The organism is Bacillus sp. DX4.1, assembly GCF_030348195.1.
Lineage (GTDB): Bacteria > Bacillota > Bacilli > Bacillales > Bacillaceae_G > Bacillus_A.
The window spans coordinates 906,717-1,368,089 of record NZ_JAUCFT010000008.1; the positions used below are offsets into that span (position 1 = coordinate 906,717).

At 36.2% G+C, this 461,373-nt stretch carries 432 protein-coding genes, 2 tRNA genes, 25 pseudogenes, 5 riboswitches and 3 other annotated features (2 of these 467 running past the window's edge); of the genes and pseudogenes, 301 read left to right on the top strand and 158 right to left on the bottom strand.

The genetic code is table 11. The features are described from left to right. Positions 1 to 75: riboswitch (cyclic di-AMP (ydaO/yuaA leader) on the top strand; it begins 71 nt to the left of the window's first position. Between the two features lie 95 nt (positions 76 to 170). From QUF99_RS07610 to QUF99_RS07650, 9 genes are all read left to right on the top strand, one after another. Then, the gene (locus QUF99_RS07610) at positions 171 to 569 is read left to right on the top strand and encodes a hypothetical protein (RefSeq protein WP_289369300.1); all 399 of its coding nucleotides are present in this window, start codon (positions 171 to 173) and stop codon (positions 567 to 569) included. A gap of 16 nt (positions 570 to 585) precedes the next feature. Continuing rightward, positions 586 to 816 (top strand): hypothetical protein, encoded by a 231-nt coding sequence (locus QUF99_RS07615; RefSeq protein WP_289369301.1) that lies wholly within the window; start codon positions 586 to 588, stop codon positions 814 to 816. 535 nt (positions 817 to 1,351) lie between these two features. After that, a riboswitch (cyclic di-AMP (ydaO/yuaA leader) is annotated at positions 1,352 to 1,495 on the top strand. Positions 1,496 to 1,596: 101 nt separating this feature from the next. Continuing rightward, entirely contained in the window at positions 1,597 to 1,701 is a 105-nt protein-coding gene (locus QUF99_RS07620; RefSeq protein ID WP_289369302.1) for a signal peptide protein, read from the top strand. Further along, positions 1,701 to 1,778 carry a K(+)-transporting ATPase subunit F gene (gene kdpF, locus QUF99_RS07625; RefSeq protein WP_289374585.1) on the top strand — a complete coding sequence of 26 codons (78 nt, stop codon included), beginning with the start codon at positions 1,701 to 1,703 and terminating at the stop codon, positions 1,776 to 1,778. The genes QUF99_RS07620 and kdpF overlap by 1 nt, the downstream gene beginning before the upstream one ends. A 19-nt stretch (positions 1,779 to 1,797) precedes the next feature. Beyond that, positions 1,798 to 3,465, top strand: coding sequence for a potassium-transporting ATPase subunit KdpA (kdpA, locus tag QUF99_RS07630; protein ID WP_289369303.1), 1,668 nt, complete (start codon positions 1,798 to 1,800; stop codon positions 3,463 to 3,465). A 13-nt stretch (positions 3,466 to 3,478) separates the two neighbouring features. Continuing rightward, positions 3,479 to 5,578, top strand: a complete 2,100-nt coding sequence (gene kdpB, locus QUF99_RS07635) for a potassium-transporting ATPase subunit KdpB (RefSeq protein WP_289369304.1) — start codon at positions 3,479 to 3,481, stop codon at positions 5,576 to 5,578. Between the two features lie 19 nt (positions 5,579 to 5,597). Continuing rightward, complete coding sequence (gene kdpC / locus QUF99_RS07640; protein ID WP_289369305.1) at positions 5,598 to 6,179, top strand: K(+)-transporting ATPase subunit C; 582 nt, start codon at positions 5,598 to 5,600, stop codon at positions 6,177 to 6,179. 65 nt (positions 6,180 to 6,244) lie between these two features. After that, positions 6,245 to 7,390, top strand: coding sequence for a KdpD-like non-kinase potassium sensor (gene kdpDN / locus QUF99_RS07645; RefSeq protein ID WP_289374586.1), 1,146 nt, complete (start codon positions 6,245 to 6,247; stop codon positions 7,388 to 7,390). A gap of 296 nt (positions 7,391 to 7,686) precedes the next feature. After that, the gene (locus QUF99_RS07650; protein WP_289369306.1) at positions 7,687 to 8,541 is read left to right on the top strand and encodes a patatin-like phospholipase family protein; all 855 of its coding nucleotides are present in this window, start codon (positions 7,687 to 7,689) and stop codon (positions 8,539 to 8,541) included. 86 nt (positions 8,542 to 8,627) lie between these two features. On the opposite strand, the gene QUF99_RS07655 is transcribed toward QUF99_RS07650, so the two are convergent. Further along, positions 8,628 to 9,929: an NCS2 family permease gene (locus QUF99_RS07655; protein ID WP_289369307.1), complete on the bottom strand. Its 1,302-nt coding sequence runs from the start codon at positions 9,927 to 9,929 to the stop codon at positions 8,628 to 8,630. A 233-nt stretch (positions 9,930 to 10,162) separates the two neighbouring features. On the opposite strand from QUF99_RS07655, the gene QUF99_RS07660 reads away from it, so the two are divergent. From QUF99_RS07660 to QUF99_RS07670, 3 genes are all read left to right on the top strand, one after another. After that, on the top strand, positions 10,163 to 11,029 hold the full coding sequence (locus tag QUF99_RS07660) for an SDR family oxidoreductase (RefSeq protein ID WP_289369308.1): 867 nt from the start codon (positions 10,163 to 10,165) through the stop codon (positions 11,027 to 11,029). 236 nt (positions 11,030 to 11,265) lie between these two features. Further along, complete coding sequence (locus QUF99_RS07665) at positions 11,266 to 12,024, top strand: L,D-transpeptidase (RefSeq protein ID WP_289369309.1); 759 nt, start codon at positions 11,266 to 11,268, stop codon at positions 12,022 to 12,024. A gap of 274 nt (positions 12,025 to 12,298) precedes the next feature. Then, positions 12,299 to 12,571, top strand: a complete 273-nt coding sequence (locus QUF99_RS07670) for a hypothetical protein (RefSeq protein WP_289369310.1) — start codon at positions 12,299 to 12,301, stop codon at positions 12,569 to 12,571. An 87-nt stretch (positions 12,572 to 12,658) separates the two neighbouring features. Here the strand turns inward: QUF99_RS07670 and QUF99_RS07675 are convergent, their stop codons facing one another. The 9 genes and pseudogenes from QUF99_RS07675 to QUF99_RS07715 form a co-directional block, all read right to left on the bottom strand. After that, positions 12,659 to 12,787: a hypothetical protein gene (locus QUF99_RS07675; RefSeq protein ID WP_289369311.1), complete on the bottom strand. Its 129-nt coding sequence runs from the start codon at positions 12,785 to 12,787 to the stop codon at positions 12,659 to 12,661. Positions 12,788 to 12,887: 100 nt separating this feature from the next. Continuing rightward, positions 12,888 to 13,103 carry a DUF1540 domain-containing protein gene (locus tag QUF99_RS07680; protein ID WP_289369312.1) on the bottom strand — a complete coding sequence of 72 codons (216 nt, stop codon included), beginning with the start codon at positions 13,101 to 13,103 and terminating at the stop codon, positions 12,888 to 12,890. Positions 13,104 to 13,175: 72 nt separating this feature from the next. Then, a complete protein-coding gene (locus QUF99_RS07685) occupies positions 13,176 to 13,580 on the bottom strand; it encodes a thioredoxin family protein (protein ID WP_289369313.1) in 405 nt (134 codons plus the stop codon). Next, positions 13,577 to 14,011: a disulfide formation protein C gene (locus QUF99_RS07690; protein WP_289369314.1), complete on the bottom strand. Its 435-nt coding sequence runs from the start codon at positions 14,009 to 14,011 to the stop codon at positions 13,577 to 13,579. Before QUF99_RS07690 ends, QUF99_RS07685 begins: the two co-directional genes overlap by 4 nt. A 144-nt stretch (positions 14,012 to 14,155) precedes the next feature. Further along, on the bottom strand, positions 14,156 to 15,037 hold the full coding sequence (locus QUF99_RS07695) for an LCP family protein (RefSeq protein WP_289369315.1): 882 nt from the start codon (positions 15,035 to 15,037) through the stop codon (positions 14,156 to 14,158). Positions 15,038 to 15,138: 101 nt separating this feature from the next. After that, complete coding sequence (locus QUF99_RS07700) at positions 15,139 to 15,387, bottom strand: YhdB family protein (protein WP_289369316.1); 249 nt, start codon at positions 15,385 to 15,387, stop codon at positions 15,139 to 15,141. A 121-nt stretch (positions 15,388 to 15,508) separates the two neighbouring features. After that, entirely contained in the window at positions 15,509 to 16,006 is a 498-nt protein-coding gene (locus tag QUF99_RS07705; protein ID WP_289369317.1) for a PCYCGC motif-containing (lipo)protein, read from the bottom strand. A 178-nt stretch (positions 16,007 to 16,184) separates the two neighbouring features. Next, positions 16,185 to 16,866 (bottom strand): annotated as a pseudogene (locus tag QUF99_RS07710) (GerAB/ArcD/ProY family transporter); the annotation flags it as partial. 250 nt (positions 16,867 to 17,116) lie between these two features. Next, positions 17,117 to 17,716 (bottom strand): hypothetical protein, encoded by a 600-nt coding sequence (locus QUF99_RS07715; RefSeq protein WP_289369318.1) that lies wholly within the window; start codon positions 17,714 to 17,716, stop codon positions 17,117 to 17,119. A gap of 236 nt (positions 17,717 to 17,952) precedes the next feature. Here QUF99_RS07715 and QUF99_RS07720 point away from each other — a divergent pair, with 236 nt between their 5' ends. The 11 genes and pseudogenes from QUF99_RS07720 to QUF99_RS07770 all read left to right on the top strand — a co-directional run bounded on the left by QUF99_RS07720 (position 17,953) and on the right by QUF99_RS07770 (position 26,818). Further along, complete coding sequence (locus QUF99_RS07720; protein ID WP_289369319.1) at positions 17,953 to 18,513, top strand: nitroreductase family protein; 561 nt, start codon at positions 17,953 to 17,955, stop codon at positions 18,511 to 18,513. Positions 18,514 to 18,633: 120 nt separating this feature from the next. Further along, on the top strand, positions 18,634 to 20,052 hold the full coding sequence (locus QUF99_RS07725; RefSeq protein ID WP_289369320.1) for a SpoVR family protein: 1,419 nt from the start codon (positions 18,634 to 18,636) through the stop codon (positions 20,050 to 20,052). Between the two features lie 373 nt (positions 20,053 to 20,425). Continuing rightward, the gene (gene cdr / locus QUF99_RS07730; RefSeq protein WP_289369321.1) at positions 20,426 to 22,090 is read left to right on the top strand and encodes a CoA-disulfide reductase; all 1,665 of its coding nucleotides are present in this window, start codon (positions 20,426 to 20,428) and stop codon (positions 22,088 to 22,090) included. Between the two features lie 181 nt (positions 22,091 to 22,271). Beyond that, entirely contained in the window at positions 22,272 to 22,535 is a 264-nt protein-coding gene (locus QUF99_RS07735) for a metal-sensitive transcriptional regulator (RefSeq protein ID WP_289369322.1), read from the top strand. A gap of 154 nt (positions 22,536 to 22,689) precedes the next feature. Continuing rightward, positions 22,690 to 22,863, top strand: a pseudogene (locus QUF99_RS07740) (DsrE/DsrF/DrsH-like family protein); the annotation flags it as partial. 45 nt (positions 22,864 to 22,908) lie between these two features. Then, the gene (locus tag QUF99_RS07745) at positions 22,909 to 24,039 is read left to right on the top strand and encodes an MBL fold metallo-hydrolase (protein ID WP_289369324.1); all 1,131 of its coding nucleotides are present in this window, start codon (positions 22,909 to 22,911) and stop codon (positions 24,037 to 24,039) included. Between the two features lie 34 nt (positions 24,040 to 24,073). Further along, on the top strand, positions 24,074 to 24,301 hold the full coding sequence (locus tag QUF99_RS07750; protein ID WP_289369325.1) for a sulfurtransferase TusA family protein: 228 nt from the start codon (positions 24,074 to 24,076) through the stop codon (positions 24,299 to 24,301). Positions 24,302 to 24,532: 231 nt separating this feature from the next. Beyond that, a complete protein-coding gene (locus QUF99_RS07755) occupies positions 24,533 to 24,895 on the top strand; it encodes a rhodanese-like domain-containing protein (protein ID WP_289374587.1) in 363 nt (120 codons plus the stop codon). A gap of 13 nt (positions 24,896 to 24,908) precedes the next feature. Beyond that, positions 24,909 to 25,205 carry a rhodanese-like domain-containing protein gene (locus tag QUF99_RS07760; RefSeq protein ID WP_289369326.1) on the top strand — a complete coding sequence of 99 codons (297 nt, stop codon included), beginning with the start codon at positions 24,909 to 24,911 and terminating at the stop codon, positions 25,203 to 25,205. Positions 25,206 to 25,433: 228 nt separating this feature from the next. Next, positions 25,434 to 25,913, top strand: coding sequence for a DsrE/DsrF/DrsH-like family protein (locus QUF99_RS07765; protein ID WP_289369327.1), 480 nt, complete (start codon positions 25,434 to 25,436; stop codon positions 25,911 to 25,913). Between the two features lie 134 nt (positions 25,914 to 26,047). After that, positions 26,048 to 26,818, top strand: a complete 771-nt coding sequence (locus QUF99_RS07770) for a sulfite exporter TauE/SafE family protein (RefSeq protein WP_289369328.1) — start codon at positions 26,048 to 26,050, stop codon at positions 26,816 to 26,818. A 159-nt stretch (positions 26,819 to 26,977) separates the two neighbouring features. Here the strand turns inward: QUF99_RS07770 and QUF99_RS07775 are convergent, their stop codons facing one another. Then, positions 26,978 to 28,237, bottom strand: coding sequence for an LCP family protein (locus QUF99_RS07775; protein ID WP_289374589.1), 1,260 nt, complete (start codon positions 28,235 to 28,237; stop codon positions 26,978 to 26,980). A gap of 373 nt (positions 28,238 to 28,610) precedes the next feature. Here QUF99_RS07775 and QUF99_RS07780 point away from each other — a divergent pair, with 373 nt between their 5' ends. Then, on the top strand, positions 28,611 to 29,609 hold the full coding sequence (locus QUF99_RS07780) for a YhdH/YhfP family quinone oxidoreductase (RefSeq protein WP_289369329.1): 999 nt from the start codon (positions 28,611 to 28,613) through the stop codon (positions 29,607 to 29,609). A 535-nt stretch (positions 29,610 to 30,144) separates the two neighbouring features. On the opposite strand, the gene QUF99_RS07785 is transcribed toward QUF99_RS07780, so the two are convergent. Further along, complete coding sequence (locus QUF99_RS07785) at positions 30,145 to 31,800, bottom strand: Na/Pi cotransporter family protein (RefSeq protein ID WP_289369330.1); 1,656 nt, start codon at positions 31,798 to 31,800, stop codon at positions 30,145 to 30,147. 300 nt (positions 31,801 to 32,100) lie between these two features. Between QUF99_RS07785 and QUF99_RS07790 the strand changes: the two genes are divergently transcribed. Further along, positions 32,101 to 32,994, top strand: coding sequence for an Ig-like domain-containing protein (locus QUF99_RS07790; RefSeq protein WP_289369331.1), 894 nt, complete (start codon positions 32,101 to 32,103; stop codon positions 32,992 to 32,994). Positions 32,995 to 33,015: 21 nt separating this feature from the next. On the opposite strand, the gene QUF99_RS07795 is transcribed toward QUF99_RS07790, so the two are convergent. Beyond that, positions 33,016 to 34,218: an MFS transporter gene (locus QUF99_RS07795; RefSeq protein WP_289369332.1), complete on the bottom strand. Its 1,203-nt coding sequence runs from the start codon at positions 34,216 to 34,218 to the stop codon at positions 33,016 to 33,018. 326 nt (positions 34,219 to 34,544) lie between these two features. Here QUF99_RS07795 and QUF99_RS07800 point away from each other — a divergent pair, with 326 nt between their 5' ends. Next, a complete protein-coding gene (locus tag QUF99_RS07800; protein WP_289369333.1) occupies positions 34,545 to 35,633 on the top strand; it encodes a DUF871 domain-containing protein in 1,089 nt (362 codons plus the stop codon). 239 nt (positions 35,634 to 35,872) lie between these two features. Here QUF99_RS07800 and QUF99_RS07805 read toward each other — a convergent pair whose 3' ends face one another. The 3 genes from QUF99_RS07805 to QUF99_RS07815 are packed head-to-tail and all read right to left on the bottom strand — an operon-like array spanning position 35,873 to position 38,831. Continuing rightward, positions 35,873 to 37,030: an ABC transporter permease gene (locus tag QUF99_RS07805; RefSeq protein WP_483298622.1), complete on the bottom strand. Its 1,158-nt coding sequence runs from the start codon at positions 37,028 to 37,030 to the stop codon at positions 35,873 to 35,875. A gap of 26 nt (positions 37,031 to 37,056) precedes the next feature. Further along, a complete protein-coding gene (locus QUF99_RS07810) occupies positions 37,057 to 37,731 on the bottom strand; it encodes an ABC transporter ATP-binding protein (RefSeq protein WP_289369335.1) in 675 nt (224 codons plus the stop codon). Continuing rightward, on the bottom strand, positions 37,728 to 38,831 hold the full coding sequence (locus QUF99_RS07815) for an efflux RND transporter periplasmic adaptor subunit (protein ID WP_289369336.1): 1,104 nt from the start codon (positions 38,829 to 38,831) through the stop codon (positions 37,728 to 37,730). The genes QUF99_RS07810 and QUF99_RS07815 overlap by 4 nt, the downstream gene beginning before the upstream one ends. Positions 38,832 to 39,032: 201 nt before the next feature. Here QUF99_RS07815 and QUF99_RS07820 point away from each other — a divergent pair, with 201 nt between their 5' ends. The 3 genes from QUF99_RS07820 to QUF99_RS07830 all read left to right on the top strand — a co-directional run bounded on the left by QUF99_RS07820 (position 39,033) and on the right by QUF99_RS07830 (position 41,740). Then, positions 39,033 to 39,767, top strand: coding sequence for a YwaF family protein (locus tag QUF99_RS07820; RefSeq protein ID WP_289369337.1), 735 nt, complete (start codon positions 39,033 to 39,035; stop codon positions 39,765 to 39,767). An 82-nt stretch (positions 39,768 to 39,849) separates the two neighbouring features. Then, positions 39,850 to 40,734 carry an ABC transporter permease subunit gene (locus QUF99_RS07825; protein WP_289369338.1) on the top strand — a complete coding sequence of 295 codons (885 nt, stop codon included), beginning with the start codon at positions 39,850 to 39,852 and terminating at the stop codon, positions 40,732 to 40,734. Position 40,735: 1 nt separating this feature from the next. Next, on the top strand, positions 40,736 to 41,740 hold the full coding sequence (locus tag QUF99_RS07830; RefSeq protein WP_289369339.1) for an ABC transporter permease: 1,005 nt from the start codon (positions 40,736 to 40,738) through the stop codon (positions 41,738 to 41,740). Positions 41,741 to 42,125: 385 nt separating this feature from the next. Here the strand turns inward: QUF99_RS07830 and brnQ2 are convergent, their stop codons facing one another. From brnQ2 to QUF99_RS07850, 4 genes are all read right to left on the bottom strand, one after another. Next, a complete protein-coding gene (gene brnQ2 / locus QUF99_RS07835; RefSeq protein WP_289369340.1) occupies positions 42,126 to 43,445 on the bottom strand; it encodes a branched-chain amino acid transport system II carrier protein BrnQ2 in 1,320 nt (439 codons plus the stop codon). Between the two features lie 368 nt (positions 43,446 to 43,813). Next, positions 43,814 to 44,383 (bottom strand): spore coat protein CotJC, encoded by a 570-nt coding sequence (gene cotJC, locus QUF99_RS07840; protein WP_286123709.1) that lies wholly within the window; start codon positions 44,381 to 44,383, stop codon positions 43,814 to 43,816. A gap of 12 nt (positions 44,384 to 44,395) precedes the next feature. After that, positions 44,396 to 44,659: a spore coat protein CotJB gene (locus QUF99_RS07845; RefSeq protein ID WP_289369341.1), complete on the bottom strand. Its 264-nt coding sequence runs from the start codon at positions 44,657 to 44,659 to the stop codon at positions 44,396 to 44,398. 8 nt (positions 44,660 to 44,667) lie between these two features. Next, positions 44,668 to 44,883: a spore coat associated protein CotJA gene (locus QUF99_RS07850; RefSeq protein ID WP_289369342.1), complete on the bottom strand. Its 216-nt coding sequence runs from the start codon at positions 44,881 to 44,883 to the stop codon at positions 44,668 to 44,670. A 105-nt stretch (positions 44,884 to 44,988) separates the two neighbouring features. Between QUF99_RS07850 and QUF99_RS07855 the strand changes: the two genes are divergently transcribed. Both QUF99_RS07855 and QUF99_RS07860 read left to right on the top strand, forming a co-directional pair. Further along, entirely contained in the window at positions 44,989 to 45,378 is a 390-nt protein-coding gene (locus tag QUF99_RS07855; protein WP_289369343.1) for a VOC family protein, read from the top strand. Between the two features lie 78 nt (positions 45,379 to 45,456). After that, positions 45,457 to 46,236 carry a DUF2935 domain-containing protein gene (locus QUF99_RS07860; protein WP_289369344.1) on the top strand — a complete coding sequence of 260 codons (780 nt, stop codon included), beginning with the start codon at positions 45,457 to 45,459 and terminating at the stop codon, positions 46,234 to 46,236. 20 nt (positions 46,237 to 46,256) lie between these two features. On the opposite strand, the gene ku is transcribed toward QUF99_RS07860, so the two are convergent. Beyond that, positions 46,257 to 47,081 carry a non-homologous end joining protein Ku gene (gene ku / locus QUF99_RS07865; RefSeq protein ID WP_289369345.1) on the bottom strand — a complete coding sequence of 275 codons (825 nt, stop codon included), beginning with the start codon at positions 47,079 to 47,081 and terminating at the stop codon, positions 46,257 to 46,259. Between the two features lie 145 nt (positions 47,082 to 47,226). Here ku and QUF99_RS07870 point away from each other — a divergent pair, with 145 nt between their 5' ends. From QUF99_RS07870 to QUF99_RS07890, 5 genes are all read left to right on the top strand, one after another. Beyond that, positions 47,227 to 47,778 carry a spore coat protein gene (locus QUF99_RS07870; protein ID WP_289369346.1) on the top strand — a complete coding sequence of 184 codons (552 nt, stop codon included), beginning with the start codon at positions 47,227 to 47,229 and terminating at the stop codon, positions 47,776 to 47,778. Positions 47,779 to 48,251: 473 nt separating this feature from the next. Continuing rightward, complete coding sequence (locus tag QUF99_RS07875; protein ID WP_289369347.1) at positions 48,252 to 48,533, top strand: YkvA family protein; 282 nt, start codon at positions 48,252 to 48,254, stop codon at positions 48,531 to 48,533. 10 nt (positions 48,534 to 48,543) lie between these two features. Continuing rightward, positions 48,544 to 49,149 (top strand): DedA family protein, encoded by a 606-nt coding sequence (locus tag QUF99_RS07880; protein ID WP_289369348.1) that lies wholly within the window; start codon positions 48,544 to 48,546, stop codon positions 49,147 to 49,149. Positions 49,150 to 49,608: 459 nt separating this feature from the next. After that, complete coding sequence (locus tag QUF99_RS07885) at positions 49,609 to 49,815, top strand: hypothetical protein (RefSeq protein ID WP_289369349.1); 207 nt, start codon at positions 49,609 to 49,611, stop codon at positions 49,813 to 49,815. Between the two features lie 35 nt (positions 49,816 to 49,850). After that, positions 49,851 to 49,979 carry an RpiR family transcriptional regulator gene (locus tag QUF99_RS07890; RefSeq protein WP_289374591.1) on the top strand — a complete coding sequence of 43 codons (129 nt, stop codon included), beginning with the start codon at positions 49,851 to 49,853 and terminating at the stop codon, positions 49,977 to 49,979. A 30-nt stretch (positions 49,980 to 50,009) separates the two neighbouring features. On the opposite strand, the gene bcaP is transcribed toward QUF99_RS07890, so the two are convergent. Beyond that, positions 50,010 to 51,413 (bottom strand): branched-chain amino acid transporter BcaP, encoded by a 1,404-nt coding sequence (gene bcaP, locus QUF99_RS07895; RefSeq protein ID WP_289369350.1) that lies wholly within the window; start codon positions 51,411 to 51,413, stop codon positions 50,010 to 50,012. Positions 51,414 to 51,653: 240 nt separating this feature from the next. Between bcaP and QUF99_RS07900 the strand changes: the two genes are divergently transcribed. Next, positions 51,654 to 52,781, top strand: a complete 1,128-nt coding sequence (locus QUF99_RS07900; protein WP_289369351.1) for a cation:proton antiporter — start codon at positions 51,654 to 51,656, stop codon at positions 52,779 to 52,781. A gap of 75 nt (positions 52,782 to 52,856) precedes the next feature. Here the strand turns inward: QUF99_RS07900 and QUF99_RS07905 are convergent, their stop codons facing one another. Next, positions 52,857 to 53,768: a DMT family transporter gene (locus QUF99_RS07905; protein ID WP_289369352.1), complete on the bottom strand. Its 912-nt coding sequence runs from the start codon at positions 53,766 to 53,768 to the stop codon at positions 52,857 to 52,859. A gap of 225 nt (positions 53,769 to 53,993) precedes the next feature. On the opposite strand from QUF99_RS07905, the gene QUF99_RS07910 reads away from it, so the two are divergent. The 3 genes and pseudogenes from QUF99_RS07910 to QUF99_RS07920 all read left to right on the top strand — a co-directional run. Continuing rightward, complete coding sequence (locus tag QUF99_RS07910; protein WP_289369353.1) at positions 53,994 to 54,488, top strand: Lrp/AsnC family transcriptional regulator; 495 nt, start codon at positions 53,994 to 53,996, stop codon at positions 54,486 to 54,488. Between the two features lie 308 nt (positions 54,489 to 54,796). Then, complete coding sequence (locus QUF99_RS07915) at positions 54,797 to 55,357, top strand: hypothetical protein (protein ID WP_289369354.1); 561 nt, start codon at positions 54,797 to 54,799, stop codon at positions 55,355 to 55,357. Between the two features lie 489 nt (positions 55,358 to 55,846). Further along, a pseudogene (locus tag QUF99_RS07920) lies at positions 55,847 to 56,002 on the top strand (GNAT family N-acetyltransferase); the annotation flags it as partial. 80 nt (positions 56,003 to 56,082) lie between these two features. Here the strand turns inward: QUF99_RS07920 and QUF99_RS07925 are convergent. The 5 genes from QUF99_RS07925 to QUF99_RS07945 form a co-directional block, all read right to left on the bottom strand. Further along, positions 56,083 to 56,286, bottom strand: coding sequence for a hypothetical protein (locus tag QUF99_RS07925; protein WP_289369355.1), 204 nt, complete (start codon positions 56,284 to 56,286; stop codon positions 56,083 to 56,085). Positions 56,287 to 56,733: 447 nt separating this feature from the next. Further along, complete coding sequence (locus tag QUF99_RS07930; protein ID WP_289369356.1) at positions 56,734 to 57,168, bottom strand: hypothetical protein; 435 nt, start codon at positions 57,166 to 57,168, stop codon at positions 56,734 to 56,736. Positions 57,169 to 57,641: 473 nt separating this feature from the next. Beyond that, a complete protein-coding gene (locus tag QUF99_RS07935) occupies positions 57,642 to 58,838 on the bottom strand; it encodes an ABC transporter permease (RefSeq protein ID WP_289369357.1) in 1,197 nt (398 codons plus the stop codon). Positions 58,839 to 59,009: 171 nt separating this feature from the next. Beyond that, positions 59,010 to 60,431, bottom strand: coding sequence for an amino acid permease (locus QUF99_RS07940; protein WP_289369358.1), 1,422 nt, complete (start codon positions 60,429 to 60,431; stop codon positions 59,010 to 59,012). A gap of 152 nt (positions 60,432 to 60,583) precedes the next feature. Next, positions 60,584 to 60,765: riboswitch (Lysine riboswitch) on the bottom strand. A gap of 230 nt (positions 60,766 to 60,995) precedes the next feature. Continuing rightward, positions 60,996 to 62,435, bottom strand: a complete 1,440-nt coding sequence (locus QUF99_RS07945) for an NADP-dependent glyceraldehyde-3-phosphate dehydrogenase (RefSeq protein WP_289369359.1) — start codon at positions 62,433 to 62,435, stop codon at positions 60,996 to 60,998. Between the two features lie 735 nt (positions 62,436 to 63,170). On the opposite strand from QUF99_RS07945, the gene QUF99_RS07950 reads away from it, so the two are divergent. From QUF99_RS07950 to QUF99_RS07970, 5 genes are all read left to right on the top strand, one after another. Continuing rightward, positions 63,171 to 64,925 (top strand): ABC transporter ATP-binding protein, encoded by a 1,755-nt coding sequence (locus QUF99_RS07950; RefSeq protein WP_289369360.1) that lies wholly within the window; start codon positions 63,171 to 63,173, stop codon positions 64,923 to 64,925. Then, on the top strand, positions 64,922 to 66,922 hold the full coding sequence (locus QUF99_RS07955; protein WP_289369361.1) for an ABC transporter ATP-binding protein: 2,001 nt from the start codon (positions 64,922 to 64,924) through the stop codon (positions 66,920 to 66,922). The genes QUF99_RS07950 and QUF99_RS07955 overlap by 4 nt, the downstream gene beginning before the upstream one ends. Positions 66,923 to 67,201: 279 nt before the next feature. Next, the gene (locus QUF99_RS07960) at positions 67,202 to 67,999 is read left to right on the top strand and encodes an amino acid ABC transporter substrate-binding protein (RefSeq protein WP_289369362.1); all 798 of its coding nucleotides are present in this window, start codon (positions 67,202 to 67,204) and stop codon (positions 67,997 to 67,999) included. Further along, complete coding sequence (locus QUF99_RS07965; RefSeq protein WP_289369363.1) at positions 67,986 to 68,687, top strand: amino acid ABC transporter permease; 702 nt, start codon at positions 67,986 to 67,988, stop codon at positions 68,685 to 68,687. The genes QUF99_RS07960 and QUF99_RS07965 overlap by 14 nt, the downstream gene beginning before the upstream one ends. A gap of 31 nt (positions 68,688 to 68,718) precedes the next feature. Continuing rightward, complete coding sequence (locus tag QUF99_RS07970; RefSeq protein ID WP_289369364.1) at positions 68,719 to 69,453, top strand: amino acid ABC transporter ATP-binding protein; 735 nt, start codon at positions 68,719 to 68,721, stop codon at positions 69,451 to 69,453. Between the two features lie 44 nt (positions 69,454 to 69,497). On the opposite strand, the gene QUF99_RS07975 is transcribed toward QUF99_RS07970, so the two are convergent. Next, entirely contained in the window at positions 69,498 to 69,701 is a 204-nt protein-coding gene (locus tag QUF99_RS07975) for an alpha/beta-type small acid-soluble spore protein (RefSeq protein WP_289369365.1), read from the bottom strand. A gap of 349 nt (positions 69,702 to 70,050) precedes the next feature. Between QUF99_RS07975 and QUF99_RS07980 the strand changes: the two genes are divergently transcribed. Further along, positions 70,051 to 70,296, top strand: a complete 246-nt coding sequence (locus QUF99_RS07980) for a hypothetical protein (RefSeq protein WP_289369366.1) — start codon at positions 70,051 to 70,053, stop codon at positions 70,294 to 70,296. Positions 70,297 to 70,312: 16 nt separating this feature from the next. Here the strand turns inward: QUF99_RS07980 and QUF99_RS07985 are convergent, their stop codons facing one another. Next, complete coding sequence (locus QUF99_RS07985) at positions 70,313 to 71,704, bottom strand: YheC/YheD family endospore coat-associated protein (RefSeq protein WP_289369367.1); 1,392 nt, start codon at positions 71,702 to 71,704, stop codon at positions 70,313 to 70,315. Positions 71,705 to 72,053: 349 nt separating this feature from the next. On the opposite strand from QUF99_RS07985, the gene QUF99_RS07990 reads away from it, so the two are divergent. The 4 genes from QUF99_RS07990 (at position 72,054) to budA (ending at position 76,629) form a co-directional block, all read left to right on the top strand. Further along, the gene (locus tag QUF99_RS07990; protein ID WP_289369368.1) at positions 72,054 to 73,190 is read left to right on the top strand and encodes a DUF445 domain-containing protein; all 1,137 of its coding nucleotides are present in this window, start codon (positions 72,054 to 72,056) and stop codon (positions 73,188 to 73,190) included. A 345-nt stretch (positions 73,191 to 73,535) separates the two neighbouring features. Then, positions 73,536 to 73,892: a YlbF/YmcA family competence regulator gene (locus tag QUF99_RS07995; protein ID WP_289369369.1), complete on the top strand. Its 357-nt coding sequence runs from the start codon at positions 73,536 to 73,538 to the stop codon at positions 73,890 to 73,892. Between the two features lie 268 nt (positions 73,893 to 74,160). Next, positions 74,161 to 75,849: an acetolactate synthase AlsS gene (gene alsS, locus QUF99_RS08000; protein WP_289369370.1), complete on the top strand. Its 1,689-nt coding sequence runs from the start codon at positions 74,161 to 74,163 to the stop codon at positions 75,847 to 75,849. A 21-nt stretch (positions 75,850 to 75,870) separates the two neighbouring features. Next, a complete protein-coding gene (budA, locus tag QUF99_RS08005; RefSeq protein WP_289369371.1) occupies positions 75,871 to 76,629 on the top strand; it encodes an acetolactate decarboxylase in 759 nt (252 codons plus the stop codon). A gap of 25 nt (positions 76,630 to 76,654) precedes the next feature. Here the strand turns inward: budA and QUF99_RS08010 are convergent, their stop codons facing one another. Continuing rightward, on the bottom strand, positions 76,655 to 77,269 hold the full coding sequence (locus tag QUF99_RS08010; protein ID WP_289369372.1) for a DNA-3-methyladenine glycosylase: 615 nt from the start codon (positions 77,267 to 77,269) through the stop codon (positions 76,655 to 76,657). A gap of 132 nt (positions 77,270 to 77,401) precedes the next feature. Between QUF99_RS08010 and QUF99_RS08015 the strand changes: the two genes are divergently transcribed. From QUF99_RS08015 to QUF99_RS08025, 3 genes are all read left to right on the top strand, one after another. Beyond that, complete coding sequence (locus QUF99_RS08015; RefSeq protein ID WP_289369373.1) at positions 77,402 to 78,274, top strand: Cof-type HAD-IIB family hydrolase; 873 nt, start codon at positions 77,402 to 77,404, stop codon at positions 78,272 to 78,274. Between the two features lie 390 nt (positions 78,275 to 78,664). Further along, complete coding sequence (locus tag QUF99_RS08020; RefSeq protein WP_289369374.1) at positions 78,665 to 80,155, top strand: coproporphyrinogen III oxidase; 1,491 nt, start codon at positions 78,665 to 78,667, stop codon at positions 80,153 to 80,155. Positions 80,156 to 80,385: 230 nt separating this feature from the next. Next, the gene (locus QUF99_RS08025; RefSeq protein ID WP_289369375.1) at positions 80,386 to 81,942 is read left to right on the top strand and encodes a fatty acid--CoA ligase; all 1,557 of its coding nucleotides are present in this window, start codon (positions 80,386 to 80,388) and stop codon (positions 81,940 to 81,942) included. Between the two features lie 36 nt (positions 81,943 to 81,978). Here QUF99_RS08025 and QUF99_RS08030 read toward each other — a convergent pair whose 3' ends face one another. Next, positions 81,979 to 82,449 (bottom strand): hypothetical protein, encoded by a 471-nt coding sequence (locus QUF99_RS08030; RefSeq protein WP_289369376.1) that lies wholly within the window; start codon positions 82,447 to 82,449, stop codon positions 81,979 to 81,981. Positions 82,450 to 82,683: 234 nt separating this feature from the next. On the opposite strand from QUF99_RS08030, the gene QUF99_RS08035 reads away from it, so the two are divergent. The 6 genes and pseudogenes from QUF99_RS08035 to QUF99_RS08060 all read left to right on the top strand — a co-directional run. After that, on the top strand, positions 82,684 to 84,156 hold the full coding sequence (locus tag QUF99_RS08035; protein ID WP_289369377.1) for a SulP family inorganic anion transporter: 1,473 nt from the start codon (positions 82,684 to 82,686) through the stop codon (positions 84,154 to 84,156). Positions 84,157 to 84,432: 276 nt separating this feature from the next. After that, positions 84,433 to 85,221: an enoyl-CoA hydratase gene (locus QUF99_RS08040; RefSeq protein ID WP_289369378.1), complete on the top strand. Its 789-nt coding sequence runs from the start codon at positions 84,433 to 84,435 to the stop codon at positions 85,219 to 85,221. A gap of 210 nt (positions 85,222 to 85,431) precedes the next feature. Then, positions 85,432 to 85,758 carry a nucleoside triphosphate pyrophosphohydrolase gene (locus tag QUF99_RS08045; protein WP_289369379.1) on the top strand — a complete coding sequence of 109 codons (327 nt, stop codon included), beginning with the start codon at positions 85,432 to 85,434 and terminating at the stop codon, positions 85,756 to 85,758. Between the two features lie 99 nt (positions 85,759 to 85,857). Beyond that, positions 85,858 to 86,907, top strand: coding sequence for a M42 family metallopeptidase (locus QUF99_RS08050; protein WP_289369380.1), 1,050 nt, complete (start codon positions 85,858 to 85,860; stop codon positions 86,905 to 86,907). A 322-nt stretch (positions 86,908 to 87,229) separates the two neighbouring features. Next, on the top strand, positions 87,230 to 87,352 hold the full coding sequence (locus tag QUF99_RS08055) for a YjcZ family sporulation protein (RefSeq protein ID WP_289369381.1): 123 nt from the start codon (positions 87,230 to 87,232) through the stop codon (positions 87,350 to 87,352). Positions 87,353 to 87,921: 569 nt separating this feature from the next. Further along, a pseudogene (locus tag QUF99_RS08060) lies at positions 87,922 to 88,530 on the top strand (IS1595 family transposase); the annotation flags it as partial. Positions 88,531 to 88,580: 50 nt separating this feature from the next. Here the strand turns inward: QUF99_RS08060 and QUF99_RS08065 are convergent. Together QUF99_RS08065 and QUF99_RS08070 are read right to left on the bottom strand one after the other, a co-directional pair. After that, positions 88,581 to 89,189, bottom strand: coding sequence for a CPBP family intramembrane glutamic endopeptidase (locus QUF99_RS08065; RefSeq protein WP_289369382.1), 609 nt, complete (start codon positions 89,187 to 89,189; stop codon positions 88,581 to 88,583). A gap of 246 nt (positions 89,190 to 89,435) precedes the next feature. Then, complete coding sequence (locus QUF99_RS08070) at positions 89,436 to 89,837, bottom strand: PH domain-containing protein (RefSeq protein WP_289369383.1); 402 nt, start codon at positions 89,835 to 89,837, stop codon at positions 89,436 to 89,438. Between the two features lie 530 nt (positions 89,838 to 90,367). Between QUF99_RS08070 and QUF99_RS08075 the strand changes: the two genes are divergently transcribed. The 4 genes and pseudogenes from QUF99_RS08075 to QUF99_RS08090 all read left to right on the top strand — a co-directional run bounded on the left by QUF99_RS08075 (position 90,368) and on the right by QUF99_RS08090 (position 93,573). Further along, complete coding sequence (locus QUF99_RS08075) at positions 90,368 to 90,724, top strand: nucleotide excision repair endonuclease (protein ID WP_289374592.1); 357 nt, start codon at positions 90,368 to 90,370, stop codon at positions 90,722 to 90,724. A 135-nt stretch (positions 90,725 to 90,859) separates the two neighbouring features. Then, entirely contained in the window at positions 90,860 to 91,813 is a 954-nt protein-coding gene (locus QUF99_RS08080) for a TRM11 family SAM-dependent methyltransferase (RefSeq protein ID WP_289369384.1), read from the top strand. A 269-nt stretch (positions 91,814 to 92,082) separates the two neighbouring features. Next, positions 92,083 to 93,243, top strand: a pseudogene (locus QUF99_RS08085) (RNA-guided endonuclease InsQ/TnpB family protein). 156 nt (positions 93,244 to 93,399) lie between these two features. Continuing rightward, a complete protein-coding gene (locus QUF99_RS08090) occupies positions 93,400 to 93,573 on the top strand; it encodes a hypothetical protein (protein WP_289369385.1) in 174 nt (57 codons plus the stop codon). Positions 93,574 to 93,676: 103 nt separating this feature from the next. On the opposite strand, the gene QUF99_RS08095 is transcribed toward QUF99_RS08090, so the two are convergent. The 3 genes and pseudogenes from QUF99_RS08095 to QUF99_RS08105 form a co-directional block, all read right to left on the bottom strand. After that, the gene (locus tag QUF99_RS08095) at positions 93,677 to 93,859 is read right to left on the bottom strand and encodes a hypothetical protein (RefSeq protein ID WP_289369386.1); all 183 of its coding nucleotides are present in this window, start codon (positions 93,857 to 93,859) and stop codon (positions 93,677 to 93,679) included. A 490-nt stretch (positions 93,860 to 94,349) separates the two neighbouring features. Next, positions 94,350 to 94,574: pseudogene (locus QUF99_RS08100) on the bottom strand (YflJ family protein). A gap of 25 nt (positions 94,575 to 94,599) precedes the next feature. Continuing rightward, on the bottom strand, positions 94,600 to 94,848 hold the full coding sequence (locus QUF99_RS08105) for a hypothetical protein (RefSeq protein ID WP_289369387.1): 249 nt from the start codon (positions 94,846 to 94,848) through the stop codon (positions 94,600 to 94,602). A 2,116-nt stretch (positions 94,849 to 96,964) separates the two neighbouring features. Between QUF99_RS08105 and QUF99_RS08110 the strand changes: the two are divergent. The 7 genes and pseudogenes from QUF99_RS08110 to QUF99_RS08140 all read left to right on the top strand — a co-directional run. Continuing rightward, positions 96,965 to 97,147, top strand: a pseudogene (locus tag QUF99_RS08110) (ABC transporter transmembrane domain-containing protein); the annotation flags it as partial. Between the two features lie 515 nt (positions 97,148 to 97,662). Then, on the top strand, positions 97,663 to 99,153 hold the full coding sequence (locus QUF99_RS08115) for an amino acid permease (protein WP_483298593.1): 1,491 nt from the start codon (positions 97,663 to 97,665) through the stop codon (positions 99,151 to 99,153). A gap of 40 nt (positions 99,154 to 99,193) precedes the next feature. Then, positions 99,194 to 100,522: a 4-aminobutyrate--2-oxoglutarate transaminase gene (gabT, locus tag QUF99_RS08120; protein WP_289369389.1), complete on the top strand. Its 1,329-nt coding sequence runs from the start codon at positions 99,194 to 99,196 to the stop codon at positions 100,520 to 100,522. Between the two features lie 23 nt (positions 100,523 to 100,545). Further along, positions 100,546 to 101,988, top strand: a complete 1,443-nt coding sequence (locus QUF99_RS08125; protein ID WP_289369390.1) for an aldehyde dehydrogenase family protein — start codon at positions 100,546 to 100,548, stop codon at positions 101,986 to 101,988. 38 nt (positions 101,989 to 102,026) lie between these two features. Further along, a complete protein-coding gene (locus tag QUF99_RS08130; RefSeq protein ID WP_289369391.1) occupies positions 102,027 to 102,380 on the top strand; it encodes a DUF3870 domain-containing protein in 354 nt (117 codons plus the stop codon). 129 nt (positions 102,381 to 102,509) lie between these two features. After that, positions 102,510 to 102,650 (top strand): hypothetical protein, encoded by a 141-nt coding sequence (locus QUF99_RS08135; protein WP_289369392.1) that lies wholly within the window; start codon positions 102,510 to 102,512, stop codon positions 102,648 to 102,650. 199 nt (positions 102,651 to 102,849) lie between these two features. Further along, positions 102,850 to 103,365, top strand: a complete 516-nt coding sequence (locus tag QUF99_RS08140; RefSeq protein WP_289369393.1) for a DinB family protein — start codon at positions 102,850 to 102,852, stop codon at positions 103,363 to 103,365. A 335-nt stretch (positions 103,366 to 103,700) separates the two neighbouring features. Here the strand turns inward: QUF99_RS08140 and QUF99_RS08145 are convergent, their stop codons facing one another. Beyond that, the gene (locus tag QUF99_RS08145; RefSeq protein ID WP_289369394.1) at positions 103,701 to 104,054 is read right to left on the bottom strand and encodes a VOC family protein; all 354 of its coding nucleotides are present in this window, start codon (positions 104,052 to 104,054) and stop codon (positions 103,701 to 103,703) included. A gap of 556 nt (positions 104,055 to 104,610) precedes the next feature. On the opposite strand from QUF99_RS08145, the gene QUF99_RS08150 reads away from it, so the two are divergent. The 10 genes from QUF99_RS08150 to QUF99_RS08195 all read left to right on the top strand — a co-directional run bounded on the left by QUF99_RS08150 (position 104,611) and on the right by QUF99_RS08195 (position 116,956). Further along, positions 104,611 to 105,318, top strand: a complete 708-nt coding sequence (locus QUF99_RS08150; protein ID WP_098337685.1) for a DNA alkylation repair protein — start codon at positions 104,611 to 104,613, stop codon at positions 105,316 to 105,318. 775 nt (positions 105,319 to 106,093) lie between these two features. Beyond that, positions 106,094 to 106,720 carry a hypothetical protein gene (locus QUF99_RS08155; RefSeq protein WP_289369395.1) on the top strand — a complete coding sequence of 209 codons (627 nt, stop codon included), beginning with the start codon at positions 106,094 to 106,096 and terminating at the stop codon, positions 106,718 to 106,720. 249 nt (positions 106,721 to 106,969) lie between these two features. Beyond that, positions 106,970 to 107,476: a DUF3995 domain-containing protein gene (locus QUF99_RS08160; protein WP_224796002.1), complete on the top strand. Its 507-nt coding sequence runs from the start codon at positions 106,970 to 106,972 to the stop codon at positions 107,474 to 107,476. Positions 107,477 to 108,044: 568 nt separating this feature from the next. After that, positions 108,045 to 108,983, top strand: coding sequence for a glutarate dioxygenase GlaH (glaH, locus tag QUF99_RS08165; protein WP_289369396.1), 939 nt, complete (start codon positions 108,045 to 108,047; stop codon positions 108,981 to 108,983). A gap of 82 nt (positions 108,984 to 109,065) precedes the next feature. Next, positions 109,066 to 110,298 carry an L-2-hydroxyglutarate oxidase gene (gene lhgO, locus QUF99_RS08170; RefSeq protein ID WP_289369397.1) on the top strand — a complete coding sequence of 411 codons (1,233 nt, stop codon included), beginning with the start codon at positions 109,066 to 109,068 and terminating at the stop codon, positions 110,296 to 110,298. Positions 110,299 to 110,497: 199 nt separating this feature from the next. Further along, a complete protein-coding gene (locus tag QUF99_RS08175; protein ID WP_289369398.1) occupies positions 110,498 to 110,644 on the top strand; it encodes a hypothetical protein in 147 nt (48 codons plus the stop codon). A 524-nt stretch (positions 110,645 to 111,168) separates the two neighbouring features. Then, positions 111,169 to 112,152, top strand: coding sequence for an aliphatic sulfonate ABC transporter substrate-binding protein (locus QUF99_RS08180; protein WP_289369399.1), 984 nt, complete (start codon positions 111,169 to 111,171; stop codon positions 112,150 to 112,152). Between the two features lie 37 nt (positions 112,153 to 112,189). After that, a complete protein-coding gene (locus tag QUF99_RS08185; RefSeq protein ID WP_289369400.1) occupies positions 112,190 to 112,957 on the top strand; it encodes an ABC transporter permease subunit in 768 nt (255 codons plus the stop codon). Positions 112,958 to 112,970: 13 nt separating this feature from the next. After that, positions 112,971 to 113,738, top strand: coding sequence for an ATP-binding cassette domain-containing protein (locus QUF99_RS08190; protein ID WP_289369401.1), 768 nt, complete (start codon positions 112,971 to 112,973; stop codon positions 113,736 to 113,738). Positions 113,739 to 113,902: 164 nt separating this feature from the next. After that, positions 113,903 to 116,956, top strand: a complete 3,054-nt coding sequence (locus QUF99_RS08195; protein ID WP_289369402.1) for a DEAD/DEAH box helicase — start codon at positions 113,903 to 113,905, stop codon at positions 116,954 to 116,956. A 601-nt stretch (positions 116,957 to 117,557) separates the two neighbouring features. Here QUF99_RS08195 and QUF99_RS08200 read toward each other — a convergent pair. Further along, positions 117,558 to 118,307, bottom strand: a complete 750-nt coding sequence (locus QUF99_RS08200; protein ID WP_289369403.1) for a hypothetical protein — start codon at positions 118,305 to 118,307, stop codon at positions 117,558 to 117,560. 259 nt (positions 118,308 to 118,566) lie between these two features. Here QUF99_RS08200 and QUF99_RS08205 point away from each other — a divergent pair, with 259 nt between their 5' ends. From QUF99_RS08205 to QUF99_RS08230, 6 genes and pseudogenes are all read left to right on the top strand, one after another. Beyond that, positions 118,567 to 121,125, top strand: a complete 2,559-nt coding sequence (locus QUF99_RS08205; protein WP_289369404.1) for an MrcB family domain-containing protein — start codon at positions 118,567 to 118,569, stop codon at positions 121,123 to 121,125. Continuing rightward, complete coding sequence (locus QUF99_RS08210) at positions 121,100 to 123,580, top strand: restriction endonuclease-like protein (RefSeq protein WP_289374594.1); 2,481 nt, start codon at positions 121,100 to 121,102, stop codon at positions 123,578 to 123,580. Before QUF99_RS08205 ends, QUF99_RS08210 begins: the two co-directional genes overlap by 26 nt. Positions 123,581 to 123,669: 89 nt before the next feature. After that, a pseudogene (locus tag QUF99_RS08215) lies at positions 123,670 to 124,674 on the top strand (PD-(D/E)XK nuclease family protein). Positions 124,675 to 124,805: 131 nt separating this feature from the next. Further along, positions 124,806 to 125,117, top strand: coding sequence for a nucleotide pyrophosphohydrolase (locus tag QUF99_RS08220; RefSeq protein ID WP_289369407.1), 312 nt, complete (start codon positions 124,806 to 124,808; stop codon positions 125,115 to 125,117). Next, on the top strand, positions 125,118 to 126,971 hold the full coding sequence (locus QUF99_RS08225; protein WP_289369408.1) for a DUF2075 domain-containing protein: 1,854 nt from the start codon (positions 125,118 to 125,120) through the stop codon (positions 126,969 to 126,971). Between the two features lie 569 nt (positions 126,972 to 127,540). Then, positions 127,541 to 128,680 (top strand): P63C domain-containing protein, encoded by a 1,140-nt coding sequence (locus tag QUF99_RS08230; protein ID WP_289369410.1) that lies wholly within the window; start codon positions 127,541 to 127,543, stop codon positions 128,678 to 128,680. Positions 128,681 to 128,982: 302 nt separating this feature from the next. On the opposite strand, the gene QUF99_RS08235 is transcribed toward QUF99_RS08230, so the two are convergent. Beyond that, the gene (locus tag QUF99_RS08235; RefSeq protein WP_289369411.1) at positions 128,983 to 130,848 is read right to left on the bottom strand and encodes an ABC transporter ATP-binding protein; all 1,866 of its coding nucleotides are present in this window, start codon (positions 130,846 to 130,848) and stop codon (positions 128,983 to 128,985) included. Continuing rightward, entirely contained in the window at positions 130,845 to 133,091 is a 2,247-nt protein-coding gene (locus tag QUF99_RS08240; RefSeq protein ID WP_289369413.1) for an ABC transporter ATP-binding protein, read from the bottom strand. The genes QUF99_RS08235 and QUF99_RS08240 overlap by 4 nt, the downstream gene beginning before the upstream one ends. A 647-nt stretch (positions 133,092 to 133,738) precedes the next feature. On the opposite strand from QUF99_RS08240, the gene QUF99_RS08245 reads away from it, so the two are divergent. Both QUF99_RS08245 and dnaB read left to right on the top strand, forming a co-directional pair. Next, positions 133,739 to 134,599, top strand: coding sequence for a DnaD domain-containing protein (locus tag QUF99_RS08245; RefSeq protein ID WP_289369415.1), 861 nt, complete (start codon positions 133,739 to 133,741; stop codon positions 134,597 to 134,599). After that, entirely contained in the window at positions 134,596 to 135,885 is a 1,290-nt protein-coding gene (dnaB, locus tag QUF99_RS08250) for a replicative DNA helicase (RefSeq protein WP_289369416.1), read from the top strand. Before QUF99_RS08245 ends, dnaB begins: the two co-directional genes overlap by 4 nt. Positions 135,886 to 136,121: 236 nt before the next feature. Here the strand turns inward: dnaB and QUF99_RS08255 are convergent, their stop codons facing one another. Further along, positions 136,122 to 136,337: a hypothetical protein gene (locus QUF99_RS08255; RefSeq protein ID WP_289369417.1), complete on the bottom strand. Its 216-nt coding sequence runs from the start codon at positions 136,335 to 136,337 to the stop codon at positions 136,122 to 136,124. A 442-nt stretch (positions 136,338 to 136,779) separates the two neighbouring features. Between QUF99_RS08255 and QUF99_RS08265 the strand changes: the two are divergent. Beyond that, positions 136,780 to 137,526: pseudogene (locus QUF99_RS08265) on the top strand (IS4 family transposase); the annotation flags it as partial. Positions 137,527 to 138,432: 906 nt separating this feature from the next. Here QUF99_RS08265 and QUF99_RS08270 read toward each other — a convergent pair. After that, a pseudogene (locus tag QUF99_RS08270) lies at positions 138,433 to 138,576 on the bottom strand (IS6 family transposase); the annotation flags it as partial. 382 nt (positions 138,577 to 138,958) lie between these two features. On the opposite strand from QUF99_RS08270, the gene QUF99_RS08275 reads away from it, so the two are divergent. From QUF99_RS08275 to QUF99_RS08290, 4 genes are all read left to right on the top strand, one after another. Beyond that, positions 138,959 to 139,339, top strand: coding sequence for a BA_1872 family lipoprotein (locus tag QUF99_RS08275; RefSeq protein WP_289369419.1), 381 nt, complete (start codon positions 138,959 to 138,961; stop codon positions 139,337 to 139,339). A 322-nt stretch (positions 139,340 to 139,661) separates the two neighbouring features. Then, the gene (locus QUF99_RS08280) at positions 139,662 to 141,209 is read left to right on the top strand and encodes a spore germination protein (RefSeq protein WP_289369421.1); all 1,548 of its coding nucleotides are present in this window, start codon (positions 139,662 to 139,664) and stop codon (positions 141,207 to 141,209) included. Between the two features lie 4 nt (positions 141,210 to 141,213). Beyond that, the gene (locus QUF99_RS08285; RefSeq protein ID WP_289369422.1) at positions 141,214 to 142,317 is read left to right on the top strand and encodes a GerAB/ArcD/ProY family transporter; all 1,104 of its coding nucleotides are present in this window, start codon (positions 141,214 to 141,216) and stop codon (positions 142,315 to 142,317) included. Continuing rightward, complete coding sequence (locus QUF99_RS08290) at positions 142,314 to 143,417, top strand: Ger(x)C family spore germination protein (protein WP_289369424.1); 1,104 nt, start codon at positions 142,314 to 142,316, stop codon at positions 143,415 to 143,417. Before QUF99_RS08285 ends, QUF99_RS08290 begins: the two co-directional genes overlap by 4 nt. Here the strand turns inward: QUF99_RS08290 and QUF99_RS08295 are convergent. Beyond that, positions 143,385 to 143,798 (bottom strand): annotated as a pseudogene (locus QUF99_RS08295) (IS4 family transposase); the annotation flags it as partial. The gene QUF99_RS08290 and the pseudogene QUF99_RS08295 overlap by 33 nt on opposite strands. 390 nt (positions 143,799 to 144,188) lie before the next feature. Next, complete coding sequence (locus QUF99_RS08300; RefSeq protein WP_289369426.1) at positions 144,189 to 144,551, bottom strand: hypothetical protein; 363 nt, start codon at positions 144,549 to 144,551, stop codon at positions 144,189 to 144,191. Positions 144,552 to 145,420: 869 nt separating this feature from the next. Between QUF99_RS08300 and QUF99_RS08305 the strand changes: the two genes are divergently transcribed. Beyond that, on the top strand, positions 145,421 to 146,173 hold the full coding sequence (locus QUF99_RS08305; RefSeq protein ID WP_289369427.1) for a class I SAM-dependent methyltransferase: 753 nt from the start codon (positions 145,421 to 145,423) through the stop codon (positions 146,171 to 146,173). A gap of 327 nt (positions 146,174 to 146,500) precedes the next feature. On the opposite strand, the gene QUF99_RS08310 is transcribed toward QUF99_RS08305, so the two are convergent. Together QUF99_RS08310 and QUF99_RS08320 are read right to left on the bottom strand one after the other, a co-directional pair. Next, a complete protein-coding gene (locus QUF99_RS08310; protein WP_289369428.1) occupies positions 146,501 to 147,031 on the bottom strand; it encodes a GNAT family N-acetyltransferase in 531 nt (176 codons plus the stop codon). A 1,052-nt stretch (positions 147,032 to 148,083) separates the two neighbouring features. Further along, positions 148,084 to 148,170 (bottom strand): annotated as a pseudogene (locus QUF99_RS08320) (IS6 family transposase); the annotation flags it as partial. A 340-nt stretch (positions 148,171 to 148,510) separates the two neighbouring features. Here QUF99_RS08320 and QUF99_RS08325 point away from each other — a divergent pair. The 6 genes and pseudogenes from QUF99_RS08325 (at position 148,511) to QUF99_RS08350 (ending at position 154,582) form a co-directional block, all read left to right on the top strand. After that, complete coding sequence (locus QUF99_RS08325) at positions 148,511 to 150,790, top strand: binary toxin-like calcium binding domain-containing protein (RefSeq protein WP_289369430.1); 2,280 nt, start codon at positions 148,511 to 148,513, stop codon at positions 150,788 to 150,790. A gap of 378 nt (positions 150,791 to 151,168) precedes the next feature. Continuing rightward, positions 151,169 to 151,288, top strand: a pseudogene (locus QUF99_RS08330) (DNA-binding response regulator); the annotation flags it as partial. Between the two features lie 56 nt (positions 151,289 to 151,344). Further along, positions 151,345 to 152,403: a sensor histidine kinase gene (locus tag QUF99_RS08335; RefSeq protein ID WP_289369432.1), complete on the top strand. Its 1,059-nt coding sequence runs from the start codon at positions 151,345 to 151,347 to the stop codon at positions 152,401 to 152,403. Between the two features lie 96 nt (positions 152,404 to 152,499). Continuing rightward, positions 152,500 to 152,997 (top strand): DM13 domain-containing protein, encoded by a 498-nt coding sequence (locus QUF99_RS08340; protein WP_289369433.1) that lies wholly within the window; start codon positions 152,500 to 152,502, stop codon positions 152,995 to 152,997. A 536-nt stretch (positions 152,998 to 153,533) separates the two neighbouring features. Continuing rightward, positions 153,534 to 153,749: an alpha/beta-type small acid-soluble spore protein gene (locus QUF99_RS08345; protein WP_289369435.1), complete on the top strand. Its 216-nt coding sequence runs from the start codon at positions 153,534 to 153,536 to the stop codon at positions 153,747 to 153,749. Between the two features lie 392 nt (positions 153,750 to 154,141). Further along, the gene (locus QUF99_RS08350) at positions 154,142 to 154,582 is read left to right on the top strand and encodes a VOC family protein (protein ID WP_289369436.1); all 441 of its coding nucleotides are present in this window, start codon (positions 154,142 to 154,144) and stop codon (positions 154,580 to 154,582) included. A 67-nt stretch (positions 154,583 to 154,649) separates the two neighbouring features. Here the strand turns inward: QUF99_RS08350 and dhaQ are convergent, their stop codons facing one another. After that, positions 154,650 to 155,648, bottom strand: coding sequence for a DhaKLM operon coactivator DhaQ (gene dhaQ, locus QUF99_RS08355; protein ID WP_289369437.1), 999 nt, complete (start codon positions 155,646 to 155,648; stop codon positions 154,650 to 154,652). 12 nt (positions 155,649 to 155,660) lie between these two features. Then, positions 155,661 to 156,233 carry a dihydroxyacetone kinase transcriptional activator DhaS gene (gene dhaS / locus QUF99_RS08360; RefSeq protein WP_289369438.1) on the bottom strand — a complete coding sequence of 191 codons (573 nt, stop codon included), beginning with the start codon at positions 156,231 to 156,233 and terminating at the stop codon, positions 155,661 to 155,663. A 274-nt stretch (positions 156,234 to 156,507) separates the two neighbouring features. On the opposite strand from dhaS, the gene dhaK reads away from it, so the two are divergent. Both dhaK and QUF99_RS08370 read left to right on the top strand, forming a co-directional pair. After that, positions 156,508 to 158,265 (top strand): dihydroxyacetone kinase subunit DhaK, encoded by a 1,758-nt coding sequence (dhaK, locus tag QUF99_RS08365; protein WP_289369439.1) that lies wholly within the window; start codon positions 156,508 to 156,510, stop codon positions 158,263 to 158,265. A 542-nt stretch (positions 158,266 to 158,807) separates the two neighbouring features. Beyond that, positions 158,808 to 160,532, top strand: a complete 1,725-nt coding sequence (locus QUF99_RS08370) for an ABC transporter ATP-binding protein (RefSeq protein WP_289369440.1) — start codon at positions 158,808 to 158,810, stop codon at positions 160,530 to 160,532. Between the two features lie 110 nt (positions 160,533 to 160,642). Here the strand turns inward: QUF99_RS08370 and QUF99_RS08375 are convergent, their stop codons facing one another. Beyond that, positions 160,643 to 160,774 carry a hypothetical protein gene (locus tag QUF99_RS08375; RefSeq protein ID WP_289369441.1) on the bottom strand — a complete coding sequence of 44 codons (132 nt, stop codon included), beginning with the start codon at positions 160,772 to 160,774 and terminating at the stop codon, positions 160,643 to 160,645. A gap of 51 nt (positions 160,775 to 160,825) precedes the next feature. Further along, positions 160,826 to 161,048, bottom strand: a pseudogene (locus tag QUF99_RS08380) (tyrosine-type recombinase/integrase); the annotation flags it as partial. Between the two features lie 175 nt (positions 161,049 to 161,223). Between QUF99_RS08380 and QUF99_RS08385 the strand changes: the two are divergent. The 18 genes and pseudogenes from QUF99_RS08385 (at position 161,224) to QUF99_RS08475 (ending at position 181,406) form a co-directional block, all read left to right on the top strand. Then, positions 161,224 to 161,361, top strand: coding sequence for a hypothetical protein (locus QUF99_RS08385; RefSeq protein ID WP_289369442.1), 138 nt, complete (start codon positions 161,224 to 161,226; stop codon positions 161,359 to 161,361). 102 nt (positions 161,362 to 161,463) lie between these two features. Then, the gene (locus tag QUF99_RS08390; protein WP_289369443.1) at positions 161,464 to 161,592 is read left to right on the top strand and encodes a hypothetical protein; all 129 of its coding nucleotides are present in this window, start codon (positions 161,464 to 161,466) and stop codon (positions 161,590 to 161,592) included. Positions 161,593 to 161,619: 27 nt separating this feature from the next. Next, positions 161,620 to 161,748, top strand: a pseudogene (locus tag QUF99_RS08395) (helix-turn-helix transcriptional regulator); the annotation flags it as partial. 428 nt (positions 161,749 to 162,176) lie between these two features. After that, positions 162,177 to 162,488 carry a heavy metal-binding domain-containing protein gene (locus QUF99_RS08400; protein ID WP_289369445.1) on the top strand — a complete coding sequence of 104 codons (312 nt, stop codon included), beginning with the start codon at positions 162,177 to 162,179 and terminating at the stop codon, positions 162,486 to 162,488. Positions 162,489 to 162,888: 400 nt separating this feature from the next. Then, entirely contained in the window at positions 162,889 to 165,399 is a 2,511-nt protein-coding gene (locus QUF99_RS08405) for a GH39 family glycosyl hydrolase (RefSeq protein ID WP_289369446.1), read from the top strand. A 219-nt stretch (positions 165,400 to 165,618) separates the two neighbouring features. Continuing rightward, positions 165,619 to 167,898, top strand: a complete 2,280-nt coding sequence (locus tag QUF99_RS08410; RefSeq protein ID WP_289369447.1) for a glycoside hydrolase family 3 protein — start codon at positions 165,619 to 165,621, stop codon at positions 167,896 to 167,898. 46 nt (positions 167,899 to 167,944) lie between these two features. Continuing rightward, complete coding sequence (locus tag QUF99_RS08415; protein ID WP_289369448.1) at positions 167,945 to 169,051, top strand: alpha/beta hydrolase; 1,107 nt, start codon at positions 167,945 to 167,947, stop codon at positions 169,049 to 169,051. A gap of 432 nt (positions 169,052 to 169,483) precedes the next feature. After that, complete coding sequence (locus QUF99_RS08420) at positions 169,484 to 171,055, top strand: hypothetical protein (RefSeq protein ID WP_289369450.1); 1,572 nt, start codon at positions 169,484 to 169,486, stop codon at positions 171,053 to 171,055. 446 nt (positions 171,056 to 171,501) lie between these two features. Next, positions 171,502 to 172,287: an ABC transporter ATP-binding protein gene (locus QUF99_RS08425; RefSeq protein ID WP_289369451.1), complete on the top strand. Its 786-nt coding sequence runs from the start codon at positions 171,502 to 171,504 to the stop codon at positions 172,285 to 172,287. A gap of 187 nt (positions 172,288 to 172,474) precedes the next feature. After that, positions 172,475 to 172,786 carry a heavy metal-binding domain-containing protein gene (locus QUF99_RS08430; RefSeq protein WP_289369452.1) on the top strand — a complete coding sequence of 104 codons (312 nt, stop codon included), beginning with the start codon at positions 172,475 to 172,477 and terminating at the stop codon, positions 172,784 to 172,786. Positions 172,787 to 173,334: 548 nt separating this feature from the next. Beyond that, a complete protein-coding gene (locus QUF99_RS08435; RefSeq protein ID WP_286123827.1) occupies positions 173,335 to 173,682 on the top strand; it encodes a PadR family transcriptional regulator in 348 nt (115 codons plus the stop codon). Beyond that, the gene (locus tag QUF99_RS08440; protein ID WP_289369453.1) at positions 173,669 to 174,667 is read left to right on the top strand and encodes an HAAS signaling domain-containing protein; all 999 of its coding nucleotides are present in this window, start codon (positions 173,669 to 173,671) and stop codon (positions 174,665 to 174,667) included. Before QUF99_RS08435 ends, QUF99_RS08440 begins: the two co-directional genes overlap by 14 nt. A gap of 178 nt (positions 174,668 to 174,845) precedes the next feature. Then, positions 174,846 to 175,886, top strand: coding sequence for an IS1595 family transposase (locus tag QUF99_RS08445; protein ID WP_289369454.1), 1,041 nt, complete (start codon positions 174,846 to 174,848; stop codon positions 175,884 to 175,886). A gap of 150 nt (positions 175,887 to 176,036) precedes the next feature. Continuing rightward, positions 176,037 to 176,528 carry a DinB family protein gene (locus QUF99_RS08450; RefSeq protein WP_289369456.1) on the top strand — a complete coding sequence of 164 codons (492 nt, stop codon included), beginning with the start codon at positions 176,037 to 176,039 and terminating at the stop codon, positions 176,526 to 176,528. Between the two features lie 1,003 nt (positions 176,529 to 177,531). After that, positions 177,532 to 178,077: pseudogene (locus tag QUF99_RS28680) on the top strand (IS6 family transposase); the annotation flags it as partial. 124 nt (positions 178,078 to 178,201) lie between these two features. Next, the gene (gene sdaAB, locus QUF99_RS08465) at positions 178,202 to 178,900 is read left to right on the top strand and encodes an L-serine ammonia-lyase, iron-sulfur-dependent subunit beta (RefSeq protein ID WP_289369458.1); all 699 of its coding nucleotides are present in this window, start codon (positions 178,202 to 178,204) and stop codon (positions 178,898 to 178,900) included. 22 nt (positions 178,901 to 178,922) lie between these two features. Further along, a complete protein-coding gene (gene sdaAA / locus QUF99_RS08470) occupies positions 178,923 to 179,813 on the top strand; it encodes an L-serine ammonia-lyase, iron-sulfur-dependent, subunit alpha (RefSeq protein WP_289369459.1) in 891 nt (296 codons plus the stop codon). A 273-nt stretch (positions 179,814 to 180,086) separates the two neighbouring features. Next, positions 180,087 to 181,406 carry an aromatic amino acid transport family protein gene (locus QUF99_RS08475; RefSeq protein ID WP_289369461.1) on the top strand — a complete coding sequence of 440 codons (1,320 nt, stop codon included), beginning with the start codon at positions 180,087 to 180,089 and terminating at the stop codon, positions 181,404 to 181,406. 75 nt (positions 181,407 to 181,481) lie between these two features. On the opposite strand, the pseudogene QUF99_RS08480 reads toward QUF99_RS08475, so the two are convergent. Continuing rightward, a pseudogene (locus QUF99_RS08480) lies at positions 181,482 to 181,637 on the bottom strand (IS6 family transposase); the annotation flags it as partial. A 550-nt stretch (positions 181,638 to 182,187) separates the two neighbouring features. On the opposite strand from QUF99_RS08480, the gene QUF99_RS08485 reads away from it, so the two are divergent. Together QUF99_RS08485 and QUF99_RS08490 are read left to right on the top strand one after the other, a co-directional pair. Continuing rightward, complete coding sequence (locus QUF99_RS08485; RefSeq protein ID WP_289369462.1) at positions 182,188 to 183,261, top strand: DUF5105 domain-containing protein; 1,074 nt, start codon at positions 182,188 to 182,190, stop codon at positions 183,259 to 183,261. Between the two features lie 594 nt (positions 183,262 to 183,855). After that, positions 183,856 to 184,215 carry a hypothetical protein gene (locus QUF99_RS08490; RefSeq protein ID WP_289369464.1) on the top strand — a complete coding sequence of 120 codons (360 nt, stop codon included), beginning with the start codon at positions 183,856 to 183,858 and terminating at the stop codon, positions 184,213 to 184,215. Positions 184,216 to 184,243: 28 nt separating this feature from the next. On the opposite strand, the gene QUF99_RS08495 is transcribed toward QUF99_RS08490, so the two are convergent. After that, positions 184,244 to 184,429, bottom strand: coding sequence for a YhzD family protein (locus tag QUF99_RS08495; RefSeq protein ID WP_289369465.1), 186 nt, complete (start codon positions 184,427 to 184,429; stop codon positions 184,244 to 184,246). Between the two features lie 503 nt (positions 184,430 to 184,932). On the opposite strand from QUF99_RS08495, the gene QUF99_RS08500 reads away from it, so the two are divergent. Genes QUF99_RS08500 through yhaM form a run of 3 tightly spaced genes read left to right on the top strand, consistent with a single transcriptional unit; the run spans position 184,933 to position 190,084 of the window. Continuing rightward, positions 184,933 to 186,174 carry a metallophosphoesterase family protein gene (locus QUF99_RS08500; RefSeq protein ID WP_289369466.1) on the top strand — a complete coding sequence of 414 codons (1,242 nt, stop codon included), beginning with the start codon at positions 184,933 to 184,935 and terminating at the stop codon, positions 186,172 to 186,174. Beyond that, positions 186,171 to 189,098, top strand: coding sequence for an ATP-binding protein (locus tag QUF99_RS08505; RefSeq protein ID WP_289369467.1), 2,928 nt, complete (start codon positions 186,171 to 186,173; stop codon positions 189,096 to 189,098). Before QUF99_RS08500 ends, QUF99_RS08505 begins: the two co-directional genes overlap by 4 nt. Before the next feature lie 41 nt (positions 189,099 to 189,139). Continuing rightward, a complete protein-coding gene (gene yhaM, locus QUF99_RS08510) occupies positions 189,140 to 190,084 on the top strand; it encodes a 3'-5' exoribonuclease YhaM (RefSeq protein WP_289369468.1) in 945 nt (314 codons plus the stop codon). 156 nt (positions 190,085 to 190,240) lie between these two features. Here yhaM and QUF99_RS08515 read toward each other — a convergent pair whose 3' ends face one another. From QUF99_RS08515 to QUF99_RS08585, 14 genes are all read right to left on the bottom strand, one after another. After that, the gene (locus QUF99_RS08515; RefSeq protein WP_289369469.1) at positions 190,241 to 190,699 is read right to left on the bottom strand and encodes an SMI1/KNR4 family protein; all 459 of its coding nucleotides are present in this window, start codon (positions 190,697 to 190,699) and stop codon (positions 190,241 to 190,243) included. 14 nt (positions 190,700 to 190,713) lie between these two features. Further along, positions 190,714 to 191,166 (bottom strand): YrhA family protein, encoded by a 453-nt coding sequence (locus QUF99_RS08520; RefSeq protein ID WP_289369470.1) that lies wholly within the window; start codon positions 191,164 to 191,166, stop codon positions 190,714 to 190,716. Between the two features lie 39 nt (positions 191,167 to 191,205). Next, positions 191,206 to 191,514, bottom strand: a complete 309-nt coding sequence (locus tag QUF99_RS08525; RefSeq protein ID WP_289369471.1) for a hypothetical protein — start codon at positions 191,512 to 191,514, stop codon at positions 191,206 to 191,208. A gap of 136 nt (positions 191,515 to 191,650) precedes the next feature. Next, entirely contained in the window at positions 191,651 to 192,112 is a 462-nt protein-coding gene (locus QUF99_RS08530; protein WP_289369472.1) for an SMI1/KNR4 family protein, read from the bottom strand. A 36-nt stretch (positions 192,113 to 192,148) separates the two neighbouring features. Continuing rightward, positions 192,149 to 192,787 (bottom strand): SMI1/KNR4 family protein, encoded by a 639-nt coding sequence (locus QUF99_RS08535; protein ID WP_289369473.1) that lies wholly within the window; start codon positions 192,785 to 192,787, stop codon positions 192,149 to 192,151. 13 nt (positions 192,788 to 192,800) lie between these two features. Continuing rightward, entirely contained in the window at positions 192,801 to 193,148 is a 348-nt protein-coding gene (locus tag QUF99_RS08540; RefSeq protein WP_289369475.1) for a hypothetical protein, read from the bottom strand. 49 nt (positions 193,149 to 193,197) lie between these two features. Further along, positions 193,198 to 193,485 carry a hypothetical protein gene (locus QUF99_RS08545; protein ID WP_289369477.1) on the bottom strand — a complete coding sequence of 96 codons (288 nt, stop codon included), beginning with the start codon at positions 193,483 to 193,485 and terminating at the stop codon, positions 193,198 to 193,200. Between the two features lie 428 nt (positions 193,486 to 193,913). Then, positions 193,914 to 194,252, bottom strand: a complete 339-nt coding sequence (locus tag QUF99_RS08550; protein ID WP_289369478.1) for a hypothetical protein — start codon at positions 194,250 to 194,252, stop codon at positions 193,914 to 193,916. Between the two features lie 153 nt (positions 194,253 to 194,405). Next, positions 194,406 to 194,834 carry an SMI1/KNR4 family protein gene (locus QUF99_RS08555; protein WP_289369479.1) on the bottom strand — a complete coding sequence of 143 codons (429 nt, stop codon included), beginning with the start codon at positions 194,832 to 194,834 and terminating at the stop codon, positions 194,406 to 194,408. Between the two features lie 22 nt (positions 194,835 to 194,856). Beyond that, positions 194,857 to 195,327 carry an SMI1/KNR4 family protein gene (locus QUF99_RS08560; RefSeq protein WP_289369481.1) on the bottom strand — a complete coding sequence of 157 codons (471 nt, stop codon included), beginning with the start codon at positions 195,325 to 195,327 and terminating at the stop codon, positions 194,857 to 194,859. A 198-nt stretch (positions 195,328 to 195,525) separates the two neighbouring features. Continuing rightward, the gene (locus QUF99_RS08570; RefSeq protein ID WP_289369482.1) at positions 195,526 to 195,951 is read right to left on the bottom strand and encodes an SMI1/KNR4 family protein; all 426 of its coding nucleotides are present in this window, start codon (positions 195,949 to 195,951) and stop codon (positions 195,526 to 195,528) included. A gap of 509 nt (positions 195,952 to 196,460) precedes the next feature. Next, complete coding sequence (locus tag QUF99_RS08575) at positions 196,461 to 196,769, bottom strand: hypothetical protein (RefSeq protein ID WP_289369483.1); 309 nt, start codon at positions 196,767 to 196,769, stop codon at positions 196,461 to 196,463. Positions 196,770 to 196,859: 90 nt separating this feature from the next. Continuing rightward, positions 196,860 to 197,159: a hypothetical protein gene (locus QUF99_RS08580; RefSeq protein WP_289374788.1), complete on the bottom strand. Its 300-nt coding sequence runs from the start codon at positions 197,157 to 197,159 to the stop codon at positions 196,860 to 196,862. Between the two features lie 40 nt (positions 197,160 to 197,199). Then, positions 197,200 to 197,418, bottom strand: a complete 219-nt coding sequence (locus tag QUF99_RS08585; protein WP_289369484.1) for a hypothetical protein — start codon at positions 197,416 to 197,418, stop codon at positions 197,200 to 197,202. A 213-nt stretch (positions 197,419 to 197,631) separates the two neighbouring features. Here QUF99_RS08585 and QUF99_RS08590 point away from each other — a divergent pair, with 213 nt between their 5' ends. Then, complete coding sequence (locus QUF99_RS08590) at positions 197,632 to 198,621, top strand: hypothetical protein (protein WP_289369486.1); 990 nt, start codon at positions 197,632 to 197,634, stop codon at positions 198,619 to 198,621. A gap of 15 nt (positions 198,622 to 198,636) precedes the next feature. Here the strand turns inward: QUF99_RS08590 and QUF99_RS08595 are convergent, their stop codons facing one another. Beyond that, complete coding sequence (locus QUF99_RS08595) at positions 198,637 to 198,945, bottom strand: hypothetical protein (RefSeq protein WP_353958419.1); 309 nt, start codon at positions 198,943 to 198,945, stop codon at positions 198,637 to 198,639. Between the two features lie 33 nt (positions 198,946 to 198,978). On the opposite strand from QUF99_RS08595, the gene QUF99_RS28500 reads away from it, so the two are divergent. Then, positions 198,979 to 199,062, top strand: a complete 84-nt coding sequence (locus QUF99_RS28500) for a hypothetical protein (RefSeq protein WP_353958420.1) — start codon at positions 198,979 to 198,981, stop codon at positions 199,060 to 199,062. A gap of 100 nt (positions 199,063 to 199,162) precedes the next feature. Further along, positions 199,163 to 199,864, top strand: a complete 702-nt coding sequence (locus tag QUF99_RS08600; RefSeq protein ID WP_289369489.1) for a hypothetical protein — start codon at positions 199,163 to 199,165, stop codon at positions 199,862 to 199,864. A gap of 642 nt (positions 199,865 to 200,506) precedes the next feature. Here the strand turns inward: QUF99_RS08600 and QUF99_RS08605 are convergent. From QUF99_RS08605 to QUF99_RS08615, 3 genes are all read right to left on the bottom strand, one after another. After that, a complete protein-coding gene (locus QUF99_RS08605) occupies positions 200,507 to 200,857 on the bottom strand; it encodes a hypothetical protein (RefSeq protein WP_289369491.1) in 351 nt (116 codons plus the stop codon). A 114-nt stretch (positions 200,858 to 200,971) separates the two neighbouring features. Beyond that, on the bottom strand, positions 200,972 to 201,403 hold the full coding sequence (locus QUF99_RS08610) for a YrhA family protein (RefSeq protein ID WP_289369492.1): 432 nt from the start codon (positions 201,401 to 201,403) through the stop codon (positions 200,972 to 200,974). Positions 201,404 to 201,577: 174 nt separating this feature from the next. Beyond that, positions 201,578 to 201,835, bottom strand: coding sequence for a hypothetical protein (locus QUF99_RS08615; protein ID WP_289369494.1), 258 nt, complete (start codon positions 201,833 to 201,835; stop codon positions 201,578 to 201,580). A gap of 492 nt (positions 201,836 to 202,327) precedes the next feature. On the opposite strand from QUF99_RS08615, the gene QUF99_RS08625 reads away from it, so the two are divergent. From QUF99_RS08625 to glpD, 6 genes are all read left to right on the top strand, one after another. Then, complete coding sequence (locus tag QUF99_RS08625) at positions 202,328 to 204,715, top strand: immune inhibitor A domain-containing protein (protein ID WP_289369495.1); 2,388 nt, start codon at positions 202,328 to 202,330, stop codon at positions 204,713 to 204,715. 151 nt (positions 204,716 to 204,866) lie between these two features. Further along, positions 204,867 to 205,067 carry a sporulation YhaL family protein gene (locus tag QUF99_RS08630; RefSeq protein ID WP_289369497.1) on the top strand — a complete coding sequence of 67 codons (201 nt, stop codon included), beginning with the start codon at positions 204,867 to 204,869 and terminating at the stop codon, positions 205,065 to 205,067. A gap of 201 nt (positions 205,068 to 205,268) precedes the next feature. Beyond that, positions 205,269 to 205,829, top strand: a complete 561-nt coding sequence (locus QUF99_RS08635) for a glycerol-3-phosphate responsive antiterminator (protein WP_289369498.1) — start codon at positions 205,269 to 205,271, stop codon at positions 205,827 to 205,829. A 226-nt stretch (positions 205,830 to 206,055) separates the two neighbouring features. Next, the gene (gene glpF, locus QUF99_RS08640; RefSeq protein ID WP_289369499.1) at positions 206,056 to 206,877 is read left to right on the top strand and encodes a glycerol uptake facilitator protein GlpF; all 822 of its coding nucleotides are present in this window, start codon (positions 206,056 to 206,058) and stop codon (positions 206,875 to 206,877) included. 13 nt (positions 206,878 to 206,890) lie between these two features. Further along, a complete protein-coding gene (gene glpK, locus QUF99_RS08645) occupies positions 206,891 to 208,381 on the top strand; it encodes a glycerol kinase GlpK (RefSeq protein WP_289369501.1) in 1,491 nt (496 codons plus the stop codon). Between the two features lie 131 nt (positions 208,382 to 208,512). After that, positions 208,513 to 210,195 (top strand): aerobic glycerol-3-phosphate dehydrogenase, encoded by a 1,683-nt coding sequence (gene glpD, locus QUF99_RS08650; protein ID WP_289369503.1) that lies wholly within the window; start codon positions 208,513 to 208,515, stop codon positions 210,193 to 210,195. Between the two features lie 173 nt (positions 210,196 to 210,368). Here the strand turns inward: glpD and prsA (QUF99_RS08655) are convergent, their stop codons facing one another. Together prsA (QUF99_RS08655) and QUF99_RS08665 are read right to left on the bottom strand one after the other, a co-directional pair. Next, positions 210,369 to 211,217, bottom strand: coding sequence for a peptidylprolyl isomerase PrsA (prsA, locus tag QUF99_RS08655; protein ID WP_289369504.1), 849 nt, complete (start codon positions 211,215 to 211,217; stop codon positions 210,369 to 210,371). Between the two features lie 466 nt (positions 211,218 to 211,683). Then, positions 211,684 to 211,878: a hypothetical protein gene (locus QUF99_RS08665; RefSeq protein ID WP_289369505.1), complete on the bottom strand. Its 195-nt coding sequence runs from the start codon at positions 211,876 to 211,878 to the stop codon at positions 211,684 to 211,686. Positions 211,879 to 211,998: 120 nt separating this feature from the next. On the opposite strand from QUF99_RS08665, the gene QUF99_RS08670 reads away from it, so the two are divergent. Beyond that, positions 211,999 to 212,334, top strand: a complete 336-nt coding sequence (locus QUF99_RS08670; protein ID WP_289369506.1) for a DUF1878 family protein — start codon at positions 211,999 to 212,001, stop codon at positions 212,332 to 212,334. A gap of 8 nt (positions 212,335 to 212,342) precedes the next feature. Here QUF99_RS08670 and QUF99_RS08675 read toward each other — a convergent pair whose 3' ends face one another. Together QUF99_RS08675 and QUF99_RS08680 are read right to left on the bottom strand one after the other, a co-directional pair. After that, entirely contained in the window at positions 212,343 to 212,900 is a 558-nt protein-coding gene (locus tag QUF99_RS08675) for an HTH-type transcriptional regulator Hpr (protein WP_289369507.1), read from the bottom strand. A gap of 300 nt (positions 212,901 to 213,200) precedes the next feature. Continuing rightward, positions 213,201 to 213,563: a YtxH domain-containing protein gene (locus QUF99_RS08680; RefSeq protein WP_289369508.1), complete on the bottom strand. Its 363-nt coding sequence runs from the start codon at positions 213,561 to 213,563 to the stop codon at positions 213,201 to 213,203. Positions 213,564 to 213,642: 79 nt separating this feature from the next. Here QUF99_RS08680 and yhzF point away from each other — a divergent pair, with 79 nt between their 5' ends. Further along, complete coding sequence (gene yhzF, locus QUF99_RS08685) at positions 213,643 to 213,834, top strand: membrane protein YhzF (protein WP_289369509.1); 192 nt, start codon at positions 213,643 to 213,645, stop codon at positions 213,832 to 213,834. Positions 213,835 to 213,916: 82 nt separating this feature from the next. Here the strand turns inward: yhzF and QUF99_RS08690 are convergent, their stop codons facing one another. Further along, positions 213,917 to 214,351: an HIT family protein gene (locus QUF99_RS08690; RefSeq protein WP_289369510.1), complete on the bottom strand. Its 435-nt coding sequence runs from the start codon at positions 214,349 to 214,351 to the stop codon at positions 213,917 to 213,919. A 785-nt stretch (positions 214,352 to 215,136) separates the two neighbouring features. Here QUF99_RS08690 and QUF99_RS08695 point away from each other — a divergent pair. From QUF99_RS08695 to QUF99_RS08715, 5 genes are all read left to right on the top strand, one after another. Continuing rightward, a complete protein-coding gene (locus QUF99_RS08695) occupies positions 215,137 to 215,880 on the top strand; it encodes an ABC transporter ATP-binding protein (protein ID WP_289369512.1) in 744 nt (247 codons plus the stop codon). Then, entirely contained in the window at positions 215,873 to 217,084 is a 1,212-nt protein-coding gene (locus QUF99_RS08700) for an ABC transporter permease (RefSeq protein WP_289369513.1), read from the top strand. Before QUF99_RS08695 ends, QUF99_RS08700 begins: the two co-directional genes overlap by 8 nt. An 84-nt stretch (positions 217,085 to 217,168) precedes the next feature. Continuing rightward, a complete protein-coding gene (locus QUF99_RS08705; RefSeq protein WP_289369514.1) occupies positions 217,169 to 217,888 on the top strand; it encodes an EcsC family protein in 720 nt (239 codons plus the stop codon). 469 nt (positions 217,889 to 218,357) lie between these two features. Then, positions 218,358 to 218,834, top strand: coding sequence for a PH domain-containing protein (locus QUF99_RS08710; RefSeq protein WP_289369515.1), 477 nt, complete (start codon positions 218,358 to 218,360; stop codon positions 218,832 to 218,834). Next, a complete protein-coding gene (locus QUF99_RS08715; protein WP_289369516.1) occupies positions 218,827 to 220,260 on the top strand; it encodes a PH domain-containing protein in 1,434 nt (477 codons plus the stop codon). The genes QUF99_RS08710 and QUF99_RS08715 overlap by 8 nt, the downstream gene beginning before the upstream one ends. A gap of 41 nt (positions 220,261 to 220,301) precedes the next feature. On the opposite strand, the gene QUF99_RS08720 is transcribed toward QUF99_RS08715, so the two are convergent. Further along, entirely contained in the window at positions 220,302 to 220,775 is a 474-nt protein-coding gene (locus QUF99_RS08720) for an antibiotic biosynthesis monooxygenase family protein (protein ID WP_289369517.1), read from the bottom strand. 199 nt (positions 220,776 to 220,974) lie between these two features. Here QUF99_RS08720 and QUF99_RS08725 point away from each other — a divergent pair, with 199 nt between their 5' ends. From QUF99_RS08725 to QUF99_RS08745, 5 genes are all read left to right on the top strand, one after another. Next, positions 220,975 to 223,092: a transglycosylase domain-containing protein gene (locus QUF99_RS08725; protein WP_289369518.1), complete on the top strand. Its 2,118-nt coding sequence runs from the start codon at positions 220,975 to 220,977 to the stop codon at positions 223,090 to 223,092. A gap of 180 nt (positions 223,093 to 223,272) precedes the next feature. Beyond that, entirely contained in the window at positions 223,273 to 224,319 is a 1,047-nt protein-coding gene (gene hemE, locus QUF99_RS08730) for a uroporphyrinogen decarboxylase (protein ID WP_289369519.1), read from the top strand. A gap of 14 nt (positions 224,320 to 224,333) precedes the next feature. Next, positions 224,334 to 225,269 (top strand): ferrochelatase, encoded by a 936-nt coding sequence (hemH, locus tag QUF99_RS08735; protein WP_289369521.1) that lies wholly within the window; start codon positions 224,334 to 224,336, stop codon positions 225,267 to 225,269. Between the two features lie 22 nt (positions 225,270 to 225,291). After that, on the top strand, positions 225,292 to 226,713 hold the full coding sequence (gene hemY / locus QUF99_RS08740; RefSeq protein WP_289369522.1) for a protoporphyrinogen oxidase: 1,422 nt from the start codon (positions 225,292 to 225,294) through the stop codon (positions 226,711 to 226,713). 342 nt (positions 226,714 to 227,055) lie between these two features. Then, positions 227,056 to 229,422 (top strand): DUF6359 domain-containing protein, encoded by a 2,367-nt coding sequence (locus QUF99_RS08745; protein WP_289369524.1) that lies wholly within the window; start codon positions 227,056 to 227,058, stop codon positions 229,420 to 229,422. A gap of 57 nt (positions 229,423 to 229,479) precedes the next feature. Here the strand turns inward: QUF99_RS08745 and QUF99_RS08750 are convergent, their stop codons facing one another. After that, a complete protein-coding gene (locus QUF99_RS08750) occupies positions 229,480 to 230,343 on the bottom strand; it encodes a hypothetical protein (RefSeq protein WP_289369525.1) in 864 nt (287 codons plus the stop codon). Between the two features lie 868 nt (positions 230,344 to 231,211). On the opposite strand from QUF99_RS08750, the gene QUF99_RS08755 reads away from it, so the two are divergent. Continuing rightward, positions 231,212 to 231,784, top strand: coding sequence for a TetR/AcrR family transcriptional regulator (locus QUF99_RS08755; protein ID WP_289369526.1), 573 nt, complete (start codon positions 231,212 to 231,214; stop codon positions 231,782 to 231,784). A 292-nt stretch (positions 231,785 to 232,076) separates the two neighbouring features. Continuing rightward, positions 232,077 to 234,908 carry a YhgE/Pip domain-containing protein gene (locus tag QUF99_RS08760; protein WP_289369527.1) on the top strand — a complete coding sequence of 944 codons (2,832 nt, stop codon included), beginning with the start codon at positions 232,077 to 232,079 and terminating at the stop codon, positions 234,906 to 234,908. Positions 234,909 to 234,952: 44 nt separating this feature from the next. On the opposite strand, the gene QUF99_RS08765 is transcribed toward QUF99_RS08760, so the two are convergent. Further along, the gene (locus QUF99_RS08765) at positions 234,953 to 235,651 is read right to left on the bottom strand and encodes a hypothetical protein (protein WP_289369528.1); all 699 of its coding nucleotides are present in this window, start codon (positions 235,649 to 235,651) and stop codon (positions 234,953 to 234,955) included. A gap of 304 nt (positions 235,652 to 235,955) precedes the next feature. Here QUF99_RS08765 and QUF99_RS08770 point away from each other — a divergent pair, with 304 nt between their 5' ends. Continuing rightward, entirely contained in the window at positions 235,956 to 236,399 is a 444-nt protein-coding gene (locus tag QUF99_RS08770) for a carboxymuconolactone decarboxylase family protein (RefSeq protein WP_289369530.1), read from the top strand. A 242-nt stretch (positions 236,400 to 236,641) separates the two neighbouring features. Here the strand turns inward: QUF99_RS08770 and QUF99_RS08775 are convergent, their stop codons facing one another. Both QUF99_RS08775 and QUF99_RS08780 read right to left on the bottom strand, forming a co-directional pair. Further along, complete coding sequence (locus QUF99_RS08775) at positions 236,642 to 237,169, bottom strand: DinB family protein (RefSeq protein WP_289369532.1); 528 nt, start codon at positions 237,167 to 237,169, stop codon at positions 236,642 to 236,644. A gap of 91 nt (positions 237,170 to 237,260) precedes the next feature. After that, positions 237,261 to 238,208, bottom strand: coding sequence for a helix-turn-helix transcriptional regulator (locus tag QUF99_RS08780; protein WP_289369533.1), 948 nt, complete (start codon positions 238,206 to 238,208; stop codon positions 237,261 to 237,263). A 406-nt stretch (positions 238,209 to 238,614) separates the two neighbouring features. Between QUF99_RS08780 and QUF99_RS08785 the strand changes: the two genes are divergently transcribed. Continuing rightward, positions 238,615 to 239,628, top strand: a complete 1,014-nt coding sequence (locus QUF99_RS08785; RefSeq protein WP_289369535.1) for a LacI family DNA-binding transcriptional regulator — start codon at positions 238,615 to 238,617, stop codon at positions 239,626 to 239,628. A 40-nt stretch (positions 239,629 to 239,668) separates the two neighbouring features. Here QUF99_RS08785 and yhfH read toward each other — a convergent pair whose 3' ends face one another. After that, the gene (gene yhfH / locus QUF99_RS08790) at positions 239,669 to 239,797 is read right to left on the bottom strand and encodes a protein YhfH (RefSeq protein ID WP_000567010.1); all 129 of its coding nucleotides are present in this window, start codon (positions 239,795 to 239,797) and stop codon (positions 239,669 to 239,671) included. A 201-nt stretch (positions 239,798 to 239,998) separates the two neighbouring features. Here yhfH and QUF99_RS08795 point away from each other — a divergent pair, with 201 nt between their 5' ends. The 7 genes from QUF99_RS08795 to QUF99_RS08825 all read left to right on the top strand — a co-directional run bounded on the left by QUF99_RS08795 (position 239,999) and on the right by QUF99_RS08825 (position 249,550). Next, positions 239,999 to 240,733 carry an MBL fold metallo-hydrolase gene (locus tag QUF99_RS08795; protein ID WP_289369537.1) on the top strand — a complete coding sequence of 245 codons (735 nt, stop codon included), beginning with the start codon at positions 239,999 to 240,001 and terminating at the stop codon, positions 240,731 to 240,733. A gap of 10 nt (positions 240,734 to 240,743) precedes the next feature. Further along, positions 240,744 to 241,733, top strand: a complete 990-nt coding sequence (lplA, locus tag QUF99_RS08800; RefSeq protein WP_289369538.1) for a lipoate--protein ligase — start codon at positions 240,744 to 240,746, stop codon at positions 241,731 to 241,733. A 210-nt stretch (positions 241,734 to 241,943) separates the two neighbouring features. After that, positions 241,944 to 243,476: a fatty acid--CoA ligase family protein gene (locus QUF99_RS08805; protein ID WP_289369540.1), complete on the top strand. Its 1,533-nt coding sequence runs from the start codon at positions 241,944 to 241,946 to the stop codon at positions 243,474 to 243,476. A 496-nt stretch (positions 243,477 to 243,972) separates the two neighbouring features. Then, the gene (locus QUF99_RS08810; protein ID WP_289369541.1) at positions 243,973 to 245,532 is read left to right on the top strand and encodes an IS200/IS605 family accessory protein TnpB-related protein; all 1,560 of its coding nucleotides are present in this window, start codon (positions 243,973 to 243,975) and stop codon (positions 245,530 to 245,532) included. 224 nt (positions 245,533 to 245,756) lie between these two features. After that, on the top strand, positions 245,757 to 246,866 hold the full coding sequence (locus QUF99_RS08815) for a metallophosphoesterase (protein ID WP_289369542.1): 1,110 nt from the start codon (positions 245,757 to 245,759) through the stop codon (positions 246,864 to 246,866). Positions 246,867 to 247,231: 365 nt separating this feature from the next. Continuing rightward, a complete protein-coding gene (locus tag QUF99_RS08820) occupies positions 247,232 to 248,392 on the top strand; it encodes an RNA-guided endonuclease InsQ/TnpB family protein (protein WP_289369543.1) in 1,161 nt (386 codons plus the stop codon). 252 nt (positions 248,393 to 248,644) lie between these two features. After that, positions 248,645 to 249,550, top strand: a complete 906-nt coding sequence (locus tag QUF99_RS08825; RefSeq protein ID WP_289369544.1) for an AraC family transcriptional regulator — start codon at positions 248,645 to 248,647, stop codon at positions 249,548 to 249,550. 281 nt (positions 249,551 to 249,831) lie between these two features. On the opposite strand, the gene QUF99_RS08830 is transcribed toward QUF99_RS08825, so the two are convergent. Both QUF99_RS08830 and QUF99_RS08835 read right to left on the bottom strand, forming a co-directional pair. Next, complete coding sequence (locus QUF99_RS08830; protein ID WP_289369546.1) at positions 249,832 to 251,589, bottom strand: sensor histidine kinase; 1,758 nt, start codon at positions 251,587 to 251,589, stop codon at positions 249,832 to 249,834. A gap of 5 nt (positions 251,590 to 251,594) precedes the next feature. Continuing rightward, positions 251,595 to 252,302, bottom strand: a complete 708-nt coding sequence (locus QUF99_RS08835) for a response regulator transcription factor (protein ID WP_289374597.1) — start codon at positions 252,300 to 252,302, stop codon at positions 251,595 to 251,597. Positions 252,303 to 252,451: 149 nt separating this feature from the next. On the opposite strand from QUF99_RS08835, the gene QUF99_RS08840 reads away from it, so the two are divergent. From QUF99_RS08840 to QUF99_RS08880, 9 genes and pseudogenes are all read left to right on the top strand, one after another. Next, on the top strand, positions 252,452 to 253,285 hold the full coding sequence (locus tag QUF99_RS08840) for a CPBP family intramembrane glutamic endopeptidase (protein ID WP_289369547.1): 834 nt from the start codon (positions 252,452 to 252,454) through the stop codon (positions 253,283 to 253,285). A gap of 109 nt (positions 253,286 to 253,394) precedes the next feature. After that, positions 253,395 to 253,694 (top strand): hypothetical protein, encoded by a 300-nt coding sequence (locus QUF99_RS08845; RefSeq protein WP_289369548.1) that lies wholly within the window; start codon positions 253,395 to 253,397, stop codon positions 253,692 to 253,694. 14 nt (positions 253,695 to 253,708) lie between these two features. After that, complete coding sequence (locus QUF99_RS08850; RefSeq protein ID WP_289369549.1) at positions 253,709 to 253,897, top strand: hypothetical protein; 189 nt, start codon at positions 253,709 to 253,711, stop codon at positions 253,895 to 253,897. Between the two features lie 335 nt (positions 253,898 to 254,232). Then, positions 254,233 to 255,495, top strand: coding sequence for a M48 family metallopeptidase (locus tag QUF99_RS08855; protein WP_289369550.1), 1,263 nt, complete (start codon positions 254,233 to 254,235; stop codon positions 255,493 to 255,495). Positions 255,496 to 255,703: 208 nt separating this feature from the next. Further along, positions 255,704 to 256,813, top strand: coding sequence for a response regulator aspartate phosphatase (locus QUF99_RS08860; protein ID WP_353958391.1), 1,110 nt, complete (start codon positions 255,704 to 255,706; stop codon positions 256,811 to 256,813). Continuing rightward, positions 256,810 to 256,947 carry a Phr family secreted Rap phosphatase inhibitor gene (locus QUF99_RS08865; RefSeq protein WP_289369553.1) on the top strand — a complete coding sequence of 46 codons (138 nt, stop codon included), beginning with the start codon at positions 256,810 to 256,812 and terminating at the stop codon, positions 256,945 to 256,947. Before QUF99_RS08860 ends, QUF99_RS08865 begins: the two co-directional genes overlap by 4 nt. 87 nt (positions 256,948 to 257,034) lie before the next feature. Next, positions 257,035 to 257,308, top strand: a pseudogene (locus QUF99_RS08870) (recombinase family protein); the annotation flags it as partial. 117 nt (positions 257,309 to 257,425) lie between these two features. Further along, positions 257,426 to 257,908, top strand: a complete 483-nt coding sequence (locus tag QUF99_RS08875) for a hypothetical protein (RefSeq protein ID WP_289369555.1) — start codon at positions 257,426 to 257,428, stop codon at positions 257,906 to 257,908. A gap of 296 nt (positions 257,909 to 258,204) precedes the next feature. After that, the gene (locus tag QUF99_RS08880) at positions 258,205 to 259,743 is read left to right on the top strand and encodes a thiol-activated cytolysin family protein (protein WP_289369557.1); all 1,539 of its coding nucleotides are present in this window, start codon (positions 258,205 to 258,207) and stop codon (positions 259,741 to 259,743) included. Positions 259,744 to 260,103: 360 nt separating this feature from the next. Here the strand turns inward: QUF99_RS08880 and QUF99_RS08885 are convergent. Then, positions 260,104 to 260,223: pseudogene (locus QUF99_RS08885) on the bottom strand (IS200/IS605 family element RNA-guided endonuclease TnpB); the annotation flags it as partial. A gap of 220 nt (positions 260,224 to 260,443) precedes the next feature. Between QUF99_RS08885 and QUF99_RS08890 the strand changes: the two are divergent. Together QUF99_RS08890 and tsaA are read left to right on the top strand one after the other, a co-directional pair. Continuing rightward, positions 260,444 to 261,115 (top strand): HAD family hydrolase, encoded by a 672-nt coding sequence (locus QUF99_RS08890; protein ID WP_289369558.1) that lies wholly within the window; start codon positions 260,444 to 260,446, stop codon positions 261,113 to 261,115. A 148-nt stretch (positions 261,116 to 261,263) separates the two neighbouring features. Continuing rightward, positions 261,264 to 261,722, top strand: a complete 459-nt coding sequence (gene tsaA, locus QUF99_RS08895) for a tRNA (N6-threonylcarbamoyladenosine(37)-N6)-methyltransferase TrmO (protein ID WP_289369559.1) — start codon at positions 261,264 to 261,266, stop codon at positions 261,720 to 261,722. Positions 261,723 to 261,935: 213 nt separating this feature from the next. On the opposite strand, the gene QUF99_RS08900 is transcribed toward tsaA, so the two are convergent. The 3 genes from QUF99_RS08900 to QUF99_RS08910 all read right to left on the bottom strand — a co-directional run bounded on the left by QUF99_RS08900 (position 261,936) and on the right by QUF99_RS08910 (position 264,359). Then, positions 261,936 to 262,331, bottom strand: coding sequence for a DUF3224 domain-containing protein (locus QUF99_RS08900; protein WP_289369562.1), 396 nt, complete (start codon positions 262,329 to 262,331; stop codon positions 261,936 to 261,938). Between the two features lie 464 nt (positions 262,332 to 262,795). After that, positions 262,796 to 263,179 (bottom strand): hypothetical protein, encoded by a 384-nt coding sequence (locus tag QUF99_RS08905; RefSeq protein WP_289369563.1) that lies wholly within the window; start codon positions 263,177 to 263,179, stop codon positions 262,796 to 262,798. 1 nt (position 263,180) lies between these two features. Continuing rightward, entirely contained in the window at positions 263,181 to 264,359 is a 1,179-nt protein-coding gene (locus tag QUF99_RS08910; RefSeq protein WP_289369565.1) for an alpha/beta hydrolase family protein, read from the bottom strand. A 58-nt stretch (positions 264,360 to 264,417) separates the two neighbouring features. On the opposite strand from QUF99_RS08910, the gene QUF99_RS08915 reads away from it, so the two are divergent. From QUF99_RS08915 to addA, 14 genes are all read left to right on the top strand, one after another. Then, positions 264,418 to 264,801 (top strand): DUF1433 domain-containing protein, encoded by a 384-nt coding sequence (locus QUF99_RS08915; RefSeq protein WP_289369566.1) that lies wholly within the window; start codon positions 264,418 to 264,420, stop codon positions 264,799 to 264,801. Positions 264,802 to 264,877: 76 nt separating this feature from the next. Then, positions 264,878 to 265,261 carry a DUF1433 domain-containing protein gene (locus tag QUF99_RS08920; RefSeq protein ID WP_289369576.1) on the top strand — a complete coding sequence of 128 codons (384 nt, stop codon included), beginning with the start codon at positions 264,878 to 264,880 and terminating at the stop codon, positions 265,259 to 265,261. Between the two features lie 76 nt (positions 265,262 to 265,337). Further along, entirely contained in the window at positions 265,338 to 265,724 is a 387-nt protein-coding gene (locus QUF99_RS08925) for a DUF1433 domain-containing protein (protein ID WP_289369578.1), read from the top strand. Between the two features lie 63 nt (positions 265,725 to 265,787). Beyond that, complete coding sequence (locus QUF99_RS08930; protein ID WP_289369580.1) at positions 265,788 to 266,381, top strand: MepB family protein; 594 nt, start codon at positions 265,788 to 265,790, stop codon at positions 266,379 to 266,381. 380 nt (positions 266,382 to 266,761) lie between these two features. Continuing rightward, positions 266,762 to 267,274 (top strand): DUF1648 domain-containing protein, encoded by a 513-nt coding sequence (locus tag QUF99_RS08935; RefSeq protein ID WP_289369582.1) that lies wholly within the window; start codon positions 266,762 to 266,764, stop codon positions 267,272 to 267,274. A 268-nt stretch (positions 267,275 to 267,542) separates the two neighbouring features. After that, positions 267,543 to 268,478, top strand: coding sequence for a DMT family transporter (locus tag QUF99_RS08940; protein ID WP_483298594.1), 936 nt, complete (start codon positions 267,543 to 267,545; stop codon positions 268,476 to 268,478). A 385-nt stretch (positions 268,479 to 268,863) separates the two neighbouring features. Beyond that, complete coding sequence (gene aceB / locus QUF99_RS08945) at positions 268,864 to 270,453, top strand: malate synthase A (protein ID WP_289369584.1); 1,590 nt, start codon at positions 268,864 to 268,866, stop codon at positions 270,451 to 270,453. A 73-nt stretch (positions 270,454 to 270,526) separates the two neighbouring features. Next, positions 270,527 to 271,804, top strand: coding sequence for an isocitrate lyase (gene aceA / locus QUF99_RS08950; protein WP_286123913.1), 1,278 nt, complete (start codon positions 270,527 to 270,529; stop codon positions 271,802 to 271,804). A 431-nt stretch (positions 271,805 to 272,235) separates the two neighbouring features. Then, positions 272,236 to 272,439 (top strand): cold-shock protein, encoded by a 204-nt coding sequence (locus QUF99_RS08955; RefSeq protein WP_003195857.1) that lies wholly within the window; start codon positions 272,236 to 272,238, stop codon positions 272,437 to 272,439. 534 nt (positions 272,440 to 272,973) lie between these two features. Next, positions 272,974 to 273,552 carry a competence protein ComK gene (locus QUF99_RS08960; RefSeq protein WP_289369586.1) on the top strand — a complete coding sequence of 193 codons (579 nt, stop codon included), beginning with the start codon at positions 272,974 to 272,976 and terminating at the stop codon, positions 273,550 to 273,552. Positions 273,553 to 274,276: 724 nt separating this feature from the next. Further along, complete coding sequence (locus tag QUF99_RS08965) at positions 274,277 to 274,870, top strand: TVP38/TMEM64 family protein (RefSeq protein WP_289369587.1); 594 nt, start codon at positions 274,277 to 274,279, stop codon at positions 274,868 to 274,870. A gap of 57 nt (positions 274,871 to 274,927) precedes the next feature. Further along, a complete protein-coding gene (gene lepB / locus QUF99_RS08970; RefSeq protein ID WP_289369588.1) occupies positions 274,928 to 275,491 on the top strand; it encodes a signal peptidase I in 564 nt (187 codons plus the stop codon). 282 nt (positions 275,492 to 275,773) lie between these two features. Further along, a complete protein-coding gene (addB, locus tag QUF99_RS08975) occupies positions 275,774 to 279,286 on the top strand; it encodes a helicase-exonuclease AddAB subunit AddB (RefSeq protein WP_289369589.1) in 3,513 nt (1,170 codons plus the stop codon). After that, positions 279,283 to 283,017, top strand: a complete 3,735-nt coding sequence (gene addA, locus QUF99_RS08980; RefSeq protein ID WP_289369590.1) for a helicase-exonuclease AddAB subunit AddA — start codon at positions 279,283 to 279,285, stop codon at positions 283,015 to 283,017. The genes addB and addA overlap by 4 nt, the downstream gene beginning before the upstream one ends. 110 nt (positions 283,018 to 283,127) lie before the next feature. On the opposite strand, the gene gerPF is transcribed toward addA, so the two are convergent. The 7 genes from gerPF to QUF99_RS09015 all read right to left on the bottom strand — a co-directional run bounded on the left by gerPF (position 283,128) and on the right by QUF99_RS09015 (position 285,427). After that, the gene (gene gerPF, locus QUF99_RS08985; protein WP_289369591.1) at positions 283,128 to 283,343 is read right to left on the bottom strand and encodes a spore germination protein GerPF; all 216 of its coding nucleotides are present in this window, start codon (positions 283,341 to 283,343) and stop codon (positions 283,128 to 283,130) included. Positions 283,344 to 283,394: 51 nt separating this feature from the next. Then, on the bottom strand, positions 283,395 to 283,775 hold the full coding sequence (locus QUF99_RS08990; RefSeq protein WP_289369592.1) for a spore germination protein GerPE: 381 nt from the start codon (positions 283,773 to 283,775) through the stop codon (positions 283,395 to 283,397). Between the two features lie 12 nt (positions 283,776 to 283,787). Beyond that, on the bottom strand, positions 283,788 to 283,982 hold the full coding sequence (locus tag QUF99_RS08995; RefSeq protein ID WP_289369593.1) for a spore gernimation protein GerPD: 195 nt from the start codon (positions 283,980 to 283,982) through the stop codon (positions 283,788 to 283,790). Between the two features lie 6 nt (positions 283,983 to 283,988). Further along, positions 283,989 to 284,603, bottom strand: coding sequence for a spore germination protein GerPC (gene gerPC / locus QUF99_RS09000; RefSeq protein WP_289369594.1), 615 nt, complete (start codon positions 284,601 to 284,603; stop codon positions 283,989 to 283,991). Between the two features lie 70 nt (positions 284,604 to 284,673). After that, positions 284,674 to 284,880: a spore germination protein GerPB gene (locus tag QUF99_RS09005; RefSeq protein WP_289369596.1), complete on the bottom strand. Its 207-nt coding sequence runs from the start codon at positions 284,878 to 284,880 to the stop codon at positions 284,674 to 284,676. Between the two features lie 15 nt (positions 284,881 to 284,895). Beyond that, positions 284,896 to 285,117: a spore germination protein gene (locus QUF99_RS09010; RefSeq protein ID WP_289369598.1), complete on the bottom strand. Its 222-nt coding sequence runs from the start codon at positions 285,115 to 285,117 to the stop codon at positions 284,896 to 284,898. A 130-nt stretch (positions 285,118 to 285,247) separates the two neighbouring features. After that, complete coding sequence (locus QUF99_RS09015) at positions 285,248 to 285,427, bottom strand: aspartyl-phosphate phosphatase Spo0E family protein (RefSeq protein WP_289369599.1); 180 nt, start codon at positions 285,425 to 285,427, stop codon at positions 285,248 to 285,250. Positions 285,428 to 285,670: 243 nt separating this feature from the next. Between QUF99_RS09015 and QUF99_RS09020 the strand changes: the two genes are divergently transcribed. After that, positions 285,671 to 286,570: a fumarylacetoacetate hydrolase family protein gene (locus QUF99_RS09020; RefSeq protein WP_289374600.1), complete on the top strand. Its 900-nt coding sequence runs from the start codon at positions 285,671 to 285,673 to the stop codon at positions 286,568 to 286,570. Between the two features lie 149 nt (positions 286,571 to 286,719). Here the strand turns inward: QUF99_RS09020 and rocD are convergent, their stop codons facing one another. After that, positions 286,720 to 287,910 (bottom strand): ornithine aminotransferase, encoded by a 1,191-nt coding sequence (gene rocD, locus QUF99_RS09025; RefSeq protein WP_289369600.1) that lies wholly within the window; start codon positions 287,908 to 287,910, stop codon positions 286,720 to 286,722. Positions 287,911 to 288,056: 146 nt separating this feature from the next. On the opposite strand from rocD, the gene QUF99_RS09030 reads away from it, so the two are divergent. After that, positions 288,057 to 288,425: a YisL family protein gene (locus tag QUF99_RS09030; RefSeq protein ID WP_289369601.1), complete on the top strand. Its 369-nt coding sequence runs from the start codon at positions 288,057 to 288,059 to the stop codon at positions 288,423 to 288,425. 123 nt (positions 288,426 to 288,548) lie between these two features. After that, entirely contained in the window at positions 288,549 to 288,872 is a 324-nt protein-coding gene (locus QUF99_RS09035; protein ID WP_289369603.1) for a phenolic acid decarboxylase, read from the top strand. A gap of 46 nt (positions 288,873 to 288,918) precedes the next feature. Here the strand turns inward: QUF99_RS09035 and QUF99_RS09040 are convergent, their stop codons facing one another. Continuing rightward, on the bottom strand, positions 288,919 to 289,473 hold the full coding sequence (locus QUF99_RS09040) for a DUF2777 domain-containing protein (RefSeq protein WP_289369604.1): 555 nt from the start codon (positions 289,471 to 289,473) through the stop codon (positions 288,919 to 288,921). A gap of 152 nt (positions 289,474 to 289,625) precedes the next feature. Between QUF99_RS09040 and asnB the strand changes: the two genes are divergently transcribed. Together asnB and QUF99_RS09050 are read left to right on the top strand one after the other, a co-directional pair. Then, positions 289,626 to 291,473: an asparagine synthase (glutamine-hydrolyzing) gene (gene asnB, locus QUF99_RS09045; protein WP_289369606.1), complete on the top strand. Its 1,848-nt coding sequence runs from the start codon at positions 289,626 to 289,628 to the stop codon at positions 291,471 to 291,473. 237 nt (positions 291,474 to 291,710) lie between these two features. After that, positions 291,711 to 293,177: a catalase gene (locus QUF99_RS09050; protein WP_289369607.1), complete on the top strand. Its 1,467-nt coding sequence runs from the start codon at positions 291,711 to 291,713 to the stop codon at positions 293,175 to 293,177. Between the two features lie 100 nt (positions 293,178 to 293,277). Here the strand turns inward: QUF99_RS09050 and QUF99_RS09055 are convergent. The 3 genes and pseudogenes from QUF99_RS09055 to QUF99_RS09070 all read right to left on the bottom strand — a co-directional run. Continuing rightward, positions 293,278 to 293,400, bottom strand: a pseudogene (locus QUF99_RS09055) (GNAT family N-acetyltransferase); the annotation flags it as partial. Between the two features lie 50 nt (positions 293,401 to 293,450). Further along, positions 293,451 to 293,630, bottom strand: coding sequence for a DUF3934 family protein (locus QUF99_RS09060; RefSeq protein WP_286123933.1), 180 nt, complete (start codon positions 293,628 to 293,630; stop codon positions 293,451 to 293,453). Positions 293,631 to 294,107: 477 nt separating this feature from the next. Continuing rightward, on the bottom strand, positions 294,108 to 295,379 hold the full coding sequence (locus QUF99_RS09070; protein ID WP_289369609.1) for an ammonium transporter: 1,272 nt from the start codon (positions 295,377 to 295,379) through the stop codon (positions 294,108 to 294,110). Positions 295,380 to 295,519: 140 nt separating this feature from the next. Here QUF99_RS09070 and QUF99_RS09075 point away from each other — a divergent pair, with 140 nt between their 5' ends. After that, positions 295,520 to 296,914 carry an alpha-amylase family glycosyl hydrolase gene (locus tag QUF99_RS09075; RefSeq protein ID WP_289369610.1) on the top strand — a complete coding sequence of 465 codons (1,395 nt, stop codon included), beginning with the start codon at positions 295,520 to 295,522 and terminating at the stop codon, positions 296,912 to 296,914. An 86-nt stretch (positions 296,915 to 297,000) separates the two neighbouring features. Here the strand turns inward: QUF99_RS09075 and QUF99_RS09080 are convergent, their stop codons facing one another. Next, positions 297,001 to 297,492 (bottom strand): YajQ family cyclic di-GMP-binding protein, encoded by a 492-nt coding sequence (locus tag QUF99_RS09080; protein ID WP_286123936.1) that lies wholly within the window; start codon positions 297,490 to 297,492, stop codon positions 297,001 to 297,003. Between the two features lie 238 nt (positions 297,493 to 297,730). Between QUF99_RS09080 and QUF99_RS09085 the strand changes: the two genes are divergently transcribed. Then, positions 297,731 to 298,597: a CvfB family protein gene (locus QUF99_RS09085; protein ID WP_289369612.1), complete on the top strand. Its 867-nt coding sequence runs from the start codon at positions 297,731 to 297,733 to the stop codon at positions 298,595 to 298,597. Positions 298,598 to 298,638: 41 nt separating this feature from the next. Here QUF99_RS09085 and prsA (QUF99_RS09090) read toward each other — a convergent pair whose 3' ends face one another. After that, a complete protein-coding gene (gene prsA / locus QUF99_RS09090; RefSeq protein WP_289369614.1) occupies positions 298,639 to 299,493 on the bottom strand; it encodes a peptidylprolyl isomerase PrsA in 855 nt (284 codons plus the stop codon). A gap of 171 nt (positions 299,494 to 299,664) precedes the next feature. Then, entirely contained in the window at positions 299,665 to 299,796 is a 132-nt protein-coding gene (locus QUF99_RS09095) for a DUF3941 domain-containing protein (protein WP_001120851.1), read from the bottom strand. 107 nt (positions 299,797 to 299,903) lie between these two features. Between QUF99_RS09095 and QUF99_RS09100 the strand changes: the two genes are divergently transcribed. Next, positions 299,904 to 300,761 carry a YitT family protein gene (locus QUF99_RS09100; protein ID WP_353958392.1) on the top strand — a complete coding sequence of 286 codons (858 nt, stop codon included), beginning with the start codon at positions 299,904 to 299,906 and terminating at the stop codon, positions 300,759 to 300,761. 30 nt (positions 300,762 to 300,791) lie between these two features. Here QUF99_RS09100 and QUF99_RS09105 read toward each other — a convergent pair whose 3' ends face one another. The 3 genes from QUF99_RS09105 to QUF99_RS09115 form a co-directional block, all read right to left on the bottom strand. Beyond that, positions 300,792 to 300,989, bottom strand: coding sequence for a DUF3813 domain-containing protein (locus tag QUF99_RS09105; protein WP_289369616.1), 198 nt, complete (start codon positions 300,987 to 300,989; stop codon positions 300,792 to 300,794). Then, positions 300,990 to 301,130: a competence protein gene (locus tag QUF99_RS09110; RefSeq protein WP_286123942.1), complete on the bottom strand. Its 141-nt coding sequence runs from the start codon at positions 301,128 to 301,130 to the stop codon at positions 300,990 to 300,992. A 101-nt stretch (positions 301,131 to 301,231) separates the two neighbouring features. After that, complete coding sequence (locus QUF99_RS09115) at positions 301,232 to 302,041, bottom strand: Cof-type HAD-IIB family hydrolase (RefSeq protein ID WP_289369617.1); 810 nt, start codon at positions 302,039 to 302,041, stop codon at positions 301,232 to 301,234. Positions 302,042 to 302,547: 506 nt separating this feature from the next. On the opposite strand from QUF99_RS09115, the gene QUF99_RS09120 reads away from it, so the two are divergent. Further along, complete coding sequence (locus QUF99_RS09120; protein WP_286123944.1) at positions 302,548 to 302,727, top strand: YjzC family protein; 180 nt, start codon at positions 302,548 to 302,550, stop codon at positions 302,725 to 302,727. Positions 302,728 to 303,048: 321 nt separating this feature from the next. Beyond that, the gene (gene clpB / locus QUF99_RS09125; RefSeq protein WP_289369619.1) at positions 303,049 to 305,646 is read left to right on the top strand and encodes an ATP-dependent chaperone ClpB; all 2,598 of its coding nucleotides are present in this window, start codon (positions 303,049 to 303,051) and stop codon (positions 305,644 to 305,646) included. Between the two features lie 37 nt (positions 305,647 to 305,683). Here the strand turns inward: clpB and QUF99_RS09130 are convergent, their stop codons facing one another. Next, a complete protein-coding gene (locus tag QUF99_RS09130; RefSeq protein WP_289369620.1) occupies positions 305,684 to 305,866 on the bottom strand; it encodes a YjzD family protein in 183 nt (60 codons plus the stop codon). A gap of 155 nt (positions 305,867 to 306,021) precedes the next feature. Between QUF99_RS09130 and QUF99_RS09135 the strand changes: the two genes are divergently transcribed. The 7 genes from QUF99_RS09135 to QUF99_RS09165 all read left to right on the top strand — a co-directional run bounded on the left by QUF99_RS09135 (position 306,022) and on the right by QUF99_RS09165 (position 312,629). Then, positions 306,022 to 306,756: an alpha/beta fold hydrolase gene (locus tag QUF99_RS09135; RefSeq protein WP_289369622.1), complete on the top strand. Its 735-nt coding sequence runs from the start codon at positions 306,022 to 306,024 to the stop codon at positions 306,754 to 306,756. 57 nt (positions 306,757 to 306,813) lie between these two features. After that, the gene (locus QUF99_RS09140; protein WP_289369624.1) at positions 306,814 to 307,674 is read left to right on the top strand and encodes an NAD-dependent epimerase/dehydratase family protein; all 861 of its coding nucleotides are present in this window, start codon (positions 306,814 to 306,816) and stop codon (positions 307,672 to 307,674) included. Positions 307,675 to 307,727: 53 nt separating this feature from the next. Then, positions 307,728 to 307,901, top strand: a complete 174-nt coding sequence (locus QUF99_RS09145; RefSeq protein ID WP_289369625.1) for a ComZ family protein — start codon at positions 307,728 to 307,730, stop codon at positions 307,899 to 307,901. Between the two features lie 264 nt (positions 307,902 to 308,165). Continuing rightward, complete coding sequence (locus QUF99_RS09150; RefSeq protein ID WP_289369626.1) at positions 308,166 to 309,098, top strand: beta-ketoacyl-ACP synthase III; 933 nt, start codon at positions 308,166 to 308,168, stop codon at positions 309,096 to 309,098. 27 nt (positions 309,099 to 309,125) lie between these two features. Then, on the top strand, positions 309,126 to 310,364 hold the full coding sequence (gene fabF, locus QUF99_RS09155; protein WP_289369628.1) for a beta-ketoacyl-ACP synthase II: 1,239 nt from the start codon (positions 309,126 to 309,128) through the stop codon (positions 310,362 to 310,364). Positions 310,365 to 310,594: 230 nt separating this feature from the next. Beyond that, positions 310,595 to 311,386 (top strand): DUF2268 domain-containing putative Zn-dependent protease, encoded by a 792-nt coding sequence (locus QUF99_RS09160; RefSeq protein ID WP_289369629.1) that lies wholly within the window; start codon positions 310,595 to 310,597, stop codon positions 311,384 to 311,386. 496 nt (positions 311,387 to 311,882) lie between these two features. Then, positions 311,883 to 312,629 carry a YjbA family protein gene (locus QUF99_RS09165; RefSeq protein WP_289369630.1) on the top strand — a complete coding sequence of 249 codons (747 nt, stop codon included), beginning with the start codon at positions 311,883 to 311,885 and terminating at the stop codon, positions 312,627 to 312,629. 471 nt (positions 312,630 to 313,100) lie between these two features. Here QUF99_RS09165 and trpS read toward each other — a convergent pair whose 3' ends face one another. After that, positions 313,101 to 314,090, bottom strand: a complete 990-nt coding sequence (gene trpS / locus QUF99_RS09170) for a tryptophan--tRNA ligase (protein ID WP_289369631.1) — start codon at positions 314,088 to 314,090, stop codon at positions 313,101 to 313,103. Positions 314,091 to 314,344: 254 nt separating this feature from the next. Further along, positions 314,345 to 314,562, bottom strand: a binding site (T-box leader). A 111-nt stretch (positions 314,563 to 314,673) separates the two neighbouring features. Then, positions 314,674 to 315,051: a DUF3899 domain-containing protein gene (locus QUF99_RS09175; RefSeq protein ID WP_289369632.1), complete on the bottom strand. Its 378-nt coding sequence runs from the start codon at positions 315,049 to 315,051 to the stop codon at positions 314,674 to 314,676. A 309-nt stretch (positions 315,052 to 315,360) separates the two neighbouring features. Between QUF99_RS09175 and QUF99_RS09180 the strand changes: the two genes are divergently transcribed. The 5 genes from QUF99_RS09180 (at position 315,361) to QUF99_RS09200 (ending at position 319,597) form a co-directional block, all read left to right on the top strand. Beyond that, the gene (locus QUF99_RS09180; RefSeq protein ID WP_289369634.1) at positions 315,361 to 315,483 is read left to right on the top strand and encodes a hypothetical protein; all 123 of its coding nucleotides are present in this window, start codon (positions 315,361 to 315,363) and stop codon (positions 315,481 to 315,483) included. A gap of 179 nt (positions 315,484 to 315,662) precedes the next feature. After that, entirely contained in the window at positions 315,663 to 316,592 is a 930-nt protein-coding gene (opp3b, locus tag QUF99_RS09185) for an oligopeptide ABC transporter permease (protein ID WP_289369635.1), read from the top strand. After that, positions 316,589 to 317,605, top strand: a complete 1,017-nt coding sequence (gene opp3C, locus QUF99_RS09190; protein WP_289369636.1) for an oligopeptide ABC transporter permease — start codon at positions 316,589 to 316,591, stop codon at positions 317,603 to 317,605. Before opp3b ends, opp3C begins: the two co-directional genes overlap by 4 nt. A gap of 20 nt (positions 317,606 to 317,625) precedes the next feature. Next, on the top strand, positions 317,626 to 318,669 hold the full coding sequence (locus QUF99_RS09195) for an ABC transporter ATP-binding protein (protein ID WP_289369637.1): 1,044 nt from the start codon (positions 317,626 to 317,628) through the stop codon (positions 318,667 to 318,669). Next, the gene (locus QUF99_RS09200) at positions 318,662 to 319,597 is read left to right on the top strand and encodes an ABC transporter ATP-binding protein (RefSeq protein WP_289369638.1); all 936 of its coding nucleotides are present in this window, start codon (positions 318,662 to 318,664) and stop codon (positions 319,595 to 319,597) included. The genes QUF99_RS09195 and QUF99_RS09200 overlap by 8 nt, the downstream gene beginning before the upstream one ends. A gap of 280 nt (positions 319,598 to 319,877) precedes the next feature. Here the strand turns inward: QUF99_RS09200 and QUF99_RS09205 are convergent, their stop codons facing one another. Beyond that, on the bottom strand, positions 319,878 to 321,320 hold the full coding sequence (locus QUF99_RS09205; RefSeq protein ID WP_289369639.1) for an MATE family efflux transporter: 1,443 nt from the start codon (positions 321,318 to 321,320) through the stop codon (positions 319,878 to 319,880). A gap of 289 nt (positions 321,321 to 321,609) precedes the next feature. Beyond that, complete coding sequence (locus QUF99_RS09210) at positions 321,610 to 321,813, bottom strand: hypothetical protein (protein WP_289369640.1); 204 nt, start codon at positions 321,811 to 321,813, stop codon at positions 321,610 to 321,612. A 454-nt stretch (positions 321,814 to 322,267) separates the two neighbouring features. Here QUF99_RS09210 and spx point away from each other — a divergent pair, with 454 nt between their 5' ends. Beyond that, on the top strand, positions 322,268 to 322,663 hold the full coding sequence (gene spx / locus QUF99_RS09215) for a transcriptional regulator Spx (protein ID WP_289369641.1): 396 nt from the start codon (positions 322,268 to 322,270) through the stop codon (positions 322,661 to 322,663). A 94-nt stretch (positions 322,664 to 322,757) separates the two neighbouring features. On the opposite strand, the gene QUF99_RS09220 is transcribed toward spx, so the two are convergent. Then, positions 322,758 to 323,432 (bottom strand): TerC family protein, encoded by a 675-nt coding sequence (locus tag QUF99_RS09220; protein WP_289369643.1) that lies wholly within the window; start codon positions 323,430 to 323,432, stop codon positions 322,758 to 322,760. Between the two features lie 494 nt (positions 323,433 to 323,926). On the opposite strand from QUF99_RS09220, the gene mecA reads away from it, so the two are divergent. From mecA to pepF, 4 genes are all read left to right on the top strand, one after another. Next, positions 323,927 to 324,598: an adaptor protein MecA gene (gene mecA / locus QUF99_RS09225; protein ID WP_289369644.1), complete on the top strand. Its 672-nt coding sequence runs from the start codon at positions 323,927 to 323,929 to the stop codon at positions 324,596 to 324,598. A gap of 83 nt (positions 324,599 to 324,681) precedes the next feature. Continuing rightward, the gene (gene cls / locus QUF99_RS09230) at positions 324,682 to 326,226 is read left to right on the top strand and encodes a cardiolipin synthase (protein WP_289369646.1); all 1,545 of its coding nucleotides are present in this window, start codon (positions 324,682 to 324,684) and stop codon (positions 326,224 to 326,226) included. Positions 326,227 to 326,383: 157 nt separating this feature from the next. Further along, positions 326,384 to 327,607, top strand: coding sequence for a competence protein CoiA (locus tag QUF99_RS09235; RefSeq protein WP_289369648.1), 1,224 nt, complete (start codon positions 326,384 to 326,386; stop codon positions 327,605 to 327,607). 223 nt (positions 327,608 to 327,830) lie between these two features. Beyond that, the gene (gene pepF / locus QUF99_RS09240; protein ID WP_289369650.1) at positions 327,831 to 329,657 is read left to right on the top strand and encodes an oligoendopeptidase F; all 1,827 of its coding nucleotides are present in this window, start codon (positions 327,831 to 327,833) and stop codon (positions 329,655 to 329,657) included. Between the two features lie 195 nt (positions 329,658 to 329,852). Here pepF and QUF99_RS09245 read toward each other — a convergent pair whose 3' ends face one another. The 4 genes from QUF99_RS09245 to QUF99_RS09260 all read right to left on the bottom strand — a co-directional run bounded on the left by QUF99_RS09245 (position 329,853) and on the right by QUF99_RS09260 (position 332,504). Then, positions 329,853 to 330,026 (bottom strand): hypothetical protein, encoded by a 174-nt coding sequence (locus QUF99_RS09245; RefSeq protein ID WP_289369651.1) that lies wholly within the window; start codon positions 330,024 to 330,026, stop codon positions 329,853 to 329,855. Between the two features lie 229 nt (positions 330,027 to 330,255). Beyond that, complete coding sequence (locus tag QUF99_RS09250; protein WP_289369652.1) at positions 330,256 to 331,149, bottom strand: ClpXP adapter SpxH family protein; 894 nt, start codon at positions 331,147 to 331,149, stop codon at positions 330,256 to 330,258. Then, the gene (locus QUF99_RS09255) at positions 331,149 to 331,547 is read right to left on the bottom strand and encodes a globin domain-containing protein (protein ID WP_289369653.1); all 399 of its coding nucleotides are present in this window, start codon (positions 331,545 to 331,547) and stop codon (positions 331,149 to 331,151) included. Before QUF99_RS09255 ends, QUF99_RS09250 begins: the two co-directional genes overlap by 1 nt. Positions 331,548 to 331,925: 378 nt before the next feature. Next, positions 331,926 to 332,504, bottom strand: a complete 579-nt coding sequence (locus QUF99_RS09260; RefSeq protein WP_289369655.1) for a CYTH domain-containing protein — start codon at positions 332,502 to 332,504, stop codon at positions 331,926 to 331,928. Positions 332,505 to 332,647: 143 nt separating this feature from the next. Here QUF99_RS09260 and QUF99_RS09265 point away from each other — a divergent pair, with 143 nt between their 5' ends. From QUF99_RS09265 to QUF99_RS09280, 4 genes are all read left to right on the top strand, one after another. Next, positions 332,648 to 333,019, top strand: coding sequence for a UPF0738 family protein (locus QUF99_RS09265; protein WP_289369656.1), 372 nt, complete (start codon positions 332,648 to 332,650; stop codon positions 333,017 to 333,019). A 183-nt stretch (positions 333,020 to 333,202) separates the two neighbouring features. Next, positions 333,203 to 333,841, top strand: a complete 639-nt coding sequence (yjbM, locus tag QUF99_RS09270) for a GTP diphosphokinase (RefSeq protein WP_289369657.1) — start codon at positions 333,203 to 333,205, stop codon at positions 333,839 to 333,841. A gap of 18 nt (positions 333,842 to 333,859) precedes the next feature. Further along, entirely contained in the window at positions 333,860 to 334,657 is a 798-nt protein-coding gene (locus QUF99_RS09275; RefSeq protein ID WP_289369659.1) for an NAD kinase, read from the top strand. 15 nt (positions 334,658 to 334,672) lie between these two features. Then, complete coding sequence (locus tag QUF99_RS09280) at positions 334,673 to 335,560, top strand: RluA family pseudouridine synthase (RefSeq protein WP_289369660.1); 888 nt, start codon at positions 334,673 to 334,675, stop codon at positions 335,558 to 335,560. A 32-nt stretch (positions 335,561 to 335,592) separates the two neighbouring features. Here the strand turns inward: QUF99_RS09280 and prpE are convergent, their stop codons facing one another. Both prpE and QUF99_RS09290 read right to left on the bottom strand, forming a co-directional pair. Next, complete coding sequence (gene prpE, locus QUF99_RS09285) at positions 335,593 to 336,333, bottom strand: bis(5'-nucleosyl)-tetraphosphatase PrpE (protein WP_289369661.1); 741 nt, start codon at positions 336,331 to 336,333, stop codon at positions 335,593 to 335,595. Positions 336,334 to 336,450: 117 nt separating this feature from the next. Next, positions 336,451 to 337,611: an FtsW/RodA/SpoVE family cell cycle protein gene (locus tag QUF99_RS09290; protein ID WP_289369662.1), complete on the bottom strand. Its 1,161-nt coding sequence runs from the start codon at positions 337,609 to 337,611 to the stop codon at positions 336,451 to 336,453. Positions 337,612 to 338,158: 547 nt separating this feature from the next. On the opposite strand from QUF99_RS09290, the gene fabI reads away from it, so the two are divergent. After that, positions 338,159 to 338,935, top strand: coding sequence for an enoyl-ACP reductase FabI (gene fabI, locus QUF99_RS09295; protein WP_289369664.1), 777 nt, complete (start codon positions 338,159 to 338,161; stop codon positions 338,933 to 338,935). A 99-nt stretch (positions 338,936 to 339,034) separates the two neighbouring features. Here fabI and QUF99_RS09300 read toward each other — a convergent pair whose 3' ends face one another. From QUF99_RS09300 to QUF99_RS09310, 3 genes are all read right to left on the bottom strand, one after another. Then, a complete protein-coding gene (locus tag QUF99_RS09300; protein ID WP_289369665.1) occupies positions 339,035 to 339,286 on the bottom strand; it encodes a hypothetical protein in 252 nt (83 codons plus the stop codon). Then, positions 339,283 to 339,711 (bottom strand): NAD-dependent epimerase/dehydratase family protein, encoded by a 429-nt coding sequence (locus QUF99_RS09305; RefSeq protein WP_353958421.1) that lies wholly within the window; start codon positions 339,709 to 339,711, stop codon positions 339,283 to 339,285. The genes QUF99_RS09300 and QUF99_RS09305 overlap by 4 nt, the downstream gene beginning before the upstream one ends. 113 nt (positions 339,712 to 339,824) lie before the next feature. Beyond that, positions 339,825 to 340,100, bottom strand: coding sequence for a GDP-mannose 4,6-dehydratase (locus QUF99_RS09310; protein WP_289369666.1), 276 nt, complete (start codon positions 340,098 to 340,100; stop codon positions 339,825 to 339,827). 338 nt (positions 340,101 to 340,438) lie between these two features. Between QUF99_RS09310 and QUF99_RS09315 the strand changes: the two genes are divergently transcribed. Both QUF99_RS09315 and QUF99_RS09320 read left to right on the top strand, forming a co-directional pair. Further along, positions 340,439 to 341,167, top strand: a complete 729-nt coding sequence (locus tag QUF99_RS09315; protein ID WP_289369668.1) for a glycosyltransferase — start codon at positions 340,439 to 340,441, stop codon at positions 341,165 to 341,167. A 59-nt stretch (positions 341,168 to 341,226) separates the two neighbouring features. Next, entirely contained in the window at positions 341,227 to 341,904 is a 678-nt protein-coding gene (locus QUF99_RS09320; protein ID WP_289369669.1) for a CotO family spore coat protein, read from the top strand. A 248-nt stretch (positions 341,905 to 342,152) separates the two neighbouring features. On the opposite strand, the gene QUF99_RS09325 is transcribed toward QUF99_RS09320, so the two are convergent. Beyond that, entirely contained in the window at positions 342,153 to 342,578 is a 426-nt protein-coding gene (locus QUF99_RS09325; RefSeq protein WP_289369671.1) for a CotY/CotZ family spore coat protein, read from the bottom strand. 129 nt (positions 342,579 to 342,707) lie between these two features. Between QUF99_RS09325 and QUF99_RS09330 the strand changes: the two genes are divergently transcribed. From QUF99_RS09330 to QUF99_RS09340, 3 genes are all read left to right on the top strand, one after another. Continuing rightward, complete coding sequence (locus QUF99_RS09330; protein ID WP_289369672.1) at positions 342,708 to 343,064, top strand: DUF1360 domain-containing protein; 357 nt, start codon at positions 342,708 to 342,710, stop codon at positions 343,062 to 343,064. Between the two features lie 77 nt (positions 343,065 to 343,141). Next, the gene (locus QUF99_RS09335; protein WP_289369673.1) at positions 343,142 to 343,306 is read left to right on the top strand and encodes a cytochrome C oxidase subunit III; all 165 of its coding nucleotides are present in this window, start codon (positions 343,142 to 343,144) and stop codon (positions 343,304 to 343,306) included. A 394-nt stretch (positions 343,307 to 343,700) separates the two neighbouring features. Continuing rightward, positions 343,701 to 344,489, top strand: coding sequence for a HipA family kinase (locus QUF99_RS09340; RefSeq protein WP_289369674.1), 789 nt, complete (start codon positions 343,701 to 343,703; stop codon positions 344,487 to 344,489). A 444-nt stretch (positions 344,490 to 344,933) separates the two neighbouring features. On the opposite strand, the gene QUF99_RS09345 is transcribed toward QUF99_RS09340, so the two are convergent. Next, positions 344,934 to 345,551, bottom strand: a complete 618-nt coding sequence (locus QUF99_RS09345) for a polysaccharide deacetylase family protein (protein ID WP_289369675.1) — start codon at positions 345,549 to 345,551, stop codon at positions 344,934 to 344,936. 136 nt (positions 345,552 to 345,687) lie between these two features. Between QUF99_RS09345 and QUF99_RS09350 the strand changes: the two genes are divergently transcribed. Together QUF99_RS09350 and QUF99_RS09355 are read left to right on the top strand one after the other, a co-directional pair. Next, the gene (locus tag QUF99_RS09350) at positions 345,688 to 346,395 is read left to right on the top strand and encodes a glycosyltransferase family 2 protein (RefSeq protein ID WP_289369676.1); all 708 of its coding nucleotides are present in this window, start codon (positions 345,688 to 345,690) and stop codon (positions 346,393 to 346,395) included. A 215-nt stretch (positions 346,396 to 346,610) separates the two neighbouring features. Then, positions 346,611 to 346,979 (top strand): annotated as a pseudogene (locus tag QUF99_RS09355) (hypothetical protein); the annotation flags it as partial. Positions 346,980 to 346,989: 10 nt separating this feature from the next. Here the strand turns inward: QUF99_RS09355 and QUF99_RS09360 are convergent. The 5 genes from QUF99_RS09360 to QUF99_RS09380 form a co-directional block, all read right to left on the bottom strand. Beyond that, a complete protein-coding gene (locus QUF99_RS09360) occupies positions 346,990 to 347,445 on the bottom strand; it encodes a CotY/CotZ family spore coat protein (protein WP_289369677.1) in 456 nt (151 codons plus the stop codon). Between the two features lie 233 nt (positions 347,446 to 347,678). Continuing rightward, positions 347,679 to 349,742 carry an ATP-dependent helicase gene (locus tag QUF99_RS09365; RefSeq protein ID WP_289369679.1) on the bottom strand — a complete coding sequence of 688 codons (2,064 nt, stop codon included), beginning with the start codon at positions 349,740 to 349,742 and terminating at the stop codon, positions 347,679 to 347,681. Positions 349,743 to 349,843: 101 nt separating this feature from the next. After that, a complete protein-coding gene (locus QUF99_RS09370; protein ID WP_289369681.1) occupies positions 349,844 to 350,266 on the bottom strand; it encodes a GNAT family N-acetyltransferase in 423 nt (140 codons plus the stop codon). A gap of 1 nt (position 350,267) precedes the next feature. Beyond that, positions 350,268 to 350,786 (bottom strand): YjcG family protein, encoded by a 519-nt coding sequence (locus tag QUF99_RS09375; RefSeq protein ID WP_289369684.1) that lies wholly within the window; start codon positions 350,784 to 350,786, stop codon positions 350,268 to 350,270. A 93-nt stretch (positions 350,787 to 350,879) separates the two neighbouring features. Beyond that, entirely contained in the window at positions 350,880 to 351,611 is a 732-nt protein-coding gene (locus tag QUF99_RS09380) for an alpha/beta hydrolase (RefSeq protein ID WP_289369685.1), read from the bottom strand. Between the two features lie 221 nt (positions 351,612 to 351,832). Between QUF99_RS09380 and QUF99_RS09385 the strand changes: the two genes are divergently transcribed. Next, a complete protein-coding gene (locus tag QUF99_RS09385; RefSeq protein ID WP_289369687.1) occupies positions 351,833 to 352,744 on the top strand; it encodes a DMT family transporter in 912 nt (303 codons plus the stop codon). A gap of 366 nt (positions 352,745 to 353,110) precedes the next feature. On the opposite strand, the gene QUF99_RS09390 is transcribed toward QUF99_RS09385, so the two are convergent. After that, positions 353,111 to 353,503 (bottom strand): Ig-like domain-containing protein, encoded by a 393-nt coding sequence (locus QUF99_RS09390; protein ID WP_289369688.1) that lies wholly within the window; start codon positions 353,501 to 353,503, stop codon positions 353,111 to 353,113. Between the two features lie 492 nt (positions 353,504 to 353,995). Next, entirely contained in the window at positions 353,996 to 355,462 is a 1,467-nt protein-coding gene (gene putP, locus QUF99_RS09395) for a sodium/proline symporter PutP (RefSeq protein WP_289369689.1), read from the bottom strand. A gap of 304 nt (positions 355,463 to 355,766) precedes the next feature. Beyond that, positions 355,767 to 356,005: a binding site (T-box leader), on the top strand. Between the two features lie 200 nt (positions 356,006 to 356,205). Beyond that, positions 356,206 to 356,448 (top strand) — a binding site (T-box leader). A gap of 51 nt (positions 356,449 to 356,499) precedes the next feature. Here putP and trpE point away from each other — a divergent pair. The 10 genes from trpE to QUF99_RS09445 all read left to right on the top strand — a co-directional run bounded on the left by trpE (position 356,500) and on the right by QUF99_RS09445 (position 367,105). Further along, positions 356,500 to 357,918, top strand: coding sequence for an anthranilate synthase component I (trpE, locus tag QUF99_RS09400; protein ID WP_289369690.1), 1,419 nt, complete (start codon positions 356,500 to 356,502; stop codon positions 357,916 to 357,918). Beyond that, positions 357,915 to 358,502 carry an anthranilate synthase component II gene (locus QUF99_RS09405; RefSeq protein ID WP_289369691.1) on the top strand — a complete coding sequence of 196 codons (588 nt, stop codon included), beginning with the start codon at positions 357,915 to 357,917 and terminating at the stop codon, positions 358,500 to 358,502. Before trpE ends, QUF99_RS09405 begins: the two co-directional genes overlap by 4 nt. After that, positions 358,499 to 359,524, top strand: a complete 1,026-nt coding sequence (gene trpD, locus QUF99_RS09410) for an anthranilate phosphoribosyltransferase (RefSeq protein ID WP_289369692.1) — start codon at positions 358,499 to 358,501, stop codon at positions 359,522 to 359,524. The genes QUF99_RS09405 and trpD overlap by 4 nt, the downstream gene beginning before the upstream one ends. Beyond that, positions 359,525 to 360,286, top strand: coding sequence for an indole-3-glycerol phosphate synthase TrpC (trpC, locus tag QUF99_RS09415; protein WP_289369693.1), 762 nt, complete (start codon positions 359,525 to 359,527; stop codon positions 360,284 to 360,286). It begins immediately after the preceding gene. Then, the gene (locus QUF99_RS09420; RefSeq protein ID WP_289369695.1) at positions 360,283 to 360,891 is read left to right on the top strand and encodes a phosphoribosylanthranilate isomerase; all 609 of its coding nucleotides are present in this window, start codon (positions 360,283 to 360,285) and stop codon (positions 360,889 to 360,891) included. Before trpC ends, QUF99_RS09420 begins: the two co-directional genes overlap by 4 nt. Before the next feature lie 2 nt (positions 360,892 to 360,893). Continuing rightward, positions 360,894 to 362,087, top strand: a complete 1,194-nt coding sequence (gene trpB, locus QUF99_RS09425; RefSeq protein ID WP_289369696.1) for a tryptophan synthase subunit beta — start codon at positions 360,894 to 360,896, stop codon at positions 362,085 to 362,087. 3 nt (positions 362,088 to 362,090) lie between these two features. Continuing rightward, a complete protein-coding gene (gene trpA, locus QUF99_RS09430) occupies positions 362,091 to 362,867 on the top strand; it encodes a tryptophan synthase subunit alpha (RefSeq protein WP_289369698.1) in 777 nt (258 codons plus the stop codon). Between the two features lie 356 nt (positions 362,868 to 363,223). Further along, positions 363,224 to 364,720 (top strand): L-lactate permease, encoded by a 1,497-nt coding sequence (locus QUF99_RS09435; RefSeq protein ID WP_289369699.1) that lies wholly within the window; start codon positions 363,224 to 363,226, stop codon positions 364,718 to 364,720. 337 nt (positions 364,721 to 365,057) lie between these two features. After that, a complete protein-coding gene (gene iscB / locus QUF99_RS09440; protein WP_289368532.1) occupies positions 365,058 to 366,305 on the top strand; it encodes an RNA-guided endonuclease IscB in 1,248 nt (415 codons plus the stop codon). A gap of 113 nt (positions 366,306 to 366,418) precedes the next feature. Next, the gene (locus tag QUF99_RS09445) at positions 366,419 to 367,105 is read left to right on the top strand and encodes a DUF2278 family protein (protein ID WP_289369701.1); all 687 of its coding nucleotides are present in this window, start codon (positions 366,419 to 366,421) and stop codon (positions 367,103 to 367,105) included. A 16-nt stretch (positions 367,106 to 367,121) separates the two neighbouring features. On the opposite strand, the gene QUF99_RS09450 is transcribed toward QUF99_RS09445, so the two are convergent. Beyond that, positions 367,122 to 367,961, bottom strand: a complete 840-nt coding sequence (locus QUF99_RS09450; RefSeq protein ID WP_289369703.1) for a hypothetical protein — start codon at positions 367,959 to 367,961, stop codon at positions 367,122 to 367,124. 794 nt (positions 367,962 to 368,755) lie between these two features. Between QUF99_RS09450 and QUF99_RS09455 the strand changes: the two genes are divergently transcribed. The 3 genes from QUF99_RS09455 (at position 368,756) to QUF99_RS09465 (ending at position 372,873) form a co-directional block, all read left to right on the top strand. Beyond that, positions 368,756 to 369,571, top strand: coding sequence for a zinc ribbon domain-containing protein (locus tag QUF99_RS09455; protein ID WP_289369704.1), 816 nt, complete (start codon positions 368,756 to 368,758; stop codon positions 369,569 to 369,571). A gap of 18 nt (positions 369,572 to 369,589) precedes the next feature. Then, complete coding sequence (locus QUF99_RS09460) at positions 369,590 to 370,831, top strand: TcaA 3rd/4th domain-containing protein (RefSeq protein ID WP_289369706.1); 1,242 nt, start codon at positions 369,590 to 369,592, stop codon at positions 370,829 to 370,831. Positions 370,832 to 371,538: 707 nt separating this feature from the next. Further along, positions 371,539 to 372,873, top strand: a complete 1,335-nt coding sequence (locus QUF99_RS09465; protein ID WP_289369707.1) for an FAD-dependent oxidoreductase — start codon at positions 371,539 to 371,541, stop codon at positions 372,871 to 372,873. Between the two features lie 81 nt (positions 372,874 to 372,954). Here QUF99_RS09465 and odhB read toward each other — a convergent pair whose 3' ends face one another. Continuing rightward, positions 372,955 to 374,205 carry a 2-oxoglutarate dehydrogenase complex dihydrolipoyllysine-residue succinyltransferase gene (gene odhB, locus QUF99_RS09470; protein WP_289369708.1) on the bottom strand — a complete coding sequence of 417 codons (1,251 nt, stop codon included), beginning with the start codon at positions 374,203 to 374,205 and terminating at the stop codon, positions 372,955 to 372,957. Between the two features lie 148 nt (positions 374,206 to 374,353). After that, positions 374,354 to 377,239, bottom strand: coding sequence for a 2-oxoglutarate dehydrogenase E1 component (locus QUF99_RS09475; protein WP_289369709.1), 2,886 nt, complete (start codon positions 377,237 to 377,239; stop codon positions 374,354 to 374,356). Positions 377,240 to 378,060: 821 nt separating this feature from the next. On the opposite strand from QUF99_RS09475, the gene QUF99_RS09480 reads away from it, so the two are divergent. The 9 genes and pseudogenes from QUF99_RS09480 to QUF99_RS09520 all read left to right on the top strand — a co-directional run bounded on the left by QUF99_RS09480 (position 378,061) and on the right by QUF99_RS09520 (position 382,571). After that, positions 378,061 to 378,186 carry a hypothetical protein gene (locus tag QUF99_RS09480; RefSeq protein ID WP_289369710.1) on the top strand — a complete coding sequence of 42 codons (126 nt, stop codon included), beginning with the start codon at positions 378,061 to 378,063 and terminating at the stop codon, positions 378,184 to 378,186. A 30-nt stretch (positions 378,187 to 378,216) separates the two neighbouring features. Continuing rightward, positions 378,217 to 378,582: pseudogene (locus QUF99_RS09485) on the top strand (GNAT family N-acetyltransferase); the annotation flags it as partial. Between the two features lie 352 nt (positions 378,583 to 378,934). Continuing rightward, positions 378,935 to 379,138, top strand: a complete 204-nt coding sequence (locus QUF99_RS09490) for a helix-turn-helix transcriptional regulator (protein WP_289369711.1) — start codon at positions 378,935 to 378,937, stop codon at positions 379,136 to 379,138. Positions 379,139 to 379,160: 22 nt separating this feature from the next. After that, on the top strand, positions 379,161 to 379,538 hold the full coding sequence (locus QUF99_RS09495; RefSeq protein WP_289369713.1) for a permease: 378 nt from the start codon (positions 379,161 to 379,163) through the stop codon (positions 379,536 to 379,538). A 49-nt stretch (positions 379,539 to 379,587) separates the two neighbouring features. Further along, the gene (locus QUF99_RS09500) at positions 379,588 to 379,773 is read left to right on the top strand and encodes a DUF3976 domain-containing protein (protein WP_289369714.1); all 186 of its coding nucleotides are present in this window, start codon (positions 379,588 to 379,590) and stop codon (positions 379,771 to 379,773) included. Between the two features lie 553 nt (positions 379,774 to 380,326). Next, complete coding sequence (locus QUF99_RS09505; protein ID WP_289369715.1) at positions 380,327 to 380,932, top strand: bifunctional transcriptional activator/DNA repair enzyme AdaA; 606 nt, start codon at positions 380,327 to 380,329, stop codon at positions 380,930 to 380,932. A gap of 3 nt (positions 380,933 to 380,935) precedes the next feature. Further along, positions 380,936 to 381,835 (top strand): DMT family transporter, encoded by a 900-nt coding sequence (locus QUF99_RS09510; RefSeq protein ID WP_289369716.1) that lies wholly within the window; start codon positions 380,936 to 380,938, stop codon positions 381,833 to 381,835. A 2-nt stretch (positions 381,836 to 381,837) separates the two neighbouring features. Continuing rightward, positions 381,838 to 382,235 (top strand): annotated as a pseudogene (locus QUF99_RS09515) (DUF2268 domain-containing putative Zn-dependent protease); the annotation flags it as partial. Positions 382,236 to 382,436: 201 nt separating this feature from the next. Next, the gene (locus tag QUF99_RS09520) at positions 382,437 to 382,571 is read left to right on the top strand and encodes a hypothetical protein (protein WP_483298595.1); all 135 of its coding nucleotides are present in this window, start codon (positions 382,437 to 382,439) and stop codon (positions 382,569 to 382,571) included. A gap of 474 nt (positions 382,572 to 383,045) precedes the next feature. Here QUF99_RS09520 and QUF99_RS09525 read toward each other — a convergent pair whose 3' ends face one another. The 4 genes from QUF99_RS09525 to QUF99_RS09540 form a co-directional block, all read right to left on the bottom strand. Further along, complete coding sequence (locus QUF99_RS09525; RefSeq protein WP_289369717.1) at positions 383,046 to 383,483, bottom strand: DUF5065 family protein; 438 nt, start codon at positions 383,481 to 383,483, stop codon at positions 383,046 to 383,048. 1,318 nt (positions 383,484 to 384,801) lie between these two features. Next, a complete protein-coding gene (locus QUF99_RS09530; RefSeq protein WP_289369718.1) occupies positions 384,802 to 385,005 on the bottom strand; it encodes a hypothetical protein in 204 nt (67 codons plus the stop codon). Positions 385,006 to 385,555: 550 nt separating this feature from the next. Next, positions 385,556 to 386,194, bottom strand: coding sequence for an acetylglutamate kinase (locus QUF99_RS09535; protein WP_289369719.1), 639 nt, complete (start codon positions 386,192 to 386,194; stop codon positions 385,556 to 385,558). Positions 386,195 to 386,444: 250 nt separating this feature from the next. Then, the gene (locus QUF99_RS09540) at positions 386,445 to 386,645 is read right to left on the bottom strand and encodes a tyrosine-type recombinase/integrase (protein ID WP_289369721.1); all 201 of its coding nucleotides are present in this window, start codon (positions 386,643 to 386,645) and stop codon (positions 386,445 to 386,447) included. A 321-nt stretch (positions 386,646 to 386,966) separates the two neighbouring features. Here QUF99_RS09540 and QUF99_RS09545 point away from each other — a divergent pair, with 321 nt between their 5' ends. Beyond that, positions 386,967 to 387,236 (top strand): DUF1292 domain-containing protein, encoded by a 270-nt coding sequence (locus QUF99_RS09545; protein WP_289369723.1) that lies wholly within the window; start codon positions 386,967 to 386,969, stop codon positions 387,234 to 387,236. Positions 387,237 to 387,340: 104 nt separating this feature from the next. Then, on the top strand, positions 387,341 to 387,631 hold the full coding sequence (locus QUF99_RS09550; RefSeq protein WP_289374603.1) for a recombinase family protein: 291 nt from the start codon (positions 387,341 to 387,343) through the stop codon (positions 387,629 to 387,631). A gap of 376 nt (positions 387,632 to 388,007) precedes the next feature. Here the strand turns inward: QUF99_RS09550 and QUF99_RS09555 are convergent, their stop codons facing one another. The 3 genes and pseudogenes from QUF99_RS09555 to QUF99_RS09565 all read right to left on the bottom strand — a co-directional run bounded on the left by QUF99_RS09555 (position 388,008) and on the right by QUF99_RS09565 (position 388,655). After that, positions 388,008 to 388,232: a hypothetical protein gene (locus tag QUF99_RS09555; protein WP_289369724.1), complete on the bottom strand. Its 225-nt coding sequence runs from the start codon at positions 388,230 to 388,232 to the stop codon at positions 388,008 to 388,010. Positions 388,233 to 388,263: 31 nt separating this feature from the next. Continuing rightward, positions 388,264 to 388,509 (bottom strand): annotated as a pseudogene (locus QUF99_RS09560) (T7SS effector LXG polymorphic toxin); the annotation flags it as partial. Between the two features lie 75 nt (positions 388,510 to 388,584). After that, positions 388,585 to 388,655 (bottom strand) — tRNA-Val (locus QUF99_RS09565). A gap of 564 nt (positions 388,656 to 389,219) precedes the next feature. On the opposite strand from QUF99_RS09565, the gene QUF99_RS09570 reads away from it, so the two are divergent. From QUF99_RS09570 to QUF99_RS09625, 12 genes are all read left to right on the top strand, one after another. Continuing rightward, on the top strand, positions 389,220 to 389,840 hold the full coding sequence (locus QUF99_RS09570; RefSeq protein WP_289369725.1) for a hypothetical protein: 621 nt from the start codon (positions 389,220 to 389,222) through the stop codon (positions 389,838 to 389,840). Between the two features lie 712 nt (positions 389,841 to 390,552). Then, positions 390,553 to 392,106 carry a phage lytic cycle repressor MrpR family protein gene (locus QUF99_RS09575; protein ID WP_289369726.1) on the top strand — a complete coding sequence of 518 codons (1,554 nt, stop codon included), beginning with the start codon at positions 390,553 to 390,555 and terminating at the stop codon, positions 392,104 to 392,106. Positions 392,107 to 392,121: 15 nt separating this feature from the next. Next, positions 392,122 to 392,394 (top strand): hypothetical protein, encoded by a 273-nt coding sequence (locus tag QUF99_RS09580; protein WP_289369727.1) that lies wholly within the window; start codon positions 392,122 to 392,124, stop codon positions 392,392 to 392,394. Positions 392,395 to 392,492: 98 nt separating this feature from the next. Next, a complete protein-coding gene (locus tag QUF99_RS09585) occupies positions 392,493 to 393,263 on the top strand; it encodes an HNH endonuclease (RefSeq protein WP_289369729.1) in 771 nt (256 codons plus the stop codon). Positions 393,264 to 394,115: 852 nt separating this feature from the next. Further along, on the top strand, positions 394,116 to 394,895 hold the full coding sequence (locus QUF99_RS09590) for a helix-turn-helix domain-containing protein (protein WP_289369731.1): 780 nt from the start codon (positions 394,116 to 394,118) through the stop codon (positions 394,893 to 394,895). A gap of 373 nt (positions 394,896 to 395,268) precedes the next feature. After that, positions 395,269 to 396,216: an HNH endonuclease gene (locus QUF99_RS09595; RefSeq protein ID WP_289369732.1), complete on the top strand. Its 948-nt coding sequence runs from the start codon at positions 395,269 to 395,271 to the stop codon at positions 396,214 to 396,216. 33 nt (positions 396,217 to 396,249) lie between these two features. Next, on the top strand, positions 396,250 to 396,993 hold the full coding sequence (locus QUF99_RS09600; protein WP_289369734.1) for an endonuclease NucS domain-containing protein: 744 nt from the start codon (positions 396,250 to 396,252) through the stop codon (positions 396,991 to 396,993). A gap of 156 nt (positions 396,994 to 397,149) precedes the next feature. Continuing rightward, a complete protein-coding gene (locus QUF99_RS09605) occupies positions 397,150 to 397,326 on the top strand; it encodes an HNH endonuclease (RefSeq protein ID WP_289374604.1) in 177 nt (58 codons plus the stop codon). Between the two features lie 3 nt (positions 397,327 to 397,329). Further along, complete coding sequence (locus QUF99_RS09610) at positions 397,330 to 398,241, top strand: alpha/beta hydrolase (RefSeq protein WP_289369735.1); 912 nt, start codon at positions 397,330 to 397,332, stop codon at positions 398,239 to 398,241. A gap of 216 nt (positions 398,242 to 398,457) precedes the next feature. After that, positions 398,458 to 399,072: a hypothetical protein gene (locus QUF99_RS09615; protein ID WP_289369737.1), complete on the top strand. Its 615-nt coding sequence runs from the start codon at positions 398,458 to 398,460 to the stop codon at positions 399,070 to 399,072. A 73-nt stretch (positions 399,073 to 399,145) separates the two neighbouring features. Next, positions 399,146 to 401,371, top strand: a complete 2,226-nt coding sequence (locus QUF99_RS09620) for an ATP-binding protein (RefSeq protein ID WP_289369739.1) — start codon at positions 399,146 to 399,148, stop codon at positions 401,369 to 401,371. 477 nt (positions 401,372 to 401,848) lie between these two features. Beyond that, a complete protein-coding gene (locus tag QUF99_RS09625; protein ID WP_289369740.1) occupies positions 401,849 to 402,961 on the top strand; it encodes a tyrosine-type recombinase/integrase in 1,113 nt (370 codons plus the stop codon). Positions 402,962 to 403,059: 98 nt separating this feature from the next. On the opposite strand, the gene QUF99_RS09630 is transcribed toward QUF99_RS09625, so the two are convergent. Then, positions 403,060 to 403,132, bottom strand: a tRNA-Val gene (locus QUF99_RS09630). Positions 403,133 to 403,326: 194 nt separating this feature from the next. Between QUF99_RS09630 and QUF99_RS09635 the strand changes: the two genes are divergently transcribed. From QUF99_RS09635 to calY, 7 genes are all read left to right on the top strand, one after another. Beyond that, positions 403,327 to 403,554 carry a hypothetical protein gene (locus QUF99_RS09635; protein ID WP_289369741.1) on the top strand — a complete coding sequence of 76 codons (228 nt, stop codon included), beginning with the start codon at positions 403,327 to 403,329 and terminating at the stop codon, positions 403,552 to 403,554. Between the two features lie 157 nt (positions 403,555 to 403,711). After that, positions 403,712 to 404,995, top strand: coding sequence for a D-alanyl-D-alanine carboxypeptidase family protein (locus tag QUF99_RS09640; protein ID WP_289369742.1), 1,284 nt, complete (start codon positions 403,712 to 403,714; stop codon positions 404,993 to 404,995). Positions 404,996 to 405,129: 134 nt separating this feature from the next. Next, the gene (sipW, locus tag QUF99_RS09645) at positions 405,130 to 405,705 is read left to right on the top strand and encodes a signal peptidase I SipW (protein WP_289369743.1); all 576 of its coding nucleotides are present in this window, start codon (positions 405,130 to 405,132) and stop codon (positions 405,703 to 405,705) included. 407 nt (positions 405,706 to 406,112) lie between these two features. After that, the gene (locus tag QUF99_RS09650; protein ID WP_289369744.1) at positions 406,113 to 406,904 is read left to right on the top strand and encodes a DUF4047 domain-containing protein; all 792 of its coding nucleotides are present in this window, start codon (positions 406,113 to 406,115) and stop codon (positions 406,902 to 406,904) included. Between the two features lie 70 nt (positions 406,905 to 406,974). After that, on the top strand, positions 406,975 to 407,565 hold the full coding sequence (locus tag QUF99_RS09655; protein ID WP_289369745.1) for a CalY family protein: 591 nt from the start codon (positions 406,975 to 406,977) through the stop codon (positions 407,563 to 407,565). 72 nt (positions 407,566 to 407,637) lie between these two features. Next, a complete protein-coding gene (locus tag QUF99_RS09660; RefSeq protein WP_289369747.1) occupies positions 407,638 to 408,297 on the top strand; it encodes an LPXTG cell wall anchor domain-containing protein in 660 nt (219 codons plus the stop codon). Between the two features lie 588 nt (positions 408,298 to 408,885). Further along, positions 408,886 to 409,479, top strand: coding sequence for a biofilm matrix protein CalY (gene calY, locus QUF99_RS09665; protein WP_289369749.1), 594 nt, complete (start codon positions 408,886 to 408,888; stop codon positions 409,477 to 409,479). A 94-nt stretch (positions 409,480 to 409,573) separates the two neighbouring features. Here the strand turns inward: calY and QUF99_RS09670 are convergent, their stop codons facing one another. Then, positions 409,574 to 409,897, bottom strand: a complete 324-nt coding sequence (locus QUF99_RS09670; RefSeq protein WP_289369751.1) for a helix-turn-helix domain-containing protein — start codon at positions 409,895 to 409,897, stop codon at positions 409,574 to 409,576. 81 nt (positions 409,898 to 409,978) lie between these two features. Beyond that, the gene (locus QUF99_RS09675) at positions 409,979 to 410,110 is read right to left on the bottom strand and encodes an anti-repressor SinI family protein (RefSeq protein WP_289369753.1); all 132 of its coding nucleotides are present in this window, start codon (positions 410,108 to 410,110) and stop codon (positions 409,979 to 409,981) included. Between the two features lie 351 nt (positions 410,111 to 410,461). Between QUF99_RS09675 and QUF99_RS09680 the strand changes: the two genes are divergently transcribed. From QUF99_RS09680 to QUF99_RS09730, 11 genes are all read left to right on the top strand, one after another. Further along, complete coding sequence (locus QUF99_RS09680; RefSeq protein WP_289369755.1) at positions 410,462 to 412,852, top strand: immune inhibitor A domain-containing protein; 2,391 nt, start codon at positions 410,462 to 410,464, stop codon at positions 412,850 to 412,852. A 532-nt stretch (positions 412,853 to 413,384) separates the two neighbouring features. Next, the gene (locus QUF99_RS09685; RefSeq protein ID WP_289369756.1) at positions 413,385 to 414,752 is read left to right on the top strand and encodes an aldehyde dehydrogenase; all 1,368 of its coding nucleotides are present in this window, start codon (positions 413,385 to 413,387) and stop codon (positions 414,750 to 414,752) included. 234 nt (positions 414,753 to 414,986) lie between these two features. Next, positions 414,987 to 415,970, top strand: a complete 984-nt coding sequence (potA, locus tag QUF99_RS09690; protein WP_289369758.1) for a spermidine/putrescine ABC transporter ATP-binding protein PotA — start codon at positions 414,987 to 414,989, stop codon at positions 415,968 to 415,970. Next, on the top strand, positions 415,967 to 416,812 hold the full coding sequence (locus QUF99_RS09695) for an ABC transporter permease (RefSeq protein ID WP_289369759.1): 846 nt from the start codon (positions 415,967 to 415,969) through the stop codon (positions 416,810 to 416,812). The genes potA and QUF99_RS09695 overlap by 4 nt, the downstream gene beginning before the upstream one ends. Positions 416,813 to 416,818: 6 nt before the next feature. Further along, the gene (locus QUF99_RS09700; protein ID WP_289369760.1) at positions 416,819 to 417,619 is read left to right on the top strand and encodes an ABC transporter permease; all 801 of its coding nucleotides are present in this window, start codon (positions 416,819 to 416,821) and stop codon (positions 417,617 to 417,619) included. A gap of 40 nt (positions 417,620 to 417,659) precedes the next feature. Beyond that, positions 417,660 to 418,709, top strand: coding sequence for a polyamine ABC transporter substrate-binding protein (locus QUF99_RS09705; RefSeq protein ID WP_289369761.1), 1,050 nt, complete (start codon positions 417,660 to 417,662; stop codon positions 418,707 to 418,709). A 60-nt stretch (positions 418,710 to 418,769) separates the two neighbouring features. After that, the gene (locus QUF99_RS09710) at positions 418,770 to 419,417 is read left to right on the top strand and encodes a phosphatase PAP2 family protein (RefSeq protein WP_289369762.1); all 648 of its coding nucleotides are present in this window, start codon (positions 418,770 to 418,772) and stop codon (positions 419,415 to 419,417) included. Positions 419,418 to 419,566: 149 nt separating this feature from the next. After that, positions 419,567 to 421,762 carry an MMPL family transporter gene (locus tag QUF99_RS09715; protein WP_289369763.1) on the top strand — a complete coding sequence of 732 codons (2,196 nt, stop codon included), beginning with the start codon at positions 419,567 to 419,569 and terminating at the stop codon, positions 421,760 to 421,762. A 111-nt stretch (positions 421,763 to 421,873) separates the two neighbouring features. Then, entirely contained in the window at positions 421,874 to 422,290 is a 417-nt protein-coding gene (locus QUF99_RS09720; RefSeq protein WP_289369765.1) for a histidinol dehydrogenase, read from the top strand. Between the two features lie 98 nt (positions 422,291 to 422,388). Continuing rightward, on the top strand, positions 422,389 to 423,312 hold the full coding sequence (locus QUF99_RS09725) for an RluA family pseudouridine synthase (RefSeq protein ID WP_289369766.1): 924 nt from the start codon (positions 422,389 to 422,391) through the stop codon (positions 423,310 to 423,312). A 94-nt stretch (positions 423,313 to 423,406) separates the two neighbouring features. Continuing rightward, positions 423,407 to 424,012, top strand: coding sequence for a DUF1648 domain-containing protein (locus QUF99_RS09730; RefSeq protein WP_289369767.1), 606 nt, complete (start codon positions 423,407 to 423,409; stop codon positions 424,010 to 424,012). A gap of 35 nt (positions 424,013 to 424,047) precedes the next feature. Here the strand turns inward: QUF99_RS09730 and QUF99_RS09735 are convergent, their stop codons facing one another. From QUF99_RS09735 to QUF99_RS09750, 4 genes are all read right to left on the bottom strand, one after another. After that, on the bottom strand, positions 424,048 to 424,887 hold the full coding sequence (locus tag QUF99_RS09735) for a CAP domain-containing protein (protein WP_289369768.1): 840 nt from the start codon (positions 424,885 to 424,887) through the stop codon (positions 424,048 to 424,050). Positions 424,888 to 425,345: 458 nt separating this feature from the next. Next, positions 425,346 to 426,674, bottom strand: a complete 1,329-nt coding sequence (locus QUF99_RS09740) for a (Fe-S)-binding protein (protein ID WP_289369769.1) — start codon at positions 426,672 to 426,674, stop codon at positions 425,346 to 425,348. Continuing rightward, positions 426,671 to 428,083 (bottom strand): glycolate oxidase subunit GlcD, encoded by a 1,413-nt coding sequence (gene glcD, locus QUF99_RS09745; RefSeq protein WP_289369770.1) that lies wholly within the window; start codon positions 428,081 to 428,083, stop codon positions 426,671 to 426,673. The genes QUF99_RS09740 and glcD overlap by 4 nt, the downstream gene beginning before the upstream one ends. A 234-nt stretch (positions 428,084 to 428,317) precedes the next feature. Then, positions 428,318 to 429,424, bottom strand: coding sequence for a CdaR family transcriptional regulator (locus QUF99_RS09750; protein WP_289369772.1), 1,107 nt, complete (start codon positions 429,422 to 429,424; stop codon positions 428,318 to 428,320). A gap of 329 nt (positions 429,425 to 429,753) precedes the next feature. Here QUF99_RS09750 and QUF99_RS09755 point away from each other — a divergent pair, with 329 nt between their 5' ends. The 8 genes from QUF99_RS09755 to QUF99_RS09790 all read left to right on the top strand — a co-directional run bounded on the left by QUF99_RS09755 (position 429,754) and on the right by QUF99_RS09790 (position 437,747). Further along, positions 429,754 to 430,725 (top strand): YncE family protein, encoded by a 972-nt coding sequence (locus QUF99_RS09755; protein ID WP_289369773.1) that lies wholly within the window; start codon positions 429,754 to 429,756, stop codon positions 430,723 to 430,725. Continuing rightward, positions 430,722 to 431,393, top strand: coding sequence for a response regulator transcription factor (locus QUF99_RS09760; RefSeq protein ID WP_289369774.1), 672 nt, complete (start codon positions 430,722 to 430,724; stop codon positions 431,391 to 431,393). The genes QUF99_RS09755 and QUF99_RS09760 overlap by 4 nt, the downstream gene beginning before the upstream one ends. Before the next feature lies 1 nt (position 431,394). Beyond that, positions 431,395 to 432,777, top strand: a complete 1,383-nt coding sequence (locus QUF99_RS09765) for a sensor histidine kinase (RefSeq protein WP_289369775.1) — start codon at positions 431,395 to 431,397, stop codon at positions 432,775 to 432,777. Between the two features lie 403 nt (positions 432,778 to 433,180). Further along, positions 433,181 to 433,870 (top strand): FadR/GntR family transcriptional regulator, encoded by a 690-nt coding sequence (locus QUF99_RS09770; protein ID WP_289374606.1) that lies wholly within the window; start codon positions 433,181 to 433,183, stop codon positions 433,868 to 433,870. A 173-nt stretch (positions 433,871 to 434,043) separates the two neighbouring features. Then, the gene (locus QUF99_RS09775; protein ID WP_289369776.1) at positions 434,044 to 434,763 is read left to right on the top strand and encodes a (Fe-S)-binding protein; all 720 of its coding nucleotides are present in this window, start codon (positions 434,044 to 434,046) and stop codon (positions 434,761 to 434,763) included. A gap of 16 nt (positions 434,764 to 434,779) precedes the next feature. Beyond that, positions 434,780 to 436,201, top strand: coding sequence for a LutB/LldF family L-lactate oxidation iron-sulfur protein (locus QUF99_RS09780; RefSeq protein WP_289369778.1), 1,422 nt, complete (start codon positions 434,780 to 434,782; stop codon positions 436,199 to 436,201). After that, entirely contained in the window at positions 436,201 to 436,911 is a 711-nt protein-coding gene (locus QUF99_RS09785; RefSeq protein WP_289374608.1) for a LutC/YkgG family protein, read from the top strand. Before QUF99_RS09780 ends, QUF99_RS09785 begins: the two co-directional genes overlap by 1 nt. A 110-nt stretch (positions 436,912 to 437,021) precedes the next feature. Then, on the top strand, positions 437,022 to 437,747 hold the full coding sequence (locus QUF99_RS09790) for a prepilin peptidase (RefSeq protein ID WP_289369779.1): 726 nt from the start codon (positions 437,022 to 437,024) through the stop codon (positions 437,745 to 437,747). A 75-nt stretch (positions 437,748 to 437,822) separates the two neighbouring features. Here the strand turns inward: QUF99_RS09790 and QUF99_RS09795 are convergent, their stop codons facing one another. The 7 genes from QUF99_RS09795 to phaQ all read right to left on the bottom strand — a co-directional run bounded on the left by QUF99_RS09795 (position 437,823) and on the right by phaQ (position 443,692). Continuing rightward, on the bottom strand, positions 437,823 to 438,674 hold the full coding sequence (locus QUF99_RS09795; RefSeq protein ID WP_289369780.1) for a formate/nitrite transporter family protein: 852 nt from the start codon (positions 438,672 to 438,674) through the stop codon (positions 437,823 to 437,825). Between the two features lie 433 nt (positions 438,675 to 439,107). Then, entirely contained in the window at positions 439,108 to 439,905 is a 798-nt protein-coding gene (locus QUF99_RS09800) for a TerC family protein (RefSeq protein ID WP_289369781.1), read from the bottom strand. Positions 439,906 to 439,986: 81 nt separating this feature from the next. Beyond that, a riboswitch (yybP-ykoY riboswitch) is annotated at positions 439,987 to 440,164 on the bottom strand. Positions 440,165 to 440,202: 38 nt separating this feature from the next. Next, the gene (locus QUF99_RS09805) at positions 440,203 to 441,522 is read right to left on the bottom strand and encodes a TrkH family potassium uptake protein (protein ID WP_289369782.1); all 1,320 of its coding nucleotides are present in this window, start codon (positions 441,520 to 441,522) and stop codon (positions 440,203 to 440,205) included. Positions 441,523 to 441,757: 235 nt separating this feature from the next. Next, positions 441,758 to 441,943, bottom strand: coding sequence for an alpha/beta-type small acid-soluble spore protein (locus QUF99_RS09810; protein ID WP_020061915.1), 186 nt, complete (start codon positions 441,941 to 441,943; stop codon positions 441,758 to 441,760). A 184-nt stretch (positions 441,944 to 442,127) separates the two neighbouring features. Next, complete coding sequence (locus QUF99_RS09815) at positions 442,128 to 442,571, bottom strand: MaoC family dehydratase (protein ID WP_289369783.1); 444 nt, start codon at positions 442,569 to 442,571, stop codon at positions 442,128 to 442,130. Positions 442,572 to 442,672: 101 nt separating this feature from the next. Further along, a complete protein-coding gene (phaP, locus tag QUF99_RS09820) occupies positions 442,673 to 443,197 on the bottom strand; it encodes a polyhydroxyalkanoic acid inclusion protein PhaP (RefSeq protein WP_289369784.1) in 525 nt (174 codons plus the stop codon). A gap of 42 nt (positions 443,198 to 443,239) precedes the next feature. Then, positions 443,240 to 443,692 carry a poly-beta-hydroxybutyrate-responsive repressor gene (phaQ, locus tag QUF99_RS09825; RefSeq protein ID WP_289369785.1) on the bottom strand — a complete coding sequence of 151 codons (453 nt, stop codon included), beginning with the start codon at positions 443,690 to 443,692 and terminating at the stop codon, positions 443,240 to 443,242. A gap of 198 nt (positions 443,693 to 443,890) precedes the next feature. Here phaQ and phaR point away from each other — a divergent pair, with 198 nt between their 5' ends. The 5 genes from phaR (at position 443,891) to QUF99_RS09850 (ending at position 449,085) form a co-directional block, all read left to right on the top strand. After that, complete coding sequence (phaR, locus tag QUF99_RS09830) at positions 443,891 to 444,361, top strand: polyhydroxyalkanoic acid synthase subunit PhaR (protein WP_289369786.1); 471 nt, start codon at positions 443,891 to 443,893, stop codon at positions 444,359 to 444,361. A gap of 151 nt (positions 444,362 to 444,512) precedes the next feature. After that, positions 444,513 to 445,256 carry an acetoacetyl-CoA reductase gene (locus QUF99_RS09835; protein WP_289369788.1) on the top strand — a complete coding sequence of 248 codons (744 nt, stop codon included), beginning with the start codon at positions 444,513 to 444,515 and terminating at the stop codon, positions 445,254 to 445,256. Between the two features lie 83 nt (positions 445,257 to 445,339). Beyond that, positions 445,340 to 446,425 (top strand): class III poly(R)-hydroxyalkanoic acid synthase subunit PhaC, encoded by a 1,086-nt coding sequence (gene phaC / locus QUF99_RS09840; protein ID WP_286124070.1) that lies wholly within the window; start codon positions 445,340 to 445,342, stop codon positions 446,423 to 446,425. A gap of 93 nt (positions 446,426 to 446,518) precedes the next feature. Then, on the top strand, positions 446,519 to 447,712 hold the full coding sequence (locus tag QUF99_RS09845) for an NAD(P)/FAD-dependent oxidoreductase (protein ID WP_289369789.1): 1,194 nt from the start codon (positions 446,519 to 446,521) through the stop codon (positions 447,710 to 447,712). 23 nt (positions 447,713 to 447,735) lie between these two features. After that, the gene (locus tag QUF99_RS09850) at positions 447,736 to 449,085 is read left to right on the top strand and encodes a TrkH family potassium uptake protein (protein WP_289369790.1); all 1,350 of its coding nucleotides are present in this window, start codon (positions 447,736 to 447,738) and stop codon (positions 449,083 to 449,085) included. A gap of 35 nt (positions 449,086 to 449,120) precedes the next feature. Here QUF99_RS09850 and QUF99_RS09855 read toward each other — a convergent pair whose 3' ends face one another. Continuing rightward, the gene (locus tag QUF99_RS09855; protein WP_289369791.1) at positions 449,121 to 449,456 is read right to left on the bottom strand and encodes a DUF3905 domain-containing protein; all 336 of its coding nucleotides are present in this window, start codon (positions 449,454 to 449,456) and stop codon (positions 449,121 to 449,123) included. Between the two features lie 170 nt (positions 449,457 to 449,626). Here QUF99_RS09855 and QUF99_RS09860 point away from each other — a divergent pair, with 170 nt between their 5' ends. From QUF99_RS09860 to cbpA, 4 genes are all read left to right on the top strand, one after another. Next, positions 449,627 to 449,779, top strand: coding sequence for a hypothetical protein (locus QUF99_RS09860; RefSeq protein ID WP_289369793.1), 153 nt, complete (start codon positions 449,627 to 449,629; stop codon positions 449,777 to 449,779). 88 nt (positions 449,780 to 449,867) lie between these two features. After that, positions 449,868 to 450,098: a 6-pyruvoyl tetrahydropterin synthase gene (locus QUF99_RS09865; RefSeq protein WP_289369794.1), complete on the top strand. Its 231-nt coding sequence runs from the start codon at positions 449,868 to 449,870 to the stop codon at positions 450,096 to 450,098. Positions 450,099 to 450,275: 177 nt separating this feature from the next. Further along, positions 450,276 to 450,905 carry a class II aldolase/adducin family protein gene (locus tag QUF99_RS09870; protein WP_289369795.1) on the top strand — a complete coding sequence of 210 codons (630 nt, stop codon included), beginning with the start codon at positions 450,276 to 450,278 and terminating at the stop codon, positions 450,903 to 450,905. A gap of 153 nt (positions 450,906 to 451,058) precedes the next feature. Next, positions 451,059 to 451,682: a cyclic di-AMP binding protein CbpA gene (cbpA, locus tag QUF99_RS09875; RefSeq protein ID WP_289369797.1), complete on the top strand. Its 624-nt coding sequence runs from the start codon at positions 451,059 to 451,061 to the stop codon at positions 451,680 to 451,682. 95 nt (positions 451,683 to 451,777) lie between these two features. Here the strand turns inward: cbpA and QUF99_RS09880 are convergent, their stop codons facing one another. Next, on the bottom strand, positions 451,778 to 452,551 hold the full coding sequence (locus tag QUF99_RS09880; protein ID WP_289369798.1) for a divergent polysaccharide deacetylase family protein: 774 nt from the start codon (positions 452,549 to 452,551) through the stop codon (positions 451,778 to 451,780). Between the two features lie 586 nt (positions 452,552 to 453,137). Here QUF99_RS09880 and QUF99_RS09885 point away from each other — a divergent pair. Then, a complete protein-coding gene (locus QUF99_RS09885; protein WP_289369800.1) occupies positions 453,138 to 453,419 on the top strand; it encodes an aspartyl-phosphate phosphatase Spo0E family protein in 282 nt (93 codons plus the stop codon). Between the two features lie 77 nt (positions 453,420 to 453,496). Here the strand turns inward: QUF99_RS09885 and QUF99_RS09890 are convergent. Then, positions 453,497 to 454,181: pseudogene (locus tag QUF99_RS09890) on the bottom strand (ATP-binding protein); the annotation flags it as partial. A gap of 263 nt (positions 454,182 to 454,444) precedes the next feature. On the opposite strand from QUF99_RS09890, the gene QUF99_RS09895 reads away from it, so the two are divergent. From QUF99_RS09895 to QUF99_RS09910, 4 genes are all read left to right on the top strand, one after another. Next, a complete protein-coding gene (locus tag QUF99_RS09895) occupies positions 454,445 to 454,891 on the top strand; it encodes a MarR family winged helix-turn-helix transcriptional regulator (RefSeq protein ID WP_289369801.1) in 447 nt (148 codons plus the stop codon). 293 nt (positions 454,892 to 455,184) lie between these two features. Beyond that, positions 455,185 to 456,879, top strand: a complete 1,695-nt coding sequence (locus tag QUF99_RS09900; protein ID WP_289369802.1) for a M3 family oligoendopeptidase — start codon at positions 455,185 to 455,187, stop codon at positions 456,877 to 456,879. A 139-nt stretch (positions 456,880 to 457,018) separates the two neighbouring features. Further along, positions 457,019 to 457,552 (top strand): DinB family protein, encoded by a 534-nt coding sequence (locus QUF99_RS09905; protein ID WP_289369803.1) that lies wholly within the window; start codon positions 457,019 to 457,021, stop codon positions 457,550 to 457,552. 274 nt (positions 457,553 to 457,826) lie between these two features. Next, entirely contained in the window at positions 457,827 to 457,943 is a 117-nt protein-coding gene (locus QUF99_RS09910; RefSeq protein WP_286124087.1) for a DUF6254 family protein, read from the top strand. Between the two features lie 8 nt (positions 457,944 to 457,951). Here QUF99_RS09910 and QUF99_RS09915 read toward each other — a convergent pair whose 3' ends face one another. Next, positions 457,952 to 459,163 (bottom strand): ATP-binding protein, encoded by a 1,212-nt coding sequence (locus QUF99_RS09915; protein ID WP_289374610.1) that lies wholly within the window; start codon positions 459,161 to 459,163, stop codon positions 457,952 to 457,954. 220 nt (positions 459,164 to 459,383) lie between these two features. Continuing rightward, positions 459,384 to 459,427: riboswitch (PreQ1 riboswitch) on the top strand. 85 nt (positions 459,428 to 459,512) lie between these two features. On the opposite strand from QUF99_RS09915, the gene queC reads away from it, so the two are divergent. The 3 genes in view from queC to queE are tightly spaced (each overlapping or abutting the next) and all read left to right on the top strand, a layout consistent with a single transcriptional unit that may run on beyond the window. Further along, a complete protein-coding gene (queC, locus tag QUF99_RS09920) occupies positions 459,513 to 460,184 on the top strand; it encodes a 7-cyano-7-deazaguanine synthase QueC (protein ID WP_289369804.1) in 672 nt (223 codons plus the stop codon). Further along, the gene (queD, locus tag QUF99_RS09925; RefSeq protein WP_289369805.1) at positions 460,184 to 460,678 is read left to right on the top strand and encodes a 6-carboxytetrahydropterin synthase QueD; all 495 of its coding nucleotides are present in this window, start codon (positions 460,184 to 460,186) and stop codon (positions 460,676 to 460,678) included. Before queC ends, queD begins: the two co-directional genes overlap by 1 nt. Continuing rightward, on the top strand, positions 460,671 to 461,373 hold the 5' portion of the coding sequence (gene queE, locus QUF99_RS09930) for a 7-carboxy-7-deazaguanine synthase QueE (protein ID WP_289369807.1). The gene runs 14 nt beyond the window's last position; the window shows 703 of its 717 coding nt (coding positions 1–703); it begins with the start codon at positions 460,671 to 460,673; the stop codon falls past the right edge of the window. The genes queD and queE overlap by 8 nt, the downstream gene beginning before the upstream one ends.

Genomic DNA, 461,373 nt, shown 5'->3' on the forward strand with positions numbered 1-461,373 from the left:
TTCATAATGAAAGTAGGGCTACTCTCAAAGTCCGAATCCGACAGCTAACTTCGTAAGCGTATTGAGAGGGGATGGTGTAACGATGGGTACATCGCTTCATCGATCCGATTAGTGTAAAAGAATCGTAAATCACTATATCGAAATTCTTTTATACTAAGGGGATGATATGCATGGGTGAGGAGAAAGAATTAACACTCATTTGTGTGGGAGAAGAAGAAAAAGTAAACAGTTTACAAGAATTAGTACCTTTTCAAAGTGATATGATTATTTTTACAGTAACTGAACACGTAGCCGCTGAAGTACGGGCATGTGGATTTGAAAAAACATATTGTTGTAATGAAGAACAGAAGCTAACAAGTATTTGTAAGGGGATTAAAAAGGTGATATTGCTAGGAGATGAACTCCCAACGGTTAGCTTTTTTACAGAACGTATTCGCTTTTCCTTCCAAGCACCCATTACGGTTGTCACAAGGAATAAACAGTATCCGGTTCGGCTCTATCAAACAATTGGAGCTAAGTTTGTAGTGTTTACGAATTGTGATAACATTTCATTTTTATTTTTTGAGTAGGGCGGAGGAAATGAATATGAAAGTGTTGTTATGTCATGATATAGCAAACCGATGGGCAATATCACTAGAAAGAGTGTACGAATTAGCAATGCAGGATATTACTTTTCCAAAGCCATATGTAGTACTGCCGCTAGAAGGTGTAAGTTTATATTTAGAGAATGATATTATCGAGTATGAAAAGAAACATGCAGAGCTAATGCGAGTATGTTTTCGAGGGCGGAATTTACGCCGCTTTTATAATCATTAGATTTGTAATATAAAAGGAGCGAATTCTGGGTACTATGAAAATGGTATTTGGGTTATGAGCTCCTTTTTAATTTGTATAAATACAAATTAAAAAACCGACATAAAACCCTTCTTTTTAGGTGAGAGAGAGCATCCGTTCATGCATAGAAGCGGTCAGATCCTTTTCCTGCCCCAGACATAGTGAAAACAAAGAGAGAAAACGAGTGCAGGTCACCTTTTGTTATCCATAGCCGCGGCTTATATGTCGAAAAATCAAAATGGATATATGTATCGCTAATGAAGTAAAAAGATGGTTGATATTGTAAATGAAGTAGCGTGATTTTCTTCTTATATTTCCAAAATAAATTTACATGAAATAGTATTTTTAATGAAAACAAAAGGAAAGACAAGGAAACAGATGATAAAATACATATAATAATGAATGTAAGCGGTTAAACGATAAAATTCTGTCTGTTTTCAGCTAATTTTGCTCTTTACAAGTCAAATATAGAGGAGTATATTTACAATCATAAATTATTCATAATATTTCCAAAAACAACCTGATATCGCTGAGTCCAGAAATGGAGCGGGGGAACCAATTTTGTGCATTGTCACTTGGGGTGAATCTTTCATTACGAAAGTAGGGCTACTCTTTAGGCCCGAATCCGACAGCTAACTTCGTAAGCGTTTGGAGAGGAGGTTTACTTTTGTGTTGTTCATTTTTGAACACTGAGTAGAGCCTCAGTGTTCTTTTTTTGATGGATAAATGGTAAAATTTTACAATTAAAAGTGAGGGATCTGTATGCTTGATGTCGTGATGGTCGGAATATTTGTTGTATTAGCAGCGTCTATGGTGGGGTTAGCAAAATGGTCAGATAAAGTTGTGAAGGAAGGGAAGCAATCATGATGATTGCGTTATCGGTTATTGTTGCAGCAGTTACGGTGTATTTAGTTTACGCGTTATTAAATCCAGAAAAGTTTTAATGAGGGGGAAGCATTTATTATGATTTGGGTTGCAGTTGTAATCACAATGTTGTTATTCATTCTTGTTGCAAAGCCAACAGGCATTTATTTAGAGAAAGCTTTTCAAGGAAATAGTAAATTAGAAAAAGTGTTTGGGCCTTTTGAAAAGATTATTTTCAAAATTACAGGTGTTAAAGCGTATAACCAGAGTTGGAAGCAATACGCTTTATCGTTAGTTGCACTCAATGGTTTTATGATCATTGTCGTGTATTTCATCTTTCGCTTACAAGGAGTACTTCCATTAAATCCAGCTCATATTGAAGGAATGGAGCCAACGCTTGCTTTTAATACAGCGATTAGTTTTATGGCTGATACAAACTTGCAGCATTATAGCGGTGAAAATGGTTTGTCTTATTTATCGCAACTAATCGGGATTACATTTTTAATGTTTGCCGCACCAGCAACAACGTTGGCGCTTGTTATGGCTTTTATAAGAGGATTAGCTGGGAAGGAACTTGGTAACTTTTTCGTAGACTTTACACGAGCTTTAACAAGAGTCTTTCTTCCAATCGCATTTATAGCAGCATTGATTTTCGTTGCTCTTGGTGTACCACAAACATTGGACGGAGCGGTTACAGCTCAGACGATTGAGGGTGTGAAACAAAGTATTTTACGCGGGCCGGTTGCTTCATTCGTTTCAATTAAGGAACTTGGTAACAATGGAGGTGGGTTCTTTGGTGCAAACTCTACACATCCATTTGAAAATCCAGGTCAACTTAGTAACATCTTGCAAATGATGCTTATGATGCTATTACCAACCGCTTTACCATTTACGTACGGAAGAATGGTCGGTAATAAAAAACAAGGACGTATCCTTTTCGTTTCACTATTTATGGTGTTTTTAGTCGGATTTACAACGATTGTTTCATCTGAATTACATGGAAACCCAGCGTTAAATCAAATTGGTATGGAAAATGTGCAAGGTAGTACAGAAGGAAAAGAAGTACGATTTGGAACAGTTTTTTCTTCCCTGTATGCGACAGTAACAACTGCGGCAGAAACAGGTGCTGTTAATACAATGCATGATACGTTAACACCGATTGGTGGATTGGTACCACTTGTCAATATGATGCTAAATACAGTGTTTGGCGGAGTTGGCGCAGGTTTTGTTAATATCATTATGTACGCAATCATCGCTGTCTTTATATCTGGACTAATGGTAGGACGTACACCAGAATTTTTAGGGAAAAAGATTGAAGGAAAGGAAATGAAATTAATTGCAGTAACGATATTATTTCATCCGTTGCTCATTCTAGGATTTTCAGCATTGGCTCTTTCAACGAATTTAGGAACAGATGCAATCTCACATTCAGGATTTCATGGTTTAACACAAGTTGTATATGAATATACTTCTTCAGCTGCTAACAATGGTTCCGGATTTGAAGGATTAGGCGATAATACACCATTTTGGAATATTACAACTGGTATAGTCATGTTCTTAGGGCGTTATTTCAGTTTAATTACAATGCTAGCTGTTGCATATTCATTGAAAGAGAAAACAGTAGTACCAGAAACAGTAGGAACATTCCGCACAGATAATGGTTTATTTGGAGGCATTTTCATTGGAACGATTGTAATCGTTGGTGCATTAACGTTCTTCCCAATGTTGGTGCTAGGACCAATCGCAGAATTTCTTACATTGAAGTAATGGAGGGTAAATGATGAGACCTGTAGTGGTAAAAGATAAACAATCTAATCAATCGATTACATCATCAAAAATAGAAATAGAAAGTGAAGTCAGACAAGCAAAAACAATGGATCGTGACATTATTACAAATGCTATCAAACAATCATTTGCGAAGCTAAACCCGAAAGTGATGGTAAAAAATCCAATTATGTTCGTGGTGGAAATCGGATTTGTTATCACTTTGATTTTATCGTTTCTACCAAGCTTATCTAGTAGTATACCAGGTTGGTTTAATATAACAGTTTCTCTCATTCTATTATTCACTGTCTTGTTTGCTAACTTTGCGGAAGCATTGGCAGAAGGACGCGGGAAAGCACAGGCAGATTCTTTAAAACAATCAAAGAAAGATGTATTTGCGAATGCAGTAAAAGAAAATGGAAAGATCGTTCAAGTTTCAGCAACGGAGCTTAGAAAAGGTGACGTTGTAATTGTGAAACAGGGAGAAATGATTCCGAGTGACGGTGAGGTTATTAAAGGATTAGCATCCGTTGATGAATCCGCAATTACTGGGGAATCTGCTCCAGTTATTAAAGAAGCAGGTGGCGATTTTTGTTCGGTAACAGGCGGCACAATGGTGGTAAGTGATGAGATTACAATTTCTATTACAAGCAATCCAGGCGAGTCATTTATAGATAAAATGATTTCCTTAGTAGAAGGAGCAGCTCGTCAAAAAACACCGAATGAAATTGCTCTTAACACAGTATTAACAAGTTTAACGCTTATTTTCTTAATCGTTGTTGTGACGCTACCAATCTTTACGAATTATTTAGGATTTAAACTTGATACGGCAATACTTGTTGCACTTCTGGTTTGTTTAATCCCAACAACAATTGGTGGGTTATTATCAGCAATTGGGATTGCCGGAATGGACCGGGTGACGAAATTTAATGTATTAGCAATGTCAGGGAAAGCTGTAGAAGCAGCTGGTGATATTAATACAATCATTTTAGATAAAACGGGTACCATTACATTTGGGAATCGGATGGCACATACATTGCTTCCTGTAGGGAATGAAACGATTGAACAAGTAGCAAAATGGGCAGCACTTGGATCAGTGCTAGATGAAACACCAGAAGGTCGTTCAGTGATTGAATATGTGAAGTCAAAATCTTTTTCCTATAATAGAGAGCTTGCAGAAAAAGGTGAATTTGTTCCATTTAAAGCAGAAACAAGAATGAGTGGCGTGGATTTACCTGATGGTGTAAAAGTACGAAAAGGAGCAGTTGGTGCAGTAATAGAGTGGGTACAAGCACAAGGAGGTACGATTCCAAAAGATTTGAATCAAAAAGCAGATTTAATTGCAAAAGAGGGCGGGACACCACTTGTAGTTGCAGTAGATCAACGTATTTATGGATTAATATATTTAAAAGATACTGTAAAACCAGGCATGCGTGAACGTTTTGAACAGCTTCGCCAAATGGGGATTAAAACAGTCATGTGTACAGGGGATAACCCATTAACAGCAGCAACCATTGCAAAAGAAGCAGGTGTGGATGAATTTGTGGCAGAATGTAAGCCGGAAGATAAAATTGCTGTGATTAAAGCAGAACAAGATAAAGGAAAGCTTGTTGCGATGACAGGCGATGGCACGAACGATGCACCAGCTTTAGCGCAAGCTGATGTTGGGCTAGCAATGAACAGTGGTACAACAGCTGCAAAAGAAGCTGCCAATATGATTGATTTAGATTCCAATCCAACAAAAATTATTGAGGTTGTAGGGATTGGGAAGCAGCTATTAATGACACGCGGTGCATTAACAACATTTAGTATTGCGAACGATATCGCAAAATATTTCGCAATTATTCCAGCGATGTTTACATTGGCAATTCCGCAAATGGAAGCACTCAATGTCATGAAGCTAACTTCACCGTTATCAGCCATCTTATCAGCACTGATATTTAACGCTATTATTATCCCATTACTCATTCCTCTAGCAATGAAGGGGATTGCGTATAAACCAATGAGTTCCAATGCACTACTTGGTCGTAACTTGTTGATCTATGGACTTGGCGGAGTGATTGTTCCGTTTATTGGAATTAAAGTAATTGATATGATTGTGGGATTGTTTATTTAAGGAAGAGGGGAAAAGGAAAATGTCCGAAAAACAAAGTATACTTTCACCTGTCATTCGTGTAACCTTTACGTTTCTTGTCGTGTGCGGACTTTTATATCCATTGCTTGTAACTGGAATTGCGCAAGCTGTTATGAAAGATAATGCGGACGGAAGTCTTATATATAATGAAAAGAATGAAGTAATCGGTTCAAAACTACTTGGTCAAAATTTTAAAGATCCACGTTATTTTCATGGGCGTGTCTCTAGTATAGAATATAAAGCAGAAGCATCAGGATCTAATAACTATGCACCATCGAATCCTGATTTAGTAAAACGTGTAGAAGAAAGTGTGGAAAATTGGAAGAAGGAAAATCCAAGCGTTCCAGTTACAGAAGTACCGATGGATTTAGTAACGAATTCAGGTTCTGGACTCGATCCTGATATGAGTCCGCAAGCTGCTTATGTACAAGTGGATCGCATTGCAAAATTAACAAACATTTCAAAAGAAAAATTGAATCAGTTGATTAAGTCTCAAACTGAGGGACGTGCACTTGGACTATTTGGGGAAGATCGTGTGAACGTTTTGAAATTAAATATTGAGTTGCAAAAAATGATGAAATAGTAACAGTACTACCTCAATCTTTCGGATTGAGGTAGTACTGTTTGGTAAGAAAGGTTGTGTTTGTAATGTATGCAGATGACTATAAACCGCCATTTCAAAGGCGAACACCTGAAGAATACCTAGAATATATTCGCGAGCAAAATCGTGGAAAGCTTAAGCTGTATGTTGGTGCGGCACCAGGCGTTGGAAAAAGCTATAAAATGTTGTTCGATGCACAAGAAATGAAAAAAGAGGGCATTGACATTGTTATTGGTTTAATTGAAACGCATGGGAGACAAGAGACAGCAGAAGCAATTGCTGATTTAGAAAAAATCCCTTTAAAAGAAATGAACTATAAAGGAAAGATATTTTATGAGCTTGATGTAGACAGGATTATAAAAAGGGCGCCGCAAATGGTCATTGTTGATGAATTGGCGCATACGAACATACCAGGCTCTAAACATAAAAAACGCTATATGGATGTAGAAGAGATATTAGAGGCGGGAATATCAGTATTATCAGCGTTTAACATTCAGCATTTAGAAAGTGTTCATGATATTGTGGAACAAATAACAAATGTAAAAGTACGAGAGCGCATTCCAGATTTTATTTTGCAAAAAGCGAATGAAATTCAGCTTGTTGATGTAACGCCTGAAGTATTAAGGAAACGATTAATGGACGGAAAAATATATAAAGAAGAAAAAATTCAGAGGAGCTTACAAAACTTTTTTACGATTAATAATTTAGGTGCTTTGCGAGAGTTATCGTTACGTGAAGTTGCGGATGATATGGATGAGAAAATTAGTCAATCGACGTTAGAACCAATTGGTGTAAAAGAAAAAATCCTTGTATGTGTGCAGTTCACTTCAACAGCAGAAAAGTTAATTCGGCGTGGTTGGCGCATGGCGAATCGATTGAATGCCGAATTATATGTATTGAACGTAGAAAGAGAAGAGATAGAATCTTTATCGACAGCTAAGAAGCAAATCATTGAAGAATGGGAACTGTTAACAAAACAATTTGATGCAACTTTTTTACTAGAAGAAGCGAAAGGAATGAAGCCAGCTGATGTCATTATTAAAGTTGCAAAAAAATTGCAGGCTACACAAATCTTGCTTGGACAATCCGCAAGAACAAGATGGGAAGAAATTCGAAAAGGTTCAATTGTAAATGAAATTATGCGGCAAACGAAGCATATTGATATTCACATTGTTGCTGATCAAAGAGCGTAGTGAAAGAGAGAATCTCCAAATACAGCAAAATAGCTGTTTTCGGAGATTCTCTCTTTCGTTCAACGGACAAAGGAAATGAAATTTATCCAGCTATTCGCGGACAGTAAGACCTCCACCTAAAAAGAAGGGTTTTATGTCGGTTTTTTCATTTGTATTTATATAGAAAAGTAGTATGAAGAATTTTCTCCCTCATTTCAAGTCGTCTCAATATAGTTTCAGTAAAATCTTATATATAATAGAAAGAGATACTTAACAATGTGAATATTAAATATTATATAGAATGAGGAGAGAAAACAATGCTTGAAAATACGGGTTTAGTATTAGAAGGCGGCGGCATGCGCGGCGTATATACAGCTGGGATACTAGAATACTTTATGGAACAGGATTTATATTTTCCATATATCGTTGGTGTCTCAGCTGGTGCGTGTAATGCAGCGTCGTATCTTTCAAGGCAAAAAGACCGAAATAAAACAGTCAATATTGAGTATATAACGCATCCAAGATATTTATCTTATAAAAACTTTTGGAAAAAACGTCAGTTATTTGATATGAATTTTATTTTTCATGAAATTCCAACGCAGCATGTGCCGTTTGATTTTGACACATATTTCAATAGTACGGAGCGCTTTCTTGTAGGAACGACGGATTGCGAAACAGGCCAGCCCATGTATTTTGAAAAAGATGGTACGGTAGAAGAAGCATTAACATTATTACAGGCATCTAGTTCATTACCATTTATAGCTCCTATTGTAAATTTCCGTGGGAAAAAGTTATTAGATGGTGGCATTTCTGATCCTATACCGGTTCGGAAAGCACAGCAAGATGGTTATGAGAAATCAGTTGTTATTTTAACGAGAAATCATGGGTACTCAAAAAGAAAATCCAAGTTTGGGTGGATTGCAGCAAAAGCATATAAAAAGTATCCAAACCTTGTGAATACGATGCTAGCTCGTTATGAAATATACAATGAGACACTGCATTATATTGAAAAAGAAGAGGCAGCTGGTAATTTATTTGTTATTCGTCCAGAGGTGCTACTGCAAGTGGATCGAATGGAAAAGGACCCGCAAAAATTGCAAGGTTTGTATGAACAAGGATATCAAGATGCAGCAAAACAGTTTGCTGATTTACAGGCATTTTTACAAGGATAGGATTAAGCGTTAATAAAAAATGTTAAAGATAAATCATAAAAAAAGCCTTGGCTCACATCATTGGTGAACCAAGGCTTTTTTATCTATTAATGCGGTAAGAAAATTAACTGATAAGCGAACAAAATACCAAATACGTATACAAGTGGATGTACTGCACGGAATTGACCTTTTGCTATTTTCATAAGCGGGTATGAAATAAATCCAAGTGCAATACCCGTTGCAATGCTTGATGTAAGTGGCATGCTTAACATTACTAAGAATGCAGGGAATGCTTCATCAAATTCATCCCAATTAATGTGACGAACAGAACCCATCATTAGGCTACCAACGATAATTAAGGATGGAGATGTAATTGCTGAAACACCTGAAACTGCACCGACCAATGGACCAAAGAATGCAGCGACTGCAAAGAGTACCGCAACTGTAATTGTTGTCAAACCAGTACGGCCACCTGCTGCTACACCAGCGGATGATTCGATGTATGCTGTTGACGGTGTTGTTCCAAACATAGAACCAATTGTTGCTGAGAAAGAATCGGACAGAAGAGCGCGTCCAGCTTTCGGAAGCTTACCGTCCTTCATGAATCCACCTTGCTCCGCAACACCAAGTAAGGTACCTGTTGTATCAAATAGTGTCACAAGGAAGAGGGAGAATACAACTCCGTATAGACCGTAGTTAATAACATCAGAAACTGCAGTAATCGGATTTGAAACGATGATTCCTTCTGGCAATCCAGGCATAGAGGTAATCCCGTTTGTGAACGTTAACTGTCCTGTAAAGTAAGCGATAATACCTGTTAGTAACATCCCGAAGAATAATGCACCGTTCACGTTTAAGGACATAAGTACTAATGTAATGCCAAGTCCAGCTAATGCTAACAGTACAGGAGCTGAATGAAGATCTCCAAGTCCAACTAAGTTTGATTCATGTCTTGTTACAATACCTGTCATACGTAAACCGATAAATGCGATAAATAAGCCAATACCAGCTGTAATTGCATGTTTTAAGTTTTCAGGAATAGCTTCCATTAATTTTGTACGGAAAGATGTGAATGATAGCAAAATTAAAATCATACCTGCTACGAATACAGCAGAGAATGCAACTGCAAATGTCATGCCTTCATGAGCTTTTACAACAGAGTAAGAGAAGTAAGCATTAAGTCCCATACCTGGTGCGACTGCAATTGGTAGATTTGTGAAGATTGCCATAAATAATGTTCCGACAACAGCTGCAATAATTGTCGCTGTAAATGCTTGCTCAAATGGAACGCCTGCATCACCAAGGATGACGGGATTTACGACAATAATATATGCCATTGTTAAGAAGGTAATTATACCTGCCATAATTTCAGTTTTAATAGAAGTTTTATGTTTTGAAAGGTTAAACATATAAACATCCTTTCTTTTTACGAATGATTATCACAACAGTTATATATAATATTCGTTTTTTTGTTATTTTGCAAGAGCTTTATATAAAAAGATTTACAACAATTTTTATTTTATGTCTCAATTTCGAATATTAATCACAAAAAATGCGTATATGTTTCGGGTTTTAATGTATAAGTACTTTTCATAATTGTGTACATCATAAGAAAGAGAATTGAGAAGGAGCTGAATGATGCATGTCAGAACAAAAAAAATTTCTAACATTGCCAGCACAACATCAAAATAAACAACCAGGGATAGAGTCGATGATGAATCCTCTTCCAGAGTATGAAGATCCAAATTACCGAGGTAGTGAGAAATTAAAAGGAAAATATGCACTCATTACAGGTGGAGATAGCGGAATTGGAAGGGCAGTATCTATCGCTTTTGCAAAAGAAGGTGCACATATTGCAATTGCTTATTTAGATGAACATGAAGATGCGAAAGAGACAAAGCGCCTTGTCGAGACGCAAGGTGTGAAATGCATATTACTTCCAGGTGATTTAAGTAAGGAACAACATTGTCAGCATGTTGTAACGGAAGCAGTTTCACAACTGGGCGGTTTAAACATCGTTGTAAATAATGTTGCACAGCAATATCCACAGCAAAGTTTAGAATACATTACAGCGCAGCAGTTGGAACAAACATTTCACATTAATATTTTTTCTTATTTTCATGTAACAAAAGCAGCGCTGGTACATTTAAAACAAGGAGATACCATTGTAAATACAGCATCTATCGTAGCATATGAAGGAAATGAACAACTCATCGATTATTCTGCAACAAAAGGAGCGATTGTTGCTTTTACTCGTTCGCTTGCGAAATCGTTAGTGCAAAAAGGTATTCGCGTAAATGGTGTTGCGCCAGGGCCGATTTGGACACCACTTATTCCAGCGAGTTTTGATAAGAAGAAAGTATCTGAATTTGGAAGTAACGTACCGATGAAAAGGCCAGGACAGCCATATGAATTGGCACCAGCTTACGTTTATTTAGCTTCAGGTGATTCTACATATGTATCAGGACAAATGATTCACGTAAATGGCGGGGTAATCGTGAATGGATAAAGTGAAAATTTGATCAGTGGGGGGCTTCATCCCCCACTTAATTTCTTTGCTTTTTGAAGAACTTTGAGGTGGGATTATTACTGCTCGCAAATAGCGGAGTAAAAAGAAAGTGCGAAGAAAATGAGGATGGAAAATGCCTCATTTTTTTTCGTTCATAAGAATAGAACTCGTAGTAAAAGCTAATTGTACCACTGTATATTGTGGTCAATTTCGAAGTGGCTGCTGAGGTGACCTGGATGAAAAAAATATGTTTCCTTGCAATATTCTTTTTTTGCTTCCCAATGAGCATTTTTGCAAATACAGATCATTTAGTACTGATCAATCTTTCTACAAATCAATTATCTTTTTTTGAAAATGGAAATTACGTAAGGACGTTTCCAATTACAACGGGGAAGGTTAATACTCCAACTCCTCTAGGGACATTTTGCATTATTAATAAATATAAAAATAAAGAATATCATCGTAAGAAAATTCCGGGTGGAGCACCGAATAATCCGCTTGGTACAAGATGGCTCGGCTTAAATGAAAAGGAATATGCAATTCATGGTACAAATCGAGAAGGAACGATTGGAAGAAGGGAATCAAATGGTTGTATTCGCATGCATGACCGCGATATACAATGGCTGTATGAACGTGTACCTGTGCAGACAAAAGTTATTATCTCTCAATTTCATACATCTCCAGAATATGCAGCGCATAGGCTCGGGTATCGTGTTGTGAGTTGGTATGGGCGTGTATTAGAAGAACAAATTGGAACATTGACGCTTGTGGATCGTATGAACATATATTGGCAAGAGCCCAATGGTCAGTTTACCGAAATAAAAACGGTATTGCCGAATGAAAGATATGTCGTTTACTCCCGAGGAGAGAATGGAGTATATTATATAGGAAATAATTTGTATATTATGGATGAAACAGGAGAAAAAATCCGCTATGAGCAAGTACCTGATTCAATTTTAAGTAATATATATAAACGGAAATATAAAGTGCAGTGAAAGCTACCGAGTTGAGGCGGTAGCTTTTTATATCATAATGAAGAAAGTAAAGATTGACCAATTCGCAACTATTATTTTTCTTTGAATATAATACAGTAAAGATAAAGTGAAACTTTAATCAGTGGGGGTTTTCTTCATCCCCCACTGATTATTAGCCCTCACCAATCGGGCTTTTACGGGTAGTTTATCCCGGTCTAATTTCTTTGGACTCCTCACAATTTTGGATTTGGGGGTATTACTACCTATTAATGCGGGATAAGGAGGCAGGTGCGCTGTGAAGAAAGGAAATAGTAAATTTGCCTTTAAAATATTTTTATTAGCCTGTTGCTTATTTATTATTTATTTGTATATCTCACTTGTTTTTTCTCTTTACATTCCTTATATTGATTTATTACTTTTAGTGGGCTTTATTTGGTCTTTTGTTGAAGCGAGAGAAGGGGAAGATGGAGTATATCGCTGGATAACACTGTGTGGAACTGTTTTTATTTTAATCGTGTATATGGCTGTGATGCATGATGCTTGGAAATATGGATTCGCGATTATGTAAGAGCTCAATTGGTGAAAGCGTTCCATCAGTGGGATAAGGTAAAACGCACTGATGGAAACTTTACCTTATCCGTATGCTTGTACATCTTCAAGAAGCGATCGCTCCGACAAAGGCATCGTTTGCATCTGTTGTGTCCATTTGCTGAATGGAATATGAAGAGATATCACGACATACAAAGTCGATTAATAATTCGCCAATACAAAAAACGTGTCTCATCCTGTTCGCTCCTTCCATGTTTTTTTATACATATTATGAAAGAAATGAGAGAGAAAAGAAAGAAAAATACCCATCTCCAGAGGGGATGGGTATTTGTGTATTAATATTTTGGTCTAAATGTTTGGCAACATGTTTCAACGCTTGTCGATGCTGAACTTTCTAGCGTTTCTCCAGTTAAAACTGCATTTGTATAAGAGTCATCGCCTGCTTGCACTGCATTTTGAGCGTCAGGCTGAACGACGATAGCACTAGCTTGACAAAAGTTACCTTGTCCCCAAAATGAACAATTGGAAACAGAGCAGCGTACGTCTGGCATAGAATCCCCTCCTTATACATTAGTGTGGGACTTTACACACGTTTCATGTATAGAGGAAGTTTCCTTTTCTTGTTACTTTTTGTTCTCGTTAAACCATTTTTCTAAAGTTTTTTTTGTTTGTTCGCCATCAATACGGCTTACTTCTTTACCTTCTTTATAATGAATAATTGTTGGAGTACCTGTAATTTTAAATTCATCCCAAACAGCATTAGGTTCTTTTTCAATATCAATTACTTTCATATCAACGTTCAAATCTTTTGCAAGAGGCACAACGATAGGAGACATTTTTTGACAATGAATGCAATTGGTTTGATAAAAGTAAATGGTTTGATCTTTCTTTGCCTCTACATTTTTACGAAGGTCTGCAAGAGAGATTTTATTTGTATAGTAATCTGTTTTCTTTTCCATATTTGCTACAGCAAAAATAGCTACGAATAAGACGATTATAATACCGCCAAATATAAGCATTTTTTTCATTTTTTCATCTCCTTATTTGTTCTGATCAAAATAAAGCTACAAATTGCAATCGTGATAAATCCGATAAGTGCTAGAAACGGGATTGTGATGAACCCAAACCAGTTTATGTATTCTCCCGTACAAGGCACACGTCCGCAAGCTGCTCCTGCTGCTGAGAATGCAGAATTTTTTTGAATTGCATAGTGATATAAAGAAATACAAGCACCAATACTTGCAATTGGTAAAGAATAGTAAGCAATGCGGTAGTCTTTTTTTACAACAGCAATGCCAAGCCATAAAACAAATGGATACATAAAAATGCGTTGATACCAACAAAGTACACAAGGCTCAAACTTCATGATTTCGGAAAAGTATAAGCTCCCAAGTGTAGCGATAAAAGAAGCTCCCCAAGCAGTAAACAATGCATATTCTGGTTTTTTCTCACGATTCATATTTTTTACCTCTCTTATAATAGTTACATACTAAATTATAGTATGAAGCGTATAAGAAAATAAAGAGAAAATATTTTTAGTAAAGAAAGCTTTGTACGAAGAAAACTAGAAAATAAAAAAGAACAAGGTTAATTTACCTTGTTCCTAAGGGTGGTTTACAGCTTTTGAAGTATGGAAAAAATTTTGGATTGCTTCTTTGTTTTTTTCTGGATGAACTTTTAATACAGAACCAGCATGTTTGGTAAGAGTGGGTTCATATCCATGATCAATCGGAATTCGCATCGTTTCCATTTCGTCAATGGGTTGAAACAAAAGGCTACTTCCAAGTGTAAAGAGTGTTGATATATCTATATTTGTCTTTATGTATGGTGACAATTCTTGTGCCATCATTGGCAAGTTAAGTACACCGTCTACAGATTGGACTTTATCGGTAAAAGTTTGTTTTAATGCTTGCAGCACTTCTTGTTGGCGTTTGACGCGTCCGAAATCACTTTCGGTATCATGGCGAAAACGGGCGTATTTCAGCAATTCTTTCCCATGAAGACGTTGCAAACCGGGCTGTAGATTGAATCCCATATCATCGATAATCGCTTGTGTAACATGGACCTCAATTCCTTCAGGTGCAACTGTATCAACAATTTTAACAAATGCTCCAAAATCTACAGTTACATAATGGGAAACATCGATTCCAAAATTATGTTGAATGGTCTTTCGTAATAATTCAGGACCACCATAGTAATAGGCGGCGTTGATTTTATTATACTTTTTATCATAGGAGGGAATTTCTACATAGCTATCTCGCATAATGGAAGCGAGCTTTGCTGTGTGGTCTTTTTTATTATACTGGGCAACCATAATGGTATCAGCGCGAGCTTGTTGTTCACCACGTGAATCGCTTCCGATAATTAAGACATTCCACACGTTTTTCTCTTGTTTCGCACCTTGAAATGACTCAGATTTAGCTTGTTTCTCACAACCGATAAGCAATATAGTGATGCAGAGAATTAAGTAAAAAGATTTATGCAAACAATCACGTCCGTCCATTGAATAATTGATATATGTATTATGAACATTCTTGTGGGAAAATATTCAAAAAGCGCTATTCTCAAAGGAGAATAGCGCATGGGTTATATTTGTACGTACTCTACTTCTTCTACATGTGACTTTTGTGATGCATGGTCAATGTATTGAAATAAGAGCTGAAGCTGTTTATCCACTTCTGGTAGTTCTTTTCCATATTTATAAGCATGTAAAAAGTGTTCAATGCGCTTAGAAAATAAATGATCATCAGTTTGCACCATTAAAACAAGCAACTTGTCCCAATTACAACAATACGTGTAATAGAGAGCTTTATCGTAGTCGTTATATGTGTACATTGTGTACCCTCCTTACTGAGGAGTTATATATAGTGTACGACAAGAGAGGAGAAATACACTTGAAAGAATTTGTTAAGGAAAATGAGGAGTGAAAAATAAAAAACGAGGAATTTCCTCGTTTTTACGCTTTTGGCATCGGCGTAGGTGTTGGTTTTGCATAGCCTTCTTTATATTTTTTATCGATATAATTTCGGATTTCAAGGGTGGATTTTCCTTTTTGTTGCATGGATGCGGATTCGGTTGCAATTTCTAAACAGTTCACACATGTTGTTGCATGAGAATCCCAAACAACTTCGCCGTTTGATTTGATCTCATGAATAAAGCAATTTTTATTGCTTTTATGTCCCACACTTTCACCACAACCGCAGTAACAAGGTATCCATTCTAATAGGTCAGCGTTTTTTCCCGCAACAGCATAAATTTCTTTCATTTGCGGATCTAATTTTTCCAAAAAGGTTGGGAGTGTGTCAACTCCTTTTGTTGTTTCTTGGATATCACCTTGCTGTGAGTGTGAGGCATGTTCTTCTTTTGGTGCGGAAGATTGTTCTTTGTCTGCGGTACCGCAACCAGCAAGTATGAGACTGCTTATTACGAATAGAGAGAATAGATACTTTTTCATATATTTACTCCTTCACTTTAATATTAGTTAAATTGTACCAAATTCTCTAGTTATATCCTATGTAAAAGTTTGATCCCGCTATTCCCAGGCAGTAATATCTTGACTCCAAAGTTCGGCAGGAAGCAAAGAAGTTAAGTGAGGGCTAATAATCAGTGGGAGATGAAAAAAATCCCACTAATCAAAGTTTTCCCTTATTTGTTTTTTTTAGCCGGAAACAAATAGAGTGCCACAGGAAAAGGCAAGGAATATAGACGTATACGAGATACACACCAGCTTTAGAAACGAAAGTATTGAGTGCATTTACGTTCTCTCGATTTGTAAATAATGAAGAAACGATCAATATGAGTATGATGAAAAATGGAGTAGTGATTTTAAAGGAATGCGGAAAGAGCGTTTCATGGATTGACAGGCAACCTAAATTGTTACACACAAGTTGGGCAAAACAATCAGAAACCATACCAAAATAATAATGTATTCAAAACGCCGTATGAAGGGAACTTTAATATTAGCGTGGTTAATGTAGCCCAAATTGTATGATTTAGCAGACCTTCACTAAAGTACATGAAAGAGATGAGTATGACAATTACATAAAGGATTGTCGTAAAAGTAACACCACCATGTGCCCATCTTTTGACCTTTTCAATTAATGGGTAAAAGAGAAGCAATGTCTCAAACCCTAGAAATTCTAAAGTAGAATCTTTCGCTGATCGGATAATATCAGGTAACGAATGGGTGAAAATAGGTAAAACATTACGGAAATGTGCATACTTCATTGAAAAAAATAAAAAGGGCAGTATGAAAAACGGCAGTACAACGCCAAAAAAACAGATACCAGTTACAGATCGGAATCCTCCTTTGACTTTCTAAATAGTAAGCGCAACATAATCTTCACCTCTTTCCCTTATATGGAATACTCTAGTTAGTTTTTTGGGAAGAAGAGAAATTATACCAGCAACCTAAAAAAGTCTGTCCGAAATTTAGACACTGTGTACCCTTTGGGAAGATCTTTTTCTATGTTTGTGGCAATGTATGTACAAAAGGTTACTATGCATGTTCAGTGGTAGAAGAGATAAGAAAAACGAGAAGCAGTTGCTCCTCGTTTTTCTCTGCCTACTCCGTCTTTTTTGCTTTCACAGACTGTATTAATTTAAGCATCTCTGCTCGTATATCTTCTTTTTTTACATTTAGTTTATCCGCGATTTGTTTTATATGCATACCATCTTTTTTCATTTGCAGTACGTCGTTTAGCGGTGTATTACTTTTTTGCGCAATGATGGTAAGAATCGCAAGGTGGCGTAGATGAATATTGTAATCTTTCATCGTTTTCTTTACTTGTTCGGGCGTTGATTTTTGCATCTCCGCTACTTTTTGAAGTAATGCTTCTTTCATTTCTTTACTCATATGATGTTTATGTAGTTTCTTTGGATCAACACCGAAATGTTTCGCAGTGTCTTCCCAAGATTTCGTTTGTTTATAGTATGCTAGTACGGTGTTAATATCTTGTTTACTTATTTTTGCAAGGTGTGCTGCTTTCCAAATTTCATGCTTTTGATAACCTTGTTTCTCTAATGATTTCATTTGTTCTTCTGAAATGAGTTTATGGTGCATGGTAATTTCTTTTGGGGGAGAAGTGGAAGCGGATGCTGGGAACGCGACTACTCCGCATAAAATTGCTGTTGCCATAACGCTTGAAATGATTTTTTTGTACATATAAATTCCTCCTAATTGAATAAAATGGAAAACGTTACATGTAGCATGTCCATGATCTGTGAAAAACTTGTGAACATTCTAAGTTTTTTTCTTCACAATATGAAGAGAAATTTTTATTAGTTTTCTAACATAAAACATTGATTAATGGTAGAAAACTAAGTTATAATCGAAATTGATAATCTTTATCAATGAAAATAAATATCATGTATATAGATGAAAATAAGGGAGAGAGAAATATGACTACATATACTTCCATTGCAAATGTTATTAAAGAGAGACGATCTATTCGTAAATTTACAGATAAAGCAGTAGAAAAAGAATTATTAATTGAATTATTAAATGACGCAACGTGGGCACCAAATCATCGCCATCGCGAACCTTGGCAATGTAAATTATTTATCGGAGAAGGCCGTAAGACATTGGTAGAAGCTGTGTTAAACTCTTTCACAGACGAAGAAAGAGAAAAAAGAGGCCAAATATTATCGGATCGCTTTATGAGCACACCGGCTCAAATCGTTGTTTATATGGATGAAGATCCGCGCCAAGTACAACGTGATGAAGACTACGCAGCGGTATGCGCATTTATGCAAAACTTCCAATTACTAGCATGGGAACGTGGATTAGGAGTTGTTTGGAAATCAGGTGGACTGAATTACAATCCTATATTTATGGAAGGAATCGGATTAACAAAAGGACAGCGTATTGTCGGAATTCTTCATCTTGGTTATTTCGATAAGGCACCTGAAGGAAAAGAGCGTACACCGATTACAGAGAAGTTAGAAGTGTTTGAAGGATAATATAAAGAGAGGCATTCTTGTTTTGGGACAAGGATGCCTTTTTATTATGTAATCAATCTTCATGAAAGCTTGTTTTCCTTCATACACTTTCATAAGGGAAAGTGTAAGGAGGGAAAAGATATGAGAAGTAATGATGATAAAGCACTGCAATATGCAATTGCCGAAATTACTGAAATTGCAACAGGGTTTGGACTTGATTTTTATCCGATGCGATATGAAGTATGCCCAGCGGAAATTATTTATACATTTGGTGCGTATGGGATGCCAACACGTTTTTCACATTGGAGCTTTGGAAAGCAGTTCTTTAAAATGAAGCTACATTACGATTTAGGGCTGAGTAAAATATATGAGTTAGTTATTAACTCCGACCCATGTTATGCCTTTTTATTAGATACAAACGCATTGATTCAAAATAAATTAATTGTGGCACACGTATTGGCACATTGTGATTTCTTTAAAAATAATATTCGATTCTCAAATACGAAGCGCGACATGGTAGAAAGTATGGCGGCAACGGCAGAACGGATTAAAGCATATGAACATAAGTATGGAAAAGATGAAGTAGAAACATTTTTAGATGCTGTTTTGGCAATTCAAGAACATATTGATCCATCGCTTATGAGACCGAAGCTTGCTTGGAGTATAGATGATTTAGAAGAGGAAGAAGTAGAAACAAAACGGGCATCACAGTATGACGACCTATGGAACTTAGATGACCGAAATAAAAAACGAGAACGACCAAATATGAGGAAGAAAAAGAAAATTCCACCGCAGCCAGAGAAAGATTTACTCCTCTTCATTGAAGAATATAGCCGGGAATTGGATGAATGGCAACGTGATATTTTAACGATGATGCGAGAGGAAATGCTGTATTTCTGGCCGCAGTTGGAAACAAAGATCATGAATGAAGGCTGGGCTTCGTATTGGCACCAACGCATCCTTCGTGAAATGGACCTAGGTTCAGATGAAGCGATTGAGTTTGCGAAGTTAAATGCAGGTGTTGTTCAGCCATCGAAAACAAGTATTAATCCATACTACCTCGGCATTAAAATCTTTGAAGATATTGAAGAGCGCTATGACAATCCAACCGAGGAAATGAAACGCCGCGGTGTGAAGCCTGGATCAGGACGGGAAAAAATGTTTGAAGTGCGTGAAATCGAGTGGGATGTATCGTTCCTTAGAAACTACTTAAATAAAGATCTCGTTATGCGAGAAGATATGTACTTATTCCAGCGCCAAGGCAAGGAATATAAGGTCGTTGATAAAGATTGGGAAAACGTACGCGATCAGCTCGTCAATATGCGGACGAATGGTGGTTTCCCGTATTTAGTAGTTGAAGATGGAGATCATTTGAAAAATGGTGAGTTGTATATTAAGCATTGTTATGAAGGGATAGAGCTTGATTTGAAATACTTAGAGAAAGTATTGCCATACATTCATCAGCTATGGGGAAGAACGGTGCATATGGAGTCGAATGTGGAGAATAAAGGCGTTGTCTTTTCATATGATGGGAAGATGGTGCACCGGAAGTATGTGTGAAAGCCGCCTCACGTGAGGTGGTTTTTATTTTTGTTGTTTTGCACCTATTGAGGTGATTTCTTCTTTAACAATAGGATTAATTATAGAGGGATTTCCTACATGTTCTAACATTGTTTCAATTTTGTGAACAAGTAGAAATATTGAGCTCTAAATATTGCACGAATGTTTTTTTACATTTATTATATACCTATACGGGTATACGTAATTTGATTTTACTACATTTATCCCGCAAAAGCCCGATTGGTGAGGGCTAATAATCAGTGGGAGATGAAGAAAACCCCTACTGATTAAAGTTTCACTTATATCTCTGTGTGTAAAAATCAAAACACGAAGGGAAAATAAAATTGAAAATGATTGAGGAGGTAAAAGAAAGATGAGTAAAAAAATTCTTGTAGTTGGTGGAGTTGCTGGTGGAGCATCAGTTGCAGCGCGTCTCCGTCGTTTAAGTGAAGATGATGAGATTATTATGTTTGAGCGCGGAGAGTATATTTCGTTTGCCAACTGTGGACTGCCATATTATATCGGCGGAATCATTCATGAAAGACAAAAGCTGTTAGTGCAAACAGTAGAAAAAATGTCAAAGCGTTTTAATTTAGATATTCGTATTTTAAGTGAAGTCGTGAAAATTAATAAAGGAAAAAAAACAATCACTGTTAAAAATGTAGTAACAAATGAAACGTATGAGGAGTCTTATGATATTCTGATTCTCTCACCAGGCTCTAAGCCAATTTTCCCACCTATTCCAGGTATCGAAACAGCAAAAGCGTTGTTTACATTACGAAATGTACCTGATACAGATCGTATTAAAGGATATATTGATGAAAAAAACCCTGGTCATGCCACTGTAATTGGTGGGGGCTTTATTGGAGTTGAGATGGCTGAAAACTTGCGAGAAAGAGGTGTAGATGTAACACTTGTTGAAATGGCAAATCAAGTGATGCCACCAATTGATTATGAAATGGCAGCATATGTACAAGAACATATGGAAAACCATGGAGTTCAGCTCATTTTAGAAGATGGAGTAGATGCTTTTGAAGAAGATGGAACAATTATTCGCTTAAAAAGTGGTGCGAAAATTCATACAGATATGATCATTCTTTCTATCGGTGTTCAGCCTGAAAGTAGTTTGGCTAAAGATGCTGGTCTTGAGCTGGGAGTTCGAGGCACAATTAAAGTAAATGAAACATTACAAACTTCTGATTCATCTATCTATGCCATTGGCGATGCAATTGAAGTAAAAGATTTTGTGACTAATTCAGAAACAATGATCCCACTCGCATGGCCAGCAAATCGCCAAGGCCGTATGTTAGCAGATATCATTCATGGTAACACAGAGTCTGTATATAAAGGAACAATGGGGACATCTATTGCCAAAGTATTTGAATTAACGGTAGCTTCAACAGGAGTAAATGAAAAAGTATTGCGACGTTTAAATATACCCTACGAGGTAGTTCATGTACAAGCAAACTCTCATGCTGGTTATTATCCAAATGCATATCCAATTTTATTAAAACTCATTTTTAATAAGGAAACCGGAGAGATTTACGGCGTGCAAGCTGTAGGACGTGATGGAGTCGATAAACGTATCGATGTCATTGCAACAGCGATGAAAGCAAAACTAAAGGTAATGGATTTACCTGATTTAGAATTAGCATACGCACCACCGTATTCTTCTGCTAAAGATCCTGTAAACATGGTGGGGTATGTGGCAACCAATATAATTGAAGGTCTTGTGGATACCGTACAATGGCATGAGATCGATGATATCGTCGGAAAAGGTGGATATTTAATTGACGTGCGTGAACCATATGAATTAAAACAAGGAATCATCAAAGGGTCTGTCAATATCCCATTAGATGAACTACGGGAGAGATTAGATGAAATCCCAATGAATCAAGAGCTATATATTACGTGTCAACTTGGTATGAGAGGGTATGTAGCGGCACGTATGCTAATGGAGAAAGGGTATAAAGTAAAGAATGTAGATGGTGGTTTTAAATTGTATGCGACTGTTTTGTCTATGAATGTTTCGCATTAAAGGTCATTCTATTTTTTTGTTTAGAATACATGATCAATTTTTAAAAATTAGGGTTTACAAAATACCCCTTGAGGTATAATGTAAGAGGGGAGTTCAAACAAGAACTTCACTCAAAAATTGATTTTGACATGATCATAAGTAATGTAATTATATATCTATAAAAGCATTTGGAGGTAGAGAATTGGAATACAGTGAAGATGTTAAAAACCGTCTCAAGCGAATTGAAGGTCAAGTTCGTGGTGTTCTTCGTATGATCGAGGAAGGTAAAGAGTGTAAAGAAGTGATTACACAGTTAAGCGCATCAAGGTCTGCAATGGATCGTACAATTGGGTTAATTGTAGGAATGAACTTAGAAAAGTGTTTGCGAGAACAATTTGAAAAAGGCGATATGTCAAATGAAGATTTAATAAAAGAAGCTGTACAACTTCTTGTGAAAAGTAGATAATCTGTCAAACGAATGCGTTGACAGATTTTAAAAATAATATTATTATACCCGTACGGGTATGTGTATAATGAACGAAGGGTATAAATCTAAATACAAGTTAAACGATTATTCCTTATAAGTTTACAAAGCAAATTACGGAAGGAAAAGAGCAAATGTTTCAAGTATTTCTGAACTCGTAGATATGGCCAAAGAATTAGGTATAAATATGATTGTGTATCAAATGACAATGGATGTGATGCACTTGAAAAAAGAAGACTTAGTAGAGGATATTGAAGTTGGCGAAGCCATCACATATTTAGAGTTGCAAAAGATGAGAATATCACATTAGGTTTCTAATTTTTTTAAATATAAAAATACCATAGGGGGTAAGGTAATGTATGTTGTAGGATTACAAGCGAAAGATGTTGCTGAGAAGGTTTTATTTGGAGAACTGTTCATTTTAGATGTTCGTAACGAAGCTGACTATGTTGACTGGAAAATTGAAGGGAAGCAAGTAACATCTATCAATAAACCATACTTTGATTTATTAGAGGGTGTAGACGGTATTTTAGCTGAATTGCCAAAAGACAAAGATATTCTTGTGATATGTGCGAAAGAAGGGTCTTCCAAGTTTGTTGCCGAACAGCTCGTAGAAGCTGGTGTAGAGAATGTATATTATTTAGCTGGTGGTATGAAAGCATGGAGTGAATATGTAAAGCCGATTAAAGTGGGTAACTTAAAAGACGGTGGCAGCATGTATCAATTTAATCGTGTGGGTAAAGGATGTTTATCTTACATGGTTGTTTCTAATGGTGAAGCAGCAGTTATTGATTCCGTACGTACAATTCAAGCATATGAGGAATTTGCGAAAGAACAAGGTGCAGTGATTACACATGTTATGGATACACATCTACATGCCGATCATATTTCTGGTGGTCGTAAGTTAGCTGAGCAGGTGAACGGTACGTATTGGTTACCACCAAAAGATGCGGAAGAAGTCGTATTTTCTTATGAACCACTTGTAGAAGGAACTGTGATTACAGTTGGAACAACAAAAATTGACATTCAAGTGATCTATTCACCAGGACATACAATTGGAAGTACATCATTCATTATAGATGGTTCCTATCTTCTATCAGGTGACATTCTATTTGTAGATTCTATTGGTCGTCCAGATCTTGCAGGTAAAGCGGAAGATTGGGTAAGTGATTTACGTAATACTTTATATAAACGTTATAAAGTATTATCCCAGGATTTAATCGTTTTACCAGCTCATTATTCTAAAGTGAGTGAAATGGATGAACAAGGCGTGGTTAGTGCAAAATTGAAAGATTTATTTGTACAGAATGCGGGATTAAATATTGAGGATGAGGCAGAGTTTCGTAGAACAGTTACAGAGAATTTACCACCTCAACCAAATGCATATCAAGACATTCGTCAAATAAATATGGGGAAAATCAATCCAAGTGAAGAAGAAAAACGCGAAATGGAAATTGGACCAAATCGCTGTGCGGTTCATGAATAAATCAAAAATAAACATACTATCGGAGGTATATAAAATGAATGTAAAACAAGTATTAGACACAAAAGGATTAGCATGCCCAATGCCAATCGTAAGAACAAAAAAAGAGATGGATGCTTTACAATCTGGAGAGATTCTAGAGGTTCATTCAACAGATAAAGGAGCTATAAAGGATATTCCAGCTTGGGCACAAGCTGGCGGACATGAAGTATTACAACATACTGAAGAAGCTGGTGTGCTAACATTCTGGATTAAGAAAGCGTAAGAGAAAGAGCTTGCTCTATGAATGCATCAGCTTAATACAATGTACATGTAAATGATAAAAGGATGTGTTCGGAGTAAAGCATTGTGATTAGAACCTTTTGAATCATGTTAAGTCGATAGCAACTCCATGATACAAGTAGGGAAAAATTATGCGGAAGTAAAATGTTGGAAATGTATGCGGCGTAATGATGAAAAGTGAACAACAAAGGATTGGAGGTCATGTTGTATGAGTATGAATGTAGCATTAAATATCGTTTTCATTGTACTTATTTCTTGGTTTATTGTATCTCGTTTTTTACCAATTAAGGGAGTGAAAAACATAAGTGGAGAAGAACTCAAAAGGGAGATGAATAAAAAGAATAAACAATTTATTGATGTTCGTACACTAGGAGAATTTAAAGGCAATCATATTCATGCTTTTCGTAACATTCCACTGAATGAGCTAGCACGAAAAGCAAATAGTTTAGATAAAAACAAAGAAGTGGTAGTAATTTGCCAGAGTGGAATGAGAAGTAAACAAGCAACAAAAGTATTAAAGAAACTAGGATTTAAACACATTACAAATGTTTCAGGTGGTATGAATGCTTGGAACTAAGGAGGCATTACAAATGAAAGAGATTACAGCTAAAGAATTAGAAAATAAACTTATGAATGATGAAGAATTAAACATTATTGACGTGCGTGAAGTAGAAGAAGTTACAGAAGGAAAAATTCCAGGAGCGCTTCATATTCCACTTGGCTTATTAGAGTTTCGTATGCATGAATTAGATAAAAACAAAGAGTATATCATGGTATGTCGTTCTGGTGGCAGAAGCTCGCGAGCAGTTCAATTTTTAGAGAGTAATGGTTTTCTAGTTATTAATATGAACGGTGGTATGTTAGCTTGGGAAGGAAAAATAGAATAATAGTCAAGTGTATGAAAAACGATATGTATAAATACAAATTTAAAAACCGACATAAACCCCTTCTTTTTAGGTGGGAGAGAGCATCGGGCCATGCATAGCCGCGGCTTATATGTCGAAAAATCAAAATGGGTTTATATGAAAGAAAATGCAAAGACTTTTAGGAAAGAAAGGACTTTGCACGAACTATTGATTACCACGTGGGTATGAGTGGAGACGGGAGGGTTCATCATGGGACAACAGAAAAAGACCACAATTGTATTGTTTAGCGGAGATTATGATAAAGCGATGGCAGCGTATATTATTGCAAATGGTGCAGCAGCGTATGATCAAGAGGTTACGATTTTTCATACATTTTGGGGACTTAATGCGCTTCGTAAAGATGAGCATGTCCCTACAAAGAAAAATTTCTTAGAAAAAATGTTTGGAAAAATGATGCCTCGTGGTGCTGATAAGATGAGCTTATCTAAAATGAATTTTGCTGGTATGGGACCGAAAATGATTAAGCATGTGATGAAGAAACACAATGCAATGCCTCTACCAGGTTTAATTGATATGGCAAAAGAGCAAGGAGTTAAACTGGTAGCTTGTCAAATGACAGTTGATTTATTAGGGCTAAAAGAAGAAGAAATTATGGAAGATGTAGAATTTGCAGGAGTGGCAGCGTATTTAGCAGATGCTTCTGAAGGAAATGTAAATTTGTTTATTTGAATTTTAGACTTAAAAAAAACCCAACGGGTAGTGGTATTGAGCATGTTGTGACATGAAAAATTTGTTTGACATGTATGGAAGGTATTCAATTATAAGATACATTTTCGCAAAAAAGGGAAAGGGGAAGAATGAACATGAGCCTTAGTTTTATAGTTGTAATCTTTATAGTTGGCTTTATTGGTTCATTTATTTCTGGAATGGTGGGCATTGGCGGTGCCATTATTAACTATCCCATGTTTTTGTATATTCCTGTATTATTGGGGTTTTCTGGTTATACAGCACATGAAGTAAGTGGAATCACAGCGGTACAAGTATTTTTTGCAACTTTTGCAGGTATATGGGTATATCGTAAAGATGGATATATAAATAAAACATTAGTTTTATTTATGGGAACGAGCATTTTAATAGGGAGTTTTGTAGGTAGTCTAGGTTCAAAGATATTAGATGAGAGCCAAATTAATATTGTGTATGCAATTTTAGCTACGATTGCAGCCTTTATGATGTTTGTACCGAAAAAGAACCGCGAGGATATATCATTAGAGGCACTTACTTATAATAAATGGTTAGCTAGTGCATTAGCATTTTTAGTCGGGGCATCTGCAGGGATTGTGGGAGCTGGAGGAGCATTTCTATTAGTGCCAATTATGCTCGTTATTCTTAAACTTCCTACGCGTGTAACAATCGCAACTTCATTAGCGATTACCTTTATTTCATCTATAGGTACTATGATTGGAAAAATTACGACTGGACAAGTTATGGTACTTCCTTCTATTATTATTGCTATCGCAAGTATACTTGCTTCGCCTATCGGAGCGAGTATAGGTAAAAAAATGAATCAAAAAGTATTACAGTGGATATTAGCGATATTAATTGTCGTAACATCGGTTAAAATATGGATACAGTAGAATAAAGTGAAACTTTAATCAGTGGGGGGGTTCTTCATCCCCCACTGATTATTAGTTGAACCAATCGGGCTTTTACAGCCCGTTAATGCGGGATAAAGTGAAATGAAGAATAAAAAACATAAAAAAATCAGCCCTATCTCCATAGGGCTGATTTTTTTATTAATTATTATTCGATGTTGTTTCTGTCTCACCATTACTATTGCTGTTGTTGTCCTCGGAGTTGCGAGTGCTATTGCCTTTGTTATTGCTATTGTTGTCCTCGGAGTTGTGAGTATTATTGTTATTGCTGTCGTTGTCCTCGGAATCTGCTTTTTTTACTTTGTCGGAACTCTCTTTTTTCTTGCTCTCTTTCTGTGAGTCAGTTGTTTTTTTATACTCAGATAGCCCAAGATGAGTACGAAGTTGATTTGTTAGATCTGTTAAATCTTTTTCTTCAGGCACATAGTAATACGTACCACCGTCACCCGCACGACCACATTGATCATCACCAGCTGACATATAACAATCTTTACCGGTAATTTGTAATTTCTCAATTGAAGAATCTGAACCGTATTTATAGAATGACAACATATCATCAAATGTTAAGTTCGTAACAAATTGTCCGTTAATATCATCAATAATAGCTCCTACTTTTGTAACAGAGTCAACACTTGTTAGTTTTTTGAGAATGGCTTCGATAACAAGTTGTTGACGTTGTCCACGCATTGCATCACTATCAATATGGCGCGTTCTAGCAAGTGCAAGTGCTTCTTCGCCGTTTAATTTTTGTACCCCTTTTTTGAGATGGATTGCACCAGCATTATCGTTACTATCTTGTTCAGTAAATTCTACAGGTACGTCAACTTCAATGCCGTCTAAGTCATTAACAATTTTCATAAATGATTTAAAGTTGAATTTTACGAAGTAATCGACAGGGACGTGAAGTAATTTTTCAACTGCATCAATACTAGCCTGTGGTCCACCAGTTTTACCATTCTTGGCAGAACCAAATGCATGTGCATGTGTAATTTTATCGTTCTTTTTTTCTACTGGAATATAAGTATATGTGTCTCGTGGAATGCTTAAAAGTTTAACGGTTTTACTATCTTTATTAAAAGTTGCAAGTAACATTGCATCTGTCCGTATGGCAGCACCGTATTCTTTGCCACGTACGTCGCTTTCATCAACACCCATTATTAATACAGATACATTATTAGAAATAGGTTTAACTGCTTTATCGCGTAAGTCAGACTTATCGCCACGCTCTAAACCGTGAGCGGCATTTCGAACCGCAGAGGATGCTTTATTTACTAAAAACCATGTATAGCCGCCTCCTACTATGAAAAATAATAAAAGGATACTTATAATGATTTTGGTCTTTTTCTTACCTGTTTTCTTATTATTTCGTGTATTTTGTTGCAAAGGTGAGTTTTGCTCCATTTCATATACTCCTTCATTTGGATTGAGATACGACACTCATATCAACTAATTATAATGAATCCTGGCGAAAAAAGACATTACAAATCATTAACAATTCGTAAAAATTCAACTTATTTTATGAAAAGTCAGATTTTTCGACCTCGCTTGAAGTGAAATTGAGGGAATATGAGTAATGAAACACACATAATTCGTTCTATTGGAAATAGAAATACGTGCTATGAGAAAATGGTAGGGAAGTAGGATTTGTTGAAATATGTTCAAGAGAGCGATTACTTGGTACTTTATTGGTCTTATATAATAAAGTAGAACGATGTCAATGTGCCCGTTTAATCGGGATAAAATATAAAGTAGGCAAATAAAGGAGAGAGACAGCATGAATGGTACAACATTCCGAGCGATGCTTGTAAATGAAAGAGAAGGAAACCAATTTGAACGAAGTATTGTAGAGAGAAATATAAGTGACCTACCAGAAGGAGAAGTATGTATTCGTGTTCATTACTCCTCATTAAATTATAAAGATGCACTTTCAGCAACAGGGAATAAAGGGGTTACAAGAAAATATCCGCATACGCCAGGGATTGATGCAGCGGGTAAAGTTGTTAGTAGTACAGATGCTTCCTTAGAGCAAGGCGATCAAGTCATTGTAACGGGATATGATTTAGGAATGAATACATCTGGTGGACTTGGCCAATATATTCGTGTGCCAGCATCATGGGTTGTTCCTTTACCTGAAGGAATTTCACTAAAAGAAAGTATGATGTATGGAACGGCAGGGTTTACAGCTGCTCTTTCTGTTCATAAGTTAATCGCATCAGGCATTTCACCAGAGCAGGGGAAAGTTCTTGTCACAGGAGCGACAGGCGGAGTTGGTAGTGTTGCTGTTAGCATTTTAGCCAAGCTAGGATATGAGGTAGTAGCAGCAACTGGAAAAAAAGACGAGGAAGATATGTTGTTTCAGTTAGGTGCGAAAGAGGTCATTCACCGTGATAAAATCAACGACCAATCTGGAAAACCGATGTTAAAGGGAGTATATGCAGGTGTGATTGATACTGTTGGTGGCAATACATTAGCGACAGCTCTTAAAGTTGTTCAGTACGGAGGTAGTGTGACGACATGTGGTAATGTTGCGGGACATGAGCTTGCAACCTCTGTCTATCCATTTATTTTACGCGGTATTAACTTGCTAGGGATAGATTCTGTGCAATGTTCGATGACAGTAAGAAAGCAAGTTTGGTTATTATTAGCGGAAGAATGGAAAAATCCAGAGTTATTACGTTATACAGTAGAATGTACGTTAGAAGGATTAGATGAAAAGATTGAACATATATTACAAGGGGAATTAAAAGGAAGAACGATTGTAAATCTATCATAAAGACTATGTTTATTAATTGTATAGTAGTAGATTTTGTTGTTTAAATATATGACATGATTAAAAAGTGAGTTCTGTTTAACTTTCTTTTTAATATACCCTCATACAACACGAGGTACAGAAGATCCGATGACAAATGTACTATATAAATCCATTTTGATTTTTCGACATATAGCCGCGGCTATGGATAATAAAAGGTGACCTGCACTCGTTTTCTCTCTTTGTTTTCACTATGTCTGGGGCTGGAAAAGGATCTGACCGCTTCTATGCATGAACGGATGCTCTCTCCCACCTAAAAAGAAGGGGTTTATCCCGCATTAACGGTCAGTAATACCCCCACCTCAAATTTCTGCAGAAAGCAAAGAAGTTAGGTGAGGGATAAACTGCCCGTAAAAGCCCGATTGGTCAGGGCTAATAATCAGTGGGGCATGAAGAAAACCCCCACTGATTAAAGTTTCACTTTATGTCGGTTTTTTAATTTGTATTTATATATAAGATAGATAGTGGTGTGAATATTAAATAGAAGGAATTTTTCTTACTATAGTGTTTGCTTTAATGCTACTTTTCCTTTTTCACCTAAAACAGCATCTGCAATATTTACAGCGTGGTCACCGATACGCTCTAAGTTACTTACCATATCAACATAGATGATACTTGCATCGCCTGAACAGCTACGTTCATTTAGACGCATGACATGACGCTTACGTAGAACACGTTCCATTTGATCAATTTTATGTTCTTTCGTAATTACAGTTTGCGCAAGTTCTACATCGAAGTTTGTTAAAGCTACAATTGCATCCTGTAATGTTGAGGTTGTTAATTCAAGCATTTCATTTAATTCTGCCATTGCTGTATCTGACAGTGAAGCGCGATTAGATATCTGGAAGTCCACGAGTTCTACTAAGTTTTCTACATGATCACCGATACGTTCAATATCACCGACAACGCCTGCTAATACTGAGTGTTTTTCAGAATCAACGGATGATAGTGGTCTTGCTGAAAGAGACACTAAATACTCTATAATTTTTTTATCTAAATTGTTAATGGCTCCTTCTAATTGAGCAACCATATCGGCATGTTTCTTTTGTTTTGTATTTAAAAATTGATTTGCTTCTTTTAGTCCGTGTAATGAGAATTCCGCCATGCGTACAATTTCCTTTTGTGCTTCTGTTAAAGCAATGGCAGGAGATTGTTCAATGAAAATTGGATTGAGATGTTGCGGTTTGAAGTCAATTGCTGCATCTTCTCCGCGTATAATTTTTGTTACAATCCATGCTAAGACAGCAATGAACGGGAACTGAATAACTGCATTGGTTACGTTAAATGTTCCATGTGCAAAAGCAATCGTCATTTCTGGATTTAAGTTTAAGGATTGCTGGAAATAAGTAACTAAGTTTGTAAATGGAACTAATAAGATGGTAAAGATAATGGTTCCAACGATATTAAAAATAACGTGAACTAATGCTGCACGTCTTGCTGCGATAGAAGTACCAATTGCTGCTAAGACAGCAGTAATTGTTGTTCCAATATTATCACCAAATAATACAGGCAGGGCAGCTTTTAAATCGATTGCCCCTTGACCAAATAGTTCTTGCAAGATTCCGATTGTTGCACTTGAACTTTGTACAATTAAAGTGAATATTGTACCAACGATGACTCCTAGAATTGGACTGTCGCTCATGCTTACCGTTAATTCTTGGAACGATTCTAGAGAACGTAGTGGTTTCATACCAGTGCTCATTAATTCTAAACCAAAGAATAACATACCGAATCCGAATATTACTTGACCTAGAGATTGTACTTTTTTATTTTTAAAGAAGAATAATAGGATAGCTCCAACTGCCATAACAGGAAGCGCATATTCTCCGATTTTAATTCCGATAATAAATGCTGTAACAGTTGTCCCGATGTTAGCACCCATAATAACACCAATTGCTTGTCTAAGTGTCATAAATCCAGCACTTACAAGTCCGACTGTTAAAGCGGTTGTTCCTGAACTAGATTGAATGAGTACGGTAACTAACATACCAGCTAATACGCCCATAAGTGGGTTTGTTGTAAAGCGATCAAGGATATCACGAAGGCGATCACCTGCTGCTTGTTGCAGTCCATCTCCCATGTACTTAATCCCAAATAAGAAAATACCTAATCCACCAATAAATTGGAAGATCATATCTTGAACATTAAATTCCACGCATTCCACTCCTTAAATTTCATGTACGGTGTAATTATTAACTAAACGTTGAGATTCTGTAAACGGTTTGTTGATAAAATTTACACTAATTTTACAAACAGATAAAAAATTTACATTTGTGTAAAGGAATCATTGGATTTAACTATAGGTAGAAATTATGCAGTGCTTTTTATACAAATAGGGTGTGAGTTAAATAGTAGTTATCTATGTATATGGAAGTAAGTGAAAAAAATATTAATATTTATCAGAAAAATGGTAAAATAAGTTAGGGAGAATAATACTACATAAGTGGGGATGGTAATGAATAAATTTGGGAAATATGCAATGCTGTTAGTTATTTTGTGTGGAGTCGGCTTAGCTGGTTGTAGTTCTGAAAAACAAGAAGTTAATACAAAAGAAACACATGAAACAAAGGGTAGTAAGGAAGATCAATTTGAAGAAGTTCCCGTACAGGCATCTATTACTGCTAAAGATCCAATGGAGATAGACTTAAAACATAAAATTGATCCTGGGACAGTGACATCTGAATCTGTTTATGTGATGGATGAAGAAAACGCGAAAGTAGAAAGTAAGCTGAAAATAAATGGAACAAAGCTCATTATCGAGCCGCTGAATAAAGAGAAACAACAAGGTACATATACTGCATTTGTAACAAGTAAAGTGAAAGCAGCAGATGGCTCTGAAATTGGAAAACCGTTGAAAGTAGTTTTTAAAGTGAAAGAAGATCAAAAGGAAAATATATCTGAGCAGACTGAAAAGAAAAATGAATCTCAAGCAAATGAAAACGTACAAAAAGAAGTGGACAATACAAAAGATTTTACATCGTATAATGGATTGTGGACAGATTCAGACGACTATTGCGGAAACGGAATTTTTGCTACGATCCAGTTTACCGACAAAAATGTAGCCAAGGTTCATTTAGGTGCGCAAATGCATGCTCAAAAATCAAGGAATTGTGAAAACGCTAAGCCTGATGGAGCACAGGAAGGGGCTATTGTTACATTTGACAACAATGGAGTTGGAACATTCTCATTTACAAATGTAAGAAGTAATGTACTGCAAAAGGCAACAATTCAATTAGCTGGGAATAAGGTTCTGTTAACGACAAAAGTTGTTGCTTCTGGAGAATATGGTTCTGAGACATATTTTGGAGATAATGTAACAACGAAATTAAAGTATCATCGCGATAAATAAAAACATGAAAAAGCTGCTGGCTCATCCAGCAGCTTTTTCATGTTTTTTATCCATACGTTTTTGTTTTCGTAAATTTGTAATATAAATAAAGAGAAAGGCGATAAGCAACACGGAAGAATACCGATATACAGTGGCATAGTCAGTAAAGTGTGCGATAAATCCAAAGATAATTGCCCCGGCTCCAATGCCAAGGTCAAATGCGGAAAAGAATGTTGCAGTTGCAACGCCGCGGCGATGTGGTGCTACACGGTCAATCATCCATGCTTGCAGTGCAGGTTGAATCGCGCCAAATCCGCTTCCATAACAGCTTGCGGCAAGAATTAAACTTGGTATTGTTGTTGTATATGACAGAAGGATAATTCCTGCGAATGTTAAGATGACTCCGGGAATAATGACAAAGGCGTGGCCTTTTACATCGTATAGTCTTCCGGAGAATGGGCGCGTTACAGCAATTGCAAGTGCGTTAAATAAAAAGAAAAGGCTAATATCAGCGATGCCAACCTGTGTAGCGAATAACGTGATAAAGCTACCGATCCCCCCGTACATTAATGTGAGACATAATATTAATAATGAAGGAAGTAAAGCTTTTTTCTCAATAAATCCATCTAAAAAGGATTCATGTGTGTGTTGAATGGGCTTTGTTGTTGCTTGAATCGTTAGCAATTTTGTTAATATTAAAGAGACGACTGTGCAAGATAGCGCACATAAAAAAAGAATCGTAAAATTATACGTTTGCATGAGCCAAAGTCCAATGAGAGGACCAAGCGCCATTGCTATCGTTCCGGATAATCCAAAATACCCCATACCTTCGCCCCGGCGGGCAGCTGGAATTAGGTCGGAGACAACGGTTCCATATGTAGTGGTTGTAATACCAAAACCGGTTCCATGTAAAATACGAACGGCGAGAAGAAGAAAGACAGTTGAGGCAAAAAGATAGCTGCCCATGGCGAGTAAACAAATGGCAGTTCCAATCATTAAAATCATTTTTTTACTGTATTTTTGTAGTGCATTTCCTGTTAACGGCCGAATAATGAGTGCTGCTACAGTAAACATCCCAACAACAAATCCAATGATTGAACTTGTGCCACCAATCTCTTTTACATAGACGGGCAAAGTTGGAATTAACATTTGAAACCCCAAAAACATACATAAATTTGCCAGAATAAGAGCTATAAACTCTTTTGTCCATAACGGTTCTCGCTTTACGAGCACTGCTTCTCCCATATATTCAGCCCCTATATATTTTTTCTTTGTTCTTTCGAGTATATGTATTGGTCAATGTAACAGTCAAGAAAGGCGAATTGAAATGACGTAACAATTTTTCGGCGGAAATATTTAACAATTTGTGTAAATGCTACACAAATTGTTAAAAAAAGGGTAAAGTATAGATGTATAGTCTGCTAGTTGTTGTGATTAATAGGTGTAATTTTTAACCACTAAAAAGAAAGCGGATTCAAATGGATAGTGAAACAGAAGGGGATCTACAACTGTGTTGCTATGAGGTTTTGAAAAGGTTTACAAAATGATGATGAAGAAAGAGGCGTATACATATGAGACGATTAGGTATTTCTATTTATCCAGAGCACTCTACAGTAGAGAAAGATAAGGAATATTTAACTGTAGCACATCAATATGGTTTTACACGTGTATTCACATGTTTATTATCTGTGGATGGAGAAAAAGAGAAAGTTATAAAAGAATTTAAGGAAACGATTTCTCATGCAAATGAACTGGGTTTCCAAGTGCTTGTTGATATTAGTCCAGCCGTGTTCGAACAGCTTGGTATTTCTTATAATGATCTTTCATTTTTCCATGATTTAGGTGCATATGGTATTCGTCTTGATGTTGGTTTTTCAGGATTAGAAGAATCCATTATGACGTATAATCCATATGGTTTAAAAATTGAGATTAATATGAGTAATGGTACAAAATATGTTGATAATATTATGAGTCATCGTCCAAATCGTGAAAATTTAATCGGTTGTCATAATTTTTATCCACATCGCTATTCTGGTCTTTCCTATGATCATTTCATTACATGCTCAAAACAATTTAAAGATTACGGTATGAGAACTGCAGCTTTCATTACATCATTTGATGCGGTATATGGTCCATGGCCGGTAACGGAAGGATTATGTACAGTAGAACAACATCGCGAACTGCCAATGACAACACAGGCAAAACATTTATTTGCGACAGAATTAATTGATGACGTTGTGATTGCAAATGCGTATGCGTCAGAAGAAGAGTTGAAAGCGCTGGGCACGTTAAATAAAGAAAAACAAACGTTTGACATAGAAATTTATGAAACAACTACGGATTTAGAGCGGAAAATTGTATTAGAAGAGCCTCATTTCTATCGTGGGGATGTGTCTGAATATATGATCCGTTCAACACAAAGCCGTGTGAAGTATAAAAAAGAAGATTTTAAACCGCATAATACAAGAGCGATTAAACGTGGTGATATTCTCATCGATAATGAGCAGTATGGTCAGTATAAAGGTGAATTACAAATTGCCTTAAAAGATATGGTCAATACAGGAAAAACGAACGTGGTCGGCCGTGTAATTGAAGAAGAGATTTTCCTACTAGATTATTTACAGGCTTGGGATAAATTTGGATTTACGTTAAAAAAATAGTCTCTATAATAAATCCATTTTGATTTTTCGACATATAAGCCGCGGCTATGGATAACAAAAGGTGACCTGCACTCGTTTTCTCTCTTTTTTTCACTTGGCATGGGGCAGGAAAAGGATCTGACCGCTTCTATGCATGAATGGATGCTCTCTCCCACCTAAAAAGAAGGGTTTTATGGTGGTTTTTTAATTTGTATTTATATAAATAGAAACAAAGCTGCCTATGAAGGCAGCTTTGTTTCTTATTCATATCGTAAACATTCAATTGGATCAAGCTTCGCAGCTTTGTTCGCTGGAAGTAAACCGAATAGAATACCGATTAGCATAGATAATGCTACGGAAGTAAGACCTAATTTTACTGAAACAACAAGTGGCCATCCGGCGAATATTGCCACAATCCAAGCAAAGAAGATACCGAGCATGAATCCAATGAAACCACCTAGAGCAGTTAAGATACAAGATTCAATTAAGAATTGCATTAATACTTTTCCGCGCGTTGCACCAAGTGCCTTACGGATACCGATTTCACGTGTACGTTCTGTTACCGATACAAGCATGATATTCATAACACCGATACCACCAACTAATAGTGAAATTGCTGCGATACCACCGAACACACTTTTTAAGATTCCTGTAAATCCATCGATTTCTTTTAATGCGTCTTGTGGATCGGGAACGCTGAATTTCCCTAAGTGTTCTGGTTTTTTCATAGCATTCAGTTTTGCTACAACTGCTTTCTGAACGGTTTGTTTATCATGGCCAGAAGCGGTTTTTACTGTAATACCGTCGTAATTATTTTTTCCAAATAATACTGGCCAGTTCTCTGCAGAAATTGCACCTTCTTTAAATTCCATACCACCCATCATTGCTTTAGTAGAATAGACACCGACTACTTTATAGGGAGTGCCTTTTATATCTACATATAAGTTTGGCTCCCAAGAAGAGAATAATTTATCGAATGCATCTTTGTTTAATACAATGGTATGTTCAGGTTTATCTAAGTCTGAAGCTGTTAAAAAATTGCCATGCTCTAACTGAATATTAGCTTCATCGTTGAAATAATCGCCTTTAATACCTTTAAGGTCGACATCAAGTTCTTTTTTACCAGCATAAATTTTTTCTTTAGATGAAACGTTTGGATATACGTCTTTTACGCCGGGAGTTTTTAAGACACTTTCATACATGCTTCCAGAGATTTTTCCATCCATATCAGAATAGTCGTCTGTTCGATAATTGACTTGAAATTCATCTTGCTTTTCTTTTCCAATTTGTTCACGGAACTTTGCGTTTGTTCCATCACCGATAGAGATAATAGTAATAATTGCACTGACCCCAATAATAATCCCAAGCATCGTTAAAACTGAACGCATTTTATGGGCGAAGATGGAGGATAGGGCCATGCGTATATTTTCACTTGTGTTCAAAATTAACCTCTCCAATCTTGGACGATAATTCCGTCACGAATTACAATTTGGCGTGCTGCCGCTTCCCCGATTTCACGATCATGGGTAATCATAATGATTGTTGAGCCTTGTTTGTTTAATTCGTAAAAGAGATCCATAATTTGTTTACTTGTTTTTGTGTCTAATGCACCGGTTGGTTCATCCGCTAAAATGAACTTTGGATTATTAACAATCGCACGAGCGACCGCAACACGCTGCTTTTGACCACCTGATAATTCATTTGGTAGGTGAGTTGCACGATCTGCCAGACCTACTTTTGTTAACGCGGCTAATGCACGCTCACGTCGTTCTTTTTTATCGATCCCAGCGTAAATAAGCGGTAATTCAACATTTTGTAGTGCTGTTAAACGAGGGAGTAGCATAAAGTTTTGGAATACAAATCCAATTTCTTTATTTCGAATATGTGCGAGTTCCGTTTCAGACATGCTAGAAATGTTTTGCCCAGCTAATGAATAGGTGCCAGTTGTTGGTTTATCTAAGCAACCAATGATATTCATTAATGTCGATTTACCTGAACCAGATGGACCCATAATGGAAGTGAATTCACCTTGGTTAAGTGTTACATCAATACCGTGTAAGATTTGAACTGTTTCTTTACCGTTTTGAAAGGATTTCGTGATGCCTTTTAAATCAATCATTGGGCGACAACCTCCATACCATCTTTTAAGTCTTTTCCTGGTTTAGAGATGATTTGGTCACCTTTCTTTACGCCAGTAACTTTTGCTTCGCCATCTGTTTCAAATTCAACTGTAACTGCTTGTTCTTTTGCCTTACCGTCTTTAATGATGAATACAACATGTTTATCACCTTTTTTCACGATACTGCTTTTCGGAACGACTGTACCACTTGCTTCACCTGACTTACTTGTTACATATACGTGGAAACCAGTTTGTAATTCTTCATTGTTATCTAATGTAACGATAAATTGATAGTTAGATACTGTTTTGTTCTCATCCAAGCTCTTTAATGGGGTTGAACTGATTTCTGTTACTTTACCTGTCCATGTCTTACCTGCTACCGTTTTTGATGTAACAGTTACTTCTTGCCCTATTTTTACTTGCGCCAATTCATATTCAGATAGTTGGCCTTTTACTTTTAATGGACCAGCAGTGCGAAGTGTAATACCACTCATACCAGTTTTTTCATCTATACCTTTTGTGATATCTTCAACTACACCATCAACTGGGCTTGTTACAGCAAGTGTATTTAATTTTTCGTTGTTTGCTTGAATCATTTGTGTTGCTTTTTCTACTTCGAATTTTTTCATTTCAAGCTGTGCTTCTTGCCCTTGAATCTCAGATTCAGTTGCTTTTAGCATTTCTTGTGGAGAACCAGCATTCTTATCTTTTTGCAATTTTTGCTTCGCTGCATCAATTTGTTTCTTTAGTAATGCTACTTCTTTTTCAGCTAACTTTTTTTGCATCTCTGCTTCCGTTACGCCTAACTTAATTGAAGGGTCATTATATTTAAATAGCAGTTGTCCTTTTTCTACTGTATCGCCTTTTTTAACAGAAAGGTCATATGTACCTTTTGATGGATCAAACGCAATGGTTTCTGTTCCGTTTGGAATCACTTCACCACCAAATTTTTGTGCGTTTTGTATGCTTTTCTCTGTCACTTTATAACCGCTGTATGCCATAGCTACGTCAGAACCACCACCAGTAAAAGTAAAATACGATCCTGCTGCGATTCCGATTGTTACTAAACCAGTAAGTAATACTTTATTTTTCTTTTTCATTTATCTCTCACCTTTTCGTTCGTTTTGGTATCTGTTTCTAAGTATAGGAGAGAGAGAGAATATGACAAATCGTTTTAACTTACAATAACATTACAATTTTGTAAGGTTGAGATGTTACGATATATATAGATGAAAAGCAGATTACTTGACGGTCTTTTTCTTTCTTACAATAATGTTGTATGTAGCAAAGGAGGAAAGAGAGTGGACAATTATTTTAGTGCTTTTCCAATAAAGTCATTTGTTCCATATTCGAAACAACATGTAATTATACTTCTTCTTATCGGTATAGGAGCTTATTTTCTTTATCATTGTCAGGGTATACTCCGCGAGCAGCAATGGAATATAATGATTCGATATACAATTGCCTTTCTTTTTATAGGAAGTGAAATTGGACTTGATGTGTGGCAAGTGAAGGCTGGAATTTTTCAGTTAAGTACATCATTGCCATTTGAGTTGTGTACGATTAGTTTATTATTAGCAACAATTATGATGTTAACAAAAAGTTATCGAATCTATGAGATTGTTTTTTTTACAGGTATTATTGGGGCATCACAAGCAATTTTAACGCCAAATTTACAATATGCTTTCCCGCATTTTCGCTTCATAGAATATTTCATCGCACATGTATTACTCATTTGGGCACCACTCTTTATGACGTGGGTGGAAGGGTATCGCCCTACTTTTCAATCGATTAAACGTACGATGATCTTTTTAAATATAATCATACCGATTGTGTCGATTGTGAATTACATGACTGGCGGTAATTATATGTTTTTGGCACATAAACTAGAAACAGCATCATTGCTTGATGTGTTAGGGCCTCATCCGTATTATATTATTTCACTTGAAATCGTTGCATTTATGGGATGCTTGCTATTATATATGCCATTTGCGAGAAAAGAAACGAATATACAAAAAGAATCACTAGGCTCATAGTCTAGTGATTCTTTTTGTGCAGAAAATATTTACAATTCTGAAAATTATTTATAGAATAAATTTATGGGGAGGGAAGGGGAGAATGTCTAAAAGGATCGTAGTTCATAGTTTTGAAGTTTTGTTACAATTATTTCTATCTATTATAGGTATCATTTGCGTAGGAGCTTTACCAGGGTTATTTCAAGGTTTGCAAATGAATGTTTCTAATTATATACAGACATTAAAACAACTAGGTGTGGGACTATTACATATTTCATCATTAACGTATATTCCGATTACACAGAGTAAACACCCAGAGCCACGCGACTTATTTCCACAATTGTTTGTACACTATAAAGAGACAATGATTGTCTTTTTAGCTTCATTTTTTATTTCACTGATTGTCGCTTTTGTCATTGTATACATTTTATTACGAAGTAACGAAAAGTTCCAAAAAAGAATCAAATCTTTTCTACTATTGTTAGAGTCTATTCCAGATATTTTACTGATTATCGGTTCTCAGCTCTTTGTTATTTGGATTTTTCAACAAACGGGTATTTTAGCAGTAAATATTGCAGGGGTGGGCGGGAAATCTGTAATTGGTTTGCCAATTATATGTTTAAGTTTACCCACTACCATCATGTTTGTTAAATTGCTAATGCTGCGCTTTGATACGGAATTGGAAAAAGATTATGTGCTATTTGCAAAAGCAAAAGGACTAGATACATTTTATATTTTAAATCATCATGTTTTGCGAAATGTATTATTAAGTACGTTATATTTTGCAAAAACAAATATTTGGTTTATGTTATCCAATCTATATATTATTGAGTATTTGTTTAACACGCTTGGTATTTTTATATTCATCAGAGAGCATCCGACAGTTGAAATATTTACGGTAAGTTTACTGTTACTGTATATACCAATTTTTATTATCTTTAAGTTAGCTCATTATTTTGTTCCTGCTTCCATAAAGGAGGCGAAATAAGATGTGGTCATTCTTAAAGCGCGATAAGCGTTTTTGGTTCGGTCTTCTATTCTTGGTAAGTATAGTTCTAGCTAGCATTGGAAATACAATATGGAACAACGGAGAGATTCGCAGAGTATCTATTTTGTATGATTATGATGGAAAAGGTGGTGTACTAGCAGCTCCTTTTCCACCATCATGGCAATTTTGGTTAGGGACGGATCGAAAAGGATATGATTTATTGCACTTAATTGTAGAAGGTGGGAAATGGACGATTGGCATTGCTCTTCTTATTGCGTTGTTGCGTGTTCTGTTTGGTATCCTTTTTGGTGTCCTTTTAGGGACGTATGTAAAACGTGGCTTTGCAAAAATAGAAGCGTTTTTTGATAGTTTTACAGTCATTCCGATGGTTATGATTGCCTATTTTATGTTGCGGAGTGCAATTGTGTTTGGAAATGGTGAAATGACATCTTCTTTTTATGAACGAGCATCGTTTGAAGTTATTTTATTGACAGTTCTTGCAGTGCCAACACTTGCAATTTATGTAGCAAATGAAGTACGGAAATTATTTACAGAAGAATTTATTGATGCTGCAAGAATACTTGGGGGTAGTAAACGACATATTGTCTTCAAACATATATTTCCTCATTTGTATACAAGCTTTGTTATTGTCTTTATCCAACAATTTGTACAAGCGCTTATTATTTTATTACATTTAGGAATGCTTGGTTTATTTTTTGGGGGGACAATTGTTTTTTATGGTGAGGATATAGATTCTGTTACTCATGAATGGTCTGGTTTAATTGGGACGTATTTTAGATCTTTAACGGTTCATCCATGGATTCCTCTTGTACCCATTATGTTTTTTGGTTTAACCATTTTTTCAGGGAATATCATGGTGCTAAGCATACAGCAAGCAATGGCGAAGGCTAGATTGGGAGAAGGAGTAAAGACAGAGAAGATAGAGGAAACAAAGTCTTTATCCCAGCCGAAAGAAGATTTATTTACGTTTAAGCATACTATATAAATACAAATTAAAAAACCGACATAAAGTGAAACTTTAATCAGTGGGGGGGGTTCTTCATCCCCCACTGATTATTAGCCCTGACCAATCGGGCTTTTACGGGCAGTTTATCCCACACCTAACTTCTTTGCTTTCTGCAGAAATTTGAGGTGGGGGTATTACTGCCCGTTAATGCGGGATAAAACCCTTCTTTTTAGGTGGGAGAGAGCATCCGGCCATGCATAGAAGCAGTCAGATCTTTTTCCTGCCCCAGACACAGTGAAAACAAAGAGAGAAAACGAGTGCAGGTCACCTTTTGATCCATAGCCGCGAAGGTAGTAGTGGTAAAAGAGGGTGGTCGCACATTAAAAGAAGCACTCATTCTTGTACGAATGAGTGCTTCTTCACTTTATTTTGTAGAAACTTCACCTTCTGCTTGTGTCTGTGGTAGGAAGTAACCGATAATACCGCCAACGATTGCTGGAACAATCCACCCAATTCCTAATTTGTAAAAGGGAATTGTACTTACGATAGATGAAATAGCAGCTGGCATCATTCCTACATTATCAAGTGCGTGAATGCAGCTAATGATAAATGCCACAACCATTGCACCGATGTATACAGATGGTTTACATTTCGTATATCTATCAATAAATGATACGAAAATTAAGATGATTGTAATCGGATAGAGAATAATTAACACAGGTAATGTAATTTTGAGTAATAGGCTTAATCCTAGGTTTGAAACGATAAAACTAAAGATACAAACATATAATACGAGCTTTTTATAAGAAACATTTTTCAATATGCTTGTGAAATAGTTAGCGAAAGCACTGACTACACCAATAGCTGTCGTTAAGCAAGCAAATATAATGGCGATGCTGAGTAGAATATTACCGCTTGTCCCAAATAACTGATACATCACAGTTGCTAACAGCTGTCCGCCGTTTTCAAATTGTCCTAGGTTTCCGCTTGATGCCCCGATATATCCGAGTAAGAAATAAACGATTGTTAAGAAGAGAGCAGCAATGCTTCCGCAAATAATCGTATATTTTGCAATTGCCGTTTTTTCTTGTACACCATTTTGACGAATGGCATTGACGACAATTGTTGACAAAACGAGAGCACCGATCGCATCTAATGTTAAAAACCCTTCTAAAAATCCTTTGAAAAATGGAATCTCTTTATAATCACCAACGGGAGCTACAAACGAACCTGTTGGTGAAATAATGGCTTTTGTTGCCATAATTGCAATGATTCCAAGTAAGATTGGTGTTAATATTTTTCCGATATGATCAACTAATTTGGATGGGTTTAATGATAAGAAGTAAACAACCGTAAAGAAAATAAAGCTAAAAAGTAACATGGAATACCATTGTTCTTGGAAAAGTGGTGCGATCCCAATTTCATATGAAACAGATCCAGTTCGTGGAATAACAAATAGTGGTCCGATTGAAAGATAGATAATAATGGCTAATACTGCTGCAAATTTTGGATGAACACGGCTCGCTAGATTTTTGAAACTACCACCTGCAAGAGCGACGGCAACAATTGCTAATAATGACAACCCTACATCCGTAATAATAAAACCTGAAATAGAAATCCACATGTTTTTCCCTGAAGAAAGCCCAAGAAGAGGCGGGAAAATCATATTACCAGCACCGAAGAAAATCGCAAATAGCAATAAGCTAATCGAGAGAATTTGCGATGGCTTTAAAGTTGTACGCATATATAGAAAATCCTCCTAAACATCATTTCGTCGAAAATTCAAACAATTTGTCGAGTAACTGTTTTAATTTTAAAGGTCTGATGATTAGAAAGCAACAGTGAATTTTAAATTATTTAAAAATTAATGCGTTAAGTTGAATAATTATGCTTTTTTATATGTCCCCAATCTGTGGTGGTATATTACGTTTACATGTGTTTTTTTCACTAACAAAAATGTGTGAAGTGTGGTTACAGAAAGAGTTAAAGATGCAAAAAAACGGATTTGAAAGAAGTTTGCTATGTGGAGTGGACAAAAGGGGAACACCTTTTTATCCAAAGATATTAATAAGAAATATGCACATATCTTTTCGATATGTGCATATGAAATAGTTAAAAATAAATTTGTCTGTCTCGTTCTTCTTTTAATATTTCAACAGCTTCACGGAAGCGTTGGGAATGAACAATTTCACGTTCTCGTAAAAAGCGTAAACTATCATTTATATCAGGGTCATCTGATAGATTAATGAGCCATTGATAGGTTGCTCTCGCTTTTTCTTCTGCTGCGATATCTTCATATAAATCTGCGATTGGATCTCCTTTTGCCTGTATGTATGTTGCTGTAAATGGAACGCCCCCTGCGTTGTGATAAAATAATGCACTATCATGATTGGCGTACTGAGCATCAAGTCCAGCTGCCTTCATTTGTTCAGGTGTTGCGTCTTTTGTTAATTTATAAATCATTGTTGCAATCATTTCAAGGTGTGCAAATTCTTCTGTTCCGATGTCTGTCAATAAACCAATGACTTGATCTGGAATCGTATAGCGTTGATTTAAATAACGGAGGGCAGCAGCTAATTCTCCATCTGCACCGCCGTACTGCTCGACTAATAATTTTGCAAGTGCTGGATTACAAGTACTGACTTTTACAGGGTACTGCAATTTTTTTTCATAAATCCACATAGTGTATCTCCTTTATATTTGCCATGGCCAAGGACCTTTGCTCCATTCCCATGGAGCGTTAGAGTAGCTATTCCCATACTGCTGAAGCGGACCGTATTTCTCCTCGATTTGCTGTTTTAGTAGCCTTCGTTTATAAGAAAAATCATTGAACTGTTTAATAGATGTAACGTCATCGGGGTGTGTATCTAAATACAAGGTAAGTTCTATTAATACAAAATCGAGTTCTTGCAGTTCTTCCATCCATTTATAAAATTCATCTGGCAATGTTTGAGCCACGATGGTTCTCACCGCCCTTTCTTATATGGATTTTCATAATAATCATAAAAAGCAGGCCATAAAGTGCCTTTTTTTAATGCTTCTTTTGGCGGGAATTGTGGCAAATTTGGTGGTTGAAATCCCATATATAAATGAGGAGGAGTTGAGTAATATTTCTTTCCAAGGGGAGGACAAGGATCATTTGGGCCATGGTACGGTGTGTATGATTTCATAAATTTATCCATGATATAAACCTCCTTTATCAAACGATATCACTATGTATTGTATTCAGACATAATTGCCATTTATGACTCATATAGAAAAACTAATAGGGACAAGGGGGAGAATATGTGGATAATATTAAAAACTCTATTGTATTAGAGGTACGAAATTTGAAGGAAACACTATATTTTTATGAAGGTGTATTAGGGCTTGAGCCTAGTAGGAAGCGTCCACAATTAGATGTACCTGGAGTATGGTACGATATCGGCTCAATAAGGATTTGTTTTATAGTAAATAAGAAAAGAAGAGATGTATCTGATGAAACACTATCGACGCAAATAGAATTAAATTTACCGTTTTGTGATCTGGAAAAGGTTCAGAAAAAGTTAGAATTCTATCGTGTGGCATATAAAGAAATAGCGGATGACCATGAGGAGAAAAAATCTATCATTGTGTATGATCCAGATCAATATAGACTTCAAATTGATTCATCAGTTAGAAGGAAAGAAAGTAGTTAAAATTCCCGTTATGTACATACAAATATGTTTCGCCAATATAAATAATAAGGAATGTATGTTGCAAGGGGGCGTAATAGAATGGACCGAACCTATGAAGAAAGTGCGTTATTTGAACATAAATTTTGGTTGAAGGTTCTTGGCGATCATGCACAGTTTCTGACAGATGCACTAGCTCCAAAAGAAACGGAAGATATTCAAACAGCGATGGGGTTTGTGCAAACCTTTGATAGGCTTTTACGTAATATACACACTGTTAATTTGGTTGACTTTGCGAAAAAGGCAAAAGAAGTAGCAGAGAAGTTTAGAGAATTTAAGCTGAGTATATTAAGGAAGCAGTTAGAAAGAAAAGTTGTCATTAGTTTTACCCCGACATTTCTCAATCATATGGTGAGTGAAGTAGAAGAGTACATAACCGTCCTAGAATATTTAATAAAAGCAGAAGTACCGCCTGTTTTCCATGAATTACATTATCACCTCGTCTGGTTAACGGATGCAGCGGGGCATGCCGGTGCAATAAAAAGCAAGTTAGACCTTGTTGAAAAACGACTAAAAGAGAAGAGTGCTGAATATGAAAAGCATTTTGAACAATTTTACTTAAAAGCTTTGGAAATGACCGGTTATTTGCGGACAGAACTACACTCTTTTCCAGCTCTAAAGAAATTTACAAAAGATGTTTCATTAGAATTAACTTTATTTTCGAGGTTTCTTCATGAATTGGAGGAGTTAGAGTTGTCTGAGCAAATATTAGGTTCATTATCTGGAAGAATGGCAGACCATATGGCAAGAGAAGAATGTTATTATTTATTGAAATTAGCGCAGGCTTCTGGATTGGAAATACCAAAGTGTAATCCGCTTTGAGAATACACAAAAAGCCGCAATCATGTGGCTTTTTGTGTATTTGTTTTTTCTTTTTTCTTGATTGTTTGTTGTTTTACTTCTTCAATGCTAGCATTTAATGTTTCCATAATATTTATAATGTCTTTTGGATGAGACATGATTTCAGTCTCTTGTTGTTTTCCAATTTTTTCTTCAATAAAATCAAGAAGGGCTTCTCGATATTCATCTGTATATTCTTCAGGAACAAAGGGAGTTGTAAGATGATGAATTAAGTTCATTGCTGTAACTACTTCTTGTTTTTGGAGTGGTGTCTCTTCGTTCTTAGGGAGATCTGGAATGTCTCGTATGTTTCGTATTTCATCTGGATAGTGAATAGTTTGTAGAATGAGTCCTTCTTGAAAACTACGAATAATAGCTAAGTGTGTTTTTTTGCGAACAGAAATATGAACAAGTCCAAGTTTGTTTGTTCGTTCAAGTGCTTCTTTTAGTAATAAATATGCCTTTTCTGAACCTGATGTAGGACCGATAAAGTATGAACGGTCGAAAAAAATAGAGTCAACTTCATCGTTTTGAACAAAAGAAAGAATACGAATTGCTCTTGGTTCAAGTGCTTTTTGTAGATCAGCTAATTCTTTATCTTCCAAGATAATATATTTATGTGGCTCGTATTCATAAGCTTTTACAATATCTTCTTCATTAATGTCATCATCGGAACAGTCAGGAGCAATCTTTTTATATTTAATCGGAGTAAGGCATTCCTTATGAAGGTGTAGAAACTTAATATCTTTTTCTTCTACAGCACTATATAATTTGATGCCGATTTTTAATAAACCAAGTGAGAGAGAGCCTTTCCATATTGTATGCATATGAGTTTCCTCCTTATAGAAAGAAGATGAATATATGTATTATATGGATGTAAGAAAACCTCTATTCATTCTTCCACTTTTCGTATAGTATTTCTCTCTTCTTAGGGGATGCTAGAAAGTGAATGTGGAAAAGGAGGAATAGCGAATGCAATTAGCTACACATGAATTACGAGACTTAAGTGAATTGATTCTGGGTTGTTACAACACGATTAATACAATGGCTACCTATATTCAACAAGCACAGGAACCTGAATTAAAGCAAATGTTGCAGCAACACCTTCCGCTTCATGTACAGGCCTATAATTTTAAAGTGGGATTTGTACAAAGTGAGTCGACTCCAAATATTTCACAGTTTCAGCCCTCAAAATTAAATCCAGTATTAGCTTCTTTTACACAAGCATCCGTCCGAGAATACCCACCAATTACACCAAGTATGGCTGCGCAGCCAGCTAATGATCGATCAATTGCTACAGGTTATTTATTACATCAAAAATCTTCGGCATTAAATTATGCGGGTTCTTTATTAGAATTTGCAAACCCAGATTTAAGAACAGTTTTGGAAATCTCATTTTTAAATAGTAGTCGACATGCTTATGATATTTGGCAGTATATGGTGAAGAAAGGGTATTATCCGTTATCACCAGCACCGCAATCTGAAATACAAGCGATAGCAAGTATCTATCAACCGTTACAATAAACCCCTTCTTTTTAGGTGGGAGAGAGCATCCGGCCATGCATAGAAGCGGTCAGATCCTTTTCCTGCCCCATGCCAAGTAAAAACAAAGAGAGAAAACGAGTGCAGGTCACCTTTTGTTATCCATAGCCGCGGCTATATGTCGAAAAATCAAAATGGATTTATATAACTTCTTTGCTTCCTACTGAACTTTGAGGTGAAGGTATTACTGCCCACAAATAGCGGGATAAATAGAAAAGGATTGACAAGTTCTATCAAATATTTTAAGGTTATTTTATAAAATTGCGTATATAAAGGGGAGTAACTTATTACAATAAAGTCGTCATTACAGGGAGAAACCCTCGGCTTTATTGGCAACAATTTTGTTGTTAGTGAGACCTTTACCAGCAATGGTAAGGGCCCCTTATTGTCTTTTTAGGACCTTTGCCATGTTTGGTAAAGGTCCTTTTTGTATATAGAAGAAGGAGAGGTTCTCAATGAAAAAGTTTATCAACCGATTTCGATTTATGCTTCAGTTTCGTCGGTTTGGCCCATTTTTATATGACTTTTTTACATCAAAAGAAGTCGCTGTTCAGAAGAAAATCATATCAATTGGTTTTCTAATTGGATATGTAGTATTTCCATTTGATATAATTCCAGATTTTCTTTTCTTATTTGGTGTGCTAGATGATATTGCGGTCGTTACGTTTATCTTGCAGCGAATTGTGAAAATCGCACCGCCTCACCTACAAGAAAAATACAAATTAAACAAAGGGTAGGAGTTAACAAATGGAGCAGTTGATTTTAGATGTGATTGAATATTTAAAGCAGTTTTCTTATTTTGGTGTCGTTCTGGCGTTAACATTTGAATTTATTCCAGCAGAAATTGTATTGCCACTTGTTGGGTACTGGGTGTACGAAGGTGATATGAATTTTTGGCTAGCGGTATTAGCAGGGACAATCGGAGGAACGACAGGACCGCTAACACTATATGCTCTTGGCTATTATGGTGGTCGTCCGTTATTAATCAAATATGGAAAATACTTTTTTATAAAAGAAGAACAAATTCAAAAGGCAGACGACTTTTTTGGGAAATATGGCCCGATTGTAGCATTTGCGGGGAGATTTGTCCCAGGAGTTCGTACACTTATATCCGTTCCATGCGGAATGGCAAAAATGAATATTTGGCAGTTTAGCATTTACACATTTTTAGCGATGTTGCCATTAACGACGTTATATGTATATGTAGGTATGAAGCTTGGGCCTCATTGGAACAAAGCAGGTGCGATGGTAGAACAATATATGCTACCGATGCTAGGAGTAGTTTGTGTTGTTGTAGGGGGGATTTTAATCTATAAATTTGTGAAAAAGAAAAATAAAGCAGAGTCTATGTGAAAACGCCTATAGAGCGTTTTCTTTATGTGGAAATATATAAATACAAATAAAAAAATCGACATAAACCCCTTTTTTTTAGGTGGGAGAGAGCATCCGTCCATGCATAGAAGCGGTCAGATCTTTTTCCTGCCCCATGCGAAGTGAAAACAAAGAGAGAAAACGAGTACAGGTCACCTTTTGTTATCCATAGCCGCGGCTTATATGTCGAAAAATCAAAATGGATTTATATAGATGAATTATACATGGAAAATATGGTTTACACATTAGTTATAAAGTTTATCCTGCTATTTGTGGGCGATAATACCCTCACCGCAAAATTCAGCAGGAAGGAAAGAAGTTAGGTGTGGGATAAAGAAAACCCCACTGATCAAAGTTTCACTTTATGCCATTCTTCGCCATGAAGGGGAATTCACTTTATGTTAGAATAAAAACAGATGAAAAACTAAAGGAGCGAATTACGTGGAACAGAAAAAGATAAAAAGAATCCTTGAATATATATGGATCGCCGTAGTGCTTCTCGTTGGATATTACTTTTTGAAAGAAAAAAGCATATGGGTTCTTTTTCTTATGACATTTTTATTAGCGGGACTAGGAACGTTATTTATTAACTTTTTCTTCGAGAGTATGAATGCTTGGAAAAAGAAAAAGGCAGAAACAAAACGATAAAGCAGAAGTGGAAACTGGCATATCAATTTGTCGTGATGATAATTGTAATCACAGTTGGCATTGTGAACTATGCTTCACCACTCGGAGATTGGGCTTGGTTTACAGCTTGCATCGGCATATTTTTCATTCTACAAACGGTAACAGGAAAAGAAACAAGAACGTAAGAAAAGCTCGCCAATGCGGCGAGCTTTCTTTTAGGCTTCTTTTTTCTCATCGGTATTTTTTTCGGTAAGTAAATGGCTATTGTGCCTAGAGTAGAAGAAATAGACACATAGTCCAATTGCAAGCCAGATAGCAAAACCTTTCCATGTTGTTGCAGAAAGATTAATCATTAAATATATACAACAACAGATTGCAACGATTGGTAATACGGGTACGAATGGAGCGCGGAAACCTCGCTGTAAATTTGGATGTGTTTTTCGTAAAATAAGTACAGCGAAGCAAACGAATGAAAAGGCGGTTAGTGTACCGATATTTACTAAATTCGCAAGCAAATGTAGATCTATTAAGCCTGCTAATAATGCGGCCGCAATCCCAGTAATCCATGTGTTTAATAACGGTATTTTTACTCTTTGATTGACGCGTGCCAATGCTTTTGGAAGGAGACCATCCCGGCTCATCGCGTAGGAAACGCGAACTTGTCCATACATAACGACTAAAATAACAGTCGTCATTCCGGTCATTGCTCCGACGGCTAATAAACCGGCAATTGTATCTTCACCAACAAACTGAAGAGCAAAAGCAACTGGGTCCGAAACATCTAACTGTGTATAAGGAACCATACCTGTTAACACAAAGGATACAATCATATACAAGACAGTACAGATGAGAAGGGAACCGATAATACCAATCGGTAAATCACGCTGTGGTCTTTTCGTTTCTTCAGCGGCTGTTGCAATGGCATCAAAGCCTAAGAAAGCAAAGAAGACTGTCGCTGCACCTGTAATGATTCCATCATATCCAAATGGTAAAAACGGTGTCCAGTTTTCTGGTTTTACATATTTAGCACCTGCTACGATAAAGGCAATGATAACCGCTAATTTAATTAATACCATTACGTTATTAATGCGAGCGCTTTCGCGGACTCCGCGGCTAAGAAGTAGTGTAATGAAAAGTAAAATACATACAGCTGGTAAATCAATTATTCCCCCTTTTCCCATACCGGGGGCCGAGGCAATGATGGCGGGTAGATGAATATTAAAACCATGCAGCAACGATTGTAAATACCCTGACCAGCCAACAGCTACCGCTGCAACGGCTAGCAAGTATTCAAGCATTAAACACCAGCCAACAATGAACGCAACAACTTCTCCAACTGTCATATACGCATACGTGTAAACGCTCCCGGAAATGGGGATGGAGGAAGCAAATTCTGCATAACAGAAGGCAACACAAGCACAAGTAAACGCAGCAATCAGAAAGGATAACATAATACCAGGACCAGAATGCTTAGCAGCAACGATCCCTGTTAAAACGAAAATGCCTGTCCCAATTACAGCCCCAATGCCTAAAAAGGTTAAATCTAATGCAGTTAATGTTCTTTGCAGCTGCCGTGGTGATTCAGTCGTCAACGGTTTTTTTCGTAATAATGATTTCACATGGACTCTCCTCTCTCCTGATCAATCGCCACAACTGCGAATTATAATATGAGTCCATTACAAAATAGAATGTAAGTGAATAGAGGTACAGTTGTGTATTGTTTTAATATAGGATTGCTGTAGTCATTTTATTATAATTCAGAATATTTTGTCAAATAAAATTATAACAAATAAAATCACACTTGTACGGAAAAACTATCTTCATGAATAAAAGCATTTTTGAAAGTAGGAGAAGATAGTATGCTGTTTTATTTTGAACTTGTCGTTATTTTACTTTGTACGAAGTTGGCTGGTGATATTAGCGTTAAACTTGGTCAGCCATCTGTATTAGGTAAATTAATTATCGGGATTATTATCGGTCCCGCTGTCTTTGGAATTATTAATAGTTCAGAGCTTATTGATGAACTAAGTGAAATTGGTGTATTGTTACTGATGTTTATAGCGGGGCTGGAGACAGATTTAGAGGAATTAAATCGTAATCTGAAATCTTCGTTTGCTGTAGCGGTAGGCGGTATTATTTTTCCATTTTCCGGCGGGTATCTTGCAGGTTTAGCCTTTGGAATGCTACAATCGCATGCGATTTTTCTAGGGCTACTCCTTTGTGCTACTTCTGTGAGTATCTCTGTTCAAACATTGCGAGACTTAGGAAAAATGAACACAAGGGAAAGTACAACGATTTTAGGGGCTGCTGTTTTTGATGACATCATTGTTGTCATTTTGTTAGCATTTGTAATGAGTTTTTTAGGTACACAAGATGTAAATCTCACACTTGTGATTGCAAAGAAAATCATCTTTTTCGTCAGCATTGTTCTGATTGGCTGGAAGGGTGTTCCGTTTATTATGAAAATGTTGTCACCACTTCGCGTATCAGAAGCATTAATTAGTGCCGCACTAATCATTTGTTTTTCATTTGCGTATTATAGCGAGGCTATGGGGATTGCTGGGATTATTGGAGCGTTTGCAGCAGGAATCGCCATTTCACAAACGACATATAAGCATGAGGTAGAACATAAAATAGAGCCGATTGCTTACGCGATTTTCGTGCCAGTCTTTTTTGTTAGCATCGGTATGGAAATTACGTTTCAAGGAATCGGGGATCAAATATGGTTTATTGTCATTACGACCATTATTGCGATACTGACAAAATTAATTGGATCTGGTTTAGGAGCAAGATTAACCGGTTTCAATTTACAATCTTCTATTAGTATTGGTGCTGGTATGGTATCAAGGGGAGAGGTGGCCTTAATCATAGCTTCCAATGGACTTGCAGCGAATATGCTAGCGAAGGAAAATTTCACATCTATTGTCATCGTTGTTATTTTAACGACAATTATTACGCCGCCACTATTGAAGAAATATTTTGTCTAAAAAAAGGAGCTTATTGCATTTTGATAAGCTCCTTTCTGTCGGCTCGATCCTGCACGCGATGTGATTCTATACAACCTATAAATGATTACGTGCAAAAGTTGTGCTTGGCTGAGGTACGACTGTTTTAAAATGGGAAAATAAATAACAGCCAGTAACCACAACGAAAGTGCCGAAGATTTGAACCCACGTAATTTGTTCTCCTAGGAAAAGAAACGCTAAAATAGCGGTAAAGATTGGATTGAAATTTAGAAAAATACCAGACGTAGTTGCTCCTAATTTTTGAACACCAATATTCCAAAATACCATACAGACAACAGTTGAGATTACACCTGTGTATAGTAATGAGGTGATAAATGAAGCGTCGATATGAGAAACAGTAAACTGAGAAATGTTAAATGGAAGCAGTATGATGACACCGAAAATTCCAGAATATAATGTCGCCATTATCGGTGTTGTTTTCTTTGTTGCCCATTTGCTGCAAACAGAATAGATGCCCCATATACAGACAGCGGCTATCATCCATAAATCCCCGCTATTGAAATGTAATGAAAATAACAGTGCTATATTTCCTTTTGAAAGTACGAGAACAACGCCAAATAAAGAAAGAATCATAGAAAGAATTTGAAGCGTGTTTATTTTTTCTTTTAAGAATAAAGACGAAAATAGAGCAATTGAAATTGCATTTAATGTAGAAATGAGTCCAACGTTTGTTGCAGATGTTTGTTCTAGTGCTAGAAATTGAAAAATGTTAAAGAGAACAACACCAGTTAATCCCATGAATAGTAAGGGAAGGATTGCACCACGCGGCGGCAAAATTTTCTTTTCTTTGAACCAGACAAGCGGTAATAGACAAATGATCGCAATCATCCATCGTAAGCTAGTAAGAGTCATTGGAGAAGCATGATTGACAAGTGATTTTCCAACAACAAAGTTTCCACCCCAGAGTAAGCTTGTTAACAGTAATAAAAAAACATAAAAGTACGGCATATTATGAAACCCCTTTTCAAAAGTAAGAAAGATGAATAACTGAATTGTAAATAATTTTAACATTTTTCTTGTTTATCCTATATGTTGTTTTGTATAATTGATAAAATTCAAAATAATAATAGGTAAAGTGTCTTATTCGGCGACTTTTATTCAATTTTGCGATGAGTAGGATATGTTTTTTCGAAGAATCGTCGGTCAGAAAAGAGAGAACAGGGGGTTACTTACATGGAATCGTCCATTATTAAAGTGTTAGATGATTTAGACCTTCAAATTTTAGATGTATTGCAAAAAGAATCACAGGTAAGCAACGCAGAGCTTGCGCGCCGCGTCAATTTGTCACCACCTGCGATGCATGCACGGGTAAAACGCTTGGAAAGTGAAGGGTTTATTGATAAGCAAGTTGCGATATTAAATCAGGAGAAACTTGGCTTTGACTTATTATGTTTTATTTTTATGAGCACAAACATTCATCAAGCTGAAAAACTAGAAGTATTAGAAAGAGAATTGAAATCTATGCCTGAAGTACTGGAATGTCATTGCTTAACAGGGGAGTACGATTATCTTTTAAAAGTAGCAAACCGAGATCGGAAGGAACTCGAGTGTTTTATTAGAAAGTTAAATAAGCTCGGGATTACGCGGATTCAAACGAGCTTAGCGCTAAGGGAGATTAAGTATTCGACTGTGTTGCCGATACGAAATGAGAAAACAAGCACCGAATGATAGTGGTGCTTGTTTGGATTATCAACACTAATAATCGTGCTTTGTTAGGTTCACCCGAGGGTAAAGTATTTTTCCTAACAGATATACAAGGTTCAGAAAAAGGAAATATAGTAACTAATTATTCTTTAAATCAGTTTATTAAAGAACATGAGATTTCTGGCTTAGAGTGGAATACTCTTTATGAAATTACAATTTAAGATTCGAAGAAACAATAAAAAGAGTTTCCAAACATACATGCTTCTTTGTAAGTTAAACTTATTCAACTAACGCATGCGTTAGCTGAAGCTCACGATTTGGGGGTGTAGAGAATGAAGTTTGAATATCAATTAACTGGTTTAGGTTGGGCTGATGGAATTATTGAAATCAATAATCAGGAACACTATTTTGGAATTAGTTATCTAACAGATGGATTAGGGGATTTTTTGAATGGACTTATGCTGTTAAATAAATATTGTGTTCCAGATGATGAGTGTAGAGAAAATGTTAGTTTAGAATGGGACTCTGAACCAGCAGGTACAAATATATTTTTACAATTGATAGAAGATGATACGCTTTTTATAAAGGCTATAAGTTATAAAGACCTTAATTTGAAACTGAGTCCAAAAGTAAAAATAGAAACAAAATGTTCTTATACTGAATTTTTACGAAACGTAATTAAGGAAATAGATTTATTAATAAAAAAATATGGAATCGTAGGATATCGTGAAACATGGTATGAGCATGATTTTCCTTTAAGTACTTTTTTAAAATTAAAACACTACATTGTTAATTCAAAAAGATATACTACGCAATTGGTAGAAGTGTATGGAGACGGATTAGAAAAAACCGATTTACAAAATGATCTTGATTTATTAATGATGAAAATTTAATTTCTAATTCAACTAACGCATGCGTTAGTTGAATAACAGCAAAAGATGTTGTTGTGGTAAATGAGGTCATATGTAGTACAAAAAAGGATAGATGCAATCAGGTATTCTTCCCTGTTGATCTATCCTTACCTTTTACCTTATTTAATGTGTGACATTAAATCTAATTGTTTGTTTATAAAGCTTTTTAGTTATTTTCTTGACTTTTAATAAAACTTTAGCAGGGGGGCGTTTAAGGAGAGTAAAAAATGATGTTTCAAATAAAGAGATTATTAGAACCATATAAGACAAATTTATTCTATATAAATACAAATTAAAAAACCGACATAAAACCCTTCTTTTTAGGTGGGAGAGAGCATCCGGTCATGCATAGAAGCGGTCAGATCCTTTTCCTGCCCAGACGTAGTGAAAACAAAGAGAGAAAACGAGTGCAGGTCACTTTTTGTTATCCATAGCCGCGGCTTATATGTCGAAAAATCAAAATGGATTTATATAATTTCTTTAACTTACCAAACTACGTTTTTTAAGAAGTGTGGATTTGATATTGTTGATAAAGAGTTATTACCTGAAAAACCATGGATTGATTGTGCACATTGCCCTAAATTTCACTGTTGTGATGAGGTTGCTATAATTAAGTATATTTCATGAAGTTAGAATGAGATCCTTTTGTTACAGTATAAAAAGCTAATCGTTCTAAGTACAATTAGCTTTTCGTATAGCCTTCTTCTCTAGAAAACGTCTTGCTCTAGAGCATTGTGTGCTGCATTTGGTCCCATTAAAAGATTTTTCAGTTCTCCTATTTCGGAGAGGGCGACGAGGATATAACCACTAATTAAGACAATGAGTCCAATGACTCTTAATGTTTGTAGGCTAATAATTCTTTGGTTTTCCTCAGAATTATCTTTGGGCGTTGAAGTGGGGGTATGGTTCATAATAGGGCTCCCATCATTTTGTTTATATTTATAAGGTTATGAAATATATTCGTTTTTCATAAAAATCCGGAAGTATAGTCATTTTCACTATATGAGAAATGCCTAAAAGAAGTGATTGGAAATCTGGAGATACTTTTCTAAGTGGAATAAAAAAAAGACCGCAATTCGCGGACTTTTTGTTTTGCTATCGGGTGCTTTTATTCAAGGAGGAGTCAGTAATTTATAACATATTTGTTGATTTACAATAAAGTTATTTAAAAAAGCCCATTCAGTTATTCAACAATCGGGCCATATTCTGGAATAACGGGTAACCCCAAGATACCTGTAACTTTTACATTTAAACTTTAGCGGAAATAATAAAATCCTTTTTTGTTAAGCCTTAGAGGACATTAGAATCTTTAATTCCTGGTGTTAATGTCCTCTTTCCTTTATTATCGGACATCTCTGTTACTGTGGTTGCTGACCATCGTACTGCTTTTTCTTCATTCTTGTGCCCAGTATGATGAGGGCGACATAGATTACGATGGCAATCGAATCTATAAGCGTATTCGTAAGCCCCGATACGTCAAGCAAGGCCGTTACACCAAGAATAACCATCAGTCGGACGATCAGGATCGCCGCGATCAACCATGCGGCAAACCGGATCTTTGATCGCTCGGTTTGGAATGACATGAAAATGAAAGCGATGCCGAAGACCAGATTTTCCGCCGTGATGATGTGCCAGACATACGTGAATACTGTCCGGGTACCCACGGATATTGCCTCAATGTTGAGCGTCGGTAGCACAGCGGATTGCCCGTTCCATGCGTGCGTGACGGCAAACAGCATCGCAAGGACGCCTGCAATCAGATAATAAAAATTCCTAACCTTGATGTTCACCACAACCTTCCTTGGAAATTCCCGGTTCCTTCTTTCTCTTTTTTGTTTACTTCTTTATTATTTTCAATTTATTCTCTTAAAGTAATTTTATTCACTTTAAGAAAATAAAGAACGTTACTTTAAATAAAGTCGCTCATTTCCGTGACCTTGTCGCTTTATGCCACAAACGGGCGCGATTATTGAATAACTCTTAGATTTAAACGACTTTATTGTTATATTTTTAGGTATAGTGAAGTAATCTACATCAAAAATTAAACAATTTTATTTTAACCCCATCCTAAAATCAGCATGGGGTTATGCGTGTTTGAGGTTTTAAAATTAAATAACTTTATTGTCACTTTACAATATTGATGTAGATATGATCTTTCGCAATCGGGCACGTTTGTTGAACAAGAAGTAAAAGGGTATTACATATTAGTCATGTATAATATGTAACACCCTTAATTTTTTATGACTTTTTACAATTATGATTTCAATTATAAAGAAGAAATTCGTTTTTTGGTTTTGGGCAGAATAATAAATTTGATGAAAAATATTCCAATCATAGCAATGGAAAGAGTAGGTAAGAACTGTTGGGTACGAGCAAGTGCAATAGCGGTAAACACCATTAATTGCACACATGTTACGAAAAAGATAAGCGTAAGAAATTGGCGTATTCTTTCTTCATAAGAAATGGGAAATAATACTACAATATTATTTCCTGAAAAATATTTCCATAGGGCACGAAGTTGGATAGACGACATGTATAAGAGACATAAAGTAACTAAGCCTTTCGCAAGTGGAGTAGGTACATAATATACAACTCCGATTCCGACGATAGTCAATCGAATGTATATTCCAAAATAATCATTGGTCCGAAGAAAGGCTAAAGTGTACAAATATAAGAAAGTAGATTGCTTTTTATGTAGGAAAGGTTCCAGCCAGCTTGTAAGCCATGTTCTTTGATTTACTTGTTTTTTTATTTGCGGAACATCTGTAAAAAAGTTAGCAAATTGATAAAAGCGCATGTCCATTTTTTCTTCTTGTTCGATTACATATTCCCATTGAATCCGTTTTGGAGCTTGTTTTAATGTATAAAAAAGAAAGACGAGAAGAAGTAATAATCCCACTCCTAATAAAACAAACGAAACAGATTGAAAGAGCATATATACAATAAGTATGTTACAACCTGTCCGAATGATGAACCAAAGATGAGAAGTATGTCGATCTCTCCACATCCAACTTATGTATATATTCCATCCTTTTACGAGTGCTAAAATAAAGAATACAGCACATAAAAAAGCAGGTGTTGCGTGTAATTGCAGTGCCAGCGGTGTAATGATAAGCACAGCACATAACAATGGAAAGAGTTGAATGATGTAATTATATAGGAGCGATTGTTTGAAATAATGTGCTAATTTTTCTTCAAGTGCTAATAAATAAATGGCGTCAGGTTTTTGTAAAAAAGTACGGATTGGACATCTAGTTACAATGATTGTCAGCAGAGATATAATGATGAATAATGAGACTCCTTTAGAAGGAGATGTTTTAAGAAATTTTGCGTAATAATATGCACCAATACATGAGACGAAGATGAAGCTGTATAGTAGACCGCTAATCATGCGTGCAAAGTACATGATGACGTTTTGAAGATGTTTTTGAAAACGAGCACCCCATAATGTTTCAATTGTCATGTTTCTCACCTCTGTCTTTTATTATAAAGTGAAACTTTAATCAGTGGGGGTTTTTTCATCCGCCAGCTATCTTCTTTACTTTCGCCGAATTTTGAGGTGGGGGTATTACTGCCCAAGAATAGCGGAATAAAGGTTTCTTTCTTATACAAAAATAAAAACGAGCAAATTGCTTTATGCAACATGCTCGTTTTCATTTTGAGAATTTCTTTTATCTCGCTTCATTAATGGATAGAAGGCAAAGCCGATTACAAATAATCCAATCCCAAGTAGGAACGTTTTTAAATCTGTGGCGCCTGTCTTGATGACCCATAGTGCATATACAATTGCTATGGTCGCGATAATACCATCCAGAATACGCGTACCTTTTTCGTTCTTATATGTTTCACCAGTTATGACGAGTTTTAATTGGAAGATTGGTGAAACGAGATATGGAATTAAGTAAGCCAGCGTTGATACGGTAATAACGAATGTATACGCTTCGGCAATCGTTCCTGATAGTGTTGAGAATAAGAACACTTGCGACATAATGTTTGTCAGTCGCAAGGAATGAATCGGACTTCCCTTTTTGTTTGTTTTTGCAAAGAATGAAGGGAAGAATCCTTCTTTTGCCGCTTGATATGGTACTTCTGAGCTTAATAAAATCCAGCCCAGAATGGAGCCGAATAAGGAAGTAAGGGCAAGAAGTGCCATTAATTTCCCACCGCCATGTCCCATTGCAGCATTTAATGCATCTGCTAATGGACGTTCAGAAGTTTGTAATTTATCAATGTGAAGAACACCCATTGTTAAAATGGTAATTCCTAAATAAATTCCTACTGTTAAGAGTAAGCCTGTTACAGTTGCTCGTTTCACAATTTTGGGAGATACAGCGCGATTTGATAATAATACAGCTGATTCAATCCCAATAAATGCCCACAATGTTGTGAGAGCGGCTAAGTTTACTTGTGAAAGTAGTCCATGTGAAACGCCTTCTTTATCGATCATCGGTGTGTACCATTGACCAAATTTTGAAGCTTGAAATGCAAATAATGTCACAATGATGAACAGAAGGAATCCAGTAACTTTCGTTGTTGTTGCTAAAAAGTTTAATCTTCCGGCTCCATTTACACCGTTTGTTAAAATCAAATGTGTGCCCCATAGTAAGAAAGAACAGATGGAGAACGTAATGAGTTTTCCAACTTCAATATCAAAAGAACCAATTGAAAATAAAAGACGCGTATCTTTCATAATTGGGAAGAAAAGCGATAAGTAACCCGCAAAAGATGTAATAATAGCAACGTTACTCGCCCAGTTTGCAACCCAATAGCCCCAAACCATGCTAAAACCAGCCATTTTTTTCTTCTTTGGTGATTTGAATAAAGCGTATGCGTGACTTTGTGGCCCTGTTGTTAAATCAGGACGACGAATTGCTAAATTACCGAAAACAAGAGCTAGCATTAAAACACCAAATCCTGTTGTTAACCAAGCTAACGTAACACCGAGTGGGCTAGCTGTTTGTGCCAATGTACTTGGCACCATAAAAATACCAGCGCCAACCATGTTGCCGACAACAAATGCTGTCAGTACCCAAAAGCCCCATTTTTTCTGTTGCATAAAAGAATACCTCCAAAGTTAGTATAACCAAGTCAAGCGAGGAGATATGTATGTCTTCCAAAAAGGAAGAAAAGCAAGTTCCATACAAAACAAAAAAAAGCACGCGTGATTGTCGTTACGTGCTTTCTATCTTATAAGAAACCCACGACATATCTCTCGATAGCTCTCCACAAGCAAAATACCTGTGACAGTTCTGCACCTATTCAATGCAGCCCCAGCAAGAATGTACAGTGGGTACTTCTTACTTCGGCAACCATTCCTTTCTCATTCGTTCATCAATGCCACTACATTTCCCGAAATGATACTCTTAATGACTGCAACCTCTACCTCACCGAGATACGAATGAGGATTTATGTATTAAGTTAACGTAATCAAGGGTAACAAATGTATTTTTATTCGTCAATGGATACAGTAATAATCAGACTATGGTGAACAATTTGTCATTAAGATGAGGAATGTAGGCTTTATATAATTGTTGTGTTTTCTTGTTTCTACAATAAAAAAGAAGCTGATAGCCAAAAGTCCACGAAAAGTGGTCTCTTGGCTCAGCTTCTATATGAAAAATTATACTAAGTTTAGTACAGTTACTTTCTCGCGTGTCATAGATTCAAGGCTCTTGCGAATACCTTGTGCACCCATGCCAGAACCTTTTACACCGATGAATGGGAAGTGGTCAGGGCCACGCTCTGTACGTCCGTTAATTTGAACGGAGCCAGTTTCGATTTTGTTTGCAATTGCAAATGCTTTATTAATATCTTTTGTGAAGACACTTGCTTGCAGACCAAAGTCTGATTTATTGGCAATTTCAATTGCTTCTTCATCAGAAGAAACGCGAATGATTGGAAGAATTGGGCCGAATGGCTCTTCCCAAGCAACTTTCATTTCTTCTGTAACATTGTCAATTAATGTTGGGTAAATTAAGTTACGTTCACGTTTATTGCCGATCACAATTGTTGCACCTTTTTGGACTGCGTCATCAACTAATCCTTGAACGAAATCAGCAGATTTGTCATCGATTAATGGTACAATTGTGCTGTCTTGTTCTGGAGAACCGACAGATAATGCAGCCACTTGTTCTTTTAATAAGCTTACAAGTTCGTCTGCTACTTGTTTATTTACAAGCACGCGTTTAATTGCTGTGCAACGTTGACCTGAATAAGAGAATGCACCACTAATAATATGGTTTGCAGCTTCTTGCAGGTCAGCATCCACGCGTACGATACCCGGATCCTTACCGCCAAGCTCTAATACAAGTGGAATCATAGCCGCTTTTTTCGCTAAGTGAGCTCCTGTATTTGTACCACCTGTGAACGATACCATATTTACGCCAGGATGTTCTACTAAGTAGTCACCAATGACAGAACCGCGTCCTGTTGCTACGTTGACAAGTCCTTTTGGAAGACCTGCTTTATGAAGTGCTTCAACCATTTTAATACCGCTAATTGCGCCTTGTGTTGCTGGTTTAAAGATAACAGCATTTCCCATAATAAGAGCTGGTGCAAGTTTTGCAGCAGATAAGTTTACAGGATAGTTAAATGGTGCAATTGCTAGAATTACGCCGCGCGGAACACGTTGAACAATGGCAAGTTTAGATTTAGATCCACCAGGGAAGCTGTCTCCCATCATGCTTTCGCCATGCATATGAAGTGCTTCATCTACAGTGTAACGAATTAAATCTGCTGTACGAACGACTTCTTTTTTCGCATCTTTATAGCCTTTACCGACTTCTTTCATTACAATATCGGCAATTTCATCTTGCATATTTACGAGCTCATCAGCCCATTTATATAAATATTTTGCGCGATCTTGAAGAGACGCTTCAGCCCATTCTTTTTGAGCTTGTTTTGCAGATTCAATCGCTTCATCAACTTCTCCGCGAGTAATTGCTTGTACTTTACCGATTACTTCATGTAAATAAGGTGATGGGATATCAATTGTTTGTCCAGATGAACTTTCTCTCCATTCACCGTTTAAATAAAATTTGTATGTATTGCTAGTTGTCATGATTAGTCCTCCTAAAATAGCAACTTGTAAGAGTGAGTATATGGTGATTGTAGGGGGTTTGAGAATATTTTTCAAACAAAATGTTTATGAAAACGATTTCTCATGTCGATTTTATTTTGTATGCCCTTTCATACAGCGGTTTACCTTATTTGCAAGTGAGATATAGGGTAATCCGTATAGTATCAATAGATGCAGTTTTAAGTTGGTTTAGATTGTAGAAACTTTATCTCCGCTAGGTGAGGGCTAATAATCAGTGGGGTATGGAGAACCCCCTACTGATTAAAGTTTCACTTGATACAATTGTTAAAAAAATAATTGACAGAAAAGTCTCTAAAGTTATAAAATAAAAAATGGAAAATAAAAACAAGGAGGTGTGCGTAATGATTGTAGTTGTAAATTTGACTGGCTTAGCTATATTACCTGGAGTGAAATATCCATATCATTACGCAACCTGTACGGAAAGATAGAGCTTTTTTGTTTTTTGAAAAAGCGTACGTTGCGTATATCGTAACGTACGCTTTTATGCGTTTTTCGCATATCGTCAAGCGGCGGTATGCGTTTTTTTGTCCCTTTTTTGGGTGTTTCCATGCTTTTTGTATGGTTTTCATACTACATCGAATATAGAAAGGAAGGAAAAATGATGAAACAATACGGTCTTCGAAATGTAAAAGCAGGGGCTTTTGATACCGGATAATGGAAATGGGATAAAACGAGATTTGGAAGGGAGAGATTATATTGTTTTCAGTATTACAAAAGCTAACTTGGTTTTTTAAAGCACAATGGAAAAGGTATAGTATAGCGATTGGAGCGCTTTTAATTGTAAATGTAATTGAAGTTGTTCCCCCAAAGGTACTCGGCTTAGCCATTGATGATATAAAGACAGGAGTTTTAACGAGTACGGTGATTATGAATTATGTTTGGATCCTGTTTGGGGTAACGATAGGAGGATATGCGCTCACCTATGTATGGCAACATCAATTATTTGGCGGGGCATTTGTACTTGAAAAAACGATGCGTTCCAAGTTTATGGGGCACTTGCTGAAAATGACGCCAACTTTTTATCACAAGAATCGTACCGGTGATTTAATGGCACGGGCTACAAATGATTTAAAAGCGATTGCCATGACTGCAGGGTTTGGTATATTGACACTTGTTGATTCCAGTTTATATATGTTGACGATTGTGTTCATGATGGGATTTTCAATTAGTTGGCAACTGACGATTGCTGCGCTCTTACCGCTCCCAATTATGGCGTATGCCATGAATATATATGGGAAGAAATTACACGAACGCTTTACGATTGCCCAAGATGCTTTTGGGGATATGAATGATAAAGTACTCGAGTCGATTGCAGGTGTTCGTGTAATCCGTGCATATGTACAGGAAAAAGCTGATGAACAAAGGTTTCATCACTTAGGAACAGATGTGTACGAGAAAAATATGAAAGTGGCAAAAATTGATGCACTGTTTCAGCCGACAGTCAAAATGCTTGTTGGACTTAGTTATTTAATTGGTTTAGTATACGGAGCATTTTTAGTGTTTCAAATGAAAATTACACTGGGAGAACTTGTTTCCTTTAACATCTATCTTGGGATGATGATTTGGCCGATGTTTGCCATCGGTGAATTAATTAATGTGATGCAGCGCGGGAATGCCTCGCTTGATCGTGTAAATGAAACATTAGCATATGAGCCTGATGTGAAAAATGTGAAAAACCGAGCGCATGTATATAAGCCGGAATATGTTGATTTTAATGAGGTATCTTTTTCATATCCAACATCGTCAGAGCTCAATCTGAAAAATATTTCTTTTTCATTAAAGCAGGGAGAGACACTTGGAATCGTTGGGAAAACCGGAAGTGGTAAAACGACACTTGTTCGTCAACTTCTTCGCCAATACCCGCTTGGAACAGGAGAAATTAAGGTATCGGGTGTCGCACTAGGTGAAATCCCAATTGATCATGTACTGGGCTGGGTTGGATATGTACCGCAAGAACATATTCTATTTTCGAAAACAGCGCGTGAAAATATTTTATTTGGGAACAGAGAGGCAAGTAGGGAAGAACTTCAAAAGGCAATTGAAATTGCTGCGTTTAAAAAAGATTTAGAGTTTCTTGCAGAAGGATTAGAGACGCTTGTGGGGGAAAAGGGTGTTTCTTTATCCGGTGGGCAGAAGCAGCGGATTTCGATTGCACGCGCAGTGATTCAAAATCCAGAAATATTAATTTTAGATGATTCTTTATCTGCTGTTGATGCTCGTACAGAAGCGGCAATTATTGAAAATATAAGAAGAGAACGGAGCGGGAAAACAACGATTATTACAACGCATCGTCTATCTGCAGTGCAGCATGCCGATTGGATTCTCGTTATGGATAATGGTGAGATTATCGAAGAGGGAACACATGACAGGCTCGTTCATGAAGAGGGTTGGTATGCAGAACAATTCGAAAGACAGCAAGGAGAAAGTATAGAGGGTGAGGTGAAAATATGAGTGTCGGAAAAAGGTTATTTCAATATGCAATGAAAGTAAAAACAACCATTATTGCTGCACTTGCTATGTTGTTGGTTTTCGTTATTGCTGAGCTTGCAGGCCCATTTGTTGCGAAGACGATGATCGATAATCATATTGTCGGAATAGAGAAACCATGGCATGAAACGGTGAAAGGTGAAGATGCCGTTTCTTATAATGGTACTTGGTATAAGCGAAGTGATCGTTTTGAAAAAGGAGAACAAAAAGGAAAGGAAGTTCGAGTGGTACAAATTGGCTTTAAGTATTATTTTGTCCCAAATAAGCTTTCCTTTGAAGGAGCACGTTCTATAAAAGGGGATATTATTACCGTTCAAAGCGGAGAAGCAACGCAAGTGTATAAAGCAAAAATGTTAACAGGGGCGGAAGTGTATTCGTTTTATGAACCGGAGATAAAAAGGTTACTCCTGCTCGGCGGAGGTTACTTTGCCTTATTATTGATTGTGTCATTATTTGCATATGGTAAGCAGTTTTATTTACAGAAAGCATCTAATAAAATTATTCAAATTATGCGTGAAGATGTGTTTTCACATATTCAAACATTGCCGATTCGTTATTTTGACCATTTACCGGCGGGGAAAATTGTATCGCGTGTAACGAATGATACAGAGGCAATTCGGGAGTTATATGTAACGGTTTTAGCAACATTTATTTCTAGTTTTATTTACATTATCGGGATTTTCGCTGCTTTATTTTTGCTTGATATAAAGCTGGCGCTCATGTGTTTACTCATTGTGCCAATTTTAATTGTGTGGGCTATTGTATATAGAAAGTATGCTTCTGTATACAATCATAAAATGCGTTCTCGTTTATCAGATATTAATGGTACAGTGAATGAATCAATTCAAGGGATGCCAATTATTCAAGCATTTCGGCAAGAGCGCGCGACAAAACAAGAGTTTGAGGAATTAAATGAAGACTACTATAAGTATCAAAACAAAATTTTAAACTTAAATGCAGCAACATCACACAATTTAGTAGGGGTGCTTCGTAATATTGCTTTTACAGCGGTGATTTGGTATTTTGGCGGTGCTTCTTTAAGCGCTACAGGCCTTATTTCTTTAGGGGTGTTATATGCCTTTGTGGATTATTTAACACGACTCTTCTCACCGATTACGAATATGGTGAATCAGCTTGCAAACTTAGAGCAAGCACGCGTTGCATCAGAGCGCGTATTTGAGCTGTTGGATGAAACAGGAGAAGCTGTGCAAGAAGAACATATACCACGTCTTAGAGGTCATGTTCGATTTGATGATGTTTCCTTCTCTTATAATGGAAAAGACGAAGTGTTAAAAAACATTTCTTTTGAAGCGAAAAAGGGAGAGACAGTTGCACTGGTCGGTCATACTGGATCAGGAAAAAGCTCGATTATGAACGTGCTCTTTCAGTTTTATGAATTCCAAAAAGGAAAACTTACAATCGATGGGCGTGATGTAAAAGATATGCCAAAGCAAGCGCTGCGCGAGCATATGGGAATTGTATTGCAAGATCCGTTCTTATTTACAGGGACGGTTGCATCGAACGTGAGTCTAGAACATCCGAAAATTTCGAAAGATAGAATTGTAAAAGCGCTTCATGATGTGGGAGCAGAGCGATTTGCAAATCATATAGAAGAGGAAGTTACCGAAAAAGGGAATACACTTTCTACTGGAGAACGACAGCTTATATCATTTGCACGAGCTTTAGCATTCGACCCGGCTATTTTAATTTTAGATGAAGCGACGTCAAGTATTGATACAGAGACAGAAGCGATGATCCAACAAGCATTGGAGGTTGTAAAGAAAGGAAGAACAACATTCATCATTGCCCACCGCCTTTCAACGATTAAGAGTGCCGATCAAATTATTGTTCTTGACCGGGGGACCATTCTTGAAAAAGGATCACACGAAGAATTAATGCAGAAAAAGGGTCGTTATTACGAAATGTATAAAACACAGATCGAAGGAAGTCAAAGTGCATAATCTTCATTAAATGTTCAGGGAACTCTTAAAGGAACTTGCTTTGTTTAGCAAGTTCCTTTTTTGTAAAGGTAAGGCAGTATTGTTTTACCTTTTTCTTTATAAATGCTATATTAAAAAATGTTACTTATTTTTTGTATGTTATGATTTTACACCCTTTTGTTTGATTATGAAGAAAAAGGATACACTAATGACGAACATTTTCATTGAAAAATGATTCAAGATTGCATACAATCAATATAGCTTTTAAATTCCTATCAGAATACTTGGAGGATTAATATCATGAAAAAATTATTTTCAGTGCTTGCAGTAGCCACGCTTGCGGTCGGTATTGTAGCGGGCTGCGGCAAAGAAGAGAAAAAAGATACAGCGAGTCAAGATGCATTGCAAAAAATAAAACAAAGCGGTGAAATCGTTGTTGGTACAGAAGGTACATACCCACCGTTTACATTCCATGATGAGAGTGGAAAATTAACTGGATTTGATGTTGAGTTAACAGAAGAAGTTGCAAAACGATTAGGTGTGAAACCAGTGTTTAAAGAAACACAATGGGACAGCTTACTTGCAGGACTTGATGCAAAACGTTTTGATATGGTTGCAAATGAAGTTGGGATTCGTGAAGATCGTCAAAAGAAATATGATTTCTCTAAACCATATATTTCTTCTTCAGCAGCTCTTGTAGTTGCAAAGGATAAAGATAAGCCAGCTTCATTTACAGATGTAAAAGGCTTAAAAGCAGCACAATCTTTAACTAGTAACTACGCTGATCTTGCAAAGAAAAATGGTGCGGAAATCACTGGTGTAGAAGGCTTTAGCCAAGCAGTAGAACTACTTAATACAGGGCGTGTTGATTTCACAATCAATGATCGTTTATCAGTATTAAACTATTTACAAACGAAAAAAGATGCGAATATTAAAATTGTTGCTACAGAAAAAGAAGCAGCACAAAGTGGCTTCTTATTCCGAAAAGGTAGCGATAAGCTTGTACAAGAGGTGGATAAAGCGTTAGAGGATATGAAAAAAGATGGTACGTACGACAAAATAGCGAAAAAATGGTTTGGTGAAGATGTATCTAAGTAGTGCAATTATCAGTGCAGATCGATTATCGGTTTGGGTAGATATTATGCAAACTTCCTTCATGCCTATGCTGAAGGAAGCTCTTTTCACGACAATTCCATTAGCGCTTATTACATTTATCCTTGGTCTTATATTAGCGACGCTTACAGCTTTAGGACGTATTTCAAGTAGTCGCATTTTACAATGGATCGCTCGTATCTATGTATCTATTATTCGCGGAACACCACTTCTTGTACAACTGTTTATTATTTTCTATGGACTTCCAACACTGCATATTGAGATTGAACCATTCACAGCAGCTGTTATTGGATTTTCATTAAATGTTGGTGCGTATGCATCTGAAATTATTCGTGCGGCTATCCTATCGATTCCGAAAGGGCAATGGGAGGCAGCGTATACAATAGGGATGACGTATCCTCAAGCATTAAAGCGCATCATTTTACCACAAGCAACACGTGTATCGATTCCGCCACTTTCGAATACATTTATTAGTTTAATTAAAGACACTTCATTAGCATCTTTAATTTTAGTAACAGATATGTTCCGAAAAGCACAGGAAATTGCAGCAATGAATTATGAATTTTTAATTGTTTATTTTGAAGCGGGCCTCATTTATTGGGTGATTTGTTTCTTACTTTCTATTGTTCAGCAAATATTAGAAAAGCGTTCAGAACGTTATACGCTAAAATAATTATCCTTTTACAAAAGGAGTTTTTGTTTTTATGATTTCAATTCAACATTTACAAAAGAGTTTCGGTGATAATACCGTACTAAAGCAGATAGATGTATCAGTAGATAAAGGTGAGGTTGTCGTAATTATCGGACCATCTGGGTCTGGTAAAACAACATTTTTACGTTGCCTCAATGTGCTAGAAACACCGAATGCTGGCATCGTCTGCATCGGTGATGAAGAACTGGATTTCTCTAAAAAAATAACGAAGAACGATATTGTAAAACTTCGTACACAAACAGGTATGGTATTCCAGCATCATAATTTATTTCCTCACTTAACAGCCGTTCAAAATGTAATGGAAGGGCTTGTTACAGTGAAAAAGATGGGAAAAGAAGAAGCAAAGAAAAAGGCGACATCCGTCCTTGAAAAAGTTGGACTAGGAGATAAATTGGATTTATATCCATTTCAGCTTTCAGGTGGACAACAGCAACGCGTTGGGATTGCCCGTGCGCTTGCGATGGAGCCGCAAGTTCTATTATTCGATGAGCCAACTTCAGCACTAGATCCTGAGCTTGTGCAAGAAGTGTTAAAGGTGATGAAAGAACTTGCGAAAGAAGGAATGACGATGGTCATCGTAACGCATGAAATGCGCTTTGCCCATCAAATTGCAAACCGCGTTATCTTTATGGATGGTGGTGTTGTCGTAGAACAAGGCACACCAGAAGAAGTGTTTACAACTCCAAAAGAAGAGCGGACGAAGAAGTTTTTACAAATGCTTCAATAGAAAGGTCTCAAGCGAATGCTTGAGACCTTTTTTGCCATATATATTTATTTTTGGTATCCGCCAAGGCTTTGTTCAGCCATTGCTACTAAACGTTTTGTAATTTCTCCACCAACAGAACCGTTTGCACGAGCTGTAGAATCTGCTCCTAATTGTACACCAAATTCTTGTGCGATTTCGAATTTCATTTGATCGATTGCAGCTGTTGCACCTGGTACTACTAATTGATTGTAAGAACTTTGGTTTGCCATAGGAATATATCCTCCTTAGAGTATAAGAGATTTTTTTGGTTGGACTAGCTGGATTTGAACCAGAATCGCCCCGTTTGGCGCTAATCCATCGTTTGAGGTGAATGTATTCATAGTATGGATGATACGTAGAGAGATATGCAAAATTTAAATTTGTAAATTTTGTAAAAAACAACTTAGAGAGAACAAAATGAAAAAGTGAGGTATCGTTGTATTTTTGTAAAAGAAGGCTACACTAATCGTGAATATCAAGTGAAACTTCTATCAGTGTGGTGTTTCATTCACCACTTATCTTCTTTGTTTTTTAGAACTTTTATACGGTATACAGTGAATTGTGTTTGGAGGAATGTAGATGGCGATGTGTCCGCTTTGTAATGCACTGGGAAATCAAACATATACTTGTCAAGCTTGTACGAGTATACTCCAAGATTACGGTAAAGTTGTGGATTATTTAGACGCTTATAACGCATATATGGATCAAGATTTATTAACAGCAGTAGACGGTTTAACATCAAACAATTCTCAGCGATATTGCATTCACTTTTTTTATTGCGGGGCGTGTGGAGAACAAACGGAAATAACAGTGAAGCTTGTGTAACGTAAAACTTCCACCTCTAAGGTAAGGTGGAAGTTTCATCTTCTTGAAACAGTTCTTCAGGACGTTTGAAAGAGCATTCTGTTAAGTGCATCGCATATTCATAAAATAATTGTCTCGTCAGCTGGCTGCTTTCTTGTAATGTTTCACATTGAAACACAGCTCTTCCTGGCTTAGAATTTGCTTCAAATAACCAAATTTGACCTTCTTTATCAAATCCGATATCAAATCCAATTTCTCCAATAAAGCCCTCGATTCTCTGATCTAACATGGTACTGAGCTGTAGTGCAGCAGCTGTTAATTGATTTGTATGCCGAATGCGGTCTGTTGCGTTTGGGAAAATTTCTTGGAGTATCTTTATTTCTCCTCCGTTATTAATATGAGTTGTCATACTTCCTTTTCCCGCAATTTTAGCAACGATGGCACTGACTGTCCAAGCACCAAAGCGATTTTTGTTTGTATGAATCCGAAAATCAACAGGTTGCCCGTTAACACGCATTAATGAAATTCCTTGTTGGACAATAAACGTTTTTAAATTATGTCCTTGCATCACATGATTCATTAACGTTTCTAAAGAGTAATACTTTCGTAATTTATTTTGCTCACCTTCGCGGTAGCGACAATAATAGCTGTTTTCTGTAGGAGAATAGAAAATTTGATAAATGTTCTTTCCTAAGCTACCATGTATGGGCTTCATATAAACATGTTTGTATTTGGATAAGAAACGTTCTACTTGCTCGAAATGCCGAAACATTTCTGTTTTTGGTAACAAGGAAGAGACCGTTTTTTCGTTTGCGAGAAGTTGATGTATATCCCATTTATTAAAAAACCCTGGGTTAAACCATGGAATCGTATATTCTGTTTGCAATCGCTTTTTAATCCGAGAAATTGGTTTGTAAAGCTCTGCTTGGCGGTTGGGTAATCGGTCATAAATGACATTTGGGAAAGGGACGTTACATTGTATCCAGTTTCCGTCCTTGAAAAAGTACCCTTCAATTGTTCCTTCTTCCCAATTGATATGTTGTGCACCAAATAAAAATACGAATGGACATAGCGATTCAGATGGAGTCAGTAAATCTCCAAGTGTAATCGAACGGTTTCCAATGGGATCAGATGCTGATTCGGTAAAACCGGTTGTGAAAATGCCAATCAGTGGCCCAAATATAAGTGTTTGATCTTGAATGAAAGCATGAATGCTAGTTGGGAATGGCAGATAAAGCTCTTTCGCAATCTGTTCGCCGATTATAATTTCATGAGAATATGTGTAACGAATTTGAATATCCTTACATGCCATATAACGTGTTCCAAAAGAAAGAAATTGAAGAGAGGAAGTATTAGAAAATATATAGGGTACTGTTAGAGATAGCGGCTGATCTTTAGAAATTTGTAATGTGTAAATATGATCTTTCAATACAGTTCTCCCTCCTTTGTATGATAATCGTACATACATGTATAGTTGTTAGATGGGATTTGTAATCCTACCAAATGGGCGGTTTTATGTTATATATGCATTGCAAACGTACTTCCATAACATTATACTGTTGTCCGCATAACGATATGCTATTTTCTGCTGGGCGTGCGCTGGAAATGATATGGAGTAAAATTTCTATCATTTTAAGCTGTTAGCAGTTATCTATTTTGCTTCTCATTAAGAATTGAATTATTTTGTAGAGCGGGATCATATAGAGAATCAAAATGAATGGATTTTGATATTGTAGTAAAATGTGTGTATATTGGAGAAATGGAAGGTTGGTATTGTAATGAATATGTGGTTAAGTATATTAACAACGACGGGCATAGGAGCGGTGATTGGTGGGTTTACGAATCATTTAGCGATTAAAATGTTATTTCGTCCTCATCGCCCCGTTTATATTGGAAAGTTTCAAGTGCCGTTTACACCGGGATTGATTCCGAAACGTCGTGATGAATTAGCAGTTCAATTAGGGAAAATGGTTGTCGATCATTTGTTAACACCGGAAGGGATAGAAAAGAAATTAACAAATGAAGACTTCCAGCGGGAACTGATGAGCTGGACACAAACAGAAGTGGACAAGTTTTTCATGAATGAGCAAACATTACGGGACGTATTAGAAAAATGGGAAATGGGATATGCGGAGAGTCGTGCGGTCCAACAAATTGAAAGAATCATTGCGGAAAAGATTGATGTATTCTTATCGCAATATTATACATATACATGGGAACAAGCTCTTCCCATTTCGGTTCATGAAAAAGTGGAGCAAACCATTCCAAGGATAGCCTCTTTCGTTGTGAAAAAAGGAATTGAATTTTTTGAAAGTGCAGAAGGAAAACAACATCTTTCAAAAATGATCGATGACTTTTTTGCTTCACGAGGTACGTTATTAAATTTAGTCGGTATGTTTTTAGGGAATGTAAGTCTAGTGGATCGTCTGCAGCCAGAAGTTATTAAGTTTCTACAACAAGACGGAACGAAGCAGTTGTTAAACGATGTGTTGCAAAAAGAATGGGAGAAATGGAAAGAGCGAGAAGTGAAAGAACTGGAGTCTTTTGTATCAAAAGAGGCGGTTATACAAACAATGATATCTACGATAAAAGTCGAAGAAACAGTAGGTGCTTTTTTGAATCAATCTGTTCGAAAAGCTTGTGAGCCTGTGCGAGAAGAAATTGTCCAAAATATGATTCCGAAGCTAGTGCAAAAAGGCTTGAAATGGGGCATAAGCAATGTGGGGAATGTTCTAGAGCGCTTACATTTAGCGGAGATTGTGCAACAAGAAGTATCTACATTTTCAACAGAACGATTAGAAGATCTTGTGTTATCGATTACGAAGAGTGAACTGAAGATGATTACATATTTAGGAGCGTTATTAGGAGGGACAATTGGGCTTGTACAAGGTGTGTTATTACTTTTCCTATCCTAACTTTTGTGCTATATAAATACAAATTAAAAAACCGACATAAAACCCTTCTTTTAGGTGGGAGAGAGCATCCGGCCATGCATAGAAGCGGTCAGATCCTTTTCCTGCCCCATGCCAAGTGAAAACAAAGAGGTGCAGGTCACCTTTTGTTATCCATAGCCGCGGCTATATGTCGAAAAATCAAAATGGATTTATATATATTCTATTCTACGGTAAGATATAAAGAAAGTGAAATTTCTTCACATCTCATGCATAGTTTGATATTGTAAGAAGGTACATATCAAAAAGTACCCAAAGGGTTGCACAGAGTGCATGATAGCTCTAGCCCACTAAAGGAGGAAATATAAAATGACGAAGAATATTCATGATGTTGCATATGAATTACAAACAGCGATTACAGAAAATGCAGATTTCCAAGCTTTAAAAGCAAGCTATGCAGAAGTACAAGGAGATGCGGATTCAAAACAATTATTCGACCATTTCCGTGTAATGCAAATGGGCTTACAACAAAAAATGATGCAAGGTGAAGAAATCACAGAAGAAGATAACAAAAAAGCACAAGAAGTTGTAGCGATTATTCAACAAAATCCAAAAATCGTAAGATTAATGGAAGCAGAGCAACGTTTAAATGTTGTAATCGGCGACATTAACAAAATTATCATGAAGCCACTTGAAGAATTATATAGTGCATATATGCAAGCTTAATAAAACAGGCGTTTCCTCATAAAGAGGAAACGTCTTTTTGTATGAAAAAAGATGTTCAGCAAATGAAAAAATCCGTACTGAATATTATTCTAAAATAATAAAAATAATGTAAAGGTTTTCATTTTATATTGTTAAAATAATGTCAAATTCATATTGTTTGAAATATAATGCATTTATAATATAATAATTAACAAGGTGTAATACGCCTAAAAATTTACAGTATAACCAGCTTTATTGTACACGACTTTGACATAAAGGGATGATTAGTTTGAGCACAAAAGTACAAGCAAACAACGTGAAAACAACTACGAAAGGAGCCGACCTTGTTGTTGATTGTTTAATTGAGCAAGGAGTCACACATGTTTTCGGTATTCCAGGTGCAAAAATCGACTCTGTATTTGATGTATTACAAGAACGTGGACCAGAGTTAGTCGTTTGTCGTCACGAGCAAAATGCAGCATTTATGGCAGCGGCTGTCGGAAGATTAACAGGGAAACCAGGCGTGTGTCTTGTTACATCAGGTCCAGGAGCATCGAATCTTGCAACAGGTCTTGTTACTGCAAATGCAGAGAGTGATCCCGTTGTTGCTTTAGCAGGTGCAGTGCCACGTACAGACCGTTTAAAACGTACACATCAATCCATGGATAACGCTGCATTATTCGAACCAATCACAAAATATAGTGTAGAAGTAGAGCATCCTGATAATGTGCCAGAAGCATTGACAAATGCATTTCGCCATGCAACTTCCACTCATCCAGGAGCAGCACTCGTTAGTCTTCCGCAAGATGTTATGACTGCTGAAACAACAGTCTCATCCATTGGTGCGCTTTCTAAGCCACAGCTTGGTATCGCTCCCATACATCAAATTGAAATGGTTGTAGAAAAAATAAAAGCAGCGAAATTACCAGTTATCTTGCTTGGTATGAGAGCAAGTACGAATGAAGTAACAAAAGCAGTTCGTGAATTAATTTCTGATACACAATTGCCAGTTGTTGAAACATATCAAGCGGCAGGAGCTATTTCACGTGAGTTAGAAGATCATTTCTTTGGACGTGTTGGATTGTTCCGTAACCAACCAGGCGATATTTTATTAGAAGAAGCTGACCTTGTTCTATCCATTGGTTATGATCCAATTGAGTATGATCCAAAATTCTGGAATAAACTTGGAGATAGAACGATTATTCATCTTGATGATCATCAAGCAGATATCGATCATGACTATCAACCAAATTGCGAATTAATTGGCGATATTGCATTAACTGTGAATAGTATTGCTAACCAATTACCGAAACTCGTACTGTCAACAAACTCAGAAGCCATCTTAGATCGTTTGCGCGGGAAATTGACAGAGCAAGCGGAATTACCAAAACGTGACCCGAAAGGTCTTGTACATCCATTACAAGTGATTCGTACACTACGTTCGTTAATTGACGATGAAACAACGGTTACTTGTGACATCGGTTCACATTATATTTGGATGGCCAGATGCTTCCGTTCTTATGAGCCACGTCGGTTATTGTTTAGCAATGGTATGCAGACATTAGGTGTTGCACTTCCTTGGGCAATTGCAGCGACATTAGTTGAACCAGGTAAAAAGGTTGTTTCGGTTTCCGGAGACGGTGGTTTCTTATTCTCTGCAATGGAACTAGAAACAGCGGTACGTTTGCAATCCCCAATTGTTCATCTTGTTTGGAGAGATAGCACGTATGATATGGTTGCGTTCCAGCAAATGATGAAATATGGCAGAACATCAGGTACAGAGTTTGGTGACGTTGATATTGTGAAGTTTGCAGAAAGCTTTGGTGCTACTGGCCTTCGTGTCAATCAGCCAGAAGAATTAGAAGCTGTATTACAAGAAGCGATGAAAGCAGAAGGACCTGTTATCGTGGATATTCCAATTGATTACCGCGATAACATTAAATTAAGCGAGAAATTACTGCCAAACCAATTAAACTAATGGTAAAGGAGTAGAACATACATGAGCGTTGCACAATTATTAGAAATAGATGCTAAAAAAAATAAAGTTCAAAATGAAGTGTATCAAATATCGACGATGCTTGCTTTATTAGATGGTATATATGATGGAGTTATCAACTTTGACCAATTAAAAAAACATGGTGATTTTGGCATCGGTACGTTTGATCGATTAGATGGTGAAATGATTGCCTTTGATGGGGAGTTTTATCATTTGCGTTCCGATGGTTCGGCAGAAATAGTAGAGCCAGATGAAACAACTCCATTTTCAACTGTAACGTTTTTTGAAAAAGAAATGAGTTATACGATTGATCGTCCAATGAATCGTGAAGAAGTGGAAGCTTTATTACAGGAGTTAATGCCAAGTAAAAATTTATTTTATGGTATTCGCATGGATGGGACATTCCGGGAAGTGCGAACAAGAACAGTTCCACGCCAACAAAAACCATATGCACCACTTGTAGAAGTGACAAAATCACAGCCGATTTTTTCTTTCTCGGACACAAAAGGAACAATGGCAGGATTTTGGACACCCGATTATGCGCAAGGTATTGGAGTAGCTGGTTATCATTTACATTATATTGATGATGGGCGTAGCGGAGGCGGACATGTTTTTGACTTCGTCGTTGAAAACTGTACGATTCAGATTTGTCAAAAAGCGCATTTGCATTTAGCGCTTCCAGAAACAGCTGATTTTATGGCAGCTGATTTATCAAGAGAAAACTTAGAAAATGATATTGCAACTGCAGAAGGTGCAGAGTAAAAAAGAAGCCAATTTGGCTTCTTTTTTATTTGGAAACGAACGGATGCTGCTTGAAATAAAAGCGCCATGGATAATGAACAGCTTCTTCCGCATAGTCAATATTAATGCGTGGCCCAGAGACAATTTCATATCGAGAAGATAAATGCTCTTCTTCTGGAACAAGCTCAACATATAGTTCATCACCTTGCAGTGATAAGCCCCTTTGTTCTAAAGTAATGCCCATTGCACGGCAGAGCTTCCCAGGTCCGTTCGTTACATTTTTATATTGTGCTTTTGTTATCTCAGTTTTACCGTAGCGTGCAACCTTCATTTCTTCAATACCTTGTGCTGGTTCCAATGCGCGAATAAGTACGCCTTGCGGAATACCAATTGGGGCCGTGATGATATTGAAGCAATGATACATACCGTAAATAAGGTACACATAAGCATGTCCAGGTGCACCAAACATAACTTCTGTGCGATCTGTACGTCTTCCGCCATAGCTATGTGCAGCTTTATCATCGGGACCTTTATATGCTTCTACTTCTACAATCATTCCACTTCGCTCTATACCATCTACGATATGAACAAGTTTATGACCCAGTAACCTTTTGGCAATTTCTAATGTATCGCCTTCATAAAAAGATAGGGGTGCTTTCATACTGGTATCTCCTTTGCAGCTGATATACACATTAAATCAAATTTTTCACAGAGATTCCAACTCGTTCTAATTAACAATTTAATTTCATAAATTATGGATAGAGTAAAAGCAGCTAAGAGGAGGGAGCGCGACATGATTTATCGCTTATTGGCTCTTAATATAGATGGAACATTACTGCAGAAAAATGGAAAGATACCAAAAGGGACACGAGAAGCCATTGATTTTGTGAAACGAAAAGGCGTATACGTTACGCTGTTTACAAGTCGTAACTTTCAATCTGCTCATAAAATAGCAAAATCGTTAAAGCTAGATTCGATATTAGTTACGCATAGCGGTTCCTTTATTTCCGCTTCATTAGATAAACCGTTCATCCAAAAACGATTATCTGAAGAAAAAACATTTAATATGGTGCAAGTACTTGAACATTTTGAGTGTAATATCCGTATTTCACATGAACGCTTTTCTATTGGTAACCGTGAGCGCAATACATCAAACTTAATTGCACGCACTGTATTATCAAGTACAGATCCGCTTTTTTATCCTGTTCAATTTGTGGATTCATTAGGTGACACACTCCGTGATCAACCTGTTGCTGCTCCAAAGATTGACGTTGTCTTTACAAGCAGAGGAGAAAAAGAACGAGCGCTTAAAACATTGCGTAAAGCGTTTGAAGATGCAGAATATATAGAATGCGATGGGGGAAAAGTAGAAATTCTTCCGCCGCATGTATCGAAATTAAGAGGTTTACAATTACTAGGAGAGCACCTTGGAATAGAGTTAAATGAAATGGTAGCAATTGGTGATAGCTTAGAAGATCTAGATGTCATTGAAAGTGTGGGATTAGGAGTTGCAATGGGAGATGCACCAGTTGAATTGAAAAAAGCAGCGGACTGGATTACGCGTTCCAATAGTGAAAATGGAGTAGAGTATATGATTAAAGAACATTTTCGAAAGCAATTTCCACTGCCATTTCTCAAAAATCACTCGCAGGTTAATAAATGGTGAAAGAGTATCTCCGAGAAGTGGCCTGATAGCTACTTCTCGGAGATGTTTTTTTATGAATGAATTATCGCATAATCGATATATAAATCCATTTTGATTTTTCGACATATAAGCCGCGGCTATGGATAACAAAAGGTGACCTGCACTCATTTTCTCTCTTTGTTTTCACTATGTCTGGGCAGGAAAAGGATCTGACCGCTTCTATGCATGGCCGGATGCTCTCTCCCACCTAAAAAGAAGGGTTTTATATAGGATCAGAAAGTTAATCGTAAGTTTTGAGATTACAAAAATTTCACTACTTTTCTTCGGGAAAAATGAGGTAAAAGCTTCTGTATTGACCTGTAAACGCCCTTCAAGTAAACTAAAGAGAGTTTACAAATGAAAAGGTGATAAGTGTTGTTAATTTCAATTAAAACGTTACAAGATGATCGTTTTTTACGCCCGCTGCAAAATATTAGCGGCTTATTTTTTGAAGAAAGTACGATAGGATTTGAAAAAGAAGACGCAAATCTTATTGTTGATATACATGTAGAAGGAAATGTAACAGCGTCTGCTCGTTTAACAGATGTTGCAACTGGAAATGTATATGAAGAAACGTTTTCGAAAGATTTATCTTTCTTTACAGAAGAAAAAGAACGTATGAAACAAGTAAAGCATGTTGTTTCTTATGTGTACCTATCTGTTCTGCAGCAGCTAACAGGACTTGAGCAAAGTTGGGGTATTTTAACAGGAGTGCGTCCAACAAAACTTCTTCACAAAATGCTGCAAAATGGTATGACAAAAGAAGAAGCGCATAAAGAGCTTCGTGAAAGTTATTTAATTCATGAAGAAAAAATTGAACTTCTACAGCGTATTGTAGACTGTCAATTAGCGGTTGTTCCAGATTTATATCGTTTGAAAGAAGAAGTGAGTATTTATATCGGTATTCCGTTTTGTCCGACAAAGTGTGCGTATTGTACATTCCCGGCTTATGCAATTAATGGACGCCAAGGATCTGTTGATTCTTTCTTAGGCGGTTTGCACTATGAAGTTCGTGAAATAGGTAAGTTTTTAAAGGAAAAAGGGGTAAAAGTTACAACGATTTATTACGGCGGCGGTACCCCGACAAGTATTACAGCAGAAGAGATGGATATGTTGTATGAAGAAATGTATCAATCGTTCCCTGATGTGAAAGAGGTGCGTGAAGTAACAGTTGAGGCGGGTCGTCCGGATACAATCACACCAGCAAAACTGGAAGTGTTAAACAAATGGAATATTGACCGCATCAGTATTAATCCGCAGTCTTATCATCAAGAAACATTGAAAGCAATCGGACGTCATCATACGGTGGAAGAAACGATTGAGAAATACCATCTTGCTCGTGAAATGGGCATGAACAATATTAATATGGACTTAATTATTGGTCTTCCTGGTGAAGGTCTAGACATCTTTAAACATACGTTAGATGAAACAGAAAAGTTAATGCCAGAATCGTTAACAGTTCATACGCTATCATTCAAACGTGCTTCTGAAATGACGCAGAATAAGCGTAAATATAAAGTGGCAGGCCGCGAAGAAATTACAGCGATGATGCATGAAGCGGAAGAGTGGACGAAGAATCACAATTACGTGCCATATTACCTATATCGCCAAAAGAACATTTTAGGTAACTTAGAAAACGTTGGCTACGCGGTGCCATCGCAAGAAAGTATTTATAATATCGTAATTATGGAAGAAGTACAATCCATCATCGGTCTTGGCTGTGGTGCATCTAGTAAATTTGTTCATCCGCAAACAGGTGCGATTACACACTTTGCAAACCCGAAAGATCCGAAATCATATAATGATGGTTATATGAAATATACAGAAGATAAGCTCGAGATTTTAAAAGAGTTATTCTCCTAAGAGGCTGACCTAAAAGTCCACGTATAGTGGGCTTTTAGGTATCAGTCTCTTTTTTTATTTCGTTGATGCTCGATTGGTTTAACGAATCACCCCCTACGGATGAAAGTTTCACTGTATTTGTAAAACAGTGTCGAGAATAATCAGAAAATGAAGGTAAAAATATGCAGGAAGATGTCTGCTTATGCACGAAATGATAGATTTATGAAAGATTTAAGGGGGTATATTTTGATATGTATATGACCATTGGAAGAATTTTTGATTTAACGGTAGGGAAGTATCCAAGTAAAGAAGCATTGGTCGAACCAGAAAAGAATATTCGATGGACATATAAACAATGGGATGAACAAGTTAATAAAACCGCACAGGCACTGTTAGCAGAAGGCGTGAGAAAAGGGGATTGTGTGTCTGCTTATTTATACAACTGTCATGAATTTGTAAACGTTTACTTGGCTTGCGCCAAAATCGGTGCGATATTCAATCCAATTAATTTCCGCTTAAAAGCAAAAGAAGTAACTTACATTCTACAAGACGCCTCCTCCAAAGTTGTTGTATTTGAAAAAGGTGTCGAGCAGGTAGTTGCAGCGATTGAACGAGATTTCCCAAACAGTTCTTTTTGGTATATTGAAGATGATGCCCCTTCCTATGCTACTTCCTATCATGAAAAGGTAAATGCTGCATCGTCTGAACCGGTAGACATTGAAATTGAAGAAATGGACTATTGTTCGATGCTCTATACAAGCGGCACGACGGGTCATCCAAAAGGAGTGCTACATCGTCATCGTGACATGGCTGAACATAGTATGATTTGCACATATTTCTTAAAATATAACCGTGACAGTATTGGTCTTGTAGTAGCACCGTTATATCATTGCGGTGAATTAAATGCTGGTATTATACCACGGATTCAAGTTGGCGGGAAAAATGTAATTTTACACCACTTTGATACAAAGCAGGTGTTACATACAATTCAAAAGGAAAAGATTACAACATTTTTTGCGGCGCCAACGATGTGGAATATGATGTTGCAAGAAGATTTGTCACAATATGAATTACGGTCTATGAAAATTGGAGTATATGGCGGAGCGGCGATGGCCCCAGCGCTTGTGAAAGAATGTAAAGAGCGTCTGCATATTGATCTTGTTCAAATTTATGGAATGACAGAGATGGGTCCGGTTGTTGCATTCTTAGTAGAAGAAGATCAAATTACGAAAGCTGGTTCAGCTGGAACGCCTTGCTTTAGTCATGAAATTCGTATTGTAAAACCAAATGAAGAGGGACCGGCAGAGCCGGATGATGTACTGCCTCCATATGAAGTGGGAGAAATTATTTTACGTGGACCAACCATGATGGCAGGGTATCACAATCGTGAAGAAGCGACAGTAAAGTCTATGTATAAAGGGTGGTACCACTCGGGGGATCTCGGTTATTTTGACAAAGATGGTTATTTATATGTAGCAGATCGCGTTGATGATATGGTTATTAGTGGCGGGGTGAACATTTATCCGCGTGAAATTGAAGATTTCTTACATAGTCATGACGGCATACTAGACGTTGCGGTACTTGGCGAGCCGGATGAACTATGGGGTGAACGTGTTGTTGCGGTAGTAGTTAAAAAAGATGAGCATATTACGGCGGCAGATTTAGAAAAATATTGTAAAGAAAGTGATGAATTAGCTGACTATAAACGACCACGCCACTACGTATTTGCAGATGAACTTCCTCGTAATGCGAGTGGGAAGCTACAGAAATTTGTGCTTAGAGAGTCATTAAAAGGTGCTAAACAATAAAAAAAATGCCTTTCCAAATTTGGAAAGGCATTTTTTTTACTTGCGTGAGAATCCTTCTTCATCAAGATACTCTGCAGCTTCTGGATAAGAATTAAATGTACCGTCTAGGTTTACACCAGCGTATACATTCCACATATCATCTTCTCGAATAAGAGTGAGGATATGTCCATCTTCATTATGCCACTCTTCTTCTACAGCAGGTTCAATTGGTGCTACTTCTTCTTGTGGTTCTTGAGAAAGAAGCTCGATGGATTTTTCAATTAATGAACGTAGTTCGTCTGCTGAAAATTCGCGGATGTTGACCATACCTTTATCATCGGTTTTATAGCCGCGAATTCCGCTAGCATATACGAAGCCATTTCCATTCGGATGTAAATGATACACAACGTTCTTTTTATCTGAGCGACTTTCTTCAAAGTGAAAGTTTACACGTTTTAATGATACGTTTTTTCTTTCTAATTGTGGGAAAGATTCGATAATCGTTAATTTTTCTTCAAAAGTTAGCATATTGCCTCCGATATATAGTAAGAGATTTAATTTGTTCATTATAGCACAGTCAACTATATTTCCAAAGATAGATATGTAATCAGTTTTAGAAAGTGTATCTTATGAGAGAAGTATTTTTTTATATGAACGCGTTTTCTTCACGATACTGTAAAGAGTTTATATGGAAAAGCGGTGACGAACGCATATTTTCTCGATACAATGAGGTTTGGACATTATATAGAGGTGGTTTTTTTTATGATGCAAAAGATAGCAAAAGAATGTTTAGCTGGTTTTACAGTTGCGATTGTCGCATTGCCACTCGCAATTGCATTTGGGATTGCGGCCACGGGAACGTCTGAAGGTGCTTTGGTTGGATTGTATGGTGCCATTTTTGCAGGACTATTTGCAGCGTTATTTGGTGGTACAGCAGGGCAAGTAACCGGTCCAACGGGTCCAATCACTGTCATTGCAACAGGTATTATCGCAAGTCATGGATTAGAAGCGAGCTTTATCGCATTTATGATGGCTGGCTTGTTTCAAATCTTATTTGGGGTATGTAAGCTAGGGTCTTATATACGCTATATTCCGTATTCCGTTGTTTCGGGATTTATGAACGGGATTGCACTCATTATTATTTTAGGTGAAATGAAGCATGTAAAGAATAGCTTTTTACTTGTTCTTTTAACAATCATCGTTATGCTTATTTCAGGAAAATGGATTAAGGCGATTCCAGCGAGCCTTGTTGCACTAGTTGGGGTGACGGCTGCATTACCATTATTTTCTCATTTACTAGAGGGGCTTACCATTCAGTTACCGTTTATGGGAACGATTTCTCTTAATAAAATGATTGGAAAAATTGGAGAAATCCCGGAAGCGATGCCTTCTCTTCATCTCCCAACTTTTAGCGGATATTCTGTACTTGAACTCATCCTCCCGGCGCTTAGCATCGCATTATTAGGCTCCATTGACTCTTTGTTAACATCCGTTGTTATGGATAATGTAACAGGCACACGTCATAAAAGTAATAAAGAGCTCATTGGTCAAGGGTTAGGGAATATTGTTAGCGGCTTGTTTGGAGGTTTAGCAGGTGCAGGTGCAACAGTAAGATCGATCGTGAATATAAAAAGCGGCGGAAAAACAGCATTATCAGCTTCTATGCATAGTGTCATTTTATTTGTCTTTATTATGGGACTGAGCGCTGTTGTACAATATATTCCACTTGCAGTATTGTCAGGTATTTTAATTTTAACAGGTATCGGAATGTTTGATTGGGACAGCATGAAGAAAATGCATGTGGCTCCAAAAGGTGATGTGATTGTGATGCTTTTAACAATGATTATTACGGTGAAATTTGATTTAATGATTGCTGTTGCATTTGGAATTCTTCTTTCCTTCGTCTTATATGTTGTGCAGTGTAAAGAACGAAAAGCTTCTATTATAAAAGAAAAAGATGCAACGTATGTCATTCAAGGACCGCTTTCCTTTTTATCTGTCGATCGTATTTTTGCTTCACTACAAGAAGCAAAATCGCATCTGACATTGCGTTTGAAGGATGTACATTATATGGATGCTTCAGGAGCAATGGCATTGCTAAACTTTGTCGATCATTCAGAGAAAGCTGGGACAAGTGTAACACTCGAACATGTACAGCCGCATATTAAAAAGACGCTTCTTACTTTGGCAAATGAGGGACAGCGTGAAAAGTTACAAATGGTGAAAGAACAATAAGGTGAGACTTTAATCAGTGGGAGTAATACTGCCCGTTTATGCGGGATAAAATCTTAATATACTATAAAGCGTCATTCTGAAAAGAAGGCGCTTTTTCATCCTTACTTATTCATCGCTTAAGTTAACAATTTCTTCTTTCGCTATAATGAGCTTTGTACAAGGGAATATACACGTTTTTGAGTTTATTAGACAGAAAATTAAGAAAAAAGAAGGATTTTGTAACCCCTTTCTTTAATTATATAAGTATAATCTTTAGAAGAGGGAGAGGAATATATAATGGAAGTAACAAGTAAAACAGAATCTGTAGTTGTACAATATGAAGGGCGAGTAGCGACGATTATGATTAATCGTCCAGAGGTGTTAAATGCGTTAGATGAACCTACAATGCAAGAACTATTAACAAAACTGAAAGAAGTAGCAGAAAGCTCCGTACATGTTGTTGTATTGTGCGGGAATGGTCGTGGCTTTTCTGCAGGTGGGGATATTAAATCGATGCTTTCCAGCAATGATGAAAGCCGCTTTGATGGCATTATGAACACCATTTCTGAAATTGTTGTGACATTATATACGATGCCGAAGCTTGTTATTAGTGCGATTCATGGCCCGACAGCAGGACTTGGCCTGAGCATCGCTTTAACGGCTGATTATGTGTTGGCAGACAGCTCATCTATCATTGCGATGAACTTTATTGGAATCGCTTTAATTCCAGATGGTGGTGGTCATTACTTCTTACAAAAACGCCTCGGTGAAAATAAGGCGAAACAACTCATTTGGGAAGGGAAGAAGCTTTCTGCAAGCGAAGCACTAGAGCTCGGTTTAATTGACGAAGTAATCGCTGAAAACTTCCAAGGTGCTGTAAAACAGAAAATCAATGAATGGTTACAAAAGCCAATTCAAGCGATGATTCAAACGAAACAAATACTATGCGAAGTCAATCGTTCTAATTTAGAGCAAACGTTGCAGCTTGAAAAACGCGGACAATTTGCGATGAGAAAAACAGCTGATCATAAAGAGGGAATTACTGCATTTTTAGAGAAGCGTCTGCCGGCGTTTAAAGGGGAATAATAGGAAGAGAGTGTTAACACGATCATACGTGTTAGCACTTTTTTAGATAAAGAGGGAGGAAATGAAGAAAGCGAATAAAAGAATTATATTGATGATCAGTGCATGTGTGAGGAAGCAGTGGTTATTCTATAAAGCAGAGATAGGATGCTACTAAATATGAAAAGAAGATATGCTATAGTATAAGTATGATATTTTGGTGGAGGTAGGACTATGTCAACTTATAATAAGCTAGTCAGAGATCGTGTTCCAGAAAAGATTTTATTGTCTGGAAAAACATATACATCGAAAAAACTAACGGGTCAAGCATACATACAAGCGTTATCAAAAATCGGAACGGAAGAAATTCGTGAGTTCGCTTCTATGAAAGACCGTGAGCATGCGTTAGATTCCCTTGCAGATGCACTTGAAGTCATCATGTCACTCGCACGTGCAGAAGGTGCGACATTTGCTGATGTAGAGCGTATCCGCAAACAAAAAGAAGCAGACAGAGGTGGATTTCAAAGAGGGATCTACTTAATGGATGTTTCTGAGGAATAGATTGATAGATTGTATACAAAACCTCCATCGTTATAAGTGGAGGTTTTGTGATAATTTCGGTATACTGAATATTAGAAAAATAAAGTGGGGGGAACTACATTGGCACATCATGCAAAAGAAACGATGGAACTGATTAGGCAGCTTGTTTCCATTCCAAGTCCGTCTGGAAATACAACGAAAATCATTAACTTCATTGAAAACTACGTAAAAGAATGGAATGTAGAAACGAAGCGTAACAATAAAGGCGGTTTAATCCTTACATTAAAAGGAAAGAACGACGCGCAGCACCGTCTATTAACTGCTCACGTTGATACGTTAGGTGCAATGGTAAAAGAAATTAAAGAGGATGGTCGTTTACGTTTATCGATGATCGGTGGATTTCGCTGGAACTCTGTTGAAGGAGAATATTGTGAAATCGAAACATCTGGCGGAAAAACATATACAGGCACAATCTTAATGCATCAAACATCCGTCCATGTTTATAAAGACGCAGGAGAGGCGAAACGTGATGAGAAAAATATTGAAGTGCGTCTGGATGAGCGAGTATTCTCAGTAGATGATGTTCGTAAGTTAGGCATTGAAGTAGGAGACTTCGTATCCTTTGACCCGCGCGTTCAAATTACAGAGAGCGGCTACATAAAATCGCGTCATCTAGATGACAAAGTAAGTGTGGCAATCTTACTTAAACTGATTAAAAGATTACAAGATGAAAACATCACATTGCCATATACAACGCATTTCTTAATCTCTAACAATGAAGAAATTGGTTATGGTGGTAACTCTAATATCCCAGAAGAAACGGTAGAATACATCGCAGTTGATATGGGAGCACTTGGAGACGGACAAGCATCAGATGAGTACACAGTATCCATCTGTGCGAAAGACTCTAGCGGTCCATATCACTATGGTTTACGCAAACATTTAGTTGAACTTGCGAAAGCAAACAACATTGAATACAAAGTAGACATTTACCCATACTACGGATCCGATGCATCCGCAGCAATTCGTGCTGGCGTGGATGTGAAACACGGACTAATCGGTGCAGGCATTGATTCTTCTCATGCATTTGAGCGTACACATGAGACTTCAATTGCGCATACAGAGGCGCTTGTATTTGCGTATGTATTGTCTGCATTAATTGAAGAATAATAGATGAATCGTGTTTTAGTATAGAATGATGAGCGAGGAGAGTGATTGGTATTTACATACTGATCACTCTCCTTTTTAGATTAATAGTATCAGTATGTCCAAGATTTAAGGATTCATTGTAATTTTCCTGAGGTTTTTGCACCAGAACCATATATTGAAATCAATAAAGCAAATAACAACAGTAAAAAAGGCGGATTAACCCCGTCTTTTTTATTTTCTAAAGGACTTGCTCACTTCTCATTGAAAAACATAAAGTAATGTAAATCCGTTAAACAGTCAATTACTCACAGGTTTTATCTTCTTACGAAAGGGCGGGAATAATATGGGTCATGGAGCTGGTTGTGGTGGCTTCGGTGGAGGATTCGCTTTACTGATCGTGCTATTCATCCTGTTAGTTATTATTGGATGTAGTTGTTGGGGCGGCGGCGGTGGAGTCGGATACTAACCAAGAAAAAAGGCACTCATTTCGAGTGTTTTTTTTGTATATATAAATACAAATTAAAAAACCGACATAAAACCCTTCTTTTTAGGCGGGAGAGAGCATCCGACCATGCATAGAAGCGGTCAGATCCTTTTCCTGCCCCAGACACAGTGAAAACAAAGAGAGAAAACGAGTGCAGGTCACCTTTTGTTATCCATAGCCGCGGCTATATGTCGAAAAATCAAAATGGATTTATATACACATAATGATTGTTTTCTGTATACGCAGTTTTATAGTATTATCCCACTAAAAAAAGAGTTTTCTCTATAACCATAGTGAAAAATATCTATACTAAACATTAGCAATTTTCCGTATAAATATTATCAATTTACTATATATCCCATTAATGATAACGTTGTTTATGAAGAGGCTTTCTTGTTTCTTGATTTACCCCTAATCAAATCTTTTGACTCAAATCATGATTCTCCCAAGGTCATGAGCTCTCAACAAAAAGCACTCATTTGAGTGTTTTTTGTCTTTGGTAAAGGCTGTTTTCGTATAGAGTGTTGCTTTCTAACTAAACTGTATAAAGATTGATATCATTAGGAAGTCTTGGTTTCAATCAATTAGAAGGTATCGTAGAAAGTGACGAAACCTTCTTTCGTGAGTCTTTGAAAAGTCATCGTGAAATTACTCATAGAAAAGCCAAAAAACGTGGAGAAAAGGACAAGAAAAGAGGTATTTCAAATCTTAAAATTGCTGTTGTAGTGGCACAAGATAGAAATGGTAATATGATTGCTCGAAAAGCAGGAACAGGGCGTGTAAAAGCCGAAGAAATCGACACTGTGATAGGTAAGTTTATTCACCCGTCTGCTTTGTTATGCACCGATACAGCAACGAACTATAAGAAGTTTGCCAAATTGAAGGGATTATTACACGAAACCGTCAATGAACGCCAAAAACAGCGTGTTAAGAAAGGGATTTATCATATTCAACACGTCAACAATTTCCACAATCGCTTGAAAAGTTGGATGGAACGGTTCCAAGGAGTTGGAACCTATTATTTAGATAACTATCTCTATTGGTTCCGTTGGCTTGAATTAGGGAAGAATTTAGCATTTGATAAACGAGTAGAACAAATGCTTATTTCAGCGTGTCAGAAATCAAATTGTACAATAGTTGAGATGTTGAGAAGTGCATAAAAAAGACCCCAACTAAGAGTCGATTGAGGTCGAAATATCAGTAAACTAAGTTATTTTTTAACCCTTATTAAATTGTATTTGAATAATAGCGTTATTCCTAAGTTCATTAGAAAATGCACAACAAATGGTACTAAAATATTGTTTGTTTCAAAATATATCCAACCAAAAGTCAAACTTGGAACGCTTATATTTATTAGCATTATAGGCTTTTTGAAGTATTGGGTATGAAAACCTAAGAAAAATAAAGTAGTTGTTATAATTGCAATCCATTGGTTCTCTATAAATATGAAAAGCAAATTTTGAATAATTCCTCTAAACAAAAGTTCTTCAAATAACGCTCCTAAAAACATAAAGGCAAAAATACTTAACAGTGAATAATTTTGATAACTCTTGTTTGTATCGTCAATGTATTTCGAGGGAATGTAAAGCGTTAAAATTACACCAAACAAAAGTAGAGCAAACGAAGCAATAAATATATTCATTATCATTCTGATTGGTTTATCGAATGATAGGAAATTTTGAATTGTGAGTACATCATAAACCATAAGAATAAAAATGACAGCCACGCAAATGAATGCAAAAGAAGAGAATACTAGAACAGCGTCTTTTGGGTTGAAATCCTTTTTTGTTTTCTTGGTTTTGTCTTTTATATTTTTCATATTTTACCTTCTTTCCTTTGACTTTAGAATAATGAAAACACCTTATATTACCATTTTATTAGAAGGTATAATATCTACAAATAATTATTTAGAAAGCGACAATCTTTTAGAAAACAGCCTTGGTAAAAAAAGTCCCACAATTAAGTAGAGCTCAAAAGTTGAACATGATCCTATTACATGAATGATCTACTAGCAAAATAGTAAAATTGAAAAAGACATTTTTAATTTTACTGATCATTTCTCTTTTTATATATTATTTATTTTAATATTAGGATTTATTTCAATAAGTCTTTTAATAAACAAATCTTTATCTTGAGGTGATATTAATATGTTTTTATAATTTGAATACGAAATATCAATTCGATTAAATGATAATGCCGGGGAAGCCATTATATTACTCGATAAATGAATAGAATGTATCGTGTCTATTGGGATACTCCATTTAAATACACCGCTACTTATTACAAGTTCCTTATTTGTAATAGAATAGTGAGTTTTAAACCACATTAATAACAAGAAAGCCACTATAAAAATGGATCCAATACGAATGAAAACACTATTATAAAAAATAGCTATACCAGTAAATAACATAATACATCCCCATATTAATACAAACAAAATACCACTCTTTTTAGATTTAAAAACCATAAACATATCCCTCCCTAACATTACTTATTTTACCATATTATTCAAAATTCACATAAATCACTTCATTAATTATCTAAGAAATAGTAAACATATTGTCAAACATCTTATATAAATACAAATTAAAACACCGACATAACCACCCTTCTTTTTAGGCGGGAGAGAGCATCCATTCATGCATAGAAGCGGTCAGATCCTTTTCCTGCCCCAGACACAGTGAAAACAAAGAGAGAAAACGAGTGAAGGTCACCTTTTGTTATCCATAGCCGCGGCTTATATGTTGAAAAATCAAAATGGATTTATATAAATGCTTTTTTAGAGTAGTAGTATCAATATTTTCAAGTTTTAGAGGTTATTTGCAAGTGACTTGAAGTTTTTGCACTAGAACCATTAGGAATAGGAGCGCCAAGTGTATCGATACATAAGTTTTAGTTTGAAGTAAGGAGTCAACAATGAAGAGGGAAGCTACAATAGATTTTATTTGAAGCCTGTGATATCATTTAACTTTATATAGAAAGAGGACGTGAGTGGTAGTGATTACAATTAAAGCGCCTAGACCCGATATTACAATTACGAAACAGAAGGATCCGGAACTAAGTAATATTTATGGGTTTACTGATTTTCACCTAATTCCTAGAGATAAAGGTGGAATCTTTATGTTTTATAACAAAAAGAATGAACTAATGTTTGTTGGTAAGGCAAGAAAATTAAGACCAAGAATTAAAAAACATTTTGAAGATACTGTATCAGTAATCAAAGATCATAGAGATGAAGTAAGCAAAATTGATGTTTGTCTTGTAGAAAACGCGATGGAAAGAGAAATTTATGAAACATATATCGCTAATAAACAAAAGTCGAAATATAATGTAGACAAAGTGTTCTTTAAATAAGTAAAAGCTCATAAAAAAGGACTAATAAAATGAGACAACCTTGCCTCGGCTTATTAGTCCTTTTTTACCGCTTGCAACGTTACGGATATCGTTTGAGAGAAAGAACAATTTGACACGATAAAGGATGGGAATAGATTGGATAATCATAGCCGAACACCGGCGTTTATATATACGTATGCATTTCGCGAAGAGGAACGTTCTTTATGTTATATGGAGATGCGCTCACTTTTTGGAACTGAGTCGCACTCTAATATATTGAAAAGCACAATCAAAATTGATCCGAGCCGAAGCCCGTTTATTAAAGAACGGATTGACGTAATGTATGAGGGAGATGAACTGCCAGATATTTTGAAGCAGGTCGAACAGATTGATTTGTCTGGATCAACGTTCAAAGTCATCTTCGTTAAAATTAATGATCTTGATAAATCGAAAAAAATAGAATATGGGGAACGCCGCCTTATCGAGCGAGATATCGGCATGCATATTGAAGGTGAAGCCGACGTGCATCATCCAGAGCGTGTATTTGGCATTGTTACCATTGGCGGACGTTGGTACTTTGGAACATATATGGAAAGCGAGGCTGTTTGGTTCCATCACGTGAAAAAACCACGCAGCTATTCTACGTCACTAAGCACACGTGTAGCGAGAGCTGTTGCCAATATCGCTGTTCCAAATCCTGAGGGAGTCAGAGCGATCGATCCATGCTGTGGTATTGGAACGGTAGTGGTAGAAGCACTCTCTATGGGCATTGACATCGTCGGCCGTGATATAAACCCTCTTGTCGTAATCGGATCAAGAGAGAACATTGCTCATTTTGGGTTCGAAGGAGACGTAACGGTAGGACCTATCGCAGAAGTTACAACAAACTACGATGTAGCGATTATCGATATGCCGTACAATCTATTTACGCATGCAACACCAGAAGATCAGTTCTCGATCCTCAAGCACGCGCGCCGTATTGCAAAAAAAGTAGTAGTTGTAACAAGCGAAACAATGGATCACATGATCGAAGAAATTGGATTTGAAATTACAGACCGCTGCGTAACAAGAAAAGGAAACTTTTCTCGGCAAATTCTTGTTTGTGAATAGGGGAGTAAGGGAAGACCAATGGGTGCATTGGTCTTTTTTTGTTTACTTTTCATTTTTAACAGTACTCCAACAGAAGCCCCCCTTCCTCAAGCACGTACAGGGCATAGCCCAGATGGTAGGGAGGGGATGAATGTTGGACGTGCATAGCACGAAATTTCTATTTCCTTTTTATGTAATATCGTATATGATAGTATTAGAAATTAACGCGAACGTATATTCTGTTTTATGTTTAGGAATCTGAAACATTACAACGAAAAAAGAGGAAGGTGATGACAATGTTACTGAGTCAAAAATACGAAATTTTCCCAACGAAAGAACAAAAAGAAACTTTAGATCGTTGGCTCCAATATTGTCGTCAAACCTATAATTCTGCTCTTTTGGACAAACAGAGAAAATATAAAGAATACAAACAATCGTATACACGTTCTGACATGCAAAAGCAACAAACAATAGATAAGAAAACCTATCCTTTTCTAAAAGAAGTGCCATCACAACCCTTACAAGAAGTATTTTTACGACTGAAAAAGGCATATGATGGCTTTTTTCGTGGGGATTCCAACTATCCAAAATTGAAAAAGTATAAAGAATATAACAGTCTCACTTTCCCACAATTTGGATTCAAACCGAATGGGAAACACCGTTTCGCAATGTCTTTTTCTGAAAATGGAAAGTTATATAACAAAGGACTAGGAGAAATTGATATTCTTCTTCATCGTCCGATAGAAGGAACCATCAAACAACTGATTATCAAACGCCAATCCAAGAGATGGTACGCTATTTTTAGTGTCGAAAGACAAGCTGTACCCTCTTCTATTGATATCGAACAGGCAATTGGTATAGATGTTGGACTAAATAAATACGCTGTTCTTTCAAATGAAACGGCATTTGAAAATCCAAGATTTCTTTGGCGGAAAGAAAAGCAACTTAAGAAAGCACAGTGTAATCTTTCGAAGAAAAAGAAAGGCTCTGCGAACTATAACAAACAAGTAGAACGGGTTCGACACCTTCACGAAAAGGTAGCGAACCAAAGAAAAGATTTTTTACACAAATTAAGTTATCATCTCACGCAAGAATATTCGGTGATTTGTATGGAAAATCTCAATATCCGAAACATGGTTCAGAATCGAAAGGTATCAAAGTCAATTTCTGATGCGGGGTGAGGTACTTTTCGCAGTATGCTTCTATATAAGTGTGAGAAATTCGGAGGTCTACTTGTGAAAGTAGACCCAGCATACACATCGCAAGATTGTTCTGGCTGTGGAAATCGTGTAAAAAAATCACTTTCGATTCGGACACATATTTGTGCAAAGTGTGGAACGGTATTAGACAGGGATCATAATGCGAGTCTGAATATTTTACGAAAAGGGTTAGAACAATTGCTTGTGAGAACGACTGAAACTGTAGGGCAAGGTTGTGTCCAAACAGTATAAACGGCGCCTGTGGAGAGTATGTAAGACTGCTTGGATAACCCCCAAGCAGCAACGCTCTATGAAACAGGAAGCCCCTTCTTCAAACAACTCGTAAGAGTGTTAAGGAGGGGTCATTCACTGGTACAATTTCACTTTGAGGGTAAGGTAGAGTGGGATATGGACACAAATAAGCACGGTGAAATGTGCTATTACTTATATATAAAGGCGCGCAAAAAAGGACATCGCGGCAAAATCGGAAGCGGTGTATCCGGTGGAGAAGAGTCACTGTCTTCACTATTATTAGCGCTTGCTTTACTGCAAACGATTGAAGCATCCCCTAGCTGTTATTGAAATACAGTGAAAGCTACGTATACGATACTTCAAATAGAAAAGAACTTCTAGACTAATAACTAAAAGAAGAGGGCAGGTCCATTTGAACTGCCTCTTCTTTCTTTCATACATGTTTATCTGCCTGATCCAGCAGGTTTGCCAGTATCATGCTATTCTCTTGATCCGCATCGTATTGTACAATATCGTCATACTCAAATAGTTCAAATCCTTCACCAAATTCTTGTTTCATGAATTCGATAAATTCTCTAATGTTTTCTCCAACTTCTTTATTACGGCGAAACTCCATCATAATCGCCCTAAATCTGTGCGGAGGAATATCGCATTTAATATGATAAGACTTTCTGATACTGAAAGAACCTCCTGAATCGTATAAGCTATATGTATACAAAAGAAATTCATCCCCTTTCATACATGATATGTATATCGTTCCATAATTGAACAAAATTCATCCATCCTTATGAACTGTTCCCTTGCATAATTCATTCACAATATGAAGATGAAATGTTAAAAATCATTCTTGAACTGAAACGAGGTTTGTTTGGGTATGTATATAGAGAATGGGACAGCTTTGCTGATAAGCTTGTGGACAGATATCCTAGAGAAATTAAAAGAACAAAGCATATGGCAGAACCGTTTAGTAGCACTAAAAATACAGTATAGGAATAAGTTGGTGTTTGGATAGTGATGTATAAGAGGCTATCCGTTTGGGATAGCCTCTTTTTTGTGGGAGATATTGTCGAACGGTCGATATCGTTTTATTAATTAATCGTGATAGATTACTTATCTTTCATTGTTTCCTGTTGCTCAGCTAATAAATTACGTAAAACATGTGCACGGTAAGCCTCTAACTTTCGTCCTTCGAGATAACGAACTCCTAATTTTTTTAGTTCTGCTACGTACCATCCTTTTGTTCCGTAGTACATGGGATCACTTCCTTTTTGCTTTTAAACAGTATATGTTTGGGGATTTATAACTTTCGTTTTTTGTGGAAAGAACTTTATGGAGCCGTTGGGATTTCTTTTAGAATCAACAATACTGAAGAAGATACATAGGGATCGTTTTAGAGGATAGTAATTCTTTGTTAAAGTAATACTTGTCTACTCTGCTTACTTTAATAATGGGAGCTTTCATAAATTCATAGTTATCTGGTCTTTCGTTCGCACCAATGGCATTTGGGGTTATCACATTTGTTAAAATTTGTCCCTCTTTTTCCCTCTGACTAAATAATTCCTCTTTTAAGATTAATGCTTCATATTCGGTGAGATTCTCTTTCACAAAACATACATCACAATTGTGGTGGCTTTTAACGCTTAAAAAATACGGATTTCTTTTATCTTGCTTATAACGATTTCCTTTACCTTTTCCAATATAAAAGACCTGGTTGGTTTCTTTAATGAACCATTCATAAACATAATATACTCGGTCCTTACTTAACGATGAAGGTACCAGCATTTATGTCTATCAATGATTAAATCAAAAGCTATCTTATTTAAGGTAGCTTTTTTATTGTTTCTAAATTTTTATTGATTCAATTAATCATAAAGGAAAAAGAATTCCACAAGATAATCCATAAAAATGTCCCGAAAAGTAAACCTTTACAGACACTTTGGTTAGGTATCTGTATGAATTTTTTAAAGGCGCAACACATTTGTCCCACAACCAATAATCGTATACGTGTACCTTCTTAAGATAGATAAGTAATGTTTATGAAAACATAAAAAAGGAAGAGAATTTTTATAATTCTCTTCCTTTTTTTATTTACGAGAAATTTCATGCTCATTAGCTGTTTAGTTCCTCGAGAAATGCTGTAGAATTTACCTCTTCTATTATAATAGTATAAAACATGGTTTTAAGATGTAATATTGCATATCGAAATGTATTGATATATATGTAAGCGCTTACTATAATAAGAGTATAAAGATTTAACACATCTTAATACTCAAAAAAGAGGAGGAAATAATATGACAATCGCAATGGCAGTTTTAACATTCTTAGGTGGAGTACTTCCATTAGTAACAACACTTATAAAAGCATTCATGTAATATAATTCTCTGCACTTATTTTTTAAAATTATCATACAAATGATCTGTATATCAAAGATGAATTGATGTGCAGATCATTTGTGTGAGCAAACTTTATAAAAGAAAAAGAATCCCCAAAAGGCAGAAGGGATTCTTTTTCTTTATGTAATTACGGCATTAACATGTTTGCTACCGAGAACGAGATTTATGTGAACTAACAGTTGATAACCTTTTTATATTCAACATATAATTTTTAAAATGCCTCCGTAGCTTTAGAAGGGAAGAGCGCCGGAAAACATTGTAGAACCGGGTCGCAAGGCAAAGGTTTCAGAAGCACCGAAAAGCAAATGAGCTGAGACAGGTGAAACTCCTGTCGGTGAAATTCCGTAGGGAAGCGTGTTCCCCTTAGCCTATGCTTACGAAAGGAGTGCGGGTTCGAATCCCGTCGGAGGCACTAGCTTTTCTTTTGATTATTATTTGACTAACAGGTACCAATGTTAATTAAGTAAATTATATGTATTTACTTCCGATAAACTGATTTATGTAAAAAACTAGTATGGATCTAGTTTTTTTGTTTATGGATGTTCTAACTTTTTTCTTTGTTAATATGGTGCCCCCTCCGTAGTAATTTGTTCCAATGTTTGAATCGCTTTTTCATATTTTATTTTTTCAAAGTACATAACAAAATCTTTCATTAAGCCAAGCGATTCCCTTTCATATGTTGCTTTAAAATGAAGTTTGATCAAATTGTACGCTAAGAGACATTTGTTCAGAAAATCCTATGTTTGTGAACAGAGGATAAAACTGAATAGTATCAACATTTTCTAGCTATAATCATGCTCATAAAGCGTGGAAACAAATCAATGTTCAATTAAATTTTGGTTTTTATCTTTCTGAACATATATTTATCTTTGAAAAACACTATATTTGACACTAATATTCAAAAAGATAAATGGAATGAGTGGTTAGCTAAATGGTATCCTAGCAAATAAAATGCAAGTTGATATAAGCCATCAGGATTCCCTATTGTAGCTGTAAAACAAAGATTGATCAAAATGGCATATTTCTTTATGATTAACTATCAAATTTTTATAATAAAGTTTAATCGTTTTTTAATCCTTATTGAACTAAAGCCCCCGGTGTTTAAATATTTTTGTTTGTTATGACAATGAAATGTACGATGAGATGTTAAAGATAATCCTTGAACCAAAGCAAATGATGTATAGGTATGATGATACAAGTTTGGATCATTTTGCAGATAAGCTAGTAGATAAATATCCGAGAGAAATCATTGAATATTACTGGAGCAAAGGCCGTTTCCTTATACCAGACGGCAATCGTAAGAGATATAAAGAAGCTGCCAAACACTTCAAAAAATTGTAGCTCGGTTAAGAGAGAAAATGTGGGTAAAGCTCATTCGATTACCAGTAAGCTACTTCGATAAACAACAAAGTGGGGAGTCAGTAAGTCGTGTTGTAAACGATACGGGAATTGTAAAAGATTTAATTTCACAGCACTTCCCCAAATTTATAACAGGAATCATTCCCATTATATAACGGTTCATAGGGTGGTTTCTTTTTGTTTCAGATTTAAGAAAACGATTCTCCAGAACAATCTTTTGATTAAAGTAAGCATTTTCTCTCATTGCTCTAACTAAGTAGCGGGAAAGAATGTCTTCTAGTAGATTTGTTGCTTTTTAATAATAGCTAGGATTCTTCCTGTTAGTAGTTAGTTTGATATAATTGCTGAATTTAAAATAAATGTTGAATATTCAGTCTATTTGTATTATTATTAGCTTATTATCGGATGACAGTGATTAGCCTCCCTGCAAGCCCGGATATGCTTTCTTTCAATTAAATAGAGGATGATTGGCTTCTTTCCACTTGAACTTCCTTAGCAGGAAGACGAGCCATAAGGATAGAGACAGTAAAATCCAATGTAGCTCTGTACATTGTTTTTCTGGCTCTTTTTATTTTTCCTTAAATAGGGTGAGTATTACATGTGCAATTCATTTATAGGTGGTTTTTAAGAAAGCGTTATCAATAATGGTGACATTTCAATCTTATGTATGCTCAATTTAATAGAAGGATTTATAAAAATAAATACTTATAGGTTGGTGATCTTTTTGGCAAAAGAAAAAAACGAACTGCAAAAAGACTTGAAAACCAGGCATATAACAATGATTTCAATTGGTGGGGTTATCGGAGGGGGATTATTTGTAGGAAGTGGAGCAATTATTCAATCAACAGGTCCAGCTGCCATTTTGTCCTATATCATTGGCGCTTTAATAGTTGTACTCGTGATGCGGATGCTGGGGGAGATGGCAGCGGTAAACCCTGATAGTGGTTCTTTCTCGACATACGCTCATAAAGCAATTGGGCCTTGGGCAGGGTACACAATCGGTTGGTTATATTGGTTCAATTGGCTCATCATTATCGCAATTGAAGCGGTATTGTTAGGAGTGATGATTAACAATTGGTTTCCGTCCATACCAACATGGGTCGCGAGTTTGTTCGTGATTATCCTTATGACAATGACGAATGTTTATTCGGTGAAGTTATACGGAGAGTTTGAATATTGGTTAGCGTTTATTAAAGTTGTAGCGATTCTAGCATTTTTAATTTTAGGAATTTCTATGATTTTAGGAATTGTGCCTAATGTAGATAGACCGGATTTTTCAATCATCTCTGAAAACGGGGGCTTTTTTCCAAAAGGGATTATGCCTGTACTACTTAGCGTTGTGTTTATTTCTTTCTCTTTATCGGGGAGTGAAGTAGCTGCGATTGCGGCCGGGGAGTCTGACAATCCAGAGAAAAATGTAATAAGAGCGATTAACAGTGTTGTATGGCGCCTTATGATTTTCTTTGTAGGGTCTGTATCGATTTTGGTTATTTTTATGCCGTGGAACAATGCAGAATTATTGAAACTGCCTTATGCAAGCTTATTTCAGATGGCAGGAATCCCTGCTGCTGCGGAAATTATGAATGGGGTTGTATTTCTGTCGCTCCTTTCGGTTATGAATTCCGGTATATACACGAGTTCTCGTATGCTATTTTCGCTTGCAAAAAAGGGAGACGCTCCTTTTATTTTTTCAAAGTTAAACAGTAGAGGGACACCCGTTTGGGCGATCTATGCAAGTATCGTATTTGCATTCATTTGCGCCATGCTAAAGTTTATATCCCCTGATAAATTATTTGCTTTTTTAGCGAATAGCTCGGGCGGGGTTACGATGCTTATGTATATGTTTGTTGCAGTTTCTCATATCAGGTTAAGAAGAGAAGCTGAAAGAGAAGGAACGGAAAGATTAAAGGTGAAAATGTGGCTTTTCCCTTATCTCACATACGCAACGCTTGCGATGATTATTACGATATTTGTTGCGCAAGCGTTTATAGCGGATATGCGTATGCAATTTTATATGACGATTTTGGCTACTGCTCTAGTAATCGCAATCTATTTTTTCAGAGATAGAAATAAGCGAGTATCTATAAAGGAAGATGAAACAAATTTAGATGATTTTACGATTATAAAAGACTCGGGAATTGGTTTAGAGAAGGACTAAGTAGCATTTAACACAAAAAAATGAAAAAGGGGTATGTTCCATGTTAAAAGAAAAGAAAAATATTGTAACTACAAAATCTGATTGTTTACATGAAAGAAGAAACAATGCGGTACCTATAGGTCCCTATAATATTACGCAGTTATATGTTCAATCTGCAAAAGTAGCGATTATTACTGATATAGATGGTAACGAATTAATAGATTTTGCAGGCGGGATTGGTATGCAAAATGTAGGGCATTGTCATCCGAAGGTAGTAAAAGCAATTCAAAGCCAAGTGGAATCTTCTATTCATAGTTGTTTTCATGTAGCACCGTATGAAAGTTATATTGAATTGGCTGAAAGACTGAATGAATTAACACCAGGAGATTTTAAGAAAAAAACAATGTTTGCAAATAGCGGAGCTGAAGCGGTAGAAAATGCTATAAAAATCGCTAGGAAAGCTACTGGGCGCAGTGCTATCGTTTCGTTTGAGCGTGCATATCACGGACGTACACTCATGACAATGTCTCTTACAAGTAAGGTAAAACCTTACAAGCATGGATTTGGCCCGTTTGCACCGGATGTATACAAGCTACCTTATCCTTATTATTACCGTGCGGAAGACGGTATGACGAAAGAAGAAGTAGATGGGCAAATTTTAGCGTATTTTGAACGTTTTCTGTTAGAAGAAGTGGCAAGCGATAATATTGCTGCTATTATTTTGGAACCGCTTCAAGGTGAAGGTGGATTTATTGTCCCAACTGCTACTTTTATACAAGGAGTAAGAAACCTTTGTGATAAATATGGAATTATTATGATCGCAGATGAAATTCAAACGGGATTTGCTCGTACAGGTAGTTTATTTGCAATGGATCACTTTGGCGTAGCTCCTGATTTAATGACATTTTCAAAATCAATTGCTGCAGGTATGCCGCTTAGTGCTGTGACAGGAAGAGCGGAATTAATGGATGCACCTGGACCAGGACAACTTGGCGGTACTTTTTCAGGGAGCCCGGTTGCTTGCGCGGCTGCTCTAGCTGTTTTAGATGTAATAGAAGAAGAGAATTTAGTAAAACGTGCCGGGGTAATCGGTAGTCGTATGATGGAAGTATTCAATAGCTGGAAGGATAAATATGAATTAATTGGAGATGTGAGGGGCCTTGGGGCAATGGCGGCTATCGAGCTTGTAAAGGATCGAAATACGAAAGAGCCGGCAACGGAAGAAGTTAAAGCAATTATGCAAGAAACACATAACAAAGGTTTAATCACAATAAGTGCTGGTATTTATGGGAATGTGCTGCGTTTCTTACCGCCACTTGTTATAACAGATGAACAGCTTGAAGAAGGGCTTGCGATTCTTGAAACTGCGATTGCTAAGCTATCAAAATAAGAAACAATGATGGAGGTAGGGTGATGAGGTTTTCTAATTATATAAACGGTCAGTGGAGAGAGCCATCTACTAATCAATATTCGAAAAACTATAATCCGCATAATGGAGAAGTGTTAGGTGAATTTCCATTAAGCTCAGCAGATGATACACAAGCGGCCATCGCATCAGCGAAAGAAGCCTTTCAACATTGGCAAGGGTTATCGTTTCATGAGCGGGCAAGTTATTTATGGAAAGCAGCAGCGATTTTAAAAGAACGAGTTACGGAAATCGGTCAAGATCTAACAAGTGAAGAAGGAAAGACACTTGCTGAAGGTATAGGAGAGACGAAGCGAGCAATCAGTATTCTTGAATATTATGCGGGGGAAGCAAATCAACCGATGGGAGAAATGATTCCTTCTGCAAATCCGAAAACGATGCTCTATAGCAAACGCGTAGCAGTTGGACCAGTAGGACTCATTACGCCGTGGAATTTCCCAATTGCGATTCCGGCATGGAAAATGGCCCCGGCACTTATTTATGGAAATACGGTTGTCATTAAACCTGCTGAAATTACACCAAAATCAGTATATCATCTCGTAAATGCTTTCCATGAGGCAGGAATTCCTGCAGGAGTTATAAATTGTGTATTTGGGAAAGGTTCAGTAGTTGGAACGGAATTAACAGAAAATCCTGATATAAAAGCGATATCCTTTACTGGTTCTAATAGCGTTGGAAAAACAATTCAGCAAACAGCGGTTACGAATGGGAAAAAAGTGCAATTAGAAATGGGAGGAAAAAACCCATTAGTTGTATTAAAGGATGCGGATATTCATAAGGCAGTAGATATTGCGATCAGAGGTGCATTTATGTCAACGGGACAAAAATGTACAGCGACAAGTAGAGTGATAGTTGAAGAGGAAATTTATGAGGAATTTCGAAATCAGCTCCTGTTACGTACAGAGGATTTGAAAGTTGGAAATCCATTAGAACAGGATACGTTTATGGGGCCATGTGTATCTGAGAACCAACAGCAATCTGTTTTATCAATGATTGAAGTAGGTAAAAAAGAGGCTTGTTTGCTTTGCGGGGGTAGCGTACCAAAAGAAAATGAGTTGCAACAAGGGTTTTATATTTTGCCTACTATTTTTGAAGATGTACCGCAAGATGCACGAATTGCGAAAGAAGAAATTTTCGGTCCTGTTATTTGTTTGTTTAAGGTGAACAATTATCAAGAGGCTATTCACTTGGCTAACGATACGGAGTATGGACTCAGCGCATCCATTTGTACAAATAATCTTAGCCTTGCCCAGCAATTTATCGATGATATGGAGGTTGGCATGGTCCATGTAAACTCGGAAACTGCAGGAGCAGAACCGCAAGTTCCGTTTGGAGGAATGAAAAATTCTAGTGCTGGACCACGTGAACAAGGAAAAACAGCTGCAGAATTTTATACAAGAGTAAAGACCGTATATGTCGATCAAGTATAAGTTATAGAATTAACAATGCATAATAATGGGGGATGAACATGCGTAAAGGGACTTTTTTCATGGCAGGACACTCAAGACTTCCAAAAGGGATGGCTGTACGCAGTGTCTATGAAACATTAACAATTACAATAGAGGCAGATCACAAATATCACGTTATTATTGAAGCGTCATGTACCCTTGCTACCGAACATGGGAGAGACTTTATCGCTCAAATTTTAAGAGGGCATAGTTTGCGAGATGGCATTGAAGATATCGTTCAAGAAATCTCTTATCACTATCAAGGAAAAGCACAAAATGCGATTATTAGCGGTTTAAAGGATTTGTACCGCCAATATACAAGTTATGTAAATGGGGAAAATCCGCAAGAAGAATATGAGGAAACAACTCCATAACGAACTGCCCAGTTTATTGCACTTTATTTTCTAAAGCGCGTTCATAAACGAGAGCCAGTTATATTTTTGCTTATTTAGTGAGCGAAATATAACTGGCTTTTTATTTTTATCTAATGAGGAGGAGAGAAAATGTCAAAATCAAATGAATTTCAAGGTGTAAAACAGGAAAAAACAAAAAGAGGATGTATGGAAAATGGTGTAGTGAAATCTTGTGAAATGTGTAAAGTATGTGGCCGAAATAAAGCTGATTCAAAGTACATTGTTAAGTGACAAGAAAGTTGTTTAATTTACAATAAAATCGTTTAAAAAATAATAAAGTTGTTAAAAAAATGCGGGTCATTCTATTCCACAATCGGGCCAGATTGTGGAGGATTTTAACAGGTTTTTTTAGAGTTATTATTTAAATAGGGATTTTGAAATCTTTTGATGAATATTAAATGTTAATCTATAAAAGATGGAGGTTGTTGTGATGTTGAAACTGTTTCAATATAACTGGCAAGTTCGTGATGATTGGTTTACATTGTGCGAAGACATACCGGATGAAGAACTATTAAAGAAACGGGTCGGTGGGTTCGGCAGTATCCTACATACCCTATTTCACATTGTAGATGTGGAATATATGTGGATCTTAGGTTTGCGAGGTGAACCAGTGCCTGAGGAGCCATTGTTTGAGGATTATGTTAGCTTACAAAAAGTGAAAAATCTTTCAGCTCAATACCATGAGAAGGTGAAGCCATTTGTGACATCTTGGACAAATGAAATGGATTCTCGGAAACTTTTAGAAACTGATTTCAATGAAGAACCGATTAGCTCTAGAGACGCACCAATCAGGTGCCGAGTCATTGAATGTACACACGGAGAGATAATACGTCATGTCATTGTCCACGAGATCCACCATATCGGCCAGTTATCTATATGTGCACGTGAAATAGGAAAGGAGCCTGTTTCCGCAAATCTGAGAGGAAGAGGGCTATTCGATAATTAGACTGCCTTTGCCAATTTCACAATCGGGCGCTTTAATGGAGAAAGGATCACAAAAATTATCAAACTTTTTTATAAAAGGATGATTCAAGTAAATATAGAAAAAGCGTGTTTTGATCAATCTTTTTTTCAAAACACGCTTTTTCTTTTTGCTCTTTTATCAAGGTTTATTAAATTAATTTAATCAAACTTTATTCCAAGGCTACAATAGGTCACGAATATAACCAAAGTGATATCTGCTTATATGTTTATTCATATAGAACATCAGCTGATTATTTATTTGGACTTACTTTAAAAAATATCCTTCACTAAATATCCTGACTTTTTGTACTTTCTACCCTATTTCTTCTCCCATAGTTCAATCCATCTGCCATCTGGATCTGAAATCCATATAAATGCTCCATATTCACTAATTTCAGGTTCTTTTAGTAGTTTTACACCAGTTTTATTAAAATGATTTACCCATTCATTAATATTATCTACCTGGAAATTTAACATTACAGACTGTTCTTTCGGAAAATACTCACTCTCGTGTTTAAAGAGAGAAAATATTGTTTCGTTATCTGAATCTGGTTTAATAACTGTTCCATTCCACTCTTCTAGAGAGATTAGCAATGTTTCTTTGTACCATTTCTTTAATGCATCTATATCACTAGTTCTCCAAAAAACGCCACCAAACCCTTTAATCCTCATTCATCAAACCTCCAATTCTTTTCACTTAAAAATTTTCCTACGCTTTTTATCCAAAATCAATTGTAGCAGATGAAGGGGGGAGTTTTACAACATTATTGAACTTCGATAATGGACTTGCCCTTTTAGTAATAATAACTACGATTAAACTTCCACCAAAGACAATCTATCTACTGCTTCTAATTTGTTCAACTTCATTCCTCAAAAAAGCGTCTCTCTAGCGACAAGCTCAGATTCACCTATGACAACTAAATTTAAGCTAATATACAATTCACTCCTACACTTATCCTCATTGCGCACACTTCCCCGATTCTGTAAAGTGACAAAAAAGTTGTTTAATTTACAATAAAGTCGTTTAAAAAATAATAAAGTTGTTTAAAAAAATGCGAGTCATTCTATTCAACAATCGGGGCGAATTGTTGAGGAATTAAAGACAGTAGACATCCTACTTGAATAAGATTAATGGTAAAATTGAGAAGTATGGAAGACTTGATAAAGAATATAAACTAGTTGGTTACAATTAAAAGGGTCCTAATATTAAGGAAGGAAGTGCAAAACTATGGATTTCGAAACAGTTATGCAGGAGCTTGAAGCCCTCGGTAAGGAACGAACTAAAAAAATGTACATATCCAATGGTGCGCACGAGCCGCTTTTTGGCGTAGCTACAGGTGCTATGAAACCAATCGCAAAGAAAATAAAAATAAATCAACGTTTAGCTGAAGAGCTTTATTCCACAGGTAACTACGATGCAATGTACTTTGCAGGCATTATTGCAAACCCAAAAGCTATGAGTGAGTCGGATTTTGATCGTTGGATGGATGGAGCGTATTTTTATATGCTGTCTGATTTTGTGGTGGCAGTAACTTTATCAGAGTCAGATTTTGCACAAGACGTTGCTGATAAATGGATTGCAAGCGGTGACGAGTTGAGAATGTCAGCGGGCTGGAGTTGCTACTGCTGGCTTTTAGGGAATCGCCTAGACAATGAATTTTCCGAAAGCAAGATTTCCAATATGCTTGAAATTGTGAAAAATACGATTCATGATTCGCCAGAACGAACGAAATCCGCTATGAATAATTTTCTATACACCGTGGGGATTTCATATTTGCCGCTACATGAAAAGGCAGTCGAGACCGCAAAGGAAGTAGGTACAGTAGAAGTAAAACGGGACAAGAAAAAAAGCAGTTTCCTAAATGCTTACGAAAGTATTCATAAAGAAATTGATAGAGGGAGGCTTGGTTTCAAACGTAAATATGTAAGATGTTAAAAATTAGCTTAGTATTGGGGTGTTGATCCAAGAAGGATTGACACTCTTTTTTTTGAAGTTACTGAACTAACGGGCAGAAGGGTGAAGGAGAATTTAGACCATAACTTTATAAATACCATTGACTTGGAGTTCACTCCAGCTGTTATGATTTCGAGAGAAATTAGCTGAAAAATTAGGATTCGGAAATCCTGTAAAATATTCAATCTTTGTATAAATACATCTATTCCTTTATTCCAGAAAAGGGCGCTTTAATTGAATAAAAGAAGAGCACATATTATACATGACTAATATGTGCTCTTCTTTATTTTTAAGGATTTTTATAATTTAGGTCTTGATAACGTACGTTTTTCGCGTTTTGTTGGTAGAGATCAGGTTCTTATTCGCTATTCAACAAACGGGCCATTTAATGGAATAAAATTTTATATAGATGGTATGATCAGATCAATCTTTTTTCAAAGTGGATTCTATTGAAAAATGCTGGCTTGCGAGGGTGTTTCTGATCAAACTTTATTTCAAAGCAACACCAAGGGGTTTTCTGATGAGGAATTTCTATTAGTGTCGCGATATGTTAACAGTAAGACCATCCTGACAGATGGTTTTTGATTTCTTCTGATAATGGTATCTCATATAAACTACAACCGTATGGAATGTACAGTGCATTAACTCCAGAAATAAGGAATATTATTATTATCTTTACTATGGCAAAATTTTCCGTAATAGTGAGACAGCATCTTTTAGCCTTTTAGAATGAAATTGAAAGAGGAGGGTTCATGATATGTCGCAAACCATCATTCCTAGAGCTGCTGTGCGCGGGACAGCTTTTGGAGTTATCTTCATGGCATTTTTCGGTACTCTGTGGGCGGGAATTGGAATTAGAGGACTGCAGGGCTGGGGATTTCTCTGGCTGTTGATCTTATCCCTGTTGATTGGTGTTATACTGCTTATTGGAGGAATCGTATTGATAATGAATTCAAAAAGGTTATCAAACGAGATGGTAGAAGGGGATTCCCATCGTTGGAAACGAAAGAATATGTGGTTCGGTATTATTTTCGGTTTAGAAGGCGTGTTGATTGCCGCCGCCGCCGCAATTTGTGGATCTACCAATCACTTGGATTTGTTTGTCCCTGTTATGGCTCTTATTGTCGGTGCTCATTTCTTTCCCCTAGCGCACCTTTTCCAGGTCAAGATCCATTATATTTCGGGTTCACTTCTTTGTCTGCTTTCGGCAATCACACTGTTTACTTTACCTGTAAGAGTTACCTGGGGGAATTATCAAATTATGGTATGGTGGACATCTGTTGGTTTTAGCTCAGCCCTGATATTGTGGGGGACCGGGGTGGCAGTTTGGATTACAGGCCATAGACTGCTGAACAGGGCTGGGAATGGATCCAAAGAAGCTTAGGTATTTTTCAGGTTTTAATGCTGTAGATTTGAAATAAAGTCACGATGTTTATAAAAAAGATGCGAAGTTTAAAAGAAAGTCGCGATATTTATAAAAAAGTTTGATTAAAAATCCTGTGTTGATATATGCAGGATTTTTTCTTGTTTCACAAACGGGCCAGATTGTAGAGTAAAGTAAAGAATTATTAGAAAGTAAATCAAACTTCTACTTTTAATTTTGCTGCATATAATGATGGTGGGGTGAAAGGAATTGAAGATTAGTCAAATGAAATGGGCTGGTTATGCCGCATGTATCTGGTCGCTCCTGTATATTCCGATTCACGTTTATTGGGCATTTGGAGGAATGGCATGGATGCCTGGGGTTTTGAAAGATGAGGCGATGTGGGAAGCAGTAAACTGGGGAGCATCTGCAATGTTGTTAGTAGCTGCAATACTTGCGCTTTCACTGGTTCATCCTTGGGGGAAAAGTATCCCACGATGGTTAATGCTTGTTATGGGCTGGACTGCTTGTATACTTCCGTTCATGCATGCTGTATATGGCTATGTTACAAAGGGGCTCTTATTGGCTGGCATTATTCGTTTAGAGTTCTTTGATTTCTCTGTATGGGCAACTTTAAACGTCGAATATTGGATCCTAACTGACCTTTTACTTTTCGAACCTTGGTTTTTAATCGCAGGGATCTTATTCGGATTGGCTACTTTGCACTATCAGAGTGATATAAGGGGAGTAATGGATCAACAATGTAATATTAAATAAGGTTTGAGCAATAAATAATGTAAAAAACCTGAAAAGTTACTGTAATTAATAATAATTGTGGATAAAATTTCAGATGTCTTATCCAATTAAAGGGCGCTATTTTTTGAATAAAACTTAGATTTTTAAACGACCTTATTGTTATATTTTTTAGTGTAGTGAAGTATCTTACATCAAGATTAAACAACTATATTTTTAACCCCGTCCTAAATTTAGAACAGGGTTATGCTTGTTTGAACTTTTAAAATTAAATAACTTTATTGTCATTTTACATACATGAAAGAACGTTCAAATTAAAAATAAATAATACAAACACATTGACAGAAAGAATATTTTGAATTATCATTTAATTATAAAGTGATAAGATCCATACGAGAAATTAGCCTTCTCTATATCCGATCTTCATTTTCTGCTTTGCTCATATTGGAATAAAAAAGCTGTCTATTATTACTGTACTTTAAGAGATTAAAGAACACTCGTAATTTCAAGCCAGTTGTACGTTTCTACAATTTTTATATTGTAGATGCGTATGACTGGCTTTTTAGTTTATCCAAACTAAGGAGGAATTAAGATGTCAATGATTACGGAACAAGAAGTGAAGATGAAATTTGCAAAGAAATATGAGGGATATGAAATTGTTCCTCATCCAGAACATAAACGGTTGTATCATATTGTGTTAGATCAGCAGTTGCTTCAACAATTTTTCGAAGAGGTAAAAGAACATTCTGAGCAATCCTTACAATATATTCCGTATTCCCGCTTTATCCTTGCTAATCAAATGAAAAAGCTCTTTGGTGAATCCTTTATGGAGAATGTTCGTGGCATTATTCATGATCGGGAAACAGGAGGATTTACAATTGGTGTACAGGGCGAAACGATAGAAGCAGGAGAGTATGTGAAGTTTGCAACGGCATTAACACATTTAATTGGTACGTCTAACTTTGATGCAATGACAGGAACGTACTATGCGAGATTTAATGTAAAAGATACAGAAAGCAGCGATTCTTATCTTCGTCAAGCATATCGATTATTCACGCTTCATACAGACGGAACCTTTGTTGATGAACCTACAGATTGGCTTCTTATGATGAAAATTGAAGAAAAGAATGCAGTAGGGGGCGAGTCGCGTTTACTTCATTTAGATGATTGGGAAGAGCTTGATAGATTTCGGAAGCATCCACTTGCTTCTGTCAAAATCACGTACAAAGCACCTCCAAGTAAAAATACACAAGAAATCGTATATCGTGAAACATTTTTTGATGTGAACAATGCACCATGTATTTGCTTTATCGATCAATTTGCTTATCCGGATAATATTGAACAGGCAACATATTTGAAGGAATTATCAGCTTCTGTTGAAAACTCTCAAGCAACGCATGCATTAAAATTACCGGTTGGAGATTTAGTTCTATTAAATAATCAATTTTGGATGCACGGGCGCGCTCCTTTTGAGAAGAATAAAGATTTATACAGAGAGCTCATGCGCCAACGCGGCTGTTTTTCTAAATAATGTATTTGGCGGGTCTTAACATAAGGCCTGCCTTTCATAGTATAGGGGTATATGTAGAGAGAAGACATAAGGGGGAAGTTATATGTATGATTTTATCATTATCGGCGGAGGAATTGTTGGCCTTTCAACTGGAATGGCTTTAACGAAAAAATTCCCTCATGCCAAAATAGCAGTAATTGAAAAAGAGAACGAACTTGCGCATCACCAAACTGGACATAATAGCGGTGTCATTCATTCCGGCATTTACTATAAACCAGGCAGCTACAAAGCTAAATTTGCCAAAGAAGGAAATGCAGCGATGGTTCAATTCTGCAAAGAAAATGGCATTGCCTATGACATGTGCGGAAAAGTGATTGTCGCGACAGAAAAAGAAGAACTTCCTCATTTACATAATCTATACGAGAGAGGTCTGCAAAATGGTCTAGATATATCTAAAATCGACCAAGGGGAATTAGCGGAAATTGAGCCTCATGTAAAAGGATTGGGAGCCATTCGCGTTCCTTCTTGCGGCATTGCTGATTATAAAGGAGTAAGTCATACATTTGCACGTTTCATAGAGGAGAGCGGAGGAGAAGTACACTTAGGGACGAAAGCAGAACATATTTTTGAGAAAAAGGATTTCGTTACAATTGAGACAAATCAAGGCGTCTTTGAAACAAGATTTCTCATCAATTGCGCTGGATTACATAGCGATCGCATTGCTAAAAAAGCAGGAATATTAACAGATATGAAAATCGTCCCTTTTCGAGGCGAGTATTATGAACTTGTTCCAGAACGACGTCACCTCGTAAAACATTTAATTTATCCTGTTCCAAACCCAGACTTCCCATTCTTAGGCGTTCACTTTACAAGAATGATAAATGGGGACGTACATGCAGGTCCCAACGCAGTCTTAAGCTTCAAGCGCGAAGGCTACACAAAAAAAGACTTTGACATAAAAGACTTCATGGAAACAATGACCTATGCCGGCTTTTGGAAAATGGCAATGCCCAATATGAAAGAAGGCCTAAAAGAAATGGTCCGCTCTTTCAGTAAACAATCCTTTCTCAAAAGTCTGCAGCGTCTAATACCAGAACTCACAGAAAAAGATATCGTTCCAACTCATGCTGGTGTAAGAGCGCAGGCCATTCTATCCAATGGAAACATGGTAGATGATTTTTGCATTATTTCAGGTGTAAACTCCATGCATATATGCAATGCGCCGTCCCCGGCGGCAACAGCTAGTTTGAAAATTGGAGAAGGGATTGCGGAGCAGGTGCCGGATGTGGTGGTGGATCGGGTGAGTTCGGCTGGGGTGTTTCGGGTGAAGGCCTGATTAGAAGGAAAAATATAGATTTGACTTTTGTGATAAAAATCTTTCTAGCTTGTTTTAATGGAAGATTTAATAAAAAGATCTTTAGAAACTGAAAGGTTTCCCGAATTGTGGACATTTAAAAAGAGCCCATGATTCGGTTTTTTTATGTGTTACGGATTCGTTGGAATACACAAATCTATCAAAAAGGAGGAAATGAAATTTGAATGTTTATCAATTTGGGGGATTTTTGAGAGGATTATCAGGAGGGAAAATACAAGAATTATGGATTTTACAAAAAACATACAACTTGTCTGGAGGTATATCGCTTCATACAAGCAGCATGGGAGGGGCGTTTGAAACGCTATAAGAAAATAAAAAAGAGGATGACGAAATATGTGAGTCTGATTCGAACTGGAAACATGTGATTAAGTTACTTCAAAAGGAACTTGGTGATTGGAATCAAAAGCTTATCATGCGCATTTATAAAGATAGTTCTAAGTAGTAGTTATTTCTCAGTGAATAAATTATTAGTTCAAGTCAATATTTTTGTAAATCCCTACTTGACAAATAGGAATTATATGTTTACAATTATTGTTAATTAAATTCACAGTTGACTAGACCACTAGAGACTTTATTTCGCTTTTTGGAATAAGTCTCTTTTTGCATTTAAAGGGAGAGATTTATGATATACACAGTAAAAGGGAAACTGTTATAAGCACTGGGATAAATACGTTAAGCCAGATTTCAAAGAAACTTTATACAAATTAGGAATTTATTTGCGCAGTATCTTGAATAAGTTTTCGAAGAAGTACATAAGACACAATGGATTACAGCACAGCAAGTAGAGGATGTTTATTATTTTAAAATTAAAATGTGAACGAGGTTGGGGAAATGAAAAAAAAGAAAAGCACTTTTTTAATTTATGTAATAACAATATTAAGTTTATTAACAATTTTAGTTGGGTGTAGTTTGGGAAATAAAACAACTACGGGAAAAGAAAAAGGAGATAAAGTAGTTAGAATTGGCTATCAAAAAGGTAATACCCTTAACATTTTAAAAGAGAGTGGTTATTTAGAAAAGAGATTAAAAAAAGAGGGGTATAAGGTAGAATGGAAGCTTTTCACGACAGGTGGATTGCTTATGGAAGCTTTGGCTACTGGAAATATTGATTATGGACATGGAGCGGATGGCCCTGGTATTGTTGCTCAAGCTACGAATAAACCAATTGTCTATGTAGGTGCTGATAAACCAAATCCTGAAGGTGTGGGGTTAATGGTAACAAAAGATTCTGGTGTTACAAAAATAGAAGAATTGAAAGGGAAGAAGATTGCAGTAGTAAAAGGGGGGAATCACCACTATTTAACGGTGTTAGCATTAGAAAAAGAGGGGATAAAACTAGAGGAAGTTCAATTCGTTTACACGAAAGATGCTTCTGAAGGCAGGGCATTATTTGAAACAAAACAGGTAGATGCGATTGCTTCATGGGATCCGTTTTTTGCGGGACTTGAAAATGACTTAAAACCGATAACTCTTACAGATGGTGGTAATGATTATCCAAATAGAACTTTTTATTTTTCAAATAATGATTTTTCGAAGAAACACTCTGATTTAATTAAGATAATTTTAGAAGAAACGAACAAATCGGATTTATGGGCGAATAAACATAAAAAAGAGGTAGTCCAACTTCTTGCGAAGACACTTGGTTTGAAGGAAGAAATTCTGATAAGAGCAATCGACAGAAGGCATTATGGTGTAGATAACATTTCAGAAGATATCATTCAACCACAACAAAAGCAGGCAGATGTTTTTTACCGTATCGGATTAATATCTAACAAAATTAATGTAAAAGATGTGATGCCAATCCAAAATGCCTGAACACCAAACTTAAATGATAAATAAGGGGGAGCTTATCATGAAAAATAAATTTACTTATAACTTATTACCTTGGATTCTCCCTGTTATTTTGCTCATTCTTTGGCAGCTGATCTCTACATTTGAAGTTGTATCAACAAATTTATTTCCATCGCCACTCACTGTATTGTATTCTGCTTGGATGTTAGTGACTAGTGGACAATTATTTTACCATTTGGAAGCGAGTTTAGGCCGGGCGTTAATCGGGACAATGATTGGCGGGACTATTGGATTTTTGCTTGGTGTATCAAATGGGGTATCCAAAGCTTCGCACCGTATTTCAGATACTACAATTCAAATGATTCGAAATGTGCCGCATCTTGCGTTAGTACCTTTAGTTATTATATGGATGGGAGTAGATGAAGGCGCGAAAATCTTTTTAGTTGCACTTGGCGTTATGTTTCCTATTTACATTAATACGTATCATGGCATTCGTACAGTTGACCCAGGGTTTATTGAGATGGGGAAAATGTATGGATTAAATAGATGGCAACAGTTCACAAGAATATTATTGCCAGGAGCGTTACCATCTATTTTCTTAGGAGTACGCTATGCGCTTGGTGTGATGTGGTTAACTCTTATCGTTGCAGAAACACTAGCTACGCAAAGAGGAATCGGTTACTTAGCTACAAATGCAAGGGAATTCATGCAGGCAGATATCATCATTATTAGTATTTTATTATATGCCTTATTTGGGGAAACTGCAGACTTATTAGCCTATTGGGGAGAAAGAAAAGCGCTTAGATGGCATCCAAATTACAGGAAATAATAGGGGGGAGTATATGTCAAAGGTAGCGAATGAACTTGAAATCTTAGAAGGAATAGAAAATGGTGTTCAAATTAGTTTAAAACATGTAGAGAAAAGATTTGAAGACAAAGAGGTGTTAAAAGGAATCAATTTAGACATTCATTCGGGAGAATTTGTTGCAGTAGTCGGGAAAAGTGGAAGTGGAAAAAGTACACTATTACGATTAATTGCAGGAGTAGAAACTCAAACTTCAGGAGATTTATTGTTTAATCATGTTTCAATAAAAGATTCAAAAGTAAAAGTGACAATGATGTATCAAGACTCTAGATTGTTACCTTGGGAGAAGGTTATAAATAATGTTGCGTTAGGAATAAAAGAAGATTGGGAACGAAAGGCTGAGGAAGCATTAGAAGCTGTTGGCTTACTTTCTTTAAAAAAAGAATGGCCAGCCACGCTATCTGGCGGTCAAAAACAACGTGTCGCATTGGCGAGAGCACTCGCTCATGAACCAACTCTACTCTTATTAGATGAACCTCTTAGTGCTTTAGATGCAATGACGAGACTTGAGATGCAAAATTTAATCGAAAAAATATGGCTAGAGAATAAATTTACGACGATTTTGGTGACGCATGATGTGAGAGAAGCAGTACGATTAGCAGATCGAATTATATTAATTGAAGATGGCTATATCTCTATGAACATTGTAAATCGTGCACCGCGTAGAAGACTATCAGATACCTTGCTTGGTACATTAGAAAATAAAGTGCTTGAGAAAATTGTTGGGGATTTGCATGTTATATAGGGGATATGTAATGTGCTGGATGTAGTGTGGACCGGGTGTTTCGGATGAGGGCTTGAGTAAGGAGGCTACTTTTTGAGGTGGTCTCTTTTTATTTTTCTTTATTCTCAAAGAGTATTTTCCAGTATGTTACAATGAAGGCAAGAAAAACTTAGGGGAGTGGCAAGATGAAAAGAACGAGAGTACATTCGGTATTAAAGGCTTGGCATTTAATAGAAGCATTAGCACCAAGTGAAGTTCCAGGTAAGGGAGAAGTTGTAAGAAAAGATTTTTTCAAAGACAATAAAAATCGAATGCGAACACGTTTGATAGATCTGAATGAACACCCTTGGGAGAAAGATAAAGTAAAGGATTGTCAGAAACACCAAGTTCAATTCCGCTATTATTTGGGGTGTTTCGAGCATCATAAGCTTGTTAGCTTTATACGTGATATGTTTAAAAATAATGATGAGATTATTAATAAGGATCATAAGACGTTATTTAGTTTCTCCTTTTTGGTAGATAGCAATGGAAATTATATAAAAGATTCCATATTTATTCCTTTTCTCATGTATGTAATGAAATTGATGGCAGAAGGTTCAAATGTTCATTATGGTGAACTCATGACCCCTTTTCGAAATCAATTGCAATTATTCGAAGAACAAGCGCAGGATGCCTTTGTTAATGGAGTGACAAAAGAATCTTTACTTTCAATTCAAAAAGTTTACAACCGGTATTTTCATCGATTAGATAACAATCCATTAAATTATGTAGAATTGGAAGTTATGAAGGCAAAACAAAAACCTATATCTAAGAATTTTAATAGCTTTTATTTAAATGATTTAGAACTAATATTATCAAAAGGGGAAAATGAAACACTTTGCCGGTTTATTGAAGGAACTTTTCCTGAAGAACGCGTGGATGTGAATGAAAATCGAGAATACATTGAAGAAATTTTACAGCCTAAACATTTGCCTAACGGTCGTTGGCCGTCGCCAGTAGATCAGAGGTTGTCTTTAATGCAGCAAGTGGCTGTAAATCAAATTTTAAATCATGATCAAAAAATTAGTTCTGTCAACGGGCCACCAGGAACAGGAAAGACTACGTTATTAAAAGATATTTTTGCTAATATTGTAGTTCAAAGAGCAAAAGAAATGGTGCAATTAGATGATCCTACCAAAGCTTTTCAAAAAATCAAAACGATTAATTTAGATGGTTTCCGCTATCCTATCTATTTATTGAATTCAAAAATAAATAAGTATTCTATGGTTGTTGCTTCAAGTAATAACGGAGCGGTTGAAAATATTTCAAAGGATCTTCCTAAGCTAGAAGAAGTTATACGGCCTTCTGATGACAGTAAGTTTAAAGAATATGAAGAGTTATACGCGAAAGAAGCAAAAGATTTATCTATGTATCCATCTGTTGCAGCAGATCTTCTAGATAGCAATGATAAAGCTTGGGGGCTGTTTTCTGGAGCTCTTGGTAAATCAGACAATATATCTACATTTAGTTGGAAGTTGTTTGGAAGTAATAATGATAAACAGGCTTTTCTTTCACAATTAGAACAGGATAGTAAACAAGTAAAGAAGAAAGATTGGGAAGAGGCTGTAAAGGATTTTGAGGATATTTTTAAATCTGTACAACAAAAAAAGAGAGATCTTCAAAAGTTTCACGATGAATTTAAGAGTATACAAACTTCTAGTATTCAATTACAAGCATTAGAGAATCAATTATCTATACTTAAGCAAGAACAAATGGATGCAGAGAATGAGAAGAGGTATTTAGAACAGCAAAAGCAACTCACAGAACAACAAATCCACGACCAACCTAAACAGTCTTTCTTTCAAAGAATCTTACGTAAAAAAAATACAAAAAAAGTTACGTTGGAAAATGAACTGAATGTTATTATCTCGCGTTTGAAAGAAGAAGTAAGTAAGTTTCATTTAAAAAGCAAACAAATAACTGAGACTGAGCGGACAATAGAGGGTATAAAGGGGAAAATATCTACCTTAACCAAACAACTAAACTATTATGAAACGCAGGGCCTTGTATTACCTGAGGAAGGTTACTGGGCAAACACGCAACAGGCATACGAGTCTCGTCAATTAAACACCCTCTGGCTCACAGATGAACTGAATTTTAAAAGGGGATTATTATTTTTAAAGGCCATGAAAATCCATAAATTAATGTTGACTTTTAATTTTGAAGCGATTAAATCTACTTTACGTTTATTAATTAATCGTACAAATTTAAATCTTAATGATCAGGAACATCGAGAATATGTAAAGAATATGTGGCAAACTGTTCATTTAATTACCCCTTTATTAAGTACAACGTTTGCAAGTTTTAGCTCTATGTATAAAGGTGTAGAACAGGACTTTATTGATTACTTATTTATTGATGAAGCAGGACAAGCTAGTCCTCAACAAGCAGCAGGTGCAATATGGAGAGCTAAAAAAGTAGTTGTAGTAGGTGATCCCATTCAAATTGAGCCTGTTGTAACAATTGACCAAACAATTTTAGGGGATATTAAAAAGTATTTCAATGTAAATGATAGATATATTGGAATCGGGAACTCGGTTCAAACACTAGCAGATGCGGCAAATCCATACGGTATGCTTAACGGCGATGGTCAATGGATGGGGACACCTTTATGGGTTCATAGAAGATGTCTAAATCCAATGTTTACGATTGCAAATGAAATAGCCTATGATAACAAAATGGTATTAGGAAAAAAGGAGCAAGGTAAAAGTGCTTGGTTTGATTGTAAAGGATCGGCTATAAACCGCCAATTTGTTAGAGAACAAGGAGAATTGGTGGTAGACCATATTATTACATTATGGGAGAAACCCTCAGATCCTCCTAATGTATATATTATCTCTCCTTTTACTGCAGTGAAAGATAGCATTAAAAAACTTCTAAAAGAAAGATTGAAAAATAGGAATATTTCTACAGAAGTAGTGAATGATTGGTTAAAGAGTTCTGTAGGGACTGTTCATACATTTCAAGGAAAAGAAGCTGATATTGTCTATTTTGTAATCGGTACAGACGAAAATAGTGATGGAGCAGCGAACTGGTCATGTTCAAAGCCTAACCTAATAAATGTAGCTGTTACACGAGCTAAGAAAGAATTTTATGTAATTGGTGATTATAAGCGTTTTTCTAAGAAATCTTACTATGTTTCTATCGTAGAAAACGTAGATGAGGTTAAGGGCGGTAATCAATTGAATTTAAGTCTTTAACTAGATTTAAAGAGGGGAGATGCTACAAAACGACTAGAAATTATACTTGAACCAAATTGAATGATATATGAGTATGTTGATACTGCTTTTGCCTGTTTTGCAGATAACTTGAGAAATCATTGAATATTATTGGAGCATAGGCTGTCTCCTTAATACAAAATGGAACACAATTCTTATGAATGCAAGAGTACTCTATTAGCAAATCGGTGTATTATTTTATACTCGCACATAGAAGAATCCCTATAACTAAAATGGTTAGTTTCAAACTCATCAACGGAAAAACATATAGAAATTAAAAAGGTGCGTTTGGATGCGTTGGAGGATGTTGGTTGGGGTGGTTTGATGGGTGGATCTGAATTAATGGAAGGGTACAAGAAACTCCAACTTAGTGAGGGTAAGTTGGAGTTTTTTATATTTTGGATCTGATGGTATTTTAGTGCTCGTTGTAGAAAAACTTTTTTAAGATTGATTTCATTTACACGATCTTATTCAAAAACATATGTAATTTTTGTTCCAGATCAACAACATCACTACTGAAAATCCGTGCATGTATATTCAAGTACCTCAAAGTTCATCAGCGCAGTCTATATTAAAGGCACTATCAATTTAAGTAGCTATCGATCTGTTTTTGAAGGTGGCTTATTACCACCCCTTTGAAGTTCATGGCGTAAGTTAACACGTTAATCTGTTTAGGAGCAGAAAGTTGTTCAAATCGTTTGGAGTTTCTAAAGAAATGATTTAAAAATTTACGTTTTTCATCTGTTAATCTGTCTTGGTTTTTTTGAGGCAGCCCTGCTCGTTCATATAGAAATTCCTTTACAGTTGCATCTAATGTTAAATTTGCAATCCAATTTAAAGTAGTCTCTGTTGTATGATCACTTATATATTTTCGTGGAACAACTGAGTTGTAGTGGTAATCCTTTAAGTCTTGTTTTATAAATCCAGTCATTTTTATAATTTTTGAGAGGGGTAAATTTCTATTTGAAAGTTTGCTTAAAATGTTTTGTTTACTAGTTTTATTAGAATCTCCTTTGTTATGGAGTCTTCTTAGTATTTTAAGGGATTGTGTAGTCTTTCCTGTAAATTCTTCTATTATACAAGGTGCTTCATTTAGATTGGTATGATTAATCATGAAATAATATAAATCATATTTTCCTACCAGAAAATATTCATCTTTCTGAGGATGCTTTTCAACTGGCAAGAGTAAATCAAAGATACCAAGATGAGAGAAAATGTTATTCATCCTTGTATAGAATACTTTTGTAATGTGCGGGATATATAGTGGTTTTATTTTTCTGAGCGGAATCATACTAATTTCTTGTTTGGGATACGTACTTGGTTTTGTAATCATATACACACCTCCTCGCAGCATGTATATGGAGATTGGAAATTGTCCTATGACAATTTTACATGAACCAATAGAAGAAAATAAGCATGTAGTGGATTTGTGAAGAGTGTTACATGGTGAGAAATGTGAAAGGAATAGGTTGATAGAGGTGTGGGACTCCGACTTGGTGATGAAGTTGGAGTTTTTTGTTTAATATTTACATTTGGAATTATATACTTGTATATAAATGGAATGATATGAATTATCGTCACGGAGGAAGCATATGCGAGAAAAACTACTCATTGAATGGGCTAAAAAAATAAAACAGGTTAACGAGATAGATACTAATAAACCAAATTGGATCACAAAGATAGATGATCGAGGGTTATATGTGGAAACAGAATCCTCACGTGAAAAGTACGAAAGAGGAGATGAAGCGCAGCCATACTTTATGATAACTTTTGAGATTCTTCAGCAAGCTTGGCAAAACTTCATTACTGTCCGCATGGTGACTAGTGAAGACCTGGGGCAAGATAAGGAACAAAATGATTTTTTGATTTCATTGTTTTCACAATTGCCTTTTGTCAGTGTAACAACGTTTAACGACTTAAAAGCGATCACATTGAAAGAATTTCAAACAGATGATCTACCATGTGAGCAATATCATAAAGTCATTATATTTTTAGAAGAGGTAATAAATGATACATATGATCCGAAAAATCTAAGTCACCAAATTGAAGGGAATCTATATAGAGTGAAGTCTCGTGGACGGCAAGATTTGAGATTATTAGGTTTCTTAAATGAAGATCATGAGATTAATAGGACTCTTTTAAATGAATATATTCAATCAAAGGATAAGGAGGCTTTGATTCGAAATTTGATTTTGAATCAAGACTACTTCCGAATCTCCCTATTTATACTGGGCCTTTTAAGTAACTATTCAAAGGATCAGAAAAAAGAAGCCTTAGTGAATTTAGGAATGACGATTGTCCGAAATTCACGAGGGGATAACCTAATGGTTGAATCGGTAGCCAAGGAACGTACTCATAACTTGCTAATGTGGCTTGAGAAGGTAGGGGGAATTAATGAGGATTGGGTATTGGTTGAACAACATTTAAAAGAGAACAGTGAAAAGGGCGGTAATATGAATAGTAATTTGCGTGAAAAGTTTTTAACTGTTATGAACGAGTATCTAGAGGCAAAAAGAGACAGCTTAGGAGGTCATAAACTAGCCTCATTCGTTAGAAATGAACTGACAACAGAGATTAATCGTTTGCCTTTTATAGATCATAATCAATACATTGTCACAGGCTCGGTTGGGCAAGGGAATTGGGCGTCTGTTCCATGGCTCGCTATTATGCATAAAGATATTACGACATCGACTCAGAGAGGTTATTATATCGTTTATTTATTTAGTGAAGATATGAAACAACTATATTTAACGATAGCACAAGGGGTAACTGAAACTTCTAAAGAGGAAATGGAAAAAATTAAACAAGAAATCCGTCAGCATATACATATGTCTACAAAAGTGAAAAAAGATGATGGGATTTTCCTTGGTACAAGTCCAAAAGCAAAAGGGTACGCAAACTCAACTGCAGCGTACATTGTATATGATGTTAATCAAATGCCAAGTGAAGCAGAATTAGTAGAAGATTTAAAAGAAATGCTTAGCTACTATGAGGGATACATTGCTTTTAAGGAGAAAGGGACTGATTATGAAATGATCTATGAGAGAAAGGAAGTCTATTTGAATCAGAAAGAAATTATAGATCATGTATCTTCTTATATTCAAAGCAAAGGTTTCTATTATGACAAACAAGACCTCATTAACTTTTTTCTTTCTCTAAAAACAAAACCTTTTGTTATCCTATCAGGTATTTCCGGTACAGGAAAAACAAAAATTGTTCAGTGGTTTGCGGAAAGCTTAGGGGCAACTGAGCAGAATGGGCAGTTTACACTTATACCTGTTCGTCCTGACTGGAGTGACAGTTCTGACTTACTTGGTTATGTCAATATCCAAGGAGAATTTCAGGAACGACCTTTAATTAAAGTTCTTGATGAAGCGGAAAAACATCCGAATAAGCCGTATTTTGTAGTATTGGATGAGATGAATTTAGCTCGAGTTGAATACTACTTTAGTGATTTTTTAAGTGTAATTGAAAGTCGTAGATGGGAAGAGGGCAAGATTATTACATCAACTGTTCTTCCAGAATCTATTGCTAACAGACGAATTACTATCCCATCAAACGTGTATGTTGTAGGAACCGTCAATATGGATGAAACGACACATCCATTAAGTAAAAAAGTACTGGATCGTGCGAATACAATTGAATTTAATAAAGTAAAACTGGATTATTTTGAGTTCTTAATGGATTTAGAAGATGTAAAGGCAGAAAGTGTTTCGAATCGTTCTTTGACAGCTGAGTATCTTCATTTGAAGGAGTGTTTTAAAGAACACCAAGACCTTGTAAAGAAAGTATCGGATATTTTAATTGGAATCAATGAATCTCTTGAACCAATTGGAGCACAGGTAGGATACCGTATACGTGACGAGATTTGTTTTTACATGGCTTACAATGAGCAAGGGAAACTGTTATCGTTTGACGAAGCGCTAGACTATCAAATTTATCAAAAGATTTTACCGCGTATTGCAGGAAGTGATGGGCGGACAGAAGAGGCATTAAAGAAATTATATATACTTTGTACAAATCAAGAGTTTAATAATGAAGATTTACATTTTGAAGATATGTCTTATGTTAAGTATCCTCGTTCTGCTAAGAAGCTGTCTCATATGTTAAGGAGGTTCGAATATGATGGTTTCACCTCTTTCTGGATCTAACAGTGATATAGAACTAGTTAAGATTGAAACAACCGATTTATCATTGATTATTAAAGGAAATCCTTATCATGAAAAATACGAGAGCTTAAAAAATCATCAATCAATTGCTTCAGATGAAATGATGCATTTTCATGTGTCTGGAACATGGGATTCTATCATGGTATACGATGCCAGGTTACAGAAGCTTGATGAATGGACCGAGCATCCACCAATATTTTTTGAGAATAGAAGCTATCAGCTCGTTGTCGTTCCAAAGAATGATCAAGAACTTTCTTTTTATCATGAGCATCCATCTCTTCGAAAGGCGATCAGCTCAACTCAAATGGGTTCATTAAAGGTATTAATGGGAAATCTATCATTTCCAAATGAAGTAGGGTATACAACATTTGAAATTCGAGATGACAAAAGTTCCTTGCTAAAAGTTACATTAGAGATTTTCCCATCAAAGCTCGATTACAAAGATGACTATCGAGCGTTATTGGAAGAAGTGAATGATGAAATTTATAATTTGGCATTTCATTTATTAAAAAGGACTTATTTTGGAGCATCAACAATCTATGCTACTAACCCATCTAAGAGTGAATTTTATCGTATTTTAAATGACTCTTTTCATAGATTTATGAAGGCGATTTCTCATATTAAAAGGCAACCGCACCATATACTTACTACTCGGCATCAGCTTGTACAAGGAGAAAAAATTCGTAGGCTCGATTCTGTTGGAATGAATTACTTACGAAAGAGACCTCACTTGTTTCAAGAAGTAGGAGCAAACATGGTCCCATCTAAAGGAATTACAGCTTATAAGGAAGTGTCATATGATACATTGGAAAATCGCTTTGTTAAGTGGATGATTCAGAGAGTGGTACATAAAACGGATGATTTGCTTAAATCTCTAGAAATAGATTCTGGATTTAAGAGTTTATCAATTGACGACAATCTTATTCAAAACGTAAGGAATATGAAATCTCGAATGAAAAATGAATTAAATGATCCGTTTTGGAACGGGATAGGGAAATTGGATCGCTCTGTCTTTTCTCTTGTCATTCAAATGGCTACTGGCTATAGAGATGCGTATCAGATTTTTCTAATGTTATCGAGAGGTCTAACACTAAGAGGACAGATTTTCAAAATGTCTGTTAAAGACGTTGCGAGGTTGTATGAGTATTGGACGTACTTAAAGCTTGGTCAAATTCTGTCTAAAAAATATGCAACAGTTCAGCAAGACATTATTAAAGTTCGACAAGATGGACTATATGTGACACTCGATGAAAGTAAAACTGCAAAAAGAACCTTCGTTCATCCTGAAACAGATGAAGTGATTGAGCTTTATTTTCAGAAGAGGAATAAAGCATTACCAACTGTTACTCAAAAACCTGATACAATGCTTGCTATTGAGAAGAAAGGGAAAAACTATCAATATCAATATATTTTTGATGCCAAATATCGAATCGATTTCGCAAAAAGTGGTTCCCATTATAAAAGGCAGTATGGAACTCCTGGTCCAATGGAAGAAGATATTAACACGATGCATCGGTACCGAGATGCGTTAGTAGTAGACCAAGGAGGGCCGTTTGAGCGAACAGCCTATGGAGCCTATGTATTATTTCCGTGGAATCAAGAGGAAGAATATGAGCATCATCCTTTTTATAAAAGCATTGAAAAAGTAAATATTGGTGGATTTCCATTTTTACCAAATGCAACAAGATTAGTAGAACAATTTCTTGATCATCTAATTGAAAAAAGCCCAGAAGACATTATAAGAGAAGGGATTCTTCCAAGAGGAACAAAAGAAGAATGGAACTCCTCTTTAGATGAAAAGGTATTAGTCGGTAGTGTGAAAAACGAAGAATATTATGCGGCATATATGAAAGAAGGATTCTACCATATTCCTGTTTCACAATTAAAACCAGGCTGGCAAGAAGTGAAATACATAGCCTTGTATGCACCGAAAAAGTGGTGCGGAGAAAACGGTGGGATTCAATATGTCGCAAGAATTAAAAATATCCAAATAAAAAGGGAAAATCAAATTCATGAACTGCCTAGCGACCACACAAATGATTATGTTTATTTCGAACTAGAGCCATGGAAAAAACTCGATCATCTCATTCGTTCAGTAGGATATGGGATTCAAACATATATGCTAACAAGTATGTCCCTTTTAAAAGAAGTACAAGAGCTTCCGGAATTATTTATGAAGTCAAAAGAAGAACGTGCTCTTTGGAAAACGCTACGCCGATTTACAAAACAGGTGAAAGTCGAACTTGATCACTCTAATTTGGACGAGGCATCGGCTATTAAGAGTTATCATGTTCAAGATGTTCAAATCGGAATTGATTATGTGCAGGGGAATGTGATGGTTGGAAAAGGGGATGTGTTTAAAGAGTTGCCTTTGGATTTGGTTGTGAGGAATTCGTCGGTGTTTTTTAAGGTGGTTTTGGAGGGATTAGGTAGATAGTAAGATGTGTTGAAAGTAATTAATATATCAGGATTAATAGTTCATGTCTCTTTAGATGAAAACAATGGTTCTTAAGGGGGAATAGTGTGATGGGAACGAGACCTAATCTATTTTCATATGCGACTAGTGAGTTATCTCAAGATGCTTTTATCTGCTAGCTAGCAGAATGGGCAGATCCACAGTATAAAGAAATAAATCAGGAATTACATGAAGCAGGTACCAACTTGATTAGAAAGATATATGATTTACATAAAAAGGATTTTCCAGCATCTATTAAAGAAACTAAGATTACAAGACAATTTAAAGGTCTAGATATCTTTATTGAAATTAACGGAAACCAAACTATTTTAATTGAAGATAAAACGTACACAAAAGAACATTCTAATCAATTAAAGCGTTACTATGAAGCCGTAGTTGAAATGAAAAAATACAATGAGTTGGATATATTACCTGTTTACTATAAAACGGGCAATCAAAGTGATTATACGTCAGTTTATGAGACGAAATATGTTCTGCTTACAAGGAAGCAGATGCTTGAAATTTTACAAAATAGTATACACGAAGGGATTCAAGATCAAATATTTTTAGACTATTATTCTTATTTAAGGAAAATTGATCAAAATTATGATGGGTATAAGACGATCCCGCTAAATGAGTGGAAGGGCGAAGCTTGGGAAGGATTTTATGAGGAATTAAAACAAAGAGGGGTCCAAGGACATTATGGATATGTAGCGAATCCTAATGGTGGTTTCTATTCTTTTTGGTGGAACGAGCAAGAAGACGAAGAGTGTAAACAGTATTTGCAATTAGAAGAAGGCCGTTTATGTTTTAAGATACATGTGCATGAGGACGATAAAGACAAAAGAAGAGAGCTTAGAAACAAATGGAGTAAGGAACTAATTGAACAAAGTCAAACATGTTCTTTTTCACTAGAGAAGCCAAGGTTTGGTAATGGGGAGTATATGACTGTTGCTGTGTTGAAAGATTATAGGGTAAAGGACGCAGAAGAGAGAATTGATTTGTGTAGGACAGTGGATGTATTACATGAAGCAGAGGCGCTTTTAAAGTTAGCTACAAGTAGTATTAAATCATAAATATAATCGTACACGATGCAAACTATGAGTAATGCTCGAGACATTAGGAAAGCTTTATTCTTTTTATAAGTTTTTCCAATTGGTAAAATAGAATATAAAAATGTTTTTGTTGTAGAAGAGGAGAGAGTGTATTGAAAAAGGTTTATGAAAAAATTTTAGAATTTCGTGATCAAAGGGATTGGAAACAATATCATGATGAAAAAGATTTAGCAATTTCAATTTCATTAGAAGCAAATGAGTTACTTGAGAATTTTCAATGGAGAAGTAGTAAGGAAGCGCTTACTACATCGAAACAAAATATAAAAGAAGAGATGGCTGATATATTTATATATCTAATTCAAATGGCTGATAAAATGCAAGTAGACTTGGAGGAGGAAGTTCTTAAAAAGTTAGAGAAGAACGCAAAGAAATATCCAGCTCCTCAGAATCGAGGGGACTGCTAAATGATTATTTACAATGAGACATCTAACAACTTTTTGAACCATATTTATGAGAAAAAGATTGGATATGTATTGCGAGAAAACGTACTAAATAAAATGAATAAAGTTGTCTCAGATAGTGAATTAAGATCTTGGGAAAGATCTCTTCCTCAAATGGCAAGAGTATTACGTGATGTGGATTTAAAAGAAGATACGCATGTATTATTAGAATACAAACTACCTTCCACAGAGAAAAGAATTGATTTCCTTATTACTGGTCAAGATGAAAAGGGAAAAGATAATGCATTGATTGTTGAGTTGAAACAGTGGGAAAAAGCAAAAACTGCTGAAGGAGATGGAATTGTTCAAACATTTTTAGGTGGGCGCGAACGTGAGACAGTTCACCCTTCCTACCAGGCTTCTTCATATAAAAGGTTTCTACAAAACTTTAATGAGTCTTTATATGATGATTCGGCTATTAATCTTCATTCCTGTGCATATTTGCATAATTATATTATGAATCAAAAAGAAGAGCCTTTACTAGATGAAAGATATAACAATTATATTGAAGAATCACCTATATACTTTCAATTTGATGATAGAGATTTAGCTAAAAATATAAGTAAGTTGGTTTCTAATGGGAACGGCGGAAATATTGCTAATGCTATTGAAAAAGGTAAAATACGCCCTTCAAAAAAACTTGTAGAAACTGTTAGTTCTTTAATTAAAGGAAATGAGGAATTTATCTTATTAGACGAGCAAAAAGTTGCTTATGAAAAAATCATTAGTATGTATAATCAATTGAAAACAAAAAAAGATCAAAAGCAGGTTATTTTGATTAAAGGTGGGCCAGGCACTGGGAAATCAGTAATTGGATTAAATGTAATGAGTTATATGTTAAAGACAAATGCTTATGTGGAGTATATTACACCGAATCAGGCTTTTCGAGAAGTGTTACGGAAAAAATTGGTTGGCACATCGGGATTTATAGAAGTAAGGGATTTATTTAAGGGATCTGCTTCTTATGTAGAAGCACCAGAAAATTATTTTGATGTGCTAATTTGTGATGAAGCACATCGTTTAAAAGAACATGGACATATGAAAAAGAAGATTGAAGGAGAAAATCAAGCTACACAAATTATAAGGTCTTCAAAAATAAGTGTTTTCTTCATCGATGATTCTCAAAAAATCTCGAAAAAAGATATTGGAAGTGTAGCTTTACTAAAGGAAGAAGCAGCTAAATTCGATGCAGGGGTTCATATTGTAGAATTAGACTCCCAATATCGTTGTTCAGGATCGGGTAATTATATTGAATGGTTAGAAGACATTTTTAGTAATGACAATAATGAAATAACACTTGAAGGAGATTTTGACTTTCAAGTTATATCAAATCCACACAAATTAAAAAAAGAGATCATTGGGAAACGTGGCGGAAGATTATTAGCTGGTTATGCATGGGAATGGACAAAAAATGCCAAAATGAAAGAATTGGTAGATGACGTAGTCATTGAAGAGCATAATTTTGCTTTGCCGTGGAATGATCCAAATCGGATTGATTGGGCGATACACCCAGATTGTGCCTATCAAATTGGATGTATCCACACAGTACAAGGTCTAGAAATGGATTATGTTGGTGTCATAATTGGTAAAGATTTAGGTTATGACAAAGAAACAAATTCCCTTATTGTTAGACGAGATGAATTTAAAGATAAAGGAGCAAAGCCGGCTAAACCGAAAAAGGGTCAGATTGATCCATTAATTACTCTTGTTAAAAATACATATAAAACTCTTATGACTCGTGGGATGAGGGGTTGTTATGTTTATTGTTGTGATAAGGAGTTGGAGAAACTTTTAATAGAGCGAGGTTCGGGGATATAAAGTCAAAATTATAGAAGAAATAGTAATTAAAAAATGTAGAGTAGATTTAAATATTGTTATTTTCATGCTATTAAAATCTAAATTTAAGAAAAAGGTTAAATGAATTTCATGAAGTAGCAGTACTTAATAAGCATATGAAGAGTATAGCTAAGTTGAAAAATTAAATTGGTTGCTAAGTTTATGTAGGAGTACTCCAGTAATATATTTGGAGCACTCCTTTGTTAGAGAATAATGGTGTATATTTTCGAGATTTGAATGAGGAGCAATTACTAGTGGATTTGCGTGAAGAGCTTCGTTTTTATGAGTTATGAGAAAGCCTATGAATTAAACACTTCAGAGGTCGGTTTTAACTGTCCTCTGAAGTGTTTAGGAAAATTACAGAGGGTATTACTTGAAAAGGTATTAGTAGAATTGAGGAAAATAAGCAACAATGCTAAAAGATACTTGTTATATATAAGTAATAAAGTTAATAATCAGAATTTTATTGCTTTTCTTGCGCTTGATTGGTAATATGGTCCTTGTTGGAAGAAAGGTGATGAAAAATCTGGACCTGATAAGGGGGAATTTATGTGAATTTGACAAAGCACGGTTATGTTGAAAAATGCTTAAAGATGCCTCATGCCAAAACAGTGGGCTATTTCATAGCGAATGACGAAAAAATCTATGTTGCTATTCATGAAAATGGAGATTGCTATTTCAATAGAGAGCAGCAAGACTTTGTGGAGAAGCACTTTAATAATTTAAGTTTTAATAGTTTTGTTGAAATTCCAAGAGCTGTGGTTGTCGAAGCTGACTTGTATATTGGTGACACTAAACTACAATGTTCGGTATTAAATGATGGTCGACGAGTTATTAAAGATACCAGTTTATTTGCTGCCCTTGACCGTAAAAGAAAAGGTGAAACAAGAATAGAAGGATTTCCTCCGATTATTGGTTCTAAATCATTAGCAGCACTTTTAATGGATATGTATCCAGAACACCTATCTACCATTACACCTTTTGAAGTGGCTCAATTTAATGGCAAGACTGGGAAGTGGTATGATGCAAATACTATTCCAATTATCTGTGATATATATATGGAGGCAGAAAAAAGAAGCGTAATCACTGCATCACAACAACATGTACTAGATAAGGCAAAAATATTACTTCGTTCTCTTGCAAGGGTAGGAATTACTGCTCTAATTGATGAGGCGACAAACTATCAAAGCAGCAGAGGAAAAGATGAATTGCAAATTCTACTAGAGGAGTTTATATCTGAAGAATTAAGAGCCTATTCCAAAGAATTTCGTAGTGAATATTTTGAACAGATTTTTCGTATTTATGGTCGGCCTTATGATCCAACTACACAGAAAAGGCCTAAATTTTTTGCCTGGTTTACTCGAACGTATGTGTATGATATGCTACCGCCTAATATTTTCGAAAAGTTAGATGAAATGAACCCTCTTATTTATAATAGTCAGACTGGTCGTACGGACCGTAAATTCCGCTTGTTCCAACATCTTTCAGATGAAGGAATCCAATATCTTCAAAATCATTTAGAAGGACTTATTTCTGTCATGAAGCTTTCCTCTGATAAGGATGATTTTAAAGATAAATTTAAGCTTGTTTATGCAGATAAAATTAAGCGGATACAAAAAATGAAGCAGGATGTCTATCATATTACCATTGATGACGTTCAAGAAATTGAATTTGAAGAAATGATGGATTAGTAACGTGGTTACATTCTACTGAAGGGGACAGTCACATGGCTGTTCTCTTTTTTGAGTAAGTGAGGGTTAGTTTTACTTTTTATGTAACTATATTCAAGAAAGATAAGGATAAGCGGATTAACCCCTTAATTTTGGACACATACTATCCTTAACTCATTGTTTCATATTTCTACATAATGACAGTAGAATTTACCAAGAAATTTCAAAACGTTACTATAAAAAGCAACCTATTCATGCAAAAGAAGCTGTCTCAAAAAGGTCGTTATTCAACGACCTTTTTGGAAAGCTTCTTCTATTTAAATTCACGAAGCATCCACACTCTCAAACTGACTATTATAAAGCGAAGCATAGAAACCATCAGCCTTCAATAACTCTTCATGATTACCCTGTTCTACAATATCCCCATCTTTCATGACAAGGATTAAATCTGCATCACGTATTGTTGATAATCTATGAGCGATAATAAAGCTTGTTCTGCCTTCCATGAGGTTTTCCATGGCCTTTTGAATCAGTACTTCTGTACGAGTGTCAATCGAGCTTGTTGCTTCGTCGAGTATTAATATTTTTGGATCCGCTAGAAGGGCACGAGCAATCGTTAATAGCTGCTTTTGTCCTTGCGATACGTTGCTTGCTTCTTCGTTTAATTCCATATTATATCTATTTGGTAAAGTCTTCACGAAGCTGTGAACGTGAGCTGCTTTAGCTGATTCGATCACTTCTTCGTCAGTAGCGTCGAGTCTACCGTAACGTATATTTTCCATGATTGAGCCGTTAAATAGCCAAGTGTCTTGAAGTACCATGCCGAACATATTGCGTAAATCTTCTCGCGTAAAGTCTTTTATATCGTGACCATCTATGCATATAGCACCGCTATTTACATCATAGAAACGCATTAAAAGTTTCACTATCGTTGTTTTACCTGCCCCGGTTGGTCCTACGATAGCTACCTTTTGTCCAGGCTTAATATGAGCTGAGAAATTATTGATGATGATCTTATCTGGATTATATCCAAATTGAACATCTTTGAAGGTAACTTCTCCTTTCACTTCTTGAAGCTTAACTGGATTTTCTGCTTCTGGAATTTCCTCTTCTTCTTCTAAAAATTCGAAAACTCTTTCTGCAGCTGCAGCTGTGGATTGAAGTACGTTAGCGATTTGAGCTACTTGAGCGATTGGTTGCGTAAAACTTCTAACATATTGAACAAAGGCTAAAATATCTCCAACTGCAATGGTTTTCTTTACTGCAAGCCATCCGCCTAAAATAGATACAGCTACGTAACCGATATTACCGATAAAAGTCATAATCGGCATCATCATTCCAGATAAAAATTGAGACTTCCACGCAGAGTGGTAAAGGGTATCATTAACCTCTTCGAACTTTTTAACTTCCTCTTCTTCAGTGTTAAAGGCTTTTACGATATTGTGACCACTATAAATCTCTTCTACCTGACCGTTAACGTGTCCTAAATATTCTTGCTGGGATTTAAAGTATTTTTGTGATCTCTTTACGACTCCCATTATGAGCATCATTGATACTGGCAATATTAACAGCGCCACTAATGTCATTTGCCAGCTTATTGATAACATCATGATTAGTACACCAATGATTGTAATAACGGATGTGATGATTTGCGACATACTTTGGTTTAAAGTCTGGCTCACAGTATCTACGTCATTTGTAACTCTAGATAATACTTCTCCGTGTGTCGTTTTATCAAAGTACTTAAGCGGCATACGGTTGATCTTTTCATCAATTTCTTTTCTGAAATTATAGGATACCTTTTGTGCGACTCCCGAAATGATATATCCTTGTATAATGGAAAACACAGTGCTGGCTATATATAATCCAAGGAGTAAAATGACAATGTTTCCGATATAGGTAAAGTCAATTGCAGCACCTGGCACTCCCGTTACCTTGTCTACCAGTCCTTCGAATAGTTTTGTTGTCGCTTTACCTAAAATCTTTGGACCTGCGATTGCAAAAGCCGCACTACCTATTGCAAAAATAATGACGATGATGATTGATAACTTATATGGCTTTAGGTATTGAAGTAATTTATTCATCGTTTCCTTGAAGTTTTTTGCCTTCTCAACCTTTCCCATGCCGCCCATATGACCGCCGCCAAAGCCGCCACCATGTTTTTTATTTTCTATTTTTCTATCACTCATGATGAAAGTTCCTCCCTTGAAAGTTGTGATAAAGCAATTTGCTTATAAACTTCACAGTTCTCCATAAGCTCCTCATGAGTACCAGTTCCCACTATTTTTCCTTCGTCTAGTACAATGATTTTATCTGCATTCATGATCGTACTGATTCTTTGTGCAATAATTAGAACAGTACTTCCTGAAATCTCATTGTTCAAAGCCTTACGCAGGGCTGCGTCTGTCTTAAAGTCAAGAGCTGAGAAACTATCATCAAATATAAATACTTCAGATTTCTTAGTAAGAGCACGCGCAATAGAAAGTCTTTGTTTTTGACCACCTGAAACGTTCGTACCGCCTTGTGATATCTCTGTTTTAAAGCTTTCAGGTTTCGCGTTAATAAATTCCATAGCTTGCGCGATTTCTGCCGCTTTTGCTAGTTCTTCTTCAGTTGCTTCTTTTTTACCGTATTTCAAATTACTTTCGATCGTACCTGAGAATAGAACTCCTTTTTGTGGTACATAACCAATTTTCTCTCTTAATTCCTTCTGAGATACTTCTCTAATATCCGTGCCATCTATTAATATCTGGCCACTTGTGACATCGTAAAAGCGTGGAATTAAGTTGATTAATGTTGATTTACCACTACCTGTACTTCCGATGAAAGCTGTCGTTTCTCCAGGTTTTGCGGTAAAGGTAATATTGGAAAGCACATCTTCTTCTGCACCTGGATATTTAAAGCTAACATTTTTAAATTCAACGTAGCCTTTCTTGTCAGAAGCAAATGTTTTTGGCTCCGCTGCGTCATGAATAGAAAGGTCAGTATCTAAAACTTCTGCAATGCGCTGTGCGGATACAGAAGCACGTGGAACCATAATGGATACCATAGAAATCATTAAGAAGGCCATTATGATTTGCATTGTATATTGCATAAATGCCATCATATCACCAACTTGCATATGTCCCATATCCACTTGGTGTGATCCAACCCAAATAATAAGTACAGTAACGGCATTCATGATAAACATCATCATTGGCATCATAAATGACATTAAACGGCTTACAAATAAATTTGTTTTTGTTAAATCTTGATTTCCTTTTTCAAATTTCTTTTCTTCATGCTTTTGATTATTAAAAGCACGAATGACAAGCATACCTGTTAAAGACTCACGAGTGATTAAGTTAATTTTATCTACTAACTTTTGGATACTCTTAAACTTAGGGATCGCGATGCTAAATAGACCAATGACTAAGCTTAAAATCGCGATAACTGCAACTGCGATAATCCATCCCATTGAAAGGTCTGTAGTAAGTACCTTAATAATGCCGCCTATGCCTAAAATCGGTGCATAGAATACGATTCTAAGGAGCATAACCATAAGTGTTTGAACTTGCTGGATATCATTTGTACTTCTTGTAATTAAAGATGCAGTGGAAAACTTATCAAACTCCGTATTAGAGAAGCTTGTAACCTTCCGAAATACTTTCTTTCTAAGATCTCTGCCTAATCCAGCAGCTACTTTTGCCGCAAGTAAACTAACGATAACGGTAGCAGCCATACTAACTAAGGATAAAAGCAGCATTTTCCCACCAGAAGTAAGAATGTAATTTGTTTGAAGCTTATTCGTATTTATACCGATCGTTTTATACTCATTCTCAATGAATGGAACGGCTGACTGTGTTACCATGCTGCCTGGCATCTTCTTAAATTTTTCATCTGCCTTTTCTTTCATTGCATCGATTTGACTTTGAGGCAGTTTAGCAATTACTGCGAAAGGGTCTGTATTTGCCGGAAGATTCATCGGTGCTTTGTTACCATTTGGCGCAGCAGGAGTAAGCGCGGATGCACCACTTTTTTCAATTCCCTCTGTAATTAAAATTGGTTTCCCAAATATGTCGTTAAGTTCACTAATTGTATTTTTATCCTTTGTATGTAGCTTATAAAGAGGTTCTTTATCAAGTTGCGGATAATCTTTCAAGTAATTTTGCAACTCACTTTGAGAAATATTTTTCTTATCTAAAAGCACATAGTTGTCATCTGCTTTTTTCTTCTCATCTTCATTCATAAAGAGCTTAAGTTTATCAAACTCACTTTTACGAATAACCCCAGGTACTGCGTTTTCTACACCTTTTTGCTGAATACCTACATTCACAATGTTAGACATGTAGTCTGGCAGTGATAGATCACATACGGCTTGTATGGATAAAAGACATATAACTGCAATTATTGATACAGTAAAAGGTTTTAAATGTTTTATTATTTTTAACATTTAATTCATCTCTCCATTTTCCTTTTCTGATTTTTTTAGCTTTTACTTCGTTTCTTTACTGTATTCTTCATATTCTCAGTAATTAATTCTAGCAGTTTTTTACGTACTTTCGACCACAGATTAATTATAATTCTATGACTATATGTAAGGCTTCATTCTAAGCGTGATATTTTTATATGTTTTTTAAAATTTTGGTTTAAATTTAAATGAAAAAGCATAACTGTTGACCAAAAGTTATAAAGTGAAACTTTAATCAGTGGGGGCTTTCTTCATCCCCCACTAATTATTAGTTGAACCAATCGGGCTTTTACGGGCTGTTTATCTCCCACCTAAACTTCTTTGTAATCCTCAAGTTTTGAGGTGGGAGTTTTACAGCCCGTTAATGCGGGATAAAATGGTGTGGCTGTTTTCTTATGGATGTAAATCCTCTCAATAGCCCCTTACAAACCCCTACCAAGCCCCTTCCAAGTAATAAATCATTACAAAAACAAAACAAAAAAACTACTACAAGCAGTACTCAAAAAGAATGTATGTCGTAGTAATTTTTAAAAATATAAAATTAAATAACCAAATTCCCTCCCTCATCCTTATATACATTAAGGAAACGGCAATTTCCTATTTACCATTAAAGAGTGGAGGGAATAAATATGGCAGTATACCGTAATGTACAGGTGAATTTTTGGCAGGATGATTTTGTGTTGGATTTAACACCGGAGGAACGATACTTTTACATATACTTACTGACATGCTCCAAAACTACGCAATGCGGTATTTATCCGTTACCGAAGCGTTTGGCGGAAATGGAAACAGGCTACAACAGAGAGACTGTCGAGAAGCTACTACAGCGGTTCATCGAATATGGAAAAATATTATATGATGCAGAAACGAAGGAGTTATATATCCAAAATTGGTTGCGCTATAACCCGGTTACGAACACGAACGTGGAGAAATGCGTATTGCGTGAGTTAAAGGCTGTGAAAAGCAAAGAGTTTGTACATATGTTTCTTCAAAAATGCTTGGAGGAAGAGCTGAGTATTCCACTATTATTAGAGCATTTCGGCATGCCGGTTGAAGAGTCTAAGATTATTCCTCAAGAACCCATTGAAAGCTGTGAAGCAGATGAAAAAGTAGAAGAAGTGGATCCGGGAAGCAGTGTATTCATGTTTTATGAACAAAACTTCGGTAGTTTGTCGCCTTATACTGCGGATGAATTAAGTGAATGGATTACAGATTTGTCAGAGGAACTTGTACTGAAAGCACTCCAGATTGCCCATGAAAACAACAAGCGGACGCTTGCTTACGTGAAGGGCATTTTTCGAGATTGGCAGGGAAAGGGATATACGAAGCTCAGTGAAGTAGAGGAAGGGGCAGTGAAGTTCCGGAAGAAGGAACCGTCTGCCAGTCATGAGACTGAGAAGTTTTTGGAGGAGTGTGAGGAGTGGAAGAAAAATGTACCGTCTGAAGAAGAGCTGCAGAAGTTCTTGCAGGAACAGGGGTGGCGTCCGTGAGCATTCAAAACGCCCAGGCTGAACAGACGGTATTAGGATCTTTGCTACTCGATGGTGAACTGATTAAGGAGTGCCGCCTGACCGAGCAGCACTTTTCTATGACTGTGCATCAAGCTATATTCAAGTTGATACGGAAAATAGAGGAAGACGGACAGCCTCTTGATCTTGTTACGCTTGTTTCTAGAATGGAACCCTCCTTTTTGGAACAAATTGGCGGTATTGAATACTTTGTAAATATAATCGAGAGTGTTCCGACTACTGCCAACTTCTCCTATTATGAGGGGCTTGTTCGGAGCGCATGGAAAATGCATCATGCGGGAATCATGGCGCAAAGTATGAGTGAACGGCTTCTTGCAGAGAAGGATGAGAAAATAATCGGTGAGACGATTACGGCACTTTGTGAACTGGAAGAGGTGGATTGTACACTGGATTTTGAGCTGAAGGATGCTTTAGTCAGCTTGTATGAAGAGCTTTATCAGGAAACAGAGGAGCTCATAGGCATTGAGACCGGTTTTTCAGCTTTAAACAAGATGACGTGTGGTTTGCAGGAAGGAGACTTTGTTGTAATTGGTGCACGGCCTTCCATGGGAAAAACGGCGTTCGCCTTAAATATTGCGCTTCATGCGGCAAAATCGGGTGTGGCAGTTGGGCTGTTTTCCTTGGAGATGAGCGACAAGCAACTGCTGAAACGGATGGCTTCCTGCGTCGGTGAGGTGTCGGGGAAAAGGCTGAAAAATCCAAAGCATCGTTTTACGATAGAAGACTGGAGAAAAACAAGCCAGGCATTTGCGGAAATCGGAGATCTGCCCCTGGAGATTTATGATAAGGCAGGCGTCACAACGCAGGAGATTTGGATACAAGTACGAAAGCTGAAACGAAAGCATTCAGATAAAAAACTGTTAGTTATTATTGATTATTTGCAGCTTATTACAGGTGATTCGAAATATAGGGGAAATCGGTTTCAGGAAATGAGTGAAATCTCCCGTAAGCTGAAGTTGATGGCACGCGATTTGAATGTGTGCGTAGTAGCACTGTCGCAATTGTCCCGTGCGGTGGAGTCGCGTCACGATAAGCGTCCGCTTTTGTCTGATCTGCGGGAGACAGGGCAGATTGAACAGGATGCGGATTTGATTATGCTGATGTATAGGGAGGATTATTATGATAAGGATACTGAGAACAAAGATGTTACAGAGATTCATGTGGCGAAGCATCGGAATGGGCCTGTTGGGATGCTGAGGCTGCGATTTTTGAAGGAGTATGGGAGGTTTGTGGAGGGGAAGGGTTAAAAACAGACTAGCGAGTCCCTATCTGAAATGATCTCGATTCTTTCTTCAAACAGTCTGGATTCGGTTACTCTAATTAATTGCAAGTTCATACTGTTTTCTACACTTTCTATATGATTTCTATAAATTTAAAAATGAATTTGATTAGCAAACAATACAAAGTGGTAATTAATTAGAGGTAGCGAGTTCGCTGCTTTTTTATTTTGCATAGAAAAAAAGGAACCGTTATAGATTCCTTTTCACAGTGCGACATTATACTTATTAATTTTTCGTTTAACATCCACAAAAGCTAGGAAGGTTGCAATAGCACAAATACCTTTAAACCAAAGGAATTCGGAATCAAATAGACCGCCAAAGAAAGCAATACAGTGCGCAAAGCAAGTAATCCCAAATAACCAAAGCATAAATCTTAATTCCTTTAAGGAGAATTTGTATTTTTTATATTTTTCCCACATGTAGATCTACTCCTAATTTGTAGGGGTTCTATAGTTTTTATTGATGATATCTCGCATGTCTCTGATAAAGAATAGAATGAATAATACACCTATGATTCCGCTAATCCAAAAATATGTATTTCCCGTCGTGAATTTGTCATAGAAGGTATAGGCGTTCCAAATTATAAGGATTACTGAACATACAATAGACGTTACTAATGAACCTAAACTTCTCATTATTGTCACCTCAGTTCGAAATTTTATTATTTTCATACAATTATACATTCAAATATATAGAATTTAAAGAGTTGTAAATAGAAGAGAGTGATTAAAAGTTATAATGCAATTAGCGTAAGGGTCTCGCCACACATCCATCAACTTAAAGATTCAGACTATTCTTGAAGTAAAAAGCACGTTACTACTCTCTTATGTTAACGAGAATAGTAACGTGCTTTTTACGAATATGCATCAAAAACAAGAGTTGTCTTTATTTGCCGAAGAGTTATATCAATATATGTCTCCCGCTACACTTAATGAATTAGCTATAGAAGCAGGCGGAATGAAACGAAAATGTAAATGCCATGGACACCATTTTTTATCTTTGCGTGTATGGTTAAATCAACAAATCGCTACTACCTCTCTTACTCAACTTTGTAGTCAATTAGAAATTTCACCAGGAATTTGATTAAATCCTGAGGGACTTAATCGACGATTTAACTTGGCTTCTGTAACCTTCTTTCGAAATGCATTTACTACACTTCCACAAGCTAAAATTGGAGGATTATCTAAGATTTCTCATTCTCTTTCTGCTTACTTTGAGCGGATTCACATCCTTGATTCTACAACCTTTCAAGTTCCAGATCGATTCGCAGCTACTTATCCTGGTGCCGGAGGATGTAGTCATAAAGCTGGTGTGAAAATTCAACTAGAGTATGACTTGTTGAGTGGAGAATTTTCTGATGTGAAAATTGAACCAGGAAAACGAAGTGATCAGGCATATAGTGCGACTCGAACAGGCATGACACAAAAGAATGAACTATATATTGGTGACTTAGGATATTTTCGTTTGCAAGACTTTAAGTCTATCCAAGATAAGCAAGGATATTATTTATCACGTCCTAAATTACCAACTAAAATATATAGAAAAGAATTCGAAACAGTGGTATTTAAAACAAAACCCGCTCAATTGAAATCCATAAGGGTTTATTTGATATGCCTACTTTTATAACACCTATAAAAGATAATAAAAAACTACGTGGAAAGACCGCATTTTGTATAAAAATATACTCTAAGTTGTTGGATGTGGGGCGGTACCCCATTGCCATCAAGTTAAGAAATTCTTTGTTCCCCAAAACGAGAAAAACGAACTGAATTCCCATAGATAACTATAAAGAGATAAGATTTTCGTTTTGAGGATACTTTAAAATATTAGCTTGATGGGCATGTATAGTGACCCCTTATAGCAATAAAACCAGCTTATGTAATATTGCATATTAAAATGTATTGATATATATGTAAGCGCTTACTATAATAAGGGTATAAAGATTTACAACATCTTACTATACAAAATAAGAGGAGGAAATAATATGGCAATCGCAATGGCAGTTTTAAAATTTTTAGGTGGAATCATCCCATTCGTAGCAGAACTTTTAAAAGCAGTAATGTAAGTTCATTATCTTACTATACAAAATAAGAGGAGGAAATAATATGGCAATCGCAATGGCAGTTTTAAAATTTTTAGGTGGAATCATCCCATTAGTAGGAGAGCTTTTAAAAGCAGTAATGTAAGTTCATTATCTTACTATACAAAATAAGAGGAGGAAATAATATGGCAATCGCAATGGCAGTTTTAAAATTTTTAGGTGGAATCATCCCACTAGTAGGAGAGCTTTTAAAAGCAGTAATGTAAGTTCATTATCTTACTATACAAAATAAGAGGAGGAAATAATATGGCAATCGCAATGGCAGTTTTAAAATTTTTAGGTGGAATCATCCCATTCGTAGCAGAACTTTTAAAAGCAGTAATGTAAGTTCATTATTCCGCAATTTCAATTATATGTAAAAAATATCATACAAATGATCTGTATATCAAGAATGAATTGATGTGCAGATCATTTGTGTGAGCTATGGATAAGCCTCGTTCCCCCATTATTTCCACCAGGTTACGGAAGCTCAAATTGTACCGTAGGTACCACCTTACTGTTAATAAGATTAGTTCCGGCTGATAATGCTTCCATTTGAACAAATTTTCCTTTTCCATATCGATCACACACCTTTTTCTAGAGTAATACTATCAGTATGTCCAAGTTTAGAAGATTACTTGTGAAAGTTTTAGAGTTTTTGCACCAGAACCAATTTATGTAAGTGACGTAATTACTACAGATGTGTATGTGTCAAAGTTCTATAATGAAAATAAAAATGAAATCGAGCGTTCAAGAGAATCTGTATTAAAATTTACAAAAAAAAATGTAGATGAAGTAAATTTACGGGAGTTTATTAGGCTGAAAGGATGCGGATGTCATGCAGGTTATCAGTAAATAACAATTTTTAATTTTGATGAGTATGTTGGCTTATCAAAAAATGATAAAATAGTTACCGCAATGGTAAAATTTTATAATGATAAAAAAGAAAGGGGAATCTCTATGAAATTGCTACGTTCATTTCTCATTCTCACTCTTGTTGTATTGTTAAGCGCATGCAATACAGCAACAAAAGTCACAAAGGTTCAAGAAAATGGCGAAACGACTTTAAAAATTGGATCCCTGCAAGGGTATCACGATGTGCAAACGATTAAAGCTGAAAAAGGAAATGTGGAAATTCCTTATGAGGCAGCCGTTGAAGAAGGTACGATTTTATTGCAAGTCACAAAAGACGATAAGGTCATTTATGAAGAAGAAGTCACTTCTCAAAAAGAAGGTTTGCTTTCTTTTGAAGCGCCAAAATCCGGATCATATGATTTAATTGTACGCGTGAAGGGTGAAGAAGAGAAAGCGAAAGGAATTCAAGTACATACGAAGCTATGAAAAATCGGCAAGCGGAGTGTACCCGCTTGCCGTTTCCAGTTGGTTCTGGCACAACATTTTTATATAACTTTATAATATAAAAAAGAACTTTATTTCAAATTAAAGATCTCAATTTCCATTAAGCAGCTTCGTTGCTATAAAAGACAAAAAAATTTCGTTCTGGGGGTATTGTAAAATTTTAACTTGATGGCGATGGGGCGGTACCCCTTAATGGACATCTATAGTAATAATTCTGGCGTTGCCTCTCTAGTTATTAGGATATTTTTTCTTAATATATGCATACTAAACATACTATAGAAGGCACGTAGAAAGTGAGGGAGTCATGGCTAAATTTCTGAAACGGTTAAAATATAGAAGCAATCGTAAGTCATTTTTAATACGAGACAATACTCATTTCTCGGAAAAAAATATAGAGGACTCCCTCTTAGACGCTGATTTATCGAAAAACATAGCTGAGCTTCAGAATATATTTCGTCAAGCACCTGATTTAGTGATTCGTCGGTTTCAAATGACAGCAGATGGATTAGAAGCAGCTTTAGTGTATTTGTCTGGATTAACAGATAAACAATTGATTCAAAATCACGTTCTAAATCCTTTGATGAATAGTGTTTTTGATACGAATACGGAACTTCCAATTACATTAGGACATATTGAAATTATTAATACGTGGAGTCAGATTGAAAATGCTATTTTTGGAGGAGATAGTGTTTTATTAATCCACGGCCGAACAACAGCACATCAGTTGGATACGAAAGGATGGCCACAAAGAAATGTTGAAGATGCTCATAACGAAATATCTCTAAAAGGTGCGCATCAAGCATTTGTAGAAACTGGAAGTCAAAATATCGCAATGATTCGAAGATATATTCCTCATCGCGAATTAATGATAAAAGAAATAATAATTGGTATACGAAGCAAAACGAGGATTTCTATTTTATATTTGAACGATGTAGCTTCTGAAGATGTGCTGAAGGAATTAGAAACACGGATTCAAAATATTACGGTCGACGCTGTTGCGAGTACTGGTGAACTTATCGAATTCATTGAAGATAACCCGTACTCACCGTTTCCCCAATTTATATTAACTGAAAGACCTGATTTGGCAGTATCTCACATTTTACAGGGCAGATTTGTAACTGTAATGGATCATTCGCCTAATGTATTAATTGCTCCAACAAATTTTATCTCCTTTTTTCAAGGAATTGATGATTACGGGACACGTTGGTTAGTTGCCTCGTCTATTCGTATACTTCGTTTCGTCGCTTTTATGATTGCTCTATTTTTACCTGCGAGTTATGTTGCGTTTATTTCCTTTAATTTTGAAGTCATTCCTGTAGAACTTTTTTTGTCTATTGCGGAATCAAGAACGCGCGTACCATTTTCTCCAGTTATGGAAGCACTGCTTATGGAAATGACATTAGAAATGATGAGGGAAGGGGCTTTGCGGCTGCCTACTCCGATCGGTCAGACGATTGGAATTGTAGGCGGAATTATTATTGGACAAGCGGCTGTTCAGGCGGGGATTGTAAGCAACATTATGATTATTGTTGTTGCTATTACAGCCATCGCTTCTTTTATTATCCCTAATTATGATATGGGAGCGGCAGTCAGACTTTTACGCTTTCCGATGATGCTATCAGCTGCCTTATTTGGAATTGTAGGACTTGTTATCGGGTGGATGACATTAATTGCGCATCTCATCAGTCTCGAATCGCTAGGTACCCCTTACGGAACGCCGTTAGCACCGTTTCGCTTTGTAGATATGAAAGATACTTTTGTACGCTTTCCTTTATGGGCGATGAGAAGTCGTCTTAAGGGTACGGGAGCCACTCAATCTATTCGACAAGGAAAAAACCATAATAAAAGGTGAAACTATGAAAAAGTATGCCTATAATGACATCACCCTTATGCAGTATATTTTTTTAATCAATGGAATGCAGGTGGCCACTGGAGTTTTATCTCTCCCACGATTGCTTGCAGAAAAAGCTGGAACAGATGGATGGATAGCTATACTTATCGGCTGGGTATTCTCCACAATATCAGGTGTTTTTATAGTGAAAACAGCTGCAAGATATCCCGAGGACACGCTTTACGACATTCTTATACGATTATTTGGAAAAATAGTAGGGAAAGCACTAGTTGTGATTTACATGATATACTTCGCTTTTTATTCTTGTATCATTCTTGTGAACGCTATGCTTTATCTTAAGGGATGGCTGCTTCCGAAAACGCCTGACTATATCATTATCTTTTTGTTTTCGATTCCTACCTTTCTTGTTGTACGCAACGGCCCTCGTATTATAGGACGGTACTGTGAACTTAATTTTTATATGCTGTTTTGGATTCCGCTGTTTTTTTTGATACCGCTAAAAGAGAGCGGGAGTTGGCTGCCTTTCTTTCCGCTCTTAAAAGAAGGGTGGAAACCGGTATTAACGGCTGTACCGACCACTATTTTTGCTTATTTAGGGTTTGATATTGCGTTCTTTTTATATCCGTTTTTACAAAAAAAACAGTATGCAGTCCATGGAATCGTTATTGCAAACACTTTAACGATGTTATTTTATTTATTTGCTACTATTGTTTGCTTTGCCTATTTTAGCCCTGATAGCATTACAGAATTTAACCAGCCGGTACTAAATTTACTTAAAGTAATTGAATTTCGTTTTTTAGAACGTTTTGACATGATTTTATTAGCTGTTTACTTAACCGTTGTTTCCACAGCCTGGATTCCTTGCATATACTGCGCTGTATTTTGTTCTAGCCAATTACTTGGGAAACAAGATCACACCTCTCATGTTGTTGTTCTATTATTACTCATTATCGGCTTCATATTTTGGACTCATCCTAGTTGGAATCAATCCGAAACTTGGCAACAGGTAGTATCGAATGCTGGATTAGGATTGACGTATATATCACCTATCATTTTATGGATGTATAGCTGGGTATATGAGAAGTCTCGCCAGGGGGGGATACATTGAAAAGAAAGGTACTATGTTGTATTTTGTTATCGGTGTTCATGATGACTGGATGCTTTGATCAAACGAATGTTGAAGATGTTTCCCTTAGTCTTATCCTTGGAATCGATTTAGATCGTAATAATAATTTATTGGTGTACATGTCAAGTCCTGTTTTTAACAAAGAAGCAAAGGTAAAAGAAGAAACTACTGGTGTGAAATCTGTTACGATTCGAAATGCTAGAGAGAAATTTGACGCTACAGTTATGGCGCTTACCTCGGGAAGTAAAACACAGGTTATTTTAGTTGGAAAGCGGCTAATGAAACGAAAAAACTGGGAAAATTACCTCGATCCATTTTACCGAGACCCCAAAAATACAGTTACCACACGAGTTGTTGCTGTAGATGGACCTGTTTCGGACGTCATCTTTTATCACCCAAAAGATAAGCCGCGGCTTCCTTTATATTTAACAAAACTAGTTGATACAGCCTATTTAAGAAATATCGCAGTAAAAACAACTCTTCAAAAATTACATGAACAAGTAGCAGACAAAGGGATAACAGCAAGTATTACTGAGATGAAAAAAAAGAATAAAATATGGGTGACAGGTACAGCTTTGTTGGATGAAAAAGGAAGGTATAAATTAACGCTAAAATCCGATGAAAACAAACTATTACGCATTTTGCAACAAGAAACGAAAGGTGAGTTTCCATTTACAATTGCAATTAAACTAAAGTCGGATAGCCAGGATAAAGATTGGATAAGCTTTAGTGCCCAAAATATTAAAGTGAAGACAAAGGTAAGGTATGATAATCATTTTATATTTAATATAGATGTAAAGATGAGAATCGGTATTACAGAACGGCTTTTTTCGTTCAATACAAGAGAAGACGCAGCAAAATTACAAAAAGCTATTGAAACTAAGATGGAAGCTGATTTCAAGCAATTAATAAAGAAAATACAAGCTGCCAAAATCGACCCTATTGGGCTTGGGATATATGCAAGAGCTTACACGTATCCAGAATGGAAAGAAGTCCAAAATAAATGGAATAAGGCATTAGCAAAAGGGGATGTAAACGTCAAGGTAAATGTAGAAATTGGTGGGATGGGAACGATTAAGTAACATGAGTTCAACTAAGATTCGAATTCGTTTGAAATTTCCTCCTATTGATGGAGTCGAACAAATATTTTGATGAAATAATTCTGAAAAAATTTGTTTAAAAAATTGAACAGTATGAGAGTAGAAACGTTGGTTTAACCCCTCGGAAGAGAGCGAGACCCCAGTCGTCTCATTCAACTTGGCACATAGACTAGCTAAAGATTCTGTTCCAGCTGTTTTACTTAAAAAGACACATAAAGAATCGATATCCTGTGCTTTACATTTTCTTATCCGGTGAATCATGCCTGTTTCTAGTGCAAGTGATTCTAAAAATGTAAGTGAAAATTTACTTTTTAATTCCTTATCTAATAACTGTAGTTCTTCTGTAAGATTCATTGAAGACATAAAACAACCACCCTTTCATGGATACTCCATGAAAGGGTGGTTGTTTTTATTGAAAATTATATATAGCCTTAACTTGATGGATGTGTGGTGCTACTCCTATAAATACAGATTAAAAGTATGGTTGCTGTAGATATCCAAAATAAGAGGCATACTTCGATTAATATGTTTTTATTTATAAATAAAAAAGGATAGATGCAGTAGAATGTTCTACTACTATCTATCCTTTTTGTCTTATGAATTATTCTGCCTTAAATTCAATCACTTGCTCTTGATTGATTGTTTTACCATCTAAAAGACCTTTTGCTGTTATGTAAATAATTGTTTTCTTAGAGTCTTCCAGCTGACCAATTGCATACTTTAAAGCTAAGCATTCTCCGTACTTAGCTTATCTTACGAGTCTCCACTATCGAATGAATCACTATGTCCTGCTGAATCTGAACTATCGCTGCTAGTTCCTGAATCATGATCGATATTTGAATCTTCATGGGCACTTTTCATAGCTGCAACAACAAAAGATGTTGTCATCACTGCATTCATCCAATCTGCTTCAGCATCTTTGGTAGTTATTTCTGAATCCTTATACGCCACTGTATCTTTTGTTGAAGAATGTTCTTTTCGTTCTTTTTCAACAGAACGACGATAATTCATTGTTTTCCCGAAAATCTTCATGAATACTAATAAGATTAAGCATACTATGGATATTATTAGGATAAACAAAATGAAGTATAAAGATAAATTCAGTATCTCTGTCATATGTATACCTTCTTTCCTGTCTTAAGCGATAATGAATGTTCTAAACAAAATATCATCTTAAATATTTCGATACCTATGTATTCTCCGCTTATTTAGTAAGTAAAAATACAATATATATAAAGTTAAACAATAACAAAAAATTCGGCACTATGAAACAACAAATATATATAGAAGCACAAACAGTAATAAAATCGAATCTGAACAAAATACTGGTTTGATGGACACCTGCGATAGGTGTCTTTTCTATTTCATGAAGAAATGTTAAGAAATCCTGCATTTCATGCGTTGCAATAATTCTTGTTTAAATTGTTCATCTATAAATAATAATTCTCCCTTTTTATCTTGAATTAAGGATAGCACCACATTGCCATCAAGCTAAGATGAATTTATACCCATATTGAACAAAAAAACACTATTCTTTTTTGTAGAAATATACAGAAAGGATAGTGTTTTTCTCGTTTTGTAGACATAAATATATCTTAATTTGATAGCCATGCAGGATGATCCAATGTGTTAGGCTGTGTTTCGTTTTAGTATGTAGATCTTCTTTTGATGTTATGATAACAGAAAAGTTTATCTAATAGCGTGTATTTTACAACGTACACAAAAGAATGTTATAGAGTATAATTAATATAATCTTTCAAATGGGGTGAAGTGGATGTCTTTCCGTATTGTTCGAAGTAATTAGTTTTCGGGTTGGATAAAACGCGTACCAGCCATCAAGGGAGAAGTCTGCCCTTTTTCGGAAATATAAGCTTTGAATCTGTTTCGGTAGTCACCCATTATTATTAAATCAAGGCACGGGATTGTTTTATTAACTAGTCTTATAGTCTTAGTTTTTACACTCTTTTGGAAGGTGGATATACAAAATGAATGAATTAGATTACAAAAATTTTTATGATAAAGTCGGAAGATCAAACGGCTGGGATTTTAGTAAACTTAAATACGTAACTGAAGGTGCTACGTGGGAGTTTTATGAAGAAGTAATAGAGAGATGCAAACCCTCAGATGTTTTGCTGGATATTGGTACAGGCGGGGGAGAGAATATATTAAAAATTGCATCGGCAGCTTCATGTATAATTGGGATTGATAATTCAAGTGGAATGATAGAAACAGCACAGTCTAACTTGGGAAAAGCACGTGTGTCAAACGTTAAAGTTTTCAAAATGGAGTCCGAAGATTTGACATTCCCAAATTCCTTTTTTGATATTGTGTCTAGTTGTCATGCACCTTTTGTGGCGGCAGAAGTAGCAAGAGTAATAAAAAAGGGCGGTATCTTTTTAACACAGCAAGTCAGCGAACATGATAAATTGAACTTAAAAGAAGCGTTTGGAAGAGGGCAGTGCTTAGGAGAAAAAGACGGCACATTAAAAGAAAAATATGTCCGAGAATTGAAGTGTGCGGGCTTTGCTGATGTGCAAATTTTAGAGTATGATGCTATTGATTATTATCAAACACCTAAAGACCTCATTTTCCTATTAAAACACACACCTATCATACCAAGATTTGGTGAAGAGAAAGAGGACTTTGACATTTTGAAAAAATTTATTATAACAAACAAAACTGAAAAAGGAATCCGTACAAATTCAAAACGCTTTATGATAATAGCTAATAAATCTTAATCCTTGTTACATTAACAGGGGTGTTCATTGTAAATGATAAATTACAAAAGTCGATTTCCATAGTTTATAGGGGAACGGCTTTTTTTTGTGTGGTCCCTGTTATTATCTAATTTAAGAAGTTCGTAGTTCAAAAAGTAAAAAAAGTTTGTTTTGGGTGCATTTCAAAATCTTAGATTAATGGCGTAGCGTCAGGAATATGCGGAGTTACAACGTTAAGTAAGTTTCAACCCAATAAAAAGGGTCAATCTCCTGTAGAAATTGACCTTTTTTTTATCTTATTCAAGTAAAGTACCCGTTTATTCAAAAAGCCTCATTAAATCAATTTCATTAAACGAATTTGTACATAAGAATATCATCCACATATTCATTATCATTCATCTTAAATTCTTTAATTTTACGGCCTTCTTCAATGAAGCCCATTTTTTTGTACAAAGATATTGCACTATGATTTGTTGAGAAAACTCCTAAACTTACTTTTTCAATGAGAGGATTTTTCTCTGCCCAGTCTAATAAAGCTTGTAGTAGCATTTTTCCAATTCCTAGTCCTCTGTAATTTTTACTGATCATTATTCCAAAGGAACCTGTATGAGACAATCGTTTTTTATTTTCGGTAAGAAATACGATCCAACCAACAATTTCGCCATTTTTTTCAGCTACAATTAATGTTTCTCTTTCATTCTCCAATACGCCCTGTACCCATTCTCTTTGTTGAGATGAAGTTTTATTAAACTCTTCGGATAACGAAATGAGAAACTTGCCTTCGGAAACAACTGATTTCTGTATGTCTAAAATTGCCTCGGAATCTTCTGTTTTTCCAGTACGAATCATGTAACTAGCAGTATCTTTTGAAATTGACAATTATATTCCCCCTTATAAAGTGAAACTTTAATCAGTGGGGGTCTTCATCCCCCACTGATTATTAGTTGAACCAATCGGGCTTTTACGGGCAGTTATTCCCCATCTATCTTCCTTGTTTCTCTCTGAACCTTGAGGTGGGGGGGTACTGCCCGTTAATGCGGGATAAAATATTTTGTTAATATTCTATATCCCGCTTATAATATCCTACTTAAACTAAATTGCTCCGTTAGTTTAAGTAGAAGCCTTCGCAATCTCAATAGACTTTATAGGCTTGTTGAACCAACCGAGTTTAACATTTTTGTATATCTTCAGCTCCCCAACGATACTGATCAAATAAACTTAATGAAAGATCCAGCTGTTTCGCTATGGCTTCAACTATTAACTGTGGTACATCCTTTTTCTTCTAGGTAAATATGGAAATATGTCAGTATTAGAAGCGATGAGAAGGTGTAGTATGACGAGTCCGATATTTTATCGAGTTGTAAAAAGATATGAAGAAAAGGAGTGAAGTAAATAATCGTATACAGGACTTCTCTTACGGTAGATATGTAGGGTTCGTGAAAAGATAAAAAGGGAGAAGAATGATAAACATTCTTCTCCCTTTTTACTTACTGAGATTTGTATTAGATCAAAAAATGAGGGGGCATTTACCTTTTCTATCATAGCAATAATATCAGCTTATATAATATGAAATATTGCATATTAAAATGTATTGCCATCAATGTAAGCACTTACTGTAATAAAGGCATAAAGATTTACAACATCTTAATATTCAAAAAAGGAGGTAATAATATGGAAATCGCAATCGCAGTTTTAAAATTTTTGGGTGGAGTAATTCCATTAGTAACGGATTTATTAAAATCAGTAATGTAAGTACATTATTCCGCAATTATCTGTAAAAATTATCATACAAATGATCTGTATATCACAGGAGAATTGATGTACAGATTATTTGTGTGAGTCTACATATTAAAAAGGCTTAATCCTTTCTTATGGGTTGAGCCTTTTTATATTATTATTTATGGAATATATAATTCCTTTGCATTTCTAGCTTATGAGGCTATTCCAAACAGTTGATGAATAATTTCTTTTTGATTTTGGACAGACTGGTTCCGTAAATCAAGCTGTTTTTTTTGAACTGTTTTCCTTTAAAATATTTCATCTGTTATTCTCCTGTTCGTTTTTTACAGAGTTTAGTTTAGAAAACTTCGCGCCAGAACCCTTGTTTTTCTTAGCTTGATAGCGATGTATGGTGATCCCTTCTAATTAATTTCAATCAAACTATTATTTATATAAACAACATTGTATGCATATAAAACAAAAAGATAGATTTACGAAAGACTTTTGTAACATTTGCGAAAGCGAAATGAAAGAATTGTTAGATATGATGAAGTCAATCTTACTAGAGAATATGCTCTCAACAATTTTTATTACTAGTAAATGTTCAAACATATATAGGAAATATGGAGGAAAACGAAGATGAAAAAATTAAAGCCAATACTTAGTGTAGTAGGTAGTTTAACTATGGCAATGACGCTAACATCCCCTGCTTTAGCAGACGTAAAGCAGCCGAATCCAGAAAGTATAGTTGAAATGTTCAAAGAGGATTCAAATGTAAAAGAAGGAAAAGATGTTCTTTATGGAACTGACGGAAGAAAAGGAAAGATTTCTACTGAAAAAATTGAAGTACAAAATAACGATTGGGATAAAGATGGTATTCCTAACGACCTAGAGACACATGGATATAAAATTGAATTTAATTATCAAACTGGAAAAAATGAAGCGCGAGCATGGGATTCAGAGAAGGACAAAAATAAATTGAAATTTATCACCAATCCTATGAGTGCGAATTCGGATGGAGATCCTTTTACAGATGAATATGAAGTTCAGTATTTTGGCAGTGATTCTGATACTGAGTTAAATCCAATGGTTGCCAATATACCGAATTTACAAATTGGAATCAAACGTATTGGCGTTACTCCGATTGCATCTATTACGGATTCAAAAGGAGGATCTATCAGTAAAGGTTGGGAGAAAAGTGTATCTACGCAGCACTCTTTTAATGTTGGTCTAACTGGGACAGGCGGTGTTGAAGGCTCAGCAGCAGGACCTGTGCCAAAAGGTGAAGCTTCATTAAATGTAGGCTATGGATATTCAAAAACTGAAACAGAAACAGAAAGCTATTCTAATAATTTTGATTGGTCTACCGCAAAAACTGTAGATTCAGCAAAAGCAGCAAAGGTAAGCTTACAGTTAGAATATAAAAATACAGGTACAGCATCAGCTGAAAATGTTTCTCCTCATTTTAACATTCGCTTAGGAGATAAGATTATCAATACGGTAAAGGCAACACAAGATCGTTATAAAGCACAGCACTTAAGCACAGAAAAAGGCGGAAGAAATAAAACAGAAGTATTAATAGACAGCTTAGATAATCAAGCAGATGTAAATATTTACTTATCGTTAGATGAATTAAAAGCTGTTGAACAAGGTGCCCCTCTATCTGTTGAAGTATTACCTACGAGTACAATGGACTTGTCTATCGAGAAAGATGGAGAATTTACGAATTTAGGAGATTCAGGAAAATATGAATCTCGTGTAAATGCGTCTACTGCATTACTAGAAACAGATATCGGGAATAAACCGAAGTTTAGAGTGTATGCGCCAAACGGTATTGGTGAGAATTTAACGTTTAACGAGGTTTTAAAGCATGTCAACGTAGATTCTAAAAAAGTAAATGCGATTGTAGATAATAGTCGTGGAGAGCGTAACATCTTTGAGAATGGGAATCTAGAAAATGTAAAAGAATCTCTTGTAGAAAAAAGTTGGAAAGTCGGTGCTTTTGAAGAACTACAGCCACCGACATTAACATATAGTGCTTATGACCCAATTAAGAAAAAGTTTTATGCGGCAGTTGTACCGGGCGTATTTGGAGCAAGTAATGAAATCTCTGCTTCTTTTGAAAAGAAAAATTCTAAAACAACCCAGAAAGTAACATTAGTGAAAAATGGAAACGTATATGAGTCTAAAGAAACTGTAAGTTTAAATGATTTCAATCCATCACAAGAAGTTATATTTGAAATCAATGATGCACTAAAAAAACTTCCGACACAAAAAATCTCTACAGTTGTTAAGTATAATAAAGGGTTTGATAACTTATTAGTAGACAATGCAGGTGAATTGATTGTAGAAGGAAAACCATATTATTTGAAAACAACTGCTTCACAAGTTGGTGAAAAAGTGAGCGAAGAGTGGCATGTAAGTACTTTATTTCAAAGTATAAGAGGGAAATATGTACACTTTGATGTAAAGGGGAACAATTGGGATGGATTAAGACTTGGACCGAAAAGTCAAGAAATACATGGAAAAGATATTCAAGCTACGCCAGTAATCATTGAGAGAAAAGGTCAATCTAAACCAGGAGAACCAATTGGAAAAGATGAAGAAGTATTCCTTAAGTTTACGAACAGCACTCATGCTGGTTATCAGTACTTTAATATCGGAAATGGGTATGATTATAGTTGGTTAGATCAAGAACGTAACAGGTCCACAATTAAATTAGACAAAGTTACGAATGAAAAGAACTTCTATTTAAAATCTGATTCTACTTATATCACGTATGGATTCTATAAATGGGTTGGTAGTGTCGCTGATAATGGGATTTACCCACCTGTAAGTGTTAACCAGTATATTTTAAAACCGGAACAGACGACTTCACCAGGTGAGAATCATAAATGGGAGTTAGAAAGTATTAAGTAAAGAATGATGCTATATATGTACCCTCTGTCCATATGGATAGGGGGTACATATATAGGTTTCTAAATGTAACAAATTTTTCTATAAATTTGTTACCTCTATTCCATAAGCCGCAAACTGAACGATCCCCAGTATTTATTCTTTTAAAAATGGTATATAAACAGAACTTATCTAGTCATACAAATAGTCCAATGTTAAAATTACCATCTGGATTATATAATCATTTTTAATAATTCTTAGTGAGTATAAGATCCATGTGTTAGATTCTAACTTAGCAATACTATCAGCAACAACATTTGTGTATCCGAGTTTCATAGATTTATTAGATGAAAGCAAATAAGAGAACCTTTTTTTGTTATTTGTGAAAACGAAGAGAGGATTATATATGAAAAAAAAATTCTAATCGTAGAAGATGAAGAAAATATTCGAGAAGTATGCAAAAGGTATTTAGAAAGAGAAGAATATGAAGTATATACCGCTGTAAATGGAACAGAAGGTTGGATTCATACGGTTTGGGGGATAGGATATCGCTTTGAGCCAAATGGAGGAAATGAAACATGAGATTACGTATTCAATTGTTACTAATGAATTTATTAAGTACCAGTATCATGGTAATTGCTATATGGTATAGTGAGACGAAAATGTTACTTGAACCGGAACAAACGCGGTTATTAACCGTAATCGCAGTTGTAGCATTCATTATTTCAACGTTTATTTACTGGTTAATGACACGTCCTATCATGAGGTCTATCCAAAATTTAATTGAATTAACGAAACAATTTAGTGATAGACAATTTGAAACGATGTATATAATTGGACAAGAACCACGGGAGTTTAAAGAATTAGCAACGGCCTTTCAAAAGATGGCAAAAAAGTTAGAAGAAGGGTTTACTAAGTTAGAAGAAGGGGAAAAAGCACGTAAAGAGCTGATTACAAATATTTCACACGACTTACGAACGCCTATGGCTAGCATGCAATTGATGATAGAAGCATTACAAGATAACCTGATAGAAGATCCTGAAATGAAAAAGCAATACTTAGTGACGATCTTAAAAGAAATAGAAAGATTAAGTGGATTAATCAATGACTTATTTGATCTTTCAAAATTAGAATTTGAACAAGTAGATTTTTATCCAAGTTTAACACATATAGACAAAGTCCTATTAGATGTACTAGAGTCACATTCTGTCTTATTAGCGGACAAACAGATCCATTTGCAATTACAGGTTCCTGATACATTACCTCGACTTTTAATTATGCCATGTAAAATAGTACGGGTCATAAATAATTTGTTACATAATGCAATTCGATATTCCCCTGTATCTGGAACAATTGAGTTGATTATAGAGGAGAATAGGAAAAATCAACAAGTCCAATTCATTTTGCGTGATGAAGGAGAAGGAATTGCTCCACATGACCAATTACGCGTATTTGAACGTTTTTTTAGAACAGATCCATCAAGAAGTTCACAATCTGGAGGATCCGGGCTCGGATTAGCCATTGCAAAATCATTGATTGAAATGCACAAAGGAGAAATTGGTGTGAGAGATCGCTCAGATGGCAAGCAGGGCAGTGAATTTTGGTTTACTCTGCCCATCACATCAGAAAAAATATGACTGCTGAAAGACTTTTGTAATATTTATGTTATAAAAATGAAAGACCTCCTTGTTAACATATCACTAAACATCATGTTAACGGAGGTCTTTTACTTTATGAAAAGAAAATATGTATTATTTATAGCAGGATTCGTGATTGTCGGGGGAATTTTATGGTCTTTGTTCCGCCCCGAGAAATTATTTATTGATAAGCATGTGAATGAAGTATTGCCACAAACAGAAATGAACTCACACGAAACAAAGCAACAACCAGAACGAATAATAAGTGAAGGGCAGTTTCAAAACGGTGTCCATGAAACAACTGGAACGGCAACAATCCATCAATTAGCGGATGGAAAACGTGTTTTACGACTTTCCAATTTTTCAACATCTAACGGGCCAGATGTTCGAGTTGTATTAGTTCCTACGAATCGTTTGAAGAATAATGAAGACGTTAAAAATCATCGGTATATTGAATTAGGAAAATTAAAGGGAAACAAAGGAGACCAAAACTATGAAATTCCTGAAGGGATAGATGTAAGTACATATGGTTCGGTTTCTATATGGTGTAAGAGATTTAATGAAAACTTTGGTGCTGTTTATTTTAAAAAGTAAGAAAGAACATAAAAGTGGGGTTTGGAGAATAATTAATTTCTAAACTGTTTGGTTTGAAAAATGTTTTAGATTGAACAAAGTTGGTCTAGCTAGATTTCTTTATTCTTATTTTTAAAATTTTATAAAACAAATATTTAGACTGGTGAATGGTTGTCAATTCGTAAAAAGGGTATACAAATGTAAAACGAGTTGTTAAAATCAACCAATTTGGATGTTAGTTTTATTTTTACCATTTTGTTTTTCTGGTGGTTTAACATACATTCTTCCCTTTTTGATGATTCCGCCTAAATTTTTTAATGCGGGTATAATCTTTAGGGAGGCTTTAGGATTTCTTTACATAGTCTGGGGAGTTTATTCTTGTAAGGTATTTATAACTAGAAGGTTTTCGAATTCTGATTCTAGTGTTTCTCAAGATAATCAATTAGTGGAAATAAAAGAAGAAAAATAATGCACCTATCATTAAGTAAATATACTAGTCTGCATATTTATCTGAAATTCAGAGCATTATATAAACAATTAAATTGGAGGTGCAGAAGATGAATATTCGTGAAAACAACAATACAAATGAAATTCTTATAACAGCTGCAGCGAGTGCTATTGAGCAAATGAAATATGAAATTGCTCGTGAATTTGGGGTTACACTCGGTCCAGATTCAACTGCGCGCGCAAATGGTTCTGTCGGCGGAGAAATTACTAAACGTTTAGTTCGTATGGGAGAAGAGCAACTAACGGGACAATATAGAATTCACTAGGTACTGTATCTTGCTGAATAGTAATAAAAAAAGGAATGTGATATACTCACATTCCTTTTTGCTATTCTTTAATTCGTATATTACTATTGCTACTGGGGGATACCGCTACACTTAATCAATTGGCTATAGAAGCAGGCGGAATGAAACGAAAACGTAAATGCCATACGGACACTCCCTCCTTGAAATCCATTGTAAGGACTTAACTAAGTTGTGTCCATATGACTATACTAACTCCAAAGAAAAAATTCTGTTAATATTCTATCTCGCTCTTATAATCTCCTACTTACACGAAACTGCTCCGTTAGTTTCTGTAATACTTTATTTTTTAAAGAGGAAGTTTTAATTTATTGTCGTATCTATTAAGTTGTCATTGAGTATCAGAAACCTTGGTGATGAAAAGGATTGGGAGAATCGGGTTTGGTATTTACTTATATAAGGGAGTGGAGAAGTCTATGATTAATAAAGTCGGTCAAATTATGTTATATGTAAATAACCAAGATGAGGCAGTGGATTTTTGGACAGAAAAAGTAGGATTTCGTGTAATTTCTGAAGAAAATAACGGTCAAGGAATGAGATGGATTGAAATTGCTCCCACAAAGGGCGCAGAAACAAGCATCATTCTGCACAATAAGGAATTCGTTGCTAAAATGTCACCTGGATTACATCTTGGTACACCTTCTTTAATGTTTTTCACGGAAAATCTCGATGAATTACGTAGCAACTTATCAAATAAAAATATCACAGTCGGAGAAATTGTAAATATGCCTTCAGGCAGAGTATTTAACTTTGCAGATAACGAAGAAAATTACTTTGCTGTAATGGAAAAAAGATAAATTGCCGCCTAAACTGAACTAATATTCATTTTAGGCGGCTGACAGAAATAGTCGGCCGCCTTTTCAGCTACCAGTTAGCCACTTCAACATCTGCTTTTAACCATGTTTCCCAAAGTGGATCTTCTATTTTAAGTAAACTTAATGAAGTGCCTTGCATATCTAAGGAGGTTAGGTGGGTTCCGACTTTTACAAATCGAATATCTAATCCTTCCAGTTCACATAAACGACGAATGTCATTTGCGAAGATATACTGTTCCATTAATGGAGTAGCACCTAATCCATTAATTAGGATGGCGAACTTATCACCTTTTTTCCAGCGATAAATACTTTTGAGTTTATTCATCAGCTCAATAGCCAATTTTTCAGAGGAAAATAACACCTCTTTACGGTACCCTTTCTCTCCATGGATGCCGACTCCATAAAAAACTTCATTGTCTTGTAAGGTAAAAGAAGCTTTGCCCTGGATAGGGTCGGTTGCTGGAGAAAGCGCAACTCCTAATGTATGTAGATTGCGAATGACAGAAAGACCAATGTTCGTTAATTGTTGTAAAGAATAGCCTTCAAGAGCTGCTGCTCCGAGTATTTTATGAACGAAGATTGTGCCAGCTACTCCTCGTCTTCTTTTATTGAAGGAAGCATCATCTTCAATGGAAACATCGTCATTTACAATGACATGATCAACAAGTCTTCCTTCCTCTTTTGCTAAAGATTCAGCAGTTAAAAAGCTTTCCACGTCAGCTTTGAAGTTTTTAATAATTAATAGGACATTCTTGTCTTTGGGCACGAAACGAATTGCTGCCAATACTTGTTCTGGTGTAGGTGGGGTGAAGATTTCCCCATTGACTGCTAATGAAAGCATGCCTTCTCCTACATAACCAACATCAGCTGGTTCATGCCCACTACCTCCGCCGCTTATGATGACAACATCTTGCCCAATTTCGGCAAGGTCTTTCCGATAAATGATGTTGTATTTTGCGTTATAAGATATTCTATCGCTATGTTCAAAATAAAAGCCATGTAACATATCCTGAACAATATTTTGAGCATCATTCATAATTTTCTTCATTGTTTTTCCACCTTATGATTTGTTTGCTGATTGCTCTAGTAAAAGTACTAATTGATTGTTTATCATATTTTTGATCATAGAAGACATGATAGACGGGTCTACAGTGCAATGATTTTCAATCCAATCTTTTATCGTCCCAACAAAGCCATGGCTATAAAAAGAGGCCAGTGTATCTTTTTTCACCTCGGAAATCACTAATTTACAGCCAATTAATAGTTCGTCGATAATCTTGATGTATAAGTTTTTCGTATGTTCAAATAGATAATGATTAAATGAATTTTGCTCGATTACTTTAAATGCATTTCGATAGAATCGCTGATTTTGGTGAAAGTAATCAAATAATAGGTCGAAAATATTTTCCCATTTTTCATACTCAAGAAAGTCTATAATATTCTCTTTCGTTTCTTCTTTATAAATCCAACCTAACAGTTCGAATTTATCTTTAAAATGATAGTAAAAAGTTTGCCTGCGCATCTGACAATTTAACATGATATCACTCACTGATATTTTATGGAAAGGTTCCGTTTCCATTAATTTTTTTAATGAGTTCGCTATGATTTTTTTAGAAATTATAGAAGAGGTCATCTTAATCATCCCTACAACTTTATTCGTTTTTAATAATAGTAACATCTCATCTATAAATGAAGTGGGCGTTTTTAGACAAATCATTAATTTTGTCCGTTTACCATAAAACGCTTTCATTTTAGTATAGTTAGTAAGAATACGCTTTCAAATATATCATAATTCAGAAGGGAATGTATCGTGGCAGGAATCCCTTATGAATCAATAAAATCATGGAAGTGTGGATACGAATAGGTTTGCGAAAAATGTAACAAAACTTACAGAGGAGGAATAAAAAATGAAAAAAATTATAAATAAACCTGAAACTCTCGTTATGGAGATGTGCAATGGGATGGTTATGGCCCATCCGGAACTCGAGTTGTTAAAAAAGTATAAGGTAATTAAGAAAAAGGAAATGAACGAAAATAAGGTAACCTTAATTAGCGGTGGCGGTAGTGGACATGAACCGGCACATGCGGGATTAGTGGGAAAAGGAATGCTGGATGCCGCAGTATGTGGAGACGTATTTGCTTCCCCTTCACAGATCCAGGTATATCAGGCGATTAAAGCAACAGCTAGCAAAAAAGGTACGCTGCTCATTATTAAGAATTACAGTGGAGATATCATGAACTTTAAAAATGGTGCTCACTTAGCTACTGAGGATGGCATTCAAGTAGAATATGTCCGTGTAGATGATGATATTGCAGTAGAAGATAGTCTTTATACAGTAGGACGCCGCGGTGTTGCAGGAGTTGTGTTAGTGCATAAAATTGCTGGTGCAGCAGCAGAAGAAGGTATGGATTTGATGCAGGTCAAAGCCGTAGCGGAAAAAGCAGCAGCAAATGTTCGAACAATTGGTTTAGCACTAACTTCCTGTACGGTTCCCGCTAGTGGATCGCCTACTTTCAAATTGGGTGAGGATGAGATGGAATATGGCGTCGGTATTCATGGAGAACCAGGCAGAAAACGGGAAAAAATTGCGACTGCAGATGAACTGGCTTTACGTATGACAAATGATCTTGTGAAGGATTTAGTTCTAGATGGTGATGAGGATGCTGAAATTGCTGTTTTAGTAAATGGCTTTGGCGGCACACCGCTTCAAGAACTGTATCTGTTTAACAACGCAGTTACAAGAGAGTTAAGTAAAAGAAATATACGAATAAATAGAACGTTTGTCGGTAATTACATGACTAGTATTGATATGGCTGGAATTTCCCTAACAGTAATGAAACTGGACGATGAGCTGAAGACATTGCTATCTAAAGAATGTAATACACCTGCGTTTCGGGTAGATGGACCAATTGAGAGTGTAGAATACGTTGATATTGAGGATCACGAAGAAGAGAAACTAGTTTTCTTTGAGACGGAAACAACGGAAGAATTCGCTATAATCAAGAATGAGATAATCACATTGGATAATATGATTTATCTTATAGATAAAATGAGCGAAATCATTATCAAGAACGAAGTGCCATTCTGCGAATTGGATACCCATGCAGGTGATGGCGATTTTGGGATGAGCGTCGCTAAGGGATTCAAGCAATTAAAGCGAGAATGGAGATCGATTTTGGATCAAGAACGTTTAAATATAGGAGCATTTCTAGATGCGTGCTCTATGGTTATTATGGAACATTGCGGGGGAGCTTCTGGCCCGATTTGGGGCGGAGCTTTCCGAGCAGCAGGTAAGGCTATGGAAGGGAAAATGGAATTAACAGTCGGAGAGTTTGCTGAAATGTTACAAGCTGCACTTAAAGGTATACAGTCTATCGGTGAGCGCTCTTTCGGAAGAGGAGCAGAGGTAGGCGATAAAACCCTTGTGGATGCACTTGTGCCTTGTGTAAATTCTTGGTTAGAAAGTGCTGCAGCTGGTACGGACTTTAAGACTGCTTTTGAAAAGGGAGCAGAGGCTGCTATTGCAGGAGCGGAATATACAAAAGAAATTGTTGCTCGAATGGGCCGCGCTGGTACGGTTGGCGAAAGAAGTTTGGGTTATCCTGATGCTGGTGCCTTTGCGCTAGGAGTTATTTTTACGGAACTTTCTAGCAGTCTAAAATAATGGTAGTTCGGTATTTCTAAATGAATAGAAGGAAAATAAGAAGTAAGCAACGCCAAAATAAACGTTGCTTCTTTTTGTGTATTAAGCAGATAAGGTTTTTTGCTCTTTTTGTAGCTTTGAAATAAAGTCACGATGCTTTATCCCTTTAATCAAAGAATGCTAAGTGAGTTTTGATTAAACTTTTTTATAAAATGGAAAGTTCATTTAAAAAGAAAAGAATTCATTTTGATCAAACTTTATTTCAAAGCTACATTTATTGGAAAAGAGTAAGAAAAGAAATTGATTTTATATTCCGTTTTTTATCATTAAATGAAATCACTGTAAAAAATATGAATTTTAATTTAAATATATTAATATATAATTATAAGTTTATTTAAATGGTTTTTATTTTTATTACAAAAAAAGAAATTATTTGAAATATAGTAATAAACTTCTACGTTTATTCTATATTTCGTTTTATAATGTTATTTTGTGATTACAAAAATTATATTATTTTGTTCAAATATTATTTAAACTATTTAGTCTAAAGGAGTAACTAGAATATGGAAGCGGAAAAGGATTTTTCAATTAAGAAAATGTGGAAGATAACTAATCCTTCTAAAATTCATTTTATCTCAGGATTATTATTATCTATTGTTTCAAGTGTAATTTCATTGATAGTACCTTTATTAATAAAAGACATAATGGATGAACTTTCAAAAGGTATATCTTTTGGATTAATAAGTCAACTTGCTATTCTGTTAATTTTGGAAATAATTTTTTCAGCTTTTTCTCTTTATTTATTATCTAAAGTTGGAGAAGAAATAGTAAAAAAATTACGTGATAAATTATGGGATAAGTTTTTAAAGTTACCTGTAAAATATTACAATGATAATAAATCTGGTGAAATGGTAAGTAGAATAACTAGTGATACTACTGCAATAGTGAATATTATTTCATCTGAAATTGTTGATTTAATCACGAGTTGTATAACATTAGTACTTTCTTTAATTATTTTGTTTACTTTAGATGTTCCAATGACATTGGTTTTGATTTTAGTAGTACCGATCACTCTTTTTGTTGTAATTCCTTTGGGAGAGAAGGTATATGATCTTTCTTTTCAAGAACAAAATAAAATGTCTCAGTTAACGGCTTATTTATCACAGACTCTTTCTGAGATTAAGCTTGTAAAAGCTTATAATACTGAATTAAAAGAAGCGAAAAATGGAAAAAATCATTTTCAATTTCTTTATAAGAATGGAATTAAGAGAGCTAAAATTAATTCTATATTAACTCCAGTTTTAGGGACATTTACTACTATAGTTTTAATTGGTGTAATAGGTTTTGGTGCTTGGAGGGTAGATCAAGGGCTTATTAGTTCTGGTGAATTAGTAGCGTTTTTATTGTATTTGTTTCAAATTATGTCTCCTTTTATACAAATGAATCATTTTTTAACTAGTTTCCAAGAGGCAAAAGGATCTATGAAAAGATTGTTTGAAATTTTAGAAGAAGAAGAGGAAGTTCAAGTTGTTACTAAAACATATATTGAATCTCCAACTCAATTAGAGTTTAAAGATGTTTCTTTTGGATATGATGAAAAAAACAATGTTATTGAAGATATTTCTTTTAAAATTAAGAAAGGATCTTTAACAGCACTAGTTGGACCAAGTGGTTCTGGGAAAAGTACGATATTTTCATTAATAGAAAGGTTTTATAATCCAACTAATGGAGATATTTTATTGGATGATGTATCTTATAAAAATATCAATGTTGAAGAATGGAGACAGAAATTTAGCTATGTTTCGCAAGATACTCCAATTTTTTCAGGTACAATCAGAAATAATATTTTATACGGAAAAGATGATAAGGTTACAGATGATAAATTGATAGAAATTGCAACACTCGCAAATGCACATGAATTTATTGTTGGTTTATCGGATGGTTATAATACTCAGGTAGGAGAAAGAGGTAATCAACTTTCAGGTGGACAAAAACAACGTATTGCAATAGCTAGAGCTTTAATGCGTGATGCTGATTTCCTATTATTAGATGAGGCTACGGCAAATCTAGATTCTGATTCAGAAAAACAAGTGCAGGGGGCTATAAGTGCATTAATTAATAAACAAACAACTTTTGTAATAGCACATAGGTTGTCTACTATTGTAAATGCTGATCAAATTATTATATTAGAGGATGGTAGAATCACAGGTTTTGGAACTCATGATGAGTTATTAAGTAATCATGAGTATTATCAAAAAGTTATTAAACAGCAATTTGAAAGACAATAATTTATTAATTACTTAAGAGTTGAAAAAGAGCAAGCATTTGCTCTTTTTTTAATTGATTTTATATAGGATTAATATTAAGCAGATAATGATTACTAATCCTATATTACCGCCTATTTTAAATTCGTATTTTTTTTTGTGTTCTTATTTTCTTTTAAATGCTGAATTTCTTTTTCTAATTTTTCTATATAAGTCTTTAATTCTTTTATTTCATCTGTATGTTGAGTTTCAATATTATGATTCATATTAGATAATCTCCTTTTTATAAATTGATACATATAGATTTTATTATATTGAATACAAAATGTATCTAGAATATTATCTTTTTTCTTTATTAATTCCTATATATTTTAATGTGATCTGTGGAGTGCTATGGTTGAGTATTTCTTGCAACATAGCAACATCTTTTGTTTGTTTATAGAACCAATAGCCGAAGATTTTGCGCATGGTATGGGTACCGATGGACTCTATATCGGCAAAATCTCCGGCTTTTTGCAATTGTCGATAAGCCTGGATCCTTACTAATAGGGGTATGGGGTAGCGTCAGGAAAATGCGGTTTCCTAACGTTACTCCATTAATGAATGATAAAAAAGGTCTAATTATTTAAGGTTAATTTAAGGTGGATTTTATAGATATTTCCAGTTTATATATTATAATTATGATATTAAGTTATATTTATGGGGTTGTTATAAAGTGAACTATAAAAAAGGTATTATGATAGGTCTATTATGTGTAGTTGTGTTTTCATTAGGTGGTTGTGATTTTTGGGACGGAGTTAAAAGTGGATTCAGTGCTAAAACTGAAAAAGTAGAAAATCAGGAAAAGAAATAAAGTTTTTATAGATGTTCATTAGAAAAAAGACGATTTATTTAATGTCGTCTTTTTTTCTAATGAACTTTTAATAAATTAAATATATAAAAGGAGATGGGATAAGTGAAAACACATGAATTAATTACTGAGATACAAGATGGTTATGCTGGTGATCCTAGTCAAGATGCTCAAGTTTTTATTTTATTTAGCTTTTTATTATTAGTATTTAAGTTTTTAAGACCGACAAATTAGTGTAACCTGTATGAATTTCATACTGCTGTAGGAGTTCGACGTGAAACGATATGCTATTTAGAAAAAGGAAAACATAATCCTTCTTTGCAATTAACTCATGATATAGCAAAAGTTTTAGAAACAACTATTGATGAATTATTTATATTTGAAGATTAGATGTAGATTTATAATAAAGTTTGATCATTTGTAACAAAGTTTGATTGTTTCTAAAAAAGATTGATTATTTATTTTAAAGTTTGATAAGAACTGCCTTTAAAGAATGATAAATATGTAATAGGCTATGCGAAACCCCATTCGTATAATCATTTGAAAGAGCATTCTATTATAGAAGCTCAAGTGATATTCGATGGTTTTTATCAAGAGAGCGTAACGATTCAAGTTAATTAACGATGATGTAAGTTGGAAAATAGCAAACAGATATCTGAAACGATTAGAACAGAGTCCATAAAGGTGATTCTGTTTTTTTATTTATGAATCTTACAAAGATGTCATCTTTCTGTAAGATTATTAGATAGTTCATTTATTTTTTTAATGTAATAATAAAGGTATAAGAAACGCCAATAAATCATAGGAGAGTGTCAGTCATGATCGTAACAACAACTTCTGGAATTCAAGGAAAAGAAATTATTGAGTATATTGATATTGTAAATGGTGAAGCAATTATGGGCGCCAATATCGTCCGCGATTTATTCGCTTCTGTTCGTGATGTTGTAGGTGGCCGTGCTGGTGCATATGAAAGTAAATTAAAAGAAGCTCGTGATATTGCAATGGAAGAGATGAAGCAACTTGCGAAGCAAAAAGGAGCAAATGCCATTGTTGGTATTGATGTAGACTACGAGGTTGTTCGTGACGGAATGTTAATGGTTGCTGTAAGTGGTACTGCTGTACGTATATAAAAATAAAAAGCATGTTATAGATGATAGGATAATCCCCTTAGAGTAGAAATATTCTAAGGGGATTTTTCATAGTTAAAAAGGTTCAATACCTAATACTTATTCAGACGAATTACAACTATCGGCTGTTCAAAGCTATTTATAAAAGACATGTCTGATTACATGGCATACTAAATTTTTCAGTGTACATCGCTCAAGTTATTATAAATGGATTCAAATGAAGTGCTCGTTACAGATGAAGCTTTAGAATTCAATGGTATAATATTAGAAAAACGGATATACCCAATAAATCTATCATTATTGTAATTTTAAGGGGATTATACTACAAATCAGAGCCTAATGAAAAAGAAAATCCCATTCCGAAAAACAGGTAAGAGTACCGTTCTAAAAGGAGGAGAGCTTCATGCGAAATGCTGTATACGAGTTGGTTGAGACGAATGATAGTCTGCCTTTTGATGTTTCATTGAACAGTGTCAATTATGTACCGAGTCATTGGCATAACAGCGTAGAGATTATTTTTGTACTGCGCGGTACGGTGGAGGTTAGGCTAAGTCATGAGAAACGGACGCTTTCTGAGGGAGACGTACTACTTATCAACCAATGTCATGTGCATGAGGTGATTGGCCTTGATCGGAATATTATTGCGACGTTTCTTATTCCTTTCAGTTATTTGAAGGAAAAAATAGCACGGGCGGACGAGATTAGCTTTGATTGTTATTCGGGAGATAAGGAGCGGCGTCATGCTTTAGACGAGATGCGACGTTTACTGGCTGAGATGGTGCAGCTAATGTATCAGAAAGGTGATGCCTATGAGATCGATATGCAAATTCGAATGTTGGAAGTGCTCTCTATTCTTTTGAAGCAATTTAAGGTTTCAGCATCTGCGGGCGTTATGAATGAAAAGTATATGGAGCGGATGCTTCGTATTATTACTTATATAGAAGATCATTATAAGGAGCCGATTACACTGCAGGCAATTGCTGAGCGTGAATTTTTGTCTATTCCGTATTTGTCTAAGTTTTTCAGTGATAACATCGGTCTTAATTTTCAATCTTATTTAATGAGCATTCGTTTGAAACATACGGTGGAGGAACTGCTTCACAATGGGGAAATGCCTATTGCTGATATTGCTTTGAAGCACGGCTTTCCGAACGCTAAGTCATTCTACACTGCCTTTAAAGCAAGATATAACGTAACGCCAAGTGAATACCGGAAGCATTTTCGTCCAGATCTTGGTAAGAGGAGGGAACGGGAATCTTCCAATTATTTGACGTTTAATCAATCGAGCGCACTCGGAATTATTAGCCAATATTTACAGAGAAGTCCTTCGCAGCAGGTAGAAGAGATTACGGCGCTCGAAACGGAGGTATATCAGGTTAGCGTATCCGCTCACAGTAGTCCAATAAGGCATACATGGAAAAATTTGATCGCGATTGGAAAAGCAAAAGAAGGATTGCATGCGGACGTGCAGTGGCAACTGAAACGAGTTCAGGAGCGCTGCCCTTTTCGCTATTTGCGGTTTCATGGCATATTTGACGACTCTATGATGGTGTACACTGAGGACGAGACGGGCAAGCCTGTATACAATTTTAGATTGGTCGATGAGCTATTTGATTTTCTCCTTTCAGTTAGAATTAAGCCATTTATCGAGCTTGGATTTATGCCATCTGCTTTGGCTGCGGACCAGGAGAAAACCATTTTTTATGTAAAGAGTTATATTAGTCCGCCGAGGTCTGTCGATAAATGGTGTGAGCTTGTTGATCGCTTTTTACGCCATTGTATGAATCGCTATGGCAAGGAAGAGGTAGAATCCTGGAAATTCGAATTTTGGAACGAACCGGAGTTGAAGGCGTTTTGGCCGGGGACGATGGAAGAATATATGGAGTTGTATGCTCGCACCTATGAAACTGTGAAACGTATATCGCCTCGTCTTCAAATCGGAGCGCCTGGCCGAATCATTACGATTGATGGAAGAAAGTTTTACGATGAGTTTTTTGCATTTTGCCGCGAGCGGCAGTGCTTGCCTGATTTCGTTCCGCTTCATTTTTACCCGCATGAAAGGGTGAATAATCTAGAACAATGTAACATATTTAACGAATTGGAGTCGTTTCGGAAACTGATTGAAGAGTTTGGTGGTGTATCTCCGAATCCAAATTTCCTAAAGGAGCGACTTGTACATGAGAAAAGGTTGCTTGAGAAATATCAGGTGTCTGGGACCAATCTGTATTTGACTGAGTGGAATTCGACTTCTTATCATCGCGAGTTAACGAATGATACGTTGTACAAGGCTGCTTATATCGTCAAAAATATTATCGATAATTTAGATAGCATTGAAGGCTTCGGTTACTGGGTGCTAAGCGACAACATTGAAGAAACGGCTGCTTCACCGGATTTGTTTCACGGGGGACTTGGACTGATTGCTCAGCATGGCATACCTAAGGCTGGCATGATTGCTTATGAATTACTGGCGAAATTGGGGAATCGACTTATTGCACGTGGTGACAATTACATCGTTACCTCTGGCTGGGGTGGTTATCAAGTGCTTACCTTTAATTATTGTCATTTTGATGATTTGTACGCACTTGGTGATATTTCCTTTATTGATGCGGTTAACCGGTATAACGGTTTCAAGGACGTGAAGGCTGTAAAATTAGAGATAGGGCTTACTGGTTTGCCGAGCGGAAAGTATCGGATCGTTACCCGCACGCTCGGCCGAAAATATGGAAGCAGCTATGACCGCTGGGTAGAGATGGGAGCGCCGCAATCACTCTGCCTAGAGGATGTGGAATATTTGAAAGCCGGCACTCAGCCGCGTATGACGAGTCAGTATGTTGAAGTGGAGAACAGTCACACTTGTATTTCCATTTTGGAGCCGCACGGGGTCGAGTTGATTGAGCTCATTCCTGCATGGTGACGAATTGTGTTAAAAATTAACCTCTTTTGATTGAATGATTCAAGTTGTTTACATAAAAAGATTAAATAAGGTAATAAAAGTCGATAAACCGCTGTCTCTTCGAGGACGAGCGGTTTTTATTATAATTAAATTGTAAACGCTTTCTAATGATATGTGACTTATATGCTCGCTTCACAGCGATGAATAACGATTGAATTTAAAGAAATGGAGGGTTCTTCTATGTCAGCCAAAGAAAATAACGCAGGTCAGCCGTTGATTGAATACGTCCGTAACGAAGGCGGACCTACACTTGGTTACTCCGTTTCATCTGGGGTTCGCATCATTGAGCAGAATGGCTCGTTTTTTAAAAACTTAAGTAAGGATGGAGTATTGAAGCCGTATGAGGACTGGAGATTACCAGCTGAAGAACGGGCAAAAGATCTTGCTACGCGGATGTCTATCGAGGAAATTGCAGGATTGATGTTATACAGTGGGCATCAAGCAATTCCAGCCACGAGTGATAGTTGGTTTGCCGGGACTTACGGCGGAAAGTCTTATGAAGAGGGCGGCGCTAAGCCGTGGGATTTGACCGATGAGCAAATCGCATTTTTGACTGAAGACCATCTCCGTCATGTTCTCATCACAACAGTTGAAAATCCGGAAACAGCCGCGCGCTGGAACAACAAGCTGCAGGTTGTTGCGGAAGGAACAAGTTTAGGCATTCCAGCGAACAATAGCTCGGATCCGCGTCACGGTTCCGATGCGAGCTCCGAATTTAACGTCGGCGCAGGAACAGCTTCTCGCGTATCATTCTGGCCTGAAACGCTTGGTCTTGCTGCGACATTTGATCCTGAAGTAACACGCAAATTTGGAGAAGTTGCCTCGAAGGAATACAGGGCACTTGGCATGACAACAGCACTATCACCGCAAATCGATATTGCAACTGACCCGCGCTGGTTCCGCTTCAGCGGCACGTTCGGTGAGGATTCACGTTTGTCTACGGATATGGCGCGCGCTTATGTGGACGGTTTCCAAACATCAGAAGGCAAGCAGGAACTAGAAGATGGTTGGGGATTGGATAGTGTGAATGCTATGGTGAAGCATTGGCCTGGAGGAGGAAGCGGTGAGGGCGGAAGAGACGCGCATTTTGCCTGCGGAAAGTATGCCGTTTATCCAGGAAACAATTCTAAAGAGCATTTGAAGCCGTTTATTGACGGAGCTTTTCAACTGGAGGGGAAGACGAGTAAGGCTTCTGCAGTAATGCCATATTACACGATTTCGTTCGATCAAGATCAAGTAAACGGAGAGAACGTCGGCAACTCTTATAATTCCTATTTAATTACCGACTTACTGCGCAAGCAATATGGCTATGACGGCGTTGTTTGTACAGATTGGATGATTACTGCTGATGAGTGTGGCGGTAAAGATACACTTATGACGGGCAAGTCATGGGGTGTTGAGCATCTGACCGTTGCGGAGCGTCACTATAAGCTGTTGATGGCCGGCGTGGACCAGTTTGGAGGCAATAACGAAGTTGGCCCTGTTTTAGAGGCTTGCCAATTAGGGGTATCTGAACATGGAGAGGCTTATATGAAAAAACGGTTCGAACAATCAGCGGTTCGTCTGCTTCTAAATATGTTCCGACTTGGTCTCTTCGAAAATCCTTATCTCAAGTCTGAGGAAAGTGAGAAAATTGTCTGCAATCCAGATTTCGTGAAAGCAGGTTATGAAGCGCAGTTGAAGTCAATCGTCCTTCTGAAGAATAAGGGGCAGACGCTGCCGATCCAGCCAAAAAGCAAAGTATACATTCCGAAAAGGTATTTGCCAGCTGGGAAGAGCTGGTTTGGAATGCCAACGCCGGAGAAACTGGAGCATCCAGTCAATCTTGACGTTGTGGCTCAATATTTCGATATTACTAATAATCCGGACGAAGCAGATTTCGGACTTGTGTTCATCCAAAGTCCGAAGTCAGGCGTGGGGTACAACCAAGAGGATGCTGATAATGGAGGAAATGGTTATGTACCAATTAGCCTTCAATACAAGCCGTATACAGCCGAGCATGCCCGCGAACAGAGTATTGCCGGCGACCCTAGAGAAACGGATGTACTGAACCGTTCGTATAAAGAGAAAACAGTTACAACGCACAATTCGTCTGATTTGGACATGGTGCTTGAAACGAAAGAAATGATGAAAGGAAAGCCGGTTGTCGTATCGATTTTACTGTCGAATCCAATGGTTGTCGCAGAGTTTGAAGCGGAAGTTGATGCGATCGTAGCGAACTTTGGCGTTCAAGATCAGGCAATTATGGACGTTCTGTCAGGAGTTTACGAGCCATCAGGCTTATTGCCGATGCAAATGCCAGCGGATATGAGAACAGTTGAGCAGCAGCTAGAAGACGTCGCGCATGATATGGAAAGCCACGTTGATTCTGAAGGCCATGTATATGATTTCGCCTTTGGGCTCAATTGGAGCGGTGTAATTGAAGATTCTCGTATAGCGAAGTACGGGAGAAACCGGTAACCCGATTTTCCGAAAATAAAATGATCAAAAAAAGGAGACGGTAATGATGAGTAATATAACTTCTTACGTAAATTTAGTTTCTAAACTAAGCGAGGAGATGCAAGCTGTCAAAAAAAGAGGTTTCGATTTTATCGCTAAACCGATTCCTGATTCTCATGCAATTGGTGAATTAGATCCTCGTGTTCTCCAAGTGACTTTACAAGCGGCAGAAAAAATGGCTGCGACGGAAACCGAACCACTTGACCCTTCAAATATGACAGGTTTTGTTCAGGGAATGCGGGCTATGATGGGGTGGAACAATGACGACGTTACGAAAAGTAAAGTCGAAACCACTTATAAAACAATTGATGGGACAAATGGACCAATTCCTTTGCGAATCTATACGCCTTCCAATGAAGGAATTCTGCCTGCGGTTGTTTACTTTCACGGCGGAGGTTTCATAGGCGGCAGTGTGGATGTCGTGGAAAATCCGTGTAAATCATTGGCAGAAAAAGCAGGCGCCGTTGTGATTTCCGTTGATTACCGCTTAGCGCCTGAACATCCATATCCAGCAGGGCTGACAGATTGTTTCGAATCCGTAACATGGGTGTATGAGCACGCTGAAGAAATTTGTGTGAATCCACAGCAAATTGCCGTATCTGGAGACAGTGCGGGTGGTAATTTAGCTACGGTGTGTGCGCTCATGGATATTGAAAAGGGAACGGGGATGATTAAGCTTCAAGCGCTTATTTACCCGACCGTGAATATGGCTGGCGTCCAAACTGAAGATTTCAACTGGAGCCTCGACCAATATGAGATTCGTAACTATTCTGAGCTCATCATTCCAATGATTAAAGGGTTGGCTGAAAGCGGCGAGTTATTTTTTCGACTCTATTTGCAAAATAATGCGAAAATCACCGATCCACACGTTTCTCCGCTGCTGTCAGATCAGTTAAGCAGCATGCCGCAGACACTAATTGCAACTGCCGAATTTGATTATTTAAAAGTAGAGTGCGAAGCTTACGCGGCAAAACTTGCACGAAGTGGCGTACCTACGAAGCTTATTCAGTACAACGGTACAGATCATGCGTTTATGGATAAAATTGGTTTGTATCCGCAAGCGGAAGATTTAATAAATGAAATTGCAAAAGAGGTTAAGCAAGTATTTGCTTAATTTTATGGAGCTTGTTCAAAAAATGCGCTTTTTGAACAAGCTCCACTATAAAGATATGTGTACAGGAAGAGTGGATTGTCATGATGACGAAACAAGTAAGCTGGAGAAGAAAGAAGTAGTTACGGCCTTTCATTCATTTGGGAATGTTAGAGAGACTAAATAACTAACAATGTTCAAAACCATTTTATTATGAATGGTTTTTTGTTTTTTATTGTATTAAAAATGTAATAACCTCACTCACTTATGTTACGGCGAACCATATCGTAAGTGAGTGAGGTTTATAGGTCTGTATGAGAACGATACATGTTTAGACAAACCATGTCTTTTGTGTATTAAATATTTTACAATTTTAAGCAAATTTCGAATATTGCGTAGGTGGTTGTTTTTGGTATGATTATACTAAGAATACTTTTTGAATAGGAGGGACTATGCTTGAATGAGTATGAAGAAGTATATCATATTAAGCAAAATATAGAGAAAAGTATTAGTGAAAATAAATTATTTGAATTATCGATTGATGAAGCAACTTTGGTAGTATTAGAGAAGGTAGGTGTCTTTTATGCACTTTCTCATTCGGTACAATATGAAAAGATACAAGGATATATGAAAACATTAGCTAAAACAAACGCAACTGAGATTAATGAGATTTCTTTTATACAAGAATCATTAAAGTGGATATTTCGATGGTGCACAAAATATTGTAGGAATAAGTCTATAATTAATAAAGAAGATTTGGTTGCAGACGATATCTACAATCTTATGGGAATTGCATATTCATATGAGAGGTTTTTTGATATGTGGGAGATGCATAGACAGAAGAAAGTTAAATATAACAAAAAGGGAAATAAAGTCACTTTCGATTATATTCATGAAGAAATATATAAAATTCATTTGTTCTATGACACTATTTTTAGAGAAATTGATAATGAAAAGAAGATGGAAGAGCTAGATACTTTAGATGTTAGTCGAGTAAATTTAACACAAATTATGAATGATGCACATCAAATGGATTTTAATTGCTCTTTTAATATAGAATTTAAAGAATTCAATTTAGAAGATTATAAGATATTTTCTACTGCACTTACTCAAATGTTTACTCAGAATATGTTAGATAATTATATTGGGGAAAACTACATAATTGAACCAGGGCTTGAAGGAGCTATATGTCTAAAAAAAGAAACATGGATATATCAATTATCCGTTGAAACAAAGCTCGATTGTGAAAAGATAGAAAGAATAATAGATTTCTTTACTTACGATTTTTCTGATAGTAAAGGTGATATTTCTTTATCTTATTTTGTTCCACTTTCAGATAATTATTTGGTTGTATCGGAGGCAATATTTAATCTTTCTAGACCAGAAGCGAATGCGATGCGTTTATTAGCTAAAAAAGGATCTTCTAATTATGACTTTGCACAAAATAATTTTGAAGGAGAGGAGAGAGCGAGGGTTAAAAAGAGTATCGGAAAAAAATATTTAACGAGTTATGGTGTTGATAAATCAAAAAAAAATATTCCTGGAATAGATCTGTTGGTCTACGATCCGGAAATCAACCATCTTCAAATTATAGAATTAAAATATAAAATTCCTATAGAATCTACACGTGATATTAATAACTTGGATAAAATGTTAGAAAAGGCGTACAAACAAGTAGAAGAGGCTAGGAGATATACTAATGATAATTTAGCTTTAATCTTGAAAGAGTATTTCGGAGAAACTTATAGACAGACTGTGCCAAGTAAAATAGATTATTTTGTTTTGACAAATTATTCTATTGGAACAGGAATAAATGCTAGTGTACCTACCCCAATTCTTCTTCTAGACCATTATGTTGAATTGATGAAGAATAGGAATGGTATGGAATTAGTTAGAACTGTATTAAACAGTCATGATAAGAAGCTCCCTATTGAACAAAAAAAGAGATATAGTAGATTTTCTCTTCTTGGATATAAAATATTGATTCCAGAGTATAGTTTTAGATTTAGACAAGAATACCACGAATAAGAGTGAATTAAGAGTATGCTCATAGTTCTCTTAAAATAGCTTAAGAGCAATTGGAGCCTTAATAACTTGGATTATTATATTGTTAGTGTCACATGAAGAAGTAAATTTTTGAACTTATTATAATAAATTTGAATAAATATAGCCCCCTAATGAACTTGGAAACCTACTAAGAGTAGTTTTATACTCGAGGTAGCCAAATAAGGGGGCGTTTATTATGCAAAGAAGAAAGCATTCTATAGAATTTAAACAACAAGTAGTACAAAAAGCAATAGAAGCTGGAAATAAAGCGAATAAACTTTATAAAATAAATGTTAGATAAAGTTCTTTAATGAGATACTGAAAAGACGGCTTCGGTATTGGATCGAAGCCATTTTTTTCTAGAGGATCTAATTTGTTTTTGATACATTAATAATGGGGACATACAAACAAGGGGCAGGGATGCAGAAATGGAATTATTTGATTATTATAAGCGGAAAGGGAAGGCTAAACTTCTGATTGGAACTGGTATTTTTCTATTGGCGCTATGGTGTGTATATGGAACTTGGGGACAAGTCATTTTTATTGTAATCGTTTCTTCTGTTTTTTTCGGAATTGGATTTTGGCAGTTAAGAAAAGGGAATTTGATACAAAAGAATGCTGTTAAAAGTAATGCAACGTTTTGGGATGTTGATACGTTTGTCGTATTAGAATTACCTAAACGGAACAAGCAATTTGGTTTATATCATCCTGATGGTGGATATGTTGCAGGAACAAAGATCATTTCATCTAACATTCTTTTTTCAGTGATACCTTTTTTAAGTAATAAAGATGTTTATGGATTAGAAACGAGTAGCGGGGAAATTCTTGCATATTTTCATACTGAAGCGGACGGATATGATTGGGTAATCTATGATTCGAATTATAACCAGATTGGTATGTTTAAGGAAAAGATGATACAAGGATTTACCATGATACGTGGTTCTTTGATGACTGATAAAGCCACAAAGTTGTCCGATGTAGAAGTTGAGTTTGATTTTATTCAAAGTACTCTCCGTACAATAGATGGACGTACATTAGCAATCGGTAAGCAAGGGTATATGCCTATAGAATGGAGTGAAAGGTTTATGGGATTAAATGTACCTACTATTACACTAGGTTCCAATGCGTCTAAGAATGAAAAAATTCTAGGTCTAGGGGTGCTCCTTTATAGCTTATACACAATTGAGATTAGAAAAAGCAGAGCGAGCGTTTAATAGAAAAAATAAACTAAAATGATTAGAGCAGAGTCCATGAAAGTGATTCTGTTCTTTTATTTATGAATCCTTACAAAGATGTCATCTTTCTGTAAGGTTATTAGATAGTTTATTTATTTTTTCCATGTAATAATAAAGGTATAAGAAACGCCAATAAATTTTTATAGATTATAGGAGAGTGTCAGCGATGATTGTAACAACAACTTCTGGAATTCAAGGGAAAGAAATTATTGATTATATTGATATTGTAAATGGTGAAGCGATTATGGGTGCAAATATCGTACGTGATTTATTTGCTTCTGTTCGTGATGTTGTGGGTGGCCGTGCTGGTGCATATGAAAGTAAATTAAAAGAAGCTCGTGATATTGCAATGGAAGAGATGAAGCAACTTGCGAAGCAAAAAGGTGCAAATGCAATTGTTGGCATTGATGTAGATTACGAGGTTGTTCGTGACGGAATGTTAATGGTTGCTGTAAGTGGTACTGCTGTACGTATATAAAATAAAAAAGCATCTTATGAAATGATATAAAAATCCCCTTAGAGTAGACATACTCTAAGGGGATTTTTATATGGAAAACTTACGATGTAAAATTCAATAGCAAGGTTTTCCATAGTGAGGATAAATGGTATTTATTAACGTTCCTAATACTCGTTATTTATTAACCACCAGTATGACCATGTGAGTATTGGGGTACCGCCACACATCCATCAAGCGAAGATGAAACTTTATCCCAAAAACGAAATTTTGATCAATTAGATCCGCTTATGTTTCATATATTTTTTTGTTTTGTAATGAAAAAAGAACACCTTTAAATTAGCGGAAGCTCATGCTTTTTCTAAGCCAACACCAATAAAGGAAGCCACGTTTTAGACTACCTAATTTGTGGATTCTTTTTATTTTAACCTAAATATAATTCGAAAAATATTGTATTTTTATGTGTTTCTTAACGAATTATTTTTTCACATCGATGTTGGAACAATAATGGTATATGACGCATAGTATAAAACATATACTGTATAACATACACCAAGAAAAGAGGTGGATGAATGAATAGTTTATTAAATTCATTAACGACAGAGCTTAGGAGAGGAACTTTGACGTTAGCTGTTTTAAATCAATTACAAAAGCCCCAGTACGGATATTCACTTGTTCAATTGTTAGAACAGTCAGGTATTAACATTGATCAAAGTACTTTATATCCATTGCTACGCCGCTTAGAAAAACAGGAGTTAGTAACAAGTAGCTGGGATACCTCTGAGAGTAGACCGCGTAAGTACTATGTTCTAAGTGAATATGGTTTAGAGATTTTTTTACAGTTAAAAAGGGAATGGATGGACAATTCTAAAAAACTCTTAGAAGTGTTAAAAGGGGAGGAAGATGATGAATCTAATTGAGATTTATATACAAGAAGTGACTCGAAGACTGCCTGAAAAAAGTCGTGAAGATATCGCTCTCGAGTTAAGATCGACCATTGAGGATATGTTACTTGATGATTACAGTGAAGAAAATACAAAAGTGGTCCTTGAAACATTAGGGAATCCCGCTATATTAGCTAGTAAATACCGCGATCGACCAATGCATCTTATTGGCCCTCACTATTTTGAGACATATGTTACGTTATTAAAAATGATTTTACCGATTGCTGCTACTATTTCTCTAATCTCGCTCATTGCCGAATACTTTATAGGGTATCGTGGCGAAGAAGCAGTCATTAATGTAATTGTAGATATTATTGGTTTTGGTATATGGAAAATCATTGAATTAGGTATGCAAGTCTTTTTCTGGCTTACACTTGTTTTCGCGCTTATAGAACGGGCCGATCATTCAAAAGCAAGTCACCCATTCACAACAAAGTTTACCAAATGGACAGCGGACAATTTGAAAAATATACCTTATATTCCTAAGAAAAAAGTTATCACAAAATTTGAAGTGTTCGGAAGTTTATTATGGACTGCTATTTGGGCAACAGTTTATTTTTACGCAAATCATCTTGTAGGTATATATAGAGGTGGTAAACACGGACTTGATTTTGTGGCTCCAGCTATTAATCAAGATGTATTGCTTCAGTATTGGCCAATCGTTCTTGTTGTGATCGGTTTGGAAATAGCATTGTCTATTTATAAATTAATTAAGGGACAATGGACAAAAGGAATAGCAATATTTAATACAGCTTTCCAGCTTATTGGAACCATTGTATTCATTGTGATAGTAACGAATCCAAATGTAATAAACCAAGATTTTATTACGTATACAGCTGATTTATTCACTATTACTACTAAACAACTTGAATCGCGGATAGTTGGCGGTGCAATTTTCTTCTTTATGTTATCTGCGGCAATCAGTGTATATGATAGTATCCGCAAGGCTAAAATTCATTAATCGACATTTGCCTATATGGGGCTTAATTTAACAAGCCATCCCTTAAAAAAGTCGGATTCTTAGCGTACAGGAAATCGGCTTTTTCTTTTTGGCTTTGTTAAAGAATAATGTTGTTATTTGATTTGATCGAACGGTTGTTCTATAATGAACTAAAATTACCGAGAGCGAGTGAGTTTTAATGGCGTTAGCGGACATAATTAACCAAATCAGAAATCTTAGCCAAAGAGACCAGCAACGATTGAAGGAGTTCTTCACAAACTCATTAGGGAGTGCGGGAGAAACAGAGTCTGTATTCACTGATGTATCAGAACAGAAACACAAAGACGGCTACACCTGCACCCATTGTCAATCCACTAATGTCATTCGCTTCGGTAAATATCAGGTAAAAACTACAATCAATACCATTGAACGTCAAAGATACCGCTGCAAAGAGTGCGGTAAAACATTCACAGATATGACGAACACTCCTCTTCACAGAACTCATATGCCTAGTAAATGGCTTCAGTTCATCGAATGTATGATTGAAGGGTATTCCCTTCGGAAATCAGCTAAACTCATTGGTGCTCATTATGTGACGCTTTTTTATTGGAGGCATAAAATTCTAACTGCATTGAAACAGATGGATTTTGAACTTTTCGAAGGCATAGTAGAAATGGATGAAACCTATTTCCTCTATTCCGAGAAAGGAAAACGGAATATCCAAGGTCGAAAACCAAGGTTAAGCGGTGGTAGTTCGGAGTTTAGAGGAATAAGTAAGGACCAAGTATGTGTTCTTGTAGCCAGAGACCGCCAAAAGAGAACGTTTTCCAAAACAATAGGAAAAGGGCGTATTATAAAAAAGAGTTTGGACGAAGCGTTAGGTTCCAAGCTATCAATACAAAATGTTCTATGTACGGATGCTTGGCGGGCGTTTATGACTTATGCCAAAGAAAAAGGAATTGAGCATCATCGCTTTAAAGCAAATGGTAGGGAGCGAGTTAAAGGGATTTATCACATCCAGAATGTAAATAGTTATCACAGCCGTTTAAAGAGCTGGATGGAGCGTTTTAATGGTGTAGCGACTAAATATCTAGACCATTATTTGAGCTGGTTCCAATTCTTAGACACCATCAAACATATAAAAGATAACTTTACGATAACCAAAATGGTTTTAGACAGTTGTTCTTTCTCAGTTAACACAACTTCTGATAAACTAAGGTTATCAGAATTTTCCGAATAATGGAACGTTCATTGTTCCGTTAAAGGGCCAGTTTAATTGAACAAGGAATTGGCATGACACCTTAATTAGTGAGCTATCTACAACACGCCGCAAATGAATTTTGACCAAAGGGATTATCTATTAAAGGGATTAAATTGGAGGGAATAGAAAATGGATGTAAAGACACTTTTGTTACAACAATGGGCAAGCTGCTTAGATGAAGAAGACTGGTTTCCACCACTTGAAAAAGTGCTAGAGGATATTACTTTTGAACAGGCAATTTGGAAACCAGTTGAGGGGGCAATGAATTCCATTTGGGAATTAGTTTGTCATTTACTTTTCTATAAAAAGAGACTTCTGATGCGATTTCTTGGTGAAACAGCGAATGAACCCCAGGCAGAAGATAATGAATCTACATTTCGATTACCAACTGAGACGTTTCAAAATTGGAAGGAAACAAAACAAGAATACTTTTATGTTCATCGTGAACTTGAAAAAATACTAGCAAAATCAGAACATGAAGATTTGTATAGACAGATCCCTGGAGAAAGATCATTAGTGCTTGAACTGAAGAGTTTAGCATTGCACGACGCATATCATATTGGGCAAATTGTATTCCTAAGTAAAATGCAAGGAGCTTGGGCAGGGAAACGCAGCTTTTAAAAAAGCTTCATTAGCTTTACAGTTATTCCATTATAGGGGGCTTTAATGGAATAAGAACGGGAACGTCCAAATCGGACGTTCCCATATTTTATACCTAAAAAACAACAATACTACTTAACAAAGCCTTCTTTTTAGAAATTTGCTTAGCGTACGCTAAGGAATTTTTTGGTTAAAAAACCTGGTTTTACCATACGTTAAGAAGGTTCCATAAACGATATTCGATGTTTGTAATGGTACTTTAATTGTTTGCTTAATAAAAAAAGTCGGTTCCATAGTGTACAGGGATTCGACTCTTTTTAAGTTGAAATTTGCTTAGCGTACAAAATTTCCGAAATGTTGGCTGTACCCCATGCCCATCAAGTTAAGATCTCATAATACCCCCAGAACGAAAATTTTGTGCATATTGCTCGTTTTTATTGTTTGGGGATAACTCGTTCATTTAGCTTAATGGCGATGTGGCGGCACCCCGAAAAGAAGTTCCTTTTTTCTGAAAAATGTATATAAATGCAAGATTAATAATGAATATCCGAAAAGGATTTTATATTTCCTTAATTTATTCCTTTCCATCTACATTAATCATTTATTACAACAGCTTTCACGTCTAAAATAAGATGTTTCAACAAAGGAGAATATAAGTATCTTTATAATGAGTTCCCAATATAATCAATGTGTTAATCAAAGGAACTCTGTGTTATTTTTGCTTTTCTACTAACTAATACAGCTTCAAACAATGGACACAATTGCTACATGCCAAGTGTAATTTATTACCTATTCAAAATTCTGTTTATTCAATCTTTCTAAAAATAAAAAAATATTAAACTTATAAATATACAAGTTATAATGAGGGCGTCGAGAGATAATCTATTACCTCCGGAGAAAATATCAAACCTGGTTCTGGTGCAAAAATTCTAAAGACCTTGCAAGTAATCTTCTAAAATTGGACATACTGATACGATTACTCTAAGAAAGGTGTGTGATCAGAAGGGAAATTTATTCAATATGAAAATGGAAGCGTTATCAGCCGGATTTTATTTTGTTAACAGTACGTTGGTACCTGCGGTACAACTTAAGTTTTCGTGATGTAGTAGAAATGATGGAGGAACGAGGATTATCCTTGGCTCATACCACGATTATGCGTTGGGTCCATCAATATGGACCGGAGTTTGAGAGAAGAATCCGACGTCATCTCAAACAAACAAATGATTCATGGAGAGTGGATGAAACGTATATAAAGGTAAGGGGACAATGGATGTATTTCTATCGTGCTGTTGATTCTGAAGGAAACACAATTGATTTTTACCTAAGTAAATCTAGAAATCATAAGGCTGCAAAGCGATTCTTCATAGAAATGACACCATTAAGCTCAATGGTATTAACAGTGCTGATTGGATTGACAGAGGTACCAATGGCAATTGATGCTGCTTTAGGTTGTTATGGAAGCTCTATATTAAACGTCATGTCATTTAAGAAAATGAAATTTGGTGATAATTCTAATACAGTTTTTATTACAATTGAACCTCTTTCTCAAGCTGACATTTTAATAGATTGACCTGTTCTGATTTTTGGAACAAATGTAATTGCAGAAAATAAAAGCTGGAACATATTTTGAATTGGTCATTCTAATAACTTAGATTCAACTGCAATTAAAAATAATAAATTATGGGGGTGTTTATATGAACATGAATGTAGTATCTATTAAAGAAAAAAAGGTTGTTAAATACAAAAGTTGTTTTGATGTGATTGGGCCGGTAATGATAGGTCCTTCAAGTTCACATACTGCAGGTGCTTTAGCTATTGGAACAGTTGCCAAGAAATTATTTCAAGGTCTTCCAAAAAAAGTCGTGGTAAGGTATTATGAATCATTTGCTGAAACCCATAAAGGACACGGAACTGATTTTGCAATTATTGCTGGGATATTAGGATTTGCTGCCGATGACAGCAAAGTGCCAGATGCTATTAAAATAGCAGAATCTAAAGGCATTGACATTACCTTTATTGAAAAAGCGGGTGATAGTCCTGCTGGTCATCCAAATACGGCAGATGTATATCTAGAGGATGAAAGTCGAAGTATTAGAACGATAGGTATTTCGGTCGGCGGCGGATTAATTGAAGTCAAACATGTTGAAATTGACGGATTTGGCTTAGATCTGCAGGGGCCATTGCCAGTTATTATTGCGATTTCCGAAAGAGCTGACTTTGAATTTGTCTTACGCAGGATCTTTAAACAATATGATGTGGAAATTAATGACTTTCATAGTTTAGAAGAAAGCGGAAAATATTTATATGCATTCGATTTGGGTTCGCTATTGCCTGGTGATGCTCAGAAAGAATTGGGAAGTTTAAGCAGTATCGCTAATATCATTATTCTTTAGTTACATTAAGGGGTGAAAAAATATGTATATGTCCATAAAAGAAATTGTAGATGCAGCTAATAAAAGGCAAAAGCCAATTTATGAATTAGCAATCGAACAGGAAATCGAACAAACTAAAACTTCTTATGAAGAAGTTTGGAGTAAAATGGAAAAAAATTTAGCGACTATGGAAAATGCCATACATAAAAGTATCGAGGGCGACGGGGTATTTTCTCCGACCGGTTTAACCGGAGGCGATGCTGTTAAAATAAAGAAATATCGAGAAAATAGAAAAACTCTTTCTGGAAATTTAATGGTGTTAGGGGTTCAAAGTGCTATCGGTGTTAATGAAGTAAATGCTTCATTAGGGGCTATTTGTGCGACTCCAACAGCAGGTGCAAGTGGGACAATCCCGGGAGTCCTATTTAGTATTAAAGATACGTTTCAGTTAAGTCATGAAGATATGGTCCATTTTCTATTCACTTCATCTTTATTTGGAATAATAGTCGCAAATAATGCTTGTATTTCCGGAGCGTACGGAGGATGCCAAGCTGAAGTAGGCAGTGCCTCAGCAATGGCGGCTGCTGCAGCGGTAGAAGCTGCCGGAGGAACGCCTCAGCAATCTTCTGAAGCTTTCTCAACCGCATTACAAAATTTACTCGGTTTAGTTTGTGATCCGGTCGCTGGTTTGGTAGAAATTCCTTGTGTAAAGAGAAACGCCGTTGGAACGGCAAATGCTTTAGTAGCAGCGGACATCGCATTAGCCGGCGTAAACAATATCATCAATGCTGACGAAGTTATTGAAGCGATGTATAGAGTTGGAAGACAGATGCCTCGCGAATTAAGAGAGACAGGTTTAGGCGGAATTGCGGCCACACCTACAGGGATTGCCATTAAAAGTAAAATTTTTGGAGAGAAACAATTAAAGCAATAAACAGTTATTGGGAATATTGTGAAATAGTTAACAATTCTATTCTCTATTGTTCTCCTAAGGATGCCTGTATATTAATAGCCATTATCACTAAAATATACTACTATACAATTAAAATGTTTTGTGAACGCTAACAAATCCATCAGGTTGATGATCAACTTAGAAGAAGGACACACGATGCGATGCACCTTGTAAGCAATTCATTTTTCAAGAATAGTCTATATTCCTAAGCCTTAAAAAGAGACGTAAGAATAGGATACAAGGAGGAATTATTATATGAATGGGAATACAGCAAAAAAAATAGAATTTCAAGCTGAAAATACTGCAGTAAAAAATGAGAAATATCCAGACCCTAAAAAGTGGCATAAACAGGATACCACCTGGGCATTGAGCCTTTTTGGAACAGCAATTGGAGCAGGAGTACTCTTTTTACCTATTAATGCAGGTTCAGGTGGTTTATTATCATTACTGTTAATTACCATACTTGCATATCCTGTTATGTACTACTCACATAGGGCGCTTGCTAAAATGATATACGCTTCCAATTCTGCTGATGAGGGGATTACAGGTACAATAAGAGAGTATTTCGGAAATAAGGCAAGTATCATTTTTAACATAGTATATTTCGTCTCAATTTATACTATCGTGCTGATGTATTCGGTTGCACTTACAAATACTGCAAGTAGTTTTATCGTGCATCAATTGCACATGCCGGAGCCTCCAAGGGCCATTTTATCGCTTGTATTAGTACTCGGTCTTATAGCTATACTAAATTTTGGTCAAGATATCACTGTAAAGATAATGAGCATGCTAGTATATCCTTTCATAGCTTCTCTACTTTTTATCGCAATATCTTTGATTCCACAGTGGAATACGTCAATGCTTAGTTTTTCAAGTGTTTCTACTGCTTCAACAGGAACAGGATATTTGGGAACGATATTGATGATACTACCAATCATAGTATTCTCGTTTAATCATTCTCCTATGATTTCGTCATTTGTTATGAAACAGAGAGCTACCTATGGAATAGAAGCTACTGATGCCAAATGTGCTCAAATACAAAAAGTTTGTTATATCATGACATTCGCTGTTGTTATGTTCTTTGTTTGGAGCAGTACCTTGAGTTTGACTCCAAATGATCTTATGATGGCAAAAGAACAGAACTTGTCAATTCTATCATATCTTGCTAATGAGCTTAATTCGCCTATCATTACTATTGCAGCTCCTATCATTGCTTTTATGGCCATAACAAAGTCCTTCCTTGGCCATTATATAGGAGCATATGAGGTAATGCGTGACATGATTATCAAGTCCAGTAAAACACGCGGAAAAGATATAGGAGAAAAAACAGTTAAGACAATGATCCTTACTTTTGTCGTATTAACATGCTGGTATGTTGCTTATGCAAATCCAAGTATTCTTGGACTCATTGATGCCCTTAGCGGTCCGTTAGTTGCTGCTATCTTATGTCTATTACCAATGTATGCGATCCGTAAAGTACCAGTACTAGCTAAATACAGAGGGAAAATGAGCAATGTATTTGTCATTGTTATAGGTGTACTTACTGTCCTAGCAAGTATTAAGTCATTATTCTAATTCACTATTGTTGGTTCTGGTGCAAAAATAGTGGGATATGAAAAAAGAACGAAAGATTCCTAGCGGAATTGAATTTTATGTTGTTAAACCAAAGAGATCATGGATAAGATATATCCGTTTTTGGACAGACTTCTCACCTTGGAGAGTTTGTCCTTTTTTGATCATATGCATAACTTCTATTCCAGCAATCACTTTTTTAGCTGTTTGCAATGATTTTAATCCAAGCATATTGGGGTGCCGCCCCACATCCATCAAGTTAAGAAATTATTTGTTCTCCAAAACGAAAAAAATGAGATGAACCCTTATAAATAACTAACTGTAGAGAAGTGAAATTTTCGTTTAGGGGTGCTTCAAAGTCTTAAGTTGCTGGGCATGCGATTTCCCCCTTTATACTTCAAAGCTATCATTGATTCATATTATAAGAGAATGATTTGAAAAAAGATTGCTCAAATCATTCTTTTTCTATTTGCTGTTATATCGAAATTAATTAATTTAATTAAACTATATATATATCCATTTTGATTTTTTGACATATAAGTCGCTGCTATGCAGAATACAACATGACCGCTACTTGCTTTCTCCTTTTGTTTTAAACCTCGCATGTGGCAGAAAAAGGCCCTAGCCGCTTCTATGCATGGTCAGATGCTCTCGCTTGCCTAAAAAGAAAGATGGTTTTTATGTCGATTTTTTAATTTAGATTTATATAGTTATAGAAATAATACTCGGGAATTTATGGTAAAATAGTAAATGTTTTTTAAATAAGGTAATGGAGGGGTTTTAAGTGCAACTTAGAAAGTTTTTTATGCTTTGTTTTGTGTTTATATTTACAGTAACTATTGTGAATGGTTGTAGTTCTTCACAAAGTTCCACAGTCGTAAAAAATGGAAAAGCATCGTCGTCTTCGAAAAATTTGGAAATTGAAGTTGAAAATGTTGAGTACGTATTACCACTGGGTGGATATACGGGGAAAATAAGTAAAGACAAAGTTTTAAAATTTAAAGTGAGTGTAAAAAATAAAGGGGATAAAACGTTAGAGATATCACCCCATGTCTTTGCTCTATATCAAGATGATGAAAAAATGCAAAAATATGATAAGGCTGATTCAGATAAATTACGTTTAACAGATTTAGCACCTGGTAAAAAAATATCTGGGACCCTACACTACGATGTGAATAAAGCTTCATCATATGAACTTGTTTATTCCGATGAGGCTACAAAAGAAAGAGAAGAGGAAACAGAAAAAGTTTCTTTTAAAATTGATACGAAAGAAATAGAAAAGAATACAAAAGACTTCAACAAACCAGCTGAAGCTCTAAAAGCCTACATAAATGCTATTTATTATGATAAAGATATAGACAAGATTAATAAGTTATCCGGCGAAGATGGAAAGCAATTTACTCAGAATATACTACAAGAATTTAAAAAAGATGCAACGTCCAGTACGTATAATGAAATTAGTGACCAGCAATTTGAAAGTTACTATAAAAAGTTAAAATCTGTATTACAGAAAAAAGTTACATTTAAAGTAAAATCAGTAAGTTCTTCTCCTGAGGATGATAAAGTGGAAGTAGAATTAAAAGTGAAACCATTATTATTGAGTGAATTGCAGTCAAAATTGAATAACGAAAATGAAAGATTACTAAGAGAAAATCCAGGAATCGAACAGTCTAAATTATTTAGTCAATCGTTTGATTATCTTATATCCATATTGCCAGAAGCGAAGGCTTCAGATAAAGAAAAAGTAATAAAAGTTGAGATGGAGCGATACGGAAAAGACCAATGGCGCTTTTCAAAAGATAAAGTAAGCGATGCAGAGGACATAATGGAAATAATGGGAGAATTTTTAAAACAATAGAAAGATGTAAATGTAGCTTTAAAATAAAGTTTGATTAAATTTTTACTAATAACCTTGATATAAAGACAAGTATAAAGAGCATATTTTGAAAAAAGATTGATCAAAACATGCTCGTATTTAATGTACTTCCCGAAAGAAGTCCCCATCTTCAAGCGCGTGACGGGCGATAGCCAAGCGATAAGGTGGGGATGAATTTCGGGAAGGCGAGTACTACAAGGCATGAGCGGTTCTCCTCGTAAATTCTTGACAAATACACGCATGTTTTGTCCCTCCTAAGAGTTTGTCTCCCTTCGCCAATGTTTGTAGGTGTTAGCAACTTCTTATGAAAGAAGGTTTGTGGTTGACCGTTCCTTCCCAATCAGAACTGTTACAGAGCCACCATAGAGCCAAGAACTAGGGAATTATTCTTGGGTATGCAACCTACGAACGTAGTCTACAAAAGGCTGAGGCTAGACAACCAAGGCTTTTTATTCATTCTGATTGTTACTTGAGGTACGGGAAATGAATGAAGGAAATGAATTTCCATATGAAAATGGTTAACTTCGGTGTAAAAGACATATATACTAGAGGTAGTATATAACGAGGTGGGCAGACGTGATTATAGAGAAGCACGAAATTCAAATTGATCAAATTACGAGCGGAAAGGTGAATATATTTACTTTTTATCGAAATAAAAAGCAAATTGACGATCCGTTTTTACAATTGCAAGAGCCGTCGCTTACGGCCAACTACTTTTTCCATTTTCATTTGGATGCAGAAAGCCTGCGTCTTCTACAGGAAGAATTTCCAAGCGTTTATCCGTACGACGGGAATGGAACGATTCTCGACTGGACGGATAAGATGAAGGATGAATTGCAGCGCCAAATCCAAACTGGACAGTGGAACAAGCGCGTCCGGCTTGGAAATCGCATTTTAGATGTGGTATTCAAATGGTGTGTTGAGGATATAGAATGAAAAAGAAGCGGATATGACGCTTCTTTTTTTAGCGCTGGAATAAAACAAGCTTTCCTGCTGAAGATGTGCAGCGGTGCGTATGCTCATACAATTGTTTTTCTCGTAAAATGGTTTCACCTTTTGATTTTGCTTCTGCTTCTGTCGTGGCCTCGAATGATTCGTCTAGTGCTTTCGAACCATCTTTTTCAAAGACTGTTAGTGTATATACTCCCATGAAAATTCCCCTCCAAATAAAAATCAGAATGTTATAACTATTTTGGCATAAAACGATAGATTATGCAAAAGAAATATGTGACATAACGTGTTAAAATAGAGGGAAACTTTCATCAGTGGGGAGTCCCACTGATGATTAGCTTTCACCAATCGGGCTTTTACGGGCAGTTATCCCACATCTATTTTTTGCACTGCTTTGCATCTTGGGGTGAGGATTTTACTGCCCGAGAATAGTGGGGGAAAGTGAAACTTATATAGGGAGTAAGCTAGTTTGTTTGCATTAGAGTAAGGATATATATCCATTTTGATTTTTCGACATATAAGCCGCGGCTATGGATAACAAAAGGTGATCTGCACTCGTTTTCTCTCTTTGTTTTCACTGTGTCTGGGCAGGAAAAGGATCTGACCGCTTCTATGCATGGCTGGATGCTCTCTCCCACCTAAAAAGAAGGGTTTTATGTCGGTTTTTTTAATTTGTATTTATATAGAAAGGATTGTTTATTTGTGAAACAAGTAAAGTTTATACATGCAGCCGATTTGCATTTAGATAGTCCATTTAAAGGGTTGGAAATGAATGTACCAACTAGGGTTTGGGAAAGAATGAAGCAAAGTACGTTTCAGTCGTTTGAGCGTATTGTAGATAAAGCGATTCAAGAACGCATTGATTTTGTATTACTGGCAGGGGATTTATATGATGCCGAAACGAGAAGCTTGCGGGCGCAAGTATTTGTAAGAGAGCAAATGAAGCGGCTTTCGCAGTATAACATTCCTGTTTTTATCATTCATGGAAACCATGATCATTTAGGCGGAAGCTGGGCGGCAATTGAGTTTCCAGAGAATGTTCATGTGTTTACAGAGCCGTACGTAGAGGAAAAGTCATTTTATAAAGATGGTGAACTGCTTGCATCCATTTATGGATTTAGTTACTTGCAGCAAGTTGTAACGGATAATATGACGGATCAGTATAACAAAATGAGTGATGCTCCTTTTCATATTGGAATGCTGCACGGAAGTGTCGAAGGAGATGCGGAGCATAATCGTTATGCACCGTTTCAGATCAGGGAGTTAAAAGCAAAACAATTTCATTACTGGGCCCTCGGCCATATACATAAGCGAGAGATTTTATCCGAGGAACCGTATATGATTTACCCAGGTAATATACAAGGACGCCACCGGAAGGAAACAGGAGAAAAAGGAGCATATGTAGTCACGTTAACAGAGCAAGAAACGACGTGTTCGTTTTTCAGTGCGGCGGATGTGATTTGGGAAGAAACCCAGATTGTAATCGATGAACTGCAAACGGTGGACAACTTGATGGAGGCTTGTACGGAAGCAATCAATGAATGGCGTAAAGAAGAGGAAGGAACGCTGTTGACAGTTGTGTTTACAGGACAAGGACCACTTTCTTCCTATTTACGAGATGAGAAGCGAGTGGAAGAGATTTTTCATATTTTAGCAGCGGGAGAAGAACGAAGAGATTTTGTGTACGTAATCAAGTGGAGAAATGAGACGATTTCGTTCGCGGACATTGAGCGGTTAAAAGAGGAAAATCATTTTGTTGGCAGTGTGCTGCAAGAGCTAGAATCTTTTTCGAATATGGATGCGGTGCTGCGAACAATTTGGACATCCCCTGTTGCTCGTAATGTCATTGAATCTTTTTCAGAAGAGGAAAAAGCAGAGATTCAAAAAGAAGCAGAGAATATTATATTAGAGCAATTATTTGAGCAAGAAAGGGGCAAAAAATGAAGATTGAAAAACTCCATATTTACGGTTATGGGAAATTAGAAAATGTGGAAATCGACCTTTCATTGCTGACGGTGTTGTACGGAGAAAATGAAGCGGGAAAATCAACGATTCGCTCGTTTATGAAGAGTATATTGTTTGGTTTTCCGACAAGAGGACAGCGGCGCTATGAGCCGAAAGAAGGCGGGAAGTATGGCGGTGCGATGACCGTGATAACAGAGCAGCATGGGCGTTTGAAAATTGAGCGTCTTCCAAAAAACGCTGCTGGTGAAGTGACGGTTTATTTTGAAGATGGAAAAACAGGCGGCGAAGAAGTGCTGCGTGGGCTGTTAAGTGGAATGAACGAAGGACTGTTTGATTCTGTTTTTTCATTTGATATGCATGGTTTACAAAATATTCATCATGTAGGCGAAGCAGAAATCGGGAATTATTTATTTTCAGCAAGTGCAGTTGGAAGCGATGCGCTACTGCAGCTAGATAAAAAGTTAGAAAAAGAAATGGAGCAGCGCTTTAAACCGAATGGTCGTAAGCCAGAAATTAATGCGTCGCTTCAAGAAGTAAAGAAAATCCAGGAGAAGCTTACAGAGTGGCAAGGGAAAATTGATACGTATGAAAAGCTGACGCAGCAACAAAAAGAGTGTGAACAGCGCCTCGTTTCGATTTGTAATGAAAAAGAAATGGCAGGAAAGCGGAAGCAAGACTACGAAGTGTTAGCAGCACTGCAGCCACTTGTTATTGAACAGCGTGCATATGAAAAATTGCTAGAAGAGCAGGCGCAGCCATTCCCTGTTCGCGGTACGGTACGTTATGAAACGATAAAGGCAAAGCTTGAACCACTTCAAGTGCAAGTAGATGCATTGACGAAAAGAATGGAAATGGTGCAATCGGAAGTAAATACAATCCAAATACAAGAAGAACTTCTTCAAAAAGAAAGCTATGTAGAAGATTTGCGCATGCAGTATATGTCATACGAAAATGCACGCCAAGAAATACGTGATTTCACAGGGCGCCTTGGACATATAAAAGATGAGATAGAAGAGCTTGAGCAGCAAATTGGTACGACACTTGAGCGAGAATCAGTCCTTTCGTTCGATACAAGTCTTGCGGCAAAAGAGCTAGTGACACAAACGGTGCAAAAGGCGAGAGAACTAGATGGGCGAAAGCAACAGTTAGATGAACGCTTTAAGGCTGTACAAGAGCAGTTAGAAGAGCAGGAAGATAACGTGAAGCAAATTCGTCAGCAAATGTTGTCTGATGAAGAGCGGCAGACATATGTAGAAAAAGAGAAATCGTTTCAAGGAGCAATGTTTGCAGGAGCCGATGCTGAACGTGTGAAACGTAAATATGAAGATCGGATGAAAGAAGTGCAGCAGAAAAAGAAACGTTGGCAGATGATCTGCTTTCTTTTATTGCTGATGAATACAGGTGTTTTACTGACAAGCTTATTTCTTAATAACCGCACGTTGTTATTTACAAGTGTTCTATTTTTTGTAGCAATTGTGCTTGTACTTATTTTATATAAAGACACTGCTTCTGACGGTTTGCAAGAGGAGTTGCTTGAACTGCAGCGGAGTACGGGAGGAAGCCAAAATGAAGAGGCACTTTCAATCCGTTATCAATTAGAAAAAGATGAAGAAATCCGTAAGTTATTTGAGCGAGAATCTTATAAGTTACAACAAATAGAACGGACATACGATAAAGCTGTTTCTGCATACGAAGAATGGGAACGGGATACGTTTCATGTGGGGGAGCAAGCCGGCGTGTATAAAGAACGTTATATGTTTCCACACTTTTACACACATGCACATCTATTGCCAGCATTTGAACGACTTGAAAAAATGCAGCAGTTATACCGTGAGTTAGGAAAACAAACGGAGCGAAAAGAATTATTACAAGAAATGATTTCGCAGTTTGAACATAAACTAGAAGACGTTATGGAAGATACGTCTTCTAGCAATCTTCATATGATAAGCGACCGTATCCAAAAGGAAAAAGAAAAACAGCAAACGCGTCAGCAACTTCTGCAAAAGCTGACCGATTGGCAGGAAGAATACGGATTATTACAGCAGCAAGTGCAGCAACTAGTAGCAGAAAGAGAGCAACTATGGAATATGGCAGGAGCTGCTGATGAAGAAATGTTTTTTGAAGCGGGTAAGCAAGCAGAGAAAAGGGAAGACGCAGAGAGACAAGTGCAGCGATTGCTGCCGCAAATTGATATGTTAGAGCAGCGCCTAACAAGTTTATCGCTGAGGGAGCATTACGGGGCCCAAGGATATGAGGAACAACTCCGGCAAGAAGCGCTACTTATTGAAAAGCTCATGTTACAGGAGAAGGAAATAACGCACCGTATTGCGGAGTACCGCGTAGAAATTGCTAACTTAGAAGAAGGCAGTACGTACGGTGATTTACTGCATGAATGGGAAATGAAAAAGTCACATGTACGTGAGCAAGTGAAAAAGTGGGCCGCGTATGCAGCGGCGAAAACAGTGTTAACAAAAACGAAGCAATATTATCATGAAGTACAGCTGCCACGCATTTTGCAAAAGGCGGAGGAGTATTTTGTATACTTAACAGGTGGACAGTATATAAAGATCTTTTCGCCGTCAGAAGAAGAGCCATTTATAGTGGAACGCAGCGATGGCACTCGTTTTTACAGTCATGAACTGAGTCAAGCGACAGCGGAACAGTTGTACTTGTCACTCCGTTTTGCGCTAGCCCAAACATTTGAACACTCGTATCCATTTGTTATCGATGATAGCTTTGTACATTTTGATGCACTGCGGACGGAAAGAACGATAGAGCTTGTGAAAGAAATTGCGAAAGATAGGCAAGTGATTTTCTTTACATGTCATGCTCATCTATTATCATTCTTTAAGGAAAAACAGATTATGAAATTAACACGTGAACGTAAAGAAAATGCCATGTAATATGCTATACTAAAAGTACTTAAGTTGGTGGAGGAATCAGAATGAAAAAGAAAATTGCAGAATATGAAGTTGGTGAACAAGTCGATATCTTTTTGTTAATTAAGACAGCAACAAAAGGAATCGCAAGTAATGGAAAGCCGTTTTTAACAGTTATTTTACAAGACCAAAGCGGTGATATTGAAGCAAAGCTATGGGATGTATCACCTGAAGTGGAGCAGCAATATGTAGCTGAAACAATCGTGAAAGTAGCTGGAGATGTTCAAAATTATAAAGGACGCATTCAATTGCGCGTGAAGCAAATCCGCGTTGCAAATGCAAATGAAGTGACAGATATCTCAGACTTTGTAGAAAAAGCGCCAGTGAAAAAAGAAGATATGGTGGAAAAGATTACGCAGTACATATTTGAAATGAGAAATCCAAACATTCAACGTTTAACGAGACACTTATTGAATAAACATCAAAATGAATTTTTAGAATATCCAGCAGCAACGAAAAATCACCATGAGTTCGTATCAGGACTAGCGTACCATGTTGTATCGATGCTTGATTTAGCAAAAGGAATTGCGACATTATATCCATCTCTAGATAAAGATCTATTATATGCGGGTGTTATTTTACATGACCTTGGTAAAGTCTTTGAATTATCTGGTCCAATTTCAACAACGTATACGCTAGAAGGAAATTTGCTTGGCCACATTTCTATTATGGTGAACGAAATTGGAAAAGCGGCGGAAGAGTTGCAAATTGAAGGCGAAGAAGTATTAATTCTTCAGCATATCGTGCTTTCTCATCACGGAAAAGCAGAGTGGGGTAGTCCGAAACCACCGTTAGTGAGAGAAGCAGAGATTCTACATTACATTGATAACTTAGATGCGAAGATGAACATGATGGACCGTGCGCTTGGACGTACGAAACCAGGTGAATATACAGAGCGTGTCTTTGCGCTTGATAATCGTTCGTTTTATAAGCCGACGTTTCATAACTAAATAAACCCTTATAAGGCAAGTGATTTTAGTGTATAGCTGAGATCACTTGCCTTTGTTATTTTAAAAAAATATTGTAATTAAAATAAACAAAAGAGGCCCCAAATGTGAGGTCTCTTTTGTTATAGAGTATTGTATTCGACCAAATATCTTTATTAATTATTCTTCATCTTCGTCTTCAAAATCGCGTAAGCTATCAAGTAATTCCTGAAATGACGAACAAACAGGATAAATTGCTTTTTTCATATCTTCTTCTTCGTGTTCCCAAAATACAACGGTTGGGACTTCAGGATTATTTCGATAATCAAAGCATAAAAAGTTTCCGTACGGGTCTGTGGCAAACGGATATACCTTATCTACTAATCTATCTTTTATGCCTTCATATGCCCGAAGAATGGAGTACTTACTTTCTGAATCCAAAGTTAATAGGTAACTGAATACACTTCCATCTTGCCCCTGTATATCAAATACTTTTGGATGTGGATATCCTCCGTCATACTCTTTCACACAATCAATAAAATCATTAGGGAACTTTACACCCAAATACTGTTCTACTTGCTGAATTTGTTCATCTGTAATTTTCTTTTTTCTTACATTAAACCATGTAATATTGTTCATTTTAATGCACCATACTAAAGAAGATGATCTTGTAATGCCGCCTCAATCATCGTATTGAAATCATTATATATTTCCATTACTGTACCAGATGGTTTATCAAGTTCCACATATGTACCGTCAGATAAGTTTTTACAAAACCATGCTATATCTGAATCCCCAAGAAATAGATATATCTTTTGCCACTCATTTTCATACCAAATCTCATTCGTGTCTATAAGTCCACAAATTAGTTCATCTCTTTCTGTGTTTAGTAAAGAAGGGTCAACTCCATAAATAACTAGCCCGTTAAAATCTAAACCATTTACAGTTTTAAGAAACTCTTCATATTCACTCGGTAAGTCAACATGAAAACTCTCTTTCACATGTTCTCTCAATCTCTGAACTTCAGTATCTGTTGCTGGTGTATTTAGTTTACTATTAAAGCTTTTTTCTATTTTTTCAATTTCTACAATCAGATTTCTCCACATAAAAAACACCCCGCTGATCAAAGTTTTACTTTATTAAGTTTATATAATAAAAGCGATGTATTCTGGGAAATCTATATGATTCATATTTTCCATACCACCATTTTCTCTTATATGAACATATATTTTGTAAATACATTTATAAAATAAGGAAATATGTTCTTTCGGCATATCATCTAGTAAAACAAATGCTTCATCAGGGATCATTTTATTTTTTAAAACTTTAAAATTCCATCTACTATAAAGATCTGGATATAACATACAAGATTCAGTATCTGGACCAAAATTGTAAATTACACTTTCTTTATCTTCATTCTCTTTTGTTATTATGATTGGTGGATATCTGCCCATTGTTTTAAACACTCCTTACTTCTTTGGTAAGAGGGAATTGAAGGCTTCATTCGTTGTATAATTCCCTTCAAATCAAGATTGAAAGTATCCATTTCTAGTTAGTTTTATATCATGTTCTAAATCGGAACGGATTCATCTACTCCATATAATAGTCAGGCTGTTCAACCATTTTGATTAAAAATTCTTCTAAAGAATCTGCTATCTTTGTTTCACCATAATATATAGGACATTGACCTAATGCATTTTCCTCTTTAAATTTAATTGTTAAAAAACTCAATTCCGTTACTTCAAAAAATACGAATGATTCTTCATCATCTATACCATCTAAGTTTGGATTATATTCATAAACATCTTGTCTTAAACGAAAATCCGCAACCGAGATCGGGTCCATAAATCTGTTGAAAAATGTTCTTTTATCAGATTTTAAAAAACCACACCCTATTTCTTGATAAAAGCGTTTCAATTCTTTTGGGAGTTCCATTTGTAATAGGCTTTCTGCTTCATTTATCTCTTCTTCATATATAGGATAGAAAATAGGTGTTTGGTTAGAACGGACACTTCTGTCTGCTACAATGTACTTTTTCAAAAAATCAAACATAGTTTTTACAACCTCCGCTTTATTTTTAACTAAGACTTAATGTTCATCAATGGGTATTAGATTTAGCACGACACCAAATGGTTTTAATTTTTGGATTAATTTTTTCGCCTTACCATACGGAAAATTCTTTACTACTGTAAAAGGAAGATTTTTTGAACCCTTTAATAAATCTGCTGCTGGCATATCAGTTCCTAATACACTTTTTATTTTTACTAAGTCTTTTAATCCTCCATTGGGAGTTTCTACTAGCACTATATTGCAAATGTCAGGAATTCTATTAGTTGTTATATTGAAACACCCAAAATTTATCCACTCACTAAAATCTAAGGTGATGATCGTAGCGTGATTTGGATTCATATCTCCCGAATCAACAAGCAGAACTTCTTTGCTATCCGTACTTTGTAACATTAAGAAAACATTACCGCTACCATCATCACCAATCGCAACATATCCATTCGCATACTCATTTACTTCCAAAGTCTTATTTCGTTCTACAATTTCATCTGTACCATAAATTGTTACCCCTCCATTGATTGAAAAGCCATTGGTGTATGTTAATAAATCTTTATATACATGGGGGAATTTTATTTTCATCAAGTCTTCTAATTCTTGAATTTCAATATCATTTCCTGGTTTATTTTTGATGAAACCAGGAATGTTAGATAAATCTATCATTGGATAAAGCCTCCTAGATATTATCATCTTCTTCCACTAATAATGCATCAAATCGTTCTATATCCGCTGCAATTTGACGTGATAATTCAATCCCATTCATAAATCTTGTAAAAGTTATTTCTCTAATATCTTCATAAGTTTGTTTGAAAATCTTAAACAACAATTTAATTGAAGATAAATCTTCAATTAACTCTTTCATATTTTTCATTTCTTCTTTATTCCGGCGGTTAACGATTAGTATTGGAGACTTATGTTTAATATTAGTTTGAATTTCAGCTAATGATAAATTTGTATACTTTTTTATTTTCATCAACAAACTTCCTTTAACATCAGATTCAAGTACGACAGAATAGATAGCCAAATTTTATCCCTCCAACAATAAAAATCTATCAAATGCAAAAATAGGAAGTTTATCTCCAACGCCATGCGACCGTTGTATCTTCAATATAAACGGCTGGTATATCGATTCCTAAGTATTTCCCTTCACTTTCATCGAAAACAGACCAATTCCTATCATCTAAAAATTCTGGATCTGCACTTTCAAAATCAAATGCATTGTCTTCATCAATCATCCCACGAAAATATTCGTAAAATGGCTTACTATTCTCATTTAAGTGGATACTCCCGTACATCCATGGGTAGTCTGTGTACACTTCCGAAATTTCACCTAATGCAATATCTTTAAAGTATAGTTTCATATAGGCACCTGCTTACTCATGTATTTTATATACTCCTTTAGTAGTTCGGCTTTAATGAAATACTTATTATCCATTTTATTCTACTTTTATCTAGGGGATAAGAGGGCGCAGGTTAATAGGGAGGGGGGATATGCTAGTATGGTTCATAAAAAAGCCGAATCGTATAGATCGCAGTATATATAAATCCATTTTGATTTTTCGACATATAAGCCGCGGCTGTGGATAACAAAAGGTGACCTGCACTCGTTTTCTCTCTTTGTTTTCACTGTGTCTGGGGCAGGAAAAGGATCTGACCGCTTCTATGCATGGCCGGATGCTCTCTCCCACCTAAAAAGAAGGGTTTTATGTCGGTTTTTTAATTTGTATTTATATAGATTTTATACTTGGCTACATTTAGAGTTTTTAGAGATTTGAATGGACCACAGCATCTATTCAGTAGACTCATCACCAAACATCAACTCATCTAATTCTTCTATATCTTTTTCTATGCCTTTATTTCTTACAATTAAATTTTGAATCATTTCTAATGTAACGATATGATCGTTTTGATAAAATCGTAATTCGGCTCCCATACTTATTAACTTTTTAGCAGTACGTTCCAAAGAAGTTAACCCATCAGTATCATAACTTTCTTTGATCATTACCGGTTCCATTGTTTCAATATTCTTTTTGATTTCACTAATTGCCTGGGAAGTGACTTTTCTTAACAAAGGGATGTATGTATTAGTATTTTTATCAGTTACTATTATTAATTTAACGATGGCCAAATTTGTCCCTCCTATAAAGATAAGATAGTATGATTTAAGTGGTCTTTTACTTTTATATTAATTAATTCATTATGGATATTTTCTAAAGCGGGAATATTAGCTATTATTCTAAATGGTACAACTAAATTTAATTAGAAGTGTATGCTAGCTGAACTATGACAATAGTTCTTCTACTCCTATACCATCTACTAACAATGTTTTTAAAGAAGGGGATATTTTAATCGCTTCCTCAATGTCTAAATCTCCAAAATCCACTATATAGAGTCCAAATCCTTCTTTTCCATCCGCATATAATAATGCTTTTCCACCCTCGTCATCGCCAATTGCCAGTGAATTCGGTATATACTTTTGGACATTATGTGCTTCATTTATCTCTATACAGTCAGTTGGACCCCAAATCCGTATATATATTTCGTTATTTACATTAATTTCTGCATTTGTACTATGTTGAATTACCTCTAAATAATCAAGTGGTACATCTATTGATGAAAAAACTTGTAATTCTTGAAGGGCCTCTTTAGTTGTTGGCGGTTCTTGAGTTTCTAATGTGAAGATCTTATTTAATTTTTTTAGTATATGCATTAAGAAGCAATCCTTTCAAAAGCTACTCTTTTAACATACTTAAAAAACTACTAAAGTTATTAGCGACTTCACTAGTCTCAGGATTAAGCTCTTCTGATTCTTCATGATACCAAACCACAACAGATGGTATTTCTTTTTCTCTAAAATCTAAGCAAAGGAAATCACCTGCAAATAAAGCTGCGAATGGGATAACGTGTACTCCTGTTAAATCTTCGTCATCAGTTAAACGAGTATCAATTTGGGATAATACGACCTCTATATCATACCAACCATTTTCAGTATCTTCCTCTGGATTACTTAGCAAACATAAGAAACGTTCAATTAAAAATTCGTGGTTTTTATGTGTAAAAACGTTAGTAATAGGAATAGAACCATTATATGTCTTCAAAAAATCTATAAAATCATCTGGTAATTTTATTTCACAATACTTTTCAAATGATTGAATCAATTCATCACTTGGTGGTTGCAGTTTACTATCATTGTTAGTCTTCATTTTAGTCCCCCCAATTTTGTATCATCAACGAGTTCTATAAAAGCATAAATTTTCTATTTTGCACGACCTTCAGTGTCAAGCTTTGTATATAGGATGTTACCTTAATCCATTTACTTTTTTGAATTTCATTGTTAAAAAGTTTAATTCGATTATTTCAAAGGACACGAGTGATTCTTTATCATCTACGCAATTTATATTTTACGTCAAAAAATTTGGTAAACCTTCTATCCATGTTTTAAAGGTATCACAATATTCTTCGAATCTCCCTGTATCGTGATAGTAATAATAAACTTTTGATTCTAATATATGTAAGCAAAAATAATCTCCATTCCCAATACCATAGAATGGCATCATATTTGAATCCCAATTTCCACTATTCATTTCGTGATTATATATTTCTTCTATTGGATCATTTCCGTTTGTTTTACCTTTTGACACATTATAAATATCACCTGGAAATGCCCATAATGACATTAATTCAATAAAATACTTAAATTCATCACTAAATGAGCAATTAAACTGATCACTTAATTCTTTCCATTCTTTATCTGTTGGCCTATCCAATGTTTCTATTTCTCTTTCTATAATAGTTGATAATATAGACTCTATTTCATTATATTCCATTCTTTTTCACCCTTATTTTTAAATTTAATTGCCTGTTTCTCATAACATATACCTCATTACTATGTATTTTCAAGTGCACTAGAAACACAATTTAAAGCGGCTTTACAGTGGGCGTATATTGCGGGATACGAAGTGTGATATGAAATAGATAAGGGGGCGGAACTGATGGAAGTTCCACTTTATTTTAACATATTTTAGGGGGGGGGGAGATGTCGCCGGTACTGTAGATGTAGGATTAGGATTTATGATTGATGAGAAGATTAGGGTAAATGGTTTATTGCAATGTAAAGTGCACAACAGTAAGAGCAAAACATGCTATGTAACAGTTAATGAAGTCTATGTATATGTGAAGTAGTAAAAAGACCGCCTCAATCAATATAGGAGTCGGCCTTTATTAGTTTAATCTGTTGCATTCATGATCGACTTGTATAAGTAAATCAATTAAAGGTAGAGAGTAATTTTAAGAGTCTACGATAATTCTTAGGTAGAATGGCTAATGATTATAAAGACTACACAATAAACTCAAGGTATTCCGGGAAATCTATATTATTCATATTTTCCATACCACCATTTTCTCTTACGTGAACATATATTTTATGAATACATTTATATAACAAGGAAATATGTTTCTTAGGCATATCATCTAGTAAAACAAATGCTTCATCAGGGTTAGTTTCATTCTTTAAAACTTTAAAATTCCATCTACTATAAAGATCTGGATTCAACATACAAGATTCAGTATCTGGACCAAAACTGTAAATTACATTTTCTTTATCCTCATTCTCTTTCATTATTGCAATCAGTGGATATCTTCCCATAGTTCTAAACACTCCTTAATCAAAAACTTTATTAAGAGGAATTTTTAAATGCTCGTCAAAAGGTATCATAGGTTCAGCTTCAGACGACGCTCATGGCTGTTTAGAATCAACTGTCTTACGATGTGCTGTTTTATAATTAGTTTTAAAAATTCTTTCAAATTGAGATTCAAAGTATCCATGTTTAAGTAATTGTATATCATTTTCATGATGAATACCTTTTTCTAAACGTTGCCAAGCTCTTGCGATTCCCAAATTAGGGTCAAATCTATCTACTCCTCGATCAAGAATATGTTCTTTAATTCGATTGATTCGTTCTTCCTTTGTCGAAGCCACCTGTGATTGAACAGCATTCGGAAGAGCATCGTTCTGACGAATTAATTCTTCACACAAGTAAATGATTCCTTGAGCAAAAGGAGGGGACAATGTCCAATTACTTCGGCACTATAGACTCATCACCGAACATCAACTCATCTAATTCTTCTATATCTTTTTCTATGCCTTTATTTCTTTCAATTAAATTTTGAATTATTTCTAATGTAACGATATGATCGTTTTGATAAAATCTTAATTCTGCTCCCAAGCTTATTAACTTTTCAGCTGTATGTTCTAAGGAGGTTAAACCATCAGTATCGTAACTTTCTTTTATCATTACTGGTTCTAGTGTTTCGATATTCTTTTTGATTAAAGAATTCTAAGAGGGTTAGAAAAATAACACAAAAAATCTGGAACAAATTTACTATGATATAATTTGAATGTGCATCTTGAAGGTAAAGGAGGATCTATTTATTAATGAAATCATCTCTATAGTAGCTATATCTTAGTATTTAATAAAGATAAACTTCATAATAAAGAGGCGTTTATATTGAAAATAATTAAAAACGTAATATTGTTAGCTGTATGTTTCTTATTTTTGAGTGGTTGTAACCATGAAAATGAAAAAGAGGTAAAAACATATTTTAAAGAAAAATATGGAATTGATGTTATTGTAACAGATTGGGGAGGAATACATTCAGGGAATATGGGACATACATATCATACTGTTCAAGTAAAAAATAATAAACACATTCAATTCCGATTGGAAGTAGATGGTTTATTTTATTCTACAATAATAGGTGATGAATATAAAAATGGTAAAAATGCATATGAAGAATATGAAAAATTCAAACCAATTCTGAAAGAAATCGAAAAGTTAGGATTCTCGGAACTTGAAGAGGAAAATACTATTCAATATATAACTGATCATAATGAAGAACTACTAAACAATAATTTGTTACTAACTTTAAAAACTAGTAACAAAATCGATTATAGTCAATTTGAATCGACAGAATTAGATCGCTTCTTTGCTTTATTACAACTCATTCAAAGGAATAATAAAAAAATAACAGAGCTTAATATAAAAGACAATGCAGGTGAGTATACTAGATTTTATTATACAAACATACAAAAAAATCCAACGAAAGAGGAACTGCTACTAGCAATGAAAAACGCATCACCAGATTACTGGACATATTTAATTGAAACACAAGTTCATGACAAAATAAAAGAAATTCAAAATGAAAGATTTATATTCAAAGAAATTACTTGTTCATATACAAAAAATGGGGATTGTCCAGAGTATAACGTAACCTTAGATTTTAATGATGGTATGTTGCAATATAAAAACAACCCAAATCTAATCGAGGATTTAACCAGATTAGCCACTTGGATTAAAGAAGAACTACATAACAAACAATTCCATATTACATTGACCTATAAAGGAGGTACGAAGTTTGAAGGGAGGATGTTATCAGAAGATATGGAAAAAAGTAATAGCGTTGAAGATTATATGAAAGAATATTTTCTTGAAAAATAATTACATATTGTTTATTTACTCCAAGTATATAATGGATATGCTGTAACTATTTTTCCAAATGAGGAATGAGTGCAAAAGCACACCAAAATCCCGAATCGTGGTACAGCTCATACAGACGGAGAAGTCATCTTTTTTTACTTGAACTGCGCATAATGTACCTTTAAATTCATTATATTCTTTTAAGTTATCTAATACTTCATCAATTTGTTGCAACCACCAATTAATTGGAATGCCTTGTATATCATTTTCTAAAAATGTTGCTACAATTTCTAGTTCTTTTGGCAATTCTATTTTTAAAGAATCTAGGCCTTCATTTTTTGTTATATTATAGTAAGCGTCAAATATTCCCCACCTACCATTTGTAAATTTGATTATAACTGGTACTATTTAAATAGTAGTGGAGTCATGGTAACCGGACATCAAGTAATTAATGGAATATGATTTTTGGCTAGATGGTAGATGTATAGCGGAATGATTGATAAAACTAATAAATACACTAAAAGAATCTACTTAAAATGAATATATGAAAGGTATGAAAAGTATGGAGAAAAAAATTCTATCTGAGACAGTAAATGACATGATATTATCTGGTAAGAAAGTTGATACAATTAAAGATAAAGATGAAATTAAAAGAGTATTTGCCAATGAAGGAATACCTATTTTTGATAAAGTAATTGATTTTCAAGTATCATTTGGTGGCATTTGGTATAAAATTGGTAAAAGATTTTATGAAGGTTTCCAAATGGATATGTTTTACTTCAATGAATTTGAAGCAAAATATGAACTTAGATTTTTTACAAAAGAAAACGGAAAATACTATTTTCAATGTATGGATTATCATTATGCAGGAGATATTGGACCTTGTATTGATGAGGATGGGAAAATATATTATTTCGGCATGGGATATTTTTTCATTAGTGCTGACAATATAGAAGAATTTTTAGACGATGAAGCAATTAAATATTATATTGTTAATAAGCATCAAAATTGGCTAACACGTGGTGCTGAAAAGAGTGAAATTGATGAGTTTAAAAAAACGAAAGCTTTGAATAAAATTAAGAGAGAATCATTTTCAGATAAATACTTTGAGTGGTGGTGCAATACCGAAGAAACAATTTTTATAAGAAGAAGAATTGATTTAGTAAGTAAATATAATTATGCAAGAGTATATTGTAAAAACCAAAAGGTATTAGAGCAATTGTATAAGTCGAACATATCAGCATCTGTTTTTCCCTCTTTATAACTGAAAATAAATATTAATCTTGAGCCAAAGTAGTTTGTTTTATTAATTATATAATTTAAGACACTAGTGTTGCATAAATGATGATTGAAAATTCAAATTATTCATTTCTGTGGTTCAAAACCAAAAAAGGAAACATCCCAATAAAGGTGGATCTATCCATTTGGTTTTTATTTACAATTATACTTGAGTGACGTCGACATTTTGCTTTGTTATGGCACACATTTCCCTTCGATTTTCCAAATCCAAATATGTGCTACCTTCCAAAGCGCAGCCTTTAAGTACCGGCTAATTTGCAGGATTTTACGTTTACATATTATATTTATATTTCATAGTTTGATACCTCACATTCTTTAATACATTGGATAAGCAGTTATGATTTTACTATAGCCCTCATAAATATCCTCGACACCATGTTTAAATTTCTCAAGTAAAGGTTCATCTTTTTTTACTTTCTTTTTGCTTCCTCATTTAACACGATTTTCAGCATCTCCATTTATTACATCATTAATAAATGAGTCTGATAAGACATTCCACATAGCAGGAAGAGTTTCATCATAAGTTGCAACGGATATTAAATCATAGTCACCCATCAATTACATTACATCGGAATAACAGAAGAACAAATTGAAACCGTTTAAATTGTTACAACCCTTTATTTTTTTCTTTCTTAAACTCTTTTCTTTTATCTAGCCAAATATGCATCAAATGTACTAATTCAACCGTTTCTATCTCACAAAATTCGCCTTTACCATCTTCGGCTAAATTGTCTAGGACTATAGTTACATCTTTTCGAATCTCTAAACCACAGATGTTGCCATTTACTTCTCCATAATCTTTTTCCCCGTTTAAAACACTATGTATTTCTTCTAAAATCCAATCTCCAAATGCAGAAACTTCAACATATAAAAAGGTTCCAACAAGTTTAATTTCCTTTGGTACCCTCATGATTAATATTTCATCATCAAGCACTTCAAAACTATATTTATATTTCATTATTATTGTACTCCTTTATGCTAAAAAAATTTCATTCTGATGGGAAAGCAGAGATGATTGTCCGCTTACCATATTAAGATTAATGCTCTTAACTCAGAAGTTTCAATTATGCATTTATAATACATTCTTTATTGCTTGTTCAATCATTTCATTAAAACTATGATATTCCGCCATTATATCTCCACTTGGTTTATCTAATTCTAAAAAAAGATGACTATCAACATCAAAGCAAAACCAAGCTATACTTGAATCTCCAAAAAACAAATAGTTACTATCCCACTCATTTTCTCTCCATATTTCATTTGCGGTGATAAATCCATTATTATCATCAGTAGGATTAGCGTTATAGATAACTAAACCGTTAAAGTCTAATCCATTAGCAATCTTTAAAAAGTTTTCATATTCATTTACCCATACATTCTTTTTTACATTGCTGGATATCCAATTTTTAATGTTTTGAATTGATTCATCACTGGCAGACTGTATTATTGACTTTCCTCTTTTATTTTTTATTTTTTCTATACTTGAAAGTAAATCTAAAACCATGCTAACACCTCTATCTTTATTTTTTAATGGATAAACAAAAACATCTAGTATAAGGTCATTGGGTTGAGGGAGTAGCGCATGTTAGAAGAGAGGGTAGGGAAGTTATAAGTATAATATAGTTCAGTAAAAGCCGGTCCCTATTAAAGGAGCCGGCTTATATATTGGTTCATTTCATTATGCTTCATATGCCATGCTATCAGGAAAGTCTTCTTTCCTTTTAATACAACGCACAATTCTAGTACATGCACAATTAAAATAATGTTTTCTCATTACTTCTGAGTTCACTGGCGCTTGCTCTAAATCATAAAACATTCTTTCTTTTTTATTATAATACATTTTTCCTACTTTATCTGGTGATTCAGAAGGATAGTATTGATAAACAACTATCTCTTCAGCTTCAAATTCTTTAGTCATTAATAAACATACCGCCATATATAAAGGCCTCCTTATTTATTCTTTATCTATTTTTGGCAAATCCCATGGTCGACCAGATCTCAAAGTGGCATCATGGGCTTCCTGGAGCTAAATTCTGTGAAAACGAGGTAAAACATAAACGAGATGATACAGAGCATTATGCTGAATTAAGCAAAATGAGAGAACATCGCCTAGCTATGGATGCAAATGAAATCAAGGTGCCAACTTTAATTATATTGGGTATGTCCAAGCCTTTTTTGAAAAGAATGCCGTATCTATCGATGAATAGAAGTTTTTAATCATAACTTTTATAATGAAGAAGATGATTTAAAAAAGGTTCTGCCACTTAAGGCAGAACCTTTTTTATTTTGTATATTGGGGATTCTCCTTTGCGTGAAAATATTTCTCAACATTATATATGTTGAGAAATATTGAAAATTCTATATATCGATAATATTATTTAAATATCGACAAATAATTCGATGGTTTATAAAAAGGGGAGGAAATGTATTGAAAAAGAAGATGAAATTAAAACCCTTGTCAGTATTAGCAACAGTGGCAGTGTTAAGTAGTACTTTTGCATTTGGAAGTCATGCAGCATATGCAGAAGCGCCATCATCATCTCTACCAATAGACGAGCATTTAATACCAGAGGAGCGTTTGGCAGAAGCGCTAAAACAACGTGGAGTAATTGATAAATCTGCATCACAAGCTGAGACATCAAAGGCTGTTGAAAAGTATGTTGAGAAAAAGAAAGGGGAAAACCCTGGGAAAGAAATCATTACAGAAGATAGTCTTACGCAAGAAGCTTCTGATTTTATGAAAAAAGTAAAAGATGCAAAAATGAAGGAGAATGAACAGGCACAACAGCCAACAGTAGGACCGGTAGCTGGTCAAGAATCAGGTTTGAATCCTAGGAAATTAAATGGGAAAGTACCTACTACACCGGCGAAGCAAGAAGAGTATAATGGAGCTGTTCGGAAAGATAAAGTACTCGTTTTACTCGTAGAGTATAGCGATTTTAAACATAATAATATTGATCAAGCGCCAGGATATATGTATGCGAAAGACTTTAATCGTGAGCATTATCAAAAAATGCTATTTGGTGATGAGCCATTTACGCTATTTGATGGATCAAAAATTAACACATTTAAGCAATATTATGAAGAACAATCTGGTGGTAGCTACACAGTCGATGGGACTGTAACGGAATGGCTTACTGTTCCAGGAAAAGCTTCAGATTATGGTTCGGATGCGGGCACTGGTCATGATAACAAGGGTCCTTTAGGGCCACGCGATCTTGTGAAAGAAGCATTAAAAGCAGCGGTAGCAAAAGGGATAAATTTAGCAGACTATGATCAATTTGATCAATACGATCAAAATGGTGATGGAAATAAAAATGAGCCAGATGGCATTATTGATCATTTAATGGTTGTACATGCTGGCGTGGGTCAAGAAGCTGGCGGCGGTAAATTGAAAGATGATGCGATTTGGTCTCATCGTTCAAAACTTGGATCAAAACCATATGCAATTGATGGAACAAAGTCCCCTGTTTCTAATTGGGGCGGAAAAATGGCTGCATACGATTATACAATCGAGCCTGAAGACGGAGCTGTTGGTGTGTTCGCACATGAATATGGTCATGATTTAGGTTTACCAGATGAGTATGATACAAAGTACACAGGGCAAGGTGAACCAGTTGAATCATGGTCTCTTATGAGTGGCGGTAGCTGGGCAGGAAAAATTGCAGGAACAGAGCCAACAAGTTTTTCACCGCAAAATAAAGAGTTTTTCAAAAAAAATATGGGTGGGAATTGGGCGAATATCGTTGAGGTAGATTATGATAAACTTCGCAATGGAATCGGTGCTGCAACATATTTAGACCAAAGTGTTACAAAATCAAAACGACCAGGAATTGTTCGCGTTAACTTGCCGGACAAAGATATAAAAAATATCGAAGCTGCATTTGGCAAGAAGTTTTATTACAGTACAAAAGGAAATGACATTCATACAACACTTGAGACACCAGTATTTGATTTAACAAATGCAACGAATGCAAAATTTGATTATAAGACATTCTATGAACTTGAAGCGAAGTATGATTTCCTTGAAGTAAATGCGGTTACAGAAGATGGAACGAAGACACGTATTGATCGAATTGGTGAAAAAGATGTAAAAGGCGGTATGGATACAACAGATGGTAAGTGGGTTGATAAGTCATATGATTTAAGCCAATTCAAAGGGAAAAAAGTAAAACTACAGTTTGAATATTTAACAGACATTGCAGTAGCTTACAAAGGGTTCGCTTTAGACAATGCAACCTTAACTGTAGATGGTAAAGTTGCATTTTCTGATGATGCAGAAGGACAATCAGCAATGACGTTAAAAGGATTTACTGTGTCTAACGGATTTGAACAGAAAAAACATAACTATTATTTAGAGTGGAGAAATTATGCTGGTTCTGACATGGCGCTAAAAAATGCGCGTGGTCCAGTATTTAATACAGGAATGGTTGTATGGTATGCAGATCAAAGCTTTACAGATAACTGGGTAGGAGTTCATCCGGGTGAAGGATTCTTAGGCGTAGTAGATTCTCATCCAGAGGCAATCGTAGGGACTTTAAACGGACAACCAACTGTGAAGAGCAGTACGCGTTACCAAATTGCAGATGCTGCGTTCTCATTTGATCAAACGCCAGCATGGAAAGTTGATTCACCAACTCGCGGTATCTTTGATTATAAAGGATTACCAGGAGTGGCGAAATTTGATGATTCTAAGCAGTATATAAACAGCATCATTCCAGATGCAGGACGTAAACTACCGAAACTAGGATTAAAGTTTGAAGTAGTAGGACAAGCTGAAGACAATTCTGCAGGTGCAGTTTGGATTCATCGATAGAATTTTAAAGGCAGTACTTCTATCTGCGGTGATTGTAGATAGAAGTACTGCTTTAATTTTTTGAAAAGAATTGTTTAAAGGGTCATAACTCTCGTTTTCCTTTCATACAGTGAAACTAACAAGGCTTGTCTTAGGAAAGGAAGGAAACCAAGTGGAAATTTTACCATGGTGGATTTATCTTATTATTATTGGGATTGTTGTGAGCGGCTATATGGTGTTATATACTTCAAAAAAAGAGCAAGAGATGGATAATGAGTTTATCGAAAAAGAAGGCGAAATATATATGAAGCGCTTAGAAGAAGAGCGGGAACGACGCCATCAAGATAAGGATGAGGACTCTGTTTTACTTTAATTTTAGTAAAGGGTGAGTAACTGATAAGTTATTCATCCTTTTTTATTCGCGACATCATTATATCAGCGCTTCGACATAGGATATCGACCTTTCGACAAGATACAATATCAAGGAAACTAAAAATTTCTCCTACTCGCTTTTCTTTTCCTTTAAATTGTGTACTATAAAGGGTAGAGACGTTATAAAGAAGGGAATTTTTGAATGGAATTTCATGAACAAAAAATTTTACCAGCTGTTCGGCAAATAAAGGATTTAGAGAAGTTAATACATAGTTCTTATGAGTATATTGTTATTTTAGACATTCATATCGGTCAATTGAAAAGTGTGGTTGCGCTAGCAAAGCAGCATTGTAAAAAAGTATTTTTACATGTTGATTTGATTCACGGGTTACAAAGCGATGGACATGCAACTGAATATATATGTCAAGAATTTAAGCCATACGGGTTATTATCTACGAAAGCAAGTGTGATTTTAAAGGCGAAGCAAAAAGGTGTCGTTGCGATTCAACGGATTTTTTTAATCGATTCTAGTGCGATGGAAAAAAGCTGTGCGCTTTTAGAAAAGACGAAGCCGAATTACATTGAAGTACTTCCGGGTGCTTTAACAGGTGTGATTGCAGAAGTGAAAGAACGGACAGGTGTTCCGATTTTAGCGGGTGGTTTTATTCGCACAGTCGACGATGTTGAGAGAGCGTTAGCTGCTGGTGCGACAGCGATTACAACGTCGAAAAAAGAATTATGGAAACATTATCAAAAAAAGTGACGGAAATGTGAAAAATCTTATTGACACCGCTTTCATTTGAGGTTAACATTATAGATAAGTTAATAAACGTGACGGAGAAAAGAAGAGATCCACATTTCATTGTTTCTATATAACTTATATAGAAACGTGTTAGTTGTGGGTCTTTTTCTTTCGAAAAAACGAATGGCCATTCATTTTATCTCTATCACACGGTAAGCGGCGTTTAAATTGATTGTGGAGGGATTTTATGACAGCATTTTTAGGGGAATTAATAGGGACAGCGTTATTGATTGTTCTTGGAGGCGGCGTTTGTGCAGGTGTAAGTTTAAAGAAGTCGTTTGCGAAGGATTCAGGTTGGATTGTTATTACAATGGGATGGGGCTTAGCGGTTGCCATCGCAGCATATGCAGTTGGATCGATTAGTGGAGCACATTTAAATCCAGCGTTAACAATTGGACTTGCTTTTAAGGGAGCGTTCCCATGGAGTGATGTACCTGGATATATCGCTGCGCAAATGATTGGGGCAATCATCGGTGCAATTATCGTATATTTACATTACTTACCTCATTGGAAAGAAACAGAAGATCCTGGTACAAAATTAGGTGTATTTGCAACAGGACCAGCAATTCCGAATACATTTGCAAACCTTTTAAGTGAAATGATTGGAACTTTCGTTTTAGTATTTGGTATATTAGCAATTGGTGCAAATAAATTTGCAGATGGTTTGAATCCATTTATCGTAGGTTTCTTAATTGTAAGTATTGGTTTATCATTAGGTGGAACAACTGGTTACGCAATTAATCCAGCACGTGACTTAGGTCCTCGTATTGCGCATTTCTTCCTTCCAATCGCAGGAAAAGGCGGTTCGAACTGGAAGTATGCATGGATTCCGGTTGTAGGTCCAATTTTAGGTGGTTCACTTGCAGGTTTATTCCATCAAGTGGTATTTGAAGGTAAACAGAATGTAGCACTTATTTATGTGATAATTGCAACTGTGATTGTACTAGCAATCTCTTATATGACAAGCAAAAAGAGTCAAAACAATACAAATAGTAGAAAAGTAGCATAAGGGGGAGACGAATATGAAAAAATATATTCTTTCATTAGACCAAGGAACTACAAGTTCACGTGCCATTCTTTTTAATAAAGAAGGAAAAATTGTTCATGTAGCACAAAAAGAATTTACACAGCATTTTCCAAAGCCAGGTTGGGTAGAGCATAATGCACAAGAAATTTGGGGATCGATTTTAGCAGTTATTGCAACTTGTTTGAGCGAAGCTGATGTAAAGCCAGAACAAGTTGCTGGTATCGGGATTACAAACCAACGTGAAACAGCAGTTGTATGGGATAAAGAAACAGGTAAACCAATCTATAACGCAATCGTATGGCAATCTCGTCAAACAGTTGAAATTTGCGATGAGTTAAAAGAAAAAGGCTATAGCGATATGGTTCGTGAAAAAACTGGTTTGTTAATTGATGCATACTTCTCTGGTACGAAAGTGAAATGGATTTTAGACAACGTAGAAGGTGCAAGAGAGAAAGCAGAACGCGGCGAATTATTATTCGGAACGATTGATACATGGCTTGTATGGAAATTGTCTGGTGGTAAAGTACATGTAACAGACTATTCAAATGCATCACGTACTTTAATGTATAACATTCATGATTTACAGTGGGACGATGAGCTTCTAGAGATGTTAACAGTACCGAAAAGCATGCTTCCAGAAGTACGTCAATCTTCTGAAGTATATGGTCATACAGTGGACTATCATTTCTTTAACCAAAACATACCGATTGCAGGTATTGCAGGTGACCAACAAGCAGCGTTATTTGGGCAAGCTTGCTTCGGTGAAGGTATGGCGAAGAACACGTACGGAACTGGTTGTTTCATGTTAATGAATACAGGTGAAAAAGCAGTTGCATCTGAGCATGGCCTATTAACAACAATTGCATGGGGCTTAGATGGAAAAGTGGAATATGCATTAGAAGGAAGTATTTTCGTAGCAGGTTCTGCAATTCAATGGTTACGTGACGGAATGCGCATGTTTAAGGATGCAAGTGAAAGTGAAGTCTATGCATCTCGCGTTGAATCAACAGATGGTGTCTATGTTGTTCCTGCATTCGTGGGATTAGGAACACCATATTGGGATAGTGAAGTACGCGGAGCGGTATTTGGAGTAACGCGTGGCACAACGAAAGAACACTTTATTCGTGCAACGCTAGAATCATTAGCATACCAAACGAAAGATGTATTATGTGCAATGGAAGCAGATTCAGGTATTGAACTGAAAACATTACGCGTTGATGGCGGAGCAGTTAAGAATAACTTCTTAATGCAGTTCCAAAGTGATATGTTAGATGTTCCAGTAGAGCGTCCAGAAGTGAACGAAACAACTGCTTTAGGAGCAGCATATTTAGCAGGTCTTGCAGTTGGATATTGGGAAAACCAAGAGGAAATTAGAGCGCAGTGGAATATGGATAAAAGCTTTACACCAGCAATGGAAGCGGAAACAAGCGAAGAGCTATACGCGGGCTGGAAAAAGGCAATTGCAGCAACAAAAGCTTTTAAATAATCATAGACAGTGTTATAATGATGATAAGTTAATAATTCGGTAGGAGATATGGAGAGACCACAACACGCTATAGAAGCGATTTCTATAGTGATGTTCGTGGTCTCTTTTCCGTATCAAAGGGAGGAATTACCATGAAATTTTCAAGCAAACAACGTAAAGACGTATTAAACGAAGTGAATAAACAAGAGTTAGATGTGATCGTAATTGGTGGTGGTATTACTGGTTCTGGTATTGCATTAGATGGAGCAACACGTGGATTATCAACAATTGTGTTTGAAATGCAAGACTTTGCAGCAGGTACATCAAGTCGTTCAACAAAGCTTGTACACGGCGGCTTACGTTATTTGAAACAATTGGAAGTGAAGATGGTAGCAGAGGTTGGGAAAGAGCGTGCGATCGTATATGAGAACGGTCCCCATGTGACAACACCAGAGTGGATGTTACTTCCATTCCATACAGGTGGGACATTTGGTTCGTTCAGTACATCAATCGGTCTTCGTGTATATGACTTCTTAGCGGGGGTAAAACGAAGCGAGCGTAGAAAGATGTTTAGCCGTGAAGAAACGATGAAAAAAGAACCACTTGTTAAACAAGAAGGATTAAAAGGCGGCGGCTATTACGTAGAATATCGTACAGATGATGCTCGTTTAACAATTGAAGTGATGAAAGAAGCAATTGAACACGGTGCAAAAGCAGTAAACTATGCAAAAGTAGACGGGTTCTTATATAAAGATGGAAAAGTATGTGGTGTACGTGTTATCGACTTATTAGATGGAGAAGTATATGAAGTGTACGGTAAAAAAATTGTAAACGCAGCGGGTCCTTGGGTTGATACGCTTCGTGAAAAAGATAATTCGAAAAAAGGAAAAGTACTGCAGTTATCAAAAGGTGTTCATTTAGTAATCGATCAAAAACGTTTCCCACTTGGGCAAGCAATCTATTTTGATACGCCAGATAAACGTATGGTCTTTGCGATTCCACGCGGTGGAAAAACGTATGTAGGCACAACAGATACGTTCTATGATAAAGATGCGGCAGTACCACAAATGACAACAGAGGATCGCACATATATTATTAATGCGATCAACTATATGTTCCCAACTGTAAAGATTACAGAGAAAGATATTGAATCAAGCTGGGCTGGTGTACGTCCACTCATTTATGAAGAAGGAAAGAATGCTTCTGAAATCTCTCGTAAAGATGAAATTTGGACTTCTGAATCTGGCTTAATTACAATTGCTGGTGGGAAATTAACAGGCTATCGTAAAATGGCAGAGATGGTAGTAGATTATGTAACGAATTTACTACAAAAAGAAGGTCATGGCTCATATCCGAAAAGTGAAACGAAACATATGCCGATCTCTGGCGGTCATGTAAGTGGATCTAAACAATTTCCAACATTCGTTGCAAACAAAGCACAAGAAGGTACAAAATATGGTTTAACGACAGAACAAGCAGAGCAATTTGCAAAATTCTATGGCTCTAACGTTGATGTTCTCTTTAACTTAGCGAAACAATATAAAGAAGAAGCAAAAGAGTATAATATGCCATTAGACGTGCTTGTACCACTTGTATACGCAATGGACTACGAAATGACAGCAAAACCAGTTGACTTCTTCATCCGCCGCAGAGGGGCTGTATTCTTCAACATTCATTGGGTATATGACTGGAAAGAAACAGTGATTGGGTATATGGCAGTGAAACTAGGCTGGAGCAAAGAAGAACAGATGAAATATACAGCTGAGTTAGAAAAAGCGTTAATGGATGCGGTAGTACCTGTAGATCAACAAAAACAAGCAGCAGCATTAGCATAATAAGAACCCCCTGAAGGAAAACCTCAGGGGGTTTTTGTTTATAGAGAAGCTTGTTTATAAGAAAAATTCAAATTGAAAAACGATATGGGGAGTCTAAAAAGTAAAATAAAAAGGCTGTCAGGAAAGAACCTGACAGCCTAAAAGACCGGTAAACACCAGGCTTTTACTATACATTATTTTTGTGCAGCTTCTGCTTTTGGAGCATCAAAAATCTTTTTTAAATCTTTATCTTCGACTTTTACATCAGCCTTTTTCATTTCTTTTGCTACAAAATCACTCATAAATGCAGCATCTTGTGCTTTACTTGCAGCAAGCTCTTTTTTAATTGTTTCTTTTTCTTCATTGAATGGTTTTGAATCTTTTATATCAGTTATTTTAATGATGTGGTAACCAAATTGAGATTTAACAGGCTCACTTACTTCATCTTTTTTCATTTTGAAAGCAGCATCTTCAAATTCTTTCACAAGAGTGCCAGGCTTTAATTCACCAAGGTCGCCACCTTTTTGGGCAGAGCCTGTATCTTGAGATTCAGCTTTTGCTACTTCTTCAAATGATTTACCTTGTGCAAGCTCTTCTTTTACCTTTTTCGCAGCTTCTTCATCTTTTACAAGAATATGTTTTGCGAAAACTTTTTTATCACGATAGTTCTTTTTCGCGTCATCGTCGCTAATTGTTTTTGCAATTGCAGCCTCCATCGCTAATTTGCTACGAATGCTGTTTTTGATTGTTTTTTCATCAGTGTTATATTGTTTTAATACTGCATCAAATTGATCGCCGTATTGCTTTTTGAAAGTAGCAAATTCTTCATCTACTTTTTTGTCATCAACTTTGTAGTTTTTAGTAAAAACTTTTTCCATAACAAGGGTACGTAATACGTTTTCACCTTGTGTTTTTTTCATTGCATCGTAAAATTCGTCTTTCGTTACATCACCAGCTTTTGATGTGACAACTTTATCAGATGTTCCACATGCGGATAAGGCAATCACACTTGTTGCTGCTAAGGCAAGCATAGCTTTCTTCATTCAATAAACACTCCTACTATTATGTATTTTTAATTTATCCCGTACGAATGAGCAACCCTCTCATTTGAGATTGTGCTTACTCATAAGAGCCCGATTAAGTCGTACTGGTTCAGCTTTCATATAAGAGGATTTTCTCCCCTGAAAAGCTGATGTAACAGGGCTTACCGTAACTAGGGATAAAATCTAGCTGAAGGTAATTTTATTCTATAGTATAGGCAATATGTACAAAATTTAATATATCATATTTCGACGTCTTTTCCTATTGATAAAGAAAAATTACCCATTTGTTTGATGGAGATTGTCAGATTGTAGAAAGGTACCATTTTGGGCGGATGTGCATATAAAGGAAACAGGAGGGATATGGTGTATGAATTCGTATCTTATTTTATTACTTGTACTGTTTATTTTATTAGTTATAATAGGTATAATTTGCTTATAGAGGAAAAAAGTGAGGAAAGGGCTTTCCTCACTTTGCCTGAAACATAATTTCTATATAACTAGAAATTAATAGAATGGTAATACATACATTGATAACCCGAAAGACGCTCTTTTGACGGTGCTCGGACATTTGTTTCCGCTCGCACAGTGTATGTGTCAGGAAATTCGTGTAGAATAGAACAATAAGTGCAAATGTGACAAAAACAATCTCTATAAGAGTCACGAGGAGATACCCCCTTTTGGCCAAAATACATATACTTTTATATATTGTATCATACGATATTTTGTTCGTGTTATAAAATTCAGAAATAGAAGACCTTGTGTTAGAAAGTGAGGGGAGAAAATGGACGTTGTAAAACGATTAGAGCAAGCTGAATATTATGTAGAACTTATTTTCAAAATGGTCGACGAAGATAAGTGTCCATTTTATTCTTTAATTATAAAGAAAAAAGTTCGAAAAAAGGATATTGAACGTGTGCTTACTCTTTGTGAAGAACTAAATAAACAATACATACTGGAAAAGCAAGAAGGCTTGCTTTTGTTTGATGCTCTTTTAGAACAATTTGAAAAAGCGCTTCCACATCAGCTCGAGGTAAACGAGACTGCAGAAGCGCTAGAAAGACAAGGTTTATTTCAGCCAATCATGCAAGAATTTTTACGTATGATTGCTCAAAAATGATTGGTAATCTATTTCTTAATCAATTTTTTATCTTGTTCTGTGAAATTTTCCTCAATACTTTCCAAGGACTTTTCAAAAATATCGATAAAATCTTGTCCGTAGATATTTCTTAAAATGGCGATTAATTCAATATTTTCAGGGAATTTACCATAAAAATTGCGAAGAGCAAGAGCACCATTAAAGACGGAATTATTTTCAGGGTCATACTCCTCCATTAATTGAAGTAGTAATTCTTCCCCTTTTTCTGTAATTTCAATATACGTATTTCGCTTATCATCTTCTTTTTTGGAGAACACAAGAAAGCCGCGCTCTTCAAGCTTTTTAGAAAAGTTAAATGCTGTAGATACGTGCATAACACCAAACTTTGCAATTTCAGAAATCGAAGCCCCTTTTAAATGATAAGCAATTGATAAAATATGATGCTCATTAATATTTAAATCATATGGTTTAATCCACTGCTGCCAATCTTTTTCTACACATTTCCATAATGCTTTTGACAATTGAGCAATGCGTTGGCTGAAAATCATTGCTTCTTTTACCGAATAATCTTTTTCCCCACTTTTCATTCACTCACCCACTTTTCCATTCTTATTCATTAATATCTATTATGCCAGTAAAATAAAAATTAATAAAGTGTTTTTGTGAGAATTGTGAAAATTTTTTGGTAAAGCTATACTCTTATACAAATCATGCATAATAGTGGAAGCGCTTTAGTTGTGAAAATCACGAGTGTTATCTTTAAAGAAGAGGGGATAACATATATTGTAAATGCATAAAAACACGACACATCTGTGTGATATGTCGTGTTTAGAGGAATATTTATAAAAAATATTTGTTATACGCAAAAACTAAGGATGTAAACTGTTTTACGCTTTTTCAGGAACTGCTTGCTGCAATTTCTCAATTGATTTTTGAATGTCTTTAATTTCTTGTTCAATATGATGTTTGTTTTGAGAAATATCTTGTTTCCATGTAGAAAGTGTATCTTGCATATCATTTTTTAATTCTTGAAAGACTTCTTTACCTTCTGATGCTGTTTCAACAATTTGACGTTTTAACAGTTTCGTATCAGCAGTAATATCAGCCAATGTCTTTTTAATGTCAGTTCCTTTTTCTTTTAGCTTGCTACGCATATCTTTTCCAGAAGAAGGAGTAGAGAAAAGAACGGCAAGTCCAGCGATAGCACCACCGCAAATTACACCTGTTACAAAGGATTTAGCTTTTGACATAAAAGGAAACCTCCTTATTTTTTGTTTGTATTCATGTTGTATAAAACAGTGCATATGCTTAAGACAAGGGGGGAGAAAAGTGAAACTTGTAACAACAATTTGCTTTATTGTAAGTCTTTTCTTTCTTGCACGTGCCATGCATTTACTGTTATTTGTAAAACAAAAAAGATCGTATCCTCCAGCGTTTTGGGTCAAGAAACAAGCGATGCAGTACGTTTCTTTTGGAGGCGTAGGCTTGTTATGTACGATCTTATTTTATATGTTGCAATAGTTGTTATATTCGTTATATTCGTCCCATTCTAATAGTGAATAGATATAAGCTCGATTGAGTTTATTAAAAATCATGCCTAATTTTATTTTACACTATTTGCAATGGTACTCGCGATGTTTTGTAAATTTTCCGTTGTGTATTCATTTTGATGCGATTTCCAAACCGCACCAAAACCATCGTTTTCACCGTAGCGTGGAATTAAATGAAGGTGGAAGTGGAATACAGTTTGTCCAGCTTTTTCACCGTTGTTGTTTAAAAGGTTAAAGCCAACTGGGTTGTATTCATCTTTAATTGCGTTTGAAATTTTAGGAACGACAGAAAAAATATGTGCTGCAATTTCTGGTGTTAAGGCAAATACATCTTGTTTATGTACTTTTGGAATAACAAGCGTATGTCCTTTTGTTACTTGACTAATATCTAGAAATGCGAGTACATGTTCGTCTTCATATACTTTTGAGCAAGGAATTTGTCCTGCAATGATTTTACAAAAAATACAATTATCCGCTGTATGATTCATATCTCTCATCCTTTCAGTGGTCTTAGCCGTATTTTAACATAATTACATAGGAGAACAAACACGAAAAACAGGAAGCTGACTTAGCTTCCTGTTTTCTGAAGAAGGATTGAAAAAGCATTTAGTTGATTTACCTTTAGCAGACACCTCATTTATTTAGGAAATGCGTGGTAATTCGACTTGTATTCTGCCGTCGACACCCCATTTACAATGAAATGATGTTGCAACCCTTTATGAAATGAAATTGTTTATTTTATAAAACAGTATATACTCTCCTCGAGACACCCCGTTTCTAAAATAAAACAAACTATCTGACTTCTTGTAAACTGTCCTTGTCCATGATAGACACCCCGTTTCATGATGATTTCGCTAGGCTATATTCATCACTTTGGTGGTTGCTTTTTCAATGTGTTCCTTCTTCATTCATTATCATGTCCCGTTTTGTAAAAGATATGCAAAGAAATTTTTTTTTTTTGAAGAAATTTGATACTATATAAATCCATTTTGATTTTTCGACATATAAGCCGCGGCTATGGATAATAAAAGGTGATCTGCACTCGTTTTCTCTCATTGTTTTCACTGTGTCTGGGGCAGGAAAAGGAACTGACCGCTTCTATGCATGGCCGGATGCTCTCTCCCACCTAAAAAGAAGGGTTTTATGTCGGTTTTTTAATTTGTACTTATATATGTAGTATCTTTCATTTTTTGGTAAGATGAGTATACATAAAAGTTAACAAAAGATACGCTTGATTAAAGGCGGAAGAATATGAGGAAGAAAGTGGTGTCATATGGAACAGTTATTACGAGTGGAAAATGTCACAGGAGGATATACGAAGCGGCCTGTATTGCAAAATGTTTCATTCTCTGTCAATAAAGGAGAACTTGTCGGCTTAATTGGTTTAAATGGTGCCGGTAAAAGTACAACCATTAAACATATTATTGGTTTAATGGAACCGAAAAAAGGAACTGTAACCATTAATGGAAAAACAATTCGAGAGGATATGACAGCGTATCGCTCTAGCTTTTCATTTATCCCTGAAACACCTGTGTTATATGATGAGTTAACATTAGAAGAGCATTTAAAGTTAACAGCGATGGCATATGGCGTGGGTGAGAAGCAATATGAGGAACGTGTACAGCAGTTGTTAAAGGAATTCCGAATGACGAATCGTTTAAAATGGTTCCCAGCTCATTTTTCAAAAGGAATGAAGCAAAAAGTGATGATCATGAGCGCATTTCTTGTTGAGCCATCCCTATATATTGTAGACGAGCCGTTTGTTGGGCTTGATCCGTTAGCGATTCAATCGCTCCTGCAAATGATGAATCAAATGAAAAAGAGCGGTGCGGGTATTTTAATGAGTACACATATTTTAGCAACAGCGGAGCGTTACTGTGATTCCTTTATTATTTTACATCAAGGTGAAATTCGAGCACAGGGAACATTAGTAGCGCTGCAGGAACAATTTAACCTGCCTGGAGCAGCGCTTGATGATATTTATATTGCGTTAACAAAGGAAGAAGATTATGAATAGTAAGGTGTTATGGAAAGAAAGATTTAGACACTTTTTAAAAGAAATTCGTACATACAGTAAATACGTATTTAATGATCATTTGAAATTTATTTTTGTGTTTATCATTGGTGCGGGTGCATTTTATTATCAGCAATGGTTACAGACCCTGACACCTTCATTTCCCACGGCCTTCGTAATTGCTGTGTTGTTTGGATTCGTATTAACAGCAGGATCGATTCAAACATTATTAAAAGAAGCGGATCTCGTGTATTTGCTTCCTGTTGAAGAAAAGTTAAAACCATATTTTACAAAAGCATTTCTGTTTACGTTTATCGTTCAGCTATATGTTGTAGCGATGGTGGCGGCAGCACTTGCTCCGCTTTATTTCCAACAAATGAAGCAAACAGGAGCAACTTATATATGGATTGTACTCGCTGTAGTTTTCGTGAAGGGCTGGAATTTATTTATAACGTGGGAAAAGTCATCTATGACAGATGGACGATTTCACCGCGTTGATTGGTTTATCCGGTTTGTACTAAATGCATTTTTTGTCTATTTTCTTGTAGAACGAGCTTCTGTAATTTATGTAGGGATAATCGTCTTTGTGATGGCGATCTATCTTGTGTTTATACATCAAAACGGAAAAGGAAAACCGCTAAACTGGGAATACTTAATTGCAGAAGAAGGAAAAAAAATGATGTTCCTATATCGCATTGCAAACATGTTTGTCGATGTGCCGGCATTAAAAGAACGAGTATCACGCCGAAAATGGCTTGATTTTATTCTTAAAATAATTGGTGAAAAGCGTACATATTTATATTTGTATACACGTACATTTTTACGATCTGGAAACTATTTCGGTTTATATATTCGTTTGCTTGTCATCGGCGGTGTCATTCTTTACTTTATCCCATTTTTATATGGACGTTTTATTGTAGGCCTTGTGTTTTTATACTTAATTGGCTATCAGCTGTTAAGTCTTTGGAAGCATCATCGTTTGAAACTATGGCTTGATTTATATCCGGTGTCCTCAGAAGAAAAGAAAAAGGATTTTCTTAGCTTGCTAAATGCGTTACTTTGCATCGGCGGTGTCATTTTCACAATCGTATTTGCTGCCGCAACAAAAGATCTGATCATGACATGTATTTTATTTGCTGGCAGTATATTATTTAGTATCGGCTTTGTATATCAATATGGAGCAAAACGTATCGATCGTCTAAATTGAAGAGGATGTTCAAAAAGTCCGGTAAAGATAGCCGCCCTATTTCTTATTCTCCTTTTTGAACACGTAATTGAAAGGAAGGAACCTATGACTGATTATGAAAAGAAGGTCATAATAGAAGTGCAGCAGTGGAAGAGTACCATCACGAAAGATTCTTCTATGATGACGCGCTTATCCAAAAAAATACAAACGAAAGTACAACAGCTTATTCCCGAAAAAGTACAAAGCGTGTTAACGGAAACGATTAAAAAAATGGTGCAGAGCATTAGTGCTGGTTCCAATTTTGTAAAACCAAAATTAAAAGAAACAGATTGGTCATTGCAAAGAAGAGATGAAGAAGTGTTCAAAAAAATGGACGAGTATAAAAAGATTGCAGCGGCAGAAGGGGCAGGAACTGGAGCAGGTGGTATTTTACTTGGACTTGCTGATTTTCCGCTTCTACTTAGCATTAAAATTAAATTTTTATTTGATGCAGCTACCATTTATGGATTTGATACGAGTAAAGAAGAAGAGCGTCTTTTTATTCTTCATGTCTTCCAACTTGCTTTTTCAAGCGATGACTACCGCAGAGAGATATGGAAAGCGATTGAAACGTGGGATACAAATAAAGAAAACCATGTTGACTGGGAGAAATTTCAGCAGGAGTATCGTGATTATATTGATTTAGCGAAGATGTTACAGCTCGTACCCATCATAGGAGCCCCGGTTGGAGCTTATGCCAACTATCAATTATTACAGCGACTGGGAGAAGTGACGATGAATTGTTATCGTGTTCGGTCGCTTCAGCAAAAAGGAATAGTTATTTAAGGAAAAAGCTTTCACAAGATGTGAAAGCTTTTTTCTTTTCTGACTACTCCCACAGCTAAAGAAATGGGCTTCCTGGAGCTAAATTCTGTGATATATACAAAAATGCAAACGAATGATGATCTCCATTCATGTGGCACGGATGGAAGTTTCACTTGTATTTCTATATGAATCCATTTTGATTTTTCGACATATAAGCCGCGGCTATGGATAACAAAAGGTGACCTGCACACGTTTTCTCTCTTTGTTTTCACTATGTCTGGGCAGGAAAAGGATCTGACCGCTTCTATGCATGGCCGGATGCTCTCTCCCACCTAAAAAGAAGGGTTATATGTCGTTTTTTTAATTTATATTTATATATAAAACATTTTTTCTAGTATTTTCTTGTTTTACCATTAGGGTTTTTGTATGATATTGGTATATTTTACAATAAGGTAGTAGACTACTAGATTTCGAAAGTTGGAGTGATTAGATGCAGCCGTTAGAAAATGAGATTCATCCCGATATGGTCAAAGTGTGGCAAATTCGTGCATTGATTGAGGCGGGAATCGGATTAATTGTTGTTATTGCGTATTTCGTTTTTATGATTAAGTTTAACTGGTGGGGCTGGCTTTTCGGTGTGCTTGTTCTCTCGCTTATTATTTATACACCGTTTGATTATTTGATATTTCCAAAGTTACGTCAACGCTATCATAGTTATCAATTAAATGAAGAGGAACTAGAAATTCAACATGGAATGTTTGTTGTAAAACGTGTATTAGTCCCAATGATGCGTGTGCAACATGTTACGATTGAACAAGGTCCCATTATGCGAAAACATGGATTAGCAGAATTACAAATTTCAACTGCGGCTACCTCTCATAGTATTCCAGGTTTAACGATGAGAGAGGCAGAGCAATTAAAGCGGCAAATTGCAGAGCTTGCGAAAGTGAGTGATGAGGATGTATAAGAGGCAGCATCCGATTACCATTTTGCTAGAACTAAAAATATCTCACCTATTACCAGGGATTATTCCATTAATTAGTTTAAAGGGAGACTTTCCATTTTGGTACATGATTCCCATTGCAATTTTTGTTGCAACTATTTTGTTTGCCTTTATAAATTGGTATTACAAAATATATTGGGTTGAAGATAATGTACTACATATAAAACACGGAATGTTTGTAAAAAAGGAAAGTTATTTAAATAAAGAGCGTGTGCAAACGATTAATACAAGTTCTAATGTAATTTATCAATTGTTAGGATTAACAAGATTAAAAATTGAAACAGCTGGCGGTGGAAATGAACCTGAAGTCGCACTTGCGGGAATTAAGGAAGAGGAAGCAAAAGATTTAATTGCTTTATTAAATGAAGGACAAAGTATTAAAAATGAGAAACAGGAAGAAAGCAACAATCCGACCGCTGAAACAAACGCAACGGTATATAAATTAACTATAAAAGAAATTCTTCTCGCATCAGTTACATCTGGTCAATTTGGCTTGTTATTTTCATTTTTATTAGTCTTTGCGCAGGAGTTATATGAATACATTCCAAAGAGTATTTTGAACCCAATCGAAAAATATGTAAAAGATAGCGATGTATATGGCTGGGTGTATATGGCGGTTGTATTACTTTTCATATCATGGCTTATTTCAACGATTTCTTATGCATTGAAACATGCAAACTTTACCGTCTATAGAAGAGGGAATGAAGTTCGTATTTCGCAAGGGTTACTGGAGAAGAAAGAACTCGTGTTAAAATTGCACCGCATTCAGGCAATTACTATAAAAGAAGCAATCCTTCGTCAGCCATTTGGATATTGTTCCGTTCATGTGGAAATTATTCAAAGTGTGGAAAAAGATAATATGAATGTGACTCTCCATCCTCTTATGAAAAAAAGAGATGTACAAAAGTTACTGGAATATTTGCAATTGCCATACGAGATGGAAGAGAATGTAACACGTTTGCCAAAAAAGGCAATGCGACGATACCTCATTTACAGCTGGATATTCTTCGTTATTCTTGCTTTGCCAATTACAGGGGTAAGTATTTACTTTAAACAATATATAGGGCTATTTCTTTTAATTCCTGTATTCTTGTTTTTCACGCTTCTTGGATATGGAAAGTATATAACCGGGGGATATGCATTACAGCGTGATCAATTAACGCTTGTGTATCGCGGTATTGCGAAACATACAGGATTAGTAAAAAAAAGACATGTCCAATCGATGACGAAAAGTCAAACTTATTTTCAGAGGAAAGATCAATTATGTACGTTTATGTTTGCGGTAGCTTGTACAGGTGCTGGCCGGCATTATGAATTAAAACACACTCGATTAGAGGATGTTGATCGTATACATAATTGGTATAAGCAGAGAAAAAACACCCTTGCGTAAGGGTGTTTTTTATTTAAGTTATTTTTTACAGAGAACTACCTTTATGCTTGTACATCAAATGTCGTTACAAAAGATGGTCTTGAAAAAATACTTTTTTGTGGCTCTGCACTAGCTTGTGCAGGGCGTTTTTTGTGTGCTCTTTCAAAAGACTGTGATTCTTGCCAATCTTTGAAGTTCTGTTCGCTTTCCCACATTGTTAAGATGACATACGTATCATCTGTTAACGGACGAAGAACACGGATCGCTTGGAAGCCAGGTTCGTTTTCAATGAGTCCTGCACGGTTTTGGAAACGGTTTTCAAAAGTGGCTCTGCCTTCTTCTGTAACAGAGATGTTGTTACATACAATAAAGCCTGCTTGTCCTTTAAATTCTCCTACAGCATCTAATACATCATATTGAAGTGATCCTTGCACACCTTCTTCAATGTTCTCTTTATAAAACATGTCTTTTTCATTACTTTTTGCGATGAAATGTGGTTGTTCTAGAGGTGTTTCGTATGAAATAATCGCTTTCATTTATAATGCCCCCTTTAGTATGGTGATTCTATTCGTGCTTGTTCAAAAAGGAGAATAAAGAAATGCGACAGCTATCTTTACCAGACTTTTTGAACATTCTCTATTATAACAACTTCTGTAAAAAACTTCGAAGATTATACATAAAGATAATTGTTTTTCAAATAATAAACGTACCATCATTTGGAAAGAAGGCCGATGTATGAAGAAAGCAAAGTGGATCCTAATTAGCGGCGTAGCGGTATTTGTAGTTGCGATCGTTTTATATAAACTGATTGTATTAGCTGGCGGTTATATGATGGATGAAAAAAGACTTGTTTTCCACTCTTCATCACGTATTGTTGATCAGCAAGGAAAAGAAATTACAAAGCTTTACATAGAAAATAGAGAGCTTGTACCGGTAGAACAAATTCCGAAGCATGTACAACAAGCGTTTGTAGCAGTGGAAGATTCTCGTTTTTATGAACATCATGGCATTGATTTTCCATCGGTCTTCCGTGCGTTATATAAAGATGCTTTAGCTGGTGAGAAGATAGAAGGCGGAAGTACGATTACACAACAGCTTGTCAAAAATGTTTTTTTAACACACGAAAAAACGTTGAAACGTAAATTGAAAGAAGTAGCGATTGCTCTTCAATTAGAACAAAAATATACGAAGCAGCAGCTTCTTGAAATGTACGTGAATCATATTTATTTCGGTCACGGTGCATATGGGATTCAGGCGGCAGCAAAGCTATATTTTAATAAAGATGTACAGCAATTGACAGTTGAAGAAGGGGCGATGCTTGCTGGCCTGCCGAAAGCCCCAAATGGATATTCTCCATTTCTATATCCAGAAAAGAGCAAAGCACGCCGAGATTTAGTGTTATCACTTATGCATCAGCAAGGATATGTATCAGCAGAAGATACAGTCCGCTATCAAGGAAAAACAATCGCTCTTCATAACAATCAGAATGAACGTGAACTTGCCTATATGCCATACATTGATATGGTAGTAGATGAAGCGGCGCGTCTGTATGGGTTATCGCATCAAGAGGTGCTCCGCGGCGGGTATACATTTGTTGTACCTATGAATGAAAAGATACAAAAGGTAGCGTATGATCAATTTCAAGATGCACGTAACTTTCCAGGAAAAGGCGATGGTGCACAAGGTGCTTTCTTGTTAATGGATAATGAAACGGGAGGGATTAAAGCGGCGATTGGTGGCCGACAATACGTTTCAAGAGGATTTAATAGGGTGTATGCAAAAAGGCAGCCAGGATCTGTTTTAAAGCCACTCCTTGTGTACGCACCAGCCCTTGAAACAAAAAAGTATAATCCTTATTCTTTATTAACAAATGAACGCACATCGTTTGAAGGATATGCACCGCGAAATTATAATCACCAATATTCAAAAGAAGTAACGATGTATGATGCATTGCTAGAATCCACAAATGTACCAGCTGTATCTCTGTTACATGAAATGGGTGTAGAGCAAGGAAAGCAATATTTAGAGAAAGGAAATATTCGTATTCCAGAATCTGGTTTAAGTGCAGCGCTTGGTGGTTTAAAAGAAGGCGTTTCTCCTTTTGAACTTGTGAAGATGTATCGTGCTTTTTTAGCCAATGGAAAAATTATTGAGCCACATGTCATTGAAAAAGTGTTCAATCGACACGGAGAAATGATTGGAGAATCGTCTAAGAGTGAAACGAAAATTTTCTCAAAACAAACGGCTTGGTATATGACCAAAATGCTAGAAGGTGTTGTAAAAGAAGGAACAGCAAGAGCGGGAGAATATAGTGGTGCGCTAGCTGGGAAAACAGGAACAACATCGCTTTCGAATCAAGATGCAGGTGCACGAGACTTTTGGTTTGTCGGGTATACACCAAGTTTAGTAGGAGCGGTGTGGATTGGGTATGATCGTACGGATAAAGAGCATCAGCTACATGATGGAAGTTCGTCGGCGACACAATTATTTAAAACGATTTTAACGAAAGCAAATGTACGGGATAAACAAGACTTTAGCCAACCAAAAGGTGTTGAAACCATTGGAAGGCCAATTCGCTTACGTAAACTTGACAAGGTAGAAGTGAAGTTATCTTTTAGTCCATTTGGTTTGTTTACCGCTAATCTGCAATGGAACCCACTTTCTGATAAACGGATCGCATACCGAATTTATAAAGTAGAGCAAGGCAAGGCAGTTCATGTTGGGACAGTGAAAGGTATAGGAGAGTACGAGGTGAAGTTCATTAATGTCTTTTCTAAGCCGAGCTTTTATGTTGTGCCGTACAACCCACAAACAAATCGAGAAGGAGAAAAAACAAAAGTAGTTAAACCGTAATTTTTGCTTATGATATAATAAGAATGTTGTGAAAAATGACAAGTTTTTTACGAACGTTTGTGTCAATTTCATGAACAACGTACATAATATTGTGCATTTTGTTTTTACAAGCTGTATAGTAAAAAAAGATAAATAGGATAGGGTTTGTTAGATGCATGGGTAAGGAAGGGAGCAAGGGTCTTGGTAAGAAATATAAATGAGACATTTTTAAAAGCGTGTATTGGGGAACGAACGGAATATGTACCAGCATGGTATATGCGACAAGCAGGTCGTTCACAGCCTGAATATAGAAAGATAAAAGAGAAATATTCTTTATTTGAAATTACACACCAACCAGAGCTATGTGCATATGTAACAAAGCTTCCAGTTGATCAATATAATGTAGACGCGGCGATTCTTTATAAGGATATTATGTCACCACTTCCAGCGATTGGTGTTGATGTTGAGATTAAATCAGGAATCGGACCGGTTATCGATAATCCAATTCGCTCTTTACAGGACGTAGAGAAGCTTGGTGAAATTCATCCTGAAGAAGACGTACCGTATGTATTAGATACAATCCGTCTATTAACAACAGAAATGTTAGATGTTCCGCTAATTGGTTTTTCAGGGGCGCCATTTACGTTAGCGAGCTATATGATTGAGGGTGGACCTTCTCGTAACTACCATAAAACGAAGGCATTTATGTATACAGAGCCGAAAGCTTGGTTTGCTTTAATGGATAAGCTTGCAGATTTGGTTGTTTCTTATTTGAAAGCACAAATTGGGGCGGGAGCCAAGGCAGTTCAAGTCTTTGATTCGTGGGTTGGAGCGGTAAATGTAGCAGATTATCGTATGTTTATTAAGCCAGCAATGGAGCGTATTTTCACTGAACTTCGAGGTATGAACGTTCCGATGATTATGCACGGCGTAGGAGCAGGTCATTTAGCAAATGAATGGCATGATCTACCTCTTGATGTAGTTGGTCTTGACTGGCGCTTGCCAATTGAAGAAGCACGTGCTCGCGGTATTCATAAAGCGGTACAAGGGAATATGGATCCTTCTATATTACTTGCGCCATGGCATGTCATTGAAGAACATGTGAAAGGCATTTTAGATCAAGGAATAAAGCAGCCTGGTTACGTATTTAACTTAGGTCACGGCGTGTTCCCAGAAGTAAACCCAGAAATATTAAAACGTTTAACAGCATTTATTCATGATTATTCTAAAGGGCAACTAGCGAAGTAAAGGAGAATACGCGTATGAAAAAGAAAATCGGATTGCTTGTGATGGCATATGGAACGCCGTATAACGAAGAAGATATTGAGCGTTATTATACGCACATTCGCAGGGGACGAAAGCCGAGCCCAGAAATGTTAGAAGACTTAACGGAACGCTATCGTGCAATCGGCGGTATTTCTCCTTTAGCGACAATTACGCTAGAACAAGCGAAAAAAGTAGAAAAACGTTTAAATGAAGTACAAAATGATGTTGAATTTCACATGTATCTCGGTTTAAAACATATTGAACCGTTCATTGAAGATGCGGTACAAGAAATGCATAAAGACGGGATTGAAGAAGCGATTGCTCTTGTTCTTGCGCCGCATTATTCTACATTTAGCGTGAAATCATATGTCGGACGAGCGCAAGAAGAAGCGGAAAAACTAGGGAATTTAACGATTCATGGTATTGATAGTTGGTATAAAGAACCGAAGTTTATTGAGTACTGGGTAGACAAAGTGAAAAAAATATATGATGGCATGACAGTAGACGAACGTGAAAAAGCAGTTTTAATTGTGTCTGCTCATAGTTTGCCGGAGAAAATTATTGCTTTAGGTGACCCATATCCAGAGCAGTTAAATGAAACAGCTGACTATATTGCACATGGTGCGGAAGTTCGTAACTATGCAGTTGGTTGGCAAAGTGCAGGAAATACACCGGATCCATGGATTGGACCAGATGTACAAGATTTAACGAGAGAGTTACATGAAAAGTATGGTTACACTTCATTTGTATATGCGCCGGTTGGTTTTGTAGCTGAACATTTAGAAGTATTATATGACAATGACATTGAATGTAAAATCGTTACAGAAGAAATTGGGGCAAAATATTATCGCCCAGAAATGCCAAACGCATCAGACGCATTTGTTTCTTGTTTAGTAGATGTAGTATTACAGAAACAAACAACTGTTTCGTAATGTTAGGAAAGGAGGAACCATTTTGAAGAAGAAAGTCGTTATCATCGGCGGTGGAATTACAGGTTTAACAACTGCGTATTACTTACAAAAGGAAATTCGCGAAAAAGGATTGCCGATTGATACAATGTTAATAGAAGCATCAGGCAAACTTGGAGGGAAAATTCATACCGTTCAAAAAGATGGATTTACAATTGAACGTGGTCCAGATTCTTTCTTAGAAAGAAAAGAAAGTGCAGCTAGATTAGTGCGCGATTTAGGACTTGGAAATCAACTTGTAAATAATGCGACTGGTAAATCATTTGTTCTTGTTAACAATCGATTACATAGCATGCCAAGCGGATCTATGATGGGGATTCCAACGCAGATTACCCCGTTTCTATTTTCAGGATTGTTCTCTCCGATTGGTAAGCTAAGAGCTGGTTTTGATTTTGTGTTACCTCGTTCCAAACCCGTTTCTGATCAATCGCTTGGTCAATTTTTCCGCCGCCGTTTAGGAAATGAAGTGGTAGAAAATTTAATTGAACCATTGTTATCTGGCATATATGCAGGTGATATTGATCAAATGAGTTTAATGGCGACGTTCCCGCAATTTTATCAAGTGGAGCAAAAGTATCGTAGTATTTCGCTCGGCATGCGTACGCTAGCGCCGAAAAAAACGAAAGATGTAAAGCCGAAAGGGATCTTTTTAACACTGAAAACAGGCTTGCAATCGATTGTGGAAGCGATTGAAGATAAGCTCGAAGATGAGACGGTCATGAAGGGCACTCGCATTGAGAAAATTTCCAAAGTGGGCGACGGTTATAATATTACGCTTAGCAATGGAAAAGAAATAGAGGCGGATTCTATCGTTATTGCTGCGTCTCATAAAATATTGCCGTCCATGTTTGCTCAGTATAAGCAGTTCCGCTTCTTCCGTAACGTTCCATCGACATCGGTTGCCAATGTTGCGTTAGCTTTTCCAAAGGAAGCGATTCAGCGTGATATTGAAGGAACAGGCTTCGTTGTATCACGAAATAGTGACTTTACAATTACAGCGTGTACGTGGACACATAAGAAGTGGCCACATACAACGCCGGAAGGAAAAGTGCTTCTTCGTTGTTACGTAGGTCGCCCAGGTGATGAAGCAATCGTGGAACAAACGGATGAAGAAATTGTTCAATTTGTATTAGAAGACTTGAAAAAAACAATGGATATTACAGCAGATCCAGACTTTACAGTTGTAAGCCGCTGGAAAGATGCGATGCCGCAATATACAGTAGGCCATAAAGAACGCATAGCAGAGCTGAAAACATTTATGGACAAAGAACTACCAGGTGTTTATGTAGCTGGTAGCTCTTACGCTGGAACGGGTCTTCCAGATTGTATTGACCAAGGTGAGGCGGCAGTGCAGCATGTATTATCTCATTTAGAAAAAATAGATGAAGCAGAATTAATTGCACAATGAGAAAAGCATCCCTATGCGTAAGGGATGCTTTTTATCCCGCTATTTGCGGGCAGTAATACCCCCACCTCAAATTTCTGCAGAAAGCAAAGAAGTTAGGTGGGGGATAAACTGTCCGTAAAAGCCCGATTGGTGAGGGCTAATAATCAGTGGGGGATGAAGAAAACCCCCACTGATTAAAGTTTCACTTTATATTGTAAGAAAATAGTTCGAGAACAATATGAAAATCTTCTACAGAAGTAGGAGATTAATTTTTTGTAAATTTTGTCGAATATTTAGTTCTTTATAAAGAACTATTTGTTATGATAATACATGTTAAGAAAATATGTTGAATTGGGGAGGCGGATGAATTTGAAGAAGATAGCAATTATTTTTTTGTCATTAGCACTGATGGTTTCATTTACAGGAATAGTGGCCAAGGCGGAAGAAGGCGGTACACTGTCAGTAAATGAAGCGATTCAACTGTTTCAAAATCATGGAGAAAGTAAAGGGGTAGTAGAAGGATATATTGTCGGATATACACAAAGTCCTTCTAAGTATACGAAAGATCCAGCAAAGTTTGGAGATACGAATGTCGCGATTGCGGATTCTCCAAATGAGATAAACCCAGATAAGATTATGCCTGTTCAATTGCCAAAAGGTGAAGTGCGAGCGGCAGTAAATCTGAAAGATCATCCTGAAAACATTGGGAAGAAAGTTCGTTTAACAGGGAAGCTTGAATTGTATTTTAGTAGCCCTGGCTTAAAGTCGGTAACAGCTTACAAATTTCAAGATGAAGCACAAAATCGTGTGAGTGATGTAATTGCATCTCCAAATGGAGGGGAAATTGCGAAAGGAACAGCGGTCACATTAACAACAGATACGGCACAAGCAGAAATCTATTATACGTTAGATGGATCGGTTCCAACGAATAAAAGTATTCGTTATAATGAACCGATTGTTTTAAATGAAAATAGTGTCATTAAAGCGATTGCTGTAAAAGAAGGGCTTGAATCGTCACCTGTGTCTACCTTCTCATTTACAGTTGTAAAATATGAGCCAATTCGTATTCATGATATTCAAGGGAAATCTCATGTGTCCCCTTATAATGAGAAAGAAGTACAAAATGTAGAAGGTATTGTTACAGCGTTAGATAAATATGGTTTTTATATACAAGATCCACAACCTGATCATGATCCTGCAACATCAGAAGGTATTTATGTATACCAGAAAGGTGCCAATGTTGCGGTAGGAGATCTTGTTCACGTTGATGGAGAAGTAGAAGAACATATCGGAGCTGGATATGCTGAGCGATTTGATACAGATCTAGCTATTACAGAAATCAAAGCAAATCGTGTTGCAGTAACAGCGAAAAACCAACAGCTACCAGAAGCGATTGTATTAGGAGAAAAAGGTTTGAAAATACCAGATCAAACCATTGATAATGATGCGTTTGGCATATTTGATCCAGAGGAAGATGCAATTGACTTTTATGAAAGTGTAGAAGGAATGCTCGTAACAACACCGACACCAACGATTGTTGCACCGCAGAAAAATGGAAATCTATATGTAACGGTTGCAAATGGTGGGAATAAAGTGACAACGAAATATGGAACACCGTTGCTGGAAGAAAATCAATTAAACCCAGAACGTCTGTCTTTAAAAGTTTCGCGTGACTACGTAGCAAAGGTTGGGGATACGTTTACTGGAGATATAACAGGTGTAGTCGGATATGATTATGGTGCGTATCGTATTTCTCCAACGACCGAACTACCAGTTGTAACAGATGGTGGATTTAAACAAACTGGTGCAAATATTCAGCCGAGTCTAGGAAAACTAACAGTAGCGACATATAACATCGAAAACTTCTCAGCGAATAAAAAGCAAACATCTGATGAAAAAGTAAAAGAGCTTGCTTATTCTATTAAATATAACTTAAAGATGCCTGATATTATTGGTGTACAAGAAATGCAGGATAATAATGGAACAATCAATGATGGAACAACGGATGCTTCTTTAAGTGCAAAGCGAATTATTGATGCTGTGCAAGAAATTCATGGACCCAAATATGAATATGTAGAAATTGCACCACAAAATAATCAAGATGGCGGAGCGCCGGGAGCGAATATTCGCGTGGGCTTTTTCTATAATGCATCACGTGTGAAACTAGCGGATAAACCAAAATTACTTGAAAATAACGTTGTACGCATCGGTCAAGATAATTCATTATTTGATAGTACGCGTAAACCGTTAGCGGCTGAATTTACATTCCAAGGACAAAACATTGTCGTTGTTTCCAGTCACTTAAATTCAAAAATAGGGGATGCAACGCCGTTTGGAAAAATTCAACCGCTTGTATTAAAAAGCGAAGAAAAACGAATCCAGCTTGCACAAGAAGTGAATGGTTTTGTAAAAGGTATTCAAAAACGAGATGCAAATGCAAATGTTGTTGTACTTGGCGATATGAATGACTTTGAATTCTCTAAACCACTGCAAGCACTAAAAGGTGATACGATGAAAGATATGCTAGAAACGGTTTCAAAGGAAACACGCTATACGTATATCCATGAAGGAAACGCACAAGTACTAGATCATATTTTAGTTACGAATCATATTGCGCCATATACAATTGTCGATCCTGTACACTTAAACACAAATATTATGCAAGAACATGGTCGTGTAAGTGATCATGATCCAGTATTAGCTCAAATCGATTTGAAAAAAGCTTCTTAATCAATAAAGTAAAAAAATGTCTCTCAGTAATCATGCTGAGGGACATTTTTTATAGCATCATAAGCTGATAGATTGTGATTGTTGAATCGCTTTTTTACATCTCATTCTTTTTTGGAGTCTACGCATATATTTTGTTCTATCTTTTTGGATACCTTTTATATAGAGAAATAGACTGAGTCCAAAAAACAGGAGACATTCTACAGTTAAAATAACAGGTGATACCCCTTGCAGCGGTTGCTTCGGATCATATAAATGAATCGGAGCCCCAGCAACGGTAGGAAATACGATGTTTAAAATCACATAGGGTAGTGAGCTAATGGCAAACGGAAATAAAAGTGCCATATAATCCTTTTGTGACCAGATAGATGCTGCTAATCCTAAAACTGCCATAAGGCCTGCGAATAAAAAATTAATACCAATATAGAGAGAAATATAAGATAGTGGGGAACTGTAATATAGTGATGAAAACATACCGTTGTTACTTACAGCTCCTGAAGCGGTCGTTGGAAGACCGTCTGGTAAAGTGAGTTTACATAGTAAAAAAGAAAATAAAAATGGGAAAATATAAATAAGCCCTCCACTGATAAAAGTGACAATATATTTCGTAAATACATAAGAGCGGAGAGGAATTTCCTTACTAATAAAAGATTTAAAGCCATCCGATTTATCAGCATTATAGCTTGTGCTAAAAGGTAATGTTGCTAATACAGGCATTAATAGTAAATAAATATTCATCTCATTATCGCCAAAGCCAATCCACTTATAGGACGTTGTAAAAAAATCATTTTGTATAATCCCCATGTACTGGATAACGTAGTAATAATGATAGCCGGAGACAAGAGCGAGTCCACTGAGCAGGATGATAAACGAAATTCGATTGAAAAAGGCATGCTTTATGTTCAAACTAAGTGCACGTACCATAAGTAATATAGCCTCCACTATTTTTAATAAAGTGAAACTTCCATCAGTGAAGTCATTCCTCAATGATGGAAATCCCTCACCAATCGAGTTCTTACGGGCAGTTAACCTTCAACTATATAAATACAAATTAAAAAACCGACATAAAACCCTTCTTTTTAGGTGGGAGAGAGCATCCGGCCATGCATAGAAGCGGTCAGATCCTTTTCCTGCCCAGACATAGTGAAAACAAGGAGAGAAAACGAGTGCAGGTCACCTTTTGTTATCCACAGCCGCGGCTTATATGTCGAAAAATAAAAATGGATTTATATAGCTTCTTTGATTTCTTAGAATTTTGAGGTGGAGATCTTACTGCTCATTAGAACGGGATAAATATATCTACTTCTATCTTACTATTAATTGTAAAATTTTTCTTGTTTTTTTCATGGTGTTTATATAGAAAGGATTCCTTTTATTCCATGTTAATGGACAGTAAGGGTGTTCTAGCAACCGGAGATAAAGAAGCGTTCTACTGATGGAAGTTACATAAATCAATTGTTTTAAAGTATGGAGCCGTAAATATATCCATTCAGCATATATGATTATTCAAGCGTTCTTTGTCTTTTCATTTTAGTTCTCTTTCTGATACAATATGACGGAATTATAGTAAAAAGTTTGCTACAAAAAAATTGCTTGTTTATCCCGCTATTTGCGGGAAATAATCCCCCCACTTCAAATAGACCATAAAGTCGTTAAGTGGTGGGTCAAAGAGTAGAATTTCGTCTACTGGGAATTAATAAAAAGAGAACTTGTAAAGAATGGAAACTTGTGGTATCATCAAAAGCGTACTTATTGACTGTAATGTTCAAATAGTCATTTTGGAGGTGGAGATGTGGCGGTTGATCGAAAACGAGCAATTATTGAAGCTGCGACAAAATCTTTTTCAGCATTTGGTTATAAGGCAACGACAATGGATCAAGTTGCAAAATTAGCGAATGTAGGAAAAGGAACAATTTATACTTTTTTCAAAAATAAAGAAGAACTGTTTGGGGAAATTATTTCTAACTTAATTACAGAAATGAAGCAAGTTGCAAAGGAAGCAATTCGTTCAGATGTTTCATTTTTTGAAAATGTACATAAAGCATTATACAGCATCTTAGAATTTCGAAAAGAACATCAGCTTATGATTAAACTCATTCAAGAAGAGCGAGATATGGGAACAAAAGAAGTGCAAGATGTGATGCATCAAGTTGATGGTGAAATTGTTTCCGTTATTCAGTCTTATTTAGAGGTTGCAATTGAAAAAGGTGAGATTAGTAAATGTGATCCGGAAATTACCGCGTTTATTATGCTACGTTTATACGTATCACTTATCTTTGATTGGGAAAAAAATCATGAACCGCTAGAAAAAGAGCGGATCGCAGAGCTTTTTGAACTTTATTTATTAAAAGGATTGTCAAATTAAGATAATCCTTTTATTATAGTAAAATGTGACCCATTGAACGAAGTGGTCAATGATTTAATTGAAGGGGGATAAAAATCAACAACAGATAATGTATGTGAGGTTGTCAGAGGATAATCTTTTTATTTTGCACAGCTTGACCAAGTGGATGAATTAGTCATTTATAATAAAAAGGAGCATAGAATAGAGAATGAAAATTAGGGTTAGGTCATATGTATAACAATAAGATAGCCTTTTTATTTGTTCGAAAATGACTAATTGAATGAAATGGTCAAAAATTAGGGAGGAAGAAACAATGAGAGGTTTTACCCTGCTTGGTAAGGAATTTAAAGAGATTATAACAAGCAAAAAGATCTTAATTCCAATTATTGCAGTATTATTTGTACCGCTCTTATATGCTGGTATGTTCTTATGGGCGTTTTGGGATCCATATGAGCAGTTAGAGGATTTGCCAGTTGCGGTCGTCAATCTTGACAAAGGTGTAGTTTATGAAGGAAAGCCACTGGAAGTCGGTCAAGGATTAGTCGATAAATTAAAGGATAATAAGAGCTTTAAATGGGAATTTGTGAGTGAAAAAACAGCAAGAGAAGGAATGGAAAATCGAAAATACTATATGTTAGTTCGTATTCCAAAAGATTTCTCCGATAATGCAACAACGCTGTTAAAAGATCATCCAAAACCATTAAATTTAGAATACATTCCAAATGAAAGCTTAAACTTTTTATCTTCACAAATCGGTGGAACAGCCATTGAAAAGATTAAAGGTGAAGTATCTAATACGTTAACAAAAACGTATGCAGAAAAAATGTTTGATTCAATAAGCGATGTTTCACAAGGATTTGCTGATGCAACAGATGGAGCAAATAAATTACATGACGGAGCTGGGGAATTACACGATGGATCCGGTCAAGTAACAGATGGTTTGCATACATTGCAAGGAAAATCTGGCGAGATGAAGAATGGTGTTGGCCAGCTATTAGATGGATCTGGTAAAGTAACGAATGGTTTAAATACGTTAAATGGAAAAACCGGTGAAATGCAGATCGGGATTGGTAAATTGCTAGATGGTTCCGGTCAGGTAACAAACGGTTTAAATACGTTAAATGGAAAAACCGGTGAAATGCAAATCGGAATTGGAAAATTACTAGACGGTTCCGGCCAAGTGACAAACGGTTTAAATACGGTAAATAGTAAGACGGGTGAAATGCAGATTGGAATTGGAAAATTACTAGATGGATCTGGAAAAGTAACGAATGGCTTGAATGTATTAACAAATAAATCTAGTGAAATGCAGAATGGAATGGGGCAACTTTCAAATGGTCTTAGTGAATTAGAAAAGGGTCAAGGAAGGCTTGTAAAAGAGGGCGCTCAACCAATTCAAGAAGGCCTTAATGGACTATCAAATAAGTTACAAGCATCGGTGGATGGGATTACTGGAATGCAAAATCAAATTTCAGAATCAGCGTCTGAAAGTGCTGGGAAGCTAGATAATGGGGTAGCACAGTTTACAAAAGGAGTCTCTGATTGGCAAACGAAAGCAAGCGGACTAACGAATGGTGCAGAGCAAGTAGATGGTAGTGCTCAAAATGTTTTAAATGATTTAGCTAAGTTAGAGAAAGAAATAAATAGCCTTCCAGAACAACAAAAACAAGAATTACAAAATACTATAGAAAAATTGAAAAGTGATACTAAAACAACTGTAGGATCTGCCAAACAAGTGGCGCAAGGTGCACAAGGATTAGCTAACGCGTCTGGCGGCCTCAAACAAGGTGCAACAGATTTTACAAATGAAGTGAAAAAATCTGTGAATAACAGTCAATCTCAATTAACAACTGGTATGAATCAGTTAATTGATGTACAAAAACAATTTGTTGATGGTGCTAATAAGTTAGCAAATGGACAAGAAACCTTTATGGACAACTTCCAAACATTCGGTAAGAAGTTAGGAGAAGCCAAGGAAGGCGCTGTTAAATTATCAGCAGGTTCAGGTCAATTAATTGATGGTGTTAACCAATTGGCAGATGGTTCTAAGCAAGTAACAGGTGGTCTAGGTGAACTATCAGCCGGAGCAAATCAAATGGCAGGAGGAATCGGCCAGTTAGCAAGTGGTTCTAGTCAAGTAACAGGTGGTTTAGGAACATTATCTGCCGGAGCAAATCAAATGGCAGGCGGTGTTGGTCAGTTAGCAGATGGTTCTAACCAAGTAACAGGTGGATTAGGAACATTATCTACTGGAGCAAACCAAATGGCAGGAGGAGTCGGGCAGCTAGCAGACGGCTCTAATCAGGTAACAAATGGCTTAGGTACATTGTCAGATGGCTCTGGCCAATTAATCGACGGCGTAAACAAACTAGCAGATGGATCCGGAAAAGTAACAGATGGTTTAGTGAAAGTAAATGATGGATCTAGTGAACTTGCTGAAAAACTTGGCGAGGGTGCTGAGAAAACAGGCGAAGTAAAAGGTAATGACAAAACATATAACATGTTTGCAGATCCAGTGAAAGTACAAACTGAGAAACTAGCAGAAGTTCCAAACTACGGAACAGGATTTACACCGTACTTCTTATCTCTTGGTTTATTCGTTGGGGCACTTCTACTATCTATTGTGTTCCCATTACGTGAAACTGTAGGTGTACCAAAATCAGGATTTAGCTGGTTTATTAGTAAATTCGGTGTTTTATTAACAGTTGGTATTATTCAAGCAATCGTTGCTGATTTAGTATTACTGTTAGGTTTAGGCGTTGAAGTACAGAGTGTTCCATATTTCATTCTGTTTAGTATTTTGACAAGTTTATCATTCATTACATTAATTCAGTTCTTAGTAACTGCTTTCAGCGATGCAGGACGTTTTATCGCGATCTTAACATTAATTCTGCAATTAACAACAAGTGCAGGTACATTCCCACTTGAGTTAATTCCAAAACCATTACAAATCTTTAATGCATGGTTACCAATGACATATTCTGTATCTGGCTTTAAAGCGGTTGTATCAAGCGGAGACTTCAGCTTTATGTGGCAAAATGCAGGTATTTTAATGATCTTTATTGTTCTGTTATCACTTGGAACCATTGGAACATTAACTTGGATGCATAAGCGTCAGTATGGAAAATTTGCAGAAGAGCAATAAATAAAAAAACTCCTAGTGGACACAGTCCACTAGGAGTTTTTTATTTATTGTACAATTTCACTTTGTTTTTTACGAAAACGATAGATGCCGTACCAAATGAGGAGAGCAGTACTGACTCCCCAAACAGTAGGGCCATATTTCTCTGTGGATACATCTGCTTGCATCCTTTTAATCATCTCTTCTTTAGATGTCCCAATTAAAAGTTTTTCTCCCTTATATCCTTCAAGAGTATTGCCCTTTTTCAATCCAAAGATAAGAGCTTCTCCGTGATTCTCGATGCCTTTATAGCGGAAACCTTCTCTATTAACAACTAATAGCGTGTCATTATAATCAAAATTGTAATCAGCTGAAGTAATGTCTGATGTAAAGAGTGTAAGGGGTTCCATCAAAAACCTAGCTTCTGCAAATGATGGGAGAAACTGATTATTTATAGAAAGATGTTTAGCAACCTTTTTTTCTGTATTCCTCAGCTTCCAACTATTTTTCTCTTTCGTATACCTGCTTTTTTGGAAAAAAACAAATTCTTTCTTTATCTTTGTTTCATCTGTAATTGGTTGTTCGGTGGCTATATTCCCTTTTAATAAAACGACACCATCTTTAGCAGATTGAAAGAGTGTGCTTTCCTGTGTTTTATTCAGTTTGTTTACAATATCAGTATAATTGGTTTTTCCGAAAAGTACTTGCATGGTTTCTATAGTCATGAATACATATATAATGCCGATTACTATAAATTGTTTTTTCACTACAAATCCTCCCTAAATGTTTGGTGATAATAAAATTGTTTCATTTATAATAAAGTCATTTAAAAATTAATAAAGTTATTCAATTTCTTCTGACGGTAATAATAAAGTAATTTAAAGGTGAAAATATTTGTTTGAAAAATACGGTTACTCATTTGCGGTATTTACGTACCATGAAACAACTAACTACACTATCTACAACTGAAATTCTCTTTAATTTTGAATGTCGTACAAACAAAATATTAGTACAAATGTTCGTATGAAGGTATAATTATAAGTATCTTAAAATCAAAGGAGGTCTTGCCTTATGAGTCAAAGAATTTCCTACTATGATGTTGCACCTGATGGCATGAAAATTATGATGGATATGGAGAAGTACACTAAGAAGTCTACAATTAATCGAATTACTAGAGAACTTATAAAGATTAGAGTCTCTCAAATTAACGGTTGTGCTTTCTGCATAGATATGCATACATCCGATGCTCGTAAGATAGGTGAAACCGAACAACGAATTTATTGCTTGAATACTTGGAATGAATGTGATTTTTATACACCTGAAGAGAAAGTTGCTCTTGAACTATCTGAGCATATTACTCTAATTCCTACTAAAAGAGTTCCTGAAGACCTATATAAGCAAGTACGTGAACACTATGACGAGAAACAATATGTTGACCTTGTTCTGATAATCAATCAAATCAACAGTTGGAATAGAATTTCTATTGCAATGGGGAATACAGCAACTAAAAAATAATTGCTCTTAACGAACGGTAAATAATAATAAAATTAAACAACTTTATTATTCTGTAACACTAAATACGCTTAAAAATAAAAAATGAACTATGATATGTATAGACGTACACTTAACCTTTTTTGTAAAAATAAGAGCGGTTTTCCCTGTTAATTATATACAAAAAAGTCACAGTATTTCTACAATGGAAGCAGAGAAATACTGTGACAATGCTTTTAATTTTGAACATAAACATGAATTGAATTTTATTTGATCGGGAGCACTTCCTCCAATCTTTCTTTTTGACGAAGATGATGTGCAAAGTGCATATAAACTAGCTGAAACCATTCCACAGCGTTTAAATAACCGAGTCCAGGGTGCTCCACTTTATGATTGCTTGGAGAAGAAGATAGCGTGAGTTCAACTTCTTTCATTTGTTCAATCAGCTGTAGCAAGGCTTGTTTTATTTCTTCTTTATTTGTTGGATTGTTTGGTGTGTATCCAGGGCGATTAGGTAATTTTATTTGTATTGGAGGAAAAGCGCCCATCCCATATACTTTTTCACCCATTTCTGTTTTCTTACCATCTACAGTTGCAGATTCAGTTGTACATGTCTTAATGGCACCTAACTGCATATATAAAGCAGATGAAAGTAAATGATTATACATTTGTCCTAGAGACCATTCATCTTCGGAAGGTTTTTCTGTAAATTGTTTGAGGGAGTACTTTTCTAACTCGTTAACGTAATACATTGCTAAGCTCTCAAACTTCTCTAAAATTATTTTTGTGTTCATAGGATACTTCCTTTCTTTCTTGTTTTTTGTTCTTTATCACTACTATAAAGGAGCCTTGTTGACACCATTATGTCAGTAATAAAATAATAAATTATACGTTTAACATTTTTTTAGCCTCTTCTTGAATCCTTTTGGAAAGAGCGGTTGGTTGTAACACTTTTACATAACTTCCCCAGCTTAGCACCCATGGGAATACATCCTCTATTTGTCTTGCCTTCAAAAAAACATGAAATCCATCTTCTTTTTGTTCATATGTATCTATGTAAAAATAGTGTGATTCAATGACTTTATGAGAAATAGACTGTGGAAACAACAGGTGAACACGTAAGGTACGGTCATTATTTGGTTGATAGTCTGGCAAATAGAAGTCTTCTGGTTTTTGAAAGAAGTCTTGCTCTTGTCGTAAGTCACGCATTCGCTCTAAACGGAAATGTCGTAGTTGTTGCCGAAGAAGACAGTGGGCGACCATGTACCAAATTCCTGATATGTTGACTAAGCCATATGGGTTGACGGTGCGATTTGTTTGCCCAGCTTGATCTTGATTTGGTTTTCGATAAGAAAAGGAAACACATTGCTGTTGTTGAATGGACTCTTGTAATAGAGAAAGCTTTTCTTCTAACTGCTCTGGATCAAAGGTTTGATGAGAAAAAGATCCTGAAAGAAAGCGGAATGTTTCCCGTAGTTCTTTGACTTTTTTCTGCTGTTCAGAAGAAAGGATTGCTTCCAGCTTTTCTTTGGCAGAAAGAGCGTGTACAGAATAGGTCGAGTCAAGGTTTTGTTCTATATAATCACTTCCTAATAGAAGTGTAACGGCTTCTTCTGCTTTTAATTGAATAGGGGGTAAGAAATATCCATCCATCAATGAATAGCCTTGTCCTGGCATAGAGAATATTGGGACACCAGATTCACTTAATGCTTGCATATCTCGGTATATCGTTCTTTTGCACGTTTCAAATTTTTCAGCTAAGCTTTTGGCTGTAACAATCTGCTTTCTCTGTAATTCTATAAGAATAGAAAGTAAGCGATCTGTTCGATTCATTATGTATCATCCTTTTTCATATGGTAGGCGATCTTATATTAGGGACAGTTCGGACAATGGAGCTGTATCTCCTGCAACTATATAAATCCATTTTGATTTTTCGACATATAGCCGCGGCTATGGATAACAAAAGGTAACCTGCACTTGTTTTCTCTCTTTGTTTTCACTATGTCTGGGCAGGAAAAGGATTTGACCGCTTCTATGTATGGCTGGATGCTCTCTCCCACCTAAAAGGAAGGGTTTTATGTCGGTTTTTTAATTTGTATTTATATAACGAGGAAAATACATACTTTTCCCTATGAATAATATTAATATAGTAAAATTCTAATAACTCATATTGCAGTTTCCAATTATATACTATATAATCGAATTAAGAAAACGTTTTCATACAAAGGGGGAGAATTTCGTGTCAACGATCGAGGACGTGGCGAAATTAGCGGGTTTATCAAGAACAACGGTTTCTCGGGTGATTAACAACCATCCGTATGTATCAGACGAGAAGAAAAAGAGAGTACAATTGGCGATGAAGCATCTTGGTTTTGTACCAAATTCTGCAGCGAGAAGACTTCGTAAACAGAAAACCGAAACAATTGCGGTGCTTGTTCCAAGGATTACAAATCCTTTTTTCAGTAGATTTATTGAAGCGATTGAGATTGCGGCTTCTGATCATAAATATAAACTGATTATTTGTCAAACGAGGTATTTACCAGAAAAAGAAATGGAGTACTTACAGCTGTTATCAACGAAGCAAGTTGATGGGATTATTTTGTGTTCACTTGAGAATCCATGGGAAGAAGTAGAACCATATTTACAGCACGGTCCAATCGTGTTATGTAATGAATATATTGAAGAAGCGAATATTCCAACGGTGAAATTTGATCATGCACAAGGGGCTTACATAGCTGCACAACATGTGTTAGAACAAGGGTATCGCAACCTTATTTTTTGCCGTGGAAAAGAATCAAAAGTAGTGAGCCAACAGCGCAAAATGGGATTTTTACGTGCAATTACAGAAAAGAATAAACAAGTTGAAACGATAGATTTTCTTGAAAACGCTTTCTCTTGGGATGATGGAAAAAGAATATTTCATGAAATACTAATAGACAAAAAAAAACCTACCGCTATTTTGGCAGGAGGAGATGAAGTAGCAGCAGGAATAATCGCAGAAGCAAAGCGTCACGACTGGAGCATTCCTGATGATTTAGCTGTTGTTGGCTTCGATAATCAAATTTTATCGCAGATTACAGAGCCAGGTATTACCACAATTGAACAGCCAATTGATGAAATGGCTCGAAAAGTTGTCGATTTGATGATGGATAAAATCCATACGAAAAATTATAGAAAAAAAGAATTGTATGAGTTTGAATTGGAGCTCTTGGTGAAAGGGTCAACGATGAAAAACACAATGTTACTAGCCTAGTAGACGATGTCTGCTAGGTTTTTCTTCTGTTTACAAACTACTATTCTTCGTGAACGCAATCGTCACATTTATTATGATATGCTTCGTGCTGTTCATCAATTTCTTTCCCGCAATGGGCACAAGTTTTCGTCGGTAAATTTCTGAAAAATTCCATTGGTTGATCTATCATGTAAATCCCTCCATTTCCATTTCTTACTAACATTGTATTAGTACAAAAATAAAAAGTCAACAACTGTTTTATAACAAAGTTAAAAATAATGAAAAAGTTTAGGAAATGAATTATAGTTAAGACTGTAGAGTGTAAGTAAAAACCTTTCTCAATTGAGGAGGAATATTACATTTCTAGTGTGTTTAGAAAGGATGGATACATATGAAAATGACAGTTGTTGGCTTTTGGGGCGGCTTTCCAGAAGCGGGAGAAGCAACGTCGGGGTATTTGTTTGAACACGATGGTTTTCGTTTACTTGTTGACTGTGGCAGTGGTGTACTAGCACAGCTTCAAAAATATATAACACCATCTGATATAGATGCAGTTCTGTTATCACATTATCATCACGATCATGTTGCGGATATTGGGGTATTGCAATATGCAAGATTAATTACAAGTGCGACAAAAGGACAATTACCGGAACTACCGATTTATGGGCACGGATTTGATGTGCAAGGGTTCTCTACTTTAACACATGCACCGCATACAAAAGGGATTGTGTACAATCCGGAAGAAACATTACAGATTGGGCCGTTCTCTATTTCATTTTTAAAAACAGTACATCCTGTTATATGCTATGCGATGCGTATTACGGTGGGAGATGAAGTAATCGTATATAGTGCTGATTCCAGCTACATTCCTGAATTTATTCCATTTACAAAAGATGCAGATTTATTTATTTGTGAATGCAATATGTATGCACATCAAGAGGCTGCAAAAGCAGGGCATATGAATAGTACAGAAGTAGCGGGTATTGCAAAGAATGCAAATGTAAAGGAACTCTTGTTAACGCATCTGCCGCACGCAGGAAACACAGCTGATTTAGTAGAAGAAGCAAAACAAATTTTTGGCGGCCGCATTACGCTTGCGCATAGCGGTTACGTTTGGAATTCATGAGGTGAAACAAATGTTATTTATTGATAATAAAGGGATTACAGATCCTACAATTAATTTAGCAATTGAAGAATATTGCGTGAAAAATTTAGATATTAACGAAACATACTTATTGTTCTACATTAACGAACCTTCCATTATCATTGGAAAAAACCAAAACACAGTGGAAGAAATTAATGCAGACTATGTAAAAGAAAAAGGCATTCATGTCGTAAGACGTTTATCTGGCGGCGGTGCTGTGTATCACGATTTAGGAAACTTAAATTTTAGTTTTATTACGAAAGATGATGGAGATAGTTTTCATAACTTTAAAAAGTTCACAGAACCTGTTACAAAAGCACTTGGGAAATTAGGTGTAAATGCAGAGTTAAGTGGTCGTAATGATATTTTAGCTGAAGGTAGAAAAATTTCAGGTAACGCACAGTTTTCCACGAAAGGTCGTATGTTCAGCCACGGTACATTATTATTTGACTCTGAAATTGATCACGTTGTCTCTGCATTAAAAGTGAAAATGGATAAGATTCAATCAAAAGGGATTAAATCAATCCGTAGCCGCGTTGCAAACATTACAGAATTTTTAAATGAAAAAATGACAACGGAAGAATTTAAACAGCTTCTTCTTGCAACGATTTTTGAAGGAGAAACAGAAGTTCCAACATATGAGTTGACAGAAGAAGATTGGAAAGAAATCCACAAAATTTCTGAAGAGCGCTACCGTAATTGGGATTGGAACTACGGTAAGTCTCCGAAATTCAACTTACAGCATTCCCACCGTTTCCCAGTTGGACAAGTTGATGTTCGTTTAGAAGTGACAAAAGGAACGGTAACAGAGTGCAAAGTATACGGTGATTTCTTCGGCGTAGAAGATGTTCATGATATTGAAGAACGTTTAACAGGGATACAATTTGATAAAGAAGCATTTTCTACAGTGTTAGAAGATGTAGATGTAAAACGCTACTTTGGTAATATAACAAAAGAAGAGTTCTTAACTTTATTCTTTTAAAAGGGGAAAACAGTCATATTCCATATATGACTGTTTTCTATTTTAATGTAAAAAAGCGTATAAAAACAATGGATACAATCTCTGTTTGAAAAATGAATGAATGCTCATTTATATGCGGTTACTTGAATGTTACTTGCTACTTTAATTTTCTTTTAATATAATGTATTTAGAATTTTTAAATTTTCAAAATTTTATAAAGGTGGGGTTTGTGTGAATCTCGTTCAATCTTTAGCTGAAACGGCACGAAAGAAAGGAGAGAAACCGGCGTATATTTTTATGGATCAGTCGGTCTCTTATGACCAATTAAACAAAATGGTCACAAAGTTTTCTAGTAGTTTAGCAAACATGGGCATTGGAAAAGGGGACAATGTCGCATTAATTGTAGGAAATTCACCACATTTTTTAATTGGTTTATATGGAACGATGAAAGCAGGGGCAACTGTCATTCCAATTAATCCGATTTATACAGCAGACGAAATGCACTATATTTTACAAAATGGAGATGTAAAAACAATCATCGCACTCGACATCCTTCTCCCTGTTATACAGTCTCTTACAACAAGACTTCCTTCTCTCGAACATATCATCATATGTGAAACCTCATCAGAGTTTAACCATACAGAAACTGAAAAAATGAAAACGTTTACGGATTCTGTGACAAGCGGCGACTTGTCTTTTGAAGGTCCTGAACTAGATGAAGAAGACGTAGCTGTTATTTTATATACATCTGGTACGACTGGAAAACCGAAAGGGGCTATGCTGACACATAAAAATTTATATAGTAATGCCGGGGATGTAGCTGCGTACTTACAATATACTGGAGAGGACCGTATTGTTGCCGCGCTTCCAATGTTTCATGTGTTTTGTTTGACTGTAGCAGTCAATGCTCCAATCGTAAACGGTGCGACAATTTTAATGTTGCCAAAGTTTAGCCCGAAAGAAGTATTTCGCATTTGTCGTACGTATGAGCCGACAATATTTGCTGGAGTACCGACGATGTATAACTACTTATATTTATATGAGGATGCGAGTGCAGAAGATGTTCATACGCTGCGCCTTTGTATTTCCGGAGGTGCTTCGATGCCTGTTGCTCTTTTGAAAAACTTTGAAAACCGCTTTGGTGTTATTGTTTCGGAAGGATATGGATTATCAGAGGCATCGCCAGTTACTTGTTTTAACCCGCTGGATCGTCCTCGTAAACCAGGTTCGATTGGAACGAACATTTGGCATGTGGAAAATAAAATTGTGAATGAGCTAGGAGAAGAAATTCCCGTAGGCGAGGTAGGCGAGTTAATTGTCCGTGGGCCCAATGTAATGAAAGGATACTATAAGGCACCAGAAGATACAGCGGCAACGCTTCGCGACGGTTGGCTATATACAGGAGATTTAGCCAGGGCGGATGAAGAAGGCTACTTTTATATTGTAGACCGGAAAAAGGATATTGTTTTAGTTGGTGGTTATAATGTATATCCGCGTGAAGTAGAAGAAGTGTTGTATCAACATGATGCAGTCGCGGAAGTGGTTGTTATTGGGGTACCAGATGAAAGGTTAGGAGAAGCTGTACGCGCATACGTTGTTCTGAAGCATACAACTGTAACAGAAGCAGAACTCGTGCAGTATTGTTCCTTACATCTTGCCAAATATAAAGTACCACAGAGCATAGAATTTTTAGAAGAATTACCGAAAAATACAACAGGTAAATTACTGAGAAGAGCGTTAAAGGAAAAGGCGATGCAAGCATAATGAAATACAAAACAACTTACTTTCGTATGAAGTGGGTTGTTTTTGCTAGGAAAATAATGATTACGATTATATGAAATAAAGTGAAACTTTGATCAGTGAGGGTATTACTGCCCGTGAATAGCGGGATAAATAGTATGGTTGTAATTTAATATATTGTAAAAGGAAACGAACCATTTGTAAGTGAACAGACACTTTATGGATGGGGCGTTTCCTTTTACTTGTTTCTTTCGTTTAGTGTGAAAGATGACGTGCATAATATTTAAGGTGTGGGTGGGTTACAAGTTATAATGAAATATATAGAGGAGGTAACAACAGTTCTTTTAAAAGCGTATAAAATCATATAAACCCATCTAAAAATGATGAATAGGAAACCTAACAAAGAAGGAGGTGGAACCTGGTTTTAAAATCAGAAAAATCAAAATAAAAACCTTCCGTTAAGAACATGTGTTTGGTATGATAGGTATATACATTTGTTCGAGTGGAGGAGACTAGGAAAATGATTGTAACGCGTATATGCAAAGTTACTGCTCCCCGCAACACAGAACTAGACACCTTAATGAGAATTTTTAATGGAGCGATACGATATGCTTTTAACCGTTTGTTAGAAGAGAAAGATTCCAAAGAGTTAATCAAAATCCTGCAACCTCGTTTTCGTCTGAATAAACGCTATGCGGAAGATGCTGTTTTACAAGCACAGGCTGTTATTTCTAGCCAAAAGGAATTGCTTCCAGCATATGTAGAACATACCAAAGTGAAGTTAGAGAAAACACTGTGTAAAATTGCAGATTATGAAAATGGTGTAAAGACACCAAAAAAAGTCGATATCAGCATCTGTCTAAATGGTTTAGCAAAGCGAAAAGAAAAGCTAGAACAGAAAATCACAGAATGTGAATCTCATCTTGAAAAAGGGACAATTCCAAAAGTGATTTTCGGAGGCAGAAAAAACTTCATAAAGCGGATGAAAAGGCGTATTTCGAACGAAGAATGGAAAAATTTACGTTCCAAGTCATTGTATTCTCGTGGTGATCGTAGTAAAAATGGAAACTTAAATATGAGGATTGTGTATCAAGAAGATACGAACACCTTCGTATTAGAAATTGCAAATCCATTATTACGAGAAAAAGAAAAACGTATCGCACCGAGAATTGTCCTTCCAATTCATATTCCGGGTAAGTGGTTCAACGAAATTACTGATGTTGTAATGGGAACACAAGTGGGAGTGGGTAAGAGAGGGAAACCAATCAGCACTTATATTCCCTACACCATGGAATGTATTCGGAAAAATGATACGTATTACGTGCATATTTCTTACGATGAAAAGACCACTGGGAAAACGGTTATGCCCCGTGAATCACTTCTTTCAGACCGCATCGCTGGCATTGATATGAATATAGACCGGATTGCTGTGAGTATCCTTTCCAAACAAGGTAATTTTCTAGGAGAAAAGACCTTTTATATGCATGACTTGAGAGATGTTTCCTCCAATAAACGAAATAATATTATCGGAGAAACGGTAAAAGAAGTCATGGATTGGCTTCGTGCCCAAAACGTAGGAGCAATTGTAATGGAAGACTTAAAATTTGCACAGGAGCATGACACAAACAAATGTGTGAATCGTGCGACTGCAAGTTTTGCCTACAAGAAAATGTCAAACGTACTTATAGCGAGGGCTATGCGAAATGGGTATACGGTCAAAAAAGTGAATCCGGCGTATACATCAGTGATTGGACGTTTCAAATATGCGAAGAAGTATGGATTATCGGTACATGAAGCAGCCAGCTTTGTCATTGGAAGACGTGGGCTCGGATTGAATGAACGTCTTTCAAAAGAAGTGCTGAAGCTACTCCGAGAAAAAGTGAAGAGCCATCTCATTGCAGGACTCGCATCCATGGAAGAAAGCGAGAAGACAAATGAGAGAGGAAAGAAGCGGCAGCGACTGGGGATGTATTTAAGAAAGATTGAAATGTTCAAAAATGAGCATGAATGGTCTCTTTGGAATATCGTGAATCAAATGGTAAAGGTAAAGCATTGGCAATACGAATTACAATCGTTATGATAAAACTTCTTTACGAATGACTGATCAAAGGAAGAAATGGTTGTTCGTAAGTTGCCAGACCAAACAGGTCACTTGCGGGTTGTCTTATACGATAGGTATATGACGAAGTATTTCTTCCCTGCATGAGACGTGAGATTCGTCATGGAAGTAGAGTTTTATCCTGGTTTCTCTGCGTTATGTTACATTTTGATATATTTTGGTATATTTTTTAAACCAGGTGTGCTTTGAAAATACGGCGCTATTTCAACATGTTTACTATCTTTACAATATACACATTACTGATGTTTTACATTGGATGGAACGGATGGATTTGGCTAAGCACGACTTTTAATATTCAAACGTGGGGATATTATGCGGTGTTGGTCGGATTATTTTCATATGCATATTTAATTGTACAAGTTTTTAAATTCATTCCTTTCCTTAGAACAATTGGTTCTTACTGGTTTGCAGTTATACAATATGCATTGATATTGCTGCCATTAGCGGATGTAATGGTGTTTATCTTACACTTACTATCAATACCGAGAGAACCAGCTATTATTTGGACTGGAATCGTTGTTCTTATTACATTTGTTGTTATCTTTGGTTATGGAACATTTAATGCCTATAGTCCGATCGTTCGCAAATATGAGATCAACATACCAAAAGAAGCGAAAAATCGTAAAACGCTTCGCATTGCGATGGCTTCAGATATGCATTTTGGTAAACTGTCAGGATTGTCCCATTTGAAACGATTAGTGCACCATGTGAATGAAATGAAACCAGATATTATCTTGTTACCTGGAGATATTATTGACGATCATCCAAAGGAGTTTATTAAGAAGAATATGGGACAAGTTATGAAACAAATGCATGCTCCTCTTGGCGTTTATGGAGTGTTAGGAAATCATGAATACTACGGCGGAGCAATTCCTGAATTCCTGCAAGAAATGAAGAAAATTGATGTCAATATATTATTGGATGAAGTGCTGAAAATTGATGATAGTTTTTATCTTGTTGGAAGAAGAGATAAGACAGAAAGAGATCGTCAAAGTTTTGAAGCGTTAATGAGTACAGTGGATCAGAGCCTTCCAATCATTGCGATGGATCATCAGCCGTTTGAACTAAAACAGGCTGAAGCGACTGGTGTTGATTTATTATTATCCGGACATACGCATAGAGGACAAATGGCACCAAATCACATCATTACAAGAAGAATGTATGAATTAGATTGGGGATATGTACAGAAGGATTTCTTCCATGCGATTGTATCTTCAGGGTTTGGATTTTGGGGGCCGCCTTTACGACTGGGTAGCCGATCAGAGATTATTCAAATAGAAGTTACATTTGGGTGATTAGAGAAGAAATGAATAGTTAGAAAAGAAGCTGCCATATCATGTTGGCAGCTTCTTTTCATATACTGAACCTTCAGCCGGACGGTTCAACCAATTCCATAATTCCATATCACCAAGCGAAGCGAAACGAATGTTTTTTGCGTTTTGTAGTTTTAACAGTACTCCAACAGAAGTCCCCTTCCTCAAGCACGTGCAGGGCATAGCCCAGGTGGTAGGGAGGGGATGAATGTTGGTCGTGCATAGCACGAAATTTCTATTTCCTTTTTATGTCACATCATGTATGATAGTACTAGAAATAGACGCGAACATGTATTCTGTTTTGTGTTTAGGTATCTGAAACACTACAACGAAAAAAGAGGAAGGTGATGACAATGTTGCTAAGTCAAAAATACGAAATTTTCCCAACGAAAGAACAAAAAGAAACGTTAGACCGTTGGCTCCAATATTGTCGTCAAACCTATAATTCTGCTCTTTTAGACAAACAGAGAAAATATAAAGAAAACAAACAATCCTATACACGTTCTGACATGCAAAAGCAACAAACAATAGATAAGAGGACCTATCCTTTTCTAAAAGAAGTGCCATCACAGCCATTGCAAGAAGTGTTTTTACGACTGAGAAAGGCATATGATGGCTTTTTTCGTGGGGATTCCAAATATCCAAAATTGAAAAAGTATAAAGAATATAACAGTCTCACTTTCCCACAATTTGGATTAAAACCAAATGGAAAGCATCGTCTCGCCATGTCTTTTTCTGACAATGGAAAGCTATATAGCACAAAGCTAGGAGAAATTGATATCCTTCTTCATCGTCCGATAGAAGGAACCATCAAACAACTGATTATCAAACGCCAATCCAAGAGATGGTACGCTATTTTTAGTGTTGAGAGACAAGTTGTACCTTCCTCTATTGATATGGCAAATACAATTGGTATAGATGTTGGACTAAACAAATACGCTGTTCTTTCAAATGGAACGGCATTTGAAAATCCAAGATTTCTTCGTCAAAAAGAAAAGCAACTGAGGAAAGCACAGCGTAATCTTTCGAAGAAAAAGAAAGGCTCTGCGAACTATAACAAACAAGTAGAACGGATTCGACACCTTCACGAAAAGGTAGCGAACCAACGAAAAGATTGTTTACACAAATTAAGTTATCATCTTGCCCAAGAGTATTCGGTGATTTGTGTGGAAAATCTCAATATCCGAAACATGGTTCGGAATCGAAAGGTAGCGAAGTCAATTTCTGATGCGGGGTGGGGTGCTTTTCGCGGTATGCTTCTGTATAAGTGTAAGAAATTTGGAGGTCTACTTGTGAAAGTAGACCCAGCATACACATCGCAAGATTGTTCTAGCTGTGGGAATCGTGTGAAAAAATCGCTTTCGATTCGGACACATATTTGTACAAAGTGCGGAACGGTATTAGACAGGGATCATAATGCGAGTCTAAATATTTTACGAAAAGGGTTAGAGCAATTACTTGTGAGAACGACTGAGACTGTAGGGCAAGGTTGTGTCCAAATAGTATAAACGACGCCTGTGGAGAGTATGTAAGACTGCTTGGGTAACCTCCAAGCAGCAACGCTCTATGAAACAGGAAGCCCCTTCTTCAAACAACTCGTAAGAGTGTTAAGGAGGGGTCATTCACTAGTCTCCTCCCTCATTTATAACAACGAATTTTATTTATAAAAGTTACAGATTTCTGTAAAATAAAAGCAAAAAACATCAAGAAAAGAATGGCATTTTCTTTTATCATAATACATATAAGGCAGGTGAACAGAGATGGGAAGCTATGAAGTACAGATTCAAAAAGCAATAGATTATATTGAAGAAGATGTAATGGAAAAACAAACGTTAAGCAACCTTGCTCATATAGCAGGATTTTCAGAGTATCATTTCCATCGCGTGTTTCAAGCAATGGTTGGTGATTCCGTAATGGAGTATGTTCGTAAGAGGAGGCTAGCCCGGGCAGCTTATCAGCTTTCTCATACAGAAGAGAAAATCCTTGATATTGCGCTAGAGCATGGCTTTCAATCTCATGAAACGTTCATTCGAGCCTTTAAAAAGTTATTTCAGATGACACCGAGTGAATATCGAAAACAAAAGATTCGAACGCCGTTATATTCGAAAGTGAATGTGACATGGCGGAAGTGGAATCCATATTTAGGGGGAATACAAATGGAATTTCGGATTGAAACAAAACCAGCTTTTCATGTAATTGGATATGAACTCAAGACAACGAGTAGAGAAGGGCAAAATCAAAAGGATATTCCTATGTTTTGGGATAACTATTTAAAACAGAATCTTGGAGATAAAATTCCAAACCGTAAGCATACAAATGAATACGTAGAGCTCGGGATGTGTACGGATTTTCAGTTAGAAACAGGAGATCTCACTTATATTATTGGAATGGAAGCAACGAGTTTAGAAAATGTGCCAGATGAAATGGCGTACCGTACATTTCCTGAGGCAACGTACGCTGTATTTACTACTCCAAAAGTGCCGCATCAAGACATGGTAGCGTCAATTCAGCAAACGTGGAATGCGATTTTTTCAGAATGGTTCCCACATTCAGAGTATGAGCATGCTGGTGTGGTAGAGTTTGAGTTATACGATGAGCGCTGTCATGAAGATAAGCATGCACTTGTACAAATTGAGATTTGGTTGCCGGTGCAGAAGAAACAATAAGAGGCGAATCGAACCGTTTCAAGCAGAATCGGGGCATGTGGCGGTTATGGAAGTATTATATAAATTCATTTTGATTTTTCGACATATAAGCCGCGGCTATGGATAACAAAAGGTGACCTGCACTCGTTTTCTCTCCTTATTTTCACTTGGCACGGGGCGGGAAAAGGATCTGACCGCTTCTATGCATGGCCGGATGCTCTCCCCCACCTAAAAAGAAGGGTTTTATGTCGGTTTTTTAATTTGTATTGGTTGAAAAATAGAAAAGAGCTTCCTAGATTTGACTAGGAAGCTCTTTTATCGTTAAGAGAGGGGAATATCATGATAATGGTCGTACCTTTTCCAAGATCACTTTCAATTGAAATTGTACCGTTATGAGCGAGAACAAGTTGTTTTGTAATTGCTAAGCCAAGACCGGTTCCTGAATCATTTTCTTCCGTGTTTGTACCGCGGTAGTATCGTTCAAATAAGAGATCTTTCGTTTGCTCGTCCATTCCTCGTCCATTATCTGAAATGGAAAGTGTAAACGAATCTTTGTCTTGTCCCAGTTTGACAATAACGTTTGTTGTTTCATTATTATGCTTCACCGCATTGGCTAATAAGTTTTCGATAATACGCTGAAACCATTGTTCTTCAATTTCATAATGGATAGCGTGTGAACTTGGGACAAATTCAATGTTTTGGTTTCGGATGGTCGGGTTGTTAACAAATTGCAATAATACTTTTTGGACAAATTGATTCATCTCAACTTGGACGTGTTGAGAGGGAATTGCTTTGTTTTTTAATTGGTAGGTTAAGCTTAAATCGTCAATAAGCGTTGTCATGTATTGTGATTTCTCTCGGATAATGTGGCCAAATTCTTGAATGTCGTTATCATTCCAATTATATTGCTTTGATTCTAATAAAAGAGAGTAACCGTAAATGGAACTTAGCGGTGTTTTTAAGTCATGTGTGAGACCAGTAATCCAGTCTTCACGTGTCTCTTCAATGAGCTGACGCATTGCTTCGTTTTTTTTGAGCGTAATTGAAAGGTGTTCTAAAGCATTTGTTACATCTTTAAAAAGGCGGAATGACCATTTTTCTTTACCAGAACGTCGAAAACGAATTGGTTTTCCTTTTCGGTTTACTGGCTCTTCGTATGTTCCGCCAGCAATATTTTTGAGCCAACGCATCGCATGTAATAACGGCTTTCCAAATTTTCTTCCATACCAGATAGAGATGATGACTAAGTAAACAAACAGAACAAACAAAATAAAACCAAAGCCTGTAAACAGTTTTTTGATGAATAAGGTTTCAGTTTCGGCATCTGGATTGTAATGATCATTTTTGGCTGTCACTACAAATAGAAGTTGATGATCTGAATTATAAAAACTAGAGATGTTTTCTTTATGATTCCATGGCTCTTTTTCAGCAAGTGCTGTTCTAATTGCTGAAAGTGGCTTTCCTTTTTTGTCAGGATAAGAAAAAATTTCTTCTCCTTGTGCATTAAACACTTGTAAAATGGCATTTTCTTCCGTGATGTGTTTTTTTTCTTTTTCTGTTAAAGAAAATTCAGGTGTTAACGGGGAAGTGCGTTCTTTTTGTAATCTTTGAAATAATGCATTACTTTTCATCCTTCCGCCGTAAATTACAATTACTTTCTTTTCTTCTAATTCAGTTTCCCAGTAAGTGAATTTATAAGGGCTTTGTATATGATGTTGTAAATACGCGACTAATGATGTTTTTGTATAAGAATTTGGAACATCTTCTGGTGTATTTAAGTCATATAGCACTTTTCCACTTTCATCTACAATTTGCAGCCAATCATTTTTGTCTTTAATTAATTCCTTTACGTCAGAGTTCAATGTGATGCGGCCATCTTCTGAGGAAACATATTGGGAAATAGTAAAGCTATCAGATTTTGGAATATTCGGTTCGTACAAGGTAGTACCGACAAGATAACCTAAATAACCAAAAGCAATTAATAAACCAATCAGTAAAGTGAACAAAACAAAAATATGCTGCATAATGAATTGAATAATTAATCGTCTTCGTAAGTTCATGACCACTACCTGCTCGGAAGGAACTTATAGCCAAGTCCACGAATAGTTTTAATATACTCTGGGTTACTTGGATCGAGTTCAATTTTTTCTCTTAATTTACGAATATGGACCATGACAGTATTATCATCGCCATTATAGGCAGGTGCCCCCCATACTTTTTCATACAACTCTTCTTTTGAAAACACGTAATTTGGGTGCTCGCAGAAAAAGAGTAACAGTTGAAATAGTTGGGCGGAGCACTCAATAATTTGACCATCTACTTGTAGCTCTGCTGCATTTTTATCGACTTGGAACCTTTCAAATGAAGAAATATGTGTTTCTTTCATAGGGTGTGCTGTTTGTTTCATATGTCTTCGAAGCTGTGCTTTCATACGTGCGACAACTTCTAACGGATTGAACGGTTTGGTAATATAGTCGTCCGCTCCGTATAAGAAACCGGATACTTTATCTAAATCAGATGTTTTTGCTGTCAGGAAGAAGATAGGACACTCTGTCTTTTGACGAATCACTGGGCAAATATCAAAACCAGATTGTCCCGGGAGCATCACATCTAGAATGATAAGATCATAGTTATGTTTCTCTACGAGTAATACAGCTTCTTCAGCTGATATTGCAGTTGTAATATGTGTAAAGCCTTCTTTTTGTAGAATAGTAGTTAATAATTGTAAAATGGCTGTTTCATCATCAACAAGTAAAATATTTGCATGGTACATCATAAATCGCCCCCTATTTTCATCGAATATCATATCATTTTCCTGTAAGTTATGGAATTCATTAGAAATTTTAAGGAAAATTTAAGGTTTTCTTTGCTTAGAAATAAGATTGAAATGATATGATAAAAGTAACATAGGGAGGAGATAGCTTGAATCCATTCTGCCACATACAAGCTCGATATTTTTTGATCATATTTACGCTTCTTTTATTTATTGATAGCGTTATTAAATATTTGTTAGAAAACACACTTCATCTGTCAATCCAGTTATCTTATTTTATTGATATATTTACACTTTATATATTCCCATCTTTTTGGTTATGGTATCAATACAAACGTCATGGTATCTCATTCGCTGTATTTATTAATCGAAGAGAACCATTTAAGCTATCGCAGGTACTACTGATTACAGGGATGTTGTGTATGTTTAGTTACGGATTCCTAGTTCTTTATATGTATAGTTTTTCTTGGATTACACCCAATTTTATTATGAATCTATTACATAAACCAATTGTAGGGAGTACAGGCACATCCGTTTCTCAAATTATAATTATGGTATTTGTAGCTCCGGTTATAGGAGAATTATTATTTCGAGGCTTTCTCTTTCAACGGTTTGCAGCGAAATGGGGAACTGGAAAAGGTATGATTGTTGTAGCTCTTATTTTTGGATGTTTTCATGTTGATTTTCTCAGTGCTGTTATGTTCAGTATTGTGTTGTCAATTGTATACATTCGTACAAAAAGCTTACTTATGCCAATTAGCATTCACATGTTAAATAATATTGTTGTATTTACTGTATCCTTTATGCTCAGTAAAGAAAAAATGGTGAGTCTAGCGGATTTTCTAAATTATACGACGTTTTTCACAGGTCTTATTTTATTTATCATTGGACTGAATTTACTGCTTGTCTTTCTGTTTGCAAACCGTCGATATATGAATAAAGGGATGCCCGGATTATATTCAGATAAAGTGAGAGAGTTGTAGAAATATCGGAATATTCAGGTTGGTAGTGAGGTTTTATTTTTAGAATGTAAGGGTACGGGGATCATGAAACAAATTGAAAAATAATAAAAGAGAGGGTGTGTAGTATTCTATGAATCGAACGATGCAATCAAATAAAATATTTTATTTGATTATGGTAGGTCTTATTTTCATAACGACAGTGAATGTTATTTTTCACTGGAATGAAACATACTTTTTTGTTTATTTAGCTCTTCATCTTCTTGGACTCCTATGTATTGGTGGTGGGATTGTAGTAGAAAAAGGGGACGAGAATGGAATCAATTATATATGTGTTCTCGGTTTAATACTTTTACTTGTCGTACAAGGGATTATGAAATATAGTGTAATTTCTTTTCAAGATTTCAGTTTCTTTGTCAACATAATTCAATAGAAAGAGATAATAGAATGGAACATACTAAAAAACGTACTGTAATTGAATTTTTCGTTATGATTGCGATGTTTGGGGTAATACAAATGATTGTGAGGGGGCGTCCTGATCAACAAGTGGAATGGTTACATTTTGCGACGGAATGTTTTGTTTTTACAATTGGATTAGGTTTTGTTGCATTATTTACACATAAAGTGAAACTTTGATCAGTGGGGGGGCTTCATCCCCCACTGATCATTAGCCCTCACCAATCGGGCTTTTACGGGCAGTTATCCCCCATCTATCTTCTTTGAACTTCTCAGAATCTTGAGATGGGAGTCTTACTGCCCGCGAATAGCGGGGTAAAATAAAAGAACGACAAGAACAGTGAAACTCTTCCGGTGCAGAAGAGTTTTTTATATTGCCTTTTTCATGAAGCGTGATAATCACTTTTGGACCATTTTACAATAAAAAGATTCCACTTCATTTTATTAGCTTGGTCTATTTTAGAAAGAACGAACTTACAATAATAATAGACAGGCAGCATAGAGGAGGAGATAACGTGAGAAAGGTTATTGGATGGTCACTTTTTTTGTACGTTGGTTTTGCATTATTTATATATTGGTATTTATTTGGCTGGAATCATGAAATCATTCCGGATATGTATAAAGGAACGAGTGCGGATCCACAAACGTTTATGAATGCGAAGGAACTGACATTAAGTCAAGATTATTCACGAGTGAAAAACTTACTATTTTTTTTAGCAACGCCCCTTGAATGGATCATTTTATTATTTGTTCTCGTTCTTGGTATATCAAAGCGTTTTGAAAAGTGGTCAAAGGAGACGACAAAAGTACGGATTATTCAAGTTGCGATTTATTTATTTTATTTATCATTGCTTACAACGGTACTTTCATTACCACTACAATGGATTGGCCATCAAGTGTCAATCGATTATGGTATTTCAACGCAAACAACTGCGAGCTGGATAAAAGATCATGTCATTGATTTTTGGGTAAACTTTATTATGATGTTTCTCGTTGTCTCTGTGCTCCTATGGCTCATTCATAAATTTCCAAAACGATGGTGGCTATTTGGGTGGGCATTGTCTGTGCCATTTACAATTTTTTTAACATTTGTGCAACCGGTAGTGATTGACCCGCTATATCATGAATTTTCTACGCTGCAAAATAAAGATCTAGAGAAGAAAATTTTAGCGATTGCTGACCGGGCACATATCCCAACAGAGCATGTATATGAAGTGAATATGTCTGAGAAAACGACCGCATTAAATGCATATGTGACGGGGATTGGATCGAATTCTCGTATTGTATTATGGGATACGACGCTTCAGCAGCTGAAAGATAAAGAGATTTTATTTATTATGGCTCATGAAATGGGACATTACGTTATGAAACATATATATTGGGGCGTAGCGAGTTACATCGTTTTAACATTTGTTGGTATGTACCTCATAAGCCGTATTATAAATGCGTGTGTACGAAAATGGGGAGATACACTGCAAATTTCAAAGATGGCATGTTTTTCAATTATTCCATTGTTTTTTCTTATCTCTTCAGTACTGTCCTTTGCGGTGAGCCCGGCATCCAACTATGTATCTCGTATAGAAGAGCGGGCGGCTGATCAATATGCACTGGATATGACGAAAGATGGTCAATCTGGTGTGAAAACATTTCAATATTTATCAAAAACAGGGTTAAGCCAAGTAGATCCCCCGGCGTTAGTGAAGTTTTTCTTATATACGCATCCACCAATTTTTGAAAGAATTCATACGTTTGAAGAGTATGGTAAGCAAAAGAAGTGAGGAGCAGCGCATGTGCTGCTTCTTTATTTATATCAAAGCAGTTGTGAAAACTGAAAAGCAGATAAAAGAGCGGTCTAATGAAATGAAATAAAGAATGCTATTATATTGAGAAATATTTTTTCGGCTGAAATATTTAGAAAATTCGATGTTTTTATAGTTTCTTTTTGTTATTATGTTAGTAATCTACGGACAAAGGAGAAGGAGCTATATGAGCGTAAACGTGATAAAAAAAGAAGAAATCGCTTTGCTGTTAAATGAATGGTATCAAGAAATTCGCTCGCAAAATTTTGTTAAAGCAAAAGAATTGAAACAAAATATTGATACAAAAATTCATAGCATGGAAGAAAATCAAACGAATGCAGAGTATTATTCACTTTTAGATTTTCGATTTAAAATGTTAAGTGCAGAATTTTATCCTAATCAATCTGACGTATCTAAGAATGATGTCAAAAAAATGGAGTTGAATAAAGCTCCATCAGATGAATCTTTAGCATATTATTATCATTTCTTTAAGGCTTCTCATGCGACTGTAAAAGGGGAGTTTAAAGTGGCTGAAAAGCATTATGAAATAGCTGAATCTCTGTTGAAAAATATTCATGATCCAATGGAAAAAGCAGAATTTAATTTTAAACTATCCAGCTATTATTACCATGTTTGCCAGCCTGTTTTAGTAATTCAATATGCAACTAGAGCAAGAAATACATTTGCCGGGCAACATGGGTATGACAGGAAAGTTGCAGCGTGTGACAACGTTCTGGGTTTAGCCTGTATAAAGTTAAATGAATTTGAACAGGCAGAAGTTTATTTTATGTCGTCTCTGGATATTTTGCAAAAGCAAAATGAAGAAGAATTAATGTTACGAGTTCGCCATAGTTTAGGGGTTATGTATGCAGAGCAAAACCTATCTGATTTAGCAATTCGTTATTTATCAGAAGTATCACAAAAAATCCCAAATCACTTTAGAGCGATTTTTTTAGAAGCTAGAGAGAATTTTAAGTTAGGAGAAACAAAGCTTGCAGCGTTCCTAATTGAAAAAGGGTTAGTAATCTGTAATGAATTAGAACAAGAAGAATATAAACATCATTTTACAATTTTAAAAGAAATGAATGAGAATGTTTCAGCTGAACAATTAGAGGTAGCCATTTCCAAAGGGATTTCTTTCTTTAAAGAAGCGGGTTTATGGCAATATGTACAGGAATATGCTGAAAAATTAGCGGTTAAATATTATAAAGAAGGAAATCCAATAAAATCCAGTGAATATTTCTATTTAGGGCATAAGGAAAGAGAAGAAGGTTTTCAGAAAGGGGCTTTAAAATGAAAAGGATTATAACTAGCTCAATTGGGCTAATAATGACAGTCGTATTATTAAGTGGAGTAAACGTTTCAACGGATCAACAAAAGGATAGCACGACAAATGTTATACAATATACGCATGGGGAACCGTGGGGTTGATTTATTATAAGTCATGATATATGTAGTTAAAATATTGTTTTACTCTCACTATAAAAAACCTTGCTATCAAGAGTAAGGTTTTTTACTTTTTTAGGAAACTTCATTACAGATCTTATATTACAAATTTTGTCCTGGCTTGCTGAAGAAGAACGAACGAAGATCAAAACTCGTCAAGGTGAAGGGATTGACCTAGCAAAAACACAAGGGAAGCATTTAGGAAGACCTAAAAAAAATTACAGATGAATTTATTGTTGCCTATGCGGATTGGAAAAAAGGTGATATTTCAGCGTTAGAAGCGATGAGAAGATGTAGTATGACAAGTCCAACATTTTATAGGGTTGTAAAAAGGGATGAAGAATAAGAACTCAATGACCGCCAATAATGATAGCTTATGTTAACTGAACATAATATATAACAGGTATAGTAAACGTTACTGGCGAATGGAGATACATAAATTATTAGTAGTTGGAGGAATTGTATGAATTTCATTTTACCTGAACATACACTTTTAGCTCCCATTTTTGAAGCATTTCAAAGTAGGGAAAAGGAGTTTAATTGGCTTATAACAGACCTGGAATTTGCTACACTTCAGGAAGAGAAACTTATACGAGATTATCCTACAATGTCTCATCAAATAGCCTGGATAATTGGTGAAGATCTTTCAACTCTCGTGAACAAGTATGATCCCCAATTTATTTTGGGGGTACTATCTGCGTTTGATAAGTCTATAAACATTGATGTAAATAATCTACTTGTAGAACCCTATGCAGACGGGAACGAAGAACTCTGGGTACCAAATCCAGAGATTCAACATCCCCAAGCAACACTTGAGATTGTTTGTTGGGATTCCACTTTGATATTACTATTAAGCAATGATATTAATAGATTAGGATTCGCCATACAAATTGCTTACTTACGTTTTCCAGGAAGACCATTATCTGCGAATGAAAAATATGATTAATGCAACTCTTATTAACAATGCAAAGGGAGCTTGCTATATTCTTATATGTAATATTGCATATAAGAATGTGTTGATAAAAATGCAAGCGATTACTATAATGAGAGCATAAAGATAAATCACATCTTAGCAACAACAAAAGAGGAGGAAGTAATATGACAATCGCAATGACAATTTTAAAATTTGTAGGTGGAGTACTTCCATTAGTTCAAGAACTTTTAAAAGCATTTATGTAAGTTCACTATTTAGCAATTATTTATAAATAATTATCATACCTTAATACGAAAAAAAGGAAGGGGTTGATTTTTTTGAAAATTAAGAAAAATACCAAAGGAATAAAATTACTAGCATGTTTATCAATTGGCTTATGCACTATTAATTATTCTTCTATTTCCTTCGCTGAAACACATACAAGTAATTCAGCTGATGCAACAAAAAAAGCTATTAACATTGATACTGGCATAGCAAATCTAAAGTATAATAATCAAGAGGTTTTAGCAGTAAATGGTGATAAAGTCGAGAGTTTTGTTCCGAAAGAAAGTACAAATTCAAATGGTAAATTTGTAGTAGTTGAACGTGAGAAAAAATCACTTACAACTTCACCAGTCGATATTTCGATTATTGATTCTGTGGCTAATCGTACATATCCAGGAGCAGTACAACTTGCAAATAAAGCTTTTGCGGATAATCAACCTAGTTTGTTAGTAGCTAAGAGAAAACCTTTGAATATTAGTATAGACTTACCTGGCATGAGAAAAGACAATACAATTACTGTCCAAAATCCTACATATGGTAATGTGTCTGGAGCAGTAGATGAATTAGTATCTACTTGGAATGAAAAGTATTCAAAAACACATACGTTACCTGCAAGAATGCAGTATACAGAATCTATGGTTTATAGTAAATCTCAAATAGCAAGTGCTCTTAATGTTAACGCTAAATATCTTGACAATGCACTGAACATTGATTTTAAAGCGATTGCAGATGGAGAGAAAAAAGTGATGGTTGCGGCATATAAGCAAATCTTTTATACCGTAAGTGCAGAACTACCTAACAATCCATCAGACCTTTTTGATAATAGTGTTACGTTTGACGAGTTAAATCGTAAAGGGGTAAGTAATGCGGCTCCGCCTGTTATGGTGTCAAATGTAGCTTATGGTAGAACAGTTTATGTGAAATTAGAAACATCATCTAAGAGCAAAGATGTACAAACTGCTTTTAAAGCCTTAATTAAGGGTCAAGGCGTTGAAGCGAGTGGACAGTACAAAGATATTTTTGAAGACAGTACCTTTACCGCTGTAGTATTAGGCGGAGATGCAAAAGAGCATAACAAGGTTGTTACAAAAGATTTTAATGAAATACGAAATATCATTAAAGATAATGCAGAATTAAGTCCTAAAAATCCAGCATACCCAATTTCATATACAAGCACTTTCTTAAAAGATAACGCAACTGCTGCTGTTCATAACAATACAGATTATATTGAGACTAAAACTACAGAATATTCAAGTGCTAAAATGACGCTTGATCATTCTGGTGCATATGTTGCTCAATTTGATGTATCTTGGGATGAATTCTCATATGATCAAAATGGAAAAGAAGTACTAACACATAAAACTTGGGAAGGAAGCGGCAGAGACAAAACTGCTCATTTCTCTACAGTCATACCACTTCCACCGAATTCAAAAAATGTAAAAGTCGTAGCGAGAGAATGTACAGGTCTTGCATGGGAATGGTGGAGAACAATTATTAATGAACAAAATGTTCCATTAACAAATGAAATAAAAGTTTCAATTGGAGGAACAACATTATACCCAAGTGCTAATATTAGTCATTAGGTAAAAGTGAAGCGCCCTGTTTACAGGGCGCTTTTTTACTTGGTCACAAGTATATCGGCGCTTTTTCAAATATATCATACTCATCTAATTGGAGAGTCAACATACTATTTTAAGTAAAGAAAAAACGCCCAAAAAGGCGGTTTACTTTTATCCCGCATTAACGGGCAGTAATACCCCCACCTCAAAGTTCTGCAAGGAGCAAAGAAGTTAGGTGGGGGATAAACTGCCCGTAAAAGCCCGATTCGTTCAACTAATGATCAGTGGGGGATGAAGAAAACCCCCACTGATCAAAGTTTCACTTTATATTGGCCTGTTCCAAGTCAAACGGTTCACCGACTTTTAAACTCATTAAACTAACCTCGGGTTGCGCCGAATCGTTGCATTTAAAATACGCCCTTCTACTTCACGACTTTTGGCAAAGCGAACAAGGGCAAGTTTAGGTAACTTCATTTTGTTGCCTTCAATCGCAATATTTTCGTTATGGGGGGATTTTGATTCTTTAGGTTGATGGGCATGGGGTGCTACTCCTAATATAAAATCTCCAGAAGTAATAGGTAATTTATGTTAAAGTATATAAAAGATTGATGCAAAGTCATTATTAAATTAAAGGGCAGTTTAATTTAATAATAATTGGTTAAGTTTTTGTTTTATTGTTAAAATTTACAAATTGTTCAACAATGGTAAAAAGGGAGAGAAAGCAATGTTACAATCATTGATTTTTGATATGGATGGAACTCTATTTCAAACAGATAAAATTTTAGAATTATCACTTGATGATACTTTTAACCATTTACGGTCACTAAATAAATGGGATACAGTAACCCCTATTGATAAATACCGTGAAATTATGGGTGTACCTTTACCAAAAGTATGGGAAGCTTTGTTACCTAATCATTCTAATGAAGTAAGAGAACAAACTGATGCTTATTTTCTGGAAAGATTAGTTGAAAACATAAGAAGTGGGAAAGGTGCTTTATATCCTAATGTAAAGGAAGTTTTCAGTTATTTAAAAGAGAATAATTGTTCAATTTATATAGCGAGTAATGGTTTAACGGAATATTTAAAAGCAATTGTGAGTTATTATAATTTGGATAATTGGGTTACTGAAACATTTAGTATTCAACAAATACAAACGCTCGATAAAGGAGATTTAGTTAAAACAATTATAAAAAAATATGATATAAAAAAAGCGGCAGTAGTCGGAGACCGTCTATCTGATATAAATGCGGCTAAAGATAATGGTTTAATTGCAATTGGATGTAATTTTGATTTTGCACAAGAAGATGAACTCGCTCAGGCTGATTTGGTAATAGATGATTTAATTGAACTCAAAACAATAATACCTAAAATGAAAAATACTTTATTGAACTAAAGGGAACTTTAATGGAACAAACCCCAAAAAAAGATAAGCTCAGAGCATAAATTCTGAGCTTTTTTCGTGATATATACTATGTGATTTATAAACATATATAAAATTACTTCTGCTATCGGGAGTTATGTAAAGAAAGAAGGAACAAAATTTGAGTTTAATAAATATGTCTTCTATAGGTGAAGTAACATCAATTATTGATGAAAAGGTATATGAAGAATGGGGAGAAATTGTTTCGACTATCATAATTAATCCAGAATATAAAGAAGGACTAATTGGATTAGAAGAATATTCGCATGTTATGGTTATCTTTTTTATGGATCAATTTAAAGAAGAGAAAAATCAATCTTGGATTAGAAAACCAAGAGGAATTGAAACTTTAGCTAAGAAGGGTTGCTTTGCACAAAGAACAAAGTATCGTCCTAATCCTATTGGGATTTCTACAGTTGAGATATTATCAATTGATGATAATGTAATTACCGTAAAAGGATTAGATGCTAATAATAAGACACCAGTATTAGATATTAAACCTTATATACCAGAGTTTGATTCAAGAAAGGATACTTGTGTCCCTGTATGGATGAAAGAATTAATGAGAGATTATTTCTAATTTTTTTATTTGATATCAATGATGATAAAAAGCTAGCATAGAGCTAGCTTTTTTACTTCCGCTAAGTGGTGTTATGTTAACCTCACTTGAATAGGGTATACATTGTTCCTTGTTCAACTAACGGGGTAGGATAGTTGAACAAGCTCGTTCGACGAAAAGGACATTCTTGGTATTACAGGGGATGTCCTTTTTACTAAACTATAGAGTATGTTGCTAGAATTCAAAGTCTAGAATCATTTTACTGGTTTGACCTGTAAACTTATAATTATAGGACCCTTTTAGGCTTTCTAAGTCACCGGTAGCTTTGATGATTGTTGCCGGAGAATCTAGATTTCCTTTATCAAATATTCCTTGCTCTATAGCTGTAAACGTCCCTTGTTTTCCCTTATAAGTTCCTTCGAAATGCAAAAATCCGGAAATTTTAGAAGTAGCCAAGTGACCATCATCTATGCTTGATTCTAAATAATATAATAAATATTCAACAAAAGCTTTTCCTTTTAATTCACCGTCAATATCATATTCGGCATGGACAATATTAATAGGGAAATTTTTTCTAGTGTCATCGACTGGCTTTTCATCCCATTTGCTTACTGCAAATGTTACCTCCATACGCGTAAACCTCCCTTCATTATTAGATGAGTAATCCACCTCCAGTATACCACCTAAAAACATCATCAATAGTGGTATCTCATAGGACTGTTTTTATTTGTTGTTTTTTACTAATTTTGTTAAGTATTACACTTAAAGTAACAGATGCTAATATTAAATTAGCTACTTTTTTATTACCAATAACGGGACTTATGTAAAAAGCTAGCATGGATCTAGTTTTTTCTTTTTTGTTTATGGATGTTCTAACCTCTTTGTTTTTCATGCTTTGAATGTATACTTTTATTAGTGATTTTGCTTAAAATAGCTAAAGTGGGATAAGGCTAATGAAATCAACATTTTGAATGTAAACTAATATACTAAATTTTACATTCAAAATCATTAAAAAAAGTCCTACATAAGAGGACTTTTTTCTATGTATATAGATTAAAATAATAATAGCAATTCTTTAGTTTTTTCTATTTCTCTTATTTTTTTCCACAACTATCAATTAAATCATATTGTGCAGAAACCATCTCATTTCGAATTTGTTCAAGATGTTCATGTAATGTTTTTTTTACTGCACTTCCTGTTTTACTTTCAAAACTTTTGTTTAATGCAATCCCTTGTTCAGATAAGCTTTTGCATACATCATGAAATGATTCTTTATTTTTTTGAATGGTATGCTTTTGTTTTGCTACAATACCATTTGCTTTAAATGATACTTCTGTTTTCAAAAGTTTTCGCTGCATTTCTCTTTCTAATTGTTTTTTAGCAGCTTGCAACTCGTCAACAATAGCCCCAGCTGCACCCACTGCAGCTTTTTCTATTTCTTTCTCTATTTTCTGAATTTCCCCTATAAAATCCATCATATTATCTCACTGCCAATCCTTCCAAATTTGTCCCTAATTGATTGTCTTTATCTCGTAATGAATTAGCTGCATACGCAATATCATCTCCAAAACGAATTAATTCTTTTTGTTTTTTTCGTAAAAGATGAATTAGTTCTTCTGCGAGTTTTACATCATGAAAATAATCTTTTCCGTCTTGGGATGCTTTTGCAATCTTTCTAATTGCTTCATCCACTTCATGTTCTTCTAAAAGATGATACTTCCCACCTGGTCCTGTCTCATGTTTTAACTGACTTTTTAGTTTTGCAACTTCCTCTTCTTCTTGCTGTTGAAAACGTTCTATATTTTTCACAATATCAAGTAATAGGTCACTTATCTTTTGTATTTCTTTTGCATGCCTAATAATATCGTCCGGTTCTAATTCTAATTGAACTCCACCATTATGGAATATACCTTCAAACGTACTTAACATATGACCAGCTAGTCCTGCATAAGCATATATGCCATCAGATGACCCATTATGTTTCACCGTATATTGTTTGCCGATTAAAGGTGCGTCGAATTGAGTAAAGTTTCCTACTTTATCATTTTTATGTGTATAATCTGTAGCTTTATTTTCCATTACGCCTTCATCTACTCGTTTTTTTGCTTCATCACTCAGTAATCGATAGACATTAGGTGCAGCCCATGTAGTTGCATAACAATTTAATTCAGCAGCTATAAGGTCTGCCTCTCCAGCTCCTTTACTATGTCCAGTTGTATGAAGAGATTCCGGCTTATATTTCGCAACAATGTCATTTTTAGCCCATTTTAATCCAGTTTCAAATGTTGTCTCTACATTTTCAACTTGTTCGTCATTCATTCGATAGTTTTTTTTAACACCTAAAAAAATCTGCTTGATATCTATTGTGATATCTCCATCAAGTTCCTCTGGCTTTGTTCCACGAAATGATAGGATTATATTTTTATAGTCAGTTTTGCCCTCTTCATACTCTTTTGCTCGTACTACTGCGATGGCTTGTAACCCATTTTTTACTTGCCCAGGATCTTTTGCATTTATGGATTCTATCACAACCCACAAATTACCGTTACTTCCTTCTATCTCTGTTCCTTTCTTTAAAACAGAATCTTTATAAACAATACTTGAAAGTTTAAAATAATCTTCATCTGTCGCAATAGGATTCCTTTGAAATTCATTCATCTTCATCAACTCATTTCATGGTATATTTTAACTATATTCAAATATAAGGGGATTTCCAATGAAAAAAAATCTTATAATTGTTTTATCCATTATTTGTATTATAACAGGAGGGTATTTTACTATGGAATACTTAAAACAAAAAGAAAAAGAAGAAAAGTTTTGGAAAGACCAAGAAGCACGGATAGAAAAATATATTCATTACAATATTAAAGATGTAAAATCTATTACATTTACAAAGCATGAAGTAAATCCAATGGGAGTTCCTTCTATAGATGGGTATATAAACGATGATAAAGAATTAGATTTCATCGCTAGCATTAGCACAACGAAAGATTTCGAAAACGATTTTACACGTTCTAGAAAATTAGGAAAACTTATAAAAAAACCTGCAAAATCTGTATCTGAAATCGAAAAAGAAGAGAAAGAAAAAAAACAAGAGTAATCTTTGCACTACTCTTGTTTTTTGTATCTCATTTTAAGAAGAGTGTAATGGTAAGTTTTTTATAAGGGGATTTTCTATGAGGAAAGTAATGATTTTGGTTGTATCTGCTATGGTAATCATAGCAGGAGGGTATTTTACTATGGAATACTTAAAACAAAAAGAAAAAGAAGAAAAGTTTTGGAAAACACAAGAAGCACGGGTAGAAAAGTATATTCATTATAATATTCAAGATGTAAAATCTATTACATTTACAAAAAAAGATGTAAGTCCGATGGGAGTTCCTTCTGTAGAAGGATATATAAATAATGATAAGGAATTATGGTTTGATGCAAGTATAAGTACTACGGAAAATTTTGAAGATGATTTTGGACGTTCTGGAGAACTGGGGAAACTTATAAAAGACCCTGAAAAATCAGTATCAGAAATTGAAAAAGAAGAGAAAGAGAAAAGGCAGGAGTAGTCTTTGCACTACTCATATCTTCTGTATCCCATTTTAAGAAGAATACATAGGTAAGTTTTTTATAAGGTGATTTCCAATGAAGAAAGTAATGATTTGGTTTGTATCTGCTGTGGTGCTCATAGCAGGAGGGGATTTTACAATGGAATACTTAAAACAAAAAGAAAAAGAAGAAAAGTTTTGGAAAGATCAAGAGGCACGAGTAGAAAAGTATATTCGTTATAATATTCAAGATGTAAAATCTATTATATTTACAAAAAAAGATGTAAGTCCGATGGGAGTTCCTTCTGTAGAAGGATATATAAATAATGATAAGGAATTATGGTTTGATGCAAGTATAAGTACTACGGAAAACTTTGAAGATAAATTATCGCGTTCTGGAGAACTGGGGAAACTTATAAAAGACCCTGAAAAATCCGTGTCTGAAATTGAAAAAGAAGAGAAAGAAAATCAACATAAAAATTGAATATATCATAATAGTAAAATGAATAGTAAGCTTACTAACTAGAATGGAGGACTTGAACAAAAAATGGATGAGAAAAATCGAGACTCTTCAGAAGCTAATTTTAGTGACCAAAATCCCTGGACTTCCTCTGGCACAATTCATAGTGACCTTCTTGCAACGAAGGATCTTGTCTATAGTCCGTGCAGGTTTGAGTGCTCTCAACCACTAATAGAAGCACAAAACGCTGAATACGGAGCTTATGTGTTTAAATTGAATACTCTTTCCATTAGATTTCGTATAGCTAAAATCACTCCTACAAAGGTTGGGCAATTTGTGACTTTGTGGGAGAGAATTGAAGATGGGTCGATTCAACCATATGACGTATCAGATCCAATTGATTTGTTTGTTATTAGTACTCGTAAAGGTAATAACTTTGGTCAGTTTGTATTTCCAAAAGCTGTTTTATGTGATCAAAATATAGTATCTAGTAAGGGTAAAGGTGGTAAACGAGCAATACGCATTTACCCGCCTTGGGACAAGCCTACGAGTCGTCAGGCTCAAAAAACTCAGATATGGCAGCTAGAATATTTCTTAGAGATACCTGTAAATATGCCAATAGACTGTGATCGTGTTCAAATGCTCTACAGTCTAAATCAGGCAAGTCAAATAGTAAAATAATTATGTTCCCTATGAAAGTAAATAAATATCTAAAAGTTTACTTTCGGATTTAATTTCTAAAATTCACACAATTATCGATAATACAATTCTATAAATATTAATATATGATATATACTGGAATTGTCATGTCAGTCTCTAAACATACCTCTCCGTTCTCCATGTTTAGAATATTGTCTATGTTCCCTTATGTTAACATTATTTCAAAAAGGACTTGTAGAGGTACTACAAGTTCTTTTTATTTTTTTTATGTAAACTTATTTAAATAAAGACTTCCTTTATTTATTCTGTTCTGATGGGGGTGAAATGTTATTGGAATAAGTTTCCTATTATGTGAAGTATGATAAAATATTAAAAGAGAGAAGTTTGAAATGGGGGATAAAATGAAAGAGCACATGAGAAAAACGAGATTGGAAAAATGGCTAGATTGTTTTTCGATTCTCGGTATTGTGGCGATGATTGTATATATTCTTATGTATTGGACATCTTTACCTCACACAATTCCAACGCATTTTGGCTTAAATGGAGAAGCGGATGGCTTTGGAGAAAAGGGAAATATGTTTATTCACCCGATCCTTGGTCTTGGGTTATATATTTTCTTCAACATCTTAAGTCGTTTTCCGAATATCTTCAATTATCCTGCAAATACGACAGAAGAAACGAAACCACTGTTATTTGTAAATTCTCGTAAAATGTTAGGTTGGATGAATTTGCAAATCATTCTGTTTAGTGTATATAACACATGGGAAAATACGCAAGCAGCTATAAATGGGAAAACGAGTATGTCTATGTTCCCCTTAATCATCTTCATTGTTGTTTTGCTAGGAACAATGGTGTTTTATATTGTAAAAGGGATGCGAATTGCAAGTGCTACTGAACGAAAAAAGACCTTTTAAGATGGAGGATAACTTTGATCATTTTACAGGGTTTTTTATTCGATTTTTTACATTTCATTTGTTCTATTGTATAATTGAAAAACTAAAAGTAAGAATATTAAGAAAAAATAATTGAAGTTGAGTCTGTTACATAAAGTGAAACTTTGATCAGTGGAGAGTCTTCATCCCCCATCTAACTTCTTTGCTTCCTACCGAACTTTGAGGTAGGGGTATTACTGCCTGTTAATGCGGGATAAATTATTTTTTGTTTTAATGGAGGTCGTTTATATTGTTTCAAAAAAGCAACACAAATATATTATTTAATACAAAGTCGATGCCTGCTATAAAAATGATAATCTCTATGTCTATCTTTGGTTCCATTGGATTTTTCTCAACAAAAACGAATTTGCCATCATTTGAATTGGTTTTTGTACGCTGTATTTGTGCAACCATATTTTTAACACTATGTTGGATTGCAACTGGTCAGTTTAAAGAAGAAAAGTGGAATCGTAAAGAAGTGTTGCAAGTATTAGCCTGTGGTGTGTTTCTTGTCTTCAACTGGGTGTTCTTATTTAAAGCCTTTGAAGTGATGTCAGTGACAATTGCGATTTCAGTGTATCATCTCGCGCCGATTATTGTATTGATGATCGGCAGTGTGATGTTTAAAGAGAAATTAACGATAGTATCTGTTATTTCGATTGTTATTTGCTTTGTTGGAACAGCTTTAGTAGCAGGGATGGATGGAAGTGTTTCTTTTGGCAAATTCATGTCTTCCGGGATGGTTTGGGCGCTTCTAGCTGCAGTGTTTTATGCTTTCACGACTTTGTTGGGGAAGGGAATTAAACATATAAGTGCATATGCGATGACATTTTTGCAAACATTTTTAGGGATTTTTCTTTTACTACCTTTTGTTAATTTTGATGCATTTACAGGTCTTACGCAAAGTAACTGGATCGCGATTACAGCGACAGGACTCATTCATACAGGTTTTGTCTATTATTTATTTTTTGATAGTTTACGAGATTTACCAACAAGATTAATTTCCGTATTGGTATTCCTTGATCCAGGTGTAGCTATTTTACTCGATACGGTATTTACCGGTTTTCGTCCGACTCCGATACAAATTGCAGGAATTATTCTTATTTTTGTTGGTATGGCGCTGACTTTTCGAAAGTCGGAAACAGAAGTGCAAACGGAGAAAAGGTTAAAAAAAGGTGCAATGTAATACAGAGCTAAGTTGTTTGAGGGAAGAAGAGAACAAAACAGAAAAGGAGCTTACGACGTTTCATTCCGCTCGAAGGGGAATGGACGTCGGCTCCTTTTTATTTTTTATTCCATATTAATGAGCAATAAAACCCCGATTGGTGAGGGCTAATAATCAGGGGGAATGAAAACCCCCCACTGATCAAAGTTTCACTTTATTGATGAATCCTCAAGCCTTCCGTTTTTGGATACAATTAGGTTTTTGTAATGTAATTTTTAAATAAGCGGATATCTTATAATTGATTAAATTTTCTAAAAAGTTCTTCCTTTTCTTAGGATTTGTTATATAATATAAAACATAAAATTAAATCTGTTATAAAACAGTTTAAAGAAAAGGAGATGCTAATATGTCGACACAAACTTCACGGGTTACACTCGTTGGAGAAGTATTACCGGCGTATGTAGAAATTTTGACACCGGAGGCGCTCACTTTTTTAAAAGAGCTGCATGAGAATTTTAATGAACGCCGTAAAGAACTGCTGCAAAAACGGGTGGAAAAACAAAAACGAATTGATGCAGGGGAGTTTCCAACATTCTTAAAAGAAACGGCACATATACGTACAGAAGATTGGACAATTGCACCGCTGCCGAAAGATTTAGAGGATCGTCGTGTCGAAATTACAGGACCTGTTGACCGAAAAATGGTTATTAATGCTTTAAATTCTGGAGCGCATGTCTTTATGGCAGACTTTGAAGATTCAAATTCGCCGACGTGGCAAAATGCAATGGAAGGACAGATTAATTTACGAGATGCAGCTAAGAGAACGATTTCATATAAAAACCCCAGTGGAAAGGAATATCGTTTAGGTAGTAAAACAGCTGTACTTCTAGTGCGGTCACGTGGGTGGCATTTAGAAGAAAAACATATGCTCGTTGATGGGGAAATGATGTCAGGTAGTCTTGTGGATTTTGGTTTGTACTTTTTCCATAATGCCAAAGCATTATTAGAAAGAGGAAGTGGACCATATTTTTACTTACCGAAAATGGAAAGTCATTTAGAAGCTAGATTGTGGAATGATGTTTTTGTTTTTGCACAGAAGTATATAGGAGTTCCAAATGGAACGATTAAAGCGACCGTTTTAATAGAAACCATCCATGCTTCCTTTGAAATAGATGAAATTTTATATGAATTACGTGATCATTCAGCTGGACTTAATTGCGGGCGCTGGGATTATATTTTTAGTTTTTTAAAGAGTTTCCGGGGTCATAACGAATTTTTACTTCCAGACAGAGCACAAGTTACAATGACAGCTCCGTTTATGCGTTCATATTCCTTGCGGGTTATTCAAACGTGTCATCGTCGTAATGCGCCAGCAATTGGCGGGATGGCAGCACAAATTCCGATTAAAAATGATGCAGTTGCCAATGAGGCTGCTTTTGAAAAGGTGCGTGCTGATAAAGAGCGTGAGGCTTTAGATGGGCATGATGGGACTTGGGTTGCCCATCCGGGACTTGTACCGGTTGCGATGGAAGTGTTTGATCACATTATGAAAACACCAAATCAAATATACCGAAAACGAGAAGAAGTTTGCGTAACCGAAAGAGATTTGTTGGAAGTACCAGTGGGAACGATTACAGAAGGAGGACTTCGTACGAATATTAGTGTCGGTATTCAATATATTGCATCGTGGTTAAGCGGCCGCGGAGCAGCACCAATTTACAACTTGATGGAAGATGCAGCAACAGCAGAAATTTCACGGGCACAAGTGTGGCAATGGATTCGCCATGAAGGTGGAAAGCTAGAAGATGGCCGCAATATTACATTTTCTTTAATGGAAGAACTAAAGGCGGAGGAGCTAGCAAAAATAGAACAGGAGATTGGTAGCGAACAGTTTGAGAAAGGTAGATTCAGTGAAGCGACAAAGTTGTTTACTGATTTAGTTCGTAATGATGAATTTGTACCGTTTTTAACATTACCGGGGTATGAGATTTTATAAAGTGGCGTTTTTTTTTGAAAATGATTAAAGTTTACCGACTATTGCTGAATAAAAGGAAAAGGGGATGGAAGAAATGAAAAACGAAAGAATTGGAAAATTACAAGAAAGCTGGGCGTTAGATGAACGCTGGAAAGGGGTAACACGTCCATATTCTGCCGAAGATGTTATTCGTCTTCGGGGATCAATTGATATTGAGCATTCGTTAGCACGCTACGGGGCAGAGAAGCTGTGGAAATCGCTTCATACGGAAGACTATATTAATGCACTCGGTGCGTTAACAGGAAATCAGGCGATGCAGCAGGTAAAAGCTGGATTAAAAGCAATTTATTTAAGCGGCTGGCAAGTGGCGGCAGATGCAAATCTATCAGGGCATATGTATCCGGACCAAAGTTTATATCCAGCAAACAGTGTACCGGCAGTTGTAAAACGAATTAACCAAACGCTGCAACGTGCAGATCAAATTCAGCATATGGAAGGCAGTGGGGATACAGATTATTTCGTACCGATTGTTGCTGATGCAGAGGCAGGATTCGGCGGACAGTTAAACGTGTTTGAATTAATGAAAGGCATGATTGAAGCTGGGGCATCAGGCGTACACTTTGAAGATCAATTATCTTCAGAAAAGAAATGCGGACATTTAGGTGGAAAGGTATTATTACCAACGCAAACGGCGGTACGTAATTTAATCTCTGCGCGATTAGCTGCGGATGTAATGGGCGTACCAACAATTATTGTTGCCAGAACAGATGCGGATGCAGCGGATTTAATTACAAGCGATATCGATCCAGTTGATCAAGAGTTTATTACTGGAGAAAGAACACCAGAAGGCTTTTATCGCACAAAAGCAGGGCTTGATCAAGCAATTGCACGCGGTTTAGCATATGCACCATATGCAGATCTTGTTTGGTGTGAAACGTCTGAACCATGTTTAGAAGATGCGAAGCGTTTTGCAGAAGCAATTCATGAGAAATACCCAGGGAAATTACTAGCATATAACTGTTCACCATCCTTTAATTGGAAACAAAAGTTGGATGAAAAAACAATTGCAAACTTCCAAAAAGAAATTGCATCATACGGATACAAATTCCAATTCGTAACGCTTGCGGGATTCCATGCGTTAAACTACGGAATGTTTGAACTTGCACGCGGCTATAAAGAGCGTGGAATGGCAGCGTATTCTGAATTGCAACAAGCGGAATTTGCAGCAGAAGAGCACGGCTACTCTGCAACACGTCACCAACGTGAAGTAGGAACGGGCTACTTTGATGAAGTAGCGCAAGTGATTACAGGTGGAACATCTTCAACAACAGCGCTGAAAGGGTCAACAGAAGAGGCGCAGTTTACGAAATAAGTGAGGAAGCAGGTGTCTTTTTGGAGACACTTGTTTTTATCCCACTATTCGCGGGCAGTAATATTTCCACTGATTAAAGTTTCACTTTATTTGATTGTCGTTATTCTTGCTGAGAAATAGCGACAATCATAATTTTGATAATAATATAGGAGGAAATCGATAATAAATCTTGAAATTGTTATAGGTGTCATTTGGTAATATGGAAGAAATAGAAAATAGATTTCAAAAAAGATTGTACATTCTATTTTAGTATGGTATGATTACTCCTAGTTGAATAATTAAATCAAGCAATCCATATATTATCAAGTGCTGAGAACGAACGAGAAAAAGTATGTGAGAACTGTTGTATTTTCGTATTTGATAATGTGTGGATTCTTTTTTTATGTATGCAGACTAAAAAAAACTTTTATTTTCTTTAGGAGGAAATTATTATGACAGTAACAGGACAAGTAAAATGGTTTAACAACGAAAAAGGTTTCGGTTTCATCGAAGTTCCAGGCGGCAACGATGTATTCGTTCACTTCTCTGCAATCACTACTGAAGGTTTCAAATCTTTAGAAGAAGGCGAAAAAGTTAGCTTCGAAATCGAAGATGGCAACCGTGGACCTCAAGCTAAAAACGTTGTAAAACTATAATTTTATAGATATAACGGAAAAAAGGATGGCATATGCCATCCTTTTTTTATTTGAATTCGTTTGTTATTTATCCCGCTATTTGTGGGTAGTAATACTCCCACCTCAAAATTCGGCAGGAAATTAAGAAGTTAGGCGGGGGTATTACTGCCCGTAAAAGCCCGATTGGAGAAGGCTAATGATCGGTGGGGGATGAAGAAAAAAACTACTGATCAAGGTTTCACTTTATTCTATTTGAGCTGTTAATAAAGAAATAAGATCTCAAAGAAAGCTCTTCACTATTCTAGCTGTGTATTATGTTACAAATATTTCAAAAAGAGAAGAATGTATTTTTCTATAGCAATCCATCGTTTTATGTAGGTAAATGATTGGTTTTTGTCTGGAAATTTGCATAGAGAAATATTATGAAATTTTAAAGTTTTATAAGTGTTTGTAAAATATTTGAAAATATTAACTTTTTTATTTTTCAGATGGTACAATTATCCATGTAACAGCTGTTATATATTGTAAGTTAAATAGTAAAGGAGCGAGTTAAAGATGGGTGAAAAAGTGGAACACTATGTCGAAAACTATGTTGTAAACAAGAAAACGATGGCCTTACTTCCAGTTATTTTAGGGGACAAACGTATTGTAACGCGAGTGATTGAAGTAGAAGATTCCTTTTTTGTGTATCAAAAACCTCTTGATATTGTAGAAAGAAGTTGCCGCCGGCATGGATCTAGTTTTTTAGGTCGTAAAGAAGGCACAAAAGAATTAGCAAATATCACGCACAAAGCACCCATTGCCATTAGTCCTACCGACCAGCTTTATTTTTTCCCTACTTATTCGTATTCTAGAAAGGAATGCGCTTGGCTATCCCACTTTCATATTGCAAATAGTAAAGAACTTACAGATGGAAATCTTATCATTCGATTTATTAATGGTTTTGCAGTGAAAATAGAAATGTCAAAGAGTAGTTTTGAAAATCAACAAAATCGAACTGCAAAACTGCGGACGGAATACGAAGATCGAAAAGATAAACAAGGGAGACTTCTTTTTAAAAAGGTTGATAAAAAAGAAGAAGCTGAACTGAAACCGGCTTATGAGCGAGTATATCTTGTCAAAGAAGAAGACTAAATATAATGTGACAGTATAAAGGATGGGTGACCATCCTTTTTTTATTTCTCAATATATAAGAGGATGTTCAAAAAGTCCAGTAAAGATAGCTGTCCTATTTCTTCGTTACGTCGCCAGTCCGGTACTCATGTATATAAATACAAATTAAAAAACCGACATAAAACCCTTCTTTTTAGGTGGGAGAGAGTATCCGGCCATGCATAGAAGCGGTCAGCTGCCCCATGCGAAGTGAAAACAAAGAGAGAAAACGAGCGCAGGTCCCTTTTTATTATCCATAGCCGCGGCTATATGCCGAAAAATCAAAATGGATTTATCCCGCATTAACGGGCAGTAAGACCCCCACCTCAAGATTCAGAGAGAAGCAAGGAAGAGAGGTGGGGGATAACTGTCCGTAAAAGCCCGATTGGTGAGGGCTGATTATCAGTGGGGGATGAAGAAAACCCCCACTGATGGAAGTTTTACTTTATATAGTTCCATCTACACTCCGTATCTTCCTGGCTTCCGCGCCTCGAACCGCTCTGTTCTCTTTATCCTCCTTTTTGAACGATCACTATAAGGTAGTACCAAATAATTATAGATTGCCATACAATAAGGATGCAGGATTTCTAAGTGAGAACATGGAACACTAATAAATACATCTTTATATGTCATATCTACCATTTCCTCTTCACGCCAAGCAATGATAAAGTAAGGATAGGACTATAGCAAAGGGGCAAATAGTAGAATGGATTTTCAAACGATCAAAGAATATTTTTCAGAAGAAAATATGGACCAGCTTGTGGAGAGCTACCGAGCTTTTGGACCCATTCTTGGTATCGGACTGCCAATGGTGGAAGCTCTCATTCCGGCGCTCCCACTTATTTTGTTTGTGATGGTGAATGCAGTTGCTTTTGGTTTATGGCTTGGGTTCTTGTATTCATGGATTGGATCGGTTGTTGGTGCATTAATCGTATTTTCGGTCATTCGTCGTTTTGGGCGGAGTCGCTTTTTTTCTTTTGTGAATAAGCATCCGAAAGTACGCAACGCGATGGGATGGATTGAACGAAAAGGATTTGCACCGATTTTTGTACTGTTTTGTTTTCCGTTTACGCCATCTGCACTTATTAATGTTGTAGCGGGTTTATCACGTATTAGTAGACGCCAGTTTGTTTTAGCATTGGCGCTTGGGAAACTTGTGATGATTTTTGTATTAAGTTATATCGGATATGATTTAACTTCTTTTTTTCATAAGCCAGTGAAAACAATTATTGTAATTAGCGTCATCTTTATTTTATGGTATGTCGGCAAGAAAATTGAAGTAAAGTTAGAACTACATTGAGACTAGTCTTCACTGTGAATGCAACTCCATTATAGAAAAAAGCAAGGGGAGATGCAGATGAAGCGAACGCTAAAAAAAGAAAGCTTAGAGTGGATGAGAACCATTTTTATAGGTGTGTTATTAGCTGTTTTTTTTCGAGCGTTTTTCTTTTCAACGTATGTGGTAGAGGGGAAGTCGATGATGCCGACCCTTCAAGATGGCAATATGCTTGTCGTCAATAAAGTGAGCTACCAAGTAGGGGAATTGAATCGATTTGATGTTGTGGTGTTTCATGCGAATAAGAAAGAAGATTACGTCAAGCGGATTATTGGTTTACCAGGCGATCATATTGCATATAAAAATGATAAGCTTTACATAAACGGTCAGTTTATTGAAGAGCCCTATTTAGAAACATATAAGAAGCAAGTGGAAGGCAGACAGTTGACAGGAGATTTCACGTTAGAAGAACTAACGCGGGAAAAGGTTGTCCCGAAAGGATGCATTTTTGTTGTTGGTGATAATCGTTTAGGCAGCTGGGATAGCCGTCACTTCGGCTTTGTAAAAGCGGATACAGTTGTCGGGAAAGTGGACTTGCGATATTGGCCGATCAATGAAGTGCAAACTAATTTTTCCAAAGGGTAATTGGAATTGCTTTTTATAATAGAGGAAGTTCAAAAAGTCCGGTAAAGATAGCTGCCCTATTTCGTCGTTACGTCGCCAGTCCGGTACTCATGTAGTTCCAGCTACACTCCGTATCCTCCTGGCTTCCGCGCCTCGAACTACTCGGCTCTCTTTATCCTCCTTTTTGAACATGTACTTATAGGGAAGGAAAAGACAAGCAGTCGCTGTTTGTCTTTTTTCTTGTCGTATAATACAATGATGACAGCGAACTAATGTTCGTTATAGGTGAAAGGTGGGGATTTCATGTCGCTTCGATTTGTGATTGGACGAGCTGGAAGTGGAAAAAGTGCATTTTGTTTACGTGAAGTGCAAGAAGAACTTAAACAGTGTCCAAGAGGCGAAACAATTTTATATCTTGTGCCAGAGCAGATGACGTTCCAAACGCAGCAAGCGTTAATCGGTAATGGGGACGTAAGTAGCTCGATTCGGGCGCAAGTTTTTAGTTTTTCACGTTTAGCGTGGAAGGTTCTGCAAGAGGTTGGTGGTGCAAGTCGTCTTCATATTGATGAGGCGGGTGTGCACATGTTGCTTCGCAAAATTGTTGAGGCACGTAAAGAAGGATTATATGTGTTTCAAAAAGCGGCGGAACAAAATGGCTTTTTTGAGCACCTTGGCAGTATGATTGCTGAATTTAAACGTTATAACTTAACACCATCTAATGTATATGAAATGTGGCAGCAGTTAGATACTCATAGTAATGGCAATGAGCAAAAAATATTAGCGAATAAAATGTACGATCTTCAGCTTTTATACGATGATTTTGAACGAGCTTTAATAGGTAAATATTTAGATTCTGAAGATTATTTGCAGTTGCTTGTAGAGAAGCTTCCGCATTCTGATTATGTAAATGGTGCTGAGATTTATATAGATGGATTTCATTCGTTTTCACCGCAAGAATTAGAGATCATTAGGCAGCTTCTTAGATGCGGGGCAAGAATGACGATTACATTAACATTGGATGAAAAAACATTGTCTGGGCCGGTGAGCGAACTTGATTTGTTTTATCAAACAGTTCTTACGTATGAAAAGATAAAACAGCTGGCACGCGAGGAGAAAATTACGATTGAAAATACGATTCCGATGCAAGAGCAACCGCGGTTTCGTTCAGCTGCATTGGCACATTTAGAAGCACAATATGAATCTCGTCCAAATGCAAAATTTCAAGGTGAATCTAATATTACACTATATACAGCGGCTAACTTACGAGCAGAAGTCGAAGGGGTTGCCCGTGAAGTGCGAAGACTTGTTGCAGAGGAGGAGTATCGCTACCGCGATATTGCTGTTCTTCTTCGTAACGGAGAAAGCTACTATGATGTGATGAAAACCCTTTTTACCGATTATAATATTCCGCACTTTATTGATGAAAAGCGTCCGATGTCCCATCATCCGCTCATTGAATGCATTCGTTCTGCGCTAGAAACCATTAACGGAAATTGGCGCTATGATGCAGTATTTCGCTGTGTGAAAACGGAGTTGTTATATCCATTAGATGTAAGAAAAGAAATGATGCGTGAAGAGATGGATGAATTTGAAAATTATTGTTTAGCGTACGGTGTGCAAGGAAAGAGATGGACAGCGGATGAACCGTGGACATATCGCCGTTACCGTTCGTTAGATGGAGTAAATGGAACGCAAACTGATAGCGAGCGCGAGATGGAAGAAAAAATAAACCGTCTTCGTGATGTTATACGGACACCAATTATTCGTTTGCAAAAGCGTTTAAAACGTGCCGGAACGACAATGCAAATGTGTGAAGCGGTTTATTTGTTTTTAGAAGAACTGGATGTTCCGAAAAAACTGGAAGACTTACGCATACGGGCCGAAGCAGAAGGAAACTTCTTATTTGCAAATGATCATGATCAAGTATGGGAAGAAGTGATGAAGCTTCTTGATACATGTGTGGAAATGATCGGTGAGGAAAAGATGTCATTATCTATGTTTATCGATGTGATGACAACTGGTTTAGAGGCGCTTCAGTTTGCCAATATCCCGCCATCTTTAGATCAAATACTAATTGCAAATATTGATCATTCTCGTTTATCTGATATCCGAGCGGCCTTTGTTATCGGGGCCAATGAAGGAATTATTCCAGCAGCGCCTTCAGACGAGGGCATGTTATCAGATGAAGAGCGGGAGGTTCTCGTTTCAGCTGGTGTAGAATTAGCACCGACAACAAGACAGACTTTATTAGAAGAACAATTTATCATTTATCAAACGGTGACACGTGCATCCGAAAAGTTATATATTTCTTGTCCACTTGCCGATGAAGAAGGGAAAACATTACTCTCATCTAGTTTTATTAAGAAAGTAAAAAGAATGTTCCCTTTTGTCAAAGAAGTATTTATAACAAATGATGTGAACGATTTGTCTCGTCATGAGCAAATTTCGTATGTAGCAACACCGGAGGTTACGCTGTCGTATGTGACGCAGCAGCTGCAAAACTGGAAGCGATACGGATTTGAAGGGAATCTAGACTTTTGGTGGGACGTATATAATTTCTATGTTACCTCACCTGCGTGGAAGCAAAAAAGTTATCGTGTGTTATCCAGTTTGTTCTATCGAAACCAAGCACAGAAATTAAGCGCGGTTGTGAGCCGAGACTTGTACGGTGATACCATTAAAGGAAGCGTTTCTCGTATGGAATTATTTAATCGCTGTGCCTATGCTCACTTCGCGCAGCATGGGTTATCGCTAAGAGAGCGAGATATTTTTAAACTAGATGCACCGGATATCGGTGAACTATTCCATGCGGCATTAAAGAAAATTGCAGACAAGTTATTGCGTGAAAATCGCACTTGGTCTGATTTATCAATAAAAGAGTGTGAGCATCTTTCTGTCATGGTAATAGAAGAAATTGCACCGCTACTACAAAGGCAAATTCTATTGAGTTCAAATCGTCATTATTATTTAAAGCAGAAATTGCAGCAAATCATTTTCCGGACGTCTCTTATCCTTCGTGAGCATGCAAAATCAAGCGGGTTCGTGCCGGTTGATTTAGAGGTGCCATTTGGTATGGGTGGGACAGGATCGTTGCCACCAATGGAGTTTTCATTGCCGAACGGAGTGAAAATGGAAGTTGTTGGCCGCATTGACCGCGTAGATAAAGCGGAAGATGAGAGCGGTACGTTCCTGCGCATTATTGACTATAAGTCGAGTGCTAAAGCGTTAGATTTAACCGAAGTGTACTATGGTTTAGCGCTACAAATGTTAACGTATTTAGATGTTGTTATTTCTAATGCGAATACATGGATGAAGAAAAATGAGACGGCATCACCTGCTGGGGTCCTTTATTTCCATATTCATAATCCGATTGTTGAAATGAAAGGTGACGCTTCTGAGGAAGAAATTGAGCGAGAAATTTTAAAGAAATTTAAAATGAAAGGACTTGTGCTCGGAGATACAGATGTTGTGCGTTTAATGGATAACAAACTTGTGACAGGAAGCTCTGATATTATTTCTGCTGGTTTGAAAAAAGATGGAAGCTTTAGTGCTCGTTCTGATATTGCAAGTGAGCAAGAATTTACGGTCTTGCAGCAATATGTGCACCATACATTTGAAAACATCGGAAAAGACATTACAGAAGGTGTAATTGATATTGCACCATATAAAATGGGGAATAAAGCAGCTTGTACGTTTTGTAATTTCCGCTCTGTTTGTCAGTTTGATGAATCGCTTGAAGATAATCAGTATCGTACGTTAAAAGATATGAAAGATAGTGAAGCAATGGAAAAAATGAGAGAGGAGGTTGGGGAATGATGCAAAATTGGCCAGTAAAACCAGAAGGTAGTCAATGGACCGATGATCAATGGAAGGCAGTTGTTGCGAATGGTCGTGATATTTTAGTAGCAGCGGCAGCTGGATCGGGAAAAACGGCTGTACTTGTAGAGCGGATGATCCGGAAAATTATTTCTACTGAGAATCCTGTGGATGTAGATCGTTTGCTTGTTGTGACGTTTACAAACGCAGCAGCACAAGAGATGAAAAACAGAATCGGTGAAGCATTAGAAAAAGTATTGATTGATGATCCAGCGTCACAACACATTCGTAAACAGCTGAGTTTATTAAATAAAGCATCGATTTCAACAATTCACTCGTTTTGTTTGCAAGTCATTCGAACGTATTATTATATGCTCGATATTGATCCGCGCTTTCGCATTGCCAACCAGACAGAAAACGAATTATTAAAAGAAGAAGTACTAGACGATATATTAGAAGAAGAGTATGGAATCGAAGGAAATGACATCTTCTTTGAACTTGTCGATCGTTATACGAGTGATCGAAGCGATGACGATTTACAGCGCATGATTTTAGCGCTTCATACAGAGTCTAGGGCGCATCCGAATCCAGCTCGTTGGCTTGATAAACTTGTAGAAGCATATGATGTAGAAGGGAAATCAATTGAAGACTTGACCTATGCCTCTTATTTATTAGAAGATGTGAAGTTTCAGCTTCGAGCGGCAGAGCAACATGTTCGAAAAGCAATTGAGCTAGCGATGCTGCCAGACGGTCCCGCACCACGTGTTGAGACATTGCAAGCGGATCTTGCACTACTCACGACGTTGTCCGCAGCGGCACATCAGTCTTGGACAAGTGTATATGAAGCGATGCAAACTATTTCTTGGCAAACATTAAAGCGCATTAAGAAGAGTGACTATAATGAAGATGTTGTGAAACAAGTAGATTCATTACGGAATAAAGCAAAAGATGAAGTGAAGAAGCTGCAAGAGGAGTTATTTAGCCGTAAACCAGAAAGCTTTTTACGTGATTTTCAAGATATGCACCCTGTGCTGCAAAAGCTTGTCCAGCTTGTAAAAGTATTTACAGGACGTTTTCAAACGATAAAGCGTGATAAAGGAATGGTTGATTTTACAGATCTAGAGCATTTTTGTTTGCAGATTTTAAGTGAACACACTGAGAACGGTGAAATGTATCCATCGCCAGTTGCGCTTCAATATCGTAATAAGTTTGCAGAAGTTCTTGTTGATGAATATCAGGATACGAACTTTGTGCAGGAGTCGATTATTAAACTTGTAACGAAAGATTCAGAGCAAGAAGGTAACTTGTTTATGGTTGGTGACGTAAAGCAGTCGATTTATCGTTTTCGTTTAGCGGAACCTGGATTGTTTTTAGGAAAATATAAACGTTTTACGTCTGATGGAATAGACGGCGGTATGAAAATTGATTTAGCAAAAAACTTCCGAAGTCGTCATGAAGTGTTAGCTGGCACGAACTTTATTTTTAAACAGATTATGGGAGAAGCAGTTGGGGAAATTGACTATGATGCGGATGCAGAGTTAAAGCTAGGAGCGAGTTATCCAGCAAGTGACGATGTCGCAGCCGAACTGCTATGTATTCATCAATCTGATAAAGAAGTGGCAGATGGAGAAGAAGGTGTGGAAGTCGAAAAAGCACAACTAGAAGCACGTCTCATTGCACAAAGAATAAAGGCGATGGTTGATTCCGGATATGAAGTATATGACCGTAAAACAGATAGTATGCGCCCTGTGAAATATCGTGATTTTGTGATTTTACTTCGCTCGATGCCATGGGCACCGCAAATCATGGAAGAGTTGAAATTACAAGGTATTCCTGTTTATGCTGAACTAGCGACAGGTTATTTTGAAGCGACAGAAGTGAACATCATGATGAATATCTTTCGGGTGATTGACAATCCGATGCAAGATATTCCGCTTGCAGCTGTACTACGCTCGCCGATTGTCGGATTACATGATGAGGAACTCGCGATGTTACGTGCTCATGAAAAGAAAGGTTCATTTTATGAAGTAATGCGTTCGTTCTTACAAGGTGTACCACTTGAGGAAGAGGTAGAGTTACACAGGAAATTACAATGGTTTTATGATCTCCTGCAAGGCTGGCGAGAATTTGCCCGTCAACAGTCGCTTTCTGATCTCATTTGGAAAGTATATCGTGAAACAGGTTATTATGATTTTGTCGGTGGTCTTCCAGCTGGAAAGCAGCGTCAGGCCAATTTACGTGTGTTATATGATCGCGCTCGTCAATATGAAGCAACATCCTTCCGCGGGTTATTCCGTTTTCTTCGTTTTATTGAACGAATTTTAGAGCGCGGCGATGATATGGGAACAGCAAGAGCGCTTGGTGAACAAGAAGATGTGGTCCGCATTATGACCATTCATAAAAGTAAAGGGCTAGAGTTTCCAGTTGTATTCGTAGCGGGGCTTGGACGCCGCTTTAATACGCAAGATTTAATGAAGCGCTTCTTATTACACAAAGATTTCGGTTTCGGATCGCAATTTATTGATCCGCGTAAACGAATTAAATATACGACGCTATCGCAATTGGCGATTAAGCGGAAAATGAAGATGGAACTGATTGCCGAAGAAATGCGAGTATTATATGTTGCATTAACACGTGCAAAAGAAAAACTCATTTTAATCGGTACGGTGAAGGATAAAGACAAAGAGATAGAAAAGTGGCTGGATGCACGGGAACATACCGATTGGTTGTTACCGGATTATGTTCGCGCGGGAGCATCTTGTTATTTAGATTGGATTGCACCATCATTATATAGGCACCGTGATAGTGAAATGCTTCTTGAACTTGGACAGGGGAACATTCCAAATGATATTTATCAGTATGACGCAAGCTGGAAAGTTGAGGCTGTTGATGGTACAAGTTTACAGGCGCCAGAACCAATCCAAGAAGAAAAACAAGAACTATTAGAAGCGCTTCGTGAGAAAAATCCTGTCTCAGTAGAGAGCGAACGAAAAGAAGAAGTATACGCGAGGTTAACATGGCAATATGCATATGGAGAAGCAACAGTACATCGAGCAAAACAGTCTGTCTCGGAAATTAAGCGAAACTATCAATCGGAAGATGGAAGTGATCATGCTTTTATTAAAAAGGTACGTGCACCTATTCAAACGCGCCCGCGGTTTATGGAGAAAAAAGGATTGAGCTATGCGGAACGTGGAACAGCTGTACATGCTGTGATGCAGCATGTGAATTTGAAAAAGCCAATTACAGCAGAAACAATTCAAGAAAAAATTGCTGAAATGGTGAATAAAGAATTGTTAACATTTGAGCAGGCAGAAGAGATTGCAGCTGAGAGAATCGTTGCTTTCTTTGATACGGAGCTTGGGAAACGGGTATTGGCTGCGAAAAGTGTAGAACGCGAAGTGCCATTTACAATGATGTTATCAGCAGAGGAAGCGTATCAAAATTGGCAAGGAGAGCATGAAGAATCTGTGCTTGTGCAAGGTGTCATCGATTGCATGATGGAAGAGGAAGACGGCATTGTATTAGTTGATTTTAAAACGGATACCATTGAGGGAGGCTTTCCAGGTGGATTTGATCAGGCAAGAATCGTTTTAGAAGATCGCTATAAAGTACAGCTTACATTGTATGGAAAAGCACTAGAGAAAAGCTTAGGTCAGCCTGTAAAGGAAAAATATTTATACTTCTTTGATGGAAATCACGTGTTACGAATAGATGAGAAAAATGAGTAGGTAAGTAGTTACTTCGTTTTTAAAAAGGATTCGAAAATAGCCATCATCAAAGCTTGTTCGAACAAAAAATTAAAATAAATAAAAAAGTAGGAGGACTTCCTCCTACTTTTTTATGCTGTTCCAATTTGATCTTGATCTGCAACGTCCGAATCAAATGTATTTGTTGCACTGACACCGTTGAATGTATTGATAACAAAAGCAACATTTGATGCGCCTGATCCGTTATATGCTTTCGTATTTTCTTTTGGGGATACGTTATAAAAATCACCTAAATTGAAAGAACCATTGCTATTTTGAACGATAAGATTTCCAACGACAGAGGGCATATTCTTCACCTACTTCATCAGTCTTCTTTACCATCACTATATGATTCATTTTTAAAAAGGTTCCTCAGTGATGTATTGACGAATTTGAAGAAGGCGTGCGTTGTTAAAAGCATAATCAACTGAACCGATGTGAAAACAAGCGGAATTTAAAAGGGTACGAACAGTAACATCGTTTACTTCAATAAAAGGGCATTCATTGATGATGTTCATTTTGATATCGGTTGATCGAGATGGAATTGTGATTTCATCATCTGTAAAGATAGCATAAGCATCTAAGTCACCTTCTTGTGATAAGTAGTAAGGAAATTCACGTTGTACAACAAGTGCTCGGCTTTTTAATTCCATTTGATTAGAATCCCCGACTTGGAAAACCCCAGAAATACCCATAGAGATAACAGAGGAACGATGAACAACTGAAATATGTCGAAACATTAAGAACCCTCCTTAACCTGGAGTAGTAGGGACACCGGTTGCAAGAGGAACAAAAGGGCCTTCAGAAACGGATTCAAAAGGTGTATCGAGAATAGCAGAGAGAATGAGAAGGTTGGCATCTCCAATTAAAAATAGTGCTGAGGAAGAGATACCGTTCATTTTTATCGTACCAACTTTTATTTCACGATTTACAACAGTAAAATTCATGCATACTTACTCCTTTCGGAAGTTGCTTGGTATGTGCTGAATAAAGGAAAGGAATGCTTTATCAATATCTTGTTTCATAGCTTGAATGATTACATCTTTCATATATTGGGGATCTGATGCAATGTCTTCATACGGCTGTACTTGTGATAAGTAGTAAGGAAGGCGATGCTCCATTTGTTTTTTTATATCATCAATCATCATTTGTCGATACATATCATCCAGTGGTGTTCGTTCTTCTTGTTCAAAATGAAGAATGCGTTTATATGCTTCTTCGTCTAAATAGCGATGCATCTCTTGAATGATGTCTTGATAAAAATCAGGATTTGTTTGTGTTTCCGGATTTACTTTTAATGTTTCGGTATCTACTTGAAAATCTTCAATTTGTTGGCCTTTGCTTGTAAATGGATTTAAGCCGATGTTTAATGTACCATTTAAATTTTCTACTTTTAGTTGGTCAAATTTGTATTCTACTTTTCCTATAGAAGAGGAGGGACGGCTTTTTAGTTCATCAAGCTCTTCCGTTAATGAGCGTACTTTTTCTTCTAAAGCATGGATTGTTTCTTGTTGTTTTTGAAGAACTTGTTGGAATTGTTGTAAGTACGTGTATATATCTTGATTCACTGTGTGAAACCTCCTTTTCAACAGGGAGGGTGTGTGTAGAGCTGCTCTATATGTTTATGACAAAAACAGCTTAAGAAGAACTAGACGCCGGCTTAATAGAAAGAATTTGTCCTTTTGCTGTAAGGGGGCGAAGTGGCTCTGTAAATCCACCAGTATTTGAGAACTTAGATAAAGCTTTAATGCTTCCGGCACTTCCGATTTGAAAAACCGATGATGTTGTAATGCTGTCTATTTTTATATTGTTAATGATAATACTTTGATGTACGTAGAAATTCATTTCCATTCGCCTCCTTTAATTGGACCCGATAATGGCCTGATCGACTACGTCTTGATCATTGACAGTTGTTGAGTTTTCATAATTGTACACCGAAATAGTTTCACCGACATTAAAAGAACCAGCTCCTGCAAAAGCGCGAGAATAACTAATCGGCCGAATCGCAAATACATCTCCTATATGAAAAATACCACTTGATCCAATGTTAACGACACGGATATGTCCAACCATTGCTGGCATAGAAAACACCTTTCATATTAAAATTTTCATATTTGTCCGTTTTTAAAGGACTGTTTTAGAATATTCTCTTATAGTATTGTATGGGCATTTTTACTAAAATGTGTCTTTTTTTAAATAAAAGACACACACTTTAGTGTGTGTCTGTGTCTGTGCTTTGAGTGGAGAGACAATCTGCGTCTATAACCAAAACAACGTTTAAGAGCCTGTCCAGTTCTTGACTACAAATAACTGTTTTTTGAGAGGTTATTCCAAAGCGTTCAGCAAAATACATCATTTTTTCACGTTTCTTTTCAATTGCTTGCTCAAACATAGAATCGGCTCCATCTCCTTATAGATTTTAAGAGTATCTGTAGTACATATTATACAAACTTTCCATAAAAAAGAAATACCTTCGCTAAAAATAGTAAAAATTCTACATTTTTTCCTAAAGAAGTTCATGAATAAACAAAAAACGCAAAGAACATTGTGAAAATTTGAATGTGTTTGCAGGTTTTTTTTCAGGCGATGCGAATACAATTACATTGTATGAGTTTTAGGATGGAGAGTGGAAATGATGCGGTTGGTTACAGTGAAGAAAGAAGAAAAGATATTTGTCGGTGTTGTGGATGATTATGAGCAAACGGTGCTGCATATAAGGGAAGCACAGAAACAAAAAGGGGAAAAGATTACAGTTCCTATCACGATGTTAGAATGCATTGAGCAAGGAAATGCATTTATTGAAAAGGTAAGTGAGATTGTAAGATGGGCAAAAGAGAATGAAACGACGGCGTATTATCCATTATCAGATGTCAAAATATTAGCTCCTATTCCTCGGCCGAGAAAGAATATTCTTTGTGTCGGAAAAAATTACCGAGATCATGCGATAGAAATGGGTGGAGAGGAAGCGGTGCCTAAGGATATCATGATTTTCACAAAGGCGCCAACAACTGTCATTGGAGATGGGGCGCAGATTTATAGTCATCCGCATGCAACGAATGAACTGGATTATGAGGGAGAACTTGCAATTGTTATTGGGAAACGCGGGAAACAAATCGCGAAAAATAAGGCTCTTGAACATGTTTTCGGTTATACAATTTTGAATGATGTAACGGCCCGAGATATTCAAAGAAAACATAAACAATTTTTCTTAGGGAAAAGTTTCGATACATTTTGTCCAATGGGACCATATTTAGTGCATAAGATGTATATTAAAAATCCAAATGAGTTAAGCGTCGAGACAAAAATTAATGGGGAAGTGCGTCAATCCTCGAATACTGCAAATATGATGTTTTCTATAGAAGATATTATTTCTATCGTAAGTAAAGGGATGACGTTAGAGCCTGGAGATATAATTGCAACAGGAACACCAGCTGGAGTTGGGAAAGGTTTTACACCCCCAAAGTTCCTGCGTGCTGGCGATGAAGTAATGATAACAGTGCAACATATTGGAACTCTCCGCAATACAGTCAAATAGTAGCGTGCGCGTTTCTTATATCTGGCTCATCCCTATATTATTTGTATTGCATAATGCTGAAGAGTATTATTCTTTTCCTGAAATGAAATATTTACAACCAATTCGTATGGAAGAAAACAAGCTGCCTCACTGGAGGCAGCTTGTTTGTATTATGATAATACCGCTTTAATTTTTTGGAACGCCCATTCTAAATCTTCTTCAGAAATGACAAGAGGCGGTGCAATACGAATTACATTTTCATGTGTTTCTTTACATAGTAACCCTGCTTCTTTTAATTTTTCACAGTATGGACGAGCAGATTCGTTTAATTCGATTCCGATAAATAATCCTTTACCACGTATTTCTGTAATCATCGGATTATCGATTTCTTTTAATTGTCCTACTAATTTTTCTCCTAATTGAAGAGAACGTTCTGTTAACTTTTCATCTAATAATACGTCAAGAGCTGCGATAGAAACCGCACATGCAAGTGGATTACCACCAAATGTAGAGCCGTGAGAGCCTGGTTCAAATACTTCTAAAATATCGCGGTTTGCTGCAACACAAGAGATTGGGAACACGCCTCCACCTAATGCTTTTCCAAGTATGTACATGTCAGGAATTACGTTGTCCCAATCACATGCGAACAATTTCCCAGTACGTCCTAAACCAGTTTGGATTTCATCAGCTACAAATAAAACGTTTTCTTTTTTACATACATCAAATGCTGCTTGTAAGAAACCAGCTGGTGGAATGTTAATTCCTGCTTCTCCTTGAATTGGCTCTAAAATAAATGCTGCTGTATTTGGTGTGATCGCAGCTTTTAATGCATCTAAATCGCCGTAAGGAATGACAACAATACCAGGAAGCATTGGTCCAAAGCCGCGTTTGTATTCCGGGTTAGATGACATGGAAACAGCACCCATTGTACGACCGTGGAAGTTATCTTCACAAACGATAATTTCAGCTCTATTTTCTTCTACTTTTTTAACATCATATGCCCAGCGGCGTGCTGTTTTGATTGCAGTTTCAACAGCTTCCGCACCTGTATTCATTGGAAGTACCATATTTTTATTTGTTAATTTCGCTACTTTTTCATACCAAGGACCTAATTGATCGCTATGAAATGCGCGTGAAGTTAATGTAACACGGTTCGCTTGTTCAATTAATGCGTCGATGATTTTTGGATGACGATGACCTTGGTTTACTGCGGAATATGCACTAAGCAAGTCCATATAGCGATTGCCTTCAGGATCTTCTACCCAAACACCTTCTGCTTTGGCGATTACGATTGGTAGCGGATGATAGTTATTTGCCCCGTATGTGTCAGTTAGTTCAATGATATCTTTTGTTTGAATCATGATAGTTCCCCCTTTTGTTATTACAAGAAGTTTGTAAATACTCTAAATATTATATCATTTAAACTGGAAAAAGCGAAATATTTCCTGAAAAGAAATGGACATGGTATCATATAAAGTGAAAAAGTGTGAATAGAGGAGGGGATTACATGACAACACACATGCATATTACTGCGTGGGCGTTAGGGCTTATTCTATTCTTTGTGGCGTATTCCATGTATACGGCAGGAAGAAAAGGTAAAGGCGTACATATGGGGCTTCGTCTTATGTATATTATCATCATTGTAACAGGGTTCTTACTGTATCAAAGCATTATGAAAACAGCAACAGGTAATGCTCATATGTGGTATGGCCTAAAAATGTTAATTGGTGTTTGGGTCATTGTTGCGATGGAAATGATTCTTGTGAAAACAAGTAAACAAAAACCAACAGGGGCGTTTTGGATTCAATTTATTATCGCGTTTGTCGTTGTGCTATATTTAGGCTTGCGATTACCGATGGGTTTTGACCTATTTTAGTAAAAAAACCACTTATTTTCTATTGAATAAGTGGTTTTTTATTATTTGTTGTAACTTGACAAAGGAATAAAGTTGTAACTAAAATAGTTACGTGTATAAATTGATGTCGAAGGAGAGAGAAGTATGAAAACATATATTGGACGTACAGTTGAAGTGAGATATGAAAATGGTCTTGTGTTTCGAGTTACTTATCAGAATGAAACGACTTTAAGATGGGAAGCTGTAGCTGGTCCGAAAAAAGGGCAAACTGGAGAAGAAACCATTACCGCACTAGAAGTTGCCTCAGGTATTTATTTCTTGAACTGGATCGAAAACGACGGCTTAACAATTAGTCAAATATTGAACTTACATGAAATGACAATCAACACATTTATGACGTTTGAGAATGGTGAAGGTAGACAAAGTCTGTTTGAAACAGCTACAGTTACAAATGTTTCGACAAAATAAAAAAACGCTTATTCACTTTCAAATGAGCGTTTTTTTTATTTTGTACTCAAGTTGCATCTACATGTAATTGTTCACCGTTTGTTTTTGTGAATTGAAATATATTTTTATTACATGTAGAAAATCGAACATAATGATGATGTAAAGCACAAATCATTTCTTCATTATCAAATAAGAGAATATTTACGCCTTCGCAATGCTGTCCCTCCGGCTGAAACGATAAGAAATTATGACAATATATACAGTCATATAAAGAATAACCCAGCGACTGTAATGTTTCTGTTAATAATGAAAAAGCAGTATCAGGTAGTTCTTCTAGCCACTCGTGATAACTCAGCAGTAACTTTTTGCGAATACGCACTGTTTCACCGTCTTGTAATGGGTGATGCTCATTGGCGACTTGTAAGATATTTTGTTCATAAAATCGTGCCGGTAGCCAATTGTTGTTATATAGAACTTCAAATCCATCTTCAATGATATCCTCCAATAAAAATGCTTCGTCATTTTCATCATCAAAAAATATCCATTCGTCGTTTATATACTCCACGTTTCCGATTGTATGAGCACGCGGTTGATTATACAAAATATGTTTACGTTGTTTCATTTGTGATTTCTCCTTTTTTATAGAAGTGTCTGTTCTTGTTATAGACAGTTCCGCCCTTCTTTATAACAAAGGAACATACAATGGGATTTGGGCATAGAATAAGAACGGGTTTCGTAAAGTTATACGGATATAAGATAGGAAGGGTGATTCGTATGTGTGGGATTACAGGATGGATTGATTATAAACGTTCATTAGAGCAGGAAAGAGAAACGGTTACAAAAATGGCAGAAACACTTGCAAAGCGGGGGCCAGATGATACAAATGTATGGATAAAAAGGCACGTTGCTTTCGGACATAAACGATTAATTGTGGTGGATCCTGAAGGTGGAAAGCAACCGATGACATGTCTGAAAGAAGAGCAATATTATACGATTTGCTATAATGGTGAGCTCTATAATACAGAAGATATTCGTAAAGAATTGTTGCAGAGAGGCTATACATTTAAAGGACATTCTGATACAGAAGTATTATTAGCTTCTTATATAGAATGGAAAGAGGAATGTGTTGATCATTTAAATGGGATATACGCCTTCGCGGTTTGGGATGAGAAAAAAGAGCAAGTATTTATCGCACGTGATCGATTAGGCGTGAAGCCATTATTTTATAAATACGATAATGGAAGGCTACTATTTGGTTCAGAGCTAAAAGCCATTTTAGCTCATCCAGATGTGAAGGCGGAAGTTACGAAAGAGGGACTTGCGGAAGTGTTTGGTTTAGGACCATCTCGAACTCCTGGACATGGTATATATGCGGGAGTACAAGAGCTTCGTCCAGGACACGTTCTTACATTTTCGAAAAATGGTTTGTGTATATGGCGATATTGGAATGTTGAGAGTAAAAGGCATGAACATTCATTTGAGGAAACAGTAGAGCAAGTAGGTTTTCTTCTGAAGGATGCAATTACAAGGCAATTAGTTTCAGATGTTCCGTTATGTACCTTTTTATCCGGCGGAGTAGATTCGAGTGCGATTACAGCTTTTGCTGCAATGGCATATGAACGAGAAGGGAAAGGGCGGCTTCACACGTATTCGGTTGATTATGAAGATAATGAAAAATATTTTAAAGCGAATGCCTTTCAGCCAAATTCTGATGCACCATATATTGATTTGATGACAGATACATTTCATACGATTCATCACCGCTGCGTGATTTCCAATGAACAATTAGCGCAGTATTTAACAGAGGCAGTACTTGTTCGTGATTTACCTGGTATGGCAGATATCGATTCGTCACTATTATGGTTTTGCCGAGAAATTAAACAAGATTTTGTCGTAGGTTTGTCAGGAGAATGTGCCGATGAAATTTTTGGTGGTTACCCTTGGTTTTACCGGGAAGATGATTTACAATCAAGTGCATTTCCGTGGATGCGTTCAACAGAGGCGCGTGAACAACTCCTAAAAAAAGAATGGCGCGATAAATTACAGCTTCAAAAATATGTACAGCAGCGCTATGAAGAATCTATACAAGAAGTACCCGTTTTAGAGGGAGAAAGTATGATTGAAGCAAAGAGACGTCAACTATTTTACTTAAATATGACTTGGTTTATGACAACGCTGCTAGATAGAAAAGATCGGATGAGTATGGGAGCAAGTCTGGAAGTACGTGTTCCATTTGCAGATCATCGTCTTGTCGAATATGCGTGGAATATTCCTTGGGAAATGAAAATGTATAAAAACCGTGAAAAAGGTCTGTTACGTAAGGCGTTAGAAGGAGTTTTGCCGAATGATGTCTTATATAGAAAGAAAAGCCCGTATCCAAAAACTCATAATCCGCATTACACAAAAGCGGTAACGATATGGTTACAGGATTTATTAACTGATAACAACTCCATTTTGCATGAGTTGTTTGATAAAGAACAATTACAAGGTCTAATTCAATCAGGTGGAAGTGCATTTCAAACACCATGGTTTGGTCAGTTAATGACAGGACCGCAATTGTTAGCGCATTTGGCACAAATTCATGTATGGTTTAAGGAATATGGTGTGAATATTAAAGAATAGTAAAAAGCGGCTTACAGTATAATTGTAAGTCGCTTTTTACTATTTATGAATTTGTATCCTATTTAGGGTTTAAGCATATTGCATCATTTCTTGATTGATTAGCTGAGGTTGTCATGAATAAAGTGAAAAAAATCCCAATAAATATATTGACAAATAAGTAATTTTTAAAGATAATCAAATTATAATAATTTTAATTAAGTAATAAATATAAAGTGTGAAAGAGGAGGCTCCCCCTTTATGAATCCGAATAATCGTTTAACAACAAACCAAGGTGCTCCTGTAGGAGATAATCAAAATTCTCGTACGGCTGGTCGCCGTGGACCTGTATTATTAGAGGATTATCATTTAATAGAAAAGTTAGCTCATTTTGACCGTGAGCGTATTCCGGAACGTGTTGTACATGCACGTGGTGCAGGTGCACATGGTATTTTCGTAGCGAAAAATAGTATGAAAAACTATACAAAAGCAGCATTCTTACAAAATGAGGGAACAGAAACACCTGTGTTCGTTCGTTTCTCAACTGTTATTCATGGTCAAGGCTCTCCTGAAACAGCCCGCGATCCACGTGGCTTCGCTGTGAAATTTTATACAGAAGAAGGAAACTATGATCTCGTTGGTAACCATTTACCTGTTTTCTTCATTCGTGATGCAATTAAATTCCCTGATATGGTGCACTCATTAAAGCCAGCACCGGATACAAATGTTCAAACACCAGATCGTTACTGGGACTTTATGACATTATCGCCAGAGTCTACGCACATGATGACGTGGGTATTCTCTGATTACGGTACACCTGCAAACTACCGTCAAATGGAAGGTTTCGGTGTGCATGCATTCAAATGGATTAATGCAGAAGGTAAAATTGTTTACATTAAATATCATTGGAAACCACAGCAAGATGTGCGTAACTTCAGTGCGAAAGAAGTAGAAGAAATACAAGGAAAAGACTTCAACCATGCAACACGGGATTTATTCGATGCGATTGAGCGTGGCGATTATCCGAAATGGGATCTTCATGTGCAAGTGATGCAATTAGATGAAATGGAGTCTTTAGACTTCGATCCATTAGATCCAACAAAAGTATGGCCGGAAGATCGTTTCCCATTAATTGAAGTGGGTACAATGACGTTAAATCGCAACCCAGAAAACTTCTTTGCGGAAGTAGAACAGGTGGCATTTACACCAAGTGCGACTGTACCTGGTATTGAACCATCAGAAGATAAGTTATTACAAGGTCGTTTATTCTCGTATCCAGATACACAGCGTTACCGCCTTGGTGCGAACTACTTACAAATCCCTGTAAACTGCCCGTATGCAGCTGTACGTAACCAACAACGTGATGGTGCGATGCAAATGAACAAACAATCATCTACAATTAACTATGAGCCAAGTCGTCATGCAGAAAATCCAGTTGAGGATGCTGCATACCGTGATTCAACTATGAAACTCGAAGGTTATGTATCTCGTGAAAAAATTGATAAGCCAAACGACTTTAAGCAAGCGGGTGAGCGTTATCGTTCATTCTCTAAGGAAGAACAAGATAACTTAATTGCGAACTTAACAAATGACTTAAAAGATGTGCATGAGCAAACAAAACTGCTTGCAATTTGCAACTTCTTCCGTGCAGACCGAGAGTACGGTATGCGTTTAGCGCAAGCGTTAAAAGTTGATATTTCAGCATTTGTAGGAAATCCTAAAAAATAAAAACATTCTTAATTCCATTTTATCCTGAAATTTATTACAATGAATGAAAAAAAGACGACCGTGAATCAGTCGTCTTTTTTCATCGTACAGAGTATCTTGTTCATGAATGTTTAAAGTTGTTTTTACGATGAGTAACCACTTGTTTTGTTGCTTTAAATCTTTGCTTTTCATAGAAAGATACTAGCTTTTCACCACAAAACAAATTCACAACATCTATTTCACTTTTACACTTATATTAAAGTTATCAAGTTTAACAAAAGTAAACGACAGTCCCTATATTTCGGATTTGTCACCTTCATTACTGCTGGTAGTCTTTGTACCAGTCGATTTTTTAACACCTTTGCTTGTATAAGGTTTGGCGTTCTTTTTCTTCTTGGCACTAGCTTTCCAGCGGTTCCAGCCCTTACTACCTGTTCCTCTACCTGTTCCGCCTTTACCCTTGGCTTTACTCATATAATCACTCCATTATTATTGTATAGCAAATCTGCTTCCGCAGTAGTCAATACACCTGTGAAATAAAATTCTTGTCAATGAATTTCTTCCTTCCCGAAAGTTGCTCATAAAAATGAACAGCAGGATATAATAGTATATCATAGAATGGACAGTAATACGCAAATCTCTCAGGTTTATTCCATCTTAAAAAGGGATAAACCTTTTTGTTATACAAGTTATATACACATATTTACAAAATGCTAATGTAACAACAATTTTACGCACGGTAATTATTGATTTTTCATTTGAGTCTGAATGAATGGGATTGAAAATAATAAATATGATTCCTTACTATCATTAGCCTTTGATTTAGCGAGCGTACTAAATACTACAGTGGATAGCCTGTTTTCAAAACAAAATAATCAATAAAAAGAAAAGCTCGCTTATGAACCTGTTAATAAACGAGCTTTTCTACTTAAGTCCTATTTTGTAAGGGTTTCATATTGAATCTCTCGAAGTATAAATATATTCCCCCTCACTCACTGATTTTCCGCTATACTCATAAGCTTTTTCCCCATGCATGGAAATATCCAGCCCTATTTGTTCTTCGTGTTCATGTGCACGAACGGGAAGGAAGAAGCTAATTCCTTTAATGATGGCGTATGTCATAACGATTGTGAAAGCATATGTTGCTCCAATTGTGGCAAGTTGTTTCCAAAGGAGTGCAGCGTTTCCGTAAAACAATCCATCAGCGCCGCCGCTATTAACGGAAGTTGTTGCGAATAGTCCGGTTGCAATGCCGCCCCATGTGCCGCCGATGCCATGACAGCCGAATGCGTCAAGTGCATCATCATATCCGAGCTTATGTTTTAAAAAGAATACCGATCCGAAGCACAGGACGCCGCCGATTGCTCCGATGAGAAGGGCGGAGGATGGAGTGACGAAGCCGCAAGCTGGGGTAATGGCAACGAGTCCTGAAACGGCTCCGCAAGCTGCCCCAAGTACAGTTGGCTTTGATTGAAAGAACCATTCTGCTAGTATCCATGTTAAGGCTGCAGCAGCAGCTGCGGTATTGGTATTAATAAATGCAGTGAGTGCGACGTCGTTCAGCGTAAGTGCACTACCGACGTTAAATCCAAACCAGCCAAACCATAATAAACCTGCGCCTAAAATTGTGAATGGTAGATGGTGAGGGGATGAACCGTTTATGTCTTTTCGTTTGCCGAGAAAAATAGCTAATACAAGTCCAGCGACTCCGGATGTAATATGGACAACGTTACCGCCAGCAAAATCTAACGCACCGAGTTCACGGAGCCACCCGCCGACGCCCCATACCCAATGAGCAACAGGATTATAGACAATTGTCGTCCACAGGAGAATGAAAATGAGAAAGGCAGAAAATCGCATTCTTTCAGCGAAAGCTCCAGAAATTAATGCCGGAGTTAAAATTGCGAACATGAGCTGGAACATCATAAACAAATTGTGGGGAATTGTAGAGGAGTAATCTGGATTTGGTGTGAAAGTTACGTTTTGTAAACCGAACCAATCTAACGTACCGATGATTCCGTTCCAATCTGGCCCGAATGATAAAGAATAGCCGATAAAAATCCATTGAATAGACACAATTGCCATAGCACTATAGCTATGCATCGTTGTACTTAGTACGTTTTTGCTGCGAACCATTCCTCCATAAAAAAGTGCCAAGCCCGGTGTCATAATCATAACCATTACCGTCGTCAAAAATAAAAAAACAGTATCTCCCATATTCATTCTTATCCCTCCTATGGTGTTATAAAACGTTACATTTAATGTTATGTTACATATCATATTCAATAAATGAGAGAAAATCAACAAAATTTTTAGAAAATTTAAAATTTAATGTAAGGAAACTTAACATTGCACTTGTAGACATGCGATGTGTGAATAAAATTGGTATACTATTCTTACAATTAGAAAAAAACTGGGGGATACTTGTGAATAGGATATGGAAACGAGGAGTGTTGGTTTGTTTTTTCGTGATGTTTGTACTTTTAGTACCGATGCAGGCATTAGCAGAAGAAAAAAGGCAATGGCAAGATGAAATTGTATATTCTATTATGATTGATCGTTTTAATAACGGTAATGCGAAAAATGACAAACAGCTTGATGTGAATAATTTGCAAGCATACCAAGGGGGAGATATACAAGGGATTATAAAGAGGCTTGATTACATACAAGAGATGGGTTTCACCGCAATTATGCTTTCGCCGCTTGTTAAAAGTGAAACGTATGATGGATATGGTGCGGGCGATTTACAAAAGGTGAATGAACATTTTGGGTCGTTGCAAGATGTAAAGCAGCTTGTCCGCGAAGCGCATAAACGGGATATGAAAGTGGTGTTTCAATTTGTAGTGGAAAAAGAGGAAGAATCGCTTGTTGATTCTATAAATTGGTGGATCAAAGAAGCGGATATAGATGGAAGTTATTTCATACATAGTGAAGAAATTTCTCCTACCTTTTTAAATGACATGAAACAAAGTGTCCAAGTAATGAAAAAAGATTTTTTCATTATGAATGGAGGAGAAACAGACTTGTCTGCGGTACAAAATGATTACTATAAACGGATAACAGATGCGTTTTCAAAACCGGATATGTCTATTCAACCGCTGTATGATGTGAGTCTAATAGATGAGGATAAAGTAAGAAGTACGTTTATAGACAATCAGGAAACAAAGCGATTTGTTCGTGCTGCGAAAGAAAATTTGTACTATCCGCCAGCGCGTTTGAAACTTGCGCTCGCGTATTTATATACATCGCCGGGGATGCCAATTGTATACTACGGAACGGAAATCGCATTGGATGGCGGGGAAGTACCTGATAATCGCCGTTTAATGAATTTTAAAACCGATGAAAAGTTTTTACAGTATGTAACGAAGTTAGGTGAGTTGCGTCAAAGGATGCCATCTTTACGCCGCGGTACATTTGAACTGTTATATGATAAAGACGGAATGAGTGTACTGAAAAGAACGTATAAAGATGAGACGGCACTTGTTGCGATTAACAACACGAAAGAGACGCAAAAAGTTTCTTTTTCCGCTAATGAAGTTGGTGATAATCGTGAATTACGAGGATTGTTGGAAGATGAAATTATAAGAGAGGAAGATGGGAAGTATTATATTGTATTGAAGCGTGAAGAGGCAAATGTTTATAAAACACAAGAACAAACGGGGATTAATTGGCTGTTTGTATCTATAATGATCGGTATAAATATTTTGTTTATTACTTTTTTAATTACTGTAAAGAAAAAGAAAAAATCCTCAAAATAGAGGATTTTTTTCTTTTAGAGGAAGTTCAAAAAGTCCGGTAAAGATAGCTGTCGCATTTCTTTCTCCTCCTTTTTGAACACGCAATTTTAGCGATAGTTAATGAACTGTACGTCAATTGGTAAGTCAGCACTGCGAACGGCTGCGATTACTGCTTGTAAGTCATCGCGGCTTTTTGCTGTTACGCGTACTTGGTCATCTTGCACTTGTGTTTTCACTTTTAATTTTAGGTCTTTAATGATTGTGTTGATTTTCTTAGCATTATCTTTATCGATACCTTGCTGCAATGTTGCACGTTGACGTACTGTGTTACCAGTAGCATTTTCTACTTTTCCGTAGTCTAAATTTTTGATTGGTACTTCACGTTTAACTAGTTTTGAAATAAGAACATCTTTTACTTGGTCTAATTTAAACTCATCATCAGAAGTTAAAATGAGTACTTCCTTCTCTAATTTAATATCACTTTTGCTTCCTTTAAAGTCATATCGGTTTTGAATTTCTTTTAATGCGATATTAATAGCATTTGTTACTTCTGGTAATTCTACTTTTGAAACGATGTCAAAAGAACTGTCTTTTGCCATGGTTAGCACCTCCAAATTAAATTCCATCTTCTACCCCGCTATTCGCGGGCAGTAATATCCCACATTAAAGTGTAGCAGAAAACACAGTAGTTAGGTAGGGGATAAACTGTCCGTAAAAGCTCTCACTTTATTATAGTGAATTTTGGAGAGTTGGACAAATAAAGGAAAAATCGTGTTATAATGAACCTTTCTTTGGAATGATAAAAATATACTTTATATATAGAAGGGAATTAAAAATATGTATTTGCAACCAGGAGCAATTGAACAGGTAACTGTTTTGCGAGAAACGGAAATCGGATATATGGTCGGATATGATGATGAGGATGGTTATGAAGAAGTATTCTTGCATAAAAATGAAGTAGCGGGGGAAATTGAAGAAGGTGATACAATTGATGTGTTTTTATATCACGATCATCAAGAACGCCTGACTGCTACGATGAAGACACCGCTTATTACAACAAATGATTGGAACTGGGTAAAAGTTGTGGAAATCATACCTCATTTAGGTGTGTTTGTTGATATCGGTGTTTCGAAAGATATATTAATTCCAGCTGATGAGTTTCCAATCTATACACCTGTTTGGCCGGTAGAAGATGATGAACTATATTGTACATTAAAATTGACAAACCGCGGGCGATTAATTGCGCTACCGGCAAGAGATTCAGATATGCAAGAGATTATCGTGGATGCAACGCCATCTATGCGTAATAAAAATGTGAACGGACGTGTATACCGCTCACTTCAAGTTGGTTCATTTGTACTAACAGATGAACATTTTCGTGCCTTTTTACATCATACAGAAAGAAAAGAGCAAGTGCGTATCGGTGAACGCGTGACCGGTCGTATTATCGATGTGAAAGATGATGGTACAATTAATATTTCCCTACTTCCACGAAAAGAAGAGGGGATGGAAGATGATGCACAAGTAGTTTATGCCTATATGGAAGAACGTGGCGGAGCAATGCCGTTTTGGGATAAGAGCCATCCAGAAGACATTCAGGAACGTTTCAGTATGAGTAAAGCAGCATTTAAACGTGCTCTTGGTAAACTGATGAAAGAAGAAAAGATTTATCAAGAAGAAGGTTGGACGTACTTTAAGAAGTAATAAAAAAATCCGAACAAATTTAATTTGTTCGGATTTTTTTATTACTTTTGTTGGGATAAGCGAGAGAACGTATCTTTTAAATCCTTATCTGTCACTTTAATATCGGCTTTCTTTAATTCGTCTAATAATATTTTTTGACCTGCTGTGTTATCTGCTAAGCGTTGTTTTTCTAGATTTTTACGAATGGAATCTTTTACTTCATCGTATGGTTTTAATTCTTTTTTATCGGTAAGTTTAATAATATGGTAGCCGTTTGCTGATTTAACCGGTTTGCTAATTTCACCCACATTTAATTTATAGGCAGCTTCTTCGAATTCAGATACCATTTTACCTGGACCGAAATATCCAAGATCACCGCCATTTTCTTTTGAACCTGGATCTTGAGAATGTTGTTTTGCTAACTCTTCGAAGGAAGCACCTTCATCAAGTTGTTTCTTAATATCATTTGCTGTTTTTTCATCATTTACTAAAATGTGACTCGCTTTAATTTCAGGTTTATAGTTTGCTTTTACATCTTTATCCGTAATGCTTTTCTTAATGGCTTCGTTTATAGCTAATTTGAATCTGATTTGATTTTTTAAGTCGTTTTCATCTTTTAAATTATTACTGTCCAATACCATTTGGAATTGATCACCGGCTTGATCTTTTAACTTTTTCACTTCTTTATCGACTTCATCATCAGATACTTTATATTTTTTTGTGATGACATCTTGTGCCATCATCTCATATAGCATATCTTTTCCGTAGCGATCTTTTAATTGCTTATCAAAATCGCCTTTTGTAATGGTTGAGACCTTTGATGTTGCGATAGCCTCTGAACTATCTTTTGGACCACAAGCAGACAGCATTAACGTTCCGAGTGCAGCTGTTGCAATCAATAATTGTTTTCTTTTCATATGAACACCCCATCTAAAAATCGTTATTGCTATTGTAAAATAACGAAGTGAACATGAAGTGAATTTGAGATGTTTTTGGAAAGGAAAGAGTGTTTGTTTCATGAAATGAAAAAAGTACATCAACTATAATGTTGATGTACAGAGTGCTTATAGTGTTTGTTGAACATCTTCTTATAGGTGATCTGTTTTTTTAGAGTAGGCACGCTTTCCTTGCTGAATATTTTTTTGTTCTTGTTCATTTTTTTGTGTGCGTTTTGCATTATTATCGCGTGCTTTTTTATCGTTGTCACTTGTATGCGGCATATGTATCAGCTCCATTTCTAAACAGTTGTACGTTTATCATTTCCGTTTTCGTTAAGACTATGTATACAATGGGAGTGAACTCATTATATATAAAGGTGGGCTGGGATATGGATTTAAAATTAAATTATGCAGAATTAACGAAAAAGCTGATTGTTGTCATCGTTGCAGGTTTGTTGAATGCGATTGGAATGAACCTATTTTTAACACCGGCAAAAGTATATGCGAGTGGTTTTGCTGGATTAGCACAATTACTTTCACAAGTATTAGGGGATTTTGCATCGATTCATGTATCGACAGGGGTACTTTTTATTTTATTTAATATTCCGGTTGTTATTTTAGCGTGGAAAAAGGTAGGAAAAGCTTTTACGTTATTTAGTTTTTTGTGCGTCGTATTTATGACGCTATTTTTAGAAATCATACCAGTGAAAGCGGTATCGAATGATATTATATTAAATGCTATCTTTGGAGGTCTCATTTCTGCGATAGGAGTCGGGATTGCCTTGAAATGGGGAGCATCAACAGGTGGATTAGATATTGTTGCGATGATTTTATCGAAAATAAAAGATAAGCCAGTGGGGACATATTTCTTTTTCTTTAATGCTATCATCATTATCGCGGCTGGTTATGTATACGGATGGGAAAAAGCGCTGTATACGTTGGTGACATTATATGTATCGACACGGATTATTGATGCGATTCATACGCGTCATGTGAAAATTACAGCATTTATCGTTACGAAAAATGGTAAGGACGTAAGAAAAGCGATTCAGGAACGTTTAGTACGAGGGATAACAACTATACCAGCTACTGGTGCCTTCACAAATGAAAATAAAGAGATGCTCATGATTGTAATTACGAGTTATGAGTTGTACGAGCTAGAGAGAGTTATTAAGCAGGTAGATCCCGGCGCATTTACAAATGTGGTTCAAACGGTAGGGATATTTGGATTATTTCGGAAAGAGTAAAGAAGAGGGCCGATTTTTCGGCCCTCTTCTTTAATGTGTACTAGAAATGCTATGCAGTTGTTCTTGTAATTCACGCAACTGCGCCTTTTCGGCAGTTGAAGAATTGGCGTAAGCGGACTGCAAAGCATTTTTTGCTCTATAAACGAGATCTCGCTGTTCAGTGCCGCTTGAACATGAAACGGCTTCGGAAACAGCATCTCGTGCTTGCCTAAATAATAAGTTACCCATTTAAAACCCTCCGAGAGAAGAGTTGTTTCGTTCTTTTTCTGCTTCAGCTAATGTACCGCGGTACGGGAATCTTGCAGCATGCTTCATAACAGCATCGGCCCCTTGTTGGGTGAAACGTTTTGATTTGTTCTTTTTACCCATTCGTAATTCCCCCTTTTTTTAGCAGAAAACAACTGACACATCGCTGTGTCTGGTTATAGTATGAGCGTTTTGTGCCAAACTATAACCAGGGAATTTTTAGATTACAATCCGAGAACTTCTTCTAGATAAAGGGCAATTCCATCTTCTTCATTTGTTAATGTAGTGTGGTTTGCTAATGATTTTAATTCTGGAATGGCATTACCCATGGCGATTCCATGGCCTGCAAACTCGATCATTTCAAAATCATTATCTTCATCACCGAAGGCAATGATGCGTTCTTGCGGAATATTGTAATAGTTTGAAACTCTTTGGAGGCCTATCGCTTTATTCAGGCCGCTTTTCACGATTTCAATAATCGGCCAAGGAGCACCCCATTTACGATGATCAATGACTTCAGCATGCATATCGGTTAAATGTTGGCGAATGGCCAATGACTGTTCATCGTGCGCATCAATTAATAAACATGTTGGATGATCTTGTAAGATGTTTAATAAATCTCCTGTGAAAATCTTTGGAGAACCAAATTCAAAAATATGTTTTTTATCTTCATCAATTTCACGAACATATACATCATCAATGACTTCAGCATAAATATTTTTGACACCAAAATCAAAGCAAGCACGAACGATTTCCTGTGCAGTAGAAAGTTCAAGAGGAGAGTGATGAGTTCCCCAGTTTACATCAAGCGGGTGATGAACATAAGCGCCGTTAAAATTAACGATCGGCGTGTTCAAATTAAGTTCTTTATAATAGGCATGACTAGCACGAAATGGACGTCCTGTTGAGATCACAACAATATGTCCTTGTTCTTTTGCTTTTTCAATCGTTTTCTTTGTGCGTGCTGAAATAATTTTATTGTCTGTAAGTAAAGTACCGTCTAAATCTAATGCGATTAAATGTTGTTTTTTCATATTTTCACCTTTTATGAAAAATTTTTACCCCGTTCTATTGGCTAGCCATACTTCTTTGTGAAGTGCGTGGAAGTAAGAAGCCTAGGTAGGGGGCTGAAAAACACCCATGAATGGATGTTTCGCTATGTATTCATCTTACGTCGCGGAACCTGTTAGTGTCCACTATTTCTCATTAGAAAACAGAAAAGTCAATAATTTTTTCCAAAGTTCAAACAATGTTTCTTTCATTTTGTACAATTTGTGAAAAGGGTTACATTATGGATGCAGCAAGACTTATAATGAAAACGTAATCTTCTCGTATATTGTTTGACTCTCTTTTGAGACTGGCCTTGGATAGGTCAGTTTCTTTTTTTTCCACAAATGATGTGCTTTTTCCTGCTTCAGGGTGTAAATTCATACATATGAAGTGGAATGAAAAATATGACTGGCTTCCTAAACATAACAGAAAAGCTTTTTAAAAAACGGGCATACTAATGGTGTAAAGATGTCATGGAAGGAGAATAAAAATGGGACAAAATCGCAGGTTTCGTTCTGGGCAGAAAGCACCAAATGATGGCATATATGTGGAAATTGGTGAAACAGGAAGTATGGTCAAAGATCCCCAAATGGTGAAATTAACTGCAGGTGAAAGGTTTCCTGAAAATTCGAATCATAATCGGCAGTGGACATATAAAAGAAAACCATAAAGTACGTGTTCAAAAAGGAGAATAAAAAGAGTCGAGTAGTTTGAGGCGCTGAAGCCAGGAGGATACGGAGTGTGGATTGAACCACATGAGTACTAAAGTGGCGACGTAGCGAAGAACTGCGACAGCTATCTTTACCGGACTTTTTGAACATCCTCATTAAAAGACCCGCAGCGAAAAGCTGCGGGTTTTTATGTATGTTCTATATGTTTTTTCAAAAAATAAGGCAGAAATATACAATCAAATTTATTGTATAAAGAAAACAGTTGGCGTATAATCAAATTAAAGGTCAAAGAAAGTCAAACTATTGGAGGAGCTGTGAAGATGGACCTAAATCAAATGACGACAAAAACACAAGAAGCGATTATGAGTGCCCAATCTTTAGCGGTATCTCATCATCATCAAGAAATTGATACTGTTCATCTATTGCTCGCATTACTAAGGCAGCAAGATGGATTAGCGGTACGTATTTTTCAAAAAATGAATGTAAATATAGAACAGTTAACAAAAGAAGTAGAAAGATTGTTACAACAAAAGCCGTCCGTTACAGGAAGCGGTGTGGAGGCTGGAAAAGTATACGTGACAAATGCTTTGCAGCAATTGCTTGTTAGAGCAGAAGCGGAGGCAAAGCAGTTACAAGATGAATATATTTCAGTGGAACATTTGTTACTTGCGTTGTGCGGAGAAAAAGCTGATGTTAAACAGCTATTTATAACATTTCAAATTACAAAAGATACATTATTACAGTCTTTAATCGAAGTTCGGGGGAATCAAAGAGTGACTAGTCAAAATCCAGAAGTAACATATGAAGCATTAGAAAAATATGGCCGTGATTTAGTGGCGGAAGTAAGACAAGGTAAACTTGATCCCGTTATTGGCCGGGATAGCGAAATTCGCCGTGTCATCCGTATTCTTTCTCGTAAAACAAAAAATAATCCTGTTTTGATCGGAGAACCAGGTGTCGGGAAAACAGCAATTGTCGAAGGATTGGCACAGCGAATTGTACGAAAAGATGTACCAGAAGGTTTAAAAGATAGAACAATTTTTGCGCTTGATATGAGTGCTCTTGTAGCAGGTGCAAAATTCCGCGGTGAGTTTGAAGAGCGTTTGCAAGCCGTTTTAAACGAAATTAAAAAAAGTGAAGGCCGCATTTTATTATTTATCGATGAACTCCATACAATTGTCGGTGCTGGTAAAACAGAGGGGGCAATGGATGCAGGAAACATGTTAAAACCGATGCTTGCACGTGGCGAACTTCATTGTATCGGTGCAACGACATTAGATGAATATCGAAAATATATTGAGAAAGATCCAGCTCTAGAACGTCGTTTCCAACAAGTATTAGCAGAAGAGCCATCAGTGGAAGATACCATTTCTATTTTACGTGGCTTAAAAGAGCGTTTTGAAATTTATCATGGTGTAAATATTCATGACCGTGCGATTGTAGCAGCATCTGTGTTATCTGATCGATATATATCTGATCGATTTTTGCCAGATAAAGCAATTGACCTTGTTGATGAAGCATGCGCAACGATTCGTACAGAAATTGATTCTATGCCAACAGAATTAGATGAAGTAACGCGCCGCATTATGCAGCTAGAAATTGAGGAAGCAGCGCTGGACAAAGAAACAGACCGGGGCAGCCAAGAGCGCTTGAGAATATTACAGCGTGAATTATCTGATTTAAAAGAAGTAGCAAGTGGGATGAGAGCACAGTGGCAAAAAGAAAAAGAAGAAATTCATAAAGTTCGTGATTTACGTGAGCATCTGGAACGTTTACGTCGTGAGTTAGAAGAGGCCGAAGGAAACTACGATTTAAATAAAGCAGCAGAGCTTCGTCACGGTAAAATTCCGGCGATAGAAAAAGAGTTAAGAGAAGCGGAAGAAACAAGTGCTGATAACGGACAAGATAATCGTCTACTTCGTGAGGAAGTAAGCGAAGAGGAAATTGCGAATATTGTTTCACGGTGGACTGGTATCCCAGTTGCGAAACTTGTGGAAGGAGAACGTGAAAAACTGCTTCGTTTAGAGCAAATTTTATCAGAGCGTGTTATTGGACAAGAAGAAGCAGTTGGTCTTGTAGCAGATGCTGTTCTTCGTGCTCGTGCCGGTATTAAAGATCCAAACCGTCCAATTGGTTCTTTCATTTTCTTAGGACCTACCGGTGTTGGGAAAACGGAACTTGCAAAAACATTAGCACAATCTTTATTTGATAGCGAAGAACAAATCATTCGTATTGATATGTCTGAGTATATGGAAAAACATGCCGTATCTCGTTTAATCGGAGCACCTCCTGGATATGTCGGCTATGAAGAAGGTGGACAATTAACAGAAGCAGTACGTCGTAAACCATATTCCGTTATTTTGTTAGACGAAATTGAAAAAGCACATCCGGACGTGTTTAACATCTTACTACAAATGTTAGATGACGGTCGTATTACGGACTCACAAGGGCGAACAGTAGACTTTAAAAATACAGTTATTATTATGACATCCAATATTGGTTCAGGGTATTTGTTAGAAGGTTTACAAGAAGATGGCTCAATACAAGAAGAGTCAAGAAATCTCGTTATGAGTCAGCTTCGTGGACATTTCCGTCCGGAGTTTTTAAACCGTGTAGATGAGATTATTTTATTTAAACCACTTACAACAAATGAAATAAAAGGCATTGTTGATAAAATTGTAAAAGAGTTGCAAGGTCGTTTAGTGGATCGCCATATTACAGTGGAATTAACAGAAGCGGCAAAAGAATTTGTTGTTGAATCTGGCTTTGATCCAATGTACGGAGCACGTCCGTTAAAACGCTATGTACAGCGTCAAATTGAAACGAAATTAGCAAGAGAGCTTATTGCAGGAACCATTACTGATAATAGTCATGTCGTTGTTGATGTGGAAAATGCTGAATTAGTTGTTCATATTTAACAAAAAAGAGTCCGAATTAGATTCGGACTCTTTTTTGTTAGTGCTGTTCTACAGGTTCATTTGGAATTGTTGCTCCGATCGCCATCACAAGCACTGCAAGGACAATCGAGAAAATAGACGCTTGCCCAAAATCGTATGTACCGCCTGTCATGGAACTAATTACGTAGCTCATCATGTGTACAAGCATAAACGACCAAATAAAGGCCCAAATTACACGCATCTTTTCACACCCCTATTCGTTCAATCTGTCTATATTGTAACACAATTGAAAAAAGAATATAGAAAAAAATTGTAGATTTTACAACGCAAATTTGTATTCATTTCATACATTATAAAAGAGTAGTTTTTTACGTTTAGGAATAAGGCGGGAGAAGAATGAGTATTACGGAACGTTTTTTCTATTTAGAGCAACAGCCATGTGTTATTTATTTACCAGAGAAGCCAAATGGATTTGGTGTCATGCTTCTTGGGGATTATAATTATTTTATTGAGAATGGTACAAGTTTATGGACACAGCATGCAGGGCGATCATATTTTTTAAATGAGCTCATAAACAAAGGTTACACGGTTTTTTCATCCAATTTGTATGGGCGACATTGGGGGAATGATCAAGCGGTCCGTTTAGCGAAGCGGTTGTATCATGTTGTAATGAAAAAAGAAATTCTAAATGAACAAGTTCATTTAATTGCAGATGGAATGGGAGCGCTTGTAGCTCTACAAATGATGAATCAACATCCAGAATGCGTACGATCTGTAGTGATGTTTAATCCGTGTCTGGATTTACCTGCGCATGTCGAATTTGAAAAAGAGCATAAATTTTTTTATAAAAGGTTAGTGAGAGAATTATTGCTTGCGTATGATGTAAAGGAAGTTGAATTAGAAGCGAAAATTGCGAAGAAAGCATTTCCTCATCTACCCTCATGTGTGCCTGTCAAAATATACGTGTCCACGCAGGAAAAAAAAGAACGCAAGCAGCTATTACGTGAATATGAAAAAAAACGAATATATGCACAGTGTGAAACATCACTATCGTTTCATTTACAAGATGTGAAATATAAAATGGTTCAACATACATGTCGTTTCTTTAAAAAATATGAAGAAGATTTATGAGGCTCCAATATACATAAGTAAGGAGCCTTTTGTTTAGGTTTAGAAAGGATTGATGATATGAAGCGCATACTGATTGTTGGTGCACTGACGTTTGTTGGCTATCATCTTGTAAATAAAATGCTTGCTGAAGAAGCTTTGGTATATGGTCTTGATTTTGATGATATGGAAAGTATGTCCAAAATAAGTGAGGAAAAGTTATTTTTAATCGGACGGAATGCTTTGTTTATGTATTCTTCTGTACGAGATGAAGACGGGTGGAAGGCAGTGGAAACAGATCACTTTGATGTGGCTTATTTTTGCTTATGTGAACCGAATCAGCAAAGTGGATTTCGAAATGAACGAATTATTTTACAGTATTTGAAGCGTGTGATTCACATGTGTGAAAGAAAAAAAGTGAAGCTAAATTTACTTTCTTCTATAGAAGTAGGCAATGTACACGATACGTCGGAAAATAGACGATTATTTATGAAAGTAGAAGAAGAAGTAAAAAAAGGGAATTTAAACTATAGTATACTGCGTGTCCCAACATTATATGGTCCTTGGCAACCACCTTTTATGGTATACCATAAACTGATTTTATCGGAAATTATAGAGAAAGAATGCAGGATCCCCCAAAAAGAAGAGGAAGCTGATCTCCTTTACGTTGAGGATGTGTGTGAATATTTATGGGAAAAAGGTAATGATCAGGAAAACTTAGGTACGTATAATATGGCCAGTGGTGAAAAAAAGTTATGGGAAAAGGGAATTACTCTTTTACATGCGGAACATAAAGTGAACAAAAATGATGAAGAGGTAAAAAGGGAAGCGACAGAGACGATATATATATCAAGGAGAACACCGTTAGAATTTGGTTTACACAAACAGTTGATACATCTAAAAAAATATAAGGAGTTATACGAGGAGCAAAACAAATGTTAAACTGGTATAGAAGTAAGGAGATGCTTCTCCTCATATTGAAAGGATGAAGAAATATGAACGAAAAAAGTATGCAATTTTTACAAATCGCAATGAAGCACTTACCAGAAGCAAAGGCAATTCTAGATGATCATGGCATTGCACTCGATATGGAAAATGCGCAGCCAGTATTAGAGTTATTAATGAAAGTGATGAATGAAGCATATGAGCTTGGAAAAGCGGAAAAATAAAGTGAAACTTCCATCAGTGGGGGCATCCCCACACTGATGGTTAGCCATCACCAATCGGGCTCACAGGCAGTAAGACTCCCATCTATCTTTTTTGATTCCACGGAATCTTGAGGTGGGAGTCTTACTGCCTGTGAGCAGCGGGGGAAAGTCGACAATGCGTCGACTTTATTTTTTGGGGGAGAAATATATTCTAGACAAAAAAACATTTATCATTTAAAATTAGTACCAAGTCATAATAATTGATATAAAGCGGAGGGTTGCGATGTGAACGTAGGCATTTTAGGGATCGGAAGATATGTGCCGGAAAAAGTAGTCACAAATCATGATTTAGAGAAAATTATGGATACATCCGATGAATGGATTCGTACAAGAACGGGAATTGCAGAAAGACGAATTGCCGATGATACAATAAATACTTCCCATATGGCTGTAGAAGCTGCCAAAAAAGCACTTGAAGATGCAGGGATTAGTGGAGAACAAATTGATCTTATTTTAGTTGCTACAGTAACGCCGGATCGTTCGTTTCCGGCAGTTTCCTGCGTAATTCAAGAACAAATTGGTGCGAAGCATGCAGCAGCTATGGATTTAAGTGCAGCATGTGCTGGTTTTATGTACGGAATGATTACAGCGCAGCAATTTATTCAAAATGGTACTTATAAAAATGTGTTAGTAGTTGGTAGTGACAAATTATCCAAAATTGTGGATTGGAATGACCGAAATACGGCTGTGTTATTTGGTGATGGTGCAGGGGCTGTCGTAATGGGAGCTGTTTCAGAAGGAAAAGGTATTCTTTCATTTGAATTAGGAGCGGACGGAAGCGGCGGCAAGCATCTTTATCAGGATAAATATGTTACGATGAATGGCAGAGAAGTCTATAAATTCGCTGTTCGTCAACTTGGTGATTCTTGTCTTCGCGTTGTAGAAAAAGCGGGTCTTTCAAAAGAAGATGTGGACTTTTTAGTACCTCATCAAGCAAATATTCGTATTATGGAAGCTGCAAGAGAACGATTAGATTTGCCACAGGAAAAGATGAGTAAGACAATTGAAAAGTTTGGAAATACGTCAGCTTCTTCGATTCCAATTGCCATGGTAGAAGAATTACAAAATGGACGTATTCAAGATGGTGATTTAATCATATTAGTTGGTTTTGGTGGCGGATTAACATGGGGAGCAGTCGCTCTTCGTTGGGGTAAATAAGGACTGAGAAAGAGGAGTGTATGTTGTATGGAAAAGAAGCGTGTTGTAATTACAGGATTAGGAGCTGTTACTCCGATAGGAACAGATGTCGAAACAACATGGGAGAACATTAAAAATGGTGTATCTGGAATCGGACGTCTTACACGCTTAGATCCAGAACAATTTCCTGCAAAAGTAGCAGCAGAAATTAACGACTTTGAAGTCGAGAAATATATAGATAAAAAAGAAGCACGGCGTATGGATCGCTTTACACAATATGCGGTGGCGGCAGCAAAAATGGCAGTTGAAGATGCGAAATTAGAAATTACAGAAGAAAATGGCCCGCGCATTGGTGTATGGGTTGGTTCTGGTATTGGCGGTATGGAGACATACGAAGAACAATTTAATATATATATGGAAAAAGGACCACGCCGCGTTAGTCCATTTTTTATACCAATGATGATTCCTGATATGGCAGCTGGTCAAGTATCGATTGCTACAGGTGCAAAAGGGATTAATACTTGCTCAGTAACAGCTTGCGCATCAGGGGCAAATTCAATCGGTGATGCTTTTAAAGTTATTCAGCGTGGTGATGCGGATGCAATGCTTGCGGGCGGAGCAGAAGCACCGTTAACAACTCTGGCTTTTGCAGGTTTTAGCTCTATGAAGGCATTAACATTTAATGAAGACCCACAAACAGCATGCCGTCCATTTGACCAAAACCGCAGTGGTTTTGTAATGGGAGAAGGTGCGGGGATTCTTGTATTAGAGGAATTAGAACATGCGTTAGCACGTGGTGCCCATATTTATGCTGAAATCGCTGGATACGGTGCTACAGGTGATGCGTTCCATGTTACGCTTCCAGCTCCTGGTGGTGAAGGTGGCGTTCGTGCAATGCGTCAAGCTTTAGAGGATGCAGGCCTTCAGCCAACTGATATCGATTATATTAATGCACATGGTACAAGTACAGGTGCAAATGAGAAATATGAAACGATGGCAATTAAAGAAACATTTGGTGACCATGCATATAAAGTAGCAATTAGTTCAACAAAATCAATGACAGGTCATTTATTAGGTGCAGCTGGTGCTGTTGAAGCGATTTTCTCTGTTAAATCAATTATGGATGGTATCATTCCACCGACAATCAATTATGCAACACCAGATCCAGAGTGTGATTTAGATTACGTACCAAACAAAGCAAGACATCAAGAAGTGCGTACGGTATTAAGTAACTCATTAGGATTTGGCGGTCATAACGCAGTACTTGTATTTAAAGCATATAAATAATAAAAGTATGTGTTCAAAAAGGAGGATAATACCGGACTTTTTGAAATTCCTCTATAACGAGAGGGTGTTTTCAAAGGTAGCAATATAGCTACTTTTGGAAACACCTTCTTTATTTTTTTATCCCACTATTCGAGAGCAGTAATACCCCCACTGATTAAAGTTTCACTTTATCCGTACCTTCTCGCAAACTCTTTTTGTTGCATATGTATAGAAGGAAAGGAGGAATGGCGATGGGGGTTATACAAACAGCAGAATGGCTACGTCGTTACTATAGGCAACCAGAAAAATTATGTGAAAAGTTTACGAAGTATATTCCGTTGCAAAAGGAAAGGTTGTATCGTTTTTTAATTTCAAAAGGTATGTATCGTCCGGTAATTGAAGGAGAAAAAGAAATTCAACAGCTAGAGAAAAAGCGGATTTGGGAAGAACTTGCTGGGGAGTATGAAGAGCTCAAGAAGTGGTTAAACGGGCCGGATATCCCTGTCTTTATTTTATTGTCAGATTCATATAATCGCACGGTACAACAAGAATATAATGGAAAAGCCGGTTTAGCAATGCGGCATGTAATCTTTTTATTCGTAAGTGGTCAAAATACAGTAGAAGAATTGAAGGCATTACTTACTCACGAATATCATCATATATGCCGGCTACATCGAATTGAAAAACAAGAAATAGACTATACACTACTTGATACGATGATTATGGAAGGATTAGCAGAACAGGCGGTATATGAACGATACTCAGAAACATATTGTGCACCGTGGGCGTTGTATTTTTCAAAAGAAGAAGCAGTGCGTTATTGGGAGAGGGTTGTAAAAGAAAAGCATGAAGTGAAGAGAGGGACACGGGAGCACGATTGGTTATTGAATGGGCTGCGTATGTATCCGAGTATGCTTGGATATGGAATTGGATTTCATATTGTAAAAGATTGTATGCAGTTGGAGAAATTCAGTACGGTTTCTTTATTGTCAATGGATGCGACGAGTATATTAAATAAAGCGAGTTCATTTATCTCGCATTAACGGGCAGTAATACCCCTACCTCAAATTTCTGCAGAAAGCAAAGAAGTTAGGCGGGGGATAAGCTGTCCGTAAAAGCTTGATTGGTGAGGAATAATAATCAGTGGGGGATGAAGAAAACCCCCATTGATTAAAATTTCACTTCATCCAGCTCTAACAGATCGTAAAAAGATCTGCCGATAGAAGGATACTTTGTTTGAAACAGATTATGGACAAATTTATTAGGGCAGAAACAGTAGAATCCCCCACCTCAAGCTCGTATAGAGGTAGGTGGGGTTAGTTCAATTTACTTGTAACATCAATATATATAACGCATGTCGGGATTTTTCCGACGTCATGTAAAAAAACTTGGCATTGCCAAGTTTTTTTACATGACGAGAATGGAAGACACGAAAAGTGACGAAATGAATAAGTAGAATATATTTCCTCGTTTGGAATAAAATTTATCAAAAATGAACATAATGAGATGTACAAACAGTAGTGAAGTGAGGGGTAAGAAATGTTATATCTACACGATGTATGGGTAAATTGGTTTGAAGGTGAAGAAAATGGGTATAACGTTTGTAATTTTTACGAGTGGCGGAAGGATGATACGATCGAATTATTAGATCAAGTGCCATTATTAAAAGTAGATTCCACATTATATCATTACATCGAGAACGAATTACTGGAACTTCCGCAAAGACTATTGGAAGACGTACATCATAAGGCATATATTCGTAAAAATCATGAGCGTTTACAACAAGAATATTGTTTTGTCGTAACCGATGGAAAAGGAATTATTGCTGTAGATTCAATTGGATACAATGTACCAATTCGAAAAAGTAGGCTCATTCCTCGTCAAGAGCAAATGGTATATGAAATGGTGGAAAATGTAAAAGCTGAAACATATGAGTTTCAAGTGGAAGAATCTGCAAAAGAGCATCATATTTTATCTCCATCACCGTATATCATGAATGGCTTGACTCGTAAAGAACGACAATTAAAACAATTACTTTTTATGGCGCTAGATCAACTACATACAACAAAAAATCCGGCAGAAATTCGTTATTGGTATACAGAATGGGATCCATCTGCATATGGGACTGTTCAACGTATGAAATTTGAGGACGTCTGGGAACGCCTCTATGAAGAAGCGAAATATGGCTGGTCAGAAAAACATGAGCAACTATGCGAACGACTTGTAAAAGGGCAGCCGTTTTTTGAAAAACTATGGGAAATGGAAAATGAACAAAAGGTAAATTAAAAAGCCGCCAATTTGGCGGCTTTTTAATTTCGTTTAGCTCCAGCGGCAAGAATGTTCGACGGCTTCGCCTCACATTCTGAACGAGCCGCTTCCGCTTTTTGTAGTCCAGCTCCGGCTCCTAGCCCTTCGCGTCTAAGAACCTTCCGTACGAGAAAGTAAAGAGCACTTTCTGTACGAAAGAACCTTAGCCACCCAGGGCTGAACAGTCGCCTCTGCTTTCTGAAGGAATCCAGCTTCAGCAGCAAGAATGTTCGACGGCTTCGCGCCTTCCTGCGAGGCAAAAAGCGGCTCTACGTCAGGAGCTCCATCCGCCTCACATTCTGAACGAGCCGCCTCTGCTTTCTGAAGGAATCCAGCTTCAGCAGCAAGAATGTTCGACGGCTTCGCGCCTTCCTGCGAGGCAAAAAGCGCCTCTACGTCAGGAGCTCCATCCGCCTCACATTCTGAACGAGCCGCTTCCGCTTTTTGTAGTTACCTACGCTTTCTGCTTAGTCCCATTGCGTTTTCTACTTTACGTAGTTGTTTCATAGCGACGCGGTTTGCTTTTTCAGCGCCTTGATCAAGGATTTCATCTAATTCAGGAGAGTTGATGAGTTCGTTATATTTTTCTTGAATTGGACGAATTGCTTCTACGACTACTTGTGCTAGGTCGCCTTTAAAGTCACCGTATCCTTTTCCTTCATAGTGTGCTTCAAGTTCTTCAATTGTTTTGCCTGAGAAAGAAGAGTAGATTGTTAATAGGTTGGAAATACCAGGCTTATTTTCTTTATCATATTTTACAATACCCTCAGAATCAGTAACTGCACTTTTAATTTTCTTTTCAATTGTTTTTGGTTCATCAAGCATACTAATCATCGATTTTGGGTTTGGATCAGATTTACTCATTTTTTTTGTAGGTTCTGTTAATGACATAACGCGTGCGCCTACTTTTGGAATGCGAATCTCTGGAATTGTGAAAATTTCACGGTAACGTTTGTTGAATCGTTCTGCTAAATCGCGCGCTAATTCAATATGTTGTTTTTGATCATCACCAACTGGCACAATTTCCGTGTTATATAGTAAAATGTCGGCTGTCATTAACGGTGGATACGTTAATAAACCAGCTGGAACGGATTCTCTACCAGATGATTTATCTTTATATTGCGTCATACGTTCTAATTCTCCAACGTATGCGATACATTGCATAATCCATCCTAGTTGACCATGTGCTGGCACTTCTGATTGTACAAATAAAGTAGATTTTTCAGGATCGATGCCACAAGCCACATATAAAGCGGCAAGGCTACGAATGTTTTTACGAAGTTGTACAGGATCTTGTGGTACTGTAATCGCATGTTGGTTTACAATGCAGAAATAACAATCATGTTCGTTTTGTAGTTCTGTAAATTGCTTCATTGCCCCTAAATAGTTTCCAAGCGTAATCGTTCCGCTCGGTTGAATACCAGAAAAAATAACTGACATAAGTAAATCCTCCTTAAATGTTTATGTATTTTTGAAGAGTAGGTGTGAGTAATCCATTTCAGTATTGTAATCATTAAGCTACCAAGGCGATTCTGAGTAAGTCACTTCCGTTTTTCGACTGGTTTAGCTCCATCAGCAAGAATAATCGGTGGCTTCGCGTCTTCTTGTGAGGAAAAGACTCCTCTACGTCAGGAGCTCGATCCCCGCACATTCTAATCGAGCCACAATACAAAAAGGCCCATTCATCCCAGCTGTATAGGGACGAATGGACCGCGGTACCACCCTAATTATTTCACGAATGTGAAATCTCTTTTATCCATTGTAACGTTGGATGTAACGCCAAATCCTACTCCTGAATCGTTTCGGTTTGGTGCTCAAAAGCCCATTCCATACTGTACAAGTACTTGTTCACACCGACCACAAGCTCTCTGAAATTGCCACAATATGTACTCTTCTTTCTCATCGCATACATATAAACTTATTATCATTCAGCTTCAGCTGCTAATCATTTTGAGCAAGCAGTTGCTTTGTATAATAAAATGTTTTTGCAAATTATTATATCATACGAAAAATGGTTTGCAAACTATATCAAAACAGTAAAGCTAAGGATTGTAGAAAGGAGTCCTAATAAAATACCTGTAATGCAAATTGGGTACGTCCATGTAAACGAATAAGTATTATATATTCTTTCTTTTTTATCTATCTGTTCTTCACCTTCAATTAAAGATTCGATTTTTTTATTTGTTCCAAATACTTTTTGGAAGGCGTACATTGTAACGTTAAAAAATCCACTTTGAAATAGAAATAAAAATCCACCTAACATGATGAAAAATAATGCGATATAAAACATAACATTGACAAAATTCAACAAATAATGCGTAGAAAAGAAAAATGCACCGACACTAGAAGTGATTGTTGCCAATAAAATTAATATACAAGTATGTAAAAAAAATCTATTCAAAATGTTCCCCTCCGTCAAAATATTACTGGAATTATTATACTATAAAAGTTATAATAAATACTAGAATTAATTATTTGAAAATTATGCATAATAACGCATTTTGTTGCAATATGATGGGAGCAATGTTAAGTTCTCCTTTACAAAAAATAAACAGATTATTAAAAATTTTAATAAAAAAATAAAAAACTATATTCACAATTGTTAAATTATATGTATAATGAAAATTGTAGAAACTTGGAGATTATTCTTTCAATTCCATTTTTTTGCAAGAGAGAATATAGAGATTGCAATTAGGGGAGGCAATACTACATGAAGAAAAAGATACCATTATTCGTTGCATCCACATTAGCGGTAAGTATGCTAGGAGATATCAAAAAGAGGAATCCAAAGCAATTGCAAAGGGCTCAAGCGATTCGGGGAAACAAGTATTAAACTTAGTAGTTATGGCGGTGAATTAAGCTTTAAATGAGTTGAAGTGAAAAATAAAAAGTTAATTCCATCGTTTACAAAGGTATATGCCTATGATGGGCATATGCTCTATTTTTAAAAGAATAGTAAGAATATTTAAAACTATCTTATTGCTTTTGAGAAAAATGGGGAGGTGCTTGACTATGGGACGTTATGCATTAAAACGTTTCGTGTACATGGTTTTGACATTATTTTTAATTACTACACTAACATTCTTTCTGATGAAATTATTACCGGGTTCTCCACTTAAGAACCAAGAGAAACTGTCTCCGGCACAAAGAGAAATCATCTTAGAAAAATACGGATTAAATGATCCAGTACCAGTGCAATATGCTCGTTATATGGGGAACTTGTTAAAAGGTGATTTAGGGGTGTCATTCCAATATGATAACCGTCCGGTAACAGATATGATTGTCGATCGCATTGGTCCATCGGCACAGCTTGGTTTCCAAGCAATCATGTTAGGAACATTTGTTGGTTTAATACTTGGTATTATCGCAGCACTTCGGAATAATACATGGGTGGATTACGGAGCAACCATTATTTCCGTACTCGGAATGTCGGTACCATCCTTCGTATTTGCAGCCTTGCTGCAATATTTCATAGGTGTAAAACTTGGGTGGTTCCCAGTTGCATTCTGGAAGGGATTTGAGTTTACAGTCTTGCCTACTATCGCCTTATCTATGGCTGTTATCGCAACGATTGCTCGTTTCGCTCGTGCAGAGTTAATTGAGGTTATGCAGGCAGATTACATTTTAACAGCGAAAGCAAAAGGAATTAGCCAAGGCGTAATTATTATGAAACATGCGCTTCGTAACGCATTGATTCCTGTTGTTACAATTTTAGGACCGATGGTTGCAGCGTTATTAACAGGAACACTTGTTGTAGAACAAATCTTTGCTGTACCAGGACTTGGGGAGCAATTCGTTAAGTCGATTCCACTAAATGACTATACGGTTATTATGGGAACAACAATTTTCTATAGTGCAATCTTTATTTTAGTAATTTTCATTGTTGATATTTTATACGGTGTAATTGATCCTCGTATTCGTTTAGCGGGAGGGAAAAAATGATGAAAGATGTACAAAAATTATCTCCAGATTTATTTCAACCAGCAAATCAAAATAATGTTGATAATGAAGTCATTGCCCGTCCGAGCTTAACGTTTTGGCAAGATGTAAGAAGACGTTTATTTCAACATAAAGGAGCAATGTTCGGTCTTGTAATACTCATTATCATTACGCTCCTTGCTATATTTGGACCGATGATAAGTAAACATTCATATAAAGAGCAAGATTTAGGCCGTTCAAAAATGCCTCCGAAAATTCCGGTAATAGAAAACGTACATTGGCTACCATTTGATGGTACAGACCAATACGGTGTTGATCAATATGAAAAACGTGAGATTAAAGAGTATTTCTGGTTTGGTACTGATGATCTTGGACGTGATCTTTGGACAAGAACATGGGAAGGGACACGTGTATCCTTATATATCGCACTTTTAGCAGCAGCGATTGACTTAGTAATCGGGGTTGCATACGGAGGTATCTCAGCGTTCTACGGTGGTCGCGTCGATAACATTATGCAACGTATTATGGAAATTATTAACGGTATTCCATATTTAATCATCGTAATTTTAATGGTAATTATTTTGGACCCAGGTATTTTATCGATTACATTCGCGATGGCAATTACAGGTTGGATTGGGATGTCGCGTATCGTGCGTGGACAAATATTAAAACTGAAAAATCAAGAATATGTATTAGCATCTCGCACATTAGGTGCAACTAGCACGCAATTAATTGTGAAGCATTTAATTCCAAACGTAATGGGACCAATTATTGTTATGACAATGTTTACAATTCCTACAGCGGTGTTTGGTGAAGCATTCTTAAGCTTCATTGGACTTGGTATTCAGCCACCAACTGCATCGCTTGGTTCTCTTGTAAATGATGGATATAAGTCAATTCAAACATACCCACATATGATGCTCATCCCAGCTGTTGTCATCAGTATGTTAATTTTAGCATTTAACTTAATGGCAGATGGATTACGTGATGCGTTAGATCCGAAAATGCGTAAGTAAACGAGGAAGGAGAGACGAAAATGAAAACATTGTTAGACGTAAAAGACTTACAAGTCTCCTTTGATACACATGCCGGTGAAGTACAAGCGGTGCGTGGGGTTACTTTCGATTTGAAAAAAGGAGAGACATTAGCGATTGTAGGGGAATCTGGTTCCGGGAAATCGGTTACTTCTAAAGCGATAATGGGCTTAATTCCAAATCCTCCAGGACATATTAAAAATGGAGAAATTGTATTTGATGGTCGTGATTTAACAAAGTTATCAGAAAAAGAAATGCAACAAGTACGTGGGAAAGAAATCGCAATGATTTTCCAAGATCCGATGACATCATTAAACCCAACGATGACGATTGGGAATCAAATTATGGAAGGATTGATTAAGCACCAAGGAATGAACAAGACGGATGCTCGTAAAGTAGCTTTAGAGCTTCTTGATCTTGTTGGAATTCCAAATCCACAAGCTCGTTTAAAACAATATCCACATCAATTCTCTGGTGGTATGAGACAACGTGTTGTTATTGCGATGGCGTTAGCTTGTAATCCAAAGTTATTGATTGCTGATGAGCCAACAACAGCACTTGATGTAACAATTCAAGCGCAAATTTTAGAGCTTATGAAGGATATTCAGCAAAAAACGGAAGCAGCAATTATTTTTATCACGCATGACTTAGGTGTAGTGGCAAACGTTGCCGACCGTGTTGCGGTTATGTATGCCGGTAAAGTTGTTGAAATTGGTACGGTTGATGAAATTTTCTATAACCCGAAACATCCTTATACATGGGGATTAATTGCATCTATGCCAAGTTTAGAGGGTACAGAGGAAGAATTATATGCAATTCCGGGAACGCCTCCTGATCTATTAAAGCCACCAAAGGGAGATGCATTTGCACCGCGTAACCCGCAGGCTTTAAAAATCGACTTTGAAATGGAGCCGCCATTATTTAAAGTAAGTGATACACATTATGCAGCAACATGGTTACTTCACGAACAAGCGCCAGAAGTACAACCACCTGAAGTTGTTCAAAGAAGAATTCTTCAAATGAAAGCAGGTGAACAACATGACTAATAAACGTGAAAAATTAATTGAAGTCAAAAATGTAAAGCAGCATTTTGATGTGAGTGGTGGTGTTGTGAAAGCGGTCAATGATATAACATTTGATATTTACCGTGGAGAGACATTTGGACTTGTAGGAGAATCTGGTTGTGGTAAGTCAACGACTGGGAGAACGATTATACGATTATACGATGCAACTGCTGGAGAAGTGTTATTCGATGGTGAAAATGTACATGGTAAGAAATCAAGAACAGAATTAAAGAAATTTAATCGTAAAATGCAAATGATTTTCCAAGATCCATATGCATCATTAAATCCTCGTATGACAGTTGGAGATATCATTGCAGAAGGTCTTGATATTCACGGTTTAGCAAAAAATAAAAAAGAGCGTATGGACCGTGTTCATGAATTACTAGAAACAGTTGGATTAAATAAAGAACATGCAAATCGTTTTCCACATGAATTTTCCGGTGGACAACGTCAACGTATCGGAATTGCGCGTGCTCTTGCGGTAGAACCAGAGTTTATTATTGCAGATGAACCGATTTCAGCACTTGATGTATCGATTCAGGCGCAAGTTGTAAACTTACTGAAAAAGTTGCAAAAAGAAAAAGGTTTAACGTATTTATTCATCGCCCATGATTTGTCGATGGTAAAATACATTAGTGATCGTATCGGTGTTATGTATCGTGGTCAAATTGTAGAATTGACGAAAAGTGATGAACTATACGCGCATCCAATTCACCCATATACGAAATCGTTATTATCAGCAATTCCGCTTCCAGATCCAGATTATGAGCGTAATCGTAAACGTATTGTTTATGATCCGTCTCAGCATCAATATGGAAATGAAGAACCTGTTATGCGAGAAATTCGCCCAGGACACTTTGTTCTTTGTTCAGAAGCAGAATACAAAAAATATAAAGAAATCTATCAATAATAAAAAGCGGCCACATGGTCGCTTTTTTATTATTGATAGATTGGATGTATGGATATATATAAATCCATTTTGATTTTTCGACATATAAGCCGCGGCTATGGATAACAAAAGGTGACCTGCACTCGTTTTCTCTCTTTGTTTTCACTTGGCATGGGGCAGGAAAAGGATCTGACCGCTTCTATGCATGGTCGGATGCTCTCTTCCCCCTAAAAAGAAGGGGTTTATGTCGGTTTTTTAAAGGTCCATAATTGTGGTTACATTTCAGCATATTCACTTCATATTAAGCTTGAATCAGTTCGGGTTTTTCTGAAGGTTCAGGGCTAACGAGTGTGTAATTTTCCCACGCTCTGCTTTTCCAGCGGAAGAACATAATAACTGCACGTGTACATTCGTCAATCGCGATGGCTAACCAAATACCAGGGAGCCCCATGTCTAAATAAAAAACAAAAAAGTAACCGAGTGACAAACTCATTATTACCATAGAGAAGGCCCCGATTAAGACAGGGTATTTTGCATCACCAGCGGCACGCAGTGAATTAATTAACACAATATTCATCGTGCGACCTGTTTCTAAAAGGATGCTTAGCAAAAGTACTGTTGACCCTATTTGAATGATTTGAGGGTTATCTGTAAAAACTCCAATTAATTGTTTACGGAACGTCATAACGAGAATAACCATACATAACGTAACGCCGATTGCCCATTTCGCACTTTTCCACACACGTACATATGCTTCATCTTTCTTATTTCCACCAACTAACCGACCAACGATAATTGCGGTTCCCATTCCAATTGCAATTGCGAATAAGTAAGTAAACATCGAAATATTCATTGCGTATTGTCTTGCAGCTAATGATTCCGTTCCTAAGTATGTTGTGTAATATAAAAAGACAATTTGACATGCTTGATACATGACTTGTTCAAACGCAGAGGGGATACCGATTTTTAGAATCTTTCCGATATATTCTTTTGATAAAGTGATGTAGTATTGAAGTTTCACGCGATATTCCATGACTTGATACAGTAACCAGAAAAAGACGATTAGTGCGACAAAGCGACTGAATGCTGATGAAATCGCTGCACCTTGTACACCCATTTCTGGAAAACCGAACTTCCCAAAAATTAATAAGTAGTTTCCGATAATGTGAAAAATATTCATTCCTAATGAAATGAACATCGCTTGTTTTGTAAATCCGTGTACGCGAATAATCGCTGCTAGTGAATTGATTATTGCTTGAAGAAAGATTGCCCCTCCAACAATGGACAAATAATTTTGAGCGTAAACTAATACATCTCCTTGTAAGTTCATCGCTGCCATCATGCTTCGTGAAAACAAAAGAAAATTAGCGCTTATGATGAGCCCGACTCCTAAGTTTAAAGTTACTGCTAATGCTGATATTTTTGCCGCCTCGAGATATCTCCTTGAACCAAGATATTGCGATATAACAATCGCCGCGCCATTCCCAATTACTTCCAACACTAATATTGCAATGTGAAGATACTGATTCGCTGCGCCAACGCCTGAAACTGCGTCGTCTGACAGTGCACTTAGCATAAAGGTATCAGCGATTCCCATTAACATAAAAAGAAAAACTTCTAAAAAAATAGGCCAAGTTAAGAAAAATAAATTTAACTTTTCTCCTTGCCCGTTTTTAGACCCAACAGCTGTCATCTCATCCCCCTCTTTACCGATATCCTTTTTTAACAAAGTGTATCTTAACATACTTTATTAACGCATGCATCCAATTTTTCTTGTGCCTAATAGAAATATAGAGTAGAAAGAGAGATAGTATTATGTATATAAATACAAATTAAAAAACCGACATAAAGCCTTTCTTTTTGGGTGGGAGAGAGCATCCGGCCATGCATAGAAGCGGTCAGATCCTTTTCCTGCTCCAGACACAGTGAAAACAAAGAGAGAAAACGAGTGCAGGTCACCTTTTGTTATCCATAGTCGCGGATTATGTGTCGAAAAATAAGCTAAAAAGAAGCAGGTAAATTCCTGCTTCTTTTTAATACGTACGTTTCTTATAAATTCCTTTTCCTCCAACTTGATTCCAACCGGATTGAATTTCGGCACTCTTATCAACAAACTTCATTTTTTCCTTTCCACCAAATAGCTTCTCACCAATGCTATTGGTAATGACGCCAATTAATGCTGTAATTCCAATTACGAGAGCAGCGACAATTGCAAAATCAGCAAAAAAAGCAATCATATGTAACATCCCCTTTGCATGTCTATATTTTTATTGTATGTGAAAAACGTCAGAAAAGAAAGAATTGACAGAAAAATAAAGAGTGTCTTAAAAATTATCTAGACAGTTCGGAGGGGGTTTGGTAAAATTTAAAAGAACAAATGTTCTTTTTAGTATAATCCATGTGTAGACAAGTCTTACATTTTGCTCATCTTTTACACTCGTTTTTTTTATATTATGAACAAAATTTACTGTATATTTCTTGCAGAATCTATTGTATAATGATTATAGAAGTTACTTATTTAAAGTAATTGCTTTTTAAGAAAAGGTGCTTGCTTATGAGTTGTTTTTTTAAAAATTCGAAGCAATTTTTATTTTTTTTGTAAGACAAGTTATAGTGGAGAATTGCTGAAAAGTAGAAATCTAAACTGTAATTATTACAGAATTTGTACTCTTTAAGGAGAGTGAGTCATGTATGGTAACACTATATAGTTCTCCAAGTTGTACGTCTTGTAGAAAGGCGAAATTATGGCTGGAGGAAAATAATATTCCTTATACAGAACGTAACATTTTCTCAGATCCATTAACGATTGAGGAAATTAAAGAAATTTTACGCATGACGGAAAGTGGAACGGATGAGATTATTTCAACTCGTTCGAAAGTTTTCCAAGAGTTAAATGTTAACTTAGAATCTTTACCTCTTCCAGATTTATATAAGATGATTCGTGACTATCCGGGTATCCTACGCCGCCCGATTATGATTGATGAAAAACGTCTTCAAGTTGGTTATAACGAAGATGAGATTCGTCGCTTTTTACCACGTACGGTAAGAACATTCCAGTTACGTGAAGCGCAGCGTCTTGTAAATTAATAATAAAGTTTATTATGTAAAAACCTTCTACTTTATAGTGGAAGGTTTTTAACATAATTTCATTCGTATCACATATATAGAAGGAACCCGGTGCTTAACTATTAATATTACGTAATCTCACATGTTGAACAACATACCCAATGAATAGTACTGTGAAAATAAATAGAAAGGGTATACTTGTTGTAAAGGTAGGATTATGATTGAAAAAATTTGTAAGTCTTGGTTCGTGAGTAATCATTGTTCCAGCTGTGTAAGCAAGGACCGCACCCCCGCAATAGATGAGAAAAGGAAAACGCTCCATAAATCGTAAAATAAGCTTGCTTCCCCAAATAATAATTGGAATGGAAATCAATAAGCCTATGATAACGAGTATGATGTTTCCATGTGCAGCTCCCGCAATTGCAAGTACATTATCGAAGCCCATCACGAGATCGGCAAATACAATTGTTCGAATCGCTTGAAATAATGTTGTTTTTGCTTGTATAGAAGAAAGGTCATTACTATTGTCGGTGAGTAAATTTACAGCAATAAGCGTGAGAAAAATGCCGCCAATGAGTTGTAGAAAAGGTATATCAAGTAAATAGACAGTGAGTATTGTGAGAAGAATTCGTAGTACGATTGCTAAAATAGTTCCGATAAAGATGGCTTTGTTACGTTTATGTTCGGGTAAGTTTCGGCTTGCAAGCGCGATTACAATTGCATTATCACCACCTAATACAACATCGATACCAATGATCATGAGTATAGATGTCAAAAAATCTATCTCCATCATTTTGCCTCCATTTACTCTGTTTTAATAAGCAATACATGTATGGATATATGTATGGAATGAAAAGCTGCCCTTGAAAGCTTGACCGGCTTTATTAACAGTTTACGGTGGGATGCGCGATTGTATGTCCAATTTTTTATCCCGCTATTCGTGGGCAGTAATACCCCCACCTCAAATTTCTGCAGAAAGCAAAGAAGTTAGGTGGGGGGATAAACTGCCCGTAAAAGCCCGATTGGTGAGGGCTAATAATCAGTGGGGGATGAAGAAAACCCCCACTGATTAAAGTTTCACTTTATTGATGGAGGAAGGATGGGGATTTTTAGTAATGAGGATACATAATCGGATAGGTGAATGACTGTTTTTGTAAAATCAGACGATTTTATTTCCATTCTGGAGTATCTTATCATAAAATGAAAGTACAAGAATCTATTGATTTGTCATATGAGTGGGGAATCCCTTCATAACAATTCCAAACAGGAAGGGAGAGTTGTATTTTGGATATTGAAAGAATTAATGATCATACGATGAAATTTTTTATTACGTACGTTGATATAGAAGATCGTGGATTTAATCGAGAAGAGATTTGGAACAGTCGTGAAAGAAGCGAGCAATTATTTTGGGAAATGATGGATGAAGCGCGCGATCAGGATGATTTCTTTATCGATGGACCGCTATGGATTCAAGTGCAGGCACTTGATAAAGGAATTGAAGTACTTGTAACGAAAGCACAGCTTTCGAAAGATGGACAAAAATTAGAATTACCAATAGGTCTGGACAAAATTATTGATATTCCTCTAGATGAACGTATTGAATCGTTATTCCAACAAGAGTTAGAGGAAGAGGCGGGAACGAACTTTAACGAAGATGGAACATTCGGCTTTTTGATTAAATTTAATGATTTTGAAGATGTGATCTCGTTAAGCCATCGTCTTATATTTGAAGACATAAAAGATGAATTATATTCGTTTGAAGACCGCTATTATGTATACGTTGAATTTGATGAAGTGCTACACGATGAAGAAGAAATCGACCGTATTTTGAGTATTATTTTAGAATATGGAGAAGAATCTACTTTAACGGTTCACCGTGTAAGTGAGTATGGCAAACTGATTATTGCTGAACATGCACTTGAGACAATTCGCAGTCATTTTCCTTCTAAGAAATAGGCCGATTTCTATATTATGAAATCGGCTTTTTATATGATGGGTATGCTGAAAATAGAAAGGGTTTGTAAGCAAGGGGGGCAGAGATGAAAAGTGCGTTAAAGCTACTGTTCTTTTTTCTGGGAGTATTCGTAGCATTTGTTTCGTTACGCATGTTTATTGATGTAGCATTTTATTCAGATGTTATGGGGATAAAAGATGTTTCGTTCTTAGGAATTATAAGTATTGTATTTACCGTTTCTGCATTTTTAATCGGATGTGTCATTTTTTTAGAGAATCGTCATCCATCAAAAACGTTGACATGGTTAATTGTATTAGGTATTTTTCCTGTATTTGGATTTTTTGCGTATTTATTGTTTGGACAAAACTTTCGACGAAAACGAATGTTTCAAAAGAAGGCTCTTTTGGATGAACAAGCTTTTTTACAGTATAAAGGGCATGAAGATTATCAAGATCGCATTTTACGGAATCATAAACACCAAGAATTACTATTTCGCTTAGCGGATCGACTTGGGGCATTGAATATTTCATTTCAGACAGAAACAAAAATATTAACGAATGGAGATGAAACGTTTCAAGCAATTTTAGAAGGATTACAAAAAGCGAAGCATCATATTCATATGGAATATTATATAGTTCGAGATGATAAGCTTGGAACAAAAATTAAAGAGATTTTAATTCAAAAAGCACAGGAAGGTGTCGTTGTTCGTTTTTTATATGATGCAGTGGGGAGTTTTAAACTGTCAAACGCCTATATTGACGAATTAAATGATGCTGGTGTAGAGATGGTCCCATTTTTCCCAGTACGCTTTCCTATTTTAAATGATAAAATCAATTATCGAAATCATCGAAAAATCGTTGTGATTGATGGAAATGAAGGATTTGTAGGTGGATTAAATATTGGTGATGAATATTTAGGGAAAAATAAGTATTTTGGCTTTTGGCGAGATACTCATTTGTATTTACAAGGTGAAGCTGTACAAAGTTTACAATTAATTTTCTTGCAAGACTGGTTTTATATGACAGGTGAAGCAGTATTAGCACTAGAATATTTACAGGCGAAAGCAGTAGAAGGAGATCATTGGGGCGGTGTGCAGCTTGTTGCGGGTGGACCGGATAATAAGTGGGAGACGATTAAACATCTGTATTTTGCAATGATTTCTTCTGCTCGAAAGTCCATTTGGATTGCTACGCCATATTTTATTCCAGATGATGATATTTTAACTGCGTTAAAAGTAGCAGCTCTTGCTGGTATTGATGTACGTTTATTAATGCCAAGTAAACCGGATAAACATACTGTATTTTATGCATCAAGGTCTTATTTCCCAGAATTATTAGATGCGGGTGTAAAAATATATGAATACGAAAAAGGTTTTTTACACAGTAAAGTTGTGATTGTTGATTCTGATTTAGCGTCAATCGGAACAGCAAATATGGACATGAGAAGCTTTCATTTGAATTTTGAAGTGAATGCTTTCTTGTATGATACAAATAGTATTCGAAAGCTGGTACAGGATTTTGAAGATGACCTGCAAGTAGCAAGCGAAATTCATGTGGATCGCTTTCGTAAGCGCCGCCTTCTTATGCGAATTGTCGAATCAACATATCGCTTATTATCACCTTTATTATAAAGTGAAACTTTTAAGGTGGAAGTCTTACTGGGGGAAAGTGAAGCTTCCATCGTTGGGGAGAGAAGAGGATGTTCTATAAGGACATCTTCTTTTTTGTGTGGAGAGGAATTTGTAACAATTTGTAGAATAGAGAGCAGTAAAGAAAGGAAGTGGTGCTATGTTTGTCGCAAAGAGAGAAAATGGTGAGAAGATTCATCTTCTTCATAATTGGGATGAAAAGCAGCTGCTCACATTACGAAAGAATGACCGCTTTTTTTGTCCAATTTGTCATCTAGAAGTACAGCTCAAGTTAGGAAAACAAAAAAGGTGGCACTTTGCTCATAAAAAAACAAATAATTGTCTCATTGAATATGAACATGAATCCGCCTATCATATGCATGGCAAGGAACAGTTATATAAATGGATACAGTCACAGGGTTTTCATGTGGAAATTGAATATTATCTCAAGGCCATTCGGCAAAGGCCTGATTTGTTTATTGAAATGGAAGGAAGAAAGTTTGCGATTGAATATCAATGTGCGTCTTTGTCAGCCGACCAGTTGCTAAAACGAACCTATTCGTACTGGAAAGCAGGGATACAAATCGTATGGATTCTAGGTGGAAATCAGTTGAAGCGTCATTCTGCTTCCTGGATATCGCTGTCCTCGTTTCATTCGCTTTGTATACAATCTTATCCTCAGCCATCTCTTCTCTTTTTCTGTCCAAATGATAAGGCGTTTCTGAAATGTACGCTTCTTACACCTTTTTCTTCAAACGTTCACTTCACACACATCATCCACTTACCACTTCGCAACCTTACTTTCACTTCTCTTTTTCACTCTACTGTCCTTTCTAAAGAAAGATTGCAGCAGGAATGGCAGAATAAAAAGAATTATTTTAGAACGAACATTCTTCCGATATGGAATTATAGTCATAAAGCCCTTTTGCGTATTTTATATCACTATCACCTTACGCCTTCTTGTTTTCCTTCCGAGATAGGTGTTCCTCTTCCATCTGCATTTGCATTTCGAACACATCCTTTTGTATGGCAAGCGTATCTCTTAATGAATTTCATTGAGAGACATGAAGCTGGAGAATATTTTTCATTGCATGCTGTTTTTTCTTATATGAGTCAACACAAAAGTATTCAGTTGCGTGCGCTCCCTTATTTTCCAAAAAATATTTGGAAAGAAGCAGTGACGGAGTATTTAACATTTTTATGTGGAATAGGGGTGTTAGAGGAAGTTGCTCCGCAGAAGTATCGGAAAGTTGGTCATTTTGTTATACCGCAAACAGAGGCGGACATAATAGAATATGATGCAATTTGCTTATCGCACGCGCTGTCTCTTTTTGAAGCAAAGTACAACATGAGGGAAGGGAAAGTGGATATAATAAAGGGGTAACCAGAAGGAATTACATAAGAAGAATAGAATTGTACTAGAAGTGCTTGTTCAAAAAGGAGGATAAAGAGAGCCAAGCAGTTCGAGGCGCAGAAGCCAGGAGGATACGGAGTGTAGATGGAACTACATGAGTACCGGAGTGGCGACGTAACGAAGAAATGTGACAGCTATCTTTACCGGACTTTTGGAACATCCTCTAGAAGAAGATTAAAAGGAGGGTTTATTTATGGCTGATCAAAAAACAGCAAAAACATTGCCTGCCCGCAGTGAGATTGAAGAATTAAATACATGGCGTTTGGAAGATATTTTCCATACGGATGAAGAGTGGGAAAAAGAATTTCAAGCAGTAAAAGAGTTGCTACCAAAGCTAACAGAATTCAAAGGGAAGCTTGGTGACTCTGCTGATACATTATTAGCAGCATTGCAATATGAAGATGAAGTCTCAATGCGTCTAGGGAAATTATATACATATGCTCATATGCGTTATGACCAGGATACGGCAAATTCTTCCTATCAAGCACTTAATGATCGTGCAACAAACTTGTACTCTCAAGCGTCAAGCAGTATGGCATATATCGTTCCTGAGATTTTAACGATTTCAGAAGAAGCATTACAATCGTTCTTACAAGAAAATAAAGAATTAATCGTCTATGAGCATGCGTTAGAAGAAATTACACGTCAGCGTCCACACGTATTGTCAGAAGCAGAAGAAGCATTATTAGCGCAAGCATCTGAAGTAATGAGTGCATCAAGTAATACGTTTGGTATATTAAATAATGCCGATTTAAAGTTTCCATCTATTAAAGATGAAGATGGACAAGAGGTAGAAGTAACGCACGGTCGTTATATTCAATTTTTAGAGAGTGATGATCCTCGTGTTCGTCATGATGCGTTTCATGCTGTATATGAAACGTACGGGAACTATAAAAATACATTTGCAAGTACATTGAATGGTGCGATTAAACGCAACAATTTCTATGCGCGTGTTCGTAAATATGATTCTGCACGCCAAGCGGCATTAAGTAATAATAATATTCCTGAAACGGTATATGATCAGCTTGTTGAGACAGTAAATGATAACCTACATTTATTACATCGTTACATTGATATTCGCAAACGTGCATTAGGGCTTGATGAATTACATATGTATGATCTATATACACCGCTTGTACCAGAAGTGAAAATGAATGTGAAATATGAAGAAGCACAAGATATTCTATTGAAATCATTGAATGTTCTGGGTGATGAGTATGTTGCAATTCTAAAAGAAGCATATGAAAATCGCTGGGTGGATGTATATGAAAATAAAGGGAAACGCAGCGGTGCGTATTCATCTGGTGCATATGGAACAAATCCATACGTTTTAATGAACTGGCATGATAATGTAAACAATCTGTTTACACTTGCTCATGAATTTGGTCATTCTGTGCATAGCTACTATACAAGAAAAACACAACCATATATATATGGTGACTATTCTATTTTTGTTGCGGAAGTTGCTTCTACATGTAACGAAGCAATTTTAAATGATTACTTATTAAAAACAACAGAAGATAAGAAAGAACGGTTATATTTGTTAAATCATTATTTAGAAGGATTCCGCGGTACTGTATTCCGTCAAACGATGTTTGCTGAATTTGAGCATGTGATTCATCAAAAAGTACAAGAAGGACATGCGGTAACACCAGACATGTTAACAGAAATTTATTATGATTTAAATAAAAAATATTTTGGCGATGCTTTAGTTATCGATAAAGAAATTGGTATAGAGTGGTCTCGTATTCCGCACTTCTATTACAACTATTACGTATATCAATACGCAACAGGATTTAGTGCAGCGACAGCTTTATCAAAACAAATTTTAGAAGAAGGAAAACCAGCGGTAGAGCGTTATATTAACGAATTCTTAAAAGCTGGAAGCTCCGATTATCCAATTGAAGTATTGAAAAAAGCAGGTGTGGATATGGCATCACCAGAGCCTGTGAAAGAAGCACTGCAAGTATTTGAAGAAAAGTTGAATGAATTAGAAGCGCTATTGTTTGAAGGTAAATAATAGGTGGATTTTTTTCCTATTTGAATAGGGAAAGTAGAAAAGACGAGAGCGATGAGCTCTCGTCTTTTTTTCGCTCATAGAAAATGTTCAAAAAGCCCGGTAAAGATAGCGGCCCTATTTCTTCGTTACGTCGCCAGTCCGGTACTCATGTAGTTCAATAATCTATACCCCGTATCCTCCTTTTTGAAAAAACACTTAAAAGCCTTTGAAATGTTTTCGATGATTGAAATAGGAGAGGGAAAGCACAATAATCAAGAATAAAAGTGGAAGTGCAATGATCTTCGGGAATGCTTGTAAGAGTGAAAGGATATATAAGAAAAAGGCAATGCAGATACTAAAAATGAGAAGGAAGATATGTGATTTTTTCATAAAATACCTCCTAAAATCGTTGTTTTCATATTCTATTCATAAATGAAAACGTTTAGAATGTGACAAAAATGTGAAATTCGACAAAAAGGGTTGTCATTCTACGTCGAATCTTGTAATATAATAGACGTGAACGAATTCACATACAAACATATACCCCTTTGTTTGAACGTGAAAATTTCTCCCATCCCCTTTAATATTTTTATAAGCCGTAAAGAAAAAGACCTGGTGTTTACACCAGGTCTTTTTCTTTTGTAATCCATTTCCAATAACGCTCACATTTCACATCAATCGTCCGTACTCTTTGTTTTAACGACAATTTTTTTAGTTCCCGTTCTATTTCTTGTTGCGAACAATTATAGATAAATGCGATCTCTCGTGATGACATAAATTTTACTGTTTCTAGTAAGTGCTCTAGTGGTGGTAGAGGTGTTGGCTCAATGTCATACTTTACAATTTCCTTTAAGAGCTGTACATACACATCATAGGAATAAATACCGGCAATTTTAATACCTTCTTCATCTGAATTCCCATGAAAGAATACGAGAGAAGGGATTTCCGTGATATGCATTTCGTTTGTAAACTTTAAATCGCACTGAAATGCTTTTTTCGCACTAATTGAATGCAAATCTTTTTTAAACTCTTCTACATCAATACCGCTTTGCTTTGCACATGCAAGCAACAACTGTGTATCTGGCTTTGATACATTTTCAAGAAAGATGTATTCCTGGAGTTTTCGCAAAAATTTCGAACCTGCTTTTCGACCTTGCAACTCCGCTGCCTTAATCGCAATAGAAGCCAGATATGGTGTGGACGATTCGTCTTGCATATGTACTTTTCCATCACATGAAAAGCCATGCAAACTTGTTGTTTTTTCCCACACAAATCGAATATTAGCAGGTTTATTCCATTTGTGTGAGGAGGTCATTGCCCCTTCCACTTTGCCAGTTAAAATATGTCGAATAGAAAAATATTTTCCGTATTCGAGCCATAATTTAATCATAATTGGTTCAATATCCCAGCAATCTTTACAAAGTGGATCAATAAACAAATAAGCTTCTACAGATTTTTGTTCGCATTTGGAAAGAGAAGGAAATTGCAAATGTTTTGCTTCCTGTTTATCCATTACGCTTCACCTGTTTCGTTTGGAGTGTTGACCATATGCTGTGCTACTAATGTTAAACGTTCGAAAATAAAATCTCGAATTGGACCGTGAATGCCCGTATCTTCCAGCGCTTGCTCCATGCATGCTAACCAGGCTTTTGCTCGCTTTGGTGTAATCTCAAAAGGGAGATGGCGTGCTCTTAGCATCGGATGACCATGTTCTTCCGTATATAAATTTGGTCCGCCTAAAAACTGTGTTAAAAATTGCTTTTGCTTCCTAGCCGTTTCTGTTAAATCGTCTGGGAAGATGGGAGATAGGTCAGGGTGCCTACTGACATAGGAATAAAATGTATTGACTAATGTTGCAATGCCTTGTTCACCGCCAATTGCTTCAAATGGTGTCATCGGTTGCTTGCTCATCCTTAATAAACTCCTTTTTCCATCAAATGTATATCCATTGTAGCAATGGATTGTTACGAAGAGCAACTAAATAGCTTTCATACAAACCTTTGCTTATTTTTTCTTCATTAAAGGGCAGTGGAGCGATTATCCTCAAGGTTCAGAGGAAATGACGAAGTGGCTTGCAGCTGCCTATAAATATCCGATTGGTGAGAGCTTTCCATCAGTAGGAAATGGACCTACTGATGGAAGTTTCACTTTACCCCGCTACTCGCAATCAGTAACCTTCCTTTTAAAATAATGAAAAACAAGGAAGTAAGGGAAGGACTGTCCGTAAGTGCCCGATTGGTTTAACACTAACCATCAGTGAAAAAAGCGTTCACTGATGGAAGTTTCACTTTAGCGTGCTTTGTTTTGTTTGGCAAGAAAAAAGCGCTGTACTTTATTTTTTGTTTGGCGAATGGGGATATGATATTCATTTAGTAAAGCAATAAAGGCGGCTTTGCCAGTTGCTTCGTCTTGTACTTCATATTCAAGTTCATAATCATCGTGATTGTAATAAAAACTATGATCAAATACAAGTGTGCCGCCTCCGAAAATAGTTTCTGCTCGTTCTGTTGTTAAACTTCCCATGTAAGCTAAAGAGGAAACAGGGATTTGCAGGGCATGTAATTGATCTGCTACAGTTCCGGCAATTAGTACATTTGTTTCTATCATTAACTGGGCTTCTTGTGCTGTTAAGGATTGATGTGTTTCTAACAATCCAATTTCAGCCGGCTGTTTTAAAGTTAATGTATAAGCTCCGTCTTTATGGCGAATACGAAGAGCAGAGCCAGCTGCTTTTAAAGAAAAATGGGGTGTTTCAAAATAATGATTTACTTGTTTTGTAAATGTTTTGATAGAAAAGGCGTTACATAATGTATGAAATTCTGCCTGTGTCACCATGTTTTTAAATTCTATTTCAATTTCTTGTGTCATCGTATAAACTCCTTTTAAAAGTAATCCTTTAGACATTATCGCTTTTTCGCAAATTTGGTTCAATGTTTTATTTGTTTGCGCCCATGTTATGATACAATAATAGTGCTTAGTAAGACAGGAATTCGATATGGAGGAGTTAGAGCATGCAAAATAAAATTCAAGTTAAGAGCGTAGAAGAAAGAGAGAATGCTCTTATTTTTTGTGCGGAAAATACTGAAATACGTGTGGAGGAGTTAACAGTACGTAATCACGTACTTGTAGACTCAGATCATTTATCATTTTTATATATTTTAGAGGACGAAACAGCTTTCATTTATGTAAGTATTCCGCATACATGCTGGGAAGCAATGCACGATGCGATGAAAAATGATAAAAAGATGTTTGTTCGTGTCAATAATATTGAAATTGAATTAGAGCAGTTGAAAGAAGAAGTGACATACTTAATTGGAAACATCGAAGGAAATGCAAATTACGGAGAAGAGCTTGAAGCTGCAGTAAAAAAAGTGTTTCTATAAGGGGATGTTCAAAAAGTCCGGTAAAGATAGCGGCCCTATTTCTTCGTTACGTCGCCAGTCCGGTACTCATGTAGTTCCATCTACACTTTGTAACCTCCTGGCTTCCGCACCTCGAACTGGGCTCTCTTTATCCTCCTTTTTGAACACATATAAGGAAACGGATTGATTTCGGTGGTGGTTTAAATGAATCGTAATTGGGAAGAATTTTTAGCGCCGTACCACCAAGCGGTGGGAGAGCTAAAAGTGAAATTAAAAGGAATGCGTGCTCAGTTTGTAATGTTTACTGAACATTCTCCAATTGAATTTGTAACAGGAAGAGTAAAATCGTGTGCAAGTATTATCGATAAAGCAGAAAAGCGAAATGTTCCGCTTGATCGGTTAGGAGAAGAAATGCAGGACATTGCTGGCCTTCGTATGATGTGCCAATTTGTGGATGATATTAAACCTGTTGTTGAAGTTCTTCGAAAACGGAACGATTTTGAAATTGTGGAAGAGCGAGATTATGTGACGCAAAAAAAAGAAAGTGGTTATCGTTCTTATCATGTTGTCGTTAGCTATCCTGTTCAAACGATTCGCGGGGAGAAAAAAGTATTAGTTGAAATTCAAATTCGGACGTTAGCGATGAATTTTTGGGCGACAATTGAGCATTCCTTAAATTATAAGTATAGTGGACGTTTTCCAGAAGATATTAAAATACGCTTGCAGCGTGCGGCAGAAGCGGCATTTTTATTAGATGAAGAAATGTCTTCGATTCGTCTTGAAATTCAAGAAGCACAAAAGATTTTTTCGCGCAAACAAGAAGCGAAAGAATCCGAATCATAAATTAAAGGGTGTTGGGCCATGAAATTTGCAATTATGTCAAAGGGAGATCAATCATCAAACGCACTTGCAAGTACGATGACGGAGTATTTGCAGGATTTCGGGTTTACAGTGGACGAACTAGAACCGGAGATTGTGATTTCTGTTGGAGGAGATGGAACGCTTTTATATGCGTTTCACCGTTATTATAACCGGTTGGATGAGACAGCGTTTGTCGGTGTACATACCGGGCATTTAGGATTTTATGCAGATTGGTTGCCAACAGAAGTAGAAAAACTTGTGATTGCGATTGCAAAGACGCCGTTTCAAGTAGTGGAATATCCACTGCTTGAGGTTATTATTCGTTACGTGAATGGTAGCAAAGAATCACAGTATTTAGCGTTAAATGAAGCGACCGTGAAAAATGCTGAAGGGACGTTAGTTACAGAGGTGGAAATTCGCGGAGAATATTTTGAAACGTTTCGCGGAGATGGTCTATGTATTTCTACTCCTTCAGGAAGTACAGCATATAATAAAGCGTTAGGCGGAGCGATTATTCATCCTTCTATTGAAGCGATTCAAATTGCAGAAATGGCATCCATTAATAACCGTGTCTTCCGTACGGTTGGTTCACCACTTGTTCTACCAAAGCATCATACATGTGTCTTAAAACCGACTGCGGGTATGAATTTACAAATTACGGTTGACCATTTAACGATGGTTCATCAAGATGTAAAATCAATTCAATACCGCGTTGCAAACGAGAAGGTACGCTTCGTTCGTTTTCGTCCATTCCCATTTTGGAAACGTGTTCGAGATTCGTTTGTTGCGGATGAGTAGAGAGGGTTTATGTATTTGAAACGATTTACATTAAAATGGCATATGACAGAAGTAGAAGAGGGCATGCTTATTCGAGAGTTCTTAAAAACGAAAGGTATTTCCAAGGCTGCTTTAACAGATATAAAGTTTAACGGCGGCGCGATTGAAATTAATGGTGAGCATGCGAATGTTCGGCACATATTACAAGTAGGTGAGCAATTACAAGTATGCTTCCCGTTAGAACAGCGAAGTGAAGGGATGCAAGCGGAGGATATTCCTCTGTCTATTGTATATGAAGATGAGTCTGTTCTTGTCATAAACAAGGCCCCTTATATGTCGACGATTCCGTCAAGGGAACATCCAACTGGAAGTGTAGCCAATGCACTCCTATATCATTATGATAAACAAGATCTTGCAAGTACAGTACATATTGTAACGAGACTAGACCGCGATACTTCAGGTCTCATGCTAATTGCGAAAAATCGCTTTATCCATCATCTATTATCAAAGCAACATCAGCAAAAGCAAGTGAAGAGAACATATGAAGCAATCGTTCATGGTGAAGTAATAGAAGAGTCGGGAACAATTGATGCACCAATTGGAAGAAAAAGCGATAGCATTATTGAACGAATTGTATGTGAAGATGGTCAAAGGGCGGTTACACATTTTCGTGTTATGGAGAGATCTCCTGAAAAGACGCGGGTTGCTCTGCAGTTAGAAACAGGAAGGACGCATCAAATTCGTGTCCATATGGCGCATATAGGACATCCGTTGTTAGGGGATGACTTGTATGGAGGTAGTGCCGAACATATGAAAAGGCAAGCGCTTCATAGTACGAGTTTAACGTTTTATCATCCGGTGTTAGAAAAGAGACTGACGTTTCATGCAGATGTGCCGGAAGATATGAAAGAAGCATTGAAATAAGCTGTCCTCAGTGTATGAGGGCAGCTTATTTGTTATGTGATTGCACGAAATTTCTCTGGTACAAACGGCATAGAAGAAGGTACCGAAATGGTCTCCATTTCTGGGTAGCGTAGCCCCGTTAGTTTCCCGCCAAATACGGATCCAGTATCAATATTTACCGTATGATTAACAAAACGAGGTTCTGCTACGGGTGTATGACCATATACAATCCAAGCTTCTCCGGTGTAATGCTTGGCCCAGTCACGGCGGACAGGGGAACCATCTGGATGCTTTTCGCCTGTAATGTCACCGTACAATACGAATGTTTGCACTTTTTTATCTTGTCTTCCTATATAATCTTGCCGAATACCAGCGTGACAAACGATGAGCTTTTTATCGTCGAGTACGTGATAAAGAGGAGATTTCTCGTAAAGATCGATAAACTTTTTCTTGATTGCCTGCTGTTTATTAGGAGATAAAGCCTCGTACTCTGCCACGGTCGTTTCTAAACCGTGGGCAATCGTCACGTTACGTCCGATGAAAAAGCGGTACAACTTATTACAATGATTGCCGGGGGCGTAATATGCCTCTTTGTTCTTCATCACAAGCTCCCACACAATTTCAATCATGCGTAGCGATGCTGGACCACGGTCAGTAATATCGCCGACAAAAGCGAGCTGTCTCTTCTCCGGGTGGACAGGAAGACCGTTACCCCAGTTGTAACCAAGCTGCTTCGTTAATGCTTCAAACTCTTCTAAACAACCGTGAATATCTCCGATAATATCGTACATCATTATGGATCACCTGCTTTGTTTTTTTATTAGTATACCTCTAATAGAATGAGAAAAAAACCATACCCTTGTGGATATGGTTTAACAGTACTTCGGCAGAAATCTTCTTTAGAAGTATTTTTAATCGAACATAAATGTTTTCGTTCGTGACCGTACGTTCAGTACAAAGCCAATCGCAATCATATAGGTCAGTAAGGAACTACCACCATAACTCATAAGAGGAAGCGTAATCCCGGTAATTGGAAGTAAGCCAATTGTCATTCCAATATTTTGGAATACTTGGAATGTAAACATTCCGATTGTTCCTGCACAGATGTAGCTACCAAACGGATCATTACTTTCTAATGAGATATGAATCATACGATAAATAAGTAAGAAGTAAAGTGAAATAACAACACTTGCTCCTAAAAATCCGAACTGCTCTGCAATATTTGTGAAAATAAAGTCTGTATGCGGCTCTGGGAAGTATACTTGTCCATTCTCCCAGCCTTTTCCGTGCAGTTCACCGGATCCGGTAGCTAAAACAGCCTGCCGTAATTGATACCCTTGTGTTTCATATTCATAAGGTGCTAACCAGCCGTAGAAACGGTCCAATTGATACTCTTTTAAAATATGTTCCTTAAAGAAAGCTGTATGTGCAAAGTAAATGTACGTGAGTGCGGAACCAGCTGCTGTAACAAGACCAGCTAAGCCGAAAATAAAGCGCCAGCGTATACCAGAGACTAAGATCATCGCCGCTAGCATTGCTGAAATAACCATTGTATTTCCTAAGTCCGGTTCTTTCGCAATGAGAAGCAGTGGTGGTAAGCTAGCTCCAAATATTTTGCCGAGTAAAATGAGATCCTCCCGCGGCGTTCGAAATGGATATTTTTCATTGTGATTTACGATAATGCGGCCAACTACAAGGATTAAAAATAATTTCATAATCTCAGAAGGTTGTAAGTTACCGATTCCTGGTAAGCTATACCAAGCAGTGGCCCCCTTAATTGTTACTGCTCCTGGGATTTTGAATTCAAGTCCAAGTAGAAGTAGCATTGCAAATCCATATAAATACCAGGCAATTTGCTTATAACGATCAAAGTCGATAATCATAACTGCAATAATTGCTACGATCCCAATGACATACCATTGAATTTGTTTGAAAACAAAGTTTACCTGTTGTAGAAAGGGTGGTAAAGATGGTTGGGCACTGGAAATAGCAAAACAGCTCACAATCGCGATTGCGAGTAAAATCAGTAGTAAGACGTAATCTATTCGATATTGAGAATTCTTATCTTTCACCGTACGTAGTCCTTTCTGTTGCTCGTTGTTTTATAAAAAAAAGACGCTATTACCATATTAGCTGATTTTTAGTTGTTTGCAAATATGTTGTTTGGATTTTAAGACGGGAATGTTAGATAAGAGCATACTTAGTAGAGGAAATGAAAAATATGCTTATATATAAATACAAATTAAAAAATCGACATAAAACCCTTCTTTTTAGGTGGAAGAGAGCATCCGGCTATGCATAGAGGCGGTTAGATCCTTTTCCTGCCCCAGACACAGTGAAAATAAAGAGAGAAAACGAGTGTAGGTCACCTTTTGTTATCCATAGCCGTGGCTTATATGTCGAAAAATCAAAATGGATTTATATAGAAGGAAAGTGATGCACAATCTAATATATAAAGTGATTTTCACTTATGAGAAGGAAAGGGAGAGATCAGAATAGAAATAAAGAAACATCTATAAAGAATTTTATTTTGCCTTCTTTCGAATTTGTGATATGATATAAATATATTACCAGGTACTAATAACTACTATTATTAATTAAAATTAGGGGGATAAATAAATGAGTCTTCTCAACTTAAAAGGAAAAAATATTATTGTTATGGGTGTTGCGAACCAACGAAGCATTGCATGGGGAATCGCTCAATCACTACATAGTGCAGGAGCAAACTTAATTTTCACATATGCGGGTGAGCGTCTAGAAAAAAACGTACGTGACTTAGCAGAATCATTAGAAGGACAAAAATCTATTGTTTTACCATGTGATGTAACAAACGATGAAGATATCGCGCGTTGCTTCCAGTCTATTAAAGAAGAAGTAGGTGTTGTCCACGGATTAGCACACTGCATCGCATTTGCAAACCGTGATGATTTAAAAGGAGAATTCGTTGATACATCTCGCGATGGTTTCTTACTTGCGCAAAACATTAGCTCATTCTCATTAACAGCTGTAGCAAGAGCGGCGAAACCGTTAATGACAGAAGGCGGCAGCATCGTTACATTAACATACCTTGGCGGCGAACGCGTTGTATCGAACTACAACGTAATGGGCGTTGCAAAAGCATCATTAGACGCAAGTGTAAGATACTTAGCGAACGACTTAGGACAGCATAACATTCGAGTGAATTCTGTATCAGCAGGACCAATTCGTACATTATCAGCAAAAGGCGTTGGCGACTTCAACAGCATCTTAAAACAAATTGAAGAACGTGCACCACTTCGTCGTAACGTAACGCAAGAAGAAGTAGGAAACACAGCGTTATTCTTATTCAGTGATTTAGCGAGCGGTGTTACTGGTGAGAACATTCATGTGGATTCTGGGTATCATATTTTAGGGTAGTAATTCTATATGAATAGCTAAAATGAACAAAAAACCTCTTGGATCGTAAAAAATATGCGATTCAAGGGTTTTTTTCATTATTGCATTCATCACTTCGTGTTACTGTTTTGTAGTGATCGTACAAATATCTTCAAAACGGATATGACTTTGATCCGTCCCCGAACAAAGTACGATTTCTTCATGATTCACTTCACATATTTCTCCTGTTTCATTTTGTTTACCGATAATTTCTACTTCTTTTTCTAACCATTCTGTAAGATATTGTTTCAAATCTGTACCAAAGAAAATAGAAAATAATTTGGAGGACACTGCAAATTCCTTTCCAAATGCTAATACTAATTCACGTTTCACACAAGGGTCCACTTCAGGGGCACTAGTATGATCTCTATCTTGTATCTTTTTGTCTGTTTTGTAAATGTAATAGCTTGATAAGCAATAAGAATCTCAGAATCCGTCGTTTGTAACGAAACGAAATCATTCCCTGCAACATGTACAGTTCCTGTAAACTCTTGTATGTCTTCGCATAACAAGCTCTCGGTCCCCACCATGTATTTACTTCCCTCTATATGTTTCATCTTTTTAGGATGAACTTCAGGGGCTCCATAAGCTTTGCTTGTGACCTCTGCATTTGTTTGCTTTGCAAGTTCCAGCATATTTCTTGTTCCAGATATATTTACATCTATCGTGCCAAATGGAGTAGATTGATAGAATTTTGGAGAAGCAGGAGATGCAAGATGATAGATTTCATCTCCTGCTGATAGGGATACTATATAAATCCATTTTGATTTTTCGACATATAGCCGCGGCTATGGATAACAAAAGGTGACCTGCACTCGTTTTCTCTCTTTATTTTCACTGTGTCTGGGGCAGGAAAAGGATCTGACCGCTTCTATGCATGAACGGATGCTCTCTCCCACCTAAAAAGAAGGGTTTTATGTCGGTTTTTTAATTTGTATTTATATAGTTGTAAAATATCAGATGATGATACGTCAGCTTGTAGAAATTTGAAATTACAATTATGTAGTATTTCTTGCAAGTTTTCTATATTCCCAGTAGATAAATTATCCAGCCCTATTACAAAAGTTTCATTTGTGTTTAAGAGAGTTTTAGCTAAATAAGAACCAAGAAAACCAGCAACTCCAGTAATCACAACTGTTTTTGTCAATTTGCTCACCTCGTGCTGTTGTGTACGAAAGTCTGTTTTATCTCGCACTAACGGGCAGTAAGACTCCACCTTAAAGGAATGCAGGAAGCAAAGAAGTTAGGTAAGTGATAAATCTGCCCGTAAGAGTCCGATTCGTTCAACTCCCCGCATTGAGGGAAGTTTCACTTTATTAGTTGTAAAACAATTCAATTCACCAATACAGTATATGAACGGTGGAATAGAACGTTCTGAGAGGTTTTTGGAATATACAATGTATGTTATTCGTATGATGTTATAAACACAGTTTGTGTAGGGATATATGGCCCCTGAGGGGAATAAATAATAATGGGGGCGAATAAATGGCCTCGATCATTGCGGTTACAAAGCGTGAACATTTTTTGGAGAATGTGTTTAACAATTATGAACATCAACGGTATAGGGAGAAGGAATTAATTATTATATTGAATAATGATGCTATGGATATAGATAGGTGGCAAAAAAAGGCACAGGAGATTGAACATGTTCGTGTTTTTCGATTAGAAAGCAGTATTACACTCGGGGAATGTTATAACTTCGCTATTCCGAAAGCAAAATACGATTATATTGCAAAGTTTGATGATGATGATTATTACTCTCCATATTATTTAGAAGAGGCGATGAAGGGATTAAAAGTAAGTGGTGCAGATATGGTTGGGAAGAGTACCATTTTTATTTATTATTTTAGTAATCAAATGCTTACTCTGTTTAACGAAAAGAAAGAATTTATTAAGTTATGCCTGGAAGAAGAATTATATGAAAAATATTTAATAGGTGCCACTTTCGTTTTTAAAAAGGAAATATTTCCAAATGTGACATTTGAAAAAGTGAATGATGGGGAGGATACGCTTTTTTTGAGGGCTTGTTTAAAAAAAGGTTTTAAATTATATAGTACTTCTAAATATAACTATGTGTATATTCGATATCCTAACATCCGTCATCATACTTCTACATTTCAAGAACATAAACTTTTTCAAAAATCAACGGCGGTGAGGAGAATCAACAATTTTAAAGAATATATTGAGTATGATTCAAAGGACATTTTTCAGTAACTATATGTAGATGGCTGTGAAAAGGAACAGCAAGTAAGTCAAACAGGGGAGGGAAAACCATGGGGAAGGAGAAAAAAACTTTTACAGAACAACAACCACTTCTCTATATTGCTCAACCAATACGCTCGCAACCAGTTGGACGTATGCAAAAAGTATTTATTGTAAAACAAAATTCTATTGAACAATATCAATTAGACTTAGATAAGGAAGATAAGAGTGAAAGTTTACCAAATGTGCCTAGTTCAGAGGTGGAAAATGAAGAAATAGAAATTCAAGTAGAAGAAAAACCTTTTTCGGTGGAAGAGGAAAGTGTTTCAGTTGATAATGAAACAGAAATAGAGAAAGATGTAGGGAAAAAGAAAGTTTTTACACAAATGACCAACGTGCCTAGTTCAGAGGTGGAAAGTGAAGGAATAGAAACTCAAGTAGAAGAAAAACCTTTTTCGGTGGAAGAGGAAAGTGTTTCAGCTGATAATGAAGCGGAAATAGAGAAAGATGTAGGGAAAAAGAAAGTTTTTACACAAATGACCAACGTAGAAAAAATCAATTATGTATTAAATAGGCCACATTACATTCCTAATATCCAGTGTGCAGTTCAAACGAAGAAAGAGGTATATGTTGGATATATCGTATCATTTGAAAAAAAGGTTTTGAAAATGAAAAATAGCACTCATTTCGGGTTTGTTACTATAGCACTTGCAGATATTGAAACGATACAAATGAAAGGATTAGCGTAAATATATAAATCCATTTTAATTTTTCGACATATAAGCCGCGGCTATGGATAACAAAAGGTGACCTGTACTCGTTTTCTCTCTTTGTTTTCACTTTGTCTGGGGCAGGAATAGGATCTGACCGCTTCTATGTATGGCCGGATGCTCTCTCCCACCTAAAAAGAAGGGTTTTATGTCGGTTTTTTAATTTGTATTTATATAGAAAAGCGGTAGAAAAAATTCTACCGCTTATAGTTTTTAAGTTTACATAATTAAACGCCGTGAATAAAAGTATCTTCGACGCATGCAATTGCACAGAAACAATTTAAGTCCACAATGATACATTGATCTGTTTTTTCAAATTTACACATACCTACACTTCCATCGTGTAATTTTAACACTCGTAATACAGCACAGCTGTCGTCTATGCTTTCTACACGGAAGAATTTTGACGCGTCTGTACCATTACAATTATCCTTCAAAAAGTGTGCTTTAAATATGTCACCATCTTTGCTGTACAAAGAAAATACTCTTGTATTAGCTTTCATTCCGCCAGATGGCATACCTAGCATAGGGTTTAAACAATTGGAAGTACAGATAAAGTCGACACATGCGGATTGTAGTTCATCAATGAAAGTTACAACATCACATACGCAGTTGAAACTTTTAGGGTGGCTATGTTTGTCGTTACAGCTCATTTATTTCACTCCTTATCATTCAGTTTACTTTTACAATAATAGAATATTGAAACGGGTGTAATTTGGTTACTAACCTAAGCTTGTCTTTTTGAAAATAGGCATGAGTTCTTTTGAGGGGAGATGAGGAATTTGTTACTTGATAGTTGGTTGTTATTTGCTATATTTTCCTGCGCCGCGTTTCGTTTAACGCGCCTTATTGTTTATGATAAAATTACATCATTTTTGCGTGTTCCATTTATTGAAGAGGTGCAAATAAATGAACCAGATGGTACAGTATCCACTTATACGAAAGTAAAAGGGAAAGGATTCCAAAAATGGATTGGTGAATTGTTAAGTTGTTATTGGTGTACGGGTGTGTGGGTGAGTGCATTTTTACTTTTGTTGTATTATTGGGTTCCTAAAATAGCAGAACCACTTTTGCTATTGTTAGCTATTGCAGGTGCTGCAGCTATTATAGAAACGATGATTGGGAGGGTTATTGAATAGGAAAATGGGGGAACAGAGTAGAAAGGTTGTTCATATAGTAATATAGATAGAATTGTACAGCAGAGGAGATGTTTGCTATGAGAGATAATCCGCAACCAAATCCATATAACCTTCATCCATGGTATCAAATGCAACAACAAGAACAGATGCAGAAACTACAGAAGCAAGGCTTTGTGAAGAAAAAGGGTTGTAACTGCGGCGGAAAGAAAAAGAACACTTCTGATCAACAAAACCAAGGCTAACAAAACACTCATGCTATTGTGAGTGTTTTTTAACCTATCACGCTATGTTAGAGTCAATTTATTTTTATTTATTGATATTCAAAATAGCACATTCAATATTGAAAATGCATATTTCAAACCTTCAGATAAAATTTTAACAACTTTATTGTTATTCAGTAGTGTTGCAGTAATGTAATCTAAGTCATCTGAATGTTTATTGAGCTGTAAAATGTTATTTTAAAAATATTTCCAACATTATTTATACAACACTACTAATTATTATTATGAACTTTATTGTGTCAAAGACCATACATTCTAATATAATGATATATTTACAAAAGTAGTAAAAACATTTTAATTGGGAAGAGTTAATATGGAGTGTAATCTAAAGAGAGTGGTTTTTAGGAGGCATTCAATGCGAAAGATACCTAAACTTTATCCAATCAGGTACGTGGATACGGTTAATAAAAAAGGAAAACCAGTGATTGCTCACTCTCATCCTCAAATCATACTATTTAATGACAATAAAAAATATTTAGTTAAATTTAAAAATAATCCACAAGGGAACCGAATGTTAATGAGAGAATTTATTGTTACCATGTTGGCCAAACATCTTGATCTTCCAACAGTACCTTTTGAGATTGCTTATATACCAGAAGAATTCATTTTGATAAATGAATTGGATAAATATAAATTTAAACATGGTAATCAGTTTGCAAGTTTATATCTAGAAAACTGTAGGGGTCTGTGGTGTAATCCTGAGAAGAATCAGATGAAAAACCGAGATATACTAGCAGGTATTACCGTATTCGATTTTTGGCTTAGAAATATAGATCGTGATGAAAGTAATATCTTGCTGAGACCGATTGGAAAGTCTGATTACTTCATCTATATAATAGACCATGGAAATTGTTATCCAAGTAAAAGAGAGTTATTGAAATTGATAGCTGATCCCAGTAAGCTGGAACTTTCTGTTGTGCATAAATGGTGTCTGTCCATGTTGAATGATGAAATAGAACTTACGGATTTTCTTCGAAAAATAATGAATGTACAGGAAAGCTTGATCTGGGACTTCATTTACTCTATTCCAGGAGACTGGCAAATCTCTGATATCGCAAAAAAGGAGTTTTACACCGATATTGTAGAAGCAAAGCAGGTGTTGCCTGATATTGTAGAAATAATAAGTCGCTATGTTCAATCTTGATTCTTTTATTACTTTCTTTAAAGAAACCTGTCAACAATATAATCCCCTGAATACTTCTGAAGTAATAATTCTAGAGGGTATTCACACCATTAACGGAAGTTTTTTCATCTATATAAATCCATTTTGATTTTTCGACATATAGCCGCGGCTATGGATAACAAAAGCTGACCTACACTCGTTTTCTCTCTTTGTTTTCACTTAGCATGGGTTAGGAAAAGGATCTGACCGCTTCTATACATGGCCAGATGCTCTCTCCCACCTAAAAAGAAGGGGTTTATGTCGGTTTTTTAATTTGTATTTATATAATTCATCGCAATTCCGATTTTTCCTCACTTGAACTATACTTTCATATACATATCAAACAATCTATACTTACTCGAAAGTAAATACTGATAGTCAAGACATGCTGGCTTGACTATCAGTATTTCTTCTTAGCTTTTTGTTTTACCACTTTTCTTTTATAAAACACCGATTATGGAATTCAGGAATGGCGATAAAACTGAAACCCGAATGTATTAAATCCTCAATCATTCCTGGCAAGGATTTAACAGTAGCGTCCCTAGGACCACTCCCGAATTGATCACCATCGTGTAAAAGAATAATGCTATCGGATTTGGTGTATTTTCGGATTCGCTCTTCAATCAAAGCCTTCTCTTTTATGAACCAGTCCAAACTATCGACATTCCATAATACAGATGTTAATCCTAGTCCATGAATGGCATGATAGGAAGTATTATTGATTTTGCCATACGGAGGACGAAATATCGTTGGTTCCTCATCAATTATTTCTTTTATAGCCGAGTTAGTTTTTAAGATTTGCTCCGTTATTTCAAGTGACGTGATACCGGTGATTACAGGATGATTCCATGTATGGTTTCCTATTACATGGTTCTCCTTTTTTATGCGTGTAATGATTTCGGGATACTTCTTTACAGCTTTACCTACCACAAAAAATGTGGCTTCAATATTATAGGTACTTAAAATATCAAGAATCTGAGTTGTATACGGTGATGGTCCGTCATCAAAGGTAAGTGAAACGAACCGTGGTTTAGTAATAGCCATTGACAACATCCTTTATCTTAAGTTTTATGTTTCCATCTGGACATACGTATTAGTTCCCTTTAAACGGCACTTCATAAACTACATTAAGTTATTAAATTGTGCCTTGAAAGCACATATCTCGGAAGGAGAATTTTTTATGGTATCCATTATCACTTGTACGAAAAGAGAAGACTACATTGACAACGTGTTTGAAAATTGCCAAAGACAAGAATGGAAGGAAAAAGAGTTGATTATTATCTTGAATAACGATTCAATGAGTATTGAAAAATGGAAAGAAAAAGCCCGATTTTTTCCTAATACCTCGATTTATCAGTTATCGGAATCAATTTCATTAGGATATTGTTTGAATTTTGGAATTGAAAAATCACAACATGGCCACATTGCTAAATTTGATGACGATGATTATTATGCTCCCAAATATCTTACACAGGCAATGGATGCCTTAAAGGAAAAAGGAGCAAGTGTCGTTGGTAAGATAACTACTTATTTATATTTTGAAGATAAAGGGTTACTTGCTGTTCATATGCCGAATTATGAAAATGAATATCTGCCGAAAAATATAAACCTAAAAGGTGCGACCATTGTTTTCAAAAAGGATGTATTCAGCAAGGTGCAATTTGCAGACAAGAACTGTGACGAGGATGATATTTTCACCAGAGATTGTCGCAAACACCGAATAAAAGTATACGTTACTGATAGAAGCAACTTTGTCTATATACGGAGAGAGGATCCGGGACACCATACCTGGAAACAAAAATATGATGAAATCTTAAAGTATTGCAGCGATGTAAGGTCAACTAATGATTATAAGGTTATAGCCTCCCATGTATTGAATAAAGAATAAGCTTTCCATCCTTCAAAAACATTTCACTCAGAAAAACAGATGAACATCCCTTTATTGCAGTTGGTTTACTTACAGTTATATTCAATTATACGAATGTATTTGATGGATTATTACCCCTTTTTACTTGATGAGAAGGACAGTCTAACGGTAAATATCAAATATATATAAATTCATTTTGATTTTTCGACATATAGCCGCGGCTATAGATAACAAAAGGTGACGCAATGTTCAAAAGTGGTACGAGTTGTAGAGGCGTGTGTGAGTCGTTTCAATACGATATTCCAAGAGGAGAAAATTGTACACGGTTAGGGAATCTATCTAAGGGACAACAAAAATATAAGGAAGCTATTTTCTAGTTTCAAACGGCAACAGGGGTTCCGATTCCTACAGAGTCTCCTTTCCATAGTCTAGCGAGTTGTACGTGGGTTCCATATTTACAAATGTATGTATGCTATAGTCATTTAGGGAATCAGGAAAAGGCCGTCTATTATAATGAATTGGCTGCTAATGATGTTCCTGATAATTCAGCAATAGCGTATAACCGTAAATATTTTGCAGATGTATTGAGAAATGATTGCCAATGATCGTCGAATTTTAGCAGTTTGGAATAGACGCGTCACGTAAACATTGAATACCACAGAAACAGGTTAAATCAACAGTGATACAAGAAGGGGTTGCACGTAATTCAGCGTGCCGGAGAGTTAAGTAAGTACAGACAGGATTGGGGCTAGAATCAGGTTCTTCCCGTATAACAACAATTAATGCTCGGAGTACGGCACAGCAATCTTTATCTACACTCTCTACACGAAAAATGGGGGATCGGCAATTTGAACTTTTGGAAGGAACATATGCTTCAAATGGTTTTCCTGATTTTGTGAATAAAATAAATGGACGTGTATTGGGTATCCCTGTTTTATAATGCGAGCCAAGAAAGGGAATTTTATAAGCCTTAGATGGGGATTCTTGTAATTCATGTATGAATTGGACGATATCACATACACAGCTTCCATCAAAATATGTATCGTGTTCGACGTTACAGTTGCAACTCATTTTGTTCCCTCCTTATCCTGAGTTTACACTATTAGAATATGAGCCGAGAAGGGATGATATTACGGGAGACAAAGCTGATTTCTTTTTAGAGAAACAGGAGACATTCTTATGAATAGAGCTGGACAATAAGCAGGATGTTATTTGAGGGAGATGTAAAATAAAAAAGTCAGCACCATATGTGAACTGCACCCCAATTGTTAGACACAACTAACAATTGGAGGTGCAGTTCAATGTTAAGGTGTTGACTTTTTTGGTAGATCTTTTTTTGCAATATATAAAAATCGTGATATATCTAATTTTTTTCCTCTGAAAAATTGGGGAGAGGAAATGTAGAGTTCTTCTTTTGCACGAGTGATGGCAACATACATAAGTCTTCTTTCTTCTTCCAATGCTTCAGAAGTGTCAGTCACGCGGTCATTTGCATCTTTTAAAGAAGAGGAATGCGGTAATATGCCATCGCTTGCCCCAAGCAGGAAGACACATGGAAATTCTAGTCCTTTTGCATTGTGTATCGACATGAGGGATACAGCATCTTTTTGAGGCATTGTTTTTAATGCTTCCATCTCTTTTTGGCTTTGAATCGCAGTGCTGACAAATTCTAAATAAGCAGGGATATCTGTAAAGCGATTTGCGGATTCCATTAGTTCCTCAAGCATTTCTTCCTGTATGTCTTTATGCATTGTAAAGGAAGAGCGGTCATTGCTTTGTAAGTACTCTAAATACTTTCCTTTTCCTTTAATAATTTCTTTTAATGCTTTTTTTGGCTCTAATTCTTTAAGAAATTTAATGAAATCAATCCGGTCGTTTATTTTTTTCACTTGAAATGGTTTTAAACTTGGATTGAGTAATAGGAAGTGAAGCAAGGAAGGGAATCTTCCTTCACCATATTTCCTCTGTTCACGTTCAATAAATGAAATACATTCATCACGACCGATATACATCGTTGGCAATATGCTCGAGAGTGATTCAATTCGGAATGGTTCAAAGGCTAAACGTAAATTGTCTAATACTGGTTTAATTAAGGAATGCTCATAAAACGATTGGCTTGCACCATGCTTAATAAAAGGGATTTTATGGATCGTAAGCTGATCAAGTAGAGAACGGCTTACAGAATGCGTACGATATAACAAACAAAAATCGCGATAGTTACGCTCGCCTCGTTCCACTTTCTCTTGTATGAGCTGTAAGATGCGATTTGCTTCTTCTAATGTTGTTTCCGGTCTTATATAGAATGGCTGAATTCCTTCTTCATGAACGGAATATAACTCTTTTTTGAAACGTTCTTGATTTAATTTAATGACCTCGTTACCGAGTCCAACGATAAATGGATTAGAACGATAATTCGTGTTCAGAGCAATAATCGTTGTATCCTCAAATTCTTTTGGGAAGGAGAGGATAATTTGGTGGCTTGCCCCGCGCCAGCCATATATAGCTTGATCGTCATCTCCCGCGATAAATAAATTATTTCGCGGCGAAGCTAATAGCTTCACAATCTCATATTGAGCATAGGATGTATCCTGAAATTCATCGACTTCGATATAGTGGAAGCGTTCTTGCAATTGTGTTAATAAAGGAATGTTATTTTCAAGCATATAAAATGTTTCTAGTAAGATATCATCAAAGTCTATATAGCCATATTTTTGTTTTGCGTCTTCAAAGCGTTCATATACTTCGCGAAATTCCTGTTCAACTGGTGTTTTTGCTTGTACATCTTTTGGACGATTCAATTTGTTTTTTTCGAGCGAAATCATTGCGAGCATTGTTTCTGCATCGTAATCGTCTTTTAAGCGTAATTCCTTCAAAATTTTCTTTATCATAATTTGTTTATGTTTTTCGTTTGCTAAAATTTGCTGATTATATCCTTGACTGCGGAGCAATTTTAAAAAGACAGAATGAAATGTTCCTGCGACAACATAACGGCTTGCAGCATGATTCATTCCAGGTAAATTTGCCACGCGATTTCGGATTTCTTCAGCTGCTTTTTGTGTAAACGTAAGCAGTAAAATATTACGTGGATGAACGTTCTTTACATTGATTAAATAGCCGACGCGAGTCGTTAAAACGGACGTTTTCCCGCTGCCAGCTCCCGCTAATGTAAGAACAGGACCTTCCGTCGTTCGCACAGCTTCTAATTGTTTTTCATTTAAATAAACACCTTGATGTTCAAGGGCACGAAAATAAGTAGCATCCACATCTTTCTCTGGAATTAAATCGACAGAGGTTTTTGGAATATGATACGTCGCCTGTGGAACACTCGAATGTGTTAATGATTTTTGCGAAAATTTTTCTTGAGTCATAAATTCACCTTCAAAACTGTAGCATCAACTTTTAACTTTAGCGGAAGAAATGGAAAATAGCAATGTAAAAAACAGGAGGGGGTCACCTCCTGTTTTAGAGATTATAATTCTTTTATCATGACAACGTGGGGAATATCAGCTTCAATAAATATATCAGATACAGTGTGATATCCAAGTTTTTTATAAAAGGATTCCGCTTGTGTTTGTCCATGGAGTTTCAATTTGGATAGAGACTGTTCTTTCGCATATGCCTCAAGTGCATCCATAATGATTTTTCCAACGCCTTTTTTGCGATGAGAAGCGAGAACGCAGATGCGTTCTATTTTTCCTATTCCATCAACAGTGCGAAAGCGCCCTGCTCCAACAGGTACATCTTCATCATATATCACAACATGCTTTGCGATTTCTTCAAATTCGTCATATTCTTCTTCAGCAGATACATTTTGTTCCTCGACAAATACTTGTTTACGTACAGAAAATGCGTCTCTTAGTTGCTCGTCTGTTTGTACGATTTGTGCTTGCAAATTAATTGTTCTCCTTTCCAAGATGGAATGTTTCATATACTGTCCACGTTTCATTCTCTAATTGATAGAGAAGGTGGAAACGGTCGATTGGTTGTTCGTAGTAAAAGTCTTTCATACGTAAGCGACCTAATACATCAGCGTGCTCCGCATCTGATAGATTTTGTCCAATTGTTAAATGTGGTACGAATGCATACTCTCGCTCTTGCGGGAAAAATTCTTTATGCATTTCTTCGTTTAGAAATGTAAGTTCAGGTGTTTTTTCTACTTTAAAGTAAATAACATTATTAACAGGTGCAAATGAGCTTACTTTTCCAACATGAAGGGTGAAAGGATTTGTTTTGTTTGCGATTGTATGTAATTCTTGCACAATCGCTTCTAGTTGTCCATCTTGTGCCTCAAAGGGTGCTTTTAATGTGATATGTGGCGGAACTAATGCATAATGCGGATCATAACGCTTACGCAGTCCGTTTGCTTTATCTTGAATCATTTTTGATGGGAAAATTACAATGCCTAGTTTCATCTTTAAATTCCTCCCTTTGTAAGTCTAGTTAGATTGTTTGAAAAACAAATCTCTTTTTTTATTATATCAAATTATTCAGAATACTGCCTCTTGTTATTTCATTGATAGAATATGAGAAAATGCTTTTGGTAAATCTTTTTGCCAGTATTTCCAAGTATGGTTACCTTCAAATTCTTCGTAATGTGTTGTGAATTTTTTTTCTGTGAGCAATGCGTGTAATTCTCGGTTTGGCTGCACAAAATCAGAAGTTTGTCCGTCTGTTCGCTTTACGTCTGTTTCCTCTGTACCAATGATGTGATAAAGTTCTAATGTTTGTGGCTCTGTAAAATCTTTCGCTAGGCTGAGGACCGTTTCATCGACGAATGGTGATTGCATAACGACTTTCCCAAATGTATGCGGATACATGAGTGCGGTCATAAATGACACTGTACCGCCAAGAGAATCGCCAATTAATACACGGCCTTTTCCCATTTGGTATGTTGGATATTTCTCATCTATATATGGAACGAGTTCATGAGCAAGAAAGCGAATATAAGCTGCATTTTTTACGTCGTTTGGAAAATATTTTTCTTTACGATCGTGTACGTTTTTATATGGAATACCGACAATAATTGTTCGGTCAATTTCCTCATTTTCACGTAACTGTTCAATCACGCGATGTGCTTTACCAAGCTGAAAATAATCTCTTCCATCCTGCGCAATCACAATGGTGTGTTTATGCAGCGGAGTAAAATTAGCTGGTAAATAGACGAGAAGCGTAACTTCTTCTTGTAGTGATGTACTGTAAAATGAAAGTTCTTCTATTTTCCCCATTGCTTGATTCATATGTGTATCCCCCTAAATAAAAATATGCGATAACTGCCCGTAAGAGCACGATTGGTGAAGACTTTCTATCAGTGAGTGATAAAGAAAAATCGTACTGATGGAAGGTTCACTTTATATTTTACCATAATGGTACGAAGAATCTAAAAAATTAGTATTTAAGTGGATGAAGAAAGAAGCTATAATGAAGTGGGAATTTCACAGGGGAGAGGGGCGAAATAAATTTGAAACAAGAGAAATCAATTGCATTACCGTTAGCGATTTCTATTATAGCTATTTCATTTGCAGCTGTTTTCATAAAGATGTCCTCGGCGCCGTCTTCAATTTTAAGTATGTATCGGTTATGGATTATTGTGCTACTTATGCTTCCAATCGCTTGGAAAAAGCGGGAAGAGTTTCGCAAAATTCAAAAGCGAGATTGGGGATTTTTAATAGGGTCGGGATTCTTTTTGGCACTGCATTTTCTTTTATGGTTTGCTTCTTTAAAGTATACAACGGTTGCAAGCTCAACGATTATTTTAGCGCTCCAGCCAATCGTATCTTTAGTTGGAGGTTTTTTTCTGTTTAAAGAAAGAACTACTTATTCAGCAGTTGTCACAATGGGGATTGCAATCCTTGGCGTGATATGTATTGGGTGGGGAGATTTAGGGTTAAGTGAACAGGCAGTAATAGGGGATATCTTATCCTTTTTAAGTGTAATTGCAGTTGTTGGTTATTTATTTATTGGGCAAACAACAGTAAAAAAAGTTTCTCATTGGATTTATAGTTTTACTGTATTTGCATTTGCGGGTGTATTTATAGCAATTTATAATGTAGTACTTAGTGTGCCGTTTACGGGCTACTCTACAGGGGACTGGGGCATATTCGTTTTACTTGCAATTGTACCAACAGCTTCACATATGATTAACAATTGGTTATTAAATTATGTGAATGCGACAACGATTTCAATGAGTATTTTAGGAGAGCCTGTTGGAGCATCAATACTTGCATTTTTCTTGCTCGGTGAGAAATTAAATATCATGCAAGTGATTGGTAGCGTCCTTGTATTATGTGGTGTATTTATTTTCTTATTGCAGCAGCAAAAACGCGTGCAAAAAGAGCCAGTGAATCGTGCAGTATATACGCAAGATTTATAGATTATTAGTGGGCTGTTGGAAAAGACCAACAGCCTTTTTCTATATAAATACAAATTTAAAAAACGACATAAAACCCTTCTTTTTAGGTGGGAGAGAGCATCCGACCATGCATAGAAGCGGTCAGATCCTTTTCCAGCCCCAGACACAGTGAAAACAAAGAGAGAAAACGAGTGCAGGTCACCTCTTGTTATCCATAGCCACGGCTTATATGTCGAAAAATCAAAATGGACTTATATATAAATGCATTTTGAAAAACCGACATAAAATCCTTCTTTTTAGGTGGGGATCTTACTGTCCATAAAAGACCTGTTGGTGAGGGTTAATGATTAGTGGGTGATGAAGAAACCCACTAATCAAAGCTTCACTTTATTTAGGATTTGTGATAAATGGTTGGACATGGACGACGCATAAATCACGAAATTTTCCTTCTGCACTGGTTACGATAATGACGGATCGTCCAGCGCTTTTTCCAGTTACGATGGCTTGATTTTTTTTTGTGATAACTGTTGCAACTTTAGAGTTCATACTCATCCATAGGATTTCTTGATTTGTTGCTTGAATGGGTAGGACAGAAGCAGATAGTTCTGCGCTTTGTCCTACTTTTATTTTTACTTTTGGTTTTTGTATATGCACACCAATTACAGGTACAACAGAAGGAGTAAGTGAAATGTGAGGGTGGCTCGTTTGCATGTTTGGACAAGAAGTATTTGTGATAGGTGAAAATTTTTTGTGATTTTGGTGTTGTAGTGATGCCATCATTTATGAGTCTCCTTTCTGTTTTGTGAGTCTATACTCATACTATAACGAAGTAGTGTTATGATAAATTTAACGAAACATAAAGAAATTGTTAAGTTCAAAGAAAAAATTGTCGAAGGGTGAATAGAAGATAGGGAGAAGATAACTCAAAAGGACGATGAGTGACGACTATATAAAACCGATATAAAACCATTCTTTTTAGGTGGGAGAGAGCATCTGTCCATGCATAGAAGCGGTCAGATCCTTTTCCTGTCCCATGCCAAGTGGAAACAAAAAGAGAAAATGAGTGCAGGTCACCTTTTGTTATCCATAGCCGCGGCTTATATGTCGAAAAATCAAAATGGATTTATATAATTGGAGTTAGCTCTTTTTTTATAAATGTAAGTCATTTTTGCAATTGGCAGGAAGCAAAGGAGCAGGGAATAATGTTTGGAGAAAAAAAGAGGCCTCCCCCATATATTATTTTGGAGAGACCTCTTTCTTTTTTTACTCATATTATGCAGATTTTTCGAATTCCTCGAATTGTTTTTCAACTTCTTTTGAAGGTTTTGTTAGTAAACTCACGATAATAATTGCAAGTAAGCTTGCTGTAAAGCCAGGAATCATTTCATATAGGAAATCTTTTAAAAACTTAAATTGTGTCCATGTAATAACAGTTGTAGCACCGGCAATCATTCCCGCTAGCGCTCCCCATTTTGTCATACGTTTCCAGTATAAGCTTAGTAAAACGACAGGTCCAAATGAAGAACCAAAACCAGCCCAAGCGTAACCAACAAGTGCTAAAATCGTATCATTTTGTTTAAATGCTAATCCGCATCCAATGAGTGCAATAACAAGAACTGCCATACGACCGACAAATACAAGCTCGCGATCAGATGCAGAACGTTTAAAGAATGTTCGATATAAGTCTTCTGTTATCGCACTCGAAGTAACAAGAAGCTGAGAAGAGATTGTACTCATAATAGCTGCTAAAATAGCTGCTAATAAAAATCCAGTAATAAGTGGATGGAATAAAATGCTGCCTAGTGCAACGAAAATTGTTTCTGGATCAGAGAGCTTTAATCCCGCTTTTGAATAATAAGCGATACCGATAAGACCAGTAAACATAGCTCCTACCACAGAAAAAATCATCCAGCCCATACCAATTCGGCGAGCACTTTTTATTTCTTTTACAGATGAAATTGCCATAAAGCGTACGATAATATGAGGTTGTCCAGCATAACCAAGACCCCAAGCGAATAATGAAATAATACCTAATACGGAAGTACCTTTGAAAATATTTAATAATGCTGGGTCAATGGATCGAATGGTATCGAATGCTGGTCCAAGACCATTTACATTCATAATTGTTACAATTGGGACAAGGACAAGTGCAATTACCATAATGATTCCTTGAACGAAGTCTGTCCAGCTTACAGCTAAGAAACCGCCGAATAATGTATAAGCTACAACAACGCTTCCAACAATAAGTAGCCCAACATGATAATTTAAGCCAAATGAATTTTCGAATAATACAGCACCTGAGACGAATCCTGAAGCTACATAAAATGTAAAAAAGATCATAATAACAAGTCCAGAAACAAGACGTAGCATATGAGATGCATCATGGAAACGATGCTCTAAAAATTCTGGAATAGTAATAGAGTTGTTTGCAAGTTCTGAGTAGGTACGTAAGCGAGGAGCGACATAGATCCAGTTTGCGTAGGCACCGAGTGTTAAGCCAATCGCAATCCAGCTACTACTTAATCCAACACTAAACATTGCACCAGGTAACCCCATTAAAAGCCAGCCGCTCATATCAGCTGCCCCGGCACTTAATGCTGTTACTGCGGGGCCTAATGTACGCCCGCCAAGCATATAATCTGTTAAGTTGGATGTTCGCTTATAGGCAAAATAGCCAATGACTAACATCCCTAGCATGTAAATCGAGATAGAAATTAAAATCAAAATCTGCGTATTCATGTAGTTCCCCTTCCTTATAGTAGTGTCTTTTGGTGAATTGCATAATTATAATCTATCATGATTATTGCAGAAAATCCATATACAAATAAGAATTTTCTGAAATGTAAGCGTTTTTTGACAGTATATTATTTTTGGAATATATAATTTTCTGACAAGAAGGCTATATTTTAATAGAGTATTTATTATTTTTACATAAAAATAGGTTGTTTTGTCAATATAATATTGAATGTAGCAATAAATAAAAAAAATAAAAAAGTATTGACTTATAAAAAAAGAAGGGAATATAATAGGTGCAACTTAACAAATGCAAGCGTTGATGAAGAAGAGTACATATTATGAACATGACAGAGAACTGATGGTTGGTGCGAATCAGTATGGAATTAATATGGAATGGCCTTCGGAGCTTCCAAACCGAACCGAAAGAAGTAGGCTTTGGCGACATGATCTCATCGATATAAGAGACACGTATTGAATTGTGATACGGTAAAGTGCGTTACGGTTGTAACGAATTAAGGTGGCACCACGGGAGTACCCGTCCTTTTTATAGGATGAGTACTCCCTTTTTGTGTTTAAGTACTTGTTTAAAAAGGAGGATAAAGGGAGCCGAGCAGTTCGAGGCACGGAAGCCAGGAGGATACGGAGTGTAGATGGAACTACATGAGTACCGGACTGGCGACGTAACGAAGAAATAGGGCAGCTATCTTTACCGGACTTTTTGAACTTCCTCTATAAAAAATAAATAAGTAAAATCGTTGAGTAAGAAGAGTACGTATATTGGAGACGTTCCAGAGAGCCGGGGATAGGTGAGAGCCCGGTGCGGTGCCATATGCGGAATGGGCTTACGAGAGGCATGCTGAACAGGTAAGTATAAGTAGGCAGCCCGGGTTCCGCCGTTACAAGGATAGGGTATATATTTGTACCTGAACAAAGAGGGATGCTCTGCATCCAACAAGAGGTGGTACCACGGTAAATTTATCGTCCTCTGCATATTTCAATATGCAGGGGACTTTTTTATTTTCAATAGAGAGGTGAAAGTCATGATAACGAAAGAACAATTTATGATGCAAAAGCAACAAGGAAAAACATTTCTCGTGATTCAGGAAGAAGAAGGAGATAGTTTGACGCCAATTGCTTTATATCGCCGTATGAAGGGGAAGAAAAAATTTTTACTCGAAAGCTCGCAGCTGCATCAAGATAAAGGACGCTATTCTTACTTAGGATGTGACCCTTATGGAGAAATAAAAAGTGTTGGTAGAGCGGTAGAGATTACGATACATGGTGTGACGGAAAAGGTAGAAGAGCATGTATTACAGGTGCTGGAAAGGGTGCTTGCACCATCTCGAGTAGAAAGTCCATTTCCGTTTTGCGGAGGAGCAATTGGCTATATTGGCTATGATGTGATTCGGCAATATGAAGATATTGGAGAAGAGTTGTCTGACCCAGTAAATATTCCAGAAGTTCATGTACTACTTTACCGCATGTTTGTTGTCTATGATCATTTACGACAAAAACTATCATTTGTATATGTATGCAGGGAAGATGACATGGACTCCTATGAAGAGGTTTATGAACAGTTGCAAGCATATAAGCAGGATGTATTGAGCGGGGAAGAAGAGCACGTAAAAGAAACTCATGCTTCTTTATCATTTACATCTTCTGTAACAGAAGAAAAGTTTTGTGAGATGGTTGAACAAGCAAAGGAGTACATTCGAGCAGGTGATATCTTTCAAGTTGTATTATCACAGCGTTTGCAAAGTGAATTTACGGGTGAGCCATTTGCGCTCTATCGCCGGCTTCGGATTGCGAATCCATCGCCTTATATGTTTTACATTGATTTTCAAGATTATGTCGTACTTGGCTCCTCACCAGAAAGTTTACTTTCTGTACGAGATGAAAAAGTGATGACAAATCCGATTGCCGGAACAAGAGCGCGGGGAAAAACGAAAGAAGAGGATGACAAGATAGCGAAAGAGCTACTTACAAATGAGAAAGAGCGAGCAGAGCATATGATGCTTGTGGATTTAGGCCGAAATGATATCGGACGGGTGAGTGAAATCGGTTCGGTTCAATTAGATAAATATATGAAAGTTGAGAAGTATTCACATGTGATGCACATTGTATCTGAAGTTTCCGGAATATTAGGAAAACAAAAGAACAGCTTTGATGCATTAGCATATTGTTTACCGGCAGGAACGGTATCGGGAGCTCCGAAAATTAGGGCGATGGAAATTATAAATGGATTAGAAACGGAAAAAAGAAATGTGTATGCCGGGGCTGTCGGATATATCGCTTTCTCAGGGAATCTTGATATGGCACTCGCCATTCGAACGATGGTTGTAAAGAATCAGCAAGCATATGTGCAGGCAGGTGCTGGTATTGTGTATGATTCGAATCCAAATGCCGAATACGAAGAGACGTTAAATAAAGCGAGAGCACTTCTGGAGGTAATGCAATGATTGTACTCATTGATAACTATGATTCATTCACATATAACTTATATCAATTGTTAGGGGCTAGTGCAGAACAGATTGTAGTGCTACGTAACGATAAAGTGACGATCAAGGAGCTTGAGGAAATGAGGCCAGACGCGATTATTCTTTCGCCAGGACCTGGAAAACCAGAAGGTGCGGGGATTTGTATGGAAGTGATTCAACACTTTTATAAAACGATTCCGATTCTTGGCATTTGTCTTGGGCATCAAGCAATTGTTGCTGCATTTGGCGGAGAAATTGTGCAGGCAGCGCACATTAAGCACGGGAAAACATCGCTTGTGAAACATAACGGTACATCCATATTTTCATATGTAAAACAGCCATTAAGTGCGATGCGTTACCATTCGCTCGTAGCGAAACAACAAACGTTACCTAGTTGCTTTGATATATTAGCAACAGCGATGGATGACGGAGAAATTATGGCAGTTCGCCACAACTACTATCCGCTCTTTGGACTACAGTTTCACCCCGAATCGATTGCGACTGAAGAAGGCGGGAAATTAATACGTGCATTTTTATCCGATGTGAAAGAGGTGGAGAGAGTATGAATCGTTATCTTCGAAAATTAGTAGAGGGACAGGATTTAACAGAGTATGAAATGTATGAAGCGGGTCTTGCACTATTAGGTGAGGATATATTAGAAAGTGAAATTGCTGCCTTTTTAGCACTATTAAAAGCGAAGGGTGAAACGGCGGATGAAATATACGGCCTCGTTCGTGCTCTTCGGGAAAAAGCATTGCCATTCTCTAACCATATTCAAGGGGCGATGGACAATTGCGGAACAGGCGGAGACGGTGCACAAACATTTAATATTAGTACAACATCTGCTTTCGTACTTGCTGGTGCTGGCGTAAAGGTTGCGAAACATGGAAACCGCGCTGTTTCTAGTAAAACAGGGAGTGCCGATTTATTAGAGGAACTTGGGGTAAATATCGCATGTACACCAGCGCAAATTGATTTTTTATTAGAGAAAGTAGGCATTGCCTTTCTATTTGCACCCGCGATGCATCCGGCACTCAGACGCATTATGAAAATAAGAAAAGAATTAAATGTACCGACCATTTTTAATTTAATTGGACCACTTACAAATCCGATTGACCTTGAAACACAGTTCGTTGGTATTTATAAGCGAGATATGCTGCTGCCAGTAGCGCAAGTATTGCAAAAGCTTGGCAGAAAGCAAGCGCTTGTTGTGAATGGTAGTGGATTTTTAGATGAAGCATCTCTGCAAGGAGAAAATCATGTAGTGATTTTAAAAGATAATAAGATTATAGAAGTGAATGTTTCCCCAGAAGAGTATGGGTTTTCTCGGGTGAATAATGAAGCGATTAGAGGAGGAAATGCGAAAGAAAATGCAAACATTACATTGCAAGTGCTGCAAGGAGAAGACAGTGTATACCGCGATACGGTGTTATTAAATGCAGGTCTTGCCCTTTTTGCAAACGGAAAAGCAGCAACGATAGGGGAAGGAATTCGCATTGCAGCTCATAGCATTGATTCTGGAAAAGCGTTAGCTAAATTAAATCTGTTGATTGCTGCAAGTAACAAGAAGTTAGAGAGGGTGAATTAAATGGAAACTATTTTAGCAAAGATTGTGCAGCAGAAAAAGAAAGAAGTAGAGATATTGTATGAAACATACTCATCAGTAAAGCCAAATCGTACATCACACTCTCTTGTAGAGGCACTGCAGCAATTTACAGTTATCGCTGAGGTGAAGCGTGCTTCTCCATCTAAAGGAGATATCAATTTGCATGTGGATGTCGCAAAACAAGTGAAAACGTATGAACAGTGCGGCGCAGGAGCGATTTCTGTTTTAACAGATGAACAATTCTTTAAAGGAACATTTCGTGATTTAGAAACGGCAAGAGCACATGCTAATATTCCACTGTTATGTAAAGACTTTATCATCGATAGAATTCAGATTGACCGGGCTTATGAGGCGGGGGCTGATCTTATTTTACTTATCGTTGCAGCGTTGTCAAAGCAAAAATTAATAGAGCTATATGAACATGTAAATCAGCTTGGCTTAGAAGCGATTGTGGAAGTGCATAATGAGGCGGAGTTAGAAGTAGCGCTGACCCTACAACCACATGTAATCGGGATAAACAATCGCAATTTAAAAACATTTGAAGTAGATCTAGGGATAACGGAAAAGCTTGGGGAACGGTTAAACGAACAAAACGTGCCTTGGATTAGTGAGAGCGGCATTCATACAGGGGAGGATATCATTCGTGTAAAGCAAGCTGGTGCAAAAGGAATTCTTGTTGGAGAAGCATTGATGACAGCACCTTCTGCCTGCGATTTCTTTCAGTCGCTGAAGGTGACAACATGAAAGTAAAGATTTGCGGCATCACCGATGTCGAAACAGCAAAAATAGCCTGCGAATACGAGGCGGATGCAATCGGATTTGTTTTTGCAAAAAGTAAACGGGAAATTGCACCCGAGCGGGCAAAACAAATAATCGAGGAGCTTTCAGTGCATGTAATGAAAGTTGGCGTTTTCGTAAATGAATCGGTCGAAGTGATCCAGAAAATCGCAAAGGATTGTGGCTTAACACATGTACAGCTACATGGGGATGAACAAAATCATCATATTAAAAGATTGAATATTCCGTCTATAAAAGCGATTGGAGTAAATTCGAGCGGCGATATAGAAAGAGCACAAGACTATGAAGCTGATTATGTGTTATTTGATAGTCCAAAAGAAGCGTTTCATGGAGGGAATGGAAAAACATTTTCATGGCAGTTACTAGAGCATATGCCAAATGTAATACAGCAAAAATGTATATTAGCTGGTGGATTGCATCTTGAAAATATTACAAAAGCGATTGAAATGGTTAAGCCGTATATGGTGGATGTCAGCAGTGGTGTCGAAACAAATGGTAAAAAGGATATCGAGAAGATTAAGAGATTTATAACAAAAGCGAAGGAGTGTTAAACATGCAATATGCATATCCAGATGAAAAAGGTCATTACGGTATTTACGGAGGACGGTATGTTCCAGAAACGTTAATGCAGTCCGTTTTAGAATTAGAAGAAGCATATAAAGAAGCAATGCAAGATGAAGCGTTTCATCAAGAATTACAACATTATTTACAAACGTATGTTGGAAGAGAAACACCACTTTATTTTGCAGAGAATCTTACGAAGTATTGTGGCGGTGCCAAAATCTATTTAAAGCGGGAAGATTTAAATCATACAGGAGCTCATAAAATCAACAACACAATAGGGCAAGGGCTTCTGGCGGTGCGAATGGGTAAGAAAAAAGTTGTGGCAGAAACAGGGGCCGGTCAGCACGGCGTGGCGACAGCGACGGTATGCGCCTTACTTGGTTTAGAGTGCGTCATTTTCATGGGAGAAGAGGATGTGAAACGCCAAAAGTTAAACGTCTTTCGTATGGAACTATTAGGGGCGAAAGTTGAAAGCGTCGCAGCAGGTAGTGGAACGTTAAAAGATGCAGTAAACGAGGCGCTTCGTTACTGGGCTGCACATGTGCATGATACGCACTATATTATGGGATCTGTTCTTGGACCACATCCATTTCCGCAAATGGTGCGCGATTTCCAAAGTGTCATTGGTAAGGAAACGAAGAAGCAATATGAGGCGTTAGAAGGGAAATTACCGGAAGCTGTTGTAGCTTGCATCGGCGGCGGTAGCAATGCGATGGGAATGTTTTATCCATTTGTACGGGATGAAGCAGTTGCTCTTCACGGCGTGGAAGCAGCAGGTAAAGGGGTTCAGACAGAGAAGCATGCAGCAACATTAACGAAAGGCAGCGTTGGAATTCTGCACGGTTCAATGATGTATCTCTTGCAAAATGAAGAAGGGCAAATTCAAGAGGCACATTCCATTTCGGCAGGTCTCGATTACCCAGGAGTTGGACCGGAGCATAGCTTATTAAAAGATATTGGCCGTGTATCCTATCATTCTATAACAGATGAAGAGGCACTACATGCTTTTCAATTGCTAACGAAAAAAGAAGGAATTATACCAGCATTAGAAAGCTCACATGCTGTTGCGTATGCACTAAAGCTAGCGCCAAAGATGAATCAAGATGAGGGTCTCGTCATTTGTTTATCGGGCCGTGGTGACAAAGATGTTGAAAGCATAAAACATTATATGGAAGAGGTGTAAAGAATGGGAGTAGAAAGAATCACGGCAGCGTTTCAAAATGGAAAAAAAGCATTTATTCCGTATGTGATGGGGGGAGATGGCGGTTTACAAAGGTTGCAACAACAAATCCGTTTCTTAGATGAAGCAGGGGCAAGCATTGTTGAAATTGGGATTCCCTTTTCTGATCCGGTCGCAGATGGACCGACAATTCAGCGAGCAGGAAAACGAGCGTTAGAGAATGGGACGACGCTCGAAGGAATCTTTCAAGCGTTAGCGGAAGTGAGAAGAGAAGTACAAATTCCATTTGTACTCATGACATATTTGAATCCTATTTTAGCATTTGGAAAAGAGCGTTTTATAGGAAGTTGTCTTGAAGCAGGTGTTGATGGGATTATCGTTCCCGATCTACCATATGAAGAACAAGATATCATCGCACCGCTGCTTCGTGATGCAAATATTGCTTTGATCCCCCTTGTTACAATAACGAGTCCGATTGAACGGATTGAAAAGATTACGAGTGAGTCGCAAGGGTTTGTATATGCGGTAACAGTTGCGGGTGTCACTGGTGTTAGACGTGATTTCAATCAGGAATTGCATAGCTATTTAGAAAAGGTAAAAGCGCATGTACAGCTTCCAGTAGTTGCTGGATTCGGTATATCAACAACTGAGCAAATAAAGGAAATGATTGATGTATGTGACGGGGTTGTTGTTGGTAGTAAAGTTATCGAGCTTCTAGAAAAAGAAAGACAAGATGAAATTTGTGAGCTAATTGCTGCGGTGAAATATATAAATACAAATTAAAAAACCGACATAAACCCCTTCTTTTTAGGTGGGAGAGAGCATCCGGCCATGCATAGAAGCGGTCAGATCATTTTCCTGCCCCAGACACAGTGAAAATAAAGAGAGAAAACGAGTGCAGATCACCTTTTGTTATCCATAGCCGCGGCTATATGTCGAAAAATCAAAATGGATTTATATAGAGGAAAGAGGCTGCCTGTTAAGGGAGCCTCTTTCAATATATGAAATACATATTAACTTAATAGATTTTCGCCAAAACGTTTCCATAGATTTGGAAAACTGTTATAAAACCAATTGAATATTTTTCCATCTGATATATAATAGTTACAGTTGTATCTTTTAAGAAATGAGATGATGGTATGGCAGTATTGTTGGCTCTTATTCCGATTATGATGATTTTTATTTGCTTATTTGTATTTAGGCAAACATCGCTGAAAGCTTCATTAATTTCTTATGCTGTATGTTGTGGAATCGTTTTACTAATACCGATGTTTCACCTGCAAGCTGGAGAGGTTATGCATGCAACAATTAAAGGCGGCCTTATTTGTTTTATTGTCGGATATGTTTTGTTTTTTGGTATTTTTTTATTTCACCTTATGAATAAAATGGGGTATATCAAGCGAGTTGCACGTTTTATAGAACATGTTACACAGGATCGTTTGCTGCAAATGCTACTCATGTGTTTTGGAATTTGTCCTCTTATTGAATCGGTTAGCGGATTTGGAATTGGCTTTATGGTTGCCGCTCCTATTTTTCTTTCGCTCGGTTATAAACCGTTTCAAGCAGTCTTACTATCGTTTATCGGTTTATTGGCTAGTTCATGGGGAGCGATGGCAACCGGAACGATTATTGGGTCACAGCTTGTCGGTATGTCGCTCACAAAAATGGGGGCAGGGACAGCCCTATTAAGCATACCTTTCTTCGCTTATTTTATAATCCTATCTTTATATGTAATTGGCGGTTGGTCAGCAGTGATGCAAAAATGGAGAGAAGCGGCTGGATTTTTTCTATTATTCTCTTTATCCATCTATCTGTCTAATGCATATGTTAGCGTTGAATTAGCTGGGATTTTAAGCTCGATTGTAACAATCACGTTCGGTTTTATTATTATTAAAATGAAAGCGAAGCAAGGGAAGGAACTATACTCGGAACATGCAGCTACAGCACAGCAGGAAGTGTCCATTGTGAAAATTGTAAGTCCGTACTTATTTTTAACAGTGTGTATACTACTATCTCGTATGATTCCATCGTTTCATAGTATGCTGCAATCATACGCTGTGCTTGACTTGCCATCCTACTCTTACAAGCTAGAATTATTGTATTCACCAGGATTTTGGCTTGGGATTACGTGTTTATTTACCATTATTTTCTTCCGTGTTCCTTCTACTATAATAAAACAATCATTGTCTCAAACAGTGAAACAATGGATCCCATTTGCGATTACTACGACAATGTTTATTGCTATTTCGGAATTAATGGGTGCAGCAGGCATGCATTCATTGTTAGCGGAAGCAGCTGGGAATACATTTGGACTGATGTTTGTTTTTATTGCTCCGTTCATCGGTGCAATTGGTGGCTTTTTAACGGGAAGTAACGCCGGATCAAACGCCATGTTTATTAAACTACAAATGCAGACAGCGCAGAATGTGGGGCTTCCGTGGCAGTTTGTTACAACGCTGCAAAATACGAGTTCTTCTGTAGCAACAATTGCTTGCCCGTCACGGATTACACTTGGAGCATACTTATGCAACATTCCATTTCGGGAAAATGAATTGCTGAAAAAGACGACGCTTATAATTTTTGGGGCTGTGTTGATTGTAGTGGGAGAAGTGATTGTGTGGTATGTAATACAATGAAAAAATTGTAAAAAAATCCTCTGTTTTAGGAGGATTTTCTTTTGTTATGAGATAATTTGTAAAGTAGTAAGAGCTTCGAGTCAACTACCCACCACTTAAACGCTAACGCGTTTTGAAGTGGGGGCTTGTAAAGACCTTGGTTGTCTAGCCTCAGTCTTTTGTGGGCTACGTTCGTAGGTTGCATACCCAAGAATGATTCCCTAGTTCTTGGCTCTATGGTGGCTCCGTAACAGTTCTGGTTGGGAAGGAACGGTCAACCACAAGCCTTCTTTCATAAGAAGTTGCTAACACCTACAAACATTGGCGAAGGGAAACAAACTCTTAGGAGGGGCAAAACATGCGTGTATTTGTCAAGAATTTACGAGGAGAACCGCTCATGCCTTGCAGTACTCGTAAGGCACGGCTTCTTCTCAAACAGGGGAAAGCAAAAATTATAGGTTACACACCGTTTACCATTCAATTGCAATATGCGACTGGTGAAACAGTACAACCTGTTACAATCGGTGTCGATAGCGGTACAAAATATGTGGGGATCGCGATTACAACAGAGGAAAAAGTACTAGTGAAAGGAACCATTGAATTACGTCAGGATGTGAAAGAGAACCTTACTCTTAGAGCTACATTACGTAGAAGCCGAAGACAACGTAAAACCCGCTACCGAAAAGCACGTTTTCTCAATCGAAAAAAGAAAGAGGGCTGGCTTCCACCATCGATTCAAAGCCGAACCGATAACATCATTCATTGGACTGAAACATTCAAATCACTATTACCTTCACCAAAAATCATTGTAGAAGTCGGCAAGTTTGATGTACAAAAACTAAAGAACCCTGATATACAAGGGAAAGAATATCAACAAGGAGACGCATTTGGCTTTTGGAATATAAGATACTATGTATTTGCAAGAGACCATTATACATGTCAAATCTGTAAGAAAAAAGGTGGTATTTTACACACGCACCATATCATTGAGCGACATAAGGGTGGTTCAGATATGGTAGAGAACCTTGTAACGGTACATGAAGAATGTCATCAAAAATTCCACCAAGGAAAAATTAAACACATTTTTAAGAAACCAAAACAGTATAAAGAGACCGCCTTTATGAATATTTTGCGACTTCAAATCATGAAGCGTTTAGATTGTGAGATTACGTATGGGAGTTACACAACACCGAAGCGAAAAGAATTAAGGTTATCTAAAACACACTATAATGATGCCATTGCGATTACAAATCCGAAACAATTACGAGAATATTATCAAAGTGGTGAGTTTCGCATCAAGCAATTTAGAAAGAAAAAGCGTTCTCTTCATGAAGCAACTGCAAGAAAAGGAAGAAAAACGAAAAATAGAACAGCGAAAAGAAATAATAAAAATACACCGTACGTAGGCACAATGTATCTAGGTGATAAGGTGAAAGCGTTTGGACAAATAGGATTCGTGACAGGATTTACAGGGAAGGTGGTGTATGTGCAAGATTTGGACGGCCATTATATACAAAATCCTGCTAAATCTTATAAACAAGTGAATATATCAGATATTGAATGTATGCACCACAATCATAATTGGTTATTCTTACAAGTCAGTTAGGCGATGCCTAACCGAAATTCATCCCCACCTGATCGCTTGGCTATCGCCCGTCACGCGCTTGAAGATGGGGACTTCTTTCGGGAAGCACGTTAAATAAATAGGAGATGAATTATATGCCCTTAAAAAACTATGGAGTCTTAAAAGGTATAGCGCTACAATCTATGATAGGAAAAGGGAAAACACCTCATTATCAAGTTCATTTGCAAGGGGAAGCAGAAGTAGACTACCGTATTGCAATTAATGTCAAATCACAAAGTTATCCATCAGAAGTATTATATTTTGCAAGTGAGGATATTCAATCGGAAGCAATTACGATTTTGCCGACATTACCATTTGGTTTTACGGAAGTTAAAAATAACGAACCGAGGGTTGCATTAGATTATGTGAAGGGAAATTTATTTGATTCGAAACAGATGATCCCTTTACCACCTGAAAAATCAGGAGCTAACAATGATTTAAATGAAAAAATGGAACATTATATAAAAAGAGCAATACAGGAGAAGGCAATCATTTACGCGTTTGGAGAACGATGGGGTCCGGAAAATAATACTCCAGATTCATACTTTCATTTCAAACCTGGTAATGGCATACACGATATTCATATGAACCAAGGGAATGTGGAAAAGTGGGAAAATGATGATGGAACATGGCAAGATGGCGGGATATTGATTCACTTTGATAAAGAGCAGCAATGGGTTGGTATCTTTCTTGCATTTCAGTCGCAGTCTTGGTGTACAGATGAACAGGGGCACGCACGTATTCCTGTTGAACATTGTAATTATAAGACAGGGGATAAATAAGAATAATAGAAAACAGCTAGTTCATTTTAGAACTAGCCGTTTTTATTTTATAAAGAGTATAGCTGATTCCAACAGCAATACATGAAAATAATATTGCAACGCTAGAAAAAGCTAGTAAGTACGTATTGTATTTTACGATGTTTCCTATTAGCTTATCGCTGTTATAATGGAAAATTCCTGCTACCACATTGAAAAGAAGAAGGAACACAAATATTGTGATAAGCCCGTTTAATGCGCCTTCTATATCTGGTTTACTTAAGGAAATATGTGTAGAAATACAAATTGCTATAAAAAGAAAAAACCAAAAAGAAGGATTGAATAGGTTACTAGTAGTAAGAAGGCTTTTTAATAATATGAATGATGAGAAAAAGATATTTTGAATCATTTCACCATTTATATTTGATGCTTGGATGTTTGTTTCAAGATAACTCATAAATAATGAATAGGATTGCGGTGCTAAATAATACATGGAGAGTATTAATGCTGTAATCCCTGAGAAAATAGGAGCAATACCGATGAAAAAATTGCCTATTTTTTGATACATGCTTCTTGAATTATATTGGTGTTTTACATAGCCTAAATAACCGTTACTTGTATTGGTTGGGAACCACTGGATACCTATGATTTGATGTTTAAATAATACACACATAAAGGCATGTCCAAATTCGTGAATTGGAACACCAATCCACGCGGTTAAGAGAAAACCTTTTCGGCCAAAGGCTCTTATCCAGTACATTCGTGTAAGTGATTCTAAATAACCTAATAAAAAACCAACCAAAATGATGCTACCAATTAAAGAAAATAATTGTATAAAACTAGTAATGAATATGTTAAAAAGTGAGTTTGCAAATTCCATGATTTTCATCCTATCTATTTGGCTTTTATTGATGTCTATTTTTCTATGAAATACGAGTTTTGTAAAGTTTTTTTAATATTATCTATACCTATATAAATACAAATTAAAAAACTGACATAAACCCTTCTTTTTAGGTGGGAGAGAGGATCCGGCCATGCATAGAAGCAGCCAGATCCTTTTCCTACCCCATGACAAGCGAAAACAAAGAGAGAAAACGAGTGCAGGTCACCTTTTGTTATCCATAGCCGCGGCTTATATGCCGAAAAATCAAAATGGATGTATATATATAAATACAAATTAAAAAACTGACATAAAACCCTTCTTTTTAGGTGGGAGAGAGGATCCGGCCATGCATAGCCGCGGCCAGATCCTTTTCCTGCCCCATGACAAGCGAAAACAAAGAGAGAAAACGAGTGCAGGTCACCTTTTGTTATCCATAGCCGCGGCTTATATGCCGAAAAATCAAAATGGATGTATATATATAAATACAAATTAAAAAACTGACATAAAACCCTTCTTTTTAGATGGGAGAGAGAATCCGGCCATGCATAGAAGCGGCCAGATCCTTTTCCTGCCCCAGACATAGTGAAAACAAAGAGAGAAAACGAGTACAGGTCACCTTTTGTTATCTATAGCCGCGGCTTATATGCCGAAAAATCAAAATGGATATATATATGTGCTGGTATCAGCACATATAGGTATACAACCTTGTTTCTTATAGTCATGTTTCACTTACTAGTACATATATTGAATCTATAACGGCTTAGAAGATACATGCTAAAGGAGATGATAGGATGACGTGTCCAAATTGTAACACGGAGAACACGAGTGAAGCGAAATTTTGTGGTGGCTGTGGACATTCACTTACAGAGCCAGTTTTAGCGAATAGTCAAAGTGCAGAGCAGGGTGAAGAGCGAACGTACGAAGTGGCGGCACCAGTGCAAGAAAGGCGTTCGAATGAAACCGTAAATCAGGCGAAGCAATTTGCTAGCGGCTACTTTCAATTTTTTAAGAATGCGTTAAAATCTCCAACTGCAATTATGAAAAGTGGGCATATTGAAGTGAGGAATGGAATTACAAGCCTTGTCCTTATTTGTTTCTTATTTACTTGTATCTTTTATCGAATGATGAGTGCGACTGTATCAATTGCAACGGGTATTATGGGTGGAACAAGAGCTGGCTTTGCCCCTGAGGCAACACCATCCGTTTTTGGTGAATCATTTAAAGTCCTTTTATTTTTACTAATTTTATTTCTTTTTATAGGATTTATCGTTTTTTTAAGTGGCAAGTTGATGAAATCATCTTTTTCTTTTTTAGAAGCACTAGGCGTGTGGGGGACAGTTTCGACACCGGTTGTCGCTTTACTTGTTGTAGCGTTCTTATTTAGTTTTTTATTAATTTTTCTACTACCACTTTTTTTAGGTTTTGTCTTAATGTGTATGAGCGTCAGTACAATTGTTTCAATATTAAAGCTAGACCGCGGTGGATTAGACCCAGTTTATACATTGATTATCGCACATATTTTAATCACAATTGCAAGCTATATCGTGCTGGGGGCTTATATGAAAATGATTTTTGATACCTTATTGGGAGGCGTAACAAACTTCTAATGAAGGGTGGATGAATCGATGAATATTTGCACGAAGTGCGGTTTACAGTTAGATGATGGACAACAATTTTGTCAGAAGTGTGGTCATGGTGTATCAAATGAACCGGAACCATCTGTGCAAAAGGCAACGAGGATGAGCAAAGGAAAGAAAATATGGTTCGCGGTTTTAGCTATTTGTATCATTTGTATTGGCGGGGCATATTTATATGGAGCAAAATATTACTCGGTAGAAGCACAAATTGATAGAATGATTACCATTTTGCAAGAAAGAGATGCAGAAAAACTAATAGACGTTATCACAACAGATGATCCGCAGTTTTTCGTTGATGAAGAGACAGTGAAACCGCTCTTCAACTATATAAAAGAATACCCGTCTTATATTACTGATTTAAAAGCCTCGATTCAGCAGCAAAAGAAAAAACAAAATGAAGTGGAAAAAATAGACTTTGTGTTAACAAAAGATGGGAAGTATTTCTTTCTGTTTGATCGGTATAAATTGAAAGCAAAAACGTATTACGCTTCTCTGCTTACGGATGAAAAAGACGCGGTGCTAAAAATGAACGGAAAAGAGTTAGATAAAACAAACGATAAAATGTTTGAAAAGCAATATGGTCCTTTCTTTCCTGGTCTTCAAATATTTCAATCAGAGTATAAAAATGAGTACGTGAAGTTACAGCGTGAGGAAAAGGTTTTGCTTATGAAACAGAGTCAAAATAACGTAACGGTCGATTTAGCGTTAAAGGGTCACTATATTACGATTCAAACGAATGTAACGGGAGCCACATTGTATGCTAATCAAAAACCGATTACGACGTTAATGGGAGAAGAGATAAAATGGGGACCAGTGGCTACGGACGGGAGCGTTTCTATTTATTTAGAAAAAGATGGACCAAGCGGTAAAGAACGAACAAAGGTAGAAAATATAACGACTGGCCAATCGTATACACTCTCGTTTCAAAAAGAGCCTGAAAAACAGCCAGCGCCTTCTGAGTCAACACCGCCACAATATTCATATAATGATTTTTATTTTCGTGATAGCCACCTCCGTAAACTAACGAGTGCAGACTTACGGAATTTAACAAAAGGACAGCTGCGGATTGCGAGAAATGAGATATATGCTCGGCATGGGCATATCTTTGAATCAAAAGACATGCGTGCATACTTCTTAAAGCAATCCTGGTATCGAGAAAATCCGTATTATACCGGTGAGTTAAATGAAGTAGAGACGTATAATGCTGAGCTGATTAAAAGTATGGAGTAAGGCGCGCTATGAACTATATAAATACAAATGAAAAAACCGACATAAACCCCTTCTTTTTAGGTGGGAGAGAGCATCCGTTCATGCATAGAAGCGGTCAGATCCTTTTCCTGCCCCATACCAAGTGAAAACAAAGAGAGAAAACGAGTGCAGGTCACCTTTTGTTATACATAGCCTCGGCTATATGTCGAAAAATCAAAATGGATTTATATAGTAATATGGACTGAATGACATGTTTTTCATTCTTTTAGAAGTAAAAGGTACATCAACAATTATGATGATGTACCTTTTTGATTGTAACGGTTATATATAAATACAAATGAAAAAACCGACATAAACCCCTTCTTTTTAGGTGGGAGAGAGCATCCGTTCATGCATAGAAGCGGTCAGATCCTTTTCCTGCCTCATATTAAGTGAAAACAAAGAGAGAAAACAAGTGCAGGTCACCTTTTGTTATCCATAGCCGCGGCTTATATGTCGAAAAATCAAAATGGATTTATATAGCATATTGCCACTCTATCTCATTAGACACGCCACTTTATCTATCGCGTTTATATGGTGTTTGAAAATAATCCAACTTCTAGGTTCTTCATACAATTGCTTGTCTTTTTATTTTTTATAAAAGAGAAAAAACTTCATGAAGAAAAGGATTTATTTACGGAGAATTTGGATACGGTAAAACAGTAGAGAGTAAGCAAAGGAGTGGTTTGGTGAATTATGTAATTATCGGCGGGGATGCAGCTGGAATGAGTGCGGCCATGCAAATTGTTAGAAATGATAAAGAAGCAAAAGTTGTAACGTTAGAAAAAGGTGAAATATACTCATATGCACAGTGTGGTCTTCCGTATGCTATTAGCGGTAAGATTCCTTCTACAGAAAAATTAATTGCACGGGATGTTGAGACGTTTCGCAATAAATACGAGATTGATGCGAAAGTACATCATGAAGTGACACGGATTGATACAGAAAATAAAGTCGTACATGGAATCTTTGCAGAGACGGGGGAATCATTTCAATATGAATACGACCGCTTGTTAATTGCGACGGGAGTAAGACCTGTTATGCCAGATTGGGAAGGGAAGACTCTGAAAGGGATTCATCTTTTAAAAACAATTCCGCATGCAAAGCAAATTTTGGAGACTTTGCAAACGCATCATGTAGAGCAGGTAACGATTATTGGCGGCGGAGCCATTGGTCTTGAAATGGCTGAAACATTTGTGGAGCTTGGTAAAAAAGTACGAATGATTGAACGAAATGATCATATTGGTACAATTTATGATGCTGATATGGCAGGATACATACAGGAAGAAGCGCAGAAACATAACATTGAAATTATCACAAATGAAAATGTAAAAGCGTTTAAGGGGAATGGGAAAGTAGAATCGATTGAAACAGATAAAGGAACATACAAAACCGATTTTGTTTTAGTATCGGTTGGTGTACAGCCAAATACCGACTTTCTCGAAGGAACAACGATTCGTACAAATAAAAAAGGGGCAGTTGAAGTAAATGCCTATATGCAGACGAATGTAGAAGACATTTATGCCGCGGGAGATTGTGCAACGCATTATCATATCGTAAAAGAAATACAAGACCATATCCCGATCGGCACAACTGCGAATAAACAAGGACGTATTGCCGGGATGAATATGATTGATAAACGAAGAGCGTTTAAAGGTACTCTCGGAACTGGCATTATCAAATTTATGGGGCTCACATTAGCAAGAACAGGTTTAAATGAAAAAGAGGCAAGTGGATTAAAGCTACCATATAAAACGGTTAAAGTAGATTCTACAAACATGGCAGGTTATTATCCGAGTGCAAAACCATTACATGTAAAATTATTATATCGCTCGGACACAAAACAATTATTAGGTGGACAAGTGATTGGAGGAGAAGGCGTGGACAAACGAATCGATGTCATTGCCATGGCACTCTTTCATAAAATGAGTATTCATGATTTAGAAGATGTCGATTTAAGTTATGCACCGCCATACAATAGTGTATGGGATCCGATTCAACAAGCAGCACGAAGAGCGGAATAGAGGTCTTCGTAACTAGTAAAATGCCCTCCTTGAAATATTCAAGGAGGGCATTTGTATCTTCTGAATCTATTGTTTAAAGGATCAACCTTCTAGTAATAATGATTTTGGATCTTCAAGCATTTCTTTAACGGCAACAAGGAAGCTAACTGCTTCTTTTCCGTCTACGATACGGTGATCGTAAGATAGAGCAAGGTACATCATCGGACGGTTTTCCATGCGTTCTGCATCAATCGCAACTGGTCTTACTTGGATTTTATGCATACCGAGAATACCAACTTGTGGGCTGTTTAGGATTGGTGTTGACATAAGGGAACCGAACACGCCTCCGTTTGTAATTGTAAATGTGCCACCTTGTAGTTCTTTTAATGTAAGTTTGTTATCGCGAGCTTTTTTGCCAAGATTACGAATTTCACTCTCAATTTCAGCGAAGTTTAATTGGTTTGCATCACGTACAACAGGAACCACTAATCCATCTGGAGCTGCTACTGCAATTCCGATATCATAAAATTTCTTTAAGATAAGCTCGTCGCCTTGAATTTCAGCATTTAACAATGGGAATTGTTTTAATGCTGCAACAACTGCTTTTGTGAAGAATGACATAAAGCCAAGACGAACATCATGTTTCTTTTCAAACGCATCTTTACGTTCTTTACGTAGTGCCATGATTGCAGTCATATCAACTTCATTAAATGTTGTTAACATTGCAGAGGTTTGTTGAACTTCTACAAGACGTTTTGCAATTGTTTGACGGCGGCGGGACATTTTTACACGCTCAACTGGTTTTTCAAATTCAGTAGTTGCAGCTGGTTTAGGACTTGTTTTTTCTTGTTTTGGCTGTTCTTTTGGTGCAGCAGCATGTGCTTGGACATCATGCGGTCTTACTCGGCCAAGTGGATCCGTGCTGCGTACTTCATTTAAGTCAATTCCTAATTCTCTTGCCATTTTACGAGCAGCTGGTGATGCGATAGGGCGGTCTGTATTTGGAAGTCCTTGTAGTGCTTGTGGACTTTGAGTATTAGAAACCTCAGCTTTTGGTGCTTCAGTAACTTCTGGTTTTGGTTGTTCTTTTGGTGGAGCAGGTGTACTTACTGCAGTGCCGTTTGCATCTAAAATTGCAATTACGGAGCCAACTTCAACTGTATCCCCAGGCTCTCCTAATAGTTTTGATACAATACCTGAATCTTCTGCAATGATTTCTACATTGACTTTATCTGTTTCAAGCTCAACAACGCTGCCACCTTTCTCAATTTTGTCGCCTACATTGATAAGCCATTGTGAGATAGTTCCTTCTGAAATAGATTCTGCAAGCTCAGGTACTTTAATTTCGATCATTTTAAATGTCCTCCCCTTATTTGCCTAACGGTGTGTTTTGTCTTTTTCTCTTCGGTAATCTCCAGTTTTTCCAGCTTGATTGGGCAGACCCTTTTCAAAGAGTAGGAAGAGTTCTGCCCAAATGAGCTAGAGTGGTGCACTTTCATATTTAGTTGCTAAAAACTTCTATTTCCTGTTTGTCTTGGCGGAAGTTATACCTTGCATCTAATGCGTGTGCGACGATTAGTTCTTGCTCTGCTCGGTGTGCATGTGGATCGCCACCTGACGGACTTGAACGGTCTGGGCGTCCAATGTAACCTGTTTTTACTTTATCGCCAGCAAGTTCAAACAGAATTGGGGCCATGTAATGCCAAGCACCCATATTTCGTGGTTCTTCTTGCACCCATACGATCTCTTCTAAGTTTTTAAAACGTTTTATAATAGATTGAACTTTTTCAGCAGGGAATGGGTATAATTGCTCAATGCGAACAATGTGTACTTCATCTAAATTCTGCTGTTGTTTACCAGATTCAATCTCTGCCGCTAAATCGATTGCCATTTTACCAGTTGTTAAGACAAGACGTTTTACTTTGTTTGGTTTTGTACCAAGGTTCTCTTGTTCTAGTGCAGCTTGGAAACGACCTTCACTTAATTCAGTGCCAGCTGAAGCTGTAAGTGGGTGACGCAATAAGCTTTTTGGTGTCATGATTACTAACGGACGAACAGCATCTGTTCCAAGAATGGATGCTTGACGGCGTAAAATATGGAAATATTGTGCCGCGCTTGTTAAATTTGCAACAGTCCAGTTGTTTTCAGCAGCAAGCTGTAAGAAGCGTTCAGGACGAGCGCTGGAGTGTTCAGGACCTTGGCCTTCATACCCATGAGGTAAGAGAAGAACTAGACCTGATTTTTGTCCCCATTTTGCTCTTCCAGCTGAAACATATTGGTCAAATAATGCCTGTGCAGTATTTGAGAAATCACCGTACTGTGCCTCCCACATAACAAGAGTTTCTGGAGCGAACACATTATAACCATACTCATAACCGACAACAGCAGCTTCTGATAATGGACTGTTATGAACAGAGAAAGAAGCGCGTGTATTCGGCAAACGGTGCAATGGTGAATATGTTTCATTTGTTTCTGTATCATGTAGTACGATATGACGGTGTGCGAATGTACCACGTTGTGAATCCTGTCCTGTTAAACGAATTGGCGTGCCATCTTGTAAAATTGTAGCGAATGCTAAAGATTCAGCAAGAGCCCATTCTACTTTACCGCCATCTTCAAGGGCATCTTTACGACGTTCAAGAATTTTCTTCACTTTAGGGTATACGTTAAAACCTTCCGGCCATGCTAGAAGACCATCGTTCAATGCACGTAATGTTTCGAGAGGAAGACCTGTATCAATTGGTTGAATTCCTCTTGCAACTACGTCTGGAACTTTAACATGGATTGTTGCTTCACTAGTATCAGCAGGTGGTACTTGTGCATATTCCGCTTTTAGATGTTCTTGTACAAACTGTGTAATTGTTTCAACTTCATCTGCATTTAGAACACCTTCAACTTGCAGTTGATCTGCATATAATGCTCTTACAGTAGGATGTTTTTTGATTTTCTTGTAAACTTGCGGTTGTGTAACTGCTGGGTCATCCATTTCGTTATGACCATAACGACGATAGCCGATTAAGTCGATTAAGAAATCTTTTTTGAAACACATGCGATATTGAATCGCAAGGTCAGCAGCAGCAAGACAAGCTTCAGGGTCATCAGCGTTCACATGAACAATCGGAATATCGAAGCCTTTCGCAAGATCACTTGAATATCTTGTTGAACGAGAATCAAAGCTATCTGTTGTAAAGCCGATTGCGTTATTTGCAATAATATGAATTGTTCCACCTGTTTGATATGCGTTTAGTCTGCTTAAGTTTAACGTTTCAGACACGATACCTTGACCAGGGAATGCCGCATCACCATGGACTAAAATAACAAAAGATTTAGATACGTCTTGTTCTGGATAACCAGCTTTTTGGCGATTTTCTTGTGCTGCGCGTGCATAACCTTCTACAACAGGGTTAACAAATTCAAGATGACTTGGGTTATTCGCTAAAGTAACTCGTGTACGAGCAGTTTCAGATCCGACAACTTGCTCTTTACCTAAGTGATATTTCACGTCTCCCGTCCACCCAATACTGCTGTTAATTGCAGCTTCGGATTTATCGGATTTTATTGTTGCATGTTTGAATTCAGCAAACATGTGACCATATGGTTTTTCTAATACATGAGCAAGTACGCTAAGACGTCCTCTATGAGCCATTCCAATCATAACGTCGTTTACGCCATTAGTTGCACCTTCAGAAATGATCTCATCAAGTACAGGTACAAGCATATCAACGCCTTCGATAGAGAATCGTTTTTGACCGACAAATGTTTTATGCAAAAATTGCTCGAAACTTTCAACAGCTGTTAAGCGTTTTAAGAGAGCAGTTCGTTTTTTATTTGTTAATGGGTGACGCAAGGAATTTGATTCCACCATTTGATGCAACCATGCACGTTCTTCACTATCTTGTACATGAGCGAATTCATAGGCTAAAGATTTCGTATAAACATCTTTTAATCTATTAACCGCATCAAAAGCTGTTTGAACATCTCCTGGTGCATCTGCCCAAACTGTTTTAGCTGGAATCGCTTTCAAATCGCTATCGCTTAATCCATGCATTGTTGTATGTGGTAACGATTGCCCATCAGTATGTTCTTCCATTGGATTAATGTGAGCGGATAGATGACCGAATGAACGGATACTCTCTACAATTTGTACCGCTTTAATAATGTTTTCAATGTCTGCCTTGTTTTGAGGAGAAAAATTTGTTTCCGTGTTGTTCCCCGCTGTGACATCGGTCTGAAATGGAGGAGCTCCCCAATTTGCAAAAAGCTCTTTTAATTCCGGATCAACAGAACCTTCCTCAGTCACGTAACGATCATACTGCTCAATAACATAGCCAAGGTTCGGACCATGGAATTTGATCCAAGGGTTTGTATTTGTATTCTTCCTCGTCATTTGATTAAACCTCCCAATGCATTAGGCCTCTCCTTATGATTGGAAAAGGATGCATTTTTTGCTCTTTTCATAATTGATGAACCAGTAATGAATATAAATTTTATCTTTACTCTTATGTTATTACAATAATTTACATAATACCAAACATTATTACTTATCTGTTTTGTAAAAAAACATTCACAATTACTTATCACCCAGGTTAATCTTTTATGTTATAAAGTAATTTTGAGGAAAAAAATGGGTGATTTCAATTGGTACATCTGTACTTGAAATAAAATAGAATACAAAATTTTGCACGGAAAAATAATGAGAATTGCAAGAATGTTTTGTTAAATAATAATTTGATTTATGTATATTAAAATAATAAGCGCTTTCAAGAATATTATACAACAATATAGCGGAATATAGTATAAAAAATAAAAAATTATGAATTTAGCATAAACTTCATTTCGATAGTGTTAAAGAATGAAAGGAAAAATGAAGTATTTGCTTATAAGTGATGATTATTATAAAAAAATCGTCCGCAAATCGTTAGTTTTTGCAAATATAGCAGAAAATTGCTCTAATATGATGTCTTGTTTTATTCATACAGGATAAGAATTTTAGTGTGCTAAAGAATAAAGTGCATATAGCTATACTAATTTTTCTTAATAGGGAATGATTGCTATAACGAAATTTATAAATTTAGGTAAAGTGATAAATAAGGTGGTGCAACCTGGCAGGAGCTTATTTACTCATTTCATTAGTTATACTTTTTCATCCAGGTCATAAAAATAATCATGATAGCAAAAAAAAGAAAAAGGCGTAGTAGGGGGAAGAAAATGAGTGACTATATACGGGTGGAAAAAGGAGTTACTTTATATGTTGAAGATTTAGGAGAGGGTACCCCGATTGTTTTAATAAAAATAGAAAATGGAAAAGCACAGCTCTTTATGAATCCAGAGTAGGTGCTTTTTTGCTTTCTGTATGAGGGAGAAATAAAGTTTTTAAAACGAGAAAGTTTTCGTTTTCTTGTTTTTCATAGAGAAACACAAGAATTTATAGGGTCTTCAAGCCTTCACAATATAGAATGGGAAATTCCAAAATGTGAAATAGGTTACTGGATCAATACTAAGTTTAGTGGTAATGGCTATATGATAGAAGCAATAAATGAATTAACTAACTTGGCGATGAAAAAATTAAAATGTAGGCGATTAGAGGTTAGATGTGAGTCTACAAACATAAAAAGTCGCTCCATACCTGAAAAATTAGGTTTCAAGCTAGAGGGAATTCTTAGGAATGAAGATGTATCCGTAGACGGAAAACATCCTACAGACACATGTGTTTATGCAAAAACTGAGTAAGAATTGTAGGGGAATTCCCATCTCAGTTTAATAAGACCTAATTTTTAAACGACGGTATTGTTATTAATTTTGAGTAAAATAAATACAAGTCAATAATAAACAATTATTTTAACACCGTTCGAATTTATCAAACGGTGTTTTGCGTATGTATTGTTATTTATCAATAGAAGAAAAGCACAAAGATATGTTGAAAGATTTGCTGCACTATTACTAGTATGTTTTTTCATGAGAACAGATAAGGCAGAGAGTTATTATGTGTTTAGGGAAAATATGGGTTAGTTATGTAAAGGGAACTTGACGTAAAGTTTCCTTTACGTTTATACTTGGGTTAAGTAAGGAGGGAGAATTTTCCTTGGAAAATAAACTAGTGGAATATAGAAAAAAATACGGGTTTTCTCAAGAGAAGTTAGCAGAAAATCTTGGCGTTTCAAGGCAAACAATTATTTCAATTGAGAAAGGAAAATATGATCCTTCTCTTCCTTTAGCATTTGAGATTGCAAAAATATTTCATACAACCATCGAGAACGTATTTCTTTATGAAGGAAAAGCAAAGTAAATTTACATAAGGAGGAATACAGATGAACTATTCACAAAAATACTTTTTAATCATGGGGATTCTCTTTTTTGCAATGGGGGCGTTTATGGTGTTTGCAGGTATTATGACGCATTCTGCACCGCCAGCGCCAACGTATACATTATTGGCAATGATGGTAATGTGCTTCTGTTTAAGTTACTTACATCCGCAGTTTAAAGAACAAGATGAACGTATGAAGTTGATTCGTCAAAAGGGGATGTTCTATTCATACTTCGCGTTGTTGACGTATTACCTTATTTTTTCTATAGGTCTAAATTTGAATCTATTTACATTATCTGCGATTGAACTGCTTAATATATTAATGGCTTTAACGATTAGTACGGTTTTCCTATCATTTGTAGTTCTGTCTAAAAGATATTAAGAACGTTTTTTTAAGTAATGATTAGTAAATATAAGAAGGGAGAAGGGAAATGCAATTTCTTTATTCATTTGGTATAGGTCTCATTTTATTTGTAGCAATGTATTTGTTTATTCGTAAAGATATTACAAAAGATAATACGTTGACGAAGAGAGGATTTTATAAACTCATTGGCTGTTTAGTTGTGATGCTTATCGGAATTGTTGTTTTAGTTGTGGTGATAAGTAAGAGATTTTGACACTCCCACGGCTAAAGCCGCAAGCTGACTAACGTCAGTGGGATTCTTGCTACCAAAGGCGAAGTCCATTTCTGGTATCGCTGACGTGCAAGATTGCGGTGTGTCATCACCACTCCCATGACAGACCGTATAGGTTCATGGGCTACGGTACTGTTACCATACCGTACAGATCTTTGGGTTCTCCATTATGTTTTAACGTCTTGTTCTTGACGACACATATTGTTTTACACACGAAATGAAATTGATTCGTGCAACCTCATACAATATTCGTTTTTCAGAGAACATGATCGTTTTAGAGTCTTTTGCATGACTATAAATAAATTTTAACATGTTTTGCGATGCAAAAGTGATACTTCCATCCCATGCCTAAAGGCGGACTAAAGTCCTGTAGGGGCTTTCTCGTATCGCAAAATATGTAAAAAAGACAACGTTTTTAATCGAAATTCAATTAGCACGCACTGGCTGCATAATTTTTTATGTTGTCCACTTAACAGGGATAACACCACATTAAGGACAACAGTTTCGTTTTTTGAATTAGAAAGCAAGAAATCGAATGAGAAAGTCAAGTATCTCTTGCTACAATGTATGTATCAAGAATCGAGGTGAAAGTATGGGTTATTTGAATGATACACTCATGTGGAATGCAATTACATATTGCGATGGAGCATATGATGGACTCTTTTTTTATGCCGTTAAGTCCACAGGAATATGTTGTAGACCTTCTTGTAAATCACGAACACCTTTGAGAAAAAATGTATCATTTTATCCTTCTGTTTCCTTAGCAATTCAAGATGGATACCGTCCCTGTAAAAGATGTCGTCCAGACTTAATTCAATCAACTGAAGAAGAAGTTATTTTTACTGCTAAACAGATAATTGAACAGGAGTACCACAACTCTTTAACGCTCGATCAACTAGCACGACATGTTGGTATGAGTAAATATCATTTGCAACGGTTATTTAAGAAAATCATAGGGATATCTCCATTGGAATATACAACAAAACTACGAATGAATGAAGCCTTTGTACTACTCCAAACTACAGAAGACACGATAACAGAAATTGCCCATAATCTTGGTTATAAGAGTTCTGCTTATTTTTCCAGTGTGTTTCATCATCACACAGGTTATACTCCATCAGATTATAGAACACGGAGGTAAATCATGAAACTTAAAGATATGATTGCTTTATTTGGACTCGCAGCATTATGGGGAGCTTCCTTTTTGTTCATTCGAATTGCTTCACCTGTATTCGGACCATTCTTGACCATTCAGGGGAGAGTTACGATTGCAGCTATGGCTCTACTTATTTATCTATTCGTAACTGGGAGGTCAGCAAATTTTCAACAGAGATGGAGACAATATCTAATAATTGGAGCATTAAATGCAGCTATTCCTTTTACCCTCATTGCAACAGCTGCACTCCATTTAACAGCTTCCATGTCAGCTATTTTAAATTCCTTAACCCCCCTTTTTACTGCTTTAGTTGTCTGGGGCTGGATGAAAGGGAAATTAAATATACGTAAATGGTTTGGTATCATAGTTGGTGTGGTTGGTGTCATCATCTTAGTAGGCTGGAGTTCGATTCCTTTTACGTCCGAAATTATTGTTGCCATAGTTCTTTCCATTTTATCGACCATCTCATATGGGTTTGCAGGTGTGTATGCAAAAAAAGCTTTTGCAGGTGTTCCACCACTTTCTCTTGCTATAGGACAGCAGGTTGGAGCATCTATTCTTTTGTTACCTTTTACATTTACACATTTGCCTACTTCAACAAGCAAAATATCGATTGTTGCTGTTTTGTCTGTTGTTGGACTCGCACTGTTTTGTACAGCCATTGCATATCTTTTATATTTCTACCTCATTGAAAGCGTTGGGCCGATCAAAACATTAAGTGTTACCTTTCTCATTCCTGTATTCGGAATGATTTGGGGTGCCCTTTTCCTCCACGAAGAGATTACGATAGGAATGCTAATAGGTCTTATCGTCATTCTAGGAAGTGTATTCCTTATTTCGGATGTTCGATTAAACACATTATCTCCCAGCAAGCGGATGCCAACATGATCAACGGTCGTTTTTCTTATTTCGATTGGGATCGCGGAGACGTAACTTTAGGTGAATATTTAGTCATTGAAGGACTTGCTGATTCATTTGCTACTGAGTTATATGGTGAAGAACATTTAGGTCCTTGGGTTACTTCAATCGATGAGGAAGAGCTCGAATGTTCAATTCAGCTCATACAAGAAGGTTTTAATTTAATAGGATTTGCAGAAGTCAGTGGTTACATGTTTGGAGATGAAATTGCTAAAAAGGAAGGCTATTCACCAGTAGGTTTATCACCTGGTGCGGGTTACGCTGATAGGTTATCATGCTGTACAATCTTTTATGAAAAAATAATGTCACAATTCAGGAAACTACATTGTTAAGTGCAGAAGAAATTATTAAAGAATGTGGAGTTTTTTAAGCATTACAGAAACAACTTAAATCTTTAACTAAAAATAATTAATTGAAAGTAATCAAAGAGCAGCTTATTGTTGCTCTTTTTATTTTGGAGAGAAGAATCATAAAAACACAACAAGTACACAGAAAAAGTACATATTCTTAACAAGAATTGATTATTGTATATGTAAGTTAAGATAGAGAGAAATAGTAAAGGATGGCTAGAATGAAGCTTTATGAAGTGTTACTAGGGTATGAAAATAATCAATTTAAAGATAGAGCTGTATTTTTATATCAAAATAATCTTAGAATGGCGGCAACGTTTAAGCGGGTAACTTTATTTGGTGCGATGACCGTGTAGCTGTTAGCTGTAAAGATCTTTCACGAGATATTTGGACATATAAAGAAAGACGCTAAGCTTTTTAAAATTTACATTAACTAAAATCTCGTAAATTTATACCGTTTTACAGGGAGCAGACCTAGAAAATGTTCAAGTTCATCGACATGCTCGAAGACGATAGACCTTAAGCAAAAATTTGGTTCATAAATAAAAGACAGCGAGCAGCATATATGAACTGCACCCTGTCTTTTTGATTTAGTAATTTTATATATAAACCACGACAATATTGCATGTTTACTTTAGTTTTGCGACACGTCCGTATTCTAACTTTGTTTGATTATAAAGTTGCATAAAATGTATAATATTTATTGTTCTAATTGCAACTGAAAATTCATGACAAATAAAACTAGTATTATTTCTAATGCTGTGAAACCTCCAAATGTTAATGCTCTAATTCATGCAATTTTACCTAGCTTTTTCATTTGAATGTTCGCCTTATTTTACATAAAATGTGTTAGTGAAGAATGATCCTAAATAGTCACCATTTGTGTGAAAAACTTCAACTTTAAGACGATAAGTTCCTTTGCCATGAACTCCTCCGTTTGTTCCGTCTGTATTAATGGAGATCCCAAAATACTCTTCTGGTAATGCGTACCAGCCTTTAAATGTTTTTGTGTCAAGGTTTCCATCATTTTTCCATTTGCCGTTGACTAGTTTCTCTGGTTGAATATGAACACGAGTTTCAAAATCATCATCATTTTTGATTTTTGCTGTAATAGGATTTGGATAAGTGAAGTTTGTTCGAGTTGTATTTACAGAAACTCCGTTTAAAGAAGCTGCAGCTGCTTGTGTAGTCGGTTTAATCATTCCTATAGTTGTGAAACTTCCAAATGTTAATGCTCCGATTAAAGTTATTTTTCCTAATTTCATCATGTGTTTGTCCTCCGATATAATTAAGTAATTAGAGCAGTTTGATGACATGCTCAGTTCGTATTACAACACTGATTGTTTAGATATTTTAATTATACATGAAAATAATGGTAATCAAAGGATTTTATTCTGAATATTCGTTTTTTTGAGAGTGAATAATCCTTAATTCGCTTTATCCCGCATTAACGGGCAGTAATACCCCCACTGATTAAAGTTTCACTTTATTTTGTTCTGCTTTTTCAGCGTATTCGTTATTGGAGTAATTCGCGAGTCCTTCATTTAATCCTTCATCGTGTTCGAACATGCAACATTGAAACTTCTTATTGTCTCTATTCTTGGTAGAATATAAAAATCACATCCACTAAAGGAACAAAGTTACAAATACAAGAGAGGCATCTAATTAAAGTGAAGGTGCACACTACTTTATTTACAAAACAAACGAACGCAAATAACGATCATTTAGAGGGCTAATGGCTTTTATCTATTAAGGGAAGGGGGGATGCTAACTCATTTTCTGTGTGTTCAAGAAATTGATTTGCTTCCTCTAATGACCAAGTTTGGACATCTTTTGTTTCAATGCGAGGTAGCTGTACGAGTGCCATCATATTTTGACTGATAAGTTGCCAAGTGACAGCTTGTTTGAAGAACTAGGAAAAGTAGAGCTAGAGGTGGTTGTAAATTCAGTGGAACCAACAAATGAATCATAAATAAAAGAATCCCCGCGGGGACAGGGATTCAAGGGGGTGGATGGAAAGTCATTTATTGTCGAAAAGTGACGAACTCAACAAATTAATAGTAACACGAATTTTCGGAAAATCGGCATGATAAATGTGTCCAAATCGTATACAAATTACGTGCAAAGGAGAAGCGGTAGAAATGGAGAAACAAATCGCAAGGTTAAAAGAGGAAAACCCTACAAATAAAACTCTACCCTCAGGATATAGAGAATAGAGTTCGCGGATGTAGTTACTAGATTATTTGAATGGTTAATGCCAGCAACACAATATTTCATTTTGTTTTAAAACAAAAACCCTAGCCCTGTGCAGAGCTAGAGAGATGGTATAACAGCTCACTTTATTTGAACGTTTATATTGTAACGTAATATTACGTTGAAAACATCAAGTAAATGTTACCAATTGTACAACAAAACAGCTAGCTCAATAAGCTAACTGCTCGGTTGGTTCCAGGGGGGGAACATTAGGGTACTAACAGATTTGGATTATAGCTGTTTATCAGCCTATGTACAGTATTGACGGAATTTTAAAGATTATTCAGGATGGGAAGAAAATAAAAAAAGACTGCTTCCATCAGGAACAGTCTCCTAGTTGAATATTTTTCTTACTGCCTTGAAGATATCAAGTCCTTTGTTATAAACATATCGTTCCCATTTTGATAACGAACTATTTCCATTTTCGCCATTTGCTATTTGAGCAGCGTGGCGTTTATGAAACTCTGCTACGCGTTGATTGTGTTCGTTGTGAAATGCTGCGAAACGTTTGTGAAGATGTTGTGCGTCGTGAGTCATTCTTAATCCGTCCTTTCATTTTTTCTATCTCTCACTATACCCATACGGATCGATTATCAACGTGGTTCAGCGCATAGAAGACGTGAAGGGAATCCAGTTATTAAATGAAACTTAACAAAATAATCTTTTTATAAAGAGTTCTAATCATAAATTCAGCGAATAGTAAAGCACCCATAGTACTAGATCCATTGTACATACGCCTTGTAATAATACCTATGTAAATACAAATTAAAAAACCGACATAAAACCCTTCTTTTTAGGTGGAAGAGAGCATCCGGCCATGCATAGAAGCGGTCAGATCCTTTTCCTGCCCCATGCCAGGTGAAAAAAAAGAGAGAAAACGAGTGCAGGTCACCTTTTGTTATCTATAGCCGCGGCTTATATGTCGAAAAATCAAAATGGATTTATATATAATGATATTAATAGTTAATATCAATTTTTGATTAATTTCCAGCACCTTCATTTGTCTCACAATAAAATTTAACGATGGTCTGTATATGATAGTAACGAAAAATAAACCGGATCCTTTGACAGAACCGGTACTTTTCTTTTATTGAAATAGTTGAGGGAATTGCTTTATTATTCCTTCAGTAAGTGCATCCGCCATTTCTAAAGCTTCTTTCTCAATTTTGTCATACAATTGGACACCGGATTGATAATCTTTACTCAGGATGGATACTGCTTCAGATTTAGTCAATGCCAGATGTTCATAAAACATTTTCCTGAATTCTTCTTTAGGTATATACGGATTTATACTGCTTAAGAATTCAACAATGTCGTCTGCATTGGCGTACCATTTTCTCTCTGCAATTGATGCGGCGTTTTGATTGCCAGCCTTTGCTGCTTTGACAAGATCCGCTGCAATTACTAAGTGATCTTTTATCAAATTACTATATTTTTCCGCCACATTTTTACCATAGAAAAGTTTGAGTGAATTTCCCATATCCGGAGCGTTTTGAAGGAGACGTGTAACAGCAAAGTTAACATCAGGCAAATTAAAAATAATGCTGATGATGGCCATCCTTGTCCAAGCAACATGTTGTTCCCATAGTAAACGCATATAACTTTTTAAATCAGCCTCAGCCTTACTGATGCGATAATTCCGTGCCGTTGAAAACGCAGATGGTGGATTCCAAATTACATATGGCATATCATGTACGAAATAACTGGATTCCCAATAAGGATACATAATGATAACACCCCCTTTGAACATATATATATCACGTTATGACAAAGTCCATTACTATGTTCTCGTGTCCAAACAATTTTTTCATACGTTTAGGGGGCATCATCAAGTTACGTATTTAGACTATTCCTTAAATGTAAAAAATCGAATCTCATGCTTCGGAAAGGTATCGTTTTCGGGGCACTTACTCCCTATAGTTCCAGATGCCTCAAGAGCATATTTTTTGGTCACTAATGCGGTCACACATAGACACTTAAAACAGCTTATTCAAAGGATTAAACTTTTCGTTATTCTCTTTTAATTCGTTAGAAAACATATGCAAATAACGCTCAGTTGTCTTTATATTAGTATGACGCAAAATCCTAGATAAGGATATAATATCGCCACCAGATTGAATGTAAGTCTTGGCATAGGAATGTCTACAAGAGTCGGCAGAGCAGCGTGTTCCAACCATAATCTTTTTATTGGTATTTATTAGTGTTCAACAATTAACAATTGCTAACTTAGAATGCTGACTTATGTCCATATTTAGGTTGCCACGTAATATATCCAGACATACTCAAGCATTCATTATACATATTTTGCAGGGAAGTTGCTGAACTGCTTGAAACCTTTCAATGGAAAAGTAGTGAAGAAGCACTTAATGAAAATAAGGAAAAAGAAAAAATATAAAAATTTGTTTTTTGCACATTAATTTGATTTTCTATGGAAAGATATGTTAGTAAATATACGAATTGAACGCTCTATTTTTTAGAGTATGAAAGGAGAGTATTATATGGAAAAAATTGAAGTAGGCGAAATTTTTACCCTTAGCGATGAGAGTGATCAAGAGCAGGAAGTTGAAGTGCTGGGAACGATGAATGTCGAAGGAGCAGAATACATTGCTGTCGGCTTTGTAGAAGACCTTCAAAAGGAAACAGATGAAGACATTGACATCTTCTTTTTAAGAGTAGAAGATGATGGTGAATTGTCATACATTGAAAGTGACGAGGAGTTTGAAAAAGTATCTGCTGCTTTCGAGGGAATTATGGATGAGCAAGATTGATATTGGTTGGACACAAGAGAGGGGATACGCTAGTCGTCTATAAACTAGACTGATTAGCACGTAGCGCAAAACAGCTATATGAGATAGCGGATAGATTAAGTTCTATCGGTGTTGAGTTAGTCAGCATTAAAGAACAGATAGATACATCGACAGCAATGGGACGAGCGATGTTCGGTATGATCGGAGTAATGGCGGAGCTAGAACGCGACATGATAAGAGAGCGTACGGTAGCTGGGCTTGAAGCAGCACGAGCAAGAGGACGCAAAGGCGGACGTAAGCCAGCCGATCAAAGCAAGATACGTAAAGCATTAGCGTTATATGATAGTAATCAATACAGTATCGCAGAGATAACGAAAGAAACAGGCGTAAGAAGGCAACGATATATAAATATTTGAAAGAACGCAAGGAGTCGGGAAAATAAACCGGCTCTTTTTATTTTGGGGGCGGGGGAGGTTTTCGGAATTTTGGTTTGCCAGGCGCCCGAAAAATCCGCGTATCAAAAATAACTTCGGGTCTAAATTACGAGATAATACTCTACGTTTTATGAGTTGTAAATCGTTTTGAATGTATTTGTATTACTTCGGATATACGGCTGATAAACTTCTATGGAAAGGGGAGCTAAAACGTAAGATAACGACGCTAATTAGTAAATACGAAAGGGAATACGTATTACATTACAGCTAGCGATATGCATGTGAAAATATGCTAGAATGCAAGTGATAACAAAGAAAGCTGACTTATCCATCTATGTGGAAGTCAGCTCATTTATTATTAATCGATGCTTTCCGGTTCTTCCTTGTAGTTCAACGCAATCTCTACTATCTCTTCGGGCGTTAAGTCTCTAAAATCCCAAAAGATTAAGTCACTTGGAGCTGGGTGAGGTACGTTCGCCTCTAAGATATCAATATACTTACTACCTAACTCATCTGGTAATTTAGGATCACATATTTGCTCTACAAGTTTAATAAGCTCTTCGTTAGTCATTTTACTATTCATGTTATCTTCCCCCTATAATTTATAACCCTTTTTTTTCGACTAGCTTATCTCGAATTTCTTTTGGAATAACCCCCATTGAACCATTATTATACATTAACTTTTTTTGAGTTTCTAAACTCCGTTCAAGGTTAAAGCTTGAAGTTACTGTTCCCGGCGCACTTCTTTTTTCTGCACTTGAAATTTTAGCCCTTGTAAGAGCATAATAGTTTTGATTAAGCTCGTTTTGGAGTATCTGGTTATCAAATCCAGATCGTATACCACTTCCACCAGCAAAAGCAAGCTCATTACGATTAAATCATCGCATAAAAATAGCGCTCTATCCATTGATAGAACGCCATTTTACCGTATTTTATGATCCCGGAGAGGCTCGAACTCACGACCTCCACCCTGTCAAGGTGGCGCTCTCCCTGCTGAGCTACGGGAGAAACGTTGATTTAAAGGCATTTTCAAGGATTTGTATAAACGGAATTCTATTAAAAAAGCAGTGGTTATTGCAAGTTATGTGACCATTTGTGACCACAAAATTTATGTCCTTAACTGTCTGTATAATGGTAAAGGGAATGAGATGGCTCATTCCTTTTTTGATGTAGAGGGGGGATAGTTTCCACAATCAGAGGAGGACTTGTGGAGAGAATAGGCATAGGTTGGTTCAGACACATGGTATGGAAATGTTGAGTGTCTGAAAAGAAATATGAGAGCGTGGAAGCTGAAAAAGAAATAGAATCTTACGAATTAGGATTCTTGAAAGAGGAAGTTATGAACAGTGGTACGAATTGAAATCTTGCATTTTGTAAGTTATAGATAAATTATAAGTATGATATATTAAGAATCGGGTATTTAAGGGGAATCGCGATAAAAGCTTTGAAATCTATGAAATTGAAAAAGAGATGAGCGCTTATGAGTTAGATTTCTTGAAGGAAGAGGTGATGCCATCATAATTCAATTGGGAAAGCAATACAGAGTAAAGATTGAGGAAGTGAATACGTAATGAGTTTAGTATTAGCCTTTTTAATATCTTGCTTGCTCGTTTGGATTCTGAAAGGGAGCGCAAAGGAGCAAGCGAAAGAAGTAAGAAAAGAATTTGGACGACAGTTATTACCGTGGATAGTAGTTGGAGTTGTCGCTATCATGATACTTATATCAGTGGTGGCTGTACATGATTCTAATGTGCAACAAGTTCAAGAAGATAATTCATCATATTATACTCATGATGACACTCGTGATGATACTTCTGACGACAATGCTAATGAAACTTATGACAACGAGTATGATTGTGAAAAAGATATGAATGGAGTTTGGGTTGACGTTAACAGTTACTGCATCCGTGAACCAATGCCCGATAAAACACAGGAGGCAAAGCCTATAACACTAGAAGCAGAGGGGGAACTTATCGTAGACAAGGATATCCCTGCAGGACGCTACAAAGTGACTCCTATAGGTCAAGGAGGTGGCTTTATTGTACGAGACTCTGTAAGGAGACTTACTGTAAATAAAACTTTAGATAGTAGTTCAACTGGCGGTGAGGGCTATGTATTCTCTTGTTATAGTGGGGATAAAATCAAAACTCAAGAAGCAGTAAAAATAACTCCAGTCGAGGAGGAAGAGTAATGGCTAGAAAAGGGGTATACATGACAACAAATAAAAAGAACCACGATGCCGACCAAGCTGATGGTTCTTCTTTTGATTCCAAATAATTGAATTAGATAAACTAGCCACGTTACTGTAATTAGTTGTACGAAGACCCAATGTTAGCGCACTGGGTTCTTTTGTTATTATATGCTTATTATAGAATTAACATAATATTTTTAAAAGGAAAGAGACTGAAAAAATCAACCTCCTTTTATTGCATTTCTAATAGCTTTTTACGCAACATTAATTCACTTTCAGTTACATAGAGCCTCTATGTAGGTTTTCTTCAATTTAAAACATAATACTTTTTCAATACCTAAACAGCTAACAGGAAAGTGAGGGTGTATCCACGTGATTTCATTTTTTGTTTAAGCATGTTAAAGATAAACGTATAAATACATTACTTATGAAAGAACTTGGTGAATGAGTTATTTGTTATTTAAAAATAATTTTGTTTTTTGAGTATGGATTAATGATAAATTCTTATAAAACTTCTGTATTAATGTGTTAGTGTATTACTTATTAATTAGAATATTCAGAAAAAATGTTGACTATATAATATTAAAATAGTAAAATGAAGTGAAAATAATGCTACTCTTGAAGCTGGAAACATTTATATTTGAGCATAGTATTAGACTGTATAGAATATTCTTTATGTTTATTTGAATATAGAAAAGAAAGGTTGATATTTTTGGGATTTCAAAAGGGAAATGTTTATGTAATTTTTAACAAATCGAATAAAAAGGTATTGTTCGGTGAAACGGGTGGTGATGGTTATTTTCGTTTATCTCAGCATAGAAGCGACCTTAGGAAAGGAATTGAAAGAAATAAATCCCTCCAAGAAGATTTTTTAAAATATGGAGAAGATAATTTCGATTTTGAAGTAATAATAGAAACCAGTGAACACGAGCTTTATGAATTAATATTAATGGAGATATTTTCGAGAGTGGGGATGGCATACAACCATAGAAGAAATAACCAAATTAAAAGAGTGGAAAGAGGAGAGAAAATTATCTCAGCTGACTTGTACGAAAAGGTTGAAAGATTTATACATCGATGGCAATTGAAATTACCTTATTACAAAGCTTTGTTGAAAGAGTTAGAAGATATGAAATTTGGATTTGAATCAAAATCGGAGAGCATATATCAAAGGGACTTTAAAAATGTTTTCTTAACTTCAAAGTATAGTGTTAATACACAGAGGGTAGCAAAAGCGTTATTTAGAAAGACTGCTGAAATCGAAAAGAGTAAGGATAAAGACCTATATAGCTTTAATCAAGAAGAATTGGCAGAGGCTTTCAAATTACTAAAAGCTAAAACGATTAGAAGCCTTCAAGATAAAGTATCTACGGTAGAAAGATATATTGATTTTGCCAAAGAAAATGGAAAGACAAAGATTAATTACGCTACATTATTTGATTCCAAAGATAAGTTAGAAAACCTTCTTGACAAAGAAGCAGAAGAGAACATGAGATTTGATAAAGATGAGATTATGGAAATGGCAATGAGCGCAGATAATGCTCAAGATGGCGTTATACTAGGATTGCTATTTGATGGAGTAAGTCATAAAAACGAATTTGAAGAATTGACTAACTTGACTGAAGATAATATTGATGAAGAAAATCAACAAATCATATTAGAAAATAGAATTGTCCCTATGAGTACAGAAACAGCAATTTTAGTTAGAAGAGCGCTTGAAGAAGATAAGTACGTTAGCATCAAGGGAGAGACTTCTCGTAGATACAAAATTGCAGAAGGGGCTAATGTTCTTAGAGGTTTAAGAGGAAAGGCTAAGGTTAAGGGTCAAATCATTAGTCAACGAATTTTAAGGATTGCTGAAATATTTGATTATCCATATTTAAATGCAACAACAATTTCGTATAGTGGACAACTACACTTGGCTAAAGAATTAATTAATGATGGAAAAAACATCGATGATGTAGTTCCAATAATTATTAAACGATTTAATATTAACGATAATCTCACTTCTCGTTTCCAGTTAAAAATAAGGATTGAGAGCTTCGTGAATAGGAAGAACAATCAATATGATATAAGTAACGAGGAAATGGATTTATTTGGTGAAGAAATTCCGCTGTCACAAGAATATTTTTACAGTGATAGTTGGCAAGAAAAGATAAAAGCAAGTCAAAAGGATTTGCAAGAGGGTAGATATAAAAAATTCAACAATGTTGAAGAGTTGTTTAGTGATTTGGATAGTGATGAGCAAGATAATAAAAATAGTTAGGGGAGAGATTATGCGATGTCTATTGACAATGAAGATAAATCAAATGAGCAGGCAATTGAAGATTATGTGAAAGAACACTCCAACAACGTGCGCCATTTACTTACTGACTTAAATACATTACTCCAAAAGCACAAGGAAACGTTACATGAAGAGCAGTTCTTTGCGGTATGGAATAAATCGCCACTTAGCCAACAAGTAAATAAGAATGGATTTACGTTGTACCAAGCTCTCGTATCAATTGCAGAAGAAGGACTTGGCGTTAAGGTGATAAAAGGACCGTGGGATTAAGGGTATATGGTTTTAATGCTTTAGGACTGCAGTTATAGCTGCTTCCTATCTAGTTTGGAAGGTATTTGGAAACAAGTGGGTGGAAGGAGTTAATTCTTATGATAGGTATCACTTGTAGTTTATATAAAACTTGTAAAATCTGTGGTCAGACGAAATTGTATCATGAATTTGCATCAATGGGAAAAGGGCGAAGAAGGTCGTATTGTCGAAGCTGCAAGAACCGTAAGGATGAAATAAGGATACCATCAACTCCATACTCCTATGATACAGCTTTGTTAGAGCAGTCAGATATAGAGGTTCGTGTTAAACTACCGTCAAAGAAGAAGATTAAGTACAGTGTTCCATATAAACAAGCGATATTAATGGTAAAGGAAGGAATGGCAGGGATTGTACACGGAACTCTCATTCATAAGTTATATGATAAATGCACATTTCGTCAAATGATTCTAAATAGAGATAATTACACCTGTACATATTGCGGTAGATACGGAGATACTATAGACCATGTTATTCCCAAGTCGAACGGAGGCATTTCAAGTTTTAGAAATTGTGTTTGTGCTTGTGAAGAGTGTAATACCAAAAAAGGAACTCTTTCCCCAGAAGAATATCTTTATTATTACGAACCATTAGCAGGGAACGGTATTCTGCAAAAGCAGCAACTAGAACAACAATTACATTATGTTCAATGGTTATTAGAAAAAGTAAATGAACAAGCTGTATATGAGCAAGATGAGGTTATACAGAATGGTGCAGAAGACGTCCTTCAGAGGATTGAGCAATTAGAGTTCGTTATTAGCAGTATAAAAGAGAGTGTTTTTAATTACTCTAAGTTACAGGCGTTAATTGATTATACAAAAACTTCGATATAATAAGTGTTATTAGGCAGTTGTATGGCTGTTCTTTTTTGTTTGGAGCAGGAAAGAGGAGGGAGTATTTTTCAGATTCTATGCTCGTTCCTTTGACTGACATACTTATAAGCACCTCAATCTACGCCAAAAGCAGTCGCAGAATTCCGATTCGTTAAGGGTTTTTACTACTTTACAACCGACATAAACACTCTATTTTTTAACGTTTATAACATTAATCTCGAAGCGTATATATGTATTTAATTTGTATCTTTAGTTGTTCAAAATGCTTGAGGGAGATAAGTATAGTTACAAAGGAAGTTGTTATCCATTGGTTACATAAAAAATTCTTGGTGGATACTTTTACAGGATTCCTCTAATTTTTTCTATAGGATTTTGGGCAAATCGGCAATTTTGAATTTTGTATAGTAGAAGTATGAACTGTCATAAAGGTTACTATCTTAAAGTGAATGGACAATAATCATTGAAAATAGATATGAGAATCAGTTTTAAGAGGTAATGTGAAATATAATTGTAATAAAAATGTAACAAATGACCAAATCATACTTAACCCTTGATATATAAGCATGTAAGCGTTTTACTGAGTGGTTGGTACAGTAAGAATTGAGTGTGATACAGTGAGAGGGTGCGAAATTTACACCACCTTAGTAAAAAATTTGCACTAGGGGTAGTGCAAAAAGCGTAAAGAGGTAGTGCGAAATTTGCCCAATATAAGAGAAGATATTAGAGGATTAAATAAGAGAAAAATAAATAGGGTCGCTTACGCTCCTTCTCTTCTATCTCTCTATTACAAATGGGATAAGGAAGGCAAATCATTATGACTTTATACAAATAAAAAGAAACGGAGACATAATGATGAAAGAAAGTAAAGTAGGATTTATAAAGTTCAACGGAAGCTTAATGAGAGATTATGAGTTAAAGGTCGGAGAAACGCTCGTATATGGTGCATTGATATCGTTCAGAAATATGAGTATTCAATCCAATACAACAGATGAACAAGGTCAAGTATACGCTTATCCGCCTATCTCAAGCATTGCAAACATTACAAGACAATCAGAAAGGAGTGTGAAGAGTCACATTCAAGTATTAGAAGAAAAAGGATTAATGACTGTTAAAAGGTCGTACAAAGAAGGTAGTAAAGAGAAAAACGTAAATCGTTACTATCTTAATACTGACGTGTTAGATGTTTATTTTACTATTGATGCAAAAGAGACATCTAAAGCTAAACTAATAGTGAAACCGAAAGCAGATACAAAGAAAACATCTAAACAGTCAAAACAAACGGTGCTTATTGATAATGCTGATGTTAAGAAATGGTTCAATTATTATCAAGGTGAACATAATAATAATTCTGCTAACAAGCTAAACGAGTTAAGTGAAACATATGGAGCTGAAACAGTTGTTAAGGCTATTCATAATGCGATGAATGGTGTAAATATCAGTACTCTATCTCAAGGAACTACAGGATTTATCCTAAGTAGATTGCATAAGGAAACCTTAGAGGATGCGAAACATCAATTGCAAAATGAGAAAGAGAGACAAGAACGATTTATGAACGAACCCATTACATCAGTACGCGATTATACTGCACATTTAAAACGTAAAGAGAATAAGAGAAAGATTAGAGCGGTGTAGATACGAGTCTATTATTGGGTGATTGCTATGAAAAGTGTAGAATAGGGATGACTCAGTTTTGAGTTATCCTTTTTTTCATATACTGAAGTGGGGATTGAACAGATGGACTGAATTCACCACAATGACTAATAAAACCCATCTTTTATTATCTGCTTACAAATGAACTGGATAGGGAACAAATTTAAAGTACAGATTTAAACACCCTGTTCTCTTTTAAAATATTTATGCAAAAAGATGTGGTATAATCTTCCTGTATTAACTTTTAAAGTACAGGCTATGTTTGAAATTTATGTCAGTCAAAGTTATTCATTTAGAATAATGAATTAAGGAAAATTTTGTTTAAGAAAACTGTAAATTGGATGGGGGACGTGTTTTGAACAGTTATATAATCCCATATTTAGACCCAAAGATACATAATAGGGAAGAAGACCCACTATTCTCAGAGTACACTTATGGGGATAAAGGGGATAGAGGGATAATTTTAAAAACTAAAGTTTCAAAGGGGGACTTCCTTTTTTTTTATAAAAGTATAGAAAATAACCCCTGCATTACCGCATTTTACGAAGTGGAAAAAGTTTTGGATATTCATAAAGCAAAAATGGATAATACAATCATGATGAAATATAAAAATCCTCACTTATTTAGAAATAAAGTTCAAGAGAATGAAGTAATTGTTTTTGGAAGTCCAGAGAATTCAGTGATATTAGATACCCCTCTAGTAGTTAACAGGGCATTACTAGAGGAATTATCGATTGATTATAATCCATCTCCGAACCTAACAGAACTGCAAGCCCTTACGCTAAAGTTTAGATGGAAGCGATTAAATAACTCGCAAGTAAAACTATTACTCAAGAAAGTGAATCCACTGCACAATAAGAGTTTTCTGATTTTTCAGAAAGAATTGGAATCACCGATTGTTTTGGATAAAACCGAAAAAGAATCGGTTGTTAAGGCACGTATAGGTCAGTCAATTTTTAAAAAGGCGCTTTTAGCTGTAGAAAAGAAATGTAAACTGTGTGGTGTATCAGATGAACGATTCTTAGTAGCTAGCCATATTAAGCAATGGAGTCAATCTAATCATAAAGAGCGGTTAGATGTTAATAATGGATTGCTATTATGTCCTAACCATGATGCGCTATTTGATAAGGGATATATTAGTTTTAATGAGGATGGGAGAATTTTGATTTCAGAAAGTTTGGATGAAGCCACAAAGGTTTTTCTTAATATCAATGAAACTATGAAAGTTGCTTTGAATGAGCGACAACAGAACTATATGAATTGGCATCGGGAGAATATTTATAAGTCTGAACAATTGGTTTAAAAGCTGATTAATATCCAAAAAGGATTGATGAAAATGAAAGAGGTTCAACTTCATGAAATTTTAATTGCAAATCCGTACTTAATTGAAGAAGGGTGTATTTTTTTAGAAAGTGAGGTTAACTTGAGCGGGAAACGGTGTGACCTATTATTTTTGGATAAAAACAAAAAGAAACTTTTTGTTGAAGTTAAATTAAAGGTAAATGATAGTGCTGTAGGTCAATTAATTCGGTACGATGGGCTTGTAAATAATCCAGATGCCCGATTCATGTTGGTGGGACTTACTTTTGTAGCAGGACTCAAAGAAGGACTTGAAAAACACGGTTATGAATATAAGGAAGTTAATCTTGACGATGTTAAGGGAAACAAAGAAAATGTTGCCTTATATAAAAAGAAAGTTCCAAGAAATAAATCTAAGTTTGAAACTGTGGACCAATTAATTCAAACGTTTAGTCTAAGGGAAAAGCAAATTGCTAAAGAGATTTTTGAATATGCTTATGGTCTAGAAGGTGTTTATTATTATCTGTCAGATGGTATTATGCTGAGGCGAGCATCCAGACGTTTTAAGTTTTTATCAATTTCAACAAAAGGAAATAGAGTGTTGTTCCATGTCCCTACTAAAATGAGAGATTCTATTTTTGAAAGGTTTAAAGATAAGATAAAGATTTTCATCCCTGTTGACACAAGGGACAAAAATCAGATTGATATAGAGTTGAAAAACATTATTTCTCTAGAAAACGTTAAGGAATTGATTTATTGTGCCTATCAAGAACGTGAATGATGCTTAAGTTTAATGATTTTGATTACTTTCTTGAAATTTAAGAACGTATGTAACTTGTTTTAGTAAAGATATAAATGTGTAACCCAATTACCTCAAGTAGCTACTGAGTTGATGGTTTGAATTGAATATGTCTATGGTGAGAGGGGGAAGGATTTCATCGAGGTACATCATCTTAAGCCATTAAGTACTATAGGGGAAGAGGTTGCTATTAACCCAAAGGAAGACCTTGTACCTGTTTGTTCAAACTGTCATAGAATGATACACAGAAGAAAAGATAATGTATTAACAGTTGAGGAATTGAGGACTATAGTAAATGTTCCCGAAGAGAAGTAGAACATGGAATTTTGCTATTTAATTGAGATTAATTTGATTAAAAGGGTAGGAATTAATATGAAATGTAGAAAAAAAATAATTAGTTTGTTTGTGCTATTGGTCATTATTTATAATGTTAGGTACTCTAGCTACGGTGAGATTGACTTACCTAAAAGGTCAAAAGTTATAGTAAAACAGCCTCCAGTCATTTTAATTCATGGTTTCAGTGGGGGGGAGGGAACATTTACTGAATTTATAAATAAATTAGAGGTTGATGGATATGCTAGTTTAACAGATAAATATTTGGTACGGGAAAATGGACATATTGATTTCAAACTGAGTTCTTATTCAGAAAGTCCTTTGGTACAAGTGATATTTGAGCATAATTATAAGGGGAGTAAAACACAATTGAACTGGTTAAAAGATGTAATTAGAATAGTGAAATACAAGTATCAAACCGAAAAAGTCATACTTATCGGTCATAGTATGGGGGGGTTGGTTGCAACCTCGTATATTCTTGAAACTGGTGGGAATGACGTAGAAAAATTAATTACACTCGCAACACCTATCATTGGGACGGAAAAAATACCCCAGTCATTTTCAAAGGGAGCTGCTGCTTTTTTTATCCCTGCACTTATCCCTGCACTAGGTAATTTATACGTAGGTAATGCGCAAGAGTATATTAGGGAAAGAAAAGAGTTGTTTAATAAAAATGTTCAAGTTTTTTCTGTTGCTGGAATAATCACTTGGTACGATTTTAGCACAGGGGAATTTATAGATGTACCTGATGATGGTGTGGTGGATATTAAAAGTCAATTGTTTTTATCAAAATTAACAAAGAACTTTAAGGGTGAAGCGTGTATGTGTTTTCATACAAATGTTCAAAAAAATGAACGTATAATTGAAGAGATAGAAAAGTTCATTTGGAAGAACTAGGATTTGTAAGAAAGTATTTAATTTTGTGATTTATGGTAATAATTAATGGATAACTGAGCAGGTCCATAAGCAGGGAGCTGTTTTGTACTTATAATATCATTAATTATTAAGGGATAACTCACTTTCCGTCGAAATATGGTCAGCTTTTTTTAATGGGAAATTATGTTGATTTGTATATCGAAAAAGGCTAGAGTTGATTTAAAGGGGATGGATTTGATGGAGTTTATTAATACAGATGAAACAGTAGAAATAAATGATTTGGAGCAAATGAGTCTTAAACAATATCAAAACTATATTAAAGGTCAATTACAAGTATTGTATCCACAAAATGAAGTTGAAACAGAATGGAATGCAATGAAAGGGGAAAGAGAACGTAATATATACTCACCTAGAATTGATGTAGCAGTAGGTCCTTTTGCCTTTAATCAAAGATACGAATCAAAATATGATGATATGGTTAGGGATTTTAAATCAAAAGAATTTATTGAGCAGTTGATAAGATTTAATCATGATAATCTCACTCGCCATGGTGACTTTGTAGAACCACATATATATGAAGATATAATATATCAAAATCGAAATGCAAGATGTTTTATGGCAATAGAAATTGAAAATAAGGTTAGTAGAAAACACTTAATGGGTGGAGCTATCAATTCATCAGCCTTAGCAAGGATAGGTATCGTAATTCCTTGGACTAATGATAAGCTGAATGCTTTTGTTAGATTAGTTCGATACTTACATTATTTAAAACTTGCAGAAAAGAATACTTTTAATACAACTAATTTATTAATCGTTACAAAAGAGCAATTTTTTGATGCTTTGAAATATTAACTCAACGTTAATATTTTAATTAAATCTAAGAACAGGAAACTTTTGTATCTTTAAAATGAAAAGGGAGGATAATATGGATAAGATTAAAGTAGAGATTATGAATTGTTATGGTATCAATAGTTTAGAAGCTGAATTTGATTTCACGGGTGCTAAGTCTACACAAATTATCTATGCTCCAAATGGGGTAATGAAAACATCACTTGCCAATGTTTTTGATGACTACAGTAAAGGTTTTGAGTCGAAAGATTTGATATTTCCTACGAAAGAATCTCTAAGTGTTATTAAAGATAGTGTTGGAGAGGCTATTAGTCCTGAATCAATATTTGTAATTAGACCCTATGAGAAATCTTTCAAATCAAATAGAATGTCAACATTATTAGTAAAGGATGATTTAAGAAGACAATATGATGAAATTCATGAAAAAATTAATATCGAAAAAGCTAAACTTTTGCAAGTTCTAAAATCGGCAACAGGATTGAGAAATAAGATTGAAGAAGCTATTTGTACTTCTTTTGGTGCTGATTTAAATAGTTTTTTACAAGTTTTGAATCGACTTGAAGATTGGGTTAAAGATGACAGCGAATTACCATATAGTCATATTATTTATGACAAAATATTTAATGAAAAAGTAATTGCCTTTTTAGAGACAGGCGATTTTAAAAAACAAATAAAAGAATACATAGAAAAATATGAGGAATTAATCAATAAATCCTCGTTTTTTAAAAAATCGTTTAATCATTATAATGCTACAACAGTCCATAAAAATTTAAAGGATAACGGTTTCTTCCAAGGTGGACACTCTATCAACCTTAATGTAAATGGGGAGAAGCAGGAGGTAGTTGACCAGAATAAATTCTTAGAGTTGATAAAGGGTGCAAAAGAAGAGATTTTAAAAGATGATACTTTACAGGTGATTTTTAATAATATTGATAAAAAAATTTCTAATGCTCAACTAAGGGAGTTTAGAGAATATTTATTTGAAAATCAGGAAGTTTTGACGGAATTAGCTGATTTGAGTGTTTTTAAACAAAAGTTATGGGTGTCTTATTTAAAGAACAATAAGGATGTATATGATAATCTTTTAAGTGAATATAAAAAAGGGCAGGATGAAATTAAGGAGATTCTTGACAAAGCAAAGAATGATGCAACGGATTGGGAAAACGTAATGGAAATCTTTAATAGAAGGTTCTATGTTCCATATAGATTAGGTATAAAAAATAAAGAGGATGCAGTCTTAAAAGATGTAGCACCAAGCATTGATTACTACTATAAAGAAAGACCAGAAAATATAGATGAAGATTTATTATTAAAGGTATTAAGTCAAGGAGAAAGACGAACTCTATACTTATTAAATATTATCTTTGAGATAGAATCTAGGAAAAAGCAAGGAATTAAAACACTTTTTATTGTAGATGATATTGCTGATTCATTTGATTATAAGAATAAGTATGCAATTATTGAATATCTAAAGGAAGTCTCCGAACATGATGATTTCTGCTCAATTATTTTAACTCATAATTTTGATTTCTTTAGAACTGTACAGGAAAGAATTAGTGGAAGCAGTAAGTATGCGGGTTCGTTTATGGCAGTTAAAGAAAAAGATTATATAAGGTTAGAGAATCTTAAGTATAAATATATAAGTAATCCGTTAAAGGATTGGAAACAGGATTTGTCAGACGATGCTAAGTTAGTAGCTTCAGTTACATTTGCTAGGAATATCGCAGATTATATTGGGGATAATGAAAATTTTAATAAATTAACATCGATTCTACATATGAAGAAAGAAACAACAGTTTTGACAATTAAGGATTTACATGGGATTTATAAGAGTATTTTTAGAGATTTAAGTGACCTTGAATTAGCTAACGCTGATAAGAACCTGTATAGTATCATTTTTGAAGTAGCAGACCAAATTGTTGGTTCAGATTCGGAGTCAGTGGCTAATCTGGAAAATAAGGTTGTTTTATCAATTGCAATTAGATTAAACGCTGAACTATACATGATAAAAAAGATTAATGATGATGAGTATGTTAGAGGGATAACAAGCAATCAAACTGGGAAATTAGTTGGTAAATTTAAGCGGTGCTTCCCAGAAGAGTTAAGAAGTATAAAGGTTCTTGAGAAAGTAAATATTATGACTCCAGAAAATATTCATTTAAACTCTTTTATGTTTGAGCCTATATTAGATATTTCAGACCACCATTTAAAACAACTATACAAGGATGTCCAGAGTTTACTGACTGAAATGGAAATTACTGAGGCACTAGAGCAGGTTGCATCTGCACAATCTGACGATTAAGAAATATCATTATAAGCAACACCTATCCATTAAAGTATTGCTATTTATTGCTTACTTACTGAAATGGGTAGGTGTTTTTTATATGCCTTTTTAATAATTATATTGATTTTGGTAAGTTTTTGAGTGGATTTTATAACTTAAATATTGAATAATTTATAGGCTTTTTCCTTTTTGTAATCTAAATAAAAAAATTGTCCTACCATAGGTATTAGATTGATTTTGTAAGCTCTTCTTTGTTCTTTTAAAAGATTCATATCGGAGGAGAGGTTTCTTTTAATAAGCCATTTAAATAGCTTATCCAGCAAATAAAATATATCGTTAATTTCCCGTGGTTTGTTAGGGGGGAATATGTAAAAAATGTTCAGTTTTCTTTATATTGATATGATATGAAAACTCTAGTCTATAATACTAAGATTATCCGCTATAATTAAATTACCATATACAGCACAGTTAAGGACTCCAAGGAGGCTCTTAACGATGAAAGGAAGCGTCAAAAAAGATAAGAAAACAGGAAAATATTTTTATATTGTAGACATTGGTATTGAACCACTAACAGGTAAAAGAAAGCAAAAAAAGAAGAGGGGATTCATTACCAAAAAAGAAGCGGAAACTGCTTTAACAAAGCTGCTCTCAGAAGTTCATACTGGAACACATGTAGAACCTAGCAAACTTCTCTATGGTGAATATCTGGAAAGTTGGTTCAATACCAAGAAGCACAGTGTTGGTATCCAAACAGCGAAGGTACTGAAAGGGTACTTAAACAGTCGTATCATCCCTTCTCTAGGCAATATCAAACTAGCTAAGTTAACATCATTACATATGCAAAACTACGTCAATTCACTGCGAGAAATGGGGCTAAAGAGAGGGACAATCGAGAAAATAATCAAAATCATTCGGAACTCCCTTGAACATGCAATAGATTTAGAGCTGATTACTAAAAATGTTGCAGCCAAAACAAAGTTGCCTAAAGCTGATAAGGAAGAGTTAACTGTGTGGAATGAACATGAAGTACAGTTGTTCTTAAAAGCTGCACAGGATAGCAGGTATTCTATTGTCTTTCATTTAGCTCTTGTAACTGGAATGCGACAGGGTGAATTGCTAGGGTTGCGGTGGAAAGATGTTGATTTAGAAAAGGGACATTTAACTATTAGCCAAACGTTAAGTCATGATGGAAAGACGTTCTTGCTTGGAGGAAAGACGAAATCGAGTTTAAGAAAAATACTACTACCTGCATCAACAGTAGCAAAGCTAAAGAAACACAGAGCAGTCGTATTGAAACAGAAGCTGACTCAAGGTGAGGAATACCAAGACAATGACTTGGTGATGTGTACTCCTTCTGGAACACCAATTAATCCTGCTAATGTTAGAAGAAGTTTAAACGCTTTGATTCAGAAAACAGCTGTGCCAAAGATTCGATTTCATGATTTACGTCATACGCATGCAACTCTGTTATTGGCTAAAGGTGTGAACGTGAAGGTGATTTCTGAACGGTTAGGACATAGTAACATCAAAATTACATTAGACACTTATTCTCATGTATTGCCAACAATGCAAGAAGATGCGGTTAATAAAATAGAAGAGATTTTGTAGGCAATGTGACCAATTCTGTGACCACTGGCTCTTTTAGAGAGTTGCTTAAACAAATAAAAACCGCATCAAACGTTAATTTGATACGATTTCTATCAGTATGACCCCGGAGAGGTTCGAACTCACGACCTCCACCCTGTCAAGGTGGCGCTCTCCCTGCTGAGCTACGGGATCATGATATGTATAGGAAGTAACGTATGACTAATTGTAAATTAGTATAATCATAAAATCAAGTAGTAAATAATATTATTTTCAATTTTTAGATTTTACTTTCAGGTAATATATACTTTTTACAATTCTATGGAAATAAGGTATAAAAGAATTAGGAAATAGTTTTATAAAATATGTATAAATAAAAGGAGCACTTAATGGTAAGAAAAACTTTTACAATGCGTGTACCTAGAAATAGAACGATTGCGATTAATGGAGCAATTCTTGATGTGGATGTGTCTCATGATGAGTTTATAGACGAGCTTATCGCTTGGACAGAGTCTAAAGGCTGGTCGTTTATGGGCATGACAGATGAGGTAACTGAAGAGGAAGCAGGGAATAATTTAATAGATTTATTGAGTGATGAGAAGAATAAGAAGGAGTGAATCCTTCTTATTCTTATGCATCCTATTATGTCCTTTCTTGAAAAATTATGATATAGTGAAAAACGGCGATTGATTTTCCAATTAAATCCCATTGTGATATTTTAACAGTTAAGGTAAATAAATACAGTGTAAAACAAAGTAGAAAAGGGAGAGTCACATGGTAAATTGTAAGAAGATTATGGTTTTTGTTATGGTGAGTTGTTTGTTCTTTTTAGTGCCTATGACATTGTATGCTGAAACTGGTGCTGCACCAGCACCACCACCACCACCACATGTACCTGGGTCAGATCCAAATGTATTTGGTCAGTTTGCAGTTTCAATTGATGCGAAGACGGGGGATGTGTTATATGACAAAAATGCATATCAACATGCATTTCCGGCAAGTATTACGAAGGTGTTGACTGCTATTTTATTAATGGAGCATGTAAAACCAGAGGAGAAACTTACATTTTCACAGGCGGCACTAGATCAGGAGAAGAGTAATTATCAACTTGAGTTTCAAGTGGGGGAAACAGTAGATCGTAATACAGCACTGATGATTTTAATGGTGTTAAGTGCCAACGATGTTGCTTATACAATTGGTGAGCATATCGGGGGAAGCATAGAAAATTTTGCGAATATGATGAATGAGAAAGCAAAGCATTTGGGGGCAAAAGATAGTCATTTTGTAACGCCAAATGGCTTGCATGATCCGAATCATTATACGACTCCATATGATATGGCCATGATTGCGAGAGGTGTTCAGCAATATCCTGAGATTTTACAGGCGATGAATACGAAACGGACAACTGTTACAACATCAAGACAGACGGTATCCATTTTTAATAAAGGGAATTATTTTGAAAACCCAAATAGTATTGGTGGGAAAACAGGTTTTACAAATGAAGCACGTAATACACTTGTGTTGTTCAATGAGAAAGATGGCAACCGTATTGTGAATGTTGTGATGGCGTCACAAAAACCAGAAATTTATGAAGATATGCGTCAAATTGCGGATTATTCATTTTTACAATTCGCGAAGCAAACGGTGCTAGATAAAACGAATTGGCGACAGAAAACAACATATTTAAATAAAAATATAGATGGTGAACTAGAACGAAGTGCGGAGCTTATGTTAAAGAAAGAAGAAGGAAAGAATGTTCAAACGGTATTTCGATCTGCTCCAGTTGATGAGGGACAGCTGTATGAAAGAGGCATTCATCGTGGTGATGTCATTGGAACAGTGGATGTGAAGAAAAATAATCAAACGATTGAAAGTGTTAATGTTCTTTCAAAAGAAGATGTTACATTTGAAATGCCGAAAAAGAATATAGAGCCATCTGAACCAAAGTATTCGTATGAAATGCTTGCAAGTATTGGGGTAGGGGTTATTGCTTTGCTGGCACTTGGTATATATTTAATAAAACGGGGTAAAAAGAATACGATTTCAGAAGAAAAATAGGCAAGTAATAATTGCCTATTTTTTATTGCGTTTTCTAAATGTTCATTATAGTATGGAAATAAGTTCTCTTTAAAGAACATTGTGAAACGTCCTTGTTTTGAGATTATATAAACAATGAAGAGAGGAAGAGACAAATGAAACTAGTTTGGAAGATTATGAGTAATGTTATCTCGTTTGTTTTATTTGCGGTAATGGTGTGCTTAGCGTTTGTTGTGATTTCATCAAAAGCAAGTGGCGGAGATCCAACAGTGATGGGATATCAATTTAAAACGGTATTATCTGGATCCATGGAACCGACATTTTTAACAGGATCGGTTATTGCGGTTGAACCGACGAAAGATGGATCTAAATATAAAAAAGGGGATGTTATTACATTTAAAGAAAGTGATAAGAAACTTGTAACGCACCGTATTATTGGCGTGAAAAATGTAAATGGAAAAGTGATGTATGAAACAAAAGGTGATAATAACAATGGCCCAGATTTAGAACCAGTTCTTGCTGAAAATGTAGTTGGAAAATATGGAGATATTACGGTTCCGTATGTTGGATATTTATTGGGCTATGCAAATTCTAAAGCAGGGGCAGCTTTACTGTTAATCATTCCGGGGATATTTTTGCTTGGATATTCTGCAATTACTATTTTTACTGCCATTCGCAGTATCGATGAAGAAAAGAAAAATAAATCTTCAAATGTAGGAGAATCTGTGTAATTTAGTTATATTATCCATTTTAGAGATTGATAAGTATATATAGGTATAATTGCGGGATTGGGGCATGACTTTAAAGAAAAAAACGGGACACTATTGAATTAAAATGGACGTTTGATGTGAAACAAACGGTTAGTGTAGAGAAATAATTATATAAATAGGCTATCAAAGTGATAGCCTATTTTATTTCATGCATGACTTACGACATATCATAGGATAAACCATACAAAAGAAAAATTTTTTTGAGGAAGCATTCTTTTTCGTTATATGCAGACGAAAACGGCGAAATGATTTGTCACAATTATGTCATTTTTTGTCTTATGGAATATATTTCTTTTTTTGGAAAGATTCTTTATAATGGGAATTGGGTTCATTATAAAGAACAATCACGCGTAATGGGAGAGATTAAAATGTCGAAATCTTCAAACAAAATAAAAACAATACTCATTTTACCGTGTATGTGTTCAATAACTTTTTACTTGGGCTCTCAAGTAGTTACGTATACAGAAGCTTCTTTTGTAGATGAGACAAAAATACAATCCGCCATTTCTACAGCAATTGTATTTCCAAAAACGATCGATACATTAACGAAAGAGGCAGGGGAGCATGAACGCTCTATTTTGAATGCATATGAAGAGATGCTGCGTGTGGGAGAACCTGATTCTGTTGCAGCACTAGAGCAACAGGAAAAAGTGTGGAAGCAGCAGCGTGAGAAGATGAAGCCTGCGTATGAAGCATTGCAAAAGATATATGCAGAAATAGAAGGCTACTATAACCAAACGGTAGAAAGTACAAAAAATAATAACAATGAATCAAGTCAACAAGTGCTTCAATATGTACAAGCTGGTTTTACAGCGGTCAAGAGTATTCGTGACAATGTGGACAAGCAAGTGAACCTACAGCAAATTGACGAAAAAATTGTTTCCTTACAAAAGCAAATTGAAGAAGAAAAGGCTAAGGTCCTACTACAAAAAGCTGAAGAAGAAAAAGCAAAGAAAGCAAGTGAAGAGCAGCAGGAAGTAGAAAAGAAAACACAAGCTGAACAAGTAGCATCTTCTTCGCAAACAAAAGAAGAGATCCAGCAACAGACAAAATCTAGTTCCGAATCAATTAAACAATCCCAGCATATAGAACAAAACACGCCAGCAGTTCAACAAACAGAAGAGAAAAAAGAAGAAATCGCTGCAAAGGAAGTTCAGTAATATTTATGGGTTATACCTTCTACAAACGTGGAGGTTAACATAAAAAAATGAATTTCAGGGGGAATATGGAATGGGAATTAAGAAAAAATTAGGAATGGGAATTGCATCTGCGGTATTAGGAGCATCTTTAATCGGTGGAGGAACATTTGCATATTTTAGTGACAAAGAAGTAACGAACAATACGTTTGCTGCAGGTACGTTAGATCTTTCTGTAGATCCAACGACAATTATTGATGTTGATAATATCAAACCGGGAGATACGATGACACGTGATTTTCAGCTTATCAATAACGGTTCGTTAGATATCAAAACTGTGAAATTATTAACGGATTATAAAGTAATAGATGCAAAGGGTGATAACAAAGAAGATTTCGGTAAGCACATTCGTGTAAACTTCTTCTGGAACTGGGATAAATTAAGTGAGCCTATTTTCTCAACAACATTGGCTGACTTGAAAGCAATGTCTCCGGATGCAGTTGAAGAGAGCATTTTTGCTGGCTGGTTTGCAGAAAATGGCGGTTTACAACATGGTGATTCTGATTACTTATGGGTACAATACGAATTTGTTGATAATGGACAAGATCAAAATCAATTCCAAGGTGATAAACTTGAATTGAAATGGACATTTGAAGCAGAGCAAACAGAAGGTGAAGAAAAATAATAGAATTTCTATAAAAAAGGTGGGATCTCCCACCTTTTTCTATAGTAATTCTCATTTATATGAGGGATATAGATGAAAAAAAATGAGTGGTTATATGTGTTAGTTGTGTATAGTGTTATAGCATTGCTCATTGGTATTACAACGAACATTGAGCAAGTGCGTGCGGAGGAGAGACAAGAAATAGATATAAGTCTTACACCAAAAGAAGTACTATTTCATGTGTCAGACATGAAGCCAGGAGACTGGGCAAATCGAAGTATCCGTGTTAACAATGAAGGAATAAGCAAACTAATATATATAATGAAAAGTGAGGCTGTTGACGGATCTAATGAATTATATGAAGCTCTTAAAATTGCTGTAAAAGATAAAGAAAAAATCTTATATGAAGGGAGTTTAAGGGATTTTGAAAAAATGAAAGGGCGTACACTGGCAGTAGGCCAAAGTGATGAGCTTACTTATACGGTGCGTGTTCCGGAAGAACTTGGCAATGAGTATCAAGGCTTACAAACGAAAGTGAAGTTTATTTTTTATGCTGAAGGGGCTAATGGAAGTAGTGGAGAAATAGGAGACGGAAATGGAACGGGCAACAATCAATCTGGATCTTCTACTGTGAATCCGGGTAATGATTGGCAATTACCACGTACAGGTATGCAGCAGACTAATATGATTTTACTAGGGATCGGACTGATATTAGTTGGATTTTATTTGTATAGGAAACGTATGAAGAGTTAAGTTGCGAAAAGACTAAATTACTTCTCCGAGAAAGAGGAAGGAGAAGTAATTTAGTCTTTTTTTATTTGGAACGAACGAACAATAATGCCTAGAGAAATAACAAAAATTCATCCCGCTATTCGCGGGCAGTAAGATCCCCACTTCAAGATTCAGAGAGAAATAAAGAAGATAGGTGGGGGATAACTGCCCGTAAAAAAACGATTGGTGAAGGCTAATTATTAGTGAGGGATGAAGAAAACCCCACTGATCAAAGTTTCACTTTATTGAGGATATTTTTTTATTTTAGGCTATATTCAAATAAATCAACTACATAAATTAATAGAAAAATAGAGTAAACTTATGAAAAATAAAGAAAATGGTTTTAAAAGGTCTTTAAATTCCTTTAAAATATAAAATTAGGCTGATTTTGTTGTTTCGTTTATAGATGATTGTTCTTTATAATGAACATAAGGTAGCTTTTTAAAGAACGAAAGTAATCAGGGATATTGCACTTATATTGATCATAGCAAAGAGAGAGAAATTCTATTAGTTAGACCTCTTATTTCTTACATAAGAGATAACAATAAAAACAGCTAGGGGGAATATGAAGTGAGCTTAAAGAAAAAGTTAGGAATGGGAGTCGCATCAGCGGCATTGGGGTTATCTTTAATCGGTGGAGGAACGTTCGCATACTTTAGCGATAAAGAAGTATCAAATAATACATTTGCAGCAGGTACGTTAGATCTTGCGGTTAATCCAAAAACAATTATTGATATTGATAATTTAAAACCTGGTGATTCTGTAAAGAAAGAATTCTTATTACAAAACAAAGGTTCTTTAGCAATTAAAGATGTAAAATTAGCAACTAAATATTCAGTAACTGATGCTAAAGGTGATAACGCTGGTAAAGACTTTGGTGAGCATATTAAAGTGAAATTCATTTGGAACTGGGATACACAAAGTGAGCCTGTATATGAAACAACGTTAGCAGAATTACAAAAATTAGATCCGGACCTTGTAGCAAAAGACATCTTTTCTCCAGAATGGGGTGAAGAAGGCGGCTTAGCAGCTGGAACAGAAGATTATCTATGGGTACAATTTGAGTTCGTAGACAATAAGGAAGATCAAAACATCTTCCAAGGTGATAAGTTGAATTTAGAATGGACATTCAATGCAAACCAAACTGAGGGCGAAGAGAAGTAATAAATAAGGAAGCAAAACCAAAAGCGGGGATTCCCCGCTTTTTCTAGTAAATGAAAAAAGAGTGCTCCCCAGTATGCACTCTTTTTGTAATCTATTATTTCTGGTTCTTCTTCCATTTTGTAAACTCTAGAAATTCGCGGAACTGTTCTTTTGATACACCAGAATTCATCGCTTCTTTGACAAGAGTTGTCCATTCGGAATCTAATTGATTTTCAGGTGTTGTTTCGTCATGAAGGAGTATATCAACCGGAATCTGCAGAACATTAGCAATCTTTTCAAGAAATTGAATGGAAGGATTTTTTTGTAAATTACGTTCGATGGAACTAATGTAAGATTTAGCGACACCTGCTTTTTCAGCAAGTTCTGTTAAAGAAATCCCTCTTTGTAGACGAAGGCGTTTTATACGTTCTCCAATCATTTTCGCGCACCTTTCTTCTGTATGTAGTCAGCTTATGATGTCATTATTATAACACAATTTTCGTTAAAAAGAACAACGCTGTTAGTTTCCAGAAGGGTGTTTCACATGGTGGAAAAAGTGTTCGATTTCTTGAATGGCAATTCCTGCATCTAGAGCTTCAAGCATTAAATCAATCCATTCTTGATCTAGTTTTTCGGCATTCTCTTTGTACAAAGTATATTCCTCCCTAATCGTCCATCGTAATGAATGATACGAAATAATCAATCTTGTAAACTTATTATAATGTTTTAAAAGATTAATATGGTAAAAATTGTGTTAATTTATTGTATATTTGTAGGTTAAATTCTCAATTTTGTCGTTCTATACAGAAATTGTAATAGTTTTATCAAACTTTATCAATATTTTCTGAAAAAATGATAAATTAAGATATGTTTTTATATAAGATATGGAATTTTTACAAAAATATTAAAAAAGTTACAAAATAAAACAAATTGTTGAAATTTTATTGAATTTTTATTATTATCTAAATATTAATACAATTTGTTATTAGGGGAGGAAATAGGGATGAGAAAGAAACCTTTTAAGGTACTGTCCACGCTTGCTGCGGCAGCCGTGCTTAGTTGTACATTTGGGGTTGGAAGTCAGTCAGCTTATGCAGAAACACCAGGTAAAACTGTAACTTCAAGCCCAGTTGATGATCATTTAATTCCAGAAGAGCGTTTAGCAGAAGCTCTTAAGAAACGTGGGGTTATTGACAAGTCTGCTTCAAAAGAAGACACGCTAAAAGCTGTTGAAAAGTATGTAGAGAAAAAGAAAGGTGATAAGCCTGGAAAAGACCCAGCAGCGGGGGATAGCGTGACGCAAGAAGCTTCAGACTTTATGAAAAAAGTAAAAGATGCAAACATGAAAGCGAAAGAAAAAGTAGATCAACCAGCTAATGGTAGTGCTGGTCAACCAAGTAGTCCTAAAGGGAATTTAAATGGGAAAGTACCAACTGATCCAGCAAAACAAGCTCCGTATAATGGAGAAGTTCGTAAAGATAAAGTGCTTGTGTTACTTGTAGAGTATGATGATTTTAAACATAATAACATTGATCAAGAGCCAGGTTATATGTATTCAGATGACTTTAATAAAGAGCATTATGAAAAAATGCTATTTGGTGATGAGCCGTTCACGTTATACGATGGTTCAAAAATTGAAACATTTAAACAATACTACCAAGAACAATCAGGTGGTAGTTATACGGTAGATGGAACAGTAACACAATGGCTAAAAGTTCCAGGTAAAGCGGCTGACTACGGTGCTGATGCTGGAGAAGGTCATGATAACAAAGGACCAAAAGGGCCACGTGATCTTGTAAAAGATGCATTGAAAGCGGCAGTAGATAGCGGTCTTGATTTATCTGAATTTGACCAATTTGATCAATATGATGTAAATCAGGACGGTAATAAAAATGAGCCAGATGGACTTGTGGATCATTTAATGGTAATTCATGCAGGCGTTGGACAAGAAGCTGGTGGTGGTAAATTAGGAGATGACGCAATTTGGTCACACCGCTGGACAGTTGGACCAAACCCATATCCAGTAGAAGGTACAACAGCAAAAGTTCCATATTGGGGCGGTAAGATGGCAGCATTGGATTACACGATTGAACCAGAAGATGGGGCAGTTGGTGTATTCGCACATGAATTTGGTCATGATTTAGGTCTTCCAGATGAGTATGATACGAAGTATTCTGGAGGCGGAGAACCAGTTCAAGCTTGGTCTATTATGAGTGGTGGTAGCTGGGCTGGTAAAATCGCTGGAACAACGCCAACAAGCTTCTCTCCGCAAAACAAAGAGTTCTTTCAAAAGAACATGGGCGGAAACTGGGCGAACATTGTAGAAGTAGATTACGAGAAATTAAATAAAGGTATCGGTTTAGCAACATACTTAGATCAAAGTGTAACGAAATCTAATCGACCAGGTCTAATTCGTGTTAATTTACCAGATAAAGAGGTAAAAGGAATTGAACCTGCATTCGGTAAGAAATATTACTATAGTACAAGAGGTGATGACCTTCATACAACAATGGAGACACCACTGTTCGATTTAACGAATGCAACAAATGCGAAATTTGATTTCAAATCATTATACGAAATTGAAACAGAGTATGATTTCTTAGAAGTACATGCAGTAACAGAAGATGGAACAAAAACATTAATTGACAAGCTTGGCGATGAAAATGTAAAAGGTGGCGCAGATACAACTCTTGGAAAATGGGTAGACAAATCGTATGATTTAAGTCAATTCAAAGGGAAAAAAGTGAAACTTGTGTTTGAATATATTACAGATGGTGGTTTAGCGCTTAATGGCTTTGCACTTGATAATGCATCTTTAACAGTAGATGGACAAGTTGTCTTCTCTGATGATGCAGAAGGCGATGCAAAATTGAAATTAAATGGATTCGTTGTATCAAACGGATTTGATAAGAAAGATCATCATTACTATTTAGAGTGGAGAAACTATTCTGGTTCTGACGAAGCGTTAAAACATGCACGTGGGCCTGTATATAACACTGGTTTAGTTGTATGGTATGCTGATGAAACCTACCTTGATAACTGGGTTGGTGTCCATCCAGGAGATGGTTTCTTAGGAGTCGTAGATTCACATCCTGAAGCAATCGCTGGAGTTTTAAATGGAAAACCAATGTATAAAGATAGCACACGTTTCCAAATTGCGGATGCTGCATTCTCATTCAACCAAACACCAGCTTGGAAAGTTGTACATCCAACACGTGGCACATTCGTATATGATGGATTACCAGGTGTAGCGAAGTTTGACGATTCTAAAGCTTATATCAACCAACAAATTCCAGATGCAGGACGTAACGTACCGAAGCTTGGCTTGAAATTTGAAGTAGTTGGCCAAGCAGACGATAACTCTGCAGGAGCAGTTCGCTTATACCGTAAATAATGAAGAAGCTGTTGAGAGGTTTTCCTTTCAACAGCTTTTTTTATCCCGCATTAACGGGCTGTAAAACTCCCACCTCAAAACTTGAGGATTACAAAGAAGTTTAGGTGGGAAATAAACAGCCCGTAAAAGCCCGATTGGTTCAACTAATAATCAGTGGGGGATGAAGAAAACCCCCACTGATTAAAGTTTCACTTTATGAGCAAATGTATTTTCAGTTAAGTAAAAACTCATATATAATGAAACTTCATATATAGTAATCTTTTATCAAGGTGAGATCTATATAAATCCATTTTGATTTTTCGACATATAGCCGCGGCTATGGATAACAAAAGGTGACCTGCACTCGTTTTCTCTCTTTGTTTTCACTATGTCTGGGCAGGAAAAGGATCTGACCGCTTCTATGCATGGCCGGATGCTCTCTCCCACCTAAAAAGAAGGGTTTTATGTCGGTTTTTTAATTTGTATTTATATACATAAAAGTGATTTAAGAGCGATAAAAATGTTTTATATAAATAGAGGGAGTGTGTAGCTGATGAATATCACTTCTATTGTGAAAAGACAAAAGGCGTATTTTTATAAAGGAAACACAAGAAATATAGAAGAGAGAAAAAAACATTTACAAAAATTATATGAAGGGATTGGGCGTTTTGAATCGGACATTTTTCAAGCATTGAAACTAGATTTAAATAAGTCGGATCATGAATCGTTTACGACAGAAGTCGGGTATGTATTAAAGGAAATTTCATTTCTAAAAAAGCATCTTTCTTCATGGAGTAAGCCGAAGCGTGTTCGAACAGCATTAACACATGTTGGTTCAAGAGGAAAAGTAGTTCCAGAGCCGTACGGCGTAACGCTTGTGATGGCTCCGTGGAATTATCCGTTTCAACTTGCCATAGCACCACTTGTAGGTGCCCTTGCGGCTGGAAACACGGTTATACTAAAACCGTCTGAATTAACACCTAACGTCTCTAACCTGCTTGCAAAGATGCTGCAGGAGTTATTTCCAGCAGAACTTGTTGCGGTTGTTGAAGGCGGAGTTGATGAGAGTACAGCCTTATTAAAAGAACCATTTGATTACATTTTCTTTACTGGTAGCGTTGGGATTGGAAAAGTTGTGATGGAAGCAGCGGCCAAAAGGTTGACGCCGCTCACGCTAGAACTTGGTGGTAAGAGTCCATGCATTGTACATAAAGATGCAAAATTAGAAGTAGCGGCACGGCGCATCGTATGGGGGAAGTTTTTAAATGCTGGACAAACATGCGTTGCACCGGATTATATCTATGTTCATTCTTCTGTGAAAGAACAATTTATAGAAGCGTTACGAACTGAAATACGAAATCAATATGGTGAACAACCGTTACAAAATGCAAAATATGTTCGGATTGTAAGCAAGCGTCATTTTGAGAGACTATGCTCTTTTTTACAGGATGGTACGATAGAAGTTGGTGGGAAATATAATGAGGATGCTTTGCAAATTGAGCCGACAGTTTTAACAAATATAACTTGGCAGGATGCAGTCATGGAAGATGAGATTTTCGGACCGATTTTGCCCCTTATGGAATATAATAAAATAGAAGATGTCATTACAACAGTTCAACAGCATCCAAAACCACTGGCCTTATATGTATTTTCAGAGAACAAAGAAATTCAAAAACAAGTTACACGGAACATTCCATATGGGGGAGGTTGTATCAATGATGTTGTGTATCATCTTGCTACTCCATATTTACCCTTTGGCGGGGTGGGAAATAGTGGGTTAGGAAGCTATCATGGTGAACAGAGTTTTCGCACATTTTCTCATTATAAAAGCATTTTGTTGCAATCAACGGCATTCGACATGAAAATTCGTTATTCTTCTACAAAAAGTGCTTTAAAATTTATACGAAAGTTGTTAAAATAGTGATGGTGTTTATCAGTTGGCGTAGCCGTATGATAAAAACCCCTTCAACGTGAAGGGGTTTTTCTGTTCAACATGTGTATCATGAAAAAATGAATCAAACATACTATATGGAATAGGAAAAAAGGCTGTTAAACAACCATTTTTGTTTGGATTGAAACAAAAAATAATATATATAAAACCAATACGTATTCATGAATATAAAAAATAAAAATTTGAGGTAGATAGGACGAGAAAATGAAAAAGATTATTAAAGTTGAAGCGGTAGAAAAACATTTTGGAGAACAAGTGATTATTCCACCTCTTTCTTTAGATATTAAAGAAGGGGAATTTTTAACGATCCTTGGACCAAGTGGTTGTGGTAAGACGACTTTACTTCGTATGATTGCTGGGTTTGAAACTCCTACAAAAGGTGATCTTTTACTTGATGATGAAAAAATCAATGATTTGCCACCTTATAAGCGTCATATGAACCTAGTGTTCCAGCATTACGCATTATTCCCACATATGACAGTTGAGAAAAACATTTGTTTTGGCATGAAAATGCAAAAGGTATCGGCCGCAGAACAAAAAGAGCGTGCGGAAGAAGCGATGCGCTTAACACAGCTACTTGAATTTCGTAATCGTAAGCCTTCAAAACTTTCGGGTGGACAGCAGCAACGTGTAGCGATTGCTAGGGCGATTGTAAACAATCCTCGTGTGTTATTACTGGATGAACCACTCGGAGCACTTGACTTCAAGTTAAGAAAAGATTTGCAGCGTGAATTAAAGAACTTGCAGCGTAACTTAGGAATTACGTTCATTTATGTGACGCATGACCAAGAAGAAGCCATGAGCATGAGCGACCGCATCGTTGTTATGAATAAAGGACATATTGAGCAGATCGGTACGCCTAAGGAGATTTATAAAGAACCGAAAACAATGTTCGTTGCGACATTCATCGGTGAAAATAATATTATTCAAAATGGGGAAACCTACGTAGCAGTACGCCCAGAAAATGTAAAAGTACGTTCGGTTGAGCAACCGATTATGCAAGAATATCACCTTGGGCATATTGAAGATATTGAGTTTGTTGGAAATATGGAAAAGCTTTATGTACGTGATGAAAAAACATCAGAGTTATTAATGGCGTATCAAACTGCCGAAGAAGCAACGCAGTGGAGCATTGGAGATAATGTATATGTAGGCTGGGTGCAAGAGGATGAGGTGACCTTAAATTGAGAAAAGGGAAACTACTCGCATTACCTACAGTTACATGGTTGCTCATCTTCTTTTTATTTCCACTCTTATTCGTATTAGCATTTGCGTTTCTGCAGCGCGGGGCATACGGAACAGTGGAGATGCAATTTACATTAGATAATATATCGCGCGTGTTTGACCCATTGTATATGAATACATTATGGGAAACAGTGAAAATTGCATTTATTACAACGGCTCTTTGTTTACTCATTGGTTATCCATTTGCGTATACGATCACAATTGTGGACCGAAAATATCGTTCCATTTTACTACTATTAGCAACAATTCCATTTTGGATTAATTTCCTTGTACGTTCCTATGCGTGGATTGTCATTTTACGTTCACAAGGCCTTGTAAATACATTATTACTGAAGTTAGGTATTATTACTGAACCGTTAAATTTATTGTATAATACACCTTCTGTTGTATTAGGTATGGTATATTCTTTACTACCATTTATGATTTTACCGGTGTATGCATCGATTGAACAACTTGATAAACGAAAGCTAGAAGCAGCATATGATTTAGGAGCAACACCATTTAAAGCATTTTGGCATGTAACAGTGCCAATGACAATGTCAGGGATTGCAACGGGTTCGATTTTAGTATTTGTTTCATCTATTGGAATGTTCGTTGTATCCGACGTAATGGGTGGATCAAAAGTAGCATTAATCGGAAACGTCATTCAAAATCAATTTTTAGGTGCGCGTGATTGGCCATTTGGATCAGCGTTATCTATCATTGTTGTTCTGTTCTCCGTTCTGTTAATTTACTTATATTATCGTGCTACGAAAGTATATAAATACGGAAACGGAGGGGAATAGACAAAAATGAAGAAGTTTTTAGTCTCTTATTCTTGGGTTATTTTATTGTTCTTGTATTTTCCGATGATGGTATTAATGATATATTCCTTTAATGATTCTCGTATAAACGCGGAATGGGAAGGATTTACACTTCATTGGTACACGGATTTATTTCAAAAACAAGACGTAATTGATGCGTTTATTAATAGTATTACCATTGCGCTTATTACGACAGTTGTAACAACAATTCTTGGCGTGCTTTTCGCAGTGGCACTGCACCGTTATAAGTATCGTTTTGAAGGTGCGATTAATGGACTGGTATATTTACCAATCTTAATTCCTGATATTTTAATGGGATTATCGTTACTTATTTTATTTAGCCAACTTGGCATGGAATTAGGGCAAACAACAATTATCATTGCACATATTACATTTAGTATTTCGTTCGTCGTTGTTATTTTGGCAGCACGTCTTTCCGGTATGGGGCGTGATTTAGAGGAAGCAGCAAATGATTTAGGGGCAACGCCTTGGCAAACGTTTCGTTATGTAACGCTGCCTGGAATCGCGCCTGGCGTTATTTCAGCGGCATTATTAACATTCACATTATCAATTGATGATTTTGTAATTAGTTTCTTCGTATCAGGTCCAGGATCAACAACATTGCCATTATATATTTATAGTATGGTGAAACGTGGGATAACACCTGAAATTAACGCCCTTTCTACAATTTTAATTGTTGTAATTGTTGGGTTAATGATTGCATCAGAAATATTCCGTAATAAAGGTGCAGACGGTGAAGAAAACTCTGGAGGGCATCTTCCACTATAAGAGTGTAACGAATTACAAAGAAAGAGGAGGTAATAAATCGATGAAATGGATGAAAACAGTAGCTGGTGCAGCACTTAGCTTCAGCCTTGTTGCCGGTGTATTAGCTGGCTGTGGTGAAAAGAAAGAAGAGCTAAATATTTATAGCTGGGCTGATAATTTTGATGAGCAAGTGTTAAAGGATTTTGAAAAGAAATATAACGTGAAAATTAACTATGATAAGTATGCAAGTAACGAAGAAATGCTTGCGAAGTTACAAGCGGGCGGTGCAAAGTATGATTTAATTCAACCGTCTGACTACATGGTTAAAACGATGGCGGAAATGAAATTACTAGAACCGTTAGACAAGAAAAACATTCCAAACATAGAGAATCTTGTTTCTAACTTTAAAACACCTCCGTTTGATCCGGAAAATAAATATTCTCTTGTGTATACTTGGGGTGTAACAGGCATTGCTTATAATAAAAAATATGTAAAAGAAGCGCCAACAAGCTGGAATGACTTATGGAACGAGAAATATAAAGGACACGTTACTGTATTAAATGACTCTCGTGAAGTATTAGGAATGGCTCTGAAAAAGAACGGATTTTCAAATAGTACAACAAATGATGCGGAGCTAAAAACAGCAGCGAATGATTTAGAAAAGCTACTTCCTAACTTGCTTGCATTTGATACAGATAATATTAAACAAAAGTTCATTACAGAAGATACTTGGATCGGAACAGTATGGTCTGGGGATGCAGCTTTCATTGCAAAAGATAATAAAGATGTAGAGTATGTTGTACCTAAAGAAGGCGGTACAATTTGGGCGGATACATTAGCGATTCCAAAAGGTGCAAAACATAAAGAGCTTGCAGAGAAGTTTATGAACTACTTATTAGATGAAAAAGTAAGTGTGAAAAACTACGAATCCATTGGATATAGTAATCCGAATGAAAAAGCTCGTGCTCTTCATAGTAAAGAATATCGTGATAATCACATGATCTTCTTATCACCAGAAGAATTAAATCGTACAGAATGGCTTGTTGATGTAGATAATAAATTAAAAGATTATGACCGTTATTGGACAGAGCTAAAAACAAAAGGGAAATAAGTAATGAAAATGCGGTTTCTAAATAGAAATCGCATTTTTTTTATAGTAGGAGGACATGCTTTGAAACGAAAATTACATCGATATGAGATGTTTTGTATTATCTTATTAGCGGCTTTATTTAGCCTGATTGCTTGGAGAGTACAAGCAGGTGATGTGACAGCATTTGATGAATATGTAAGAGGACTTGTAAAAGGCTTGCAAACAGAGGGATCGCTTTCATTTTTCTCCTTTTTTACAAAGCTTGGCTCTGCCATTGGGATTATTAGTACTGTTTTGATTAGTCTCATTGTTTTTTTTAAGAAGCGTTATTACGTAGCCATGGTCGTTTATCCCGTTGCTATACTTATGACACATCTTGTTAATAAAGGAATAAAAGAGATTGTGAAAAGGGATCGTCCGAGTTTAAATGCGGCGCTAGATGCCCTTGGATATAGTTTCCCAAGCGGACATGCTATGTTATCGACTATAACGTATGGATTCCTCGCTTATATTATTGCTGCAAATGTGAAAAACGTAGCCGGAAAGATTGTTATTACGATTGCTATGGTGATATTAATTCTATGGATTGGATTGAGTCGCGTTATTTTATCTGTTCATTATCCGACTGATATTTTAGCTGGTTATTGCGCAGGTGGAATTCTTTTAATCATAGCCATTTATTTTCATCGATTATTGTCAGAGCGATTTCAAATGAATCAAGAGAGGTAAAGGGTGTCCGAAAAGACTGATATAACTGGTTTTTTCGGACATTTTTTTTGTAGAATATATGCGACAAAATCAAAACGCGACTATTTCGTAATAAGCGATGTGATAAAATGTATGCAGATTCATTAATTATATAAAGTAGGTGATGGTGTGTGAAAACAAATGTACATAAGGTAGATAAATGGGGAAAAGTGGGTATCTTTCTCTATCAATTTCGTTATACAGTCATAGCGGCCTTGCTTGTGCTAGCGGTAGCACTTAGCATTTTTGCACCAAAGCTCCCAGGTGTATTAGGGGGAGATGGCTTCCAAACAAAGGGAGACTATCAAACGACAAAGGCGATTTTAGATAAAGATTTTAAGCAGTCACAAGATACGCTTCTGCTTGTTTTTCAAAAGGAAAAAGGAACTTCAAAAGAACAGTTTCATAAACGAATAGAAGAAATCGTAAAACAAATTCAAACGAAAGAAACATACGATTCGTTTCATCATCCGTTAGAAAATAAGGAAATGTTACAAGACGATATTGCGTATGCGACTATTTTATTTTCCGGAAAAACAAGCAAAGAACGGAATGAAAAAACATTACATTTTGCAAGTGAAGTGAAAAAGGAAAGCAGCAATGCTGTGAAGGTATCCCCAACTGGTTTTCCCGTGATTAATGATGAAATTAATGAACGCACACAGAATGATTTGAAAGTGGCAGAAATGATTGGCTTACCAATTGCATTTCTTGTTTTACTATTGTCATTTGGTAGCTTGATTGCATCGATCTTACCGATTATAAACGGGGCTCTTAGCGTTATTAGTACAATGGGTATTCTATATTTTATCGGCGTGGATAAAGAACTATCGATTTTTGTATTGAATGTAGCGCCTATGATTGGCCTTGCTTTATCGATTGATTTTGCACTGTTGTTTGTCAATCGTTTTCGGGAGGAGGTAGCACATCGTACGGTAAAAGAAGCGATAGCCGTTACGTATCAAACGGCTGGTCGGGCAATTGTATTTTCAGGCTTGTGCGTATTTGTTGGGTTATCAGGTTTGTTTTTCTTTGAAATTGATTATATTCAATCTGTGGCGATTAGTGGGATGATTGTTGTTGTAATGAGTATTTTATTTTCATTAACACTTCTTCCAGCACTGTTATCCTTAATCGGAAAGCGGTTATTGAAAAAGAATCAAGCTGCACCTCGTACATCAAATATGTGGCGGAAATTTGCTCAGTTTGTTATGAAGCATCCGATTATGATGATCATAGTTGTTACTCTTTTTATCATCGTGTGTTTATTGCCGCTGCGTACTGCAAATCTTCAGTTTCCAGGAGTAGAAGCATTGCCAGAGAAAAGTGATACACGAACTGCTTATGAAAGCTATGAAGAGTCATTCCATAAAATTGTAAAAGAGCATGCAGATGTTACTCTGATACTAGAAACAAAAAGCGATGTAACGAAAAAAGAAAATTTACAACAGATAGAAGATGTTGTTCAAAAACTGAAAAAAGATAAACATGTATACAAAGTAAAGAGTATGTATGATGAGCTAAACGGTATGACGGCAGAGCAGGTTACTGGATTGTTACAATCACCGCAGCGTGCGCAAGTAGAACCTGTACTTGAAGCATATACAAAAAAAAATAAAACAACCGTTCAAGTTTTCTTGCATACAAAACCACGAACGGAGACCGCAAAGCAATGGGTTCGTGATTTTAAAGAAACGTATCAAGATGATGGCGTGACTTATTATTTAGGGGGCATGACAACATTTCAACAAGAGCTGGAGGATGAAATTAAAGATAAAGTTGTCATTGGGATGTCTGTTATATTTGGTTCAACTTTTCTTATTTTATTAATTGCATTCCGCTCCGTACTAATCCCAATTAAGGCCATTGTTATGAATGTTCTTAGTTTAAGTGCAACAATCGGTATTGTAATCTGGCTTTTTGAAGGTGGCCATTTTGGATTAGAACAGAGCCCTGTGCTATTCGTGTTGCCAATCTTTATTTTTGGACTTGTTTTTGGCCTAAGTATGGACTATGAAGTGTTCCTTATTTCTCGTATTCATGAATTGTATGAAGAGACAGGAGATAATGATACGGCGACACTAGAAGGGCTTGTCTCAACGAGCCGTATTATTACGTCAGCCGCTCTCATTATGATTGTCGTAACAGGTGCATTTGCGTTTACTGATATTCTGCCAGTGAAGCAAATGGGGCTTGGTGTTGCACTTGCTATTTTTCTTGATGCAACGATTATTAGGCTCATGTTAGTGCCAAGTTTAATGAAAATGTTCGGAGATTGGAATTGGTGGTTGCCGTTTCGAAAGAAGAAAGAGAAGAAAATGGATTGAAAAAAAGCGTTCATCTTGTAGATGAGCGCTTTTTGCATGAATAGCATCGCCCTCTTTTTGCAAATAGTATGTGATAAGAACATTACATACATATAAAAGCAGGTGAAGACAATGTTTCGTTATTTTAAATTCAAGTTAAATGATACTGTACAGTTTGCAGAAAATGATGGGCACATGTATCGCATTGTCGGCTATAGGCTAGAAAAAGGGTTTTATCCAAAGGACGAATGGACACATATTATTTATGAATTGTTGCGAGAGTTTGATGGATATACCATGGATGCAGAAGAAGAGGAACTTGTAAAGGTGATTCAAGTGGAGGAAGAGTTTTATAAAATACATGAAATGTCGGGTTATCGGTACCCGATTAAAATGAAGCAAAAGCTGAAGTTACCCTGTCAAGAAACGATTGATGAACTATTAGACGCTTATAATGACTATAAGCGATTAGCTGATTTTTTCAAGGACCTATCATATGAGCAAAAAGCAGAGGAAATGCTACAAGAAATGAAGAGGCTACGCGCTTAGTAGACAGTCTGTTATATAGACTGTCTTTTCTTTTGAACGGTGCATAACGAAGCATTTTCCGGTACAATAGAAGAATGAATAGAAATAAGGTGATAGGTATGGAAACAAAGAAAAAGGGAGAATGGTGCGAAATTATAGTTCCTGCTAAATGGGATGGTATGATTATTGATTCGCTTTTAAAAGAAGAGTGGGGCGTCCCTAAAAAATTATTGCATCAACTTCGTATGGAAAAAGGAATTGTTGTGAATGGAGAACGGAAACGGTGGAGCGAGCCTGTAAGAGAAGGAGATAAGCTGCAAGTTCATATGTTTTTCCAAGAAGAGTATGGCGTTCAGCCAGAATTTCATGATCTTGATGTATTATTTGAGGATGATCACGTATTAATTGTCAATAAACCTGTGCAAATGGACACACATCCCTCAGATAAAGAGGGAACAGGAACACTTGCAAACTGTGTTGCCTTTCATTTACAAATACAAGGATTAGAGACAAAAGTACGTCATATTCATAGGTTAGATAAAGATACAACCGGTGGTGTCGTATTTGCAAAGCATGCGTTAGCCGGTGCAATTATGGATCGATTGTTAATGGAGCGAAATATTAAAAGAACATATATGGCATTGGTTGAAGGAAAAGTAAAAAAGAAGCAAGGGATTATTGATGCAGCGATTGGAAGAGACAGGCATCATGCAACAAGGCGCCGTGTTTCTCAAAAAGGTGATCATGCTGTAACGTATTATAAAGTAGAACAATATTTTAAAAAGCAAGATGTGACGCTTGTGACATTGCAATTAGAGACAGGAAGAACCCATCAAATTCGTGTTCATATGAGTCATATGGGTAATCCGCTTGTTGGGGATACGTTATATGGCGGGAAAACAACATATATGTCTTGCCAAGCATTGCATGCGGTACGTATTGCTTTGTTACATCCAATTACAAAAGAAAAGGTTACAGTAGAGGTTCCACTTCCTCAAAATCTAAATCATATTATGCAGTCTTTCCAAAAGTCGAACAAGTAAAGTTTGGCTTTTTTTTATGGAGAAATTTTTTTCTCTGCAGGAAATCGCTTATGAGAATAGAAGCTCGTAAATAGAAAAGAGAGGTGAAGGTCATTTGGCAAGATATAGGTTTATTATGGGGATATTTTTGGCGTGTCTTCTATTTACGCTAGTTGTATATCCATACTTACCAAATCATGTAGCGGTACATTGGAACCAGAGTGGTAAAACAAATGAATTTGTAAGGAAACAAGTTTTTGTATTATTTATTCCATGCCTCATTATTTTGTTACACAGCATATTGTATATAATCTCACAATACATATATAAGTTTCGGGAAGCAGAACAATACATTGTAAGGGGATTTGAAAAAAGTGTGTTTTTATTTTTGTTGTTTATTCATATGATTGTTCTCACCGTTGGTATCGGAATCAATATACAGTTTCAAACTTGGCTTACAATGGGGATTAGTGTATTCCTATTTATGATAAGTAAAGGATTTCAAAGAGGAAAAAGGAAGGAAGAGGAGCCTGTCGTGTTACAGAAAATACGTTTGTATAGTCAGCGTATTTTTCAAGGGATGGCAATTATGATTTTGGGTTGTTTATTTTTGAAACAAGAGTGGGGTTTTTACTTGTTAATTAGTGTAATTAGCTGTGGGTCAATTTCTTTTATGTTCTATATTTTATATGCATATACATTAGAAAACTATGAAACATAAAAAGAGCCTTCTATAGTAGAAGACTCTTTTTCTATTTACTTCGTAATAAATTGTTGTGTCCAGTAGTTTCCGCTTTCTACATATCCAACACCGATATGAGTGAAACCGCTATTTAAAATGTTTGCACGGTGACCTTCACTGTTCATCCAAGCTTGTACAACTTCTTCTGGTGTACGTTGGCCTTGAGCGATATTTTCACCTGCAGATTTATAAGAAATACCAAACTTCTTCATCATATCAAATGGAGATCCGTATGTTGGACTGTTATGATCGAAGTAGTTATTTTTTTGCATATCTTCAGACTTAATACGTGCAACTTTACTTAATTCAGCGTCTACTTTTAATGCTGGTAAGCCTTGTTTTGTACGCTCAGCATTTGTTAATTCAACAACGCGTTGTTCAAATTCACTTAAAGAGCCTTTTGTATCTTCTGCTGGTTTGTTTTCAGCAGGTTTTTGTGTTTCGTTGTTGTTAGTATTGTTATTGTTATTGTTATTGTTTTCAGCAGGCTTTTGTGCTTCTGGTTTTGCAGTTTCTTCATTTTCAACTGGTTTTTGTGTTTCTGGTTTCGCAGTTGGAGGTGTTACTACTTCATTTTCATTAGGTACTGTTACGTTTGGTTGCTCACCAGGAATGAAGCAGTTACCTTGTTGGAATTGAATTTGATTCCATTGTACTTGTGAGTTAATCCCCATAGATTGTAAGTAATTTTGCAATTCTTGTTGATTCATATGTTGCATAATCACTTTAGCTTGCTGAATATTTTGAACCTTCATTGTAGCTGGTTGCAGCGTTGCAGCCTGTGCATCTAGCGTTGATACTCCTAGAGTAAGTGCAGTCGCTGCTGCTACAGATAATAAAACACGTTTTTTCATGACATGTGTCCCCCTATGTAAAAGTTTTTTAACTGTTATCAAACAGATTTATGTTTGCCTGTCTGTCCGACTGACAAATTCATCGTAGCATACAAATTGCAGAAAAAAGGATGGAAAAAAATACATAGACTCTGAAATTTCCTTTTTTATCCTAGATGTAAAAAGGAGCTAGAAAGAGAGAAAACTAGATTGTAAAAGGGATTTTCAGCATGTTCTGCTTCACATGTAAAGGGAATAAATTGGGTATACTTACCTATTTGTGAAAGGAGGAAGGTAATCATAGCAAGGATTTAAGAATTTTGTTGAGGAATATAATGGATGATTTTTAACAAAACTGTAATCTTTTTGTTGTTCTTTTTCATGAGACAGTAACATATTTTTAATGTTGTAGCGGATAAAAAAGCGGCTATCCCTTTACATAGAGGAAAGAGATGGCCGTTTTCATATTGTTACATATATTACGAGTTGTATTCAATTGCTTCTAATAACACATCTACAATATGAACACCTCTCATTTTATGAGAAATGTTTTCTCGTTCAATTCCGAGTTTCATTTGTAGTAAGCAGCCTGGATTGGCAGTGACAATGGTTGCTGCATCTGTTTCGTGAACACGCTCCATTTTATAATCTAAAAATTCCATAGATAGTTCAGAATGAACAATATTGTAAATACCAGCAGAACCACAGCAGCGGTCCGCATCTTTCATCTCGCGATATGTCACGCCTTGAATGGCTTTTAGTAACATACGTGGTTCAGTTGCTGTCCGCATCACATTGCGTAAATGGCAAGAATCTTGATAAGTGATAATTTGCGGAGGAAGACGTAAATTATTTCGTTTATGGAAATCTAGTTCTACTAAAATAGCAGTGATATCTTTTATTTTCGTAACAAACTGTTGTGCGCGCTCAGCCCATTCTGGATCATCTTTTAATAAGTAGTCATAATCTACTAAATAAGCACCGCAACCACCGGCATTTGTAATGATATAATCGATTTTTAAATCTTCAAAGGCTTGAATGTTTCTTTTTGCAAGTTCTTTTGCTCCGCCTTTTTCTCCAGCATGACCATGTAGTGCTCCGCAACAACTTTGTTCTTTCGGAATAACAACATCGCAGCCAGCAAGCTGAAGCAATTTCATCGTAGCATTATTTGTTTCTAAAAACATCGTATCCATTAAACAACCCGTAAAGAAAGCAACGCGTTTTTTCTTCGTTGTTTCAGCTGGCAAAAATTCAGGGCGATCTTTCATTTCCTTCATTTTTGGTACTTTCGGTAAGACAAGATCTATTGTTGCTAACGTTTCAGGGAACAGCTTCATAATTCCTGTTTTATGCGTTAACGCTTGTAAACCAGAACGTTGATAAAAACCGATAAGCCCTGTTAATGTTCGCATCCGGTTTTGGTGAGGGAATAAACCTTCAAATACGACTTTACGAACAGCTTTGACTGGCATGGAAAACTTCTTGTTTTGGTTAATAATATCCCGTGCTTCTTCTAGTAAATGTCCATAGTTGACACCGGATGGACAAACGGGTTCACAAGCGCGGCAGCCAAGGCAAACATTTAATGTGTTTTCAACATCTTCATCGGGTTCAATTAAGCCATCAACGACTCCTTTCATAATCGCAATGCGACCACGCGGGGAGTGTGATTCTTTATACCCAGATTGAATATAAGTTGGACAAGTTGGTAAGCAAAATCCACAGCGCATACAATTTAATAATTCATCTTCACTGAGGCGCTCTTTAAATTCTTTTTGAATCTGGGTTTTGTTTAATGTTGTCATCGCTGGGCCACCACTCTTTTACGAGAGTCTTTTGCAAACATTTTTCCAGGGTTCATAATGTTATGCGGGTCAAACGCTTGTTTAATGCCTTTCATGGCAGCGATGCCTTCTTTTCCTAATTTTAATTCTAAATAAGGAGCCTTCATGGCACCAACGCCGTGTTCTCCTGTAATTGTGCCGCCAAGTTCAATTGCTTTTTCGAAAATTTCTGCAAATGCTTTTTCAGCACGATGCATTTCTTCTTCATTACGTGCATCTGTCATACAAGTTGGATGTAAGTTACCATCGCCAGCATGACCAAATGTACAAATGGAGATGTTATATTTCTTTGCTATTTCATTAATTGCTTCAACCATTGCGGCAATTTGTGAACGTGGTACAGTTGCATCTTCTAAAATTGTTGTAGGCTTGAGTCTTGCTAAAGCAGAAAGAGCGCTGCGGCGTGCTGTGCGGAGCGCATCAGCTTCTGTTTCATCCTTGGCAACACGGACGTCAACTGCATGCATAGAACGACAAACTTCGGCCATTTTTTCAATATCACGGTTTACAACTTCTGGAGAACCATCTTGTTCGATCAGAAGAATGGCTTTTACATCTGTTGGTAAACCAATTTGTGCAAACTCTTCTACAACTTCGATTGTTGGTTGATCTAAAAACTCCAGTGTTGCTGGAATAATTTTATTTGCGATAATTGCTGAAACAGCACGAGCGGCTTCATTGATGTCTTGGTATAATGCCAGCATTGTTTTCTTTGTTTCAGGCATTGGAATAAGTTTTAAAATCGCTTCTGTTACAACCCCAAGTGTTCCTTCAGACCCGATAAATAGACGAGTTAAATCATAGCCTGCTACATCTTTTGCTAATTTCCCGCCAGTGCGAATGATGTCGCCATTTGGGAGAACAATCTCAAGACCCATAACATAGTCACGTGTTACACCATATTTTAAACCGCGCAATCCACCGGAATTTTCATTAATGTTGCCGCCAATTGTAGAAATTTTCATGGAGCTTGGATCTGGTGGATAAAATAGTCCTTTTTCTTGGGCGGCCTTAATAATATCAAGAGTAATGACACCTGCTTGCACCGTAATTGTTAAGTTTTCTTCATCAATTTCTAAAATACGATTCATATGGCGGAAAATAAGAACAACGCCGCCTTCAAGTGGACATGTTCCTGCACAAAGGTTTGTTCCAGAGCCACGAACGTAAACAGGAACTTTATGATCATTACATACCTTTAATATTTCGGCTATTTCATTTGTATTGCGAGGTGCGACAACCGCATCCGGCATCGCTTGGAAATTTGGAGTCGCATCGTAACTATACGTTAAACGCCCCATATTGGACGTATCGACATTATCTTGGCCAACAATGGATACGAATGAATCAATAATATGCTGTTCTAACATTAAAAAAATCCCCCTCAAACTGTTATCTTGCTTATCCTACTTTCAACTGATTTATTTCGTAAAAGCTTGATTGATGAAAGCTAATCATGGGTGGAGGATGAAGAAAACCGCCACTAATGAAAGTTTCACATTATAGGAAAATAAGGATATTCATTTTGTAACAGTGTTTTCATTACAATCATAAGAAAGTGGTGGATTTCTTTCTATGTATAAACAACTGAAGATTAACTGGTTTTACCTTCTTTTTTTTGTTTGATTATCTAATAAGAGGAGAGCGAAATATAAAATGGTTAAATCTTTAAATTGTTTTGGGTCTAATTCTGTGTAATCTTCTATTTTTTTTAATCTGTAATGTAATGTATTAATATGAATATGTAGCATTTCAGCTGTTTGTTTATAGGATTGATTGTTTTCAATAAATAATCGTAGTGTTTGCATCAGTTCAGTTGCTGGCAGTAAGTGATAAATGGTACGGTGGAGAAACTCTTCACGTGTTTCAGCTGTAATATCTTGCAAACACATTTCTAAACGTAAATCTTCATTAAATATAATACCTTTCGTTTCTAAGGCAACAGCAAGGGCACGCAATGCTTGTTCATATGAAACGTGCATTTCATTGGGCATAACGGTTTGTCCAACACCAATATACAGTGTAATAGGAAATAAAGTTTCGCAATCTTGTTTTAATCGTTTTAAAAATTGAAAGGTCTTTTTCTTAGTTTCCGTGGCTGTAAATAAAATAAAACGGTCATTTCCCCAGCGTACAAAGAGTTCTTCCTTTGCTAATAAGTTTCGTATATGTTGCCAAATTTTTCGCTGTAGCATTGTGTCATCTTGATCGAATGAAAATAAAATGAGTTGTTTTTTCTTGTGTAAATTAATACCAAGTGTCTTGGCACGGTCGAGAAAGCTAGGAGACCAGTCGTTGCTTTGTAGCCAATCAAAAACAAATGCTTCATAGGAGCGTTGTTCGAGTTCTAATTGCTCTAAAAAATAATTTTCATGAATTAATAGTTCAGTCATTTTCCGCAATATTTCTCCATACTGAGAAATGTTTTCTGGTTCTCCTGTTATACCAATGACACCGATTACTTCATCATGGAAGAGAAGGGGGAGATTCATTCCTGCCTTTACTCCTTGTAAATGTAGTTCGTCTTCATTTGTAATAATGACTGTTTTCTTTTGTTTCGCACAGCGAAGGGCTCCTTCGTGAAATTGACCAATTCGTGCCGCATCTGTACTAGCAATGATTGTACCTTGTATGTCGATAATAATAATATTTTCAGTAATTAGCCTCCGAACTTCACGTACAATTTTGTTTGCTAAATCAGGAAAAAGCATAATTTACACACCTCTATTTCTATTTGTTGTACATTATATATGTATATAAATACAAATTAAAACATCGACATAAAACCCTTCTTTTTAGGTGGAAGAGAGCATCCGGCCATGCATAGAAGGGGTCAGATCCTTTTTCTGCCCCATGAGAAGTGAAAACAAAGAGAGAAAACGAGTGCAGGTCACCTTTTGTTATCCATAGCCGCGGCTATATGTCGAAAAATCAAAATGGATTTATATAGTTGTGCAAAGTAGAAAAATTTCACACTTTCCTCACAAATATTTGCTATTTTACAATTATAACGAAATCATTCGAAGATGGAGGGAATCTTTTGAGAAAATGGCTTTTTCTGCTATGCTTTATGCTTTTATTAACAGGGTGCCAGTCAGATTTATATACACCGATTGCGAAAAATAAAAACTTAATCATAACGACAAATATAAAGGAAGGTAGTATTAGTTTTATTGATATGCAGTCGAAAGAAACAGTCGCAACATGGTCATTACAGGAGCCTATTACAGGGATTGCAATGCTTCCGGGTGGAGAGAACATGCTTGTATACGGTAAGCAGTTAGAATATATATATGTATACTCATTAACAGAAGGAAAGCAAATTGAGAAATGGAAGACGGGAAAAGGGATTGCGAATGTGATTGTATCGAATGATAAAAAAGAATTGTTTATAGCTGATCAAAATGAGCAAAAAATACGTCTATTTACGATAAAAGGGAAAGAAACCGCCAGTGTACCTGTAGGAAAAGGCCCGCTTACAATGGTGCAACATGATACGCAATTACATGTGCTGAATTTTTATGATACGCAGTTATCTACAATTGACATAAAGGAAAAGAAAGTGATTCATTCCTTTATGGTGCCCCCTGCATCAACTGGAGCATTTGTAAGTGGAGACGGAAAAGAGATATGGATTGGCGGACATGGAGACGGAAAGCAGGTAAATGAAAAAGTATTGGTTTATTCGTTAGAAGATGGACAAATGGTCCGTTCTTTACATGCACCATTTATGCCGGTTAGTATCGCAGGAGATGAAACGTTCATTTATGCATTAAGTCACGGATCAAATACGCTGCGAAAGTTTGACGTTCGTACGTATCAAGAAGTAGGTGCAGTTGAGGTAGGATCCAATCCATTTGCTTTTTTGAAAAATGGAAAAGAAGGTTATGTAGCTAGCTATGATAGTGATGAAGTGTATGTGATTGATATGGATGAAATGAAAGTGAAACAAACGATTGCGGTAGGAAAAGGTCCATTTCAACTCACGCAGCGGGAAGGGAGAGGAAAATGAACAAACATAAAGTATTACTTGTGGATGATGAAAGTGATATGAGACAACTGGTTGGCATGTATTTAGATAACTTTGGATATGAGTGGGGAGAAGCTGAAAATGGAAAAGATGCCCTTCAGATGCTAGGAGCGGATCATTATGATTTTGTTATTTTAGACATTATGATGCCAGAGATGGACGGGATTTCAGTCTGTAAAGAAATTCGTAAAACTTCTGATATTCCCGTTATTTTTTTAACAGCAAAGGGTGAAGAATGGAATCGGGTTAATGGCTTGCGCATTGGAGCGGATGATTATATTGTAAAGCCGTTTAGTCCTGGAGAACTTATTGCCCGTATGGAAGCAGTATTAAGACGATATACGAAACATGAGCAACAAGAAGAACAGCAATATGGGTCCATTATGATTAATGAAAAAAGTCGCCGTATTGAAATCGAGAGTGAGCCGATTTCTCTTACTGTAAAAGAGTTTGATTTACTGTATTTTCTGTGCCAGCACCATGGACAAGTGTTTAGCCGTGAACAATTGCTTGAAAAAGTATGGGGATACGATTATGCAGGAAGTACGAGAACGGTAGATACACATGTAAAAACGATGCGCTTAAAGCTTAGAGAATATGGGAATTATATTCAGACAGTTTGGGGCGTAGGCTATAAATTTGAGGTGTAATATGCTTACGATGGTACAGAAGCTTTGGCTTACAGTAGTTTGTGCAGTATGTGTAACAGTTTCTTTTCTATATTTTGTTTCCTTATATTCGTATGAAAAGCTATATGTACAAAATATTGAGGATTCATTAACAATGGAAGGAAAGCGATTAGTTTCTCAATATAAAAAGGACGAGGATATAACGGTATTTGAAGAGAAAGTGAAAACTTTTGACAGTATCTCAAGTGCGGATTTAATCTTTGTGAGTAACCCTCGTGATTTAAGTGCTTGTTTACCTTTCGAAGTACATTATGACTCCCTTATTAGTGAGAATGATAGACAAGCGTTATTGGATGGAAAAACAGTTAAAAAGGTTGGATACGAAGAGCATTTTAATCGTAACATTATGGGAGTTGTCATTCCCGTTTTAGAGGGAAAGAAGCTAGTTGGGGTTGTGTACTCTTATATCCCATTAAAGGGTATTAAAGATTTAATATATGGTGTGGGATTTATTTTGGCGCCATTAGCACTCGTTATGGTTTTACTGACAATATGGATTGGTAGAAAAACTATCATCGCGATCACCAAACCACTGTCACAAATGGAGCGCGTCGCCAATCATATGGCAAAGGGAGATTTTTCAGATCGTATTACGATTACGTCAGAAGATGAAATAGGTAGTTTAGGAAAAGCATTTAACAAAATGGCAACTGCATTGGAAACAGAAGATGCTAAACGTAAGGAGTTTTTAGCGAATGTTTCGCATGAACTAAGGACACCGCTCAGCTATATTAAAGGATATAGCGAAGCCATTCTAGATGGAGTGGCAAAGGGGCAACAACAGTCAAAATTTACACAACTCATTCATAAAGAAGCCGGTCGTATGCAACGGCTTGTTCATGACTTATTGGATTTGGCACAGCTTGAAGGTGAACATTTTCCACTAAAAAAACAACCGATTGTATTCGCTCAGCTTATTGAAGATGTATTAGAAACGTATGAATTGAAATGTATAGAAAAACAATTGCGAATTTCAGCAAAACTTGATCCTGATATTATTGTAATGATCGATGAGGACCGGATGCAGCAAATTCTTCATAACTTACTAGACAATGCGATTCGCTATACAGATCATAATGGGAGCATTGATATACAATTAAAGAAAAAAGATAAGCAATGCGAATTGAAAATAAAAGATACAGGAATTGGTATTGATCCTGAGCATTTAGAACAGCTTGGAGCACGTTTTTACAGAGTCGATAAAGCGCGAAGTCGCCAGCATGGTGGAACAGGTCTCGGTCTTGCGATTGTAAAACAAATTGTGCATATCCATGATGGATCGTGGATTGTTGAGAGTGAAAAAGGAAACGGAACAACGGTTATCATACAGTTGCCAATGAAGTGAAACTTTGATCGGCGGGGCTTTATCCGCCACTGATCATTAGTCCTCACCAATCGGGCTTTACTGCCCAGAAATAGCAGAATAAAGGAAGAAGGAAGTATGCTTTTATCTTAATTTTCACGAGATAAAGTATGCTTTTTTTCTGTTGCGATCATGAAAATATAACAAGTGGTGAAGAGGGAACATGTAAATGGAAAAGAAAGGTGATATCTGTTAATGGAATTTATAGCCATTACTTTCCTTCATATAACAAAAAATTGACGATTTTATGAACAAAACGTTTGTACTTCTTTCTAATTCGTTCTAAAATAGTTATGGATGCTAAATTCTTATAAATCGTTGTCATTGTTGTTTGGATGATACTGGGGTGAGACAACTGGAGTATAAATCTATCAAGCCGAAAAAAATTTACGAAGAAGTATCGGAAGCTATTTTAACAATGATTAAAAATGGTACCCTAAAGCCTGGTGACAAACTTCTTCCTGTTCATCAATTAGCTGAGCAGTTTCAAGTTGGCAGATCTGCTGTTCGCGAAGCATTAAGTGCACTGCGAGCAATGGGCTTAATTGAGATGAAACAAGGGGAAGGAACATATGTGAAGAATTTTGATGCTTCATCATTGACAACACCATTAAATAATATGTTGTTAATGAAACAAGAAGACATTGTGAATTTATTAGAAGTGCGTAAAGTACTTGAATTAGGAGCAGTTCGAGCTGCTGCAGTAAAGCGTACGGAAGAGAATTTACAAAATATGAAGCATTGGTTATATGAAATGGAAAAAAGTATTGGAGATGAAAAAGCTGGTGAAAAAGCAGATTTTCATTTTCATATGGGTATAGCAGAAGCTTCACATAATAACATTCTGTTAGAACTCATGAATCATGTTTCAGAAATGATTGCTGAAACGATTGGTGAGACGAGACGTATTATTTTATATGGTGAACAAACGACAGCGGAACGACTTTTAGAAGAGCACCAAAATGTTTATGATGCAGTGTTGCAACAAGATGTGGAAGGTGCACAACAAGCAATGCTAGATCATTTAATAAATGTAGAACATATGGTCACAGGCAAAAAAGAGACGAATTCGTAATTTTCACTTTCAAAATTTTATTTTTCTGATAAGATAGAGAAAGGTTAAGTAAGCGTTTTCTTGAGGAAAGGGAAGGTCAGGCATAGGGGGTTATGCCTAGCTTCTCCTTTTTATTAAGTCATCTGATGACCATATGATTGTTGGCTACGTTGAAATGAGGGGGAATCATAATTATGAAAGTTACTTTGTTTGTTACTTGCTTAGTCGATATGTTTGAAACAAATGTCGGTAAAGCAACTGTTGAAGTGTTGGAGCATTTAGGTTGTGAAATTGAATTTCCAGAGGCACAAGTTTGTTGCGGACAGCCCGCTTACAATAGTGGTCATGTAGAAGCAGCAAAAGAAGCGATGAAGCATATGATTGAAACTTTTGAAGATGCAGAATACATCGTTACACCATCTGGTTCTTGTGCGACAATGTTTCACGAGTATCCACAAGTTTTTAAAGATGACCCAAAATGGGGACCACGTGCAAAAAAAGTGGCAGCTAAAACTTATGAACTGACACAATTTATTGTCGATGTGTTAAAGGTTACAGATGTTGGTGCTCATTTAGATGGGACAGCTACTGTTCATAAATCTTGCCATATGACACGTTTACTAGGAGTAAAAGAGGCGCCAGGTATTTTACTATCAAATGTAAAAGGATTAACTGTAAAAGAACTACCAAACGTACAAAATTGTTGTGGTTTTGGGGGAACGTTCTCAGTTAAAATGACGCAAATCTCTGAGCAAATGGTAGATGAAAAAGTAGATAGCGTGATGGAAACAGGTGCTGATTATTTAATCGGTGCTGACTGTGGGTGTTTGTTAAACATTGGCGGACGTATGGAGCGTTTAGGTAAAGAGGTAAAAGTAATGCATATTGCTGAGGTATTGAATAGCCGCTCATGAAGGGGGAACATAAGCTATGTCTATGAAAATCAGTGAGAAAAAATTTAATGATCGTGTTGATGATGGGATTCAAGATTCTTTTATGCGCGGGGCAGTATCTTCTGCGCAAACACGTTTATATACAAATCGATTAAAAGCAGCTGATGAATTGGGAAACTGGGAAGAGTGGCGTGATCTCGGTGAACAAATTCGTCAGCATACATTAGAAAACTTAGATTATTATTTAATGCAACTGAGTGAAAATGTATCAAAACGGGGCGGACACGTTTTCTTTGCGAAAACAAAAGAAGAAGCAGCAAAGTATATTCAAGAAGTAGCGAAAAAGAAACAAGCAAAAAAAATTGTAAAATCAAAATCGATGGTAACAGAAGAAATTAGTATGAACCATGCGCTTGAAGAAATTGGCTGTGAAGTGTTAGAGAGTGACTTAGGCGAATACATTTTACAAGTGGATAATGATCCACCATCCCATATTATTGCGCCTGCACTTCACAAAAATAGAACGCAAATTCGCGATGTATTTAAAGAAAAGCTTGGATATGAAAATTCTGATGATCCATACGAAATGACGAAGTTTGTTCGTAAGCAACTTCGTGAAAAATTTATGGATGCTGAAATTGGTGTAACAGGATGTAACTTTGCTGTTGCAAATACAGGTTCTCTTTGCTTAGTAACAAACGAAGGGAATGCTGATCTTGTTATGTCTGTTCCAAAAACGCAAATTGCGGTGATGGGTATGGAACGTATGGTTCCAACTATGGAAGAGCTGGATGTTCTTGTTGGTTTACTGTGCCGCAGTGCAGTTGGTCAAAAATTAACAAGTTATGTAACAGTGGCTGGTCCAATTCAAGAAGACGAAGTAGATGGACCAGAGGAATTCCATTTAGTTGTTGTTGATAATGGACGATCTACTATTTTAGGTTCTGAATTCCGTCAAGTGCTACAGTGTATTCGCTGTGCAGCATGTGTAAACGTATGTCCTGTTTACCGTCATGTTGGTGGACATTCTTATGGTTCTATATACTCTGGACCAATTGGTGCTGTTTTAACTCCGCTTTTAGGAGGATATGATGATTATAAAGAACTTCCTTATGCATCAAGTCTGTGCGGTGCATGTACAGAAGCTTGCCCGGTTAAAATTCCATTGCACGATCTTTTATTAAAACATCGTCAAGTGATAGTAGAAAAAGAAGGACGTGCACCACTTGCAGAAAAATTAGCAATGAAGATGTTTAGTATGGGTGCATCTTCTGCATCTTTATACAAAATGGGATCGAAAATGGCTCCGGCTGCGATGAGTCCATTTACGTCTGGTAATCGTGTAACGAAGGGTGTAGGACCACTGAAAAACTGGACAGACATTCGCGAATTCCCAGCGCCAAGTAAAGAGAGATTCCGTGATTGGTATAAAGAACATAAGAAAGGCGGGAATGAATGATGACGGGAATGATTCAAAACCGTGATTCCTTTTTAGAAAACATTGCGAAAGAACTTGGACGTGAACGTAAAACAGAAGGAGTGCAGCGCCCAGTATGGGAAAATAATGTAAATATAGAAACATTACAAGATTATTCAGAAGAAGAATTGTTAGAAGTATTTAAAAGACAATGTACAAACATTCATACAACTGTAATTGAAACGTCAAAAGACGAGCTGAGTGCAGCAGTTCGAAAGGTAATTGCTGAAAACGGCGGCGGACCTGTTCTATTATCGGAAGATGAGCGTTTTGATACGTATGGTTTAACGTCTTTATTTAGGGCTGAGTTACCAAGTCAAAATGTGGAAGTGAACACTTGGGACCCAGACAAAAAAGAGGAAAATATCCGTTTAGCGGAAAAGGCAAACATCGGTATTGCATTTAGTGATTACACATTAGCAGAATCCGGTACAATTGTGGTGCAAAGTCATAAAGGACAAGGGCGTTCTTTACACTTCTTACCAACAATTTATTTTGCAATTATTCCACGTGAAACACTTGTGCCGCGTATTACACAAGCAGTTCAAGATATGAATGCTCGTGTAGAGGGCGGGGAAGCAGTAGCGTCTTGTATTAACTTTATTACAGGACCAAGTAACTCAGCCGATATTGAAATGAATCTTGTTGTAGGTGTACATGGACCATTAAAAGCATTTTATTTTGTTGTATAAATGAGAAAACAGGCCTGCAAATGGCCTGTTTTTTTATGGGTAAATAGCTGTAATAGAAAATAGGAACGGTTCTCTTTTTTTGCTATATTGTTGAAAAAGGAGAGGATGACATGCTTTTTCATATGTATGCTTTCATAGTAGGAATCGTACTAGGTTCTTTTTATGGAGTGGTTGCTTCCCGTATTCCTATCGGACAATCTATCATTACACCTCGTTCTCATTGTTCTCATTGTCAGCAAACACTTCAACCAAAAGAACTCATCCCAATCATTTCATTTTGTTTACAAAAAGGTTGTTGTATCCATTGTAAAATGAAAATACCACTTATTTATTTAGTGTTTGAGATTATAACAGGGGTAGCATTTCTTTTTTCTGCACTTATCATTGGGATAGACAAACAACTCATTATCATATGGACGTTACTTTCTTTACTCATCATTATTACCATGACAGATCTTTTCTATATGGTGATTCCAAATGTTGTGTTACTCTTTTTTTCTTGTGTATTTATAATAGAACGTATTTTTATTCCGCTGAATCCGTGGTGGGATAGCTTACTTGGCGGTGGAATTATATTTCTTGTATTATATGTCATTCAAATTGTATATCCGAATGGACTTGGAGGAGGGGATGTGAAGCTACTAGCATTACTTGGATTTGTAATCGGGACGAAAGCAATTTTTCTTTCTCTTTGCTTTGCATCTTGTTTAAGTCTGTGTTTTTTTGGAGTTGGCATGATGCTACATCGTATTACACTTCGGCAAGCTCTGCCGTTTGGACCGTTTATTGCGGTGGGGACGTTTTGTTCTTTAATGACGATATATTTATTGAAATGAAGCTGGAGAAATTACATATACAAGTGAAATATGCCGGTAGCTAAAAACATTCCAAGGGATTCCTTGGAATGTTTGCTAATGTTTCATATGTGCTTGTAAAGGAATCATTTCTTCTGGTTGAATTGCTTCTAATTTATCTTCGGCAATTTTCGGATCAGTATTTGTTTTTGTTAAATAGTGATAGACCATACCAACGAATACAGAGCCACCAATAATGTTACCGATTGTAACTGGAATTAAGTTATGGATTGCACCAGCAATAGAAATTGTATCAGGATGTGGTGATACTAAAGCGAGTGCAAATAGTGATAAGTTTGCGATGCTATGTTCATATCCAGACAAGAAGAACGTAAAGACAAGAAACATCATAACAAGTATTTTTGCAGTATCTCCTTTTACTTGAGAAGGAAGGAAACAAGCAAGACAAACGAGCCAGTTACATAAAATTGCTTTGAAAAATAAATGCATTGTTGATGTACCCATTTTTATTCCAACGACTTCATTTAAAAGATGTTCGTTATTAATTTGTTCAAAAATACCAGTTGCATAAAATAGTAATGCAAAAAATATTGCCCCCACCAAGTTACCGAAATAACAAGCGCCCCAATTGCGAAGTGTATCGGTAATTGTTGTTTCTTTTCGTAAAGTTGAGACTGTAAAATACATTGTATTCCCTGTAAATAACTCAGCTCCGCCATATATAATTAAAACAAGTGCAATTCCAAAAAACATAGAAGCTGCTAAATATGTTGCAGGTGAATTTGCGATGTGAAAGAAATTTCCTAATTTAAAACATAGTACAATAGTAAAACCAATATAGATGCCAGCAAGAGCAGCACGAATGAAATATTGCATTGGGTTTATGTCCAACATTTGTTTTTTCTTCTGCGCAAGCTGTACAACGTAAGTTAATCCTTGTTCTAGCATAAATAATACGCTCCTTTAGTACATCGTCTGTAAATCCTTCTCTATATGAATAAACTACACGTACTTGCTCTTACTTTCAATAAGTTTGTGCAATGTTTCACAAAAAATACACACACGATTTATTGAAAGCGTTATCATGTTTGTTGTATAATAAAATGATATTTGTATCAGGTGGTATTCAGTTATAGAGATTAGGAGTCTATCTTCTATGCTTGTATATAAATCCATTTTGATTTTTCGACATATAGCCGCGGCTATGGATAACAAAAGGTGACCTGCACTCGTTTTCTCTTTTTGTTTTCACTATGTCTGGGCAGGAAAAGGATCTGACCGCTTCTATGCATGGCCGGATGCTCTCTCCCACCTAAAAAGAAGGGGTTTATGTCGGTTTTTTAATTTGTATTTATATAGAATAAAAGAAAAAGCGCTGTAATTACAGCGCTTTTTCATCCAAATTCTTTTGCTTATGTTGAACAGTTGTATCTTTAGATAAGAACCAACCACCTACACCAATTCCAACTAACACAATCCAGAATCCGATTTTCCATGGAGCTGATTCTGGGAATTCGTGTGGAATAACACCTAAAGCAGGGTGTGCTAATGTATAAACAGCAAGCTTCACACCAACCCAACCAACAATTAAGAAAGCAGCAGTTTCTAATCCTGGTTTGCGTTTTAATAGCTGAACGAAAGCTGATGCAGCAAATCGCATGATTACTAATCCGATAATCCCACCTGTTAAAATGACAAGGAATTGTCCTGTATCAAGTCCACCAACTGTACCAAGATTTGTTTTTGGTAAAGTCACTGCTAATGCGACAGCTGCTAAAATGGAATCAACTGCAAATGCAATGTCAGCAACTTCAACTTTGAATACAGTCCACCAAAAGTTTTCTTGCTTTTTCTTTGCCTCGGTTTCTTCCATTTCTTCAGGTACGTTCTTTTTCACGTATGTTTTGAATAGATGGTTACCAGCGATAAACATTAGGTAAATCGCACCAATTGCCTGTACTTGCCATACATCGACAAGGAAGGAAATGATAAATAATGATCCAAAGCGGAAGACGAAGGCTCCTGCTAATCCGTAAAATAATGCTTTTTTTCGTTTTTCTTCTGGTAAGTGTTTAACCATAATTGCAAGGACAAGTGCGTTATCCGCTGCTAAAATCCCCTCTAGTGCAATTAAAATAAGCAATACCCAACCATACTCCAATAATAATGATACATCCATGTACATTCTCCTCTCATTTGTATAAATCCTAAACAAGTGAAGAAAGCTTCCCCACTGTTTAGCTTCTCCATACTCCAGCCTATCAACGGAGGAAGAAATTGGAAGAAAAATACAAAAAGACCTCTGCCGTTGATAGGCAAAGGTCTGGCTAGACATATGTAATGACAATGTCAACAAAGCCGGAGGAACAATGTTCCACGTAATGACGACTTTGTTTCCGAGAATATATTCTCGGACGCTACTCCCCTTTGGAAATATGCTGTTATATTCTCATTATATGGATGATGTTAATGTTTGTCAACCTGTTAAAATATCTTCATTTGGGTATTTTATCTTTTTTCGTTTTTTACGTGCAAAAGAAAAAGCTAACGTTAAAGGTCCCATTTTTCCAAAAAACATCATGAAAATAATTGTTATTTTTCCGATTTCTGTTAATTTTGAAGTAAGTCCCATACTGAGACCGACAGTCCCAAATGCAGAAAATACTTCAAAAGCACTCATTAAAAGGGGAGCTTGTTCGGTGATGCTTAAAATTAAAATGGCAAAAAAGATAAATAAAATTGAAATGACTGTAATGGCGAGTGATTTTACAATAAGTCCATCTTTGATTGATTTTTTGAACACGACAATATCATCTTGCTCTTGTAAAAATTTAAGTACCCCTAGCAACATAATTAAAAAGGTTGTTAATTTAATACCTCCTCCTGTTGAAGCACTACCGGCGCCGATAAACATAAGGAGCATCATAAGCAAAAGGGATGGTTCTGTTAATTGAGCTATATCTACGGTATTAAAACCAGCTGTACGTGTGGAAATTGCTTGGAAATAAGCAGCCAAACCTTCTTCAAAGGGTGTAAATCCTTTCATAGAAAGAGGGTTATGAAATTCAAATATAAAAATTAAAATTGTAGCAGCTATATTTACAATAAGGGTAGAAGAGAGCATAAGCTTGGAGTGCAGTGTAAGACTTTTAAAGTTTCGTTTCCTTTTTATATCCACAACGACAGTAAAGCCAATTCCACCTAAAATAATGAGAGAGGAAATGACGAAATTCACGAGGATACTATGAGAGTGGGACATTAAATTATCACTCCAAATAGAAAAACCAGCGTTGTTAAAAGCAGAAATTGAATGAAAAAAACTATAGTATAATCCACGAGAAACACCGTATTTAGGAATCCATTCGAATGAAAGAAGCACCGTAGCGATGCATTCAATTGTAAAGGAAAAAAGAAATAATGATTTCGCAAGTCGGATAACGCCACCAATATTTGTTTGATTTAACGCTTGTTGTAATAAAATCCGATTTTGTAGACCGATTTTTCTCCCGAGCATAATGGCAATTAAAATAGCAAAACTCATAATACCAAGACCGCCAACTTGAATGAGTGTTAAAATGACAAGTTGACCAAACAAGGTAAATACTTTTCCGGTATCCACAACGCCGAGCCCAGTAACGGTAAATGCAGAAACCGTTGTGAACAAAGCATCTAGCCAAGAGATAGGAGTTGTAGTGGCAAGAGGAAGTTTCAATAAGCATGTTCCGATAACGGCTAAAGTAATAAAAGATAAAGTAAGGACACGAGGTGGACTCATTCCGATACTGATCCGTTTCATATAATGACACCCCTCTTTTTCATTTGCTGTTTATTCCGCTATTTGCGGGTGGTAATACCCCACCTTAAAATTCAGCAAAAAGTAAAGAAGTTAGGTGAGGGTTAATAATCAGTGGGGAATGAAGAAAACCCTACTGATTAAAGTTTCATTTTATAGTATGTGAAAAAAGTGTGTGTTGTATGTTGACAAAGAAAAGAGGCAGAGTTTATCTGCCTCGAAGCAATAGTGTATAGGATTATCCACGTAATTGTTGCTGCGCTAGGGAAACAAGACGTTTTGTTACTTCGCCACCGACAGATCCGTTAGAGCGAGACGCTGTATTCGATCCTAAATTCACACCAAATTCCTGTGCGATTTCATATTTGAATTGTTCTAGAGCTTGTTCAGCACCTGGAACAAGTAATTTATTTGTTTTAGCCATTGATAACACTTCCTTTTTTGTATTCCAGTTTATCTGGTTTTGGTGGGGAATGGAGAAATAATCCACTGAAAAGTCCATTTTATAAGCTGGTGTAGTTAGTGTATGTTTTATGTTTCTGCTCATACACGGAAGTAATCGGCGAGATTAGAATTTCTTGGATAATAAAAAAAGAGTAGCGTGTTAGCTACTCTTTTTTCAGTATGGTTGCTGTACCTTCTACAACTACCTCTTCCAATTGGTTGTAAACATTTGTTTGTAATGTAATGATTTTCTTATCATCGCGTTTTTTGATGACCTTTGCAACAACACGCAACGTGTCGCCAATTTTCACAGGTGCACGAAAGGATACGTTTTGTGATAAATAAATTGTATTTTTTCCCGGTAATTTTGTTCCCAAAACAGTAGAAATAAAGCTGGAAACGAGCATGCCGTGAGCAATCCGTTCTTTAAATATCGTTGTTTTTGCAAAAGAGTCAAGAATATGAATCGGATTTACATCTCCGGTAAGTTTTGCAAACGTGATGATATCCTCATCGGTAATCGTTTTGGTTAACGAAGCTTGATCGCCAACTTGAATCTCATCGTAATGAAGCTCCTGAACAGATTGTGCTTCTTGAAATGGATTCATGTTTTCCTCCTTCTTTTCCATATTGAAAAATGTTAGCCATCCTGATGTAATGGGAGGAAGAAAGAGACGAGTCTGTTTTGCAGTAAGTTGCCACATTTTCCTTACTTGATGGAAGTAAATAGATTTTTTGAGTTTTCCTCGAACTTTTTTACGAGGTCCAACTGTGTAGATTTGAATTCGTCCAAAAAACTTTCCAGTTGTTTTTGAGCCTCTTCACGTTGTTGTTGCTGTTGTTCGATGAATTGTTTCGTCGTTTCTTCAAATTGTCCACTTGTTTGAGTAAGAATAGACAATGATGTTTTCGATGGAGATAAAGTAAGCTGATGAATATGGTTGGAAAGCTCATTCCATTTTGCTTGCCAATCGTTAATTTGTTCATTTACAGAGTTACCTGTGACTTGTTTCACGTATTCTGTATATTGGTTGTTAAACTGAGAGGTGAATTGGTGCAGTTCTTTTTCAATTTCATCTACCCCTGCTGTTAATTTATGCAAAGCTTCCTGTTGTTGTTTTAACGTTTCCAAAGTTAGTTGTTCTAATTGTTTCCCTGCTGAAGAAAATAGGGAAAGAGATTGTGACCAATTTTTCCAAAATGCATCGACTAGTTCGTATGGCTTAGTTTCCATTGTTTGACCCCCAAATATTTTTTTGCATATTGTGAACGCAGATCATTCTGCTGTACCACCAGGTGAAGATGAAGATTTTTTTTCATCCTTTTCTGGAGAAGTAGAAAATGGAAAGAATGCATTGGTGTATAACGTGAAAAATGTCCGCAGCATATTTTGGTAGTGCTCAAAAGAAGTCGCGCATGTTGTTAAATATTGCTCTCCATATTCTGTTAAAGAATAAATTCGTTTTGCTGGGCCTCCTTCACTTGTATCCCAAGTGGAAGAAATAAGATTTTCTTTCTCCAATTTACGTAAAGTCCGATAGACATTACCTTGGTCAACAGAAGAAAAGCCAATATCCATTAACATTTGAATAAGCTTGTAACCGTGAAGACTCCAGTCTTTTAGACAGAGAAGTAGGAAAGGAACTAAGAAGTTTTTTGGCATGGAGTTTGGTTGTTTCGTTTGGTTTGTTTCCAAACTTTCTTGTTGTTCTGGTTCATTATGTAGCATGATTGTGCATCACCTCATGAATCAGTTAGATGGAATTTTTTACTTATAAGTGCAATTTACACCTATCTGTTTTTCTTGTCAATACATTTGTTAGAATATATAAAAAAATAAAATACGCACTTGAAGTTTTATTCAGAATATTAGAAAATAGAGAATAGGTTGAATTATTCCAAAAACGAATGAAGGAGTGTAGGAGAAGTGATTGATCAAAAATTCGATCCATTACAGGCTTGGAAAGAAGTTTATGAACAAACTGAAACGTTTTGGGGAAAAGCGCTCAATGAAACAATCCAAAAAGAAGAGTATTCTGCATGGATGGGGAGCGTTCTGGATTTAAACTTGTTTTATCAGAAGATGTTGAATGATGTAACGAAGAATTATTTAGAAAAAGTAAACATACCAACAAAAGAAGATATTGCAAGGGTTGCTTCACTCGTTATTAATTTGGAAAATAAAGTTGATAACATTGAAGAATTTTTTGAAGAAAAAACAGATTCCCTTGACCAATCACCTACGCTAAAACGTGATGTAACAAAAGTGAAACAAGATATTCGTACACTAGAAAATAAAATGGATAAGATTTTGGAACTGCTTGAGAAGCAGAATGAAGTGTTAGCAAAATTACAGGAACCAGTGAAAGCGCCAGTGAAAGTAGAAAATAAAAAATAACAGTGAAGTATGTTAATTCGTTTGAAAAGAGGATGGGAGACCCACTTTTACAAACGATAGCAACATGCAGGCACATTTTGTATGTACGATGTAACGGCATATCATTATGATTCGGCATATAGCTGAAAAATTCAATTAAGGGGGAACAGAAATGGTTCAATTAAATGGTAAAGTAGCGATTGTAACAGGTGGAGCAAAAGGAATTGGTAAAGCAATTACGGTAGCGTTAGCAAAAGAAGGAGCAAAAGTTGTTATTAACTATAACAGCAGTAAAGATGCTGCAGAAAAGCTAGTGAATGAATTAGGTGCAGAAGGTCATGATGTATATGCATATCAAGCTGATGTATCTAAGTTAGAGGATGCAAAGCGCCTTGTTGACGAAGCTGTGAATCATTTCGGTAAAGTAGATATCCTCGTTAATAATGCTGGTATTACAAGAGATCGTACATTTAAAAAGTTAAATCGTGAAGACTGGGAACGTGTAATCGATGTAAACTTAAGCAGTGTGTTTAATACAACGAGTTCAGCACTTCCTTACATATCTGAATCAGAAGCTGGAAGAATTATCAGTATTTCTTCTATTATTGGTCAAGCTGGTGGATTTGGACAAACAAACTATTCAGCAGCAAAAGCTGGTATGTTAGGTTTTACAAAATCGTTAGCATTGGAACTTGCTAAAACAAATGTAACAGTGAATGCTATTTGCCCAGGATTTATTGATACAGAGATGGTAGCAGAAGTACCAGAAGATGTTCGTCAAAAAATCATTTCGAAAATTCCGAAAAAACGTTTTGGACAAGCAGATGAAATTGCAAAAGGTGTTATATACTTGTGCCGTGATGGAGCGTATATCACTGGACAACAATTAAACATTAACGGCGGATTATACATGTAATGAGGTAAGAAGAAAGTGCATATCCATAGCAGGAATGCACTTCTTTTTTGAGGAAGGAAATCCATTATAAAGGAGATAGGAAGATGACTACATTCGTCACAGAATGGGAAAAACAATTGGAACTATATCCAGATGAATACCGAAAAGCATATCGTCGTTTTAAAAGAGCAAGTGAAGTTTTATTACGTGAACCGGAACCACAAGTTGGATTAACACCAAAAGAGGTAATTTGGACAAAAAACAAAACGAAGCTGTATCGTTACATTCCAAAACAGGAAAAAACACATTCTGTTCCAATTTTATTAATTTACGCGTTGATTAATAAACCATATATTATGGATTTAACACCAGGAAATAGTTTAGTGGAATATTTAGTAGATCGTGGTTTTGATGTGTATATGCTTGATTGGGGTACATTTGATTTAGAAGATAGTCATCTTAAATTTGATGATTTTGTGTTCGATTATATTGCAAAAGCGGTAAAAAAAGTAATGAGAACTGCGAAAGCGGACGAGATTTCTTTACTTGGTTATTGCATGGGGGGCACATTAACGTCCATTTACGCTGCCCTTCATCCACACATGCCAATTCGTAATTTAATTTTTATGACAAGTCCGTTTGATTTCTCTGAAACAGGGTTATATGGTCCGTTATTAGATGAAAAGTATTTTAATTTAGATAAAGCGGTAGATACTTTTGGAAATATCCCGCCAGAAATGATTGATTTTGGGAATAAGATGTTAAAACCAATTTCAAACTTTGTCGGTCCGTATGTGGCCTTACTTGATCGCTCAGAAAACGAACGATTTGTTGAAAGTTGGAAGCTGATTCAAAAATGGGTAGGAGATGGTATTCCGTTCCCTGGTGAATCCTATCGTCAATGGATCCGCGACTTTTATCAGAATAACAAGTTGGTTAAAGGTGAGCTTGTTATTCGTGGTCAAAAGGTAAACTTAGAAAATATTAAGGCGAATGTCTTAAATATTTCTGCGAAACGTGATCACATTGCACTGCCATGTCAAGTAGAGGCATTGCTCGATCATATTTCAAGTGTTGATAAGCAATATGTGTGCTTGCCAACAGGACATATGTCAGTTGTATACGGTGGTACAGCGGTAAAACAAACGTATCCAACAGTTGGGAATTGGCTTGAGGAACGCTCTAAATAAGTGAAAAACCCAGCTAGTGCAAACTAGCTGGGTTTTTTTATGTGAAATAACAAAAAATAGAGAGGTGAAAAATTAAACTTTAGGAGCATTGTTATGAAGTTAACATTAGGGAACTTGTTTTGGAATGAAGGAGCTTATATGCCTTGTTATCCAGCGCTGGAAAATGATATGATATGTGATGTGCTTATTGTTGGAAGTGGTGGAGCAGGTGCTCATATTGCGTATTTGCTAACCGTGCTAGGAATGGATGTTACATTAGTTGATAAACAGAAAGTTGCAAATGGAAGCATACTTGCAAGTACAGGATTACTACAATTTGTTCATGATAAATCGCTAACATCTTTGATCCATACGTTTGGTGAAGAAAAAGGTGTGCGTGCTTATCAGCTTTGTTATGACGCATTACAAACATTGGAGCAAGTAATTCCAATGTTAGATATGGATCCTTGTTTTATTTCAAGAGGAAGCTTATATTATGCAAGTCAGAATGCAGATGTTTCGTTCCTTCAAGAGGAATATCGTACGTTACAACGCTACGGTTTTCCGGTTGAATATTTTACGGAATCTGATATTAAAAAACGCTATTCATTTACAAAACCAGGAGCTTTATATACAAAAGGAGATGCGGAAGTAAATCCGTACATATTAACTCACGGTCTTATACATAAAGCGAAGCAGCAGGGAGCAGTTATTTTTGAAGATACAGAGGTTGTACATATTCAGTCTGTTCAAAAAGACCTTGTTTGCTATACAAAGGCAGGACAGAAAATTGTAGCGAAGTCGGTTATTATGGCTACAGGATATGAAACACTATTTGGAAAAAAGGAAGTAAACGCAACAATGGAAACTTCGTATGCCATTGTTACAAATGAACAAGAGCATTTTAATGGTTGGTACAATCAATCGTTAATTTGGGAAACTGCCCGTCCCTATTTATATTATCGCACTTATAAGAATCGAATTATTGTAGGTGGATTGGATGAAGCGATGCTATTGCAAAGATTTGGCGATACGAAGTTAATGCATAAGCGTGATTTACTTGTTGAAATCATTAAAGAAATGTTTCCGAATTTCACTGATGTAAAGGCTGAATATTATTGGGCGGCTATTTTTGGAGGAAGCCGTGATGGGCTTCCCAGTTTGAAGGAAGATGAAAAAATCCCTAATCTGTATTACGTATTAACGTATGGAGGAAACGGAACCGTCTATGGAATGGTATTCGCGAAAATATTTCAGAAGTTGTTTGCAAATAAAGGAGATACAGATTTTTCTTTGTTTTATCGATAGAAAAAAGTTAGCGAAGTGGTGGAATGAAAAATATAAAGAAATTTTTACAAAAACTACGTCCGGTACAGCTTATCGTTGTATTTTATTTAATCGCAGTAATTGTTTCAGTCATTTTATTAAGTTTACCATTTGTCATTCAGCCAGGTGTAAAGTGGTCCTTTATTGATGCTTTGTTTATATCCGTAAGTGCTGTGAGTGTCACGGGGCTTTCGGTTGTCTCAATTCCTGATACGTTCAGTACAGCGGGCATTATCGTCCTAGCACTTGTTTTACAATTAGGTGGATTAGGAATTATGGCGCTTGGCACATTTGTTTGGATGTTAACGGGAAAGAAAATCGGTCTGCAGCGAAGACGATTGATTATGGCGGATCATAATCAAGGAAATTTGTCGGGGCTTGTTGATTTGATGCGTTCTATTTTAATTTTAATCATTTCGATAGAAGTGGTCGGAGCATTGCTGCTAGGAACAAGATTTTTACTGTATTTTCCGACTTGGCAAGAAGCGTATTTTCATGGTTTTTTTGCAGCTGTTAGTGCTACAACAAACGGCGGTTTTGATCTAACAGGTCAGTCGCTCATTCCGTATCAAAAAGATTATATTGTTCAAATCATTCATATGCTCCTTATTATTTTAGGGGCAATTGGATTTCCCGTACTGATGGAAGTAAAACAGTATTTGAGTAAGAAAAAGTATCAATTGTTCCGTTTTTCACTCTTTACAAAATTGACGACAGCAACATTCTTTTCCCTTGTTGTTGTTGGAACAATTGTTATCTTTTTATTAGAGCGAAATCAATTTTTAGCTGGTAAGTCATGGCATGAAACGGTATTTTATACATTGTTTCAATCTGTTACAACGCGAAGTGGTGGATTAGCGACAATGGATATACGGGAACTTTCACAACCGACGCTTTTATTTATGAGCATTTTAATGTTTATTGGTGCATCTCCAAGTTCGGTTGGTGGAGGAATACGTACAACAACTTTTGCAGTTAATATTCTTTCCTTATATTCATTTGCAAAAGGGGGACGAACGGTTCGTGTATTTAAACGTCAATTGCATGAAGAAGACATTTTAAAAGCATCTGTTGTTATGACAATGGGTATTTTATTATGTGCTTCCGCTTTATTTATTTTATGTATAACAGAAAATGCCCCATTTATGAGCTTAGTCGTTGAAGTGTGTTCGGCTTTTGGAACGACTGGATTATCAACAGGTATCACTTCTGATTTAACGAAAATTGGAAAGCTTGTCTTAATTGTTCTCATGTTTATTGGACGTGTTGGCATTTTAACATTCATTTTAGCTAGTGGTGGAAGAGAACAACCACCACGCTATAAGTATCCGAAAGAGCGGATTATTATTGGATAAAACCCATTCTACCCGAAGAGGTAGAATGGGTTTTTTTAATCGTTAATGCCAAATTGTGGATGCATAAATGTATCTTCTGTTGTATCTTTTTTATTTTCCAACAACTGCCTATTTTCCTCTGCGATCCAACCGATATCATTTGTAGGATGAATCCATTCATCCCCAGCCATGATGGCAGGATCAATGTCATCACTCCAATTGTTGAGTGGACTATTCTTGGAATTGTATTGACTATCCCCGATCACGACATCATATTGATTTATAAAAGGTTGTTGCATCTGTTTTCCTGTTCCTTTAAAGGATGGAAAATTCATTTGATGCGGAATGGTTTCATTTAAAACTGGTGAATCAATCTTTTGTTGTTTCTTCAAAGTAATCGTTCCTTCTTTGTTATAATAGGAAAGTTAGCCTCTTTCCTATATAGTATTTCCATACTTGGACTGTTCTGTACTTGTCAACACTTCCCATCTATAATTTATGAAATTTTTCTTAAACTAATATAGCAAGTGATATTTCATTTTAGTGAGAGAAGGTATAGTTGATGGTGAAACGAAAAGTAAAACAACATGCAGCAGCCAATCATAATAAAACTCCAAAAGAAAGTCTGCCAGACGCGGAATTTGCGGTAGAGTATGAAAACGAAAATCCAGCGAAATATGCGAATCGTAATTCGAAAAAAGGGAAGACAAAATGAGACGTTTTTACAAACGTCTCATTTTTTTGTGGGATTTTTAAGTTTTTTAAATTGTTTGTAAATGTTCTGTTTATTAAGGTGGTTTCTAGTGATATCAAAAAAGTTTTGCGTTGATGCAAAAAAAGGACACATTTTAAGAATTCTTTCATATAATTTACCAACAGAAAAAAAGTTGGCTGAAGGAAAGAAGGGGGAAGAGGTGACACAACGAATGTATAATAAACTGATATTGTACGCGAATATATTACAAAAGCTCCGTATTATTAATGAAGAAGAAAAGAGTGCGATGCTCCAAATGATGAACAAAAAGGCTCTATAAAAAAGAGCTTTTTTGTTATGGGGGATCTGCTTAATTTTTATAGAGTTGGAGAAAGCATATTGACAAAAAGGGATTCTCATGTGATAATTCAATTAAATTTTTAGAATAATCAAAAAATGTTCCTTTTACATAGAAAAGGCTCAATAACGATAGAGATATTATCATGGGGGTGACGATATGTTATTTTTTTTAAAAAAGTGGAAAGAACTAAGAGATATTAAAATGGAGTTAGCTCTTCGTGATTGGTTTTATGGTACGAAAATCAGTTTATCTATGCGTACATCGAAAGAGCCGTTAACGTTTTTAGTCAATATAGAAGGAAGAGACAAAGGAGTATTTGCGGAAGAAGATTTTATTGTAGTGAACAGTACATGTGAGCCTGTATTTGCAAATGATGAAAAACCAGCTATAGAATCGTTTATGCATGCTGATATTTATAAAAAAAGTGATGCAGAATGTATTTTACAAGTTCAAACAGTTGATAGTCATTTAATGTCGGAGCTATATGGAAAAGAAGGAGAAGTTACATTTGAAAAACGTAACGTAGAGCGTGTTTTTGGAAAAGAAGGCATTACAGGGATTACGATCCCAATTGTAGAAAATGAAAAGAAGTTTGCTGATTTATTAGAGAATCAGGTTCCAAATTTTGCTGAAGGCGGCGGTGCAGCACTCGTTCATAATTATGGACTGATTGTATGGGGAATAACGCCGGAAGAGACGAAAAAATGGTTAGAAGGATTAGAGTATTTAATGAATTATCATGTGAAATTATTGATGATTAAAGGGACGAAAAGCTCTGTTATGTAAAAAAGAATCTCTGTAGGAAAAAGGCTTAAAGAGAAATATGTATGAAATGTGAATCAACAAAAATGAAAGCGTTTTAAAAATGATTTCACTCATAAAATATGGGTCTCCTTATTATATATAGATTACATGTCGCCATGTGAGGAGGAACGTATTTTGCGAGTTAAATATCATTTTCTGCCGAAGCAACAGGTGATCTTTTGTAAGGAAGATGATTCGGGAGAACAAGCGTTAAACATGATGAATGAGAATGGATATAGAGCAATTCCTGTATTAGCAGAAGATGAGAAACAATTTAAAGGAATCATTTATAAAGTAGATATTTTAGAATGTAAATGTAATGAAGGTTTAGAAGATATATATGCGAAAGGTATTATGGAAGATAAATCTGCATTTATTTTTGAAAAAGATTCTTTTTTTCGAGCTTTTTATGCAATTAGGCGTCTTCCATTTTTAGCTGTATTGAATGGATATAATGAATTTGTTGGTATTTTAACACACTCTAATGTATTCGATGTTATTGAAGATTCATTTGGGATGCAAACAGGAGGATATATATTAACAATTGCGACTCAAGATTGCAAGGGAACAATTAAAGAGTTAGGAACGTTATTAAAGTCGTATCACATAGGTGGATTATTTACATTAGATAATGGTGATCAATATATTCGGCGTGTGATTGTTAACATTACAGATGAATTAAGTGAAAAGGCATTAGGAATATTGATTGCAAAAATAGAGAAAAAAGGATTTCGGGTTAGTCATGTTGACCGTATATGAAGTTACCCCTCTCTATTTTTTGTACGCTTTAGAAAATAGGGAGGGGATTTGTTGTTGGAACGGTAAAAAATAGAGAGGGGCCCATGCGCCTCTCTCTATTTTTGTGTGGAAACAGATGGCGGAGATAGTGCAAGATCTGATAAGAAAATGAAATCTGCATGTTCACGTATTTTGGGAACGTGGGATTCGATTACACGGGAAGTAATTTCTCCAGGAGGTCCAACATGTCCGATTGCTACTACGACAGGGGTTTTTTTAATTTTTTGTAACAGTAGCTGTGCTTGTTTTGTAATATGAGATGACGTATACACATCATCAAAGAATAATTGGTTTTCTACAATAGGAATTCCCAATTCTTTTCCGATTTTTGGAACGACGCTTTTGGGATTTGTTTTACTATCTAAATAGAATAGACCATGTTTTTTACATACAGAAAGTATAATTCGCACGATTCTTTCATCAGCTGTTACTTTTGAGCCCATATGATTATTCATCCCTATTGCATGTGGTACCTCTTGAATCGCTTGTTCAATCCGATTTCTAATTTCATCATCGCTTAAATCAGTTGTAATTGCTTTAGGACCGAGCCATTCTTTTTTTCCCTTAATAGGTTCCATTGGCATATGGATAATGACTTCATGTCCTTTTTGATGTGCAGCTATTGCATCTTGCTTTGTTGATGGAAGAAAGGGCATTACTGCTACGGTAAGGGGAATAGGAAGTGATAACATTTTGTCGGTCCCTTTCATATTGTTACCAAAGTCGTCAATGACGATGGCAATTTTATTTGTATGAGCATGTGTTCGAAGAGGGAAAATTACAATAGGTAATAAAATAAAAAGAAACAAAGTAACGATATATTTACGCATATAAGAATTTCCTTTCTAATTAAAGAGATTTGGTAAAGGGACCCTCTTTAAACGGGTATTAATACCATTTGTAGTTTATTTAACCAACTAGATTCTTGCGTTTATCCCGCTATTTGCGGGCAGTAATACCCTTACTTCAAAGTTCGGACAGGAAGCAAAGAAGTTAGGTGGGGGATGAAGAAAACCCCACTGATCAAAGTTTCACTTTATCTAACTTTTTTCCTTCGAGTGGATAGGACTGACTTATTAGTGTGGGATAAATACAAATCTACAGTTATGATTTGCGTTTTTGTAAAAAAATAAACGAAAAAAATGTCGAAGTGCTGTAGAGAAAAAAATAAAAAGTGCCGTTTATCTATAGTTTGTAAAAAAATAACATGAAAAAAATGTCTATTATTGCGAATGTATTTACAAAGATAGAATAATTTGTAATAATTCTCAAAGTGAGGATAAAGATTTGTAAATTACAGGGGGAAAATGTTAGAAATTCTGAGTATTCTAATTTAAGGGTTATTTGTATTAAGAAATTAAATGTATGGATTAAAAATGAAGTAGAGAGTATGGGAGAATAATGAGGGGGATATGGATGTTTACAGCAAAACGGAAGTATACGATGGAAAGGCTTTCGCGTGATATTCATATGAAACGTGAAGAAATGATTCATTTAGGTTTAACAAATGGATTAGATAGCATAGAAACAATTCAAGTGAGTCAAGAATTGGACAAGCTTATTTTACAGTATCAAAGTTATAAAGAAAAACAGAAACCAAGATGGTTAGCATTAATTAAAACACCTTTTTTCAAAATAGAATATGGTGGGAAATCAAGTGCATTTTGGAAAATGTTTATGACTGATTTGATGAAATAAACATAATTATCTCTCTTAGAGAAGGATAATTATGCTGAATCCACTGTACGCGTTATATGGACAGTTGTTCCTTTATTTTATTTGCTATCTATCACAATGTGTCCATCATACATTTCTATAATTCTTTTGCATATGACAAGGCCAAGACCTGTTCCGGTATCTTTATTGGTAAAGAACGGATGAAAGAGGTGCTTTTGAATATGTTTTGGAATGCCTTTTCCTGTGTCAATAACATGTAGTTGAGCGGTATATGTATTACCGGCTACTTCAATTGTTAATGTATCACCGGCTGACATAGCTTCAATCGCGTTTTTGGTAATATTCAAAATCACTTGTTTCATATGATCTTTTGAACAGCGGATATAAACAGGATGGCTTGGTAAATGTGAAAAAAATGTAATGTTATGCAGAGTTGCTTCCGATTGAATAATTAATGAAACCTCTTTTACAATATCTCTTACATCCTATTTGTTCTGAGTAATCGCTGTTAGGTTGCCGAGGATAAGAAATTCACTAACAGTTTCATTAATGCGTTCTATTTCTTGTTCAATAATTAAAAATTAGAATTGATCTTGTTTATGTTTTTTTTTAAGAATGCAACGAATCCTTTAATACCCGTAAGTGGGTTGCGAATTTCGTGAGTTGTACTAGCGGCAAAAGTACCAACTAACTCGATTTTTCTTGTCTCTGCAGTAGAACATATTGAATCAGCAAAAGTAAAATCGCCATTAAAAATAAAGTGACGAGGCATTCTACTATAACAGTTTAATATAAAGTTGTTTTATGAATCCGTATTAAAAATGTAATGTTTTTATTCTGTGTTTAATCAGTAGCTAGTCCTATTCTATATGCTGAGAAGATGGGATAGGAAGCGCGAAAGTACAGAGGTTGATTCATCGGATTGAGCGATCGCTAGGAGATGAAAAACGCTTAACCTATGGTAACATCACTTTATTGACAGTCCTTTTTTTTGTTCAGTATAATGACTCTAATTCCAGCGAATTTAAGTGAAGGGTTGAAACAGAATGACATCTAATTATGAGAGAGAAGAAATTTCTCAATCTTTAAAAGTATTTATTGCATTATCACGTGCTCACCGTTCGGTTATGGATATTACAAATAAATCCATACAACATAACGGACTGAACCCAACAGAGTTTGCCGTGTTAGAAGTGCTATATCATAAAGGCAATCAGCCGCTCCAACAAATTGGAGAGCGTATTTTGATTGCAAGTGGTAGTATTACATATGTTGTTGATAAGTTAGAGAAAAAAGGACTCGTCAAACGAAATCCATCCCCAAATGATCGCCGTGTTATATATGCACAATTAACAGAGCGAGGAGAGGCATTAATTGCTTCTATTTTTCCGAATCATGAAAAAGTTATACATGATTCGTTTGAAATGTTAACAATAGAAGAGAAGAATGAGTTGCTATCTTTACTTAAAAAAGTTGGGAAATATGAAAAATAATACCGCCTGTTCTAAAGCTTTGAATGTGAAATCATCAAGGCTTTTTTATTTATCCCGCTATTTGCGGGCAGTAATACCCCCACCTCAAAATTCAGCAAAAAACAAAGAAGTTAGGCGGGGGATGAAGAAAACTCCCATTGATTAAAGTTTCACTTTATTATATTTTAAAAGCGAGTATCGCATTGAAAGGGATGTACCATTTCTAACGAATTTCGGTGAGGAATAAAAGGAGATTGGAAAAAAGAAATGGAACTATAGTAAGAGAACATTTAATAGAGAGAGGTGTCATAGTCATGTCATTTGAAAACTATGAATATAAACGTCCAAATACGGAAGAGTTACAAGAAAAATTTACTGTAGCCTTCGAGCAATTTGACAATGCAAAAACAGTAGAAGAACAAAAGCAAGTGATTGGATCGATTAATGAGATTCGTAATGATTTTAGCACGATGTATAATATCTGTTATATTCGCCATTCTGTTGATACAACAGATGTGTTTTATAAGGAAGAACAAGATTTCTTTGATGAACATTCTCCAATTGTACAAGGATATGTAACAAAATATTATAATGCATTGATGGGCTCTCCATTTCGTCAGGAATTAGAAGCACATTATGGAACACAGCTATTTGCTTTGGCAGAGAGTGAATTAAAAACATATTCAGATGAAGTTGTGAAAGATTTACAGTTAGAAAACAAGTTATCTTCACAATATACACAGCTGTTAGCGGCTGCAAAGATTGCGTTTGAAGGGGAAGAAAGAACATTATCACAGCTTGTTCCTTTTATGCAGCATACAGACAGAAATATGCGTAAACAAGCAAGTGAAGCCTATTATGGATTTTTAGCAGAGCATGAAAAGGAGTTAGACGGTATTTACGATGAACTTGTGAAAGTAAGAACAAAGATTGCAAAAACACTTGGTTTCCAAAACTTCGTTGAACTTGGCTATGCAAGAATGTGCCGTACTGATTATAATGCCGAAATGGTTGCAAATTATCGTAAACAAGTACTTGATTATATTGTTCCGGTTGCGACCGAACTACGAAACAGACAGCAAGCGCGCATCAGTGTAGAAAAACTTGCCTATTATGATGAGAACTTTGAATATGCAACAGGTAATCCAACTCCAAAGGGTGACGCTGATTGGATTATCAATCATGGAAAGACGATGTACAAAGAGTTATCAAAAGAAACAGATGAGTTCTTCAATTTTATGTTAGATAATCAATTAGTAGATCTTGTCGCGAAAAAAGGGAAAGCTGGCGGCGGTTATTGTACATATATTGAAAACTATAAAGCTCCGTTTATTTTTTCAAACTTTAACGGAACATCAGGTGATATTGATGTGCTAACGCATGAAGCAGGTCATGCATTTCAAGTATATGAAAGTCGTAAGTACGAAATTCCAGAGTATAATTGGCCGACTTATGAAGCATGTGAAATTCATTCCATGAGTATGGAGTTTTTTACATGGCCATGGATGAAATTGTTCTTTGAGGAAGATGCAGATAAATACTATTTCTCTCATTTAAGCTCAGCGCTTCTCTTTTTACCGTACGGTGTATCTGTTGATGAATTTCAACATTATGTATATGAAAACCCAGAAGTATCACCGGAAGAGCGTAAAGCTGCATGGCGCAATATTGAAAGAAAGTATTTACCACATCGAGATTACGAAGACAATGATTATTTAGAGCGTGGTGGATTCTGGCAACGTCAAGGTCATATTTATAATTCACCTTTCTATTATATTGATTACACATTAGCTCAAATTTGTGCACTTCAATTTTGGAAACGTGCAAGAGACAATCGTCAAGAAGCATGGGAAGACTATGTGCACCTTTGCAGGCAAGGTGGAAGTCAATCGTTCTTACAATTAGTAGAAACTGCAAACTTAACATCACCGTTTGCTGATGGTTGTGTCCAAGGGGTGATCACTGAGATTCAAGCATGGTTAAATGGAGTGGATGACACAAAATTGTAAAAATCAATGGTTGTTTTTTATAATTTTGCAATCGACACATGTATAAAAAAATGAGATAATAAATGAAAATTCAGATTTTTCAAAAGAGGTGTTTCTAAATAAGAGGCGCCTCTTTTCAACAAAAAAAGGGGGGATAATTATGCTTCAATCTAATATGAATGTTGGCATGGAAACATTGCTCCAATCATTACAATCGACAAGAAACACATTGTTATCAGAAATTGAGATGTTAAATGATACCGAAGTGAATGTGAAACCACGCCGTGATAAATGGAGTATCATCCAAATTCTTCATCATCTGCACCTTATTGAACAATCTGTGACATCAGCCCTTGTATACACACTTCAAAAAAGAGAAAAGAAAGTTGTTCCATTCAAAGATCTTCAGCCTCTACTTAATCGAACATACAAGCGAGAAGCTCCTCAACAAATGCAACCAACAGAAACGTTAATGAAAAAACAACAAGGGATTCAATTGTTAGAGCATTCGCGTAAAGAATTGTTACACACGCTCCATAGCATTGGAGATGAGAAAGAGTTGCTTGAAAATTCATTAAAACATCCTGTATTTCACGAACTCAATTTATATCAATGGGTTCAATTCCTTGATTTGCATGAACAGCGGCATCTTACGCAGTTGAAAGAAGCAAAATATGCGATTTTGCAAAGATAAAGTGAAACTTTCATGAGTGAGGGATTCATCCCCCACTTATGATTAGCTCTCACTAATTAGGCATTTACGGGCAGTTATCTCCCAATTACCTCTTGCTAAACTTTGAGGTGGGGTCATACTGCCCGTAAATGCGGGATAAATGAAAGGAGCAAGCTAAATCTTAGCTTGCTCCTTTCATTTTGAAGTTATATTTGTGCCGAAAACATCTGTATGCATATTTTCACTTCGTATTTTGGAATAATACAGAAGGAAAGTATAAAAAGGAGTTGAGAGAATGAGAAAGAAAACGAGAGAGCAAGAGCGCCAATGGAAGGCACGAAAAGAAAACCAAAAACCACACGGAAAAGTAAAGACTTTTGCAGAGCTTGTTGACGAAACGGAAAAAACGTGATGATTTCATCACGTTTTTTGTATGAATGGAAAAGTTAATAGAAAAGTTGTACCATTATCTTTTTCACTTGTGATGTCAATTTTTCCATCCATTGCTGTTATGACACTAAATACGACCATCATTCCAAGGCCGGTTCCCTTATCTTTTGTCGAATAGAAAGGGGAACCGAGACGTCTAATTTGTTCTGCATCCATGCCAATTCCGGTATCCTTTATGTACAATTGTATATGCTTATGATCTGGTATGAGTGTAAGAATAAGATCCCCACCGTTTGGCATGGCTTCAATACAGTTTTTCAAAATATTTAACAAGCATTGGTTAAACTTTTGTTTTTCACCCGAGATAAAAAATCTTTTGCTTTGTTTTGTATAGGATATACGAACATTTGCTAGGCTGGCTAATGGAGTAATGAGTGTCAGTACATGAAGTAATTCTTCTTCTATTTGTAGTACTTGTTCTTTTTCAATACTTGGTTTGGCGAATGTTAAATAATCTGTGAGTACATGGTTGGCCTGATCAACGCCATGTATAGCAATTTCTGTATATAATTTTCGATCTTCTTCAGAGCAATGTTCTGATTGGAGAAGTTGTAAAAATCCTTTTGTTGAAGTTAAAGGATTGCGAACTTCATGAGAAATGGATGCAGCCATTTCACCAATGAGGTGAAATTTTTCAGCGTTTATAAGTTCTTCTTGTAGACGGATTTGTAACTGTAGTAGGTTCATTAAATAAAGAATAAGAATGGTACCAACAATTGTACATAATTCGTATACAATAATATGGGGCATATAGTAGCGATCATTAGGAACTTCGGCAAGAAAAAAGGGAATCCAACCAATTCCATATACAAGGCTATATAAGATTGCAAGTGTCACTTTCATATTGTTGTTCCCTTTTTTGAAGAGTCCGTATGTAGAAAGCAAAACAACGTATAAGAAAATTGAAGCGATAACGGACGGAAGCACGCCGATGCCACCTAATAAGAAACGGTATATATTTAAAACGGCTAAAATGGCTCCGCCAGCTACTGGGCCGCCCGTTAATGTACCGACGATTAAAACGATATGACGCAGATCGAATTGAAATCCGTTCCCGGTTTTTGCTGCGAATGAAATGCAAAGAATGGTAGCACTGCTGCAAAATAAAATAAATACAATGGAATTTACTTTAGGGGAATGTTTCCCTTTCAGATTCCAAAACAAGTGATACATCAGCGTCATAACGAGAATAGATAGTATATTTAAAAAGAGGTAAATGATAAAGAGTTTCAGCTTCATGCCCTCCCCTCTACTTGCATACATAATGGTAAGTAAATATAATCATACTATTAAAATGTAAGAAAATGAATATCTAATTTCTGAAAAATTAGATATTTTTCGCCATTATACACATTATGTTACAATATGTGTTGACAATGAAAGAAGAAATTCCATGCATGGCATGGGAGAGGTTCGCGAACTCCCTCTATAAAAAACTAAGGAAACAACAATATCCTTAGGTATTGTTTTGTTTTTTTAATTGTGACAGTTCAAGAACGTTCTTTCTTCCTATTATTATAAGAGAAGGAGAATGAGTGAGATGAAAAAAGAAAAAGCAGTTGTCGTTTTTAGTGGTGGTCAAGATAGTACAACATGTTTATTTTGGGCAATGCAGCAATTTGCAGAAGTTGAGGCCGTGACGTTTAATTATAACCAACGTCATAAGTTAGAAATTGATTGTGCAGCTGAAATTGCCAAAGAGTTAGGAATTAAGCATACGGTACTTGATATGAGTTTATTAAATCAGCTTGCTCCTAATGCGTTAACAAGAACGGATATGGAGATTACGCACGAAGAAGGCGAGTTACCATCTACATTTGTAGATGGACGAAATCTACTGTTCCTATCATTTGCGGCTGTGTTGGCAAAACAAATTGGAGCACGTCATATTGTAACGGGCGTATGCGAAACTGATTTTAGCGGCTATCCAGACTGCCGTGACGTGTTTGTGAAATCGTTAAACGTTACATTAAATCTATCTATGGATTATCCGTTTGTAATTCATACGCCACTTATGTGGATCGATAAAGCAGAAACATGGAAATTGTCAGATGAACTTGGAGCATTTAAGTTTGTTAGAGAAAAAACATTAACGTGCTATAACGGAATAATTGGTGATGGTTGTGGCGAGTGCCCAGCGTGTAAACTTCGCAGAGCAGGTTTAGATACGTATCTACAAGAACGCGAAGGAGCGAACGTATAATGGAACAGAACTTTTTTGGATTTCGTATCGTAGAAAATTTACAAAAAGTTGATCAAGATATTAAGCGTGAACAACTGAAATATCATAATAAACGAGTTATGGTGAGCAAAGAATTTACGTTCGACGCAGCGCATCATTTGCACTGTTATGAAGGGAAATGTAAAAATTTACACGGTCACACATACAAAGTTATTTTTGGAATTAGTGGATATGTAAATGAAATTGGGCTTGCCATTGACTTTGGTGATATAAAAGAAATTTGGAAAAATGAAATTGAAATTTATTTAGATCATCGTTATTTAAATGAAACATTACCAGCAATGAATACGACGGCTGAAAATATGGTCGTTTGGATTTATGAAAAAATGGAAGAAGCACTTACAAAAGAGATTCGATCTAATGAATATAAAGGAGCACGCGTTGAATTTGTTCGTTTATTTGAAACACCAACAAGTTACGCGGAAGTAAGACGGGAGTGGATGCTCGGTGAGTAGAGTTCCCGTTTTAGAAATTTTTGGCCCGACGATTCAAGGTGAAGGAATGGTTGTTGGTCAAAAGACGATGTTCATTCGTACAGCAGGTTGCGACTATAGCTGTGCATGGTGCGATTCTTCTTTTACGTGGGATGGATCAGCGAAAGAACAAATTCGTCAAATGACTCCAGAAGAGATTTGGAAGGAACTTGTAGAAATTGGTGGTGAAAATTTTTCACATGTAACAATTTCAGGTGGTAATCCAGTGCTACTAAAAAATCTGGAGGCTTTTCTTTCTTTATTAAAAGAAAAGCAGATTCGAACAGCCATCGAGACGCAAGGAAGCAAGTGGCAGGATTGGTTGCTTGATATTGATGAAGTGACAATCTCACCAAAGCCGCCAAGTTCACAGATGAAAACAGATTTTGTGATGTTAGATTCTGTTATTGAAAGATTAACAGGGAAAGATTTTAGTTTAAAGGTTGTTGTATTTGATGATCGTGATTTTGATTATGCGATAAAAGCACATGTGCGTTATCCACATGTGCCGTTTTTCTTGCAAGTTGGAAATGATGATACAAAAACAACGGACGATACAATGTTAATTGGGCGGTTGTTACAACAATATGAATGGCTCATTGAAAAAGCTGTACATTGTAAAGAGATGAATGATGCAAAAGTATTACCCCAGCTTCACGCGCTAGTTTGGGGCAATA

Bases quoted from the DNA above. Each gene is read 5' to 3' on its own strand.
- QUF99_RS09800 (WP_289369781.1), bottom strand. From the start codon at position 439,905: ATGGATGTATCATTATTATTGGAGTATGGTTGGGTATTGCTTATTTTA.
- QUF99_RS07925 (WP_289369355.1), bottom strand. From the start codon at position 56,286: ATGAACCATACCCCCACTTCAACGCCCAAAGATAATTCTGAGGAAAAC.
- QUF99_RS07815 (WP_289369336.1), bottom strand. From the start codon at position 38,831: ATGAAAAAGAAAAATAAAGTATTACTTACTGGTTTAGTAACAATCGGA.
- QUF99_RS08770 (WP_289369530.1), top strand. From the start codon at position 235,956: ATGAGTCAAAGAATTTCCTACTATGATGTTGCACCTGATGGCATGAAA.
- QUF99_RS08190 (WP_289369401.1), top strand. From the start codon at position 112,971: ATGTCAAAGGTAGCGAATGAACTTGAAATCTTAGAAGGAATAGAAAAT.
- QUF99_RS08445 (WP_289369454.1), top strand. From the start codon at position 174,846: ATGGCGTTAGCGGACATAATTAACCAAATCAGAAATCTTAGCCAAAGA.
- QUF99_RS09870 (WP_289369795.1), top strand. From the start codon at position 450,276: ATGTTATTTTTTTTAAAAAAGTGGAAAGAACTAAGAGATATTAAAATG.
- QUF99_RS07940 (WP_289369358.1), bottom strand. From the start codon at position 60,431: ATGCAACAGAAAAAATGGGGCTTTTGGGTACTGACAGCATTTGTTGTC.
- QUF99_RS07890 (WP_289374591.1), top strand. From the start codon at position 49,851: ATGATAATTGTAATCACAGTTGGCATTGTGAACTATGCTTCACCACTC.
- QUF99_RS08960 (WP_289369586.1), top strand. From the start codon at position 272,974: ATGGGTGAAAAAGTGGAACACTATGTCGAAAACTATGTTGTAAACAAG.
- QUF99_RS09455 (WP_289369704.1), top strand. From the start codon at position 368,756: ATGACGTGTCCAAATTGTAACACGGAGAACACGAGTGAAGCGAAATTT.
- QUF99_RS09480 (WP_289369710.1), top strand. From the start codon at position 378,061: ATGAGTGACTATATACGGGTGGAAAAAGGAGTTACTTTATATGTTGAA.
- QUF99_RS07725 (WP_289369320.1), top strand. From the start codon at position 18,634: ATGAGAAGTAATGATGATAAAGCACTGCAATATGCAATTGCCGAAATT.
- phaQ (WP_289369785.1), bottom strand. From the start codon at position 443,692: ATGCTACATAATGAACCAGAACAACAAGAAAGTTTGGAAACAAACCAA.
- dhaS (WP_289369438.1), bottom strand. From the start codon at position 156,233: ATGACCTCTTCTATAATTTCTAAAAAAATCATAGCGAACTCATTAAAA.
- QUF99_RS07965 (WP_289369363.1), top strand. From the start codon at position 67,986: ATGTATCTAAGTAGTGCAATTATCAGTGCAGATCGATTATCGGTTTGG.
- QUF99_RS09165 (WP_289369630.1), top strand. From the start codon at position 311,883: ATGTTATATCTACACGATGTATGGGTAAATTGGTTTGAAGGTGAAGAA.
- trpD (WP_289369692.1), top strand. From the start codon at position 358,499: ATGAATCGTTATCTTCGAAAATTAGTAGAGGGACAGGATTTAACAGAG.
- QUF99_RS07860 (WP_289369344.1), top strand. From the start codon at position 45,457: ATGGACCGAACCTATGAAGAAAGTGCGTTATTTGAACATAAATTTTGG.
- QUF99_RS09360 (WP_289369677.1), bottom strand. From the start codon at position 347,445: ATGAGTTGCAACTGTAACGTCGAACACGATACATATTTTGATGGAAGC.
- QUF99_RS08015 (WP_289369373.1), top strand. From the start codon at position 77,402: ATGATTTATCGCTTATTGGCTCTTAATATAGATGGAACATTACTGCAG.
- QUF99_RS09600 (WP_289369734.1), top strand. From the start codon at position 396,250: ATGAAAGAGGTTCAACTTCATGAAATTTTAATTGCAAATCCGTACTTA.
- QUF99_RS07690 (WP_289369314.1), bottom strand. From the start codon at position 14,011: ATGAATCGTGAGAAAAAACCAGAATATGCATTGTTTACTGCTTGGGGA.
- QUF99_RS08760 (WP_289369527.1), top strand. From the start codon at position 232,077: ATGAGAGGTTTTACCCTGCTTGGTAAGGAATTTAAAGAGATTATAACA.
- kdpA (WP_289369303.1), top strand. From the start codon at position 1,798: ATGATTTGGGTTGCAGTTGTAATCACAATGTTGTTATTCATTCTTGTT.
- QUF99_RS09180 (WP_289369634.1), top strand. From the start codon at position 315,361: ATGAAGAAAAAGATACCATTATTCGTTGCATCCACATTAGCGGTAAGT.
- QUF99_RS07960 (WP_289369362.1), top strand. From the start codon at position 67,202: ATGAAAAAATTATTTTCAGTGCTTGCAGTAGCCACGCTTGCGGTCGGT.
- QUF99_RS08240 (WP_289369413.1), bottom strand. From the start codon at position 133,091: ATGTTAAAAATAATAAAACATTTAAAACCTTTTACTGTATCAATAATT.
- QUF99_RS08900 (WP_289369562.1), bottom strand. From the start codon at position 262,331: ATGGAGGTAACATTTGCAGTAAGCAAATGGGATGAAAAGCCAGTCGAT.
- QUF99_RS09115 (WP_289369617.1), bottom strand. From the start codon at position 302,041: ATGAAAAAACAACATTTAATCGCATTAGATTTAGACGGTACTTTACTT.
- QUF99_RS09195 (WP_289369637.1), top strand. From the start codon at position 317,626: ATGAAAACATTGTTAGACGTAAAAGACTTACAAGTCTCCTTTGATACA.
- QUF99_RS08135 (WP_289369392.1), top strand. From the start codon at position 102,510: ATGTCAAAATCAAATGAATTTCAAGGTGTAAAACAGGAAAAAACAAAA.
- QUF99_RS08255 (WP_289369417.1), bottom strand. From the start codon at position 136,337: ATGTGGGAAAAATATAAAAAATACAAATTCTCCTTAAAGGAATTAAGA.
- QUF99_RS09520 (WP_483298595.1), top strand. From the start codon at position 382,437: ATGAAGCTTTATGAAGTGTTACTAGGGTATGAAAATAATCAATTTAAA.
- QUF99_RS09475 (WP_289369709.1), bottom strand. From the start codon at position 377,239: ATGACGAGGAAGAATACAAATACAAACCCTTGGATCAAATTCCATGGT.
- QUF99_RS07610 (WP_289369300.1), top strand. From the start codon at position 171: ATGGGTGAGGAGAAAGAATTAACACTCATTTGTGTGGGAGAAGAAGAA.
- QUF99_RS07975 (WP_289369365.1), bottom strand. From the start codon at position 69,701: ATGGCAAACCAAAGTTCTTACAATCAATTAGTAGTACCAGGTGCAACA.
- QUF99_RS07800 (WP_289369333.1), top strand. From the start codon at position 34,545: ATGAGACGATTAGGTATTTCTATTTATCCAGAGCACTCTACAGTAGAG.
- QUF99_RS09275 (WP_289369659.1), top strand. From the start codon at position 333,860: ATGAAATTTGCAATTATGTCAAAGGGAGATCAATCATCAAACGCACTT.
- QUF99_RS09620 (WP_289369739.1), top strand. From the start codon at position 399,146: ATGGATAAGATTAAAGTAGAGATTATGAATTGTTATGGTATCAATAGT.
- QUF99_RS08585 (WP_289369484.1), bottom strand. From the start codon at position 197,418: ATGATAAAAGAAAGTTACGATACTGATGGTTTAACCTCCTTAGAACAT.
- QUF99_RS08125 (WP_289369390.1), top strand. From the start codon at position 100,546: ATGAGGTTTTCTAATTATATAAACGGTCAGTGGAGAGAGCCATCTACT.
- QUF99_RS09445 (WP_289369701.1), top strand. From the start codon at position 366,419: ATGCCCTTAAAAAACTATGGAGTCTTAAAAGGTATAGCGCTACAATCT.
- QUF99_RS09915 (WP_289374610.1), bottom strand. From the start codon at position 459,163: ATGACGCTGATGTATCACTTGTTTTGGAATCTGAAAGGGAAACATTCC.
- phaP (WP_289369784.1), bottom strand. From the start codon at position 443,197: ATGGAAACTAAGCCATACGAACTAGTCGATGCATTTTGGAAAAATTGG.
- QUF99_RS09810 (WP_020061915.1), bottom strand. From the start codon at position 441,943: ATGGCTAAAACAAATAAATTACTTGTTCCAGGTGCTGAACAAGCTCTA.
- QUF99_RS09525 (WP_289369717.1), bottom strand. From the start codon at position 383,483: ATGATGAAATTAGGAAAAATAACTTTAATCGGAGCATTAACATTTGGA.
- QUF99_RS08570 (WP_289369482.1), bottom strand. From the start codon at position 195,951: ATGGAATATAATGAAATAGAGTCTATATTATCAACTATTATAGAAAGA.
- QUF99_RS09785 (WP_289374608.1), top strand. From the start codon at position 436,201: ATGACGGGAATGATTCAAAACCGTGATTCCTTTTTAGAAAACATTGCG.
- queC (WP_289369804.1), top strand. From the start codon at position 459,513: ATGAGTGAGATGAAAAAAGAAAAAGCAGTTGTCGTTTTTAGTGGTGGT.
- QUF99_RS09160 (WP_289369629.1), top strand. From the start codon at position 310,595: ATGGGGGTTATACAAACAGCAGAATGGCTACGTCGTTACTATAGGCAA.
- QUF99_RS08850 (WP_289369549.1), top strand. From the start codon at position 253,709: ATGGAACATACTAAAAAACGTACTGTAATTGAATTTTTCGTTATGATT.
- QUF99_RS08690 (WP_289369510.1), bottom strand. From the start codon at position 214,351: ATGAATCATACAGCGGATAATTGTATTTTTTGTAAAATCATTGCAGGA.
- QUF99_RS08810 (WP_289369541.1), top strand. From the start codon at position 243,973: ATGATTGTAACGCGTATATGCAAAGTTACTGCTCCCCGCAACACAGAA.
- QUF99_RS08405 (WP_289369446.1), top strand. From the start codon at position 162,889: ATGCGAAATGCTGTATACGAGTTGGTTGAGACGAATGATAGTCTGCCT.
- QUF99_RS08825 (WP_289369544.1), top strand. From the start codon at position 248,645: ATGGGAAGCTATGAAGTACAGATTCAAAAAGCAATAGATTATATTGAA.
- QUF99_RS09705 (WP_289369761.1), top strand. From the start codon at position 417,660: ATGAAATGGATGAAAACAGTAGCTGGTGCAGCACTTAGCTTCAGCCTT.
- QUF99_RS07685 (WP_289369313.1), bottom strand. From the start codon at position 13,580: ATGAAAAAAATGCTTATATTTGGCGGTATTATAATCGTCTTATTCGTA.
- QUF99_RS08555 (WP_289369479.1), bottom strand. From the start codon at position 194,834: ATGCATATACTAAAAAAATTAAATAAGATCTTCACATTAGAAACTCAA.
- hemH (WP_289369521.1), top strand. From the start codon at position 224,334: ATGAAAAAGAAAATCGGATTGCTTGTGATGGCATATGGAACGCCGTAT.
- QUF99_RS08140 (WP_289369393.1), top strand. From the start codon at position 102,850: ATGTTGAAACTGTTTCAATATAACTGGCAAGTTCGTGATGATTGGTTT.
- QUF99_RS09505 (WP_289369715.1), top strand. From the start codon at position 380,327: ATGAGAAAGTCAAGTATCTCTTGCTACAATGTATGTATCAAGAATCGA.
- QUF99_RS09085 (WP_289369612.1), top strand. From the start codon at position 297,731: ATGTATTTGCAACCAGGAGCAATTGAACAGGTAACTGTTTTGCGAGAA.
- QUF99_RS08045 (WP_289369379.1), top strand. From the start codon at position 85,432: ATGTCAACTTATAATAAGCTAGTCAGAGATCGTGTTCCAGAAAAGATT.
- glpF (WP_289369499.1), top strand. From the start codon at position 206,056: ATGACAGCATTTTTAGGGGAATTAATAGGGACAGCGTTATTGATTGTT.
- kdpF (WP_289374585.1), top strand. From the start codon at position 1,701: ATGATTGCGTTATCGGTTATTGTTGCAGCAGTTACGGTGTATTTAGTT.
- QUF99_RS08145 (WP_289369394.1), bottom strand. From the start codon at position 104,054: ATGAGGATTAAAGGGTTTGGTGGCGTTTTTTGGAGAACTAGTGATATA.
- QUF99_RS08030 (WP_289369376.1), bottom strand. From the start codon at position 82,449: ATGCTAACTTTTGAAGAAAAATTAACGATTATCGAATCTTTCCCACAA.
- QUF99_RS08375 (WP_289369441.1), bottom strand. From the start codon at position 160,774: ATGAATCATAATATTGAAACTCAACATACAGATGAAATAAAAGAATTA.
- QUF99_RS08675 (WP_289369507.1), bottom strand. From the start codon at position 212,900: ATGAAAAGTGGGGAAAAAGATTATTCGGTAAAAGAAGCAATGATTTTC.
- QUF99_RS08720 (WP_289369517.1), bottom strand. From the start codon at position 220,775: ATGAAAGCGATTATTTCATACGAAACACCTCTAGAACAACCACATTTC.
- QUF99_RS09895 (WP_289369801.1), top strand. From the start codon at position 454,445: ATGACATCTAATTATGAGAGAGAAGAAATTTCTCAATCTTTAAAAGTA.
- cotJC (WP_286123709.1), bottom strand. From the start codon at position 44,383: ATGTGGATTTATGAAAAAAAATTGCAGTACCCTGTAAAAGTCAGTACT.
- QUF99_RS08560 (WP_289369481.1), bottom strand. From the start codon at position 195,327: ATGAAGACTAACAATGATAGTAAACTGCAACCACCAAGTGATGAATTG.
- QUF99_RS08865 (WP_289369553.1), top strand. From the start codon at position 256,810: ATGAAAAGGATTATAACTAGCTCAATTGGGCTAATAATGACAGTCGTA.
- dhaQ (WP_289369437.1), bottom strand. From the start codon at position 155,648: ATGAAGAAAATTATGAATGATGCTCAAAATATTGTTCAGGATATGTTA.
- QUF99_RS08095 (WP_289369386.1), bottom strand. From the start codon at position 93,859: ATGGAGTTTCGCCGTAATAAAGAAGTTGGAGAAAACATTAGAGAATTT.
- QUF99_RS09380 (WP_289369685.1), bottom strand. From the start codon at position 351,611: ATGAATCAAGCAATGGGGAAAATAGAAGAACTTTCATTTTACAGTACA.
- brnQ2 (WP_289369340.1), bottom strand. From the start codon at position 43,445: ATGCGTACAACTTTAAAGCCATCGCAAATTCTCTCGATTAGCTTATTG.
- QUF99_RS07620 (WP_289369302.1), top strand. From the start codon at position 1,597: ATGCTTGATGTCGTGATGGTCGGAATATTTGTTGTATTAGCAGCGTCT.
- QUF99_RS09570 (WP_289369725.1), top strand. From the start codon at position 389,220: ATGAGTTTAGTATTAGCCTTTTTAATATCTTGCTTGCTCGTTTGGATT.
- QUF99_RS08130 (WP_289369391.1), top strand. From the start codon at position 102,027: ATGCGTAAAGGGACTTTTTTCATGGCAGGACACTCAAGACTTCCAAAA.
- QUF99_RS09580 (WP_289369727.1), top strand. From the start codon at position 392,122: ATGTCTATTGACAATGAAGATAAATCAAATGAGCAGGCAATTGAAGAT.
- QUF99_RS09585 (WP_289369729.1), top strand. From the start codon at position 392,493: ATGATAGGTATCACTTGTAGTTTATATAAAACTTGTAAAATCTGTGGT.
- QUF99_RS09080 (WP_286123936.1), bottom strand. From the start codon at position 297,492: ATGGCAAAAGACAGTTCTTTTGACATCGTTTCAAAAGTAGAATTACCA.
- QUF99_RS08415 (WP_289369448.1), top strand. From the start codon at position 167,945: ATGAGTAATATAACTTCTTACGTAAATTTAGTTTCTAAACTAAGCGAG.
- QUF99_RS09885 (WP_289369800.1), top strand. From the start codon at position 453,138: ATGTTTACAGCAAAACGGAAGTATACGATGGAAAGGCTTTCGCGTGAT.
- QUF99_RS07935 (WP_289369357.1), bottom strand. From the start codon at position 58,838: ATGACAATTGAAACATTATGGGGTGCTCGTTTTCAAAAACATCTTCAA.
- QUF99_RS07780 (WP_289369329.1), top strand. From the start codon at position 28,611: ATGAATGGTACAACATTCCGAGCGATGCTTGTAAATGAAAGAGAAGGA.
- QUF99_RS07680 (WP_289369312.1), bottom strand. From the start codon at position 13,103: ATGCCAGACGTACGCTGCTCTGTTTCCAATTGTTCATTTTGGGGACAA.
- QUF99_RS07705 (WP_289369317.1), bottom strand. From the start codon at position 16,006: ATGAAAAAGTATCTATTCTCTCTATTCGTAATAAGCAGTCTCATACTT.
- QUF99_RS08345 (WP_289369435.1), top strand. From the start codon at position 153,534: ATGAATATTCGTGAAAACAACAATACAAATGAAATTCTTATAACAGCT.
- QUF99_RS08615 (WP_289369494.1), bottom strand. From the start codon at position 201,835: ATGGCGGTATGTTTATTAATGACTAAAGAATTTGAAGCTGAAGAGATA.
- lhgO (WP_289369397.1), top strand. From the start codon at position 109,066: ATGTATGATTTTATCATTATCGGCGGAGGAATTGTTGGCCTTTCAACT.
- QUF99_RS08920 (WP_289369576.1), top strand. From the start codon at position 264,878: ATGAGGAAAGTAATGATTTTGGTTGTATCTGCTATGGTAATCATAGCA.
- QUF99_RS08715 (WP_289369516.1), top strand. From the start codon at position 218,827: ATGTATAAGAGGCAGCATCCGATTACCATTTTGCTAGAACTAAAAATA.
- QUF99_RS09510 (WP_289369716.1), top strand. From the start codon at position 380,936: ATGAAACTTAAAGATATGATTGCTTTATTTGGACTCGCAGCATTATGG.
- QUF99_RS09860 (WP_289369793.1), top strand. From the start codon at position 449,627: ATGGTGAAACGAAAAGTAAAACAACATGCAGCAGCCAATCATAATAAA.
- yjbM (WP_289369657.1), top strand. From the start codon at position 333,203: ATGAATCGTAATTGGGAAGAATTTTTAGCGCCGTACCACCAAGCGGTG.
- yhfH (WP_000567010.1), bottom strand. From the start codon at position 239,797: ATGATAGATCAACCAATGGAATTTTTCAGAAATTTACCGACGAAAACT.
- QUF99_RS08070 (WP_289369383.1), bottom strand. From the start codon at position 89,837: ATGGTTTTTAAATCTAAAAAGAGTGGTATTTTGTTTGTATTAATATGG.
- QUF99_RS08605 (WP_289369491.1), bottom strand. From the start codon at position 200,857: ATGAAATATAAATATAGTTTTGAAGTGCTTGATGATGAAATATTAATC.
- QUF99_RS08440 (WP_289369453.1), top strand. From the start codon at position 173,669: ATGAATCTAATTGAGATTTATATACAAGAAGTGACTCGAAGACTGCCT.
- QUF99_RS08115 (WP_483298593.1), top strand. From the start codon at position 97,663: ATGCTCAATTTAATAGAAGGATTTATAAAAATAAATACTTATAGGTTG.
- QUF99_RS08475 (WP_289369461.1), top strand. From the start codon at position 180,087: ATGAATGGGAATACAGCAAAAAAAATAGAATTTCAAGCTGAAAATACT.
- QUF99_RS07750 (WP_289369325.1), top strand. From the start codon at position 24,074: ATGAATGTAAAACAAGTATTAGACACAAAAGGATTAGCATGCCCAATG.
- QUF99_RS07650 (WP_289369306.1), top strand. From the start codon at position 7,687: ATGCTTGAAAATACGGGTTTAGTATTAGAAGGCGGCGGCATGCGCGGC.
- QUF99_RS08820 (WP_289369543.1), top strand. From the start codon at position 247,232: ATGACAATGTTGCTAAGTCAAAAATACGAAATTTTCCCAACGAAAGAA.
- addB (WP_289369589.1), top strand. From the start codon at position 275,774: ATGTCGCTTCGATTTGTGATTGGACGAGCTGGAAGTGGAAAAAGTGCA.
- QUF99_RS09615 (WP_289369737.1), top strand. From the start codon at position 398,458: ATGGAGTTTATTAATACAGATGAAACAGTAGAAATAAATGATTTGGAG.
- QUF99_RS08935 (WP_289369582.1), top strand. From the start codon at position 266,762: ATGAAAGAGCACATGAGAAAAACGAGATTGGAAAAATGGCTAGATTGT.
- QUF99_RS07700 (WP_289369316.1), bottom strand. From the start codon at position 15,387: ATGTACACATATAACGACTACGATAAAGCTCTCTATTACACGTATTGT.
- QUF99_RS08205 (WP_289369404.1), top strand. From the start codon at position 118,567: ATGCGAGAAAAACTACTCATTGAATGGGCTAAAAAAATAAAACAGGTT.
- QUF99_RS09910 (WP_286124087.1), top strand. From the start codon at position 457,827: ATGAGAAAGAAAACGAGAGAGCAAGAGCGCCAATGGAAGGCACGAAAA.
- QUF99_RS09375 (WP_289369684.1), bottom strand. From the start codon at position 350,786: ATGAAACTAGGCATTGTAATTTTCCCATCAAAAATGATTCAAGATAAA.
- QUF99_RS08930 (WP_289369580.1), top strand. From the start codon at position 265,788: ATGGATGAGAAAAATCGAGACTCTTCAGAAGCTAATTTTAGTGACCAA.
- QUF99_RS08515 (WP_289369469.1), bottom strand. From the start codon at position 190,699: ATGAACAATATTACATGGTTTAATGTAAGAAAAAAGAAAATTACAGAT.
- QUF99_RS08275 (WP_289369419.1), top strand. From the start codon at position 138,959: ATGAAATTGCTACGTTCATTTCTCATTCTCACTCTTGTTGTATTGTTA.
- QUF99_RS08600 (WP_289369489.1), top strand. From the start codon at position 199,163: ATGGAGAAAAAAATTCTATCTGAGACAGTAAATGACATGATATTATCT.
- QUF99_RS08955 (WP_003195857.1), top strand. From the start codon at position 272,236: ATGACAGTAACAGGACAAGTAAAATGGTTTAACAACGAAAAAGGTTTC.
- cls (WP_289369646.1), top strand. From the start codon at position 324,682: ATGAAAAGTGCGTTAAAGCTACTGTTCTTTTTTCTGGGAGTATTCGTA.
- trpE (WP_289369690.1), top strand. From the start codon at position 356,500: ATGATAACGAAAGAACAATTTATGATGCAAAAGCAACAAGGAAAAACA.
- QUF99_RS09740 (WP_289369769.1), bottom strand. From the start codon at position 426,674: ATGACAACATTAAACAAAACCCAGATTCAAAAAGAATTTAAAGAGCGC.
- QUF99_RS07665 (WP_289369309.1), top strand. From the start codon at position 11,266: ATGAAAAAAATATGTTTCCTTGCAATATTCTTTTTTTGCTTCCCAATG.
- cdr (WP_289369321.1), top strand. From the start codon at position 20,426: ATGAGTAAAAAAATTCTTGTAGTTGGTGGAGTTGCTGGTGGAGCATCA.
- QUF99_RS07805 (WP_483298622.1), bottom strand. From the start codon at position 37,030: ATGGCCCTATCCTCCATCTTCGCCCATAAAATGCGTTCAGTTTTAACG.
- QUF99_RS07905 (WP_289369352.1), bottom strand. From the start codon at position 53,768: ATGCCGTACTTTTATGTTTTTTTATTACTGTTAACAAGCTTACTCTGG.
- spx (WP_289369641.1), top strand. From the start codon at position 322,268: ATGGTAACACTATATAGTTCTCCAAGTTGTACGTCTTGTAGAAAGGCG.
- phaC (WP_286124070.1), top strand. From the start codon at position 445,340: ATGACTACATTCGTCACAGAATGGGAAAAACAATTGGAACTATATCCA.
- QUF99_RS09905 (WP_289369803.1), top strand. From the start codon at position 457,019: ATGCTTCAATCTAATATGAATGTTGGCATGGAAACATTGCTCCAATCA.
- QUF99_RS09780 (WP_289369778.1), top strand. From the start codon at position 434,780: ATGTCTATGAAAATCAGTGAGAAAAAATTTAATGATCGTGTTGATGAT.
- QUF99_RS09345 (WP_289369675.1), bottom strand. From the start codon at position 345,551: ATGGCTATTACTAAACCACGGTTCGTTTCACTTACCTTTGATGACGGA.
- QUF99_RS09365 (WP_289369679.1), bottom strand. From the start codon at position 349,742: ATGACTCAAGAAAAATTTTCGCAAAAATCATTAACACATTCGAGTGTT.
- QUF99_RS09265 (WP_289369656.1), top strand. From the start codon at position 332,648: ATGCAAAATAAAATTCAAGTTAAGAGCGTAGAAGAAAGAGAGAATGCT.
- QUF99_RS09235 (WP_289369648.1), top strand. From the start codon at position 326,384: ATGTTTGTCGCAAAGAGAGAAAATGGTGAGAAGATTCATCTTCTTCAT.
- QUF99_RS08995 (WP_289369593.1), bottom strand. From the start codon at position 283,982: ATGAATTTTACTGTTGTAAATCGTGAAATAAAAGTTGGTACGATAAAA.
- QUF99_RS09350 (WP_289369676.1), top strand. From the start codon at position 345,688: ATGGTATCCATTATCACTTGTACGAAAAGAGAAGACTACATTGACAAC.
- QUF99_RS07870 (WP_289369346.1), top strand. From the start codon at position 47,227: ATGCAATTAGCTACACATGAATTACGAGACTTAAGTGAATTGATTCTG.
- addA (WP_289369590.1), top strand. From the start codon at position 279,283: ATGATGCAAAATTGGCCAGTAAAACCAGAAGGTAGTCAATGGACCGAT.
- QUF99_RS08575 (WP_289369483.1), bottom strand. From the start codon at position 196,769: ATGGGAAGATATCCACTGATTGCAATAATGAAAGAGAATGAGGATAAA.
- lplA (WP_289369538.1), top strand. From the start codon at position 240,744: ATGTTATTTATTGATAATAAAGGGATTACAGATCCTACAATTAATTTA.
- QUF99_RS09555 (WP_289369724.1), bottom strand. From the start codon at position 388,232: ATGAATAGTAAAATGACTAACGAAGAGCTTATTAAACTTGTAGAGCAA.
- QUF99_RS07910 (WP_289369353.1), top strand. From the start codon at position 53,994: ATGGAATCGTCCATTATTAAAGTGTTAGATGATTTAGACCTTCAAATT.
- trpB (WP_289369696.1), top strand. From the start codon at position 360,894: ATGCAATATGCATATCCAGATGAAAAAGGTCATTACGGTATTTACGGA.
- QUF99_RS08695 (WP_289369512.1), top strand. From the start codon at position 215,137: ATGGAACAGTTATTACGAGTGGAAAATGTCACAGGAGGATATACGAAG.
- QUF99_RS09765 (WP_289369775.1), top strand. From the start codon at position 431,395: ATGCTTACGATGGTACAGAAGCTTTGGCTTACAGTAGTTTGTGCAGTA.
- QUF99_RS08505 (WP_289369467.1), top strand. From the start codon at position 186,171: ATGAAGATTGAAAAACTCCATATTTACGGTTATGGGAAATTAGAAAAT.
- QUF99_RS08680 (WP_289369508.1), bottom strand. From the start codon at position 213,563: ATGTCAAAAGCTAAATCCTTTGTAACAGGTGTAATTTGCGGTGGTGCT.
- QUF99_RS09700 (WP_289369760.1), top strand. From the start codon at position 416,819: ATGAAGAAGTTTTTAGTCTCTTATTCTTGGGTTATTTTATTGTTCTTG.
- fabF (WP_289369628.1), top strand. From the start codon at position 309,126: ATGGAAAAGAAGCGTGTTGTAATTACAGGATTAGGAGCTGTTACTCCG.
- QUF99_RS09035 (WP_289369603.1), top strand. From the start codon at position 288,549: ATGAAAACATATATTGGACGTACAGTTGAAGTGAGATATGAAAATGGT.
- QUF99_RS09340 (WP_289369674.1), top strand. From the start codon at position 343,701: ATGCGAAAGATACCTAAACTTTATCCAATCAGGTACGTGGATACGGTT.
- QUF99_RS08245 (WP_289369415.1), top strand. From the start codon at position 133,739: ATGGCAGTATACCGTAATGTACAGGTGAATTTTTGGCAGGATGATTTT.
- QUF99_RS07755 (WP_289374587.1), top strand. From the start codon at position 24,533: ATGAATGTAGCATTAAATATCGTTTTCATTGTACTTATTTCTTGGTTT.
- QUF99_RS08845 (WP_289369548.1), top strand. From the start codon at position 253,395: ATGAATCGAACGATGCAATCAAATAAAATATTTTATTTGATTATGGTA.
- QUF99_RS08235 (WP_289369411.1), bottom strand. From the start codon at position 130,848: ATGAGTGATAGAAAAATAGAAAATAAAAAACATGGTGGCGGCTTTGGC.
- glpD (WP_289369503.1), top strand. From the start codon at position 208,513: ATGAAATTTTCAAGCAAACAACGTAAAGACGTATTAAACGAAGTGAAT.
- QUF99_RS08700 (WP_289369513.1), top strand. From the start codon at position 215,873: ATGAATAGTAAGGTGTTATGGAAAGAAAGATTTAGACACTTTTTAAAA.
- QUF99_RS08200 (WP_289369403.1), bottom strand. From the start codon at position 118,307: ATGATTACAAAACCAAGTACGTATCCCAAACAAGAAATTAGTATGATT.
- QUF99_RS09210 (WP_289369640.1), bottom strand. From the start codon at position 321,813: ATGATTGCTTTTTTTGCTGATTTTGCAATTGTCGCTGCTCTCGTAATT.
- QUF99_RS09750 (WP_289369772.1), bottom strand. From the start codon at position 429,424: ATGCTTTTTCCTGATTTAGCAAACAAAATTGTACGTGAAGTTCGGAGG.
- opp3C (WP_289369636.1), top strand. From the start codon at position 316,589: ATGATGAAAGATGTACAAAAATTATCTCCAGATTTATTTCAACCAGCA.
- QUF99_RS09070 (WP_289369609.1), bottom strand. From the start codon at position 295,379: ATGAATATGGGAGATACTGTTTTTTTATTTTTGACGACGGTAATGGTT.
- QUF99_RS07760 (WP_289369326.1), top strand. From the start codon at position 24,909: ATGAAAGAGATTACAGCTAAAGAATTAGAAAATAAACTTATGAATGAT.
- QUF99_RS09680 (WP_289369755.1), top strand. From the start codon at position 410,462: ATGAGAAAGAAACCTTTTAAGGTACTGTCCACGCTTGCTGCGGCAGCC.
- QUF99_RS08495 (WP_289369465.1), bottom strand. From the start codon at position 184,429: ATGGGAGTATATACACTAACAGTCTTTGAAAAAGATGGTTCGAAAGCA.
- QUF99_RS09205 (WP_289369639.1), bottom strand. From the start codon at position 321,320: ATGTTAAGATACACTTTGTTAAAAAAGGATATCGGTAAAGAGGGGGAT.
- QUF99_RS09735 (WP_289369768.1), bottom strand. From the start codon at position 424,887: ATGAAAAAACGTGTTTTATTATCTGTAGCAGCAGCGACTGCACTTACT.
- QUF99_RS08210 (WP_289374594.1), top strand. From the start codon at position 121,100: ATGGTTTCACCTCTTTCTGGATCTAACAGTGATATAGAACTAGTTAAG.
- QUF99_RS08915 (WP_289369566.1), top strand. From the start codon at position 264,418: ATGAAAAAAAATCTTATAATTGTTTTATCCATTATTTGTATTATAACA.
- QUF99_RS08435 (WP_286123827.1), top strand. From the start codon at position 173,335: ATGAATAGTTTATTAAATTCATTAACGACAGAGCTTAGGAGAGGAACT.
- QUF99_RS09420 (WP_289369695.1), top strand. From the start codon at position 360,283: ATGAAAGTAAAGATTTGCGGCATCACCGATGTCGAAACAGCAAAAATA.
- QUF99_RS09880 (WP_289369798.1), bottom strand. From the start codon at position 452,551: ATGCGTAAATATATCGTTACTTTGTTTCTTTTTATTTTATTACCTATT.
- QUF99_RS09050 (WP_289369607.1), top strand. From the start codon at position 291,711: ATGAATCCGAATAATCGTTTAACAACAAACCAAGGTGCTCCTGTAGGA.
- QUF99_RS09060 (WP_286123933.1), bottom strand. From the start codon at position 293,630: ATGAGTAAAGCCAAGGGTAAAGGCGGAACAGGTAGAGGAACAGGTAGT.
- fabI (WP_289369664.1), top strand. From the start codon at position 338,159: ATGAGTCTTCTCAACTTAAAAGGAAAAAATATTATTGTTATGGGTGTT.
- QUF99_RS08305 (WP_289369427.1), top strand. From the start codon at position 145,421: ATGAATGAATTAGATTACAAAAATTTTTATGATAAAGTCGGAAGATCA.
- QUF99_RS07720 (WP_289369319.1), top strand. From the start codon at position 17,953: ATGACTACATATACTTCCATTGCAAATGTTATTAAAGAGAGACGATCT.
- QUF99_RS08875 (WP_289369555.1), top strand. From the start codon at position 257,426: ATGAATTTCATTTTACCTGAACATACACTTTTAGCTCCCATTTTTGAA.
- QUF99_RS09775 (WP_289369776.1), top strand. From the start codon at position 434,044: ATGAAAGTTACTTTGTTTGTTACTTGCTTAGTCGATATGTTTGAAACA.
- prsA (WP_289369614.1), bottom strand. From the start codon at position 299,493: ATGAAAAGAAAACAATTATTGATTGCAACAGCTGCACTCGGAACGTTA.
- QUF99_RS08925 (WP_289369578.1), top strand. From the start codon at position 265,338: ATGAAGAAAGTAATGATTTGGTTTGTATCTGCTGTGGTGCTCATAGCA.
- QUF99_RS08065 (WP_289369382.1), bottom strand. From the start codon at position 89,189: ATGAAAAATATAAAAGACAAAACCAAGAAAACAAAAAAGGATTTCAAC.
- QUF99_RS09640 (WP_289369742.1), top strand. From the start codon at position 403,712: ATGGTAAATTGTAAGAAGATTATGGTTTTTGTTATGGTGAGTTGTTTG.
- QUF99_RS09835 (WP_289369788.1), top strand. From the start codon at position 444,513: ATGGTTCAATTAAATGGTAAAGTAGCGATTGTAACAGGTGGAGCAAAA.
- QUF99_RS08535 (WP_289369473.1), bottom strand. From the start codon at position 192,787: ATGATAGATTTATCTAACATTCCTGGTTTCATCAAAAATAAACCAGGA.
- QUF99_RS08890 (WP_289369558.1), top strand. From the start codon at position 260,444: ATGTTACAATCATTGATTTTTGATATGGATGGAACTCTATTTCAAACA.
- kdpDN (WP_289374586.1), top strand. From the start codon at position 6,245: ATGTATGCAGATGACTATAAACCGCCATTTCAAAGGCGAACACCTGAA.
- QUF99_RS09760 (WP_289369774.1), top strand. From the start codon at position 430,722: ATGAACAAACATAAAGTATTACTTGTGGATGATGAAAGTGATATGAGA.
- trpS (WP_289369631.1), bottom strand. From the start codon at position 314,090: ATGTCAGTTATTTTTTCTGGTATTCAACCGAGCGGAACGATTACGCTT.
- opp3b (WP_289369635.1), top strand. From the start codon at position 315,663: ATGGGACGTTATGCATTAAAACGTTTCGTGTACATGGTTTTGACATTA.
- QUF99_RS07915 (WP_289369354.1), top strand. From the start codon at position 54,797: ATGAAGTTTGAATATCAATTAACTGGTTTAGGTTGGGCTGATGGAATT.
- QUF99_RS07765 (WP_289369327.1), top strand. From the start codon at position 25,434: ATGGGACAACAGAAAAAGACCACAATTGTATTGTTTAGCGGAGATTAT.
- glcD (WP_289369770.1), bottom strand. From the start codon at position 428,083: ATGTTAGAACAGCATATTATTGATTCATTCGTATCCATTGTTGGCCAA.
- iscB (WP_289368532.1), top strand. From the start codon at position 365,058: ATGCGTGTATTTGTCAAGAATTTACGAGGAGAACCGCTCATGCCTTGC.
- QUF99_RS08710 (WP_289369515.1), top strand. From the start codon at position 218,358: ATGCAGCCGTTAGAAAATGAGATTCATCCCGATATGGTCAAAGTGTGG.
- QUF99_RS07745 (WP_289369324.1), top strand. From the start codon at position 22,909: ATGTATGTTGTAGGATTACAAGCGAAAGATGTTGCTGAGAAGGTTTTA.
- QUF99_RS08285 (WP_289369422.1), top strand. From the start codon at position 141,214: ATGAAAAAGTATGCCTATAATGACATCACCCTTATGCAGTATATTTTT.
- QUF99_RS09075 (WP_289369610.1), top strand. From the start codon at position 295,520: ATGCGATGTGTGAATAAAATTGGTATACTATTCTTACAATTAGAAAAA.
- QUF99_RS08705 (WP_289369514.1), top strand. From the start codon at position 217,169: ATGACTGATTATGAAAAGAAGGTCATAATAGAAGTGCAGCAGTGGAAG.
- QUF99_RS07980 (WP_289369366.1), top strand. From the start codon at position 70,051: ATGGCGATGTGTCCGCTTTGTAATGCACTGGGAAATCAAACATATACT.
- asnB (WP_289369606.1), top strand. From the start codon at position 289,626: ATGTGTGGGATTACAGGATGGATTGATTATAAACGTTCATTAGAGCAG.
- QUF99_RS07825 (WP_289369338.1), top strand. From the start codon at position 39,850: ATGTCTAAAAGGATCGTAGTTCATAGTTTTGAAGTTTTGTTACAATTA.
- QUF99_RS07810 (WP_289369335.1), bottom strand. From the start codon at position 37,731: ATGATTGATTTAAAAGGCATCACGAAATCCTTTCAAAACGGTAAAGAA.
- QUF99_RS08155 (WP_289369395.1), top strand. From the start codon at position 106,094: ATGTCGCAAACCATCATTCCTAGAGCTGCTGTGCGCGGGACAGCTTTT.
- QUF99_RS09105 (WP_289369616.1), bottom strand. From the start codon at position 300,989: ATGGGTAACTTATTATTTAGGCAAGCACGAGATGCTGTTTCCGAAGCC.
- QUF99_RS08450 (WP_289369456.1), top strand. From the start codon at position 176,037: ATGGATGTAAAGACACTTTTGTTACAACAATGGGCAAGCTGCTTAGAT.
- QUF99_RS09720 (WP_289369765.1), top strand. From the start codon at position 421,874: ATGTTTCGTTATTTTAAATTCAAGTTAAATGATACTGTACAGTTTGCA.
- yhaM (WP_289369468.1), top strand. From the start codon at position 189,140: ATGAAAAAGAAAATTGCAGAATATGAAGTTGGTGAACAAGTCGATATC.
- QUF99_RS07955 (WP_289369361.1), top strand. From the start codon at position 64,922: ATGAGTGTCGGAAAAAGGTTATTTCAATATGCAATGAAAGTAAAAACA.
- QUF99_RS09495 (WP_289369713.1), top strand. From the start codon at position 379,161: ATGAACTATTCACAAAAATACTTTTTAATCATGGGGATTCTCTTTTTT.
- QUF99_RS09325 (WP_289369671.1), bottom strand. From the start codon at position 342,578: ATGAGCTGTAACGACAAACATAGCCACCCTAAAAGTTTCAACTGCGTA.
- gerPF (WP_289369591.1), bottom strand. From the start codon at position 283,343: ATGCCCTCTGTCGTTGGAAATCTTATCGTTCAAAATAGCAATGGTTCT.
- QUF99_RS07995 (WP_289369369.1), top strand. From the start codon at position 73,536: ATGACGAAGAATATTCATGATGTTGCATATGAATTACAAACAGCGATT.
- QUF99_RS09635 (WP_289369741.1), top strand. From the start codon at position 403,327: ATGGTAAGAAAAACTTTTACAATGCGTGTACCTAGAAATAGAACGATT.
- QUF99_RS08990 (WP_289369592.1), bottom strand. From the start codon at position 283,775: ATGTTTCGACATATTTCAGTTGTTCATCGTTCCTCTGTTATCTCTATG.
- QUF99_RS09220 (WP_289369643.1), bottom strand. From the start codon at position 323,432: ATGGAGATAGATTTTTTGACATCTATACTCATGATCATTGGTATCGAT.
- QUF99_RS07970 (WP_289369364.1), top strand. From the start codon at position 68,719: ATGATTTCAATTCAACATTTACAAAAGAGTTTCGGTGATAATACCGTA.
- QUF99_RS08340 (WP_289369433.1), top strand. From the start codon at position 152,500: ATGAAAAGAAAATATGTATTATTTATAGCAGGATTCGTGATTGTCGGG.
- QUF99_RS08425 (WP_289369451.1), top strand. From the start codon at position 171,502: ATGGAATTATTTGATTATTATAAGCGGAAAGGGAAGGCTAAACTTCTG.
- prpE (WP_289369661.1), bottom strand. From the start codon at position 336,333: ATGATGTACGATATTATCGGAGATATTCACGGTTGTTTAGAAGAGTTT.
- QUF99_RS09725 (WP_289369766.1), top strand. From the start codon at position 422,389: ATGGAAACAAAGAAAAAGGGAGAATGGTGCGAAATTATAGTTCCTGCT.
- sdaAA (WP_289369459.1), top strand. From the start codon at position 178,923: ATGTATATGTCCATAAAAGAAATTGTAGATGCAGCTAATAAAAGGCAA.
- ku (WP_289369345.1), bottom strand. From the start codon at position 47,081: ATGCATACAATATGGAAAGGCTCTCTCTCACTTGGTTTATTAAAAATC.
- QUF99_RS08150 (WP_098337685.1), top strand. From the start codon at position 104,611: ATGGATTTCGAAACAGTTATGCAGGAGCTTGAAGCCCTCGGTAAGGAA.
- QUF99_RS09850 (WP_289369790.1), top strand. From the start codon at position 447,736: ATGAAAAATATAAAGAAATTTTTACAAAAACTACGTCCGGTACAGCTT.
- rocD (WP_289369600.1), bottom strand. From the start codon at position 287,910: ATGATTCAAACAAAAGATATCATTGAACTAACTGACACATACGGGGCA.
- QUF99_RS07660 (WP_289369308.1), top strand. From the start codon at position 10,163: ATGTCAGAACAAAAAAAATTTCTAACATTGCCAGCACAACATCAAAAT.
- QUF99_RS09315 (WP_289369668.1), top strand. From the start codon at position 340,439: ATGGCCTCGATCATTGCGGTTACAAAGCGTGAACATTTTTTGGAGAAT.
- QUF99_RS09450 (WP_289369703.1), bottom strand. From the start codon at position 367,961: ATGGAATTTGCAAACTCACTTTTTAACATATTCATTACTAGTTTTATA.
- QUF99_RS09015 (WP_289369599.1), bottom strand. From the start codon at position 285,427: ATGTTTGAGCAAGCAATTGAAAAGAAACGTGAAAAAATGATGTATTTT.
- QUF99_RS09100 (WP_353958392.1), top strand. From the start codon at position 299,904: ATGGATTTAAAATTAAATTATGCAGAATTAACGAAAAAGCTGATTGTT.
- QUF99_RS07775 (WP_289374589.1), bottom strand. From the start codon at position 28,237: ATGGAGCAAAACTCACCTTTGCAACAAAATACACGAAATAATAAGAAA.
- QUF99_RS08530 (WP_289369472.1), bottom strand. From the start codon at position 192,112: ATGTTTGATTTTTTGAAAAAGTACATTGTAGCAGACAGAAGTGTCCGT.
- QUF99_RS08905 (WP_289369563.1), bottom strand. From the start codon at position 263,179: ATGATGGATTTTATAGGGGAAATTCAGAAAATAGAGAAAGAAATAGAA.
- QUF99_RS08795 (WP_289369537.1), top strand. From the start codon at position 239,999: ATGAAAATGACAGTTGTTGGCTTTTGGGGCGGCTTTCCAGAAGCGGGA.
- QUF99_RS09030 (WP_289369601.1), top strand. From the start codon at position 288,057: ATGACAACACACATGCATATTACTGCGTGGGCGTTAGGGCTTATTCTA.
- QUF99_RS08090 (WP_289369385.1), top strand. From the start codon at position 93,400: ATGGACACAAATAAGCACGGTGAAATGTGCTATTACTTATATATAAAG.
- budA (WP_289369371.1), top strand. From the start codon at position 75,871: ATGAGCGTTGCACAATTATTAGAAATAGATGCTAAAAAAAATAAAGTT.
- QUF99_RS07655 (WP_289369307.1), bottom strand. From the start codon at position 9,929: ATGTTTAACCTTTCAAAACATAAAACTTCTATTAAAACTGAAATTATG.
- QUF99_RS09655 (WP_289369745.1), top strand. From the start codon at position 406,975: ATGGGAATTAAGAAAAAATTAGGAATGGGAATTGCATCTGCGGTATTA.
- QUF99_RS08610 (WP_289369492.1), bottom strand. From the start codon at position 201,403: ATGGTTTTAGATTTACTTTCAAGTATAGAAAAAATAAAAAATAAAAGA.
- QUF99_RS08370 (WP_289369440.1), top strand. From the start codon at position 158,808: ATGGAAGCGGAAAAGGATTTTTCAATTAAGAAAATGTGGAAGATAACT.
- QUF99_RS08525 (WP_289369471.1), bottom strand. From the start codon at position 191,514: ATGGGCAGATATCCACCAATCATAATAACAAAAGAGAATGAAGATAAA.
- QUF99_RS08010 (WP_289369372.1), bottom strand. From the start codon at position 77,269: ATGAAAGCACCCCTATCTTTTTATGAAGGCGATACATTAGAAATTGCC.
- QUF99_RS09120 (WP_286123944.1), top strand. From the start codon at position 302,548: ATGGGACAAAATCGCAGGTTTCGTTCTGGGCAGAAAGCACCAAATGAT.
- QUF99_RS08745 (WP_289369524.1), top strand. From the start codon at position 227,056: ATGAATTTGAAGAAGATAGCAATTATTTTTTTGTCATTAGCACTGATG.
- QUF99_RS07945 (WP_289369359.1), bottom strand. From the start codon at position 62,435: ATGACAACTAGCAATACATACAAATTTTATTTAAACGGTGAATGGAGA.
- QUF99_RS09500 (WP_289369714.1), top strand. From the start codon at position 379,588: ATGCAATTTCTTTATTCATTTGGTATAGGTCTCATTTTATTTGTAGCA.
- QUF99_RS07790 (WP_289369331.1), top strand. From the start codon at position 32,101: ATGAATAAATTTGGGAAATATGCAATGCTGTTAGTTATTTTGTGTGGA.
- QUF99_RS09795 (WP_289369780.1), bottom strand. From the start codon at position 438,674: ATGCTAGAACAAGGATTAACTTACGTTGTACAGCTTGCGCAGAAGAAA.
- QUF99_RS09545 (WP_289369723.1), top strand. From the start codon at position 386,967: ATGGAAAAAATTGAAGTAGGCGAAATTTTTACCCTTAGCGATGAGAGT.
- QUF99_RS09685 (WP_289369756.1), top strand. From the start codon at position 413,385: ATGAATATCACTTCTATTGTGAAAAGACAAAAGGCGTATTTTTATAAA.
- trpC (WP_289369693.1), top strand. From the start codon at position 359,525: ATGGAAACTATTTTAGCAAAGATTGTGCAGCAGAAAAAGAAAGAAGTA.
- glpK (WP_289369501.1), top strand. From the start codon at position 206,891: ATGAAAAAATATATTCTTTCATTAGACCAAGGAACTACAAGTTCACGT.
- QUF99_RS09590 (WP_289369731.1), top strand. From the start codon at position 394,116: ATGAAAGAAAGTAAAGTAGGATTTATAAAGTTCAACGGAAGCTTAATG.
- QUF99_RS07795 (WP_289369332.1), bottom strand. From the start codon at position 34,218: ATGGGAGAAGCAGTGCTCGTAAAGCGAGAACCGTTATGGACAAAAGAG.
- QUF99_RS08830 (WP_289369546.1), bottom strand. From the start codon at position 251,589: ATGAACTTACGAAGACGATTAATTATTCAATTCATTATGCAGCATATT.
- potA (WP_289369758.1), top strand. From the start codon at position 414,987: ATGAAAAAGATTATTAAAGTTGAAGCGGTAGAAAAACATTTTGGAGAA.
- QUF99_RS09435 (WP_289369699.1), top strand. From the start codon at position 363,224: ATGGCAGTATTGTTGGCTCTTATTCCGATTATGATGATTTTTATTTGC.
- QUF99_RS09805 (WP_289369782.1), bottom strand. From the start codon at position 441,522: ATGAAACGGATCAGTATCGGAATGAGTCCACCTCGTGTCCTTACTTTA.
- QUF99_RS09815 (WP_289369783.1), bottom strand. From the start codon at position 442,571: ATGAATCCATTTCAAGAAGCACAATCTGTTCAGGAGCTTCATTACGAT.
- QUF99_RS09145 (WP_289369625.1), top strand. From the start codon at position 307,728: ATGAACGAAAAAAGTATGCAATTTTTACAAATCGCAATGAAGCACTTA.
- QUF99_RS07770 (WP_289369328.1), top strand. From the start codon at position 26,048: ATGAGCCTTAGTTTTATAGTTGTAATCTTTATAGTTGGCTTTATTGGT.
- QUF99_RS08725 (WP_289369518.1), top strand. From the start codon at position 220,975: ATGAAGAAAGCAAAGTGGATCCTAATTAGCGGCGTAGCGGTATTTGTA.
- QUF99_RS09130 (WP_289369620.1), bottom strand. From the start codon at position 305,866: ATGCGTGTAATTTGGGCCTTTATTTGGTCGTTTATGCTTGTACACATG.
- QUF99_RS08545 (WP_289369477.1), bottom strand. From the start codon at position 193,485: ATGAAACTATACTTTAAAGATATTGCATTAGGTGAAATTTCGGAAGTG.
- QUF99_RS08195 (WP_289369402.1), top strand. From the start codon at position 113,903: ATGAAAAGAACGAGAGTACATTCGGTATTAAAGGCTTGGCATTTAATA.
- QUF99_RS08040 (WP_289369378.1), top strand. From the start codon at position 84,433: ATGGAAGTAACAAGTAAAACAGAATCTGTAGTTGTACAATATGAAGGG.
- QUF99_RS08035 (WP_289369377.1), top strand. From the start codon at position 82,684: ATGATGCAAAAGATAGCAAAAGAATGTTTAGCTGGTTTTACAGTTGCG.
- QUF99_RS09010 (WP_289369598.1), bottom strand. From the start codon at position 285,117: ATGCCAGCAATGGTTGGACATATCCGTGTCGTTAACATTGGATCAAGT.
- trpA (WP_289369698.1), top strand. From the start codon at position 362,091: ATGGGAGTAGAAAGAATCACGGCAGCGTTTCAAAATGGAAAAAAAGCA.
- QUF99_RS09625 (WP_289369740.1), top strand. From the start codon at position 401,849: ATGAAAGGAAGCGTCAAAAAAGATAAGAAAACAGGAAAATATTTTTAT.
- QUF99_RS08430 (WP_289369452.1), top strand. From the start codon at position 172,475: ATGATTGTAACAACAACTTCTGGAATTCAAGGGAAAGAAATTATTGAT.
- QUF99_RS08280 (WP_289369421.1), top strand. From the start codon at position 139,662: ATGGCTAAATTTCTGAAACGGTTAAAATATAGAAGCAATCGTAAGTCA.
- pepF (WP_289369650.1), top strand. From the start codon at position 327,831: ATGGCTGATCAAAAAACAGCAAAAACATTGCCTGCCCGCAGTGAGATT.
- QUF99_RS07990 (WP_289369368.1), top strand. From the start codon at position 72,054: ATGAATATGTGGTTAAGTATATTAACAACGACGGGCATAGGAGCGGTG.
- kdpC (WP_289369305.1), top strand. From the start codon at position 5,598: ATGTCCGAAAAACAAAGTATACTTTCACCTGTCATTCGTGTAACCTTT.
- gabT (WP_289369389.1), top strand. From the start codon at position 99,194: ATGTTAAAAGAAAAGAAAAATATTGTAACTACAAAATCTGATTGTTTA.
- QUF99_RS07880 (WP_289369348.1), top strand. From the start codon at position 48,544: ATGGAGCAGTTGATTTTAGATGTGATTGAATATTTAAAGCAGTTTTCT.
- aceB (WP_289369584.1), top strand. From the start codon at position 268,864: ATGTCGACACAAACTTCACGGGTTACACTCGTTGGAGAAGTATTACCG.
- QUF99_RS08520 (WP_289369470.1), bottom strand. From the start codon at position 191,166: ATGTGGAGAAATCTGATTGTAGAAATTGAAAAAATAGAAAAAAGCTTT.
- QUF99_RS08055 (WP_289369381.1), top strand. From the start codon at position 87,230: ATGGGTCATGGAGCTGGTTGTGGTGGCTTCGGTGGAGGATTCGCTTTA.
- QUF99_RS08180 (WP_289369399.1), top strand. From the start codon at position 111,169: ATGAAAAAAAAGAAAAGCACTTTTTTAATTTATGTAATAACAATATTA.
- kdpB (WP_289369304.1), top strand. From the start codon at position 3,479: ATGAGACCTGTAGTGGTAAAAGATAAACAATCTAATCAATCGATTACA.
- QUF99_RS09005 (WP_289369596.1), bottom strand. From the start codon at position 284,880: ATGAATTTCTACGTACATCAAAGTATTATCATTAACAATATAAAAATA.
- QUF99_RS08775 (WP_289369532.1), bottom strand. From the start codon at position 237,169: ATGAACACAAAAATAATTTTAGAGAAGTTTGAGAGCTTAGCAATGTAT.
- QUF99_RS09650 (WP_289369744.1), top strand. From the start codon at position 406,113: ATGTCGAAATCTTCAAACAAAATAAAAACAATACTCATTTTACCGTGT.
- QUF99_RS09670 (WP_289369751.1), bottom strand. From the start codon at position 409,897: ATGATTGGAGAACGTATAAAACGCCTTCGTCTACAAAGAGGGATTTCT.
- QUF99_RS08965 (WP_289369587.1), top strand. From the start codon at position 274,277: ATGGATTTTCAAACGATCAAAGAATATTTTTCAGAAGAAAATATGGAC.
- queD (WP_289369805.1), top strand. From the start codon at position 460,184: ATGGAACAGAACTTTTTTGGATTTCGTATCGTAGAAAATTTACAAAAA.
- QUF99_RS09245 (WP_289369651.1), bottom strand. From the start codon at position 330,026: ATGAAAAAATCACATATCTTCCTTCTCATTTTTAGTATCTGCATTGCC.
- aceA (WP_286123913.1), top strand. From the start codon at position 270,527: ATGAAAAACGAAAGAATTGGAAAATTACAAGAAAGCTGGGCGTTAGAT.
- QUF99_RS09790 (WP_289369779.1), top strand. From the start codon at position 437,022: ATGCTTTTTCATATGTATGCTTTCATAGTAGGAATCGTACTAGGTTCT.
- prsA (WP_289369504.1), bottom strand. From the start codon at position 211,217: ATGAAGAAAGCTATGCTTGCCTTAGCAGCAACAAGTGTGATTGCCTTA.
- lepB (WP_289369588.1), top strand. From the start codon at position 274,928: ATGAAGCGAACGCTAAAAAAAGAAAGCTTAGAGTGGATGAGAACCATT.
- sdaAB (WP_289369458.1), top strand. From the start codon at position 178,202: ATGAACATGAATGTAGTATCTATTAAAGAAAAAAAGGTTGTTAAATAC.
- QUF99_RS09260 (WP_289369655.1), bottom strand. From the start codon at position 332,504: ATGACACAAGAAATTGAAATAGAATTTAAAAACATGGTGACACAGGCA.
- QUF99_RS07615 (WP_289369301.1), top strand. From the start codon at position 586: ATGAAAGTGTTGTTATGTCATGATATAGCAAACCGATGGGCAATATCA.
- QUF99_RS07830 (WP_289369339.1), top strand. From the start codon at position 40,736: ATGTGGTCATTCTTAAAGCGCGATAAGCGTTTTTGGTTCGGTCTTCTA.
- QUF99_RS07675 (WP_289369311.1), bottom strand. From the start codon at position 12,787: ATGAGACACGTTTTTTGTATTGGCGAATTATTAATCGACTTTGTATGT.
- QUF99_RS09530 (WP_289369718.1), bottom strand. From the start codon at position 385,005: ATGACTCACGACGCACAACATCTTCACAAACGTTTCGCAGCATTTCAC.
- sipW (WP_289369743.1), top strand. From the start codon at position 405,130: ATGAAACTAGTTTGGAAGATTATGAGTAATGTTATCTCGTTTGTTTTA.
- QUF99_RS08860 (WP_353958391.1), top strand. From the start codon at position 255,704: ATGAGCGTAAACGTGATAAAAAAAGAAGAAATCGCTTTGCTGTTAAAT.
- QUF99_RS09250 (WP_289369652.1), bottom strand. From the start codon at position 331,149: ATGGATAAACAGGAAGCAAAACATTTGCAATTTCCTTCTCTTTCCAAA.
- QUF99_RS09540 (WP_289369721.1), bottom strand. From the start codon at position 386,645: ATGGTTGGAACACGCTGCTCTGCCGACTCTTGTAGACATTCCTATGCC.
- QUF99_RS09255 (WP_289369653.1), bottom strand. From the start codon at position 331,547: ATGAGCAAGCAACCGATGACACCATTTGAAGCAATTGGCGGTGAACAA.
- QUF99_RS09900 (WP_289369802.1), top strand. From the start codon at position 455,185: ATGTCATTTGAAAACTATGAATATAAACGTCCAAATACGGAAGAGTTA.
- QUF99_RS07850 (WP_289369342.1), bottom strand. From the start codon at position 44,883: ATGGATAAATTTATGAAATCATACACACCGTACCATGGCCCAAATGAT.
- QUF99_RS08400 (WP_289369445.1), top strand. From the start codon at position 162,177: ATGATCGTAACAACAACTTCTGGAATTCAAGGAAAAGAAATTATTGAG.
- QUF99_RS08780 (WP_289369533.1), bottom strand. From the start codon at position 238,208: ATGAATCGAACAGATCGCTTACTTTCTATTCTTATAGAATTACAGAGA.
- QUF99_RS08670 (WP_289369506.1), top strand. From the start codon at position 211,999: ATGGACGTTGTAAAACGATTAGAGCAAGCTGAATATTATGTAGAACTT.
- QUF99_RS08410 (WP_289369447.1), top strand. From the start codon at position 165,619: ATGTCAGCCAAAGAAAATAACGCAGGTCAGCCGTTGATTGAATACGTC.
- QUF99_RS09390 (WP_289369688.1), bottom strand. From the start codon at position 353,503: ATGATGGCATCACTACAACACCAAAATCACAAAAAATTTTCACCTATC.
- QUF99_RS09460 (WP_289369706.1), top strand. From the start codon at position 369,590: ATGAATATTTGCACGAAGTGCGGTTTACAGTTAGATGATGGACAACAA.
- QUF99_RS09660 (WP_289369747.1), top strand. From the start codon at position 407,638: ATGAAAAAAAATGAGTGGTTATATGTGTTAGTTGTGTATAGTGTTATA.
- QUF99_RS08835 (WP_289374597.1), bottom strand. From the start codon at position 252,302: ATGTACCATGCAAATATTTTACTTGTTGATGATGAAACAGCCATTTTA.
- QUF99_RS09110 (WP_286123942.1), bottom strand. From the start codon at position 301,130: ATGGGTAAAAAGAACAAATCAAAACGTTTCACCCAACAAGGGGCCGAT.
- QUF99_RS08350 (WP_289369436.1), top strand. From the start codon at position 154,142: ATGAAAAGGATTGGGAGAATCGGGTTTGGTATTTACTTATATAAGGGA.
- putP (WP_289369689.1), bottom strand. From the start codon at position 355,462: ATGAATACGCAGATTTTGATTTTAATTTCTATCTCGATTTACATGCTA.
- QUF99_RS08750 (WP_289369525.1), bottom strand. From the start codon at position 230,343: ATGGTACGTGCACTTAGTTTGAACATAAAGCATGCCTTTTTCAATCGA.
- QUF99_RS09335 (WP_289369673.1), top strand. From the start codon at position 343,142: ATGAGAGATAATCCGCAACCAAATCCATATAACCTTCATCCATGGTAT.
- clpB (WP_289369619.1), top strand. From the start codon at position 303,049: ATGGACCTAAATCAAATGACGACAAAAACACAAGAAGCGATTATGAGT.
- QUF99_RS08335 (WP_289369432.1), top strand. From the start codon at position 151,345: ATGAGATTACGTATTCAATTGTTACTAATGAATTTATTAAGTACCAGT.
- QUF99_RS07715 (WP_289369318.1), bottom strand. From the start codon at position 17,716: ATGTACAAAAAAATCATTTCAAGCGTTATGGCAACAGCAATTTTATGC.
- QUF99_RS09135 (WP_289369622.1), top strand. From the start codon at position 306,022: ATGAGTATTACGGAACGTTTTTTCTATTTAGAGCAACAGCCATGTGTT.
- QUF99_RS09200 (WP_289369638.1), top strand. From the start codon at position 318,662: ATGACTAATAAACGTGAAAAATTAATTGAAGTCAAAAATGTAAAGCAG.
- odhB (WP_289369708.1), bottom strand. From the start codon at position 374,205: ATGATCGAAATTAAAGTACCTGAGCTTGCAGAATCTATTTCAGAAGGA.
- QUF99_RS09095 (WP_001120851.1), bottom strand. From the start codon at position 299,796: ATGCCGCATACAAGTGACAACGATAAAAAAGCACGCGATAATAATGCA.
- QUF99_RS08225 (WP_289369408.1), top strand. From the start codon at position 125,118: ATGATTATTTACAATGAGACATCTAACAACTTTTTGAACCATATTTAT.
- QUF99_RS08635 (WP_289369498.1), top strand. From the start codon at position 205,269: ATGGAATTTCATGAACAAAAAATTTTACCAGCTGTTCGGCAAATAAAG.
- QUF99_RS08185 (WP_289369400.1), top strand. From the start codon at position 112,190: ATGAAAAATAAATTTACTTATAACTTATTACCTTGGATTCTCCCTGTT.
- QUF99_RS09140 (WP_289369624.1), top strand. From the start codon at position 306,814: ATGAAGCGCATACTGATTGTTGGTGCACTGACGTTTGTTGGCTATCAT.
- QUF99_RS08325 (WP_289369430.1), top strand. From the start codon at position 148,511: ATGAAAAAATTAAAGCCAATACTTAGTGTAGTAGGTAGTTTAACTATG.
- QUF99_RS08910 (WP_289369565.1), bottom strand. From the start codon at position 264,359: ATGAATGAATTTCAAAGGAATCCTATTGCGACAGATGAAGATTATTTT.
- QUF99_RS09845 (WP_289369789.1), top strand. From the start codon at position 446,519: ATGAAGTTAACATTAGGGAACTTGTTTTGGAATGAAGGAGCTTATATG.
- QUF99_RS08300 (WP_289369426.1), bottom strand. From the start codon at position 144,551: ATGACAGAGATACTGAATTTATCTTTATACTTCATTTTGTTTATCCTA.
- QUF99_RS09610 (WP_289369735.1), top strand. From the start codon at position 397,330: ATGGAATTTTGCTATTTAATTGAGATTAATTTGATTAAAAGGGTAGGA.
- QUF99_RS07875 (WP_289369347.1), top strand. From the start codon at position 48,252: ATGAAAAAGTTTATCAACCGATTTCGATTTATGCTTCAGTTTCGTCGG.
- QUF99_RS09320 (WP_289369669.1), top strand. From the start codon at position 341,227: ATGGGGAAGGAGAAAAAAACTTTTACAGAACAACAACCACTTCTCTAT.
- QUF99_RS07900 (WP_289369351.1), top strand. From the start codon at position 51,654: ATGCTGTTTTATTTTGAACTTGTCGTTATTTTACTTTGTACGAAGTTG.
- QUF99_RS09535 (WP_289369719.1), bottom strand. From the start codon at position 386,194: ATGTATCCTTATTGGGAATCCAGTTATTTCGTACATGATATGCCATAT.
- QUF99_RS08025 (WP_289369375.1), top strand. From the start codon at position 80,386: ATGTATATGACCATTGGAAGAATTTTTGATTTAACGGTAGGGAAGTAT.
- QUF99_RS09020 (WP_289374600.1), top strand. From the start codon at position 285,671: ATGCGGTTGGTTACAGTGAAGAAAGAAGAAAAGATATTTGTCGGTGTT.
- glaH (WP_289369396.1), top strand. From the start codon at position 108,045: ATGTCAATGATTACGGAACAAGAAGTGAAGATGAAATTTGCAAAGAAA.
- dhaK (WP_289369439.1), top strand. From the start codon at position 156,508: ATGAAAAAAATTATAAATAAACCTGAAACTCTCGTTATGGAGATGTGC.
- QUF99_RS09405 (WP_289369691.1), top strand. From the start codon at position 357,915: ATGATTGTACTCATTGATAACTATGATTCATTCACATATAACTTATAT.
- QUF99_RS09040 (WP_289369604.1), bottom strand. From the start codon at position 289,473: ATGAAACAACGTAAACATATTTTGTATAATCAACCGCGTGCTCATACA.